Annotated in this window: 313 protein-coding genes, 5 tRNA genes and 6 pseudogenes; 161 read left to right on the top strand and 163 right to left on the bottom strand. The window is 33.5% G+C overall.

What is annotated here, in order from left to right:
- Nucleotides 1–219: transposase (locus AC8GF4_RS12480; RefSeq protein ID WP_506595061.1), on the top strand; the 219-nt coding region annotated here is incomplete at its 5' end.
- A gap of 34 nt (nucleotides 220–253) precedes the next feature.
- A pseudogene (locus AC8GF4_RS12475) lies at nucleotides 254–3172 on the top strand (helicase-like domain-containing protein); the annotation flags it as partial.
- A gap of 22 nt (nucleotides 3173–3194) precedes the next feature.
- On the opposite strand, the gene mobC reads toward AC8GF4_RS12475, so the two are convergent.
- The 3 genes from mobC to mobA are packed head-to-tail and all read right to left on the bottom strand — an operon-like array spanning nucleotide 3195 to nucleotide 6970.
- Nucleotides 3195–5222, bottom strand: a complete 2028-nt coding sequence (mobC, locus tag AC8GF4_RS12470) for a conjugal transfer protein MobC (RefSeq protein ID WP_506595060.1) — start codon at nucleotides 5220–5222, stop codon at nucleotides 3195–3197.
- A gap of 10 nt (nucleotides 5223–5232) precedes the next feature.
- Entirely contained in the window at nucleotides 5233–6531 is a 1299-nt protein-coding gene (gene mobB / locus AC8GF4_RS12465) for a conjugal transfer protein MobB (RefSeq protein ID WP_506595075.1), read from the bottom strand.
- Nucleotide 6532: 1 nt separating this feature from the next.
- Nucleotides 6533–6970 carry a conjugal transfer protein MobA gene (gene mobA / locus AC8GF4_RS12460; RefSeq protein WP_506595059.1) on the bottom strand — a complete coding sequence of 146 codons (438 nt, stop codon included), beginning with the start codon at nucleotides 6968–6970 and terminating at the stop codon, nucleotides 6533–6535.
- Between the two features lie 670 nt (nucleotides 6971–7640).
- On the opposite strand from mobA, the gene AC8GF4_RS12455 reads away from it, so the two are divergent.
- The 19 genes and pseudogenes from AC8GF4_RS12455 to AC8GF4_RS12365 all read left to right on the top strand — a co-directional run bounded on the left by AC8GF4_RS12455 (nucleotide 7641) and on the right by AC8GF4_RS12365 (nucleotide 24536).
- The gene (locus tag AC8GF4_RS12455) at nucleotides 7641–8408 is read left to right on the top strand and encodes a ParA family protein (protein ID WP_506595057.1); all 768 of its coding nucleotides are present in this window, start codon (nucleotides 7641–7643) and stop codon (nucleotides 8406–8408) included.
- 12 nt (nucleotides 8409–8420) lie between these two features.
- Nucleotides 8421–8825, top strand: a complete 405-nt coding sequence (locus AC8GF4_RS12450; RefSeq protein WP_506595055.1) for a DUF3408 domain-containing protein — start codon at nucleotides 8421–8423, stop codon at nucleotides 8823–8825.
- Between the two features lie 3 nt (nucleotides 8826–8828).
- Entirely contained in the window at nucleotides 8829–9464 is a 636-nt protein-coding gene (locus AC8GF4_RS12445) for a conjugal transfer protein TraD (protein ID WP_506595053.1), read from the top strand.
- 313 nt (nucleotides 9465–9777) lie between these two features.
- Nucleotides 9778–10002 (top strand): annotated as a pseudogene (locus tag AC8GF4_RS12440) (plasmid mobilization protein); the annotation flags it as partial.
- Between the two features lie 140 nt (nucleotides 10003–10142).
- Nucleotides 10143–10796 carry a hypothetical protein gene (locus AC8GF4_RS12435; RefSeq protein WP_506595051.1) on the top strand — a complete coding sequence of 218 codons (654 nt, stop codon included), beginning with the start codon at nucleotides 10143–10145 and terminating at the stop codon, nucleotides 10794–10796.
- On the top strand, nucleotides 10793–12907 hold the full coding sequence (locus AC8GF4_RS12430; protein WP_506595050.1) for a hypothetical protein: 2115 nt from the start codon (nucleotides 10793–10795) through the stop codon (nucleotides 12905–12907). The genes AC8GF4_RS12435 and AC8GF4_RS12430 overlap by 4 nt, the downstream gene beginning before the upstream one ends.
- A gap of 20 nt (nucleotides 12908–12927) precedes the next feature.
- The gene (locus tag AC8GF4_RS12425) at nucleotides 12928–14598 is read left to right on the top strand and encodes a hypothetical protein (protein WP_506595049.1); all 1671 of its coding nucleotides are present in this window, start codon (nucleotides 12928–12930) and stop codon (nucleotides 14596–14598) included.
- A 484-nt stretch (nucleotides 14599–15082) separates the two neighbouring features.
- The gene (locus AC8GF4_RS12420; RefSeq protein WP_506595048.1) at nucleotides 15083–15388 is read left to right on the top strand and encodes a DUF4134 domain-containing protein; all 306 of its coding nucleotides are present in this window, start codon (nucleotides 15083–15085) and stop codon (nucleotides 15386–15388) included.
- Between the two features lie 10 nt (nucleotides 15389–15398).
- Nucleotides 15399–15728, top strand: coding sequence for a DUF4133 domain-containing protein (locus AC8GF4_RS12415; protein ID WP_506595047.1), 330 nt, complete (start codon nucleotides 15399–15401; stop codon nucleotides 15726–15728).
- Complete coding sequence (locus AC8GF4_RS12410) at nucleotides 15725–18226, top strand: TraG family conjugative transposon ATPase (protein WP_506595046.1); 2502 nt, start codon at nucleotides 15725–15727, stop codon at nucleotides 18224–18226. The genes AC8GF4_RS12415 and AC8GF4_RS12410 overlap by 4 nt, the downstream gene beginning before the upstream one ends.
- A gap of 26 nt (nucleotides 18227–18252) precedes the next feature.
- Nucleotides 18253–18882, top strand: a complete 630-nt coding sequence (locus tag AC8GF4_RS12405; protein WP_506595045.1) for a DUF4141 domain-containing protein — start codon at nucleotides 18253–18255, stop codon at nucleotides 18880–18882.
- 11 nt (nucleotides 18883–18893) lie between these two features.
- Nucleotides 18894–19898, top strand: a complete 1005-nt coding sequence (gene traJ / locus AC8GF4_RS12400) for a conjugative transposon protein TraJ (protein WP_506595044.1) — start codon at nucleotides 18894–18896, stop codon at nucleotides 19896–19898.
- A gap of 21 nt (nucleotides 19899–19919) precedes the next feature.
- Nucleotides 19920–20543 carry a conjugative transposon protein TraK gene (traK, locus tag AC8GF4_RS12395; protein WP_506595043.1) on the top strand — a complete coding sequence of 208 codons (624 nt, stop codon included), beginning with the start codon at nucleotides 19920–19922 and terminating at the stop codon, nucleotides 20541–20543.
- Nucleotides 20544–20557: 14 nt separating this feature from the next.
- Complete coding sequence (locus AC8GF4_RS12390; protein WP_506595041.1) at nucleotides 20558–20824, top strand: hypothetical protein; 267 nt, start codon at nucleotides 20558–20560, stop codon at nucleotides 20822–20824.
- A gap of 37 nt (nucleotides 20825–20861) precedes the next feature.
- Complete coding sequence (gene traM, locus AC8GF4_RS12385; RefSeq protein ID WP_506595039.1) at nucleotides 20862–22163, top strand: conjugative transposon protein TraM; 1302 nt, start codon at nucleotides 20862–20864, stop codon at nucleotides 22161–22163.
- A 28-nt stretch (nucleotides 22164–22191) separates the two neighbouring features.
- Entirely contained in the window at nucleotides 22192–23085 is an 894-nt protein-coding gene (gene traN, locus AC8GF4_RS12380) for a conjugative transposon protein TraN (protein WP_506595037.1), read from the top strand.
- 44 nt (nucleotides 23086–23129) lie between these two features.
- The gene (locus AC8GF4_RS12375) at nucleotides 23130–23666 is read left to right on the top strand and encodes a conjugal transfer protein TraO (protein ID WP_506595036.1); all 537 of its coding nucleotides are present in this window, start codon (nucleotides 23130–23132) and stop codon (nucleotides 23664–23666) included.
- A gap of 10 nt (nucleotides 23667–23676) precedes the next feature.
- Nucleotides 23677–24135 (top strand): annotated as a pseudogene (locus AC8GF4_RS12370) (DUF3872 domain-containing protein).
- 131 nt (nucleotides 24136–24266) lie between these two features.
- Complete coding sequence (locus AC8GF4_RS12365) at nucleotides 24267–24536, top strand: molybdenum ABC transporter permease (RefSeq protein ID WP_506595034.1); 270 nt, start codon at nucleotides 24267–24269, stop codon at nucleotides 24534–24536.
- Nucleotides 24537–24863: 327 nt separating this feature from the next.
- Here AC8GF4_RS12365 and AC8GF4_RS12360 read toward each other — a convergent pair whose 3' ends face one another.
- The 11 genes from AC8GF4_RS12360 to AC8GF4_RS12310 form a co-directional block, all read right to left on the bottom strand.
- The gene (locus AC8GF4_RS12360) at nucleotides 24864–25670 is read right to left on the bottom strand and encodes a PRTRC system ThiF family protein (RefSeq protein ID WP_506595032.1); all 807 of its coding nucleotides are present in this window, start codon (nucleotides 25668–25670) and stop codon (nucleotides 24864–24866) included.
- The gene (locus tag AC8GF4_RS12355) at nucleotides 25670–26389 is read right to left on the bottom strand and encodes a PRTRC system protein B (protein ID WP_506595030.1); all 720 of its coding nucleotides are present in this window, start codon (nucleotides 26387–26389) and stop codon (nucleotides 25670–25672) included. Before AC8GF4_RS12355 ends, AC8GF4_RS12360 begins: the two co-directional genes overlap by 1 nt.
- Nucleotides 26386–27363 (bottom strand): hypothetical protein, encoded by a 978-nt coding sequence (locus tag AC8GF4_RS12350; protein WP_506595029.1) that lies wholly within the window; start codon nucleotides 27361–27363, stop codon nucleotides 26386–26388. The genes AC8GF4_RS12355 and AC8GF4_RS12350 overlap by 4 nt, the downstream gene beginning before the upstream one ends.
- Before the next feature lie 11 nt (nucleotides 27364–27374).
- A complete protein-coding gene (locus AC8GF4_RS12345) occupies nucleotides 27375–27551 on the bottom strand; it encodes a hypothetical protein (RefSeq protein WP_506595027.1) in 177 nt (58 codons plus the stop codon).
- A gap of 24 nt (nucleotides 27552–27575) precedes the next feature.
- Entirely contained in the window at nucleotides 27576–27794 is a 219-nt protein-coding gene (locus tag AC8GF4_RS12340; protein ID WP_506595025.1) for a PRTRC system protein C, read from the bottom strand.
- An 18-nt stretch (nucleotides 27795–27812) separates the two neighbouring features.
- The gene (locus AC8GF4_RS12335; protein ID WP_506595024.1) at nucleotides 27813–28352 is read right to left on the bottom strand and encodes a PRTRC system protein E; all 540 of its coding nucleotides are present in this window, start codon (nucleotides 28350–28352) and stop codon (nucleotides 27813–27815) included.
- Nucleotides 28353–28447: 95 nt separating this feature from the next.
- Nucleotides 28448–29521 carry a DUF932 domain-containing protein gene (locus AC8GF4_RS12330; RefSeq protein ID WP_506595023.1) on the bottom strand — a complete coding sequence of 358 codons (1074 nt, stop codon included), beginning with the start codon at nucleotides 29519–29521 and terminating at the stop codon, nucleotides 28448–28450.
- 45 nt (nucleotides 29522–29566) lie between these two features.
- Entirely contained in the window at nucleotides 29567–29944 is a 378-nt protein-coding gene (locus tag AC8GF4_RS12325; RefSeq protein ID WP_506595021.1) for a single-stranded DNA-binding protein, read from the bottom strand.
- 1021 nt (nucleotides 29945–30965) lie between these two features.
- Nucleotides 30966–31244, bottom strand: a complete 279-nt coding sequence (locus AC8GF4_RS12320; protein WP_506595019.1) for a helix-turn-helix domain-containing protein — start codon at nucleotides 31242–31244, stop codon at nucleotides 30966–30968.
- A gap of 261 nt (nucleotides 31245–31505) precedes the next feature.
- Nucleotides 31506–32741 carry a site-specific integrase gene (locus tag AC8GF4_RS12315; protein WP_506595017.1) on the bottom strand — a complete coding sequence of 412 codons (1236 nt, stop codon included), beginning with the start codon at nucleotides 32739–32741 and terminating at the stop codon, nucleotides 31506–31508.
- 300 nt (nucleotides 32742–33041) lie between these two features.
- A tRNA-Pro gene (locus tag AC8GF4_RS12310) sits at nucleotides 33042–33116 on the bottom strand.
- Between the two features lie 149 nt (nucleotides 33117–33265).
- Here AC8GF4_RS12310 and trxB point away from each other — a divergent pair.
- Complete coding sequence (gene trxB, locus AC8GF4_RS12305) at nucleotides 33266–34213, top strand: thioredoxin-disulfide reductase (RefSeq protein WP_506595016.1); 948 nt, start codon at nucleotides 33266–33268, stop codon at nucleotides 34211–34213.
- Between the two features lie 144 nt (nucleotides 34214–34357).
- Here trxB and AC8GF4_RS12300 read toward each other — a convergent pair whose 3' ends face one another.
- The 5 genes from AC8GF4_RS12300 to AC8GF4_RS12280 all read right to left on the bottom strand — a co-directional run bounded on the left by AC8GF4_RS12300 (nucleotide 34358) and on the right by AC8GF4_RS12280 (nucleotide 38773).
- Nucleotides 34358–35191 carry a GIN domain-containing protein gene (locus AC8GF4_RS12300; RefSeq protein ID WP_506595014.1) on the bottom strand — a complete coding sequence of 278 codons (834 nt, stop codon included), beginning with the start codon at nucleotides 35189–35191 and terminating at the stop codon, nucleotides 34358–34360.
- Between the two features lie 88 nt (nucleotides 35192–35279).
- A complete protein-coding gene (locus tag AC8GF4_RS12295; protein ID WP_506595013.1) occupies nucleotides 35280–36011 on the bottom strand; it encodes a head GIN domain-containing protein in 732 nt (243 codons plus the stop codon).
- 2 nt (nucleotides 36012–36013) lie between these two features.
- Entirely contained in the window at nucleotides 36014–37738 is a 1725-nt protein-coding gene (locus tag AC8GF4_RS12290) for a PspC domain-containing protein (protein ID WP_506595011.1), read from the bottom strand.
- A gap of 2 nt (nucleotides 37739–37740) precedes the next feature.
- A complete protein-coding gene (locus tag AC8GF4_RS12285) occupies nucleotides 37741–38073 on the bottom strand; it encodes a PadR family transcriptional regulator (RefSeq protein ID WP_269222076.1) in 333 nt (110 codons plus the stop codon).
- 244 nt (nucleotides 38074–38317) lie between these two features.
- Nucleotides 38318–38773: a DUF4870 domain-containing protein gene (locus AC8GF4_RS12280; protein WP_506595010.1), complete on the bottom strand. Its 456-nt coding sequence runs from the start codon at nucleotides 38771–38773 to the stop codon at nucleotides 38318–38320.
- A gap of 505 nt (nucleotides 38774–39278) precedes the next feature.
- Between AC8GF4_RS12280 and AC8GF4_RS12275 the strand changes: the two genes are divergently transcribed.
- The 10 genes from AC8GF4_RS12275 to AC8GF4_RS12230 all read left to right on the top strand — a co-directional run bounded on the left by AC8GF4_RS12275 (nucleotide 39279) and on the right by AC8GF4_RS12230 (nucleotide 48114).
- On the top strand, nucleotides 39279–39731 hold the full coding sequence (locus tag AC8GF4_RS12275; protein ID WP_506595009.1) for a DUF4442 domain-containing protein: 453 nt from the start codon (nucleotides 39279–39281) through the stop codon (nucleotides 39729–39731).
- A gap of 331 nt (nucleotides 39732–40062) precedes the next feature.
- Entirely contained in the window at nucleotides 40063–40638 is a 576-nt protein-coding gene (locus AC8GF4_RS12270) for a nucleotide exchange factor GrpE (protein WP_506595008.1), read from the top strand.
- 81 nt (nucleotides 40639–40719) lie between these two features.
- Nucleotides 40720–41835, top strand: coding sequence for a molecular chaperone DnaJ (gene dnaJ / locus AC8GF4_RS12265; protein ID WP_506595006.1), 1116 nt, complete (start codon nucleotides 40720–40722; stop codon nucleotides 41833–41835).
- A gap of 121 nt (nucleotides 41836–41956) precedes the next feature.
- Nucleotides 41957–42877: an ABC transporter ATP-binding protein gene (locus AC8GF4_RS12260; RefSeq protein WP_506595005.1), complete on the top strand. Its 921-nt coding sequence runs from the start codon at nucleotides 41957–41959 to the stop codon at nucleotides 42875–42877.
- A gap of 148 nt (nucleotides 42878–43025) precedes the next feature.
- Nucleotides 43026–44342 (top strand): ABC transporter permease, encoded by a 1317-nt coding sequence (locus AC8GF4_RS12255; RefSeq protein ID WP_506595004.1) that lies wholly within the window; start codon nucleotides 43026–43028, stop codon nucleotides 44340–44342.
- Between the two features lie 49 nt (nucleotides 44343–44391).
- On the top strand, nucleotides 44392–45555 hold the full coding sequence (locus tag AC8GF4_RS12250; protein WP_506595002.1) for a sigma-54-dependent transcriptional regulator: 1164 nt from the start codon (nucleotides 44392–44394) through the stop codon (nucleotides 45553–45555).
- A 114-nt stretch (nucleotides 45556–45669) separates the two neighbouring features.
- A complete protein-coding gene (locus tag AC8GF4_RS12245) occupies nucleotides 45670–46383 on the top strand; it encodes a DEAD/DEAH box helicase (protein WP_506595001.1) in 714 nt (237 codons plus the stop codon).
- A gap of 89 nt (nucleotides 46384–46472) precedes the next feature.
- Nucleotides 46473–46691 carry a putative signal transducing protein gene (locus tag AC8GF4_RS12240; protein WP_269222083.1) on the top strand — a complete coding sequence of 73 codons (219 nt, stop codon included), beginning with the start codon at nucleotides 46473–46475 and terminating at the stop codon, nucleotides 46689–46691.
- Between the two features lie 83 nt (nucleotides 46692–46774).
- Nucleotides 46775–47587, top strand: a complete 813-nt coding sequence (locus AC8GF4_RS12235) for a Cof-type HAD-IIB family hydrolase (protein WP_506595000.1) — start codon at nucleotides 46775–46777, stop codon at nucleotides 47585–47587.
- Nucleotides 47587–48114: a GNAT family N-acetyltransferase gene (locus AC8GF4_RS12230; RefSeq protein ID WP_506594998.1), complete on the top strand. Its 528-nt coding sequence runs from the start codon at nucleotides 47587–47589 to the stop codon at nucleotides 48112–48114. Before AC8GF4_RS12235 ends, AC8GF4_RS12230 begins: the two co-directional genes overlap by 1 nt.
- Before the next feature lie 124 nt (nucleotides 48115–48238).
- Here the strand turns inward: AC8GF4_RS12230 and AC8GF4_RS12225 are convergent, their stop codons facing one another.
- A complete protein-coding gene (locus AC8GF4_RS12225) occupies nucleotides 48239–48760 on the bottom strand; it encodes a hypothetical protein (RefSeq protein WP_506594997.1) in 522 nt (173 codons plus the stop codon).
- Nucleotides 48761–49379: 619 nt separating this feature from the next.
- Here AC8GF4_RS12225 and AC8GF4_RS12220 point away from each other — a divergent pair.
- Entirely contained in the window at nucleotides 49380–50582 is a 1203-nt protein-coding gene (locus tag AC8GF4_RS12220) for an ATP-binding protein (RefSeq protein ID WP_506594996.1), read from the top strand.
- Nucleotides 50583–50778: 196 nt separating this feature from the next.
- Complete coding sequence (mtaB, locus tag AC8GF4_RS12215) at nucleotides 50779–52107, top strand: tRNA (N(6)-L-threonylcarbamoyladenosine(37)-C(2))-methylthiotransferase MtaB (protein ID WP_506594995.1); 1329 nt, start codon at nucleotides 50779–50781, stop codon at nucleotides 52105–52107.
- Nucleotides 52108–52228: 121 nt separating this feature from the next.
- Here mtaB and AC8GF4_RS12210 read toward each other — a convergent pair whose 3' ends face one another.
- Nucleotides 52229–52768, bottom strand: a complete 540-nt coding sequence (locus tag AC8GF4_RS12210) for a hypothetical protein (protein ID WP_506594994.1) — start codon at nucleotides 52766–52768, stop codon at nucleotides 52229–52231.
- Nucleotides 52769–53312: 544 nt separating this feature from the next.
- On the bottom strand, nucleotides 53313–54143 hold the full coding sequence (locus AC8GF4_RS12205) for a DUF6929 family protein (RefSeq protein ID WP_506594993.1): 831 nt from the start codon (nucleotides 54141–54143) through the stop codon (nucleotides 53313–53315).
- A gap of 406 nt (nucleotides 54144–54549) precedes the next feature.
- Between AC8GF4_RS12205 and AC8GF4_RS12200 the strand changes: the two genes are divergently transcribed.
- Nucleotides 54550–56001 (top strand): PhoX family protein, encoded by a 1452-nt coding sequence (locus AC8GF4_RS12200; RefSeq protein WP_506594992.1) that lies wholly within the window; start codon nucleotides 54550–54552, stop codon nucleotides 55999–56001.
- Nucleotides 56002–56081: 80 nt separating this feature from the next.
- Nucleotides 56082–57845: a cytochrome-c peroxidase gene (locus AC8GF4_RS12195; RefSeq protein ID WP_506594991.1), complete on the top strand. Its 1764-nt coding sequence runs from the start codon at nucleotides 56082–56084 to the stop codon at nucleotides 57843–57845.
- Nucleotides 57846–57897: 52 nt separating this feature from the next.
- Here the strand turns inward: AC8GF4_RS12195 and AC8GF4_RS12190 are convergent, their stop codons facing one another.
- The gene (locus AC8GF4_RS12190) at nucleotides 57898–58407 is read right to left on the bottom strand and encodes a hypothetical protein (RefSeq protein WP_506594990.1); all 510 of its coding nucleotides are present in this window, start codon (nucleotides 58405–58407) and stop codon (nucleotides 57898–57900) included.
- A 229-nt stretch (nucleotides 58408–58636) separates the two neighbouring features.
- On the opposite strand from AC8GF4_RS12190, the gene AC8GF4_RS12185 reads away from it, so the two are divergent.
- The 4 genes from AC8GF4_RS12185 to AC8GF4_RS12170 all read left to right on the top strand — a co-directional run bounded on the left by AC8GF4_RS12185 (nucleotide 58637) and on the right by AC8GF4_RS12170 (nucleotide 61599).
- Nucleotides 58637–60019, top strand: coding sequence for an MATE family efflux transporter (locus AC8GF4_RS12185; protein WP_506594989.1), 1383 nt, complete (start codon nucleotides 58637–58639; stop codon nucleotides 60017–60019).
- Between the two features lie 70 nt (nucleotides 60020–60089).
- A complete protein-coding gene (locus tag AC8GF4_RS12180) occupies nucleotides 60090–60998 on the top strand; it encodes a prohibitin family protein (RefSeq protein ID WP_506594988.1) in 909 nt (302 codons plus the stop codon).
- 108 nt (nucleotides 60999–61106) lie between these two features.
- Nucleotides 61107–61337: a DUF8828 family protein gene (locus tag AC8GF4_RS12175; RefSeq protein WP_116795862.1), complete on the top strand. Its 231-nt coding sequence runs from the start codon at nucleotides 61107–61109 to the stop codon at nucleotides 61335–61337.
- Nucleotides 61338–61362: 25 nt separating this feature from the next.
- Nucleotides 61363–61599, top strand: a complete 237-nt coding sequence (locus tag AC8GF4_RS12170) for a hypothetical protein (protein ID WP_506594986.1) — start codon at nucleotides 61363–61365, stop codon at nucleotides 61597–61599.
- A 53-nt stretch (nucleotides 61600–61652) separates the two neighbouring features.
- On the opposite strand, the gene AC8GF4_RS12165 is transcribed toward AC8GF4_RS12170, so the two are convergent.
- The 3 genes from AC8GF4_RS12165 to AC8GF4_RS12155 are packed head-to-tail and all read right to left on the bottom strand — an operon-like array spanning nucleotide 61653 to nucleotide 64053.
- Nucleotides 61653–62234, bottom strand: coding sequence for a dual specificity protein phosphatase family protein (locus AC8GF4_RS12165; protein ID WP_506594985.1), 582 nt, complete (start codon nucleotides 62232–62234; stop codon nucleotides 61653–61655).
- A 21-nt stretch (nucleotides 62235–62255) separates the two neighbouring features.
- Nucleotides 62256–63110 carry a lysylphosphatidylglycerol synthase transmembrane domain-containing protein gene (locus tag AC8GF4_RS12160; protein WP_506594984.1) on the bottom strand — a complete coding sequence of 285 codons (855 nt, stop codon included), beginning with the start codon at nucleotides 63108–63110 and terminating at the stop codon, nucleotides 62256–62258.
- A 1-nt stretch (nucleotide 63111) separates the two neighbouring features.
- Nucleotides 63112–64053, bottom strand: a complete 942-nt coding sequence (locus AC8GF4_RS12155) for a glycosyltransferase family 2 protein (RefSeq protein WP_506594983.1) — start codon at nucleotides 64051–64053, stop codon at nucleotides 63112–63114.
- A 176-nt stretch (nucleotides 64054–64229) separates the two neighbouring features.
- Here AC8GF4_RS12155 and AC8GF4_RS12150 point away from each other — a divergent pair, with 176 nt between their 5' ends.
- The 4 genes from AC8GF4_RS12150 (at nucleotide 64230) to AC8GF4_RS12135 (ending at nucleotide 70155) form a co-directional block, all read left to right on the top strand.
- Nucleotides 64230–65909 carry an ArnT family glycosyltransferase gene (locus AC8GF4_RS12150; RefSeq protein WP_506594982.1) on the top strand — a complete coding sequence of 560 codons (1680 nt, stop codon included), beginning with the start codon at nucleotides 64230–64232 and terminating at the stop codon, nucleotides 65907–65909.
- 524 nt (nucleotides 65910–66433) lie between these two features.
- On the top strand, nucleotides 66434–67390 hold the full coding sequence (locus tag AC8GF4_RS12145) for an NAD-dependent epimerase/dehydratase family protein (protein WP_506594980.1): 957 nt from the start codon (nucleotides 66434–66436) through the stop codon (nucleotides 67388–67390).
- A gap of 825 nt (nucleotides 67391–68215) precedes the next feature.
- Nucleotides 68216–68956: a hypothetical protein gene (locus tag AC8GF4_RS12140; RefSeq protein ID WP_506594978.1), complete on the top strand. Its 741-nt coding sequence runs from the start codon at nucleotides 68216–68218 to the stop codon at nucleotides 68954–68956.
- Nucleotides 68926–70155 (top strand): LTA synthase family protein, encoded by a 1230-nt coding sequence (locus AC8GF4_RS12135; protein ID WP_506594976.1) that lies wholly within the window; start codon nucleotides 68926–68928, stop codon nucleotides 70153–70155. Before AC8GF4_RS12140 ends, AC8GF4_RS12135 begins: the two co-directional genes overlap by 31 nt.
- A gap of 50 nt (nucleotides 70156–70205) precedes the next feature.
- On the opposite strand, the gene meaB is transcribed toward AC8GF4_RS12135, so the two are convergent.
- The gene (gene meaB / locus AC8GF4_RS12130) at nucleotides 70206–71300 is read right to left on the bottom strand and encodes a methylmalonyl Co-A mutase-associated GTPase MeaB (protein WP_506594974.1); all 1095 of its coding nucleotides are present in this window, start codon (nucleotides 71298–71300) and stop codon (nucleotides 70206–70208) included.
- Between the two features lie 148 nt (nucleotides 71301–71448).
- Here meaB and AC8GF4_RS12125 point away from each other — a divergent pair, with 148 nt between their 5' ends.
- The gene (locus tag AC8GF4_RS12125; protein ID WP_506594972.1) at nucleotides 71449–71655 is read left to right on the top strand and encodes a hypothetical protein; all 207 of its coding nucleotides are present in this window, start codon (nucleotides 71449–71451) and stop codon (nucleotides 71653–71655) included.
- Between the two features lie 42 nt (nucleotides 71656–71697).
- On the top strand, nucleotides 71698–72609 hold the full coding sequence (locus tag AC8GF4_RS12120) for an AEC family transporter (RefSeq protein WP_506594971.1): 912 nt from the start codon (nucleotides 71698–71700) through the stop codon (nucleotides 72607–72609).
- A gap of 14 nt (nucleotides 72610–72623) precedes the next feature.
- Here AC8GF4_RS12120 and nudK read toward each other — a convergent pair whose 3' ends face one another.
- The 11 genes from nudK to AC8GF4_RS12065 form a co-directional block, all read right to left on the bottom strand.
- The gene (gene nudK, locus AC8GF4_RS12115) at nucleotides 72624–73205 is read right to left on the bottom strand and encodes a GDP-mannose pyrophosphatase NudK (RefSeq protein WP_506594969.1); all 582 of its coding nucleotides are present in this window, start codon (nucleotides 73203–73205) and stop codon (nucleotides 72624–72626) included.
- Between the two features lie 21 nt (nucleotides 73206–73226).
- Nucleotides 73227–74255 (bottom strand): cellulase family glycosylhydrolase, encoded by a 1029-nt coding sequence (locus tag AC8GF4_RS12110; protein ID WP_506594967.1) that lies wholly within the window; start codon nucleotides 74253–74255, stop codon nucleotides 73227–73229.
- A gap of 103 nt (nucleotides 74256–74358) precedes the next feature.
- On the bottom strand, nucleotides 74359–75630 hold the full coding sequence (locus tag AC8GF4_RS12105; RefSeq protein ID WP_506594966.1) for an adenylosuccinate synthase: 1272 nt from the start codon (nucleotides 75628–75630) through the stop codon (nucleotides 74359–74361).
- A gap of 18 nt (nucleotides 75631–75648) precedes the next feature.
- Nucleotides 75649–76128 carry a Fur family transcriptional regulator gene (locus AC8GF4_RS12100; RefSeq protein WP_506594964.1) on the bottom strand — a complete coding sequence of 160 codons (480 nt, stop codon included), beginning with the start codon at nucleotides 76126–76128 and terminating at the stop codon, nucleotides 75649–75651.
- Nucleotides 76129–76694: 566 nt separating this feature from the next.
- Nucleotides 76695–77714, bottom strand: coding sequence for a DUF2931 family protein (locus tag AC8GF4_RS12095; RefSeq protein WP_506594963.1), 1020 nt, complete (start codon nucleotides 77712–77714; stop codon nucleotides 76695–76697).
- A gap of 74 nt (nucleotides 77715–77788) precedes the next feature.
- Nucleotides 77789–79204, bottom strand: a complete 1416-nt coding sequence (locus AC8GF4_RS12090) for a T6SS phospholipase effector Tle1-like catalytic domain-containing protein (RefSeq protein ID WP_506594962.1) — start codon at nucleotides 79202–79204, stop codon at nucleotides 77789–77791.
- Nucleotides 79205–79208: 4 nt separating this feature from the next.
- A complete protein-coding gene (locus tag AC8GF4_RS12085) occupies nucleotides 79209–79379 on the bottom strand; it encodes a hypothetical protein (protein WP_506594961.1) in 171 nt (56 codons plus the stop codon).
- 20 nt (nucleotides 79380–79399) lie between these two features.
- Entirely contained in the window at nucleotides 79400–80377 is a 978-nt protein-coding gene (locus tag AC8GF4_RS12080) for a phage baseplate assembly protein V (protein ID WP_506594960.1), read from the bottom strand.
- Between the two features lie 13 nt (nucleotides 80378–80390).
- Nucleotides 80391–81206 (bottom strand): contractile injection system protein, VgrG/Pvc8 family, encoded by an 816-nt coding sequence (locus AC8GF4_RS12075; RefSeq protein ID WP_506594959.1) that lies wholly within the window; start codon nucleotides 81204–81206, stop codon nucleotides 80391–80393.
- A gap of 485 nt (nucleotides 81207–81691) precedes the next feature.
- Nucleotides 81692–83911: a RelA/SpoT family protein gene (locus AC8GF4_RS12070; RefSeq protein WP_506594958.1), complete on the bottom strand. Its 2220-nt coding sequence runs from the start codon at nucleotides 83909–83911 to the stop codon at nucleotides 81692–81694.
- A 148-nt stretch (nucleotides 83912–84059) separates the two neighbouring features.
- Nucleotides 84060–84803, bottom strand: coding sequence for an RDD family protein (locus tag AC8GF4_RS12065; RefSeq protein WP_506594957.1), 744 nt, complete (start codon nucleotides 84801–84803; stop codon nucleotides 84060–84062).
- A gap of 21 nt (nucleotides 84804–84824) precedes the next feature.
- Here AC8GF4_RS12065 and AC8GF4_RS12060 point away from each other — a divergent pair, with 21 nt between their 5' ends.
- The 15 genes from AC8GF4_RS12060 (at nucleotide 84825) to AC8GF4_RS11990 (ending at nucleotide 99975) form a co-directional block, all read left to right on the top strand.
- The gene (locus AC8GF4_RS12060) at nucleotides 84825–85796 is read left to right on the top strand and encodes a stage II sporulation protein M (RefSeq protein WP_506594955.1); all 972 of its coding nucleotides are present in this window, start codon (nucleotides 84825–84827) and stop codon (nucleotides 85794–85796) included.
- Nucleotides 85789–86745, top strand: coding sequence for a hypothetical protein (locus AC8GF4_RS12055; protein ID WP_506594953.1), 957 nt, complete (start codon nucleotides 85789–85791; stop codon nucleotides 86743–86745). Before AC8GF4_RS12060 ends, AC8GF4_RS12055 begins: the two co-directional genes overlap by 8 nt.
- A complete protein-coding gene (locus AC8GF4_RS12050; RefSeq protein WP_506594951.1) occupies nucleotides 86726–87499 on the top strand; it encodes a DUF4129 domain-containing protein in 774 nt (257 codons plus the stop codon). Before AC8GF4_RS12055 ends, AC8GF4_RS12050 begins: the two co-directional genes overlap by 20 nt.
- Nucleotides 87492–88691: a DUF4350 family protein gene (locus tag AC8GF4_RS12045; protein WP_506594949.1), complete on the top strand. Its 1200-nt coding sequence runs from the start codon at nucleotides 87492–87494 to the stop codon at nucleotides 88689–88691. The genes AC8GF4_RS12050 and AC8GF4_RS12045 overlap by 8 nt, the downstream gene beginning before the upstream one ends.
- 75 nt (nucleotides 88692–88766) lie before the next feature.
- Nucleotides 88767–89774 carry an AAA family ATPase gene (locus AC8GF4_RS12040; RefSeq protein ID WP_506594947.1) on the top strand — a complete coding sequence of 336 codons (1008 nt, stop codon included), beginning with the start codon at nucleotides 88767–88769 and terminating at the stop codon, nucleotides 89772–89774.
- 197 nt (nucleotides 89775–89971) lie between these two features.
- A complete protein-coding gene (locus tag AC8GF4_RS12035) occupies nucleotides 89972–90652 on the top strand; it encodes an Abi family protein (protein ID WP_506594945.1) in 681 nt (226 codons plus the stop codon).
- Nucleotides 90653–90696: 44 nt separating this feature from the next.
- Complete coding sequence (locus tag AC8GF4_RS12030; protein WP_506594943.1) at nucleotides 90697–92028, top strand: DUF58 domain-containing protein; 1332 nt, start codon at nucleotides 90697–90699, stop codon at nucleotides 92026–92028.
- 86 nt (nucleotides 92029–92114) lie between these two features.
- Entirely contained in the window at nucleotides 92115–92900 is a 786-nt protein-coding gene (locus AC8GF4_RS12025) for a TrmH family RNA methyltransferase (protein ID WP_506594941.1), read from the top strand.
- 83 nt (nucleotides 92901–92983) lie between these two features.
- The gene (locus AC8GF4_RS12020) at nucleotides 92984–94531 is read left to right on the top strand and encodes a serine hydrolase (protein ID WP_506594940.1); all 1548 of its coding nucleotides are present in this window, start codon (nucleotides 92984–92986) and stop codon (nucleotides 94529–94531) included.
- Nucleotides 94532–94591: 60 nt separating this feature from the next.
- Nucleotides 94592–95197 carry a trimeric intracellular cation channel family protein gene (locus AC8GF4_RS12015; protein WP_506594937.1) on the top strand — a complete coding sequence of 202 codons (606 nt, stop codon included), beginning with the start codon at nucleotides 94592–94594 and terminating at the stop codon, nucleotides 95195–95197.
- A 335-nt stretch (nucleotides 95198–95532) separates the two neighbouring features.
- Nucleotides 95533–95829 (top strand): DegT/DnrJ/EryC1/StrS family aminotransferase, encoded by a 297-nt coding sequence (locus AC8GF4_RS12010; protein ID WP_506594935.1) that lies wholly within the window; start codon nucleotides 95533–95535, stop codon nucleotides 95827–95829.
- 22 nt (nucleotides 95830–95851) lie between these two features.
- Nucleotides 95852–97105, top strand: coding sequence for an O-antigen translocase (locus tag AC8GF4_RS12005; protein ID WP_506594933.1), 1254 nt, complete (start codon nucleotides 95852–95854; stop codon nucleotides 97103–97105).
- 538 nt (nucleotides 97106–97643) lie between these two features.
- Nucleotides 97644–98738 carry a phosphoethanolamine transferase gene (locus tag AC8GF4_RS12000; RefSeq protein ID WP_506594931.1) on the top strand — a complete coding sequence of 365 codons (1095 nt, stop codon included), beginning with the start codon at nucleotides 97644–97646 and terminating at the stop codon, nucleotides 98736–98738.
- 81 nt (nucleotides 98739–98819) lie between these two features.
- On the top strand, nucleotides 98820–99578 hold the full coding sequence (locus tag AC8GF4_RS11995; RefSeq protein ID WP_506594929.1) for a glycosyltransferase family A protein: 759 nt from the start codon (nucleotides 98820–98822) through the stop codon (nucleotides 99576–99578).
- A gap of 280 nt (nucleotides 99579–99858) precedes the next feature.
- Nucleotides 99859–99975 carry a WxcM-like domain-containing protein gene (locus tag AC8GF4_RS11990; protein WP_506595074.1) on the top strand — a complete coding sequence of 39 codons (117 nt, stop codon included), beginning with the start codon at nucleotides 99859–99861 and terminating at the stop codon, nucleotides 99973–99975.
- Here AC8GF4_RS11990 and AC8GF4_RS11985 read toward each other — a convergent pair.
- The 4 genes from AC8GF4_RS11985 to AC8GF4_RS11970 all read right to left on the bottom strand — a co-directional run bounded on the left by AC8GF4_RS11985 (nucleotide 99952) and on the right by AC8GF4_RS11970 (nucleotide 103412).
- The gene (locus AC8GF4_RS11985; protein WP_506594927.1) at nucleotides 99952–100878 is read right to left on the bottom strand and encodes a glycosyltransferase family 2 protein; all 927 of its coding nucleotides are present in this window, start codon (nucleotides 100876–100878) and stop codon (nucleotides 99952–99954) included. The two genes, AC8GF4_RS11990 and AC8GF4_RS11985, sit on opposite strands and share 24 nt — an antisense overlap.
- A 5-nt stretch (nucleotides 100879–100883) precedes the next feature.
- Nucleotides 100884–101375: a class I SAM-dependent methyltransferase gene (locus tag AC8GF4_RS11980; RefSeq protein WP_506594925.1), complete on the bottom strand. Its 492-nt coding sequence runs from the start codon at nucleotides 101373–101375 to the stop codon at nucleotides 100884–100886.
- 466 nt (nucleotides 101376–101841) lie between these two features.
- Entirely contained in the window at nucleotides 101842–102729 is an 888-nt protein-coding gene (locus tag AC8GF4_RS11975; RefSeq protein ID WP_506594923.1) for a glycosyltransferase family 2 protein, read from the bottom strand.
- Nucleotides 102729–103412 (bottom strand): cell division ATP-binding protein FtsE, encoded by a 684-nt coding sequence (locus AC8GF4_RS11970; protein WP_506594921.1) that lies wholly within the window; start codon nucleotides 103410–103412, stop codon nucleotides 102729–102731. Before AC8GF4_RS11970 ends, AC8GF4_RS11975 begins: the two co-directional genes overlap by 1 nt.
- Before the next feature lie 271 nt (nucleotides 103413–103683).
- Here AC8GF4_RS11970 and AC8GF4_RS11965 point away from each other — a divergent pair, with 271 nt between their 5' ends.
- From AC8GF4_RS11965 to AC8GF4_RS11910, 12 genes are all read left to right on the top strand, one after another.
- Nucleotides 103684–106698 carry a tetratricopeptide repeat protein gene (locus AC8GF4_RS11965; protein ID WP_506594919.1) on the top strand — a complete coding sequence of 1005 codons (3015 nt, stop codon included), beginning with the start codon at nucleotides 103684–103686 and terminating at the stop codon, nucleotides 106696–106698.
- Nucleotides 106699–106707: 9 nt separating this feature from the next.
- The gene (locus AC8GF4_RS11960) at nucleotides 106708–107571 is read left to right on the top strand and encodes a PhzF family phenazine biosynthesis protein (RefSeq protein WP_506594917.1); all 864 of its coding nucleotides are present in this window, start codon (nucleotides 106708–106710) and stop codon (nucleotides 107569–107571) included.
- 53 nt (nucleotides 107572–107624) lie between these two features.
- Nucleotides 107625–109436, top strand: a complete 1812-nt coding sequence (locus tag AC8GF4_RS11955) for a TonB-dependent receptor (protein ID WP_506594916.1) — start codon at nucleotides 107625–107627, stop codon at nucleotides 109434–109436.
- 147 nt (nucleotides 109437–109583) lie between these two features.
- The gene (locus AC8GF4_RS11950) at nucleotides 109584–110033 is read left to right on the top strand and encodes a hypothetical protein (protein ID WP_506594914.1); all 450 of its coding nucleotides are present in this window, start codon (nucleotides 109584–109586) and stop codon (nucleotides 110031–110033) included.
- Between the two features lie 87 nt (nucleotides 110034–110120).
- Nucleotides 110121–111746, top strand: coding sequence for an amidohydrolase (locus AC8GF4_RS11945; RefSeq protein ID WP_506594912.1), 1626 nt, complete (start codon nucleotides 110121–110123; stop codon nucleotides 111744–111746).
- A 544-nt stretch (nucleotides 111747–112290) separates the two neighbouring features.
- Nucleotides 112291–112548, top strand: a complete 258-nt coding sequence (locus AC8GF4_RS11940) for an Asp-tRNA(Asn)/Glu-tRNA(Gln) amidotransferase subunit GatC (protein WP_506594910.1) — start codon at nucleotides 112291–112293, stop codon at nucleotides 112546–112548.
- A 3-nt stretch (nucleotides 112549–112551) separates the two neighbouring features.
- On the top strand, nucleotides 112552–113949 hold the full coding sequence (locus AC8GF4_RS11935) for an amidase (RefSeq protein ID WP_506594909.1): 1398 nt from the start codon (nucleotides 112552–112554) through the stop codon (nucleotides 113947–113949).
- Nucleotides 113949–117278: a bifunctional amidotransferase subunit GatB/aspartate--tRNA ligase AspS gene (gene gatB/aspS, locus AC8GF4_RS11930; protein WP_506594907.1), complete on the top strand. Its 3330-nt coding sequence runs from the start codon at nucleotides 113949–113951 to the stop codon at nucleotides 117276–117278. The genes AC8GF4_RS11935 and gatB/aspS overlap by 1 nt, the downstream gene beginning before the upstream one ends.
- Nucleotides 117279–118105: 827 nt before the next feature.
- The gene (gene gyrB / locus AC8GF4_RS11925) at nucleotides 118106–120049 is read left to right on the top strand and encodes a DNA topoisomerase (ATP-hydrolyzing) subunit B (RefSeq protein WP_506594906.1); all 1944 of its coding nucleotides are present in this window, start codon (nucleotides 118106–118108) and stop codon (nucleotides 120047–120049) included.
- Nucleotides 120050–120105: 56 nt separating this feature from the next.
- Nucleotides 120106–121041, top strand: coding sequence for a malate dehydrogenase (locus tag AC8GF4_RS11920; RefSeq protein ID WP_506594904.1), 936 nt, complete (start codon nucleotides 120106–120108; stop codon nucleotides 121039–121041).
- A 224-nt stretch (nucleotides 121042–121265) separates the two neighbouring features.
- A complete protein-coding gene (gene secDF / locus AC8GF4_RS11915; RefSeq protein ID WP_506594903.1) occupies nucleotides 121266–124235 on the top strand; it encodes a protein translocase subunit SecDF in 2970 nt (989 codons plus the stop codon).
- Nucleotides 124236–124636: 401 nt separating this feature from the next.
- Entirely contained in the window at nucleotides 124637–126229 is a 1593-nt protein-coding gene (locus AC8GF4_RS11910) for a T9SS type A sorting domain-containing protein (protein WP_506594902.1), read from the top strand.
- 304 nt (nucleotides 126230–126533) lie between these two features.
- Here AC8GF4_RS11910 and lgt read toward each other — a convergent pair whose 3' ends face one another.
- The 5 genes from lgt to AC8GF4_RS11885 form a co-directional block, all read right to left on the bottom strand.
- Nucleotides 126534–127463 carry a prolipoprotein diacylglyceryl transferase gene (lgt, locus tag AC8GF4_RS11905; RefSeq protein ID WP_506594901.1) on the bottom strand — a complete coding sequence of 310 codons (930 nt, stop codon included), beginning with the start codon at nucleotides 127461–127463 and terminating at the stop codon, nucleotides 126534–126536.
- Between the two features lie 78 nt (nucleotides 127464–127541).
- Nucleotides 127542–127829 (bottom strand): membrane protein insertion efficiency factor YidD, encoded by a 288-nt coding sequence (gene yidD, locus AC8GF4_RS11900; protein WP_506594899.1) that lies wholly within the window; start codon nucleotides 127827–127829, stop codon nucleotides 127542–127544.
- A 59-nt stretch (nucleotides 127830–127888) separates the two neighbouring features.
- Nucleotides 127889–129367: a cysteine--tRNA ligase gene (gene cysS / locus AC8GF4_RS11895; protein WP_506594898.1), complete on the bottom strand. Its 1479-nt coding sequence runs from the start codon at nucleotides 129365–129367 to the stop codon at nucleotides 127889–127891.
- A 135-nt stretch (nucleotides 129368–129502) separates the two neighbouring features.
- The gene (gene folE / locus AC8GF4_RS11890; protein WP_506594896.1) at nucleotides 129503–130174 is read right to left on the bottom strand and encodes a GTP cyclohydrolase I FolE; all 672 of its coding nucleotides are present in this window, start codon (nucleotides 130172–130174) and stop codon (nucleotides 129503–129505) included.
- Between the two features lie 189 nt (nucleotides 130175–130363).
- Nucleotides 130364–131560, bottom strand: coding sequence for a pyridoxal phosphate-dependent aminotransferase (locus AC8GF4_RS11885; protein WP_506594894.1), 1197 nt, complete (start codon nucleotides 131558–131560; stop codon nucleotides 130364–130366).
- 126 nt (nucleotides 131561–131686) lie between these two features.
- On the opposite strand from AC8GF4_RS11885, the gene AC8GF4_RS11880 reads away from it, so the two are divergent.
- The gene (locus AC8GF4_RS11880) at nucleotides 131687–133018 is read left to right on the top strand and encodes a PDZ domain-containing protein (RefSeq protein WP_506594892.1); all 1332 of its coding nucleotides are present in this window, start codon (nucleotides 131687–131689) and stop codon (nucleotides 133016–133018) included.
- 58 nt (nucleotides 133019–133076) lie between these two features.
- Here the strand turns inward: AC8GF4_RS11880 and AC8GF4_RS11875 are convergent, their stop codons facing one another.
- Nucleotides 133077–133466: a DUF1573 domain-containing protein gene (locus AC8GF4_RS11875; RefSeq protein WP_506594890.1), complete on the bottom strand. Its 390-nt coding sequence runs from the start codon at nucleotides 133464–133466 to the stop codon at nucleotides 133077–133079.
- 162 nt (nucleotides 133467–133628) lie between these two features.
- Between AC8GF4_RS11875 and AC8GF4_RS11870 the strand changes: the two genes are divergently transcribed.
- On the top strand, nucleotides 133629–136262 hold the full coding sequence (locus AC8GF4_RS11870) for a valine--tRNA ligase (RefSeq protein WP_506594888.1): 2634 nt from the start codon (nucleotides 133629–133631) through the stop codon (nucleotides 136260–136262).
- A gap of 241 nt (nucleotides 136263–136503) precedes the next feature.
- Here the strand turns inward: AC8GF4_RS11870 and AC8GF4_RS11865 are convergent, their stop codons facing one another.
- The 13 genes from AC8GF4_RS11865 to AC8GF4_RS11805 all read right to left on the bottom strand — a co-directional run bounded on the left by AC8GF4_RS11865 (nucleotide 136504) and on the right by AC8GF4_RS11805 (nucleotide 156648).
- Nucleotides 136504–137823 carry an APC family permease gene (locus tag AC8GF4_RS11865; protein ID WP_506594886.1) on the bottom strand — a complete coding sequence of 440 codons (1320 nt, stop codon included), beginning with the start codon at nucleotides 137821–137823 and terminating at the stop codon, nucleotides 136504–136506.
- A 178-nt stretch (nucleotides 137824–138001) separates the two neighbouring features.
- Nucleotides 138002–140281 (bottom strand): TonB-dependent siderophore receptor, encoded by a 2280-nt coding sequence (locus tag AC8GF4_RS11860; RefSeq protein ID WP_506594884.1) that lies wholly within the window; start codon nucleotides 140279–140281, stop codon nucleotides 138002–138004.
- A gap of 537 nt (nucleotides 140282–140818) precedes the next feature.
- Entirely contained in the window at nucleotides 140819–141814 is a 996-nt protein-coding gene (locus AC8GF4_RS11855; RefSeq protein ID WP_506594882.1) for an FAD:protein FMN transferase, read from the bottom strand.
- Between the two features lie 213 nt (nucleotides 141815–142027).
- Nucleotides 142028–144205, bottom strand: coding sequence for a PepSY domain-containing protein (locus AC8GF4_RS11850; protein ID WP_506594880.1), 2178 nt, complete (start codon nucleotides 144203–144205; stop codon nucleotides 142028–142030).
- A gap of 162 nt (nucleotides 144206–144367) precedes the next feature.
- Nucleotides 144368–144850 carry a DUF2271 domain-containing protein gene (locus tag AC8GF4_RS11845; RefSeq protein ID WP_506594879.1) on the bottom strand — a complete coding sequence of 161 codons (483 nt, stop codon included), beginning with the start codon at nucleotides 144848–144850 and terminating at the stop codon, nucleotides 144368–144370.
- A gap of 4 nt (nucleotides 144851–144854) precedes the next feature.
- On the bottom strand, nucleotides 144855–146369 hold the full coding sequence (locus tag AC8GF4_RS11840) for an ankyrin repeat domain-containing protein (RefSeq protein WP_506594877.1): 1515 nt from the start codon (nucleotides 146367–146369) through the stop codon (nucleotides 144855–144857).
- Between the two features lie 403 nt (nucleotides 146370–146772).
- Nucleotides 146773–147903, bottom strand: a complete 1131-nt coding sequence (locus AC8GF4_RS11835) for a PepSY-associated TM helix domain-containing protein (RefSeq protein WP_506594875.1) — start codon at nucleotides 147901–147903, stop codon at nucleotides 146773–146775.
- 61 nt (nucleotides 147904–147964) lie between these two features.
- Nucleotides 147965–150334, bottom strand: coding sequence for a TonB-dependent siderophore receptor (locus AC8GF4_RS11830; protein WP_506594873.1), 2370 nt, complete (start codon nucleotides 150332–150334; stop codon nucleotides 147965–147967).
- 214 nt (nucleotides 150335–150548) lie between these two features.
- Nucleotides 150549–151028: a DUF6265 family protein gene (locus tag AC8GF4_RS11825; RefSeq protein WP_506594871.1), complete on the bottom strand. Its 480-nt coding sequence runs from the start codon at nucleotides 151026–151028 to the stop codon at nucleotides 150549–150551.
- A 256-nt stretch (nucleotides 151029–151284) separates the two neighbouring features.
- The gene (locus tag AC8GF4_RS11820; protein ID WP_506594869.1) at nucleotides 151285–153576 is read right to left on the bottom strand and encodes a DNA topoisomerase 3; all 2292 of its coding nucleotides are present in this window, start codon (nucleotides 153574–153576) and stop codon (nucleotides 151285–151287) included.
- Nucleotides 153577–154001: 425 nt separating this feature from the next.
- On the bottom strand, nucleotides 154002–154559 hold the full coding sequence (locus AC8GF4_RS11815) for a YbhB/YbcL family Raf kinase inhibitor-like protein (RefSeq protein WP_506594867.1): 558 nt from the start codon (nucleotides 154557–154559) through the stop codon (nucleotides 154002–154004).
- Nucleotides 154560–154651: 92 nt separating this feature from the next.
- Nucleotides 154652–155491, bottom strand: a complete 840-nt coding sequence (locus AC8GF4_RS11810; RefSeq protein ID WP_506594865.1) for a helix-turn-helix domain-containing protein — start codon at nucleotides 155489–155491, stop codon at nucleotides 154652–154654.
- 359 nt (nucleotides 155492–155850) lie between these two features.
- A complete protein-coding gene (locus tag AC8GF4_RS11805; RefSeq protein WP_506594863.1) occupies nucleotides 155851–156648 on the bottom strand; it encodes a winged helix-turn-helix domain-containing protein in 798 nt (265 codons plus the stop codon).
- Nucleotides 156649–156855: 207 nt separating this feature from the next.
- Between AC8GF4_RS11805 and AC8GF4_RS11800 the strand changes: the two genes are divergently transcribed.
- From AC8GF4_RS11800 to AC8GF4_RS11775, 6 genes are all read left to right on the top strand, one after another.
- On the top strand, nucleotides 156856–157434 hold the full coding sequence (locus tag AC8GF4_RS11800) for a hypothetical protein (RefSeq protein WP_506594861.1): 579 nt from the start codon (nucleotides 156856–156858) through the stop codon (nucleotides 157432–157434).
- 339 nt (nucleotides 157435–157773) lie between these two features.
- Nucleotides 157774–158964 carry an ATP-binding protein gene (locus AC8GF4_RS11795; protein WP_506594860.1) on the top strand — a complete coding sequence of 397 codons (1191 nt, stop codon included), beginning with the start codon at nucleotides 157774–157776 and terminating at the stop codon, nucleotides 158962–158964.
- A gap of 516 nt (nucleotides 158965–159480) precedes the next feature.
- Entirely contained in the window at nucleotides 159481–160557 is a 1077-nt protein-coding gene (prfA, locus tag AC8GF4_RS11790; RefSeq protein WP_506594859.1) for a peptide chain release factor 1, read from the top strand.
- A gap of 121 nt (nucleotides 160558–160678) precedes the next feature.
- The gene (locus tag AC8GF4_RS11785) at nucleotides 160679–162880 is read left to right on the top strand and encodes a DUF5723 family protein (RefSeq protein WP_506594858.1); all 2202 of its coding nucleotides are present in this window, start codon (nucleotides 160679–160681) and stop codon (nucleotides 162878–162880) included.
- Nucleotides 162881–162994: 114 nt separating this feature from the next.
- Nucleotides 162995–163819: an orotidine-5'-phosphate decarboxylase gene (pyrF, locus tag AC8GF4_RS11780; protein ID WP_506594856.1), complete on the top strand. Its 825-nt coding sequence runs from the start codon at nucleotides 162995–162997 to the stop codon at nucleotides 163817–163819.
- An 86-nt stretch (nucleotides 163820–163905) separates the two neighbouring features.
- Entirely contained in the window at nucleotides 163906–164700 is a 795-nt protein-coding gene (locus AC8GF4_RS11775) for an ABC transporter substrate-binding protein (protein ID WP_506594854.1), read from the top strand.
- Nucleotides 164701–164990: 290 nt separating this feature from the next.
- Here AC8GF4_RS11775 and AC8GF4_RS11770 read toward each other — a convergent pair whose 3' ends face one another.
- The 4 genes from AC8GF4_RS11770 to AC8GF4_RS11755 form a co-directional block, all read right to left on the bottom strand.
- The gene (locus AC8GF4_RS11770; RefSeq protein WP_506594853.1) at nucleotides 164991–167468 is read right to left on the bottom strand and encodes a TonB-dependent receptor domain-containing protein; all 2478 of its coding nucleotides are present in this window, start codon (nucleotides 167466–167468) and stop codon (nucleotides 164991–164993) included.
- Nucleotides 167469–167575: 107 nt separating this feature from the next.
- Nucleotides 167576–168691, bottom strand: coding sequence for an imelysin family protein (locus AC8GF4_RS11765; RefSeq protein WP_506594851.1), 1116 nt, complete (start codon nucleotides 168689–168691; stop codon nucleotides 167576–167578).
- A 159-nt stretch (nucleotides 168692–168850) separates the two neighbouring features.
- Nucleotides 168851–170080, bottom strand: a complete 1230-nt coding sequence (locus AC8GF4_RS11760) for a DUF4856 domain-containing protein (protein WP_506594849.1) — start codon at nucleotides 170078–170080, stop codon at nucleotides 168851–168853.
- 158 nt (nucleotides 170081–170238) lie between these two features.
- Nucleotides 170239–171201, bottom strand: coding sequence for a sterol desaturase family protein (locus AC8GF4_RS11755; RefSeq protein WP_506594848.1), 963 nt, complete (start codon nucleotides 171199–171201; stop codon nucleotides 170239–170241).
- 355 nt (nucleotides 171202–171556) lie between these two features.
- Here AC8GF4_RS11755 and AC8GF4_RS11750 point away from each other — a divergent pair, with 355 nt between their 5' ends.
- From AC8GF4_RS11750 to AC8GF4_RS11740, 3 genes are all read left to right on the top strand, one after another.
- Nucleotides 171557–172741, top strand: coding sequence for an imelysin family protein (locus AC8GF4_RS11750; protein WP_506594847.1), 1185 nt, complete (start codon nucleotides 171557–171559; stop codon nucleotides 172739–172741).
- 228 nt (nucleotides 172742–172969) lie between these two features.
- Complete coding sequence (locus tag AC8GF4_RS11745; RefSeq protein WP_506594846.1) at nucleotides 172970–174373, top strand: di-heme oxidoreductase family protein; 1404 nt, start codon at nucleotides 172970–172972, stop codon at nucleotides 174371–174373.
- Nucleotides 174374–174423: 50 nt separating this feature from the next.
- Nucleotides 174424–175209, top strand: coding sequence for an alpha/beta fold hydrolase (locus AC8GF4_RS11740; RefSeq protein ID WP_506594845.1), 786 nt, complete (start codon nucleotides 174424–174426; stop codon nucleotides 175207–175209).
- A 256-nt stretch (nucleotides 175210–175465) separates the two neighbouring features.
- On the opposite strand, the gene AC8GF4_RS11735 is transcribed toward AC8GF4_RS11740, so the two are convergent.
- Both AC8GF4_RS11735 and purU read right to left on the bottom strand, forming a co-directional pair.
- Complete coding sequence (locus tag AC8GF4_RS11735) at nucleotides 175466–176194, bottom strand: DUF4197 domain-containing protein (protein ID WP_506594843.1); 729 nt, start codon at nucleotides 176192–176194, stop codon at nucleotides 175466–175468.
- A 315-nt stretch (nucleotides 176195–176509) separates the two neighbouring features.
- A complete protein-coding gene (gene purU, locus AC8GF4_RS11730; protein WP_506594842.1) occupies nucleotides 176510–177364 on the bottom strand; it encodes a formyltetrahydrofolate deformylase in 855 nt (284 codons plus the stop codon).
- 328 nt (nucleotides 177365–177692) lie between these two features.
- Here purU and AC8GF4_RS11725 point away from each other — a divergent pair, with 328 nt between their 5' ends.
- On the top strand, nucleotides 177693–181133 hold the full coding sequence (locus AC8GF4_RS11725; protein ID WP_506594841.1) for a methylmalonyl-CoA mutase family protein: 3441 nt from the start codon (nucleotides 177693–177695) through the stop codon (nucleotides 181131–181133).
- 422 nt (nucleotides 181134–181555) lie between these two features.
- Here the strand turns inward: AC8GF4_RS11725 and AC8GF4_RS11720 are convergent, their stop codons facing one another.
- Complete coding sequence (locus AC8GF4_RS11720) at nucleotides 181556–181957, bottom strand: T9SS type A sorting domain-containing protein (RefSeq protein WP_506594840.1); 402 nt, start codon at nucleotides 181955–181957, stop codon at nucleotides 181556–181558.
- 185 nt (nucleotides 181958–182142) lie between these two features.
- Between AC8GF4_RS11720 and AC8GF4_RS11715 the strand changes: the two genes are divergently transcribed.
- Nucleotides 182143–183015 carry an AraC family transcriptional regulator gene (locus tag AC8GF4_RS11715; RefSeq protein WP_506594839.1) on the top strand — a complete coding sequence of 291 codons (873 nt, stop codon included), beginning with the start codon at nucleotides 182143–182145 and terminating at the stop codon, nucleotides 183013–183015.
- 284 nt (nucleotides 183016–183299) lie between these two features.
- Nucleotides 183300–183812, top strand: coding sequence for a hypothetical protein (locus AC8GF4_RS11710; RefSeq protein WP_506594838.1), 513 nt, complete (start codon nucleotides 183300–183302; stop codon nucleotides 183810–183812).
- 72 nt (nucleotides 183813–183884) lie between these two features.
- On the opposite strand, the gene AC8GF4_RS11705 is transcribed toward AC8GF4_RS11710, so the two are convergent.
- The gene (locus AC8GF4_RS11705; RefSeq protein WP_506594836.1) at nucleotides 183885–184850 is read right to left on the bottom strand and encodes a TerC family protein; all 966 of its coding nucleotides are present in this window, start codon (nucleotides 184848–184850) and stop codon (nucleotides 183885–183887) included.
- 142 nt (nucleotides 184851–184992) lie between these two features.
- Nucleotides 184993–186006, bottom strand: a complete 1014-nt coding sequence (locus AC8GF4_RS11700; protein ID WP_506594835.1) for a glutamine synthetase beta-grasp domain-containing protein — start codon at nucleotides 186004–186006, stop codon at nucleotides 184993–184995.
- Nucleotides 186007–186392: 386 nt separating this feature from the next.
- On the opposite strand from AC8GF4_RS11700, the gene AC8GF4_RS11695 reads away from it, so the two are divergent.
- From AC8GF4_RS11695 to AC8GF4_RS11635, 13 genes are all read left to right on the top strand, one after another.
- Complete coding sequence (locus AC8GF4_RS11695; protein ID WP_506594834.1) at nucleotides 186393–188582, top strand: glutamine synthetase III family protein; 2190 nt, start codon at nucleotides 186393–186395, stop codon at nucleotides 188580–188582.
- 358 nt (nucleotides 188583–188940) lie between these two features.
- Nucleotides 188941–189627, top strand: coding sequence for a hypothetical protein (locus tag AC8GF4_RS11690; RefSeq protein WP_506594833.1), 687 nt, complete (start codon nucleotides 188941–188943; stop codon nucleotides 189625–189627).
- Between the two features lie 604 nt (nucleotides 189628–190231).
- Nucleotides 190232–190918 (top strand): hypothetical protein, encoded by a 687-nt coding sequence (locus tag AC8GF4_RS11685; RefSeq protein WP_506594831.1) that lies wholly within the window; start codon nucleotides 190232–190234, stop codon nucleotides 190916–190918.
- A gap of 809 nt (nucleotides 190919–191727) precedes the next feature.
- Nucleotides 191728–192546, top strand: coding sequence for a hypothetical protein (locus AC8GF4_RS11680; RefSeq protein ID WP_506594830.1), 819 nt, complete (start codon nucleotides 191728–191730; stop codon nucleotides 192544–192546).
- Nucleotides 192547–193023: 477 nt separating this feature from the next.
- Nucleotides 193024–193545, top strand: a complete 522-nt coding sequence (locus tag AC8GF4_RS11675; protein ID WP_506594828.1) for a hypothetical protein — start codon at nucleotides 193024–193026, stop codon at nucleotides 193543–193545.
- 3 nt (nucleotides 193546–193548) lie between these two features.
- Entirely contained in the window at nucleotides 193549–194283 is a 735-nt protein-coding gene (locus AC8GF4_RS11670; protein WP_506594826.1) for a CsgE family curli-type amyloid fiber assembly protein, read from the top strand.
- A 62-nt stretch (nucleotides 194284–194345) separates the two neighbouring features.
- Nucleotides 194346–194753 carry a curli assembly protein CsgF gene (locus AC8GF4_RS11665; RefSeq protein ID WP_506594825.1) on the top strand — a complete coding sequence of 136 codons (408 nt, stop codon included), beginning with the start codon at nucleotides 194346–194348 and terminating at the stop codon, nucleotides 194751–194753.
- 57 nt (nucleotides 194754–194810) lie between these two features.
- The gene (locus AC8GF4_RS11660) at nucleotides 194811–196187 is read left to right on the top strand and encodes a CsgG/HfaB family protein (RefSeq protein WP_506594824.1); all 1377 of its coding nucleotides are present in this window, start codon (nucleotides 194811–194813) and stop codon (nucleotides 196185–196187) included.
- A 75-nt stretch (nucleotides 196188–196262) separates the two neighbouring features.
- Nucleotides 196263–197753 carry a carboxypeptidase regulatory-like domain-containing protein gene (locus tag AC8GF4_RS11655; protein WP_506594822.1) on the top strand — a complete coding sequence of 497 codons (1491 nt, stop codon included), beginning with the start codon at nucleotides 196263–196265 and terminating at the stop codon, nucleotides 197751–197753.
- A 168-nt stretch (nucleotides 197754–197921) separates the two neighbouring features.
- A complete protein-coding gene (locus AC8GF4_RS11650) occupies nucleotides 197922–198803 on the top strand; it encodes an OmpA family protein (RefSeq protein ID WP_506594820.1) in 882 nt (293 codons plus the stop codon).
- Between the two features lie 217 nt (nucleotides 198804–199020).
- The gene (locus AC8GF4_RS11645) at nucleotides 199021–200199 is read left to right on the top strand and encodes an AIR synthase related protein (protein WP_506594819.1); all 1179 of its coding nucleotides are present in this window, start codon (nucleotides 199021–199023) and stop codon (nucleotides 200197–200199) included.
- Nucleotides 200200–200294: 95 nt separating this feature from the next.
- On the top strand, nucleotides 200295–200651 hold the full coding sequence (locus AC8GF4_RS11640) for a hypothetical protein (RefSeq protein ID WP_506594817.1): 357 nt from the start codon (nucleotides 200295–200297) through the stop codon (nucleotides 200649–200651).
- Between the two features lie 222 nt (nucleotides 200652–200873).
- A complete protein-coding gene (locus tag AC8GF4_RS11635; RefSeq protein ID WP_506594815.1) occupies nucleotides 200874–201473 on the top strand; it encodes a GNAT family N-acetyltransferase in 600 nt (199 codons plus the stop codon).
- 3 nt (nucleotides 201474–201476) lie between these two features.
- Here the strand turns inward: AC8GF4_RS11635 and AC8GF4_RS11630 are convergent, their stop codons facing one another.
- The 3 genes and pseudogenes from AC8GF4_RS11630 to AC8GF4_RS11620 form a co-directional block, all read right to left on the bottom strand.
- Nucleotides 201477–202793: a tetratricopeptide repeat-containing sensor histidine kinase gene (locus AC8GF4_RS11630; protein WP_506595073.1), complete on the bottom strand. Its 1317-nt coding sequence runs from the start codon at nucleotides 202791–202793 to the stop codon at nucleotides 201477–201479.
- Nucleotides 202794–203129: pseudogene (locus AC8GF4_RS11625) on the bottom strand (tetratricopeptide repeat protein); the annotation flags it as partial. It abuts the gene before it with no gap.
- A gap of 278 nt (nucleotides 203130–203407) precedes the next feature.
- Nucleotides 203408–206101, bottom strand: coding sequence for a tetratricopeptide repeat-containing sensor histidine kinase (locus AC8GF4_RS11620; protein ID WP_506594813.1), 2694 nt, complete (start codon nucleotides 206099–206101; stop codon nucleotides 203408–203410).
- Nucleotides 206102–206614: 513 nt separating this feature from the next.
- On the opposite strand from AC8GF4_RS11620, the gene AC8GF4_RS11615 reads away from it, so the two are divergent.
- Entirely contained in the window at nucleotides 206615–207052 is a 438-nt protein-coding gene (locus AC8GF4_RS11615) for a hypothetical protein (RefSeq protein WP_506594811.1), read from the top strand.
- A gap of 67 nt (nucleotides 207053–207119) precedes the next feature.
- Here the strand turns inward: AC8GF4_RS11615 and AC8GF4_RS11610 are convergent, their stop codons facing one another.
- The 8 genes and pseudogenes from AC8GF4_RS11610 to AC8GF4_RS11575 form a co-directional block, all read right to left on the bottom strand.
- Complete coding sequence (locus AC8GF4_RS11610) at nucleotides 207120–208316, bottom strand: peptidylprolyl isomerase (protein WP_506594810.1); 1197 nt, start codon at nucleotides 208314–208316, stop codon at nucleotides 207120–207122.
- Nucleotides 208317–208393: 77 nt separating this feature from the next.
- Nucleotides 208394–209506 (bottom strand): peptidylprolyl isomerase, encoded by a 1113-nt coding sequence (locus tag AC8GF4_RS11605; protein ID WP_506594808.1) that lies wholly within the window; start codon nucleotides 209504–209506, stop codon nucleotides 208394–208396.
- A 10-nt stretch (nucleotides 209507–209516) separates the two neighbouring features.
- Entirely contained in the window at nucleotides 209517–210155 is a 639-nt protein-coding gene (gene gldI, locus AC8GF4_RS11600; protein ID WP_506594806.1) for a gliding motility-associated peptidyl-prolyl isomerase GldI, read from the bottom strand.
- 5 nt (nucleotides 210156–210160) lie between these two features.
- Nucleotides 210161–211165, bottom strand: coding sequence for a DHH family phosphoesterase (locus tag AC8GF4_RS11595; RefSeq protein ID WP_506594805.1), 1005 nt, complete (start codon nucleotides 211163–211165; stop codon nucleotides 210161–210163).
- Between the two features lie 68 nt (nucleotides 211166–211233).
- Nucleotides 211234–212490 carry a voltage-gated chloride channel family protein gene (locus tag AC8GF4_RS11590; RefSeq protein WP_506594804.1) on the bottom strand — a complete coding sequence of 419 codons (1257 nt, stop codon included), beginning with the start codon at nucleotides 212488–212490 and terminating at the stop codon, nucleotides 211234–211236.
- 389 nt (nucleotides 212491–212879) lie between these two features.
- Nucleotides 212880–213342 (bottom strand): annotated as a pseudogene (gene tnpA / locus AC8GF4_RS11585) (IS200/IS605 family transposase).
- 81 nt (nucleotides 213343–213423) lie between these two features.
- Nucleotides 213424–213810 carry a RidA family protein gene (locus AC8GF4_RS11580; protein ID WP_506594802.1) on the bottom strand — a complete coding sequence of 129 codons (387 nt, stop codon included), beginning with the start codon at nucleotides 213808–213810 and terminating at the stop codon, nucleotides 213424–213426.
- 174 nt (nucleotides 213811–213984) lie between these two features.
- Entirely contained in the window at nucleotides 213985–214560 is a 576-nt protein-coding gene (locus AC8GF4_RS11575) for a hypothetical protein (RefSeq protein ID WP_506594801.1), read from the bottom strand.
- Nucleotides 214561–214863: 303 nt separating this feature from the next.
- Between AC8GF4_RS11575 and AC8GF4_RS11570 the strand changes: the two genes are divergently transcribed.
- On the top strand, nucleotides 214864–215496 hold the full coding sequence (locus AC8GF4_RS11570; protein WP_506594800.1) for a hypothetical protein: 633 nt from the start codon (nucleotides 214864–214866) through the stop codon (nucleotides 215494–215496).
- A 30-nt stretch (nucleotides 215497–215526) separates the two neighbouring features.
- Here AC8GF4_RS11570 and AC8GF4_RS11565 read toward each other — a convergent pair whose 3' ends face one another.
- The gene (locus AC8GF4_RS11565) at nucleotides 215527–216075 is read right to left on the bottom strand and encodes a hypothetical protein (protein WP_506594798.1); all 549 of its coding nucleotides are present in this window, start codon (nucleotides 216073–216075) and stop codon (nucleotides 215527–215529) included.
- A 494-nt stretch (nucleotides 216076–216569) separates the two neighbouring features.
- Between AC8GF4_RS11565 and guaA the strand changes: the two genes are divergently transcribed.
- The 7 genes from guaA (at nucleotide 216570) to yidC (ending at nucleotide 226893) form a co-directional block, all read left to right on the top strand.
- Nucleotides 216570–218099 carry a glutamine-hydrolyzing GMP synthase gene (gene guaA / locus AC8GF4_RS11560; RefSeq protein WP_506594796.1) on the top strand — a complete coding sequence of 510 codons (1530 nt, stop codon included), beginning with the start codon at nucleotides 216570–216572 and terminating at the stop codon, nucleotides 218097–218099.
- 63 nt (nucleotides 218100–218162) lie between these two features.
- On the top strand, nucleotides 218163–220058 hold the full coding sequence (locus tag AC8GF4_RS11555; protein WP_506594794.1) for a LysM peptidoglycan-binding domain-containing protein: 1896 nt from the start codon (nucleotides 218163–218165) through the stop codon (nucleotides 220056–220058).
- Nucleotides 220059–220122: 64 nt separating this feature from the next.
- The gene (locus AC8GF4_RS11550) at nucleotides 220123–222081 is read left to right on the top strand and encodes an amino acid ABC transporter substrate-binding protein (RefSeq protein WP_506594793.1); all 1959 of its coding nucleotides are present in this window, start codon (nucleotides 220123–220125) and stop codon (nucleotides 222079–222081) included.
- A gap of 98 nt (nucleotides 222082–222179) precedes the next feature.
- Nucleotides 222180–222581: an OsmC family protein gene (locus tag AC8GF4_RS11545; protein WP_506594791.1), complete on the top strand. Its 402-nt coding sequence runs from the start codon at nucleotides 222180–222182 to the stop codon at nucleotides 222579–222581.
- Nucleotides 222582–222693: 112 nt separating this feature from the next.
- Nucleotides 222694–222924 (top strand): DUF3820 family protein, encoded by a 231-nt coding sequence (locus AC8GF4_RS11540; protein ID WP_116795759.1) that lies wholly within the window; start codon nucleotides 222694–222696, stop codon nucleotides 222922–222924.
- Nucleotides 222925–223256: 332 nt separating this feature from the next.
- A complete protein-coding gene (gene pyrG / locus AC8GF4_RS11535) occupies nucleotides 223257–224870 on the top strand; it encodes a CTP synthase (RefSeq protein WP_506594789.1) in 1614 nt (537 codons plus the stop codon).
- Nucleotides 224871–224994: 124 nt separating this feature from the next.
- Nucleotides 224995–226893, top strand: a complete 1899-nt coding sequence (gene yidC / locus AC8GF4_RS11530) for a membrane protein insertase YidC (protein WP_506594788.1) — start codon at nucleotides 224995–224997, stop codon at nucleotides 226891–226893.
- 648 nt (nucleotides 226894–227541) lie between these two features.
- On the opposite strand, the gene AC8GF4_RS11525 is transcribed toward yidC, so the two are convergent.
- Both AC8GF4_RS11525 and AC8GF4_RS11520 read right to left on the bottom strand, forming a co-directional pair.
- The gene (locus tag AC8GF4_RS11525) at nucleotides 227542–228510 is read right to left on the bottom strand and encodes a fasciclin domain-containing protein (RefSeq protein ID WP_506594786.1); all 969 of its coding nucleotides are present in this window, start codon (nucleotides 228508–228510) and stop codon (nucleotides 227542–227544) included.
- A 355-nt stretch (nucleotides 228511–228865) separates the two neighbouring features.
- On the bottom strand, nucleotides 228866–229846 hold the full coding sequence (locus AC8GF4_RS11520) for a fasciclin domain-containing protein (RefSeq protein WP_506594785.1): 981 nt from the start codon (nucleotides 229844–229846) through the stop codon (nucleotides 228866–228868).
- Between the two features lie 415 nt (nucleotides 229847–230261).
- On the opposite strand from AC8GF4_RS11520, the gene AC8GF4_RS11515 reads away from it, so the two are divergent.
- The gene (locus AC8GF4_RS11515) at nucleotides 230262–230969 is read left to right on the top strand and encodes a toxin-antitoxin system YwqK family antitoxin (protein WP_506594784.1); all 708 of its coding nucleotides are present in this window, start codon (nucleotides 230262–230264) and stop codon (nucleotides 230967–230969) included.
- 10 nt (nucleotides 230970–230979) lie between these two features.
- Nucleotides 230980–231537: a DUF4956 domain-containing protein gene (locus tag AC8GF4_RS11510; RefSeq protein ID WP_506594783.1), complete on the top strand. Its 558-nt coding sequence runs from the start codon at nucleotides 230980–230982 to the stop codon at nucleotides 231535–231537.
- 1 nt (nucleotide 231538) lies between these two features.
- Here AC8GF4_RS11510 and AC8GF4_RS11505 read toward each other — a convergent pair whose 3' ends face one another.
- Entirely contained in the window at nucleotides 231539–233422 is a 1884-nt protein-coding gene (locus AC8GF4_RS11505; RefSeq protein WP_506594782.1) for a PEP/pyruvate-binding domain-containing protein, read from the bottom strand.
- 140 nt (nucleotides 233423–233562) lie between these two features.
- Between AC8GF4_RS11505 and mnmA the strand changes: the two genes are divergently transcribed.
- The 8 genes and pseudogenes from mnmA to AC8GF4_RS11465 all read left to right on the top strand — a co-directional run bounded on the left by mnmA (nucleotide 233563) and on the right by AC8GF4_RS11465 (nucleotide 240473).
- Nucleotides 233563–234750: a tRNA 2-thiouridine(34) synthase MnmA gene (mnmA, locus tag AC8GF4_RS11500; RefSeq protein WP_506594780.1), complete on the top strand. Its 1188-nt coding sequence runs from the start codon at nucleotides 233563–233565 to the stop codon at nucleotides 234748–234750.
- 169 nt (nucleotides 234751–234919) lie between these two features.
- Nucleotides 234920–236533, top strand: a complete 1614-nt coding sequence (locus tag AC8GF4_RS11495; RefSeq protein ID WP_506594779.1) for a S8 family serine peptidase — start codon at nucleotides 234920–234922, stop codon at nucleotides 236531–236533.
- Between the two features lie 15 nt (nucleotides 236534–236548).
- On the top strand, nucleotides 236549–237493 hold the full coding sequence (locus AC8GF4_RS11490; protein ID WP_506594777.1) for an NAD(P)H-dependent flavin oxidoreductase: 945 nt from the start codon (nucleotides 236549–236551) through the stop codon (nucleotides 237491–237493).
- A 33-nt stretch (nucleotides 237494–237526) separates the two neighbouring features.
- Complete coding sequence (locus tag AC8GF4_RS11485) at nucleotides 237527–237940, top strand: hypothetical protein (protein ID WP_506594775.1); 414 nt, start codon at nucleotides 237527–237529, stop codon at nucleotides 237938–237940.
- 178 nt (nucleotides 237941–238118) lie between these two features.
- Nucleotides 238119–238901, top strand: a complete 783-nt coding sequence (locus tag AC8GF4_RS11480) for a hypothetical protein (RefSeq protein ID WP_506594773.1) — start codon at nucleotides 238119–238121, stop codon at nucleotides 238899–238901.
- Nucleotides 238891–239370, top strand: a complete 480-nt coding sequence (locus AC8GF4_RS11475) for a hypothetical protein (RefSeq protein WP_506594771.1) — start codon at nucleotides 238891–238893, stop codon at nucleotides 239368–239370. The genes AC8GF4_RS11480 and AC8GF4_RS11475 overlap by 11 nt, the downstream gene beginning before the upstream one ends.
- A 204-nt stretch (nucleotides 239371–239574) precedes the next feature.
- A complete protein-coding gene (locus AC8GF4_RS11470) occupies nucleotides 239575–239739 on the top strand; it encodes a DUF1016 N-terminal domain-containing protein (protein ID WP_506594770.1) in 165 nt (54 codons plus the stop codon).
- A gap of 153 nt (nucleotides 239740–239892) precedes the next feature.
- Nucleotides 239893–240473 (top strand): annotated as a pseudogene (locus AC8GF4_RS11465) (PDDEXK nuclease domain-containing protein).
- Between the two features lie 8 nt (nucleotides 240474–240481).
- On the opposite strand, the gene AC8GF4_RS11460 reads toward AC8GF4_RS11465, so the two are convergent.
- On the bottom strand, nucleotides 240482–241258 hold the full coding sequence (locus tag AC8GF4_RS11460) for a methyltransferase domain-containing protein (protein WP_506594769.1): 777 nt from the start codon (nucleotides 241256–241258) through the stop codon (nucleotides 240482–240484).
- 423 nt (nucleotides 241259–241681) lie between these two features.
- Here AC8GF4_RS11460 and pafA point away from each other — a divergent pair, with 423 nt between their 5' ends.
- On the top strand, nucleotides 241682–243298 hold the full coding sequence (gene pafA, locus AC8GF4_RS11455; protein WP_506594767.1) for an alkaline phosphatase PafA: 1617 nt from the start codon (nucleotides 241682–241684) through the stop codon (nucleotides 243296–243298).
- Nucleotides 243299–243643: 345 nt separating this feature from the next.
- Here pafA and lysA read toward each other — a convergent pair whose 3' ends face one another.
- The 3 genes from lysA to gltB form a co-directional block, all read right to left on the bottom strand.
- Nucleotides 243644–244867: a diaminopimelate decarboxylase gene (lysA, locus tag AC8GF4_RS11450; protein ID WP_506594766.1), complete on the bottom strand. Its 1224-nt coding sequence runs from the start codon at nucleotides 244865–244867 to the stop codon at nucleotides 243644–243646.
- 318 nt (nucleotides 244868–245185) lie between these two features.
- Nucleotides 245186–246640 carry a glutamate synthase subunit beta gene (locus AC8GF4_RS11445; RefSeq protein ID WP_506594765.1) on the bottom strand — a complete coding sequence of 485 codons (1455 nt, stop codon included), beginning with the start codon at nucleotides 246638–246640 and terminating at the stop codon, nucleotides 245186–245188.
- Nucleotides 246641–246642: 2 nt separating this feature from the next.
- Nucleotides 246643–251160 (bottom strand): glutamate synthase large subunit, encoded by a 4518-nt coding sequence (gltB, locus tag AC8GF4_RS11440; RefSeq protein WP_506594764.1) that lies wholly within the window; start codon nucleotides 251158–251160, stop codon nucleotides 246643–246645.
- 405 nt (nucleotides 251161–251565) lie between these two features.
- Here gltB and sucC point away from each other — a divergent pair, with 405 nt between their 5' ends.
- Complete coding sequence (sucC, locus tag AC8GF4_RS11435; protein WP_506594763.1) at nucleotides 251566–252759, top strand: ADP-forming succinate--CoA ligase subunit beta; 1194 nt, start codon at nucleotides 251566–251568, stop codon at nucleotides 252757–252759.
- A gap of 177 nt (nucleotides 252760–252936) precedes the next feature.
- Nucleotides 252937–254502 carry a protein adenylyltransferase SelO gene (locus AC8GF4_RS11430; protein ID WP_506594762.1) on the top strand — a complete coding sequence of 522 codons (1566 nt, stop codon included), beginning with the start codon at nucleotides 252937–252939 and terminating at the stop codon, nucleotides 254500–254502.
- A gap of 58 nt (nucleotides 254503–254560) precedes the next feature.
- On the opposite strand, the gene AC8GF4_RS11425 is transcribed toward AC8GF4_RS11430, so the two are convergent.
- From AC8GF4_RS11425 to AC8GF4_RS11415, 3 genes are all read right to left on the bottom strand, one after another.
- Nucleotides 254561–255202 carry a COG3650 family protein gene (locus AC8GF4_RS11425; RefSeq protein WP_506594761.1) on the bottom strand — a complete coding sequence of 214 codons (642 nt, stop codon included), beginning with the start codon at nucleotides 255200–255202 and terminating at the stop codon, nucleotides 254561–254563.
- A 19-nt stretch (nucleotides 255203–255221) separates the two neighbouring features.
- The gene (locus tag AC8GF4_RS11420) at nucleotides 255222–255839 is read right to left on the bottom strand and encodes a PliI family lysozyme inhibitor of I-type lysozyme (RefSeq protein ID WP_506594760.1); all 618 of its coding nucleotides are present in this window, start codon (nucleotides 255837–255839) and stop codon (nucleotides 255222–255224) included.
- Nucleotides 255840–255913: 74 nt separating this feature from the next.
- On the bottom strand, nucleotides 255914–257836 hold the full coding sequence (locus AC8GF4_RS11415; protein ID WP_506594758.1) for a mechanosensitive ion channel family protein: 1923 nt from the start codon (nucleotides 257834–257836) through the stop codon (nucleotides 255914–255916).
- A gap of 180 nt (nucleotides 257837–258016) precedes the next feature.
- Between AC8GF4_RS11415 and AC8GF4_RS11410 the strand changes: the two genes are divergently transcribed.
- A complete protein-coding gene (locus AC8GF4_RS11410) occupies nucleotides 258017–259114 on the top strand; it encodes an IS4 family transposase (protein WP_506594757.1) in 1098 nt (365 codons plus the stop codon).
- Between the two features lie 497 nt (nucleotides 259115–259611).
- Here the strand turns inward: AC8GF4_RS11410 and AC8GF4_RS11405 are convergent, their stop codons facing one another.
- On the bottom strand, nucleotides 259612–259923 hold the full coding sequence (locus AC8GF4_RS11405) for a transcriptional regulator (protein ID WP_506594756.1): 312 nt from the start codon (nucleotides 259921–259923) through the stop codon (nucleotides 259612–259614).
- Nucleotides 259924–260513: 590 nt separating this feature from the next.
- Between AC8GF4_RS11405 and AC8GF4_RS11400 the strand changes: the two genes are divergently transcribed.
- Genes AC8GF4_RS11400 through AC8GF4_RS11390 form a run of 3 tightly spaced genes read left to right on the top strand, consistent with a single transcriptional unit; the run spans nucleotide 260514 to nucleotide 267690 of the window.
- Nucleotides 260514–263543, top strand: coding sequence for a SusC/RagA family TonB-linked outer membrane protein (locus tag AC8GF4_RS11400; RefSeq protein WP_506594754.1), 3030 nt, complete (start codon nucleotides 260514–260516; stop codon nucleotides 263541–263543).
- Nucleotides 263544–263563: 20 nt separating this feature from the next.
- Complete coding sequence (locus AC8GF4_RS11395; protein ID WP_506594752.1) at nucleotides 263564–265072, top strand: RagB/SusD family nutrient uptake outer membrane protein; 1509 nt, start codon at nucleotides 263564–263566, stop codon at nucleotides 265070–265072.
- The gene (locus AC8GF4_RS11390; RefSeq protein ID WP_506594751.1) at nucleotides 265072–267690 is read left to right on the top strand and encodes a S9 family peptidase; all 2619 of its coding nucleotides are present in this window, start codon (nucleotides 265072–265074) and stop codon (nucleotides 267688–267690) included. The genes AC8GF4_RS11395 and AC8GF4_RS11390 overlap by 1 nt, the downstream gene beginning before the upstream one ends.
- A gap of 78 nt (nucleotides 267691–267768) precedes the next feature.
- Here the strand turns inward: AC8GF4_RS11390 and AC8GF4_RS11385 are convergent, their stop codons facing one another.
- From AC8GF4_RS11385 to AC8GF4_RS11365, 5 genes are all read right to left on the bottom strand, one after another.
- Nucleotides 267769–268017 carry a hypothetical protein gene (locus tag AC8GF4_RS11385; RefSeq protein WP_506594750.1) on the bottom strand — a complete coding sequence of 83 codons (249 nt, stop codon included), beginning with the start codon at nucleotides 268015–268017 and terminating at the stop codon, nucleotides 267769–267771.
- 114 nt (nucleotides 268018–268131) lie between these two features.
- Entirely contained in the window at nucleotides 268132–269220 is a 1089-nt protein-coding gene (locus tag AC8GF4_RS11380; protein WP_506594749.1) for a hypothetical protein, read from the bottom strand.
- Complete coding sequence (locus tag AC8GF4_RS11375; protein ID WP_506594748.1) at nucleotides 269217–269672, bottom strand: MauE/DoxX family redox-associated membrane protein; 456 nt, start codon at nucleotides 269670–269672, stop codon at nucleotides 269217–269219. The genes AC8GF4_RS11380 and AC8GF4_RS11375 overlap by 4 nt, the downstream gene beginning before the upstream one ends.
- A gap of 112 nt (nucleotides 269673–269784) precedes the next feature.
- Nucleotides 269785–270705, bottom strand: a complete 921-nt coding sequence (locus AC8GF4_RS11370) for a helix-turn-helix transcriptional regulator (RefSeq protein ID WP_506594746.1) — start codon at nucleotides 270703–270705, stop codon at nucleotides 269785–269787.
- Nucleotides 270706–270744: 39 nt separating this feature from the next.
- Entirely contained in the window at nucleotides 270745–271128 is a 384-nt protein-coding gene (locus AC8GF4_RS11365) for a DUF7793 family protein (RefSeq protein WP_506594745.1), read from the bottom strand.
- 221 nt (nucleotides 271129–271349) lie between these two features.
- Between AC8GF4_RS11365 and AC8GF4_RS11360 the strand changes: the two genes are divergently transcribed.
- From AC8GF4_RS11360 to AC8GF4_RS11305, 12 genes are all read left to right on the top strand, one after another.
- A complete protein-coding gene (locus tag AC8GF4_RS11360; protein ID WP_506594744.1) occupies nucleotides 271350–273779 on the top strand; it encodes an aminotransferase class I/II-fold pyridoxal phosphate-dependent enzyme in 2430 nt (809 codons plus the stop codon).
- Nucleotides 273780–273856: 77 nt separating this feature from the next.
- Complete coding sequence (locus AC8GF4_RS11355) at nucleotides 273857–274702, top strand: RteC domain-containing protein (protein ID WP_506595071.1); 846 nt, start codon at nucleotides 273857–273859, stop codon at nucleotides 274700–274702.
- A 258-nt stretch (nucleotides 274703–274960) separates the two neighbouring features.
- Nucleotides 274961–275254: a helix-turn-helix domain-containing protein gene (locus AC8GF4_RS11350; RefSeq protein ID WP_506594742.1), complete on the top strand. Its 294-nt coding sequence runs from the start codon at nucleotides 274961–274963 to the stop codon at nucleotides 275252–275254.
- A 107-nt stretch (nucleotides 275255–275361) separates the two neighbouring features.
- Entirely contained in the window at nucleotides 275362–276807 is a 1446-nt protein-coding gene (locus tag AC8GF4_RS11345) for a DUF3945 domain-containing protein (protein WP_506594740.1), read from the top strand.
- 6 nt (nucleotides 276808–276813) lie between these two features.
- Nucleotides 276814–278913 carry a type IA DNA topoisomerase gene (locus AC8GF4_RS11340; protein ID WP_506594738.1) on the top strand — a complete coding sequence of 700 codons (2100 nt, stop codon included), beginning with the start codon at nucleotides 276814–276816 and terminating at the stop codon, nucleotides 278911–278913.
- The gene (locus AC8GF4_RS11335) at nucleotides 278909–279097 is read left to right on the top strand and encodes an ORF6N domain-containing protein (RefSeq protein ID WP_506595069.1); all 189 of its coding nucleotides are present in this window, start codon (nucleotides 278909–278911) and stop codon (nucleotides 279095–279097) included. The genes AC8GF4_RS11340 and AC8GF4_RS11335 overlap by 5 nt, the downstream gene beginning before the upstream one ends.
- Nucleotides 279098–279286: 189 nt before the next feature.
- Nucleotides 279287–280759, top strand: coding sequence for a Fic family protein (locus tag AC8GF4_RS11330; RefSeq protein WP_506594736.1), 1473 nt, complete (start codon nucleotides 279287–279289; stop codon nucleotides 280757–280759).
- A gap of 14 nt (nucleotides 280760–280773) precedes the next feature.
- The gene (locus AC8GF4_RS11325; RefSeq protein WP_506594734.1) at nucleotides 280774–281205 is read left to right on the top strand and encodes a hypothetical protein; all 432 of its coding nucleotides are present in this window, start codon (nucleotides 280774–280776) and stop codon (nucleotides 281203–281205) included.
- Between the two features lie 1368 nt (nucleotides 281206–282573).
- Nucleotides 282574–286869, top strand: a complete 4296-nt coding sequence (locus tag AC8GF4_RS11320) for a T9SS type B sorting domain-containing protein (protein ID WP_506594731.1) — start codon at nucleotides 282574–282576, stop codon at nucleotides 286867–286869.
- 690 nt (nucleotides 286870–287559) lie between these two features.
- Complete coding sequence (locus AC8GF4_RS11315; protein WP_506594729.1) at nucleotides 287560–299070, top strand: PKD-like domain-containing protein; 11511 nt, start codon at nucleotides 287560–287562, stop codon at nucleotides 299068–299070.
- Between the two features lie 58 nt (nucleotides 299071–299128).
- Entirely contained in the window at nucleotides 299129–300058 is a 930-nt protein-coding gene (locus tag AC8GF4_RS11310; RefSeq protein ID WP_506594727.1) for a PorP/SprF family type IX secretion system membrane protein, read from the top strand.
- Nucleotides 300059–300071: 13 nt separating this feature from the next.
- Nucleotides 300072–302009, top strand: coding sequence for an OmpA family protein (locus tag AC8GF4_RS11305; RefSeq protein WP_506595068.1), 1938 nt, complete (start codon nucleotides 300072–300074; stop codon nucleotides 302007–302009).
- Between the two features lie 1340 nt (nucleotides 302010–303349).
- Here the strand turns inward: AC8GF4_RS11305 and AC8GF4_RS11300 are convergent.
- From AC8GF4_RS11300 to AC8GF4_RS11220, 17 genes are all read right to left on the bottom strand, one after another.
- Entirely contained in the window at nucleotides 303350–304135 is a 786-nt protein-coding gene (locus AC8GF4_RS11300) for a class I SAM-dependent methyltransferase (protein ID WP_506594725.1), read from the bottom strand.
- 46 nt (nucleotides 304136–304181) lie between these two features.
- A complete protein-coding gene (locus AC8GF4_RS11295; RefSeq protein ID WP_506594723.1) occupies nucleotides 304182–305258 on the bottom strand; it encodes an MraY family glycosyltransferase in 1077 nt (358 codons plus the stop codon).
- A complete protein-coding gene (locus tag AC8GF4_RS11290) occupies nucleotides 305255–306472 on the bottom strand; it encodes a DUF1972 domain-containing protein (protein ID WP_506594721.1) in 1218 nt (405 codons plus the stop codon). The genes AC8GF4_RS11295 and AC8GF4_RS11290 overlap by 4 nt, the downstream gene beginning before the upstream one ends.
- A 206-nt stretch (nucleotides 306473–306678) precedes the next feature.
- Nucleotides 306679–307746: a glycosyltransferase family 4 protein gene (locus AC8GF4_RS11285; protein WP_506594720.1), complete on the bottom strand. Its 1068-nt coding sequence runs from the start codon at nucleotides 307744–307746 to the stop codon at nucleotides 306679–306681.
- A 1-nt stretch (nucleotide 307747) separates the two neighbouring features.
- On the bottom strand, nucleotides 307748–308971 hold the full coding sequence (locus AC8GF4_RS11280; RefSeq protein WP_506594719.1) for a glycosyltransferase family 4 protein: 1224 nt from the start codon (nucleotides 308969–308971) through the stop codon (nucleotides 307748–307750).
- Nucleotides 308964–309659, bottom strand: coding sequence for an acyltransferase (locus AC8GF4_RS11275; protein WP_506594718.1), 696 nt, complete (start codon nucleotides 309657–309659; stop codon nucleotides 308964–308966). The genes AC8GF4_RS11280 and AC8GF4_RS11275 overlap by 8 nt, the downstream gene beginning before the upstream one ends.
- A complete protein-coding gene (locus AC8GF4_RS11270; RefSeq protein ID WP_506594717.1) occupies nucleotides 309656–312034 on the bottom strand; it encodes a hypothetical protein in 2379 nt (792 codons plus the stop codon). Before AC8GF4_RS11270 ends, AC8GF4_RS11275 begins: the two co-directional genes overlap by 4 nt.
- A gap of 39 nt (nucleotides 312035–312073) precedes the next feature.
- Entirely contained in the window at nucleotides 312074–313237 is a 1164-nt protein-coding gene (locus tag AC8GF4_RS11265) for an IS4 family transposase (protein WP_506594716.1), read from the bottom strand.
- Between the two features lie 223 nt (nucleotides 313238–313460).
- A complete protein-coding gene (locus AC8GF4_RS11260) occupies nucleotides 313461–314660 on the bottom strand; it encodes an O-antigen ligase family protein (RefSeq protein ID WP_506594714.1) in 1200 nt (399 codons plus the stop codon).
- A 110-nt stretch (nucleotides 314661–314770) separates the two neighbouring features.
- On the bottom strand, nucleotides 314771–315889 hold the full coding sequence (locus tag AC8GF4_RS11255; RefSeq protein WP_506594713.1) for a glycosyltransferase: 1119 nt from the start codon (nucleotides 315887–315889) through the stop codon (nucleotides 314771–314773).
- Nucleotides 315880–317025 carry a lipopolysaccharide biosynthesis protein gene (locus AC8GF4_RS11250; protein ID WP_506594712.1) on the bottom strand — a complete coding sequence of 382 codons (1146 nt, stop codon included), beginning with the start codon at nucleotides 317023–317025 and terminating at the stop codon, nucleotides 315880–315882. Before AC8GF4_RS11250 ends, AC8GF4_RS11255 begins: the two co-directional genes overlap by 10 nt.
- 91 nt (nucleotides 317026–317116) lie before the next feature.
- Nucleotides 317117–319270: a GumC family protein gene (locus AC8GF4_RS11245; protein ID WP_506594711.1), complete on the bottom strand. Its 2154-nt coding sequence runs from the start codon at nucleotides 319268–319270 to the stop codon at nucleotides 317117–317119.
- 13 nt (nucleotides 319271–319283) lie between these two features.
- A complete protein-coding gene (locus AC8GF4_RS11240) occupies nucleotides 319284–320012 on the bottom strand; it encodes a polysaccharide biosynthesis/export family protein (protein WP_506594710.1) in 729 nt (242 codons plus the stop codon).
- Between the two features lie 19 nt (nucleotides 320013–320031).
- Nucleotides 320032–320466 (bottom strand): response regulator, encoded by a 435-nt coding sequence (locus AC8GF4_RS11235; protein ID WP_506594709.1) that lies wholly within the window; start codon nucleotides 320464–320466, stop codon nucleotides 320032–320034.
- A gap of 293 nt (nucleotides 320467–320759) precedes the next feature.
- Entirely contained in the window at nucleotides 320760–323735 is a 2976-nt protein-coding gene (locus AC8GF4_RS11230; protein ID WP_506594708.1) for a PAS domain S-box protein, read from the bottom strand.
- A gap of 244 nt (nucleotides 323736–323979) precedes the next feature.
- On the bottom strand, nucleotides 323980–325323 hold the full coding sequence (locus AC8GF4_RS11225) for a sigma-54-dependent transcriptional regulator (RefSeq protein WP_506594707.1): 1344 nt from the start codon (nucleotides 325321–325323) through the stop codon (nucleotides 323980–323982).
- Nucleotides 325324–325715: 392 nt separating this feature from the next.
- The gene (locus AC8GF4_RS11220) at nucleotides 325716–325916 is read right to left on the bottom strand and encodes a hypothetical protein (RefSeq protein ID WP_506594706.1); all 201 of its coding nucleotides are present in this window, start codon (nucleotides 325914–325916) and stop codon (nucleotides 325716–325718) included.
- Between the two features lie 1345 nt (nucleotides 325917–327261).
- On the opposite strand from AC8GF4_RS11220, the gene AC8GF4_RS11215 reads away from it, so the two are divergent.
- Nucleotides 327262–328260 (top strand): response regulator, encoded by a 999-nt coding sequence (locus AC8GF4_RS11215; protein ID WP_506594705.1) that lies wholly within the window; start codon nucleotides 327262–327264, stop codon nucleotides 328258–328260.
- Nucleotides 328261–328271: 11 nt separating this feature from the next.
- On the opposite strand, the gene AC8GF4_RS11210 is transcribed toward AC8GF4_RS11215, so the two are convergent.
- The gene (locus AC8GF4_RS11210; protein ID WP_506594703.1) at nucleotides 328272–334370 is read right to left on the bottom strand and encodes a PAS domain-containing sensor histidine kinase; all 6099 of its coding nucleotides are present in this window, start codon (nucleotides 334368–334370) and stop codon (nucleotides 328272–328274) included.
- Nucleotides 334371–334604: 234 nt separating this feature from the next.
- Nucleotides 334605–335018, bottom strand: coding sequence for a response regulator (locus tag AC8GF4_RS11205; protein ID WP_506594702.1), 414 nt, complete (start codon nucleotides 335016–335018; stop codon nucleotides 334605–334607).
- 584 nt (nucleotides 335019–335602) lie between these two features.
- Between AC8GF4_RS11205 and udk the strand changes: the two genes are divergently transcribed.
- The 7 genes from udk to AC8GF4_RS11170 all read left to right on the top strand — a co-directional run bounded on the left by udk (nucleotide 335603) and on the right by AC8GF4_RS11170 (nucleotide 341747).
- Nucleotides 335603–336211: a uridine kinase gene (gene udk / locus AC8GF4_RS11200; protein WP_506594701.1), complete on the top strand. Its 609-nt coding sequence runs from the start codon at nucleotides 335603–335605 to the stop codon at nucleotides 336209–336211.
- Between the two features lie 120 nt (nucleotides 336212–336331).
- The gene (locus tag AC8GF4_RS11195) at nucleotides 336332–336655 is read left to right on the top strand and encodes an FtsB family cell division protein (protein WP_506594700.1); all 324 of its coding nucleotides are present in this window, start codon (nucleotides 336332–336334) and stop codon (nucleotides 336653–336655) included.
- A 34-nt stretch (nucleotides 336656–336689) separates the two neighbouring features.
- Nucleotides 336690–338054: a methylmalonyl-CoA mutase subunit beta gene (locus AC8GF4_RS11190; protein ID WP_506594699.1), complete on the top strand. Its 1365-nt coding sequence runs from the start codon at nucleotides 336690–336692 to the stop codon at nucleotides 338052–338054.
- A gap of 66 nt (nucleotides 338055–338120) precedes the next feature.
- Nucleotides 338121–338360, top strand: a complete 240-nt coding sequence (locus AC8GF4_RS11185) for a hypothetical protein (RefSeq protein ID WP_506594697.1) — start codon at nucleotides 338121–338123, stop codon at nucleotides 338358–338360.
- Nucleotides 338350–338646, top strand: coding sequence for a type II toxin-antitoxin system RelE/ParE family toxin (locus AC8GF4_RS11180; RefSeq protein ID WP_506594696.1), 297 nt, complete (start codon nucleotides 338350–338352; stop codon nucleotides 338644–338646). Before AC8GF4_RS11185 ends, AC8GF4_RS11180 begins: the two co-directional genes overlap by 11 nt.
- A 31-nt stretch (nucleotides 338647–338677) precedes the next feature.
- Complete coding sequence (gene scpA / locus AC8GF4_RS11175; protein WP_506594694.1) at nucleotides 338678–340807, top strand: methylmalonyl-CoA mutase; 2130 nt, start codon at nucleotides 338678–338680, stop codon at nucleotides 340805–340807.
- A 244-nt stretch (nucleotides 340808–341051) separates the two neighbouring features.
- Nucleotides 341052–341747 carry a hypothetical protein gene (locus AC8GF4_RS11170; protein ID WP_506594692.1) on the top strand — a complete coding sequence of 232 codons (696 nt, stop codon included), beginning with the start codon at nucleotides 341052–341054 and terminating at the stop codon, nucleotides 341745–341747.
- A 77-nt stretch (nucleotides 341748–341824) separates the two neighbouring features.
- Here the strand turns inward: AC8GF4_RS11170 and AC8GF4_RS11165 are convergent, their stop codons facing one another.
- The 4 genes from AC8GF4_RS11165 to dapF form a co-directional block, all read right to left on the bottom strand.
- Nucleotides 341825–342460, bottom strand: coding sequence for a peptidoglycan-binding protein LysM (locus AC8GF4_RS11165; protein WP_506594691.1), 636 nt, complete (start codon nucleotides 342458–342460; stop codon nucleotides 341825–341827).
- A 752-nt stretch (nucleotides 342461–343212) separates the two neighbouring features.
- Complete coding sequence (mltG, locus tag AC8GF4_RS11160) at nucleotides 343213–344253, bottom strand: endolytic transglycosylase MltG (RefSeq protein ID WP_506594690.1); 1041 nt, start codon at nucleotides 344251–344253, stop codon at nucleotides 343213–343215.
- Nucleotides 344254–344309: 56 nt separating this feature from the next.
- Complete coding sequence (locus AC8GF4_RS11155) at nucleotides 344310–344837, bottom strand: GNAT family N-acetyltransferase (RefSeq protein WP_506594689.1); 528 nt, start codon at nucleotides 344835–344837, stop codon at nucleotides 344310–344312.
- 58 nt (nucleotides 344838–344895) lie between these two features.
- A complete protein-coding gene (dapF, locus tag AC8GF4_RS11150; protein ID WP_506595067.1) occupies nucleotides 344896–345678 on the bottom strand; it encodes a diaminopimelate epimerase in 783 nt (260 codons plus the stop codon).
- A 139-nt stretch (nucleotides 345679–345817) separates the two neighbouring features.
- On the opposite strand from dapF, the gene AC8GF4_RS11145 reads away from it, so the two are divergent.
- Nucleotides 345818–347218, top strand: a complete 1401-nt coding sequence (locus tag AC8GF4_RS11145) for a S1C family serine protease (RefSeq protein WP_506594687.1) — start codon at nucleotides 345818–345820, stop codon at nucleotides 347216–347218.
- Between the two features lie 165 nt (nucleotides 347219–347383).
- Complete coding sequence (locus AC8GF4_RS11140) at nucleotides 347384–348832, top strand: glyceraldehyde-3-phosphate dehydrogenase (RefSeq protein WP_506594686.1); 1449 nt, start codon at nucleotides 347384–347386, stop codon at nucleotides 348830–348832.
- Nucleotides 348833–349247: 415 nt separating this feature from the next.
- Here AC8GF4_RS11140 and AC8GF4_RS11135 read toward each other — a convergent pair whose 3' ends face one another.
- A complete protein-coding gene (locus tag AC8GF4_RS11135; protein ID WP_269222065.1) occupies nucleotides 349248–349706 on the bottom strand; it encodes an Lrp/AsnC family transcriptional regulator in 459 nt (152 codons plus the stop codon).
- A 202-nt stretch (nucleotides 349707–349908) separates the two neighbouring features.
- Between AC8GF4_RS11135 and ald the strand changes: the two genes are divergently transcribed.
- On the top strand, nucleotides 349909–351033 hold the full coding sequence (ald, locus tag AC8GF4_RS11130; RefSeq protein ID WP_506594685.1) for an alanine dehydrogenase: 1125 nt from the start codon (nucleotides 349909–349911) through the stop codon (nucleotides 351031–351033).
- A 161-nt stretch (nucleotides 351034–351194) separates the two neighbouring features.
- Here the strand turns inward: ald and AC8GF4_RS11125 are convergent, their stop codons facing one another.
- From AC8GF4_RS11125 to AC8GF4_RS11115, 3 genes are all read right to left on the bottom strand, one after another.
- On the bottom strand, nucleotides 351195–351797 hold the full coding sequence (locus AC8GF4_RS11125) for a Uma2 family endonuclease (RefSeq protein WP_506594684.1): 603 nt from the start codon (nucleotides 351795–351797) through the stop codon (nucleotides 351195–351197).
- A gap of 93 nt (nucleotides 351798–351890) precedes the next feature.
- A complete protein-coding gene (locus tag AC8GF4_RS11120; RefSeq protein WP_506594682.1) occupies nucleotides 351891–353402 on the bottom strand; it encodes an IS5 family transposase in 1512 nt (503 codons plus the stop codon).
- Between the two features lie 189 nt (nucleotides 353403–353591).
- On the bottom strand, nucleotides 353592–355004 hold the full coding sequence (locus tag AC8GF4_RS11115) for an APC family permease (protein WP_506594680.1): 1413 nt from the start codon (nucleotides 355002–355004) through the stop codon (nucleotides 353592–353594).
- Nucleotides 355005–355279: 275 nt separating this feature from the next.
- On the opposite strand from AC8GF4_RS11115, the gene AC8GF4_RS11110 reads away from it, so the two are divergent.
- Nucleotides 355280–356800 (top strand): carboxypeptidase-like regulatory domain-containing protein, encoded by a 1521-nt coding sequence (locus tag AC8GF4_RS11110; protein WP_506594678.1) that lies wholly within the window; start codon nucleotides 355280–355282, stop codon nucleotides 356798–356800.
- A 53-nt stretch (nucleotides 356801–356853) separates the two neighbouring features.
- On the opposite strand, the gene AC8GF4_RS11105 is transcribed toward AC8GF4_RS11110, so the two are convergent.
- The 6 genes from AC8GF4_RS11105 to AC8GF4_RS11080 form a co-directional block, all read right to left on the bottom strand.
- The gene (locus tag AC8GF4_RS11105) at nucleotides 356854–358248 is read right to left on the bottom strand and encodes a LysM peptidoglycan-binding domain-containing protein (protein ID WP_506594676.1); all 1395 of its coding nucleotides are present in this window, start codon (nucleotides 358246–358248) and stop codon (nucleotides 356854–356856) included.
- A 223-nt stretch (nucleotides 358249–358471) separates the two neighbouring features.
- Entirely contained in the window at nucleotides 358472–359104 is a 633-nt protein-coding gene (gene trhA / locus AC8GF4_RS11100; RefSeq protein WP_506594674.1) for a PAQR family membrane homeostasis protein TrhA, read from the bottom strand.
- A gap of 103 nt (nucleotides 359105–359207) precedes the next feature.
- Nucleotides 359208–360245 (bottom strand): alkane 1-monooxygenase, encoded by a 1038-nt coding sequence (locus AC8GF4_RS11095; protein WP_506594672.1) that lies wholly within the window; start codon nucleotides 360243–360245, stop codon nucleotides 359208–359210.
- Entirely contained in the window at nucleotides 360246–360683 is a 438-nt protein-coding gene (locus AC8GF4_RS11090) for a DoxX family protein (protein WP_506594670.1), read from the bottom strand. It lies immediately after the preceding gene.
- Nucleotides 360684–360755: 72 nt separating this feature from the next.
- Nucleotides 360756–361334: a Crp/Fnr family transcriptional regulator gene (locus tag AC8GF4_RS11085; RefSeq protein WP_506594668.1), complete on the bottom strand. Its 579-nt coding sequence runs from the start codon at nucleotides 361332–361334 to the stop codon at nucleotides 360756–360758.
- A 50-nt stretch (nucleotides 361335–361384) separates the two neighbouring features.
- On the bottom strand, nucleotides 361385–361615 hold the full coding sequence (locus AC8GF4_RS11080; protein ID WP_506594666.1) for a hypothetical protein: 231 nt from the start codon (nucleotides 361613–361615) through the stop codon (nucleotides 361385–361387).
- Nucleotides 361616–361882: 267 nt separating this feature from the next.
- Here AC8GF4_RS11080 and AC8GF4_RS11075 point away from each other — a divergent pair, with 267 nt between their 5' ends.
- The 4 genes from AC8GF4_RS11075 to AC8GF4_RS11060 all read left to right on the top strand — a co-directional run bounded on the left by AC8GF4_RS11075 (nucleotide 361883) and on the right by AC8GF4_RS11060 (nucleotide 370306).
- Complete coding sequence (locus tag AC8GF4_RS11075; RefSeq protein WP_506594665.1) at nucleotides 361883–366442, top strand: PAS domain-containing sensor histidine kinase; 4560 nt, start codon at nucleotides 361883–361885, stop codon at nucleotides 366440–366442.
- Nucleotides 366443–366455: 13 nt separating this feature from the next.
- Nucleotides 366456–366878: a response regulator gene (locus AC8GF4_RS11070; RefSeq protein WP_506594664.1), complete on the top strand. Its 423-nt coding sequence runs from the start codon at nucleotides 366456–366458 to the stop codon at nucleotides 366876–366878.
- Nucleotides 366879–366888: 10 nt separating this feature from the next.
- On the top strand, nucleotides 366889–367944 hold the full coding sequence (locus AC8GF4_RS11065; RefSeq protein ID WP_506594663.1) for a PAS domain-containing protein: 1056 nt from the start codon (nucleotides 366889–366891) through the stop codon (nucleotides 367942–367944).
- 1006 nt (nucleotides 367945–368950) lie between these two features.
- Nucleotides 368951–370306, top strand: a complete 1356-nt coding sequence (locus tag AC8GF4_RS11060; protein WP_506594662.1) for a hypothetical protein — start codon at nucleotides 368951–368953, stop codon at nucleotides 370304–370306.
- Between the two features lie 115 nt (nucleotides 370307–370421).
- Here the strand turns inward: AC8GF4_RS11060 and AC8GF4_RS11055 are convergent, their stop codons facing one another.
- The 4 genes from AC8GF4_RS11055 to AC8GF4_RS11040 all read right to left on the bottom strand — a co-directional run bounded on the left by AC8GF4_RS11055 (nucleotide 370422) and on the right by AC8GF4_RS11040 (nucleotide 378360).
- Nucleotides 370422–372689, bottom strand: a complete 2268-nt coding sequence (locus AC8GF4_RS11055; protein ID WP_506594661.1) for an aconitate hydratase — start codon at nucleotides 372687–372689, stop codon at nucleotides 370422–370424.
- Nucleotides 372690–372811: 122 nt separating this feature from the next.
- Nucleotides 372812–375583 carry a bifunctional aconitate hydratase 2/2-methylisocitrate dehydratase gene (locus AC8GF4_RS11050; RefSeq protein ID WP_506595066.1) on the bottom strand — a complete coding sequence of 924 codons (2772 nt, stop codon included), beginning with the start codon at nucleotides 375581–375583 and terminating at the stop codon, nucleotides 372812–372814.
- A gap of 334 nt (nucleotides 375584–375917) precedes the next feature.
- Complete coding sequence (locus AC8GF4_RS11045; protein ID WP_506594660.1) at nucleotides 375918–376871, bottom strand: AAA family ATPase; 954 nt, start codon at nucleotides 376869–376871, stop codon at nucleotides 375918–375920.
- A gap of 79 nt (nucleotides 376872–376950) precedes the next feature.
- The gene (locus AC8GF4_RS11040; protein ID WP_506594658.1) at nucleotides 376951–378360 is read right to left on the bottom strand and encodes a peptidylprolyl isomerase; all 1410 of its coding nucleotides are present in this window, start codon (nucleotides 378358–378360) and stop codon (nucleotides 376951–376953) included.
- 767 nt (nucleotides 378361–379127) lie between these two features.
- On the opposite strand from AC8GF4_RS11040, the gene AC8GF4_RS11035 reads away from it, so the two are divergent.
- Nucleotides 379128–380570 carry an alpha-amylase gene (locus AC8GF4_RS11035; RefSeq protein ID WP_506594656.1) on the top strand — a complete coding sequence of 481 codons (1443 nt, stop codon included), beginning with the start codon at nucleotides 379128–379130 and terminating at the stop codon, nucleotides 380568–380570.
- Between the two features lie 151 nt (nucleotides 380571–380721).
- Nucleotides 380722–382311 (top strand): peptide chain release factor 3, encoded by a 1590-nt coding sequence (locus AC8GF4_RS11030; RefSeq protein ID WP_506594654.1) that lies wholly within the window; start codon nucleotides 380722–380724, stop codon nucleotides 382309–382311.
- An 86-nt stretch (nucleotides 382312–382397) separates the two neighbouring features.
- Here the strand turns inward: AC8GF4_RS11030 and AC8GF4_RS11025 are convergent, their stop codons facing one another.
- The 20 genes from AC8GF4_RS11025 to AC8GF4_RS10930 form a co-directional block, all read right to left on the bottom strand.
- A complete protein-coding gene (locus tag AC8GF4_RS11025; protein ID WP_506594652.1) occupies nucleotides 382398–382766 on the bottom strand; it encodes a hypothetical protein in 369 nt (122 codons plus the stop codon).
- Nucleotides 382767–382962: 196 nt separating this feature from the next.
- Complete coding sequence (locus AC8GF4_RS11020) at nucleotides 382963–383274, bottom strand: DUF3467 domain-containing protein (protein WP_506594650.1); 312 nt, start codon at nucleotides 383272–383274, stop codon at nucleotides 382963–382965.
- Nucleotides 383275–383339: 65 nt separating this feature from the next.
- Nucleotides 383340–387653 carry a DNA-directed RNA polymerase subunit beta' gene (gene rpoC, locus AC8GF4_RS11015; protein WP_506594648.1) on the bottom strand — a complete coding sequence of 1438 codons (4314 nt, stop codon included), beginning with the start codon at nucleotides 387651–387653 and terminating at the stop codon, nucleotides 383340–383342.
- A 266-nt stretch (nucleotides 387654–387919) separates the two neighbouring features.
- Nucleotides 387920–391732: a DNA-directed RNA polymerase subunit beta gene (gene rpoB, locus AC8GF4_RS11010; RefSeq protein WP_506594646.1), complete on the bottom strand. Its 3813-nt coding sequence runs from the start codon at nucleotides 391730–391732 to the stop codon at nucleotides 387920–387922.
- 267 nt (nucleotides 391733–391999) lie between these two features.
- On the bottom strand, nucleotides 392000–392368 hold the full coding sequence (rplL, locus tag AC8GF4_RS11005; protein ID WP_086455315.1) for a 50S ribosomal protein L7/L12: 369 nt from the start codon (nucleotides 392366–392368) through the stop codon (nucleotides 392000–392002).
- Nucleotides 392369–392455: 87 nt separating this feature from the next.
- Entirely contained in the window at nucleotides 392456–392965 is a 510-nt protein-coding gene (gene rplJ / locus AC8GF4_RS11000) for a 50S ribosomal protein L10 (protein WP_506594644.1), read from the bottom strand.
- 22 nt (nucleotides 392966–392987) lie between these two features.
- The gene (rplA, locus tag AC8GF4_RS10995) at nucleotides 392988–393677 is read right to left on the bottom strand and encodes a 50S ribosomal protein L1 (RefSeq protein ID WP_073203489.1); all 690 of its coding nucleotides are present in this window, start codon (nucleotides 393675–393677) and stop codon (nucleotides 392988–392990) included.
- A gap of 13 nt (nucleotides 393678–393690) precedes the next feature.
- Nucleotides 393691–394128 carry a 50S ribosomal protein L11 gene (gene rplK / locus AC8GF4_RS10990; protein ID WP_035639405.1) on the bottom strand — a complete coding sequence of 146 codons (438 nt, stop codon included), beginning with the start codon at nucleotides 394126–394128 and terminating at the stop codon, nucleotides 393691–393693.
- A 67-nt stretch (nucleotides 394129–394195) separates the two neighbouring features.
- Complete coding sequence (nusG, locus tag AC8GF4_RS10985) at nucleotides 394196–394747, bottom strand: transcription termination/antitermination protein NusG (RefSeq protein WP_506594641.1); 552 nt, start codon at nucleotides 394745–394747, stop codon at nucleotides 394196–394198.
- Nucleotides 394748–394756: 9 nt separating this feature from the next.
- Nucleotides 394757–394954: a preprotein translocase subunit SecE gene (secE, locus tag AC8GF4_RS10980; protein WP_116763649.1), complete on the bottom strand. Its 198-nt coding sequence runs from the start codon at nucleotides 394952–394954 to the stop codon at nucleotides 394757–394759.
- A gap of 18 nt (nucleotides 394955–394972) precedes the next feature.
- Nucleotides 394973–395043 (bottom strand) — tRNA-Trp (locus tag AC8GF4_RS10975).
- A 54-nt stretch (nucleotides 395044–395097) separates the two neighbouring features.
- Nucleotides 395098–396285, bottom strand: a complete 1188-nt coding sequence (gene tuf / locus AC8GF4_RS10970) for an elongation factor Tu (RefSeq protein ID WP_506594638.1) — start codon at nucleotides 396283–396285, stop codon at nucleotides 395098–395100.
- A 54-nt stretch (nucleotides 396286–396339) separates the two neighbouring features.
- Nucleotides 396340–396411: transfer RNA gene (locus AC8GF4_RS10965), tRNA-Thr, on the bottom strand.
- An 85-nt stretch (nucleotides 396412–396496) separates the two neighbouring features.
- Nucleotides 396497–396577, bottom strand: a tRNA-Tyr gene (locus AC8GF4_RS10960).
- 57 nt (nucleotides 396578–396634) lie between these two features.
- A tRNA-Thr gene (locus AC8GF4_RS10955) sits at nucleotides 396635–396708 on the bottom strand.
- A 90-nt stretch (nucleotides 396709–396798) separates the two neighbouring features.
- Entirely contained in the window at nucleotides 396799–397101 is a 303-nt protein-coding gene (gene hpf / locus AC8GF4_RS10950) for a ribosome hibernation-promoting factor, HPF/YfiA family (RefSeq protein ID WP_264565263.1), read from the bottom strand.
- A 35-nt stretch (nucleotides 397102–397136) separates the two neighbouring features.
- On the bottom strand, nucleotides 397137–398033 hold the full coding sequence (locus AC8GF4_RS10945; protein WP_506594637.1) for a tyrosine-type recombinase/integrase: 897 nt from the start codon (nucleotides 398031–398033) through the stop codon (nucleotides 397137–397139).
- A gap of 70 nt (nucleotides 398034–398103) precedes the next feature.
- Nucleotides 398104–398301 carry a 30S ribosomal protein S21 gene (rpsU, locus tag AC8GF4_RS10940; RefSeq protein WP_024982054.1) on the bottom strand — a complete coding sequence of 66 codons (198 nt, stop codon included), beginning with the start codon at nucleotides 398299–398301 and terminating at the stop codon, nucleotides 398104–398106.
- Between the two features lie 260 nt (nucleotides 398302–398561).
- Nucleotides 398562–399701 (bottom strand): acyl-CoA dehydrogenase family protein, encoded by a 1140-nt coding sequence (locus AC8GF4_RS10935; protein WP_506595065.1) that lies wholly within the window; start codon nucleotides 399699–399701, stop codon nucleotides 398562–398564.
- A gap of 17 nt (nucleotides 399702–399718) precedes the next feature.
- Nucleotides 399719–400603 carry a ComEA family DNA-binding protein gene (locus AC8GF4_RS10930; protein WP_506594636.1) on the bottom strand — a complete coding sequence of 295 codons (885 nt, stop codon included), beginning with the start codon at nucleotides 400601–400603 and terminating at the stop codon, nucleotides 399719–399721.
- A 237-nt stretch (nucleotides 400604–400840) separates the two neighbouring features.
- On the opposite strand from AC8GF4_RS10930, the gene AC8GF4_RS10925 reads away from it, so the two are divergent.
- Nucleotides 400841–402319, top strand: coding sequence for an amino acid permease (locus AC8GF4_RS10925; RefSeq protein WP_506594635.1), 1479 nt, complete (start codon nucleotides 400841–400843; stop codon nucleotides 402317–402319).
- 302 nt (nucleotides 402320–402621) lie between these two features.
- On the opposite strand, the gene AC8GF4_RS10920 is transcribed toward AC8GF4_RS10925, so the two are convergent.
- The 5 genes from AC8GF4_RS10920 to AC8GF4_RS10900 form a co-directional block, all read right to left on the bottom strand.
- Nucleotides 402622–402849: a PspC domain-containing protein gene (locus AC8GF4_RS10920; RefSeq protein ID WP_506594633.1), complete on the bottom strand. Its 228-nt coding sequence runs from the start codon at nucleotides 402847–402849 to the stop codon at nucleotides 402622–402624.
- 148 nt (nucleotides 402850–402997) lie between these two features.
- A complete protein-coding gene (locus tag AC8GF4_RS10915) occupies nucleotides 402998–404269 on the bottom strand; it encodes a DUF2851 family protein (RefSeq protein ID WP_506594631.1) in 1272 nt (423 codons plus the stop codon).
- 128 nt (nucleotides 404270–404397) lie between these two features.
- Nucleotides 404398–404880, bottom strand: a complete 483-nt coding sequence (locus AC8GF4_RS10910) for a 3'-5' exonuclease (RefSeq protein ID WP_506594630.1) — start codon at nucleotides 404878–404880, stop codon at nucleotides 404398–404400.
- Nucleotides 404881–404957: 77 nt separating this feature from the next.
- Nucleotides 404958–406319: a pyridoxal-phosphate dependent enzyme gene (locus AC8GF4_RS10905; RefSeq protein WP_506594629.1), complete on the bottom strand. Its 1362-nt coding sequence runs from the start codon at nucleotides 406317–406319 to the stop codon at nucleotides 404958–404960.
- A gap of 122 nt (nucleotides 406320–406441) precedes the next feature.
- On the bottom strand, nucleotides 406442–408397 hold the full coding sequence (locus AC8GF4_RS10900) for a putative porin (RefSeq protein ID WP_506594627.1): 1956 nt from the start codon (nucleotides 408395–408397) through the stop codon (nucleotides 406442–406444).
- A 382-nt stretch (nucleotides 408398–408779) separates the two neighbouring features.
- Here AC8GF4_RS10900 and rnhB point away from each other — a divergent pair, with 382 nt between their 5' ends.
- Complete coding sequence (rnhB, locus tag AC8GF4_RS10895) at nucleotides 408780–409439, top strand: ribonuclease HII (protein WP_506594625.1); 660 nt, start codon at nucleotides 408780–408782, stop codon at nucleotides 409437–409439.
- Nucleotides 409440–409481: 42 nt separating this feature from the next.
- Here rnhB and lipB read toward each other — a convergent pair whose 3' ends face one another.
- A complete protein-coding gene (gene lipB, locus AC8GF4_RS10890) occupies nucleotides 409482–410183 on the bottom strand; it encodes a lipoyl(octanoyl) transferase LipB (protein WP_506594624.1) in 702 nt (233 codons plus the stop codon).
- 89 nt (nucleotides 410184–410272) lie between these two features.
- Nucleotides 410273–411013, bottom strand: coding sequence for a hypothetical protein (locus AC8GF4_RS10885; protein WP_506594621.1), 741 nt, complete (start codon nucleotides 411011–411013; stop codon nucleotides 410273–410275).
- A gap of 313 nt (nucleotides 411014–411326) precedes the next feature.
- On the opposite strand from AC8GF4_RS10885, the gene AC8GF4_RS10880 reads away from it, so the two are divergent.
- From AC8GF4_RS10880 to lysS, 3 genes are all read left to right on the top strand, one after another.
- Nucleotides 411327–412559, top strand: coding sequence for a hypothetical protein (locus tag AC8GF4_RS10880; protein ID WP_506594620.1), 1233 nt, complete (start codon nucleotides 411327–411329; stop codon nucleotides 412557–412559).
- A 14-nt stretch (nucleotides 412560–412573) separates the two neighbouring features.
- A complete protein-coding gene (locus AC8GF4_RS10875) occupies nucleotides 412574–413584 on the top strand; it encodes an NHL repeat-containing protein (protein WP_506594618.1) in 1011 nt (336 codons plus the stop codon).
- Between the two features lie 533 nt (nucleotides 413585–414117).
- A complete protein-coding gene (lysS, locus tag AC8GF4_RS10870; RefSeq protein WP_506594615.1) occupies nucleotides 414118–415827 on the top strand; it encodes a lysine--tRNA ligase in 1710 nt (569 codons plus the stop codon).
- Nucleotides 415828–415880: 53 nt separating this feature from the next.
- Here lysS and AC8GF4_RS10865 read toward each other — a convergent pair whose 3' ends face one another.
- A complete protein-coding gene (locus tag AC8GF4_RS10865) occupies nucleotides 415881–416330 on the bottom strand; it encodes a group II intron maturase-specific domain-containing protein (RefSeq protein WP_506595063.1) in 450 nt (149 codons plus the stop codon).
- Nucleotides 416331–416360: the final 30 nt, after the last annotated feature.

The raw sequence follows: 416360 nt of genomic DNA, 5'->3' as shown, positions 1-416360 counted from the left end.
ATAGAACGAGCTTTGTCATTGGAATTAAGACCAATCAATACTTTTATAAAGACGATTTATGCACATTACAATGGAATAATCAAATCAATCACAACAGGGATAACTAATGCCGTTTCAGAAGGACTAAACAGCGTGATGCAATTAGCCAGATCTAGGGCAAGAGGCTATCGAAATTCGGAAAACTTCATTGCTATGATATATTATCTTGGAAACGTATAAAAGATGTACCCACTAGTTTAGGCGAAGAGCCACGGAAAAGTATGCTGTAAAATCCCAAAGTCGCACCTTTGAAGGGATTACGCTGCTTAAACACGCACTGGTTAATACCACGCCTGACATTACCAAAAAAGTAATGTTAGGCGATCAGGAAGTGAAAGTTAGGGATATGGAAGCAATCCAAATGGCTAATACCAAGATTGATGAAATCCGCAAAGCATTTTCTGAATGGCTCTATGCCCAGAACGATGAATTTAAGAACCGCCTGACTGATAAATACAACGAGACCTTTAATTGTTTTGTCCGTCCACAATATAACGGTAGCCATCAAGGCTTTCCCGGACTAGACAGAAGAGCATTGGGAATAGAAGACCTGTATTCCAGCCAAAAGGATGCGGTATGGATGATCAAACTAAATAGGGGAGCCATTTGTGACCACGAGGTGGGTGCAGGAAAAACACTTATTATGTGTACGGCTGCTCAGGAAATGAAACGTTTGGGATTGGCACATAAACCGATGATTATAGGGCTAAAAGCCAATGTACATGAAATTGCAGAAACCTACCGTACAGCTTATCCCCATGCTAAAATATTGTATCCAGGTAAAGAAGATTTCACACCTCAAAAACGCCTGCGTATTTTCGGGGATATTAAAAACAATGATTGGGATTGTATTATCCTGACACACGACCAGTTCGGGATGATTCCGCAGTTACCCGAAATGCAAAAGGAGATTTTGCAAACAGAATTAAATAGTGTTAAAGAAAACCTCTCAGTGCTTGAATCCCAAGGAAAAGAAGTATCACGTGCTATGCTTAAAGGAGTTATTGTTCGAAAACAAAACTTAGAAGTCAAACTCAGAACACTTGAACATGACATTGAAAATCGTAAAGATGATGTTGTGGATTTCAAAATGATGGGCATCGACCATTTACTGGTAGATGAAAGCCACCGTTTTAAAAACCTCATGTTCAATACCCGCCATGACCGTGTCGCTGGTTTGGGCAATATGACGGGTAGCCAAAAGGCATTGAACCTGCTATTTGCCATTCGCACCATTCAGGAGCGAAGCGGAAAAGATTTAGGAGCTACTTTTCTTTCTGGAACTACTATTAGTAATTCGCTTACTGAATTGTATCTTTTGTTCAAATACCTGCGTCCACAAGCATTAGAGAAACAAGGCATCAATTGTTTCGATGCTTGGGCTGCTATCTATGCACGTAAGACTACCGATTATGAATTCTCGGTTGCTAACAATATTGTGCAAAAAGAACGCTTCCGATATTTTATAAAAGTACCGGAACTGGCTCAGTTTTACTCAGAGATTACGGATTACCGCACGGCAAAAGATATTGGTATTGATCGTCCGAAAAAGAATGAAATACTGCATAATATTCCACCAACCCCGCAGCAGGAAGTATTTATAAAAAATCTGATGGAGTTTGCCAAAACGGGGGATGCGACACTATTGGGAAGATCAAAATTGTCTGACTCCGAAGAAAAAGCAAAGATGCTAATTGCTACCGATTATGCCCGCAAGATGTCGTTAGACATGCGGATGATAAGTCAGAAATACGACGACCATCCGGATAGCAAGGCTTCTCATTGTGCGGCAAAGGTGGCGGAATATTACTATCGTTTTAATGCCCAAAAAGGAACCCAGTTTGTATTCTCCGACTTAGGCACCTACAAACCGGCTGAGTGGAATGTCTATTCGGAAATCAAGCGAAAGCTGGTTGAGGATCACGGACTTCCGGCACATGAAATACGTTTTATCCAAGAGGCAAAAACTGATAAGATGCGCAGGGAATTCATTAGCTCGATGAACGAAGGAAAAATCAGGATATTATTCGGATCAACCGATATGCTAGGAACAGGTGTCAATGCCCAGAAGCGTGCAGTTGCTGTACATCATTTGGATACGCCATGGCGACCGAGTGATTTAGCTCAAAGGGATGGTAGAGCCATTCGTAAAGGCAATGAGATTGCCAAATTTTTTGCAGAAAACAAAGTGGATGTGATTATCTATGCAGTTGAAAAATCTTTAGACAGCTACAAATTTAACCTGTTGCACAATAAACAATTATTTATTGATCAGCTCAAAAACAATAGTCTTGGTAAGCGTACCATTGACGAAGGAGGTATGGATGAAAAATCAGGAATGAATTTCTCAGAATATGTCGCCATTCTTTCAGGAAATACCGATTTGCTGGAAAAAGCCAAACTGGAAAAAAAGATTACTTCCTTGGAAAGTGAAAGGCAGGCTTTCAACCGTTCCAAGTCTATGTCAAGATATAAACTGGAAAATAGTACGGCAACCCTTGAATCTGCAAAATCCCTGATGGAAAGAATGTCTATCGATTGGCAGAATATTGAAAAACGCCTCCGGGAAAATAAGGATAGTATTGTATTGAATCCTGTCAAGCTCATTGGATTATCGGAGGATGCAGATATAAAACAGATTGGTCAAAAGCTCAACCTGCTTGCTGATAAAGCGCGTACAGAAGGTCAGTATAATGAAATAGGCACATTGTATGGATTTACACTTTTGGTAAAAACAGAGGTTTCGCAAAAAGAAGGGGTTAATATTAGAGATAACCGATTCTTTATACAAGGAAAAGGTAATATCAAATATACCTATAACAACGGGCAGATGGCGACTGATCCTAAACTGGCATCGATGAACTTTTTAAATGCATTGGAGAAACTACCGGGATTGATAGGACAGGAACAGAAGAAGATAAGTGAAATTGAAAAAGATGTTCCTGTCCTTGAAGAAATAGTAAACAGCGTATGGACTAAAGAGAATACTCTGGGGGAATTAAAAAACGAATTGGCAGCAATGGATCGAAAAATTCAATTATCAATTGCTTCTGAACAACAAGTCCAGAATCCCGAACAAAAGCAACAAGAGGATAAAGTGTCACAACCTCTTCAGAAAGTGAAAATCTCCTGATTGCAGCTCTGAAAAGTTGTGTTTATTTAGGAGTATTACTTTTTTTATCAACCGCCTTTGGTACCAAATGTTGCAAGTCTGGGTCGTTTTTAATTCGCTTAAGTTCATCCGACACTATTGCAATAATATCTAGTTTGATTTGTTTATAATTAGCTTCAATTTCAGCTTTCATCCTATCTTCTCCCTGCTCATTTATAAAAGAAAGTATCTCCGGGATTTTATGATACATTTTGGTTTCAGTATCTACTTTTTCATTATCTACGACAATCTCCGCATGAAAAATCTTTTGTTCGATACGCTCATTAAAGTTATCGGAAACAGCTCCTACAAACATTCCCTGAGTCAGGGTAGAGATTTTGGAAGCAGGTATAAGGCTTTCTAATTGCGTAGAAATGGAAGTTGATTTGTCGTTACGATTTATGGTCAAACTTTGACGTCGCTGCAATATTTTACCAAAGCGTTCCGAAAGACTTTTAGCAGTTTCACCTACAACCTGCCCGCTAAAAATATTTCCCACAGTATTTTGAATTACTTTACTCTCCTTATCTCCATAATCTCTTGTCAATTGCGAATAATCCTGAAATCCCAAACATACTGCTACCTTATTGCTTCTTGCAGTGGCAATCAGATTGTCCAGACCGCGAAAATATATGGTTGGTAGCTCATCTATGATTACCGAACTTTTGAGCTGTCCTTTTTTATTGATTAGTTTTACAATTCTGGAATTGTACAATCCCAAAGCAGCTGAATAAATATTTTGCCTATCAGGATTATTGCCCACACAGAGGATTTTAGGGGCTGCGGGATTATTAATATCCAGCGAAAAATCATCACCTGTCATCACCCAGTACAACTGTGGCGAAATCATCCTTGACAAAGGAATTTTAGCAGAAGCAATCTGACCCTGCAACTGATCCTGAGCGCCGCCCTGCCATGCATCCATAAATGGGGAAAGATAGTTTTCTAATTCGGAATAGGTAGTCAGGATGGTAAAGACGTCTGCGTATTTTTTGTTTAGCAGTTCAATCGCATGAGGAAAAGTACAATACTTTCCATTATCATAAATCTTCAAAAACCAAATGATGGCCGCCAAAAGGATAATTGGGCTTTCGACGAAAAAATCACCCTGCTTCTGTATCCAAGAGCGGTTCAGGTTCAGCATGATGGTATATGCTGATTCATAGGCATCGGAGATGTCGGTCATGAAATCGGGATTTATAGGATTGCATCGATGGCTTCTTCTGGGGTCATCAAAATTGATTACGTAAAACTTTGGTTTGACTTTGTATTTGTCGGCATGTTTCAATAGATGGTTGTAAGCAATGGTGGAAAGATCATCAAACTTGAAATCATAGATGTACATCGAAAAGCCTTTCTCGATTTGTTGTTTAATGTAATTGTTTACAATGGCATAGGATTTACCGGAGCCGGGTGTACCTAGTACAATAGTCGCGCGGAAAGGATTTACAATATTAATCCAGCCATTATGCTGTTTTTTTTGATACCAGAATTTGGTTGGCAGATTGACAGAATACTCGTTTTGCATCAATTGGGTTTCCTGCATGAAACTTTCATTCTCAGTGTTAAAGACGTCATCCATGAGGTTGTTTTTGAGTAACCTGCTCATCCATACACCAGCCATCAGCAGTGAAATATACCCAAAACTCAAGGTAAAAATATATAAGAACGTAGCCATTTCAGTAGGCAGACGAAGTAATGGCGTATTGAGAAAGAAAAGAAGGAAGCCTATCGTGAGCGCTATATAGATTTTGCTCCAGGTAATCTTTTCGTTTTTCACACCTTTACTGCCTAAACAACTTAATCCCAAAAGAACCAAAGTAAATAGTTTCGTATACATTGTATGGGAAAATAGACCAGCCGTTCGCTGGAAGTTATTCAATATTTTATCAATGATAGCTAATGTCCACTGTTCTTCTTTGAAGAACCCATAACAAAACCAATAGGAGTGCATCAATACTAATAAAATACTCACGGCACGCATAAACTCCATAATCTTGGCTAATCCTCTTAAGTCATCTTCTCCCTGCATAATTCTTGTTTTAAGTAGTATTTCTTCTCTTCTTATTTTTCTTCAAGCGGTCAGCAAATTCCTGTCCCTCATAATCTACTCCCTGAGCATCTGGTAATAACCCGCCGAAACATTCTATAATGCTATGTCCATCGTCAACTTGCACAGGACCTTGATTACTTAGGAAATCAAATAAATCGTGAGGTTTGTCAGCTGGTAAACTTTCGGATACTGTTTTTGTCAAAATTGTTTCTGTATCCTTTGTGTTTTTGACCTCCGGTTGAAGCCCGTTATTCCACCAATCATTGAATACATTGGCTGAGAGTCCTTTTCCCAGACGCGAACCATTCCATACTGTTTTGGAATTGTGGTCAATAAATGTAATTCCATAAATGCGTCCCGTATCATTTTTACGAATAATTACATTAATGCCTTTTTTAGTCAGTTGTTTTTTAAAGCCCTGTTCCTCAGTGGCCGATTTTAGGGTCATTTCAATTGTTTTTATAATTGAAAGTCTCGCATCACTTTCTTTAAGTGCGTCTTTTGACGCTGTAAAATGATTTTGGAGTGCTATGTATCCTGCACTTTTTCCAAAAAGAGATGCTTTAAACGGGTTACTTGATTTTTCTCCGTTTTCGTTCAGGGCTAAATAGACCAGACCTTGTTTGGGCTGCCCGTGCAGTTCTCCTTTTACCTCTTCTGCCGTAATATTAAAAAGAGACAGCAAAGCATTGTATTCGCCCAAAGTTTGAAACTGATAGTATTTGGGTAGATACCGAACGACCGAAGCGATCTGGCCTTTAATGTCATTGGTCATATAATTCACTGGGCGGAAAGCTTTCTCATTTTTTTTGTGCTTCTTCTTTGTTGCGCAGGCTAATCCGTATTTTCGCTCTAGTTCACGACATAAATTCATCGAACGTTTACGCTCATAACTATCCGAAATTTTTCTGCCTTGTTCGTCTATGCAAACCGAAACGATATGAATGTGGGTTCGCTCAATATCTGTATGCTTGAACACTACGAAAGGCTGTTCCCCGTATCCCATTTTTTGCATATACTCCTGTGCAATAGCATTAAATTTTTCATCACTGACATAGTCCTTTGGATCCGGGTTGAGGGAAATATGCAGTACCGTTTTCTCTGTTTTGCGATTTGCCAGCAAATAGGGCTCAAAAGAACGGAACATTTGAGCAACAGAAAAATGACCGTCAGCAGTTTCCAACATCTTATTTGTAAAGAGAATGGTTGCATTTTCTTTCTCTACTTTGAGTTGATTATAAGAAAGCGCACCAGTCAAATTTTGTCCTCTGCCAATTTTAGCCACCATATCAGTCGTTTTTTTTAAGATATTTTGTTTCAAATTCTCCTGTAAGCTTTATGATTTGCTGACATAATCCTGCCATTTCAGTCGTATGTTTTTCCAGTTTATAGAGATAAGCGGATGCTTTTTTCTGAGAAAAATTTCGATAAAGAAGCTTTACAATCTGGTTGTAATTCACTCCTATCGATCGGAACTGCCCATAAAAAGTGGTTAATCGCATATAGTAATCCATTGTAGCCTTGTCCACTTTGATAGTTTTAATGGTCTTCTGAAAGATACTGGCTGTGATAAAATGTGCTATTACATTCATTTCTGATTGCTCAAAAAGGGAAAGAAAGCGGGCGTTTTCTTCAGCGTTCAATGATATTGAATATCGAAATACGGCAGGATCCTTTTTAGGATTACGTCCAGATTTCTTTGATTGAATGTTATTATTTTCGTCCATAAAAATCCATTTATAATTTTATTAAACATCGACTTCGGAGGATGTTTTTCAGCTCTCAGCAGAGCAAGTTGTTTTGAGCAGCGGAATTCATTTCCAGCAGCTCAAAACACAACTTGCTCCTTTCTGGCGAAAGGAAAATCCGCCCTTCGGGACGGATTATAGTTAAGAGGGAAAAACGGCTTGAGGCCGTTCTAGTTGTCATCCACAAATTGATTTGATCTTTTCATCAATTCAACAGATTAAAGCCTTTACAAAGGAAAGTCCAGAATAAGTAACCATTGCAGTGTGTTGCACTGCCAAAGAGAGCCACTGAATGTCATTAGAGGCCACAGTTCAAGAAGCAAATTAATCAATGGCTTTATTTGCTGTACAGTTTTAGTGCAGGTAGTAAAAAATGGATTTTAACAGGGAAACAAAAGAGGTTTGCATACATAGAGTTTGGAGTAAAAGCATAAGGTTTTAAAAGTATAAAATTGCTAAAGCATTTTACTTTTTGCAAAACTTATCATTTGCTAAAGAATGTACCTGATAATGCTGAAAGGAACGCAAATAATTATACAGGTAAGTACCCAAATGGAAATGAAGAAATAACGGAATGAAGAAATATTGAGATACAGAATTATTCATTCTCGCAAAACAGAAAAAGAAAGCAACAATAAAATTTTGAATAATGGAAACAAGAAAGAAAACTTTAAAAATTAGCTTCTCTACTCAAAAAGGCGGAGTGGGAAAATCTACAATGACCACCTTGACGGCAAGTGTTCTTCACTACCGTTTAGGTTTTAATGTACTGGTAATGGATTGCGACTTTCCGCAGCACAGCCTAACCAATATGCGGGAACGTGATAAAAAGACTGTCATGCAGAGTGATTACCATAAAAAGGCTGCAATGAAGCAGTTTCAAACTATCAACAAAAAAGCATATCCTATTATCAAGTGCAAAGCTGAAAATGCTTTGGAAAGAGCATTGGAATATATGAGTCAATTGGCAGTTGAGCCAGATGTTATATTTTTTGACTTGCCGGGAACAGCTAATACAAAAGGGGTGTTGACCACATTGAGAGCAATGGATTTTATCTTTTCGCCAATCACTGCTGATCGTTTAGTGGTAGAAAGTACATTGAGCTTTACCAAAGCATTTCTCGGTCTTCCACAAACGGAAGAAGGCAACAAGGAACAAGCTATGTGGCTGTTTTGGAATCAAGTGGACGGCAGGGAAAAAACAGGTTTGTATGAAGCTTATCAGAGCGTCATCAAAGAACTCAATTTGCCCATAATGAAAACAAGGATAATGGATAGCAAGCGTTTCCGAAAGGAAACGGACGACACCAACAATTATGTATTTCGTTCAAGCCTAATGGCTGCCGAATTACAGCTAATGAAAGCGACCAAAATGGATCTGTTTATTGAGGAATTTTTAAAAATAATCCGTCTATAAAATCATAAAGCTATGAATACGGATACGACAAGAAAAGATTTTGAAAAGCCCAATGTTGACGAAGACTATCTTATGAATGTTATTGATGGTAATGAGTCAGGTATGCCACCAGAGAATAATCAGCAACAGGAAGTACCAAAGGAAACTAAGTCCAGAGAAAAAGTACGAAACAACACATCAAAGAAAGTGGACTATGAAGAAATATTTTTGGTCAATCGGTTTCCGTCAGGGCGTAACGGGAAAGTTGTCTATATACGTCCTGAATATCACGAAAGATTACTCCGCATTGTTCAATTAACAAGAGAAGAAAAGACAACCCTCTATTCCTACATTGACAATATTCTAGAACACCACTTTAGGGAATTTGGGGAGGATATTACCAATTATTTTAACGAACACTTTAAACCCATTTTATAAGCTATGGAAATGCTAATAGTGATTTGTCTGCTGATAATTATTGCTTTGTTGGTTCAGGATAAAATTGTTATCAAGAAAAGGACGGAGCAAAAACCAAGACATGAAAAACCTAACCCGAAACTGCCTGATATCATGGGGCAACCAAAACCCAGAAGAAGCCTTTTATTGCCAAACAGTGCCAACGAAAGCCAAAAGAAAAAACAGGAACAGGAATCGGATAATTTTGATATTGAAATCGACGGTGAAGAGGTCGATATACAAATTCCGCAGGAAGAACTAGATGAAGTTTTTGGAAATATGCCTGATTTTGAGGAAGAGGAAGAATGGAACAGGTACGGAATATCCAGTGGAGATGATAGTTTTGGTTTTGCTTCAGGGGTTACCTTTGAAGAACTAAGTACCGTGGGGATGTTGCTGCAAAAAGACATATTGGAGCCTTCTCAAAAGGAAACAGCGGTTGCGATTGTTCAGAAAATACAGGGAACCGAATTATTCAGCCTACTGGAAAATTCCATGGAAAGTGCTTCCCGTAAAATAGCCGAGCTATTGGACGGAAGCCTTTCTTCTGAAACTAATTCCGGTTCTTCCACTTTACGGAAAAATGATTGGGAGGATTTTGATATTGGGGAGTATTTGTGAATAAGTTGTAAATCAAATTAATTTGGTTCAATTTCTATCATGGTCACTTGATGGGACAAAGAATAAATATCCTTCTTCGTTCCATTTTTATTTGGGTTCGAACCTCATTTGTTGAATTGTGAAATTTTTGGCGAATATCGAACCAACCAAATCTCTAGATATCATCAAATCTTCCGTATCCCAGCATTTGTAAGGCTTTAGAAGGTTTTTAACTCCAACTTTAAATAAATCATTTAAATCTACCAGATTTTCATTTAAAGCAGATAATTTTAAATCCTGTCTATTTTTTTAATATCATAATAGTCTTTCATTTACACCCGAAGAATATGCAAAAATCAAAAGCAAATTAAGAGCTAGCACCTCCCGAAAATTAAGTGATCATATTCGAAAAAAAATATTCAATAAACCGATAGCAACCACTTATCGAAATCAATTTTTAAAAGATTTTATTACAGAAACAATTACGCTTACCAACGAGTTAAATTCTATTGGAAACAACATTATCCAAATTGCTAAAAAGATTAGTACACTAAAGTAAATTCTAGAATTTAGCGAACAGTTACTCCCTTTCAAATTTGAGAAGAGAATTGCTAACAAAATATTATTGATAACAATTTTTTAATAGATATACAAAAGGCAATTAAAATAGTAATTTAGTACATTATAAAAAGATCTTAAATGGATGAACAAAATAATGTAAGAATTTACAAAGACAGATTAAGAATATTTTTAATATTATACTTCTTTGCTGAAGATTATTCAGACTCTTCTCATCCAACTTATAAAAAACTTTTCAAAAGTGAAGTTAGAATTCAAAAAATAGATTTTTTATTAAGAAACCCAGATTATCTAGCATTTGAATTGCTAAACATTGCAAAAAAAGAAAGCGCAAAAAGTTTTGGAATAAAAAACATCGTAACAGATATTTTTAAGAGTAAGGAACCAACGATAAGACGGCTCGAAATGGAGAGATTCTTTTTTGGAGCTTATGAAGATATTGATGATGTTATTGGGTTTTTAAAAAGTATAGATTTTATAGACTTTTCCAGTAAAAAAAGTACAAATTTAAAAACAATTGAAAAGCATTATTTTATTACAAGTACAGCAATAAATAAGATGGATGATAATATTTCGGCACTTCCTTCTTTAAAATGGTATGTCGACAGATGCCTGTTAATAAAAGAATATTTTGGTGATTTAAGCGGCACTCAATTAAAAGTTGCTCAATATCAAGTTGAAGAATACAGAGATACGTCTTATAAAAATTATATTGGAAGTATTCAAGGTTTAGTAGTTGATGAATATAAAAAAATATACAACGAGCAATTATGAAATTTGATTTAAAAAAATTTACTCAAGAACTACAAACAGAATTTCAAGATTCATTATCTCCGAAGGAAGTAGAAGATCTTTTAGAAATTAATGAGCCCTATAATAAAGACAATCCTTTGTCCACTGGTAAAAGTCTTGAATTGAGCCATATTTCTTTCTTTGGTGAAAAATCAACAAGTGAAAATCAAGATTATTCAGGTAAAAGGATCGATTATCATCAAAACATCGAAACTGGTATTAATATTTGGATAGCAGATAACTTCAAGGGAAAATCAAGTGTTCTGAAAGTTATTAAATATGCACTTACAGGTAGAGATTCATTGAAGCCAAATATTAAAAAGTGGATTAAACATATTTTATTGAACTTCAGTATTAGCAATAAAGATTATACAATATATTTAAATATTGAAGGAAGATTAAAGGCACTTCTATTAAATGGAACAGTTAAAACATTAGCCGAATTAGAGGAATATAAAAATGAGCCTTTAATAAATACAAAAAGCGAATCTGAATATCAAATACAGATTCAAGATTTTTTCTTTAAACAGTTTTCTTATTATTCATTAAAATGGACACAAAAAAGCTCGGTAAAAGAAAGTAATGAATTATTGGAATCAAGTGCAAGTTGGAGTACGTATTTCAAATCCATTTTTCTTGAGTCAAAAGATTCAACCAGTTTTTTTGGTGGACAAGATAAAAAAGTATTTCAAATGTTGTTGGGTTTGGAGCTAACATATCCAATAAATCAATTAACAGTGAAAAAGGAAATGCTCAGCAATCATAAAGGCAAGCAACAACTATTTTCCGAAATGACTATTAAGAAACAATCAGGAAATAAAATTGAACTAGAAGATGAACTTGGCAAAATCAACAAATTAATAATTGAATTAAATCAAAAAAATTTAGAAAAAAGCAACATCAATGAACTTTATTCGCAGTACAATATAATACTACAAGAAATTGAAGCTGAAAATAGTAAATTATTAACAAATGAAAATGAAAATCAGTCTTTAAGAAAATCATTGTCTTCTTTTCAATCAAAACTTTCATATAATGAATCTGAGTTAAAAAGAATAAAAAATGAAATTGTCAAAAATGATAGAAAGACAACTGACTTAGAAGAATATTTAGACATTGGTATTTTCTTTTCTAATCTTGACATCAAACATTGTCCAAGTTGTAATCATACGGTTTCAGAAAATAAAAAAAAGATCAAATTAGAAGAACATAAATGTGCCTTGTGTAGTGAGGGAATTGAACATTCCGAAACTGATTTAGATAAAGAAATTTTTACTAATAAAATTGCAAACTTGAAAATCGCTGGTATTCAATTTGCCAAAGAAATAGAACTTTTAGATTCAGATAATGAAATTCAACAAAATATATATAATGAAATCCATTCTAAACTAAATAATCTCACAGAGCAGAAAGAAAGCTTTAAAAACACAACGTTACTTAACAAGCAATTAAAAGATATTGAAGGAATTATAAATATAGAAAAAGAAAAAATTAAACCTGATGATTCAGAGAAAGAAAAGTATATAGCCAATAAGGCAATTATAGAATATAAAATCTCTGAAATAGAAAATTTAGCAATTACTAATGATGTTATTAACTACGATAAACAAATTGAATTGCTAAGTAATGCAATAAGTAAACTAAATGTAATGCGATATGAATTAGGCAAAAATGTTCTAAAAAGATTAGAAGAATTGATGTTAAACGAAATTCATGAATTTGGCCTTAACTCTATCACTGAAATATATATTTCTGAGAAGTTTGATATTCAATATAAACAAGACGGAGATTTTATCTCATTTGATAATATTGCAGAAGGAGAACAATTAAGAACAAAGATCGCTTTCTATTTAAGCTTAATTCAATTAGATATTGAGTATAATTTTGGGCGACATACCAGATTTTTAATGATTGATAGTCCAAGTAAAGAAGAAGCAGATGCAAAATATTTAGATGGTTTATCAAATGTTCTTAAAAGCGTTCAAAATAGATTCGGAAATCAATTGCAAATATTGATTGGAACTGCCGAGAGAGGTTTTATTGATGTTATAGAGAATCAATATATTACACCACCAGAAACATATGTCTTTTAATGTGTAGCTCAATTAACTTATTGAATTTTAATTTTTTATCACTTTCAGAAAAATTTTATTTTTTTGATTGCGAAGTCAACGAGATAGTAGACTCATCTGAAAATATTGATTTTAATGTTCTTTTTAGCAAAATAATTCTAGATGATTCTGAAAACAGTAACATTAGAAAAAGGGCACTAGAAATATTTATAGAATGTGTTTTTTTAAAGAAAATAAAAACAAGGCAAGTATTAAATTTATTAGTAGATAACTGGAATAATAATTCTGATGTGTTCTTAAAATTACAACGCCTAAAGGATTTATTCTTTTTTTATGACCAAGAAAGTAGTGAAATAGAAACGATTTTTAAAGACCATTTAAAAGAAGAGGAAACAGAACTAATTTCAGAGGCATATTTTAATCTCGGCTTAATAAATATGCAAAAAGGTTTTTTATCTTTAACAAAAGATGAAACCTTAAGTTATCTAAAAGAAAGCGAGATTTTCTTTAGATTTTCAAATGAGTTTATTGAAAATAGAATTGATGCTCAATTTTATATAATTATAGTTTCATTATTGACCGATTCTATGAATAGTCTAAAAGGTAATTTTCAGCAAAGTTTAAAGATGGCTGCTAATATATTATTCAATAAAGAAGCTTTTTCAAATATTCACCCTAATAATCCATTTTATTTAGGATTTTATAGAGTGTTGAATTCGGTTTATTTAATAGAGCAAGAAAATCCCGAAAATTGGCTTGATTATAGAATTAGTTTGACTCAGCTCTACAACCAATATTCTGAAATTAATAACCAAACATTAAAAGAGAGATTAAATAGAAGTATTTTATCTTCAACTTTTACCTCGTTGGTTAGCAGCCAATTTATTGAACCATATTTTTCTTTAAATTTTAATTCTCAAATTTCTAAAATCGATACAAGACTTTTTGAATTAGATTCGAAAAGTGAGGAATTCATTTTTCTGAATTACCTCAAAGAGTCAGCAAGTAATCAAGATTCTAATAAGAAGGCTGCATCTGATTCAATAAGACAATCTCTTAAAAACTTATTTCCACAAAGAAGTTATACCAGCATAGATGAAACATTACTGAAAATAAAAAATGATAGAAGTACTTTGGATTTTTTAAATGTAATTGAAGAACTAAAAGCTCCTTCGATTAAAGAATTTACCGACAAACTAGTTAATGCATGTATAAAACTTCAAGGAAATAGAATATACCGAGGAAATTATTCAGAAGATGATAGAAATACTTTCATAGCTTCTATATTAGAAGCTAGCGATTACAACACAAAAGATCAAACGAGATGGAGTACATCAGCTGCTGGTAAATCGGCTGGAGAAATCGATATTTTTATATATGACAAGAAAGGTTCCCCATTTACAATTATTGAGGCTTTAAATTTAGATTCACTTAAAACTGATTACACAATACTTCATATAAATAAGATTTTTACATATGACACTTCTGGTCTTGAATGCAATTTTATTTTAGTCTATTCATCAGCTAAAAAATTTAGTGAATTTTGGACTAAATACACCAAGTTCATTTCCAAACATAAATATCCGTATCTATTTTTGTCATTTGAAGAGGTAAATGACTACCCATTTACTGATATCAGAATAGGAAAGGCTAAACATTTAAGAAATGGCAAGGAAGTATTATTATATCATATAGTAGTCGACCTTTTATAATTTATATTGTAAACCTAATTAGTTGTGTTGAATCATTTCCTTCTTCAATATATGCTTTGTGGAGAACCCCGAGCTATCAAGAATTCCAGTGCATTTTGCAACAGTTTCGATATCCCATTGATTATAATTCTGTCTATTATAATTAAGGATAGGATAAGATTTAGTTGAACCACCTGTATAACCTTCACCGACGCCAATAATAACCACATAAAGAAGTTAGATCGGATTAACTGATCGTCCAAAACTATTATATTTACTCCAATCATCTTTGTCTTTTGGCTAACCAGGAGATGAAACACGTTAACTACATAAATAACATAAATAATTAGGGACTAGGATATTAAAATGCTATTTGTAATCGCCACTCACTGCTAAGTAATTCCTCTCACTGCCACTTTGTTATAACATCCCTTTTTCCATTAGAAATTTGTCCCCGAAAGACCGTAAGGTGCGGGAAGACATAATAATTTAATGTATTTAAATCATGGAAAAACAAAGAAAAAAAGTCCTGTTGGTAACAGTGGTAATGTTTACAGGTTTCAGTGCGCTGGCACAAGGTAACGGTACGGCGGGTATCACCGAAGCTACTCAAATGGTTACGTCCTATTTCGATCCTGCTACCCAACTTATTTATGCTATTGGAGCTGTAGTTGGATTAATTGGAGGTGTTAAAGTGTATGGCAAATTCAGTTCAGGTGATCCTGATACAAGCAAGACGGCGGCAAGCTGGTTTGGTGCGTGTATCTTCTTGATTGTTGCAGCTACCATTCTTCGTTCCTTCTTCCTTTAAAATTGATTATATGAACAATTACAATATCAATAAAGGAATTGGAAGGACTGTCGAATTTAAAGGGCTCAAAGCGCAATACTTATTCATTTTTGCAGGCGGTCTGCTAGGTATTCTTGTCCTTGTAATGATTCTGTATATCATTGATATCAGCTCTTACATCTGTTTGGGACTGGGTACAGCTGGGGCATCATTTATTATCTGGCAGACCTTTTCTCTAAATAATAAGTATGGAGAACACGGACTCATGAAAGTGGGTGCACGAAAAAGACACCCCCGCTATATTCTATGCCGTAAGCAGATCAACCGTTATGTTTCATCAGTAAAAAACAAGCAGTTATGAGAAACACCTCCAAAGGCACCACATTGGAAAGTAAATTTCCTTTACTGGCAGTAGAAAATCATTGTATTCTTTCTAAAGATGCAGATATTACGGCTTGTTTTCAGGTACATCTGCCAGAGCTTTTTACAATAGCATCAGCGGAATATGAAGCAATACATTCAGCTTGGCACAAAGCAATCAAAACACTTCCGGATTTTACAGTGGTACATAAACAGGATTGGTTTATCAAAGAGGATTATGCTCCAAAAATGGATCAGGACGGACTGAGTTTTTTAGGAAAATCGTATCAGCAGCATTTCAACGAACGTCCTTTCCTAAATCATTACTGCTATCTTTTTTTAACCAAGACCACCAAGGAGCGAATGCGCACGCAAAGTAATTTCTCTTCATTGTGTAAAGGATCGTTAATACCCAAAGAAATTCGGGATAAAGAAACTATTCATCGTTTTATGGAGGCTGTGTCACAATTTGAAAGAATCCTGAACGATTCAGGATTTGTAAAATTGAATCGTCTAAGTGAAGAGGAAATCGTAGGGACAGATGAAAAACAGGGATTACTGGAGCAATACTTTACACTGTCAAAAGAGGCCGAAACCCCTATGCAGGACATCGCAATAGGAGCTGAAGAAGTACGTATTGGAAACAAAAGGTTGTGTTTGCACACCTTGTCCGATACAGATGATCTGCCGGGAACTGTGTCGGCTGACACTCGTTATGAAAAGCTGTCAACCGACCGAAGCGACTGCCGCTTGTCATTTGCTGCTCCAGTAGGATTGTTATTGAATTGCAACCACATTTACAACCAATACCTGTTTTTAGATAACAGTGATGAGAACCTAAGAAAGTTTGAAAAGTCTGCAAGGAATATGCATTCTCTGGCTCGCTATAGCCGTAGCAATCAGATAAATAAAGAGTGGATTGAGCGTTACCTGAACGAGGCGCATTCCTTCGGACTTTCTTCAATACGGGCTCATTTCAATGTAATGGCATGGTCTGATGACCCCAGTGAATTAAAACAACTCAAGAATGATACTGGTAGCGCATTGGCTTTAATGGAATGCAAACCAAGACATAACACTACAGATGTAGCGACCTTGTACTGGGCAGGTATTCCGGGAAATGCAGCAGATTTTCCGAGTGAAGAAAGTTTCTACACTTTTATTGAGCCTGCACTTTGCTTTTTTGCAGAAGAAACCAATTACCAGAATTCGCTATCTCCCTTTGGGATAAAAATGTCAGACCGCCTGACTGGAAATCCGATTCACTTGGATATTTCCGACCTGCCAATGAAAAAAGGAATTATTACCAATCGTAACAAATTCATATTAGGGCCATCAGGTTCAGGAAAATCATTCTTTACCAACCACATGGTACGGCAGTACTACGAACAAGGAGCTCATGTACTTTTGGTAGATACAGGTAATAGCTATCAGGGATTGTGCGAACTAATCAAAGGTAAAACCAAAGGCGAAGACGGCGTATATTTTACCTATACAGAGGATAATCCCATTGCCTTCAATCCTTTTTATACGGATGATGGTGTATTTGATATTGAAAAAAGGGAAAGTGTCAAAACACTGATTTTGACACTCTGGAAACGGGATGATGAACCGCCAACACGTTCGGAAGAAGTGGCATTGTCCAATGCTGTAAGCGGTTATATCGAAAGGATCAAACTGGAAAATGTCCAACCCTCATTCAATGGTTTCTATGATTATGTGCGTACCGATTACCGCAAGGTATTGGAAGAAAAGCAGGTCAGGGAAAAAGATTTTGACATTGCCAATTTTCTGAACGTCTTAGAACCTTACTACAAAGGTGGTGAGTACGATTACCTGCTCAACTCCGAAAAACAGCTTGACTTATTGTCCAAACGCTTTATTGTGTTTGAGATTGATGCTATTAAGGATCACAAAATCCTTTTCCCGATAGTAACCATCATCATTATGGAGGTATTCATCAACAAGATGCGAAGACTCAAAGGAATTCGAAAATTGATATTAATTGAAGAAGCATGGAAGGCGATTGCAAAAGAAGGAATGGCAGAATACATTAAATACCTTTTTAAAACTGTTCGTAAATTTTTTGGTGAAGCAATAGTGGTTACTCAGGAAGTGGATGATATCATTCAGTCACCGATTGTCAAAGAGAGTATCATCAATAATTCCGATTGTAAGATACTGCTGGATCAGCGTAAGTATATGAACAAGTTTGACGATATACAGGCAATGCTCGGTCTAACTGAAAAGGAAAAAGCACAGGTATTATCCATCAATATGAATAATGACCCTTCACGATTGTACAAAGAAGTCTGGATTGGACTCGGTGGAACTCATTCTGCTGTGTATGCAACTGAGGTAAGTCTTGAAGAGTATCTCGCTTATACTACCGAGGAAACTGAAAAGCTGGAAGTAATGCAACTCGCCCAAGAGTTAGATGGTAATGTAGAACAGGCCATTAAACGTATTGCAACCGAAAGAAGAGAAAAAGAAAAATAATTAGTAATTCTTAAATTTTTAAAACAATGAAAAAATTAATGCAATTGGTGTGTGTGGCTATGGTATTGGCCGTTGCACCGGCAAAAGCCCAATTTGTGGTTACAGATCCTGTTAATCTGGCACAAAGTATTCTTAATACAGCGCAGGAAATAGTACAGACCTCCTCCACAGTGTCTAATGTAATCAAAAACTTCAAGGAAGTAGAGAAAGTCTATAATCAAGGAAAAGAGTACTACGACAAATTAAAGGCGGTAAACAATCTGGTCAAAGATGCCCGTAAAGTTCAGCAGACGGTGTTATTGGTTGGCGATATTTCTGAAATGTATGTTTCCAATTTTAACAAGATGATAAACGATCCCAATTTCTCACCACAGGAACTAAATTCCATTGCCTTTGGCTATTCCAAACTGCTCAATGAAAGTTCGGAACTACTGAAAGAACTAAAACAGATTATAAACGCTTCGACTCTTTCACTCAATGATAAGGAACGTATGGAAATCATAGACAGGGTTTACAAAGAGGTAAAAGACTATCATAATCTGGTACGCTACTACACCAACAAAAATATCTCAGTGAGTTTTCTTAGAGCAAAAAAAAAAAATGATACCCAACGTGTATTACAACTCTACGGAACTGCTAATCAAAAATACTGGTAAACTGAACGCTTATGTTATTAGTTGAATTTAATAATCTTCATGAGGTATTACGATCCTTGTATGATGAAATGATACCTCTATCTGCTGATATGGCTGGTGTAGCTAAAGGTGTTGCCGGACTGGGTGCTCTTTTTTATGTGGCTGTAAAAGTTTGGCAAGCCCTTAGTCGTGCAGAACCGATTGATATGTATCCGCTATTGCGTCCATTTGCCGTTGGGCTCTGCATCATGTTCTTCCCCACGATTGTACTGGGAACCATCAATGGGGTTTTAAGTCCTATTGTAACTGGTACACACGGTATATTGGAAGGGCAGGTAATGGATCTGAATGTGCTGCAACAACAAAAGGATCTCTTGGAGCGCGAAGCCATGCTTCGAAACCCCGAAACAGCTTATCTGGCAACAAACGAGGCCTTTGATGAGAAATTGGAAGAACTAGGCTGGTCGCCTGAAGACCTGGCAACGATGTCAGGTATGTACATCGAACGGGGAATGTACCAATTGGAAAAGAGTATGAAAGATTCCTTTAGGGAATTATTGGAAATCTTGTTTCAGGCAGCAGCGCTAGTGGTTGATACTATTAGAACTTTTTTTCTTATTGTTCTTTCCATATTGGGACCTATTGCTTTTGCCATTTCAGTCTGGGATGGTTTTCAATCCACATTGACACAGTGGCTCACGCGTTATGTAAGTGTGTATCTGTGGCTGCCCGTTGCCGATCTGTTCAGTTCGATGCTGGCTAAAATACAATCACTCATTCTGGAAAAGGATATTGAAAGTCTTTCAGACCCAAACTTCATTCCCGACAGTTCCAATACGGTGTATATCATTTTTATGATTATAGGAATCATTGGCTATTTCACCATTCCAACAGTAACAGGATGGATAATCCAGGCAGGTGGTATTGGTAATTTTAACCGTAATGTAAATCAGACGGCTCAAAAAGCAGGAAATATTGCGGGTGCAGGTGCAGGTTCCGCAGTGGGAAATATTGGCGGACAGCTCCTAAAGAAATAATTAACCTTAAAAATCAAAACAATGGAATTTAAGACCCTTCGAAATATAGAAAATAGTTTTAAGCAAATCAGGCTCTTTACTTTAGTATTTATCCTATTGTGCGCTGGAATCACTGGATATTCTCTTTGGAAATCCTACTCCTTCGCTGAAAAGCAAAGAGAGAAAGTATATGTGCTGGATAATGGCAAGTCTTTAATGCTCGCCCTTTCACAGGATGCTTCTATAAACAGACCTGTAGAAGCCCGTGAACATGTACGTCGTTTTCACGAACTCTTTTTTACACTGGCACCAGATAAGAATGCTATCGATAGTAATATGAAAAGGGCATTTAATCTGGCTGATAAAAGTGCTTTTGATTACTACAAAGACCTTTCAGAAAAAGGATATTATAACCGTATCATTTCAGGTAATGTACAGCAGCGTATTGAAGTGGATAGCGTGCAATGCAGCTTTGATCATTATCCGTATGTAGTAAAAACCTATGCTAAACAGTTTATCATACGTTCGAGTAATGTAACTCAAAGAAGCTTGATAACATCCTGTTTTCTGCTTAATTCGGTCCGTTCGGACAACAATCCCCAAGGGTTTAATATCGAAAAATTCAGTGTGCTTGAAAACAAGGACATAGAGATTATCGAACGCTAAATAATGTTGTAGAAATGAAAAATATAAGAACATCTATAAGCAATTGGGAGGAGCGATTAGAAGATCGCTGGGTTGCAACCTCACGAAAAAGTCAAAGGAAAATTATCCTGCATTGCTTTATTGTATATATCCTGATCAATTCAGTTGCAATTGTTCAGGTATGGTATGAAGTACATAAATCGAAGAAGGATATTCAAATGGAACATATAAGTCCGCTTCCAAAAAACAAAGTGCCTGTTGTAGTTCCGTTCAATAAAATAATTAACAATTTTAAAACCTAAGGTTATGAAAGAAAATGAAAAAAAGAAGCCTGATGTATTGATTACAGAAAGTAATCATCAATCAAACCCCAAGGTGATAAATGACAATTCCAGTACCAGAATGGAGCGTTTTAAAAAACCGCTTATCTTCTCACTACTGGGGATCGTTTTTTTAGGATGTATGTACTTGATTTTTGCTCCATCTTCCTCCGATAAGGTTAAAAAAGAAGATTTTGGGCTTAATGAAAATGTTCCACAGGCTAGTGATAAAGGCATGCAATCCGACAAGCAAAAAGCCTATGAGGAGGAAATTTTAAAACAAAAAGAGCAGGAAAAACAAACGGCACTTACATCACTTTCTGATTATTGGAATGCTGATGGTCATGCTTCAAAAACTTCTGATACTTTGAAAGGTGGAGAAGAAATGATAAACAATTCCGGTCATCCTACACAAACAAAAACAAACCCAGCACTAACGAGTTACCGTAATGTCCAAAGTACAATAGATGGATTTTATCAGGATAACAACAGTGAAAACAGTAGTCTTCGTAAAGAGTTGGAAGACTTAAAAAAACAATTGGCAGTTAAAGAATCTGCCCCTGCAAATCCAGTGGAAACACAATTAGCTTTAATGGAGAAATCCTATCAAATGGCATCGCGATATTTTCCAAAACCATCTCAGGACGATGCAGTCCAAAAGGAATCAACACTAAAAAGTGCGACCGCAAGCCCAAAGAAGCAATCTTTTGTTGCTTTTCTTCCTTTAAAAAAGGATGTAGTATCGGAATTGTACAGAGAACCAACTGATACCGAATTTTTAAAGAATTGGAAGGAAGAGAGAAACAGGAGATTCATTGATTCCGACACGATAAGTGAAGTCATTCAACCCAAAAACAGTATCCGCGCCTGCATACACGAAACACAGACAGTTACTTTGGAAAGCAACGTCCGTTTACGAATATTGGAAGATGCAACGACAAATGATAGAACAATTCCAAAAGGAACGCTATTAACAGCAATGGTTAAATTTAAAGAAGGACGCTTACACCTTCAGGTAATTTCTATGGAATTGGAAGGTAACATTATTCCAGTAGATATTAGTGTGTATGACCTAGACGGGCAACAGGGTCTATATGTGCCTTACTCTCCAGAGATGAGTGCATTAACAGAAATGGCTGCCAACATGGGTACTACTGCAGGAACGAATCTGATGCTCTCTTCTTCTGCTGGTCAGCAAATAGCGGCAGATATGAGTAAAGGGGTAATTCAAGGAATTTCAAGCTATTTTTCTAAGAAAGTTAAAACTCCCAAAATTGCACTAAAAGCAGATCATCAGTTATTTCTAGTGTCCAAAAAATAAATCAATAATCTCAAAAAATCAATACAACATGAAACAGTTTTTAAAATCAATCTTGGCTTTAACCTCACTTACAGGTTTTACCATTACCTCTTATGCTCAAGACAATAATAGTATTCCACTCGCATTAGGAAAAATAAATCCTTACCAAATGGAAGTTACTTATAACAAAACCTCCCATCTAATTTTCCCTTCTGCTATCCGCTATGTGGATTTGGGAAGTAACTATCTGATCGCTGGTAAAGCGGAAGATGCTGGAAATGTATTGCGTATAAAAGCAGCCGTCCGCGATTTTGAGGCTGAAACAAATTTTTCGGTGATTACTGATGATGGTCGTTTCTACAACTTCAACGTCTTATATGATTCTTGTCCTAGTACCTTGAATTATGACTTGTTAAAAATGCAGAAATCTACAGAAGAGGAAAACGCAAACGATGTCCTCTTTGAAGAACTGGGTAGCAGTTCGCCAACCCTAACTGGATTGCTTCTTGAAACAATTTATAAAAAAGATAAAAGGATTGTTAAGCATATTGGCTCAAAGAGTTTTGGCATTGAATTTTTATTGAAAGGGATTTATATCCATAATGGCAAATACTATTTCCATACACAGCTACGCAATGACAGTAACGTTCCATTTCAGATTGATTTTGTGAATTTCAAGGTAGTGGATAAAAAAGTAGCCAAACGTACAGTTTCGCAGGAAAGAGTATTGAAACCTCTAAGAATATACAAGCCGTTGGATACTATCATTGAAAATGGAACGGAGCAGAATGTCTTTCTGTTAGATCAGTTTACCATAGGGGATGACAAAATACTTCGGATCGAAATTTTCGAAAAAAACGGTGGCAGGCATCAGGTATTACAGGTAGAAAATAGTGATTTGATAAATGCAAAGCTTGTCAATAATATGCTTTTAAAAATATAGCAATTCAAATAAAACAGTCAATGAAAAAATATCTATTTGCAGTGATGTTTGTATTAACAAGCATCACTATTGTACAGGGACAGCGAATGCTACCCAAACAAAAAGGGTTGGAAATAAATACAGGAACCTTATCCGCTGATAGCTCCGCTCAGAATCATTACCTCAACATAGGTTTGATTATAAATGGCAGAAACGGCAATTACAGATTATGGTCACTGGAATATACAAAACAATATTCAGAATATAAAGAACTGAGAATACCGCAGGAAACCTATAGTATTGAAATGGGTTACAGTTTCTGTCTGTTGGGCGATAGAAATAAAACTATTTCCTTGAATACAGCTATCACCGGGGGTATCGGTTATGAAACGATTAATCGTGGAAATAATTTACTATATGATGGAGCAAAGATTCTAAATGAAGAAAACTTTATCTATGGCGCGGGAGGAAGATTATCCCTAGAAACCTATTTATCCGATCATTTTGTATTACTGGTTCAAGCAAGAGCAAAAGTATTTTGGAGATCATCGCTGGAACAGCTTCGACCGTCTGCAGGTGTGGGTTTACGATATAACTTTTAAAACAGAAATTATGAAGCCATTAATCAATTATAACAGTATCCTTTTTAGAGTACATTTTAAATGTAAATGGGCGTTCCTTTTTGCAATAGTGAGTGGATGCCTGTTTTCTTCGTGTGATAAAGATAATTTGGAAATCAAAAAAGATTTTCCATTTGAAGTTAGTGTAATGCCGATTCCTAAGGAAATTGCCAACGGTAATACCATTGAAATAAGGCTTGCGATTCAAAGAACTGATAAATATAGCGGCACTCAGTATTTTATCCGCTATTTCCAGTATGATGGTCTGGGTCTGCTGAGATAATACCACCAGCACGCTTATCTTCCCAATTATTTATATCCATTAACAGCTGAGCAATTCCGATTGTATTATACATCACAATCCACTGTGACACAATCTTTCACTATTTGGATTTCTGATAACTTTGGTAATGAGAAGCAATTGAGTTTTGAGTTAAACAGTAGTAATTAATAATATCCATGATTCTATTAACCTGCTGTATGCCAGCAGGTTTTTTTTGTATGTCATTTGTTCTACATATTTTTGTTAATTTAACTCTTTTTTATTTTACTATTAAATTGTAACTCTTAAACATATAAAACATGGATTATACATTGCTTATTATGGGAGTTCTGGCATTGTCAGTAGGACTTTTTTTACGGTATTGGATCAATAAACGGCAGTTCAATAGGCGTAACTTTGCAGGTGTTGAAGGCTTTACAAGCTATGAAAAATCAGTACTGATTCGTTTTTTGGAACGAATCGGTCGTTGGCTTGCTTTTATATTCATTATTGCTGGACTGGTATTCTTGTGGGGTTTTTCTAAAGGAAAAAAGAAAATGGAAGAGGTTGCAATCCAAGACCTGAATTAAGAAAATGGATAGTATATTATAAGGTTTCTTTGTTACTTTCTTTTTCGATGTACTCACGAAAGAAAGTAATAAAATAGACAAGTCCAAAGCGAGCTTCTTTTGCTTCTTATCTTTGGCCGCCATATAGAAGAAAGAAAAGAAGTCTGCAGAATTTATCAATTGGGGATGTGTATCCCTAACGCAAACTACACAACCTCTTTGGAAAAATATAAGAGAGGAGTTTACGGATTGGCCTATATTTTACCAATGTGGTTGTACCGTTTTTATGCAAAAAGACAGTCCCGACCAATAGGAAGGGTCTGTTTTTTTGCCGCCCGATATTGGTTTTCAGGTTATTTTTATGGGTTGTGAACGGAAATCCCTTAGATTGAGAAAAAAACCTCTATTCTCTGTCATACCACAACGAAATAAACTCCATAAAAGAGAGCATCCCATTTGAGCCAATGTAGAATTGATAAACAAATCCTGTTTCTCCAACGCTTCAGCCAAAGAACAACTTGGTGTGTCGTCTATAGCTTCGGACTCTTGGAGCAGTTCACCAAATTCTTCGGTAACAAATGGCAGGCTTGCCACCGTTTCGTACTTCTCGGACTTGGGTTGTTTTATGGCTCCGATAGTGGATAAGAGAACCTGTCCAGTATGCTGGCTGTTTCCAAAATCCAGCCAATATTTTGGTTCATCTCTGTGGTGTCTGCGGTCGTTTTGTAGGTTCAAAATATCCGCAATTTCAAAACGAGCCTGTACACTATCCACACAGGAAACATAAATAGTTGCTTCTGAGTTACTGGGCAATCTTCCCAAACTGTCTTTTTCAAATTTCACGGTTTCCGCTTTCCAATTCGTTCCCATAAAACGGTTTGCACGGTTTACAAGGGCAACGGATTTGTACAATCCTGTTTCACATTCTGCAAACCGCTGTCTGCCCAAATTGGCACTCGTTACAATATCATCATCCCAAAGACTAACAGATAATCCTGCATGTCCCAATTCAATTAGGCTGTGGTCGATTTCCATTAAGGCGGTTAATACTTTTGAGCCTGTACCACCCGCACCGATTAGGTTTACGGTAATGGGGTTTGTCGGACTTATTAGGTAATTGTCTGTAAAATGTATTTTTGTTTTCTCGTTATTCATCACAGTAGATTTTTAAGTGTTTTGTTATTCTTTTTCAATACTTCTTTAGGAAAGGGTTTTCTTGTTTGGATAAGGTCTTTCCAAAGATTTACGCAATTGCCTTTTATCGGACTGCGGTTACCCAATAAGTGGCTGAAATAGCTGTTGAAAAAGTAGTTTTCCCAAGCGGTAGTAAATTCTTCTATTGAAGCGGAATTTTTGATGTCTATGTTTACCGTTCCCATGCAAACTTTTCCGTCTTCGTAGATGTTGAAAAAAGGGGAGAAGTACAAGAGCGTTTTCTCTGTTGGTCTTCTGTCGCTTGTCAATGCAAATACCGAAAGACTGTTTTTATTGGCATACCAAATCATTGGTGGTACAAACGCCATACCGCTCGGAATGACCAAACCGCTTACAAAATACAGTTGACGCCTTTGTGATTTTGTGTACCACAATACTGCACCTTTATCGGTATTGATATGCAAAATGTTGGTCGGCAAAATCCCATTGGATTTTAAAAAGCCTTTGTCCTTGTCCTTTTCAATCTGCAATGCCTTTGCCAGTGCCTTTGCTTCCCGCTCGGTCAATGGATGAGCATTAATAGGATAGCCGTTTTTGTCCATATCAAAATGCTCCACATATACATCGTTATCAGCTGTTTTGGCTTCATAGAAAACCAAAGCGGATTTTGGGTGGTATAATGTTCCAAAACTCGTGGTTATATCTTTTGTGTTTTTCATTTTCTTGTCGTTTCATAATTATACAATAGACTGCACATATCGTCCAATAGGGCAAATAATCTGTTCTCAAAATCAAGACTCGTATTCATTATGTCTTTGCCGTTAAAGTATTTACAAATCGTTGGTTCTTCCATTCCTCCATACTCGTTAAATTCGCTGTTGATGCTGTCGATAATGCTCTCGTACAGCCATCCTTTAGTTTGGGATATAAAGGAAATATACTTTTTCATACCAATGGTTTCGTTTTCATCCGCTTCGTTTTCAGGGTCATCCTTTATTGGTGCGTTTCGGAAAATGCTTTCCTGTGGGTATTGGGTGTATAAAGCAAAGGCTTTGCAAGCCACCTGCCGACAATCGTGGTCGAAGGTATCACGGCTCGTAAAAGAATTTAATCGTTGTTCAAATACCTGAAGATTGATACGGTTAAAAATCTTTTGTTCTATACAATCCCCAATCAATTCCGCTTTGCTAAATTCCTGTTTGTACGTTTCTGCTTGGTCTGTTTCATCGTCCTGCTCTAACCAATCTTTTTGCATTTCGTACATCCAGTACAGATAGCTTTCTTCCTGTCTGAAATAGGGAATGTCTGCAATATGGTACAGGTAAGAGCAAACGGAAATAAGCAGTTGGGCATTCCTTTTGCGCTTGGGGTCGTGTAACATTTGATACAACGGTTCAATCGGGATATAATACAGGGTTGTGCCTGTGCTGTATTTTTCCTCGCTGATAAAGTAGGTTTGCTTACTGTCCTGTACCAGACGTATTTCCTTCCAATTTAAAACACGCTGTTTTAGCTTTTCCTCCATGTCCCATATAGCCAATACCATATTGTAGGGATAGTCAAATTGGCTGGTCTGCATCGGCTTTATCTTGTAATGCTCTGCAAGTTGGAAAAGGGATTTATAAAAATCCTTTTCCGTTTTTGCTATTTTCTTACAAGCCTGTACCATTTTAGTTTCTTTGAGTTTAGGCAAGAAAGAAGTTTTTAGAAAACCATTGGCAACATTTGCGTTGGTACTGATTTGCGTTTGTCTTTCTGAATCTCGTTTGCATCTTTTGGTTTTTGCATCCAATGTGCAAACTCGCTGAGTTGTTGGTACAACTGCCTTTGTCTTTTTTGTTCGGGTGGGCTGATTGTTCCCGATATAATGTGTTTGTGCATAATTCATCGCTTTTAAATTTAGGTTTAACCTTTAGTACCCATTACACTTTCAAATCGATATTCGATTGCATCGTCCCTGATGGCGGGTGCAGATATTTTGGCAGTAGTCAAAATGGGGTAAGTATTGGCATAAAAATTCAATACCGCTTCCACGCTCCAACGTGGTTCAGGGTCGGTCAGTCTGATGTCCTGTCCCTTATCTTTGAGTACAAACACTCGTTCCAATTGTGTTGCTAATAACATGATTTCTGAATTTAGTGGTTATACATTCTGTTGCTGTTCCGTTCCAAAAAGACTTGGGGCGGAAAACTTGTCGGACAGTTCCGTTTTGCGTCTGCGTATCTCGTCAGCCTTTTCGGGGAACTCCGTTATTTCGGGTACTTTCATCCACGCATCACGGAATTTACCTGCTGCCTCCAATTCTTCCGCCTTTGTCATGCCGTCTTTAAACTTCTTGTCTTTGGTTTCCTGTTCTTTCTTCTGCCTGTCGACTTTTTCTTTCTCCATTGCAGACTGCTTTTTGGCTTCTTCCAATTGCTTCATAAATCCTTCCATATCGACCATTAAGCCCGATGCGGTCTGTATAGGCGTGGTTATCTTCTCAAAAAAACCGTTGTCAAGTTCTTCTGCTGTTCCCCGAAGATTAAGGGGCGGTATGATATTCTTTGCGTTATCTCCGCATTGTTCGTTTTGGAGCATAACCGATACAATAAGGTTGTTTTCTGCTCCCTTTGCTATGGTCAGGTGTAAATCTCCTTGCATGTCCATCTTTGCTATCTGATTGAAAAAATTTGTGTTCATCGTGCTAAAAATTTAATTGTCCATTTTATTTAATGGTTTAACCTCATAAAGTTTTTAAAGGCTACCACCATTTAAGGCAGTAGCCCTATGGTTATCTAATTAAGGTTTAAGATTTCTGCTCCCTCTGTTGCAAAAGAGGTACAGAGTTCAAAAGCCTTTTGGGACTTTAGCTGTGCCGTACCGCCCATTACAATACTCTGTAGTTTGGCTTCATTATCTTTGTAACTGCGCACATTCTGATAGTAGCCCGTCACGGCATTATACGCCCCAAACAATGTGCCTTTAGTGGTGTTCATTTGCTGTGTATCGCTTACCATTGCATAGGCAAAAGCATCTTCTACGGTATTTTTGCACAAAGTAGAAACTTCATCTTCAGCACCTTTTCTGAGTAAATCGAAAGTCTCTTTATTCGGGCAAAGTGCCAATTGGATTAGCTTTCTCACTTCTTGGTCTGTAACCTTAACTTTTGCCCATTGGTTGAATATGCCTTCTAACTGAGTACTTAGCTTATTTGCCAATCCCATAACCTTGTGAGCATCATCCAAACGTTGTTTTGCTCCCGAAGTATGTTTGATGCGCACCACGTTACTCATATTACGGAGCGAAGCGTTAAGGGTGTTTTGGCATACGATGCGGATAGGGGTAAAAGCGGCTGTGATACTACCGCTACCATCATGTGAAGTGGTTAAGAAAATGTACTTTTCCATTACATCGTCGCCATTGCCTACTCGGATATAGTCGGGCAGTTTTGCTGTGATAAATATGCGTTCGCCGTTGCCCAAAGCTCCTGCAGTTTCATACAAAATTCCCTCTTCACCGCCTACAATTTCATCAAAGAAGTTGAATGCTTCACGGTTTTGTACAATGTGATAGTCTTTGCCCACAACACCTAATACTGCATTGTTATCAGTACGGATGTTGGCAAAATAATTGGGTACTTCCAATTCGCTGTTGCCTATCTCAATACCGTTTGTGGTTTCGATAATGCTCGAACCTTTGGTATATAAAGGTGTTTTGATGACTTCGTAGTCTAATCCTGCGTGTTTGATAGCTTCTTCGCTTGTTGGATATTGCTCCACGATTTGTCCTAAGCTGTGCCATGCTTTTTCTTTTACGCTAAAGAATGAATAACGTCCTGTGTTGCTGTTGAAATTGATATTATGTGCCATGATAAAATGATTTAAAAAGTTGAAAAATTGTTTAATTACACGGTACTAAAATGGGAGATCGTCCTCTTTCTTGCTATTGTTGGTTTCTGTAGTAGCTTGTGCCGTTTCTGATTTTTTGACACCTAAGTGTAGTTTGATTTGTGAGGTATTGAAATTCAGCCCTGCATGTGTTTCTCCGTCATTGCCTGTCCATGCTCTTGCACTTATCCTGCCTGTTAGTTCCACAAGAGAACCTTTAGTGAGTATATTCGCAACCTTTGAGCTAATCCAGTAAGCACAATCAAAGTAAGTTGTCTGCTCTATACGTTCGCCCACTTTATTTCGGTAGCTGTCGTTGGTTGCTACTGAAAAGTTTACTACCTGTTTGCTGTTTGATAATGTGCGTACCTCTGCATCTTTTGTTACTCTTCCGATGATGTTCATAATTTCTACTTTTTTTAATTAATTAATTTTTTTGAAATTTTATTTATTCGGCAATGAGAGGTGGTGCTGTTTTGTTTCATCATTACCATTTCTACTATTTTATTTCTCATTGTTGACATTTTTTTTATTCGTTTAAAGAGCCGGAGTATGCTATGTTTTGTTTCATGAGCAAAAAAAGGTTAGTGTTTAGCCATAGCAGGGCTTTGACAAAAAATACAACCCGTATGGGTGGAGATTTTTTATCAAATCCGAAGGACCAGGCCTTGCTATTGCGTTAAGAACACGTAGTACCTTTGCTCCTGAAATAAGACAGAAGCATATTGGTTTTTGAATAAAAAAAATGAAGGGGAAGCAATGGTGATTGTATTATACAAGTGCAAATAAGATTAAAATAATGCATCTGCTTTAACGGGAAAGGGAGTTAAATTTAATAGAAGCAAACCAGCTTTTTGTTTTTTTTGAAGAATACTAAGTATAGGATAATAATTAAAAATAAATAGATTGCTAAGAGCATTCTGTAAGATAATGTAGTTTTAATTGGTGGTACTAACCAACTAACATAATGATAAAAACAGGAAGAAATGATCAATGTACGCTTGTATCCGCGCTGATCGGTCAGTAAATAAGAGACACTACAAAAGTTAAGATACAGAATCCGGGTTTTGTCATCCACCAGAATATCAAGGGTCAGATTACCTATTGGAGTGGTTGCCGAAATGATTGCGTACACAGTGAGAACAACTCGATAGAGGAATCCCATGTGGAATCGTTCTGGAGTTTCTTAGAAAGCAACCTATGGAAGATTACCGTTAAAGATGATAGAGCTACGCTGGTAAATAGGTTTTACAGGCATTATACTTTTTGGTATACATCTACAAATACTGATGTTTTGCCGTTAATAAGAGAGATTAAACATGCTATTGAAAAAATGGCGATGCTCGATTTCTTGGGTGCTATATTTATAGGTGCAACAAATTTTTAAATTATTAACTATAGGTCTGAGCAACGAATCATATAAAACTCACTTAACATTGCTCACTCCATCCAACAGTTTTTGGATATCGTCATAGCGGTAGTACATTAAACCACCTATCTTATTGTAAGGAAGTGTGCCATTGATTCTTAGATTCTGTAGGGTACCTGCCGAGATGCCTAACAATTTACGTACCTCAAAGCTTTTTAGCCATACTCGCATTTCCTGAGTTGGTTTGCGCGGATACAATTGGCATCTGCGAATTTCCTCTAAAAGCTCTTTTTTGAATCTCTCAAGGTCATCTTTTGTAATCAGATCTACATTCATCTTTCCCATTTTTAAATTAAATACCCTCTAGCTAGTTTTACTTTTGGCTGTTTTCCATTTGTCAGTAACAAAGTAAGGGCACTATATTATTATAAAATTAAATTGTGTAGCTTTGTCTGACTTTGGCTTCTTTTTTCATGTTAAATACAAGTAATATGAAGTAAAAAAACGATAATGATTCGGTTCATTTCAAAGTTCTCTCGAAAAAGGCGGTTGTTATCTACCGCCTTTAAATATTAAATTTATCTTTTTTTTTTGCCTTTATACTTTAGCTGATATTCGCTGTTTAAGATTTCGCATATCCTCACTGAGTTTTTGCTCCACAACCTTTGCGTAGATCTGTGTTGTCCGAATACTGGTATGGCCCAGCATCTTTGATACGCTTTCTATAGGTACACCATTACTAAGGGTAACAGTAGTTGCAAAGGTATGACGGGCGATATGAAAGGTCAGCAACTTGGTTATTCCGCATAGGTCAGCAATCTCCTTCAGGTAACCGTTCGTCCTTTGGTTGGAAATTACGGGGAAGACTGTACCCATATTTAATGCTCTTGGATCATCACGATATTTTTCTATTAGCTCAGTTGCTTGAGGTAATAACGGTATACGTACACCTGTATCTGTCTTTGCTCTGCTCGTGAATATCCAAAGTCCTCCATCTATACCTGTAGTAATATTGTTCGGTCTTAGTTCAGCGAGATCAATATAAGAAAGCCCTGTATAGCAGCTGAACAGGAACATATCACGAACATGCCTCAGTCGTTCTATAGTAAAATGTTTGTTCGCCAATGCTGTAAGCTCTTTACTGTTCAATGATTCTCGTTCTACTTTGTCAAAATGCTTCTTAAAACTAGCGAAGGGATCTTTAGTCAGCCAATCTAACTTAACAGACATATTTATCATTTTGCGTAGCCTTTCAATATGCTTCATGATGCCGTTATTGTTAAGTGGCTTTTGGTGGTCTTTGGGAACATAATTAAAAAGGTAACGTTCAAAGTCCAAAATAAATTTATAAGTAAGTTGTGAAAGGACTATATCATTCCTATAGTATTTTTCTCTGAGGAATTTTATGAGATACCGCTGCGTTGTATAGTAGTTCTTCATAGTTCCTGCAGCCAATTTAATTTTCTGCTGCTCATTATGATATTCTATCAGCGATACTAATGTTGGAGCCAAGTGGTCCGTGCCCAATACTTTATCACGGATTGCAGGGCCGTCTATCACAGCATCACTAAGTATCATCTGCTGATACGTATTTATGATCTTGGCCTTGAACTGGTTTAGGAACATGTTGAGTTCGATAGTTTCCTTACGGTTTCCCTTCGCCATACCTTTTCTTTCATCCCATTCATTTGCGTTCACCGATCGCTTTATAGAAATCTCGGTTCGCTTTCCGTTTACAGTAACTCTGGCGCAGATTGGCGCCTTGCCTTGCATGGAGGTTTTTTGTGTCTTTAGGTAAAATAGTACCCCAAATGTTGTAGTAGCTGCTTTCATATCTCAAAAAATTTAATGTTTCAGATCATTTGCACATTAAATGGGTCCCAATAGTGCTGGTTTTTAAGATGAAAACGCGCACTTTTCAGGAACCATCAAATGTTAAAATTTGATAGCAATTGACTGATAATTAAATAATTAAATTAATTTCTGGGACCTAAAGGTAAAAAAAGAAAAGGGGTAGCCGAATAGGTCCCATTTTCTTTGATATAACTTGAACATTTTGTAGTTGAATAAATAGAAAAACCCCTTAAATCATACGATTTAAGGGGTTTTGACTGCCTTTAAGAGGCGTTATTGTCGGGGTGGCAGGATTCGAACCTGCGGCCTCCTGCTCCCAAAGCAGGCGCGATAACCGAGCTACGCTACACCCCGTAATTCGAGTGCAAATATAAGTTTTTATTCTGCTTTTCAAAGCCATTTTTAAAAATAAATAAAATTTATTTCTGCATTGTTTTTTAGGATTTATTTGGTTGTGAATTTTTTATAATAAAGAGTACATTTGTATTTCAAAAAACAAAAAGATGTCAAATACAATAGAAAAAATCAAATGCCTTATTATAGGTTCTGGTCCAGCGGGTTATACTGCGGCCATATATGCTGCAAGAGCCAACATGAATCCAATTTTGTATCAAGGAATGCAACCTGGTGGTCAATTGACTACAACTAATGAAGTAGAAAATTGGCCAGGGAATCCAGAAGGAATCACAGGTCCCGAAATGATGGTGCAGTTACAAGAGCAATCAAAACGATTTGGAACTGATGTTCGAGATGGTTGGGCTACCAAAGTAGATTTCTCAGGCGATATTCACAAAGTTTGGATCAACGATAGTATCGAATTGCATTGCGAAACAGTAATTATTTCTACTGGAGCTTCGGCAAAATATTTAAATATTCCATCGGAACAACATTATTTAAAAATGGGTGGAGGGGTTTCTGCATGTGCAGTATGTGACGGATTCTTTTATAGAAATCAAGAAGTGGTAATCGTTGGAGCAGGTGACTCAGCTTGTGAAGAGGCACATTATTTATCTAAATTATGTTCTAAAGTAACCATGCTTGTTCGAAGTGAAAAATTTAGAGCTTCCAAGATTATGGAGGAACGCGTTCGTAAAACCGAAAATATTACCATTTTGATGAATCACGATACTGTTGATGTATTGGGTGACGAGCAAGTGGTAACCGGGGTAAAAGCTAAAAATAAAACAACTGGTGATGTGTTTGATATTCCAGCAACAGGATTCTTTGTTGCGATCGGACACCAACCCAATACAGAAATTTTCAAAGATTTCTTGACACTAGACGAAACGGGGTATATTATTAATACACCAGGGACTTCAAAAACAAATGTAAGTGGTGTCTTTGTAGCGGGTGACGCTGCTGATCATGTATACCGTCAGGCAATTACAGCTGCAGGAACTGGCTGTATGGCTGCTCTTGATGCCGAAAGATATTTGGCTTCTAAAGAGTAATTTTTCTACTTTTATAAAAATGAAAAAGTCCCAATTTTTTTAAGTTGGGACTTTTTTTATGAAATAATGAAACTAAGCGTTTTGTATTTTTGGTGTATTCTTATAATAGGTTAATCCTCATTATATTTTAGACTAAAAACTGTTTTACTTTACTTTTTTAATTAATTGTGCTTCAACCAGAAATTTACGGACTTCAATTTTTGGTGTTCCAAGCAAGTTAATTTTTGAACTGTCTGTAGCATCAATTATTAATGTAGTATCGGCCATAATATTGCAAACTGAATTGCTTTCTGTGGTTACATCTGCATTTTTTATGGTGAAATTAAATCCATTGAAAACCGAGTTGTTGTCTTGTCGGATAATTGAATTGATTGCATCTCCTTCTATTGTTGCAATAGTTTTTTGGTACATATCAAACGCCAAATCTTTTGTAGAAATAAGTGCTTTAAGTTGCGCATTTTTACTCAGTTGAATTTTGGATTTTTCCGATTTTAAATTCAGTTCAATTTTAGTTTTATCATCTGCTATTAAACCAAAGTTTTTCGAATTGACATTCAGATATAGTTTGGCAAAATCCAAAGAACTAAAAGTAATATCATCAAGCTGTACAGCTTCTAAGGCATTTATAATAGAAGCATTTTTGGCTACAACCGATTTTAAATCATTGGTGTATTTTATGTGTAAAATCATTTTTTTAAATACACTAGCTTCTTTAGAAGTGTATATTCTAAGTGTTTTTTCTTTTAGATCAAAAGAAATATTTTCATGCAAATTATCGTCTGCTTCTATTTTTATTTCGTTTTTTGAGCCTTTTTCCAAGAAAACTGTCAGGTTGTCTTCAATTTCTAATGCTGTAAATTCACCAATTTCTTTCGGTTTCTCAACAACTATTTTGGAGCCTTTTATGCGTTCTTTATTCTGACCTATTGTAAATGTTGTTGCTAATAGGAAAAATACAAGTAAGTGTTGATATTTCATTTTATAATTTAAATTTGGGTTGGTGCAAATATAAAAAAATCACCCACTTTTGATGGATGATTTTTGAAATATTTAATATCTAAATTGCTTAATCCTGATGAATGCTCCCGCCAGAATGTTCTTCTTTTTGAATTGTTTTTGGGGTACTGTCAAAATTAATGTTTCCACCACTAGATGCCTCTGCTTTTAAACTGATTATTGGGTGCGTTTGAACTGACCCGCCACTCGATACGTCAGCTACCACTTCATTTGCTAGTAGTTTACTAGCGTCTGTTACGCCTCCACTTGATGCATTAGTTTCTAAACGGATAGCTTTTCCATTGATAGTTTGTGAACTTCCGCTACTTGCTTCACTTTGAATAGATTCAAATTCTGCTGCTACATTTATGGATGCAGCACTCGAAGAGGATATGCTGAGGTTGTCTCCTTTTAGAGTGTTATTGCTATTTATAGTTGATGCAGACGAAGCTTCTAGTCCTTCAATAATTGGCATTTTTACTATTACCTTTTTAGACTCTACATTAATAAAATTGCTGTATTTACAAGAGATAATTAATACCCCATTTTCTACTTTTGTTGTAATTTCTTTTTGTAAATTATCATCAGCTTCTACTATAATCTCTGTTTTGTCCGATTGTTGAATAACCAAATCAATAGCATTGTTTACCTGAACGCTTTTAAATTCGCCAACAACAGTTCTTTTTTCTTTAGTTACTTTTCCACTTCCTGTAATAGAATTCAAATTAGTACAGGATCCAAAAAGTAAAGCTACAATTGTAACAATTATAAACTGGGTGATTAATGTGATGATTTTTATCATGACTATTCGGTTTTAATAATTATACCATCTTTGTTAATTTTCAATTCTTTGAATTTTTTATTAGTTTTTACAGTCGAATCAGTTTCAACCGTAACTCCATCTTCATTAATAGTGACATTTGTTTCGTTGTCATTATTGTCAACATCATTGTATTCATTTTCATCGGCCGGACAATTCATACATTTTGCTTTCGTGGCTTCAACTTTATAAACATAATCATCTGAGCTATAGTGTAAGTTAAAAAACTCATCATCAGATCTGTCGTAATTTTCAACGCTTGAATCGGTTTTGAAAACTACTCCTTCAGGTAAGTAAAGAGTGATTTCAACTTCTTGATCTCTGAATTTGTTTTTCAAATCAGTAATCAAATAATTGTCTAGAATCAATTGATTGCCCACAATTTTATATCCATATTTTATGGCGTTAGCTCTGTTTTTAGCTTCAGACAATGATTTTCCTTTTGCTTCTTTCTCAATTTTTAGATAAGCATATTTTTCATCCGACTTTTCGATTTTAAAGCTTACTTCATTCGAATAAATAATGTCATTTTTTAAAGAATCTTGAGTAATTATAAACTCATCTCTGTCATCTACATCTTTTGCAAAATAATCATTGTGTTTGAATTTAATCATAAGCGTGTCAGTTGGTTTCAAATTGATGGTTTCTTTTTGAACCGATCTTCCATTTACTGCAAATGCTGTGGCTTGTTTAACTCCAATAGATATTGCCAATGAAACTGCAATTAACCAAAGTGCCAACAAGGTATATTTTACTATATTCCCAATGGATTGCATATTTGGAGCCAACAATTTGAAACCTAATAGCGTCATGAAAAAGAACGGAATCCCAACGGCAAAGAACATTATAAGTCCAAAAACCCAAACAGGATAATCAGTAAAGTTCCCCGCCTCAACAAAACTTTGCCATGGAAAATCCATAGAAACACTAGTTCCCAATGTAAAAACTCCTACTAGCAACATAACAAGAACGGCTAATCCTGACATAATTAATACCACTCCCAAGAATTTTGCAAAAATTTTAAAAACGGTCATGATAAAATCGCTAAAGCTATTTCCCAATTTCTCGGCGCCTGTTTTTACTTGATTTCCAAATTTGTCGTAATCTGCATTTTTTATTTTTTCAGAAACGTTTTCAAATTCTTCACGTACTTTTTTTTCGATATTCGAAATGGTAACAGGTTCACCAGTCATTTCCAATTTTTCAGACGTTGTAAGGGCTTCTGGCATCACAATCCAAAGTATGATATAAGCCAAAACTCCAGTTCCCCATGCAAAAATTAGTATTAAAAGAAAAATGCGTAACCATACTTTATCAATTCCAAAATAGTGTCCTAATCCGGCCAATACACCTCCAACCATTCCGTTTTCTTTGTCACGATATAATTTTTTGGTACCGCTTGGAGTAGCATAATTGTTAAAACTTGAATTTGTTCCAGCTTCTTCTTCTATGATGTAATCTTCAGGTTGACCCATTACAGTGATCACTTCGTCAACTTCTCTAAGAGTAACTACATGTTTTTCTGTTTTTTGTTTATCAGTCAATAATTCAGAAACTCTCATTTCTATATCCTTGATAATCTCTTCTTGTCCAGATGATTTCGACAGCGAACGTTTTATAGCATCAAAATATCGAGTTAATTTTTGGTATGCATCTTCGTCAATATGGAAGAACATTCCACCTAGATTTATATTTACAGTTTTGTTCATGACTATAGTTTTTGGTTGGTTATTAAGTTTACGGCATCCGACAATTCTGTCCAAGTACCATCTAGTTCTTTTAAAAATGTTTGTCCTATTTCGGTGAGCCCGTAGTATTTTCTAGGGGGTCCCGATGTGGATTCTTCCCAACGATAGTTGAGTAATCCGTCGTTTTTTAATCTAGTCAATAGCGGGTAAATGGTTCCCTCTACGACTAATAATTTAGCGTTTTTCAAAGTGTCTAATATTTCTGAGGTATATGCATCTTTTTCTTTTAATACAGATAAGATGCAAAACTCGAGAACACCTTTACGCATCTGGGCTTTTGTGTTTTCAATGTTCATAATTCTTTGATTTAATTGGAGTTGATTTGTTGATTAAACTATTCATTTTTTGATTGATTAATATAATGATGATTTGGGCGTGACCCCGTCGAGAAAAGGGGCTTACGTATTGCGCCGCTCATTCAGCCCCTTATCTCGACAGGGTCGGGCTATCCATGCTACTTCGGTAGCTTATTTCTATCCCTCACGCGATTCACGTAAATCGAGGTATTTAGAATGTATAAGAACTTTTATTAATTACAAATTACTTTATGAAAGAGATGGTCAAAGGATAGTTGTATTCCTCACCGTTAGAGGCTTTCACAGCAGCATAAATTACCAAAAAGAATTCGGCTATTTTTATGCAGGCAAATCCAAAAAGAGCCAAAGCTCCCACCGTCAAAATTCCGATGCTGTTGCCATAATCAAAATTTTCAAAAACAATGTCATTATTGTTAATCAAATCATTGAAAGAGACATTTTTCAAAACCGTATACAAAAATACCGGAATAGCGATCATTGCCAAGACTAAGGAATAAATTAAAATACTCAATTGAAAATTCAAAGCTTGTTTACCATTATGATCCACAAATTTTGATTGGTCTTTCTTTGAAGTCCAAATGATTATTGGAAAAATATAATTCCCAAACGGAATAAAATATTGACTAAAGGTGCTCAAGTGTGTAAGAGCGGCTGTGTTTCTTTCGGTTGATGTTTCCATGTTTTGATTTTTTTTGATTGATGATTGAAATGACGCTAAATGATTTACCTAGTAATTTCTTATGCAAATATATGTCTAAAGGAGAGTATCTTGTATCGCATAGTAGTGTATATTAACATTTAATTAACAAAAAAACACTAATTTGAAAGAAATTATCCTTTAATTATGTATGTATGCTTTGATTGTTGATTAGTGTTTCTTTGCTTTTGAAAATGGATATCTTAATTAGTCTATAAATAGATTTCTATTATTTGGATAATTCTAGACTGTTTTTGATTGTAGTTTGAGTGTATGAAATCGCCATGACAAATTTTGTCGCAATTGAAAATCATCGAATTCCAAAATAAAATAGTAACGAATGAGATAAACACCAATGAAGATCTGGCAATACGATATTCCAACAAAAACAATAGTATCTGAATATGAAATACAAGTATTAGCGTTAATTTTCATTTTTTTATATGTACGCATAGTATTTTTTGTATTTTAGCAAAAAAATCCAAAAATGAAATTAACGGTATCAAAACTAAATCGATTTATATTTTTTAAATTACCATCGGCATTTATATGTGGAATTCGTGTAAAACACATTGATAGTGATAAATGTATTGTTGCGGTAAAGCACAGATGGATCAATCAAAATCCGTTTAATTCTATGTATTTTGCTGTTCAAGCAATGGCTGCAGAGATGACTACAGGAGCAATGGTAATCGATAAAATTCAAAATAGCGGAAAAAAAATATCGATGTTAGTGGCCAATAATAAATCCAATTTTTCTAAAAAAGCAACTGGACGTATCACTTTTGTTTGTCAAGATGGACATTTAATCGAAGAAGCAATTCAAAAAACGATTGCCAATGGTGAAGGTCAGACATTCTGGATGAAATCTATTGGTACCAATGAACAAGGTATTCAAGTATCAGAAATGGATTTTGAATGGAGTGTTCGTTTAAAATAGATTCTTTGATTTTGAAAATAAAAAAAAGCTTCGTTTTGAAAACGAAGCTTTTTTTAATATAAGGCAATGATGAATTAATAATTATATAGAAAACAACCTTAAATTTCTTTTTACGAGTTGTATTCTTAGGGGGTGAATAAAAATCATTTACAAATATATACAATACTACAACGTAATAGTCTTAAATTTTTATTAAAATTTTTAAAATTTTTAGGGCTCTATGTTAGTGTTAATTGTTTGAAATAGAAAATAGAGGAAAAAAAATGTGACAATTTGGCAATTTTTAAGTTTTGGCAGTACTTTTGCAATCCATAGTAAAGAATGAAAAAAGATGTTTAAGAATTTTTTTAAAAATAAAAGTAATATGACAACAGAAAATACAGAATTCGATCAAGAAATAGATGATGTGACATTAGAAAATAATGCAAATGGAGAACAACTAATTGTTGAAGAATTAAGTGTTGAAGAACAATTAACTCATGACTTAGCGAAAGAAAAAGATAAGTTCTTAAGGTTGTTTGCTGAATTTGAAAATTACAAAAGACGTACTACAAAAGAAAGAATCGAGCTTTTTAAAACAGCAAACCAAGAGGTATTATTAGCTATGCTTCCTGTTCTTGATGATTTTGATAGAGCAATAGTTGAAATCAATAAGTCAGATGATGAGTTGTTGACAAAAGGAGTAGAGTTAATTCACGAAAAATTAAAAAGCACATTAGTTTCTAAAGGTTTAGAGCAAGTTGATGTAAAAGCTGGAGATGCATTTGATGCCGATTTTGCTGAAGCTATTACTCAAATCCCAGCTGCATCTGATGCTATGAAAGGAAAAATTGTTGACATTCTTGAAAAAGGATACAAATTGGGTGATAGAATTATTCGTTTTCCAAAAGTGGTAATAGGGAATTAAAATTAATAAAATTATAAATTCAAAACTCCTATTCGTTTTAATTGGAATTTGGAATTTAAAAATTTGGAATTTACTTTATTTATGAAAAAAGATTTTTACGAAATATTAGGCATTTCAAAAAATGCAGATGCTGCCGAAATTAAAAAAGCATATAGAAAAAGTGCTTTGCAACACCACCCTGACAAGAATCCTGGCGACAAATCGGCAGAAGAAAAGTTTAAATTGGCTGCAGAAGCGTATGAAGTGTTAAGTGATCCTGCCAAAAGAGCAAAATACGATCAATACGGTCATCAAGCATTTGATGGTTCTGGTGGATTTGGCGGAGGCGGTCACGGCGGTATGAATATGGATGATATCTTTAGTCAATTTGGAGATATTTTCGGAAGTGGTTTTGGAGGTTTTGGCGGTGGCGGTGGCGGAGGCCCTCGTCGTGTTAAGGGAAGTAATTTGCGTATAAAAGTAAAATTGACTCTTGAAGAAATTGCCAACGGCGTTGAGAAAAAAGTAAAAGTTAAACGTAAAATACAAGCTCAAGGCGTATCATACAAAACTTGCTCTACCTGTAACGGACAAGGGCAAGTAATGAGAGTTACCAATACAATTCTGGGTAGAATGCAATCTGCATCAACTTGTCCTACTTGTGGAGGTTCTGGTCAGATTTTGGACAAAAAACCAAATAATGCCGATTCTCAAGGAATGGTAGTAGAAGACGAAACGGTTTCTATAAAAATTCCTGCAGGTGTTGTTGATGGTATGCAACTTAAAGTTTCTAGTAAAGGAAATGATGCGCCAGGAAACAGTGTTCCAGGAGATTTAATAGTTGTTATTGAAGAAATTGAACACGAATTCTTGAAACGTGAAGGCGAAAACCTGCATTACGATTTATACATCAGTTTTGCCGAAGCTGTTCTGGGTATCTCAAAAGATATCGACGCTGTAAATGGTAAAGTGCGTATAAAACTAGAAGAAGGAATTCAATCTGGAAAAATCCTAAGACTTAAAGGAAAAGGAATTCCTGGTATCAATGGTTATGGCAGCGGAGATTTATTAGTGCATGTAAATGTTTGGACTCCTAAGACATTAAACAAAGAACAAAAACAGTTTTTTGAAAATGCTTTAACAGACGATAATTTTATTCCAAACCCTGAAAAATCAGATAAATCATTTTTTGAGAAAGTAAAAGATATGTTTTCTTAAATTTTGAAATAAAATAAATTCTAAAACCCATCCTTAATCTTATTTAGGATGGGTTTTTTGTAGCATTATTATTTATTACAACCACTAATTTATTTACTTTTACACCAATTAAAAAAACAGCATGAGTAACATACTTGAAGTGAACAAAGTCGTAAAGCGATATGGTGATTATGTAGCGTTAAACGAAGTTTCTTTAACCGTTCCCAAAGGAAGTATTTACGGACTTCTGGGTCCAAATGGAGCCGGTAAGACTTCACTAATCCGAATCATCAACCAGATTACTATGCCGGATAGTGGCGATGTTATACTAGATGGTGAAAAATTACAACCCAAACACATTCAATACATAGGGTATCTTCCAGAAGAAAGAGGATTGTATAGTTCTATGAAAGTAGGGGAACAATGTTTGTATTTGGCGCAAATGAAAGGGTTGTCCAAAGCCGAAGCCAAAAAACAACTGGAATATTGGTTTGATCGTTTGGGAATTCAAGGTTGGTGGAACAAGAAAGTACAAGAATTATCAAAAGGGATGGCGCAAAAGATACAGTTTGTAGTTTGCGTATTGCACAAACCCAAATTATTAATTTTTGACGAACCTTTTTCCGGATTCGATCCTGTAAATGCCAACATAATTAAGGATGAGATTCTTGCTTTGAGAGAAGATGGTGCCACAATTATTTTCTCAACCCACAGAATGGAGAGTGTAGAGGAATTATGCGATCATATAGCATTAATTCACAAGTCAAATAAATTGATCGAAGGAAAATTGCTTGATGTCAAAAGACAATTCAAGACCAATAGTTTCGAAGTCGGAATTCTATCGGATAATGTCGAAGGTTTAATGTTTGATATTACCCAAAAATTCAAAATGGGGCAAGCAAATTTCAAATCCATTAATGACGAAATAAAATTAGAAATTCAACTCGGAAATTCAACCCCAAATGAATTATTGCATGTCCTTACACAACGCGGTCAAGTAACTCATTTTGTTGAAAAAATACCAAGTGTTAACGATATTTTTATTCAAACAGTAACAGAATAGACTACTTAGACTTTTAGATTTTTAGACTTCTTAGATTATATTAGTCTAGAAATCTAAAAGTCTAACGAAATCCTAATAATCTAATTAAGTCTAAGTAGTCTAATTAAGTCTATTAATCTAAAAAGTCTAATAATCTAGTAATCTATATATGAGTATAATTTCATTAATCATAAAAAGAGAATTTATTGCCAAAGTTCGCAATAAGTCTTTTATTGTAATGACTTTTTTAAGTCCCTTGTTGTTTGTTGGAATAGCAGGTTTTGTAGGGTATTTAAGTGCTATGAAAGCCGACACAAAACGTATTGCAATTCACGATGAATCGGGGTTATTTGTCAATGAGTTTGTAGCTCAGAATTCCAAAAAATCAGAGTTTAAATACTTGGATTTGTCCACTATTGATCTGCAGTTTTTAAAAGATAGTATCTCCAACGAAAGTTTTGAAGGATTGCTTTATATCCCAAAAACGAAAACAAATAAAGATTTAGAAAATAAAATTCAATTCATATCCAATAGTAGCCCTAGTATTGTTTTTATAGAAAAAACACAAAATTTAATTGCTGATAAATTAACAAAAGAGAATCTAGAAAAAGCACATCTGGACACTTTGGCTATAAAAAAAGCTGAATCGGAGGTTAATATCAGTTTGTCAAAAGCGTCTGGAGAACAAAGTATCAAAGGATTAAACGAAATTAAGATAGCAATTGGTGGTGCTTTTGGATATTTAATCATGATGTTTATCATTATATATGGAAATATGGTAATGCGCTCTGTGATTGAAGAAAAAACCAATCGCATTGTGGAGATTATTATTTCTTCGGTAAAACCTTATCAGTTGATGATGGGGAAAATAATTGGTACTTCGTTGGCTGGATTATTACAGTTTATCATTTGGGCCATTATAGGTTTGTCTTTAATGTTTGCGGCTTCGGCGTTTTTCGGTGTCAATGTTGGTCCTACTGCTCGAGTATCTCCAGAATTAATAGATGCTGGCCAACAGGAATTTTCGGGAACGGCTCAATTGTACATCAAGGAGATTTGGAATTTGCCTATAGCGAGTATATTGATTAGTTTTATAGTATATTTTATAGGAGGGTATTTTTTATACAGTTCGTTTTATGCTGCCATTGGTGCGGCTGTTGACAACCAAACAGATTCGCAACAATTTCTTTTGCCTATTATTATGCCATTAATGTTGAGTGTCTACATTGGATTCTTTACTGTAATCAATGATCCTCATGGAACCATTGCAGTTGTTTTTTCGATGATACCATTGACTTCTCCAATTGTAATGTTGATGCGTATTCCTTTTGGCGTGCCATGGTGGCAAATTTTAATTTCAGTATCTTTGTTGTTTGCTACATTTTTTGGTGTAGTTTGGTTTGCTGCCAAGATTTACCGAGTAGGTATTTTGATGTATGGAAAAAAACCAACTTGGAAAGAATTGTATAAATGGTTAAAATATTAGAGGATTGTTCTGAAAATTAAATTAAAAAGCCAAAATTAAACTGCTATTTATGTCAAAAATTTTAATCATTGAAGACGAAGAACCAATCAGGAGAGTACTTGCACGTATTCTAACTGAAGAAAATGAGTCTTATCAAGTTGAAGTTGCCGAAGACGGAGTAATCGGACTTGATAAGATAAAAAGTAATGAATATGATTTGATTTTATGTGATATAAAAATGCCAAGAATGGATGGCGTAGAACTTTTGGAAGCAGTCAAAAAAATAGATTCTGAAATTCCGATTGTGATGATTTCTGGGCATGGAGATATGGAAACAGCAATTAATACCATGCGATTAGGCGCTTTTGATTACATTTCGAAACCACCCGATTTAAACCGATTGTTGAACACGGTTCGAAATGCTCTAGACAAAAAAAAACTTGTTGTTGAGAATAAAATACTGAAGAAAAGAGTCAGTAAAAAATACGATATTATAGGAGATAGTGAACCTATTAATCATGTAAAAATCATGATAGAAAAAGTAGCTAGAACAGATGCTAGAGTTTTGATTACAGGACCAAATGGCACAGGTAAGGAGTTAGTAGCGCATCAGTTACACGAAAAAAGTGATCGGGCAAATGCACCGATGATAGAAGTCAATTGTGCAGCAATCCCAGCAGAATTAATAGAAAGTGAATTGTTTGGACATGTAAAAGGAGCATTTACATCTGCTGTAAAAGATCGTTCTGGAAAATTTGACGCAGCAAACAAAGGAACCATTTTTTTGGATGAAATTGGCGACATGAGTTTGTCTGCGCAAGCCAAAGTATTGCGCGCTTTACAAGAAAATGTTATTTCACGTGTAGGAGCTGACACTGATATTAAAATAGATGTCCGGGTTATTGCCGCAACAAACAAAAATTTAAAAACAGAAATTGCCGAAGGTCGTTTCCGTGAAGATTTGTATCATAGATTGGCTGTCATTTTGATAAATGTTCCTTCTTTGAATGAAAGAAGAAATGATATTCCTGCATTGATTGAATATTTTACAAATAAAATTGCTGATGAGCAAGGAAATACGGTGAAGCATTTTTCCAAAGAAGCAGTAGGCTTATTACAAGAATACGATTGGACTGGGAATATAAGAGAATTAAGAAATGTAGTGGAACGTTTGATAATCCTGGGAGGAAACGAGATTTCTGAAAGTGATGTCAAGATTTTTGCGAGTAAATAAAAACAACGAAAGTATCTAAATAATATAGAAATCTAAAAAATAAAATAAGTGAAGCCTTTTAAAGTGAATTTTTTTGCTTTTTTCAATTTTTTGCTTTTTTAAATTAATAAATAAATGAAACTAAAAAAAATAAACGAGGCCCTGCAATTGGCATTAATTGAGAACGGATTAGTTGAAGCAAATGCAATGCAACAAGAAACTTTTTCTACTTTAAAAAGTGGTGCGGATGCTATCATTATAGGAGAAAAAGGAAGTGGAAAATCGGTTACCATTGTCTTAAATGTAATTCATCAATTGAAATGTGAATGGGAAGAATCTCCCCGTGCCTTAATTATTGTAGAAGACAAAGCGAAAGTACTTGCAATGGAAGAACTTTTCGAAAAATATGGCAAATACACTAATTTAAGAGTCTTTGGTGTACATGATAAAGGAGATATGGAATATGACAAGAATTATGTTTCGACCGGAATTGATGTGCTTATTGGAACTCCGAATAAACTGAGTGATATGTTTACAACGGCAGGATACAATATTAATAAACTTAAAATGTTTATATTGGATGATGCTGATCCTATTTTGAAACTCCGTCATGAAACAAAAATTATGCGTATTTCTAATAGTATTGCCAAAACACAGCGAATTATTTTCACTGAAAAGCTTACCGAGCGAATTGAAATTTTGGCTGAGAAAATGTTGTTGGAACCTTTTGTTTTTGATTTTGATGAAGAATATGATGAAGATGACGAAGATCTAGAAGATGTAATTGAAAACGATGATATTGATGATTTTGAAGAAGAAGAGGGTGAAATTGACGATGAGGAAGAGTAGTTATTACGCAAGTATAAGTGGAAATTGATGATTGGGTTAATTAAACTTTTTTTAAAAGAAATTATTAATAATTTAAAAATAAAAGAATCATGGGATTAATGAAAGTGTTTTCGGGAAGTGAAATTTTAGCTTTGGCTTTACAAGAAAAAATAGAAGCGGCAGGAGTTGAAACTGAAATTAAAAATAATATTCAATCAGCTAGAATGTCAGGTTTTCCTAACTTAGACTCAGCTGTTGAAGTGTTTATTCAGGAAACTGATTTTGCAAAAGCAAACCCGGTTATCGAGGAATTCAGGTTGAGTATCTAGTTAAAGTAAATTGATATTAATTTTTTGAAAAACCTTGGTACTTATTGAAGTGTCAAGGTTTTTTTATACTATACTATTTTATAATGAAACAAATAAAATACAAAATGATTGTTTTGGATATGGATGACACGTTGTTAACAGACGATCATACGATATCTGATGAAAATGCAGCAATGATTTTTAAAGCTCAGGAAATGGGAGTTTATGTGGTTTTGGCTTCCGGAAGACCAACATCGGCAATGACGGCTTATGCCAAAGATTTGAAAATGGATCATTATAATTCATTTATGCTTTCCTATAATGGCGCCGTAATTACCGATTTAAAAGAAGATAAAATTCTTTTTGAACAAACCTTGACCAAAGAGCAAATACACGAATTATATGATTACAGCTTAAAAAGCAAAACACATATTATTACCTATATAAACAACGAAATTGTAAGCGAAACCGATTCGGAATACATTGATGTCGAAAAACACATTACGGGTTTGGCGCATAATAAAGTAGCGAGTTTTAAAGACGCGGTAAAAACCAATGCTGTAAAATGTATTTTACTAGAAGAACCCTCTTATCTTAAAACGGTCGAAGACGACTTGAAATTGGCTATGCCGCATTTGAGCGTGTCAATGTCAAAACCCTTTTTTCTGGAAGTTGCCCAACACGGTATTGACAAAGCCTTTAGCTTAAAAAAATTAGCGCAACAATTGAATATTGATCAAAATGAAATCATTGCTGTTGGAAATGCGGGGAATGATTTGACTATGATTGAATACGCGGGTTTAGGTGTTTGGGTAGACAATGTAACTCCTGAATTAAGAGATAAAGCAGATGTTATTGTAGCATCAAACAATAATCACGGCGTTGCAGAAGTGATTAAGCGTTATATTTTAAATTAATGAAACCCTTTTTAGAAACCGAAAGATTGATTTTAAGAGAAATAATTTCTTCGGATGTTGAAGGTATGTTTGAATTGGATTCGAATCCGGAAGTGCACCTTTTTTTGGGGAACAAGCCTGTAAAACATATTGATGAAAGTCATGCTTACATTGACAATGTTAGGCAACAATATACAGATAATGGTATAGGGCGTTGGGCCGTAATCCTGAAAGAAACTGATGAATTTATCGGTTGGTCTGGAATAAAATTAATTAAAGAAGAGATAAACAATCATCAGAATTTTTATGAAATTGGATATCGCTTTATTCAAGAACATTGGGGGAAGGGTTATGCTTCCGAAGCGGGATTGGCTTTTGTAGATTATGCATTCAATGAAATGAAAGTAGAAAAGTTGTATGCTTACGCAGATGCAGGAAATGTAAATTCTAGACATATTCTTGAAAAACTAGGAATGCATTATGTGAATTCTTTTGAACACGATGGAGAAGAAGAGGTTTGGTACGAAATGAATAATCCTAATATGTGATACTACCTCTGTGATTATATCAAATAAAAAAATCCGTAACGTTTAGAACGAGACGGATTTTTTTATAATTTTTTGTTTTAAAGGCTCACTAAAGTTCGTTTGTGTATTACGACACGATACGCTATTATTTTTTTGCAACCGAAATAAAATAGTTGTTTCCATCACCCATTGTCAACTTTACTCTTTCATCACAAACATCGATTACGAATTTTCCATTGTCATAACAGGTGCAAGTTGTTTTTTTGTCTTTTGACATTTCGTTGTCACATTTTCCTGTTTTGTAACCAGCCAATTGTGGTGTGTAATAAGAAACCAAGTCGGTTGAAGCTGTTACCAATGAGATAATACTTGCCGAATTGTCATTTGCAATTCGATATACAATTCTATCTGTGTAGTTGATATTGTCTATCGAAACTTTTCTTATGTATGTATAAGAAGTGGAGGCAGTCTCTACAGATTTTTCTTCAAATTTAAAACCTAAAATTCTGACATCTAGATTGAACCTTTCTTGTGAGTTATGACTAGCCCAATTGGTCAAAGTACTAATCGTCGGAAACGGATTTTTAGGGACAATAGTTGTTGCAGTTTGAGCTTGTGTGTAAAGGGTAATAAATAATAGTGTAATTGTAAAGTAGAATGATTTCATTTTAGTCATTTTGTTTGTTGTTTGCCTACTCTTTATGGTTTTCGGCGTTCCCATTTTTTTGTTACTATTATAGTTTTAATTCAAAAGTGTGATTTTAAAGCTGATGAGGTTCATTATTTGAAAAATGTGATGTTTTATACTGAAACTTATATTACAACTGATAAAGCCTTATAATATTACTTTTCTTCTGAATTATTTTTTAAATTAATAGTTTTTTTTGAATAAAGGCAAGTTCAAATTTATTTGGTATGAGATATAGTTACTCCTGTTAATTCGGTTTAGGAGATGTGAAATTAATATTTATATGAAATCGCCATGACAAAATTTGTCGCAAACACCAATGAAGATCAGGCGATACTATATTCCAACAAAAACAATATTATCTACATATGAATAATAACAAAATTGAGTATGATAAAAAAAAAGCTGTTTTAATGCAGTTTTGAATGTTTTTTTTACAATTTTTTGTTCTGTTTGTAAGTACTTAAAAGATATTATTAATAATGCTATATGTAAATTATCCGATATTTTTATTTATGTACAATATAAATTATCTGATATTTTTAAAATAAATAATGAAATTATCGGATAATTTGTGTTATGTTTCTATATTTGTAATATGGTAAGAAGAAAAAAACATACTATTATTTTGAATCATATTTCTAAAAAGGAATTCACGATTCTTATTGGTGCAAGACAAATAGGGAAGTCAACCTTGTTAAAGCAGTTGCATGCCGATTTAAAACAGCAAGGAGAAGTGGTTTATTTTTTGAATTTGGACAGGAAAGATATCTTAGATGAATTGAATCAAAACCCAGAAAACCTATTTGCTATTTGTCCGTTGCAAGAAGATGGGAAAGTTATTGTTTTTATAGATGAAATTCAATATTTAAATGATGCTACGTCTTTCTTAAAATTGCTTTTTGATGAATATTCGGATCGATTGAAAATTGTTGCTACAGGAAGTTCTGCTTTTTATATCGACAAGCAATTCAATGATTCGCTTGTAGGCAGAAAGAAAATATTTCAGATGGGAACCTTGGATTTTGAAGAGTTTTTGATGTTTAAGGGGAGGGAAGATTTGGTTTTGGAACTTCAACAATTGCAAAATAAGAAAAAGACGAAATCCATTCAAGAAAATTTGTTTTGGACGTATATGGATGAATTTATGAATTATGGCGGATATCCTGCTGTGGTTTTAGAAAATAGTATTGAAGATAAAATAGAATTGCTCAAAGAAATTCGGGATTCATACATCAAACGGGACGTTTTGGAATCCGGTGTTTCAGATCAGGGCAAATTTTACAGAATGTTATTGCTTTTGGCGAGTCAATCTGGAAATTTATTGAATGTCAATGAGATTTCGAATACCTTGCAAATAACCAATGCCACGGTGGAGAACTATTTGTATATTTTGCAAAAGTGTTTTCATATTACCTTGGTTCGTCCTTTTTATAACAATATTCGAAAAGAATTGACCAAAATGCCAAAAATTTATATTAACGATTTGGGCTTGCGCAATGTGTTGATTAATTACTTTTCTCCATTAGAACAAAGAGCCGATAAAGGAGCGGTTTTAGAGAATTTAGCTTTTAGGGTGTTGTCTGAAAGATATGATCAAGACCAAATAAAATATTGGCGCACAGCTGATGGAAATGAAGTCGATTTTGTTGTGGAAACCTCCTATTTGAAAGGCTTTGCTGTTGAGGTGAAATTTAACGAACAAGATGCCAAACCAAGTAAGTACAATAAATTTACCCAAAATTATCCTGATTTTTCTTTGGATTTTTGGTGGTGGAAAAAAATGGATTTGATGGTTTAGTTTCGGTTTCTATTAAATGCTATAAACGATTGGTTGATATATGCGATGAAGAAACAATGGAGCAAATGTTTACCATTAGAAACTGATACGTTTGTCTTGTTTAATTCCATGATTACATTCTGTTTTATAAATTTTTGTTCGTAAATTTGCACACTTAAATTTTTTGACAACGATTTCATTAGTTTAAGATTAAAATATGGAAAATAGAAAAAGAGTAGCTTTTTACACTTTAGGTTGCAAACTGAATTTTTCAGAAACATCGACCATTGCTCGTAATTTGCAAGATGAAGGGTTTGACCGAGTAGATTTTGAAGAAGTAGCCGATATGTATGTAATCAATACGTGTTCGGTTACAGAGAATGCTGATAAGCAGTTCAAACAAGTGGTACGAAAAGCGATGAAGCTAAATGATAAAGCTTTTGTGGCTGCAGTGGGATGTTATGCTCAACTAAAACCAGAGGAATTAGCCAATGTAGATGGTGTAGATTTGGTTCTTGGTGCTACTGAAAAATTCAAACTGGCAGATTATATCAATGATTTATCGAAGAATGATTTTGGAGAAGTGCATTCTTGCGAGATAGCAGAAGCCGATTTTTATGTAGGTAGTTATTCCATTGGAGATAGAACACGTGCTTTTTTGAAAGTGCAAGATGGTTGCGATTATAAATGTACCTATTGTACAATACCCTTGGCTAGAGGGATTTCTCGAAGTGATGAATTAGAAAATGTTTTGAAAAACGCGTCAGAAATCTCAAAACAAAACATTAAAGAAATTGTACTTACTGGAGTAAATATTGGGGATTACGGAAAAGGTGAATTTGGGAATAAAAAACACGAACATACGTTTCTAGAATTGGTTCTTGCATTGGATCAAGTGGAGGGAATCGAAAGATTACGAATTTCGTCGATTGAGCCTAATTTATTGAAGAACGAAACGATTGATTTTGTGTCGAAAAGCAGAACTTTTGTGCCACATTTTCATATTCCGTTGCAATCTGGGAGCAACGAAATTTTGAAATTGATGAAACGCCGTTATTTGCGTGAAGTTTATACTGAGAGAGTGAACAAAATTCGGGAAGTGATGCCACACGCTTGTATTGGTGTGGATGTGATTGTGGGATTTCCTGGAGAAACAGATGAACATTTCTTGGAAACCTATCATTTTCTAAATGAAATGGATATTTCTTATTTACATGTTTTTACGTATTCAGAGCGAGATAATACTGAAGCTGCCGTGATGGAAGGTGTTGTACCAGCCAATGTACGTGCGAAAAGAAGTAAAATGCTTCGTGGTTTATCGGTTAAAAAACGTCGCGCGTTTTATGAAAGTCAGTTGGGAACCAATAGAACGGTACTTTTTGAAAGTGAGAATAAAGAAGGGTACATTCACGGGTTTACGGAGAATTACGTAAAAGTAAAAACACATTGGAATCCCGAATTGGTCAATACTTTACACGATATTAATTTAACCAAAATTGATGAAGATGGAAGCGTTCGAATGGAATTTAGGAATGTTGAGGTTTAAAATATAAGGTAAAATTCATTTTAAAAACATAAAAAAAGCATCATTATACTTTTATAATGGTGCTTTTTTAGTTGGTAAACATTATACCTCTCCCAATTGGCTACTTATTATTGCGCAGTGATTAATTCATTCCAAGAAAAGTATTCGTATTTAAAGTGCTTTGTAATAATACGTTTTTATTAATTTCTTTAATGTTTAAAGGGCTAACTTCATTAGAAACGGTACTTTCAATGATCAATTCAAGTTGTGCTATTTCAGTTTCAATACTAGTTTGAAAAGAAAGTGGATATGTTTCATTCGAAATTGTATTTTCAATGATTAAGTCAGATTGGGCTATGATGTCTCTCATAGAATCTTCGTAAACCATAAACTCGAGTTCCTCTGATGTTGTATTCTCTGTTATTTTATCGTTTTCAGTAATGATTTCTTTTGTTGTTTTACCAACGAATTCAAGTACAGTTTCTGGATTAAAAGTTTCTGAGTCAGTAACTGTTTCTGGTTTTGCTATTGTTGTTTTTTCATTTGATGGTTCGATTTCATTATCGCTCAATAAAGCAATTTCTTGAAATGTTACTTTTTGAAAGTTTAGCACATTCGAAGCATTAGATACATTTGTTAACGATACTAAAGCGATTCCTAAGATTAAAATTGAATTTTTCATGATACTTGATTTTTGATTGATTTTTTTTTGATAGATGTTTTTTGTTCAGAGATTAAAATCATATAATAATATCCTATGCAAATATATATCTTAAAAAAGGTATTGTGTATCACATAGTACTTAAAATTAACATTGTTTTAACGAAAAAGGTCTTTTTATTGACTTAGCATAGTTTTGTAAAAGGCGCAATCTGGGTTTAATCAATCTGATAATACTTCCTTACATTATGTAAAACGCTATGTATAATTGGTTTTTATATAAAAAAGCCTCCAAAAAGTGTGTGACTATTTGGAGGCATGTTTATAATGAAGTAATTTTTTCTATTATACGCTTGTAAAAACGAGCGCATTTTTAAATTAGAATTGTTTTTCTATTTTTTGGTTCTACACCCAAATGAGTGGGTTTTAAAAATCATTATTTTTTTTTTGCAACATTAAGAGATTAAGGTTCATTAAGTACTAGAAAACTTAATTTTTCTTAATCTCTTAATGGTGAAAATTTTCTTTATTTTTTTCTTAGACACATACACAATTCATGGTAGAACCTATTTTTTTAATGTCAATTTATAAATATTCGCTTCCAAAACTTCCGTGTCGTTATCCTCGCAAAGTAAAAATTCAATTGTATCAGAAGTATTTTGATAAACGGTTAATCCTTCAAATTTATGGGTGTCACTAATTTTTTTAGTAAAATCAATTTTCATGGTTTTGGTATCGATGCACCCAATGAAGCTTCCCAGAATTTCTCCGTCATTGTAAGTAGAATCGGTGTCTTCGGCAGTGGATAAAAAATATATTTTATCATCGACTGCAACGGCATCGGTGAAACTGCTTCGAACTCCTTTTATTTTGGGCAATTTGTAATTGTTGGACAACATATTGAATTCGTTGACCAAGTTTTTGCCTTGAATAGTAAAGAGTACGTTTTTGGCTGATTTTCCGTTGCCTCGATTCAATAAATACCATTCTTCTCCAGTATAAATGGCGCCTTCAATATTGAAATCTTCGGGTTTTATTTCGCCAAAACTTTGCATCACGCCATACAAATCGGTTAAATCATTTGTGGTAATTTCTTTTATCAGCGTATTGATTTGAACCATTTTGTTTCTTTTTTCGGTAGATCCGGAACCAAAAACATAGAGATTGTCTCCAAAATGGGTGATGGCTTCAAAATCGGGTTTTTCGCTTTTTGCAATATTTTCGGTGGCGTTTTCCAGAATTTGATGTTTTTCTAAGTTTTTGGTTTCGATATTATATTCATACAAATAGCCACTATTGTCTCCAATAATAAATAAAGAATTGTCTTTGTAGATGAGTCCGGAAGCAGAACCGATTCCGATGATGTGAAATAGGATTTCGAGTGTAAATTTTTCCATTAAAAGTTGTTTTGAAAATGATAGCCCTAGCCCAGATGGTAGTGGAAATCCTTTTGAAAAGAACAGCTATTTTTTCTTGTTCTAGTAGAGCGACCAGAGGAAGCTACATCTAGGACTTAGAAAAAAGCAGTTCTTGAAAAAGGTTGAAACGAACAGCTGGATTAAGCTCCTTCAAAAGTAATCTATTTTGTTGGTAGCGGAAAATTGGAATTTGCTTTTGATGGAATTAAGTGTTAAATAGAAGTATCTTAAAAGTTGTATTTTCGCTACTAATTTTATATTTATGTGATATTATGTTTAAATTTTTATTCTTTAGTAAGTATTTATTTAAGTTTTATTAATGTTAAATTGATTTTTAGTTTAAAATATGGAAGTTCCTTTGTTTTGAATTATAACAAACAAACAAATGAAAAAAATTATTCTATCAATGCTAGCTGTTGCATTACTAGTGTCATGTAACGATGATAAAAAAGAAGAAAATCCAATTAATGCAACTGTTTTGACTACAAATCAATCCAAAACACCTGTTTTATTAACTAAGAAAGCGGGATTTGAAAAACTTGAATTATTTTCTATCATTACTTCTGACGATGTTTTGGCTGGAAGTCCAAGTTTTGTGTTTGGAGGTTCTGCAGACGGAACAGGATTGTTGAAAAATGAAGATGGGACGTTTACATTTTTAGTGAATCATGAAGATAACTTTTCGGTATCTAGAGTAACATTAGACAAAACTTTTAAACCTGTGAAAGGAGAATATTTATTGAATTCAAAAGGAGGAACTTGGAGATTATGTGGTGCTACCATGGCAACACCTGCAGAACATGGTTTTGGACCAACTTTTTTGACTTCAGGAGAATCTGGTGAGGAGTCACGTACGCACGCTTTAAATCCGTATGGAGACGTTGGAACTGCGAGTGTTTCTAAAGAGTTAGCCAGTTTTGGGCGTTTAAGTGCTGAAAATGCTTTGCCTTTAAGAAAATCTGCATTCGCTGGTAAAACCGTTGTAGTTATTGGAGATGATGACTCTGGAACTAATGGAGGTCAAGTATTTATGTATGTTTCTAATACTGTAGGGGATCTTGCAAACGGTTCTTTGTATATGATGAAAAGAACTGATGGCAATCAAAGAGAGAAAGATATGGCGACTGGAAAGGATTACCCTGTTTCTTTTGTAAAAATTGAAAATCATACTACTTTGACAGGAGCTCAAATTAATGCTTCGGTAAATACTTTGTCGGCTATTAAATTTGGTAGAGTTGAAGACCTTGATTATAGAAAAGGTGGAGCAGGAGCAGACAGAGAAATCTATTTTAATGTTACAGGTCAAGATTTGGTTAAAACAAATGCTGATGCTTCTAGAACAAAATACGGTAGAGTTTATAAATTAAATTTAGATGCAACAAATCCATTAGCAGGTACTTTACAGGTTTTACTTGATGGAGACGATCGTACAGGAATTGCAGGAAAATTTCAAAATCCTGATAATATTTGTGTAACTAAAAACTATGTGTATGTTCAAGAAGACGCCAATGGGTATGGTGACGAAACACACGATGCTTATATTTATCAGTACAATATTGACACAAAACAATTGAAAGTAGTAGTTGAATTGGACCACCGTCGTACCGCAACTGATGCTGCAAAATATAATGTAGGAGGTACGTCTAAATTTGGAGATTGGGAATATGGTGCAATGATTGATGTTTCTGAGCAATTGGGAATTGATGATACTTTCCTGTTAAGCGTTCAACCGCATACTTGGAGAGGGGATCGTTTTAAAGGAGTCGACAATGGTGGTGGTCGTCCTGATGAAAACCAAGCCAGTCAAATTGTTTTAATCAAAGGATTAGCCAGATAAATTATTTTTTTTTTTTCAGAAGTCCACGATATCATTTTTTTGAAATCGTGGCTTCTGTTTTTTTTATTTAAATCAAATTCATGAAAAATATTGTTTTCTTTTTTATCTCTTTTTTACTGTTTTCCTGTTCTGATTCTAAATCCAAAGCAGAACAAATTAATGTTTTGTATAAGTCTGATTTGGTTATTTTGCAAAGCGAGGTTATTCAATTGCAACATTTAGTACAAATTGATGCAACGCAAAAACAACTGCAAATCCAATTCTTGAAAGCACATCAAAGTTATAAAAGAGTGGAGTCCATTTGTGAGTATTATTTTCCAACAGTTTCCAAAGCAATAAATGGCCCTGCACTGGATGAGTATGAAGAAAACGATGGAATTACAGTTCCTCCCGCAGGTCTTCAGGTTATTGAGGAATATCTTTTTCCAGTGTTTCAAAAGAACACTAAAAAAGATTTATTAAAAGAAATTGGGATTCTCAATGCTAATTTGTACCGTTTGGAAATGATTTCAAAAACCAATGAGTTGACGGACTCTTCTGTTTTTGATGCTATGCGTTTGGAAGTTTTTAGAATAATTACTTTGGGAATTACAGGCTTTGATTCTCCTATAGCGCAAAATTCTTTGCCTGAAGCAATAACTTCAATGGAAACTATCGAAAAACAGCTCATCATTTATGAGGAAAATCAAGTAAATTCTTCGGCTCTTAAAATACTAAAAGAAGGAAAGGCATATTTGTATAAAAATTCAAACTTCAATAAATTTGACAGAGCTTATTTTATCAAAAAGTATTTGAATCCTTTGAATAAAGCAATTTATAATACGCAGTTGGCTTTGAAAATTCCTTTTTTTAAAGAAAGCCGAGGATTAAAAGTGACTGCTCAAACTTTATTTGACAAAAATGCTTTTGATGTCGAAGCCTTTTCGGGATTTCCGGATTATAAAACGACAAAGGAGAAAATTGAATTGGGTAAATTATTATTTAATGATCCCGTTTTATCGGGTGATAATTCCCGTTCGTGTGCTTCTTGTCATCATGCTGATAAAGGGTTTACGGATGGTTTGGAGAAAGCAATTTCATTGGATGGAAAACAAATGGTAAAAAGGAATACACCAACACTTTCTAATATTGCTTTTCAGCGTAGTTTTTTTTACGATTCTAGAGTTAATTATTTAGAAGATCAGGCGGTTGCTGTAATTACAAATGAGAATGAAATGCACGGTTCGTTGGAGAAATCAGTTTTGGATTTAAAAAAGAGTGCAAAATATACCGCCAATTTTGAGAAAGCGTTTCCAAACAAAGAAATCACTGCTTTTGCTATCAAGAATGTGTTGGCCTCTTACATTCGGTCTTTGAGTAATTATGATGCCAGATTTGATGGTTTTATGAGAGGAGAAGAAAAACTGAATCTCGATGAAATTGTAGGTTTCAATCTTTTTGCAGGCAAAGCCAAATGCGCCACTTGCCATTTTATTCCGCTAACAAACGGAACGGTACCACCTAATTTTGACAGATCAGAAAGTGAAGTACTAGGGGTTCCCGGAAAAAACAAAAAGATAGATGTTGATTTGGGTAAATTTGATTTAACAAAAGCTGAGGTGAATCGCTATTCTTTCAAAACACCAACAATTCGGAATATTGCATTGACAGCGCCTTACATGCACAATGGAGTTTTTAAAACCTTGGAAGAAGTTGTGGATTTCTATGACTTAGGCGGAGGAAGTGGTTTAGGTTTTAATTTACCGAATCAAACTTTGCCAACTGATAAATTGAATTTGACCCCGTTGGAAAAGAAACAGTTAATTGCTTTTATGAAGACCTTGACGGATAAAAAGCAGTACTAAACAACAAAAAAATGCTCTGAATTCAGAGCATTTTTTTTTGGAAATTATTTTATTACAAATCAAATCCATACGCGATACGTAATGCAATTTGATCCGTATCATAGTCGGTATAGGCTTCGTAACGCAAACTAATGTCAATATCTTTGGTAGCATATCCAATTCCTGGAGACCAGATATAAGTGTTTTGATCATAACCATTTGTTACTGCAAAACCACCACCTACTTCTCCTAAAACATAAAATTGGTCTTCCCACACAAAGGCTTTGAAACCAATTTTTGCAGGAATAAAACCTAAATCTTTTACATTTTGATCGATAAATAGATTGGTGAAACCAGTAGTCAATGTTATTGATGCTTTTTGGGTCAAATCATATTGAAGACGCACATCACCACCTAAAGACCAATTGTAAGTATCGTTATCAGTTGGAATACCTCCGTTAAGTCCAATTCCTAATCGAAAACCTGGATCGAAAGTTTTTGTTTCTTGAGCTTGTGAATTGTTTGCAAATAATAGTGTAATTGCGAATACGAATAACACTTTAATTTTTTCTGTAATTTTCATAATTTTATTTTGGGTTGATAAATTAGATCGTTTTTTTTGTTTTTGTTTGTTTCAAAACGACATTGCAAATGTAATGTTGAGGTTTGCTTGTGATGTTATAGAATTATGATGGACTATTACAGAATTACTTCATTTACGTAAAAATTAGCGAATAAATGGCTGTTATATTTTCAATAGTATTGATGCAATTAAAAGCTTCTAATTATCTTTGCAGACTTAATAAATTAAAATGAACATTTCTCAATACACCAAAGAATTCTCGTATAATATCAAATTGGCTTATCCCGTAATTTTAGGAATGCTTGGGCATACTTTAATAGGAATTGTAGATAATTATATGGTTGGAAATCTGGGTTCAACAGAGTTAGCTGCCGTCTCTTTGGGGAATAGTTTTATCTTTTTGGCTATGTCAATCGGAATCGGTTTTTCTACTGCGATAACGCCGCTTACTGCAGAAGCCGATGCTGAAAAGAGCGATAAAAAAATAAGAACTACATTTCATCACGGTTTGTTGTTGTGTACAATCCTAGGAGTTTCATTGTTTATGTTGACGGTTTTGTCCAAGCACTTGATGTATTTTATGAATCAGCCTCCTGCAGTAGTGGCATTGGCTGCGCCTTATATTGATTGGGTTGCTTTTTCTTTAATTCCCGTGGTAATGTATCAAGGATATAAACAATTTGCTGATGGTTTGTCTTTGACCAAGTATTCTATGTATTCGATTGTTTTGGCCAATGTGGTACATGTTTTTTTTAATTATGTATTGATTTATGGTTTTTGGATTTTTCCAAAACTGGGAATTATCGGAGCTGCTTTAGGAACCGTAATTTCTAGAATTATGATGGTTGTTTTTATGCATTATTTGATGAAACACAATGCCGTTATGAAAAAGTATTTTAAAAATTTCACTTTTAAAGAGATAAAAAAATCAATCGTAAAAAAAATTATAGCGCTTGGTTTTCCTTCAGCTATGCAAATGTTGTTTGAAGTAACACTGTTTACAGCTGCGATTTGGCTTTCGGGGACTTTGGGGAAAAATAGTCAAGCAGCCAATCAAATAGCGCTTATCTTGGCTTCGTCTACATTTATGGTTGCTATGGGTTTGAATGTTACCGCTATGATACGTGTGAGCCATTCTAAAGGCTTGGGTGATTTTAAAAACTTAATCATTGTGGCAAGATCAATTTTTTTATTGGCCATTATACTGGAAACTTTTTTTGCTCTTATTTTTGTTGTTTTTCATAAATTCTTACCGCATTTGTTTTTGAATATGAGTGATCCGGCTCAAGTAGTTGACAATGCTGCAATAATTTTAATTACTTCAAAATTATTGTTGATTGCTGCTATTTTTCAAATATCAGATGGAATTCAAGTGGTAGTTTTAGGCGCATTAAGAGGGTTGCAAGATGTAAAAGTTCCAATGTACATCACTTTTGTAGCCTACTGGATAGTTGGGTTTCCTGTTTCTTTTTACTTAGGGAAATATACAGATTTAAAAGCAGTTGGAATTTGGATTGGACTTTTGGCTGGACTGTCGACGGCAGCTGTATTTTTGTACATTCGATTTGCGCGATTGACTAAAAAGTTAGTGCTTGAAAATAGTGATAAATAAAGTATATGTAAGAATGTAACTTATAATTGGAATTAACGTATAATCACTGTACCAACTAAAAAACTATAAAATGATACTATTTATTATTCTTGGAATAATTTTACTGATTCTTGGATTTGCATTGAGTAATAATGTCAATCCGTTTTCAAAATTTGCTGGTTTAATGAAAATAATTGGATTTATTCTAATTGTTTTAGGATTATTCTCTTCAATGTTTAAACAAATCGATGCTGGAAAAGTAGGGGTGAAGTCTCTTTATGGAAGTGTTGAGCCTGGAATTCTAGAAAGTGGTTTGCATCTTATCAATCCGCTTCTGGATGTAACAGAGTTTGATGTGCAAACTCAAAATTATACCATGTCTGCCGTTCATAATGAAGGAGCTCAAGAGGGCGATGATGCCATTCGGGTTTTGTCCAATGACGGACTAGAAGTGGTTATTGATTTGACTGTTTTGTATCGTGTTGTTCCTACTGAGGCTCCAATCATTTTCAAAAAAATCGGTGTGGATTATACGGACAAAATTGTGCGTCCTGTAACACGTACCCGTATTCGTGACAACGCTGTTTATTATGATGCTGTGGCATTATATTCTACCAAACGAAATGAATTTCAACAACGAATTTTTAAAAGTATCGAAGCCGATTTTAAATCAAGAGGTTTGGTTCTGGAACAATTATTAATTCGTAATATCAATCTTCCAACATCAGTAAAAGCATCGATTGAAAGTAAAATCAATGCCGAACAAGATGCTCAAAAAATGACATTCGTACTTCAAAAAGAAAAACATGAAGCCGAACGTAAACGTGTGGAAGCACAAGGTATTGCCGATTATCAAAGAATTATTTCTTTGGGATTGACAGACAAACAATTGCAATACGAACAAATAAAAGCCCAAAAAGAGTTGGCTGCGTCTCCAAATTCTAAAATCATTTTTATGAATGGAAAAGGAAATGCACCGGTTATTTTGTCGGATAAATAAATTAAAAAGACTTTTAGAGAATAGAATATAGAGAATAGACTTTTAAAAAAGTTCTGTGTATTTATCTTTATTCTATTTTCTGTATTCTAATATCTAAAATTTTTAAACATGGAATTACCAAAATTTTTACTGGGAGACAATACCGATTTTCCAGATGACATCTTCATCATTCACTTGGATTACCCAAGATTTATCATCAATTTAAAAGACGATGAAGTAGAATTTATGGAAGAAGCCGAAGACCTAGATGAAGCTGAATTGAACGCCGAAATGGAAGGACTGATTGTTCTGGCCAATGAATTCTATGATCGTGAAATGGAGCGCTACGAGAAGGAATAAATATTTAATATTAATCATATAATTTATGAAAAAAGTTTTTGTTGTTTTTTTAGCTTTATGTGGAATTGGAATGGTGATTAAAGGTTTTTATGCTTTTTTTCCTTTGAATTTTTATTCTATTTTAGATAATAATATTGCCTACAGTATTGGCCATAATGTCGGAGTTGTATTCAGGAAAATTGCTAAAATAATCATAGGAGTTTTTTTGATTAAATATTGTTATGATTGGTTTTGTGATGAAAATAAAACTCAAAACATTTAAAAATTATTTTCTTGTAAGAGTATAATAAGAGCTATCAAATAAAAAAAAGAGATCTAAGATCTCTTTTTTTTATTTGATTTTTTATAGTTAAACAAATAATCTCCTTTTGGAGTTCCTAAATCAAAAGAGCTCCATTTAGTTATAAGATGAGTGCTTTTTCTCGCTTGATCTGGATCCATATTTTCATATTCAATTCTGTAAAGAGCTGAAAACAATTCTGCCCGACCAACTCCATGATGACAATGAATTAATACGGGATAGTTTTCTTTGTTATCCATTATAGAGAAAAATAGATCCAAATTTTTCTTGTTGGGGATCTGATCAGAACCATCATTGTAATAATTGACTCCTTTTATTTTGGCAATTGCCTTTTTTTCTTCTATTAATTCTGATGGTAGTTCAGGATTATTTACATCATCTCCCGTTCCTGGAAAACGTAAATCAACAATTGATTTTATCTTATACTTTTTTACGTAATATGAGATTTCATTTGGTGGAATTTGACCGGATTTATATACCTTATCTTGTGTGATAACCTCAAAATTGTGATTGATATTCATGTCATATACATATTTCCCTATCCCAAATAATACAATAAGTATGACTGCAATAATTAGTTTTGTTTTCGATTTCATTTTTATAGTATTTTAATAGTTCTATATTTTATTTGATTTTTTAAAATGAAAATAAATTCCAAAAAAAGAAACAAAAGCGGTTAGTGTCGAAAATAAAAGACCAATTGTTACTGCTTTCATTGAATTAAATGCAAATAATGTAGATGCTTGATATAGTATCATTTCTCTTACTCCTATTCCAGAAAAAGAAAAAATTGAAAGGACAGATGATATTAAAAAAGCAATAACATAAGTGATGTAATTGTCTGTTTCGGATAAACTCGATAGTAATAAGACAATACAAATGCATTGTAAAAGTTGTATTAAAATAGATTTTAGTATAGATTTTATTGAAACTCTTAAAAATGAAGGAAACAACCATTTTATCAAGAAATAGGAAGATGCAAGCCCAACTAAAAGTGCAATAATAAGTAACCAAATCAAATTTTTGTTTGTAAAAAAAGGAATGAAAAAACAAAAAAGGATAATTAAAATTCCAATAGCAATTAATCCCATTAGTCTATCAAAAAAAACAATAGTTGTAATTTTTTTTATAGGCCATCTGTAATCCTTGTTCAATTGGTATATTTTGTAGGCATCTCCTCCAATGCCTCCTGGAATAAAAAAATTGTAAAACATTCCAATTAGATAAAGAATGTAATTTTTTTTTGAGTCTAACATGAAGCCAGACCATTCAAATAACTGTAATAATCGGTTGGCAGATACTATTTGTGATAGGATAAAGCTAATTAAAGCTAAGAATAGTAAAAATGTATTGGATTGTTTTAAAATTCTCCATACTTCATTTAATGGAATATTAGAAAACACTACATAAAGTAAAATGAAGGTTAAGGCTATTTTAAGAAAAGTGAAAATAAAGTTTCTATTTTTCTTCATTTTAAAAAGTTCTAATGTTTTTTACTTTATAAGGTGTTTTGTTTTGAGATTCATAATAAGTCCTCATTAACAAATCGGTAACAATTCCTATTGTAAAAAACTGGATTCCTACTAGAATTAACAAGATTCCTAAAAACAATAATGGTCTGGTACCAATGTCATTTCCCATTAGTTTAACTACTAACAAATACAAATTGATAGTTACCCCTATGCCAAAAAAGAACATACCTAGATTGCCAAATAGATATAGTGGATTTTGCAAGTATTTGCGTTGAAAAAGAATAAGTAATAGGTCATTGATAACTTTAAAAGTTCTGCCTAATCCATATTTTGATACTCCAAAGCGTCTAGCATAATGATTTACTGGAACCTCCGTAATTCGAGCACCGTCCATGTGTGCATTTAATGCAATAAAGCGATGTAACTCCCCATAAAGAGGCAGGCCTTTTGCGGTTTCAGCAGTCATCACTTTCAGCGCACAACCTGCATCCGTAATATGAAGTTTAGTAGATTTTCTAATGATATAATTTGCGATTTTGGAAGGTAAAGTTTTAACAAAATTGTCTTTCCTTTTTTGACGAACCCCAGTAACCAAATCCCAATCTTCTTTGATTGCTAGTTCTAACATTTTTGGAATATCAGCAGGGTCATTTTGCATATCGCCATCCATGGTAATGATGTAATCTCCTTTGGCATAATCAATTCCTGCTGCTAGAGCTGAACTTTGACCATAGTTTCGTTTTAATTCAATAAGAACAACATTAGGATTGTTTAATTCCTTAATTTCTTTCTTAGTATTATCGGTAGAATAATCATCGATATAAATAATTTCATATTTATAATCTTTTAGACCATTTTCAATAGAATCGGTTAATAAACCAACATTTCCTTCTTCATTATATACAGGAATTACAATCGACAACAATGTAGTTAAACTACTCATAAGGCAAAATATTTTGGAGCAAATATATAGTACTGCTTACGGCTGTGTGTTTTGTTCTTGTTAAGAAATCTTATCTTTTTCGAGCTTATTAATTAATATTGGATTACTGTTTTGGTGGGTTTTTTATCTTAATTTCGCAAGTTTTTAGGATTACAAATTAACCAATGAACTTAAAAATGAACTCATTCCTTTCAAAAAGTGATTATATACCATTATACATACTACTAACTGTAGTTTATCTTTTAGGATGTTGGATTCCACTTATGGAGAATGACTCTGCGCAACATGCAACAATGGCAATGCGTATGTATCTTGAGAATGATTTTTTAAATATTTATAAAGGAGGGCAAGATTATCTAGACAAACCACACATGCATTTTTGGTTAGCTGCTTTGTCTTTTAAACTTTTTGGAGTATCACAATGGTCTTATAGAATTCCCGCTCTTTTGTTCACTTTAATAGGTGCTTATTCTACCAACCGTTTAGCAAAAGAATTGTATGGGCTTAAAGCTAGTCATATAGCTTCACTAGTTTTTTTGTCTGCACAAGCCATTATTCTATCCAATCATGATGTTAGAACAGATGCGGTTTTAACAGGGGCAACTGTTTTTGGAATTTGGCAGTTAGTGTTATTTATAAATCATGAAAAACTTATCAACGCAATTCTTGGTGCAATTGGAGTGGCGTTAGCCTTTTCTTCCAAAGGGCAATTAGGTGTTTTTGTACCAGTTGTTTGTATTCTAAGCTATTTGGCCTATAATAAACGATGGAAAGCGATTTGGTCTTGGAAAACTATTATTGCTATTATTACTTTTGTATTGGCTATTGCTCCTGTACTATACGCTTATTATATTCAATTTGATCTGCATCCTGAAAAAATTATACAAGGTCATTCTAATATTTCTGGAGTCCGATTTATTCTTTGGGATCAAAGTTTAAATAGATTAACTGCTTCGGGATTTAGTGAAACTAATTCTGATTATTCTTTCTTCTTTCATACACTTTTATGGGCTTTTTTGCCTTGGTCTTTTATTGTGTATTTAGCTTTGTTTTCCAGAATTAAGCTGTTTGTAATTTCAAAATTTAAATTTCAATCTGGAGTTGAAGCCTTAACGTCTATTGGGGTTTTGGTTATAATGATTGTCATAAGTTTTTCTAAATTCAAATTGCCACATTATTTAAATAGTTTATTACCCATTTTGTCAGTGCTAGTTGCAAGCTATTGTGTCAATTTATATGAAAGTAATAAACTTAAAACTATAAAAACACTATTGTATATTCAATATATTGTATTGTCTTTAGGAAGTGTTTTTGTTCTTTTTATTATTTTCTGGTCATTTCCATTACCGCATTTTGCTTTCCTTTTATGCGATTTAGTTCTAATAGTTTGTTTGGGATATATTGTTTTTTCTAAAATAAATGGCACCAAAAAATTAATATTGATTTCTGTTTACTTTATGATTCTAATAAACTTTTGCTTAAATACACAATTTTATCCAAAGCTTTTGCAATATCAAGCGGGAAACAATGTTGCATTGCTTATGGAGAAAGAACATATAGATTCTAAAGATGTTTTTATGTTGGCAGAAGACAACAGTAGTTGGTCGTTAGATTTTTATACAGAAAGAATAACTCCTAGAATTAACATTAATAAAATTTCTAAGCGTATAAAAGAAAAACAATGGTTGTTTGTTTATGAAGATCAGATAAAAAGTTTGAAAGAAAATAATATACAATGGTCTAAAATATATGAAATTGACCATTATAGAATTACCCGATTAAAGCTTAAATTTTTAAATCCAAACACCCGTAATTCTATTTTAGAGAAAGCCTATCTATTACAAATTAAAAAATAAGAGGTTAAAATTGTTTAAACCTAGATTTTGAATTAGAAAGAAACACTATTCTAAAAAGGCTTTTCATGAAATTGAAAAGCCTTTTTTAATTTTGTAGGACTATCCGTAACTTATACCAATAATATTTTACACAAATTAGTATGTCAATGTAAAAACTTAAATGTGTTTATTTGACACAGATTTTACAAATTTCCACAGATTAATTCGTGAAATCTCTGTCAAGAAAATCAATCATGGTCTCCTTAACGGATTGTCATTTAAATCTAAGAGCTTATCTCTATTAAATTGTGAAATCTACTCACTCGAGAACATTAATTGTTAATGAATTATACTATTAGGTTGCTTGAAGCTAGAAGTGTAAATTCTTTTAATATTATGATTAGTTATAATGATTGTTAACTCATTATTACTATTTTACATCATTTAAATATTTATAGGTTAATTGTATTAAGCTTCTATTAAGTTTGAAATCAGCATATAAAGTTTGCAGCGTTTAGTATTATTTTTATTCATAAATTTTGAATATGAAAATATTAGTTACTGGTGCTGCAGGATTTATTGGTTCGCATGCTGCAGAAAGTTTGCATTCATTGGGATATAATGTTGTAGGACTTGATAATTTTTCGGATTATTATGATGTTTCTTTAAAGGAAGTAAATGCAAACGCTTTGAGTTCAAAAGGCATCAAAATTAAAAAAATTGATTTAAGGAACGCTTTGCAATTGCAAGAATTACCAACCGATTTTAATTATATTTTTCATTTTGCTGCCCAACCGGGTATTTCCTCGACTTCCAGTTTTGAGGATTATTTGTCTAATAATGTAATTGGTACAAAAAACCTCCTTGATTTTGCTTTAAAAAACCAAAATTTAAACCTTTTTGTAAATATTGCTACTTCCTCAATATATGGTATTCAGGCTACTTTTGATGAAACAGTTGTTCCGTCTCCTGCGTCATTTTATGGAGTGACAAAATTAGCAGCCGAACAATTGGTTTTGGCAAGCAGTAGACTTGGACAATTAAAAGCCTGTTCATTGCGATTGTATTCTGTTTATGGACCGCGTGAAAGACCAGAAAAACTGTATACTAAATTAATTGCAAATGCTTCAAATGATATTTCTTTTCCATTGTATAAAGGGAGTGAAAAACATTTGAGAAGTTTTACCTATGTTCAAGATATTGTAGATGGTGTGGTTAGCGTAATTGGAAAAGAAGATTTGGTCAATAACGAGATTATCAATTTGGGAACCGAAGAAGAGAATTCAACTCAAAGGGGAATTGAAATTGTTGAGCAAATTTTAAATAAAAAAATTGAACTTCAAGTCGTTGAGGCTAGATCTGGTGACCAATTGAGAACCCAAGCGGTAATTGATAAGGCCAGAAGATTATTAGGATACAATCCAAAAACTACTTTGTTTGATGGTTTAAAAGCACAAGTAGAATGGTTTAAAGATAATTTTTGTATTACTATAAATAATTAGAAATGATCTTTTTTTACTAGAAATTCTATTTTTTAAAGTTATAAAACAAGCTACATAATACTAGAGTAATTTGTTCAGAAAACTAGGGATTATCTTTTCAATCCATTTTTTTAATCTGACAACTTTTTGTTTTGTATTAAAGTTTTAAAAAAACTGTAAAAGTCACAAAAAATGGCTTTTACAGTTTTTTTTGTTTACAATACACCTCCTTATAATTTGAAAAATTGAATTGATATGTTCTTTAAATTGTTCTTTTGAACGTTTTTTTTGTCAAGATAATTAATTAAATATTTTAAGATATTTTTGATGTAATCAAGTTGTTTGTTTTGTGTGTCATCCTTAAAAGTTAATTGTTAGGATTGTTGTAAGTACTTTACAATTAAACAAATAATTTCAAATGAATTGTTCGGATAGCCCGTTTTTAATCTCCTAACAGTTTTTTTGTTTAACCCAAATTCCGCATTAGACTTCGTTACGAAGCTGAATTATTCAATAAAAACAAGAGCTCACGGACTATTTTTGAAGATGTAATACTTTTGTATTTTGAATTTGAAAATAGGAGTACGTTCTTGGTTTTGAAGAAGAATTCAGGTGTAGTAGATTTCTAATGCGGAATTTGGGTATAATTCTTCTTTATTATTTTAATGAATTTAGAATACTAAAATTTTAGAATTATTTAATAAACAAAGCTATATTTGTTCGAAAGATTAAGGGTTTTAGATGTGTAACTTCATGCAATTTATAATTCAATATTCAAATCTGTTTTTTTATAATTTTATTAATCGTTTAAGACGCATTTGGTCTTAAATTTTAAATTTTTTGTTAATGAGAAAATTCAATTTTCTAAAACCTGTTTTCAATTTCATTTTAATTGGATTATTAATTACAACATTTAGTCGTTTGTTTTTGTTCTTCCTATTTAAAGATAGAGTTGTCGAAACTCAGGATTTTTGGTATATTTTCCCCATTGGTTTGCGAATGGATTTGATATTGCTGTGTTATATGTCATTCCTGCCCGCACTTTTGATTACCTTCATGCCAAATAAATGGATAAAATTCACCAATACATTTTTGGTTTTTTATAGTTTTTCATTCCTTTTTCTAATTCTTTTTGTAGAATTAGCGACTCCAGATTTTGTTAAACAATATGATACACGTCCCAATAAAATATTTTTGGATTACCTGATTTATCCTCGTGAAGTAGTTGGAATGCTTTTAAAAAGTTATTTGGTTTCCATAATTGTAACTTTTTTGATTTTGGGAACTACTTTGTATTTTGCTATAAAGAAAGGGAAAAAGTATTTCTGTACTCAAGAATCTAAATATAAAATCAAATTAATGGTGTTTCCATTGGTTGCTTTTTTGCTATTTTTTGGTGCTCGTTCCAGTCTTATTTCTAAGCGACCTATTAATGCCAGTAATGCTGTTTTTTCGACAGATCAGCTGACTAATTCGTTAGGTGTGAATTCATTTTATACAGTTGCATTTCTGCTTATTCGCTTAAAAATGAGGCGAACACAGAAATGTATGGTAAAATGGACAGAAATGAAGCGATTGCTCGTGTAAAAAAATACATGACAGTAGAAGAGAATGAATTTAGCACTCCCGAAATTCCTTTTTTACATGTTCAAAATCCTGAAGTGCTTTTAAAAAGACCTTATAATTTAGTGGTTTTTTTGCAAGAAAGCCTTGGTGCCGAATACGTAGGGATTTTAGGAGGTAAACCTTTAACACCGGAATTTGACCGCCTTTCAAAAGAAGGACTGCTTTTTACCAATTTATACTGTACCGGAACCCGTAGTGTTCGTGGAATTGAAGCAGTAGTTACCGGATTTCTACCTTCACCATCGGAGAGTGTTGTAAAATTAGGTGGTTCACAACAAGGTTTTTTTACTTTGGCTGATGCTTTTAAAAGAAAAGGGTACGAGACCAGTTTTATTTATGGTGGAATGTCAAATTTTGACAATATGGCTTCCTTTTTTAATGGAAATGGTTTTGAAGATATTGTAGATCAGGAAGATTTTGATGCTGATGGAAATAAATATGCAATGAAAGGAACATGGGGTTACTCGGATGAAGATTTGGCTGTAAAAGCTAATAACTATTTTAAAAGTAAAGGAGATAAACCTTTTTTTTCATTGATGTTTTCTACTTCAAACCATGAGCCGTTTGAGTATCCAGCAGGTAGAATTAAGCCTTTTGATAAGAAAGCAGCAACGGTTAACAATGCTATGAAGTATGCCGATTTCTCCATTGGAAAATTCTTTGAAATGGCCAAAAAAGAAGCCTACTTCAAGAATACTATTTTTATTGTAATTGCGGATCACAATACAAGAACTTATGGAAAAAATTTAGTTCCAATTAATAAATTTCATATTCCAGCATTAATAGTAGGACCTGGAGTGCCAAAAGGGAAAGTGTACAGTCAATTGACAAGTCAGATTGATATTGCGCCTACTTTATTAAGTTATGTTGGCGGTCAGTTTGAAACACCAATGGTAGGTAGAAATCTGAACAGTAATAAACCTCAGCCAAAAGGAAGAACGTTAATGCAGTTCAATGATATCAACGCTTTTAGAGTAGAAAACAAAGTGGTAATTATGCAACCCAATTTGAAACCATTACAGTTTGATATTAAAAATGATACTACATTGGTTCCAGTTAAATTGGATGAAGAATTTGCAAAAGATGCTTTAGCTCATGTCATAACAGCGGGGAATTTATACAGAGGGAAAGAATATAAGTTAAGGGATGTGAAAAAATAATTTTCAAACCTATGAAAACAGATAAAGCTGCTAAAGATGAAATTTCATTTTTAGTGGCTTTTTTTAAAATAACTGTCGAGTAAAATTTGAGCTGCTGCAAAAGGTGATATTTCATCTTTTTGTACAGCTCTTTTATTTTTCTCTAATAGTTTAATGATATCTGGATGATTGTAAAAATGATTTTTTAATTGTTCATTGATGGTTTCCATCATCCAATATTGGTTTTGTTCTTTTCGTTTTTCTAAGAAATACTCATTTGATTTTACCAATTGGATGTATTCTGAAATGGTTTGCCATACTTCAGGAATTCCATCTTGTGTTATGGCGCTGCAAGTAGAAGTTGTAGGTGTCCACCCAGATTTTTTTGCTGGAAATAAATGCAATGCCCTGTTGAATTCAACTTTTGCTAACTGTGCTTTTTTAATGTTGTCACCATCGGCTTTGTTGATTACTATGGCATCTGCCATTTCCATAATGCCTCGTTTGATACCTTGGAGTTCATCGCCAGCACCCGATATTTTTAAAAGCAAAAAGAAATCGACCATACTGTGAACCGCAGTTTCACTTTGTCCAACGCCCACTGTTTCGATTAGAATAACATCAAAACCAGAGGCTTCGCAAAGTGTTATGGTTTCGCGAGTTTTTCGAGCCACACCACCCAAAGTTTCTCCAGAAGCCGAGGGTCTTATGAATGCATTTTTGTCTTTCACCAATTCTTCCATTCTGGTTTTGTCGCCAAGGATGCTCCCGTGTGAGATGGTACTGCTTGGATCTACAGCAAGTACGGCTACTTTTTTGCCTAAACTGGTTAAGTGTTTTCCAAAAGCTTCTATAAAAGTACTTTTCCCAACACCTGGGACACCTGTAATTCCTATTCGGATTGATTGATTGGCATGAGGTAAACAAGTATTGATGACTTCATTTGCTTTGGCTAAATGATTGCTATTGGTGCTTTCGATTAACGTAATAGCACGGCTCAATGCAGTAATGTTTCCAGATAAAATTCCAGTAACCAATTCAGAAGCTGAAGGTTGTTTTTTTCTGGATTGTATAATGTGTTGCATGCCACTTGTACTGATCATCTCGGGTTGCGAAATTCCAGGTTTTTCGTTTAATGCGCTTGGATTTGGTTTTTGTATAGACAACTTTTGTTTTGTTTATTCGATAAGTAAAAATACTAAAAATTGGTTGTTTTTTTGTTCGAAAATGATTTTAGAATGATTTATTAATTGTAAGATTATACCATTTTTTTTTGTATATATTTGTTTAAAGGAATAAAACATTTTAATTATTATGAGTAAGAAATCATATTTTTCGGTTTTAATATTTGTTGGAATTTTATTGACATTAACAGGAGTTAAAAAAATAATTAATTTGGAAACTATTCCTGATGAGTCACTTTGCTATAATGTGGGTCATTATTGTGGGATTTATGCAAGAGCATTTGTTGGATTTGCTCTAATATATATAGGAGTTCTGAATTTAAAATATGGAACTTAATTTTTTTAAGTACGTATTTTAAAAAAGTATCTTTGCAACACTATGAACAACTTTATACTCATTTTTGTTTGCTTATTTATTGGGATTATTTTTCAAAATATAAAGCAAGTTCCTAAAAATACTCACAAGTTTTTAAATTGGGTTGTTATCTATATTTGTCTTCCCGCTTTGTCATTATATTATATTCCAAAGATTAAGTGGGATAATCAATTGTTGTATCCTATTGCTGTGGCTTGGATTGGGTTTGTAGTTTCTTATTTTTTCTTTAGCTTTTTAGGAAACAGATTGGGTTGGTCCAGAAAATTGACCGGTTGTTTGATTATTTGTGCTGGACTTAGTAATACTTCCTTTCTAGGTTTTCCTATAATTGAAGCTTTGTATGGCGAAGAAGGTTTGAAAACGGCCATTATTGTTGACCAACCGGGGTCTTTTGTAGTACTGTCTACACTCGGAATTTTGGTAGCTACGGTTTATTCCAAAGGAAATTTAAGTGGTTTTCAAATTGCCAAAAAGATTGCTTTTTTTCCTCCATTTATAACTTTTTGTATCGCTTGTTTGATGAATGTTTTTCAGTTCGATTTTAGTGATTGGGTGCAACTATTTTTTAAAACCATTGGGAGTGGTGTGACACCTTTGGCCTTACTTTCGGTGGGATTGCAATTAAAATTCGAAAAGCGAAGTATGCATTGGGGATTTCTCGGCTTGGGATTACTTTATAAATTGATACTTACGCCAGCAATTATTTATATTTTATATGTTCTTGTTTTGCATCAGCATTCTAAGGAAATTGAAGTAGCAATATTAGAATCGGCCATGGCTCCAATGATTACGGGATGTATCTTAGCGTCTACTAATGGGTTGAAACCAAGACTGAGTAGTATGATGATTGGTTTTGGAATTCCTATTTCGTTTATTACTTTGCTATTCTGGTATTTTGTACTACAATACGTTTGATTCTTGTTTTGCAATTACACCAAATTATGGATTTTAGCATACTGCAATAACATAATAGTTTTGGCATCTTTTATTTCGCCAGATTCTATCATAACATACGCTTGGACAAAAGGGATTTCGATTACCTCGATTTCTTCATGTTCTTGCTCTAAACCGCCACCTGAGCTAACTCTCATACTGGAATCATATTCTCCAATAAAGTAATGTAAAATCTCGGTTACTGCCCCAGGTGACATATAAGCTTCAAAGATTTTTTTAACAGAACGCAAGCGGTATCCTGTTTCTTCCTCGGTCTCACGGATGATGCAAGCTTCAGGGTTGTCTTCGTCTAGTAATCCTGCACAAACTTCGATTAATAAACCGCTTTTGTTACCATTTAAATAAGTGGGTAATCGAAATTGTCGCGTTAAAATAACAGTTCCTTTGGGTTGGTTGTACAATAAAATAGCGGCCCCATTACCTCTATCATAAACTTCCCGTTCTTGTGTATCCCATGAATTGTCTTTTTTCTGATAGTCTAAGATGATTTTATTTAGAGTATACCAGTTATCGGAGAGCAATTCTGTTTTCTGAATTTTGAATTTTGGATTGTTCATTTTGGTGAATTTATAATTTTGTTATGGATTGCGTTTCTTACTGCTAATGGTTTTGTATATATCTCCCCAATTGTTATTATTGTTGTTATTTGGCAGACCTTCATTATTCAATAAGGCATCTTGATCATTTGTGTCTTTTTTCCAAGTCCAAGCACAAACCGAAAGTCCTCTATTGTATATAAGATCTAAAAATGATTTCGGATTCATTAAAACACCCGCATTAATGGGTGCTGTTTCTCCAAAAATAATTGGAAGCTTTTTTTGTATTAATTGGTCTAATCTATTATTTAGGGAAGGATTTTCATCCAAAAGCCATTTTTCATAAGCATGTATATCAAACAGGATATTTGATTTGTTTTTTAAAAACTCGGTTCCTTTATTTAGAAGCACACTTTCATCTTGTCCCTGTTCTGCACAAGGAACTAAAATCATATTTGTGTTTCCAGTATTTCGGATTAAAGTCACTATTTCGTTCATAGTGTTGAACCAAATTGCATCTGTATAGCCGTCAGTTCTGTCATATCGGAAAGGTTCGTTCCAGACTTCTATCCAAACATCGGGCTGATTTTTGAAATAAGTTGCCCATTGTTGCATGATTTCTTTATAGTCATTCCACCAAATGGTCTGTGTTGGAAATTTACCAGTAAACATATTTGATTCTTTTCCATCCCATCCAAAAGGGCAAATTATGGTTATTCTATTATTAGCTCTATTACTGTCTACTATACTTTGAATTGAATGTAAATAAGAGGAGTTTGAGTCTTGAATAGCATTGCCAGTTATTGGAGTTTCCTTTATGTTTCCTATAAATTCTCTTGATAGGTCTATGTTCCAAGAATTCATGTCGGCACTCTCTGGACTGAAAACATGAAAAGAATTTGTTCCAATCAATTGAATTGGTTTGTTGTCTAGAAGTATTTTAGTTTCTAAAGTACTGTATTTATTTGATGTTGAATTTGCAGCAATGCTATCCTCATTTTTGCAGGAGAGCAATAGATTTAAACTAAGTATAAGTAATACGGCAATTAGTTTGAAAGTATACTTTGTCATTTTGGCTTTTTAATAGATAAATCTTTAATGCATTTAAAATAAAGTTAAATGTACAAATGTTTTTGTAAAAAAAAACGTCCCGAATTATCAGGACGTTAATTTATTATTTAAGAATTGTTTGCTTTCTGTCTGGTCCAACAGAAACAATTTTTATTGGAACTTCAACTTCTTTTTCGATGAACTCGATATATTCTTTTAATTCAATTGGTAACTGATCGTAAGTGGTCATTCCAGTTAAATCTTGGTGCCATCCTTTGAATTCTTTGAAAACTGGAGTTACATTCTCTGGTTCGATGTTGTATGGAAAATGCGAAATAGTTTCTCCTTTATAATTGTAATCAGTACAAACTTTCAAAGTTTCAAAACCAGAAAGAACATCTCCTTTCATCATCATTAATTGTGTTACCCCGTTGATTTGAACAGCATACTTCAAGGCTACCAAATCCAACCAACCACAACGTCTTTGTCTTCCGGTAACTGAACCAAATTCGTTACCAACTTTGGCCATAGTCGCGCCATCTTCGTCAAAAAGTTCAGTAGGGAAAGGTCCGCTACCTACACGAGTTACGTATGCTTTGAAAATTCCGTACACTTCTTTGATTTTGTTTGGAGCAATTCCTAAACCGGTACAAGCACCTGCAGCAGTAGTATTTGATGAAGTTACGAATGGATATGTTCCAAAGTCAACATCTAATAAAGATCCTTGAGCTCCTTCGCAAAGAATTGATTTTCCAGCTCTTTGTGCTTGGTTTAAGTATTCTTCACTATCAATAAAGTCTAATGTTTTTAACACTTCGATAGATTCGAAAAATTCTTTTTCCATTTCTTCTAAGTTGTACTGAATGTTAACATCGTAGAACTTAATCATTTCTTCGTGCTTGTCAGCCAATGCTCTATAACGCTCTTTGAAATCTTCTAATTCGATATCACCAACACGCAATCCATTTCTTCCGGTTTTGTCCATGTATGTTGGTCCAATACCTTTAAGAGTAGAACCAATTTTGGCTTTTCCTTTTGATGCTTCAGAAGCGGCATCCAGTAAACGGTGCGTTGGTAAAATTAAATGTGCTTTTCTAGAGATAATTAATTTGCTTTTGATGTCTAAATTAAATTTCTCTAAACCTTCTAATTCTTTTTGAAAAACAACTGGGTCAATTACCACTCCGTTTCCAATGATGTTTATGGCTGTTTTATGAAAAATTCCAGAAGGAATAGTTCTAAGAACGTGTTTTATTCCGTCAAATTCTAAAGTGTGTCCTGCATTTGGACCTCCTTGAAAACGAGCAATGATGTCGTAATTTGAAGTAAGAACGTCAACAATTTTTCCTTTTCCTTCATCTCCCCATTGTAATCCTAATAATAAATCTACAGTCATTCTATGTTTTATTTGTAGTTAGTTTTCTATTGTATTCTCTGTGTTTGTTTTTTTCTTGTTTCCGTATAAGTATAAGGAGTGATTGGTAATTTCGATATCAAAAATTTCTTCGATTGTTTTTTTAATCGTTTGAATTCTTGGGTCGCAAAACTCAATGACTTCACCAGTATCGGTCATAATGATATGGTCGTGTTGTTTGTCGAAATACGATTTTTCGTAATGGGCTTGATTTTGTCCAAATTGGTGTTTGCGTACCAAGGCACAGTCCAAAAGTAATTCGATGGTGTTGTAAAGTGTAGCTCTACTGACACGGTAGTTTTTGTTTTTCATTTTGAGGTATAGGTTTTCTATATCAAAATGTTCTTCACTTTCGTAAATTTCTTGAAGGATTGCATACCGTTCTGGAGTTTTGCGATGTCCTTTGTTTTCAAGATACATTGTAAAAACATTTTTTACAATCTCCTGATTTTTGTTGTTATCGGTGGAAATGAGTGTCATATCTTGCAAAGATAAATTTTTATTTTTAAAGTGTAAAAAATTAGAGTTTTAAATTCTAACTTCTATGGTTTATTTTTTGATATAAAATAGCTTAGAATTAGAATATTTTTTGAAATAAGATTTCGAGGTTTACTGAATAAGTGATAGACGCTAGTATTAGGCTACACTTTTTCATGACATTCCATCTTGGTTTTTAAAAATAAATGTATTTAACGGGATCTACTTTTCATTCTCCTAATTTGTAATAATATAAAAAAGGTTACATTTTTTTAAATTGTTTTGTTATTACTCGATTTTAAGAATTATTTAGAATTTTGGATAGAAACGCTTGTTAATTGTAAATTTTCAGATTGTTATTTATTGAAAATTGAAGAGTTTTTTTTGTCATGTGCAATCACAAAAAAAAATCATTGGAATCTGTTTTAGGTATTTAATTCAAATAAAGAAGCTTCACTACAAAAGTAATGAGGCTTCATTGTATTTCTGCTTTAAAAAAAATCCGATATCGGATTTGCTATCCTTGCCCCGCATAGTCAGAGACATTTGAGCAGCGGGGGTATTTAGCACTAATACGGCACTGATTTTGTATATGTTTCTTGGGAAATTATTGCTTCTTGTAGATCTATTTCTTTATCGGCAGTTTTTAGTTTTATAGAAATGCCTTTGGTTTCTCTTGGTTTGGTATTTCGATCTATAGTAACTAAAAATTGAATAGGTTCGTTTGGTTTGGTTTGCTCAAACAAGGCTTTTACTTTTCTCTCATCAAAAAAAACATCGCTTTCCATACGCCTGTCGTTGATGTCGTGCCAAACTATATTCATTTTTCTTGGTGCGGCTCTTTTTTTTATAGCTATTTTATTGTCATTGAGACTCAAAAAGATGGATTCGAATTCACCATTTATATAATTAAGTTTAATTGTTTCTACCTTGTCTTCTTGTTTTAGCACAGGAGTAAAAGCGTACTCTCTAAATAAAGTATCCCAATAGCCAAATGGTAGCTTGCCTTGCGCTATTTGGTCTTTTATTTCTTGGGGTAAATCTTTGGTCATAATATGAACTACTTCATCCATGCCTTTTTTATCCTTCATTATCTCATGAGCTACTCCCCAATCCACATTTTTATCTTCATGGGCTTGGTAGTGCCCTACGATGGTCATGTTAGAGGGACTAAATACATACAGTACTACCATACCTCCTGGGAAAAGCCCCGCATTAACAGTAAAATCGTAATCTTTTACAATGCCTACTTTTTTGGTTGCTACATCCCAATATGGTCTTTCGCTTCCATTAATCATCAATCCCTCTATTTTCTCGGAATCTAGTTTAAAAATGCCTGAATAACTCTTATTTTCTGTATAGGATATCCATGTAATATCCAATATTTTAGGAGATATTCCTGTAGCTCCATCTGTAGTAGAATTTGTATTATCTCCAAGATTATCACTGTTTATAACTTCATCAAATGGCATATATGCATACCCGCTCTTTGGGTTGTCTCCTACTAGTAAATGTCCCGAAAATATTTCGGCGGGGTAATTTTTGGGTGAGCAAACGGCAGTTTCCCATCTATATTCTTTTTGTTCCATTTTGTTTTGGCATGAGGTAAGCGTTATGTTTGATAACGCTGTTAGAATTAGTAATTTAAAGACTCTGTTCATAGTTATCCAGGTATTATTTTTCTGTTCCAATCAATAGCGATTAATTCCTTTTTTTTATTGGGCTCCATACCAACACCATCCATACTGGCAGAACAATGCAAGTATTGACCGCGTAGCATCAATAGCATATTATGGTCTTTTACCTTTTGATTAAAATCATCTCGCTCTTTTTCACTATCCCAATTTTTCTTTCTTTTGGCTTCTATTTCTTTTGCTGTATAGAACTTTAGACGGGATTCATCTTCAAAAGCATATTTGTCTATGCGCTCTTTGACTTCGTTTAGCGCAGATGGAATTTTATAGTATAAATCTAATGTATTTTGGTAATCCCACGCAATTTTATATTTACGTTTACCAAATTCCGCCATCAAGTGCAGGATTACAAGGCTGTATTCATTACTTAAATTTTTGCGTGTTCCTTTTAGATAGCTTGGTTGTTCGTTAAGCTGGTAATCTTTGTACCAACCATGTTCTATTGCTCTTTGTTTTTCAATTTTTATGTTTGAGGAACTCTCCGTTAAAATTACAATTTCGCCTTTATCGGCCTTGTCGTTTGTCAGGTTTTTGTATCCTTCTCCAATATCCGAGTGTACTCCTGGTAAGGTTAGTTCTTTGCTCTCGCCGCCAGCACTTGCAATATTGGTAAGCGGAAACATTTTTCGATGTTCATCTTCGGCGGTAAGATGCACTGTAAAGCCAACTGTAGGGATGTGTAATGGGACTTTATCAACCGTTATGTCATCAAAAACATCTCCATCATAAGAGGAAACCGTGTCGTACAATCCTAAAAAGCGAATTTTTATGCGAATGGGTTTTATTTTGTAATCCAACTCCTTGAAGGCCTTACCCAAATATCCCATATTATAGCTATCATTGTCTTTGGGATTTCTAATCTTATACAATTCATTTGCAAAGATACGCGCCGCAGCTGCACCACGGCTAAAACCAAAAACATCAATATATAAAGTGCTTATGCTAAATTCTGCTTCTTTGTTTAATTTTCTTACAATATCAAAACAGCCTTTTTCTACTTTTTCAAACAGTCCTGTCTCTCCTGTACCATATCCTTGCCCGTAAGTAAAGTCTCCATAATAACTCAACGAACCATCCTTTTTCTTTTCGGGGTTTTTGGTACCAATACCCTCTACATAAATTGAATAGTAGTGTTTCTCTTTGTTTTTAGAATATGCTTTTTCTAGCTTATCTACATTGCTATTGTCATTTCCAAAACTCGTGTTTGAGCCATCATTATTAGATGCCCAACTTTTTTTAAGTGTTGGATCTTTTCTTCGTCCTTCTATGTTTTTTCTATTGTTTGAGGTTCCATCAAAGAAGACGCCAATGGTAACATCGTTTCTTTCTTTACCATCTTCTTTTGGCACTACAAATCGTGGTTCACCAAATACTACATTTGCCATATTGTTATGATTTATTGCCTTTTAGTTGTACTTTTTTATTAGAATTTAAGGTTAAGTTTTCTTTTGTAGCTATTATTTCAACTTTTTCGGCAGTTTCATGAATGGTCTGAGCCATACAGAAATAGTTGTTTTTTATTTTCACAGTCAAATTTTTTGCACTTTTATTAATTGCCATATATTGTTATTGTTTACGGATTAAAACATACTCGACTTCTCTGCGCTATTGACTTCTACCGTTTTTTTACTGCTTTCCAAAAGCATATTTTCTTTGGTACTAAAAATGGTTACTTTTTCAGCATGTTGTGTAGATTCTAGTGAGCTACGGGTCAGCTTTTTTTCTGTAATTTCAGTTTTATTATTGGCACTTTCGTTAAAATCACCAGCTGCACTCTGGTTAATATCATGACCCGCAGTTTGGGTTATGTCCTTGTTAGCAGAATTCTCCATATTCTCCCCCGCACTTACCGTTACATTTTTTCCAGCAGTTATACTTACATTGTCGCCAGCATTCAATGTAAAATTCTTCGGTGCATTGACACTAATATTTCCTTGACCATCCATTTTCCAAGTATTGCCAGACGGATCTTCGATGAAAACACTTCCTTCGGCATCGTTAAAAATCATTTTGGTGCCGGAGCGGGTGTGAATTACCTTTTGGTCATTGCCACTGGTGTTGTATCCTGAACTTTCGCTACCGTTGTAGTTTGTACCCATTATGTATGGTCTTTCGGCACTTCCTCCTTCAAAACCTACTAGTACTTCCTCGTCGATTTCTGGGATGAAATAAAATCCTTTTCCTGCTCCTGCGTGCGGTTGTATAAGACGCATCCAGTCGCTCTTCATATTTCCTCCAGCCCAGTAAAATGCTACTTTTACACGTCCTAAACCGTCGGGGTCGTTGTTGTCGATTACTTTGGCGGGTTGACTTTCGGCTTTGGCGTAAGCGTGCACATTGGTGTAATGTGGCGCACCAACATCGGAGGGAATGGCTTTGAAAGCACAAGTGTAGTTCCCGTGTACTTCTGAGTGATGCGTGGCTTCTATGACCACTAAATTGTGTTCTACTGTATTGTTTACAATCGTAAATTTTTGACCTATTCCAAGCGGTAAATAAGATATTCCGCTGTAAAAAATACTGTTGGCATCTTTACCATTGGTTTGTAGCTTTACCATTTCTTCAATCGTGTTAGAATCGGGTGCTTGTGGTATAGGCGCCTACTTCCAAGTCAGGTTGTCTTACCGCACCTTGTCTGTATCCAACTGCGGTTGCAAATCCATTGCCACTACCTGTAGTAGTTTTTCCCAATGAATTTTTAATATTGGAAGCACTATTGTAATCATAACCGCCTAGCGATTCTTTGTGAGAATGCAAAAGGGTTTGTATCTTGAAATGATGCAATGACCCTCCATTGGTTAGTTTTATTTTGCTCGGTTTTAGCTGTCCAAACTGCATGCGCATTCCATCATGATAAAACCATTGTCCGTAACGCTGGGCAAGCCTTTTTAAGAAATCGAAGTTGGTTTCGTTGTATTGCGGCATATAGGCCAGATTCGGGTCGTAAGTTGGGATGATTGCTTCACGATTGTAAAAATCACCTGGACCTTCGGACAGAATTGTTTTTGCAATGGTTTCTAAATCTTGTTCCATAAAGGTTCTTGACCTTTTCATATCGTCAAGAAAAATAGAATGACTTATTCCTGTCACGTGCAATCCCGCGGGACTGCCGTGCAAATCAATAGATTCGAGTGAATTAATGACTCCTTTGGCCATCAATTGTACTCCAGTAAGGCTCTTGAAAGTAAAGATGACATCGCGTCCCAAGTAATCTCGTATGGCTTTGGCTTGTGCGCTGGGTTCTATAATGGCGGTATTGGTGTATTGCCACACAAACGAAAAATGGTGGTGGTCTTCCATTTTTTGATCCAACTTCAAATCATAATAAATGACATTTGGCGCAAAACCGCTAATATCTAAATGTACTTGTTCTGCGAATGTAATCATATCTTTGTAGGTTAAGGATTATTTAAAATAAAAGTTATAGTTTTTTATTTACAAACTTGAACTATTTATTTGAAAGAAACAATACCCACTTTTAGTGATATTTGAGCTTTTTTGAGGGAGGCTTTTTTATTAGATCCAACTACCAAATCAAACTAGTAATGGGTACTGGATACGATTTTTTTCAAGGCGAGACATTAATTAATTCGGTATGCTAAAACATCTTTTTTTATAGGAATCGGTTTTTCTTTTTATTGAATTTTATTCGGAAAAATAAACGTTTTGGTGTAAAATAAAAGTATTTGCGAGCTACGTGAGGGATAGACGCTAGCTACCGAAGTAGCGCAGATAGCCCGACCGCATTGAGTAAAGGGGCTTTGTAATCGGTGCTATAAGTAAGCCCCTTTGCTCAATGGGGTCACGCCCAAATGATCTTGGAACTATTTGATTTTAACAATATTGTGGTGTAAAGTTTTATTTGTTTTTGGCTAGTTTTTGTAAACACGTGTTACTTTGTCTATTCCGTCTATTTTTTTGATGTTGTCCATTAATTTCTTCAAAATGGTAATGTTTGGAACAATTACAGATACTTGTCCTTTGAAAATTCCGGCTTCACCACTCAGTGAAATGCTTTGTATGTTGACATTCATATTGTTAGAGATCACTTTTGTCAACTCGTTTGTTAATCCCAAAGTGTCCATTCCCATAATGTTGATGATGGCTTTGAAGTCTTGTTGTGTGGAGTCAATCCATTTGGCTTGCATGATGCGATAGGCATAATTGGATTGCAAAGCGATGGCATTTGGACAATCTTTTTTGTGAATTTTTATACCATCATTTATGGTTACAAATCCAAAAACTTCGTCTCCTGGAATTGGGTTGCAACAACTGGACAATTTGTAATCGAGTTTGTCTTGTGTTTTTCCAAAAACAAGCATGTCATAGTTACTGCTGATGACTTGTTTGTGAATGTCCTCGTCTGCAGTACTATTGGAGCGTTTGATTTTGTTCTTGAAAAAGTTGATTAAAGTGTTGCTTTTTTGAGCAGCATAATCTTTTAATTGTTGGTTGTCGATAGAACCGACACCTACTCTATAAAATAAATCTAAACTTGTTTTTAGTTTAAAAAAGTTGACCAATTCATTGATAGATTGCTCGTTTAAGGTAACTTTTAGGTGTTTTAGTTTACGGGTAAGGAGTTCTTTTCCGTCTTCGGCTATTTTCTTAGTGTTCTCGTTAAGAACGCTTCTAATTTTGTTTTTGGCTCTCGAAGTGGTTACATAATCCAACCAGTTAATGGTCGGTTTTTGATTGGCAGAGGTGATGATTTCTACTTGGTCTCCACTTTTTAATTCATAATTTAAGGGGACTAGTTTACCGTTGACTCTGGTTCCTCTTGTTTTTATTCCGATTTCGGAGTGAATGCTAAAAGCAAAATCCAATGATGTGGCACCTTTTGGAAGGGATTTGATTTCTCCTTTTGGGGTGAAAATGTAAATCTCTTTGGAATACAAGTTCATTTTGAAATCCTCGACAAAATCTACGGCACTAGTTTCGGAGTTTTCAAGGGCTTCTTTCAAAAGATTCAGCCAAACATCGAGACCGTTTTCTTCGGTGGCTCCGTTTTTGTATTTGTAATGTGCTGCATATCCTTTTTCGGCAATTTCATCCATACGCTCGCTACGGACTTGTACTTCTACCCAACGCCCTTTTGGCCCCATTACGGTGATGTGCAAGGCCTCATAACCAGTTGACTTTGGTGATGAAATCCAGTCACGTAATCGGCTTGGGCTGGGTCTGTAATGGTCGGTTACTATGGAGTAAATTTTCCATGCCAGAAATTTTTCGTCGTGTGGATTTGATTTATATACAATACGTAGGGCAAATTTGTCATAGACTTCGTCAAAAGTGACGTTTTGTGCCAACATTTTTCTGTTGATGGAATAAATGGATTTTGGTCGGCCTTTGATGATGTAATCTACATTTTCTGCGTCTAGTGCATTTTTGAGAACTTCTGAAATGTCTTTGATATAAAGATCCTGTTCTTCCTTGGTCTCTCTAATTTTGCTTACAATGGAATTGTATTTTTCAGGTTCAGTATATTTTAAACCTAAATCTTCTAGCTTATTTTTTATTTTATAAAGGCCTAATCGATGGGCTAATGGAGCGTAAATGTATAAGGTTTCAGATGCTAGCTTGACTTGTTTGTGGTCTTCCATTGAGTCCATAGTCATCATATTGTGCAATCTGTCTGCAATTTTTATGAGGATTACCCGAACATCGTCATTTAGAGTCAAAAGCATTCTGCGGAAATTCTCTGCTTGCATGGATACATTTAAATCTTTTTGCACCAATGATATTTTGGTTAATCCTTCGACCAATTGAGCGATTTTGGGACCAAACATTTTTTCGATGTCTTTGACGGTGATTGGAGTATCTTCGACAACATCGTGCATTAAGGCTGCAGCTATAGAAGTAGCTCCCAAACCAATATCGGAAGCCACAATTTTGGCCACCGCAATAGGGTGGAAGATATAGGCTTCACCAGACTTGCGACGTTGTTCTTTATGGGCATCAACAGCCACATCAAATGCCTTGCGTATCAGTTTTTTATCCTCTGTAGTTAAAGTTTGATAACTAATGCGCAGTAACTCTTTGTATTCTTGAGCAATTGCTTTGTTTTCTTTTTCTATATCGATTTCTATCATAACGGCATGGTTCAATTCTTAAAAATACAAAATTATTGCAATATAGGCAAGAAGAGAAGGGGGATTTTAAATTGAATATTTAAGTAGTCTGAATTTAGACTCTTAGTTTTTTAGGGAATTTTGACTTTTACAATTTTTACAAACTTGACTACATTTTTTGTGTATAAAAATTATAATCTTTTAAAATAGTTTTAATAAAAGCAGCTTGATTAAGTGTTTGCATTTTAATTCCTGTAACAGTTTGAATTTTGGCAGCTAATTTTTGAATCGTTTCTATATCACTGTTTTTTTCGGCGATAAGAAAAGTTTCTTTAATTATTCGCATATCATTATCGGAAAGTTTAATAACCAAGGGGTAAATTGGTTGGTAAGTATCTCCAATTTCTTCTAAAATTGTATTATTGATGCTAATATTGTTTTTGAGGGTTATCACTGCGGTTCCTGCTGCCAAATCTCCCATTCGGCGTGTTTTATTGTTGACTACCATAGCTACCAATCCTATTAAGCCTCCAAGCATATTGTTTTCTATGATTCTAAAAAGCCAACGAATAAGATAATCTCCAAAACTGGCTTGGTAGCCTTCTATTTTTACAACTTTTATTTTTAATAATTTTTTACCGATTGTTTGTCCTTCAAAAATGCTTTCGAGTGTTACAGAATAAATCATTACTGGAAAGAAAAAAATAATAATCACAGCCATTCTGGACCATGTATCAACTGTATCTAATAATTTGGAAAAGCCCAATAAATTAAAAAACAAGTAAATAACAACGATACAATAAGCCACCTTTATGAGAAAATCCAACAGACTAGCCGACATTCTTTCGCCAACAGAAGCGGCTCTGAAATTTATAGTAACATTTTGTGTTGTACTTATGGTTAATTCTGACATATTTCCTATTTTAGCATTTCTATGAGAGAAATTGCATTCATTAAATCTAATAAAAACAAATGGCTTGAATTTGAACAAGCTATTTTTGGTAAAGCTAAAAAAAATCCAGATGAAATGGCAAATTTATACATTCAATTAATGAATGATTTGTCTTATGCTCAAACGTACTACTCCAAAAGCAAAACGGTTGTTTATCTAAATTACTTAGCATCTAGTATTTACCAAAAAATATACAAAACCAAACGAACAGAAAGTAACCGATTACTTTTTTTCTTCAAAACCGAAGTGCCACTTATTGTTCATGAATATCGTAGATATATAGTTTATGCTTTTGCATTGTTTTTTGCAACGGTATGCATTGGAGCTATTTCGGCTCGATACGACGAAAACTTTGTACGATTGATTTTAGGAGACGGTTATGTAAACGAAACTTTAGAAAATATAAAAGGAGGAAATCCAGTAGCCATTTACAAATCGGGAAGCAACTGGGGCAGTTTTATTGGAATAACCCTCAATAATCTTTATGTAGGCATGTGTTGTTATATTTTTGGTGTTTTTGGAGGGATTGGTACTTTCTATTATTCGTTGCAAAATGCTATTATGCTGGGTTCTTTTCAATATTTTTTCTATCAGCAAGGTGTTTTTTGGAAAAGTGTAAGAGGTATTTGGATTCACGGTTCGATGGAAATTTTTGGAATTGTGATAGAAACTGCAGCTGGTTATATATTGGGAGCTTCTATTCTTTTTCCGAAAACTTATTCAAGAATGAATTCATTTAAAATTGGTTTCAAAAATAGTTTTAAAATATTTTTGAGCACTGTCCCTTTTACTGTTGCTGCCGGTTTTCTGGAAGGATTCATCACCCGATATTCTATAGATATGCCGAATTGGCTGAGTAGTTTTATTATAGTATTTACTTTGGCAATCATCTCTTTTTATTACTTAATCTATCCATTTATCGTTTACAAAAAAACCAACCTACCAAATGTTTGAACTTTACAAAGAGCGTGATTTAAGCGCTAATTTCTCTGATACTATTGCTTTTTTTAAATCCTTTGGAAAACACTTTTTCAAAAACTTTTTTATAATCAACGGAATCTTCTTGATGATATTAGTGGTTTTGATCTATTTTATTTCAAAAATTTATATGGAAGTTCTTTTTTCCAGCGCCAATAACCTAACTAATAATCCGGATTATTTATTTAATTATTTAAGCAACAATATTATCCTTGTAATGGGCGGTTTTATTCTAACTTTTGTTCTAATAGTTATTTTATCTATGCTCAACATTACTTTTCCGGTAATCTATTTAAAATTATTTGAAGAAACCAAAAGCGATAGTTTTACTACCCAACAAATTATTAACGAGCTAAAGAAAAACGTTGGAAAAATGTTGCTTTTTTTATTGGGAATTGCATTCATCATTATGCCTTTGGCCTTTGTTACTTTCGGATTACTCGTTTTACTTTGTTTTGTACTCATCGGGTTTCCATTATTAATTATTGTTGGATGCGCTTTTTTTTCCTGGATAATGCTTTCTTATCATGAATACATCTTGAATAATGTTGGTTTTTTTAAAGCATTATCGAATGGATATTACTTATTAAAACTAAAATTCTGGAGCATCGTTGGAACTACTTTTTTAATGATAATGTTGGTTCAAACTATTCAAGGGATTATTACAATAATTCCCTATTTAATAACAGTTGGATCTTTATTAGTTTCTACACAAAATTTACAAGACTCCAATTTACAATCAGACAGTTATTCTACAATTGGAATTATTATTGCTGTAATAATGGTGTTTTCTGTGTTGTTAAGTTATGTATTTAATAATTTCATAGTCATCAATCAGGGACTTATATATTACAGTATGCATGAAGAAACTGAAAATCACACTACAAAAAATCAAATCGATTTAATTGGCACCGACCTTGAATAAAACCATTATCCTTATACTTTTTTTCTTTTGTTCCAATGTTGGAGCCCAAGATTCATTGGCTGTAGCCAAAAAAGAAAAAATCGAATATTCTCAAAAAGATATTATAGTTGATAGTTCTGTAGTTGAACTTAAGCCTTTTGCTAAAAACTTTAAAAAAAAGTATTCAAGCGCTCCATTTATATATGAATTCAAAACACCCGAGAAAAATGCATGGGATCGTTTCAAGGAATGGCTAGCCAATTTTTTTAAAAATATATTTAGTTTCAGCGATACTAAAACTTCTATGCATTTTGTAGAAATAGTTTTAAAATCGCTTGCCATTCTTATTGTTATTGGAGTAATTTATATGATTGTCAAAGCCATTATGAACAAAGAAGGTCAATGGATATTTGGTAAAAACTCAGACAAAAAAATCATTAATTATGATGAAATCGAAAAAAACCTGCATTTGGTTGATTTTGAAAAACTGATTCAAAAAAGCTTAGAATTAGACGAAAAAAGGCTCTCTGTGAGGTACTATTATCTTTGGTTGCTTAAAAAAATGTCTGAAAAACATATTATTGACTGGGATCTCGAAAAAACAAACACCGATTACCTTTATGAAATAAAAAATCAAGCACAAAAAGAAGAGTTTGCTTATTTGTCTTATTTATACAACAACATTTGGTATGGCGAATTTGAACTGGACGATGCTACTTTTGTGAAAACAAAAAATGCTTTCGAGAAATCAATAAAAAAAATAAACAATGCATAGAACACTAAAATTATACATCGCACTTTTGGTGGTTCTATTAGTGACTATTGTTGTAATTGACAGCAATCGTCCCAAGCCCATTGATTGGACGCCAACTTATTCCTTAAAAGATAAAATCCCTTATGGATTGTATGTTTTGGACAATGAAATTGGTACGCTTTTGAAGAACCAAAAAATAGAAAAATTCAAAACTACCCCTTACGAATTTTTTCAAGGAAACTATGATTATGATCCGAAAGCTCATGAGAATCAAGAACAAGGAATTTTCTTAAGTATTTCGAAAAATTCAAACTTAGACGGCCAATCCATTACAGAAATATGTTCGTATGTAGGCAAAGGAAATAATGCTTTTATGAGTTCTGAAACCATCCCGAACGAATTATTAGATAGTTTAAAACTAAAAATGGATAGTGAGTACAAGTATTCGGACAGTATTTACAATTGGGTCGCCAACAAAAAACTAGGGAACCAGAAATATAAGATAATAGAAGGTGTAAACAATAATTATTTCTCCAAAATTGATACTTTAAATACTACTGTCTTAGGCTATCAAAATGGTGACAGCACCAGAGTTAATTTTGTAAAAGTAAATTACAAATCGGGTTTCTTTTATTTGCACACTCAGCCTGTCGCTTTTACTAATTTTCATTTATTAAAAGGAAATCATCGCGAATATGCCGAAAAAGTACTGTCTTACATACCACAAGGAAAAGTGTTTTGGTGTACAAACGATCAAAATGGAGAGGTGATTTCAGAATCTCCAATGCGGTATATTCTAAGCCAACCCTCACTGAAATGGGCTTGGTATCTGTTCTTGATCGGAATGATTGTTTTTATACTATTCAATACCAAACGAAAACAACGAATAGTACCTATAATAGTACCTCTGGCAAATACAACTGTAGATTTTACCAAAACAATTGGAAACTTGTACTATCAAGAAGGCGATCATAATAATATAATTGACAAAAAAATTATTTATTTTCTTGAAAAAATTAGAAACGAATATTTAATGGATACGAACAAATTGGATGACGATTTTGCTAAAAAGCTCCAACATAAATCTGGAAAGAAATTGGAGGATATTAAACAGGCAGTGGATTTGATAAATGCCTATCGAAAAAGCAGTTTTCTAAGTATTGAAGAAGATCTAATTCAAATAAACAAGGCAATTGAGAAGGTAGTAAATTGAAATGCTTTAAAAAATTAAAATATAAAACCCAAATACAATCAGTGTAATCTGAGATAAAAAATATAAAAGAATACTATGGAAGAGACAAATACCATCGAAAACACAAACGAAAATGTAAATTTTCAATCTCGAATTAATCTGCAGCCGCTTTTAGAAAGCATAAATGCCATAAAACAAGAATTAGGAACTGTCATAGTAGGACAAAGCAAAATGATTGATCAATTGCTAGTAGCAATATTATCAAACGGTCACGTATTACTTGAAGGTGTTCCTGGAGTTGCCAAAACGATCACCGCAAAACTTTTGTCAAAGACTTTGAATATTGGTTTCAGCCGAATTCAATTCACTCCCGATTTAATGCCGTCTGACATTTTGGGAACATCTGTTTTTGATTTAAAAAAATCAGAATTTGAATTCAAAAAAGGACCGATTTTTTCCAACTTAATTTTGATAGATGAAATTAATCGTGCACCTGCAAAAACTCAGGCTGCCCTTTTTGAAGTTATGGAAGAACGTCAAATTACAATTGATGGATCTACTTATATTTTAGACACTCCTTTTTTAGTAATTGCTACTCAAAATCCAATTGAACAAGAAGGTACCTATCGATTACCTGAAGCACAATTAGACCGTTTTTTATTCAAAATAGCTATTGATTACCCAAAAATCGACGAAGAAATCATGATTATACAAAGAGAACATTCTTTGCAAAATCACGGAAAACTTGACAATATCAAAACCTTACTTTCGTCTGAGCAAATCAAACACTTTCAAACTTTAGTAAAACAGATTATAGTAGAACAAAATTTATTGGAATATATAGCAAAAATTGTCATAAACACACGTGAGAATGCCTTTTTATATTTAGGCGCTTCCCCACGAGCCTCAATTGCCATATTGAACGCGGCCAAAGGTTTCGCAGCTATTCGAGGACGTGATTTTGTTACTCCAGAAGACATTAAAGAAGCAGCAATTCCAGTTTTGCAACATCGAATAATAGTTACTCCAGAACGCGAAATGGAAGGTATAAGCAGTATAGAAATTATTAAACAAATATTAGAGAGTGTGGAGATTCCGAGATAGTTTTTATTTTTCTAGAACTTTGACAAATTTCAAAAAAAAACCTATGCTCAGGCGGGAATAAATTTTTACTAAATATAAAAAAGTAAAATGGTGATTTTATAAAAAAACGAAACCCGATGGTTTGAATTTCTTCAGGGACAAACATCGGGAATAAGATTCAGCAAAGATATGCAAATAAATTTATAAAAGCGAAATTAATGAGATATTCTGAATTTGAAGAAATAATATCTGTTGCGAGAATGAGTCGCTACACTACAGCAACTAATTCAACAAAAAAAGCAATGACTTTATATCGGTTGAATTTAAGATTATCACAAGAACTTTTCACTGTAATTTGCTGTTTCGAAATTTGTTTACGAAATGCAATAAACAAACACAACATCACAATTTTGGGCAATGATTGGCTTCAAAATGGAGCTGCTCATGATGGTTGTTTTGACAATATCAATTGCAGATTTACTCGCACAAATATAAATGATGCTGTCTACAAATTAAATTACACATACACTCATAGTAAGTTAGTTGCTGAACTTGGCTTTGGGTTTTGGAGATTTATGTTTGCACAAAATCAATATACTGCCACTGGAAGAACTTTATTACGAATATTTCCTTTAAAACCGACTAGTACACCAGTAATACAATACAACAATATCTTTATATTTAATCAATTGGCCAAAATTAATGATATAAGAAATCGCATTGCACATCATGAACCTATCTGTTTTACAACTGGTCAACCAGTAAAAAATACAATTTATGCAAGACAGCATTATGCTATAATTAAGCAATTATTTCAATGGATGGGCATTAATGAACCAGCTTTGTTATATGGTCTTGATCATGTCGAAGTAATCTGTAATCAAATTGATGCATTGTAATCATTTTTCAATAATAGTTATTATATAAATCCCTTTTAGAATTTATGAAACTACTCAAAAGTCTATACATCAACAATTTCTTTTTCTATGCACTATTAAGTGTTGTAGGATTGTTTGTTTTTGCTTTTATATTTCCTGCTTTGTACAATGCTACATGGTATATTTTACTGATACTATTGACTTTTTTACTTTTGGATATTTTGATTCTATTTTTTACCAAAAGTGGAATTGAAGGCACTAGAACCCTCTCTGAAAAATTATCAAACGGTGATGACAATGAAATAAAAGTTGGAATCAAAAACTATTATACTTTTCCGATTTTGGTAAAAATAATTGATGAAATTCCATTTCAATTTCAAATTCGGAATTTTGAAATCAAACAAAAAATTAAAGCCTCTTCTGAAAACGAAATCCATTACTTTTTGCGTCCAACAGAACGTGGTGAATACTATTTTGGGAATTTAAATGTGTATGTTTCTTCTCCGTTGCAATTAGTTTCAAGAAGATTCAAATTCGACTCCAATAGAATGGTTCCTACTTATCCATCTTATATTCAGTTAAGAAAATACAGCTTAATGGCTTTTTCTAACAATTTGTTTCAATATGGAATCAAGAAAATTAGAAAAATTGGCCACACCATGGAATTTGAACAGATTAAAGAATATTCTCAAGGTGACGACATTCGAACTTTAAACTGGAAAGCCACTGCGAAGAAAAATGCTTTGATGGTGAATCAGTTTCAAGACGAAAAATCACAATCGGTTTATATGATAATCGACAAAGGCCGAGTAATGAAAATGCCTTTTAACGGGCTTAGTTTACTGGATTATGCCATTAATGCAACCCTTGTTTTATCAAATGTTATCTTAAAAAAACAAGATAAAGCAGGAATGTTTGCCTTTTCAAAAAAAGTAGAAAATCGTGTTTTTGCAGAGCGACGTTCTTCGCAAATGCAAAAAATGTTGGAAACTTTATACAATATCAAAACCGATTTTTTTGAAAGTGATTTCAGCCGCTTGTATACTGACATCAAGAAAAATATCAATCAAAGAAGTTTGATAATCTTGTACACCAATTTTGAGACTATGGATGCCTTGCACCGACAATTGCCTTATTTAAAAGGTATTGCCAAAAATCATTTATTAGTAGTTATCTTTTTTAACAATACCGAACTCAATGAAATCATTAACAACAATGCTGAAAACATTCAAGAAGTGTATGACAAGGTAATTGCCGAAAAATTTGCCTTCGAAAAAAGATTAATTGTCAATGAGCTTAAAAAATATGGCATTTATTCAGTACTTACTCAACCTGAAAATTTGACTTTGGACACGATAAACAAATATTTAGAAATCAAAGCCAGGGGCATTCTTTAATTTAAGATTTTGAAGTTTGAGATTTAAAAATTAGGATTTAAAAAAAGGTAGTAACTTTGCTTACTTCTAACTTTTCTGTTTATAAAATGAAACAAATTACTTCAGTTCAAAATCCATTTATAAAATCTTTGGTGCAATTGCAAGAAAAAGCAAAAGCGCGAAAACAATCAGGTACTTTTTTGATAGAGGGAAAAAGAGAAATCGAAATTGCCATGAAGGGCGGATACGAAATGGAAACCCTTTTATTTCTTCCTGAACTTATATCCGAAACTGAAACCAGAAAACTATCGAATAACGCTGAACTGATAGAAATCAACAAGGACGTTTATCAAAAGTTGGCTTACAGAGACACTACAGAGGGTGTTTTGGCTGTTGCCAAAGCCAAATCAATGCAGCTGGCTGATTTGAAATTGTCTAAAAATCCATTGATTCTTATTGCCGAAGCGCCCGAAAAACCTGGGAATATTGGCGCTTTATTTCGTACAGCAGATGCAGCAAATCTGGATGCCGTAATTATTGCCAATCCAAAAAGTGATTTGTACAATCCAAATGTGGTGCGTTCCAGCGTTGGCTGTTTATTTACCAATCAAATTGCAACGGGTACAACTACCGAAATTATTGCTTTTTTGAAAGAACGAAATATTGATTTTTATTGTGCTACGCTTCAAAACTCGACTTCCTATCACACGCAAGATTACACGACCCCAACTGCTTTGGTTGTAGGTACAGAAGCTACAGGTCTTACTCAAGAATGGCGTGATGCCGCTACTCAAAATATTATAATCCCGATGCAAGGCGAAATAGACAGTATGAATGTTTCGGTAGCTGCAGCGATTTTGATATTTGAAGCCAAAAGGCAGAGAGGTTTCTAGATGTCAGATTTTAGAATTCAAATTTTAGAATAAAGAACATAGAGAATAGAATATAGATTTTGAAACAATAAACATAAAAAAATATGAAGAAATTTAATGTTTCCCTTTTACTGCTTCTTGCATTTAGTATCCCTTCTTTTGCCCAAATTTCTGATCAAGAAGTAGACAATGTTGTCAACAAAGCTTTGACAGCCTTTAATGTTCCTGGAATTGCAGTTGCCATTGTCAAAGATGGTAAAGTAATTCTTTCCAAAGGATATGGTATAAAATCCATCCAAACTAACGAAAAAGTGGATGCCAATACACTATTTGGAATCGCTTCCAATAGTAAAGCATTTACAACTGCGGCTTTGGCAATGTTAGTTGACGAAGGCAAACTAAAATGGGATGATAAAGTCATTTCCTACCTACCGAATTTCAAAATGTATAATGATTATGTAACCAATGAATTTACCATTCGGGATTTGTTGACACACAGAAGCGGTTTAGGTCTTGGAGCTGGAGATTTGATGATTTGGCCAGGCAAAAGCGATTTTACTCCTCAAGATATCGTTCAAAATTTGCAATATTTAAAACCAGTTTCAGCATTTAGAACCCAATTTGATTACGACAATTTATTATACATCGTCGCAGGTGAAGTAATTAATAAAGTAAGTGGTATGACTTGGTGTGAGTTCATTGAAACACAAATTATGAAACCATTGGATATGAAAAACAGTGCGGCTTCATTTATTAGATTAAAAGACACTAGCAATGTTATCGCTCCTCATGTACCAATGGACGGAAAACTAAAAGTAATTAAGCGATACCAAGATCAAATTCTAGATCCAGCTGGCGGAATTTACTCAAGTGTAAACGATATGAGCAAATGGATGATTATGCAATTGAATAATGGAAAATACGGTACCGAAAACAAACAATTATTCTCCGTAAAAGAACATACAGAGATGTGGACGCCTCAAACCATAATTCCTGCAACCACAAAGCCACCTTACAACACTCATTTTAGTTCTTATGGATTGGGCTGGTTTTTGAGTGATGTAAAAGGGTATAAACAAGTTACACACACTGGAGGTCTTGAAGGAATTGTCACTCAGGTTACTTTATTTCCTGAGTTAAATTTAGGAATTGTAGTATTGACCAACCAACAATCGGGTGCCGCTTTTACTGCTATTACCAATACCATAAAAGATAGTTATCTGGGTATAAAATCAGATGATTATGTTACTATTTACAGCAATCGTGTAAAAGCCAACGAGGAAACGGCAGATAAAGTAACAGAAGAAGTTTGGGCAACTGTAGCCAAAAACAAAAAAGACAATGTCAAAATTGACTTCAATACCTACATTGGTAGCTACAAAGACAATTGGTTGGGCGAAATTGTAATAAACGAAAAGAAAGGAAATTTGTATTTTGCATCCAAACGTTCTCCGCAACTTTCGGGAGAATTATTCCTATACAAAGACAAAAATTTAGTGGTAAAATGGAACAATCCCTATTTTCAAGCTGATGCTCATTTGTTTTTTGAATTAGATGCAAACGGAAAAGCAATAGGAATTAAAATGAAACCAATCTCTGAACTCACTGACTTTAGTTACGATTTTCAGGATTTGGATTTTAAGAGAATTTAAAAGTTAAAATTAAATTTCCTAATTCATCCTTCTCAATAAATATAAAAATCAAAAACAACAATGTTTCACCTACTCGACATCATCGGAACTATGGCTTTTGCAATGTCAGGCGCATTAACAGCTATGAACAAAAAATTAGACCCATTTGGCGTTTATATTATTGCCTTTGTAACTGCAGTAGGCGGAGGAACCTTGCGCGATGTCATGATAGGGCGTATGCCAGTAGGGTGGATGCAAGACTTAACCTATGTTTATGTAATTACAGTTGGCTTTCTTTTGACTATACTATTCCGAAAACGATTGGACAAATTGCGTAAATCACTAGCACTCTTCGACACTATTGGTTTGGGTGTTTTTACACTTATCGGAATCCAAAAAGGAATAGAGTACCAACTTCATCCCATAATTTGTGTGGCTTTGGGAACTTTAACTGCCTGTTTTGGAGGCGTAATTCGTGATATTTTATGTACCGAAATCCCTGTAATTTTCCGCAAAGAAATCTATGCAACCATCTGTATTTTGGGCGGAATTGTGTTTTTTACCCTCTTAAAATTGAATGTAGAGAAAGATGTTATTTATCTCATTACCTCTTTGGTAATTATTATAGTACGTTTATTGGCCAAAAAATACAAATGGCAACTATCACCCATCAATCATAAACGATAAACAGCTTTTAGATTAAGAATTTTTTGGGCGAGACCCCATTAAGGCAAGTGGCCCAATATTCATACCGCTTATTCGGCCACTTCCCTTAATACGGTCGGGCTCTTGCCATTACTTCGGTAATTTGGCCGATCCCTCTCGCGGGAAAACGGGAGATAAAGTCCTGAAAGGGAGGTGAGGTCTTTACCCAAAAAAAGTTAAACACAGATTAGCGCAAATAAATCTGTGAAATCTGTGTCAAATTTTCTTCAATTTAGATCTGTGTTTGGATTTTTTTTACAGTTTGTAATTAGAGTATTCCTCTAATTGCGTACTTTTCCAGTCTTTAATCCTCAAATGTGAAAAATTACACAATAAAACGATATCAAGAAAATGATTATGCCAATTGGAATGCTTTTATAAGCCAAGCCAAAAACGCTACATTCCTTTTTCATCGTGATTTTATGGATAACGGAATTCAAACGATGATTCATTATCCAATTCCGCCACATAAACAAAAGGCTTTTTCGAACTGGAATATGTTCACTTTTCCAATTACTGAGAAGATTCATAATGAAGTTTTGAGTTTGCCAATCAGTCCTGTAATGACTTATGATGCGGTAGATTGTATTGTTGAGATTTTAAATACATATTAAATTGATTTTTATAAAAAAAATAATGCAAGCGCAACTATTCAAAATCTTTTCTTTGAATAGTGTTGGTGTATTCATAAAAATTGGATTTGGACTAATTATTTCAAAAGTTTTAGCAGTTTTTGTCGGTCCAGCAGGATTGGCACTTGTTGGCAATTTTAAAAACTTTTTTTCAGGTATAGAAACAGTCTCTACACTTGGGTTTCAGGTAGGAGTAACAAAGTATGTTGTAGAAGCAAAAAATGACAATATTAAACTCCAAAAGCTTATTTCTACCCTACTAATAAGTATTTTATTTGTTGTTTTACTATTGAGTTTGTTTATGTTTTTTGGAGCATCGTATCTTAATGATGCTGTTTTTGGGAGCAATTTTAACTATGCTATTTTGTTCCAAATTTTTGCATTTACCTTACCATGGTTTGCTTTTTCTGTAATTTTTACAGCAATAATTACGGGTTTAAATAAACCTAAAAAAAGCATTTATCTCAACATTATAAGTTCTTGCATTGGTTTTGTAGTTAGTTTGATACTTGTTACACAATTTAAAACCTTTGGTTCATTATTGGCAATACTCGTCACAAGTGCTTTGTTGTTTTTTGCCTCTTTATATTTTTTAAACCAAGAAATTCATCTTTTTTCAAAAATAAAATTCATCTTTTTTGATTTTTTGATTTTAAAAAAACTGTTTTCTTTTTCAATCATGGCATTGGTGTCTTCCATTATTACTCCAATTGTGCTTTTGATTATTCGAAAAAACTGTATTGAATTAGTTGGTTTACGACAAGCAGGTTATTGGGTTACCATAGATTTGATTTCTAATTATTATATGTTGTTTGTAACCTCATTTTTTTTGATATACCATTTACCGAAATTAGCTGACTGTGATACTGACGTGGCTTTAAAAAAAATATTTAATGAATTTTACAAAACAGTTCTTCCAGGATTTATGGCAATGGTTTTGATAATTTATTTTGCAAGACACCAAATTATATCCTTGTTGTTTACAAAATCTTTTGAGCCAGTTGAAACATTATTTTTTTATCAAATGGTAGGTGATGTTTTAAAAATAGCTTCTTTAATTTTGAGTTATACTTTGTGGTTAAAAAAGCGGTTAGTTTCGTTTGTTTTATTCGAATTAATATATTTACTTCTTTTTTATTTATTGAGTCAATATTTTATCAATGATTTTGGAGTTGAAGGAATTTTAATTGGGTATTGCTATTCTACTGGTTTGTATTTGTTGGGGTTAATGATTTTTTTTAAGAAAATTCTATTTTAATATTATGGTGAAAAACTTTATTGAGCTTAAAAAAATCACGCCAAATTATCTCATTCTTCTCATTTGCTTTTCACAATTTGTACTGTTTTGTTGCAACAGTGCTACTTTTAATATCAGAGAATTGGTTACGGCTTTAAGCTGGCTTCCTTTGCTGATGTCTGTGTTTTATATTTTAAAAAAAAACAGTTTCTACTATTTTATTTTAATACTATATACATTTGAAACTTTTTGTAATGTTGTCCATTCGATTTTTCTTGATGATCAGATAACCGCATCAAGTATTTTTACTTTGCTAAACTCGAATGCAAGTGAAGTTTTTGAATTTATAGAATCAAAATTTAATTATCAATTTTTGTTTTTGATTCCTTATTTTCTTCTTGTTTTTTTAGCCTTTAAAATAAAACCAAGTTATTATTTAAACTCCAAATTTTTGTTTTTTTCAGTTTTTTTGAGTTTGTTAGTATCATTTTCTTTTCACTATAGAAACTATTGTAATAATTGGCTTTTACCAAAAAGTATCCCTTCAACCTATAGGGCTATGGTATATTTTAATCGTGAAATAAAAGATTTTAATGAATTCAAAAAGCGTAAAGTTATAAAAGTCAATTGCAAAATTATTCCCCAAAATTCGCCCAACAATGTTTCTGTTTTGGTTATTGGAGAATCAGCGAGTCGCAATCATATGTCTTTGTATGGGTACTCGAAAATTACAAATCCTTTATTACAAATTCGTGATGATATCATTGTTTATAAAAATGTGGTCAGTCCATATTCGTCAACCATACCTTCTGTATTAAGCATGCTTACAGAATCTAATCTTGAGAATAAGAAACCGATTGATAAGAGTTGTAGTGTTTTTGATGTTTTTTTATCCGCTAATTACAAAACATTTTGGCTCTCTAATCAATCTCCAATTGGTTTATATGAAAATGCTATTTACAATTTGGCACAAAGCTCAGATTACAAACTATTTGTGAATCAATCTAGTAATAACTCCATAGAAGCTTTTTATACAGTATCTTATGACGACAAAATATTGAAACCATTTAAAGCTGCGCTTAATGATGCTTCAAAAAATAAGTTTATCATTGTTCATTTAATGGGTTCTCACGCTACATATTCTAAAAGATATCCGAAGCAGTTTTCAAAATTTTATAAAGCTAAGAACAATAAGGAACAAGTTGTAAACGAGTATGATAATTCAATTCTTTATAACGATTATATATTAAATTCCATATTTGATATTTTAAAGACCAACGCGGCTAAGAATTTGCAAACTACTTATTCTTGCATTTATTTATCGGACCATGCTGAAAATGTTTATGATCAAAACAATACCTTCGGACATTTTCTCAAAGTAAATTTGCCAAAGTCGGTAGAAATCCCTTTTATTGTCTGGCTATCAAATTCATACAAGTCTTTTTATAAAGAAAAATCCGTTTTAATTCAAAAAAATAGTATTTTGCCTTATGTAAGTGATGATATATTTCATACCCTTTTAGATCTAAATTTTATAACATGTCCCCAATATCAGGGCAGTAGAAGTATTTTTAATGAAAGTTTTAACAGCCATCGTAAACGAATCTTAGAGAACAATTATGATTATGATTCAAACAAACAATTGCCTCATTAACTTTGAACACAACCCAAAATGACGAGTTTATTAAAAAGAGAAGATTTTGAAATTTTGGTTGCAACCAAAAACAAATCTTCGTTGGCTTTTTTAGAGGCGATGTTTCCTTTTGAACATTTTTCTAACTTCAATATTTTGATAATCAATCAATCAGATGACAAAGTTTTGACATCTAATTTTGATACAATTAGAGTGATAAACACCAATGAAAAAGGATTGTCTAAAAGCAGAAATTTAGCAATTAATAATGCTACTAAAAAGATTTGTTTGATTACTGATGACGATGTTGTTTATTCTCCAAACTTTGATAAAGAAATTATTACGGCCTTTAATCAAAAAACAAATGCCTCAATAATTACATTCAATCACCAACGGGAAGGATTAAATAAACCTCAAAATAATTCTCTAACGGAGTATAATCATTCCATGAAAAGTATCTGGAACGTATGTTCAATTGAGATATCTTTTCGATTAAAGGATATTAAAGATAACAATATTTGTTTTGATGAAAATTTTGGTTTGGGTTCTTATTTTGAAACCGCAGAAGAATATCTGTTTTTACGAGATGCAATTAAGTTAAGGCTAAAAGTACTATTTTATCCATTTATTATTGTTACTCATCCATTGTTATGTTCGGGTCAATATCAAGGAGATGATAAAATTTTATTTGCACGAGCAGCTTTATTTTATAAAATAAAAGCTAATTTAGTATATGTTTGGTTGCTTAAATATGTGTTTTTTCTTGTCAGAGAAAATTACATTGATTGGAATGTAGTTGTTGAAAAATATAAAGTGGGTTTGTCAGGAATTCAAAAATATAAAGAATTAGAAAAATTATAACTAATGACAATATTCAATTGATTGAAGTTTCAAAAACATCTGAAGTTAGAGGAAAACTTTCGGTGATAGGGAATACAAAATTCAATTCAAAATAAAGAGTCTATTTTTTATTACATTGCCCAAGGCAAATACTCGTGATGAACAAGCTCATGAAAACTAGCACTAATTGTTAGTCGCTTTAACTGATGTTTTGAAGTGATATTAAAGATTGGATTTCTAAAAAATAATCGCCTCAATAAACCCAATTTTTGTCTGTTAATTCAACTAACATTTCGAGAGAATTGAAAATTTTCCCTCAGGTTCTGTTTGTTTGGTTCTAGATTCCGTTAAGTTTGATGGAAAAGATTATGTTAGAGATTTTTGCAAATTGGAACTATTTAAAAACAGAATTTCCTAATCCTAAATTAGTACTGAAGCTTTTTAATTTTATTAATTTAAATAAAATGAAAGAAGGAAGATTTAGCAATATAATTTTTTTTAGCCCAACATTTTTATAATGAATTTCTGCATAATAATTTTTAAATCGATTGTGATCACCTATCAGTTTGCATTTTATAGCCATTGAAAATCTGTTGAGATCTAAAAATTTCTTTAATGGTTTATTCTTTTTTTCTTCAATGCTATATTTCAGGAACGTGCTTTCTTCCATAATATATTTCAAATTTCTTGAAACACTATTGCTATCGTAACAATAACGAGCTAGGATTTTCCAAGAAAATAAAATTTTGTAATTAAGCCCAACTCGAATCCACAAATCGGTATCTTCAGAAATTTTAATTTTAATGTCAAAATTGCCAACTTCTTCAAAAACACTTTTGTAAAAAACAGCACAAGAAGTCCAAATAACCGATTCTTTGCTACTAGCTTCAAAGTAATTAACAATCTCACAATCGCCAGTTTTTAATATCGAATAGTTAGATGGAATCACTTTTTTTGAAGTTTCAACTTCGATTGCTGCCGAAAAAACCTTAAATTCAGGATGCTTATTAATGTTTTTGTGCATTTCTTTTAAAAAATTAGGGTACCAAAAATCATCTGCATCTATAAAAGTGATATAGTTGGATTTCGCTTTTTCTATACCATAATTTCTTGCCGAGGAAACTCCGCCGTTTTCCTTGCTATAATAATGAATTCTAGAATCATTAAATCCAAATATTTTTTCTTCGCTTTTATCTGTAGAGCCATCATTTACTATAATCAATTCGAAGTCAGCAAAGTTTTGATTGAGAATACTTTTTAACGTATTTTCAATGAAATTTTCTTTGTTATAGAGTGGGATTATTACTGAGAAAAATGCCATTTCTATCAATTTAAGGGTTTGGTAATTAAAATAATTATTTCTTTTTTATCAAAATCATATTTATTTTCCGTAGAAGAATCCTCTATTATTTTAACCAAAAAACCACAGTTTCCCAGTCTTTTTCCTAATCCAGAAACCGAATAAATTCGAACATGGTCTTCCTGTCCAAAATGTTTTAATCGTTCTTCATCGGATACAATGGAGTAATCTTCGTAAATGTTGCCATCCTTAAACGGTGTTTGAATCAATGCTTTACCTCCAGGTTTCATAACCCTGAACAATTCTTTTATCGCTTGAACGTCGTCATTAACATGTTCCAAAATATGATAGCAAATAACCAAGTCTAAACTATTATCTGTGATTTCTAAATTGGTAATGTCAAAATGATGGTCAGCTATAAAATCCCCAGACAAGTCAGTGCTTTTATAGTTGATGGTTTTCATCTTTTTCAATTTTCTATATAAGCATCTTGAAGGGGAAAAATCTAAAATACTCATATTAGGAACTAACAATTCGGTTTCTAAAAGTGACCATAATCTCCGATTTCTTTTTAGGCTTCCACAATTGGGACACAGAGAATCTTCATTTGATAACGTAATAAATTTTCTTAATTTTTTTAGACAAATATTACATTCGTATTTATTTCCTGCATAAAAAATAGAGTACCAACTTCGTAAAGTTTCCTCTTGTTCAAAAATAAATTTTCTTGAGACAACTTTGGTTATAATTTTTTTGAAAGTTTGATACATAGTAACTATTCAGCTTGAAGGAAATTAGTATAGGATTTTAAATAAAAGTAGACACAAATTGCACAAATTTACACGAAAAAAAATCTGTTTTAATTTCACAAATTAGTGATGTTGATAAAATTAGTGAAATATTATTTTCTAATTGAATCCAATTTGTGCTAATTCGTGAAATTTGTGTCAAGATTTTGTTAGGCTGAATAGTTACGATACATATTTAATTTGAGTTTAATTTACACAAATAGCTCAAACGATATAAATCAAAAATAAATAAGGAAGGATTTTTGCTTGATAGATTTTTAAGAAAAATGAATCGTGATATATTATAAAAAAAGGCAAAAGAAAAGTTGAGTTTCAATTTATCAATTCTGGTTGCAATTTTGGAAATTCGAACATAATCTGTGGGCAATAATTTATGGTCAATAAGGTATTTTAAACCCAAAATCGATTCGTTTTCTTTTTTTATAGCAATTTCAAAATCATCTAATCCTAAATGAAAAACCGGGTTTGCAATATGTATAATTTTAATTTTTTGCTGCATTAAATTATACGAAAACAGGGTGTCTTCATGTCTTAAATTGGGAATGGTTTCATTGAAAGAAACTTTATCAAAAATGTTTTTATGAATTAAAAAATTTAATGTCAAGAAAGATAAATAGGGGTTTTTCTTGCGTTTTTCAACTGTAAGCGCTTCTCTTGAATGACCATATTTCCAACGCAAAATTTGACTTTTTACAGGTTTTTCTTTTTGGTATTCTATTCCGCCATAAACGATTTTTTCTTCCTCGTTAATTTGTTCAATGTAGTTTTTGATTAAATGATTTTTTATTGGAATTGTATCGGCATCAAAAAAAAGTAAACTGTTGAATTTGGCTTTTTTTGCTAATAAATTTCTAATAGCACTTCTGCCAGTATTTTTTTCTAATACTTCGAAACGGCAGTTTTTTAAACTATTTATCTCCTGATTTTCATCAAGAAACAGTTTCGAACCATCATCTTGCACTAAAATTTCAAACACAATTTTACATTCCAAACATTGTTTTTGTAATTCTAAAACAAGTGGATATACATTGTAATTGTAAGTAGGAATGAGAATGGACAGCATTACACCGTTCTCTGAACCACCTCAAAAATGGTTGCGTCCTCACATTTTAATGTTTTGTATGGGTATTTCATCAACAGGGCATAATCATGAGTAGCCATAATAACGGTTTTACCATTAGCATTGATTTTTCTTAAAACTTCAAGAACTTCAATACTGGTTTGTGGGTCAAGATTTCCTGTTGGTTCGTCGGCAAGAATAAATTCTGGATCATTCAACAACGCTCTAGCTATAGCGATTCGTTGTTGTTCTCCTCCAGAAAGTTGGTGAGGCATTTTGGTTGCAAAGTCTTTCATGTTTACTTTAGAAAGGACTTCTTCAATTTTGGAGTCCATCTCTTCTTTATCTGTCCAGCCGGTTGCTTTTAGAACAAAAAGCATGTTGTCTTGTACAGAACGATCTGGGAGTAATTTAAAATCTTGAAAAACAATTCCAATCTTTCTTCTCAAAAACGGAATGTCATCTTCTTCTAAAGTTGCCAAATCAAATTCGACAATTTTACCTTCTCCTTCTGTTAATGGCAAATCGGCATATAATGTTTTTAATAAACTACTTTTTCCAGAACCCGTTTTTCCAATGATGTATATAAATTCGCCATGATTGACTTCTAAATTAACATCGGATAAAATGATTTTTCCTTCTTGGTAGATGTTTACGTTTTTTAAAGACAGTACTGATTGTGACATGATAGAAATTGTTTATTGGGTAAAAGTAAAAAGATAAAATCCAAATACAAAAGTAAAAGGGAAAAAATAAAAGGGGAAAATCAAATTCCAAAAGGCAAAAGGCAAAATTTCAAAAAAAAGGCAAATTCTATTTCTTGCTCCCCTCTCCCGATTCCTAACGGGATTGGACAGGGACTAGAGGTGAGGGTTAAAAAGTAATTCATAATAAAACCCAAGAGCCTTTCGTTATAGAAACAGATTAAATATATTTGAACATTAAATAAAAATAACAATGCGTAAACTTCCTGGACTTTTTTTATTCCTTTTTACTGTTCAAATAACGTCCCTTTATTCTCAACAATCTGCAATTAATACGTATTCATTAAAAGATTTCGATAAAGCACTTTCTTTATACGAAGACAAGCAATATGCATCGGCACAAATTATTTTTAAGCAGGTTCAGAATGCTGCAACAACCGAAGGTTTACAATCGGATTGTGCCTATTACATTGCCAATTGCGCGATTCGAACCGATCAGGATAATGCAGAGGAATTGATCAATCGTTTTGTGGAAGAACATCCGGCAAGTCGCAAGCAAAATCAGGCTTTTATGGATGTTGCTTATTATTATTTTGACCACAGAGATTACAAAGAGAGCTTGAAATGGTTTGAAAAAGTGGACGAAAGTGTTTTGAAAGAAGGAGAAAGTAACAAGTTTATTTTTCAAAAAGGATATGCTTATTTTGATTCCAAAAAACTGAAAGAAGCAAAAAAATATTTTAGTCGAGTTGTCAATTCCGATGAATATGCTACGCAAAGCAAGTACTATATGGGTTTTATGGCTTATGAATCGGATGATTATGCAGAAGCCAATAAGCAATTTGACCAGGTTTCCGGCAATGAAAAATATGCCGAAAAATTATCCTATTACAAATCGGATATGAGTTTTAAATCAGGCGATTTTCAAAAAGCCATTGATTTAGGAATTAAAGCAATGCCGAATTCTACTTCAGCCGAAAAATCTGAATTAGATAAAATCATTGGCGAAAGTTACTTTAATTTGAAGCAATATGACAAAGCAATTCCTTATTTAGTAGGTTATAAAGGGAAAAAAGGGAAATGGAGTAACCACGATTTCTATCAATTGGGTTATGCCAATTATGTGCAAAAGGATTATGAAAACGCCATTTCTCAATTCAATAAAATTATTGGCGGGAACGATTTTATAGCCCAGAATGCCTATTATCATTTGGGTGAAAGTTATTTGGAATTGGGAAAAAAGCAACAAGCTTTGAATGCTTTCAAGAATGCTTCTGAAATGAATTTTAACTTAAAACTGCAAGAAGATGCTAGTTTTAATTACGCCAAATTGAGTTATGAAATTGGGAATTCGTACCAAAGTGTTCCTGAAGTTTTAGTTGGTTTTATGACTAAATACCCAACGAATGCTAACCATCCTGAAATCGAAAAATTACTAATAGATTCTTATATTTCATCCAAAAACTACAAAGAAGCATTGGTTTTGTTGGAGAAAAACAAAACTCCAGAAAACCGAATAGCGTATCAAAAAGTAGTTTTTTACAGAGGTTTGGAATTATATACTGAAGGAAATTATTTTGAGTCTGTTACAATGTTTGAAAAAGCAGTAAAAGAACAGAAAGACGCCACTATTACTGCGCGTGCCACCTTTTGGAAAGCAGAATCAGACTTTAATTTAGAAAATTACAAAGACGCTTTAATGAGTTATCAGCTGTTTTTGAATTCGGAAAAAGCCAAAGAAACTACCGAATTTAAAAACATCAATTACAATATTGCTTACGCTAATTTTAAATTAAAGGAATACGATGCGGCCGGGAATTCTTTCCAAAGTCAGGTAGACAATAATAAAGTCGATAAATTTCGTTTGAATGATTCGTATTTGCGTTTGGCAGATTGCCGATTTGTGACAACTAAATACCAATCAGCTTTAGATGCATATAATAAGGTAATAGAATTGAAAAGTGTAGATGGCGATTATGCTTATTTCCAAAAAGCGCTTTGTTATGGATTTCTTTCCAAAAACAGTAAAAAGATAGAAGAACTGAATGCGTTTTTGACATTGTATCCAAAATCAGATTATCAAGACGATGTTTTGTTTGAATTGGGGAACACCTATGTTGCCGAAAACAAACATGATTTGGCTATAAAAGCCTATGATAAATTAGTAAATAGTTCTAAAAACAGTTCGTATACTTCAAGAGCAATTTTACGTCAAGGATTGATTTATTATAATTCAGATCGTGATGATTTGGCTATAACAAAGTTTAAAAAAGTAGCTTCCGAATATCCTAAAACTCCCGAAGGGTATGAAGCGGTTGCTACTGCCAGACTAATTTATGTGGATAACGGAAAAGTAGATGAATATGCAACTTGGGTGCGCACATTGGATTTTGTGGCAGTAACCGATTTGGATTTGGATAATGACACTTTTGAAGCAGCCGAAAAACAATTTGAACAAAATAATACCAAGCAAGCAATTTCGGGATACAGCAGTTATGTTGCTAAGTTTTCAAATGGAGTTCACATTCTGAAAGCCAATTTCCAATTAGCACAATTGTATTACGCAGAAGGTTCAGAAAGCAAATCGGTTCCTAATTATGAGTATGTGATTGCTCAACCTCGTTGCGAATACACGGAGCGGTCTTTGGTTCGATTGGCACAAATATTTTTGAAAGATAAAAACTGTGACAAAGGAATTCCGGTTTTGGTTCGTTTGGAAAATGAAGCTGATTTTGCTCAAAATAAAACATTTGCTCAAGCCAATTTGATGAAATGTTATTATGAAACAAAAGAGTATCCAAATTCGGTAGTGTATGCAGATAAGGTTTTGTCCAACCCAAAAGCGGAGGAAAATGTAAAAAGTGATGCTCAAATTATAGTTGCCCGTTCTGCTATGAAATCGGGTGATGAAGCCAAAGCTAAAGGTGCTTACGCAAAATTACTAACGGTAAGCAAAGGAGAATTGGCGGCAGAAGCGTTGTATTATGACGCTTATTTTAAAAACAAAGACGGAAAATTTGAACTTTCGAATACAGCTATTCAAAAATTAGCCAAAAATTATTCGAGTTACCGTTATTTTGGAGCCAAAGGTTTGGTTCTAATGGCCAAGAACTATTACGGTTTGAAAGACAGTTATCAAGCGACTTATGTTCTAGAAAATGTAATCGAAAATTTCACGGATTATTCGGATGTGGTGGAAGAAGCCAAAACCGAATTGAATAGCATAAAAACAGAAGAAGCCAAAACCAATTCATCAATAACGAAATAAAAAAACAGAATGGCATTACCTTTTTATATAGTAGATGTTTTTGCAGAAAAAAAATATGCAGGCAATCAGTTGGCAGTTTTTACGGATGCTGGTGATTTAAGTACAGAAGAGATGCAGAACATTGCGCGCGAAATTAACTTCGCAGAAAGTACTTTTATTATTCAGATTCAACCAGAAAAGAATGTAGCAACAATTCGAATATTTACGCCAGTTAGTGAGATGCAATTTGCAGGTCATCCCATAATTGGGACTTCGTGGGTTTTGATGAATAAAATAGTGGAGACGAATCCTCGGAATTTTAAATTATCGGTACCCATTGGTGAAATTCCAATTCAACAATCGGGAGATTTGGTTTGGTTGCAGGCGGCACAACCTCGTTTTTTAGATATTTTCTCAAAATCAGATATTTTGTCTTTTAGTAATTTAACTAGTGCCGATTTTGAGGATAAATTACCCATTCAGGAAGTGACTACAGGAAGTGCTTTTGTGATTATTCCTTTGAGTAGCATAAAGGCTTTAGAGTGTGTACGTTTTGATTTGTCTGAAATGAATGAGTGGTTGCAATGGCATTGTAAAACAAATCATAGAGCGCTGTATTTGTATTGTTTTGATCAAGGAGAATTGTACAGCAGAATGTTTTGTATAGAAAATAATCAATTGATTGAAGATGCGGCGACAGGAAGTGCGAGTACTTGTCTGCAGGCTTTTCTTTTGAAATACCATTCGTCAGAAATTAAAATGGTTAATCATCAAGGCGATTTCATCAATAGACCTTCGAGAATCTATTTTGACGGGGAATTGTCTGGTGATAATTTTGATATAAAAATTGGTGGCAAAACGCAATTTATTGCAAAAGGAGAATGGGAAGTGTAAAGTAGAGGGCAGAGAATAGAGGTAAGAAATTAGAAAATAGAGAAAAAACAAAGATGATAATCAAAAACATAAAAGCATTCGTAAATAAGCAATTTTCGACTTCGGCTCCCTCCCCTTCGGGGAAGGTTGGGGTGGGGATTTTTCTTTTGCTATTTTCACAATTTTCTTTTGCCCAAGACAAAAAAGATAATATTGGAACCGAGGTGGTAAATGTGGTGAAGCCTTATACTCCAACAATATCTGATGCTTTCAAAGTAAAAGAAGTTCCCGTAATTACGTCGGATGAGAATTCCAAAAAGGAGATTGTCAAATATTCTATTTTGCCTTTCCCCGTAGCTTCTACTTTTTCTCCATCCAAAGGAAATGCGCAAGGCGTTGAAAGAGCAAAACAAGAGCGTTTGTTTAAAAATTATGCAACCCTTGGTATTGGAAATTATGGCGCTTTGAACGCCGAATTGTACTTGAATGAAGATCTGAATAATAATGAATACATAGGAGGAATGTTTCGTCACAATTCGTCTCAAGGAGGAATAAAAGGCATTACACTTGCCGATTCATTTTATGATACCAATGTAAACTTGATTTATGGATCAAATGAACAGGAAATGGCTTGGAATGTAAAACTGGGTTATCAAAACCAAATTTATAATTGGTACGGATTACCTGCCAATTTTGGAAATTCATTAACGCTTCCAGAGAGTATGGCGTTAGTCAATGGCATTAATCCACAACAATCGTACAATACGATTACAGCTGGAGGAAATATTGCTTTTGAAGAAGGGATTGTAAAAGATGTGAATCTTGAGCTTTCCCATTTTTCAGATGCATTTAGTTCGGCAGAGAATCGTTTTTTATTAGCGCCAACTTTTAAATTTGATGTTATGGACGAAGCCATAAAAACGAAAGTGTTTGTGGATTATCTGGACGGCAGTTTCAAGAAAAATTATTTAGAAACCAATACTGCAGACATTAAGTATGGATTTACAAACTTGGGAATAGTGCCCAGTTTTGTAATGAAAAGAGATGATTGGACCATTGATGTTGGAGCAGGCTTGATGTATAGTATGGGGAAAGAAAATAATACCAACAAATTCTATGTCTATCCATCGGTGACTGCTTCCTATAAAGTAGTGGGTGATTTGATGATATTTTATGCGAGTGCAATTGGGAATTTACATCAAAATACTTATAATAGTTTTGTGGATGGAAATCCATTCGTGTCGCCTACATTATATATTAAACCAACAAATGAATTGTATGATGTTCACGCAGGATTAAAAGGAAAGTTGGCCAGCACTGTGAGTTATGATATAAAAGCATCCTATATATATGACGAAAATAAAGCATTGTTCAAGAGTAATGACTACAATGAAAATGATACGAATGCCAATTATGCTTTCGGAAATTCATTTCAAGTGATTTACGATGATGTGAAAATCATGCGTTTTTATGGAGAAATAAAAGCGGATTTAATGAAAGGAGTATCCGTCGAAGCCGATGCAACGATTAGTAGTTATACCAATAAAACACAATCAGAAGCTTGGAATTTACCGATGCTTCAATTGAATTCTAAATTTGATTTTGCTGTTACTGACAAATGGTTTGCTGGGATCAATTTGTTTTACGTGGGGGAACGAAAAGATCAACAGTTGAACACCGATATCGTTTATATTACTGCTCCAGGACCAATCACATTGGACGGTTACTTTGATTTGAATACCAATGTTCGATTCAAATACAGCGAACGATTTACCACTTTTTTAAAAGCCAATAACATTATGAATAATAGCTATCAAAAATGGTTGAATTATCCTGTTCAAGGTTTTCAAATAATGTTAGGAGGAAATTATAAATTTGATTTCTAGACATTCTTAGATTTTTAGACTAATTTAGACTTCTTAGAAATTATAAAATCTAAGAAGTCTTTTTAGCGTAAATTCTAAAACTCAAAGAAAACAATCTAAGTATTTAATAGTCTAAGTCAGTCTAAAAATCTAAGCAGTCTAAAAAAAATGACTTTCAAACAAAAAATATACCAGCAATACCATCAATTAGTTCAAGACAGAATCGACGTTTTCAAAGACATGATTGTGGCTCTGACCGAAGATTCAAAGAACGATGCCAAAGGTTCGGCAGGGGATAAGCACGAGACCGCTTTGTCGATGATGCATATTGAACAAGAAAAACTCAATACAAAACTCAAAGAAGTATTGACCCAAAAAGCAGTCTTGGATAAAATAGACGCTTCTATAGTCGCTGAAACTATTGTTTTGGGAAGTTTAGTAAAAGCCAATGGAATCTATTTGTATCTCAGTCTTGCGCTTCCAAAAATCAATATCGAAGGAATCAATGTTATTGCTTTGTCTCCTCAATCTCCTTTGGGAAATAAATTGATGGGAAACCAAGTTGGGTTTACTTTTGAAATCAATACGACTACATATTTAATAGAAGAAATATTATAATTTATTCCTTAAAACAATTCATTCTATAATTTACCGTTTGTTGAAGCTCTTTTCTTTATATTAGCTACAATAATTAAACTGTTTATTATGAAGAATATTTTTTTTCTGTTTTTTTTTATTTTTTTAGTTTCCTGTAATAAAAAAGATAAAGTTACCGTAGATACTATTATTACAAATGCTTCCATTTATACCGTAAACAAAGATTTTGATAAAGCCTCGTCTATTGCTATTCAATCGGGCAAAATTGTCGCTGTTGGTTCTAATGATGAAATAACAAAAGCCTATGATTCTGAAAATACCATTGATGCAAAAGGAAAATTTATGTATCCTGGTTTGTATGATGCGCATTGTCATTTTTATAGTTATGGATTAAGTTTGCAAGAGGTTGATTTGAGAGGAACTAAAAGTATGACAGAAGTTATCGATCGAATAAAGAAATTTCAGAAAGAAAAAAATCCTGATTTTATTGTTGGTAACGGATGGGATCAAAATGATTGGCAAGTATCTAAATTTCCAACCAAAGAAGATTTGGATGGGGCTTTTCCAAATATTCCTGTGGTTTTAAATCGTATAGACGGTCATGCCATTGTAGTAAATAGTGTGGCTTTGAAATTGGCAGGAATTACAAAAACAACAAAAGCTGTTGGTGGTGAAATTGTTATGGAAAACGGCGAACCTACGGGTGTTTTAATTGATAATCCGATGGAGTTGGTTTTCAAAATAATACCCAAGCCCAATCGTAAAAAACAGATTGCTGCATTATTAGATGCTGAAAAAGTGATGTTTCAATTTGGCTTGACAACAGTGAATGATGCAGGTTTGGATCCAGACATTATTAATTTGATGGATAGTCTGCAAAAAGCAAAAGCGCTAAAAATTAATATTTATGCCATGATTACGGCTAATCAGAAGAATATTGATTGGTATCTAAAAAAAGGAATTTACAAAACAGATAATTTAAATGTGGGTTCTTTTAAAATGTATGGAGATGGTGCATTGGGTTCTCGCGGTGCTTGTTTGCACAAACCGTATTCGGATAGTCCAATGAAATATGGAGCAATGCTTTTTTCTGTGGAAGAATTAAAAAAGACTGCCAAGCAAATTGCCAATTCTCCTTTTCAATTGAACTCGCATGCTATTGGAGATTCTGCTAATACTGTTTTATTGAAAATATATAAAGAAGTGTTGACCGGTAAAAAAGACAGAAGATGGAAAATTGAGCACGCCCAAGTTATACAGGAAGCCGATTTTGACTATTTTAAAACTGGAATTATTCCTTCGGTACAACCAACACATGCTACGTCTGATATGTATTGGGCGGGTGAGCGTTTAGGAAAAGATCGGTTGAAGAATGCGTATGCTTATAAAAAATTACTTCAAAAGGCGGGTATTGTTGCTTTGGGAACCGATTTTCCAATTGAAGAAGTAAATCCAATGCTCACTTTTCATGCCGCTGTGGCGAGAAAGGACAGTAAAAATTATCCAAAGGCTGGATTTCAGATAGAAAATGCTTTGACTAGAGAAGAAACAATTAGAGGAATGACCATTTGGGCAGCTTTTTCCAATTTTGAAGAAAAAGAAAAAGGAAGTCTTGAAGTGGGTAAATGGGCAGATTTTGTAATTTTTGATCAGGATTTGATGAAAGTTGATGAAAAGCAAATGGTAAAATTAAAACCGAGTCTGGTGTTTTTGAAAGGAGTAAAAGTAAAATAAGTTATAAAGGTTCAAAATTGATAAATGTCGCTTCATTCTATAAAATAACAAGATTTTGTCAAATCTATTTTCAAACCATATAAGTCATATAAGTTTTTAATTTGTTGGATAAAACTAAGTAAAACCAATAGTTCATTTAAGTAAAGACATAAAGTTTTATAATGAGCTCTTTTTCACTTATATCCACTTTTAATCGTTAGTTTGACTTCCAAGTCTTTGAAACTAACTTTCTTTAACTTATATGACTTATATGACTTATATGTTTAAAATTAATTGCTGATTATTTTTGAATCTATCCAAAAGCGTAAGCTCAAAAATAATTACACTCAATGGCTTATTTGTTATATTTTTTTGTCATTCCATCGGTTCATTTCACAATAGTACTACAAAATACATTTAATTCTAACATAATGTTAAATAGTAAGGTTCTTTAACTGAAAACTATCGAAATCATTGAAAAAAATGGGATTCCCAAATAAAACTTTTGTAAATTCGCCACCTTAAAAGTTTGATTTTAAAACGAAATAAAATTATGAGCAAAACGATGACAGTCGACATATTGTCGAGTATTAAAGGAGCACAGCCTTCCGAGAGCGTGAACAAATTATTTGATGTAATTAAAAATGCACTTCCTTCAAATAACAATACTGCAAATAATGTCAATCGTAATTGTGTGTCTGTAAATAATTTAAGAGAAGATGTTGTGATAGAGAGTTCGGCTATTGAGAAACAAATAATTTTGGAAAACTTCCCGAACAAGAAAAATGGTTTTTTAGTAGTTGCTAAAGTTATAGAAGGATAAAAAATGGATTCTCAGATAAAAAAAATACACCAACAATTGGTGTCAAAACAAATAACTTGTGTCGCTTTGGTACAAGAAAAATTAGATCAACTTAAGCAAAATACTTACAACTCTGTAAATTCTTTGTTAGATACTTTGGCTTTAGAATTAGCCAGTAAAGTGGATGCTAAAATTGCAAACGGTGAAACAATAGGTTTGTTGGAAGGAATTCCTTTTGGTATTAAAGACGTGTATATGTTGCAAGGAACTTACGCTACTGCAAGTTCTGATTTGTTGAAAAATTATAAATCGCCTTACACGGCTACTGCTATTCAAAAATTATTGGATGCAGGTGCTATTCCATTAGTAAAAGAAAACTGTGATAGTTTTGGTCACGGATCTTCTAGCGAAAACACGATTTTTGGTGCTGTAAAAAACGCAATTGATCCAACATTGGTTGCTGGAGGTTCAAGCGGAGGATCTGCTGTAAACGTAGCAAAAAAATATACTGCATTTTCAATTGGTGGAGATACTGGAGGTTCGATTCGTCAGCCTGCGGGATACAATCATATTTACGGTTTCAAACCCACTTATGGAAGAATTTCCAGATTTGGTCTTATGGCTTATGCATCTTCTACGGATTGTGTTGGTCCATTGGCAAAATCAATTGAAGATATCCGAATTGTGTTGAATATAATGAGCGGAAAAGACCTAAAAGATCAAACTTCAATTGATTCAACAGAAATTAGTGAAGAGGCGATTGTAGCTTCAACTGTGAAAACAATTGGGTATTTCAAAAACTTTATTGAAAGTGATGCTATTGATAGTCAAATAAAAACCGATTTCTTAGCCACTATCGAAAAACTGAAAGCCAAAGGAATTGAAGTAAAAGAATTGGATTTTTTCAAATCGGATATTTTAGTTTCAACGTATTATACGTTAGCAATGGCGGAAACAGCTTCTAATTTATCTCGTCTTGACGGAACAAATTACGGAAACCGTATCGAAGCGGAGAATTTAATAGAAACCTATGCTGTTACTCGTTCTGAAAATTTTTCGGAAGAAACAAAACGCAGAATTGTAGGAGGGAACCAAGTATTGTCACAAGGTTTTTCGGATGAAATTTATTTAAAAGGATTGGCTTTAAGAGATCAGATTTCGGAGAACTTCAGTAAAGATTTTCAAGAGGTTGATATTATTTTATCGCCAGTTACACCAAGTACTCCTCCAAAAATTGGAGACAGTTTAAAAGATCCTTTGGCAATGTATTTGTCTGATGCCTATACGGTTGGTTTTAGTTTAGGGCAATTGCCAACTTTGACGGTACCACAAGGAACAAGCACCGGATTGCAGATTACTGCAGCAAAAAATAATGATGAATTAGTGTTGAAGTTTGCTAACTTCTTAAAAGATACGATATAATGGAATTGGAGCAATTAACTGCGGCTATAAAAGCCCACGATTTAGAATTGGTAATAGGACTTGAGACACACGTTCGATTGAATACCAAAACCAAGTTGTTTTGTTCTTGTCCAAATCAAGAAATAGAAACACCTAACGAAAATATATGTTCTGTTTGTACGGGGCAAATGGGCGTTTTACCTGCCTTAAATAAAGAAGCAATTACAAAGGCGATTTATTTTGGAAAAGCGGTGGGTTCGTCATTTAGTAATGAAGTGATATCTTGGGATAGAAAGCATTACGAATATCCAGATAATCCAAAGAATATTCAAATAACTCAATTTCATAATCCGATAATTCCTGATGGACACGTATCTTGTTACCGAAATGATGGTACTCAGTTTACAGTGAATTTAACTCAGGTTCATATTGAAGAAGATGCTGCAAAATTGATGCACGAAAAGAAAATTTCGTTAGTTGATTTTAACAAAGCGGGAGTTCCATTGATTGAAATTGTAACTGAGCCTTGTCTTAGAAATATTGAAGACGCTTCAATTTATGCGCAATACATTCAGCGTATTGTTCAAAACTTAGGGATTTCTGAAGCAAATTTAGAAAAAGGAGAATTCAAATCGGATGTTTCGGTGTCTTTACGCAAAAAACATAGTTACGAATTAAATCCAAGAACGGAAATCAAAAACTTGAACTCGTTTAAGTTTATGGTGGAAGCTTTGAAAGAGGAAGTGGAGAAACAATTCAATTATTTTATTGAGCACAAAGAATTTCGACCAGACCAAACTACGGTGTTGTGGGATGCTGATTTAAAGCAAACCAAAGTAATGCGTAAAAAAGAATTTGAAGCCGATTACCGTTTTATTTCGGAACCAGATTTGCCTTTTGTAAATATAAAAAATGAAATTGAAGCGATTAAAGTCGATACTAGCGCTTTGCCTTACGCTGTTGAATCTATTTTAATTAACGGTGGAGTTTTACCTCAAGACGCTAAGTTTTTTACGGCAGATAAGTTGCGTTCAGAAACATTTGTAGAAATAAATAATGAAATTAAAGACCCTTCGTTTGTTGCTAAAACTTTGGCAAACAATATAAAAGCCGAAGAGTATGCTGAAATCCATAGTATTGCCCATTTAACGGATATTTTTAAGTTATTTAAAGCCGAAAAAATCACTGCGGTTTTGGTTCAAAATGCGATTACAGGTTATTTAAAAGATCGCACTTTTGACTACAACAAGTACTTTGAAGAGAATACCATTTCAGAAGAGAAAGTACAAGAAGTTATTGCTAAAGTGATTTTGGAAAATGAGGCTGTTGCCAATGATATTAAAGCTGGAGACCAAGGAAAAGCAGGTATTTTGGTTGGTAAGGTTTTAGGTATTATTGGAAAAGGAGCGAATGGAAAAGTAATTCGTCAGATTATTTTAGATAAACTTGGAGCTGCCGCTGTATTAGAAAAAGAGCAAGCTTCTGAAAAAGTTTCGAAAGAAATTATTGCAGAAAATAAAGAAAGTCAAGAAGAATCGCTTCCTGAAATTCCTATTATTATAAAAGACATTTATAGAACGCATAAAATTTCACAATTATCCGAAGAAAACATCCAGCAAGAAGTGATTTTGTCTGGTTGGGTTGCAAGTGTTCGTGACCACGGTGAATTGATGTTTATTGATTTACGTGATTCTAGTTTTGAGATTTTTCAAGTGCGAATCAGCAGAGAATCATTTCCTAATATCGATGAGTTAGTGAAATTAAAACCCGAATCAGTAATTTCAGTAACAGGTAAAGTTGTTGGTCGTAATGAAGATGACTATAATTCAGGTTTACGTACAGGAAAAATTGAATTGGAAACTTCAGTATTAGAAATTTTAAACTTATCCAAAACCTTGCCTTTTGAAATCAAAAGAGCAGCAAAAACAAACGAAGCAATTCGTTTTCAATATAAGTTCTTAGATCACAGAAATGAAGAAGTGCGACGAGCAATCGTAAACCGTCATAAAGTGATTAAATTATTACGTGACATTTTAGACGAAGAAGAATTTTTAGAAATTGAAACGCCAATTTTAAGTGCCGGAACCGATGAAGGTGCACGTGAATTTATTGTTCCTACACGTAAACAAGCAGGTTTCTTTTATACGCTACCACAAGCACCGCAACAGTTCAAACAAATGTTGATGGTGAGTGGGTATGAAAAGTATTTCCAAATAGCGCGTTGTTTTAGAGATGAAGATTCTCGTGGAGATCGTCAGCCCGAATTTACGCAATTGGATATGGAAATGGCCTATGCGAGTATGCAACAGATTATAGATTTAAACACAAAAATGTTTAATGAAGTAGTGAAGAAAATATATGGCAACAAGTGGATTTTGCGTCCTTTTGAAGTGATTACATACAAAGACGCGATGGATTTTTATGGTTGCGACAGACCTGATTTGCGTTACGGATTGAAAATGCAGGATATCACCGATATTGTAAAAGATACGACTTTCCAAGTATTCAGTAAACCTATTGAAGACGGCGGAATTGTAAAATGTATCAAGGTTTCGGCCAAGGAGCAAGGTAACAAACGTATGTCTAAAGGGCAGATCGAAAACCTTACGGCTATTGCGCAACAGCACGGTCTAGGTGGGTTGGCTTATGTTATTGTGAATGAGGATGAATTGCAGTCGCCAATTATTAAGTTTTTAGGTGAAGATATTGCGGCAGGAATTATAAAAGCCACTGACGCACAAGTTGGGGATATTGTTTTCTTTTCAGCTGCAGATTACGCCACAGCCAACAAAGCTTTGGATGCTGTGCGTCAAGAAATGGGTAAAATATTACACTTAATTAATCCAAAAGAATTATGCCCGGCTTGGGTAGTTGATTTTCCAATGTTTGAAAGAACAGATGAGGGTAGATGGACATTTACACACAATCCGTTCTCGATGCCTGCGATTTATGATTTGCAAAAGCATATGACTGGTAATGATGAAGAAATTGGTACTATTATCGCACAACAGTACGATATAATCTTAAACGGTTACGAAATAGGTGGAGGATCAGTTCGTGCGCATAAATCAGAAATTCTCGAAGCGACTTATAGAAATATGGGTTACAACAAAGAAGAAATGATGAAAAGTGTGGGAACGATGTATAAGGCGTTTCAATACGGCGCACCGCCACACGGAGGAATTGCTTGGGGAATTGATCGTTTAATGATGATTTTAGAGAAAAAAGCATCCATTAGAGAAGTTATGGCTTTCCCTAAAACAGGAACTAGTGAAGATTTATTATTTGGCGCTCCATCTCTTTTATCGGATAAAAAGGTAGAAGAAATGAATGTTCGAATTATGAGATAGAATATCAATATCAATATCAATATTAATGATGAATTGAAAAAACGAAATTGTAGTACTTATCAAGTTTCCAAAATGGCATTTTAAATGTTGTTTTGGAAATTTGTGTTTTATAATGTTAGATTACACGATGGCTAACGGATAACACTGATTACTATACTATTTACCTGAGTTCGATTTATACAGTACAAATCTTATTTGCAAATAAATCATGTCTGTTAATGGTCCTGCAAGGTTTTTTTCAGAACCTTGTAGGTGTCTTTTTGTTTGTATTTATACCTACAAGGTTCTGAAAAAAACCTTGCAGGATATCCAATGAAAACCAAATTATTGAATAATCGAACTCAGGTTATTTGTGAAAAAAATTAAGTTTTGTGACAATCAGTCTAATCTGCGGCATCCGTGGCTAATTTTTCATTTAGAATTAAATTATGTGTTAGTTAAGCTGCGGATTCAATATTAATTCTAATTTTCTTTGTTTTATTCAAATTACTATTGCTATCGAAATTGTAATTGGCATTTCTTTTTTTATTTTGTTGTAATTGATTTTTTGCGATTGCCATTGAAATTGCCTAATCTTTCGCACCATATTTTTTGAATATAATTTGCTACTTGCATCTATGTAGCAAGCTTTCTTTTGTTTGTTATTGAAATTCCATTGTTATTGAAATTAAATATCGATTTTGTTGCAAAAACTGATTTTTATCATCAAAATTCACATCTTTTGTTAATAACTTAGCCTTTTATAAATGGAATAAAACACTTATGTAGGTTACATTTTTATATATTTGCGTGTTAGACGAAAAACACATTTTTTTAGATTAAATTATATGAGCGAAGAAATCAAGAAGGACAATTATTCAGCAGACAGTATCCAAGCTTTAGAAGGAATGGAACACGTGAGAATGCGTCCATCGATGTACATTGGAGATGTAGGTGTAAGAGGGTTACATCATTTAGTTTATGAAGTAGTAGATAACTCAATCGATGAGGCAATGGGAGGTCATTGTGATACGATTCGAGTTGATATCAATGAAGATGGATCTATTTCTGTTGAAGACAACGGACGTGGTATTCCTGTTGGAATTCATAAAAAAGAAGGCGTTTCTGCATTAGAAGTTGTAATGACTAAAATTGGTGCAGGAGGTAAATTTGATAAAGATTCGTATAAAGTTTCTGGAGGTCTACACGGTGTAGGGGTTTCGGTAGTAAATGCATTGTCAAACCATTTAAGAGCAACTGTTCACAGTAGCGATGGAAAAGTATACGAACAAGAATACGAAAAAGGAAAAGCTTTATATCCGGTTAAACAAATTGGAGAAACTACTAAAAGAGGTACAATTGTAACTTTTTACCCAGATCCTTCTATTTTCACTCAAACTATAGAGTATTCGTATGATACTTTGTCGGCTCGTATGCGTGAGTTGTCTTTTTTGAACAAAGGAATCACTATTACTTTTACAGATAAAAGAGAAAAAGATAAAGACGGGAATTTTGTTTCAGAGGTTTTTCATTCTACAGAAGGCCTTAAAGAGTATATTCGTTATCTTGATGGAAATAGAGAGCCTATTATTGCTCATGTTATCTCTATGGATCACGAAAAAGGAGAGATTCCAGTTGAGGTAGCTTTGATTTATAATACAAGTTATACCGAGAATATTTTCTCATATGTAAATAATATTAACACGCACGAAGGTGGAACGCACTTGCAAGGTTTTAGAACTGGTCTTACTAGATCGTTGAAGAAATATGCAGACGCTTCTGGAATGCTAGATAAATTAAAGTTTGATATCTCAGGAGACGATTTTCGTGAGGGTCTTACTGCAATTATTTCTGTAAAAGTAGCTGAGCCTCAATTCGAAGGTCAAACCAAAACAAAACTTGGAAACAGAGAAGTTGTTTCTCCGGTAAGTCAAGCTGTTGGTGAAATGATTGAAGCTTATTTGGAAGAAAATCCAAATGATGCTAGAATTATAGTTCAAAAAGTAATTCTTGCAGCTCAAGCGCGTCATGCGGCTAAGAAAGCAAGAGAAATGGTGCAGCGTAAAACCGTTATGGGTGGCGGTGGATTGCCAGGGAAATTGTCAGATTGTTCAGAACAAGATCCTGCAAAATGCGAAGTATATCTTGTCGAGGGAGATTCGGCAGGTGGAACGGCAAAACAAGGTCGTGACCGTGCTTTTCAAGCAATTTTGCCTTTGAGAGGTAAGATTTTGAATGTAGAAAAAGCAATGCATCATAAAGTTTTTGAAAACGAAGAGATTCGAAATATATTTACAGCACTTGGAGTTACAATCGGAACTGAAGAGGATAGTAAAGCATTGAATATTTCAAAATTACGTTACCATAAAGTAATTATTATGTGTGATGCCGATGTCGATGGTAGCCACATTTCTACTTTAATTTTGACGTTCTTTTTCCGATTTATGAAAGAATTAATTGAAGAAGGGCATGTTTATATTGCAGCTCCTCCTTTATATTTAGTCAAGAAAGGAAATAAAAAAGAATATGCTTGGAATGACGTTCAACGTGATCAAGCCAATGAAAGAATGGGTGGAAGCGCAGGAATTCAACGTTACAAAGGTCTTGGAGAGATGAATGCTGAGCAATTGTGGGAAACTACAATGGATCCAAGTTTTAGAACTTTACGTCAAGTAAATATTGATAGTTTGGCAGAGGCAGATAGAGTTTTCTCTATGTTAATGGGTGATGAGGTGCCGCCAAGAAGAGAGTTTATCGAGAAAAATGCAGTTTACGCAAATATCGATGCGTAATTTTTAGAGTAACTGTGTTATCTTTTTTGGTTTGAAATTAATAAAAACAAATAAAAATGAAAGTTACCATTGTAGGAGCAGGGAATGTGGGAGCATCCTGTGCAGATTCAATTTCTTATAGAGGAATTGCAAGTGAAGTAGTTTTATTGGATATCAGAGAAGGTTTTGCCGAAGGGAAAGCTATGGATATTATGCAATGTGCTACAAATACTGGTTTTAATACAAATGTTTCAGGAATTACCAATGATTATTCAAAAACTGCAAACAGTGATGTAGTTGTGATTACTTCTGGAATTCCAAGAAAACCAGGGATGACAAGAGAGGAATTAATCGGAATCAATGCAGGTATTGTAAAAACAGTATCAGAAAATGTTTTGGCACATTCCCCAAATTGTATTGTAGTAGTAGTTTCAAATCCTATGGATACAATGACGTATTTGGCGTTAAAATCAACTGGTTTGCCAAAAAACAGAATTATCGGAATGGGCGGGGCTTTGGATAGCTCTCGTTTTAGATATTACTTGTCAAAAGCATTAGATAAGCCTTCAAATGACATCTCTGCTATGGTTATCGGAGGACATGGAGATACAACTATGATTCCTTTAACAAGATTGGCTTCTTATAATGGTATTCCTGTTTCAGAATTTCTTTCTCAAGAAGAATTGGACAAAGTAGCTGCAGCAACTATGGTTGGTGGTGCAACTCTTACAGGACTTTTGGGAACTTCAGCTTGGTATGCTCCTGGAGCTTCTGTTGCTTATTTGGTTGATAGTATTTTAAATGATCAAAAGAAAATGATTGCCTGTTCTGTAATGCTAGATGGTGAATACGGACAAAGTGATATTTGTATTGGTGTACCTTGTATTATAGGTAAAAACGGTATTGAGCAAATTGTTGATATTAAATTAAATGATGCTGAAAAAGCTACTTTTGCAAAAAGTGCAGAGGCTGTAAGAAGCATGAATGGTGATTTGAAAGCAGTTTTGGCATAATAAATTACGAGTAAAAAAAGAAGACTGCATTTTTGCGGTCTTTTTTTTGATATTAATCAATAAATAAATTGGTTAATCTTTCCGTTAATTATATATTTGCTCGGTTTAAAAAAAATGATGTAAATCGTGCAGTTCTTTTTTGTTTTCAAAAAGTGATGTAATGGCTTATTTTATAGGGTTTAAAACAAAAATAAATAAATAAAAATAATTAATTTTTAGTAATAATGCAGAATAAAGGACTTATTAAATTTTTCGCAATTCTATTTGCATTGGTAAGTATTTACCAACTTTCTTTCACTTTTGTTTCAAGTAAGATAAAAAGTGACGCAAAAACGTTTGCTGGTGGAAACCCAGAAAAAGAATTAAAATATTTGGATTCTATTGGTAAAGAAAAAGTGTTTAGCTTAGGTTTTACAGATTTTACTTTCAATGAAGCAAAAGACAAACAAATTAACAAAGGACTAGACTTAGAAGGAGGAATCAACGTGATTCTTCAAATCTCTGTTAAAGATATTTTGAAAGGATTATCTAATAATTCAAAAAACCCTGTTTTTAATAAGTCTTTAGCAGATGCAACTGCTAATATGGAAGGGAATAAACCATATCTAGATAAATTTTTTGATGCATTTGAAGCCAATTCAAATGGAACTGTAAAATTAGCATCTCCTGATATTTTCGCAAATAGAAGTTTGCAAGGTGATGGTGGAGTTACTTTTCAAATGACAGATGCTCAAGTTCAAAAAGTAATTAAAAGAAAAGTTGATGAGTCTGTTGAAAGTGCTTTTGGAGTACTTAGAAAACGTATCGATAAATTTGGTGTAACTCAACCTAATATTCAAAAAATAGGAGAGACTGGAAGAATTCTTGTTGAATTGCCAGGAGCTAAAGATGTGGATAGAATTAAGAAATTGTTACAAAGTACTGCTCAATTAGAATTTTGGGAAACATACAAAGTAGAAGAAATTGGTAATTTTATGATGGCTGCTAATGAGTCATTGAAAAAAACTGAAATTGCTAAAACAGAAACTAAAACTGTTGCAAAAGATTCATTAAGTGCTTTGTTGACGGATACTAAAGATTCGGCTTCTACTAAAAAAGGAAATAATCCTTTGTTTGATAAAATTGTTTCTCAAGGTGGTGGACCAGTTTTAGGTCTTTTCTCTCCAAAAGATACTGCTGTTGTTAACTCTTATTTTAAAAGAGCAGATATCAGAGTTTTATTGACAGGTGAACAACGTTATGCAAAATTTTGTTGGGGAATACCAACTACTATTAAAGATGCAAAACAAAAAGATGTAGAAGTTGTTGAATTGTATGCTTTAAAAGGAAATAGAGATAATATTGCTTCAATGGGTGGTGGTGTTGTAACAGATGCTAGCGATACTTTTGATCAATTAGGGAAGCCAGCGGTTTCTATGCAAATGAATAATCTTGGTGCTAAAGAATGGGAAGAATTAACTGGGAGAGCTTATACTCAAAAAAGTAATATCGCTATTGTTCTTGATGATATCGTTTATTCTGCTCCAGGTGTTTCAAGTGGACCAATTTCTGGTGGTAGATCTGAGATTTCAGGATCTTTTGATGTTACACAAACCAAAGATTTAGCAAACGTTTTAAGAGCAGGTAAATTACCAGCTGCTGCCGAAATAATTCAATCAGATGTTGTTGGTCCATCTTTAGGACAAGAAGCTATTGAGAATGGTACTTATTCAGCTATAATTGGATTGCTTTTAGTGTCACTATGGATGTTGGTTTACTACGGTAAAGCAGGTTGGTATGCAAATATTGCTTTGGGTGTCAACTTATTGTTTATGTTTGGAATTTTGGCAAGTTTAGGTGCTGTACTTACATTGCCAGGTATTGCTGGTATTGTTTTGACTATGGGTACTGCAGTAGATGCGAATATCATTATATACGAAAGAGCAAAAGAAGAATTAAGAGCAGGATTGTCTCTTAATGAAGCGGTAGAAGTTTCGTATAGCTGGAAAGGGGCAATGCGTTCTATTGTTGATGCAAACGTTACCCACATCTTGATTGGTGCTGTATTGTTTATCTTTGGTTCAGGGCCAATTAAAGGGTTTGCAACCACATTATTAATTGGTATTATAACTTCATTGTTTACTTCTATCTTTATAGCTAGAATTTTTATAGACAAAAATATTGCAGGTAAAAACGACTTGAGTTTTGTAACTAATTTTTCTAAAAATTTCTTTACAAACTTCCATTTTGATTTCTTAGGGATTAAAAAATGGACTTATGTTTTTTCTGCAGTAGTAACTGTAGTAAGTTTGGTTTCAATCTTTACAAATGGATTTGACCAAGGAGTAGATTTTGTAGGGGGAAGAACTTTTCAAGTTCGTTTTGAAAAACCAATGCAAGCTGAAGTTGTTAAAGAAGAATTGACAAAATTATTTGGAAGTGCCGAAGTGAAAACTTTAGGTAATGACAATCAATTGAAAATTACAACTAAATACAAGATTGAAGAATCTGGAAGTGCTGTTGATGAAGAAGTGAATAAAATGTTATTCGAAAGCTTAAAGCAAAATTATTCTGCAGAATTAACATATGAAAAATTTATTAATGCTTATGATGGTAAAGTATTAGGAGTTGTTCAAGCTTCTAAAGTAGGACCAACTGTTGCAGAAGATATTAAAGCAAATGCTTATTGGGCAGTTTTGGGTGCTATGCTAATTGTATTTTTGTATTTACTTATTAGTTTTAGAAAATGGCAATATGGATTAGGAGCGATAGCTGCTGTTGCACATGATGTTATTTTTGTTTTAGGAATTTATTCATTGTGTTGGAAATTTATGCCTTTCGGTATGGAAATCGATCAACACTTTATTGCTGCAATTCTTACTGTTATCGGATACTCAATGAATGATACTGTAATTGTATTTGATAGAGTTCGTGAATTCTTAGACGGTAAAGTAAAAGGTAATTTTGGAGAAATTGTTAACAAATCCATTAACTCTACAATGTCTAGAACAATCAATACCTCTTTGACTATGATTGGAGTATTGTTAATCATGTTCATCTTTGGTGGAGAATCTATCAGAGGTTTCATCTTTGCAATGCTTGTAGGTATTGTAGTAGGAACTTATTCTTCATTGTTTATAGCAACTCCAGTATTGGTGGATACTATCTCAATGGATGATAAGAAACAAGTAGAAGCACATCATCAAGAAGCATAATTCTTGTTGTTTTATATAAATAAAAAGATTCAGCGATAGTTGGATCTTTTTTTTTTTTTTTGAGCCAGTCTTTAGTTCTGATAAACCGATGTAGAAAACACATCGTTATGGAAAGGAATACATATTATTTGGAAAGAAGTATTGGAAAACCTTGCAGTTGTAACGGCTGAAGTATTTGAGCTGTATTGTATTTCTTGTTTGATTAGTTCGTTGATTTCTTTAAATTTAGTTTTGTCATCAAATTCATATTTTATTCGTTTTTTAATTATTGCATTTATATATTATATGTTAATTAGAAAAATTCCTTTTTTATTAGGTTAAAAGTGTTTTATTTTGCGTTTAAAATAAATTAAAAGATTTTCCCCAAAATTCTTTTAATTGTTAAACCTCTAAAAATTAAAATGAGAAAATCCTACTTATTCCTTATGGTGCTGTTTTTTTTGAGCACAACAAATTCATTTTACGCCCAAACTTTTACAGATCCAATTGTTATGGCCTATTTTCCTTCTTGGTCTGAGTCTTATGCGGGTTCAGGACAAAGTTCTAAATTGAGAGAAATTCCTTCTTATGTGAATATGATTATTTTGTCTTTTGGTAAACCCGATCTTCAATATGTTAAGGGGTCGATGGATATTTCAAAAACAGGGATTGAAGTGCCTTATGATGGTTGTACGCTTAAAGAAAGTATTACCGCCTTAAAAGCGAAAGGAATCAAAGTGATCCTTTCTATTGGTGGAGAAACTTTTTGGACAGATCCCACAGTTTACAGCCGTATTAATTACGTTCAAATTAAAGATTTAGTGGATGATCTTGGTTTGGCGGGTATCGATTGGGATTTTGAGCCAAATGGTTCCTTTAGTGAAATTGGTAACACTGCAAACATTCAACATTTTATTGACTTTTTTACCAATTCCAGAGCATTAATGCCAAAAAGTGCAGGATACATTCTTGCCTGTGCTCCTTCAGGAGCCGGTGCTTTAGGTGGTTCTCTAAATAACGATATCGCTTCACCTTATGCGTATGGTAACCGAAATACACTTACGGGAGAGACGGACACAAATATGAATAATTATTCTTTTCCATCAAACGGAATAAATCTTTTTGGATTTTCTTCAACAGGACATATGATTCCTGTTATCAAAAGCGTTGGAGACAAAATTGATATCGTCGCTTTCCAGGGCTATAATACTGGAGCGAGTCTCAATAGAAAAATTATGTACGATTCATATGCTTATTATGCCGAAAAGTATGGATTTAAAGTTGTAGCGGGTATTCATTACCCGAAAGAACCGTGGGGGCCTTATTATGAATATAACCACCAAAATATTGCCGATTTATCCAATCACATCAAAAATTATCCTAGTAGGGTTGGGGATAAAGATGGTATCATGATTTGGCAATTGTTATTAACAGGTAGTGGAAGTTCTAGTTATTCGTATTTAAATGTAGCTTCTAAAGTGTTAAACGGTACTGCTGTGGCTACTGCAATAGCTGATGCTAATAAATATGCTATGGCTCCTTATAGTGGGACAACCTTTACTTGCTCGAGTACTGGTGGTCCTGTTAAATATTGTGGCATAAATGAATATGATTCTTCAAAATCATATCCGAATGCCAATACTCAAGTTTATTATAATCTTAAAATTTGGAAAAGTAATTACTTTGTTAATCCTAATGAAACCCCGGGTAAAACTACGGGACAGTGGACAGTTGTTAGCGATTGTACAACGGGACCAGATGTGGTTTTAGGAATTAAGGAAATTGAATCTTTAGAAAAGTCATATTTATATGTAGATAAAGATGTTTTGTATTATAATGCTACTGACCTTGACATTGATTCTATTGTTATTTTTGATGCAAATGGAAGAAAAGTGTATCAAAAAGTGGGTGCAACTAGAAATGGATCTATTTCAATTGATAACTATGCCAAGGGATTGTATTTTGTGCGTTTACAGACGGGTATAGAGACTATTGTTAAAAAAGTTTTATTTTAATAATATTTTTAAAATGGATACTGTCACTTTTTGCTAATATTTAGATTAATAGTAATTCACTATATGTCGAGAAGTAATTAAGCAGAATTTGAATTATACTTTTCTAGATTGCATGAAATAGATAGTCAAGAAAACCACTTATTACAAGTGGTTTTCTTGTTTTTATCTTAGTTGTAAAATACTCTTAGTTGTAGATGTGGATTACAAATCCACTTTTATTGAGTTGATATATCTTCTCAATCTTTTAAAAAAAAATAGCCACTGATAATTTTCAGTGGCTGTTTTTTTAAAAGGTGGATTCAATTTATACTTCACTCTTTTTCTTGGCAGTAATAGCAAAATACAATCCAACGATTATAAAAGGAATACTCAACCATTGTCCTGTTGATAATAGGTTTCCTAAGTCGCTTTCAAATCCACCTTGACTTTCTTTTACTGATTCGACTACTATACGTACCGAAAATAATAAAACTAAGAATAAACCAAATAAGTAGCCTGATTTTTTACGAGCATCCGTTTTCCAATACAAGAAGAATAATACGGCAAAAACAAAGATATAGCAAATAGCTTCATATAATTGTGCTGGATGTTTGGCGGGAACCTGTTCCAATAAATTGGCAAATTGTGGATTGGTCGCTATAGCATTGTATGCTTCTGTTGGTGTTGCAAGTTGCGTAGCATTGACTGCCTCTCTAGGTGAGAAATGATCTCTTACAAAACGAATTCCAAAAGAAGAAGTAGTTTCTTTACCCACAATTTCTGAATTGAAAAAATTACCCAAACGTACAAAAATAGCACCACTCGCTACTGGTATTACTACTCTGTCAAGGATCCAAAGCAACGGTTTATGAAGTATGTTTTTTGCAAAAAAGTACATTGCTATTATTATTGAAATAGCCGCTCCATGGCTCGCAAGTCCTTGGTATCCTGTAAATTTAAAGCTTGGACTTAAGCGGAACGGCAAAATGATTTCGGCTAAATTGTTGCGGTAATATTCCCAATCGTAAAAGAAAACATGTCCCAAACGAGCTCCAATTAAAGTGGCTAGGACTGTCCAAACAAACAAAGAGTCTAATTTGTCTATTGCAACATTTTCTCTTTCAAAAATATGTTTCATAATATACCAACCCAATCCAAAAGCAATTACAAACATTAGACTGTAATAACGAACTACAAAAAAACCTAAATCAATTCCTTCAGAGGGATTCCAAACAATGTTTAAAGCGTGTGTCATTTATATTTATATTTTTTGTGAAAATACTATTTTGATTTGAGTAATTGTGTTAAGCAAAAGGTAAGAAAATTTCTTTTTTTAGTGATTGTGATTGCACTTCTTATTTTTTTTCTCCCTCTCTGGAGGAGAGGGCCGGGGTGAGGTTGGAACAGGGTCATAGCCTTTCCTTCCCCAAGGATGACAACTCAAAATCCTTTTTATTCCTAAATATCCTCCATAAAACAATCCATGAATTTGCAATGCTTGAATCATATAGCTCGAACATGTAGGTTCGAATCGGCAGGCTGCGGGAGTATAAGGGGATATAGCTCCCTGATAAAACCGAACAAGTAATACAAATGGATAGATGAGGATTTTATTTAACATATTTTATATAATGATCAGTGTTCAGTTTTTAGTGATCAGTCTGAATACTAAAAAGCTGACTACTGAACACTAAACGTTGTTCCCTCTTTTCCGTCTTTCAATTGAATACCCAAAGCTATTAATTGATCCCGAATTTGATCGGACATAGCAAAGTCTTTATTGTCTCTGGCTTGTTTTCGCATACCGATAAGCATATTTACTACGCCTTCTAATTTGTCTGTATTGCCGTTGGTTTTTTCTTCTTCCAATCCCAAAACATCAAACACGAAAGCCTGCATAGTTGCTGTAAACAATTTTAAATCGGTTGCATTTAAAGTCTCTTTTTCGTCTTTTAATAAATTTACAAATCGAACGCCTTCAAATAATTGCGCAATAAGTATTGGTGTGTTGAAATCGTCATTCATGGCGTCATAAGACAATTGTTTCCAACTGGCTATATCAATAGAACTTGTTGCGCTTATCGATATTCCTTTTAAAGAATCTATTGCTTCCATTAACCTTTTGTATCCTTTTTCAGCAGCTACAATCGCTTCGTCAGAGAAATCAAGAACGCTTCTGTAATGTGCTTGTAGCATAAAAAAGCGTGCTACTGAAGCAGAAAAAGCCTTACTTAAAAAAGAATTTTCTCCAGTCAAGATTTCTCCGGGTAAAATATTATTCCCAGTAGATTTTGCCATTTTTTTGCCATTTAATGTAAGCATATTGGCATGCATCCAGTAATTTACGGGAGTATGTCCAGTACAAGCTTCATTTTGTGCAATTTCACATTCGTGATGCGGGAATTTTAAATCCATTCCACCGCCGTGTATGTCAAAATGATTACCCAAATATTTAGTACTCATCGCAGTACATTCCAGGTGCCATCCCGGAAAACCGTCGCTCCAAGGCGAAGGCCAACGCATAATATGCTGTGGTTCTGCTTTTTTCCAAAGAGCAAAATCCTGCGGGTTTCTTTTGTCGGATTGTCCGTCAAGATCACGCGTATTGGCCAGCATATCTTCAATATTGCGACCGCTTAATATCCCATAATGATTGGTTTCGTTAAATTTAACAACGTCAAAATAAACAGAACCATTGGCTTCATATCCAATTCCTTTGTCAATTATGGTTTTTATGATTTCGATTTGCTCAATAATATGTCCCGTTGCGGTGGGTTCAATGCTCGGTGGCAAAAAATTAAAAGCATTCAAAATATCATGGAAATCTACAGTGTAACGTTGCACTACTTCCATAGGTTCCAGTTGTTCCAAACGCGCTTTTTTGGCAATTTTGTCTTCCCCTTCATCCACATCGTCCACAATATGTCCAACATCCGTAATGTTTCGAACGTAGCGCACTTTATAATCCAAATGCAATAAATACCTAAAGATTACGTCAAACGACATAAAAGTTCTTACGTTCCCAAGATGGACATTGCTGTAAACGGTCGGTCCACAAACATACATCCCCACATTTCCTTCATTAATTGGCGTAAATGTTTCTTTTTCCCCCGAAAGAGAATTGTATATTTTTAAGGTCTGACTTTTATATAAAGACATAAAATTTATTTTTTTGGAGCTTTATCCTGCTTTCCGTTTCAATCTTTTTTATCGTTCGAAAAAAAACGATAAAAAAGGATTTTCACTTCAATCAGGGCTAGGGCTTTAGGGTAAGGATGAGATTTTTTCTGAATATTAAAATTTAGTTTCCAATTTGATATAATCCAAAAATTCTCTTTTGGTTTGAGGATCTTTGAATTTTCCACCAAATTCAGAGGTAACCGTACTGCTTTCGATATCTTTGATACCTCTAGAATTTACGCATAGGTGTTTGGCGTCAATTACACAAGCTACGTCTTCTGTTCCTAATGCTAATTGTAATTCTTGAACAATTTGCATTGTTAAACGCTCTTGTACTTGAGGTCTTTTGGCATAATGTTCTACAATGCGGTTCATTTTTGAAAGTCCAATTACTCTTCCGCTCGAAATATAAGCAACATGTGCTCTTCCGATTATAGGCAATAAATGGTGTTCGCAGGTAGAGTAGAGTGTAATGTTTTTTTCGACCAACATTTCTCCGTATTTGTAATTATTCTCAAAAGTGGAAGCTTTTGGTTTTTTGTCAGGATTCAATCCCCCAAAAATTTCTTTTACAAACATTTTGGCTACACGATTAGGTGTTCCTTTCATGCTATCGTCTGTCAAATCCATTCCCAAAGTTTGCAGGATGCTTTCGACGTCTTTTTTTATTTTTTCAATCTTTTCTTCATCGGTAATGTCAAAAGCATCCTTTCTTACTGGATTTTGAGCATTTGTACTAATATGATTGTTTCCTATTTCGTCTTGAAATTCTTCGTTGTTTATCATTAAAAGATACTATTATTAAGAGTGTGTTTTTTTAAGGGGTAAAGATAATTAATAAAAAGGAAACATTTTCTATCGTTTCAGCTTTTAATTATTGCAAAAATTGATGAAAAGATTGATTAATTCAATATCAAAACAAAAAAGGCAATACCATAAATGCTATTGCCTTTTAAAAATTATGTGATTTATTCTCTATTTTGAATTGTAAACAGTCAATGCTTCTTTTAAAATTTGAACGGCACTAATTAGATCTTCTTTTTTTAAGACATAAGCAATACGTACTTGGTTCAAACCAACTCCTGGGGTCGAATAGAATCCCGCAGCTGGCGCTATCATAACTGTTTCGCCGTTCAAGTCATATTTTTCCAAAAGCCATTGTGCAAAATCATCTGCGTTTACAATAGGGAGCTCTACTATACAGTAAAAAGCCGCTTTTGGTGTAGTAACTTTAACTCCATTAATTTTGTTCAATTCACTAATTAAAATATCTCTACGTTCTTTGTATTCCACTATAACTTCGTCAAAATAACTTTGAGGGGTGTCAATTGCTGCTTCACAGGCAATTTGTTCAATTGTTGGTGGGCATAAACGAGCTTGTGCAAATTTCATTGCAGCAGCAATTACGGCTCTGTTTTTTGTTACCATGCAGCCAATACGTGCGCCACACATACTATATCTTTTGGAAACCGAATCAATCATGATTACATTTTGTTCGATTCCTTGTAGGTTCATCACAGAAAAGTGAAGATCTCTTTCGTCATAGATGAATTCACGATACACTTCGTCTGCAATCAAAAAAAGATCATGTTTTTTAACCAATTCTCCTAATTGTTTAATTTCAGATTCTGAATATAAATATCCTGTGGGATTATTGGGATTACAAATTAAAATCGCTTTTGTTTTTGGTGTAATTGCTTTTTCAAATTCTTCAATTGTTGGCAATGTAAACCCACTATCAATAGTAGAAATTACAGGTACAACTTTGGCACTTGATTCTTCAGAAAAAGCACTATAATTAGCGTAAAAGGGTTCAGGAATTATGACTTCATCACCCGGATCCATGATGCTACCTAGGGCAAACAAAAGTGCTTCAGATCCACCTGTAGTTATCATTATATCTTCATAACTTACTTTTACGTCTTGTTTGGTGTAAAATTGGGCTAGTTTTTTTCGATAGCTTTCATATCCCTCGGAAGGACCATATTCAATTATCGTTAAATCAATATTTTTTATCGCTTTGATGGCAATTTCAGGGCTTTTTATATCGGGTTGTCCAATGTTTAAATGATAGACTTTATGACCCTTTTTTTTAGCTATGTCTGCATAAGGAGCCAATTTTCGGATTGGCGATTCCGGCATTCTTCGACCTCTGATTGAAATTTCGGGCATGATTGTAAAATTTGAGGTGCAAATTTGCAATTTATTTTCCAAAAAAGATGTAAACAATGCGTCTATTTTGTTGTTTTTTGATGATTATTATCGTATAATTGGGTAATAATATAGAAATGTAACTAAATGAAAATAAAATGTGCGTTTTTCTTTTTATTTGTAGCAGTAATGCCAGTTTATGGGCAGGATGGTTTTGTTTTTGACAAAGGAGTTGAGAAGGTTACAGTGCCAATTACAATGATTAATAATTTAGTTTTCATTCCTATAAAAATAAACGGTGTAGAGTTGAATTTTCTTTTGGATACAGGTGTTGAAGAAACAATTCTCTTTAGTCTAGAAGACAATCCAAATGTTAATTTTTATAATTCCGAAAAAATAAATCTGAAAGGTTTGGGCAGTGAAGAGGCTATAGAAGGCTTAAAAACTACAAACAATATTTTGGAATTGCATGGAGTAAAATCCACTCACCAACTTGTATATGTTATTCTAGACCAAAGTTTTAATTTGTCTTCTCAAATTGGAATTCCAGTAAATGGTATCATAGGTTATCAATTCTTTAAAGATAATTTGGTGCGCATTGATTATGCAAGTAAAAAAGCAACAATCTATAAAAATAATGAATCTTCAATAAAAAAAATTGAAAAAAAATTTTTTAAAATCCCAATCAGTATTGAAAAATCCAAACCCTATTTGAATGGTATTGTTTCATTAATGGAAGCTGATGTCCCGGTAAAATTATTGATTGATATTGGTAATAGTGATTCTGTCTGGCTTTTTCAAAATTTATCAGATAATATTAAAGTTCCAACTAAGAATTTTGATGATTTTCTAGGAAAGGGGTTTAGTGGAGATGTTGAAGGAAAAAGAGCTAGAATTAAAAAATTTTCATTTGACAAATATGATTTTAAAAGCCCTATTGTAGCTTTCCCAGATTCGAGTTCCATAAAAAATGTTCGGATGGTACAAAACCGTGTTGGATCTGTTGGGGGTGAAATTTTAAGACGCTTTTCTGTCGTTTTTGATTATAAAAATGGGCTGCTTTATTTAAAGAAAAACAGTTATTTTAGTTCGCCTTTTACTTATAATGAAAGTGGTGTAGAAGTACAGCAAAATGGTTTGCAATGGGTACAAGAAACTGTAAAGTTGGAGACAGTTCCTATCGAAGGAGGCATTACATTTGATAGTAGTGGTAAAAATATAACTAATAATTTTAAATATAAATTTCAGCTAAAACCTATTTATGAGATTTCAAATGTTCGAAAAAATTCTCCCGCAGCAATTAGTGGATTACAAGTTGGTGACTTAATTGTTTCAATAAATAAAAAGCCAGCTTATTTGTATACCATGCAAAAAATAAATGAGATGTTTAAATCGGTAGATGAGGCTTGGATTTATTTAGAAGTAGAAAGAAATAATCAATTATACAAAGTGTCTTTTCAGTTGAAAGATGTTTTATAAAAAAAAAGACGTTTTTTGAATTTATCAAAAAACGTCTTTAACTAAAGTAGGTTTATATTTAATTAGTAAGTACTTCTCCTTTTATTTTTAATGGAACTCTTCCTCCTTCATAGTTTACAGCATTTGTTTCGACTGTAATAGTTTTACGAATTGGCCCCGGAGTCATATTGTATTTTATTTCAATTCGATCTGATTTTCCAGGTGAAATAGGTTGGCTAGGTTTGTATAATACGGTACAACTTGCTGTTGATTGAATCTCTAATACCGTTAAAGGAGCGTCTCCAGTGTTGGTAAATGTGAAGTTTCTGATTCCATTGTCGCTTACTTTGTAGACTTTGCCGTAATCAATAGTGTTGTCTGTTTGTTGAATGTCAATTTTTGGTCCACTTTGAGCATAGCCTATACCACTTAAAAATAATAATACAATAAAAGTTACATTCGTTTTCATTTTCTTGTTTTTTAGTAGGCAAAGTAAATATAGTATCTTTTAATTAATGCACAATTTTTTATTTCGCTTTTTATACTGTCCTTTATTATTTACTTTTGTCCTTATATTTGAATATCAAAAATCAAACCAAAGTCTAATTTTGGTTTTAAAAGTTGCTTTTTTATGACAATTCCTGCACAATTTGACGCTAAAACTATCGAGAATAAATGGTATGACTATTGGATGAAAAATAATTATTTTCATTCGGAGCCAGACCATAGAACGCCGTATTCTATTGTAATTCCTCCTCCCAATGTTACAGGAGTTTTGCACATGGGACACATGCTTAACAACACGATTCAGGATGTCTTGATTCGTAGAGCACGTTTGAAAGGATTAAATGCTTGCTGGGTTCCTGGTACGGATCACGCTTCGATAGCTACAGAAGCAAAAGTCGTTGCCAAATTGAAAGCGGAAGGAATCAATAAAAATGACTTATCACGCGAAGAGTTTTTGAAACACGCTTGGGAATGGACGGATAAATATGGTGGAGTTATTCTTGATCAGCTGAAACAGTTGGGTTGTTCTTGTGATTGGGAACGCACTAAATTTACTATGGATCCGGATATGTCTGCGTCTGTAATTCGATCTTTTGTAGATTTATATAACAAAGGATTGATTTATCGCGGGTATAGAATGGTAAACTGGGATCCCGAAGCCAAAACGACTTTGTCTGACGAGGAAGTAATTTATGAAGAACAACAAGGGAAATTGTATTTTCTTAAATATAAAATTGAAGGAAGCGAAGATTTCTTAACAATTGCAACGACTCGTCCTGAAACTATTTTTGGGGATACTGCTATTTGTATCAATCCCAATGATGAACGTTTTGTTCATTTGAAAGGGAAGAAAGCGATTGTCCCAATTTGTGGAAGGGTGATTCCTATTATAGAAGATGAATATGTTGATGTTGAATTTGGAACGGGTTGTTTAAAAGTGACTCCTGCTCACGATATGAATGATAAAACATTAGGAGAAAAGCACAACCTTGAAATTATTGATATTTTCAATGATGATGCTACGCTAAATAGTTTTGGATTGCATTACCAAGGTAAAGACCGTTTTGTGGTTCGTGCCGAAATTGTAAAAGAATTAGAATCGAATGGTGCTTTGGCAAAAACCGAAACGCACCTGAATAAAGTAGGAACTTCTGAGAGAACTAAGGCTGTAATCGAACCTCGTTTGTCGGACCAATGGTTCTTGAAAATGGAAGATTTGGTAAAACCAGCCATTCAATCGGTTTTGGTAGATGGAGATGTTAAATTGCACCCAGCTCGTTTTAATAACACGTATGCGCATTGGTTGAATAATATTCGCGATTGGAATATTTCGCGTCAATTGTGGTGGGGACAACAGATTCCAGCCTATTTTTATGGAGATGGAAAAGAAGATTTTGTAGTTGCCGAAACTATTGATGAAGCTTTGAAATTAGCACAAACGAAAACTTCTAACATCTCACTTCAAACCTCTGACTTACGTCAAGATGTAGATGCCTTAGATACTTGGTTTTCATCATGGTTGTGGCCAATGTCTGTTTTTGGCGGAATTATGGATCCAGAAAGTGAAGATTTTAAATACTATTATCCAACGAATGATTTAGTAACCGGTCCAGATATTTTGTTTTTCTGGGTGGCGAGAATGATTATAGCTGGTTATGAATATACAGGAAAGAAACCTTTTACAAATGTGTATTTGACGGGATTGGTTCGAGATAAACAACGTCGTAAAATGTCTAAATCGCTAGGGAATTCACCTGAACCATTAGAACTGATTGAAAAATTTGGTGCAGATGGTGTTCGTGTAGGTTTGCTTTTGAGCGCTTCTGCCGGAAATGATATCATGTTCGACGAAGAATTGTGTAATCAAGGAAAAGCATTTTCTAACAAAATATGGAATGCCTTCAAATTGATTAAAGGATGGGAAGTATCGGATTCAATTCCACAACCAGAATCTTCCAAAGTAGCGATTGAATGGTATGAAGCCAAACTGCAACAAACGCTTTTGGAAATCGAAGACAATTTTGAAAAATACAGAATCTCCGATGCTTTAATGGCAATCTACAAATTGGTTTGGGACGATTTCTGTTCTTGGTTCCTAGAAATGATAAAACCAGCTTACCAACAACCGATTGACAGCGTTACTTTTGCGAAAGCAATAGAAATGTTAGAAAACAATATGAAATTATTGCATCCATTTATGCCGTTCTTGACAGAGGAAATTTGGCAAATAGTAGCAGAAAGAACGACCGAAGAAGCTTTAATTGTTTCGACTTGGCCAGAAATTAAACCGTTTAATGCGCAATTAATTACTGATTTTGAAAACACAATTGAGGTAATTTCTGGAGTTAGAACCATTCGTAAAGACAAAAATATTCCGTTTAAAGATACTATTGAATTAAAAGTGGTAAACAATGACAAAGTGTCTACTTATTTTGATTCGGTTGTAACCAAATTAGGGAACATCACATCATTAGAATACGTTTCAGATAAAGTGGATGGGGCGTTGTCCTTTAGAGTAAAATCGAATGAATATTTTATTCCAATAACCGGAAATATTGATTTAGAAGCTGAAATTGCAAAACTTACGGCTGAGTTAGTTTATACACAAGGGTTCTTAAAATCGGTTCAAAACAAACTTTCAAACGAGAAATTTGTGGCTGGTGCGCCAGAAAAAGTTTTGGCAAACGAAAGACAAAAAGAAGCAGATTCGCTTTCTAAAATTGCAACGATTGAGCAGAGTTTGGCGAGTTTAAAATAGGTTTTTTCTACTATGAGTTGTTTGGTTTAGAAACAAAATAAGAAAAATTTTTACCATTAAGAGATTAAGAAAAATTAAGTTTTATAGGACTTAATGAATCTTAATAACTTAATGGTTCAAATAAAATTTAAACATTTAATTTTTAAAAACCATACGATTGAGTATAGATTTTTTATAAAGTTTTAAAATTAAGATCCCAATGCTGAAATTTTCAGGATTGGGATTTTTAGTTGTATTGGATTTACTCTTTTCTATTTCGATTTATAAATAAAAATACAGGATATGAAATTATAGCGATCACTAAAATGATTAGAAAGTTTTCCTTGTCACTGTAAGCAAAACCAATTAACAGTGCTAGCGTAGCCAATATCATAAAGAGTGTTGACCAAGGATAAAGCCAAGAACGATAGGGTCTTGGTAAATTGGGTTCTTTTTTTCTTAATTTGATAAGAGCGCAATATGCCAATCCCCAAACAATGACTGTCATGAAGGTGCCAAAGGCGAATAATATTTCAAAAGAACCGATACAAATCAATAGTAAAGCGAATAAGGAGGAAATTATAAGTGTAACTACTGGAGTGCCTCCTTTGTTTATAAGAGTTGCTTTTTTTGTAAAAAAACCATCGCGACTCAAACCAAATAATATTCGGGCCGGAATCATCATATAGGCATTGAGAATGCTAATCAAAGAAAATATAGCGATAATAGTCACTATAATCGAACCATTGTTTCCAAAGACTACTTTTGCTACATCCGAAGCAACCAATGGTGAATTGGCCATTGAAGCAACCGGCAAAACTTGGAAAAATGCGATATTTATTAAAACATAAAGTAAAATAACGATTATTGCTCCGGTATATAATGATTTAGGAACGTTTTTACTGGGATTTTCATCTTCTTCAGAAAAAAAGCAAACACAGTTCCAACCATCGTACGTTCCGATTACCAATTGTAATGATTTGAAAAAACCAAATACAAGTCCCATTTCAAAGAATGGAGTGTCTTTTTCGATCGGGTTGAATTTTAGTCCAGAATACATAAAACAGGCCACAATCAATGTCACAAAACAAATGACTTTAATTACACTAGTTAGTTGCTGTAAGTAACTCCCGTTTTTTACACCACTGACATGTAATAAAGTAAATCCAACTAAAAAGGCAATGGCAATGGCTGTAGTAAGATTTGTTAAACTTGGAAATAGCGTAACAATATATTCGCTGATAACAATACAATAAAAAGCAGGTGGGGTTGCATTTGCAATATAATCAAACCAACCTGATAAAAAACCAGCGTATGCTCCAAAAGCTCTTTTGATATAATTGTAGGATCCTCCAGCTTTGGGTAGCATTGTAGCTAGTTCGGCATACGAATTGGCGCCTATTAAAATGTAAAATCCTCCAAAAAGCCAGCACAGAATAATTAAACAATAATTGTCCAACATTCCTGCTATAGAACCTGGTGCCCGTAGGATGCCAACTCCAATTGTACCTCCAATCAAAACGGCAATATTAAAAGATAACCCTAAACTTTTCTTTAATTGATTCTTTTTGGTGTCTGTCATATTGATTAGTTTAACTATAGATAATTGGAGTAAAAGTTTTGTAACTCTTTCAAATATAACAAAAAATCTCTTTTTATATAAAGTAAAAAACCTCGTCTATTGCTAAACGAGGTTTGTAATTGTATTTCAAATGAAATGCAGAAATATCTTAGGATGAAATTAATCCCAAATAAAAGTCTTAGAATTGATATTTTAAACTTGTCATTACTTGACGCGGAGCAATTGGATTTACACTGTAATTTTCATGTACGGTATAATTCAACTCATTTGTAATGTTAGATAATCTGCATAGTATAGAAATTTTTCTCCAGGAATAACCTACCGATGCATCAATTGTGGTATATCCTTCTAAAGGGATTTCTCTATGGTAGATTCCATCGGGGTATTTAGTTAAATCATTATTGTTTTGGTCATTCCAACCTCCAAGACGATTTCCTATATAGTTCCCTATAGCTCCAAAAGATACTCCTTTTAGCATTCCTGTTTGCAATGTGTAGAAAAAGCTTAAATTGGCAGTATTTGCTGGAGTTCTTACCAAACGATCCCCTTCGATAAAACTACCGTTTAAACCCGATGTTTTAGAATAACGCATATCATTATAACTGTAACCTGCAATTATATTCAGTCCCTCAATAGGTCTTGCGGTAATGTCTACTTCAATACCTTTACTTTTTGTTTCACCGCTTAGGGTTTTGATACTAGTATCTGTATTGAGTGATCCATCTGCTTTGAATTCTGCAGTTTGTGCCAGATTACTGTTGGTAATTTGATACACTGTAACGTTAGTACTTAGAACTCCTCTCCAGAAATCTTTTTTGATACCTGCTTCATATTGATCAATAATAGAAGGTTTTATTGGTTGAAGGTCAGCTGTTGTACCTGTATTTGGTGTAAACGAGTTAGAGTAACTTGCAAACAAAGACATGTCTTTTGTAGGCTGATATACTAATCCGATTTTTGGTGAAAAAGCATTGTCTAAACGCTTTGGTGCTACAGTTGGCGTTGTATTTTCGGGCGATGTTGTTTGGACTTTAGTAGTGTTGTTGTATATTTCTTTATAGGTAGTAACCTCTGCTTCCTGCCATGACCAACGAATACCCGCCAATACTTTAATTTGATCCGTAAACGATATTAAATCTTGAGCATAGATTCCGAAACGATTGGTATCTGTTTTTACGATTTGAGTATTTCTTGAGTTTGGAATATCGTTTCTTTGAGTTGAAGGGTCAAAAGTATAAAGATTGATAGTGTCATAACTGGTTGGAGTAAAGGCAAAAGTATAGGCTGTTGCAAATGAATTTTCCCAATCTACTCCAGTAAATAGTTGGTGCTTTATTGATCCCGTATTAAAATTACCCTGAAGGCTTAATTGATCTCCAACTATTTGTTCTAAATTTTTATTCTCAACTAATGGTCTTGTCCAATTACCAGTTGCAGTAACAGTTGATAATTGAGCAGTCGATTTTGATTGTCTATCATACGTTTGAAAAGAACTATTAAAATTAAGTTTCCAGTTTTTGTTGATATCGTGGTTAACTAAGGCCGAAGCACTAGCAGATTTAGTTTTTCCATTTGACCAAAGTGCTCCGTAAAAGTTGCTACGGGGTACATCTACAATTTCTGTTCCGATGATTCCGGTTCCAAAATCAGGAGTCCAATCATCGCTTAAAAAATCTCCCTGTACTGTAATTTGAGTTTTATCGGATACTTGAAAAAGTAAGGATGGATTCACATAAATACGCTCTCTTTTTACGACATCTCTAAAACTTTCTGAGTTTTCATAAGAACCCGTAAATCTATAGGCGATGTGTTTGTTTAAAGGGCCATAGATATCTATGGAGGGTTTGTAGAAAGAGTAACTTCCCATTTGCATGGATATTTCTCCACCTTTTTTGAAAGAAGGCGTCTTGGTAACCAAATTTAAGATTCCTCCAGGAGCCACATTTCCATATAATAAAGCAGAACTACCTTTTAGGAATTCTACTTTGTCCAATGAAGAAACTTCGGGTATAGAACCTGCGTTATAACGAAAACCATTTTTAAGCATATTATTGGCCGACATGTCATATCCTCTTGAAAAAAAAGATTCCTGTGCTCCACCTCGGGCAGATCCTACATATACACCATTAGCGTTTTTTAAGACTTCGCTCAAACGAATGGCTTGTTGTTGAGTGATAACTTCATTCCCAATCACCTGTACACTTTGTGGTGTGTCCATTGGTTTTAATCCAGAACGTAAGGCGGAAATGGGTTTTGGCTGTTTGTTTGCAGTTATAATAACTTCTTTCAAGAGCTGTCCTTTTTTGTTTTTGACAGTGTCATTAATTGATTTTATACTATCGTTTGAGAAATAGTAAAGATCATTATCAGTAGATTTTGAAGTGTTAATTGCTATATCCTGTGCTTGTATAGTGAAACTTAATAGCAAGAAAATGGAGGGTAGTAAAATATATTTCATTTCGTTTATTTGGAATAATTAAAAATAACAGTGCAAATATAAAACCTCAATTTCGATTCCGCAAGCTTATTTAGACCAAATAAAAATAAAATTTCACATTTATTTTAACAGTGTTTATTTACAGTGGTTTATAAATAAATATTGAAAGAGAATGGTACAATTTGAGAGGAATGATGAAAGTAATCATGACTTTATTCTATGATAAACAGCATAAATTTTAACCATATAAGCCATATAAGTTATTCTCTTACTATGCCTTAAGCTAGCACGCTAAAGAGAATATAAGTTAAAACCCTTGAATCGACTTCGAGCTTTGACTTAAATGAACTTAATTTTATGCACTTTCTTAAAAAAGAAAACTTATATGACTTATATGGTAGAAAAATAGCAAACAACTGCTGTTGTTTGTAGAATTAAGCGGTAATTATAAAAAGTTTGAATAATAAATAACGTTATTCATTTCGAATGAATCAAAATGGGACGGGATAGATTCCTTCGGAATGACAAGTAAGCAGATCATTTATTCTACCCTGCCATTCAGCTCTTTTTTGTTTTGAATTTAAAGTTTTTTGACTTTATTATCTTACCAGAATCAGTAATCATTAGACAACTATAATCAGGGTATTTGCAGAGCAAATCTAATCCAGCTGTTTTTCCTAATACCATTAATGAAGTGCTCAACCCATTTGCAGTTTCTGCATTAGGACCAAAAACTGTCACACTGCATAGTTCTGTTGCAGGATAACCTGTTGCAGGATTGATGATGTGCGAATAGCGTTTGCCGTTTAAAACTACAAATTTTTCATAGCTCCCAGAAGTCGTGACAGCTCCATTGCTTATTGGGACAACAGCAATCAGTTTATCAGTTTCAAAGGGATTTGTAATGCCAATATTCCATTCTTTTCCGTTAGGTTGTTTTCCCCAAGTACTCATATCTCCTGAGCCGTTTATTATTCCGGCTTCAATGCCTTTGGCTTTCATCATTGCACGGCAGTTATCTGTAGCATAACCTTCGCCTAAAGCGCCAAAACCAATTTTCATACCTTTGATTTTAAGAAAAATGGTCGATTGAACACTGTCCAGAATAATGTTTTTATACCCCACTTTTTCTACTGATTTTTTTATGGCTTCCGCCGATGGCATTTCGGTCATCGAGCCATCAAATTTCCAGATTCTGTCCATTGACGCAAAACTGATGTCGAAGCCTCCATTTGTTACTTCTGAAAATTGAATGGCTCTTTGTGTTAACTCAAAAACTTCTCGATCTACTTTTACAGGACGAATTCCCGCATTTTGATTTACTTCAGATATTTGAGTCGTAGGTTTCCAATCGGATATTAAATATTCAATTCGGGTAATTTCGGCAATAACTTCGTCTATATATTGTTCTGCCGAAAGCGAATCTTTGGCCACAATGCTAATGTCAAAACGGCCACCCATAAGCATTGTGGTTCTTTTGCGTAATACTTGGCTGTTGCTTGAGAAGCTAAGAAGCGTTAAAAAAAGAAATAGAAATTGGTATTTAGCCGACATAAAGTTTGTTTTAAATCTGTGACAATATTTTTGGGTTTTGGACTCAATCGTGTGGGTTTTTAAAATTAAAAATTTAATTTTTATTAACACCATTAAGTTATTAAGGTCCATTAAGTCCTAGAAAACTTAATTTTTCTCAATCTCTTAATGGTGAAAATTTCTCTTTATTTTTTCATTAGCCAAACAATTAATGGTAGAACCTATTTTTTAAAACTAATAACAATCTGACAGCACTTGTCCTTTGATTTTATAATCGGAAATTCCTGTAGTTGATTTGGCTAAACAAAGTTCATCAAGAACAGATTCCACATCCTTTTGCATAGCAAGCGAACCGCAAATCATTATAATACCACCTCGCATCAGCATATTGTTAAAAAAGTCCGCATCTCTTCTGATTAAATCCATTACATGATAATGCTCCTCTTCACGTGATAAAGCCAAATTAAAACTTTTGAGATGCTGTTTTTCAATCATTTCATCAGCAAATTTTTTATAACCTAAAACAGTCTCTGTCGCTCTTCGAAAGCCAGAATACAAATGAATTTCTGTTTTTTTCTTGTTTTGTTCTATCATTCCAAGAAAAGGAGCGATACCGGTTCCATTTGAAATCAAGGCTACTTTGAATGCCTTTTTAGGGAAATGGAAAGTGGGGTTTTTGATGATTCGTGCTTTTATGACTTCACCTGGTTCGAGATTATATAAATAGCCAGAACCTAAACCAGAAGGATGCAGTTTGACGGCCAATTGTATATTTCCATTGCTATTTCCGATGGAGTACAAGCGTTCACGTGAGTCGTTTGCTGGATAAATGGCCAGCAGATCTCCTGAATCAAATTTGCTGAATCTATTTGTTCTAAGCGTTACTAAAAATGTAAATCCGTTAGCCGAAATGGCAGTTTTGTCCAATACCAACATTTTTTCCAAATCTTTTGGTATGTCATTGTATACCGATGAGACAGCAGAAAGAAAAATTCCTGTTTTGTCACTCCATAATTTTACCCAATCTACAAATTCTACTGCTGATTTGTCGTTTATTGTTTGCAGTTCTAAAATACGTTCTGCCCAATTTTGATTAGCCAATAATTCGTCCATTTTATATGCAAAACCACAAAAATCAGGATAGGATTTCGAACCGAAACCAACCACCGAAACATTGATTTTTTGCTGTTGTTCGGTTTTGTTGATAAGAGAAATGAATTTGTTTGCATTAGATGGCGGATCACCCAATCCGTGAGTTGAGGTAAAAATGATAAGGTGTTCCGCTTTTGCGAAAGCGGTATAATTATTCAATTCTGCAATAAATACTTTTTCTCCCTGAGCCAGCAGTTGTTTGTGAATGGCATTAGCAAATCGTAGCGTACTTCCATTCTCAGATCCTACTAGTAAGATGAATTTACTTTCATTGGCTTTGAATTTATTTTTAATACGACTTGATCTTCGTTTTAAGGTCATGGCAAAACCGGAGTAAATAAAAAACAGAATATTCAAACTCGCTATTCCTAAAATTATAGCCCACAAAATACTTGCTCGTCCGGTGTGCAAATCAAGACTCAAGTCCGATAATTGTGTCGTAATTGGTGATTGTAATTCGCTAATTACAGCACCCGTAATTTGATTGACTTCGATTTCTCGGTCTTTTAATTTGATGATATAATATTCTTCGGGATCGTCTGAAAAAGGAAATTCTATTTTTTGTATATCAGCCAGAAGAATGCTTTTGAATATGGGATAATTTTTCAAAATCTCTGTTTTTACCTCTGAAATTGTTTCTTTTTTTTCGATAAAAAAATTAAACTTTTCCAAGGTTAAATATGTTCCGGAAAGTGCAATTATCAGAATTGGAATAAGCGATAGTCTGCCTAAAAAAATATGATAATATTGAGCAAAGTTTTCTTTTATGATTTTAGAAAATAGACTTCGAAAACTTCTTTGTCTATTCAGAATAAGAGCAAAACCCGAAATAGATATAAGGGCAAGCAAAAAAGAAATGAAACCAACAAAAAATCGCCCAGTTTCCTTGAGAAATAAAGAGCGATGTAGCGCCGTAACCCATTGGATAAATTCACTTTTTTTTAAGGGTGTTCCCAATATTTTAGCTGTTCTGGGGTCGATATAGGCATTTACATCATTGTCTTCTTTATCGATACCTTGTAGCGTTACAAATTGATTGTGGTCTATACTTAATTCCGTTATTTCAGGATAGGCTTTGCGTAATATAGGTAAGGTTTCTCCCAGTGTTATTGTGTCAAAATTTTCGACTTTGTAAGGAGGGTTTTTTTCCTGAATTGCATCGACAGCAAGTATGGTACCCGTTATGGATGCCAATACTAAAAAAGTTGCAGAAAATACAGCCAAAGCCAAATGTGTGTAACGCCAAAAAGAAAGAGTCATTGATGAAATTTATTATGGGAATTATGGTTTTACTTAAAAATGTAAACACAGATTACACAAATTCACACAGATTACAATACAAGCTTATTAGGTTTAAAAGCCTAAAAATACAAGCTGTAAAATCTGTGAATATTTGTGGAATCTGTGTCCCATTTCTTGCTATTAGATTTTATTCAATCTCACGTATCTGATGTAACCTTTGCCTTCTGTCTTTGCCGCAATTCCTTCAGTAGTCAGGGGTATTTCTAAATCAGCGGTGTAATATTTATTGTCTTCTACTGCCGATTCGAATCTTAATTTATATCCTTTGTTAATTTTGTTGTCTTCAATTTCCAGTGTAGTAGTGCTACGGTCACCACCAGTAACCGAAGCGCCTGTTTTGGCACTAATATCGGTAGGTTTTTTCGAATAAAATTTATGCCATTCTTTGACTGTTTTGTACCATTTTTTGTCGTCTCCCATCACGTAAAGTGTTTTTTCATATTCACCTTTAGCATTGATTAATGACACTACGATATAAGCACCTTCACCTACGTAGTTAGACATTTGGAGCATGCATTTGTATTTGCTAGTTTGGGCTATTGCTTGAAAAGATAAAAGGCAAATGAATGCGCTTGTAAGGGCTATTTTTAGTATTGACTTCATATTATTATTTTAAAAATTCTAAATCTGTTTTGTTATTTATAAATGACTCATTTTCTTTTGCCAGCACATAAGTGCTTTCATTAAACTCGGTAGTGATTTCTTTTTTGGCACCAATAGATAACAGATATTTTAAAATGCTATCGTCTTTAGAAATCATTGCCGCTTTGTGCAAAGCAGTCAACCCATCCTTATTTTTTGTATTTACATCTATGTTTAAATCAGCGATTTTTTTCAGTAAAGTTAAATCGTTTTTGGTTACAGCGATATGGTATACTGTATTCCCGTCTTTTTGAGGGCTGGCTAAGTTTAATCCTTTATCCTGAAGCAATTTTGTTTTGGTAGCAAAAGGATCTTTTGGAGCATTTGCATTCTCAGGACCGCGGCCTATTCCTATTTGTGGTCGGTAGGAATCAATTAGATAAAAACCTAAATTGTTCCCGTCTTTATCCAGCACTTTTACATCAGCTCCTTTTTCTAAAAGAAGCGATGCAGTTTCAGGAGTTCCAGATTGAATGGCTTTTGTTAGCGCCGATTCTCCTTTTTTGTTTTGTGCATTTATATTTTTTATAAGTGGGCGTAATAGTTCTAAAGTTCCATTATTTTCTTTACCCGAAGCAGCAATCATTAATGGAGTGTTGCCATCGTTGTCTGCTTTGTTTACGTCAACTCCTTTTGACAGGAAGTAGTTGATGATTTCGGTTTGTTTCGCTTTTGTTACTAGAAAATGCAGTACATTTTGTCCGTCAATGTTGGTAGCTGTCGGTTTAAGTTTTAAATCTTCAACCAAGTATTTGTAGGTTTCTAATGTGGTTGCATCCCTGCGTGAACCTTGAGCAGCTATGAGTAAAGCGTTGTCGGTTGGTTTTACCCCTTTTTCTAAAATGGATTTCAATAAAGTTAAGTTTCCGGTTCTTGCTGCATAATCAAATGCTGTGCTTCCATCTTTATCCACATCTTTAAGAGACATTCCTTTAGTAATGAAATAGTCAGTAAGTGTCCCGTTTTTGTCGAAAGGTATAGCCATTAGCAGGAGATTGGCACCATTGGCGTATTTTTTCTTCGGATCTGTACCCGCTTTAAAAAAAGCTTCATAAACCGCCGTATTACTAACACCGCTATTTGCAGCAGCCGTAATTGGAAATGCGCCGTGACTGTCTTCTAAATTAGTATCTGAACCTTTGCTTATAAGGTATTCTATGATTTCTAGATTTCCTTTTCCAGCTGCCCAATGCAAATAAATACGATTGTCGTGTGTCGATTTATTAACGCCGTTACCGGGTTGTTCCAATAAGAATTTTATTGTGGCGCTTAGTGCATCGTTATTAATGGCTATGACAACAGGGTCAAATGATCGGTCATTATAGGCAGTTGGGTTATTGCCTTTTGCTATTTCAGCTTGGACGGCAGTTACATCTGGATTTGTTTTCCAAAAGGACTGCTCCAGAAGTGTATTTTTTTGTTGCGCACTAACCAAAAGAGTTGTGGCTAGGGCAAAAGCAATGAAAATATTTTTTTTCATAATGGTTTTATTAATTGGATATTTTTTAGGATTGTTTTGCTTTAAATAATAAACATTATTTAGAATAAATAAAAATAGTGCAAATGTAAAAATAAATAGTATAAAAGCAACCATTATTTATACTTAAAACAGCAATCTTTATTGTGTGTTTTTTCTAGTTTTCTTGATATTTTTATGTTTTTATTTTAGATTATAAAAACACAAAAAGGTTTAAAGCAGGTCAAACGGATTAAGAAAAAATGACACGAATTGCACGAATTTTTACTAAATTTTTATGCCTTTGGCAGATTTGTTAAATAATATGATGTCCAAATTCGAGCTAATTCTTGTAAAAATCTTAAAATATTTTTAATACGTTTGCCCTGAGGTTTAAAGCATATCACTTTTAACCTTTTAATTATTTTTAAGCTGATACAGTTTTCTTTTTCTTATTTCGCCCCCACCAAATATAAAACCCAGAGATAGGAAGGCTTGCAATAAGTAAGCTGATTAAAAAAGCAAATATCTTTCCGGCTAAGCCAAATACTGCTCCAGTGTGAATATCATAATTCATTCGCATTAATTTATCCGAAACAGCAGCATCTTTATATTTACCGTAAATATGTTTTACTTCTTTTTCTTCTAAGGTATATTGGTCGAAATAACGGTAATCTGTTTTCCAAAACGTTCCCGCTTCGGGATTGGCATTGGCCGCAATAGCGGTGCTGTCATTTTCAGGAGGATGAACTTCAATTGATTCGGCTGTTGGGTATTCTTTTTGCATTATAATCCAAATTTTATCTAAAGGTTTACTTGGAAGGATTGCTTTTTTTTTCGAAATAGGATCTTCGTAAATCAACGATTTTTCGCCACCAAGTACAGTGTAGTAGGAGTAAGCAAACCACTGAAACCCCCAAACCAAACCTGTAATTGCAAAAATAAGTGCAATTAGCAGAATATAAAATCCCGTGATATTATGCAAATCGTAGTTTTTGCGTTTCCACTTTGTCCCTTTTTTCCATTTGAACGAAAAGCGTTGTTTGACCGCATTTTTATTTCTGGGATACCAAAGATACAATCCTGAAAGGATGAGTATGAGGAATACTAATGTGGACGAGGCAACAACTGTTTGGCCAATTTGATCAGGCAACCAAAGATAAAAATGTCCATCCAAGATGAATCTGAAAAAACCTTCATCCATATTGGCCTTCTCCAGTACTTTGCCCGAATAGGGATTTAAATAAACGATATAATAATAGGTAGGTTGATAATGGAAGAATATAGCTTCGGCCGATTTTTCTTGGCCATTGTATTTGATAGCATGAAGCGCTTTGCCCGGAAGTTCTTTTCGAGCAATTTGTTCCAATTGGGATGGTAAAAGAAACGGTTTGTTTTGTTTTTCGACAAAACGGTATTCTTCAGTGTAATTTTGTATTTCTTCCTGGAAAGCATACAAACAGCCTGTTAAGGCAATGATAAATACAACGATTCCTGAAGACAATCCGAGCCATAAATGTAGTTGCCCAATCGCTTTTTTTAAATTATTATTTTTCATTAAAAATGGATAAAACCCCTCACCGAAATGAGGAGTTTAGTTAAACATAACAAAAACAATCTTAGAATTTATAACTTACTGTTACTCTTGCATTAGTACCAGCTTCGGCTTGCCAGTAAAACATATCGGTATAATTGTAATAACCTCCTGAATACAAATATTTATCTAGTATATTATTGACAATAAGGTTTATATGTACTTTTTTTATTTGATACGATACGCCACCATCCAAACGGAAATAATCGGGTAGCGCAGTAGTATTGTCAGGTGAAATATACCAAGGCGCTCTTTTTACTTGATATTGGTATCCTAAGGAAAGACCTAATCCGTTTAGTGATCCGTTGTCTATTTTATAATTTATCCAAGTGTTTTGAATGTGTTTTGTACTTCCTGGAATTTGATTTCCTACCCTATTTTGGTCGGTATCTTTGGTGGTTTTTCCTTCTGTAAAAGCATAGTTTACAATAACATCTAGGTTTTTGAAGATTTCTCCTCTAATGTCAGCTTCAAAACCTTTTACCTTTTGCTGACCATCTTCTTTACTAAATTGTTTAGCTGCTGTAGAGTGTTCGGCATCCAATGTAAGGACATTGTTTGTTGTAATTTGATAGGCAGCAAACGTTGAATTCCATTTTCCGTTTAACCAGTCTTTTTTAAAACCTAATTCCAGATTTGTTCCAGTTTGAGGGTTAAAACTTTTACCCTGCCAATCACTTCCATAATTTTCGGTGAATGATTCATCTCTTACAAAATAAGCAGAAGTATTTTTGTCAATAGAATAACTCAATCCAATACGAGGTGTGAATTTTTCGTTTTTTGAACTACCAGAATATACGTCACCCGCTTTTAGAATAGTATATCTTCCTGCCAATGTTAAACGAAGTGCATTGTCTAAGAAGCCTAATTCGTCCTGAGCATAAAACCCTTTATAATTATTGTAATATTTTACACCTCTGTATTCAATGTTTTTGCTTCTGTCAAATTTAGGTGATGACGGTATGCCATGAACTGGATTATAAATGTCTAAATCTGGCAAAGTGAATGATTGTGACCAGTCATGATAGTAGGTTTTGTCACTCATGTCAAATCCACTTAATATTTTGTGTGAAACAGATCCGGTTTGTGCCTGCCCATTAACAAAAGCTTGTCCTGTATAAATTTTTCCTAAAATGTCCCAGTTGTTACCAGCTCTTTTAAGGATAGCATCATTTGCAGGATCAAATCCGCCAGGCCATAATGACATTCCTTCTTGTTCGTAATTTAAGTAAGAACCTTGAGCAGTAATTTTCCATTTGTCATTTAGGCTGTGTTCAAAAATACCCAAAAGACTTCTTTCCAACATTTGAGTAGGATCTAATTCTTTCTCTGATGTGGTAAAACTTCTTGGCAATTCTTCGTAACCATTTTTGGCATAAACATAGTTGCTTCCAATAGCGTTTACTTTAGAAAATTGCTGAGTATATTCAAGTGTTACAGCAGTTTTTTCGGTAAATAAATATTTTAATACAGGTGCAAAAGTATAACGATCATTAAAATCAAAATCACGGTAATTGTCTCTCTTTTCTCCCATGGCATTGAAACGGTACAAAAGTTTTCCGTTTTTTGTTAATTTACCATCTAAATCCACAGTACCTCTGTACATACCAAAACTGCCCAAAGACAAACTTGCCTCACCCTTGTTTCTTCCACTTGGTTTTTTGGTCACCACATTATAAAAACCGCTTGGATTTCCGTTTGATAGCATAAATCCGGCAGGGCCTTTTACAAATTCAATACGTTCTACCATACTCATATCTTCGGTCAGTGGACCCCAAGTAGTACTCACGTTCATACCATTTCGAAAGGCTGCAACTTGACTGCCTCTCATCGTAATGTTGGCATAATTATCCCAATGCTCTACTCTTGTAGCTCCACTTACGTTGCGGGTCACGCCTTCAAGCATATTGTTGATTTGTTGATCTTGAATTAGTTTGCCGGTTACGACTTGTATGTTTTGTGGAATTTCTATAATTGGAGAATGCAAACGAAGCGAGGAAGAAATGCGATTGGTTTTAAAAGCGCTTTTATTACTTAAAACTACCACTTGATTCAATTCGTTGTTGGATAAAGAGAGGACGATGTTTACAGTTGCGGTTTCGCCAGAGGCAATTGTTACGTTTTGTTCAACATCATTGTTTCCTACTAAAGTTACAATTAAAGTAATGTTGCCTTCGGGTACATTTTTGTATGTAAAAACTCCGTTGTTATCGGCAATAGTAGTTCTGTTTAATCCTTTTAAGGTAATTGAAACTCCTTCGGCTGGTTTGTTGTCACTGGTTTGAACGGTTCCTTTGATGCTACCTGTGTTTTGAGCAAAAGCGGTAGCAGTAAAAAGAACAAATAGACATAAGAGCAATTTAAAAGAGGGTAATTGTTGATTCAAATATTTCATGGGTTAAAGTATAAAGTTTTTTGCATTTATTATTTCTATTTAGATTAAATAAGAATAATGCAAAAATAGAAATTAAACTTTATTTAACAATATTTATTTAGACTAATTATAAATAAATATTTTAACACTATGATCTAAAGTGTTTTATACACAAAAAAAACCTTGCAGTAGAAGAACTAACAAGGTTTTATTTGATATTTATAACTAGAGAATTCTATTCGGTCTTTTTCATTCCGAACTTTTCTGAGCTTGGTTTACCGAGTTGAACGCCAGAAATAGAAGCTATTAAACTGTCTTTGTTAATTAGTGAATAAGTGATTTTTTTAGGATAATCGTGTTTTGGATTTTCAAAGGCAAGTTGTTTTTCTGTTCCTGAGGTCATTTTAAACGCAACGGCCTTGTCTTCATTTTGCCCTTTGATTGTGGCACTATAAATTAAATCCTCACCAATTTGTTGCAATAAAATTGACTCATTATGCAAAGTATCTTTGTTTTTAATAAAAAAAGATTCCCCTTGAAAAGTACTGTCGTTAAGTTGTTTCCAACTTTCAGAAAGATTTCCGTCTGCGGTTTTGGTTTCCCATTTTCCCAGCAACCAGTTGGCTGATTTTATTTTATCTTTCTCATTGTCTGCTGCGTTTTTACAGGAAACAATGGCTAGCAAAAGTAGTATAAGAGTTGTTTTTTGAAGCATCGGTATAAATTTTGGTGTTATTTTGAATAAGCTAATTTATGAAAAAATAGAATAATGTCGCTTTTTTAATTTGGAATCAAAGGTTTACCATATAAGAGTCATATAAGTTTTTAATTTGAACAGAATAAAGGAAACAAATAGTTTATTTAAGTAAAGTCACATGTCTCACAAAGAATGTTTTAACTTATATTCTCTTTTAGCTAATGTGACAAACTAACTGTCTTAACTTGTATGACTTATATGGTTAAAACAAAATTTAAACACTTTTATTCAAAATAGAATAAACCAGTTCTTTGGTCGCTTTTTGATCTTTTAGTTTTTCTCTAACCACATCGAAAGTGACTTTAAAATCACAACCCAATTTGTAATCGCCGCAACCATAAGCGGTTTTTCCTTTGAGCACTGTTCCTTTTTTGCATTTTGGACAGGTTAATTCATCGGGAATTGTTTTTACTTCGGTTTTCTTGGGTTCTAATTTGAGTTTGAAATTTTCTTCAAAACGGATTAATCCTTCAACTGTTCCGGATTCGGTTTTAAAGTCTTTCAAATTTACCGTCGAGCCTTTCTGAACCAACCGCAGGTATTGACTTTCAGAAATCTTTTTACCTTCAAAAACAAATGGCAGTACAAAATCACAACCCGATTTGTATTCACTACAACCAAAAGCTGATTTTCCTTTTATGAAATTTCCTTTTTTACATTTCGGGCAGACCTCAGCTAAAATACCAGCAGCTTTCTTTTTCTCAACTTTAACAGCTTCTTTTTGAATACTTCCCGCATGCGAAATATTGGCACGTCTGGTCTCGCTTCGTACTTCATATACCAAAGCTTCAACCATTTGTTTCATGTTTTTGATAAATGCTCCAGCGGTAAATGTTCCTTTTTCAATGTCTTTTAATTGTTTTTCCCAGGACCCTGTCAATTCTGCCGATTTCACCAGTTCATTTTGAATCGTGTCAATCAGTTGAATCCCAGTTGGTGTTGGTAATACCTGTTTTTTGTTTCGAACAATGTATTGACGTTTGAAAAGCGTTTCAATAATATTCGCCCGTGTTGACGGACGGCCAATACCATTTTCTTTCATCAATTCCCGTAAATCTTCGTCGTCTATTTGTTTACCTGCCGTTTCCATAGCGCGCAATAAAGTTGCTTCTGTAAACTGATTGGGCGGTTTGGTTTCTTTTTCTAAAAACGAAGGTTCGTGTGGTCCATTTTCACCAACAACAAAACTCGGCAGTATATCGGCCTCTTTTTCTTTGGCGTTAGGATCTTCGAAGACCACTCGAAATCCCTTTTTCAAGATCTCTTTTCCAGTGGTTTTGAATAGTACATCGGCTGCTTTTCCAATTACGGTGGTATTGGCTACCAAACAGTCATCATAAAAAACGGCTATAAATCGTTTGGTTATAATGTCATATACTTGCTGCTGATTGTATTGCAAATTACTTTGTACCCCTGTTGGAATAATTGCGTGGTGATCGGTTACTTTTTTGTCATTAAAAACCTTAGGTGATTTTTTAATCTTTTTTTCTAAAAGTGGCTGTGTTAATGCGGCATAATTGGTTAGATTTTGCAGAATACCAGGTACTTTCGGATAGATGTCGTTGGGTAAAAATGTGGTGTCGACTCTGGGATAGGTAACTACTTTTTGTTCGTACAAAGTCTGTACAATTTTAAGGGTTTCATCTGCCGAAAATCCAAATTTTTGATTGCAATATACTTGTAATCCAGTTAAATCAAAAAGTTTGGGTGCAAACTCATTGCCATTCTTTTTTTCGACCGAAACAATTTCGAATTCACTTTCTTTGACTTTGTTGGCCAATAGCTCACCATCATCTTTATTTAAAAAGCGACCTTCCTCATAGCTGAAAAGTGTTTCTCTGTACAAAGTTTGTAACTCCCAATAGGGTTGAGGTTTGAAATTCTCAATTTCTTTGAATCGGTCAACGACCATTGCCAAGGTTGGAGTTTGTACTCTTCCAATCGATAGCACTTGTTTGTATCCACCATGTTTTACGGTGTACAAACGGGTAGCATTCATACCGAGTAACCAGTCGCCAATGGCTCTGGAAAAACCTGCGTAGAATAAATTATCGTAGTTTGCAGATGGTTTTAAGTTATCAAAACCCTCCTTGATGGCTTCGGTAGTTAAGGACGAAATCCATAAGCGCTGTACCTCACCTTTGTATTGGGCTTCATTCATGACCCAGCGCTGAATGAGTTCTCCTTCTTGTCCAGCATCCCCGCAGTTGATGACCAACTCGGCTTTGTCAAATAGACTTTTTACAATTCTGAATTGCTTTTGAATCCCTGAATTTTCGACTACTTTGGTTTCAAATTTATCGGGAAGCATGGGCAGATTGTTCAAGTCCCAGCTTTTCCAATGCGGTTTGTAATCGTTCGGTTCTTTTAAAGTGCAAAGATGTCCAAAAGTATAGGTGACCTGATAACCATTGCCTTCGTAATATCCATCGTGTTTGGTATTGGCGCCCAAAACGGATGCGATTTCGCGTGCTACACTTGGTTTTTCGGCAATACAGACCTTCATTTTCTCTTCTTGATTTGAAGGCGCAAATTAGGAATTTAGAAATTGGTATTGAAATGAAATTTGATGGAGTTATGAACGGCTTTAAGTAAAGGAGGTCGATAGTTTTAAAAGGTATGTTTTACAACAATTCAATTTATTTGATTTGATATAAAGTTTATAGAGATTCCAATATTATATAATGAAAAAGCCCAGAAGTCTTTCAACAAATGGGCTTTTGGTATTAGAAATTAAGCTTTGAATCAATTTATTGGTCTCAGATATAGTTTAAAACTATGTACTTTAGTGCATTTTGCTTTAGCTTCTAAAAATATTGTTACCACAAATTTCACAAATTAATTAGTGCTAATTTGTGGTAAATAAGTGCTACAACCGTGCAGACTTTCAGTCTGCTAAAACAAAACTATGGACTTTCAGTCCATAGTGGTTTATCTTTTCTCTCTTTGATAATAGGTTACAATACTTGCTTTAGCAATAGTATTCATCCATAAGTAGTACCCAACAGTTGCAGGATTTGTATTCGAGTCCAAACCTAATTTTTCTGTTTTTAAAGCGTACACCGTTATTATATATTGATGTAAGCCATGATTTTCAGGAGGACATGGTCCGCCATAACCTGCAACACCATAGTTGGTAACACTTTGAATAGCTCCTTTTGGCGTAAGATTCAATATTACATTCCCAGAGTTTGTAACTAGTTCATTCGTATTGCTTGGAATGTCAAATACCACCCAGTGCCACCATCCACTACCAGTTGGTGCATCTGGATCATACATCGTAATGGCAAAACTTTTAGTGCCTTCTGGTGCATTTGCCCATGACAATTGAGGTGATTGGTTTTTACCTGAGCAACCAAATCCTCCAAATTCTTCTGTTTTTGTGGCTTGTCCGCCCAAATCTTTACTGTATAATGTAAAGGTCTTTTGGGCAAAAAGAATGTTTGTTGTAAAGAGTAAACAAAGTAATACTACATTGATCTTTTTCATTTTTAGACTATTTTTAAAGTTTAGAATACAAAGATAAGGTACTACAAAGCCTGCGGGCTACTCTAAAAAGTTCTAAAAGTGTTTCCAGAAGTTCATTTTTCCAGTTGAAATTGCTTTGGTGTTGTATTGTATTTTACTTTAAATGCTTGTGTGAAACTCGATAAACTTTCAAACCCAATTTCGGAATAAATATCAATGGGGCGCTTTTTTTTAATATTCAATAAGTATGCGGAATATTCCAATCTTCTTTCTTGAAACCATTTTATGGGGCTGGTCTGGTAGTGTTGTTCAAAGTTTCTCTTGAATGTAGAAATGCTCATATTACATAAAAAAGAAAGTTCTTGAATAGTCAAATGGTTGAGCTTATTACTTTCAATTACAGTTGTAAAATGGCTGTTGGGACTGTCTTGATAGGGAAGGATATTGTTTAAAAATTCAGGACCATTTCTGTGTAATAAATAGGTCAAAATTTCTTCAAATTTGGTTTGTAATAAGCTATTTTTAAGTGAATTGTCGTATTCTTTTATTTGTATTAAACTCTCAACAAAATGATGAATGTAGTCATCATATTGAAATACCTCATAGGGTTTAGCATTGGAATGAACTGTTTTTAGCAACTTGTTTTTTTGTACCAATTGGAGTAAAATGGCATCATTAAAAAAGAATAAAACACTTCGATATGCATTGGTTTTCGAGAGGTTTTCAGTCATCAAACAATTGCCTGATTTTAGTAACAAAAACGAATCATTCGTAATTGTTGATGCTGTGTCTTGTGTAATTAGCTCTTTTGTTCCTTCAAGCAAAAAGCTAAAAACATGAGTATGCAACATAACCTTATTTTTGATGGAAGAACTTGCTACTTGGTAGTCAAAAATTTGCACATCACTTTGGGTGTCAATATTTAAATCAGTAGGAAGATGTTGAATGTTCATGGTGTGTCGTTAAATGGTGCTTAAAAGTTCCCTTGCCACAGTTGGAACTTTACGAAGCTTCTTTTTGCCCGCTGTGCGTAGTATCTCGACTTCGGAATTTTAAATTTTGTTGTAAAATGTAAATTTACTAAAAGTCTCCTGACTTTTTTAGTGAATGTCTTTTTTATTAAAAACACTACAGGGCTTGTGTTTTGAAATTAAGATATTACAACAAAAGAATGGTTTTGTTGTATTTATGGTGATTTAAAAAAAAATGTTATGCTGAACTTTGTATTAAAAGTCGGGAGACTTTTGACATGTTTAAGGATTTCAGGAACTTTTAAAAAAAGTGCGAAGTCGGGAGACTTCGCAGAGCCGGCTTAAGTGCTAACTTCAAGCTTATATCCTTTGCCGCGTATAACAACAATGTTACTATTTGGATCAAGCTCTAGTTTTCTTCTAAGTTTTGATATGAACATATCCAGACTACGCCCGACAATAACACCGTCATCTTCCCATATCTCTTTTTGCAGTCGACTTCGTTCTATAGTCTCGTTAGGAGATAATGCAAAAATGAGCAACACTCGCGTTTCAGTTCCGGTCAGATCTAAGGTTGTTTTATTTATTAGCAGTTGGCGTTGCTGCGCATCAAATACGACCGAACCAAAAGTAAAAAGCTTGTTTTCCTGCGCTTTAGGTAAGTCATTCCGCGGCTTAACCGATCTCATAAAAACAAAGCCAACCAAAGCTAAAATTGAAAGGCCACCCAAAAAATATTTAGTACTTGCTGTAGTTATGCCATTTGGTTTAAATTTAATGTTAATCACGTAACAGGCTGTGGGTTGCCTTCTTCCTAAACAGGATACAATATCATCTTTTTTGTTTTTGGATATTGCGTATCCATAGACTACACTGGAGTTGCCACACTTAAGTACGTTAACAACATAATCACTTACAAACGGGTCTTTGGCTAACAAACGTTGTGTAATATTCACTAGGGAGTCAGTTTGAAAAGTAAGTTCGTGCTCAAAACTGATTTGATATTCGTTTTCTGCTATCTTTTGTATGGGAAGAACTCTTGATGTACTGACGCCAGACTGCAAGAGTATTTCATGTCCGATCCTACGGAGTAAAACCTCTCTTCTGGAAATGTCAAAATCGTCACTATCAGTAGTCATACTGAAAGCTGCGCAGATTACAGCGATAAACAAGAGTAGTATCACTGCGGACAGGTATTTGCTTTTTCCGGAGAGGAGATTTCGACTAAGAGGCATAGTGTCAAGTTTGTATTTACAAAGTTTACATTTTTATTTACAATCCCAATCGTTCCAACCGAAAAATATCAATGTAAATTCGCTTAATCAATTTGAAAAGATATGAAACATATGAAAAAAAACATCTATTTGCTGATCTTACCCTTATCCGTACTGAGCGGACTAGTATTTAGCTTCGTTCTGTTCGCCAACGGCTCGGGTGCTAATTGTGAAATAAAAAATGAAACTAAGCCATCCTCAAAGCCGTTGTCCGTTGCTGAGAGGAAAATCAATCTGGATGCTAGGAAAAAATGGGAGGCTTCTCCTGACGGTATAAAGTACAAAGAATGGGAGGTTTCTGCTGAAGGTAAAAAAGTGCATGCCAGTTATGATAAAATAAAGAAGTCCATAGAAACTTTTTCAAATATGGAGGCCGTGGTAACCTCTCTTACTTTTCAGCGGAAAAATGCGAAATCATCAGGACTGAAATGGATTATAGTCAAGAGTAATGGCGAAGAATACATGATGCAATTTATTCCTAAAGATTTTAAGAAGTTAAAGAGCCTGAAAGTTAACGACAAAATAATGATAAGAAGCCGCAGCGCAGGGTATTCTCATAATCATCCCTATTTGATTCTATCAGGTGACTATATTGCCCGAAATAATAAGATCCTTTTTAAACGTGACTTTAGCAAAAATAACGGTTGCTGAGGATTAGAGGCCTCACGATTAGCGACACCGGAGGCTGCAAGCCGAAAGGAGCGGTTCTAAAAACATTCACGTGAAAAGTCGGGAGACTTTTGACATGTCTAAGGATTTTAGGAACTTTTAAAAAAAAAGTGCAAAGTCGGGAGACTTCGCAGAGCAAGGGCAAGGTTCTCAGTTGTAGTGACAGAACGAAATTCCGCGCTGTCGATTTTGAAGATCAGTGTGATCGGGTAATTTTTTTGTTAATATCTTATATGTGTTGTTTAAGTACAACAAAAAATTACAAAAACGTTGTGTATAATTAACAATTATACACTATTTTTGCTGTTTAAAAACAACAGTATGGAGGATCTTATTGTAGAATTTCAAGAAAGAATCACATTGGTATCCTTGAGTTTTCAACGCTATTTGATTGACAAAATGGATTTGAATAACCGATTAATTGCCGTAAAAGGCGCTAGGGGTTCAGGAAAAACGACTTTGTTGTTGCAAATTGCAAAAAGAAAATTACCAATAAAGAGTACGCTCTATGTAAGTTTGGATCATATTTATTTTTTTGAAAATAAATTATATGATTTGGCAAAGTTGTTTGTCAAATTTGGCGGCACTCATTTATTATTAGACGAAGTTCATAAATACCCCAATTGGTCTAGAGAGATAAAATTAATTTATGATAATTTCCCTGCTTTAAGTGTTGTTTTTACTTCTTCTTCGATGCTTGAAATTTACAAAGCCGAATCGGATTTGAGCAGAAGAGCGGTTTCTTACACCTTAAAAGAGTTGTCTTTTAGGGAGTTTATCGAGTTGGAGACTAATAAACAATTTCCTGTTTTTTCTTTAGAAGAAATTTTGAGTAACCATAACGAAATAGCTTCAAAAATTCTGGAAGGGATAAAGCCCTTGCCACTTTTTGCAAAATATTTGCAAATGGGGGTGTACCCGTACTTTAAAGAAAGTGAGAATGATTATCCTCAAAAACTACGCAACACTATAAACTTAATCATTGAAATAGATATAAATGCAGTTGAAGATTTGAATTATGAAACCTTGGTAAAATTAAAAAAAATATTGATATCTATTGCTACAAGTGCGCCATTTACTCCAAATGTTACCAAGTTAAGTGAAAAAGTAGGCGTTTCTAGAAATACCTTGATCCAGTCGATAAAGATTCTAGACCGTGCAGGATTGGTAAACGAATTATACAAAGACACATCAGGTATTGGAGTTTTGACAAAACCTGAAAAATTGTTTTTGAATAATACCAATTTGATGTATGTTTTGGCCAAAGAGAATATCAATATTGGTAATGTTAGAGAAACGTTTTTCTTAAATCAATTTAAAGATTTGCATGAAATTAATTTGTCTGCTCAATCCGATTTTCTGGTAAATAAAAAGTACACCTTTGAAATAGGAGGCAAAAGCAAAACTAGAAAACAAATCGTAGATATTCCCGATTCTTATATTGCCAAAGATACTATAGAAATAGGGTATGGAACTATCATCCCAGTTTGGCTGTTTGGGTTTATGTATTAGTTTTGAATGTTTGTGATCAAAAGCTGGGATTTTTGGCTAAGCAATAATTAGGATGCTTTATGGTGTATAAACACATAAATATTTAAATTGCTGTACAGTATTTTTTTTAGAATTCATTTAAAATCAAGTTATTGCACTCAATACGAATCCAATTTCGCTTGTTACTCTTGGTTTTTGTCAATGCTGACTTTATTTTTTATTATTTGATTTGAAGTAACAAATTAGGAATTTAGTAATTGGTATTGAAAAGAAATTTTGGGGAGTTATGAGTTGGTATGAAAGAGTTAATTGGAATTTTTTAATTACTGTTTTTAGCACAAAAGCCCTAGCCCTGATAGAAGCGACATCTCCCGATTTAGAAAAACAAGGCTTTTTGGCCGTAGTTTTTTTTAATCGGGAATATAGCGGATAGCAGGAAATAGCTCCAAAATTATCATAATCGAATTCTCTGGTTACGGTAAATTGTAAACTGAATAGTTTTTTTGTACTTTTGCACTCCAATTAAAGGAAAAGAAAATGTTAGATAGACTTCAAATAGTAAAACAACGTTTCGATGAGATTTCGGATTTGATCATTCAGCCGGATGTAATCTCAGATCAGAAGCGTTATGTGCAATTGAATCAAGAGTATAAAAACTTAAAAGCTTTGGCAGAAAAGCGTGATGAATACGTGCTTTTGATGGCAAATATCGAGGAAGCAAACGAAATTATTTCTGACGGTAGTGATGCCGATATGACAGAGATGGCCAAAATGCAGTTGGACGAAGCCAAAGAAAGATTGCCAGAATTGGAAGATGAAATCAAATTCATGCTGATCCCGAAAGATCCAGAAGATGCCAAGAATGTGATGGTGGAGATTCGCGCCGGTACGGGTGGGGACGAAGCCAGTATTTTTGCAGGAGATTTGTTTAGAATGTACACGAAATATTGTGAAGGTCAAGGCTGGAGAACTTCGGTTGTGGATATGAACGAAGGAACTTCGGGTGGTTTCAAAGAGGTGATTTTTGAAGTGACAGGAGAAGATGTTTACGGAACGTTGAAGTTTGAAGCAGGTGTACACCGTGTGCAGCGTGTACCTCAAACGGAAACGCAAGGGCGTGTGCATACTTCGGCAGCAACGGTTATGGTACTTCCGGAAGCAGAGGAGTTTGATGTGCAAATTGATATGAATGATGTTCGTGTGGATTTCTTTTGTTCGTCTGGACCTGGTGGACAATCGGTAAATACTACGAAATCGGCGGTACGTTTGACACACATTCCGACAGGATTGGTGGCGCAATGTCAAGATCAAAAATCGCAACATAAGAATAAAGACAAAGCTTTGGGCGTTTTGCGTTCTCGTTTATACGAACAGGAATTGGCCAAAAAACAGGCTGAAGATGCAACCAAACGTACTTCTCAAGTAAGCTCGGGTGACCGTTCGGCTAAGATTCGTACGTACAATTATGCGCAAGGGCGTGTGACGGATCACCGTGTAGGTTTGACATTATATGATTTGGGAAATATCATGAATGGTGATATTCAGAAAATTGTTGATGAGCTTGCATTAGTAAACAACATGGAAAAATTGAAAGAAGCGAGTGAGGTTTTCTAAAACCAACTGAACTAAAAACAAAGCACTTAATTGAATAAAGAATCGATTAAGTGTTTTTTTTGTGCTTTTGTCATATAAAATAAATACAATACCTAATCAATATTAATCTAAAATCAATTTAATGAAAAAATCATTACTTTTTTTAAGTGTTCTGTTTTCAGTGGTACAGGCAAATGCTCAATCCTATATGGGGTATTTTCCGGATAATTATGCAGGAGTACAAGGGGTTCTTTTTAATCCAGCGTCTATTGTTGATTCTCGATTCAAAACCGATATCAATTTGTTTTCTACGAGTAGTTCATTAAACAATGATTTTTATGGTGTGAGTTTATTTGATTTATCTAAAAGTTCCTACGATGCTGAAAAGGACGGAGTAAGAACACCTTCAAAAAACAATGGTGGTATTGCATATTCGGATGTGATGGGGCCATCGTTCATGATTAATATTGCTCCAAAACATGCTATTGCTATTTTTACCCGTGCTCGAGCTGTTGTAAATACGAATGATTTAAATGGTGATTTATACGATATATTTAAAGATGGTTTGGATAATACAAACAGCTTTTTGAATCTTAAAGTTGGTAGTCCGAATATGGTTGGTCATACTTGGGGCGAAGTTGGAGCGTCTTATGCTACAGTCTTATGGCAAAGCAAACAACATTTTCTTAAAGGAGGTATAACTGCAAAATATCTTATTGGTGGAGTAAATACGTATGCAAAAGGTAGTAATGTGGAGTCTTCATTTCTTCAAACAAATAATCCAGCAACGACTTTGTTACAAACAAAAGGAAATCTTGTAGTAGGAAGTAGTGTAGATTTTGTTACAGGTGATGAGGATTATGTTTTTAATACAAATTCTACTGGTTTTGGGGCTGACTTAGGTTTTGTTTACGAATGGAGGCCTGATTATGTCACTTACGATTTGAGTAAAGCTAAAGTAACCGATAATAATTTTAAAGATTTGAACAAATACAAATTGCGTTTTGGTTTGTCTATTTCGGATATTGGTTCTGTTACATACAAAAACTCAAAAGAGGAAATGTATGATTTGAATAAAATAGTTTCACAAGCACAAATAGATGCGACAGATGGTATTGATGAAATATTAGCTCTTTATGATGTTACTTCTACAACTTTTAAAAATAACAATGTTAGTTTGCCAACCGTATTACACCTGGATGCAGATTGGAATATGTACAACAAATTCTATTTGAATTTAAATGGAAATATTGGATTAACAGATAAATCAGGTCTAAATAAAAGCAGCACTGCTAATACATTCCTACTAACACCAAGATATGAAACCAAATGGTTTACGTTCTCTCTTCCAGTAAATTACATGGAATATAGTGGAATGCAGGTCGGGACAGGATTGCGTTTTGGACCTTTGTTTGTGGGTTCAAGTTCTGTAATTACGAACTGGCTTTCAAAAAAATCAAAAGGGGCAGATGTGTATTTTGGGTTTAAAATTCCAGTATATCAGCATAAATTTAAAGATACAGATGAGGATGGTATTTTGGATAGTGATGATGATTGTCCAAAGGTAGCCGGTCCTATAGAAAATAAAGGTTGTCCTTGGCCAGATACAGATGCAGACACGGTTGTTGACAAAGACGATACGTGTCCAACAGTTGCTGGTCCAGTTGAAAATAAAGGTTGTCCATGGGGTGATGCAGATAAAGACACCGTAATGGATAATATTGATGCTTGTCCAACTGTTGCTGGACCTGTTGAAAACAAAGGTTGTCCTTGGCCAGATACAGATGGAGATTCGGTTTTGGACAAAGACGATAAATGTCCTAACGAAAAAGGATTAGTAGCCAATTTTGGTTGTCCAGAAAATGATGCTGACAAAGATGGTGTAGTGGACAAAGAGGATGAATGTCCTACTGTTCCTGGTCCAGCAAGTAACAAAGGCTGTCCGGAAGTTACTCAAGAAGTTTTGAAAGAACTTAAAGTTCAGGCAAGAGCCGTATTCTTTGTAACCGGAAAAGCAATTTTGAAAACGGCAGATAAAGGGGAAACAGATGGAAGACTGGATGCTATAAAAGATATTATCAAAAACTATCCAAATGCGAAATTCTCTATTGAAGGTCATACGGATAGTGTAGGAAATGATAAAGCCAACCAAAAACTTTCTGAGGCAAGAGCCAAAGTGGTAATGGATGCTTTAGTAGCAAAAGGTGTTAACCCAGATAACTTGACTTATAAAGGATTTGGAGAAACTAAGCCAGTTGCGGATAATAAAACTCCAAAAGGAAGAGCCGAGAATAGAAGAACCGAAGTAATTCATGTAGGTACTATATATGAAGGAAAATTATAAATTTGTTTTAATTCTAGAAAAAGCCATTCATTATTGAATGGCTTTTTTTATTTTTGCATGCATTCCAAAAGAGAACCAATTCTCGTAAAACTATAGCGTTTAACTTAGATAGAAATGACTACACAACAATTAATAGATCAAATTAAAATAAAGAAATCATTTCTATGCGTAGGTTTAGATGTAGATTTAAATAAAATTCCCAAGCACTTACTGGAATTAGAAGACCCGATTTTTGAATTTAATAAAGCCATTATTGACGCCACACATGATTTGGCGATAGCTTATAAACCCAATATTGCTTTCTTTGAAGCTTATGGTATAAAAGGTTGGATGTCATTGCAAAAAACCATCAATTATATCAATGAGAAGCATCCTGAAATTTTTACGATTGCTGATGCCAAACGTGGCGATATTGGAAATACTTCGTCAATGTATGCCAAAGCGTTCTTTGAAGATTTAAACTTTGATAGTGTAACGGTTGCTCCTTATATGGGAAAGGATTCCATTGAGCCTTTTCTTGCTTTCGAAGACAAACATACCATTATGTTGGCTTTGACTTCGAATGAAGGTGCTTTTGATTTTCAAACATTAGAAGTGAATGGTAAAGAATTGTACAAACAAGTATTGGAAACATCCAAAACTTGGAAAAACTCGGAGAATCTAATGTATGTGGTGGGCGCTACCAAAGCCGAGTATTTTACAGAAATACGTAAAATTGTTCCGAATAGTTTCTTGCTTGTTCCTGGCGTAGGTGCACAAGGAGGCAGCCTTTCTGAAGTTTGTAAATACGGAATGAACGACAATATTGGATTGCTAATCAACTCGTCTCGTGCTATTATTTATGCTTCCAGCGGAACCGATTTTGCCGATTTTGCAAGAGCCGAAGCCTTAAAGATGCAACAGGAGATGGAGGAGATTTTGAAGGGTTTAAAAGTTTAAGAGTTTAAGAGTTTAAAAGTTTAATGTGTGGCGCTCTGGTTTTCAACAACTTTAAACTTTTAAACAAAAATTAAACAATTCCTAAAATGAAACAATTCACAGACCAACTCGGAATTACCCATGCTTTTGAATCTTCGCCTAAGCGAATTATTTCTCTTGTGCCATCCCAAACGGAATTGCTTTATGATTTGGGTTTGGAAGACCGTATAGTTGGAATTACTAAATTTTGTGTGCATCCCTACCATCTCAAATCAACTAAGAAAATCGTAGGTGGTACCAAGAAAGTGAATCATGATAAAATCCGTTTGCTAGAACCCGATATTATTATTTGTAATAAAGAGGAAAATACTAAGGAAATAGTAGAAGAGTTGCGTAAAATTTGTCCAGTTTGGGTAACCGATATTTTTACTCTCGAAGATAATTTTCAGATGATTACCGATTTTGGGCAAATTTTCGATAAGAGAACCGAAGCCCGAAAATGGAACGACAAGTTGAACTTTGCATTGAGCGATTTTAAGAATTTCATAAAGGATATTCCAGTTCAAAAAGTAGGGTATTTTATTTGGAAAAACCCCTATATGGTGGCTGGTTCAGGTACTTTTATAAATGAATTATTAAAACTGAACCATTTTCAGAACCACTTTGCTTCACACGAAAGATATCCAGAGATTGACCTTGAAAAAATGGAAGAGGATGGTGATTTGGATTTGATTTTGCTTTCCTCAGAACCCTATCCATTCAAAGCTGAAGACGGCTTTGAAATTTCAAGATGTACCAATAATGCCAAAGCTATTTTGGTAGACGGAGAAATGTTTTCTTGGTATGGAAGCAGGTTACTTAAAGCATTTGAGTACTTTAAATATTTGCATAGTAGTATTTGATAAAGAGAAAATTATATTGCTTACTATCGAAAAAGTCTAAAAAAAAGTTATATTCTAAAACAAACAGGATTTAGTTTTAAACATATAAGTCATATAAGTTTTTTTAAAAGTTTGATAGATTAATAAGTAAAAGTGAATATAAGTTTTAGAAAAAAAAATCTTGAAAGGGAAGGCGAATTTTCTTAAATGGACTATTGAATTTTACTCGATTTTATTCAATTTATATACTTATCTGACTTAAATGTTTAACAATATATTTGATTAAATACTGTTTTTTTCAGCATTAAGTCCTAAAAAACAAACTCCAATGTTGTATAAAAAGTTCTTTGGTCAGACGGAATAATTCCAGGTCCTGGATAACCAGTCGCTCTTCTAGTAAAATAGCTGTTGTTTGTAAAGTTGGTAATTCCAGCTTCTATTTTGAATTTTTTCCATTTGTAAGAAGTTGAAATATCGGCTACATAATAGGACGGAATTTGACCAAAAATACCATAAGTGTTATCATTTACATCGGTTTCACTGTTGTTGGCTTCTGTAAATTGGGATGATACATAAGTAAATTGCAAACTTGTTATGAAGTTTTTGTATCCAATAGCTGTCCCTGTTTTGATATTGTAAAGGGGTACAAATTCAACTTTATTTCCTTCTATATTTGGAGCATCCGATTTTAGGTATTCAGAATCTGTAAGAGCAATGTTTGAGAAGATATTCCATACAAAAGCTTCTTTCTCTTCAAAAAATGTTTTGTTCACACTCCAATCAAACATGGTTTCAAAACCATAGGTTATCGCTGTTCCTATGTTGGAACGATAGCGTACAATAGCTGCGGAACCATTAGGGTTTTTCGTCTCGAATTCGCCTATTTTGTCATTATAGTATAAAGCGTAAACACTAGCGTCAAAAGTTATTTTTTGATTTATTTGACCACGAATCCCAATGTCTGACGTAAAACCTTTTTCGTCAGTAATATTAGGATCAATCACTTGACTTGGTGAAACGGTTCGGATATCATTGAAGGTAACCGAACGGTAATTTTGTGATAGGTTGCCGTAAAACTCGATTCGGTTTTGTGGTTTGTAACTCAATCCAATTCCAAGTAACATTACGTTTCGGTCTTTGATAACATCTTCGTATATCGTTTGGTCTAGAATTACATTTCCTGCTAAGTCTAAATTTATTTTACGGTATGAACCGATTGCTTGTGTTTTTATTTTTTCGAATCGAAATCCCGGTGTTACCGAAAAACGAGGGGTTAATTTGAAAATATTTTCTCCAAAAACTGCATAATTCAAATTTGGAAAAGTATAATCGGATTGGTTGGAATAAAAAGGAAATTCAGCATTGGCAAGATTAAAATTAGCATCACTTCCAGAACTTCCAGGACCTTGGACTCCTGTGTTTCTGGATTGGTAATATTTGGCTCCAATCAAGAAAGCACTGGTGTTGTCGTTGATTTTGTATTGTTTTAAATACCGAGCTTCGGCACCCCAATTGACAAAATCACCTACAATTAAATCGCGTACTGTACCTTCAATGTCTGGATTTGAAACTCTATTCGAGCGGTATCCTACTGCCTTACGACTCGCATCTAAGCCAAATAATTGCAAGGAAAAATCTGCATTATTATCAAATTTATGTTTGAAGCGTAATGCAAATAAATTCCAGTTAACTGCAAACCAATTTCGAGCTCTGTTGCTTTGAGTTGGATCTTCAACAAACATTTTGTCTGTTAACCCTCCAGCTTGTTGCGCTAAATAATCGAAATAAGTGTAATCAAAATGCAAAGACGTTTTGGGGGTGAATTGGTAGTTTAAATTGGCAAAGTAATTGTTGCTTTTAAACTCAGAATTGGGTCTGAAACCATCTCCTTTCTTAAAATTATAAAAAGTATAATAACTAAATTTACCTTTTGTGCCGCTCAAGTAACTGAAATTGGTATATAAATTATAAGAGCCAAGTGTGTTTCTAGTAGTGAATTCTATTGGTTTTGTACTTGGAGTTTTGGTTTTAAAATTAACCAATCCACCAAATTGTGTTCCGTATTGCAAGGAGGCCGCTCCACGTACCACTTGAATTTCTTCTAATGCTTCGGTTGGAGTAGCATAATAACTTTCAGGATATCCCAAAACATCTGCGCTGATGTCGTATCCGTTTTGGCGGGTGTTGAAATTGGATGTTCTGTTTGGGTCTAATCCACGTCCACCGATGCTCAATTGTAATCCACCATCGGAGCTTTCGTTGATAGTAAGTCCTACAACTTGTGCAAATATTTGGCGGGCATTATTTGTTGCTTTATTGGCCGTTATTTTGCTTATCGATATAACTTCAGTTTTTTTACCAGCGTAAATTGCCGTTTCATCTATGTCTTTTAATTTATTGAGGGCGAATATTTTATCTTTTTGTTTACGGATTACTACTTCTGAAAGGTTGTTAACTTCGTCTAAAGTAATACTGATGTTCTCATCTTTAGTAGCAATTGTTTTTTCTATGATAGAAAAACCCTCTTTGTAAAAAACAAGATCATAGTTTCCTGATTTTTCAACTTCTAGAGAAAATTCTCCTTTCGAATTTGATAATGATTTTGAACCAGTTGTTTTATTGTAGATTTCAACTGCGGGTACTATTTTTCCATAATTGGAAGTAATTGTTCCTGTTATTTTTGTTTGGGCAATGCTGTTAAAAGATATAAACAGTAAGATCAAATAGATTATTTTTTTATATGATAAAATCATCAATGTTTTTTTTTGAATGCTTTTTTTGATATTCATTTTGGTTGCTCTATTTGATATTTGTGTTTTTCGAATACCAAAATATCCCAACTTTGAATCAGTTGTCAAAAGTTGGGATATCTTGTATTCTAAATTTATATTTTTCATTAATCGCCATCGCCATCTACATAATCAATTGTGATTTTTAATGCTTGCATCATATCCAATTTTATATAGATCACATTTTGTTGAATCGCATCGTAAGCCGAAATCATTTTTGAATTGTCGGTGTTTATTTGTTGCGAAAAACTGTTGTTAAGCGTATTGTTTACAGTATTGATAGTTGTGTATTGATTGTTGATTAGATCGCTTAGCTTTTGATTGTTCTTGGTTGCATTCAAAAAGTCTAAGTAGGATTTTAGACCAGCACCTGTGGTTGTGCTGTTAAAATGTTTTCCATTAAAAAAATCTTGGTTTGCTTTTACAGCAGCATTCAATAGTTCTTTTGATATGGTATTACTGTAATACCCTTCTACTTTTTCCGGGAATTTTACTCCATTTGAAAAGACCCCTGCAGGAATTCCTATTTTACCAGAACGGATATCTTTTTCAAGATTTTTCACAAAAAGATTCGTTGTTTTATTTACAGAGCTGCTTACTGAAGTGCCGTTGTTTGCAATGTAGCTATTTCTATATCCAGAAATCCAATCTGAAACTACTGCTTCAGTGTTAGTACTCAGTCTGTTTACAACATCAGTTAAATATTGTTTGTAATTGTTTGCTTTTGCATTGGAAGTATAGAAAGTTATAATTGCAGCATCATTTGCACCCAATCCATTTATTAAATAATCTAATGCAGGGAAACCTTGTTTGTCAAATTGTGAAAGCAACGTTAGATTGTATCCACCATTTGTTATATTTAACTCAATTCCAGCAGCACTTGTCGGATACGTATTTGAGGTTGCATTTAGATTAATTTCTTCTGCTTTCGCAAAATTATACATTGCAACATATTGGTAGGCTTTGTATGCTTCAAGCCATGAAGCTCTTAAAGTTTGAAGATTAGCTTCTGTTGGGGTAGTTGTAAATGTATTGTTATTTGTTACTACTATTTGAAGTTTTGTTTTAAAGTTTTGATAACTTGGAATAATGATGTTGTCAGCCCAATTAGTTAACATTGCAGTTGTGTCAAAATTATTGTCAGTGGAGTTGTTATTGTCACTATTTGAAGAACAAGCAACTATAATGGCTACAAAACTTATAAATAATAGTATTTTTTTCATGATATATTTTGATTATGTTTTTTTCAATTTTACAGTTGCTTACCTTTTTTTGATACAAGAAGTAGTTGTCATTAAGGGGATTGTCTGTTTTTAAAAAATTTGTGCAAAAATACAAAAAAGCAAGAGAAAGAAACTTCTCTTGCTTTGATTTTTATAGAATTAATTTACTGTTGCTGCTTGTGCTACAGTGAAACCAAATTTTGTTGCAATTTGTGTAGATAAAGCATCAAGTTTTGGCCCAAGTGTGTCAATTGCCCATAATCCATTTGTTCCGCTTGTAAGTGAAGCTAGCATGGTATCAACTTCTGTTTTAGAGAAATAAGGATTGTTCGTCCCTGGTTTATTAGTGTATCGCAAGCACATAATAAAACCGTATGCTTCGGATAAAGCGTGAAAAGCTTTTGCGCCATTATCTCCTTGTGCCATTTTTACTTTTCCTTCTTGTAGATAGAAAACGGCTCTTACTGCAGGTACCAATGCTATTTTTGTTTTGATAATATCAATTTGGGCATCTCTTGTTGCATAATCATTGGCAACAATGGCTGCTCTACCTTTACGGAAAGCCAAATCTATAGCTGTTTTGGTAGTATTAAAATCAACATCGGCATTCACTTGGTTGATATAGCTACTCCAGAACTTAACTACATTTGGTGTAACAGTTAGATTATCAGCGCCATAAATATATCCGTATGCTTCGTCCCAGTTGTGTTCTATAGTTGTGTAGGTTTTACCAGCCTCCAAAACTTTGTTGGTATTATTGGTCTTGTTTGTTCCTTCGTCTAATTTATTTATACTTAAATAATTATTAACTACTTGGTCCAAAAGGCAAGCTCCCATCATTCCTTTTAATAACACTTGTTGTGGTTCCAATCCATTTGCTGTAAATAAGCGTTTGCTAGTTCCATCTAGATAAACTCCAGCAATTCCAGCTGCTGCATTTGTTCCTTGACTTGCGGTCTCGGCATTGTCAAATTGAGTTTCAAATAAATCGCGAACACTTACTTGTTCTGTAATTGAACCTCCACCCAAATACAAAGTAAAGTAATCTTTGGAAGCAGCAGTTTTGTCTTTCAATTGTTTTCCTGAAGTGTTTAAGCCAGTTCCAACAAAACGATTGTTGGTGTTAGCATACATTTCAGACAAAACAGCATCATCTGCTACTGTACCGTTTGTTGCTGCTGTTTTAAAATAGTTCCCCATCTCGTCTAGCATTAATAAGCGACTTGTTTGTCCGGAATAATCTACGGTAGTTGCTGCATTTCTTTCGAACGTGTAAGTTGTAGGGACAGTATAATTAAATGTTTCTTCTTTATCATCGTCATTTGAACAGGAAGTTATTGACACAAATGAAAAGGATAAGGCAAGTAAAAGTAAATTTTTGATTTTCATTTTTTATTTAGATTGAATTAAAATAGTTTTTTGCAAATATAAGAACCAATTTTGAATTGTCAAATGTTATTTAGAATAAATAAATATAATTTTTTAACAAAATAATATTCAGTGGTTTAAACGTATACTATTTTAGAATAAGAAATAAAAACGATAATTTACCGTAAAATTTTACTCGTAATTGTTTTATATATACTTACAAAAGGGAGAAATAGGTTATTAGAAAACGACTCGTACTTTTTTTGTTGGTCTTCCACTTCGCTAATGCCAAAATTCACTTTGTTAACTTGTTTGGACAATAGCAATGTTCCAAACATCCAGTCCCAAAGCGCTAATTTTGAGCCCATGTTGTGGTCATAATGCTCCGGATGGTTGCTGTGGTGTATTTGATGTTGGTACGGACTCATGAAAATATATTCAATCCAATTGAAATATTTGAGTTTAACACTCGAATGACGTAAGTTGGCTCCCAAAAATAGAAATAAAAAGGATAAAACGTTTATTCCTAAATACGTTATTGCTGTAACTTGATGACCAGATAGATAATCAAACAATCCCATGACCAGTCCAAATACTAAGGTCTCTTTGATATTGACCAAAATAAGTTCTACGGGGTGAATTCTATATTGAGTTACCGGATTTAGTGATGTTGCAGCATGATGAATTTTATGGAATTCCCACAAAAACTCAAATCGATGCATTAAATAATGGATTATATAAGTGGTTAAATCACCCAACAGCGTTATCGTAAAGGTATAATAAACTAAGGTTTCTGTTTTGCTTAACGTAAAAGTTTCGTATCCAAAAGTTCGTGCTAAATAATCGTCGGTATAAAAGGCCAAATAAAAACCAAAAGTAAGGTAGGGTCCAATGAGTAAGACTTTTATAAAACTATTAAAAAACAACATTAAATAATCAATTTTTGCCGATTTACTTAACCACGTTTTTTTATTGAACAAATAGTTCAAAAAAGAGCCTTTTTGTTTGGTTTTATAATAGACATAATAGGCAATTGCCGCAGATGAAATGAAGTATACGTAATGCAAACGGTTATCTGCATCTGTAAGGTTACTTAGCACGACTAGAATTACTTCTTTTAAGGTTTGAAAAACTTCGTTCATTATTGCTTATTATACAATTATTGTAAATACTTAAGAAATAGTAATGTTTTTAAATTTCATTTTTTGAATATAAATAATAGTCCTTTCTGACGAAACTAGGTAAGAACCATTTTTAATGTCGGTTATCTTTAACTAAAATAAATGATGCAATAGGCTGATTATAAGAAACTATTTGCGATAATTTATTTTTTGATTTTACGTATTTTGAACTTTATACTTACTTGAATAATGTTTTGCAAAGATATAAATCAGTATGATATGCCGAAAGGTTATTTAAAATAATTCTAAATAAATTTTTATTTTTAACATTTTATTTTACTTTTGCTAAAGTTTAATGATTCTAAATAAAAATAAAATGAAAAGAATGTTTTTAAAATTTTGTCTATTTATAGCGGTTGCTTTTTTCATCACTTCTTGTGCCAATGATGAGGATAAGAATTCAAATGTAACCAAAAAACAAGTGATAGAAAATTATGCTAATATCGCTTACGCCAATTATCAAAAGGCTTATGATGATGCTGCAGTTTTAGAAACTGCCATTAATACTTTTATAGCTACTCCAACTGATGCTAATTTTATGGCAGCAAAAACAGCGTGGAAAACTTCCAGAGAAAGCTACGGAACAACTGAAGGTTTCCGTTTTGCTAATGGCCCAATTGATAATGAAGATCCAAAATATGTAGAAGGACCAGAAGGATATATCAATTCTTGGCCTTTAGACGAAAATTATATTGATTATGTAGATGGCGCTTCAACTTCTGGAATAATAAATGATCCAACTACATTCCCAACTATTACAAAAGAGGTTTTGGTTGGTGAAAATGGAAAAAATAAAAATGAAAAGTATGTAACTGTAGGCTATCATGCCATAGAGTTTTTGCTTTGGGGTCAAGATTTAACTGCTCCATCAGCAAAATTGTCTGGGCAAAGACCTTTTACGGATTATGTAACGGTTGGAGGGACAGCAAAAAATCAGGCCCGAAGAGCAACATACTTGAAAGTTTGTGCTGATTTGTTAACGGATCATTTATTGCAAGTAGTAAACGAATGGAAGGTTGGAGGAACCTACAGAAATGCATTCTTGGCTCTAAATGAAGATGTGGCTATTAAGAATATATATTTAGGAATTACAACATTGGTTGCTGCAGAATTGCCAGTAGAACGTATGGAAGTTGCTGTAGGGAATGCAGATCAGGAAGATGAACACTCTTGTTTTAGTGATAATACCCACAGAGATATTGCTTTGAATTTGCAAAGTGTAATCAATATTTACAAAGGAAATTATGGGGCTGTTGACGGTGCATCATTAGAAGATTTGGTAAAACAGGCCAATGCAGAAATCTATAGCGCTACCGATGTTTCTATAAATAATTCTTTGACAAAAGTTGCAGCAATTTTGAATCCCTTTGATTTAGCAGTAGCCGGAGGTTCAGCTTCTACTGAAGGTAAAAAAGTACTGGCTGCAGCAACAGAATTCAAGCTTTTTGGAGCTAATTTGTTAGCAGGAGCAACCAAGATTGGAATCATTGTAAATAGTTAGAGTTCAAAAAAATAAAGTTTAATTATTACCATTTAAGTTTAGAATTTACTGTAAAATAAAACAGAGTTTTTTTTCTTTATTAGAAAAAGAAAAATCAAGCATAGCTGGGCTACGGTTTCTTTTTATTTTGAATAAGAAAGGAAAAAAGAATGTTTTATTACGGTAAATTCTATGCTTGGATGGTATAAAGTGTCCTTTTTAATAAGGACACTTTTTTCAGGTTATAAAATGAAAAATTATACAAAAGTAGTTCTAGTTTTGATTAGTATCCTATCTTTTAGCTGTAGCAAAGGGGATGAGGAGCAATATATTCCATTAACTGCCGAAGAAGGAGAACAATATTCGGGTGGAGAAACCACAGTTTTCAATCAGTCGGAAGAAGCTTTTGGTTTTTTTGCACCCAATCTCACTTTCGATCAGCAATCCGATTTTGGTATTGGGAATTCTTTTTTCAGGCAAAATTGGGTAGCCGCACCTTCATCAACAACCGCTCGTGATGGAGTAGGTCCTTTTTTTAATGCGATTTCGTGTTCGAGTTGCCATTTTAAAGACGGTCGAGGAAGAGCACCTTTAATGGATGGAGAAACAGGACACGGTTTGTTACTCCGATTAAGTATCCCAGGAGTTGATGGCAATGGAGGCAATCTTCCAGATCCTGTATACGGCGGACAATTACAAGACGGTGCTATTCTTGGGCAAACCTTGGAAGGGAATTTCTCTATTGTTTATCAATCCTTAACGGAAACTTTTGCAGATGGAACTACTGTCGTCTTAAAAAAACCATCCTATCAAATTAATAATTTAGGTTTTGGAGCATTGGCAACTAATCTTCAAATTTCACCAAGAGTTGCTAATCAGATAGTAGGTATGGGATTACTAGAAGCGATTCCAGAAAGTACGTTACTTGGTTTTGCCGATGAAAACGATACTAATAAAGATGGTATTTCTGGAAAGTTGAATTATGTTCACGATGTTGCATCCAATTCTAAAAAAGTAGGCCGTTTTGGTTGGAAAGCCAATCAGCCTAGTGTTCGTCAGCAAGTTGCGGCTGCTTTTCTAGGAGACATGGGTATTACTACGAGTTTGTTTCCAAATGAGAATGGGCCTTTTGGTGTTGATCTTTCCGCTATTGCAAATGGAGGAGCTCCAGAAATAACGGATTTGAATTTTGAGCGAGTAGTATTGTATTCTAGTACGCTAGCCGTTCCTGCAAGGAGAAATTATGCAGAGCAAAATGTATTAAAAGGCAAGAAAACATTTGAAACAATTGGTTGTGCGAGTTGTCATATACCAAAAATACAAACAGGAAATAGTCATGCTATTACTGCTTTGAGAAACCAAACGATTCGTCCATATACCGATTTGTTGTTGCATGACATGGGCGCAGATTTAGCGGATAATACCCCAGATTTTAAAGCTACAGGTTCAGAATGGAGAACGCAGCCTTTATGGGGAATTGGACTGATTGAAACGGTAAATAATCATACCAATTTAATGCACGACGGTAGAGCCAAAAATGTTACCGAAGCAATTTTATGTCATGGAGGAGAAGGCAAATCATCTAAGGATAAATTCAAGAAATTAAATGCAACAGAACGAGGCGAGCTTTTAGATTTTATTAATTCACTTTAATAGTAGTTGGTATTAAAGATAAATTTATATTTTTACCAAAAATATACTAAGTGATTAATTATTCAATATATAAGAACGATAACAGCGATCAATGGGTCACATTTGTGCATGGCGCTGGAGGAAGTTCGTCTATTTGGTTCAAACAAATTAGAGACTTTAAAAAGAACTACAATGTATTGTTGTTGGATTTAAGGGGTCATGGTGAATCAAAACCAACACTTAAAACTGCTTTCAAGCAAAAATATACTTTTTCGGCTTTGGCCAATGATATACTGGAGGTTTTGGATCATCTTAAAATTCAGAAGTCTCATTTTGTTGGAATTTCATTAGGAACAATTCTTATTCGACAATTGGCCGAAATGTATCCTGATCGAGTTCAAACTATGATTTTGGGAGGCGCTATTTTAAAAATGAATTTCCGTTCCCAGATATTAATGCGATTGGGGAATACCTTTAAATATGTTTTGCCTTATTTGGTTTTATACAAATTTTTTGCTTTTGTGATTATGCCCAAAAAGAGTCATAAGCAATCCCGTTCCCTTTTTATAAACGAAGCTAAGAAATTATACCAAAAAGAATTTATCAAATGGTTTAAACTAACTGCCGAGATAAATCCGGTTCTAAAATGGTTTCGCCAAGTTGAGTTAAACATTCCAACACTTTATGTAATGGGTGAAGAAGATTATATGTTTTTGCCTTCGGTTCGTAAAGTGGTGGAGAATCATTATAGATCGTCACAATTATTCGTTATCCAAAATTGTGGACATGTTGTAAATGTTGAACAACCCAATGCTTTTAATACTGCTGTATTGTCTTTCATAAAAGCAACAAAATAAAAAATGCCTGTATCGTGAGATGCAGGCATTTTTATAACTAACCAAAACCAAAATAATAAATAACCAGTTTATTACTCTGCAAAGATCAGTATAATGTTGATGTTTTGCTGTTAAGGAATTGTTATTACTTAATTGTAAAAAGTTAAGTTTTACAATTGAATTTTAACATATTGCTTATTTTGTCTTTAACTTATTGATTATTAAGTAAAAAATAAAGTTAACTGTTTTTTTTATACCATTGAATTTCTAATTGTCTTTACTTTTTATCTTGTAATGCAAATACTTTTTTCAAAACATCTGAAGTTCTTGAATTCAGGTTGGTTCGAATGTTTTTTTCTTCAATAGTAATCATTTTAAAAACACCGTCCAAAGCTTTGTTGGTTACATAGTCTGTAATGTCTGGATTTACTTTGGATACAAAAGGAATAGTATTGTATTGTTTGATAATAGTGGACCAAACAACATCGGCACCCACTTTTCCTATTGATTGTTGAACAACCGGGCTAAATTTAATATACAATGGTGCAGTTGTAGAAGTTTGTAAATATACTGTTGCTGCATTTTCTTTTCCAAGCAAGATACTTTTGGCATCCGTAATGGTAATGTTTTTTATTGCCGAAACAAATATAGGTGTTGCTTCTTTTACGGCATCTTCTGCGGCACGGTTTAAAGCTAGAATTCCTTCGTCAGCCAATTTTGACATGCCTAATTTTCTTAGCGTTTTGTCTACTTTGGCCAATTCTTCGGGCATTAAGATTTTTACAGCTTCATTTTTGTAAAATCCATCTGTTGCGGTAAGTTTCGAAACTTGTTCGGTAACACCTTTGTTAAGAGCTTCTTTTAATCCAGCTGCAATGTCTAATGTGCTATTTGATTTTGTGACCGCATTGACTTTGTCCGTTGCTTTTTTCAGGATGTCTTTGAATTGGGCATTGCTTATTGCAGGAAGAACAAGAATAAGGAGTAGGACAAGGGCTTTCTTCATTTTGGGTTTTATTTTTTTCAAAAGTAGGGAAATGATAGGTTTTGTCAATTTAATATTTTCCCAAAAAAATGCAAAATTATGTCTTTGTTGAGCGAGTATAGTTGAATGCGATACTTCCAAAAATTTAAATTATTGGCTATTTAGCCCCGACAGAAGGGAAAATCCTTTTGTCTCGTCTCGTCCCTAAAGACGAGACGAGACAAAAGATTGGAATGATGGCGGGAAACATATTTGCTGAAAATGCCAGATATTTCGCTCCATAATTTATCTATAATTCAATTTATGGTTTTTCAAACAAAAAAACGGTTGTATTTCCTAAGAGAACACAACCGTTTTATTATTATACACCATCGTTTTTCGCTCGGCGTGTAATTTAACGGCTCTAGCAAGCACCATGCGTTCCAAATCTCGCCCTTTTATAATAAAATCTTCTATCGAATGGCTGTGTGAAACTCTCGTAATATCTTGCTCAATAATTGGACCTTCATCCAACTCCTCGGTAACATAATGACTGGTGGCACCAATGATTTTAACCCCACGTTTGAAAGCCGAATGATAGGGTTTTGCCCCAGGAAAAGCAGGTAAAAAAGAATGGTGAATGTTGATGATTCTATTTTTGTAAAGCGAAATCAGATTTGGAGTGATAATTTGCATATAACGCGCCAAAACAATAAAATCAATATCGAATTTTTTTAATAAATCTATTTGCGCTTTTTCGCCTTCTTCCTTATTGTCACGGGTGAACGGAATGTGAAAAAACGGAATATTAAAACGTTCAGCAACAGGTTTTAAATCTTCGTGATTGCTTATGATTAAAGGGATTTCAAGAGGCAATTCGCCTGCACAATAACGCCCCAATATATCATACAAACAATGGTCGTATTTGGAAACAAACAACGCCATTTTTGGTTTTTGCTCTTGTGTGTACATGGCCCAAGTCATGTTGAAAGGTGTAGCAAGATTGGTTTGGAAATGATCTTTTATGGTTTCAAGATTCCAATTGGTTTTACTGAATTCGCATTCCAATCGCATAAAAAACACATTTTCATCGGCATCAACATGCTGGTCAAGGTAAATAATATTTCCGTCAATTGAAGATATGTAATTGGTAACAGAAGCGATAATTGCTTTCTTATCTTCACAATGTATAAGTATGGTAATCTTTTGCATTTGATTAAAATTTTCTAAATATAATTAGGAGCGTCCCTGTAGATTTTTGAATGATGATTAACGATTTCCGATATTAGATTTTGTGATGAAAAATCTAAAGATTGTTGATTTTACGAGATATAAAACTTCATAAATCAAAGATCTTTAATCAAAAATCAAAAATCATTTCCATCGGGGCTAGACCTCGAAAATACCAATTTTTTTCGAAAACTAAGCTTGTTTTCTTAATAAAAAACATTGTTATCATATTTTGTGCTTTATGTTGTATTTAATGATTTTTATTTTAAAATTTATGTAAATTGCACCCTTAAATTATCATATTCACAAAATGGAATTAGTTAAACCGTACATACCCGTAAATAAAGTCCGAATAGTAACTGCCGCATCACTTTTTGATGGTCATGATGCAGCGATTAACATAATGAGAAGGATTATTCAGTCCACAGGAGTTGAGGTAATTCACTTAGGACATGATAGAAGTGTAGAAGAAGTGGTCAATACCGCGATTCAAGAAGATGCTAACGCAATTGCTATGACTTCTTACCAAGGCGGACACAACGAATATTTTAAATATATGTATGATTTACTTCAAGAAAAAGGAGCGGGTCATATCAAGATTTTCGGTGGAGGTGGTGGAGTAATCCTACCATCTGAAATAGCCGAATTGCAAGACTACGGAATAACCAGGATTTATGCGCCAGATGATGGACGTGCCATGGGTTTACAAGGAATGATTAATGATTTGGTGCAACGTTCTGATTATCCTATCGGAGATAAATTAACCAATGAACTTGATTTAATAGAAGATAAAACCCCAACGGCTATTGCTCGTTTAATATCGGCTGCCGAGAATTTTCCGGAAATTGCAAAACCTTTTTTTGATAAAATACATACAAAGAATGAAACCTCAAAAATTCCGGTTCTTGGAATAACAGGAACGGGTGGCGCAGGAAAATCATCATTGGTAGACGAATTGGTACGAAGGTTTTTAATCGATTTTCCTGAAAAAACTATCGGATTAATTTCTGTCGATCCTTCGAAAAGAAAAACAGGTGGAGCATTACTTGGAGATAGAATTCGTATGAATGCTATTAATAATCCTAGAGTGTATATGCGTTCATTGGCAACTCGCCAATCCAATTTAGCACTTTCAAAATACGTAGCCGAAGCCATTCAGGTTTTAAAAGCCGCAAAATACGATATCATCATCCTTGAAACGTCAGGAATAGGTCAATCCGATACCGAGATTATGGATCACTCCGATGTTTCATTGTATGTAATGACTCCGGAATTTGGTGCCGCAACCCAATTGGAAAAAATTGACATGCTTGATTTTGCCGATTTGGTAGCCTTAAACAAATTTGACAAACGAGGTGCTTTGGATGCTATTCGTGATGTAAAAAAACAATACCAGCGCAATCACAATCTGTGGGATGTCAATCCGGATGAAATGCCGGTTTTTGGAACTATTGCCTCTCAATTCAATGATCCCGGGATGAATACGTTGTACAAATCCATCATGGACAAAATTGTGGAGAAAACGGATTCGGACTTAGTATCTACTTTCCGGATCACTCGTGAAATGAGCGAGAAGATTTTTGTTATCCCACCACATAGAACCCGTTATTTATCGGAGATTGCCGAAAATAACAGAAAATATGATGTTACGGCAATTAACCAAGAACAAGTTGCTCAAAAATTATATGGAATTTTCAAAACGGTAGAAAGTGTTTCTGGAAAAGTTCCAGTGATTACAAAAGCTGGAATTGATGAAGATTCTGTGTTTTCTAGTGCATTGGTAGAACACAATGACAATAGGATTTTTATCAATTTGCTTTTAAATCAATTTGATAAGGTAAAAATGGATTTGGATTCCTACAATTGGGAAATGATTTTGAATTGGAACGAAAAAGTCAATACATACAAAAATCCAGTGTATACGTTTAAAGTTCGTGATCGAGAAATTAAGATGGCAACGCATACCGAGTCGCTTTCACATTCTCAAATTCCGAAAATAGCATTACCAAAGTATCAAGCTTGGGGTGATATTTTGCGTTGGTGTTTGCAGGAGAATGTTCCTGGAGAGTTTCCATTTGCCGCAGGATTGTATCCATTTAAAAGAGAAGGAGAAGATCCATCACGTATGTTTGCAGGAGAAGGTGGGCCAGAAAGAACCAACAAACGTTTCCATTATGTGAGCGCAGGTTTACCAGCCAAAAGATTGTCGACTGCTTTTGATAGTGTGACTTTATACGGAAATGATCCGCACATTCGTCCAGATATTTATGGTAAAATTGGAAATGCAGGGGTTTCTATCTGCTGTCTAGATGATGCCAAAAAACTGTACTCTGGTTTCGATTTGGTACATGCAATGACTTCGGTAAGTATGACCATCAATGGGCCAGCGCCAATGTTGCTGGGATTCTTTATGAATGCGGCTATCGATCAACAATGTGAATATTATATAAAAGAAAACAATCTTGAAGATGAAGTTGCTGAAAAAATCAACAAAATCTATACCCAAAAAAGAGTAGAACGCCCACATTACCAAGGTGATTTACCCGAAGGGAATAATGGTTTGGGATTAATGCTTTTGGGAGTAACGGGTGATCAAGTTTTATCTATAGAAGTTTATAATGATATCAAGGCTAGAACACTTTCTCAAGTTCGAGGAACGGTTCAAGCGGATATTTTAAAAGAAGATCAAGCTCAAAACACCTGCATTTTCTCTACCGAATTTGCTTTGCGATTGATGGGTGACGTTCAGGAATATTTTATAACCAAAAATGTTAGAAATTTTTATTCGGTTTCTATTTCGGGGTATCATATTGCTGAAGCTGGCGCCAACCCGATCACTCAATTGGCTTTTACACTTTCAAACGGTTTTACGTATGTAGAATATTATTTGAGCCGTGGAATGGATATCAACGATTTTGGACCAAATTTATCATTCTTTTTCTCGAATGGTGTCGATCCGGAATATGCAGTTATTGGTCGTGTCGCTAGAAAAATTTGGGCGAAAGCAATGAAAAACAAATACGGAGCCAATGAAAGAGCCCAAATGTTGAAATACCATATTCAAACTTCGGGACGTTCGTTGCACGCGCAAGAAATTGATTTCAATGATATTCGTACAACCTTGCAAGCCTTGTATGCTATTTATGACAACTGTAATTCGTTGCATACCAATGCGTATGATGAGGCCATTACAACTCCGACGGAAGAATCGGTTCGTAGAGCTATGGCGATTCAGTTGATAATCAATAAAGAATTGGGTCTGGCCAAAAACGAGAATCCTATTCAAGGGGCTTTCATTATCGAAGAATTAACTGATCTTGTTGAAGCAGCAGTTTTATTGGAATTCGACAGAATTACAGAAAGAGGTGGAGTTCTTGGTGCCATGGAAACGATGTATCAACGCTCTAAAATTCAAGAAGAAAGTTTGTATTATGAAACCTTAAAACACACAGGAGAATTTCCAATTGTGGGGGTAAATACGTTCTTGAGTTCCAAAGGTTCTCCAACAGTAATCCCAGCCGAAGTAATCCGTGCCACCGAAGAAGAAAAACAATATCAAATTGTGATGTTAGAGCATTTGCACCAAGCGAATCAGGATTTGGTAAATACACATTTGAACACGCTACAAGATGCTGCAATTAAGAGCGAAAACTTATTCGAACATTTGATGGAGGCGACTAAAGTTTGCTCTTTGGGACAAATCACCGAAGCTTTGTTTGAAGTGGGTGGGCAGTACAGAAGGAATATGTAAAATCTTAATGTGACATTTGGTTTTTTTAAATATAAAAAACACATTTGGTTGACTAATCGTTTACTGGATGTGTTTTTTTGTTTTTTGGTAAAATATTTGATTGATTCTTTTGTTTGAAAGAATCATATTTTTAGTAATTTCTGATTTAGACTATTTCGATAACTTAGCTAAATGTTATATCACAAGTTTTGCGAAAATGAATGAAATAGAAATGTATAAAGCGTCAGATGACAGTACAGAAATTCGAGTTCAGTTTGAAAATGAATCTGTTTGGCTTACTCAAAAACAAATGCCCCCTTTGTTTGGAAAGTAATGTTAAAGTCACTATTCTGCGTTTTATTTTGTTAAACAAAAAAAACAGCCCCTATTTGGAGCTGTTTAAATAATAACTTTCTTGAATTAGTAAGTTTGAAAATGCTCAATTAGTTAGTAACAACATTTTGATCTTTCATTTTCAGATCTGATTTTAAAACTTCTGCAATAGACTTTCTAGAAAGTGAAGAAACTTCGTTATGAATAACAATTTCATGTATTACTTTTTTAGAGTTTGTTTCTACTTCCAAAAAGTAAATTCCATCAGGAAATTCTTCAAGACTAAATGTTTTTTGAATACCGCCTTTTCCAGTTGCAATTTCAGAATAAATCACATTGTGGAATTTATCAGTGATAGTAACATTAGCTTTTTGGATCTCATTCACAGAAAAACTAATTTGTTTACCATTACCTTTTGATACATTTAATAAAAAATCGCCATTGATTGCGTAAGTGTTCATTGCAGTCATTGCTACCAATACTACTAAACTAAGTTTTAAGATCGTTTTCATATGTTTTGTTTTTAAATTTAGTTATTAAAATTTCTGTTGCTAAAGTATAGCAATACTACATAACTGAACGCAACTGCATTTGCCAATATGTATTCTATATTAACTTTAAGAAAACGTTATATGTTAAAATTGGACAATATAGGATCTATTTGTGTTAAATTTGAATAGTTTCAAAAAATAATCTAATGAAAAAAATGAATCCAACACTCGAAATTATAACTCCAACTTTTGGTAGTTCATTCTCTTTTTCTAGTTATGTTGAGAATGCCAATTGTAAATCGGATTTATGGCATTATCATCCAGAAATTGAATTGGTTTTTGTAAACGGAGGTTCAGGAAAGCGTCAGATTGGGAGCCATATATCTTATTATTCAGATGGAGATTTGGTGCTAATAGGTAGTAATTTGCCTCATTGCGGATTTACAAACGAGCAAACAGGTAATAAAAACGAAACGGTAATTCAAATGCGACCTGATTTTTTGGGAAATGATTTTTTGGATATTCCCGAGACAAAGAATATTCAATACCTATTAAGTAAAGCAAAAGGAGGAATTGCTTTTGGCGCTAATACTAAAAAAATGATTGCTGAAAAAATTGAGGAAATGGGTAATCAATCCAATTTTGATCGATTACTAAGTATGATCAGTATTTTAAATACTCTAGAAACCAATAATGAATACACAATTCTAAATGCTGATGGTTTTTCATTAGAATTGCAGGTCCAAGACAATGATCGAATTAATGTAGTTTTTAATTATGTAAAGGATCATTTTCAAGAACCCATTCTGCTTGAAGACGTATCAAGTTTGGTAAGTATGACAACACCTTCTTTTTGCAGGTATTTCAAAAAAATAACAAACAAAACATTTACTGCTTTTGTAAATGATTATCGATTGGTACACGCATCAAAACTCTTGGCTGAGAATAACATGAGCATTACGGAAATATGTTTTGAAAGCGGTTTTAATAATTTTAGTCATTTTAATAAATCGTTTAAGGCTTTTTCTGGAAAAAGCGCTTCTCATTACAGAAATGAATTAAAATCTTTTATGGAGTAATTTTAAAGCTAATTATTTTATTAATTTGAAGAATGTCAATAATGAAATTAGAATTTAATTCTGAGAACTTTTATATAATTGTTTTTAATTAGCTGTTTTTAAATCAGATACAAACAAACGGAGAGGTTGGTTAAAAATCATTTTTCATAATAAATTCTTGATTTAGACTTATTATTATTTTTATAAATAAAAAAGTATTGAATTATTTTTAATGAAAACCTATAAAATAATTTTTTTGGCTCGATTTTTGAAATACCTTTATAGAACTTTAAAATATAAATAAGATGAAAAAAATAATTACACTTTTGGCGGTTATAGGGATGTTTGGTTTTCAAGGCTGTGAGGGGCCAGAAGGTCCTCCAGGATTTCCAGGTGAAGATGGGTTATTAGCGGAGGTTTTTGAACTTAAAAATGTTAGTTTTGCTTATAATGCCACTGATGGGTATACTATTTATCAGAAATTAACACCTAATATTTTGGCTTCTGATCAAATTTTAATTTATAGATTGGCGGGAACAATTGATTCTAGTACTCCGGTTTGGCAGCTTATACCAAGAACTTTGTTTGTGTCTCAAGGTGAATTGGATTATGATTTTGATTTTAGTAAAGAGGATTTTACAATTTATGCGGGCGGTACATATAATTTGTCATTAACACCGCAATTTATAAATAATCAAACTTTTAGAATTGTGATTCTTCCAGGTTATTTTTCTACATTGATTGATAAAAATAATTATAATGCTGTAGTAAAAACTTTGAAAATTGATGAAAACCAAATTCAAAAAATTGATTTTTAAAAATAATTTATAAGAATAAAAAAAGGAAATCGAGAGATTTCCTTTTTTTATGAACTAAATACACTAAAATAATTATGCTTTTTTATTCTCTGAAATAGATTCTTTTTTACTTATTTGAATAGAAACGATCACTCCGATAATAAGCGTCAGAGCTATAAAACTCAAAGAGGCCCATTCTGGAACTTCTATAAAATCATGGAGTACCATTTTTAGTCCAACAAAACTCAAAATGGCTATCAAACTATATTCCAAATGGCTGAATTTCTCCAGCATATTGGCCAAGAAGAAATAAAGGGAACGCAAGCCAAGTATGGCAAAAATATTGGAGCTGAACACTAAAAAGGGATCAGAGGTGATGGCTAAAATAGCGGGAACACTATCTACTGCAAAAACAACATCCATAACCTCAATGACTATTAATGCTACAAAAAGCGGTGTTGCTGCATTTCCTTTTTCGGTTTTTATGAAAAAATGATCTTTTTCAGTATGCGTGGAAATCGGAATTATTTTACCTAAAATTTTGTAAACAAATGATTTCTTAGGGTCAAATTCCTCTTCGTCTTTGGTAAAAAGCATTTTTAGGGCTGTAAATAGTAAGAATCCACCAAAGAAATAAGAAGTCCATGTAAATTTATTGATCAACAATACTCCAAAATAGATCATTAAACCTCTAAAAACTATCGCACCAAGGATTCCCCAAAACAAAACGCGATGCTGGTATTTTTTTGATATTTTGAACGAAGCAAATATTAAAGCAATTACAAAAATGTTGTCAATACTTAATGATAATTCGATCAAATAACCCGTTACAAACTTCATTGCAGCTACTGATGGCTTTAATTGAGTCGGATTTAATACATAGTCCGTTGAGTACAGCCAATAAACGACTCCCGAGAAAAGCATAGATAAAGTAAACCAAATTGCTGTCCATTTGCTGGCTTCTTTGGTGCTTATTATATGTGGTGTTTTGTTGAATACTCCCAAATCAAGAGCCAGAAAAATTAAAATCAATACTATAAATAATATCCAAACAGTCATATAATTTGTTTTTTAAGAAATACAAATGTAGTATTTGCTTTTTTAATTTGTAATTAGAAATCGCTAAAGTTAACAAGGTGTTTAAATAAAAAAAAAGTGCCTTTGTTTAGAAAGGCACTTTTAGGTATGATTTGAGTTAGATTTACAAAGCTGATTTTACAGTTTTGATAATTCTTGCTGCAATTTTGTATGGATCACCATTTGAAGCTGGTCTTCTATCTTCAAGATACCCTTTCCAACCATGTTGTACAGTGTATAATGGAATTCTAATTGAAGCTCCTCTATCAGATACTCCGTAAGAGAAATCGTGAATAGATGCAGTTTCGTGTTTACCTGTTAAACGTTGATCATTGAAAGCTCCATAAACAGCAATGTGTTCTTCAACTACTGGACGGAAAGCTTCGCATATTTTGTCATAAGTTGCTTTGTCACCACAAGTTCTTAAAACTTCGTTAGAGAAGTTAGCATGCATTCCAGAACCATTCCAGTCTGTATCTCCAAGCGGTTTTGGGTGGTATTCAATATAGTAACCGTATTTTTCAGTCAAACGATCCAATAAGTATCTAGCAACCCAGATTTCATCACCTGCTTTTTTAGCCCCTTTAGCAAATAATTGAAATTCCCATTGACCGCAAGCAACTTCTTGGTTAATTCCTTCAAAGTTAAGTCCAGCAGCAATACATAAGTCTGCATGCTCTTCAACTAATTTTCTTCCGTGTGTGTTTTTTCCACCTACAGAACAGTAGTACATTCCTTGTGGAGCAGGGTAACCACCGATAGGGAATCCTAATGGCAATAAAGTTTTAGTATCCATAATGAAATATTCTTGTTCGAAACCAAACCAGAAATCACCATCATCATCAATAGTAGATCTTCCATTAGATGGATGTGGAGCTCCATCAGCAAACATAACTTCAGTCATTACTAAATATCCATTAATACGTGTTGGATCTGGATAGATAGCAACAGGCACAAGCAAACAGTCAGATGAACCACCTTCGGCTTGTTTGGTTGATGATCCGTCAAAAGACCAGTTTCCAATTTCTGCCAATGTTCCTTGGAAGTTTTCGTGCTCTTCAACTTTAGTTTTACTTCTTAAATTTTGTGTAGGTTCGTATCCGTCTAACCAGATATACTCTAATTTAATTTTAGCCATAATAATATAAAATTTGTTTCTTGTTTTTTTTCTTTTGCAAATATAAAATATTTTGTTCATGTCAAGAAATTAGGGGGTCTTTTTTGTATAAGTATGTATAATTTTTAACATTACTTCATTTTTATAGGGGTATATTTGTCAAAATGCAATTTTAATAGGGCTATAAAAATAAATTCATAATCAGTATTTTTAATATATAAATAAATAGTTAAGGTTTTTAGTGCTAAATATTTTGGAATAAACGTTTTAAAAGTGGTTTTTGAAAGTACTTCTACATAGATAATAAGGAATTTAGATATATGATTTCTTTAATTATATCTTAACAAGAATGAATTATATTTGTATGTGTTTAGAAAAATTAAATTAATTACTAAAAATTTATAGTTATGTCATCAATTCGTTTTCAAGCTTTAAGAGAAGCTTCCAATAGAAAATTAGTCGATTTTCAAGAAAGTGGTAGAAAATCAATACTTTTTGGATCAAATGTTTTCAATGATAAAGCAATGAAGCACTATTTGACATCGGATGCTTTTAAAGGAGTCCAAGGTGCGGTTCAACACGGAACCAAAATAGATAGAAAATTAGCCGATTACATTGCTATGGGAATGAAAGAGTGGGCTTTGTCCAAAGGGGTAACTCATTATACACACTGGTTTCAGCCTCTAACAGGAACTACCGCAGAGAAACATGATGCTTTTTTTGAAACATCGCATGATGGAAATGATCCTGTAGAAAAATTTGGAGGAGCACAATTAGTACAACAAGAACCTGATGCTTCTAGTTTTCCAAATGGAGGAATTAGAAATACGTTTGAAGCTAGAGGATATACTGCTTGGGATCCTACATCTCCCGCCTTTATATTTGGAACAACATTGTGTATTCCAACTATTTTTATTTCTTATACTGGAGAAGCATTAGATAATAAAATACCGCTTTTAAGAGCATTGTCTGCCATGGATGATGCCGCAACAGAGGTTTGTAAATATTTTGATAAGAATGTAAAGAAAGTTACTGCTACTTTGGGTTGGGAACAAGAATATTTCTTAATTGATAAATCTTTAGCAAACTCGCGTCCCGATATTGTCATGACCGGCAGAACGTTACTTGGACACACCTCTGCAAAAGGACAACAGTTGGATGATCATTATTTTGGTTCAATTCCAACTCGGGCTTTGACCTATATGCGTGATTTGGAACAAGAATGCATGTTGTTAGGTATACCAGTAAAAACACGTCATAACGAAGTGGCTCCCAATCAATTTGAATTTGCTCCAATCTTTGAAGAAACCAATTTGGCAGTAGATCATAATTGTTTGTTGATGGATATAATGCAAAAAGTAGCAGAGCGTCATGATTTGAAAGTATTGCTTCATGAAAAACCTTTTAAAGGTGTAAACGGATCTGGAAAACACAACAACTGGTCTTTGGCGACAGATACGGGCGTAAATTTGTTGAGTCCGAGTAAAACCCCGATGACGAATTTACAGTTTTTAACCTTCTTTATCAATACTATAAAAGCGGTTAATGATTATGAAGCTTTATTAAGAGGTTCTATTGCAACAGCAAGTAATGATCATAGGTTAGGAGCCAATGAAGCGCCACCAGCTATTATTTCTGTTTTTATAGGGGAACAATTAACCAAAGTATTGGCAGAACTGGAAGGCGTTTCTACAGGAAAATTATCTCCTGAAGAAAAAACAGATTTAAAATTAAATGTTGTGGGTAAAATTCCAGATGTTCTTTTGGATAATACTGATAGAAACAGAACTTCACCATTCGCATTTACTGGAAATAAATTTGAGTTTAGAGCCGTTGGTTCCTCTGCAAACTGTTCCAATGCTATGACAACCTTGAATACCATTGTAGCAAAACAGCTTAAAGATTTTAAAATTGCTGTTGATGAATTAATTGAGAGTAAAGACATGAAAAAGGATGACGCCATCTTCAACGTTTTGAGGGAATATATAAAGGTTTCCAAAAAAATTCTTTTTGAAGGAGATGGGTATAGTGAAGCATGGCAATTGGAAGCTGCCAAAAGAGGTTTGAGTAATTTTAAAACTACTCCTGAAGCATTAAAAGCTAGAGCTTCGAAACAAGCTTTGGACTTATTTTCAGAAATGGGAATTATGAATCACATTGAGGTAGAAGCCCGTTACGAAATCGAATTGGAAGAATATACTAAGAAGATTCAAATAGAAGGTAGAGTATTGGGAGATATTTCAAAAAACCATGTGATTCCTACTGCTATTAAATATCAAAATACATTGATCGAGAATGTAAAAGGGTTGAAAGATATTTTTGGAACAGAATTTGAAGCCATTGCCAAAGAACAAATTGTATTAATAAAAGAAATTTCTGGACATATTGAAGGCATCAACACCAAAGTGGAAGAAATGACCGAAGAAAGAAAGAAAGCAAATAATCTGACAGAAGCTCAAGCCATGGCCGAAGCTTATTGTAATCATGTTAAACCGTATTTTGAAATTATTAGAAACCATTGTGATAAGCTTGAGTTGCTCGTTGATAATGAGTTGTGGACTTTGACAAAATACAGAGAACTACTTTTAACTAAGTAGTTTATCTGAAGTTGTTTAGACGAGGCTTTTTTTTAAGCCTCGTTTTTTTTGCTTTTTTTGTAAGATTAAATCTGTTTTAATTTTTGTAATTTTTGTTCTTCATCGGTTTAGTCTTGCTCTTTATCGAAAAGATAATGTTGATCTTGTAATTACCGTAATGTCTTTTTTGTTTATTCAAATCATTTTATAAATTTGTCGTGTAATAATTCAATTAAAAAAAGAATTATCATTGAAAAATCAAAAATGAATTTCCCAATTTCATTATTTCAACCTACACTTATATAATTGGAATACCCAATTCTTTTTATACAAAACCTACATAATAATTTGTATTAACAACCAATTAAATATATTTATTATGAAAAAAGTAATTTTGAGCATCTCAGCGATGCTAGTAGCAGTAGTAGGTTTTGCACAGGCAAACGTAAGTAATGTTGATCAAACTGGATGGTTTAATGGGGCCCTAGTGAGCCAAGTTGGAACAATGAATAATTCAGATGTATATCAATGGGGTATTGCTAATTTGGCAGTCGTGGATCAAATTGGAGATTCTAATGGATCTAGTACAGAACAATACGGTTTTTTTAATGCCGCTTTAGTTTCCCAAGATGGAATTGAAAACTCAGCTTACACAGGACAATTGGGTTTTTTTAACTTAGCAATGACTGATCAAACTGGAGAAAGTAATGAAGCAGCCACTATACAAATAGGGGATTTTAATTACGCTTCTACTACTCAGGCAGGTGTGGACAATAGTTCAATTACTTGGCAATTAGGAGAAGGTAATGCTTCTGGAGTAATGCAAAATGGTGATAATAATGCAGCAGAAACTGTTCAGGTAGGATTTTATAATAGCTCTTCAATAGATCAAACAGGTACTTATAATTATGCAGGTACTGGTCAATGGGGAAGTGATAATATGTCTACTGTAATGCAAAACGGTGATGGTAACTATGCATTAACATTACAATATGGCGAGGCACATGTAAGTACTATATCTCAAACTGGAATAGGAAACGGAGCTATGGTTTATCAATCAAACTAGATTGGTTTGTTTTTTTATTAGGCAGAATTGATTAATTATCAATTCTGCCTTTTTTTATACTTGTATTTTAATTATGTTTTTGATTTGATCTAGAATTTGTATTGGATTTCGTAGCAAAGCAGAATTACACAATAAAAGAAATTCAACACGGACTATTTATTAAGAAGGAAACGAAGTTCATTGAATGCTAAATTAAAAAATGAATAATGAGTTAATACTGTTGTATATTAATTTGAAATTGGTAACGCCAAGTAAATTGTATCTTAAACTTCAACATGTTTTTTTTTTTTTTACTGATTATAAGTAAGTTATAACTATCGTTTAACTTGTTTTTGAAATAAAACAGGAATTTACATCAAAAAAATATTTCACTTTTAGTTGTTTATCGATTTAGTATTGCCTTTTGTCGAAAAAAAACGTAACTGACTTAAAAATAATAAGTTATATTTTTTAGTTTATTGATAAATAATTATTTTTGAGTATAATTTTATAAGTACAAGCTAATAACTACTTTTATTTAAAATTAGAATTAGAAAATCCCCCATCTCTAATTTGTTTTACCTACATAATAATTTGTATTAACAACCAATTAAATATATTTATTATGAAAAAAATGATTTTTAGCATCTCAGCGATGCTGTTGTCGGTCTTAAGTTTTGCTCAAGCAAACATAAGTAATGTAGACCAAACCGGATGGTTTAATGGAGCATCGGTTACCCAAGTTGGTACTATGAATGATTCTGATGTTTGGCAATGGGGATTAGCGAATTTGTCTGTAGTAGATCAAACAGGAGATTCTAATGAAACAGATACCAATCAAGGGGGGCTTTTTAACTGGTCTTATGTTGCTCAAAACGGTACAGGGAATGATGCTTATGTTGGTCAATTGGGTGGTTTGAACTTAGCAGTTACAAATCAAGAAGGAGACAATAATAGTGCTATAACCGGGCAATTAGGAGCATATAATTATGCATCTACAAATCAGGTAGGTAATGATAACAGTGCTGTTACTTTACAGTTTTGGGTAGGTAATTCTTCTGTAATTGATCAAATAGGTGATGGAAATGATGCTTTTGTTGTTCAAGGAACTTGGTTTAATACGTCTACTATTTCTCAAACAGGAAGCTTTAATTCTGTATTCACTGGACAATTTGGTTTCAATACTACAGCAACAACTATTCAAGATGGGATGTACAATTATGCAGAAACTTGGCAAATGGGAGAAGATCACGTAAGTACGATATCTCAAGTTGGATTTGGTAATGTTGCTTTAGTTTATCAATCAAACTAGGTTTAAAAAATAAGATTAAGTTTTTTTTAAAGGCGAAAATAGACATCAGTTTATTTTCGCCTTTCTTTTTTTAAATAAATTGTTTTCTACAATTATCGGTTTTCAAAATGGGTTTTTAAACAAATAATTGTTTTAGGACTTTCTATATATTCCAAATAACTGCGCTGATATTTTACAATTAAACCCAGAATCCGCATTAGACTTCGTAGCGAAACTGAATTATTCAATTAAAGCTCGAGCTCACGGACTATTTTTGAAGATGTAATACTTTTGTATTTTGAATTTAAAAATGGGAGAATCAAGCGAAGTGTATCTTGAACTCCAATGTAAAATATAAAAGCGTGAAAAAAGTTCGTGGTTTTGAAGAAAAATTTAGTTGTAGTAGATTTCTAATGTGGAATCTGGGCTAAAAAGGCATGCCAGATTTAGGTTAGCTGTAAATTATCGAATTGTTACTAATAGAAGTAGTTTTTTTAACACTATTTGTTCTTTATCGGTTACTTCTGCACTTCATCGAAAAAACAGGAAAAACCACTAAATTAGACTGTTATAAATTTTTTTTATAAATATAAAGCTCTACTTTTGAAAAGTAATATTAAAAAAGAGACTTTTTTGAAAGCTTTTAAAACAATATTATTTAACAGTGAAATTCCCAAATTTCAATTTTTACACAACCTACATTAGAATATAAAACAGCCCCGTTTTTATATTTTTAAAAAACCTACAAAATAGAATAATATAGTTCCCCTATTGTATTATTTAAAACCTACATAATAAATTGTAATAACAACCAATTAAATATAATTATTATGAAAAAAGTTTTTTTAAGTATCTCAGCGATGTTAGTTTCAGTAGTAGGATTTGCTCAAGCAAACGTAAGTAATGTTGAACAACTAGGTGATTTCAATGGAGCAATGGTTTCTCAAGTGGGAACTATGAACAATTCTGATGTATATCAAGAAGGTTTTGCCAATTTTTCAGTAGTAGATCAATTAGGCGATTCAAATGGAAGTGCTATTGAACAATATGGAGATTTTAATGGGTCTTATGTTGCTCAAGAAGGAACTGCAAACACAGCATACTCATTGCAATCAGGATTTGCAAATTTATCAGTTGTAACTCAATCAGGAGAAGCAAACAATAGTTTTACTGAACAATACGGTGACGAAAACTGGTCATTTGTTGATCAAATGGGAGTTGCAAATGATTCTTATGTTGGACAAGGAGGTTACTACAATACAGCTGTAACTTCTCAAAATGGAATGAATAATTTTGCAGGAACTTTGCAAATTGGAGATTTTAACTGGGCTACAACTTCTCAAGTTGGAAATGATAATTATGCAGGAACAATTCAGGAATTAGAAGGAAATGTTGCTGAAACGAATCAAGAAGGAGATGCTAATTATGCTTGGACTTATCAACTTGGTTACGGAAACGCTGCTTCAACAAATCAATTAGGAACATATAATTATTCTGAAACATGGCAAATAGGTACTGCTAATGCAGCTACTACTATGCAAGAAGGCGATGGTAACTATGCTCAAACTATTCAACTTGGAGATGCTCACATGAGTACAATCTCGCAAATGGGAGTTGGAAATGGAGCTATGGTTTACCAATCGAACTAGGTTTCTATAAAATAACATATAAAGGAGAGTTGATGAAAATTAACTCTCCTTTTTTTTTGGACTATATTCTGTACTATTTAAAACGATAAAATTTTATTTATGGTTTTAAATTTTTGTATTAAATGGAATTGAACCATTTAAATTAATTAAGGATAGTTGAAGTGTTTTTTATAATAAAGAAAGAATTTTTTTACAATGCAATTTACTTTGTTTTACTTTTCAACGACTTAGTATTGCTGTTTATCGAATAAGTAACAATAAGAGTAAAAATAGGCAATTGTAGTTCTTAATTTTTTGAAATCATTTTATAAATTTGAGATTGAAATTCAGCATATTGAGTTAAAATCCTAATGGTTTATTGTGTTTCTATAGATATAATAAAAAGGTATGAATCAACAAACAGAAATTGTTCGGTATTTATTAAAAGTGCTTGTTCACTTCAATAAATTGAAAAAATAAATTTAGATTTTTATAGTCATGAAAATTATATTTAAAATTTTTTTTTACGCTTTATTTATCATGAATTCTTTTGCTGTATTGGCACAAGATGAGTTGCTAATTAAAGATTTTGATGCAAATTCTTTAATAGCAAAAGAGCTTTTGTTAAGAAATAATAAAATAAATATTGAAAACACACAAAATACCAATCAATTTCTATTAAATAATAATTTAATTAATGTGCAACAAGTTGGAAACTTTAATTATTCAAGTATTTATGTGCAAAGTAGAGAAGCAAATTTGCAAGTGAATCAATATGGAGACAACAATTATGCCGATGTATATAGAAATGCTTATGAACTAAATGAAACTATTAATCAAAATGGAAATAATAATTTCATCAGTGATTATTCGGTCTATTCAGATGAAGCAGTAAATACGACTTTCAATCAAAATGGAGATAATTTAACCATTATAAGTAATGGCTCTAATTCTATTTCAAAAAACTTGCAAATCAATCAAACTGGGAATTCTGGAACAATTTACATTTATAATAAATAGAAGATGAAATCTTTTGTAATAAAATATGTTTTATTATTTCTATTGTTTTTAACTCAAAGCAATTATTCTCAAGTTGTCTACAAAGAAGTTAAGGCAAAAATTGAAGTTGAAAAAGTTGAAAATATTTTATTTATAAAAGGAACTGCTGAGAATTTGAAATCGGTTTACAAAAGTATTGCTTTTAAATTAACAGTTTTTAAAAAAAATAAATTGAATTCCAATAATTCTAAAAATTCTCAAGACGGAAGAATTATATTAGATCCTCAACAAAAAGTAATACTTTCTAAAACACAAATAAATGAAAGTAAGGATGATCAGATTATTTTGTTATTGATTATTTATGATGAAAATAATGTAATTATTGGGAAAGATAGAATTGAAATGGGTATTGATGATGAATCCAAATTAGGACAGACACAGCCCAATGATGGTCTCGAAATGATGGGAATAGTTTCTAATGATACCAAAACTAAATTAGGTAATGATTTCTATGAATTGTTTTATAAAGAATATACTAAGTTAAAAATCAAATCAACCAAAATAGTAACCGTTCAAGAGGAGCTAACATTTGGTAGAACAACAAAAATAATGGTTTCAGTTGATGGAGAAGTAGTCAATGAATTTGTTTCAAGACCTGATGAAGACTATATGAAATATATGGCAGAATACGTTTCTAACGAAGTTTTTAAGTATTTTAAAAATCTCGAAAAACAAAATAAATCAATAATGAGGTTTTAAGAATCTACTTTTTGTTTCGTATAAGTGAGAGCTTTTTTTAAATTATTTAATCCTATTATAAGATGAGAATACTTTTTATTTTGTTTTGCCTAATTGGTTTTTGTTTTAATACAAATGGGCAAGCTTTGGTATACAAACCAATGAATCCAAATTTTGGTGGTGATACTTTTGGATATCAACAATTACTTAGCTCTGCAGATGCTCAAAATGATTTTAAGGAAGATACTAAATCAGGAATGCAGCAGAAATCTCAACTAGAACGCTTCAAAGAAAACTTAAACAATCAATTGTTAAACAAAATTTCAAATTCATTGTTTTCAGATCAATTTGGTAGTAACGGAATTTCAACAGGGACTTATAATTTTGGTACACTTTCGGTTGATATATATCCTTCTAATCTGGGATTAATTGTTGATATTTTGGATGTAGATACAGGTGAACAAACACAAGTAATTGTCCCAGGAAGTTAGTTTTTATAGATTATATATTATTTTTTTTCGCCTCATCTTTGTTAAATAACCTTATACATGAATCATAAAATAATTATATCTCTTTTACTTGTTCTACTTTTGTCAAGTTGCGGAGCATACTTTAATCAACCAGTTGGAGTCGAAAAAGCTATTTTTGGTGAGAACACGCCTGCTACAATTACTTTAAAAAGCTTACCTCTACCAAAAGAGCAAGTTGTGGTTGGGGTTTACAAATTCAAAGATCAAACTGGACAATATAAGCCAACAGAGATTGGAAGTACTTTTAGTACAGCGGTTACTCAAGGAGCAACTTCTATATTGATAAAAGCACTTCAAGATTCCAAATGGTTTGTTCCGATTGAAAGGGAAAATTTAAGTAATCTTTTGAACGAGAGAAACATTATTAGGTCTACGCGTCAAGAGTATGCTACAGATTCCAACGTAAAAGAAGCTCCTCTTACACCACTTTTATTTGCTGGTGTACTTCTTGAAGGTGGAATTATATCATATGATTCAAATATCATTACTGGAGGTTATGGTGCTAGGTATTTTGGAGCTGGAGCATCTACTCAATATAGGCAAGATCGAGTTTCAATATACCTGCGATTAGTTTCAACCTCAAATGGAAAAATTTTAAATACTGTTTATGTTTCAAAGACCATTCTTTCTCAAAGTGTTGATGCGAGTTTGTTTCGATATGTAAATTTAAATAGACTTTTAGAAGTAGAAACTGGATTTACAAGAAATGAACCAGTTCAGCTAGCCGTTACCGAAGCCATTGAAAAGGCAGTTGAAGGATTGGTTGTTGATGGAATTAAGGATAAAATCTGGGAGGTGAAAGCTACAAATGCTGAAGTTATTGCCTTTTTGGCTTCATATGATAAAGAAAAACAAGAAGCTGATTTGGCGTTACTTTATGGAAGAGATAAAAATGAAAAAAGAGGTAAAATCGGATTTGAAATAGATGGAGGCGCAACTTATATTGATGGCGATTACGCAAATCCAACTCCAAAACCTTTTGTAAAAGCTGGGGTAAAATATTTTTTCACACCTTTTTTTGATATTAGTGGTACCGCTAGTGTTTTTCGAATAGGAAATAAAGATAGATTGGATGTAGGCTATGGCTCATTAGATATTAATCTGGATTTTTTAATACTACCTTATGATAATTTTAGCCCATTTGTTTACGTTGGAGCAGGAACTTTTTTTAATAGGGCGTACGAAAATATTCAAACCAAAATTCAAGGAGGTTTAGGCTTGGAGTATTTAATCACCAATAATTTAGGTATTAAACTGTATAGCGAGTTTAATATGTCTTTCTCTGACAATGTAGATTATATTAAAGCAGGAGTAAGAGATGATTATTTTTATTGTTTTGGAATGGGTATGAGCTATTATCTACCCCAGCGTTTCAGTAAAAAGGTAGTTAAATAATAGACTAATAATCAATCAATTTTTTAGATTTTAAACTAAAATCTATTTTATATTTTTTAAAACAAAAACCTACAAATGGAAAAGATAAGAATCGGAATAATAATGTTTTTAGTTATCTTAGTTTCATGCTCTGAAGAAAAAATAACAGATGGAGGAACGGGTACCGTGAAAGGTAGAGTTGTTGATGCCGTTACTTTTGCGCCTATTGAAAATGCTAGAATATCATCTAATCCTTCAACTAGTACCTATTTTACAGACAAAGATGGGTATTTTACTTTTGATAAAATTGCAACAGGAAAATATACTTTTGAAGCACGAAAAGATAAATATATTGCTAAGTTTGAAGCTGCTACTGTAGAATTGAATAAAACAAATCAAATTATTTTTGAATTAAAAGTGTCTACCGCAGATAATAGACCTCCAGATGTACCCGTTTTAACTACCCCAGTTGATTTGGCTAAAAACCAAGCTATTAATTTAAAACTAAAATGGACAGCAACAGATATAGACAAAGATTCATTGACTTATGTTGTAACTGTAAAAAATGGTACCACAGACGAAATCACAACTTACAAAGATTTAAAAACAAGAAGTTTAGATTTAAAAGATTTAAAATACAGCACTAAGTATTATTGGCAAGTAGCTGCTTCTGATGGTATTAATAGCTCAATATATAGTCTTACGAGTTCATTTACGACTTTGCCTTTTCCAAATCCAAGATTTTTGTACATTAAAAAAGTAAATACTAATAATGTGATTTTTACCGCAGATGATGCAGGTAATGAACTACAGCTGACATCTTCGTCTGTAAATAGCTATAGACCAAGGAAAAATTTACAAACTAACAAAATAGCTTATATAAGCTCTGATGGTTCTCAAAATCAAATTTACACGATGGAATTGGATGGTTCGAATGTGAAGAAAATTACAAACACAGTCCCTGTAGCTGGATTTAATATGGAAAACATTAATTTTTGTTGGAGTACAAATGGAAGCCAAATAATTTATCCCAATTTTGATAAATTATACCGTATTAATATTGATGGAGGTGGTTTGATAGAAATGTTTAAAACACCAAATGGGAAGTTTATTTCAGAATGTGATTGGAGTCAAGATGGAAAAGAAATTGTACTTAAAGTAAATGATATTTCCGGATATAATGTTGAAATTTATGTAATTAAATGGAATGGGCAAGTTTTATACAGCGTTTTGTCTGGACAAACAGGTGCAGTAAGTGGGTTGAACATGTCATTTGATATGAAAAAAATTGTTTTCACCAGAGATGTTTCAGGTAATGAAAATTCAACTTACAGAAGATTTGATTCCAGAATTTTCATTTATGATAAAGTAGCCAATACCATTACGCAACTGAATACTAGTAAAGATAATGGATTTAATGATTTGGATGTAAAATTTTCTCCAAATGAAGCTGAAGTCATTTTTACAAACACTTCAAATGATGGTATTTCAATTAAAAATGTTTTTAAAACAGCTGTTTCAACAGGTACAGGTACAAGTAGTAGAACAAAATTATTTACTGGAGGTTCGATGCCAGAGTGGAAATAGTCCTAGTTATCAAATCTTAAAATATAAAGGTTGGAATGCGCTTAAGATTTTTCTTATATTGTTAAGAAAGGTTTAGGCGTAATTCTTTTTTAAGGGAATTTGAACTTTTTTTACCATTTATATTTAGTTTAAATTTTATTGTAAATTTGATAATTAAATCCCCAAATTATGAAGTTCTATTTTACCCTACTATTTAGTTTTGTAGTTTCTTGTGTTTTTGCTCAAGAACAAGTTTCGTTCTTTTTTGAAAGTAATAAATTTGTTTTGCAAAAAAACGAATTGTCAAAATTAAATCAATGGTTAATTGCAAATAAGGAAGTCAAAGTAATCGGGGTTTATGGCTATTGTGATGAAGAAGGATCGGTTGGATATAATGATACTTTGGCTAAAAATCGAATTGATTATGTCTTTAATATAATAAAAAACAAAGTAAAAATAAGAGAAGATTTCAAAACTAGAAATTTTGGCAAACTGCATACTTCTTCAACTTTAAAATCAGAAAACAGAAAAGTTATTTTGTATTATATTTTGCCAAAAGATTTTCCAAACGAAGAAAAAATTATTGCCGAAAAGAATGTTGTTGTAGAAAAGATTAAGCCAAAAATTAAATTCTCGGATGTCTATGTTTACGAAAATCCAGATGGCTCTTCAGTAAATATAAAAATTGATACCGTTTTTATGAAAAAAGTAAGCGTAGCCAACGTAGGGGAGAAGCTTAAACTGGAAAGCATGAATTTTTTTGTGGATACTTTTGCTATTATGCCACAATCCAGATCTGTAATGTTTGAATTACTGACAGTTATGAAAAGTTGTCCCGATTTAAAAATACAAATTCAGGGACATATTTGTTGTGTAAAGAATGATGTTCGGGATTTAAGTACCCAAAGAGCAAAAGCGATTTATAAGTTTCTTGAATATAATGGAATTGAAAAAAGCAAAATGTCATTTGTGGGTTATGCTAGTACAAAACCATTATATCCTTTGCCCGAAAAAACAGAAGAAGAACGCGAAGCAAATAGAAGAGTTGAAATTGAAATCTTAGCCAATTAAGTGTGATATTGATTTTAGATTTTAGATTTTTTGAATTTGAAAATTTTTGATTGAAATTGGAATTGCCATTGAGACTGCTTTTGAAATTGCCATTGATATTGGCATTGCTTTTGCCATTGAAATTGCCATTGCTTTTGCCATTGATATTGGCATTGAAATTTAATTGTTTAATTGTCACATTAAAATTATCTTTGCCCAACAACTACACAACATAAAAATGAGTTCAGATACTTCAAAAAGATATGCACAACGCGGTGTTTCGGCATCCAAAGAAGATGTTCACAATGCTATAAAGAATATAGACAAAGGTTTGTTTCCTCAGGCATTTTGCAAAATAGTGCCAGACTATTTAACTCAAGATGAGGATTATTGCCTTATTATGCATGCAGATGGTGCAGGAACAAAATCGTCTTTGGCCTATATGTATTGGAAAGAAACTGGAGATATTTCGGTTTGGAAAGGTATTGCTCAAGATGCTTTAATCATGAATATCGATGACTTATTGTGTGTAGGAGCCACAGACAATATTTTATTATCATCTACTATTGGTAGAAATAAAAACCTTATTCCTGGCGAAGTTTTATCTGCCATTATAAACGGTACAGAAGAGATAATCAAAGAATTGGATTCCTTCGGTGTTACTATACACTCGACAGGTGGAGAAACTGCCGATGTTGGAGATGTAGTAAGAACCATAATTGTAGATTCTACCGTAACTGCTAGAATGAAACGTTCCAAAGTAATTGACAATGCCAATATAAAGGCAGGGGATGTCATTGTTGGAATGGCTTCTTTTGGACAAGCAACTTATGAGAAAGGTTATAACGGCGGAATGGGAAGTAATGGTTTAACCTCTGCACGTCACGATGTTTTTGAGAAATATTTAGCAACTAAATATCCAGAGAGTTTCGACGCTGCTGTTCCTAATGAGTTGATTTATTCTGGTCAAGTAAAATTGACAGACCCAGTCGAGAATTCTCCGATAAATGCTGGGCAATTAGTGCTTTCGCCAACTAGAACTTATGCGCCAATAATCAAGAAAATTTTAGACAAATATACTTCACAAGATATCCACGGAATGGTGCATTGCAGTGGAGGAGCGCAGACCAAAATTTTGCATTTTGTTCAAAACCTACATATTATAAAAGACAATTTATTTCCAGTACCTCCATTGTTTCAATTGATACAAGAACAATCCAAAACCGAATGGAAAGAAATGTATCAAGTATTCAATTGCGGACATCGTATGGAAATTTATGTTCCCGAAACCGTTGCTCAAGATATAATTGAAATTTCAAAATCATTCAATGTTGATGCTCAAATTGTAGGTAGAGTAGAAGCCTCTGATTCAAAGAAATTAACAATTACAAGCGAATACGGTACTTTCGAGTATTAAAGGTTGTTTAATCGTTTTTGGTTTAATCGTTTAAAGGTTTAACCATGTTATAGATTAAACTAATTAAACTTTTAAAACAATTAAACTTTTTTAAAATGTACGAACTACTTTTTTGGAAATACTTGGATGAAGTTTATTTAAATCATCACGAAGTATACGAAGCCATAGACGAACAACAAGAAGTTGAAGGTCTTGAGGAACTACCTGTTGCTGTGATTTTAAATAGAATTAATTCTGTATTCTCAAATTGGGAAAAAGTAGATGATAATAGTTGGAAGAATGCCAACGGAAAAGGCGCTTTTCATATCAAAACTACTTCACAAAGCATCAAAATAGATTGTTACGGCACCGAAGGAAAAACCATGAATTTACTTGTAGATACTATGGCCGAATTCAAATGTCCGCTATATGACCCTCAAGTTCCAGAGCGTTATGATGAAATGAGTGAATAATAGTTGAAGGAGCTTCATCCAGCTATCCGTTGCAAGTACGCGCATAAAACACTATTTTTCTAAGTCATAAAAGGAGCTTCCTTTGGTCGCTCTTTTACAACAAGAAAAATTAGTGTTTTATACTGTGGGCTTTTCACTTTTATCTGGGCTAAGACATCAGTGAATATTGGTAAAAAGGCTGTAATTTGTCTTTTTTTTATACATTAACTCAAAAATAAAAAGATGCTTACTTCTCAATTCCCTCAAGATGTTATACTCGAAGACGAAATGGTTTTGCTTCGTCCTCTTCAAGTCACCGATGTCGAAAATCTATTGGATATTTCTATAAATGAACCCGAAACTTGGGAGTATGCATTGGTTCGTGCCAACGGCAAAGAAAACCTAGAAAATTATATCCAAATTGCTTTGAAAGCTAAAGAAAACAAAACAGAATTTCCTTTTATAGTTTTCGACAAAAAATCGGGTAAATATGCTGGAAGCACGCGATTTTATGATGTTAATTTAGCGTTCAAAACCCTTCAATTAGGATATACTTGGTACGGAAAAGATTTTCGAGGTACAGGCCTGAATAAACATTGCAAATATTTGTTATTGCAATTTGCTTTTGAAACCCTAGGAATGGAGCGTGTCGAATTTCGAGCCGATAACAATAATCAACGCAGTATTGCTGCTATGAAAAGTATTGGTTGCAAAGTCGAAGGTGTTTTACGCAGTCACATGCCAACATTAGGAAGCGATGTAAGACGAGACAGTATTGTATTGAGTATTCTTAAAAATGAATGGTTTAATACCGTTAAAGAAAATTTAAAAGAAAAGCTTTAATAGTTATTTTAACCTGTTTTTGGGAAAACTGATATGGAAAGTACTCCCTATGCCTTCATTACTTTCAACCCAAATTTTTCCATTGTGTTTTTCAATGTATTCTTTACATAAAATTAATCCTAAGCCAGTACTTGGTTCTGCTTCTGTACCAATTCTATTGTTTTTAATATCCAATTTGAATAAGTTCTCTATAATTTTTGGACTCATCCCTATTCCATTGTCTGTTACTGTAATTGTAGTATTTGTAATATCTTCTTTGGTTTGAATTATTATAGTTCCCTTTTTAGGAGTAAATTTTATAGCATTAAAAACAATATTTCGAATTATGGCTTGGAACATATTTTTGTCTGCAAAAACGATTTTTGCATTTTCAATATCAGTATTTATAATTATCTCTTTTTTATGGGCAATATCATGCAAAGTTAGGACACTATCTGATAATATTGATTGTAATGCTAATTCTTGCGGATCAAAAGGGATTAAGTTTTGCTCCATACGGGACCATTCTAATAAATTTTCCAAAAGGTTAAAAAGATTTTTAGCAGAGCTTTTCATGTTGAAAGCTGCAAACTTTATTTCTTCTGAAGATAAGGTGTCAATGTCTTCCGCCATGAGTTCTGTCAATCCTAGAAATCCAACAAAAGGGCCTTTTAAATCATGGGCAATAATAGAGAAGAATTTATCCTTTTGTGTATTTATATCAGAAATTATTTTATTTGTTTTTCGTTTAGATAGGTATAACCATAAAAATAATCCAAAAAGTAAAACAACTGAAATTGTTACAATAATTAAAAAATACACTTTTCGAGAATCTCTATTTATTTTTAATTTTTGAATTTCTATTTGTTTATTCTTTAAATCGAGTTCTCTTTGAAATGCAAGATTTGCTAATTTTTTCTGACTATCTCTTGAAAATAATGAATCTTTAATAGTTGAATATTTTTCAAAATAGTCTAATGCTAGATCTTTATTACCTTTAAATTTATTTGCTTTAGATAAATAGAAATAAGTTTCTTGAATGTCTTTTAAAGACTTGTATTTCTTAAAGATAACTAATGATTGGTTAAAATAAGCAATTGATTTTTCAACGTTTTTTTCGCTATTGTCTTTATCATTTACTTCTAAAGATTTAAAATAGTAAATTCTACCTAGCTCAAAGATGTTGTATGTATTGTAAAGACTGGAATAATCATCATAAGTCAAAATGGATTGGTTTATCATTTCCAGTCCTTTTTTATAATTTTTCAAGTTTACATAGCAAATACCAATATTGCTAAGATTTAAACCGACACCTTCAATGTCATTTAAATTTTTATTCATAATTAGCGCTTTGTAGAAAAAGTTTAGCGCTTTATTGTATTTTTTTTGTTGTAAATAAACATCACCTATGTTGTTGTTTAATAAAGAAATGGATCTTTTCTCATTAGTTTTGTAACTTAACTTTAAAGCTTTATTATAGAAAATTAATCCTTGATTGAAGTTTTCAAGGTCGATATAAATTAATCCGATGTTGTTGTAAACTCGAATTATTTTTTTTCGATCATTTGAAGGTTCATATATGGAGAGTGCTTTGTAAAGATTATTCAATGCATTAACAAAATCAGATTTTACTTCGTAAGCAATGCCAAGGCTTGAATAAGCATCAGCAATCACCATAGGGTTGTTGTCTTTTTGTGAATATAAAATTGCTTTGTTAGCATAGCCTATAGCCTCATCTGAATCAATGTAACCAGAATAAGTAGATAGTTTTATTAACAAAACTGCTTTTTCTGAATTGTTATTTGTATTTTTTATGGCAAGCTTTAAAGAGTCAATAGTCTTATATATAGTGCTTTGACTTTTAACAGGAATGGAGTAAAATAGTAAAAAAAAATATAATATAAAAGTAATTACTCGAATCATTAATGAATTTTTCTCAAAAGTACACTAATTTATTAAATTGCTTGTGGAAAATTAAAATAAAATGTAGAGCCTAAATTTTCTTTGCTTTCTACCCATATTTGACCACCGTGTTTCACTATAAATTCTTTACACAGTATTAATCCTAAGCCACTACTTGGTTCGTCATCAGTTCCCATTCTGTTGGTTTTTACATCCAATTGGAAAAGGTTTTCTAATATTTGAGCGTTCATTCCTATACCAGAATCTTCTATTGATATGACAGTACCTTTTTCATTTTCTTTACTCTCGACCACAATTTTCCCGCCTTTTGGTGTAAACTTAACCGCATTTGACAAAATATTACGAATCACTGCATGTAGTATATTATTGTCAGCATAAATGTTTGTTTTCTCGGGTATATTGTTTTGTATTTTAATTTCTTTTTTTTGGGCTGCAATTTCAAGAGTTGCTATACATTCTTTTACAACAGGAAATAAAATGTTTTCTTGTGGATTAAAAGGTATTAATCCTTGTTCCATTCTTGACCATTCCAATAAATTTTCAAGTAATCTGTTTAAGTTATTAGCAGAACTTCTCATGTTTACAGCGGCAAACTGAATATCTTCTTTATCCATATCATTAATGTCTTCGGCCAATAGTTCTGTCAATCCTAAAAAACCAGTAAAGGGACCTCTTAAATCGTGTGCTATAATGGAAAAAAATTTGTCCTTTTGTTTGTTTATGTTCAATATCACTTTGTTCTTGTCTAATAATAATTGGTTGGTACTTCTTTTATTAATATACAACCAAAAAAACAGGATAAGTAATAATGCTATGGTAGCAGTAATAATGACTAATAAATATACTTTTTTTGAATTACTATTTATTTTAAGATTTTGAATTTCAATTTGCTTGTCTCTTAATTCTATTTCTCGTTTGGATTGTAGATTGGTTAATTTGTTTTTGTTTTTACTGGAAGATAATGAATCTTTTAGGGTGTTGTGTTTTTCAAAATAGTTTAATGACTTAGCAAAATTACCTTGCTCTTTGGATGTCTTGTATAGTTCTAAATAACAAATGCTAAGTCTGTCTAATATACCTGTTTCTGTAAATAAATTGACTGCATTGATCAGGTATAGTTCCGATTTTGCCAATAAAACTTTTTTGTTATTTGGACTTTCAATGGCCATTTTATAATAAGAAATTCCCATTTCTATATAGGTATTTCCAATATTGTAGGTTTGACCTTTATCATAACTTTTTAATGCTTCTTTAAAATAGTAGAGGCTTTTTGTGTATTTTTTTTGATCAGTATATAGTTGTCCGATTTTGGAATAACAATAACCAAGCCCATTTAAATCATTCATTGAAAGATTAATTTCTTTTGATTTGTTATAATAATCTAGGGCTTTGGTGTAATTTTTCTGTTCATAATACGCATTTGCTATATTATTTCTATTATATACCATTTCTATTTTGTTGTCCGTTTTTTTATTGATTTCATATGCTTTGTCTAAATATTTAAAAGCTTTTTTGTAGTTTTTTATTTCAATATTAACCAATCCTAAATTATTTAAGGTACCCGAAATTCCATTTTGATCTTTTAATTCTTCATATACAGTCAAAGATTGATAAAAATAATGAAGCGCTTTGGTGTAGTCCGTTAATACCCAATGACAAACACCAAGATTGTCATTTGCTAATGCTATTCCATTTTTCCAATTGGTTTTTGTGGCCAGATTAAGAGCTTTTTCTCCGTATGCAATACCTTCTTTAGGATTGGTGTAAAAATAACTACTTGCAATTCTGTTTAAAATATTTATTCTTACAGTATCTATCGTAGTTATTTTAAGATCTGCTTTTAATGACGCTACAGATTGAGAATATTGTTGTTGTTTTGAAGATACCTGTTTCAGTGTGTTTTTTGAAAGTTCAACGTATTTGGTTTTGTTTTTTGTATCGGATTTAGATAACAAAAGATACGCATTGCTTAATTGTTTTAGAGTATAATCAATATTTCCCAATTGATTTTTATCGTATTTATCTATGGCTTTTCTAAAATAACTTATGGCTTTAGTATAATTTTTTTCTTTTATATGTATTTCACCAATACGGCTTAGGGAATAGGCATAGCCGTTGGGATCTTTGATGTCCTGATTTATTACAATTGATTTATTGTAATATTCAAGCGCTTTTTGATTGTTGTTTTGAATAAAATAAAGATTGGCCATATCATTTAAAGAGTAAACAACTTCTGGTTGATCTCCAATGAATTGGTGTGTTTCTAATGATTTTTCAAAATAATAAAGTGCTTCTGTGTATTTTTTTTGAGAAGAATAAGAGAGTGCAATGTCTTTGTAAGTTGAAGCAATACCCTGTTGATATGATTTTTTTTGGTTAATCAGTAACGCTTTTTGAAAGTGAATATTTGCTTTATCATAATTGAAAAGCGAGGCATAACAAGTTCCAATATTACTATGGATGATTGCTGTTTCTTTATCCCAAAGTTTTTTTTCGGCCAAAGCCAAAGCTTTATTTCCATATTTTAAACCTTCTTGAGCATTGGTATATTTACAAACAGTTATTATTTCATTCAGTATTCTTATTTTGGATGAGTCTGTTGTAGTGCTTTGTAGTTTGTTTTTTAAAGTAGTTAGGTCACTTGCATTTTGGTTTTGTCCATTAACTAGATTTCCTAGTATTAGCATAAAGACTAACCATCTGTTTATTTTTAGAAATGAATTCATTTTTTAATATTTCAAAATTTAATTAAAGTTAAAATAGTATTATTTTTATAAATACTTATTCTTCTTTATTCATTATTCCAAAGATCAATAACCATACCATAAACAGCCTTGATGTCGTTATGTTGTTTTTTTTTCATGTTAAATGTCGTTTTTTATGTATAATTGTAAGTATTGTTTTAAGTTAAATCTATGTAGTTTTATTATCTTCAGATTGTAGATTTTTAAAAAATATGCTGTAAATCCTAATTAAAAAGCGTTGAATATTTTATTAAAAAAGAATGTGATTTTAGTTTGAAAGCAAAAATAGTTTCCAGTTTTGTGAAATTTAAATCTTCATTTTGTTTGGGATTAAAGATGTTTTTTTTGCCATAATTGTGATTAAAAATTTTATTTAAAAATAGAGGCTACTAATTGATTTTATAAAAAACAATTGAAAATGCTTTACTAATAAGAATAACAACCTTACTTAAAAAAAGATACCTTTGTTCAAGTGATTAAATAAATTGAAAAGAAATGAAAATAAACCTTAAAATCGGAATTGATAAACTCATTTTCGGTATGAAGCAAAATGACGTTATAGCGTTATATGGTAAACCAGACAGGAACTACAAAGACGAAGATGACAATGTGATTTTGGCATATAACACGCTCAAAATTAGATTGACTTTTTATGCAGAAGAAGAATTGAAATTGGGTTATTTAGTAGCTTCTAGCCCAAATTTGGAATTGTTTGGGAATAAAATTATCAACAGAAAAATTACTGATGTAAAAAAAGATTTGGCACAAAAAGGAATAACTAAATTTACTCAAGAAGAGTTTGATACTTACGAAAATTGCTTTAATGAAGAGAATTGGATTATTCTACAAACAGAATTTGAAGAGGTAGTTAAATTCGAAATTGGCGCAATCATAAATGCCAAAGACGAATTTGATTGGAAGTTTAAAAAGTAGTAATCAGTTTCCAGTCTCGGTTTTTATTTTAAACACCAAGACTGGAGCTGAAAACCTAATTCTTATATTATTGTTGTTTTTCAAACATTTCCAATTCGAAAATTAAATTTGTATTTGGTGGAATAACTCCTCCAGCACCTCTTTCTCCGTAGGCCAAATTTGAGGGAATAAACAGCAGTATTTTTTCTCCGTATGTCATATTGCTAAGACCTTCGATGAAACCGGGTATCATGCCATCTTTTTTTCCTGCTTCAAAAGGAAAAGGTTTGTATCCATTTTGAGCAGCTCTATTGGCATCAAATTTCCCATAAGTTTTGCATACACCTTCATAACTGCTGTCAAATAAAGTGCCATCTTCAAAATAGCCAGCATAATGAAAATAGAATGTAGATCCATTAACAGGTTTTATACCTGTTCCTTTTGTTAATACGCTATAAGCTAATCCTGATGGAGTTACGGTTGCTTTTGCTTTTTCGGAGGCTATGTTGGCAGTTTTTGCGGCAATAACAGAACCGTAAGTTGCTAGGTATGCTTTTTTTGCTTCAGCTTCAATAGCGACTTGCTTTTTTTTGTTTACTTCATCAATTGCTGCTTGCTTTTTTTGATCTTCTGCCTTGTTGTTAAAATAGTCGGAGAATATTTTTACTGCATCAAATTTCTTTGCTGCTTCCCCTTTTCGAACAATAGTAATTTTAGTAATCACATCTTCTTGAGCAATAGCATTTACTACTTCCATTCCTTGGGTTACTTTACCATAAATAGTGTGTTTCCCATTCAACCAAGGAGTGTCTTTATGAGTGATAAAAAATTGACTTCCATTTGTGGCAGGTCCAGAATTTGCCATGGCAAGAATTCCTGCTTTGTCAAATTTTGAATCTGTAAATTCATCTTTGAAAGCATAGCCAGGTCCGCCTGATCCATTTCCGTCAGGATCACCACCTTGAATCATAAAATCTTTTATAACTCTATGGAATTTTAAACCATCAAAAAATGGTTTTCCTTTTAGTTTTTCAACGGTCACAAATGGATTTTTTCCTTCTGCCAAACTTATGAAATTGGCAACGGTTACAGGGGTTTTTAAATAAAACAGTTGAATTGTGATATTCCCTTTGTTAGTGGCAATAGTTGCAAATATTCCTTCGGCAGCAACTGGAGCTTTTACGGTTGTTGCAGTCGTCTTCTTGGTAGTTACTGGCTTTTTTATATTTTGTGCGTGTAAATTAAATAACCCTAAAAAGAGTAGTAATGCAATTTTGGATTTCATTTTTTTTTAAATTTTATAGGTTTGTATTTTTTTGCGGAAGTTATTAAGAATCTAAGTTTCTTAGTTGCTTAATGACTTTACTTCATTAACTCAATTTCAAAAATAATGTTTGTATTTGGTGGAATAACATCACCTGCTCCAGCTTCACCATATCCAAGGTGAGATGGAATAAAAACCACTGCTTTGTCACCAATAGCCATTTTTTCAATTCCTTCAATGAACCCAGGAATCAGGCCGTCTTTTTTTCCTGCTTGAAAAGGAATAGGAATATATTGATTTGCTGCAGCTCGTGCAGGGTCAAACTTTCCAAAAGTTTTGGATACATCTTCAAGACTAGAATCAAACAAAGTACCGTTTTCTAGAAAACCAGCGTAATGAATGTAGATGGTAGAACCTATGGCAGGTTTTTTACCATTTCCCTTTTTAGTAATTACATATTGAAGTCCTGTAGCAGTTTTGGTTGCTTTACTTTTCAATGTTTCAAAAGAGGCTACCTTTTGTTCACAAACTTCTTTGTATTTGGTTTCGTATATTATTTTAGCCTCCAATTCAGCTGCTACTTTTTGTTTTTGACTTTCGGATTCTATTTTAAAATAATCTGAAAAGGTTTTTTTAGCATCAAACTTCTTAGCTACTTCTCCATTTCTAATGATAATGATACTTTTTATAAAATCATCTTGTTCAATTTGATTAACCACTTCGAGATTGTAGTCTACTACATGACCAAAAATAGTATGTTTACCATCTAGCCATGGTGTTTCCAAATGTGTGATAAAAAATTGACTGCTATTTGTTCCAGGACCATTGTTGGCCATTGCCAAAACCCCACCTTTGTCAAATCTTAAATAGGTAATCTCGTCTTTGAATTTGTAACCCGTGTCTCCTGATCCAGTTCCTAATGGGTCTCCTCCTTGAATCATAAAATCTTTGATCACTCTGTGGAATTTTAATCCATTATAAAATGGTTTTCCCTTTAAAGTGTCATTTACAATAAAGTTGTTTTCTCCTTCTGCCAATGTAATAAAGTTTGCTACGGTTACAGGGGCTTTTTTAAAATCCAATTCCAATAGAATACTTCCTTTGTTGGTTTCTATTTCTGCATAAAGACCGTCAGGTAAATTATTATGTTCTTTGTTACAAGAAATTAAAGTAGTAAGTAATAATAATACAAATAAAATATTTTTTTTCATGCTGCTTTTATTAATTAGTTATAGTGTCTTTTGGGGATTTGGCTTGTAATACTGTATTGGAATTCACAACTGAGTTGGCTTGTAGTTGGGTATTATATTTTGATTCAGGCATGAAATCACGTAGCGTTACGGTACAAAATAAAGGTTGGTTGGTGCCTATTTTGTTATTATCACCATGATAACCATATCCCATGTGGGAAGTAAATAGAAAATGTACTTTCTCAGTTTTTCGCATAAGTTTAATTCCATCTCTTAATCCCATCATAATTTCTTGTTTGTCTACTTTGTAAATTTGAGGGGCTAACTCTTCTTGAGAATAAATAATGTTGCCTTTCAAATCTTTAACTTCGTAATCAAAAAATGCAATATCTCCTTTTTTTGGTGTGAGACTATCTAGTAGATTTCTAGTTTCATAATAATACCAATAGCCTTTTTTTGAAGCGATGTACGTTTTGCCAGAGTTGCTTTTTATAATAGAATCAATTTGAACTTCTTCGCTAGCAATCATTTTTTTGTTTCTAGCAATGGATTCCTTCATAAAGCTTCCCGAAGACTGAGAAACGGGTCTTCTTGCTTCTTGGTGTTGTTTGCAACTTGAACTCAATACTGTTGCAAAAATTGCAATTAGTAATACTTTTAAATACTTCATGGGTTTTATATTTTTAAATTTCGCACCAAACCTTCAAACTTATGTAGTGTTTCTTCCATAGAAACTTCCGATTTTCCTCCAGCAGCATTACTATGACCTCCTCCTTGAAAATGATCTCTCGCAAACTGATTCACATCAAAAGAACCCTGTGAACGAAATGATATTTTGATGATTCCTTCTTCTTTGTTTTCGATAAAAATGGCTGCAAAAACAATTCCTTTTATACTTAAACCATAGTTTACAATACCTTCTGTATCCCCTTTTATATAATCAAAAGAATTTAGTTCGTCTTGCGTCAAAGAAGTGTAAGATGTTTTGTGATCCATCATTACTTTCATGTTTTGTAAGGCACGTCCAAGTAATTGCAATCGGCTATATGAACTATTGTCAAAAAGTAAAGTTGGGATTACCGTATTTTCTACTCCAAGATCTATTAATTCTGCAATGATTCTATGGGTGGTTCCGGTAGTTTTTGGAAATCGAAAAGAACCCGAATCGGTTAGAATTCCGGTATAAATGCAAGTGGCAATAGTTTTGTCTAAATCTTGTTTTTTGTCTAAAAAAGATATAAAATTATAAATCATTTCACAAGTAGAACCAAAAGCCACATCCGAATAGGTGTAAGTAGCATAATCATCTGGTTTTTGATGATGATCTATCATTATAAATGGTGCGGTCAATTTTTCTAGAACAGTCTCCATTTCACCAACTCTGTGCAGTGCATTGAAATCTAAAGTAAAAATCAACTCCGCTTCCTGAAGAGTTTTTGTGCAATTTTCTTTGTCTTTTTCGTAAATTTTTACCGTTTCAGAGCCTGGCATCCAAGCAAGAAAATCAGGAAAATCATTTGGAGAAATCACAGTTGGAAAGTGATTGTTTTTTAGCAAAAAATGATATAATGCTAATGTAGAACCCATGGCGTCTCCGTCTGGACCTCGATGTGGAATTATGGCAATTTTTTTTGGAGTTGATAATAACAACTGTATCGCTTGTATGTCTAGTGTATTCATAGTTTGCGAAATTACTGTTTTTTAACTAAAAGTTGAAATCATTTAAGAAATTAACAAATTTTATAGTTTTAGAAATATTTCAATCCTTTTTTTCGAATACTTTGGTACAAAATCGATTTTGGTCCTTTGACTATTTGTGATTTGTAAATGCCAATTGAGCCAGACGAAAAGTAAGCAATTAAACATGCAAGACCAATATATATGCCACTTTCAATACCAAAAAGTTCCATTCCCATTACCGTGCAAGCAATAGGAGTGTGGGTCGCTCCAGAAAAAACAGCCACAAATCCCATGCCCGCCAATAAGGCAATTGGCAGTGGGACTAAAACGGATAAAGCACTTCCAAGTGTTGCTCCCACGAAGAATAAAGGAGTTACTTCGCCACCTTTAAATCCTGCACCAAGTGTAAAACCAGTAAATACTATTTTTAAAAGAAAATCATAAGGAGTGTTTGCAGTAGAAAAAGCACTTACAATCTCAGGAACGCCTAGTCCAATGTATTTTGTAGTGCCAATAAAGTATAAGGTTATTGACAAAATAAGTCCTCCAATGAAAGGACGAAGTGGTGGGTAATTTATGTTTTTTGAGAATAACTTTCCCCAAAAATGGGTACTCCTAGAAAACAGTAGAGAAGCAAGACCAAACAATATACTCACGAGTATAATCCAAAAAAGAGTAGTAAAACTGAATTCTGGGATAAGCGGAATGCTGTAATGGGTGTGTTTTACATGCCAAAATTCTACCGTAAAATAAGCAATGTAAGCAACAAAAAAAGAAAGTAAACTACTTTTTAAGTTAATGCGACTAAAAAAAACTACTTCTAATGCAAAAAGAGCTCCTGCTAGCGGAGTCCCAAAAACCGATGCAAAACCAGCACTGATTCCCAAAATAATCAAAGTTTTTCTTTCGGATTGGGGTAATTTAAAAATTGTAGAAAAACTATCTGCAATAGCGCCTCCCATTTGCACTGCAGTTCCTTCTCTTCCTGCAGAACCGCCAAAAAGGTGAGTGATTAAGGTTCCAATTAAAACCAATGGAGCCATTAAAAAAGGAATCTTTTTTTGTGGATTGTTGTATTCTTCTAGAAGTAGATTATTACCTTTTACTACATTAGATCCATAAAAATAATAAAGATAACCGATTGCTAACCCTCCAACGGGTAAGAACCAAATAATCCAATTGTTTTGATTTCGGAATTGAGTTACATATTCTAATGAAACCAAGAAAAAAGCGGAGGCAGTACCAGAAATAATGCCTATCAAACTACAAATGATGAACCATTTGAGTGTGATAAGCATTATTTGTTTTATTTTTTGAAAATCCATCAATTGCAATACTTTTTTGAGAACCAAACTTTATGCTAAAGTATTACAAACTTTTTTGTTAATTCTTTTTTTTAGCGACTACTGTTGTTCCGTTGGGAACTTATTATTCGTAAAAAATAAGTTTATCCGTTTCTTTGTTCTGTTTAGGAACTAAACAAACAATCCCTTTTGATATCTTATTTATGTAACAATATATAGTCCCTACGGGACATTGATCTTATTATAAATTTAATTTGCTACCGATATTTAGTACCTAACGGTACACAATAAAAAGATTTTTAACCCTTGATTCACATTAATTTTTTAGGGATAAGTGTTGTTCCGTTAGGAACTTAATAATGGTAGAAAAATAATTTCACCCGCTTTTTTGTCCCGTAGGGACTATACTGTCATATTAATTCTTTGAAAATATATTTTTCGTCATAAACTATTTCAAATTTTTCAAGAAAATCAATATATTCTTCTTTGAATGTTCTCTTTTTATGATGTGTTTCTTGATTTTGAATATAATTGATAACATTTGGAACTTGAGATTTACTATATGAAAATACACCAAATCCTTCTTGCCATTCAAAATGACATGCTGATAACTTATTTTCATTAATCCATAATGATGAGCCTTATTTTACATCTTTCATTAAATCAGAAATGGATTGAGAAGGTCTTAAGCCAATCAAGATATGAACATGATCAGGCATCCCATTTATACTTAAAAGTTTATGCTTGTTATTTTGAACAATTCCTGTTATGTACTTGTATAATGATTCTTTCCATTCGGCTTTAATTATACCATTTCTATATTTAACTGCAAAAAACAAAATGGATATGGATTTGTGTGTAAGTATTTGGCATAATAGTTTAGTCCCTACGGGACAAAATGGTTTGGTTCATATTTCTCTACCAATGTTTAATTCCTAACGGAATATTCTAGAATTATTCTGAAGCAATAGCTGTAAATTCAATTTCAACTAGATATTCCGGAGCTACCAATTGATTAATTCCGTAAAAACCAGTGGTGGGTTTAATGTCTTTAAAAAAAGTGGCATGTGCTTTTGCAACATTTTCAAAAGTAGCAACATCGGTAGTGAAAATTCGAGTGCGAATCACATCTTTCATTCCAACATTTAGTTCTTCAAGAACTTTTTCTACTCTTTCAAGAATGTTCAATGTTTGAGCATATGCATCGTCGGCTTTTACTTTGTCACCATCAATTATAGCGACTGTTCCAGATACTTCAATTATGTTTCCTATGCGAACCGCACGACAATATCCCATTTTGTCTTCCCAAGGAGAGCCTGTTAAAATGTTTTTTCTTTCCATTATTTAGTTATTTTAATTCGTATTTAGTTTTGACAATAAACTCTTTTGCAAGAGTCGAATTTTAAAGTCCGCAATTTATGAAAAATGAAATAAAAAAAAGGCTTCTTTTTTAGGAGAAGCCTTTATAATTGTTGGTTTTTTCTTTTTATAACAAAATGATTTAATTTTTTTAATTTAATTCATTTCTCTTAGTTCGCCATAATATTTTTTTAATTCATCAGAATGTAATTTGTATGAATTGAGTTCTACAGCGACAAAGTTTTTGTCAAAAGTTGGATTTGATTTTAATCGTTTAATGGACTCATTTTCTTTTTCATTTATGAGTTTAATTAGTTGCTTGCTTTTCTTTGTATTCGAAAGTTTTCCATAATCATAAGCTACTTCATTGTTTAGTTCAGAAACTAAAAAGTTATTTACATCTGCTCCAATTCCTGAGTATTTTATGGATTCTCGATAGTTATTCGTATCCATAGAAAGTTGTAAATTATATCCGTCTTTTAAATAAATTTTAAAATATTCTGTTCCATCAAAAAGATAGTATAGTCCGTCTTGTATCGTTAACTTACTTTTAAAAAATCCTTCTTCATTTATATCGATAATTTGAACGGTATTGTAATCTTGGTCTTTTATATAGACATGATCCCAATTTTTGTTTTCTATTTTTACTTGCAAAACCACTTCGTTCGTGGTTTGACTATTTGCACTACTGAATAATAGTAATGCGTAAATACTAATTAAAAAAGTCTTCATCTTTACTGTTTTTATTGATTTTCAAAACTAATTTTTAATTTATTTAAACAGCTAAAAGGAGTGTGAATTAAACGGTATTAAATTGTAAAGAATATGTTTACAGAGTCGATGTAGGTAAAAAAGGTTTAATGTTTGTCGATTTTATTATTTTGAATAAATTAACAAGTGGACAAAAATAAATTATGTTAGTTTTGTGAATATATAAGGTGTCTTTTTTTATTTTTGAAAATATTTTAAATTTCGAAAAACTATTTTTTGAATACTATGAAACAAATTTATTTTATTTTTTTTCTATTAAATATAATGGCAAATTGTTATTCTCAAACTGAACTTAATACAAAGTTTAAAGCCATTCCGCCCTCCAATTCTAATCCTAAGCCAGAAAAAAAGAAATTACCTCCACCTGCTACAGATTTCCCTGTCATCATCCCGCCAAACGTTTATAAAAATCCTAATCCGACTAATCCAATTACGGATTATAAACTAGAGGTGAAAAGTGAAATGTCTATGATTCCCAAAAACAACGGATTTATCAATCCAGGGGATGAAGTGAAAGACAGATTGAATCAAAAAACGGATAGACAAGAAGGGAAAGCCTATCGTCGTAATCAGAGTTTAGGAACCTATAGTACAAAATCAGTATCTGCAAAAGTGTTGTATCGAGATGCTCAGTTTGTAGATGGTGATTTAATTCGAGTTTATTTAAATGGAAGAGTTATTGAAAGTCAAGTTTATTTGGAAAGTAGTTTTAAAGGATTTGAAATTGTATTGGAAAAAGGATTCAATAAGATTGATTTTGAGGCATTGAATCAAGGCGACTCTGGTCCAAACACAGCAGAGTTTAAAGTGTATGATGATCAAGAAAAATTGGTTTCGGCAAGTGAGTGGAACCTCGGTACGGGTTTTAAAGCTACTATAATAATTGTAAAAGAGTAGTTAAAAAACTACTCTTTTACAATGAAAGTTTTAGAAAGGGTCTGCAGTAACTTTAAATTTCATGTCCGCTTTTACAGTGATATCCTGGGTAAGCGTTTCTTTTATTGTTACTTTTGTTCGTATTTTGTATGATGGTGATTTTACATATTTGTCCAATTTTTGGGAACTACAGGTCAAGTTGATTGTATTTGAATTTGCAGTAATATTGTCCAAAAAAGCCAACTCTATTTCATCATCCGTATTAGTTGAAATATACAGATGAACAGTTTTTAAAAAACTAAATGTTTTGTCAACAGGGTTTGCTATGGTTAGTTTTAATTCTTGTAATTTCACATCCTTGACCAAATCTGCATTAGTATTATTGTTTTTGAATTCGGAAGTTGAATTTGTTGTAACATCCGGAGTTGCTATTTCGAAAGGAGTGTTAAAAGGCAAGCCACTTTCTATTTTAAATGTAGTTTGATTGGAAATGTTGAATGTAAGTAATTTGTCTATTTCACTGCATGAAACAGTGAATAAGGCTAAAACAGCTATAATTGTAAATTTTTTTGTTTTTATTTTTAAGTTTAAATTTTTCATTTGGAGTTTTGGGTAAATGTAGCATAATATATATGTCTTGCCTCATTTTAACGGATTTGTTGTTAGTATATTATATATAACCAGTGGGGTGTAATTATTTTTCACCACATAAAAATAGAGTTTATAGTTTTTAAAAGTAAGAAATAGACGTATTACTATTCATATAGAAATTCTATGTGTGAAATAGTGCTTTTCCTAATTTATACTTTGTCTATTTAGCATTAATCTTTGATTCTATGGGGTTAAATTTTTATTTAATTTGAATTTCACCCAACCGGTTATATTTAATTCAAATTGTTATTTAATAGAGCTTGATTTTAAAATTATTTTTTTGTGACAGGTAGAACTTGAAATAAGCAAAACCAAACTATTCAGTGTTTCTGATAGGCTTTTTTTTTATTAAGTAATTTGAGGTGCTTTATTTTAAATTAATAAAAAATAAAAATTTTCAAAAATCAATTTTTCATTTACGAATATAAAAAGTATTTTTGCACATGCAACACAACGTACTTATTTTAGATTTCGGATCGCAATATACACAGCTTATTGCGCGTAGAGTTCGCGAATTAAATATATTCTGCGAAATTTTTCCTTACAATCATTTTCCGAGTGATTTATCCAGTTATAAAGCTGTAATTCTTGGAGGTAGCCCTTTTTCTGTTAGAGGAGAAGACGCACCACATCCAGATTTATCCCAAATTCGAGGAAAGCTGCCTATGCTGGCAGTTTGCTACGGAGCCCAATATTTAGCCCATTTTAGTGGTGGTGAAGTAGCAGCTTCAAATACAAGAGAATATGGAAGAGCCAATTTGACTTATATAAAGGAAGAAGAAGTTTTTTTCGAGGGTGTTTCTGAAAACAGTCAAGTTTGGATGAGCCACAGTGATAGTGTCAAAGCATTACCAACAAATGGAGTTAAACTTGCTAGTACCCACGATGTGGAATTTGCAGCTTACAAAATTGAAGGGGAAACTACTTATGCAATTCAATACCATCCTGAAGTTTTTCATTCAACAGACGGTAAACAAATGCTAGAAAACTTCTTGGTAAAAATAGCTGATGTTCCTCAGAATTTTACACCAAATGCTTTTGTTGAAGAAATGGTGGCTGAATTGAAAGAAAAAGTTGGAAACGACAAAGTAGTTTTGGGCCTTTCTGGAGGTGTAGATTCAACTGTAGCTGCTGTTTTATTGCATCAAGCAATCGGTAAAAACCTGTATTGTATTTTTGTAAATAATGGTTTGCTTCGAAAAAATGAATTCCAAAGCGTATTAGATCAATACGAAGGAATGGGTTTAAATGTAAAAGGAGTAGATGCTTCTCAACGTTTTTATGATGCCTTAGCTGGAGTAACTGATCCAGAGTTAAAAAGAAAAGCAATTGGTAATGCCTTTATCGAAGTTTTTGATGCAGAATCACATCTTATTGAAGATGTTACTTGGCTAGCACAAGGGACAATATATCCTGATGTTATCGAATCTGTTTCGGTAAAAGGACCATCTGCAACTATCAAATCGCATCATAATGTTGGTGGTTTGCCAGATTATATGAAACTTAAAATTGTGGAACCTTTGCGTATGCTTTTCAAAGATGAAGTGCGTAGAGTAGGAGCAACATTAGGAATAGATCCGGAATTATTAGGACGACACCCTTTTCCTGGACCTGGATTGTCTATTCGTATTTTGGGTGATATAACTTTAGAGAAAGTTCAAATTTTGCAAGATGTTGACAAAGTCTTTATTGATGGATTGAAATCTTGGGGATTATACGATAAAGTTTGGCAAGCTGGAGCAATTTTATTACCAGTAAACAGTGTTGGTGTTATGGGCGATGAACGTACCTATGAAAAAGTTGTTGCATTGAGAGCTGTAGAATCTACAGACGGAATGACAGCAGACTGGGTACATCTACCTTATGATTTCTTGATGAAAGTGTCTAATGATATTATCAACAAAGTAAAAGGGGTAAATAGAGTTGTTTACGACATTAGCTCAAAACCACCAGCAACAATTGAGTGGGAATAATAGTATTGAATTTAAAATTAAGTCGTTACATTTGTGACGACTTAATTTTTTAAAATAATATTTATGAAAGAATTTTTTAGAGTTTTATTTTTTATTGTTATTGTTTCTAATGTCACTTTTGGGCAGGAATCTACAACAAAACATACGGTGTTAAAAAGTGAGACGATTTCCCAAATCGCACAAAATTACAAAACTACACCTGCAGAAATATACCGTTTAAATCCTGAAGCAACAAACGGAATTTCAGAAAATCAAATCCTTTTTATTGCCGAAGGAACTTTGCAATCAAAAAACACAATTGTGCATGTTGTTGCCCCAAAAGAAACCCTTTTCGGTTTGGCTACAAAATACAATGTAAAAGTTGAAGACATTCAAAATGCAAATACTGTCGCATTGGTGAATGGATTAAAAGTTGGACAAGAATTAGTAATTCCCCAAAGTCAAGTTCAACAAACTGCTTCAAAAACAACACATATTGTAAAATCCAAAGAATCATTGTTCAGTATCGCTAGACAATATAATGTTTCTGTTGAGGATTTAGATAAAGCAAATTTTGAACTTATGAAAGTAGGTTTACAAGAAGGTCAAGAAATAAACATTCCAAATAAAAAGAAAACATTAGACGGACGAGTTAGAGTAATAAACGCAGAAACGGTCTTTTATGTTGTAAAGCCAAAAGAAACTAAATATTCTATTGCTAAACAGTTTGGTATAACTATTGAACAATTAGAATCTCAAAATCCAGAAATTGTAAATGGATTGGTTGAAGGAAATAAATTAGCAATAAATGTTAGAGAAGTTAAGCCAACAAACGAAAATGAAGAGTTGATGCTAGCTTTGGCAGAAAAACAAGTTGTAGTTGAGAAATCAAAAGCCAATACGGAAGAGATTAAAGGGCTAAAAGAAAAATTAGCACTTCAAGAAGAAATTAATAAAAATGTAACAAATGTAAATGGTTTATTGGCTGATCTAAAAGAAATCGATAACACCAAAGAAGGTTCTGCTGAAAAACTTAAATTAGTATTAGAGACCAATAAAAAAATACAAGAAGTATTGTTGGTAAAACTAGATTCATTGGTAAATACAATGAATAAAGACTTGATTCAATTAAAAAAGACAGAGTTAGTAGATCTTGATGAATCCATACGTTTACAGAAAATTTCTAGTGAAAACATTAGTAAAACCAATGAACTTTCTCATCAACTTAAAAAACAATTAGCTGATAATAGAAAAGTCTACACTGGTTTGATGGATAAAGCTGAGCGTATTGTTGTTGAAGAAAATCAAGAATATAAGAAAAGTATAAGAGAAAATGGTAAATCCAAACCTGCAGAGAGTAAAGCGGTTGTATTAACTCCTGGGGATTTGAAGAATATGGAAATGGAACAACGTATTCGTGATTTAAATAACATTAAATTGATCAGTAGACTTGATTCATTAAATAGCGAAAGCAAATCTGAATTGAGTCTTCATATTAGTAGGGCTTCATTTTATAGTAAAGAAGCAAGAAGCTTGGATGATAGATTGGCTAAGGTTAAAAATCAAAGTTATCAAAATCAGGCTTTTGATGCTCAAGCAAAATCAAAAACAGGAGTTGCTGCAAATGCTCTTACTTTAGATCAAATTAAAAAAGAATTGGCAAAGCAACCTACAAAAGTAAATGCAATTAAAATTCAAAATTTAACCGATTTGAAGGATATAAATGCAGGTTATTATGTTGTTGTCGGACTGTTTCAACAAGCAAGTGAAAGGGATGAAAAGATTAGGAAACTAACCGATTCAGGTTCATTGGATGCAAATTTCTTTTACAACGCAAACACGCAAACATATACAGTATATTCCAAAATGTCTGAAACCAAAGAAGAAGCGAAATATGAATATATTAAAAAACAAGGGAAGCCACTTTTTGAAAATATATATGTTCTAAAGGTGACTCCTGAAAGTACAGTAAAGGAATAAATTAACAAGCTTAAAAAAATAGTAACTAAAAACACAGTATTTTTACTGAACTTTAAAAACATAAATGAATCACTCGAATATGAATTATTTTTCAGTAGTATATTGTACTATTTTGTTTTCTGTAACTTCAATTTTTGCGCAAGAAAAGATAGATAAATATGTTGTAGTCAAAGGAGAAACTATTAATCAAATTGCCCAAAAGTTTAAAATAACTCCTTATGATATTTACAAACTCAATCCAGATGCTCAAAATGGATTAAAGCCCAATAGCATATTGCTTATTCCTAGAAAAACAGGAAAAAGTGATTTTGTGTCAGTCAAAACCAATAAAAATCAGGCTAAAACTCATGAAGTACTTGCCAAAGAAACTTTATTTGGAATTGAAAAAAAATACGATGTAACAGATGAAGCCTTAAAAAATGCAAACCCTTTTCTTGAAAAAGAGGGTTTGCAGATAGGTCAAATTTTAAATATTCCTTCTAAAGGAACTTCAGGAACTAAAGTAGTTGCCAAGAATGCCACTGTTTATCATACAGTATTGGCAAAAGAAACAAAGTATTCGATAGCCAAACAATACAATATGTCTGTTGAGGAATTGGAGAAAAAAAATCCAGAAATTTTAGAAAGTTTGTCAGTTGGTTTTCAGTTATTAATTAAAGGTAATAGGGTAAAACCAGTTGCCAAAGTTAGTCGCACAGAAACAAAAACTGATGTTAAAAAAACAATTGAGACAATTGCTCCCAAAGAAATAAGTTATGTTGAATATACTGTAAAGGCTAAAGAAACTTTTTATAGTTTATCAAAAAGATATGGATTAACTCAGCAACAATTAATAGAACTCAATCCTGTTTTGTCCAGCGGTGTTCAAGAGGGTATGGTTTTAAAAGTGCCGTCAAAATCAAATCAAATTGCTTTAAATTCGACGAAAGAAAAAGTAGTTTTGATTAAAAAAGGCAGTGAAGAAAGAAAAACTATGGTGTTGTTATTGCCTTTTAATATTGGAAAGAGTAGTAATGATTCAATAAGTTCAATGACCAACAAATTGAACAATGATAAGTTTCTAAATATGACATTGGATTTTTATTCAGGTGCTTTGATGGCAATTGATTCTGCCAAAGTGTTGGGAATAAATATGGATGTTAAAATTTTTGATTCCAATGAAACAAAAACAACTTCAAATGTAAATTCTATTTTTAAAGACAATAATCTTGCAGACGCAGACGCTGTGGTGGGGCCTTTCTATCAAAGTAATGTTGAAAAAACAGCGAGTTTGTTTGCTCAAAACAATGTACCTGTAATTTCTCCATTATCTAAAGATACAGGTAATCCAATTCCAAACTTGTATCAATCCATTGTGCCAATTTCTGTTTTAAAGACTGCAATGTTTGACTTTATGAATTCAAAACAAGGAAATATAATTGCTGTAATTGATAAGAAAAAAGAAACCATTAGAAAGTATATTTTAGAAAACCAAAAAGAAGTTAAAATTGCTCCATTGACCGCTACAGGAGGTTTGGATGTAGAAGGTTTTAAAAGACTAATGGTCAAAGACAAAATGAATTATGTTGTTTTGGAAACAGGAAATACTGGAATGATAAAATACACAATGAATGCAATGTTAAGTGCAATGAACTCCTATCAAGTGCAATTGGTTATTCTGGAGCCAAATGAAACGTTGGATACAGATGAAATAAGTTTTTTGAATTTAACCAAATTGCATTTAATGTACGCTTCAGCAACAAGAGAAAATAACGCGCCAGAGGCACAGATTTTTATGCAGAATTATAGAAAAAAAAATAAAGTCAATCCAAGCACATTTGCTATTCGTGGTTTTGATATTACTTTTGATACTATGATGCGTTTGTCACAGGATAAAACCTATCAGGAAACGGCCGAAACATTAATTACTGAGCAAATAGAAAACAAGTTCGAATATTATAAAAAAGACGAAGGAGGATATGCCAATAAAGGAGCCTATATTCTTTATTATGACTCTGATTTGACAATAAAAGAAGCGAAGTAAAAAAAGGTATTCAGTTTTCAGTTTTTAGTCTTCAGTTAGCAAATTATTGAGATAAAAAAAAGTCATAATTCACAATTCATAACTCACAATTCAATAGAATGACTTCAAAAGTAACTTATTTAGGCGATTTAAGAACATCTTCCATTCATAGACAATCGGGTAGCGAAATCATTTCGGATGCACCACTTGATAATAACGGAAAAGGAGAAGCTTTTTCTCCAACGGATACTGTTGCCAATGCTTTGGCTACTTGCATGATGACCATTATGGGTATAAAAGCAAGAGACATGAATCTTGATTTTAAAGGATCAACAGCTTCGGTTACCAAAATCATGAATGCGGAACCAAGGAGAATTGGAGCAATCGAAATTGTTTTTGAAATGATTGGCGTTTCAGAACAAAAAGACAAAACGATTCTAGAAAGAGCTGCAATGACTTGCCCAGTTTTCTTGAGCTTGAATGCAGATATTGAGAAGAGAATTACTTTTAATTGGAAATAGAAAAAAGAATAGAGAGTAAAGAATAGAGAAAAATGAAAAAAAGTAAAGAAGAAAAAAGTTTATGATTAAGTCTTTACTCTTGGTTCTTTATTTTTTTTTCTAATTTTAAAAAATGGATCAAAACCAAAAACAGCTCATAAAACTAGCCCACACCAAAATGCCCTTTGGTAAATACGAAGGCTGGTTTCTTATCGATATTCCCGAATATTATATTGTTTGGTACAGTAACAAAGGTTTTCCAAAAGGAGAACTGGGAGACCAACTGAAATTAATTTATGAACTAAAACTCAACGGACTCGAAGAATTAATTCGAAATATTAAAAAGAAATATCCAAAACCGTAGTTTGGACAACTTAGAGTTTTAGATTTTTAGATTTCTTAGATTTTTTTTTCTAAAGGTTTAAAAATAGTTTAGCATGTTTATGATGTTTTAAATCTTTTTTTTTAAAGTGTATATAAATGAAATTTGAAATTCTATAAAGCCAAGATTGTGTATAGTCTAATATTCTAAATAGTCCAAAAATATAAGAAATCTAAATATTCTAAGAGGTCTATCATTCTAAGAAGTCCGATAATCTAATTAGTCTAAAATTCTAATAATCGAACGGTCTAGTATTCCAATTTAATTTGTACTTTTGCCACGTTTTTTATACAACTACAACAAACAACAACAGAATGAATCAAACGAAATATATTTTTGTTACAGGCGGTGTGACTTCTTCTCTAGGAAAAGGAATTATAGCGGCATCTTTGGCAAAATTGTTACAAGCGAGAGGGTACAGAACGACAATACAAAAATTTGATCCTTATCTAAATGTAGATCCAGGAACTCTGAATCCTTATGAACACGGGGAATGTTATGTAACTGATGATGGAGCAGAAACAGATTTGGATTTAGGACACTACGAACGTTTTTTGAATGTTCCAACTTCTCAGGCGAACAATGTAACTACAGGTAGAATTTATCTTTCGGTTATTGAAAAAGAACGTAGAGGAGAATTTCTAGGAAAAACGGTTCAAGTTGTTCCTCATATCACCAACGAGATTAAAGAAAGAATGCAATTGCTTGGTAATTCAGGTGATTATGATATAGTTATTACAGAAATTGGCGGTACAGTAGGAGATATAGAATCTTTACCTTATATAGAATCAGTTCGTCAATTGGTTTGGGATCTAGGGGAGCATAATGCAATTGTTATTCATTTAACATTGGTTCCTTATTTGGCAGCTGCTGGTGAATTAAAAACAAAACCAACACAACACTCTGTAAAAACTTTGATGGAAAGCGGAATCAAAGCTGATATTTTGGTTTGTAGAACAGAACATGAGATTTCTGATGAAATTCGTAATAAATTAGCCTTGTTTTGTAACGTAAAAAGAGAAGCGGTTATTCAATCTATAGATGCTTCAACAATCTACGAAGTTCCTAATTTAATGTTGGAAGAAGGATTGGATGTTGTGGCTTTGAAAAAACTAGATTTGCCTAAAAAAGCGGCTCCAGATTTAAAAAACTGGAACACTTTTTTACGTAGATTGAAATTTCCAAAACATACCGTTAATATTGGTTTGATTGGAAAATATGTTGAAATGCAAGATTGTTACAAATCAATTTTGGAAGCTTTCATTCATGCAGGTGCTGCGAATGAAACCAAAGTAAATGTGATTTCGATACATTCAGAATTTATAGATGCAGAGAATATAAAAGAGAAATTATCAGGTTTGGATGCAATTCTTGTGGCTCCAGGTTTTGGAGAAAGAGGAATTGAAGGTAAAATCGAAGCAATTCGTTATGCCCGTGAAAATAAAGTTCCGTTTTTCGGAATTTGTTTAGGGATGCAAATGGCAATTATCGAATATTCTAGAAATATTTTAGGTTTGGCTGATGCAAATTCTACCGAAATGAATGATAAAACTTCAAATCCAGTTGTTAATTTGATGGAAGATCAAAAAAATGTAACTGATAAAGGAGGTACAATGCGTCTTGGAGCTTGGAAATGTGATATCACACCAGGTTCATTAGCTTTTAAAATTTATGGTGAAACACAAATTTCGGAACGTCACCGTCATCGTTATGAATACAACAGTGAGTATGTGAGTCAATTACAAAAAGCAGGATTGATTTCGTCTGGAGTTAATCCAGATACAGGTCTTGTAGAAATTGTAGAATTGGCAGATCATCCTTTCTTTATTGGAGTACAATACCATCCGGAATACAAAAGTACAGTAGCTAATCCACATCCAATTTTTGTGAGTTTTGTTGCAGCAGCAGTAAAAGGGAAAAAGAAATAAAAGTAAAATAGATTTTCAAAACTTTGATAATGTTATAAAATGTAACATTAAAGTTGTTTTGAAGACTAACGGATTCAGTTTCTAATTTATTTAAATTAGGAAGACGAAAAACAACAAAAATAAAATGGAAGAAAAAAAATTAGACCTTAACTCGGTTATAGGTATTGTATTGATAATTGGTATTTTTATTTGGATGATGTACCAAAACAAACCTTCGGAGGCAACTCTTGCTGCAGAAAAGGCTAAAAAAGAATTGGTTGCCAAAGAAGCACAAGCGAAAGCAGCTGCTGTAAAAACTATTGCAACTCCTGTGGCTGTTGTGTCTGGTGACTCTACTAAGTTGGCACAATTGCAAAAATCTTTGGGTGGTTTTGCGTATTCTGCAACTTTGCCTTCAGCAAAAAATGATATTACAACTATCGAAAACGAATATGTAGTTTTAAAAATAGCTAACAAGGGAGGCTTTATTGTTGAAGCTACTTTGAAAAATTTTGAAAAATTTAAGAAAAATTCAGGTCAATTGGTTTCTTTGATTAAAGATAACAATGCCGATTTGAATATTCAATTGCAAACAAGCGACAATAGAGTCTTGAATACAAAAGACTTGTATTTTGAACCTACATTGACTAAAGTTGGTGCTGATCAAGTGCTGTCTATGAAATTGAAATCGGGAGCCAATGAGTTTTTAGAATACAAATACAGTTTAAAACCAAACGATTATATGGTTGGTTTTGATGTACGTTCCCAAGGATTGAACAAAGTTTTGAATACAGCAAAGCCGTTGGATTTGGTTTGGGATATGAAAACATATAGAAACGAGAAAAGTATATCGTATGAAAACAGATATGCCGAATTGCGTTTTGATTATGAAGAAGGAAAACATGATTATGTAAATGGTGGTACAGAAAAAGAAGAGACTCCTATAAAAATAGATTATATTGCATTCAAACAACATTTTTTCACTTCTATTTTATTAACAGATAAAACATTTGAAAAAGCAAGTTTGAAATCAAATAACTTGGTTCTGGATGAAGAAAAAGACACTGTTTTTACTAAACATTTTAATGCTACAGTTCCGTTGGCTTTTTCAAATGGGGAATTAGATTATAAAATGAATTGGTATTTTGGACCAACTGACTATGCAACCTTGAAAGCATACGATAAGGACATGGAAAAAATTGTTCCATTGGGTTGGGGTATTTTCGGATGGATTAATAAATTTGTTTTTATTCCTTTATTTGGTTTTCTAAGTGGATATATTTCTTATGGTATTGCAATCATTATATTTACAATAATCATTAAGATCGCAATGTCTCCTATTACTTACAAATCATTTTTGTCTCAGGCAAAAATGAAAGTGTTGCGACCAGAGATTACTGAGTTGGGAGAGAAGTTCAAAAAAGACCCAATGAAAAAGCAACAAGAAACGATGAAGTTGTACAATAAAGCAGGAGTGAATCCAATGGCGGGTTGTATTCCAGCTTTGATTCAGATTCCATTTATGTATGCTTCGTTTCAGTTTTTTCCATCGGCTTTTGAGTTGAGACAAAAAGGGTTCTTATGGGCAGATGATTTGTCTTCATTTGACTCTATTTATCAATTACCGTTTACCATTCCTTTGTACGGTGATCATATTAGTTTGTTTCCAATATTGGCAGCTATTGCAATTTTCTTTTATATGAAAATGACTTCTGGTGACCAACAAATGGCAGCTCCGCAACAAGATGGGATGCCAGATATGGCTAAGATGATGAAAATGATGATTTACATCTCGCCAATTATGATGTTGATTTTCTTCAACACGTATGGTGCTGGATTGAGTTTGTATAACTTTATATCCAACTTAATTACTATTGGAATTATGTTTGTGATTAAAAATCATATTGTAGATCCGGAAAAGATACATGCTCAAATTCAAGAGAACAAGCTGAAAGAGCCAAAAAAACAAGGTAAGTTTCAACAAAAATTACAAGAAGTAATGGAACAAGCCGAAGCTCAAAAAGCAAAGGATAAAAAGAAATAAAAAGTAGTATATTTTATAAAAGCTCCCAATAATGGGAGCTTTTATGTTTTTTATGCTTTAGTCATTTATATTCAGCATGTGATGAATCAAAGTTTTGAAGGTCTTGTTGCGGTGCAAACGCTTTTTACAATTAATTGCTTTTTGGCTAACAGGTTATTTAGCCACTGATAACAAGGATTTAACAGATTAGAACAGATTTTTATTTATGGCGTTAAAAATTGAATTGAAGATGAAATTCGTTTTATCGTTCAAATCATTGGTTGTTTTTTTAATCCAGAATCCACATATGACTTCGTGACGAAACTAAATTATTCAAAAAAGGCAAGAGCTCACTTCCCGAAATCTTTCGGGATATTTTTCAAGATATAATACTTTTGTATTTTGAATTTAAAAATAGGAGTAAGTTCTTGGTTTTGAAGAAGAATTTAGTGACAATGTTTCTAATGCAGAATTTGGGTTTAAAGTGTTTGTCAAAGTCTAATTGTCATTACGATGGAATCTCATAAGTCGCCCCATGTGATTCTTACTTTAAGTTCTGAAGACAAGTAAAAAGGATGTAAAAAAGTATGTTATATTGAAAAAGCTCCCAATATCGGAAGCTTTTTCGTTTTAAACAAGTTTATATGTAACCAAAAAAATATATACATTTTAGAATGTAGGCAACAAAACTTTATCCAATACGTGTATTATTCCATTAGAACATTGTACATCAACAGCAATTATATTACAATTTCGTGCACTTACATCCAATAGTCGTGTTGGAGTGAATTTTACAGTAACGTTTTGTCCAGAGAAAGTTCCTACTACTTGGTTGTCTGTTAATTGAGTAGATTGAACGTTTGCTCCTGTAACTACATGATATTTTAAAGTTTTCTCAAGAACATTTGCCGGTATTGCAGCAAGTCCAGAAAACTTAGTTTCAGTCAAGAATGCTCCAAAAGCATCGTTCGTTGGTGCGAAAACTGTAAAAGGAGAGCTAGTTGTTCCAGATAATACACCTGCGAATCCTGATGCTGGGTTGTATGTTAATGCTGCTACCAAAGTGCTGAAACTTGCGTTTGCTTTTGCATGGTCTACTATTGTTGGTAGCCCGATTACGGCATCAACAATATGTATCACTCCATTTGAAGCCTTAACGTCTGCAGTAACAACTTTGGATACTCCATTTAATTGTACTCCTGAAGTTGTGTTTACATACATACTTAAGGTGTTGGTAGTAGAAGCACTTCCTTTTGCTAGAGTTTTGATGTATCCACTTTTTAAATCAGTAGATTTTACATTGCCACTCACCACATGATTCAGCAATATTTGAGTCAAAGCTGCAGTAGGTACATCTTTGATTGAAGTATAAGGAGTTGTTTTTAGAAATGCTGTAAAAGCGGCATTTGTTGGTGCAAAAACGGTAAATGGACCTGCACCTTGTAATGTTTTAGCTAAATCTGCTTTTGTTAATGCTTCTACTAATATTGAGAAATCTTTATTTCCAACTGCAATTCCTGTTATGGTTGTATCAGCAACTGGAGTTGTAGTGGTATCGTCGTCATTGTCGCAGGATATTCCTAGCGTTACTAATAGTGCAATAAATGCTAACTTCTTGAATTTTAATAGATTTTTCATTTTCTTGTTTTTTGTTTGTTTGATAATTAACTTATAATCTTAAACAAAACTATTAATTTATTTTATAAGTTGTTTATTAAAATTTAAAAAATAGTAAACAAAAAGACAAAATTTATGATTTTATTTGAATTTGTTTAATTTTATAAAGTGTTGAAAAACAGACTTTATATTGTTTTATTTGGTTTATAGTTCTTTTTTTGAAAGTAATAGTGTTAAACATTTTTTAATATTTGCTTACCAATTTGTTTGAGGATTGTTTTACAGCTGTTTGCTGCGAAAAAAAAACGGAAAACTTATTTTTAGATAAGTTTTCCGTTTACAATAAATTAAGATTATAGAAATTAATGCAATTCTTTTAGAATGTCGGCAATAATACTTTATCTAAAACATGTATTACTCCGTTAGAACATTGTACATCAACAGCTACAATATTGCAATTTCTATTATTTACATCAACTAATCGTGTTGGCGAGAATTTTACAGTAACGTTTTGACCCGAAAACATTCCGACTACTTGATTGTCACTTAAGCTTGTTGACAACACGTTGGCTCCTGCTAATACATGGTATTTTAATGTTTTTTCTAGTACATTTGCAGGAATTGCTGACAGTCCAGAAAAACCAGTTTCCCCTAAGAAGGATACAAATGCATCATTTGTTGGTGCAAAAACTGTAAATGGAGAACTAGCTGTTCCCGACAATATTCCTGCAAAACCAGATGAAGGATTATAAGTTAAAGCAGCTACTAATATTGAAAAATTTGGATTTGCAAGTGCATGATCTACAATTGTTGGTAATGGAATTACTGCGTCAACTATGTGCATTACTCCATTTACTGCCATTATATCAGCTTTTATTACTTTTGAAACTCCATTCAATTTCACTCCATTTGAAGTGTCTACAAACATACTCAAAGTGTTACTTGATGATGCTCCACCTTTTGCTAATGTTTTGATATAACCTGTTGTTAAATCGGTTGATTTAAGCTTGCCTTTTACAATATGATTGGATAAGATCTGAATCAATACTTCTCTTGGTACTTCAAAAATGGATTTGTAAGGCGTGGTTTTTAAAAACGATGTAAAAGCTGCATTTGTTGGAGCAAATACTGTGTAAGAAGTACCTTTTCCTGTCAGGGTTCCTGTTAAATCAGCTTTTGATAATGCTTCTGAAAAGATTGAAAAGTCAGGATTGCTTACTGCAATTTCAGATATGGAATTATTTACCTGAGCAGTTGGTGTCATTTCGGTTTCATTGTCATCTTTCGTACAAGAAAACACAGTTACTAATAAAAGTATTAGTACTCCTAATGGTCTGAATTTTAATAAATTTTTCATAATAGTTGTTTTTAAATGTTTGGTCAAATGTAATTTAATTTTCAATTATTATGTTTCTCATAAGTCTTAAAAAAACAAACCAAAAGTAAATATTATGATTTTTTTTTATTTTGTCTAATACTGAAAATCAGATAGTTGTGAATTTTGTATTGCAATATTTCTTGTTGTTTTCACTTGTAGCCTTTTGATTTTGAATGCATATTTTTTACTTTTATGAGTTGTTTTTGTTAAACAAAAAATCAATTTTTTAACCAATTTTTTCATTGTTTTTTTTATTTAGTAATTCATAGTTTATGTTTTTTAGTTAAATTTTGAATAGAATTATTTATGTACTTTTATAACCTAATAAAACGTTGCGATTTTATTGTTTTATTTTATATACTAATGTTTTTATTTTCAATAAATATCTAATATTATGTTTTCGATTTTAAGATTATTTCTTGCTTTTTTTTGCTTTCAAAGTATTTTTTCTCAAACTATTTCCAATCCAGTAGACGATAAAGGAAGAAAAGATGGTATTTGGAAAGGGTTTTATGAAGAGTCAGGGAGACAACGATATGAAGGAACTTTTGAACGCGGTAAAGAAATTGGAGTTTTTAATTTTTATGATGATACAAAGGCTAAAACCGTAATAGCAACCCGAACCTTTAGTTCAAAAGACAACACTTGCTACACAATATTTTATGACCAGAATAAAAATATAGTTAGCGAAGGAAAAGAAATCAATAAGTTGCATGAAGGATTATGGAAATATTATCACAAATCTTCAAAAACTATTATGACTTTGGAGAATTATAAAAATGGAAAACTTGAAGGAATTCGTACTGTATACTATCCTAGTGGTAAAATTGTTGATGAGACCATTTATAAAAATGGATTAAAAGAAGGGGTTTATAAAAAATATTCTGATACAGGAATTGTTTTAGAAAAAAGCTTTTTCAAAAATAATGAATACGAGGGGGAGGCAGTTTATAAAGATCCAAATGATCTTGTGATTGCAAAAGGGGTGTTTAAGGACGGTAAAAAAGTTGGTATGTGGCAGTTTTTTGTAGATGGAAAATTGACTAAAGAAGAAAATATGGATAAGCCAAAAAAACCACAATTCAAAAAAGATAAATTATAAATAGATTGATATGAATCTACTCGAATTGCTTTCCCGTTTTCTTTTGCTCACTTTTTCTGTTCTTTTTTTGTATTTTTTTTCGAATAGAAAGAACAAAGAAACGATCAATCCTTTGATTATAGTTGTTGGGTTTTGTACTTTTTCTTTGTGTTATTTGTTTACCAAAGTACAAATCGGAATCGGAATCGGTTTTGGACTTTTTGCGATTTTCTCCATATTGCGATTTAGAGCTCAAACTTTTTCACTCAATGCCATTATTTTTCTTTTTGCAACTATAACACTTTCTATTTTAGATATCTTGTATCCTCTCGAAAAATACGAAGTGTTGCTGTTTTTTCAATTTAGTATAGTCTCGTTTTATGTAATGGGATCTTTGATGTTTGTTAATGGAGCTTCTATTTATAAAAAAACCTGTAAACTGATTTTAAAACACGACGAATTTAATGCTCTTGATGAAAGCAACAGGAAAAACAAAATTGCCGAAAATGTTCCTTTTGCTGCTTTCGATTTTGAAATTGTTACTGTTAATACGACTTCCAATGAGGTCGAAATCTTGATTCTCTATTAGATTAATCATTAAAAACCCGAACTTGTTTGATGTAAAGTTCTCTTTTTTCTCCCACTATTTTGAATTCAATGTCTACTGGTTTTCGGTTGAATTTGTTCCAATAGTGATTCATTTTGGTTTCTATGTTCATACAGACTTTGAATAAACTGTTGATTTCAGCAATAGTTAACAAAGGCTTATTTTCATTTAATGTCGAATTGGAAACATAATCGACATCGAGATTACTGTTTTTGCTTCCAAATAAATTCAGGTCATAAGCCGTAAATTGCTCGCAGACTTCCCCTTTGTTGGGTTTTACAACCGAGTTTTCCCCTTTTTGAATATTGACCGTTATACCGCTGAAATCTTTTCGGAACAGATTTTTAGTAATGACAACACCATTTGCCAATTCATCCGGAAAGGCTCTGTGCACCAGTATTCCCATGGCAATTGTGCTTTGGTCAAGCCCAAATATTTCTCTTTCCCAATACGAACTTTCGTCCCAAACACTTGCCCAAACTTGCTTGATGGCTTTTTCGAATGATTTTATGGAATCACCCACAATTCCAGTTTTGGAATCGTATAATCCCGCTCCATTAAATCCATCAATATCTTCGGCATTGGTTGAAGACCGAAATCTGAAAATTTTAAATTTTTTTTGAGCTCCCAATTTTTGATTCAGCTCTAATATTAAACTTGGATCAACAGCTTTTTTCTTAATCGCTTTCCTGATTTTTTCCAATTGAACGTTAATCCATTGTATAGAATCTTTATTTGGATTTTTTAAAAGAGCTGTAATTAAGGGGAAAATAATTTTGTTATGAATGTGTTTGTTGTAATAATAAAACGGAATGGCATAAGCGTTTTCTGGAACTTTGAAAGTGGAATCTTTTGCGATAGCAATTAAACAAGATAAATTTTGAGCTTTAGAACCAATGTATTCGACTCCTTTTTTGTTTATTTTGGATAAATCAACGAGTCCGGTTATGGTAGTATCGGCAATAAGAGTTCGTTTTTTTTGGGAACGACTTGATTTTATTTTTTTGTTGGTTTCTTCAATATAAAAGGTGTCAACTGCAATTTGTAATTCCACTTTTTTATTCAAAAGGGATTTTAATTTTATGTCCGTTAGTGCCAAAGTATAGGCTATTGTTGGAATTTTTCTGTTTTTGCCCAAAATGACCAAATGACTCAAAGGCGTTTGTAATTCATTGACAATAATCCCTTTTACATTGGGCAACGTTTCTGGTGTTCCGTCCAAAATGATTATTTCGTCTTCTTTGGGTTTGATGGTATTTAAATCTTTGATTTTGTATTCTTTCAATATCCCAATGCAACTGCCTGAAACCACTTCTTGGTATTTTAATTGGTTGAAAATAAATTCGGAGGAGACACAGGGAAATTTAAATTGTCCATGGTTGAAAAGTTCAATCTTTTCTCGATCATTCAAATAAAAATTCAAGGATTTTCCAATAAAAGTAGTTTGCTGCACTATTTTGAAAAATTTTTCTATTAGTGTACCTGGCATTCGATCGGAAACGGCCAATTCAAAAATCCATTTGTCGGTTCCTTTTATATGGTTAAGATTTCCCAATAAATAATCCCGACCGGTTTCTTTATTACTGTAATTATTGGCATTGAAAACGTTCAAATCTTTATCGTAACCCAAATATTCGTTTGCAAATTGATAATGAAGCGGTATTAAAGTGCTGTTAAAATAGTATAGTTTTTGCGATCTCAAATCGTAAACTATTTTTACCGATTCAATATTGGAGAATTTATCCGACAATGGTTTTCCTTTTAATGATTTATAGACTTCATAATTAGGTATGGTTGCTACATAATTTTGCGCTTTGACTACGAGAGTGATTAAGAATAAGCATAAAATAGTAATTCGGCTTTTCATTTTTATCTTTTATTGAGTATTAAAGATAGATAAAAAAACATTAGTCCGGGTTATAACAGTATTGTTTTCATCAATCTCAATTAGTCTTAACTAGCTATATTATTTGTACTTTTGCAAAAGATTAAATTAAATTTTTTAAGATGAAACGTGTAGTTGTAGGTCTTTCAGGTGGAGTAGATTCAAGTGTTGCAGCTTATTTGTTGCAGCAACAGGGATATGAAGTAATAGGTCTTTTTATGAAGAATTGGCACGATGATTCGGTGACAATTTCCAATGAATGCCCTTGGCTGGAAGACAGTAATGATGCTTTATTGGTAGCCGAAAAATTAGGGATTCCTTTTCAAACGGTAGATTTAAGCGAACAATATCAGGAAAAAATTGTCGATTATATGTTTAGCGAGTACGAGAAAGGGAGAACTCCAAATCCTGATGTACTTTGTAATCGCGAGATAAAGTTTGATGTTTTTATGAAAATTGCATTAAGTCTTGGCGCCGACTATGTGGCTACAGGCCATTATTGCCGTAAAGGCGAAATTGAGGTCAATGGAGAAAAAGTATATCAACTCCTTTCGGGTGTTGATAGCAACAAAGATCAATCGTATTTTTTGTGTCAATTGTCACAAGAACAGTTGTCAAAATCTTTGTTCCCAATTGGAGAGTTAACAAAACCTGAAGTACGCGAAATTGCTGCTGAAATGGAATTGGTTACTGCCGAAAAAAAGGACTCGCAAGGACTTTGTTTTATTGGAAAAGTTCGTTTGCCAGAGTTTTTGCAACAAAAATTGCAACCCAAAGAAGGTTTGATTATTCAAATTGATAAAAACGACCCTATTTACTCTTTTGAAATACAAAACGAATTAACGGTCGAAGAACAATTGCTTTTTGCATCCAGAAGATTGCCTTATACTCCAAAGATGGGGAAAATAATGGCAAAACACCAAGGAGCGCATTATTTTACCGTAGGTCAGAGAAAAGGTTTGAATGTTGGTGGAACAACAGATCCATTGTTCGTTATTGCAACCGATGTGGAAACCAATACGATTTATACCGGTTTGTCTAGTACACATCCCGGATTGTTCAAAAAAGCTTTATTCATAGAAAAATCCGAAGTGCATTGGATTCGTGAGGATTTGGCTTTGGCCAATGGAGAAACGATGGAAGTTATGGCGCGTATAAGATACAGACAGCCTTTGCAAAAAGCGACCTTACATCAATTTGAAAACGGTATGTATATTTCGTTTGAAGAACCGCAATCAGCAATTACCGAAGGGCAGTTTGCCGCTTGGTATTTGAATGATGAGTTGATTGGTTCTGGGGTGATTTCTTAAACAGTTTAAGCTGGTATTTGAACCGTATAAGAAATGTAAGTTCATTTAAGTTTTACTTCCGATTATTGTTTATTTAAAAAGATTGAATTATAGTTTCGTTCGTATGTTTAAGCATAGTTTTATGAACTTATATTACAGGTATGGTTAACTCTTTTTTTCAGGATCGAATATGAAAAATAAATTGTTTTTAATATTGCTATTTTCCTTTTTTTTAGGGCATTCTCAAGAAGATGCTTGGGTGTATTTTATTGTCAAAAATAATTCTCAAACTTATTTTGACAGTCCTTTGAGTATGCTTTCACAAAGAGCTTTAGATCGAAGAGCGAAACAAAACATAACTTTGGATTTAAAGGATGTTCCTATTGATCCTTTTTTTATAAGTCAAATAAAATCAATTTCAAGAATTACTGTTATGGCCAAATCAAAATGGCTCAATGCACTTCATATTCGAGGAAATGTTTCGGATATTAATTCTTTAAAATCGTTTTTTTTTGTAAGTAAAATTGATTTTGCCAATAAGTCACTTAATTCAACTGGAAAAAAAGCTGAGACTTCCAAAATAAAAAGTATAAATAAAGTATTGGAAACGAAAGTTGATTTTGCGTATGGAAATGCAGCAAACCAAATCCAAATGCTAAATGGGCAAATATTACACCAGCAAAATTATACTGGCTCAGGAAAGATTATTGCCGTTTTAGATGCTGGTTTTCCTGGAGTAAATACAGCTCAACCTTTTCAACGACTTAGAGATAACAACCAAATTTTAGGAGGATATGATTTTGTGAATAGAAGTGCCAACTTTTACTCGGGGGACTCACACGGCACACTTGTTTTGTCTTCAATGGGTGGCTATAAAGTAAATGCACTTGTCGGAACTGCACCAGATGCCTCTTATTATTTATTTCGAACAGAAGATGCAGCAACAGAAAATCCTGTGGAAGAATCGTTTTGGGTTGAAGCTGCCGAAAAAGCAGATAGTTTGGGTGTAGATGTAATCAATACGTCATTGGGTTATTTTGATTATGACAATGCATCCTATAGTCATACTTATAATGAGATGGATGGAAAAACAGCATTTATAACAAGGGGAGCAGAAATTGCTTTTAGCCGCGGAATGATTGTGGTTGCTTCTGCAGGAAATTCTGGAACAACTGCAAATCCTCATATTGCGGCTCCAGCTGATGGAATTTCGGTACTTACCGTTGGAGCAGTGAATGCTTCAGAAACGGTTACTGGTTTTAGTTCCATTGGGCCTTCATTTGATGGGCGAGTAAAACCCGATGTTATGGCTCAAGGCCAATTGGCGGTTTTGTCTGATCCTTCTGGTAATATTGTTTCGGCTAACGGGACTTCTTTTTCGAGTCCGATTATGGCTGGTGTGGTGGTTTGTTTGTGGCAAGCTTTTCCAAATAAAACCAATTCAGAAATTAAAGATTTAATCACGAAATCAGCAGATCGATATTTAAACCCAAATGATCAATACGGTTATGGGATTACTGATTTTAGTCTGGCTTTGTCTAATGGTTTAGGAATTCGAGATTTTTCAAAAAAGAACATTTTTGTGTATCCTAATCCAACAAGTGATCTAAGTACCGTTTTTTTTTCAGCAGATTTTGATTCGGGAGTATTTCAAGTTTATTCTATTCTTGGGCAGAAAATACTGGAACAGATAATCACCAAAACTTCACCAATTATTTCATTGAAAGCACTGCAGTCAGGATTATATATCTACAAATTGGATTGCAATGGAAGTGTAACCACAGGAAAATTAATCAAACAATAAACCAGATTTTTTTATATGAACAAAATTACAAGCCTTTTCAATATTAAATACCCAATTATCCAAGGCGGGATGATTTGGAATAGTGGTTATAAACTGGCTAGTGCCGTAAGTAATGCTGGAGGATTGGGCTTGATAGGAGCAGGGTCTATGTACCCGGAAGTATTGAGGGAACATATTCAGAAATGTCAAAAAGCAACAGATAAACCCTTTGGAGTAAACGTTCCGATGTTGTACCCCAATATCGAAGAAATCATGAAAATTATCGTTGATGAAGGGGTGAAAATCGTTTTTACATCGGCTGGCAATCCTAAAACTTGGACTTCTTATTTGAAAGATAATGGAATAACTGTGGTGCATGTTGTGAGCAGTTCTGTTTTTGCATTAAAAGCCCAAGATGCAGGAGTGGATGCTGTTGTTGCCGAAGGTTTTGAAGCTGGCGGTCACAATGGTAGAGAGGAAACTACCACACTTACTTTGATTCCAATGGTGAAAGATAAAATTTCGATTCCGCTTATAGCGGCTGGAGGAATCGCATCGGGGCGTGGAATGCTTGCAGCTATGGTTCTTGGAGCCGATGGCGTGCAAGTGGGAAGCCGATTTGCTGCTTCTGTTGAGTCTTCGTCTCACGAAAATTTTAAGCAAACTATTATAAATGTACAAGAAGGCGGAACCCAATTGACGTTAAAAGAATTGGCACCTGTTCGGTTGATTAAAAATAAATTTTTTCAAGACATTCAAGACTTATATGCAAATTGTCCAACCAAAGAAGAATTGGTTGCATTATTAGGCAGGGCTAGAGCCAAGAAAGGTATGTTTGAAGGGGATTTGGAAGAAGGAGAATTGGAAATTGGTCAAATAGCAGGACTTATTAAAGAAGTTTTACCTGCAAAAGTGATTGTCGATACTATGATAGTCGAATTCGAAAAAGCAAAAAGCGAAGTTGTTTCATTTGACTTTTAAAATTGGTATATTTGTTTTACAAATTTTTTGATAATGAATAAATTAAAAATAGGTTTTATATTAATGTTTCTTTTTTTTGGTTTGAATCAAGGTTTTAGCCAATCCTATAAATTCAAAACTACAGGTTTAAGTATTTCTGTGAAAGGCGACAAAGGTAAGTTTGGCGATTGGAGCGAATTAAAAAAGGTTGACATATTGGTTAATTTGGATACCAAGAAAAATCGAGTGGTTATTTATTCGGAAGTGATTCAACTTTTTGAGATTGTAGAATTCTTGCCGGAAGAAGATACAAACACGGATGTTATTTATTCATTTGTTTGTAAAGACAATGGAGGTGAAGACTGTACTATTTCTTTTATTACAAGAAAAAATCAAGACAATAGAAAACAACTTTATGTCAAATATGAAGATAGAGTGCTGGTTTATAATATTGTTAATTTTGAGTAAAAAGCTAAGTTTTTTTTTTTTTTTGAATTTGGTTTAGTCGAATAAAATTAAAAATGAGCATAGAAAAACAATCCTATATAGAGCAGATAGTTGGGCAAAATTCTACCCAAAAATAGCCGAAAATGAACTTTTAACACAAGATACACTTATTTAAAAAAATAATTTGTTAATTTGCTTTGTGGAAAAAATAGGACATATAGAAATAAGAATAACAGGTTCAAAAGGTAATATTGAACTATCTCCCGATAATTATGACATTAGGGAGATAATTACTATTCTTGAAAATGCCGAAAATTTACTTTATCCTGGCGACAAAAAGGAAAGACCAATTATAAGCTACAATATTGAACAAGGTTCCGTAAAACATATACTTAAAACTTCAATCCAATTTATAATCGGTTTTAATGCTATAATTGGACAAGTTAGTAATATTCAAGAAATTGATTTTCTTGATTTACAGACAGCAAAAGCATTTGAAAATTTACAAAATATTGCGATAAAAAAGGATTATATTTTTAGTATAAAAACTTCATTAGAAAATAGTAATGAGGTGAAAGTTGACAGAACAACTCGATATATTAGAACTGAAGCAATTTGGGCTGATGCGGAATTCTATTTCTATGGTAAAATAACAAATGCAGGAGGGAAAGATAAAGCAAACATCCATATTCTTACAGCAGACTTTGGTACTATTCGAATTCAAACTCCAATTAGTTTTTTAGAAGATTACGAGGAAAATTTACTTTATAAATCTCTTGGAATTAGAGCATTAGGAAAACAACATTCCTCAACAGGAGAGATAGATACTACAACATTAAAATTCTTAGAGTTAGTTGATTATCAACCAAAGTATGACGATTTATATCTTAAAGGACTTCGTGAAAAAGCTAAAAAATCTTGGCTTGACGGCATTGATCCTGATAGTTGGTTAAAAGAAGTTAGAGGAGGTTATGATGCATAAATCAGTTTTGTTAGACACAAGTTTCTTTATAAGGTTTTTAAATGACAACGATCCTTTATTTAAAAATGCAGATGGTTATTTCCGATATTTTATAAAAGAAGAAATAACAATGATTATTTCGACTATTTCAATTGCTGAATATTGTGTTGGAGGAGATATTTATGAATTACCATTGAAAAATTTACAAATTGTTCCTTTTAATTTAGACCACTCAAAGAAAACAGGAGAATTTGCAAAAATAATTTTCAAAAACAAAGGCAAATTAAAATTAAACGAACGCAACATAATACCAAACGATACTAAATTATTTTCTCAAGCTCATTGTGAAAAAACTGTGGAATACTATCTTTCGTCTGATAGCGAAAGTTTGAAAATATACAATCTTCTCAAAGAAGAAACAAATCCGAAATTTATTTTTATCGATTTAAAAGTCCCGCATTATGAGACTTTTGGAATTTTAGACCTCTAAAAAAAGAACGATTGCCCAACACACGCTACAAGCAAGCTGGGCATTTGGCTTTCTGAATGATAGTTTTGTATCAGCCGAAATTTAGTTAAACCGAAAGATTACGCATTTTTAATCCCAGCCTGCGTGTAGCGCGGGAACGATAAAATTGGAGGTTTGTTGCAACAATGACGGCAACAGGCAGTCCAGTCTGTTAATACTATTTTAGTGCAAACCTATTGGCATATTGGACAACATATTGTTGAGTTTGAGCAAAAAGGTAATGAACGAGCCGAATATGGCAGTCAGTTGTTTGAGCGACTTTCAAAAGATTTAACGCAATCTTACGGTAAAGGATTTAGCAGGTCTAATTTGTTTTATATGCGTAAATAATATTTGTTTTTCACAATAAGTGGGACAGTGTCCCACTTATTGACGTGGAGTCATTATTATGAAATTTTGAAAGCCGATTCAGAGTTAGAAATTGGTTTTTATAGTAAATAAAGTGAAAAAGAACGTTGGAGCGTAAGAGAACTCAAATGTCAAATGAAGAGTTCTTTGTTTGAGCGTATTGCTTTAAGTAAAGACAAAGAAGGTGTTTTGAAATTGGCTAAAGAAGGTCACTGCATCGAAAAGCCTGAAGATCTTATAAAAGATCCTTTTGTTTTAGATTTTCTTAATATTCCACAGCAATATCAGTATTTAGAAAGTGAATTGGAAGAAAAAATAATTTCCAATTTGCAACAGTTCATTATGGAAATGGGTAAAGGTTTTGCTTTTAATGGAAGACAATACAGAATGAGTATTGGAGGTAAACATTTTTATTTGGATTTACTTTTTTATCATCGAATCCTAAAGTGTTTCGTGTTGGTCGATTTAAAACGAGGTGAAATTGATCATCAAGATATTGGACAGATGAATTTGTATCTCAATTATTTCAAAAAGAAGAAGCCACCGAAGGAGATAATGAACCGATAGGAATTGTTTTGGGCGCACATAAAAATCATATTTTGGTAGAATATGCTACTGATAGTATTACAAATAAAGTACTCTTGAGTAAGTATCAACTGTATTTACCTGATAAAAAAATGCTTCAAAATCAGTTGGACAAACTTTTGGAGGAATAATACTTTTTCTATTTCTTGATTCTGATTTGCATGGCATAATCATAAGGATCCAGAGGTGTAAATACTATATTTTCGGATGTTACGAAAGTTAAATAAGCTCTGATTTTTTCTTGGGTAAATCTTTGAGACCAAAATTTTTCTTTGGTTGCTGTAAAGCTATCCTTTGCATTTGTAATTACTTCCATTCCCATTTTTTGATAAGACTGTTCTTGTTTTTTGCGAGTCATGTCATTATCTATATAACAGGCACCTAGAATTATTTCTCCATCAGAATTAAGCAAAGAATAGGCTTTTGAAAAAATAGCGGTAAATTTTTCATTCATTGATAAATCCAATCTTGTGCAGGAGTCTTTATAGGTGTCAAATGGAAAATTCTCTGGATAGAAATTCCCTGGAGTAAACCAAGTGCAAATAATCAAATCGTATTTTTTATTTAATTGATCTAATTGGATGGCGTCAAGCAAATGTACTTTTAGCTTGTCTTCGATATGTAATTCTTTGGCTGTTGCTTGAGACAGTTTTATGCAGGCTTTGGCGTTATCAGTGCCTTCGTAGGATTCAATCATTTGCCACATTTCTGGGATGGCGCTCAGGTGACGGGCTATTCTGGCACTTCCTATTCCGATGTCTAATAATGTTAAAGGGCTTCCTTTTTTTAGATATGCCTCGGCGATGACTTTTTTGAGTTCGGTAAATTCGGCCCATTGAGCCTGTAATAAATCTTCGGACAAGTAGTTGTCGTCAAAAGATTTTTGGACCGTGTTTTCATTGTCATACATGTTCATAATCAGTAGTTTGATTTTCAAATTTAAGCTTTAGTTTTATAATTTTTAGCATAAGTAGAATTATTTTTTTGCCACTAAGTCACTAAGAAAAGTGTGAATCAAATTGATGTAATTTCTTTTTGCTTTTTTTGAGAATTATGAAAATGAAAGTTCTAGTTAAGTAAAAAAAGTTCTTGATTGCAGTGAGCGTGAGGGATAGAAATAAGCTACCTAAGTAGCATGGATAGCCCGACCGCATCCCGATAAGAGGGCGAATACGCGCAAAGTATGTTTGACCTCTTTTCGGGATGGGGTCACGCCCTAATTATTTTGATGATTTGCTGATTTTTGATTAAGAATTGATTAAATAATTGCATTGCTTGTTTTGTTTTTTGTTTTTTTTAAAGGATAATGTGTATTTTTGTGTGTAATTTAAAATGTATTATGAAAAAAATTATCTTGTTTTTAGTATGTGTTTTTTCTATCCACAGTCAGGCACAACAACGCCCTAAATTGGTTGTTGGTATTGTTGTAGATCAAATGAAAATGGAGTATTTGTATCGATTCTCTGATGATTTTTCAGACAAAGGTTTTAAAAGACTGATGAATGACGGTTTTACTTTTTACAACATGAATTATAATTATGTGCCTACATTTACTGCTCCAGGGCATGCGTCTATTTATACAGGGGCAACTCCGTCAACTCACGGAATTATTGGGAATGATTGGTATTTGCGTTCTTTAGGAAAAACTACCTATTGTACAGACGATGCCAGTGTAAAGACACTTGTACAAGGTACAGAAAAAGAGGGTGCTATGTCTCCAAAAAATCTTTTGAGTACTACAATTACCGATGAATTAAAAATGGCAACAAACTTCAACGGAAAAGTAATTGGTTTGAGTATTAAGGATCGTGGTGCAATTTTGCCGGCGGGTCATTTTGCGAATTGGGCATTTTGGTATACTAAAACAGGTTCATTTATATCAAGCAGTTTTTATGGTGATAAATTGCCAGAATGGGTAGCTGATTATAATAAAGAAAAGACATATATGAAATATGTTGAAAAAGGATGGAATTTGTTGCGTCCGCTAGATACATACAATGAAAGTCTTCCTGATGACAATCCGTATGAAGGGAAATTGGATAAAATAGCAAATCCTGTTTTTCCATATGATTTGAATAAAATTTATAAACAAAATGGGTTGGAAGTAATAAAAACGACTCCTTTTGGGAATGATATATTGGCTGATTTTGCTATGAGAGCTATCGATAAAGAAGCATTAGGGAAAGATAATATTACAGATTTTCTAGCGGTAAGTTTTTCTTCAACCGATTATGTTGGACATACTTTTGGTCCAAGATCAATGGAGATTCAAGATACGTATTTGCGTTTGGACCTTACTATTGCTGCCTTTTTGGATTATTTGGATAAGAATGTAGGTAAGGATAATTATGTGCTTTTCTTGACTGCAGATCATGCTGTTGCCGAAAACCCAATTTATTTGAAAGATCATAAATACAATGTAACCAACATTCCTTCCAAGGAAACTTTTAATGCATTGAATAAATTTTCAATGGATACATTTGGAGTTAATTTAATATTGAATTATTCCAATTTCAATGTTTTCTTGAACCGAGAGCTTATTAAAGAAAAAGGTCTTGAACTTTCTAAGGTGAAACAAAACTTTAAAGACTTCATGATGACTCTTGAGTATGTTAGAAGAGTGTATACCCAAGAAGAAATTTTGAGTGCTACCGGTCAAGATTATTATTTGAATTTTATATTTAAAGGATATGACCCTAAACAAAGTGGTGATCTTGTTATTCTTCAAGGTGCTGGTTATCTGGAAAGTATTGAAACGGGAACTACTCACGGAACTCCAAATAGTTATGATACCAATGTGCCATTGCTTTTTTACGGCTGGCATGTTCCAAAAGGAGAATCTAACAAGAAAGAATACATTACTGAAATTGCTCCTACGCTTTCTAAAATGTTAAAGATTGCTACTCCAAACGGTACAGAGGCAGAAGTTTTGGAAGAGTTGTTTGAGAAAAAATAACTTGTTTTTAAAGAAATGAAAATCCCATTCGCTTCAACGAATGGGATTTTTTTTTGTTACTTTTATGCTTTTCGGTATTGATACCTAATAGTTTTTTTTGATACAGATTTTCAAATTTTCACAAATGATGTGTCTAGTTATACCATACATATATTTATTAAATAGTCTTAGGGCAAGTGTTCTAATACCGATATAGTATGAAAACAAATCGTTTTTTTAGACAATATTGGATACATAATCGGCATTATTTGTATTCAGAGGTTTTATTTATGTCTAATGGATTGAGTTGATTTTTGATAAAAAAAATCCCGAAACTTTAATTGTTACGGGATTAGTGTTTATTTTTTAAACTGTTGCTGCTGATTCAACAGGCAATGGAATCTGATTTTTAAGTAAATCTTCAAACGTTTCATGAGCTCTTATCAGATGGCCTTTACCGTTCATCCATAAAACCTCTGCAGGTTTGTAGCGTGAGTTGTAATTGGATGCCATTGAAAAGCAATAGGCTCCAGCGTTGCGGAAAGATAAAATATCTCCTTCTTTTATTTCTGAAATTCTTCTGTTGGTAGCAAAAGTATCAGTCTCACAAATGTACCCTACTACCGAATAAAAACGCTCTTTGCCTTTTGGATTCGAAATGTTTTCTATAGTATGTTGTGATCCGTACAACATAGGGCGAATCAAGTGATTGAAACCACTATCAACACCAGCAAAAACTGTTGAAGTTGTTTGTTTTACCACATTTACTTTGGCCAAAAAGAAACCTGCCTCACTTACCAAGAATTTTCCTGGTTCAAAAATCAAAGTTAAATCTTTACCATATTCTACACAAAAGGCATTGAATCTTTTGGATAATTTTTTACCTAATTCATCAATATCGGTAGCGATATCATCTTTTTTGTAAGGAACTTTAAATCCGCTTCCGAAATCTAAAAATTCTAAATTTTTGAAGTTTTTGGCAGCGTCAAATAAAATTTCGGCTGCATATAAAAACACTTCAATATCCAAAATATCTGATCCAGTATGCATGTGAATACCAACGATATTCATATTTGTATTTTCTACAATACGTACCAAATGGGGTAGTTGATGGACTGAAATTCCAAATTTACTATCAATATGTCCAACCGAAATATTGGCGTTTCCGCCCGCCATTACGTGTGGGTTGATACGAATACAAACAGGAACATGAGGATGTTTTGCTCCAAATTGCTCCAGAATTGACAAGTTATCTATATTTATTTGAACCCCCAAAGTGTGTACTTCCTCAATTTCTTCTAGAGAAACACCATTTGGAGTATAAAATATTTTTTCGGGTGCATAACCAGCGTGTAACCCTAGTTGAACTTCTTGAATAGAAACGGTGTCCAATCCAGAACCCATATCTCTCAATAATTGAAGAATAGCAACATTGGATAATGCTTTCATTGCATAATTGATGCGTAAATTAGACACTTTAGAAAATGCTTTCGTTAATCTATTATATTGAGATTGTATTTTTTCGGCATCATAGACATAAAGTGGACTTCCAAATTGTTCTGCTAAGTGTAGTAAATCGTTTGCTTGCATCGTTATTATTATTTTTTACAAATTTATTATTCTTTCAGTATACGACCAAACAATTTACTGTTATTTAACAAAATATAACAAATTGTTTAAATCGTAACAAGTAGTTCTCGTTATTGATTTTTTTTAACTTTACATAAAATTTAATTTCTATGTTATAAATTTAGTATGCATGCCTATAATTGATGTAAGTGCTAATTAATTAACGTTTTATTTATTGAATAACTAAAATTTTAACTGAGTTTAAATTCTGTTTTGTTTTAAAAAACAAATCCCTTGATATAAATGATATCAAGGGATTTAAAATTTTTATTTCAAATATTATAAAGCGGGTAAATCACCTTTTCCTTTTGTTGGTAAATTAGTATATCCCATCAAGTATAAATCAACTTCTCTAGCAGCTTCACGTCCTTCAGAGATGGCCCATACGATTAAAGATTGTCCTCTTCTCATATCCCCAGCAGTGAAAATATGCGGTACATTGGTTTTATAATTAGTCGCTTTGTAATTGCTTCTAAAATCAATTTCTAATCCCAATTGATCACTAAGTGTTTTTTCTGGACCAGTAAAGCCAAGCGCTAACAAGGCCAAATCACAAGGCCAAATTTTCTCTGAACCTTCTTTTTCGATTAATTCAGGTCTTTGTCCAGGAACCATTTTCCAAGCTACTTCAACGGTTTTTAATCCAACAAGCTCACCTTTTTCATTAGCAAGGAATTCTTTTGTATTAATTAACCAGTTTCTGTTGCAACCTTCTTCATGAGATGAAGATGTTTTTAATTGCAACGGCCAAAAAGGCCATGGCGTAGTTTCGCTTCTTCCGACCGGAGGTTTTGGCATAATTTCAAAATTAGTCACTGATTTTGCTCCGTGTCTGTTTGAAGTTCCCACACAATCCGATCCTGTATCTCCACCACCAATAACAATTACATCTTTTCCTGTAGCCATTACTTGGTCTTCGATTTTTTCTCCGTACAATACTTTGGTTTGCTGTGTTAAGAAATCCATTGCTTGAACAACACCTTTGCTATCGGCTCCTTTTGTAGGCAAACCTCTTCTTTCGGTTGCTCCACCGCATAAAACGATAGAATCAAAAGCTTTCAATTCTTCTACACTAAAATTAACCCCTACGTTTACATTGGTTTTAAAAACAACACCTTCAGCTTCTAATACTTTAACGCGTCTGTCAATTATTCCTTTTTCTAATTTAAAATTTGGAATCCCATAACGCAATAAACCACCTATTGCATTGTCTCTTTCAAAAACGGTAACGGTATGGCCTGCACGATTTAATTGTTGTGCTGCCGCCAATCCTGCAGGACCAGATCCTACAACTGCAACCGTTTTTCCTGTTCTTACTTCTGGAATTTGGGGTTTAATCCAGCCTTCTGCAAAACCTCTTTCAATGATGTTTTTTTCAATATTTTCAATAGCAACCGGCTCGCTAATGATTCCTAGAACACATGATTTCTCACATGGAGCAGGACATAAGCGACCTGTGAATTCAGGGAAGTTGTTTGTTGATTGTAAAATCTTCAAGGCGCTTTCCCATTCTTCCTGATGCACCATGTCATTAAAATCAGGAATTAAATTTCCCAATGGACAGGAGCTATGACAAAAAGGAATGCCGCAATCCATACATCTGGAACCTTGTTCTTTGATTTTATCTTTTGCTAACGGAACTGTAAACTCATTATAGTTTGAAACTCTTTCTAGAACAGCAACATTACTTTCGTCGGCTCTATTATATTCTTTAAATCCACCTATTTTACCCATGACTATTGTGCTATTAGTTCTTCAATTTGCTTTTCTTCTGACAATCTTTGTAATGCTTTCTTGTAATCTGTCGGCATCACTTTAATGAAATGTTTACTTTCGTTTTCCCAATCTCCTAAAAGGCGTTTTGCTAAAGGGCTATTGGTGTACATTGAATGATTTCGGATTAAGCGTCTTAATTTTTCTAAATCTTCTTCTTCCAACGTTTCTAAGGCAACCATTTCCATATTGCACAATCCATTTTCAAATTTCTTTTTGGCATCATAAACATAAGCCACACCGCCACTCATACCAGCAGCAAAGTTTCTACCTGTTTTTCCAAGAACAACTACAGTTCCTCCAGTCATGTATTCACAACCATGGTCTCCAATTCCTTCGACAACTGCTGTTGCTCCAGAATTTCTAACAGCAAATCGTTCTCCAGCCATTCCGTTAATGTATGCTTCTCCTGTTATAGCGCCATAAAGGGCTACGTTTCCAATTATAATATTGTCTTCTGGACTAAAAGTGGCAGTAGGAGGGACTTTAATAATTAATTTTCCTCCAGAAAGGCCTTTTCCTAGGTAGTCATTACAGTTTCCGTGTATTTTAAATGACAAACCATTAGTGGCAAATGCTCCAAAACTTTGTCCGGCAGATCCTGTAAAGTCAACAAGAATAGTGTCTTCTGGCAATCCTTGAGATCCGTAAATTTTTGAAATCTCATTACTTAAGATGGCTCCAACAGAACGGTCTGTATTTTTGATATCAAATGTAACTCTGGTTCTTTCTTTTCTATAGATAGAAGGAATTGCAGCTTTTATTATATCAAAATCCAATACATTTTCTAATGCGTGATCTTGGGTAGTTGTATTGTGATTTGGAACTGTTTTCGCTTTTTCTGGTTTGTATAGAATAGAAGACAAATCCAATCCACTCGCTTTGTAATGTTTAATTGCTTTGTTAACATTCAGTTTTTGCGATTGTCCAACCATTTCTTTCAATGTTCTAAAACCAAGTTGAGCCATAATTTCTCTTAACTCTTCGGCAATAAAATACATAAAGTTGATAATGTGCTCTGGAGTTCCTTTGAAATTTTTTCTCAATTCTGGATCTTGTGTTGCAATACCTACTGGGCAAGTATTTAAGTGACAAGCTCTCATCATGATACAACCAGATGCTACAAGTGGTGCAGTTGCAAAACCAAATTCCTCTGCTCCTAATAATGCTGCAATAGCAACGTCACGACCAGTTTTTAATTGACCATCACATTCTAAAACTACACGACTTCTCAAATCATTTAATATCAAAGTTTGTTGTGCTTCGGCAAGACCCAATTCCCATGGAATACCTGTGTGTTGTAAGGATGTCAATGGTGCAGCACCAGTTCCTCCGTCATATCCTGAAATCAAGATAACATCCGCTTTTGCTTTGGCAACACCGGCAGCAATAGTTCCAACACCTACTTCAGCAACCAACTTCACGTTGATTCTTGCTTCACGATTGGCATTTTTTAAGTCAAATATCAATTGAGATAAATCTTCAATAGAATAAATATCGTGGTGTGGAGGAGGAGAAATAAGACCCACATAAGGAGTAGAATTTCTTGTCTCTGCAATCCAAGGTACCACTTTTTCACCTGGTAATTGTCCACCTTCTCCAGGTTTTGCACCTTGAGCCATTTTTATCTGAATCTCTTTGGCATTTGTCAAATAGTTGATCGATACCCCAAATCTTCCAGAAGCAACTTGTTTGATGGCACTATTTCTAGAATCCCCATTCAAGTCTTTTTGAAAACGTTTTGGGTTTTCTCCACCTTCTCCAGAATTACTTTTTCCACCAATCCTGTTCATGGCTATCGCTAGATTCTCATGTGCTTCTTGGCTAATAGAACCGTAAGACATTGCTCCGGTTTTGAATTTTTTTACAATTTCGGTCCAAGGCTCTACTTCGTCAATAGAAATTGGATCCAAATTATTAAATTCGAATAAACCTCTTATGGTCATCAAGTTTTCACTTTGATCATTCACCATAGTAGAGTATTCTTTATAACTTTCTGGGCTATTCAAACGAACAGCTTGTTGTAATTTTGAAATAGTTGTTGGATTGAACATGTGTTTTTCACCGTTTCTTCTCCATCTGTAAATTCCACCAATTTCTAAAGGTAATAAATTTGCAATTTCCGATTTTGGGAATGCATTTTGGTATCTTTTCTTAACTTCTCTTTCAATTTCCATTAGACCAATTCCTTCGATTCTTGAAGGTGTATAAGGGAAGTATTTTGAAGTAAATGTTTTGTTTAATCCTAAAATTTCAAAAATTTGTGCCGCTCTATACGAATGTAAAGTAGAGATACCAATTTTGTTCATGATTTTTAGAATCCCTTTTGCAATCGCTTTATTATAATTGGCAATTGCATAATCAGCTTTTACTCCAGTAATAAAACCTTCATTCACTTGGTTGTGAATGATTTCGTTTACCATATAAGGATTGATAGCACTTGCTCCATATCCAAATAATAAAGCAAAATGATGCGGTTCACGAGGTTCAGCAGATTCAATTATAATTCCAAACTTAGAACGAACTTTTAGAATGTTCAAAGAATGGTGAATATAAGAAGTGGCTAATAACATTGGTATTGGTGCGAATGTAGCGCTTACACCTCTATCGGATAAAATTACAATGTTGCATCCTTCAGAAACTGCTTTGAAAGTAGCTTGAACGCATTTTTCTAAAGCACGCTCTAAACCATTTACCCCTTTTTCTATTTTGTATAAAGTAGAAATAGTTACCGATTTAAAATCAGCATGATCTATGTTTCTGATTTTATCTAAATCCTCATTGGAGATAACGGGATTTTGAATTTTGATTTTTTTACAATGTATATCGGTTATGTCAAAGATGTTATAATCTCCTCCAATTGCTAAGCTTGTATCTGTAATTATTTCTTCACGGATTCCATCCAAAGGAGGGTTGGTAACTTGTGCAAATAATTGTTTAAAATAGTTATACAGTAATTGTGGTTGGTCTGATAATACTGCAAGAGGAGTGTCATTACCCATAGAACTCAATGCTTCATTGCCTTGAGCCCCCATTGGATTAATGATCGTTTTTAAATCCTCAATAGTGTAGCCAAATAAACGTTGTCTGGTTTCAAAATCAATTTTCTCCGTTGGAATTGGATTATTTGTATAAGGAATACTTGCCAAATGCAACAAGTTTTTGTCCAACCATTCTCGATAAGGACGTTTAGATACAACAGAATGTTTGATTTCTTCGTCTTCAATAATACGACCTTCGTTCATGTCTACAAGGAACATTTTTCCTGGTTCTAATCTTCCGTGTTGTACTACATCTTCTGGTTTTATATCCAAAACACCAATTTCTGATGACATGATAACAAATCCGCTTTTGGTCAAGGTGTAACGAGAAGGACGCAATCCATTTCTATCCAATAATGCTCCAATTACGTTTCCATCAGTAAACGGAATAGAAGCTGGACCATCCCAAGGCTCCATAATACAAGCATTATACTCATAGAAAGCTTTCTTTTCATCCGACATGGTTTGGTGTTTTTCCCAAGCTTCAGGAACAACCATCATCATAACTTCTGGAAGTGAGCGACCAGTCATTAATAATAACTCAACAACCATATCCATAGAAGCTGAATCTGATTTTCCTTCTAAAATGATTGGGAATAATTTTTTTAGATCTTCTCCAAAAACATCACTTTTCATCAATTCTTCACGAGCACGCATTCTGCTTACGTTTCCTCTTAAAGTATTGATTTCACCATTGTGACACATGTATCTAAAGGGTTGTGCCAAATCCCAGGAAGGGAATGTGTTTGTAGAAAAACGTTGGTGAACCAAAGCCAATCGGGTCACTAAATCGTCATCCAATAAATCTGTATAGTATCTGCTGATGTCTTCTGGCATCAATAGACCTTTATATATTATAGTAGTTGTAGAACAACTTGAAAAGTAGAACATATGACTTTCCGAAGTTCTTGAACTACGAATCGTATGTTCTGCAATTTTTCTAGCCAAGAATAATTTGGCATTGAATTGTTGTTCTGTAATATCTAATCCGTTTTTGCCAACAAATACTTGTTTAACGGTTGGTTCTTTTTCGGCGGCAATTTGTCCTAAATTGGAAACATCAACTGGAACATCTCTCCATCCCAAAACAGCTAAGTTTTGATCTTTTATGGCAGTTTCAAAAGAAGTTTTACAAAAAGCAACTTGGTTTTGGCTTTTAGGCATAAAAACCATACCAACAGCATATTCTCTTACTTCTGGAATTTCAAAATCACATACTTTCTTAAAAAAGGTATGAGGAATATCAAAAAGGATTCCAGCACCATCTCCAGTTCTTCCATCCGAGCTTACTGCTCCACGATGTTCCAACTTTATAAGGATGTCTAGAGCCTTATGAATAATGTCATTAGACTTAATTCCGTTCAAATTACATATAAATCCTGCGCCACAATTGTCGTGTTCAAATTCGGGTAAATATAGGCCTTGTTCTTTAACTCTCATGCTTGATATTTTTTTTACAAAATTAAAGATTTCGTAACATATATTGAGTGAATCCATCATTTAGGTTCTATTTTTGTTATAAAAGTAAAAAAGGTATGAATATTTGATAATAATGCTAGATTTGCCTTTATGAATTGACATTTCTTCAATGAATATTTTTTAAAAATCAAAAAACCTTTAATATTTGTAATAAATATAGGATTATACTTTTTGCAGACGATTATTTTAACAAAAACACTAAGAATTTTTAAATTTATTTTACTATATCGATTGAGATAAAAGAATCACTAATTTTTAATTTTATGTGTTATTATAATTAAAAATAATTTCAGTTAAATTAAATTTTGCTATTTTTGTGCCACTTTTATTCTGAAATAGATTCAGAATCCAGACAAATTCTATATTATGAACATACACGAATATCAAGGAAAAGAGATTTTAGCTAGTTACGGAGTTCGCATACAACGCGGAATTGTAGCGAATAGTCCTGTAGAAGCTGTAGCTGCTGCAAAACAATTAACTGCCGAAACTGGTACAAGTTGGTATGTTGTAAAAGCCCAAGTTCACGCAGGTGGTCGTGGTAAAGGTGGTGGAGTAAAGCTTGCCAAAGGAATTGACAAAGTAGAACAAATTGCAAGTGAAATCATTGGAATGCAATTGATTACTCCTCAAACTTCTGCAGAAGGGAAAAAAGTTCACAAAGTATTAATTGCTGAGGATGTATATTATCCAGGCGAAAGTGAAACTTCTGAGTTTTACGTTTCCGTTCTTTTGAATAGATCAACTGGACGTAATATGATTATGTATTCTACTGAAGGTGGAATGGATATTGAAGAAGTGGCAGAACACACTCCACACTTAATTTTCACTGAAGAAATTGATCCAGCTGTTGGATTACAAGGTTTTCAAGCAAGAAGAATTGCTTTTAACTTAGGTCTTTCTGGAAATGCTTTCAAAGAAATGGTGAAATTCATCGATTCATTATACAATGCTTACATTGGTTCTGATGCTTCTATGTTTGAAATCAACCCAGTTTTGAAAACTTCGGATGATAAAATTATGGCTGTAGATGCTAAAGTAAATATCGATGATAATGCTTTGTACAGACAAAAGAAATATGCTGATATGCGTGACGTTCGTGAGGAAAATCCAATCGAAGTTGAAGCAAAAGAAGTAGGATTGAACTATGTAGATCTTGACGGTACAGTTGGATGTATGGTTAACGGTGCAGGTCTTGCAATGGCAACTATGGATTTAATTAAGTATGCTGGTTTTGAACCTGCAAACTTCCTTGACGTAGGTGGAACTGCAGATGCAAAACGTGTTGAAACTGCTTTCCGTATCATCTTGAAAGATCCAAACGTAAAAGCAATTTTAATTAATATTTTTGGTGGAATTGTTCGTTGTGACCGTGTGGCACAAGGAGTTGTTGATGCTTACAAAAATATGGGTGATGCAATAAATGTTCCAATCATTGTTCGTTTACAAGGTACAAATGCTGCAATTGCAAAAGAATTAATTGACAATTCAGGAATGCCGATTTTATCTGCTGTTGAATTTCAAGAAGCTGCAGATCAAGTTACAGCGGCACTTTCTTAATTATAAAAAAGTTTATATATTCAAAATCCTGAGTGAAAGCTCAGGATTTTTTGTTTTATATTTTTATAAATAAAATGATTTAGGTTATAAATTAAAATTATCATAAGAACCCTTTTATTTCTAGTGTATCGAATATCTTTACGAATACTATTCTAGTTTATATAAAAGCGTTTTCAAATGAAACTCCACATACAAAATAATTTTACTTCCGAATTACCTGCTGATCCTATTCAAAACAATATGCCGAGACAGGTTGAGCAAGCTTGTTTTTCATACGTCGAGCCCAAAAAGCCTTCGAATCCTTCTTTGATTCATGCTTCGGTTGAGGTGGCTAATTTTTTGGGATTATCTCAGGCAGATATTCATTCAGTTGATTTTTTGAATACTTTTTCTGGGAATACGGTTTATCCAAATACCAAACCGTATGCTATGCCTTATGCAGGGCATCAATTTGGGAATTGGGCGGGTCAATTAGGAGACGGTCGCGCCATTAATCTAACGGGAGTTAATCATAATAAGCAGTCATATATTTTACAATTAAAAGGGGCAGGGCCTACACCATATTCCCGTACAGCTGATGGTTTTGCCGTATTGCGTTCCTCCATACGCGAGCACTTGTGCGCAGAAGCCATGCATTATTTGGGAGTTCCCACAACCCGTTCGCTTTCGTTAATGCTTTCTGGAGATCAAGTATTAAGAGATGTAATGTATAATGGAAATCCTGCTTACGAAAAAGGAGCAATTGTATGTAGAGTAGCGCCTTCGTTTATCCGTTTTGGAAATTTTGAATTGTTTGCTTTCAGGAAAGAGCTTGATACACTGCAATTAGTAACGGATTATACCATCAAACATCATTTTCCTGATATTAAAAGTGAAGGTTTAGAAAAGTATCTAGCCTTTTTTCAAGCAGTGACGAAAACGACACTCAATATGATTATTCACTGGCAACGCGTGGGTTTTGTGCATGGGGTTATGAATACCGATAATATGTCGATTCATGGTATCACAATAGATTATGGCCCTTATGGATGGTTGGAAGATTACAACCCCGATTGGACGCCAAACACAACCGATATACAACATAAAAGATATCGATTTGGAAATCAACCCGATATTGCCTTGTGGAATTTGTATCAATTAGCCAATGCTTTGTATCCATTGATCAATGATGCTAAACCTCTTGAAACTATTTTGAATGCATTTAGCAATGATTATCAAAAGGAATATTTGAATATGATGCGTAATAAACTCGGATTAAAAATGGCAAAAGAGGATGATGCTATTTTAATCGAAAGTCTGACAGAGTTGCTTTCATTAATAGAAACCGATATGACTATTTTCTTTAGAAATCTGGGCAATGTTCAAAAAGACGATAACGCAGAAGTTGCTTTGGATAGCATTAAATATGCTTTTTATAATGAAAAAGAGGGTAACGAATTTGTTTTGGACAAATGGTATACTTGGTTGAATCATTATACTAATCGAATTAAACAGGAACAGCTTTCAGATATAGAAAGGAAAGAGCAAATGAATTTGGTAAATCCCAAATATGTATTGCGAAATTATATGGCACAATTGAGTATTGATGCTGCAGATAAAGGTGATTATTCTTTGGTAAATGAACTTTTCGAATTGCTTAAAAAACCGTATGATGAACAACCTGAAAACCAAAAATGGTTTGCCAAAAGACCCGATTGGGCTAGAGATAAAGTAGGCTGTTCTATGTTGAGTTGTAGCTCTTAATTTTCTAAATATATAAAAACAAAACAAAGCCTGAACGTGTATTCAGGCTTTGCATAAATTAAAACTTAAACCAAGCATAAGGCTCGTTAGTAAAATCAAGTGCTCTTGGCAATCCATCACCAGGAGTCAGCTTCAATGCTGGTTGAACTGATGGATTTGATGGGTATTTTTTTCCGTCAAATTTTACAATTCTATTTTTTCCTCCACCATAAATAAATAAATCTTTCCATCCATTGGTTTTGTGTGTGTCAATGATAACGGGATATTCGGAAACTGAAAAAGTGGTGATTACATTTCCTTGATTGTCTAATAAAAGTTGGGTGCATCCTCCAGACCCGCAAAAATAGGGCCCTGTAAACCCAACAAGAATTTCTTTGTTGCCGTCCTCGTTCAAATCGTATTCAAAGAAAATAAACTTCTTGCTGTAATCGTCTATAATATTCTTTGCTAAATCATCTTTGAATAAATCGGTAATTGTTAGTCGCACTAAATCGGCTGTTTTAGGATTAGATGAATTGATTCCATAGCGTTCGGCAGGAATTGTGTCTGTTGGGTCAGGATCGACCATTTTATTCGCTTTTGAAGTGTCGACAACTACCGTTGTAGTATCTGTGGTCGATTCACTAGTTTTTATCTCTTTTTTGCAAGATGTCATTCCCATAAATGCTAGTGAGATAATGGATAAAACAATTTTTTTCATACGGTATATAATTTTAAAATTAAAATTCTATGGTTTGATCTACTACTAATTTTCTTGATGCTTCACCTTCGCGAAGCTTGTATTGGATTTGTCTGGTTTTACCTGTTGGCTTACTATTAGTATCACCCTCATTATAGATAGGAAAACGTTGGGCGAGAATGCCATCAACTATGGCAAATTCATCGTGTCCCATGTATCCTTTGCTTAATTTTGGATCGTCAGCTAAAGCAGGAATGCTGATGCCGCTTACCGATTTTCCGTTATTAACTGAAAAACCGTATGCTTTTCCATAACTCCCACTTCCTTCTGAGACGGTGTATACGAATAACTCTGGGAATGTGTCACTATTCAAATCTCCAATTTCTGCATTTGTAACTGTTCCTTCAATTTCTGTAATAATTGGATTGTTATCTATTTTTAGGTCTTTAGGTATAATAGTCATTTGATTTCCAGTAACCGAAATTTTAAAAGATGTATTATATAAGCTTAATTCCTTTGTGAAAGCAGGTACAGTATCAGGTTTTTTATCTTCTGAAACAATTGTATCAGAACTTGCCGTGTTTTCTTTTAGTTCGGTTTGCTTTCCACAAGAAAGCAAAGCACAAACTATTGCTAGTGAAATAAGTAGTTTTTTCATGATTGTTTAAACTTATTTTCTTGAAAATTCTTTTTCTTTCCGAAAATCTATTGTACTTACTTTGTCAGGTATTTTTATATTTCCTTTTTATCGTTGTTATCAACTGAATCAGAAACCACAGATTGAATGTTTACATCTTGTTGCGGGAATGGGATTTCTATTCCATTAGCTTTAAACGCAACATCAATTGCAATAATGATATCATTTCGAACATCATTACCTAAATTAAAGTGAGGTACCCAATATTTAATCGCAAAATCAATAGAACTTTCACCAAATTTAGTCACCCAAACCATAGGTTCCGGATTTTTTAAAATTAACTCGTGTTCCATTAATACGTTTAATAAAATCGTTTTAACTTGTTTTAAATCCGAGCCGTAAGCAACTCCCAAATCAATTTCGTAGCGACGTCTATTACTACCCATTGTCCAATTTACCAAATGCTGACTTAGCAAATCACCATTAGGTATAATCACATCAGTACCATCCCAAGTTGTAATGACACTACTTCGAATACCAATAGATTTCATTTTTCCCATATTGCCCCCAACTTCAACAATATCATCGAGATTTATTGGTTTTTCAAAGGCAATAATTAATCCACTAACTAAGTTGTTGATTACATTTTGCAAACCAAAACCAATACCAACACTTAATGCACTAATCATTAAAGCAATTTTATCCATTGGAATTCCTATGGAGATAAAAGCAAGTAAAACACCTAAAGTGATAATAGCAATACGAATTAATAACAACCAACTTCCTACGCCTGATTTTTTCACACTACTACCTTTAGAATTATTTTCAGTTGTTAAAAACGAGACAATTCGAGTACTAAGTCCTGACATAAAAAGGATAAAAAAGAATAAAAACAGATTGTCAAAAGAAAATACAAATTCTCCTAACTGTCTTTTTTGATAAACACTCTCAATTATAGGTTCGGTGAAATTTTGGAAAGCATATGAATTCCTGCTAATTAACACGTACCAGCCTATTGCAAACATTACATATATAAAACTGGACACTTTGTAAGGACTCTCAGTTATTAAATCGTTTTCAGCCTCTTTTTCTAATTCCTCATCACTTTTTGAAAAGTATATAGACAAATTAAAAACATCAATGCTAAGTCGGAATGTCCATATTAATTGATGTGCAATTAAGATTGTGAAATAGCCATTTGTCATCAACATTTTGGCCAAATTATAATGGTTAAATGAAATGAGAAGTAACGCTAAAAACTCAAAAACTATAAAAACTATGATACTTACACGAAAACTTTTCTCAAAAATTTCTCTTCCTGTTTTTTTTCTGTTTAAAAAAACATACAATCCAAGCAATAAACCTATTGCGCTTAAAAAAGCAACAAATCGAGCTTCGTTTTGCGAATAAAGTAGTAAAAGGTTGTCTTGATATGCAATGTTGTTTAAAATAAAAAATGCTACCCATACTAAAAACCAATATTTTGTTGTCGATTTTCTTAGAATAATTGTCAATGCAATTCCACTAATTAACCATAAGAATGCCATAAAAACAAAGGGAGGTGAAGGTAGAAAGAATTGAAATATGGAACCCATTATCAAGATTGCAGTTGACAAAGGATAATTCAAAGCATAACTCGGATATTTTAAATTTTCAAAGAGATTGGCATGTTTGTATTTTGAACGGATTACTCTTAGATATAAAGTTAAAGCGATGATAAAAAATAGTAAAAGCCCTAGAATACTGGTTTGATTGGCTATATAAAACATAAAAAGTAGATATCCCTTTGTAAATGAATGTATGAAATTCTCACTAAAAGTTAAATCGGCATCTTTAGACTCAATTATATCCGAAATACCACTTTTCATTTTATTATTCAAATCCTTTCGAGCAAAATTGACTAATGCAATATCAGACTCTAAATCAAATCTAAATTTGTTTCCTTTCATTTCTAACTTTTGTATGCTGTCAATGGCATTTTTTAAGTTTTGATTAGCATAGCTTAAATCTTTAGTCATTAATGCCATTCGTTGGTAATAGTTCTTTTTGGGAACATCTTGAACTGGAATTTTATAAAATATTTTTTAGTACATGACAAAAATATATTTCACTGAAATTAAGCAAAATAAACAATAATTAATTTGTAAAAAAGACCGATATTTCGTACATTATAGAATTATTACCACATAATTTTTATAATGAAAAATACCAGTCTTGAGGGCAAAGATACAGAGCTTATTTCGGTTTTACAAGGTCATTTCAAGGGAGAATTCAATTTAGCAAGGGTCAAGCTCATATGTTTATTTATAACAGCTTTATGCAAAATAAAGACAATCAATTATGATAGATTAGCATCTGGATTTGACACAAAAGCAAGTAAAAATAGTTCTTATAGAAGAATTCAAAGATTCATGAAAGAATTTGATTTTCCTATGAAAATAGTTTCTTCTTTGATATTCAATTTATTACCATCAAAAACCGATTTAGTATTGGTCTTAGATAGAACTAATTGGAAATTTGGGGATAATAATATTAACATTCTGATGTTAGGAGTCAGTTATAAAAATGTTGCGTTCCCATTGATGTTCAAAATGTTGGACAAACGAGGGAATTCCGACATGGAAGAGCGGATTGATTTGATCAAGAGCTACATAGAATGGTTTGGAAAGGAAAGTATAGATTGTCTCTTGGCAGACAGAGAGTTTGTCGGAGATAAATGGTTGGAGTTTTTGAACCAAAACAGCATTAGGTATTACATCAGAATTAGGAATAATTTCAAAATTTATTCTTATCAAAAAAATGAAAAAATTAAGGTTTTTTGGCTGTTCAACAATTTGAAAATAGGCGAGTTTTACCATTATCCGAAAATCGTGGAATTACATGGGCAAAGGTGTTATCTTTCAGGAAGCAAAACCATTGACAGAAACGGGAAAATGGAGTTTTTAATCATTGTTTCATTCAATAAGCCAGAACAAGCAATGACTTATTACAAACAAAGATGGCAGATTGAAACTCTTTTTAGAGGATTAAAAAGCAGTGGTTTTAATATCGAAGATACACATGTTACTGACTTAGAAAGACTGGAAAAACTATTTTCTCTAACAATGATTGCTTTTGTATGGTGTTATAAAATTGGTGACTATTTGGATGAAAACATCAAAAAAATAAAAATAAAAAAACATGGCAGAAGAGCTGTAAGCGTGTTCAAATATGGATTAGATTACTTGTCGAAATTTCTTTTTACAGGATTTAACTCTTTAGATAACAGTCTTTTTTGCTTTTTGTCATGTACTTAACATATTTTATTTAATTATAAGTTAATAGTTATTTGTGTAACTATGATATTTAACTTGCATATATACTCAACTCAGGCACAGTTTAATTTCCCAAACTTACAAAACCTTCTCTACTATTCTTTACGGATTTCCATATTGTCAGAAAAATAATAAAATTAAAACAAAAAAAAGAACCTCATATGCATCTTTCATTATTTCTTTCGTCTAGTTCTCCAACTATCATTATACCCAGAAAAATTGTCCCTCCTAAACTCATATATTTTCCCCCTTATATAAACTCCCCCCGGGATAATCACAATAACTATTATTATTTCATACCATTCCATACCTCAAATATAGAACGAACTGAAAGTTACTTTTTTATCACAAAGTCAGTTACTCCCGAATAAACAACTTTTACTGCCGATTTGACAACTATTTGTTATAAAACAAAAAAAAGATGCTATAAAGCATCTTTTGGGTGGTATTGATTAAGGTCAAATCTTATTTTTGGTTATTTATTTAATTTCAAAATTATCATTTAACTGCCCATATTTTTCCTCTATTAATTTAAAAAACTCTGACATTCTTATTCCTTTATAAGAACATATCGTGGTAAGTGTGGATACAGGAATTTTATATCCGTCTACTTCTTTTATTTTTCTAACAATACCTTCATGTATTCCATGAGATTTTCCAAAGGATCTATTAGATACATCATCACTCATCCACTCTTCACTTATATAATTACAAACATATCTATCTATAAGAAAAACCTTTATAGGATTCTTATCTTTAGATGTATTGCTTTGTAATTTATCATTCGCCATTAGAACAAAAGAATATAATATTTACGATTATTCTGCACACGATGATGCGCAATCGGAAAATTTGTTTTATATTTGTTTTTGAATTTATATATTTGCGTTTCTTCATAAAATATTTGAAGCATTCGCTTAGAATCTCGGATCAAAAAACTGGCGTTTTAAAAACCACGAGATAATAAGTTAAGATGCTCACACTTAATGGTGTGGGCTCACTTATTGTGGTTGGGTGCCGCCAGTACCTTTGATGCAATAAGCTGGGTTCATGCCATTTTTTTTAAAAACTTTGGTCACATTCTCCTCTTACATTCTTAGCACCGCTTCCTTTTTTAAGTTTCGCATTACCATTAATTAAATGAATTAGTTGGGAAAGGCACTGCCACCGTCTGGCTGCAACAGGCAACGGCAGTTGGCTTTCCTTAAAAAAAACCTTTAAATCAAATGCCTATGCAATAAAAAAATCTTATTCACTCTTTCAGTCATTCATCAAACTTTTGACTTGATGATTAATAAAAAAGGTCCCCTAACACGCCGGCAAGCAATACTAGAGGACCAAAGCCAATAAAACTATTGTTTCATTTAACTAATCCAATATTATGAAAAATTTTTCATTCTACAAGGGCTGGCCTGTACTTTGGTATCTATTTATTTTCGGTATCTACCAATACAGTCCGACCACACAAGCACGAAATCCAATCCTGATTTTTCAAGCTAACCAAAACCACTTCAAACAAATAAAAGTAAGTGGCACCGTTTCAGATGGAAAGGCCCCATTACCAGGAGTCACAATTACCATAAAAGGAACAACTACTAGAACAAATACTGATTTTGACGGCAAATACTCTTTGTTGGCTGACCCGCAAGATATACTGGTGTATTCCTTTTTGGGTTACAAAACCAGAAGTATCCCCGTCGATGGTCGCTCCGTGATAAACATACAATTACAAGAAGATGCAACCTCCCTGCAAGAAGTCAAAATCAATGCGGGCTATTATTCTGTAAAGAATAGCTTAAACTCTGGAAGTATAGCCAAAATCACTTCAAAAGACATTGAGAAACAACCCGTCTCCAATGTACTGGCCACGATGCAGGGTCGCATGGCGGGTGTCAATATCACACAAACAACAGGAACCCCAGGCGGTGGATTTGATGTCCAGATACGTGGGCAAAACAGTTTACGGGTAAATGGAAATAATCCGCTGTATATTATTGACGGCGTTCCCTATTCCTCGGATCCTATTGGTACGGGAATCAATTCGGCGGTGTTGCCAACACAACCCAGTCCGCTCAACAGCATCAATCCCGACCAGCTTGAAAGCATTGAAGTATTAAAAGATGCCGATGCCACATCAATTTATGGCTCCCGTGGTGCCAACGGTGTAGTATTGATTACCACCAAAAAAGGAAAAGCGGGAAAAACAAAGTTTACGGCAAAACTTTTAACAGGTACTGGAACGGTAACCCGATTCATGGACTTGATGAACACCGAACAATACATTGGGATGCGAAATGAAGCTTTTTCAAATGATGGCATCAATCCCATACCCGATTATGCGTATGACGTCAATGGAACTTGGGATCAAACTCGATACACCGATTGGCAGAAAGAATTGATGGGTGGTACATCCCTAATCACTGACATCCAAACGTCCCTTTCGGGCGGTTCTGAGCAAACTCAATTTCTGTTAAGTGCTAATTTCAATAAGCAAACCTCTGTTTTGCCCAGTGATTTTATCTATAAAAAAGGAAATGTACGTCTGAACGTCAACCATGAATCAGACAATAAAAAATTCAAGATCACTACATCGATTGGCTATACGGTTCAGGACAACAACCAAGCCCGTGGAGACTTGATGCGAGAAGCAGTAACCATAGCACCGAATGCACCAGCACTCCATAACCCTGACGGTTCACTGAATTGGGAAAACAATACCTTCAACAATCCTTTGGCAAATCTCGAAGGAGAATATACCGCCAACACCAATGACCTCATCGCCAATGCCATGATGACGTATCAGTTGAGCGATGCCTTCCAACTGAAAGCCAATTTGGGATATACCGCCCTTACCAATTCCGAAATTACGGCAAACCCTTCAACACGGTACAATCCCGCTTACGGTTTAGGCCCTGAACTATCCACATTAATAGTAAGCAATGCCGACCGAAAATCGTGGATTGTCGAGCCACAATTAAATTGGAATAAAACCATCGGTCAAGGAAAACTGGATGCGCTGGTGGGCAGCACTTTCCAAACGCAAAACAGCAGCCAACTGGCACAATATGCCTTTGGTTTTTCGAGCAACAGCCTTATTTATAATCTGGCCTCAGCTTCCAATATCTTTACGTTGGTAAGTGACGAATCAGAGTACAAGTACCAAGCCTTTTTTGGGCGTGTTAATTTTAATTGGAACGACAAATACATTGTGAACGCAACAGCTCGCCGTGACGGATCCAGTCGTTTTGGCCCAGGAAAGCAATTTTCGACTTTTGGAGCCGTTGGCCTTGCATGGTTATTTTCCAAAGAAGGAATTTTCAAAGACAATACCGTTTTAAGTTTTGGCAAACTCAGAACCAGTTATGGTCTTACGGGTAACGACCAAATTGGCGATTACCAATACCTCGATACCTACAGTTCTTCGGGTGTGAATTACGGGGGCATCGTGGGACTGCAACCCTCTCGTTTGTTCAACCCCGAATTTGGATGGGAAACCAATAAAAAGTTTGAAGTGGCATTGGAAACAGGTTTTCTCGAAGACCGTATCTTTTTTACCGCAGCTTGGTACGACAATCGATCTTCCAATCAATTGACAGGAATACCGTTACCAGGAACTACAGGATTTACTTCTTTGCAAGCCAACCTAGAGGCAACAGTACAAAACCGTGGTGTAGAACTGACCTTACGCACTGTAAACATTCAGTCCAAAGATTTTTCTTGGACAACCAATATCAACCTGACTTTGGCCAAGACTAAGCTTTTGGAATTCCCCAATTTGGAAAGTTCAAGTTACGCCAATCAATTTGTAATCGGTCAACCGCTCAACATCCAAAAAGTATATCATTTTACGGGTGTTGACCCGCAAACAGGATTATACACTTTTGAAGATGTCAACGGCGATGGAATCTTGACAAGCAAGGAGGACAAAACCACAATCAAAGATTTTAATCCTAAATATTATGGTGGTTTCCAAAACACCTTGAAATACAAACACTGGCAACTGGATTTTCTTTTTCAGTTCCTCAAGCAAATCAATTATAACGCATCAACGTACTTTAGTTATCCGGGTTCATCAAGCAATCAGCCCACCACAGTGCTGAACCATTGGCAACAGTCGGGTGATAGTGCATCTTATCAAATCTATACAACTGGCGCCAACAGCGCTGCCGTGGAAGCATCTTATAAATATTATGAAAGTGATGGTACCATCAGTGATGCCTCGTATCTGCGATTAAAAAACATTTCACTCTACTACGATCTCCCACTGAAAGACCTGCAATGCAAACTGTTCTTTGAAGGACAAAATGTAATAACCTTCACCCATTACAATGGTGCTGACCCCGAGTTTAAATCGGCTGGATATTTGCCGCCTTTGCGAATTCTTTCCGCTGGAGTGCAGTTTAGTTTTTAATTTAAAAATACAATGATGAAATGAGCATGACCGTAAATTGGTCACAAACACCAATGAAGAGATGCGAATTACATATTCCTTTAAAAAACAAATATCATCTAATTATGGAAAATTTCAATTCAAATTTATACTTCTGGAATGCCAAAAATTCGCTGTGGGGAATGGCATTCGACGCTTTGTGGATATTGGCACTTGCAACAGTTATGAGTGCCTGTGATAATTTTGTGGATGTGGATCTGCCAGACTCTCAATTGACTGCGAATACCGTTTTTGAAGAAAAGGCAACAGCAAACGCAGCGATGACAGACATTTATTCAAAAATTCGAGATACTGGATTGCTGACTGGTTCGCCAAGTGGACTCTCACATCTACTGGGAATTTATGTTGATGAAATGGATTTTTATGGTGCGCTGCCAAGTGGTCCTGCATTTTACAACAATTCATTAATTGCTTCCAATCCAGATGTGAAAGAATTGTGGAACAACACGTACAATCAAATTTATTCGGCCAATGCCGTAATTGAAGGCGTAGCTTATTCATCCAAACTTTCCGCTGCAGACTGCAATCAACTCACTGGCGAAGCATTATTTGTTCGTGCACTGCTTCATTTTTATCTGGCTAATATATACGGTGATGTACCCTATATCACTACGACAGATTATGCTGTAAATCGTGTAGCAATTAGGATTCCTGTGGCGGAGGTTTACGACAATGCGAGGGCTGATTTAGAACAGGCAATAGTATTTTTACCAGAAGCGTATCTTACCTCTGATCGGGTACGTCCAAACAAGTATGCAGCTCATGCACTACTGGCACGGGTAAATTTGTATGTCGGTTCTTGGAATGAAGCTTCAAATGAAGTTTCGGCGGTTTTAAACACTACGGGGGTATATGAGAATGAGCAAGATCTTGATAAAATTTTTCTAAAAGAATCTACTTCGACAATCTGGCAACTCGCTCCCGGATTTTCAAACGGCAATGCGCTAGAAGCGCAAACCTTTAATTTTAATGAAGGCCCTCCACCGATATCAGCCTTAACAAATGATTTTATGTCCGCTTTTACGACCGATGACCAGCGCAAAGTCCACTGGACACAAGCCATTACCGATGGGATTTCGACTTGGTACCATCCTTTCAAATACAAATATGGTGATAATGCAACTTCCTTGGAATATTCTATCATACTACGCCTTGGCGAAATGTACCTGATTCGCGCCGAAGCAAGGGCGCATTCGGGTGATTTAATTGGTGCAAAAGAAGATTTGAATACCATTCGGCATACCGCTGGACTCATGAATACTTCAGCTGTTACGCAGGATGAAATCCTTGATGCGATACTACAGGAACGTCGACTGGAATTATTCACCGAATTTGGTCATCGCTTTTTTGACTTGAAACGGTTCAACAAAATACAATCGGTTCTGTCAGCCATAAAACCGGGATGGAATATACATGACGATTTGTTTCCGATTCCGGAAGCAGAATTGAACCTCAACCCAAATTTAAAACCTCAAAATCCAGGATACTAATGGATACTAAAGTATACAACTGCAAAATAATTTGGATTAGTTTTATTTTGTTTTTGATGACCTGTCTGGTAAACGGACAGGTCAAAAAAATACGCCCTCTTACTCAAAAGGACTATCATTTATGGAGTACACTTACCCCCGACAACATTTCGGATCATGGCAAATGGGTGAGTTATACCGTATCGTATGAGTCGGGTCTTGATACTTTATTTGTCAAAAATACCACCACTGCCAAAACGATTGCCTTTGCCAAAGGTCATAGCGGCAAATTTGTTGGTGATTCCTGGTTTGGATGTTTGCTACCGGAGAATAAATTCCAATTATTGAATCTGGTCAACGGCAAAGTAAAGTATATTGAAAATGTGCAAGACTTTGCATTTGTAGGCGATAGCGATTACCTGATTCTCTACTGTAACGGGATAGACGGAAAAACCAACATTATTATCCAAAATTTAATAGGGGACACAATTAAAAAAGTTGATAATGTGACTTCGTTTAGCTTGAGTCCTAAAGGTGATGCGCTTGGGTATTGCACAGCTGCGCAGACGCAGAATACCGTTGGATTGCTCCACTTTGGCAAAAAAAGGATCAACACTATAGTTACCCAGAGTACGGTAAAACAGTTTGAAAATATAGTCTGGAAAAGAGGCGGTCAATCCATTGCTTTTGTTGGACGTCCAAATTCCGCTAAACCCTTTTCCGCCGATGCCGTTTTGTACTATGAAATTGACGACTGTAAACTATTTCAATATGATACGACAACAGCTGCCGATTGGCCAAAGGATATGGTTTTGAATGCTAGTTTTATTTCGACCCTAGGAATTTCGTGTGATGGGGAGCGGGCGTTTTTTATGATGAAGAAAAACGATGACACTTTAGTACAAAATCATTCAGGTATTCAGGTATGGAATGCAGCCGATAAAGATTTGTTTCCTTTACGCAATATAGTAAACAAAAAAAGTCTGCCTCGCCTCGCCTCATGGTCTCCCAAAAACGGTCAGTTTAGGGCTGTTGGAGACAGCGTATACTCAACTGCAATGCTCAATGGCAATCAACGCTATGCAATAGTTTATGATTCGAACGATAATAAACCATCATGGAAACAAGACGCTGATCGGGATTATTTTCTGGTAGATTTAAATACGGGTAGCAAAACAGTATTTCTAAAACAGCAATCGGGTAGCTTTGTCGATATAAGCCTGTCTCCAGATGGAAAATATATTGCTTATTTTAGAGATCGTGACTGGTGGGTTTATTCTATTGCGAAGCAGACGCATACAAACATTACCAAAAAAACGGGAATTGCATTTTATGACGATTCCGTGGACATGGCCGAAATACAGTCGTATGGTGTAGCAGGTTGGTCAGCCAAGGATGGAACGTTACTGCTCTATGACCATTTTGATCTGTGGCAAATAAACCCCGAGAACGGCAATGGATCCCGATGTACCAAAGGTCGCGAACAAAATCAAATGTTCCGCATTATTGAAAATACAAATGGATTCGCTGATGGGATTGTGACTAAAGCAAATGAAATTGATGATTCACTATTAATACTCAGATCGAATGCCCTTGACCATAGTTTTTCGGGATATTTTAAATTGGAGAATAGACAAAAAGTACAATCCATTGTCTATACCGAGAAGTACATAAGTGCCATTCATAAATCTAAAGAAAATGATTGCTATATGTATTTGAGCGAAGATTTTAACGCTCCTCCTTCATTAAATATAAAGCGCAAGAACATTCCGCAAAAGACTATTTTTCAAAGCAATCCGCAATACGACCAGTACGGTTGGGGCACTTCAAAATATGTCGATTATAAAAACGCGAAAGGAGTTGCTTTGAAAGGAGTTTTAGTCTATCCGTTTGATTACAATCCAGCAAAACAATACCCAATGATCGTTTACATTTATGAAAAACAAACGGCAATACGGCATCGTTTTAGCAACCCTACTTTATTGAACGAATCAGTACCGAATGCTAGTCTTTTCGGAAGTCAAGGCTATTTTGTGTTGTATCCCGATATTGTCTATACGGTAGGAAGTCCTGGTTTTTCAGCCACTGATTGTGTAATGGCGGCAACTACAGCGGCAATGGCAATGGCACCAATAGATAAAAGTAAAATTGGATTGACTGGACATTCATTTGGAGGTTACGAAACTAATTTTATCATTACTCAAACGGGTTTGTTTGCGGCTGCGATTGCCGGTTCTGGTTTGTCGGATTTTACCAGTGGCTATTTGTCAGTGAATTGGGGCGCCAAAAACACTAACGGTTGGCGTTATGAATTTCAGCAAATGCGTATGGGTAAAACACTTTTTGAAGATTATGAAGGCTATCAAAGAAATTCGCCTGTCAATTTTGTATCTAATGTTATTACCCCATTATTAACCTATACAGGAACAGAAGATACAAATGTCAATCCATATCAAACCATGGAGTTTTATCTGGCACTTAGAAGGCTCAAAAAAGAACATGTTATGGTACTGTATCCCAAAGAAAATCACACAATACTGAAACGAGAAAATCAAATGGATTTAACAAATAAAATTTCAGAGTGGTTTGGATATTATTTGAAAGGGGAAAAGAAACCCGAGTGGCTTGAACCGCAATAAAGTATTGCGTATAAAACAAAAAACAATGCAGTTCTAGCTTTCGCCGAACTGCATTGCCTTTTAAAATACGTCCACTATTTAGTTTTGTATTTTATACAAAGTGACATCACATGGTGCATTTTGCGACACTTTACCCTTTAGCGGTGTGCCGCTAGAGGTACAAATATTCGCATTAAATACATTGCTACACATAGCATCAGCGTGACACGGATCGGCTTGTGACACAAATTTGTATCCTTGCACATTGGCAAGTGTTTTGGCACTACTCATGGCAGTAGTGACAAAAGCACAGGCCACACCCAAGACTATGACAGCGAACGGCATCATTAGTCTTCTGAAAAAATTTGTTTTCATAATATCAAAATTTAATGTTTATGATCTACTCTGTTACAGGTTTTCGATCGTATCCCTGACATCGGCCGATATACTTTAAATACTATTTTATTTTGTGCTTACACGAGCTGGATGACTTTGCGTGATATATTCCCTTAACTTATAGCAAACTATTTTCTGGTCAATCAACGCATACATTTTATTTTCATACACTAACATCGCTTTCATCTTCTTACCTGCAATTTTATAGACTGAAAAACTGGAACGGTAGGTTTGGTCCGTCAAATCATATACATCTATTATACTGGCTCTTTTCCAAACATCCTCAGATTCATACATACCTGGTAATTCTGAGTTGACAAACAATAACTTTCCTGCAACTGCACTCAATTTATTGACAACCAGCGGCGGAACGGCAAACGTTTTTTGATTACTATTCTTAAGTCGAATTAACTGTATGTCAGCGTGACTGACCGTATCAATTGTTTTACCCCGATAGTCTAATTTCAAATTTGGCTGCGCAACGATATATTGGTTTCGATACAGATAAACATAAACAATTCGGTTGAGACTACTATTATATAAGAGATTACCATCGGTATCGAACTTCCCGTCAAATTGTCTTTGCAATAAGGATTTGCTGTATTTTGCTTTTGTGGTATCAATAAGATTTAAGATACCTATGATATTTTCACCGTTTTTGGGTGACAAATAACGAACTGACATATTCACAGAATCAATTGGCGTAAGCTGCGAAAAATGATTACCGCTGTTTATCCGTAAAGAAGCGCTCCAATCGGATATAGCACCTTTGAATACATAAGGAACCATTCCCTCAAATACATAAAAGTCTTTCCCATTCACTCTGATTTGAGGTCCACGGAATGGTAGATTTCTTTGCTTCAATTTAATATGACAAACAGTTTTGCTTTGCAATGCGGTATCCAAAACCATTACCTGTAGAGGTGCTGTGTAATTGCCTAAATAAATTTTCCCATTTCCACTTCCCGCAAAATAATAGGAATTATAAGTTAAATCCGTTTGGTGTACTTCCTCGGCAACATGCTGTGGAAAACGACGAATAAAACGATTTTGGTAATGGGTGATATTTTCAGAAATAACAAAAAGCAAAGCCATTGTACCGACACCGAAGATTCCACAGATTATGAGGACTAATATTTTTACTTTTAATTTCATAACTTTCCGATTTGATGATTATCTAAAGTGTTGTTATCTGGTAAAAACAGTACCCCAATTGCAGCTAATACTATAAAAAAAATATTGAAGATGATATGCTGACTCCAAGACAATTTTTGGATTATTCCACCACAAGAACAAGGGATAAAAGTACTGTAGTTTAATAATATGTAGATATAAGCAGTAAACAATACCATAAGTGTATAGGCAGAAAAAAGACCTATCAACCTAAATTTTTGAACCAGTAATAATATAGCAATGATTATTTCTACAGTGGGAACCGCAAATAATATTAAACCGGAAAAAGAGCTCAATAATGGAGATTGACCCAATTGAATTCGAAAGTTTTCAAAATCTAGTACTTTACTTGTGGCTGCATAAACAAAAAGTAGTGTATAGAGTAAGCAAATAAACTCTAAAGACAGATTCTGTATTTTGGTATTCAATCTCATAGCTTCATAGATTTAAGTTCTACAAAGCAAAATTCTGAATTTCAAAACCAAAACACTTGTCTTATTGGGAGCAAAACTTGACCAAAACGGACAAAGTTTGAAAAACTAAAATTTAACCTTCTGGTAGAGAAGCAAAACCGGTTTCATTTCGCTTCATTTCGTATGGCGAAAATCCAAATCGTTTTTTAAAAGATTTTGAAAAATTGGGATAATTGTTAAAACCATTCATCACCGATATATTTTTCAAAGGTATAGTAGTGTGTTCAATCATAAAATAAGCTCTTTTCAAACGTTCTTCATTATAAAACTGGTAAACACTGGTCTTAAAAAAATGGCGAAAACCATCTTTTAATTTATGTTCGTTTGTACCTAATTCAGACGAAAGAACTTTTAGTGACGGAAGTGGTTCTTCAAGATGTGCTAATATATAGTCATAAAGTTTCTGAATCAAAAGTACATCAGCTTTTCGGGTTTTAGTATGTTTCTCGTTTTCATTTTTGTAAGCCAATGGATTATAGGTGTCTTGACTAACAGGAGTAACAAGATTTAATATAATTTCCGAACGATTAATTAGCTTTCCAACACTACAAGCAACAGAAATAGGCAAATGCTCTTTAGGTGTGAAATCTAACACAATAGTTGCAGGCAATGAAACAGTTGAATCGATTACTTCACGAAGTTGTTCCAAAGAAGCTTTAGTAATAATACCTCCCAAAGGTAGGTCCATCAACTCAGATTCCGAATACCCTAAAAAGGCGGTAACTTCAGGAGTAAAACTTTTGATTAAAAAAGAGCCCTCTAAAACAAATGTGCTTTGGGCTATAAATTGATGTGTCCTATGAGTATTAATGTAGCCGACATGAAAAATTGACTCTTTCATTTCTTCGGCAACCATATTAATTAAAACAACTAGCGTTTCCAATTGGTCATCATTGGAACTTAAGGGAATGCGACTGTTAAAATTGCCACGTGCCATCTCAAATAACATTTGATGCATTGTAACAATACGCTCTTCGTTGTATGCTTTTTTCATAAAATTCAACTCTTAATGCTACTTTCTATAAACTAAATTCTAAACAAAGCCCTTCAGATAAACCAAAGCATCGTCTTCCTTAGTAAAAATTTGAGTAGGTACAGAAGGTTTACTAATCTCTACATAAAAAGTACTAATAATTAAGGAAACTTTTTCATGTACAATAAGCGCTACTGCCTTTGTCAATATGGAGCCCGATTGTGCCAAATGATCTCTTCCAGCTTTCTCAGTACTAATTATACCTCGAATATCGCACAAAATAGGATAAGCTCTTTCATTTTGAAAATGAATTCTATCGGTTACAACACACTGGGCTACCTTCAGATCAATAGTAGTGTTGGGTTTATATTCAAAAAAGAGAATACCATCCGCAATCCAAAATCGGGCATAGCTATTCTCATAAAGATCATGTGCTGCAATCATGTTTTATGAATTTAAGTGTTATGATTTAACAAAAATATAAACATTTGGCAATAAGACAGTTGCCAATTTGGGATTATTTATTGCAATTTGGCGCTTTAGTTGTCAATTCGGTACTTTAATTTGTCATATTGGGAGTATTTAAAGAATAACATAAAATACTTTCATTTTTTATAATGACTTTTATAAATCTATTTTTTATAACCTTTAAAGAGAACTAACCAATGGCAAAAATCAAACACAACAACTTCATTGATACAGTAGATGAAGTTTTATCAGGAGCTAAAAAAGAAGGGGTGCTGCACTTATATGCAGAAGACAAGATTTTAACTGGTAGGACAATCCAAATCAAGGGAAAGGGAATGTTTCATTTCGGTACAACTGGCTATTTGGGACTCGAACAAGATATCCGATTGAAAGAGGCCGCAATAGCTGCAATACAAAATTATGGTACGCAATTCCCACTTTCAAAATCATATATTTCGCATCCGCTTTACAATGAACTAGAACAAAAAATAGAATTAATGTATGGGATACCTCCAATTATAACAAAGAACAGTACATTGGGGCATTTAGCCGTTATCCCCACACTCATTAGGGATGAAGATGCCGTAATAATGGATCATCAGGTACATTGGAGTGTGCAGAATGCTTGTCAGCTTTTAAAGCTACGAGGAATTCCAGTAGAAATGATTAGGCATAGCAATTTGAATATGCTAGAAGATAAAATCAAACAGATAACCTCCAAATGCAACAAAATTTGGTATATGGCAGACGGAGTATATTCTATGTTTGGTGATTATGCACCAATTCCGGAATTATTGACTTTAACTCAAAAATATCCTCAGCTTAATCTTTATTTTGACGATGTTCACGGCATGAGTTGGAGAGGCAAGAATGGAACCGGTTTTATTTTCGACTCAATTAAAGAACTACCCGAAAATTGCATTGTAGTAAGCACTCTTAGCAAAACATTTGGAGCCAGTGGTGCAACGGTATTTTGCAGGAATCAAAAACTCAGGGACAAAATTAAAAACTTTGGAGGACCACTAACTTTTTCTGCTCAATTAGAACCTGCATCTGTGGCGGCAGCAATTGCCTCGGCAGACATCCATTTATCTCCTGAGATAATAATAAAACAAATGGATTTGGCTGATAAGATCGGTTATTTTAATCAATTACTGTCAAACGGAATCCTTCCCATAATTTCAAAAAATGATTCGCCAGTTTTCTTTTTAGGAATGGGTACGCCCGTAACGGCTTATAACTTTGTCCACCGATTATTCAAGGAAGGCTTTTTTCTAAATTTGGGTATTTATCCAGCAGTTCCAATAAAGAACACAGGAATAAGAATTACATTATCCAGCCACAACCAAATGAAAGATATTAAAGCTTTAGCCGAAGCAATGGAATTTCATTTTCCAAAAGCTTTGGAAGAAACCAATAACAGCGAAAACAAAATAAGGCAGGCTTTCCGAATTGACTTTAGAAAAGCAGAAAAGATTTCTGAATCAAAAGAGAAGGAACTCATTATCGAAGAAAAAAATACCATTCAGAATATCGAAAAATCAGAATGGGATCTATACATGGGGAAGCAAAATATTTTTGATTGGGATGGAATGGTTTACTTAGAAAAAACATTCAGCCAGCATCCAGACCCAACCAACCAATGGGATTTTTATTATTACACCATTAAGGACAAAAAAGGAAACATAATACTAATGACCTTTTTTACTTATGGTCTTTGGAAAGACGACATGCTGGCAACTGAATCGGTCTCCATGCATTTGGAAGAAATCAGAAAAACCAATCCTTTATACCTTACCTCAAAAGTATTGAGTATGGGATCTTTATTTACAGAAGGAAACCACTATTTTATCAATCAAGAACATCCTTTAGCTGAAAAAGCATTGAAAATTCTATTGGATAAATTAGAAGAAAAATATAATGTACTAAATGCTGATATGTTAGTTTTAAGGGATTTTGAAGAAGGAAACAAATACAATAAATTAATACAGGATCAAGGGTATTTCAAAATTGACATGCCAGAATCCTGTGTGGCTTACAATCAAAAATGGAATACTAATGAAGAATTTACCAATGGATTATCGCCCAGATCACGGAAACATTTCAATAAAGAGATAGAACCTTATGAGAAGTTTTATGATGTTGCAATAAAAGATAAATTAAGCAAACCAGAAATAGAAAGAGCATATCAACTCTACAACAATGTAAAAGATAATAATTACGCTATCAATACATTTCGATATTCCCAAGAAATTTTCGAAAACATGAATGAAGGTTCCAATTGGGAGTTCATAATTTTATCACTAAAAGCGGATACCGAAAATCAATTCGTAGGAATTATGTTTTGCTACAAAAACAACAACCACACCTACGTCCCTGAATTAGTAGGTATGGATTACAAGTGGGTAAAAGAGTACCAACTCTACAGACAATTATTGTTTCAAACTATAAAAAGAGCTAATGAGCTACAGTTTTCAAAAATAGACTTTGGAGTTTCAGCCTCTTTTGAAAAAAAGAAATTAGGAGCCCAAATAATTCCAAAAGTAGCATACATTCAGACAAGAGACAATTACGCAATGGAACTGATGAATACTTTGCAAAACGATTACAAATCAATTAAAAAATAACGAAAGCATATTGACAATTAATATTTAAAAGATGGCATATAAATCGATTACTTATTCACTTTAATATAGCCAATATGATGCAGTCCACTTACAAAGATGCCCTCTATAGTATCCTGAAAAAAGAACAAGAAATCAGTTTGGAATCAGTGCATGTAATAGATGAATCCTATCGTATGACTAAATTCCTTCAAGATTTATTATCTGGTATGAAAAACTATGTTTTGGAGCATCATTTTACAGATGAAAATGAAGAAATTGAATTCTTCAGAATCATAAAACCGCAAATACTTGGAAAATTAATCTATTACAACAAGGTATATAGGATTGAAACTTCTTGTCCGGTGAATAGTGGAAAAATGTACTACAAATATTTTTCCAGTGAATTGCAACAGCTAAAGCAGGAATATAAGGAACATATTTGCAATTCTGATTTTTACCGGTATTATCGTTCAGGACGAACCGACAGGGATCATGATTTTTTTAAATTAGGGAAGATAAATCTTAATACAGGTCTTAACAGTTTTATCTTTGAAGTTGATATCCAATTCTCTACTTATTATGACTACAAAGTATCGCGCATTATAGCCAATGAACTGCTATATAATTATTTGATTATAAAAATCAATCCTGTTGACAAGCCAGGGATGGTTTTGCAGAATGCCGAGTCCACAAAAGATATTTTCTGGACAGAATCCAAAAATGCACTTATAGAATTGATTTATGCCCTTTACGTATCGGGTGCAATTTCTAATGGTAAGACTGGAATCCGTAAAATCAGTTCCGTTTTCCAAATAGTATTCCGTACACAGTTAGGAGATATTCATCATGCTTTTCACCGCATGAAAGACAGAGCTAACAATCGAACCTTGTTTTTGGATCAACTCAGATCTTCATTGGAGCAGTATATGGATAAAGATCTATAATAAGTGACAAGATTTGCCTCAGTTAAAAGCAGTGTTTTTAAAACACTGCTTTTTTTATTATAGCTACCCATATCTACCCATTGGCAAAACTACCCATTACTAAATATTTTTTTGTCACTAAAAACGTAATATATTGTATAACAACCAATTATGTACTTTTTAAAAAGTTATAAAAAACATCTTTTTCAATTGGTTAAGCTTGGCAGAAGATAGTATAAATACTTTCCAACTTTGCATAAATAATTAAAAAACATCTATATGAATATCGATAGAATGGAATTTATAGCATGGATGGAACGCATAATGGATCGCTTCGATATACTTGGAGAATGTCTGGAGAATGTTCAAAAACAGAAGAACGCTATTGACGGGGAAGAATTATTAGACAATCAGGACCTTTTTATGATGCTAAAAGTAAGCGCCCGCTCTTTACAGCGTTATCGATCTTCTGGCAAGCTCCCATATTATACGATCAGTGGCAAGCTGTATTACAAGCTATCGGATGTACACCAGTTTATAAGAGAAAGTTTTTCGGCTCCTGTTAGAAAATAGATTGTGACAATCTCCGCCAAAGTAAGCCTTATAGGGACATAAAGAGTATATAAGTTTGCCCTTGAATTACTTTCGAGCCTACTTTAACAAAACTGAAAAGGAAGATCATGAATGAACAGGATAAAATCAAAAAGCCCATCGAGGAACAACTAACAGATATTTTGTTAGTATTGGACAAGGAAAAAATGAAAATCGAAGCTGTAAAAGGAATTGATAAAGATGGAAAGTTAAAAACGGTTTCTGCTGAATTGAAAAATCAAAATCAATTTATGCGTGTGGACAAGCATGGAGATATTTTTTCAAACTTCTTTACAAACTTTTTCAGCCAGCTTAAAGATCCAACTCGCTTCTCATTCTTTAACGTCCCTGCTTCCGAAGCAATTGATATGGCTAAGGAAATACAGAAGAATGTAGATACACCAAAGAAAGAATACGAAGCATTCTTAGCAAAACTTGAAGTTAAAGAACCAGTAACACATAAACAAGAAAATCATAAAAACATGGAAACAACACATACAACATCGGAAGCAAACGAATATCGTTTTAAACCAGAACAGATTGATTGGGGAACAATGAATAGTCTTGGACTGAGTAAAGAGAAACTCGAAAAGATGAATCTGCTTGACCCTTTACTCAAAGGCTATAAAACCAAAGAGCTAGTGCCTATTAGCCTTAATTTAGGGACAGCCATTACCCGAATGGATGCCCGTTTATCACTTCAATCCTCTGAAGATGGAAAAGTGGTTATGGCAATTCATGGCATTCGAAAAGAGCCACAATTGCATTTTCCTTTTTTTGGACACGAATTCAGCAAGGAAGACAAAGATAACCTTCTTAAGACGGGCAATATGGGACGTGTTGTGGATCTTGCCAATCTAAAAACTGGCGAAAAGATTCCTTCAATCATCAGTGTGGATAGGTTGACCAATGAATTGGTAGCCCTTCGTACCGATAAAATAAACATACCGGGTGAAATAAAAGGGGTAAAACTGAACGAAGAACAGAAACAGACCTTAATGGAAGGCAAACCACTTTATATTGAAGGAATGATTTCCAAGAAAGGAACTGCGTTTGATGCCACCGTACAATTCAATGCCGAAAAACGGTTTGTAGAATTCTTGTTTGACAGGACTGGGGCTAACAAGCAAACACAACACGATCCTCAATCCCAATCGCAGGAAGCTCCGAAAACCTTTAGAGATAAAGAGTTGGATAATGAGCAATATCAAAAGTTCAAAGACGGTCAGACTATTTATGTTAGTGGATTGGTGGATAAGAAAGGTAAGGAATATAATGGTTACATCACTTTCAACAAGGAAACCAATAAAACAGACTTCGCTTTCCAAAATCCAAATAAAATCAAAGAACAAGCAAAACCTACTGAAGCCCATAAAATACAAACTGCGGTCAATTCGGAAGGCAAAACCAATGAAGCGACTAAAAACATCAAAGAGCCTTTACAATCAGGGCAAACAAATCCCGATAACAAAAAACAGCAGGAAGTGCAGGAAGCACCCGAAGCAACTACCAAATCCAAAGGACGAAAAATGTAATGTGTTATGAAAGTAGTTATTGCAGAAAAACCGAGTGTAGCTCGAGAAATAGCCATTCTCTTAGGAGCCATTGAAAAAAAAGAGGGCCATCTAACTGGGAATGGCTATTGTGTTACGTGGGCTTTAGGACATTTGGTCGGTTTAGGTATGCCCGAAAATTATGGAATTTCTGGATTTCATAAAGCCTCCCTGCCTATATTGCCTAATCCATTTTTATTGACAGTTCGGAAAATCAAGAAGGACAAGGTCTATTCGGCAGACATAGGGGCTTTAAAGCAACTAAAAATAATTCAACAGCTCACAAACCGTTGTGATAGTATTATTGTGGCAACGGATGCAGGGCGTGAAGGGGAATTAATCTTCCGCTACATTTATGAATTCTTGAACTGCCAAAAGCCATTTCAACGGTTATGGATTAGTTCATTAACAGAAAAAGCAATCCGGGAAGGATTTGATAATCTTAAGTCAGGAGTCGAATTTGACGGATTATATAATGCAGCACTAGGTAGAAGCAGGGCAGATTGGTTAATAGGCATTAATGCATCACAGGCTTTGAGCATTGCCGCAGGAAGTGGAGTATATTCTTTGGGGAGAGTACAGACACCCACACTAGCATTGATATGCAAGAGATATAAGGAAAACGAAAACTTTTCTATTCAGACCTATTGGCAAGTGCAATTAGATCACCAAAAAGGATATAGCAATTTTAAAAGTCTTTCCAAAAACAAATGGAACGATAAAAAACTAGCGGAAGTTACTTTAAAATCCATCCAACGTTGCGGAATAGCCATCGTTACTTCCATAGAAAACAAAACAGTTACAGAACATCCTCCCCTCCTATTTGATCTGACTGGCTTACAAAAGGAGGCCAACATAAAATTTAATTTTTCCGCAGAGGAAACCCTTTCCATTGCCCAAAACCTTTATGAGAAAAAATTTATAACCTATCCCAGGACAGGCAGCAAATATATTCCTGAAGACCTCTGGCAGGAAATTCCCAATCTGTTAAAAGCATTGGAACATCATAGTTCTTTCAAAGATGTCGTTTCCAAGGTGAAATGGAGAAGATTAAATAATCGTATAGTCAATGATCTTAAAGTAACCGACCATCATGGATTGTTAATCACCGATAAAATCCCCTCTGCATTATCCGCTAAAGAAAATGCTATTTACGAAATAATTGCTTTCCGTTTATTGGAAGCCGTTTCGCAAGCCTGCTCAAAGGAAATAACTAATGTTATTTTACAAGTTTTACATCATGATTTTATAATGAAAGGCTGTAACGTAATTGAGCCAGGATGGAGAGCTATTAGAGGAAATTTTTCTGAGGATAATGAGAATACGGTACAGGATTTACCAGAGCTTCAAAATAATGATGAATTGAAAATCAAAAATGTCGCCATACTGGAAAAGAAAACCAAAGCTCCCGTTTTATATACCGAAGCCGGATTATTGTCTGCTATGGAAAATGTTGGAAAAGAAATTGAAAACGAAGAAAAGCGAAAAGCGTTGCAGAACATAGGAATCGGGACACCAGCAACACGGGCAGCAATTATTGAAACTCTTTTTAAAAGAGATTATATTAGAAGAGATAAAAAATCCCTTATTCCTACGGAAAAAGGTAAGCAGGTATATGAACTGGTCAAAGACAAGAAAATTGCTGATGCAGCTATGACCGCAGAATGGGAACTGGCTTTACATAAAATTGAGAATAACGAAGCAGATATGATGACATTTCAAAAAGAAATTGAAGACTACGCAACTTCAATTACACAGGAATTATTAGCACTGTCACTCATATCCGAAAAAATCCCTGACCTTTCTTGTCCGAAATGTAAAAAGCAACATCTCTTAATCAGAGATAACATTGTCAAGTGTCCTGATGCCCTTTGCAATTGGGTACAGTTCAGAAATATATGCAATGTGCAATTGAATGTGTTGGATTTAGAACATCTAATCAGAAACGGTAAAACCTCCCTTATTAAAGGAATGAAAAGCAAATCGGGGAAAAATTTTGATGCCTATATCGTTATGAATGAAAGAGCGGAGACTTCCTTTGAATTTGAAAAAACAAAAAAAGAAATAATTAACTCAACAAAAAATTGAATCTCTTATTTATGCAATCCAGAACAAGCAGGTCATACTGGATAATGATCTTGCTAAAATCTATAAGGTAGAAACGAAGGTGTTCAACCAGAAAATAAAAAAAGAAACACTGATCGTTTTCCTAAAAAACTTCTGTTTTCAGCTTACACAAGAAAGATTTGACCCGACCTATATACTAATCTGACATAGATATATCACCTAATGGAAAATATTTTATACATTATTATTTATAATAGAAAATATTTTATAAAGCATTTATATTTTGAATTTATAATAGAAAATATTTTATTAAAATATCATAATAGAAAATATTTTATTAAAATTAATTTATAATGGAAAATATTTTATAGTTTTACCTTTTAATGATTTTATAATGGAAAATATTTTACAAAACCGTTTGCCAGAACTGCTATATTCATCAAGTGACTCCGCTACCAGCCAGAAAATTTCCAAATTGGAAAAATCCGGAAAAATCCGGAAAATAGCACCTCGAATCTATACCTCGAATCTGGAAGAACCATCCGAAGCCATCATTAGACGAAATATTTTCAAGATACTAGGCAACCAATATCCCAACGCTGTTTTAAGCCACCGTTCAGCACTAGAATTTAAGCCCACTTCAGCGGATCACTTATTCGTAACTTATAAATATACACGAAAAATAGAATTGCCAGGAGTTACCCTTAGATTTTTGGAAGGTCATGGCCCGATTGGTAACGACAACAAGTTTAGCGGGGAATTGTATGTTTCCCAAAAAGAACGTGCTTTCCTAGAAAATCTACAGGTTTCCCGACAGCCTGGTCCAAAATCAAAAACTCTTACACTGCCTGAAATTGAGGAAAAGTTAGAAAGTATAGTCAGAATCAATGGAGAAGAAGGACTAAATGAAATACGTGATCGCGCCAAAGCTATTTCGGAAGAATTAGAAATGCAGGCAGAATTTGAAAAACTAAACAAAATGATTGGTGCGTTATTGACTACCAAGCCATCCAAAATATTAAGTTCTCCGGTTGCCATTGCCAGAGCATATGGTAATCCGTTTGACAAATACCGCATCCAGTTATTTGAAACATTGTTTGTAGCGCTCAAGCAAAAGGAGTTTCCAAACCGACCTGACCAAAACACAGCTACTGCCTCTTTTCGGAATTTTGCATTCTTCGAGGCCTATTTTTCCAATTATATTGAAGGAACAAAATTTGAACTGGACGAAGCGAAACAAATCATCAAATCGCAAACTCCTATGCCAGATCGCGATGAAGATTCCCATGATATCCTAGGTACTTATAATATTGTGAGAGATAAAAAGGAAATGGGTATTATTCCCACAGCACCTGACGATTTACTAAAAATCATCCAATACCGGCATGAAGTACTGCTTTCGGCAAGAACATCTAAAAAGCCCGGTCAATTCAAAGATATAAATAACCGTGCCGGTGAAACCCTTTTTGTCGATTTTAATCTGGTTCGTGGCACCTTGACAGAGGCGTTCAATTTTTACCAAGCTCTGGACAATCCATTTTCTAGGGCAGCCTATATTATGTTTATCATCAGCGAGATTCACCCGTTCTTGGATGGGAACGGCAGGATTGCACGGGTCATGATGAATGCAGAACTTGTTGCAACGGGACAAACCCGTATCATTATCCCAACGGTCTACCGAGACGATTACTTAGGTGCCCTTAGAAGATTGACCCGCAACAACGATCCCGAAGTGTATATAAGAATGCTGCAACGGGCACAAGAATTTTGTGCAACATTAGATGCTGCAGATATGGATAAACTGGAAGGTCAGATTGAAGCAAGCAATGCTTTTAAAGAACATGACGAATCCCGATTAAAATTCTAGCTATGCGAGGAAAAATGAACCGGTTTCGGGACAATATCTTTGCAGTAGAAGTTCCGGAATGGAGCACTCAACATGAAATATATAATATCTCGGATTATACAATGATCAAATTTCCGGCCCCTTGGGGTTGGAGCAAACTCAGCATATTAAAAGTGGAATATAAAATTATTGGAACCGTTACGGCTGACAAGATGGACTTTGATCCCAGACCTTATCTGACTTCACTTAGCGTTGAACACTCACCATCTTACGAAGTATATAAGCTTTTTGGAAGAGGTAGTAACATCTGGTCTTATACAGAAGATGCGGAAGAAGCTTTCCGATCAATATTCTATTATTATTACATGCCCAATGATTTATCCATATTTAGTGACCCGCCTGAATTTGACTGGAATGTACTAGGTAAATTACTTCTTTTAGAGATGGTCAATTACCAAGCGAAATAGAAATTGCACTATGTCAAATGAAATAATATTTACTCCACAAGAAAAGTACCACTTCAAATCACGACCTACTAGTATAAGTGGAACAAATTCTCCATCAGAAGACTCTTAAAAACATGTATTATTAATTGCTTTTAAAACTGCTAACACTAGTCTTATTGAAAATTAAAGACGGCTTGGTAAATAATATGTATCACAATTACTAACGATAATTAACATTAGATATTTCTAGGAATATTCAATAAACGTTCCAAATCTTCTACAAAAAAGTTCGACATTTGTTCGGGTAAGGCTAGTTTACAGGAAAATTCAATAATGAAAAATCAATATAAAGATTGCTGAAAGTAGCATCACAATAACAAATTTCATACATTTACATTAATAAAAGTACATTGACTGACTGACATTAAATTGATCAAGGCTACAAAGGGCTACAAGGTAAGTTATTATATATGAGACCTATTCGGCTACCCTTTTTGGGAGAGTGCTTGAAAACACCAATAAAATCAACGAATTAAGGAATAGGCGGTTCATCCTGCCACCCCGACAATAACGCCTCTTAAAGGCAGTCAAAACCCCTTAAATCCTATGATTTAAGGGGTTTTTCTTTTTATTCAACTCCAAAATATTCAAGTTATAGCAAAGAAAATGGGACCTATTCGGCTACCCCTTTTCTTTTTTTACCTTTAAAACCAGATTCCGCATTAGAAATCTACTGCAACTGAATTCTTCTTCAAAACCAAGAACTTTTTTCACGCTTTTATATTTTACATTGGAGTTCAAGATACACTTCGCTTGATTCTCCTATTTTTAAATTCAAAATACAAAAGTATTGCATCTTCAAAAATAGTCCGTGAGCTCCTTCTTTTATTGAATAATTCAGTTTCGTGACGAAGTCTAATGCGGATTCTGGGTTAAGTTTTAGAAAGTCACTACTTTGACTAAAAAAACATATACTGCTGAAAATTAATAAAACAACATCTTAAAATCAGACTAGATCTGATAATTATTCAAACCCAGATTCATATTACAGAATCTGAGTTTAATATTTTTAAGTAAGTAACTGCTATTATTTTTTTGTAAATCATTTAATATTTTTTGAGTGACTAAATTTAAGAATTAGCAAACCATACAATTTTAGAGCTTATTTTTCTCCATAAAATATTTCGCATTTCCAAAAAATGGAAATAATAAATATTTTTATTTTTTTTAAACACTTGATTTTTAGATGTTTAATAAAAAGGTGTGTACTTTGATATCTAAGTACGGATAAGATTAAAAATAATAAAATTGCCTAATCCATAAATAGATTTGCATTATCAATTGCCTGCAGTTAATAATTGCTCTCTTCAAAAAGTAAAAATAGTATTTATGAAAAAATTTACAATTATAGTAGTTGTCTTATTTAGCATACAATGTTTTTCACAATCGATTACTGTAAATAGTACTATTTACACGGCAGACCAATTGGTGAATTCTGTTTTAATCAATTCTCCTTGTGTTTCAGGTACAAATGTCACTTCAAAAACAGGAACGACTTATGGCTCTACGAATGGAATTGGTTATTTCGAGAACACCAATCCTAATTTCCCTTTTGAAAAAGGGGTCGTATTAACAACGGGCGATGTAACCAAAGTACCAAGTCCCAACACAACAATCTTGAGTGATGGAAATGCTTCTTGGACAGGTGATGCTGATTTGGAAGCAAATTTGCTTTCGCAATCCGGGATTACTATTAACTCTATTAATGCAAGTTATATTGAGTTTGATTTTAAACCTAAAACATCCAATTTTGATTTCGAATTTATTTTTGCTTCAGAGGAATACGGGACTTCACAATGTAATTTTTCTGACGCTTTTGCTTTTCTTCTCAAAGATCTTTCTATTGGTGGTGTAAATAAAAATCTAGCAGTAGTTCCTGCTCCAGCATTGCCAAATACTCCCATATCTGTAGAAACAATTAGGGATAATTTATACAATACAAATTGTCCTTCGGCTAATGCTAGTTTTTTTGGCAAATTTAATGGTGTAGGATTTGGACCTGCCATAAATTTTAACGGACAAACTGTAAAAATGATTGCGTCTGCAACTGGTTTGGATATTACGCATACCTATCATATTAAATTAGTTATTGCTGATGGAGGCAATAATATAGGATATGATTCGGCTATTTTTTTTAATGCCAACAGTTTTAATATTGGACAAAATGTATTAGGCATAGATTATAGCTCAGCTAACAATAATGGTATTTGTGCAGGAAGTTCATTGCCTGTTTTATCTGCTGTAGGTTTAAGTCCTGGGACTACTTTTGTTTGGAAAAAAGCGGGAGTTGCTTTTTCTCCTGCACAAACGGGTGTAACTTTAGATTTGAATACTATTTCGCCTTTACTTACAACTGGAAGTCAAACCTATAGTGTAACTTATACAGAACCAGGCTGCGTGGCTATTACAGATGATATTTTAGTAGAAATTTATCCAAAAATAAGTTTTAAAGCAACTCTGCCTAATATTTACACCTGTGATATTGGTGATCCAACTTACAATTTTGATTTAACAAAAAACACCCCTATTATCATGGCGGGAATCAATCCAGCTACAACTCCTGTGGGACTTCTGGATGATTTGCCAGCTAGCACAATAGTTACGTATCATTTGACCAATAGTGCTGCTGTTGCCAACACGGGTGCGTTGTCAAGTCCATATACGATTTTGAATTCAGAAAACGGAAAAACAATCTATGTAAGAGTCAGCAGCGCTAGTTCTCCCTGTTTTGAAATACGCTCTTTCCAATTACAAATAGTTCCAAATCCTTATATTGCAGCAGTTCCAGCTACTACAACTCTTTGTGCCAGAACATTTACCGATTTAAGAGCAGATTTTAATTTAACTGCTCAAATTGCTTTAATTTTTGGAACACAATCATCAGCTTACAACATCATTTCTTTTCATACTACATTGCCATCTGCTAATAGTAATATTAATATTTTGGCAACATCTCCAACGGGAATAATTAGGACAGCATCACGAACAGTTTGGGTTCGATTACAAAATATATCCAATACGGGTTGTTTTGTTACGACTAGTTTTCAACTTATAGTAACACCACTTCCAAAAGTAGATATTTTGCCCGATGTAGTAGTTTGTACGTCTTATACATTACCTGCTTTAACCAATGCTGGAACTCAATATTGGAGTGGATCAAATGGAACTGGAACACAATTTTTTGCTGGAGATGTGGTAAATACAACAAAGAGTTTGTATACTTGTAATAAATCGGGTTCTTGTATTAATCAAAATCTTTTTAAAATAACAATTGCCAATTTGCCTTTGGTAACACCACCTACAGCCACTTATTGTACCCAATACAAACTTCCCACTTTAGCATATGGAAATTATTATACCCAAAGTGGAGGAACAACAACGAGTAGTAATATAAAACTTGCTTCAGGTACTATTATCAATACCGTTGGCCCTAATCAAGTATATGTTTGGTTTGAAGACACATCGGTTACCCCTTCGTGTACCAGAGAAACTTCTTTTATTGTTACAATACTTCCTTTTACTCCTTTACCTGTTTATCCCAATGTTTTCAATTGCAATCCTTATACTTTACCAATTGACCCAAACGGAGGGATTTATTATACAGGTACAAATAAAGGACTCCCAATACTGCTCCCAGGTACTGTAATCAATAGTACAAAACCAATTTATGTATACAAAGAAAGTGGTTCGTCACCTCTTAATTGTACATCAGAACAATTATTTACGGTTTATGTTGGTATTTCAAGTATTATTATCCCTACTGATGTAAATTCTTGTTCTACATATGTATTACCTCCTTTGGTAGTTGGAGAATATAGAACAGCGGCGGCCGGTGGAGGTTCGGTTGTAACTTCCGGAACACCTATAAATAGTACCACAACACTCTGGTTTTACGTTACTGGGCAAAGTTGTACAGACAATTTACCTTTTACCATTACAATAAATATTTCTCCACTACCTGTTATGTCAGATACACCTCCCCAATGTGATGTTTATTATTTACCCGCCGTAGCACATTCTGGAAAATATTATACAAAGCCTTTAGGAACCGGATTGGTAAGACCAGTTGGTTATCCAATAACAAGTACTCAAACTATTTATTTTTATGACAAAGCACCTGTAGGAACTTGTTATGTGGAGACAAGTTTTTTGATTACTGTAAATCCTTCTCCATTAGTTGATGCAAGACCAATACAAGTTTTAAAATGCAATGAAAGCTATTTTCTGGATGATTTAAAAGATGGAGAATATTATCAATTTGCAGGAGGACCATCAGCTACAAATCCAGTTTTACCGCCCGGTTATGAAATAAAAACATCAACAACTATTTATGTTTATGCAGCAGCTCCATCACCCAATACTTGTATTTCTGAATATAGTATAGAAGTAACTATTGTGAATACAAAAGTTAATCCTATTGCGGATACTTTTGCATGTGATACTTATACTTTACCAGCAATCGTAGGTCAAGGCGATTATTACACAGCTACTGGAGGGTCTAATGGTACAGGTATAAAATTAGTACCCCCTTATGCACCAATAACTGCAACAACTACTTTGTATGTTTATGCAGAAGACAACAATAGAATTGCTTGTTCTAACGAAGATGTTTTTACTGTAACCATTTATAATACTCCAAAGGTTGCCCCTATTGCTCCAGTGGTTACTTGCGGATCCTATGCTTTGCCAGCATTGATTCTACCTGCTACCAAATATTTTGCGTCGGCTGGTGGGTCATCAGTAACAAATGTCGAAAAATTTGTAGGGGATTTGATTACTTCCTCAACAACTGTTTATGCCTATGCAGATACTGGTACTTCAACAACAAAATTATGTTATAATGAAGATTCATTGGTAGTTACTATAAAAATGAAGCCAGAACCGGTAATTTCACTTCTCCCGATATGCGTTGATGTAGACACTGGAGTTATTAACGATTCCTATGTAAGCAGTAATTATAGTGGTTCGTTATATTCCTTTGATTGGAAAAGTGAAGATGGAACTACAGTTAGTACTACTTTTGACTTTTCGACAAAAATACCTGGAAAGTACAGTTTGATAGTTAATGACTTATCAGGAGTAGGATGCTCGTCTGGTGCTGTACCTTTTACAGTATTAATCTCTTCAAAACCAGCAAAAATATCTTTTGAAACAAGCGGATGGTTTTCTGACAATCAAACCATTACGGTCAAAGCTATTCCATACCAAGGATATGAAAGTAATTTTTTATATGCTATAGACAATGATACACCGCAAACGAGTAACATTTTTACAAATGTGAGTTCAGGGACTCATCAAGTTACCGTTAGTGATGCCAATGGTTGTGGATCTTCACCAATACCTATACCCATTAAATTAATCAGTAGTCCCAAATCATTTTCGCCAAATGGAGATGGATATAGTGATGTATGGAATATAGCTGGATTACAAAATCAAGATGACCCTAGAATATATATTTTAGATCGATATGGAAAAATAATTAAACAACTTACCATTAACGAAGATAGTTGGGATGGCAGCTTTCATGGGCAACCATTACCAGCGGATGATTATTGGTTTATGATTTCATATTTAGAAAATGGAGTAGCCAAAGAATACCGCTCTCATTTTTCATTGATAAGATAATTATGCTTATTCTATCAATAGAACCATACTGCTCAATATTATAAATAACAGCATTTTCCAATCTATTTTTAACCATATAAGTCATATAAGTTTTTAATTTGATTAAAATCAAGTAAAACCAAAAGTTCATTTAAGCAAAGATATAAAGTTTTACAACTAACAGTTTTAAACTTTTATTCACTTTAATCTATTGACTTTTGTTCTCGCTCCAAAACATGGTGAACGGGACTAGCTTTAACTTAACGCGTTTTGGGTAAAATTATTTTCACCACATAGAAATAAAGAATTAATAGTTTTAAAAGAAAGAATTAAACGTTTTACTATTCACATGGTTATTCTATGTATAAAACAATGCTATTTCTATTTATTCTTTGCCTTTTAGTATTAATCTTAGATTCTAAGTGGTTAAATTTTTATTTTATTTGAATTTCATATAACAGGTTAATTATTAATAAAATTTTACCGCGTATTTTATTCCATAAAGCAATATTCATTCCATATTTTGGAATAAAACTAAACAAAACAAAACTTAACTTGTTGATTTTCAGTATATTAAAAAAAGGCATGCAAATTGATTTTTGTTTTTATATAAAATGAATAACTGCTTAAAACTTGAAATTTAAGACTCTAAATATTCATTTTTTATTTTAAGAAAGAAAAGCGAAAAATTAATTTTCACACCAGTTTAAAATGAAAAAATACACTTCTTCCAAAATTTTACTTCTTATTTGTTTTTTCTTAGTTAAGAGCTATACGAGTAATGCACAGTTTTTTACAAAACATTATATAGCCCCTTCTTCATGGCAATATTTTAGTAATGCAAATGAAATTGTAATCGCCACAAACTCAATTACTACTGTAAATATAGCTTTGAATAAAAGTGATGGGACATTGGTAACAAATTTAACTGCAATTAAGGGATCTCCAGCTGTATATAGATTTGCTGGTTCACCAACTGCTTTGCCAGTTCATGCGTTTAATACCGTTTTAAATGCTGCAGGATTGATAGTCACAAGTGATGGACCAACTTCAATAAATTTACGAAATGTTGCTTCTGATCAGATTGCTGGAGGAGATCCTTATATTAAAGGAAATGCTTCTTTAACCAGTTTTGGAGATGCAGGATTGGGTGTGAATTTTAGAGTAGGATACTATAGAAACGGAACAATTAGCGGATCTGAAACGCCTACATATAGTATTATGGCAGTTAACAATAGTACAACAATAAAACTCAGTGGGGTCGCGATAACTACACTAAATGCAGGTCAAAGTTATTTATTCAAAGCTGCAATAGGATCATTAGTCGAAACATCTTCGCCTGTAGTAATGAATACCTGTGGTAGAGTTGATTCTCCAAGTGGATGTGGTGACGGAACATTTGATCAGATTCCTCCAGTATCTGTATTGGGATCAGAATATTATATTGTAAGAGGGCAGGGTAATAATACTGCTGAACAAACAACAGTTGTCGCTACTCAAGCTAATACTGTAGTAACAATTGATAAATATTCGAATACGGGAACTTTTTTATCCACATCTAATGTTACACTTACAAATGCTGGTGATTTTACTACTTTCATTAATGGTGATAGTTCTAATGCTTTCTCCGCAACACGAATTGTTACTACTCGCAATGTTGCAGTTTATTCTGGAACGGCAATAAGTTGTGAAGTTGATATTTCATCGATTGCTCCAGTATCTTCTTGTTCCGGTTCCGTTTTTGTTGAAACATCTCAATTTAAGGCCTATAATAATTCTATATTACCCTATTTTGGTTATGTACTTTTAAAAGACGCTACAGCTATAGTAGATATTAATGGAATTAATATTGAGTCTATTGCCGGAGTACGTCGTCAATTGGGATCTACTGGTTGGTATTTAATTGATTTTACAAATACTCAAATAAGCAGCCCTGCAGTTATTTCAATTTCAAGTACAGTAAAACTTACTATATCAATGGTACAACAAGGGGGTGGATTTTCTATGGCTGGTTTTTTCTCTAACTTTATAGAACAACCAACAGATCCAGTATTAACGTACGCGTCAGGATTGCAATGCAGTAATGAAAGTGCACTCTTGGTAGCAACTCCAGGATTTTCTCCTTATCAATGGTATCTAAACGGGGTAGTTCTTGCAGGGCAAACATCAAATACTATTACAGTAACAAAAACAGGATCATATACGGTTTCATCAACCCTTTCTTGTGGTGATAGTGTACAATCAAAACCGATTCCCGTAACTATTTGTAGTGATGTTTCGGTTACCAATACAGTAAACAATCCAACTCCTTGCATTGGTTCTAATGTAGTATTTACAATTACAGCTGCAAATGCTGGGCCTTCGAATGCAGATGGTGTATCTGTGACAGATATTCTTCCTACAGGTTATACATATGTCTCGTCTGTTGTACCAGCAGGAACATCTTATAATAATACAAATGGAATATGGGCAGTATCTAATCTTGATAATGCAACCAATGCAATCTTAACAATAACAGCAACAGTAAAAGCAACGGGATCTTATTCTAATACTGCTACTATTAATTCTTCTTCCCAACCCGATGCCAATACAAGTAATAATACTGCTGTAATTTCGACTACACCAAATCCATTACCTGTAGGGGTTGTAGTAACAACTTCTATTTGTTCAGGAGCGTCCAATACTATACCTTTAACCAGTTCCATTGTAGGTACAACGTTTACATATGCTACACCTATAGTAACTGGAGGTGTTACTGGAGGCAATGCCCGTAGTACAGGAAGTACAGCCGATATTACCGATGTTTTGGTAAATCCTACAGGAACAGCACAAACTGCAACTTATACCGTTACTCCAACAGCTCCATCAGGTTGTGTGGGCTCCCCTTTTACGGTAACTATTACCGTTAATCCAACACCAATTGGAGTAGCTGCACTAAAAACCATTTGTAGCGAACAGACAGTAAATCAAGCATTGACAACCAGTCCAGTTGTTGCAGGTACAACGTTTACGTATCCAACACCTATTGTGACTGGGGGAATTACGGGAGGTAACGCTCGTAATACAGGAAGTACAGCCGATATTACAGATGTTTTAGTCAACCCCACAGGAACAGCACAAACTGCAACTTATACAATTACTCCAACAGCTCCAACAGGCTGTGTGGGTTCAACTTTTACGGTAACAATCACCGTTAATCCAACACCAATTGGAGTGTCTGTAACTAAAACATTTTGTAGTGGACAGACAGTAGATCAAGCATTGACAACCAGTCCAGTTTTTGCGGGTACAACCTTTACGTATCCAATACCAATTGTAACTGGTGGAATAACTGGAGGTAATGCTCGTAGTACAGGAAGTACAGCCGATATTACCGATGTTTTGGTAAATCCTACGGGAACAGCACAAACTGCAATCTATACCGTTACTCCAACAGCTCCATCAGGTTGTGCGGGCTCCCCTTTTACGGTAACTATTACCGTTAATCCAACACCAATTGGAGTAGCTGCACTAAAAACCATTTGTAGCGGACAGACAGTAAATCAAGCATTGACAACCAGTCCAGTTGTTGCAGGTACAACGTTTACGTATCCAACACCTATTGTGACTGGGGGAATTACGGGAGGTAACGCGCGTAGTACAGGAAGTACAGCCGATATTACAGATGTTTTAGTCAACCCCACAGGAACAGCACAAACTGCAACCTATACCGTTACTCCAACAGCTCCATCAGGATGTATAGGTTCTGCTTTTACAATAACAATCACCGTTAATCCAACACCAATTGGAGTGTCTGTAACTAAAACTGTTTGTAGTGGTCGACAAACAGTGAATCAAACACTTACTACAAACCCATTTGTAACTGGAACTACATTTACTTATCCTACACCTGTAGTAACTGGAGGTATAACAGGAGGCAACACTCGTACTACAGGGAGTACAGCAGATATTAAAGACATACTTATAAATCCTACATCTTCAATTCAAACTGCTACATACACTATAACACCTACATCTCCAACAGGTTGTGTGGGTTCTACTTTTACTGTGGTTGTTACCGTAAGTCCTGTTCCTGTTTTGACAGCCAGTCAGGTTCAAAATATATGTGCCAATATTAGTGGTAATGCAACAGCAAATTTATCATTGACAACAAATCCTTCTTCAAGTGGTGCAAGTTTTACTTGGACTCCTCCTGTTTTGTCGGGAGGGATGACCTATACCGATCATGGATTTGCCACAGGTACAATAATAGATGACTATAATAACCCAACAACACAACCGCAAACCGCAACATATTCAGTAACGCCAATTACATCAGGTTCGTTAGGTGGTTGTATAGGTGATGTAGCTACGGTGGTAATCACTGTGAATCCGAATCCTATTGTAACTTCAGGTTTGGTACAAACTATTTGTAGTGGACAAATCACTAACAGAAGTTTGTCATCCACAACTACTGGTGTTGTTTATAGTTATTCAGCACCAACTATATCAGGAGCTCCTGGAAATATTACAGGAGGTACTTCTAGGTTAGTTCCAAGTAACTTAGCAATAACGGATCTTTTAATTAATACTACTGGAATTGTTCAAACTGCTACTTATATGGTAACTGCTTTGATTAATGGTTGTCCTGGGAATCCGGTTGCAGTAGTAATTACGGTAAATCCTACTCCATCTGGAGTAGCAGCAATAAAATCAATTTGCAATAGCCAATATGTAAATCAAGGATTGACTACAAATCCATTAGTTTCTGGTACTACTTTTACCTATGCTTCACCAGTAGTAACAGGCGGAATAACAGGCGGAACAGCACGTAACACAGGAAGCAGCGCTGATATTACCGATGTTTTGATTAATTCTACAGGAACAGCTCAAACCGCAACCTATACAATTACTCCAACAGCTCCATCTGGATGTGTAGGTTCTACTTTTACCGTAACTATCACCGTAAATCCGACACCAATTGGCGTAGCTGTATTAAAAACAATTTGTAGCGAACAGTCAGTTAATCAAGCATTGACTACAAATCCATTAGTTTCAGGTACTACTTTTACCTATGCTTCACCAGTAGTCACAGGTGGGATAACAGGTGGAACAGCACGTAACACAGGAAGCAGCGCTGATATTACCGATATTTTGATCAACCCAACGGGAATATCTCAAACTGCAACTTATACCATAACTCCAACCGGACCAACTGGTTGTTTGGGAACTACTTTCACAGTAATAATTACTTTAAATCCAACACCATCTGGAGTAGATGCTTTGAAAACAATTTGTAGTGGCCAGACAGTAAACCAAACTTTAACCACAAGTCCAGTAGTTTCAGGGACTACATTTACATACTCCACACCAGTAGTTACTGGTGGAATAACAGGTGGTACCGCACGTAACACCGGAAACACTGCCGATATTACCGATGTTTTGGTTAACCCAACAGGAGTATTACAAACCGCGATTTATACTGTTACTCCAACTGCCTCAACAGGTTGCGTGGGGGGTACTTTTACAGTAACGATTACAGTAAGTCCAACTCCAGCAACTCCTACTGCAACAACAACAGTACAACCAACTTGTACAGTATCAACAGGAACTATAACTATCACAGCTCCTGTAAGTGCAGGAATGACTTATAGTATAGATGGGTCAACCTATGCTAATACAACAGGTATTTTTAATTTAGTTACAATAGGTACTTACACAGTAACTGCTAAGAGTATAGATGGCTGTATTTCTTCAGGCACTAGTGTAATAGTTGACCCTCAGCCAGCTACTCCATCTATTCCTTCACTTGGTGTACCTACTCAAGGAACTTGTATGTACACTCTTGGAAGTGTCGTTTTAAGCGGATTGCCATCTGGAAACTGGACTATAAACCAAAACGGAACTTATACAGCAAATTATAGCAGTTCAGGAAGTTCTTATTTGATAACGGCATTAGCACCCGGTAGTTATAATTTTACTGTAACCAATTCAGTTGGTTGTACTTCAGGAGCAACAGTTAATACAAGCCTAAATAATATTATATGTGCCGTAGCCGATACCAACGCCACAGCCGTAAACGGTTACACTGGCGGTACGGCTATAGCCAATGTACTTACCAATGACAAACTTAATGGTGTAGCGGTAATTCCAAGCGAAGTAACCTTGACCCTAGCCACAGCTCTACCTACAGGAATAACCTTCAACACCAGCACGGGAGAAGTAGCCGTAAATGCAGGAACTCCAGCAGGAACTTATACTTTTGATTACATCGTTTGCGAAGTATTAAACCCAGCCAATTGCAGTTCCACTACAGTAACAGTAAATGTTGCCCAAGCTCCAATATTAGCCGTAGCCGATACCAACGCCACAGCCGTAAACGGTTACACAGGCGGAACAGCAATAGCCAATGTTTTATCGAATGACAAACTAAATGGCGTAGCGGTAATCCCAAGTGAAGTAGCCTTGACCCTAGCCTCAGCTTTACCTACAGAAATAACCTTCAACACCAGCACGGGAGAAGTAGCAGTAAATGCAGGAACTCCAGCGGGAACTTATACTTTTGATTACAGCATTTGCGAAGTATTAAACCCAGCCAATTGCAGTTCCACTACAGTAACAGTAAATGTTGCCCAAGCTCCAATATTAGCCGTAGCCGATACTAATGCCACAGCCGTAAACGGTTACACAGGCGGAACAGCAATAGCCAATGTTTTATCGAATGACAAACTAAATGGCGTAGCGGTAATCCCAAGTGAAGTAGCCTTGACCCTAGCCTCAGCTTTACCTACAGGAATAACCTTCAATACCAGCACGGGAGAAGTAGCCGTAAATGCAGGAACTCCAGCAGGAACTTATACTTTTGATTACAGCATTTGCGAAGTGTTAAACCCAGCAAACTGCAGTACCACAACAGTAACAGTAAATGTTGCCCAAGCTCCAATATTAGCCGTAGCAGATACCAACGCCACAGCCGTAAACGGTTACACAGGCGGTACGGCTATAGCCAATGTACTTACCAATGACAAACTAAATGGTGTAGCGGTAATCCCAAGTGAAGTAGCCTTGACCCTAGCCACAGCTTTACCTACAGGAATAACCTTCAATACCAGCACGGGCGAAGTAGCCGTAAATGCAGGAACTCCAGCAGGAACTTATACTTTTGATTACAGCATTTGCGAAGTATTAAACCCAGCCAATTGCAGTTCCACTACAGTAACAGTAAATGTTGCCCAAGCTCCAATATTAGCCGTAGCCGATACCAACGCCACAGCCGTAAACGGTTACACAGGCGGTACGGCTATAGCCAATGTACTTACCAATGACAAACTAAATGGTGTAGCGGTAATTCCAAGTGAAGTAGCCTTGACCCTAGCCACAGCATTGCCTACAGGGGTAACGTTCAACACCAGCACGGGAGAAGTAGCCGTAAATGCAGGAACTCCAGCAGGAACTTATACTTTTGATTACAGCATTTGCGAAGTATTAAACCCAGCCAATTGCAGTACCACTACAGTAACAGTAAATGTAGGTCAAGCTCCAATATTAGCCGTAACCGATACCAACACCACAGCCGTAAATGGTTACACAGGCGGTACGGCTATAGCCAATGTACTTACCAATGACAAACTAAATGGCGTAGCGGTAATCCCAAGTGAAGTAGCCTTGACCCTAGCCACAGCTTTACCTACAGGAATAACCTTCAATACCAGCACGGGAGAAGTAGCCGTAAATGCAGGAACCCCTGCAGGAACTTATACTTTTGATTACAGCATTTGCGAAGTGTTAAACCCAGCCAATTGCAGTACCACAACGGTAACTATAAATGTTGTCCAAGCTCCAATATTAGCCGTAGCCGATACCAACGCCACAGCCGTAAACGGTTACACAGGCGGTACGGCTATAGCCAATGTACTTACCAATGACAAACTTAATGGTGTAGCGATAATTCCAGCCGAAGTAGCCTTGACCCTAGCCACAGCTTTACCTACAGGAATAACCTTCAATACCAGCACGGGAGAAGTAGCCGTAAATGCAGGAACTCCTGCAGGAACTTTTACTTTTGATTACAGCATTTGCGAAGTGTTAAATCCAGCAAACTGCAGTACCACAACAATAACAGTAAATGTAGGTCAAGCTCCAATATTAGCCGTAGCCGATACCAACGCCACAGCCGTAAACGGTTACACAGGCGGTACGGCTATAGCCAATGTACTTACCAATGACAAACTAAATGGTGTAGCGGTAATACCAAGTGAAGTAGCCTTGACCCTAGCCTCAGCTTTACCTACAGGAATAACCTTCAACACCAGCACGGGAGAAGTAGCCGTAAATGCAGGAACTCCTGCAGGAACTTATACTTTTGATTACAGCATTTGCGAAGTATTAAACCCAGCCAATTGCAGTTCCACTACAGTAACAGTAAATGTAGGTCAAGCTCCAATATTAGCCGTAACCGATACCAACACCACAGCCGTAAACGGTTACACAGGCGGTACGGCTATAGCCAATGTACTTACCAATGACAAACTAAATGGCGTAGCGGTAATCCCAAGTGAAGTAGCCTTGACCCTAGCCACAGCTTTACCTACAGGAATAACCTTCAATACCAGCACGGGAGAAGTAGCCGTAAATGCAGGAACCCCTGCAGGAACTTATACTTTTGATTACAGCATTTGCGAAGTGTTAAACCCAGCCAATTGCAGTACCACAACGGTAACTATAAATGTTGCCCAAGCTCCAATATTAGCCGTAGCCGATACCAACGCCACAGCCGTAAACGGTTACACAGGCGGTACGGCTATAGCCAATGTACTTACCAATGACAAACTAAATGGTGTAGCGGTAATTCCAGCCGAAGTAGCCTTGACCCTAGCCTCAGCTTTACCTACAGGAATAACCTTCAATACCAGCACGGGAGAAGTAGCCGTAAATGCAGGAACTCCAGCAGGAACTTATACTTTTGATTACAGCATTTGCGAAGTGTTAAACCCAGCAAACTGCAGTACCACAACAGTAACAGTAAATGTTGCCCAAGCTCCAATATTAGCCGTAGCCGATACTAATGCCACAGCCGTAAACGGTTACACAGGCGGAACAGCAATAGCCAATGTTTTATCGAATGACAAACTAAATGGCGTAGCGGTAATCCCAAGTGAAGTAGCCTTGACCCTAGCCACAGCTTTACCTACAGGAATAACCTTCAATACCAGCACGGGAGAAGTAGCCGTAAATGCAGGAACTCCAGCAGGAACTTATACTTTTGATTACAGCGTTTGCGAAGTATTAAACCCAGCCAATTGCAGTACCACAACGGTAACTATAAATGTTGCCCAAGCTCCAATATTAGCCGTAGCCGATACCAACGCCACAGCCGTAAACGGTTACACAGGCGGTACGGCTATAGCCAATGTACTTACCAATGACAAACTAAATGGTGTAGCGGTAATTCCAGCCGAAGTAGCCTTGACCCTAGCCACAGCTCTACCTACAGGCATAACGTTCAACACCAGCACGGGAGAAGTAGCCGTAAATGCAGGAACCCCTGCAGGAACTTATACTTTTGATTACAGCATTTGCGAAGTGTTAAACCCAGCCAATTGCAGTTCCACTACAGTAACAGTAAATGTTGCCCAAGCTCCAATATTAGCCATAGCCGATACTAATGCCACAGCCGTAAACGGTTACACAGGCGGAACAGCAATAGCCAATGTTTTATCGAATGACAAACTAAATGGCGTAGCGGTAATCCCAAGTGAAGTAGCCTTGACCCTAGCCACAGCATTGCCTACAGGAATAACCTTCAATACCAGCACGGGAGAAGTAGCCGTAAATGCAGGAACCCCTGCAGGAACTTATACTTTTGATTACAGCATTTGCGAAGTGTTAAATCCAGCAAACTGCAGTACCATAACAATAACAGTAAATGTAGGTCAAGCTCCAATATTAGCCGTAGCCGATACCAACGCCACAGCCGTAAACGGTTACACAGGCGGTACGGCTATAGCCAATGTACTTACCAATGACAAACTAAATGGTGTAGCGGTAATACCAAGTGAAGTAGCCTTGACCCTAGCCTCAGCTTTACCTACAGGAATAACCTTCAACACCAGCACAGGCGAAGTAGCAGTAAATGCAGGAACTCCAGCAGGAACTTATACTTTTGATTACAGCATTTGCGAAGTATTAAACCCAGCCAATTGCAGTTCCACTACAGTAACTATAAATGTTGCCCAAGCAGCAATTGATGCAGTTGATGATTCCGTGGCATCAATAGTAGGAATTAATCAAATGGTTACGGTTTTAAATGTATTAGCTAATGATCAACTGAATGGTGCTTCAATAAATTCAACTCAAGTAATGTTGTCACAAACAGTAGCTGACTCTTCTGGATTTATGACATTAAATAGTGATGGAACTATAGTTTTAGCTCCAAACACTCCAGCAGGAACTTATACATTAACATATCAAATATGTGAAATATTAAATCCGTCAAATTGTAATACAGCTATAGTTACAGTATCTGTGGTTGCTCCAACAATGACAATTACAACTAGTAACCTTTGTTTGAATGACACACCTTATGTGTCTTATACTGTTACTCCTGATAATTTTACCGCGACTAATTTACTTACTGTGAAGTGGATAGATAGTGCCAATACCGTAGTAGCAACACAAACTAATTTGCCATTGACAGGTCAATTGTTGTGGCCAGGAACAGTATTAGATGGTAGCGGAAAAACTATTGATTGGCCAGGATGGTTATTGGTAAATGGCAAATGGATACAAGGCAGTGATGGATTTGAATTAACAAGACCAACTGTAACAATGGAGTTTTCATTGAACCCAACTCTAAGTGTAATAGTCAATTATCCACCTGCAACAGCCCTTTGTAATTCAGCTCCAACTTTTGTTATTGATGCTGTAAATGACTCTGCTTCTACGCCGGTTAATAGTCAGGGAGCAGCTTTGGGAGTAATCAATGTTTTTGGAAACGATACTTTAAACACGTTAGGTATTAAAGCATCGGATGTTATTGTAACGGTACTTATATCCAACCCAAATTTAGCACTAAATCCAGACGGAACAATAGATGTTTTACCCAATACTCCTGCAGGAACATATACTTTAACCTATCAAATATGTGAAAAAGGAAATAGTTCGAATTGTGATACGGCTACTGTAACTGTTTTAGTTCAAATACCAGCAATGACATTAATTAAAACGGCCACATTGGCTGGGTCAGTATTAGCTGGAGAAACAATTACTTATACATTTACAATCACTAACACAGGAAATATTGCTATAAATAACATTGTTATTAATGACGCATTGCTATCTGCTACACCAATTGCAGTTACAAATTCATTAGCAATTGGAAGTGTTACTAATATCAAAGTAAATTATATAATTACACAAGCAGATATAGATTTAGGTAAAGTAGTAAATTCTGCTATTGCTTCTGGAGTTGATACAAATGGCACTGCTTTGTCAGTTGTTTCAGATAATGGTAATCCGATAAAAGGAGGTGATCGAACTACCGTCTTGCAATTGATTCAAAAACCTAGCATTGCATTAATAAAAACAGTTGTTTTTGAAGATGACAATAATGATGGTTTTGCCCAAGTAGGAGAAACAGTAACCTATCATTTTGTTATAACAAATACAGGAAACATACCTTTAAACGATGTCAAAATAGAAGATCTCTTACCCGGAATTACTATTATAGGTGCGCCAATAACTTTGAGTGTTGGACAAGTTGATGATACCACTTTTACTGCTACCTATAAACTTAAACAATCTGACATTAACTTAGGAAGCATTACAAATCAAGCTTCTGTTGAAGGAAAAAGTCTAAATGGAACTATAGTGAAAGACATGTCTGATGATCTTAATAATGCAAGTGACAATCCTACCGTATTGGGTCTTTCAGGTTGCATTATAGAAATATTTAATGCCGTATCGCCAAATGGAGATGGGAATAATGATCTCTTTTATATTCGAGGATTAGAATGTTACCCGGATAATACAGTAGCGATTTTTAACCGTTGGGGCGTGTTGGTATTCGAACGTAATGGATACAATAATACTGATCGCGCATTTAAAGGGATTTCCGAAGGTCGTGTAACCATAACACAAGCAGAAGAGCTACCTGTAGGAACATATTATTATGTTTTAAAATACAAAACAGGAATTAATAATAGTGTTAAAAAATCAGGTTACTTGTATATAAATAGAAAATAGTTTTATTAACTCAAATTCATAAAACACCAAAGTTTTAGGGATTATTAAAAATAAAAAGATGAAAAATAAATTAATCGGGTTAGTACTTTTACTTTTTTCAGGAGTAATATATAGTCAACAAGACGCACAGTTCACCCAATACATGTACAATACAATCAATATTAATCCAGGGTATGCTGGGTCTAGAAATGTTATGAGTATTTTTGTATTACACCGAACACAGTGGGTAGGACTTGATGGAGCACCTACAACTAATACAGCTTCAATTAATACTCCTATTAACAACAGTAACATCGGACTTGGAGTATCAGTGGTGAATGACAAAATTGGACCTTCCAGCGAAAACAACATTGCGGTAGATTTCTCTTACAGTATAAGAGCATCTGAACAATATGAATTATCTTTTGGACTCAAAGGAACAGCAAATTTACTCAATGTAGATTTTACCAAGCTCAATCAATACGATGCAGGCGATCCTATATTTGAGGAAAATATAGATAATAAATTTTCCCCAAATATAGGACTTGGTCTCTATCTTCATTCAGATGCAACTTATTTAGGGATCTCAGCTCCACATTTATTAGAAACAAAACACTTTGATGGTTATGCCACTGCAGGTGCCACGAGCCATGTTGCTAAAGAAAATATAAATCTTTATTTAATTGCAGGTCATGTTTTTGATCTAAGTTACAACTTTAAACTAAAACCTTCATTATTAGTAAAATACGTAGAAGGAGCTCCTTTACAAATCGATTTATCTGCCAATATGATGTACAATGAAAAGTTTGTACTAGGACTTGCTTACAGATGGAGTGCTGCTGTTAGTGCAATGGCTGGATTTCAAGTTAGTGATTCCTGGTTTATTGGCTATGGTTATGACTTAGAAACTACGCAGTTGGCCAATTATAATTCAGGCTCTCATGAGATTTTTTTACGCTTTGAATTGTTTAATAAATATGACAAAATTATATCACCAAGATTCTTTTAAATTCTTTATCATGATAAAAATAAAAACTTCAATCTACAGCATAATAATGTTTACGGTAGCAGTATCTGGATATGGGCAAAAATCTAGAATTGAGGATGCCGACAAAAAATACAACAATTATTCTTATATAGATGCAATATCTACCTATGAGAGTGTTGCACTTAAAGGATATAAAAACGAAAAAATGTTTCAAAAGCTTGGAAATGCCTATTATTTTAATGCAAATTTAAGTAAAGCAGAAAAATGGTATACGGAACTATTTAACCTAAATAACGAACAAGAACCAGAATATTATTACCGCTATTCTCAAACCTTAAAATCTGTTGGCAATTATGACAAAGCCAATAAAATACTTGATAATTTCAACAAAAAGGCAGCAAATGATTTGAGGGCTAAATTGTATGAAAACCAAAAAAATTATCTACAAGAAATCAAAGCCAATTCGGGACGTTATACAATAGTTAACGAAAGTATTAACTCCGAATATTCAGATTACGGCAGTTCTTTCTTTAACAATAATTTGGTCTTTGCTTCGGCTAGAGATACTGGACGAACAGCACAAAAAATATTTAAATGGACGAATCAATCTTTTACAAATCTGTATAGTTCCGAGATAAATGGCGATGGAAATTTAAGTAATCCAAAACGATTTAGTAAAATTATCAATTCAAGATTTCATGAATCAACTCCAGTTTTTACAAAGGATGGTCAAACAATGTATTTTACAAGAAATAATTATTTAGATGGGAAAAAAGGAAAAGATGCCAAAAAAGTAACACTTTTAAAGTTATACAAAGCAACTTTAATTAATAGCAATTGGACAAACATAGTTGAATTGCCGTTTAATAATAATGAATACAGTGTGGCACATCCCGCTTTGAGTGAAGATGAAAATACACTTTACTTTGTATCGGATATGCCAGGTACATTTGGCCAATCTGATTTGTTTAAAGTAGCAATAAAAAAGGATGGAACATTTGGAGAACCAGAGAATCTAGGAACAGAAATAAATACTGAAGGCAGAGAAACATTTCCATTTGTATCTGAAAATAATGAATTGTATTTTGCAAGTGACGGCCATCCTGGATTAGGAGGTTTAGATATTTTTGTTACTAAAATTGACAATAACACTTATTCAGCTACCCAAAACGTTGGAGAACCCATCAACGGACCACAAGATGATTTTGCATTTTTGATAAATACTAAAGAAAGTAAAGGTTTTTTTACTTCTAATAGACCTGGAGGTTTAGGATATGATGATATTTATGGTTTTACAGAAATACGTAAACTGGTTTGCGAACAATTATTGTCTGGAATTCTTATCAATCAAGAAACAGGAGAGTTATTAATCGATGCAAAAATAAGTGTGTTTGACGATCATTTTAAACTCGTGAAAGAAATTAAGACTGATAACAAAGGCAATTACAGTATTGAGGTGGTTTGTGGCAAAACGTACTACATCAGAGCCGCTAAAGAGGATTATGAGACCAAAGAAGAAAAAATTACAATTAAAAATACTACTGGTAAAACTGATTTACCCCTTCAATTAAGTAAACGTATCAAAAAAATTGGAATAGGAACTGATTTAGCTAAAACATTGGATATTCCTATTATTTATTTTGATTTGGACAAATCAAATATTAGAAAAGACGCCACTTTTGAGTTGGCCAAAATAGTAGTTGTCATGCAACAATTTCCTAAAATGAAAATTGATGTTCGATCTCATACGGATAGCAGACAAACAGAACAATACAATATAAGACTCTCTGATAAACGTGCAAAATCTACTATAGACTGGTTGATAAAAAATGGTATCGAAGAAAATAGATTATCTGGCAAAGGGTATGGGGAAGCTCAATTGGTAAACAATTGTTCAGATGGTGTAAAATGTACAGAAATCGAACATCAAGCAAATAGACGTAGTGAGTTTATTATTATTTCAATAGAATAAAAAGCATACATAGTAGATAAAAAAGGGTTTGCATTTTAATTAAAGTAAGCCTTTTTTATTTTATGACTATCCGTGACTAATACCAAACCAATAAAATTAGCCACTCCCATAGCTATCGGGCAATGTCATTAAGTTAAGCTTTGTTTTTTCTCGCCAAGACGCAAAGGCGCAAAGTTTAGAGCCGATTCCTTTGCGCCTTCGCGTCTTTGCGAGAGTCATATTTTGAAAAAGGATGGTGAGAGATCCTTAAATTAATGACATTGGGTTATTTATAAAAAAAGATTTACACAGATTTCTTTAATAATTGTGTTTAAAATCTGTGTAATCTGTAGCAAAAAAATGACTTGGTACATTTTGCGAACAGTCATATTTTATTTATAATCCAGTGCTTTTATTAATAAGGCTCGAAAGAATATAAAACCGATTGCAATTGCAATATAGTCCAATCCTATTTTTGTCAAATCGAGCGTAATGTCATAAAATTAAGAAAAATAAAAAAGCAAGCAGATTAAGCTGATTTTAGCAGAGAAAAGGGAATAAAATCAGCCGAATCTGCGAAATCTGCATGAAAATAAATAAAGACAAATTCCTTAACCTTTATGACATTGTATTCGAGTGCAGTCGAGATTCAATAATAGTTCTCGAATACGCTAACTGACAAATCGGACTGTTATATAGAATTATTGATATAAGTAGTTAAATATCAAAGATAAATGTTGTGTTTTTAATTTCCTTCAGTTAAAGTTCACTGTTTTGCTTAAATTTTATTGGTCTAAAATATAGTTTAAAACCGCTTAATTATATAAGGTACATCATTTTTGAATCGTTTTTTTTACCAAAAAAACTACTGACTCCCGAAGCTTTTAGTTTGGGATGAAAAAGTTACCCATATAAGAAATATAGTTCTACCATGAATTGTGTGGGTAAGAAAAAATAAAGAAAAATTTTTACCATTAAGAGATTAAGAAAAATAAAGTTTTCTAGGACTTAATAAACCTTAATGACTTAATGGTGCAAAGAAAAATTAAATTTTTAATTTTTAAAACCCACACGATTGAGAGTAGAACCAGAAATATAAGGACATATAAGTTATTCATTTTGTATCTTCTTAAATGATCTTATACTTCTTATATGGTTAAAATTCAATGCTGAGTATTATAGAATATAGCCTTTAAAACTATGTTTATATCTGAAATAATCTCATAAAACTCAATGTCTAAAATTTCAAACAAGCTCATGATTTATAAAATAAAATGCCGTTAATTATTTACTTCAATAAATAATTAACGGCATCCTTAAACAGGATTAGCATTTATAATTGGGAATTTTGTGGTAACTTTTTATTCTGTTTTTTGCCAAAAGCTAGTTTGGGAAATGTACAACCCCATAGGAGTAAAACCTGTAAAGCGTACTCTTTTATACAAAGAATCCATATACAAACCTCCCGGCCAATTATTAGGATGATCTGAATTATCTAAGACCATCCAGCCCCCTTTTTTAAGTTTTGAGATGGATTTTTCTATGCATTCATTACGATTATTAAAATCATTTGATCCATCTACAAGAATTAAATCAAAACTTTCATTTTCGGTCTCATCAAGGAATTGCCAAGTAGTTTCTTTTTGTTTATTCAAAAAACTAAATTGACTCATTACATCTTTGTCAAATGATGCAGATTGTGCATAATCATTAACCGTATTGTACCATAGTTTGTTGTGCTCTATACTAGTGATATCACATTTTTTTTCTAGAAACCAGAGTGTTGAGTTACCAGAACCAAACTCAAGTACCTTTTTTCCGGGTTTTAAAATACTATTCATAAAATTAATAGCTTCATATACAATAAAAGGAAGCGGCTTTTTTATTATATAATTCTTTTTGGCTTGTATATAAGTGTTTATAGCGGGTACTAAATATTTAAAAGAGGATGGACTGACTCTATATCCTTCAAAATCAGTAATGCGTAATGAGGCTTTGTGGGAGTGTTTTTTATGTTCGTCACTCCAAGCTACAGTGTAGGCACCAGTCAATTTATTTAGTTTACTTTCGTAAAAGGTTTGTGCAGGTACATTGAACAATCCATTGGCTAATGCCATTTTTTTCTGTAGTAAATTTGAATATTCCATAAGTTTATTTTTTATTGTTAGTATTAAAATATTACATATATTAATGTTAGTCTTTTTCTGTTTTTTTTATTTTATGAATCCATTTTTGCAAATTATTTATAACTAGTAATAGCCTAATTAGAAACCAAAAGACAATTATAATAGAAAAAATAATTAATGTTGTAGAATAGGAGGAGATTAATCCAAAACCTAAGGAAAAGAAAATTAAACATAGGATAACTACAGCTAATGCAATTCTTTTATGTGTCAATCCTGCTCCTAGCAGTAAATGATGCAAATGTGATTTATCTGGCATAAAAGGAGATTTTCCTCGCTTTATTCGCCCCATATAAACCCGTAAAGAATCTAAAACAGGAATAGAAAAAAAAGCTACTAAAATCAAGAAAACATATCCATAATTGTTTTCTTGATGAATTTCCTGTTTTCCTAAAAGGTGTATTCCCAATGTTACTAAAATAAAACCTAGAAATAGAGAGCCAGAATCACCCATGAAAATTTTCTCTTTTGACAAATTAAATTTCAAAAACCCAACAATTGCCCCAATAAAAATGACACTAAGTAACCCCAAATAATAATCTTTGTAATATATTGACGCTATTAAAAACATAGTAAATCCTAATAGTGAGAAACTACCCAGTAAACCATCAACTCCATCTATTAGATTAAAAGCATTTACTACTCCAGTTATAATCAAAATAGTGATCAGATACTGCAACCAAACTGCAATTTCGTAGACACCAAATAGACCATAAAAAGAAAAAATTCGTACTCCTGACATAGCAATTATGAAAGATAAAATTAATTGAATAGCCAATTTATATTTAGCTTTAATATCATTTTTGTCATCAATAACACCAATGATTAGTATTGTAAATGAAGCACTAAAAATGGATAAATATTCTTTGCAAAGCGTAATGCTTCCGGAAATTAAAATAACGGTAAGTACAGAAAAAGCAATTGAAATTCCGCCTATAAGGGGTATACTGGTAATATGTATTTTCCTAAAATTAGGCTTATCAACTAAATTGATTTTAATGGCTATTTTTTTTAATACAGGAGTGTATAACAAACTCAGTAACAATGACAAAAACCCTAGTGATAGATATTCTAAAATTATTTTCATAGCTGTTTATTTTCGTAAAATAAGATACTATTTTGAAGATGTGACAATTGATATTCTTGCAATATAGTTGGATTTAATTTTTGTATTTCACCCAAAACACTGTTTTTAAACTTAATAGAAAGCGCTTCTTTTATTAATAAATCATATTGGTTTGAAATAACATTCCAAGTATATCTTCTCGATGCTATTTCTTTCATCTTAATTCGTTGTTCTAGTAATACAGATTCCGTAATAGTATTCAAATGGTCCATTAAATCCTCGGATGAGTTAAAATACAAAGCATTATTTTCGGTTGTAGTTTTATTGTACGAAACATTAAAGGCTATTACTGGAAGCTTTAAATACATTGCTTCCACAAGGGATGGGTTTGTTCCACCAGCAGAATGTCCATGAATGTACAAAGTGGCATTACTTCGTATTAAATCAATTTCTCTTTGATTGTATATGGGATCTAAAAGCAAAATATTTTGGATATCCTTGTAACTTTCCTTTAAATCAATACCATATTTGCTATTATTCCAATTGCCTACAATTACCAAATTCATTTTTGCATACTTTTTAAAGGCCTCCAGAACTGAATGTACATTGTTTTCGGGTTCTATTCGGCACACTTTTACAGCATACTTTCTTTTAAGAAATCGATATTTTCTTATGTCTTTTCGACAGGGCTTTACTTGCAAAGTGTGATCAGCACCATACTCAATTACCCTACTTAAGGTTTTGTAACGTAGTGCTGTGTAATCCTGAATCGATTCATTATCAGAAATGTCAATATGAGAAAACTTAATAGCAATTTTTTCTGACCACCATAAATATAATTTTGCCAATAAAGGCCATTTGTCTCTTTTCCATTCCATTCCGTCTATAGAAATTATGATTTTTTTGTTGGTGAAAAGTCGAACAAATGGTAATATCCAAGCACCAGCTACGCCAAGTATTAATAAGACATCACTGTTTTTTAATGCTAGTAAAATAGAAATAGTATCATAAGGAATACTTTGAATTCCATTGGCATTGAGCGGTATATACTTTAGAACTGCCCCTTTATAAGTTGAAGTACGTTCCTTTTTGGTGTATTTGTTTCCGGAACAAAACACTGTAAAATCATATTTTGGAGACAAATGCTCTACTAAATGTTCTGCAAGGGTTTCAAACCCACCGTATTTGGCGGGTAAACCTACTGTACCTATAATGGCGACTCTATCTTTGTTCATATGTTGATATTTGTTTTTTTATCGGTCATATGTAATTTGCATATCATCATTGGTCTTTGTTGCCAATTTTCGTTTATGCTCATTTCATTATTTATATACTTTACTAATCTTATGCCAAAAACCATACTAACAATGTAAGTCGTTGATTATTAATGCTTTTTTATTTTTTAAAATTCTTTTTTTTCCATAAGTTGGAAAAAAAAATATTAATTGGAAATAATTTTTATAGATTCTTTTTCAAAATAATCCTCACTGAAAAATGTACTTTTTACAACGGCACTCTGGCTCATCTCTTGGTATAAAAGCGGATTTTGGAATAACTGATTTATTTTTTGAGAAATAAGAATCAATTCTTGACTGTCAATTAAATATCCATTTTTGTTGTTCTCTACAAGCTCAGTCATACCACCAATAGGAGGAACAATCGTAGGAATACCATAAGTCATTGCTTCTAATATAGTTAGTCCAAAGGTTTCTTTGCAGAGTTTGGTAACGGTAAGATTGACTACAATACTGGCTTCTTCATAAAAAGGATGTACTTCTTTTTGGCTAGTAATCAAAATGAGGTTAGAGGGTAAAATTTTATTTTTAAAATAATGATCTATTTCTTTTAGATTGGCGTTTACAACCAATTTAAAAATGTAGTGGGGACATAATTCGGCCAATTTTACAAATTCATTTATACCTTTATACCTTTTTAAAGAGCTAATCATCAATACAATTTTTGATTCTTTATTTTTTTCTAAATGAAATCGAGCTTCTTTTCTAAAACTGTTTTCTATTACATTATACAAGACATTATTTTTAACTTTCATAGGTTGCTGTTCGGCCAAAAAATTTGAAACATAAACAACATTTGTTGCGCAAAATTTTACTATTCCGAAAAGAAATTGATTCAAAATCTTTGGTTTTACTCCAGTTTCATGAATGTGATAAATAACTTTGCAACCAATAATTTTACCAATAAATGCCGCTCCAAAAGGGAATACGGTATTGATGTACAGTATGTCTTTTTTCTTTAATACAAAAAGCAATTGAGTGGCTAACAAAAATTGACTAGTTAGCAAGAAAAGCAACCGTATTATTGGATTTTTCGCAAAACGATACCAATAAAAATGATTGTTTACATTGGGAATATTTGTCAAAAACCCCTCTCCTCCACAAGTATAAAGATGAGTTTCTATATTGTTTTTTGTCCAGCATTTAAGCAATTGCATCAATACTTTTGGGCTTCCGCTATAATTATTTAGCAGGTGAATGGCTATAATTCTCATTTTATAATGTTTTGTATATTGTTTCCAAATAATCTCCTCTGCTATTCCAAGTAAATTTTTCCAAGTAGTGTTTTCGTGCATCAAGACTCATTTGATGCAATAGATTTTTATCAAAATAAAGTTTTGACAGTGATTCTTTTAATTCTAAAATGGTTTTATCATAATCTAATTGTGAAACTGCAAAACCACATTTTGAATTGACAAATTCACCAGGGCCTTCATTATCCAAACAAATTACGGGTAGCCCAAACGATAATGCCTCTGCCACTACCATACCCGCTCCTTCATGTGAAGGAAATAAAAAAACAGCTGATTTTTCATAAAGCTTCATCAACTCACTTCGGTCTATCCATTCTATAATTTCTACATAAGGCTCAATGTGATTTTGAGTAATAATGGTTTTGTAAAAATCCTTTTCTGGACCTGTCCCAATTAGTGTTAGTTTGCAATTTTTGCGATCTTTTGGTTCTAATGAGTTGATGAAACTAGTAAATGAAAGAAGTGTCAAGTCAAATCCTTTCAAGGGAACAAAACGACCAACGCTTATGATCTCAAAGCCTTTTTTTGGTATACTATTTCCCAAAAAATTATCTTCGGTGGCAACAGATGGGAGTATCGAAAAATTTTCTGTACTAATCTTTAATGCTGTTGCGACTCCAGAGTTCATCCCCAATATATGATTGGCTTTCTTTTTGGTATTTTGTAAAGAAAATGAAAGCGTCCAAAAACAATTTTTTACAAACCAAGTCATTCGATCTTGCAAAAAATATTTAACAGCATAAGGATTTAAAAAATGTTTGGGTATTTCGGGATGATGCCCTATCGGTCCCCAAACCATTGGTTTTTTCAGCTTCCATAAAGAGCTAGGTGTCCAATCATTATGGAAATTAACATTATGAGCAATATCAAACTCTAAATTCTGTTTTTTTATGAAAGTAACAATTCCTTTTTGCCATAAGTAATAGTAGAGCATGGCTCCACGACCTCCTTTTTTCCAGAAACGCATCCAATACGGTAGATCAAAATACAAGAAAGTAATATTTGCAAAAACCACGTCTTGATTTTGAGTCATATATTGCTCAATCATTTCTTTATTATTTTCACGCGTAATGGCAATTACTCTATTATATCTCGCAATTTGATACACAAAGTTCCACCCCATTCCATTCTCGGAACCTTTATACGGATTTACGGCATAACAACTAGCCAAAATAGTTTTAGTCATTGCTTCTGGTTTTTAAAAGTTTTGCGGGAACACCGCCTATTATACTATTATCTGGAAAAGATTTTGTTACAACCGCACCTGCTGCTATAATACAGCCATTGCCTATTTCTACTCCGTCTAGAATGCTTACTTTACTGCCAATCCAGCAGTTTTTGCCAATTTTTATGCCTTTTCTATTCACACCTTGAAATCGAATGGAGGAATTCAAATCTTCATAATTATGATTTTCAGGATGACAACTTAAATAAGGACCTACAATACATTCATCTCCAATTTCTAGACCGCCTGCTCCGCCTAATGAGGCATATTCGCCAATGCCAACCGAGTTTCCAATGACTATTTTGTCGCCCAAATCGTTTAATGTGGTCGAAACAATAATGCGGCTAAAAGCACCGATGCTTACATTATTACCAAATTGGATTCCGTTTTTACCCAAAGCCGATACAAATACAAAATCACCAAGTCGAAGAAATTTGCCCCATTTAATTTTAGAGATATAAAAAAAAGAAACACCTCTACCTAGCATCATAGCTTTTGGTTTTCTAAAAAAAAATAGAACTTTAAAACCTCTCAGCAGACATAAACTTTGCATCCATACAAATTCCAGAATTGTTGCCAAGGGTAATGTTGGATCAAATTTGAAATTTGGATTGCGCATTTGGATTATTTTTTCTAAAAATCGTTTCATTTTTTGGTCTGTATTATAGTGGTAACAATTTGATTTAAAGTAACTTCCAAATCTTCATTTTGGATGCTTTCATAAATAGCAATATTACTTTTTGATTTTAATTTCAGAAATAGATTTTTATAATCATCTGTCAAGAGTTCGATAGTAGTTTTACTCAATTCTTTTTTTCGATTAAGAATGGTATTGGCATCCGCAAAAAGGAAAAAATTAAACTTGGGTTTTAACAAAAATTGGTACCCAAAAGAGGATATTTTTTTTGACAAAACAATGTTACTGCGTTTGCTGTCATTTATAAAATCAAAATAATAACGATCATAAACAACCACATAACCTCTTAAAATGTATTTGAAATAGACAACAAATTGTCCAATCAAAAAATCCAAATAATAATAAGAAAAACGAGCAAAAGAGGAAAAAGCATTATTATTTTTTCCTTGTCTGGGCAAGTTGTTTGTAGCATCCTGGTGGGCTTTTTGTTTTCCTTTTGTCCAAACACTCAATATAGGTAATAGTGAGGGTCTGTGGCGTAAAACTACTACTGGTTTACGGAGTTGCTTTTCAATTCTATACGCAAGCATGTCAATCACTGTAGATTTTCCTGCGCCATCGACACCACTAAAAGTAACTGTAAATCCTTGATTATTAAAGGTGTTTTTTAAGGTGTCCATGCAATAATTCAACGTGTTTTTTAGATAGTAAAAATTACTGTTTCCTTTTTTTTGTTGAATAAAATATTGAATTTGTGAAATATTATTTTTAGTATCATCAAAATAATTTTGCAAAACTAAATCCAATGGTTCTTTTGAGGTTTCTATCTCTTTTTTGTAATCTAAATATTTTTCGGGAATTAAGGCTCCATTAAGAGTGTAAAATAGGATTATAAACCTTGCTGTGTCAATTTTAGAGGCGTTTTTTGCACCATAATTATTTTTATAATTATTTGCAATTATTTCTTTTGTACTTAATATTTCATAATTTTTTATTTTCAATTGCCATATTAAATCTATAGATAAAATACTTCCTTCACCTGTAAAAACTTGAATAGTATTCATAAATGATTTTTGATTGCTATTAATTTTGGAAACCAAAGAATGATTTTTGAGGTATTTCATAACTATTGAATTCGTTTTTTTTGTAATAACTAAATCAATATCTGAGTTTATACTTAAATCTTCGGGATATTCTTTTGGATATTTTAGTGCGGCATACTCTTGATTTTGTAATAAATCAAACAAATCCATAATAATCATTTGCCTTTGGGTGTATTCGTCTTTTATAAAATGATTCAAAGCCTCGTTCCAAACAGCCAACATCCAATGAATTTGGGGGTACCATACATCGGTTTTGGCATAAATATTCATGTTGTACATGCAATTAATTAACAAGTACCATTTGAGGCACTCGTTTAAATCTTTGTTAAAAAGTTGGTCTCCAAACTCATTTGCACTGTATTGAAGAATATCTTGATAAATCAATTTCCAACTTTTTCGATCTACAAGTATTCCTTGCTGCATCATATAATGAAAATAGTCATATCCTTTTGGTTTTTCAAAACTGGCCAATTCCCAGTCATATATTGCTATTTTATCATCGGTTTGGTACATGTTCCATTGAGTGAAATCTCCTTGGGACAGATTAATTTTAACCTCTTGATTAGGAAGGCAGTTTTGAATTAAGGTGTTCAATTTTCGAGTAATATTTCTAGGGATTTTTTCGCTGCTACAATGCTCAAAACTTTCTTTCAAAGTTTGGAACAACTGCCATTGGCTTACTTGAATGGTTATTTCATGAATATGACTCATTTCAGTTAAAGCAGTAAGATGAGCCGTTGTGAATTTTTTGGCCCTCTTTCCTTTATTTGAGATATCGGTTAGTTGAATAATGTCTTTGGAAATGATTGTCACTTTTGGAGTAATGAACTCTGTATTTTTTAAATTGATTTGGCTCAAAATAGTATGTTCATTCTGAATCATTGTTTTGGCACTTTCGGTTGTAGCAATTTTATAAAAAAAGGAATCAGCATATAGTATAGCTTTACTATTTAGTCCAATAGTACCCATAAAAAGGCTCCAATCTTTGGTGCAATCAAAAACAGTTCTTGCTGTTAATGCATTAAAATAAAATATTCTTTTTTTAAAGACCATTTTTTGTAATCTTAAAAAAAATAGTATTCGGATTGCTGTTGCAAATGCAAAGGCTCTGAAGCTACCGATATTATAAAATTTTAAAAAAATAGCCTTTTTACAAGAAGCATTCCAAATCCATCTTATAGAATTGTCTGGATTGTTTATAAATAAAAGTTCAACTTGTATGGCCCCTATATTTTCTTCGGCAGTTGCAATTGAATATCCAAGTTTTTGTAATATTGATTTCATACTTAATATTTTTTTATATTTTAAGTCACTAGTGTCCACTTAAAATAAGTTAAAAACCAGCTGGTTAGTATTATGTTCATTGACATTATTGCAATCTGATTTCATAAGTAGTTCATTTATAGATGTTTTATCGAGTAATGATGCGGATAAAATTTGTAGAATTTCGTAAGTTGAGCGATTGATTTTTAAATCTTTTGCTATTATAGAAACCAAACAGTAAGTTACAATTGCTACATTAATTTGAATACGAACAGCATTTTCTGTTGTTCCCCAAAAGGTCTTAACTTTTAGGTGCTGTTTTATCCATTTAAAGAACAATTCTACTTGCCATCGTTGTTTGTAAAGTAGTGCAATATCTTGAGCTGATAATTCAAAATTATTGGTCAAAAAGACTAACATTTTTTTATTTTCAGTATCGAAAAATTTTACTTTTCGTATCTTTTCTGGATAATCTTTTGAGGTATAAAAACCTTCTATTTTACCAATTTGGTCATATTTAATTCCAGTGGTTTTGTCAATTTTTAGAGAATACATTCTTTTAAATTTCACATTAGATTTTGCTCTAACAACAAAATAAGCATTAGCTTTTGTAATTCGAAAAAGTCGATCATAATCAACATAAGCACGGTCAAAAATATAATAAGCAAACGGCTCATAATCTATGACATCCATTGCATTAACATCGTGCACATTTGCTTCTGTAATATGAATAAATACAGGGATTTGTGTGTTAATATCAAATAGAGTGTGCAATTTTATTCCTGCTTTAGTTTTTCGAAAATGAGCCCAACAAAATACACTCAAACATAGATCAATTGTTGAAGAATCAAAAGCATAAATATTGCCTTTTATTTCAAAGGTATCATTGCTTTTTTTATCTTGGGCAATCAATATTAAATGATTGGCAAACTCTTCAAATATTTTATAATTACGATTTTCATTGGCTTTGGATAAATTACTACGAGTTACATTTTTGCCAAATCCTAAATGATATGATTTTGATTGATGTGCTTCTATGACAATTATCAAATCTCTTAAACTTTCTCTTGCTGAAAGTTGACCAAAAATCATACATAATAATTGATTCCAACAAGTAAAATGTTTGACCGATTTATTGCCAGAATATTTACTAGTTAACCTGTCAAAAACACGTTGAGGAAGAAATTCAATAAGTTGAGAAAAGACATATTTACCGTGATTCATATTCGTAATATTGATTTACGAACATAATAATCATTTCAAATCGTCACGCTCAAAAATGACTCTTAAAATACAGATTTACAATAATTTCAAAGAACTTGTTTTATTTTTTAGTGGACACTAGTGATTTTAAGTATTAGAAAAAGCATGCCAAAAAAAATAATGCCGATTTTATTGGGTTATATAGATAACAAAAAAAGTGCATCTTCCATATTTTGGAAATAACCTATTTTTTGGAAATCAAATTAAAATCAAGATCAGGTCTTTTTTTCTTCAATTGCAGTTTTTGAATTTTGGAAAGATTCGGATTGGTCGTAAAAGCAATCGAAAAAATAATCATTTGATAAAATAAAATACCATAATTACTATCGCCAAAAATGCCAAATTCTGTAAAAGAATTAATCAAAACAGGAATCATAATGCCAATAAGCATCAGTCGGGTTTCTTTGTTTTCGTATAGAAAAGCTTTTAAGGTAAAAGTTAATTGAAATAATGCAATGGTCAATCCAATAAATCCTAGATTCATTAAGACTTGAATAAAAGTATTGTGCGTCATATTACCAGGATAGGTATTCGTACCCTGAAAATAATCTTTGTAGTCAATTCGCATAAAACCAAAACCAAGGAGCGGTTCTCTGGGTAAGCCTTCTGTAATGAGGGCTTTCCAAAAAGGCAATCGGCCTGTTAAACTCATTACTTCTTCCAGTCGAGAACTATCTCCTCCTTTTAGAATCATTTTGTTTATGGCAACAGGTGCTACTAATAATACCATGGAGATAAAAACTACTTTTAGCATTTTTCCTTTGGTTTGCTTGATGTGAAAAAATATAATTAGTAGCGCTCCAATCAAAGATGATCGAGATCCAGTCATATACAATGCCAAAAAAATAAGAAGTATTTTTAAAATTGTACCGGTTTTGTTTTCCTTTCGATATAAATCAAAAATCAAGCAGGATATACCAACTCCTGCAAGCATTCCTAATTCATTGGGATTCATAATAATTCCGCCTAAACGGGCTTCTTCGCCACCATTTGTTAATCTAAAAAAGGTGGTAGGATCGACAATCATTCCTATAATAAAAACCATTTGAATCACAAATACAGAATTTCCAAGTAAATGATACAAGCGTATCGAATGTCCTTCAAAAAAATAGTCTAATACTTTGATACTTTTAATGAAAAAATAAGCAAAAACAAAACTCTGAAAAGTCATAAGCCATTGCAAAGCGCTATAACCCGGATTGGTACTCCATAAGAAAGAAATAAATCCCAGCCCGAGATAAAACAAATAAAACAATGGCGAATAAATGTTCTTATAACCCATTGCATTGTTAATTGCGCCATATCGAATAATATTATGGTAAAGTACAATGGAGGATATCATAAGCCCCATTCGTCCTATTACTTTGATACTTCTAGTTATCATAACATTCTCACTCCACGTAAAAAAGCAGGCTATCATTAATACTAGAATAATAAACAAATAGTTATTTGTTCTCTTTAGAAAAAGGTCGTGTTTATGGGTCAAAGTGGTTGTCATTGCGTACTGTATAATTCTTGATTAAACTGTTGAATGATTCTTTTCCAGTTATAGTTTTCTTTAATCATTTTGATTGCGTTTTGTTGCAGTTTTGAAAAAGCTACAGGATTATTCCAAATAGAATTTAACCCAGACAAGGCTTCTTCTAATTCGGTTCCTTTTTGAGTATAAATCGTTATTCCAGCCTCATATTGTGTAATCAAATCTCCAATATTGGTTGTATCAGTTACTATACAAGGTTTTCCAAAACTAGCGGCCTCAATTACAGACAAAGGCAATCCCTCGTTGCGAGATGGGTGCACAAAAACATCAATTTTAGCCAAAAGATCGTCTTTTTCAATGCCAAATTTACTCCCCAAAAGAAACACATTTTGATCCAGTTTTTTGGATATAATTTGTTGTCTAAAAAAATCTTTTTCTTTGCTGTCGCCAATAATCCAAAGTTGTGCATTTGGTGTTTTCTGAATCAAAATTTCAAATGCTTCAAGTAGCGTATCTAGTCCTTTGGTGTAAATATCCAATCGCCCAATGAAGCCAAAGACAATGTTTTCATTCAACGATTTTGTGATTGGCATCGCATTGTGATTCTCATAACCATAAGGCAATAAAACAGATTTTGGTGCCGATAATAGGCGGGATAATCCAATCGTTTCGCTTTTTCCGATGCAATGAATTTTTTGTGTTTGCAGCAATATTTTTTTTTCGAATAAATGAAAATAGATTTTTTTTACCCAAAAACTTCTTTCCATTGCAACACTATTATAAGCGCCGTGTGGGGTAAAAACAAACAGAATTTTATGACTAAACAGAATTTTTGACACAGTCGAAAAAACCGGAATCCAGCCTCCATGAAGATGAAATACAACAGGCATCTTTAGATGTATTATTGCCTGTTTTAATTCTTTAGAAACACTAAATGGATTGCGTTGTTGCAAGAATAATTGGGTTTCGAAATTGCGGTTTCCATAATTTTTTTCTTGATCTTTTGCAATTCCCCATACAGACACATTTAGTCCGGATTCGACTTGTTTTGTAGCCAATTGATACACTACTTTATTAACACCATTCATCCTTTCGGGATTGGCTTTTCCTAAAACAAGGTGTATTATATCCATAATTGAAATTGATTTTTTTTGAGTTGTTTTTGCCAATATAAAGTCATCACAAATTGATTTATTGCAAGTCCTGCAACCGCTCCGTACAACCCAAAATAATTAAGAAAAAAATGAAAAGTGACCACTGATAATACAAAAGAAATTACATATCCATGAAAAAATATTTTATTTAGAACAAGTGTTTTTATGGCAATTCGAATGGGATAATTAAGAAAAATAAATAGGTATAGTATGGTCATGATTTTTACCACATAGCTATATTTTTGGTACTTTAAACCTCCGGCAAGTATAATAATCTCGTCCGAAAAAACAAAAATAAAGATCAAAATAGCACCAAAAATGGCAAGTCCTATTAGGGATATATCAATTAAATATTTTTTGGCTTTGGTTACAGATTCATGATGAAAATAAATCACTTTGGGCAATACATAATTTTCTATAGATATTAAAGCAACTCCCAAAACACCAAAAACTGACTGAACCAATCGCAAAGCACCGAGCGCTTCAATACCCAGATAAATTCCAGATACCAACACAAAGAAATTGCTAGAACCCCATTGCAAGAAAGCAATATAAACAAGCCATTTCCCTTGTTCAATATGATTATTCAGGAAAAGTTTCCACGATGTTGGGGTTTCATAATTTTTGACAAAGAAAATAATACCAGGCAAAGAGGAAACAATATTAGAAATGCTGATGATCCATAGCGTGTTCGACAATTGGATCCCGTCTTTATTAAAATAAAATAGGATAAGAATTAAAATCAGGAAGGCACTATCGATTAATAACGCATTTTTGATTTGACTAAGTCCCAAAAATATTTTTCTAAAAAAATCCTGTATCAATAATCCAAATGTGAAAAAAGCAATGTCATTCCCTAACGAGTTGTAATCTGAAAACAAAGGAACTACTGCCAACAATAGTTTGATAAGTATTATAAATAAAAATATCAAAAGAACTATTCCAAAACTAGCAAATACAAAGTATTGTTTTTTTTGTTTTATTTTAAGATATGATACTTGAAAAGGTTGTATAACTATTGCTGTGGTAATACTCATTGCCAAATAAACAAACAACATCAATGTAGAAAACAAACCAAAACTTCTTAAGTCCAGTTTTTGTGCTAAAAACAGCATTAGCAAAAAGTTAGTTCCACTATAAATTACTTGGTCCACTAGGACTAAGAAAGGTGATGAGAATATTATTTTTTTTAAGAATTTCAAAGTGCTAAGAGTGGTTTTTGTATTTAGTCCAACGTTTTTTTAACTCTACCATAATACTTGGATGGTAATTTGCTTTATTAAGAACGAACCATAAGGAGTGCATTAAATATTCCTCTTTTAGCAATTCTATTCTAACAATTATTTTTTTTGATGTTTTTTTACTATCTAATACAAATAAGTTTTCTGTGGCAATATGCATAAATAGTAAGGCTAATCGATCTTCTTTTATGGATTGATTGTTGATAATACATAAATCATAATTTTTAGCTTTCTCTTTGATTTCATTTTCAAAAGCTATTTTAGTATAACTCAAATACTTCAAATCTGAATAATCCAGATAATCAATATTCTCGACTGAGTTTTTTAATTGTCCAGTTGCATCTATAATCAAAATATTTCGTCCTTGTTCACGAAGGGCATGTGCAAAATAGTGCACGTGAAACAAATGATCTTTGGCATCATCATACGAACTAATTGTTATAATGCTTTTGTTTTGTATGATTCCTTTCAATTCCATTTGTACCACATCTTTTAAGAAATTGATTTTAATTTCTTCTTTAGATTGCAAATAAGGAGTTGTAATAGCAATAGGAATGGAACTGTTTTTTTCAATAGTATAAACATCATTTACCTTTGCCTGCGTGAAATAGATGAGATAAATTACAAATATTGAACCAAACATACCCAGTAATATAGAAACAATAATAATAACGGAACGAATAGGAAAAAAAGGCTTTTTAGGCACTTCACCCGGAGTAATTATTTTATGAAAAATGATCTTGGCCGATTTTGCAATTTCGGCTTCAATACGTTTTTGATTCAAAATATTATAGGCATTTTCATAAAGATTAAATTCTCTATTCAAAATTTCTAGATTTTTTTCTTTCTCAGGAAAACCTACAAAAACAGATTCTAGCTGGCTTATATCTCTAGAAAGAGCATCATATTTTATTTGTAAATCTCTCTCACTATTCTTGATACTTTCGATTTGATAATCAATAATGTCTTTGAGTTTTTCGTCAATTACTTTTACTTTTTCATGCTCGGGAGTATAAACCAGTAGTAAATCTTTTTTATCTGACTGCAATGCTTTCATTTTTTTTACCAATTCAGTGGATAATAAATCAGTAAATGCTTCAAAGTTTGGGGCGAGGTCAAAGTAGTTTTTTTTGCCAGAGGCGACGTATTTATTTAAGTTTTTTATAGCGTCCAGACTCATTCGAACATTTGTTTGTTGAATTTTTAACTGAGCAATTCTTCTCAAATCGGTTTCGGATTCTTGCCTAACATTGATAATATTTTTGCTATCTCTAAAGTTTTGGAGATTGTTTTCGGAGGCTTTTAGTTTATAACGGGATTTATTAATTTCTTGTTTGATAAAATCAACCGTAACATTTGCAACTCTATAACGCGTTTCTATATAATCTTTGATATAAGTTTCGGCTAGTTTATTAACAAAAAGGGCTGTTTTTTCGGGAACATTACTTTTAAAATTAATACGCACTACGGGAACATCTTTATCAACAGATGTAACATCGAGATTTTGATTTATTTTATCCATCAATTTTTGATCGCTTAAAAATTCAAATTCATAAGAATCAATAATTTTTATTTCTTTTTTAGATTTTATAAACGCAGTATTGAGGCTAATCAAAAATGAAGCCTCATTAATAGTAATAGGTTTTCCAAAAACTCCCTCAATATCTTGATTGTTAATTGGGTTATGAAAAATAAATTTTGATTCTGAAAGAACATTTAAAGAAAAACGTCTATCATATATTTTATCAGATTTAGATAGCGCTTTTACAATTATCGGAGAGTTGTAAAACAATTCTACAGATTTGAATTTACCTTTACGATAGATTTCAATATTAAAAGGCAATTCTTTAAGTGCTTTCTCTAATAAATTGGATGATTTTAAGACTTCAATTTCGGTAGCAATTTTATTTGTTGAAGTAAAAGCATCCAGATTTTTGACTGTATTGGCACTAGGAACACCCTCTTGATTATCAGCTAATTTTAGTTTGGCAGTACTTTGATACATTGGAGTTACATACTCCAAATATTTTTCGGCTGATAATAACGCTAAAAACATTACCAAAAGAATAATCGGCAGTCCTCTGAATAATGGTCTGAATAATCTAATATTTTCGTTCATTTTAAATTTTTTATTAAAACAATCCTACAAGAATTGCTGCTGCCGTGACAGTTGAAGTAAAAGGAATAATGACAGAAATTCTTTTATCAAACTCTTTGTTCTTTTTTGAAGGAACAATTACAATATCGCCAGGATGAAGCTGAATATTCCGATTCAGAATGTCATTTGGATTTGTCAAATCAATATTAGTCACTCTTACATTTTCTCCTTCTTGACGTAATATTTTTATGGATCTCAAATTGGCATAAAACTCTAATCCTCCAGATTTACTTATCATTTCTAAAAGTGAATTTTGATCTTTTTCGACAGTAATAACATTTGGGTTTCTTACTTCGCCTAGAATTGTAATTTCTTTGTTTAATACTTTTACATCAACTATTGGATTTATAATCCATTTTTGGAGTCCTATTTTAATTGTTTCTTTTAACTCTGGAATGGTTTTGTCAAGTACGTTTGTAGTTCCTATTTTTGGAATTTCAATATTTCCATTTGCATCTACAAGAAGCCACTTTCCATAGACTTCATTTGAGTTATAGATTCCATATACAGAACCAACACTTAAATTTTCTTCTCCCCAAACCGACAATGATATTTTATCATCTTTTCTTATTTTGTATTGATAATTTTTCTCGTAAGAGAAACCAACAGTATCCATTGCAGATTCTTTTGTTTCAAATAAATTGTACGTTTTACAAGAAGTAAAAAGTAATGAGGCTAGGAAAATTTTAATTATTATTTTCATAAAACTATTGAGTTTAAAACTAGAAGAAAGAAAGGATTCTTTGTAGAATAGAAGGATTTGATTCTCTCATAACTGCTTTGATAGCAATTATTCTTTCAATAATATCATTAATTTTTGTACTCACTGAACTGTCTTTTGTCAAGTAGTCAAAGACACCGTACTTTAGAGCATCAACTGCCGTTTCAATATTTTCCTGTCCAGAAATCATAACAACGTAAATATTGGGATTGTATCGTTTTATTTTTTTTAAAACTTCAAATCCTTTCATACCGTCCATATTATGGTCCAAAAATATAATATCTGGCTTTTTGTCAAGATTATCAATACAATCTTTTCCGTTACTGTAATAAGTAATGTCATAATAGCCTATGTTTTTTAGAAATTGCTCATAAACATTAGCACAAAACGCATCATCGTCAACAATAAAAAATTTGAATTGGTGTTCTGTTTTCATAGTAAATAAAATTATTTAATATTTACTACACCAAAACCGAACCAATTTTGTTTTTCACTGATTTACAAGGTGTTATTGATTTATATTTTGATTTAAATTCCATTTTTTGGAAAAAAATCCTGAAATAGATTACTTTTTTTGATTTTTTTAATCCTTAATTCCATTTATAAAAATCTTTTTTTAGAGAATAATGGTTCAAAAAAAATACCAATTATCTCTTCTAATTTTTAAATAAATGAAAAAAAAATAATTTTCAAAAATGACTGCTTAAAAAAATTTTAAGAGAATAAAAATTATTTGTTTAGTTCATTTTCTTGTAGGTTGAGTACTACTTTTTGCAAAATTTCCTTTACTTTATCGTATATGATTATAATTGGTTTTTTGTCTTTACCGTTAAATTTATCCGCTTTTTCAAGATATTTAATGTCATTTATGATAGATTCAATTGCTAAGTTTTCGATACTTGGCTTTATTTTGTGAATCAATCTAGCTACTTCATTGAAATTATTTTCCAGAATTGCATTGTCTATATTTGCTATAGTATCTATTATTTGATTTACAAAGATGGTAATCATTTTTGTAACAAAATCTTTATTTCCTTTACTCAAATCCTGGAGTGACTTTAAATTGTAAAGTAGTTCAGTAGATGAATTTTCATGATTTGTGATTTCGGTATTTGTATCAAAAGTATGCTTAGCGATTGTTTCAATTAAAATTGATTCTTCAAAAGGCTTGGTAATGTAATCATTCATCCCTACTCTTTTGCATTTGTATATAACACTTTTAAATGCATTTGCAGTTAATGCAATGATAGGTACAGTCAGTTTTAATTCTTTTCTTATAATTTTTGTGGTTTCAATTCCATCCAATTCAGGCATTTGAATATCCATCAGAATAATATCGAATTTTTCTTTCTTTAATAGTTCCAATGCTTGTAATCCATTTTCTGCTTCGGTAACCTTACATTTAAAATAGGATAATGAATTCTGTGCAACCATTCTATTCATTTCATTATCTTCGACTAATAAAATGGATATATTGTCTATTTTTATTGGTTTTTTATCGGTTTCTAGACTTTGTAAATTTTGTTTATTTCCTTTTTTAAACCTAAAATTAATCTGTATTGTTGTGCCTTTGTTCTTTTTACTTTCTACTTTTATTTCACCTTTCATAAGTAAAACTAATTCTTTGGTAATCGCCATTCCTAAACCAGTGCCTCCAAACTTTCTGGTTATACCTTTGTCTTCCTGGGAAAATTTCCTAAATATAGAGTCAATAAAAAAATCATCCATACCAATCCCTGTGTCCGAAACAGAAATACTTAATTCTTGTGACGTAGTAGTTTCAGAAATTAGTTCACAATGAATAGCAATTTGTCCTTTATGAGTAAACTTTAATGAGTTTCCCACCAGATTAAACAATATTTGTTCCAACCGCAAGCTATCACCTATTAATACTTTATAGATATCACTAGAAATAGAAGTTGTCAGGTTTATTCCTTTCTGCTTTGCTTTTGGTCCTAATACGGTTATGATTTTTTTTATCGAGTTTTCAATAGAAAAATCATTGTCTTCAAGATGCATTTCTCCAGCTTCAATTTTAGAAATATCTAAAATATTATTAATGATAGCCGACAAATGTTTGGATGCAATAGTACTATTTTTAATGTGTTTTTTTTGTAGATCTGTTAAGTCTTGTTTTTCTAATTCCCTCAAAAAACCTACAATTGCATTAAGAGGTGTCCGTATTTCATGACTCATGTTGGCCAAGAAAGCCTCTTTGGCCTTAGAAGCATTCTCGGCTTTTGTTTTCTCTCTTTCTAGGTCAATCTCAAGTTGTTTTTGTTTGGTTATGTCTAAATGAGTTTCAATTGAACCAACTAATTTTCCGTTGTCATCATAATTTAACGCACGACTTATTGCCCACCACCTTAAATCGCCTCTTTTGTTAATTATTGGATATTGAAATAGTTCTGAAGCAGATGGAACCTTTTTATTAACATTCGTTTTTATAACATCTAAACTGTTGCTGTAATCAAAAAAATCTGAAGTCTTTTTTCCTAATAATTCCTTAGTTTCATAACCAGACATTAATACAAATGTTTGGTTTACATATTGAATAATGTCGTTATTGTCAATTTCGAGTAATCCCAAATTTACATTTGCTATAATGTTTCGGTATTTTTCTTCTTGATGTTTTAGACTTAATTCAGATTGTTTTCTTTCGGAAATATCTTGAATAAAAAAACAATAAAAGACTTCATCACCTTGTTTTATGGGAGTTATAGTAATTTCTATCGGAAATTCATCTCCTATTTTATTAAAGACAGATAGTTCAATCTGTTTGTTTAATCCGGAAACGTCTCCTGTCCTTAAATAATTATCTATCGCAGGTGATTGTAAGTCAATATGAATTTGATCCGAAAAAATATTCTCGGATAAATGTTTACCCAGAACCTCCTCTTTTTGCCAGCCAAAAATATTTTCGGCTTGATTATTCCAAAAAATAATTTTCCCAAAGCTATTTACATTAATGATACCGTTTACAGAGGAGTTCATCATTAGATTACTCCTAATTTCACTCTGTTCCAAAAGGGATTGTGTTTGTATCCTTTGCGTAACATCATTATACTTCCAAAGATGCCCTTTGTGTATTGAATTAATAAAAATAGGGATATAATCTCTTTCTAAAAATCGATTATCAACGGTTTCCAGAAGTTCATTGGTAACCATAACTCGATTTTTTATTATTTCCCTTGTTCTACTTTTAAATAATTCAGGGTTTTTGAAGAATTCTCCCGAAATTTCGGATAAATTTGACAAACCACTACTGGCAATATTTTCGGGTTGACAAAAAAGCAAAAAGGTATCGCAATACAACTGGTTAGTAAAGATGGGTCTCTCATTTTCGTTTTCTACCAAAATTGCAGATTGCAAGTTGGTCAATAACGTTTTTAATAATTCAATATTTCGAGAGTAATTTTTTTTTATTTTTTTTTCTTTTGATATTTTATCTTTTATATAATTAGAAATTAAATGAATACCATCATATTCTCCATTGTTCTTTACTTCCTCATAACTCGGGTCTAATTCTAAGAGAGTTGCATCTAGATTTTTTATAGATTCTTTATTTTCATGAAGTTCTTTAATTATTTTTTGATTCACTAATCCATACTCACTTTTTGTTTCATCAAGGGAATCCTGAATTATTTTGATATCATTTTCAAAATTAATATAGCTTTCATTAATAGCATTAAAAAAAGCTGTCATGAAATCATTTTTTAAACAATCTTTTGTTAAATGCGTATCTATTTGTTTTTGTAAAAACTCATGAAAGTTATTCATTCATCGTATTTATTAAAAAATTTTATTTGCAATTAATGTTTTTTTGGTAAAATAAATTTTCAAAATGGTTTCATTTATGTATTCATTCTTATCGTTTTCATAATGGTTTTACTTATTCGAAATAAAAAATAAGAAACATTTTTTTTGTTGTATTGTGTTTAAATAAGTTCTAATCCGTTTTAGATTGTATTAGATTATAAATAGTTGATTTTCCTATATCCAATTTTTTTGCAGTTTGAATAACATCATTATTATTCTTTTTGAGGTAATGAAAAATAATTTCGGATGTATACTCCTTTAATGTTTTTTCTTCTGAAAGAAATATATCATTATTATTTATACTAATAAATGTAAGATCATCGATCAAAATTTCGTTTTCTTCGCACATTACACAGGCTAAATCGATTACAGATTTTAATTCTCTAATGTTTCCATAAAAGGGATATTTTATTAGTTTTTGTTTTGCTTCTTTAGATAATGAAATGGGTTTGATTTTGTTTTCTTTGGTAAATAAATCAATAAAAAATTTAGCAAGTAATAAGATATCATTTCCTCTTTCTCGCAACGGAGGCAATTCAATAGGCAAGCCAATTATTCTGTAAAACAAATCTTCTCTAAAATTTCCTTTTTTTACTTCTTGCGACAAATCTTTATGTGTAGCAATTATTAATCGAGCATTGAATTTTATTCTAGTTGTACCTCCTAAACGAACGACTTCTCTTTCTTGTAAAACACGCAATAATTTACTTTGAAGATTAAAATCTAATTCGGCAATTTCATCCAAAAAAATGGTTCCTCCATCCGCTTGTTCAAATTTTCCAATACTTCGCTCAGAGGCTCCGGTAAAAGCGCCTTTTTCATGACCAAAAAAAACACTCTCAATTAATTCTTTGGGAATAGCAGCCATGTTCACAGCTATAAAAGGTTTGTTTTTTCTATCCGAGTTGTAATGAATTGCTTTTGCTACTACTTCTTTTCCAGTTCCAGTTTCTCCAGTTATTGAAACATTTATATTGGTATTGATAGCTTTATTTATTTTATTAAAAACAGATTTGATACCATCACTTTGGCCTATAATTGTTTTTTCAAAACTAAATTTTTGTTCCAGTTTTTCTTTTAATTCCTCAACTTCTTGAACCAACTTTAAATTCTCTTTAATTTTTATAATAGAATTCCAAAGTAAATCTTTTGTGTGATTATTCTTGACTATATAGTCTTTTGCACCTGCTTTCAAGAAATCTACGGCCACTTCAATATCTTCCTGACCACTAATGATAATTATTGGAATTTTATCATTGGTTTCTTGTATTTTCTTCAGTAATTTATCTCCCGTTATATCTGGAAGTCCAAAGTCTAAGCAAATTATATTGGGTTTTTTATACAAATTACTAATACAATCTTTTCCTGTTTGAAAAAGCTGAACCTCAAAATCTGGATTTAATTGTAAATGATATTTTAGCGTTTCTCCAAAAAAAAGATCGTCTTCAACGAGAAAAATTTTTAGTATACACATTCTTTTTCTATTTATTTGGAAACATTATACATTAAATTACAAAAGTAATGGGGACATTTCTTAACAAATGTTTCACGCTAAATTACAAAATAAAATACAATTTTTAATACAATATGTAATACAATAAAAAATAGATTTAATAAAATTTACAGTTATTAGACAAAATGTATTAAACTTTAGATTGTATTTCAAAATTAAACCTTGTTTTATTACTTCTTTTACAAAGCAATTATTATCCGTAACATTAAATGTTTTTTTCATTCGAATGATACGCTTTTAAAAAGCTCTTGTAGTGAGATGAATGATTGTATTTAACTCTTTTATTCTAAATGCTTTAGATACATATAAAAGTATTTGCCAATTGTAGTACTCTATCATTAACTCCCTTTTCCTTATTTCATTAATGCATTTTTTACTGTTGGACTCTGGTCGTGATTTCCTTTCATAAGCTCCATTATCATATGTTGTAGCTTCTCGGGGGTAATGTCGTTTTTTATGATTAATGCATCTGGTCGCACTTTTTTGGCAATGTCATAAACAATAAATACCTCGTTAAGGGCTGTGATGGTTATAATTTTGCAATTCGGCATCATTTCTAATATTAAAATGGCTAAATCACTTCAAAAAAATAGATTTTTCTTCATAACTGATTAATATTTATCAATTATGACAATATAGTATGGAAGTTTTATTGAATCACTTTGAGTTAAGATAAAGTATAAATCTACACAATTATGCGCTTTTGTAAAAACGGGCTCATAATATCCAAATGGACTTGTCTATAGGGAATAAATGTATCCTTTTATTGTCATTGGATGGTCATCTATTTATTAATACATTCACTGGTGGATTGTTTAGTTTTTACAGAAAAGAAGTTTTCGAAAATAAAATGATTTAATACCTGTAGAAATTGAATTTCCTTATTTTTAATACTGCCTTTTATGTTTTACATTTCTTGTAATTTACAATAATCCGATACAACAAAGTCTTCTTTAGACTATCTTGAAGATTTTACAAAATAATAGTGTTTATTATAATCAAAGTTAATATAAATGGTCTGGTATGCAATTGTATAATTAAAACACACTTGCATTTTAGTGAATTCCATTTTAAAAAAAGACTATGTTCAAAAAAACAAATTGATTTTTTAACTATTTTGATGCAGATTAAAAGGACTAAAAAGATTTTTTCTTTGATTTGCAAAAAATTCTGTGCAATCTGTGCTAATCAGTGTCTAAAAAAAACATTCATTTATTAGGATAAAGCCAATTAAAATTGAAATTTATTTTAGAATTAATTTAAACTATTTTAATATCGAGATTACAATTCTATTATATTTTAATGAACAACGCGAATCAAGAGTTAAAAATATATTTTTTATACCGTTAGGCACTAAATATTGGTAGTTAATTAAATTTGTAATGCTCTCTATGTCCCCTAGGGACTATACATTTTTACATAATTAGATATAAATAGAGATTGTTTAGTCCCTACGGGACAAAAAAGCAGATGAAATTATTTTTCTACCAATATTTAGTGCCTAACGGCACATTTGAAACCTTGATTAACATGAACACTTAACAACTTTGCAACTAAAAGTAAATAAATTTCTAGAGTTCCAGTTAGTAAAAACAAAATAAATCCTCAAATAAAATTAAATTTTGCAGTTGCACTTATAGCTAGAAACACATATTTAGACAATTTATGAAAAAGGAAATGTTTAAGACCCAATGAATTTATGAAACTGTTAAAACTAGCGAATGCATTTATAACTTTTTAACCCAATCATACAAACGAGGTATAATGAAAGGAAATGCTTTACTAATTTGAGAAACTTAGTGAAGCACACTTTTCATTTTTTTTTAAACATTTACAAAATTTAAGTAATAATAATTGTATTTTTAGAAATAATTTTTTTTAATTCTATTCAATATAAAAATGATGAAAGACGTTAACTTATACACAATTTTGATTGTAGAAGATAATTTAGGTGATTTTTTATTGGCAAAATACTACTTAGAAGAAATGTTTCTAAACCTTGAAATTTATCGTTGCGATAGTTTTAAACAAGTAGAAGAATTTAAAAAAAGTAATAACATCAATCTTGACATCATAATTCTGGACCTGAGTTTACCAGACATGAGCAAAGAATCCTTAATGAAGGAAATATTGTTACTTTATAGCACAACTCCTTTAATTGTTCTTACTGGTAATTCTGACTCCTCATTTGCTGTAAAGTCGATCTCTTTTGGAGCATCCGATTATTTAATAAAAGACGGTTTAAATGGAATGATTTTGCACAAGTGCATTATTTACAGCATCGAAAGAAATAAGCACATTTTAAAAAACGTTGAAGCAGAAAGAGAATACGCAGATTTGTTTCATTTAAGTCCTCAACCTATGTGGGTTTATGATAAAGAAAATGATCATTTTGCAGCAATAAATAATGCAGCTGTCAAACACTACGGATATACGTTAGAGGAATTTCAAAAAATGAATTATAATGATATTTTAGTAAGCGATTCTAATAATGAAAATCTGAAATCTGAATCAATAAATACTGTATATCTCAATAAAATAGTGCAACACAAAAAGAAAGATGAAAAAATTTTACAGGTAGAAATTATAAGCAATACAATTATTTACAAAGGAAAAAATTCGGAATTGGTACTGATTAATGATATTACTGAAAACCTCAAACATTTGGAAGCCATAAGCATAAGAAACAAAGAGCTAACCGAAATTCAATGGATACAGTCACATATTGTGAGAGCACCAGTTTCAAGGATTATGGGATTAGTAAACTTAATTACGGATAACATTGAAACAAATCCAGATGAAATAAAACAAATTCTCAAATATATAAATAACTCTGCCTACGAATTAGATGAGATAATTGAAGAAATATCAGCTAAAACAGATAAATTCAAAAAATAATAGTATCAAAATTAAATACTCTTTTTGGGAATAGTAAAAAAGAATTCACTTCCAATATTTACATTTGAACTTAACCAAATTTTACCCCCCAATGATTCAACTATTTTTTTTGTTATAGCCAGTCCCATACCAGTACCACTGTAGTCATCTTTATTATGTAATCGTTGAAAAATAACAAATATTTTTTCAAAATAATTTTCATTAATTCCGATACCATTATCTGCTACTTTAAACTCCCAATAATCATCATACGTTTCAAACGATATTTTTACGGTAGGAGTGGCATCTTTTCGACTGTATTTTAAAGCATTGCTAATCAAGTTTTGAAACAATTGAAACAAAGGTGATTTAGGAGATTTTATAAGCGGGAGTTGCTCCATTACAATTATTTCAGCATTAATTTCTTCAATTTGTTTTCGAAAAAGTATTTTTATTTCTGTTATCAAAACATTAAGATCAATAAATTCTTCAATTTCAGAAGACTTTCCAACTCTTGAATATTCTAAAAGATCTAAAATAAGCTCCTTCATTCTTTTAGCACCATCCACTGCAAAGTCAATGTAAACAGTAGCTGTTTCATCAAAATTGGCTCCATATTTTTTGTTTAATAACGTAAGAAAACTAGTAACCATCCTTAATGGTTCCTGCAAATCGTGAGAAGCAATATAAGCAAACTGTTCTAACTCATAATTAGAAACAACAAGTTCTGCTTTTTGCTTTTTTAAATCTTCATTTAACGCAATTAATTTGGTTTCATAACTTTTTCGCTCAGATATATCTCTCATAAAAGCACAAAAGAATTCTTCACCATCTTGTTTTATTGGCAAAACTGTTAATTCAATTGGAAACTCTTCACCACTTCTTCGGATTGCTGATAATTGCAGTAGCACATTCAATGCCGATCCATTACCCGTATTTAAATAATTATCCATACCGCTATCATGCATATCCCGATAGTATTCCGGAATAATCAGTTTGGAAAGTATTTCACCTATTACTTCGCTTGCCATCCAGCCAAATATCCGTTCTGCTTGAGGATTCCAAAAAGTAATTCTTCCCTCTTTATCAATACAAATGATAGCGTCCAATGCTGCATTCATTATTAATTTACGTCTTTCTTCGCTACTTTTAATTTTCTCCTCAGCTTTTTTTCTTTCATCTATATCCTGAAAACTACCATAAATTCTATTGTTATTTCCATTTTCTACTTCACCAATCATTCGTATCCAGCGTTCATTGCCTTTGCCGGTTATAATTTGGAATTCATCATCCCATGCTTTTCCAGTTTTATATGCACTCTTAAAATAGCTACCAATGCTTCTTTTGCTTTTTCCTTTTTTATAGAAACTGAGCGCAGTTTGCATATCAGGAACAAATTCAGTCTCAACTTCATGTATTTCTTTAGTAATATCAGACCAAAAAACAGTATTTTTTTCAAAGTCAACTTCCCAGCCGCCAATTCTTGCTAGTTCGTTGGCTTTTTGTAATAAATCTTCTAATTCTTTTTTTTCTGTAACATCTTTAGCAACTGCATAAATATTATTTTCTTCTAACGCATAAACAGCATTCCATGCCAGCCATTTTATACTACCTGATTTTGTAATATACCTATTTTCAAAGTAAAAGGTTTGTTTAATCTCCGGCAATTTTGCTAATTCCTCAGACGATTTATTCCTGTCATCAGGGTGAATAAAGTTTATAAATGGTTCTGCATATAACTCCTCTTCGGTATAACCTAAAAGTTCGCTTGCTATAGGATTAATTTTTTTGAAATAACCATCTAGGCCTGCTATTGCTATTATATCTGGTGCAAAATTGAACAATTGATTTAATTCTTGTTCCAATTGTTTTCGTTTTATTTCTGGTGCCAAATAATTGGCAAGAGAATTTAACAACGATCTATATTTACCAGTATCCAAAATAGCATAATCAAGACCAAAAGTAAGAACTCCAATAATAGCATCATTATAAAGTAGCGGCAAAGCCATTATTGTTTTTAAACCAATTTTTTCTGCAGCTTTTCCTAGTTTAAAATCTTTTTCACTAGAGAGATCCTCCCATATAAGTAATTCTTTGGTTTTTGCGGCTATCTTTACAATTCCATTTTCATCAATAAAAGCATCTACAGTACCTGTTTTGGATAGAAACGACTTTATGTTTTCGTTTTCAGAACTGCTACTAACTCTATTAATAATATTTTTGTCTGTTGTAGTCAACCAAACCTCTGCAAAACAGAAACCTCCAAAATCAATAACATAATTTAAAGTTCTATCTAATGTTTCATGCAGTTGAATTGATTCTTGGAATACCTTGCTAATATTGTTAATAAGTTCAATTTGCAGTTCTTCATTTTTACGTATTGTTATGTCTCTTTCAATAGAGATCCAATGAGTATACCAACCTGTGGCATCTGCAACTGGACTAATTGTAAAATTAATCCAGAATTCTTCACCGTTCTTTTTGTAATTAATAGTTGTTACTTCGCATGGCTCCCAATTTTCAAGTGCTTTTCGCAAACGTGCTAATTCATTTTTGTCCGATTTTGGACCTTGTAGAATTCGTGGCGTTTTACCTATTACCTCATCTGAAGAATAACCTGTCATTTTGGTAAAAGCTTCGTTTACATATATAATCTTCGGTCCAGGTTCATCAAAGGGCTCTGCTTCCGTAATTAAAACCGCGTCGTTTGTATTGGTTATGACAGAACTCATTAACTTTAATAGCTGTTCCTCTTGTTTCCGTTTTGTGATGTCGGACATGCTACCAATCTTCCTTTTCATTTTGCCAAATGCATCATATTCAATATAAGTCCGGTCGGAAATGCTTATCCAGCCTTTATTTTCTGTCCTTAATTGATATTCGCTGTAAAAAATTTCGCTTTTAGCATTGATAGTATCCTGAAAACTTTGCAAGACGTTTTCTCTTTCACTTTCGTGCAAGCGACTTACCCATTCCTCTCTTTCTGGTATTGAATCTTCCAATGTTAAACCAAACATTTGTTGATGAGTAAGATTACTCCAACCTATATTGGTTGCAAAATCCCATTCCCAAATGGCATCATTTGCAGCCTTTCCTATCAATTCAAAACGCTCGTTTGATTTTCGTGTAATTTCTTCTGATTTTTTTCGATCACTTATATCCTGCATTGCGCCAATTACACGAATTGCTCTTTCACTAGAATCTCTTATAATCAACACCTTATTCAAAACATGGGCATAACTTCCATCGGCTTTAAGAAACCTATGTTCGTATGACCAGTTCAAATCATGACTTTTTATAGCTAATTTTGCACTCTGAATAATTAATTCTACTTCATCGGGATGCAAACGTTTTTTAATTTTTTGTACCTCCGATAGTGTTTCATCATTCATCTTCCCAAATAAATGATTAAATGTTTCACCCCATAACACTTTATTAGTGAATACATCCCAATCCCAAATTGCATCAGAGGTTGCTTTGGTGACATTTTCGTAACGCTGAATACTTTCTTTTAATTTTTCTTCTGTTTTTTTTCGTTCTGTTATATCTTGAATCGTTCCGTCTAACAAAATGTTTTTTCTTTCAGCCCCTTTTTGTAGTTTCCCCTTTTGGTGAACCCATTTTATGGAGCCATCATTGAGAATAATTCGGTGCTCGATATCCATATTTTTTTTATCAAAAAGCAAATCGTTTTGTTCCTTCATAAAAGAATCAACATCTTCAGGATGAATGGCTGAAATAAGCAGTTCAAAACTTGGTTTTAAGGTTTTATTTACCCCTAAAATTTCATACACTTCTGATGACCAAAACAGAGTTTTATCATCAATATTTCTTTGCCAATATCCTAGTTTGGCTATTTGTTGTGCATTTATCAATTTTACTTCTCTGTCCTTTAATGCGTATAATGCATTTTCACGTTTTGTTACATCATTGCAAACTACAATTCTACTTTTTTTTCCATTATTGAATATACTGTGTCCTGAAACTTCTACTTGAATTAATTCTCCATTTTTTTTTTGGTGTGTAAACAGGCTTGGGATTGAATCTCCTGGACTTTTCATTTTCTCATTAATTGATTCTTGTCGTTTAAAAAAGTCATCTTCTGTTCTCAGATCTTTATGATTCATCGATAAAAATTCCTCCTTACTATAACCATAATGAGTAATAGCAGCTTCGTTAACATCAACTATGTTTAAAGTTTCTGTATCATAGATCCAATTTGGCAATGGACTGCTATAAAATAGTAAACGATATTTCTCTTCTGAATTGATTAGCTCTTGTTTAATCTTTTTATTTTCGGTTATATTTCGGGCGTAGCATGCAATACCAACTATTTCTACTTCTTTATAAATTGGATTAAAAGTAATATCATACCAAACTTCTGTCTGTTCTGTATCCGAAGGACTTTTTACTTCTTCAATAAATGATTCTCCATTCAAAGCTCTTGTGTAGTTACTTTTCCAAAAATCAAGATAAGCCTTGGGATAGACATTTTCGATTAATAGATCATCGCCTACTTTGATTGCGACACCTATATTTTGCTCCAAGTTTTTTACAAATGCTTGATTGGCAGCCAACAATTTAAAATTTTTATTTACACTCCATATTAAATCATTGGTACTGTTGATTAAAGCTTCTTTATCCCTTTTTTCAAATTCTCTTTGTTCCTCGATTTTTAACTTTTCTGTAATGTCAATTAGTATAACCAAAGACATTTTCCTATCATTGTAAGTAATAAAATGACCATTAATTTCCATAAACATGATATCACCATTCTTTTTTTGGTGACGCCAAACATGTTGATGATTTTGACCATCAGTAGCTTCATCGAATACTAATTTCTCAATTTCTGTTCTATCTTCTGGTAGAATTATATCTTTTAAAGTTAAGTCCAAAAACTCTTCCTTGGTATAACCATATTTTAGAAGGGTTTCTTTATTGCAATCAATAATTTGTAAGGTTTCAAAATCAAAAACAAACATAGGAGCAGGGCTGCTTTCGAAAAGATTTTTATAGAGTTTTCTGGATTCAATTATTGTGGTTTCTTGTTTTTCTTTCTCGGTGCCGTCTTTAGCAATACAATACATTATTTTTTCAGTATCATCCCATTTGGCGGACCAGATTATAGGAACTATTGTTCTGTCTTTTTTAATATATCTATTCTGAAAATTGGTTTGTTCAAAACCGGCAATTACTTCAAGGAAGACATTTTTTGACTCATCAACATCTTCAGGATGAACATATTCAATAAATTTTTTCCCAACTAGTTCATCAGGCATAAAACCCCAAACTTTTTCGGAAGCATTACTTATTTTAACAAAATTACCCTCAATATCAATTGTACAGATCACGTCTAAAGAAGAGTTCATAATTTTTTCCAACTCAGATTCGGTTTCTTTGATTGCGAGTTGGCTCAAGGTTTCTTCTGTTATATCTCGAGAACTTATAAAAATGCCTGTAACCTTGGAATCTTCATCTATTGTTGGCGTGTAAGTAAGGCTAAAGTATTTTACATTTCCTTCATCATCAATGATTTCTAATCCTTTTTTACGTTTTGTACCTTTTAGAACTACAGCGTAAAACTCTTGGAGTGCTTGCAATTGAGTTTTCTGGGCATAATCTAATAAATAATCGCCATTTTTTATATCAAAACCAAAATATCGTTTCCCTACATTTTGAAATTGTGTGTTAAATGAAATGACGCACAAATTGACATCTAATAAAACAAAAGCTTCCTCCGTATTGTTAATCATCAGTGCCATTTCTTGCTCTGATTTTTTTCGATCTGAAATATCTAGTATTGAATTATAACAATATTCCATTCCATCATCATCTTCAAATATCGTAGATGAAAAACGTAAAGGGAATTTTTCGCCATTTTTTCTGATGCCTTTCAATTCTCCTTTTACGGTACCTTTTAGAGTACGTTCGACAAGGAGTTTTGGTAAAATTTCATCTGTTTGGTCAATGATATCCTTTCTGGATAATTTAACAAATTCTTCCTGATTGTAACCAAACATGGATACGGCGGCTTGATTAACTTCGAGAATTTCTCCATCGAGAGTAGTGAACAACACAGCTGATACTGAATTGCTTAAAACAACTTTGTATTTTTGTTGATTATTTTCCATTATTTAAAAATATCAAGTTTTAAATGGGTCTAGTCTAATAAATGTATGTAAATTTTTAGCCACAGATTAGCACAGATTAGCACAGATTTTTTACAATTCACAGATAAAATCTTTTCAATCCAATAAATCTGTGGTAAAAAAATTTGAAAAATCAATATTTTTTTAGACCATAGCCTTTTTAGTTAAAGATAATATCATTTTAATCAAAAATTATAAATTTATTTATTAACTAATTTAAACTTGCGATATGAAAAACCAATAATTTAAAACATGTGCAATTAATGCCTGATACTCCTCAGTGTCTGATGGTTTAGTAATATATGAATTTACATTATTATCATACGCTTGTTTAATATCGTTTTTCAATGAAGAAGTTGTTAGCATTACCACAGGAATATGTTTTAAGCAACAAGAGTTTTTTATAAAGTAAAGTACTTCATGACCATTTTTTTTTGGCAGATTTATATCCAGTAAAATTAAGTCAACTGAAAGTGATTTTAGACAAGCATCTTCTTTAATAAAGTAATCAATGGCAGCTTCTCCATCTTTAATTTCAATTATTTCTCCTTGAAATTTAGATTCACGCAAAGCTTCTTTTATTAAAAAAATATCACCCTCATTATCTTCTATTAGTAATATTTTACGCATGATAATTATTTTTTTAAATTACGTGAAAACTCAACAATTAATTTAAGAACAAATTTAATCCTTTGTGAATGTAGTAATTTTAGAACTAACTTCCTATAAATAAGCAATAAATAAACTTTTATACATTTAATAAATTAATAAAATTTACCTGAAACTTTATACAAAAACTATCTCGAGAATAGTATTGTTAAAATCTAACCATGTTCCATATTATTTTAAAAAAAACGACAAAATCATAGCAATACAATAAAATGATGCTTAACTATAATCTTTTTATAAATGGTTTAAATGACAAATCATTATCTTAATAAAATAGGCAATTCAATCTAAAACAGCCTTTTTTGCACATGAAAGTATCTGAAAATTTTTAACACGAAAAGTAAAGTATAAAAAAATAACTCAACTATAATTACCGAATATAATTTAAAATAGAGCAAATATCAACAACTTTAAATAAGCAAAAAGTAATTAACACCTATACATAAAAACTGATAATTGTATACATTCTAATTTTATATCTAAAAAAGAAAAATCAATATCCTTAAATACCTATTTTTGCACCTTAAACACATCAAATACATTATATGCTTATCATTGGAATTGCAGGGGGAACAGGTTGCGGAAAAACAACCGTGGTACATCAGATTATGAATGAATTACCAGAGGCCGAAGTGGGGATAATTGCTCAAGACTCTTATTACAAACAAACACACGACCTTAGTTACGAAGATCGTTCCAATATTAATTTTGACCATCCTAGAGCAATTGATTTTGAATTGTTGGTTGCACATCTCAAAGAATTGAAGGCTGGAAATATTATCAATCAACCTGTATATTCTTTTGTACAACACAATAGAACAGATGATACCATTGTTACCCATCCAAGAAAAGTAATGATTGTAGAAGGGATTCTTATTTTAACAAATCCCGAATTAAGAGAACTTTTTGACATCAAGATCTTTGTGCATGCTGATTCAGACGAACGATTAATACGACGAATGAAAAGAGATATTGCAGAACGCGGCAGGGACATGAATGAAGTTTTAAATCGCTATCAAACTACATTAAAACCAATGCATCAGCAATTTATAGAGCCAACAAAAGCGTATGCAGATATTATAATACCAAATGACAAATTCAATACAGTGGCTATAGATGTCGTTCGTGCTGTAATTAATCAACGTATATCATAATTTTTTGTAATTTTATCTGCGTTTAAATAAGTAAATCTTCTTATTTTAATCCAACAGAATACAAATCTAGAAGTTGTAACAAACACAATTTTAAGCAAATACGAATAAAGAAATTTCCTGATGAAAAACCCATTCAAAGACAAATATTGGTTCAAATTTTTAAGTAACAAATACGTTTGGGTGTCTTTGTCCTTTTTGACTTGGATGGTTTTTTTAGACAACTACTCCTATTTTGAACATCGTTTTTTAAACAAACAAATAAACGAATTAGAAGATAATGCTACCTATTATAAAGGAGAAATAAAAAAAGACGATGAAAACATCAAACAATTAAAAAATCCTTTGCAAGTAGAAAAATATGCTCGGGAGAAATACTATATGAAAAAAGATAGTGAAGACATTTATATCATCGAATTTGAAGGCGATACTGTTAAAAAAAAATAATCTTACCACATTCCAATACTAATTACAATTAAAAATGGCCAAAAATTTATTTGACGATTTCAGCCCAGTATCTGCAAAACTTTGGAAACAAAAAATCCAGTTTGAACTCAAAGGAGCCGATTATAATGAAACATTAATCTGGAATTCTCCAGAAGATATAAAAGTAAAACCATTTTACGACAAAGAAGATTTTACAAAAAAAAGTTCCGTTTCAACAAAAGCATCACAATTCAAAATTTGCCAAAACATCTTTGTTTTTGATATCAATAAATCAATCGAAAAAGGGTTGGACTCTATTAATCGTGGTGCAGAAAGCCTTCGTTTTACTATTCCTGACGCAACAATAAACATTAAAAATTTATTAGAGAAACTTCCTTTAGAAAAAATTACCATTTACTTTTATTTTCAATTCATTTCAATCGATTTCGTAAAAAAAATTAATGCAATTGCAATAGAAAAAAAAGCAACTATATTTTGCCTTTTCGATCCAATCGGACAATTGTCCAAAGATGGAAATTGGTTTCAGACACCAGAAAAAAATAATTTTGAAACCTTAAATATTTTAACAAAAGAAGCTTCATCTCTTTCACTCATTAGCATAAATAGTGGCTTGTATCAAAATGCGGGTGCCAATATGGTACAGCAAATTGCTTACAGTCTTGCACATGTCAATGAATATTTCAACCGAATTACTGCAATAAACCAACCCATTGTTTTTCAAATTTCAGTTGGATCCAATTATTTTTTCGAAATAGCAAAACTACGTGCTGTTCGAATACTTTTTAATAAAATAGCCAAAGAATACGGTCACAACTTAGAGTGTCATTTATTGGTGACACCCACAAAACGAAACAAAACCATTTACGATTATAATGTAAATATGCTTCGAACTACAACAGAATGCATGAGTGCAATTCTCGGTGGTGCAGATGCCATTGCCAATTTACCCTATGATGCGTTGTACCATAAAGACAATGAATTTGGCGACAGAATATCCCGAAATCAATTGCTGATTCTAAAGGAGGAAAGCTATTTTGACAAAGTCGATAATCCTTCGGATGGAAGTTATTATATCGAAAGCTTAACCAATCAATTGGCCGAAAAAGCTTTAGTATTATTCAAAGATATTGAAGCCAAGGGCGGTTTTCTAAAACAACTGAACGAAGGTGTAATTAAAAGAAAAATCCAGGAAAGCGCTGATGCCGAACAAGCATTATTTGATTCTGGAAAAGAAACACTATTGGGAACAAACAAATACCCGAACAAGAATGACAAAATGAAGGATGACTTAGAATTATTCCCTTTTGTAAAAATAAAACCCAGAAAAACATTGATTACTCCAATAATCGAGAAGCGTTTGGCAGAAAAAATGGAACAAGAACGACTTTCGGAAGAGTAATATGTGATTAATTTTTAGCAATCACTACAAACGTATAAAAAACTATCTTTACAGTATAAAAAATATATGATGGAAGCAATAAGACAAATAGTTACCGTAAAAAACCACCAAATTAATATTACTTTACCTCTTGATTTTATTGCCGATGAAGTAGAAATCATAATTTTACCAGCTGAGAAAAAGGGGATTACTATTCCTGACTGGCAAATAAATGAAGTTAGAGAAAGAACAAGCGAATATTTAAAAGACCCGTCTGTCGCCCAAGACTTTTTTGAAGCTATGAAAGAAATTGAAGATGAATTATAGCTTAAAAATTCTTGAAGTCTCAAAACAAGATATTAAAGAAATTGCACTTTGGTATGGAGGTAAACAAAGCGAATTAGCAAAAAATTTCACTAATGCTATAAAAAAAGAGGTAACTATTATCCATAAAAACCCATTTTTATATCAAATTCGATATGATGATGTTAGAATTGCATTTACAGAAACATTTCCGTATTCAATTCACTTTACAGTTTATCAAACTACAATTGTTATAAAGGCTGTTTATCACACTTCAAGAAATTCTAAAATCTGGGTTAATCGAGATTAATTATTACACTACAATTCCATTGCTCAAAAAAATGAAAAGAAAAGATTTACAACATATAACACTTAAAGAAGATTTTCAGACTGCAGACAGCAAACCGCAGACTGAGAACTTCCTAACTGCTGAAGGAATTGAACTCCACAAAACCTACACCGAAAAAGACATCGAATCCATCGAGCATCTTGATTTTGGGGCTGGTTTTGCACCCAATTTACGCGGTCCTTATGCCACAATGTACGTTCGCAGACCTTGGACAATACGCCAATATGCAGGATTTTCTACTGCCGAGGAAAGTAATGCATTTTACAGACGAAATCTTGCTGCAGGCCAAAAAGGACTATCCATTGCTTTTGATTTACCCACACACAGAGGCTACGATTCGGATCACGAACGCGTAGTGGGCGATGTTGGTAAAGCGGGAGTTGCTATTGACTCCGTCGAGGATATGAAAGTCTTATTCGACCAAATTCCACTGGAAGAAATGTCCGTTTCAATGACTATGAACGGTGCTGTATTACCCATTATGGCTTTTTATATCGTTGCTGCCGAAGAACAAGGTGTAAAACCAGAACAACTTTCGGGAACCATACAAAATGATATTTTGAAAGAGTTTATGGTACGAAATACTTATATCTACCCTCCTACTCCGTCAATGAAAATCATCGCCGATATATTTGAATTCACCAGCAATAAAATGCCGAAATTCAACTCTATTTCTATCTCAGGGTATCACATGCAAGAAGCAGGTGCAACTGCCGATATTGAATTGGCTTACACACTGGCTGATGGATTAGAATATATCCGAACTGGGCTGGCAACCGGAATGAAAATAGATGAATTTGCTCCTCGGCTTTCTTTTTTCTGGGCTATAGGGATGAACCATTTTATGGAAATAGCCAAAATGAGAGCTGGAAGAATGATTTGGGCAAAACTGGTAAAACAATTCAATCCAAAAGATGATAAATCATTGGCGCTGAGAACTCATTGCCAAACTTCGGGTTGGAGTTTAACAGAACAAGATCCTTTCAACAATGTAGCACGCACCTGTATCGAAGCAACTGCTGCTGCCTTTGGAGGAACACAATCCTTGCATACTAACGCACTGGATGAAGCAATTGCATTACCTACCGATTTTTCGGCTCGAATTGCCAGAAATACTCAAATCTACTTACAGGAAGAAACCAAAATCACCAAAACAGTAGATCCTTGGGCTGGTAGCTATTATGTAGAAAGTCTTACTAATGAAATTGCCGAAAAAGCGTGGAAACTCATTGAAGAGGTGGAAGAATTAGGTGGAATGACAAAAGCCATTGAAACTGGAATTCCAAAAATACGTATTGAGGAAGCAGCAGCACGTAAACAAGCACGAATTGACAGCAATCAAGATGTAATTGTTGGAGTTAACAAATACCGTTTGGAAAAAGAAGATCCATTACAAATTTTGGATGTTGATAATCAAATGGTTCGCCAACAACAGCTTGAACAATTAGAACGGATTAAAGCAACTAGAATCGATGAAAAAGTAAAAGAATCACTCCAAAAATTAACGATTTGCGCACAAACAGGTAAAGGAAATTTATTGGAAATTGCCGTTGAAGCAGCAAGAAATCGTTGTACATTGGGTGAAATTAGTGATGCTTTGGAAACCGTTTTTGGCAGGTATAAAGCACAAATTAAATCCTTTAGCGGTGTGTATAGTAAAGAAATAAAAGACGACAAGAGTTTTGAAAAAGCAAAACAACTGGCTGACACCTTTGCCAAACAAGAAGGTCGTCGTCCAAGAATAATGATTGCCAAGATGGGACAAGATGGTCACGATCGAGGTGCCAAAGTGGTAGCAACCGGATATGCAGATGTAGGTTTTGACGTGGATATTGGCCCCCTTTTTCAGACTCCAGCCGAAGCAGCCAAACAGGCAGTAGAAAATGATGTACATATTCTAGGAGTTTCATCACTTGCAGCAGGACACAAAACATTAGTACCACAAGTAATTGAAGAACTTAAAAAATACGGAAGAGAAGACATCATGGTCATTGTTGGAGGTGTTATCCCCACGCAAGATTACCAGTTTTTGTTTGATGCTGGAGCAGTAGCCGTTTTTGGACCAGGAACCAAAATAAGCGAAGCTGCTATTAAGATATTAGAAATTTTAATAGAGGATTAATTTATAAAACACCAATTTGATTGGTGTTTTATTTTAAATCATCGAATAAAAGACTGACAATACCAATCAAAGAAAAGCAACTTTAATAATTATAATTAATCAACAATGATACGCTATAATTAGTATAAATTTTTATCTTTGAAAACGTCTAAAAGCAATAAAACAGTCACCTAACAAAAGGTCTAAATAGTAAGTATTGCTTTTTAATTTGATAAGAAATATTCATTAAAATTAATTTAAAACAATGAAAAACACACTTCAATTAGCAATTGCTTTTGTACTCCTGAGCTCATCTGCTATTTATGGCCAACAATTTGCATCGAAAAGCTATGACACCAATTTAAGATTAAATCTGTATAGCTCTTACGTTTTTCAAGACAGTTTTGATTCCTATTATTCAGGAGGAAATTATGCTGGACAATTGCAAGATGGATTGCAATATGGAGGTGGAATCGAATATATCGTAGGCCGAAACCAAGGAATTGAATTATCCTATATTGGTCAAACTACAACAGCACCAACAACATTCTATTATGCAAATCCTATTAACAACAAAACCATTAACTATGATGTACAAATGAATTACATAATGTTTGGTGGTAACAAATATTTTAGACCAACAGGATCCAAAGTAGAAGGATTTGGTGGACTTATGATTGGTATGAATGTTGTAAATATTAGTAATTCTAATGCATTAACCAATAAACAATATCCTTCACAAAATCTAACCAAATTTGCTTGGGGATTAAAAGGAGGGGCTATTGTATGGATGACTGATAAAGTTGGTCTAAAACTACAAGCACAATTATTATCAACTTCTCAATCTTTTGGAGGCGGATTTTATTTAGGAACTGGTGGATCAGGTGCTGCAGTTAGTAGTTACTCCTCTGTTTACCAATTCTCTTTAGGAGGTGGATTGGTTTTTGATTTTGATAAGTAATCTCTTTTTTTATATAAAAAAAACGTCCATTTGAAATCATTTCAAATGGACGTTTTTATGATTAGAACATACAATAATTATAACACACTTGCAGCACTATTGGCAACAATAAAAGAGGTATCATAACCTCCAAATCGCACCAAATAACTTCTTAACGAAGTACCATAAGCGTCTCTAAAAAAACGCTTCCCTTTGTATCTGAAATATTTTTTAACAGAACCGACACCGGCAAGGTGAGCAGCAGCCAAAATTCCAGATTCAGTAATGCGGGTTCCATTCAAAACGGTTCCTTCATACCTTTCGATAATTGCTCTCAACTCCCATTTGTTTTTGGATAGAAGAGCAATAAAAGCTTTTTCTTGCATTTTGGGGCTGTTTAGAAAATCAGTACTATTGTGAATTCCAATAGATTTTAAAGTTTCTATACCAAATTGGTATTTTCCTAAATAGCCGAGAGAATTAATTTTTCTGTATTTTCCTTGTGACTCTTTGAAGCCGATTGCTTCTTTATAACCAATAAAAAAGGTTCCAGTATAGGGAATCTCAGAATTGGTATAATCGCTCACATTTAATGATGGTAGTAAGTAGGATGTATCATCTGTTTCATTAATTAGAAACCAAGGGGTAGATTCTAATTTGGAGGGTTTAAAACCGTAGCTTAAAAAAGCAACTACAACGATCAAACTTGCGTAAAAATACCATTTTTTTATCATATTTTAGTTTTCTTCAAAACGCTGTCCCGTTAAGAAATTTCTATGCGCAAAGATACGACTTAAAAAATAAAGCTGAAAATCAAGGCTTTAAACTTATAAACTTTTTAAATTTATGGTTCATAAGTCACTAGCTGTGCGAGCGTTCGAGCAAAATAAATAAAAATTTAAAATTGGAAAAAAGCAATAAAACCCATATATATTAATAATCTTATTCGTATTTAAAAAAAGTAAAAACGTCTTGAAAAAGCAATTTTTCGTTCAAATGATTACAAAATCATCATTTTACGATAACGTTTGAAATAAAAACATAAGAATTATCAAGTAACACATCTCTTTTTTGAGAGCTCCAATAGTAATAAAAAGCAGTAGGGCGAGACCCCATTATCCAAAAGCGGGCTACTTTACATCCTGCCTATTTTCCTACTTTTGATAATGCGGTCGGGCTATTTACACTATTACGGTAACCAGCGTCTATCCCAATGTCATTAAGGTTAAGGGTTTCTCACTACGCTTTTTCAAAATATAACTCTCACAAAGACGCGAAGAAATCGACTCTTAACTTTGCGTCTTGGCGAGAAAAAACAAAGCTTAACTTAATGACATTGACGTCTATCTCTCTCGCAATTTTGTTTTCATAACATCAATGTTGGATAAATCAAATTTGACAAAAAAAAGAGAACAAAAAAACTTCAAAACTGTTATTAAACAATTTTGAAGTTTTTTTTAAAATATCGATTAAACGAAAAATAGTATTAACGCTGAACCCCTTGACCATTAATCCAATCCGAATATTTTTTGGCATTTAAATTATGCTCTGGCAAAGTAGCAGCAAATTCGTGGTACCCAAATCGATCTACACTGGCACAAAAATATATATAGTTGTGCTTTTCTGGATTTAAAACCGCTTCAAGAGCTGTGATATCGGGCATAGCAATTGGCCCAGGAGGAAGTCCAATATTCATATAAGTATTATAAGGATGTCTCATAATTAAATCATTGTAAAAAACTCTTTTAATGACTTGATTAAAATCATTCGTTTTCTTTTTCATCGCAAATATTACAGTTGGATCGGCTTGTAATGGCATTTCCAATTTTAATCTATTCAAGTAAACTCCTGCAATTCTTGGTCTTTCGTCTTTTTTAACGGATTCTTTATGTACTATCGAAGCTAAAATCGTTGCTTGAATAGGTGTCAATCCTTGGGTGGCTGCTTTGGCCGTTCTTTCTTTATTCCAAAAATTTCGGTATTCCTTAATCATTTTATCACGGAATTTCTCAGCAGAAGTATTCCAATAAATATCATAAGTATTCGGTATAAACATTACTAAAACATTTTCTTCGTTAAATCCATTTTCTTTCAAAAATGTAGAATCTTTAAACGTATTCAGTAATTCCAAACTATCTGGCTCTATTTGCGAACCTACTCTACCAGCAAAATTTTCTAATCGCTCTTGATTATTAAACGCCAAACTTACAGCATCATTGACACGCATCGTTTTTACCAAGTCATAACTGTTCATTCCTTTTTTAAGTAAAAAACGACCTGATTTAACGTTTTCTGGATAACTGGTTTTCCCGGCTACCATCTCAAAACGGTCCATATTTTCGACATAAGGAGCAATTATAGTCTTTACAACTTCGAAATTGGAACCCGTAGGAACAAAAACATAAAGCTCTTTCTCAGTAAATTTGGTATTACTGCTAAAAATTTGAGTCATTAAAACAAAACCGTAAACGATTAAGACGGATACAATTACCACAGATCCTATGGATGCTATTTTCTTTATATTCAAAATATTAAAGTTTTAAATTATTATTTTTATTTCATCCAGACAATTTCTGAAATCATTTAGTCGTTGATTAATTGATAAATTGCTTCGTCTTTATAAACACCATTAACAAAAGTCCAATCTTTTTTCACGCCTATCAACTGGAAACCAAATTTAGTAAAAAGAGCAATACTAGCAGTATTTTCGGTTCCAATATTTGCATATAATTGATGTAAATTAAGATTGTAAAAAGCATATTGAATAAGTAGATCCAATGCTTCTGATCCAATATTCTGATTTCTATTCTCAATACCTTGAATTACAATCCCTACGCCTGCTCTATTGTTCTTAGGATCAAAATCAAACAAGTCAATAAGCCCTATAGCCGGAAAATCTTCGTCTTGACAAATAGCCAGTCGCAATTGCTTGGCTTCATAAATGTCCTGATGCGCATTTTCCAAATACTGTTTTACCAAAAACCGACTGTATGGTGTATGCGTGTTACTCACTTCCCAGATGCTTTGGTCATTTTCTATAGCATAAACAAACTCCAAATCATTGGGCTCAAGAGCACGGATGTATATGTCATCGCCTTTTAGTGTTTTCATTCAAGAAGTTATGGGTTATGGGTTATCAGTTATGAATTTGTACTATTAGTGATTTATCTTAAATCTCAATCGTTCCTTTAAACACAAATTCAGCAGGTCCTTTCAAGAAAACATTCTTAAAACCACTTGGTGTTTTATCAAAAGAAACAACTAGTTTCCCTCCTTCAACATCAATATTTATGGATGATGCATCTGTTTGTCCAGTGGCATTCATGGCTATTGCAACAGCTGTGGCTCCCGTTCCGCAAGCCAAAGTTTCGTCTTCTACTCCCCTTTCATAGGTGCGAAGTCTAAAAGTGTTATCGTCTATTTTTTTTACAAAATTAACGTTACTTCCGGCTGCGCCATACAATTCACCATAACGGATAGCAGCGCCATTTTCTTTTACATTATAATGCTCTATATCTTCTACCATTTGCACATGATGTGGAGAACCTGTGTTCAAGAATGAATACTCTTTTTTAATATCAATTGTAGGAACATCTATCATTTGCAAAGAAACCAATCCGCTATCTTCGAATGAAGCGTGATGCAAACCGTCTGTTGCAATGAAAGTAGTTTCATTTTCAATCACTTTCAAATCTTTAGCGAAAGCGACCAAACATCGACCACCATTTCCGCACATCGAACTTTGATTTCCGTCGGAGTTGTAATATACCATTTTGAAATCAGTATTTGTATCATTTTCTAGCAAAATAAGACCGTCTCCACCAATGCCAAAACGTCTATCGCAAAGATGTTCAATCAATTGTGTATTCTCTTTAGGAAAAAACCCAGAACGATTGTCAACCATAACAAAATCATTTCCAGCTCCTTGGTATTTATAAAATTCTAATTGCATTTTTATTTTCATTTTTGTCAAACAAAAGTACAAACTATTAATGAATTGTTAATCATTGTTAAAGAGCGTTAAACCATATTGTTCGAAAAAAAAATTCCGCTAAATTCGTAATCAAATAACTAATAAAAACTTTATTGCTATGAAACAAATTTCAAAATTATTCTTGGTTTCCTTGTTGAGTGGCGCAACTACACTTGGTGCCTACAAATTATTATTTGACAACAATGGCTATTTTTCGTCCAACAAAAACGGAATTACGACACTTGCACCTGAATCCTATGCAAGACAAACTAGTTTGGGTGCAGAAAATATCGATTTTACAGTAGCAGCAGATAAAACAATTCACACTGTGGTACACGTAAAAAACGTATCGGTACGAACCATTTCCAATCCTATAATGGAATATTTTTACGGATATGGCGGACAGCAACAACAAGAACAAGTAGGAACCGGATCTGGTGTTATAATATCTGAGGATGGCTATATTGTTACCAATAATCATGTCGTAAAAGAGGCGAAGGATATTGAAATTACGTTGAACAACAAAAAAACGTACAAAGCAAAACTCATTGGAACCGATTCAAAAATGGACATTGCGCTACTAAAAATCGATGCCGACGAAAAATTACCATATTCCACTTTTGCCAATTCCGATTCGGTTAAAGTAGGTGAATGGGTACTGGCAGTTGGAAATCCGTATAACTTGACATCAACTGTAACAGCTGGAATTGTTTCTGCCAAAGCCAGAAATCTAGATACTCGAGGAATTCAGTCTTTCCTTCAAACGGATGCTGCTGTAAACCCAGGAAACAGTGGAGGTGCATTGGTAAACACCCGTGGCGAATTGATTGGAATCAATACTATGATTTCGTCAATGACTGGTTCCTATGTAGGTTATTCGTTTGCGATTCCATCCAATAATGCTAGAAAAATAATCGAGGATATCATGGAATTTGGAAATGTACAAAGAGGAATTCTAGGAGTTGAAGGTGGTGAACTAAACGGAACTGCTTCTAAAGAACTAGGCATTTCACAAACACAAGGTTTCTACATTAACAAAGTAACCAAAAACTCAGGTGCTGAAAAAGCCCATTTACAAAAAGGCGACATCATCATCAAGTTAGACAATCAGAATGTTGCCACTTTTGCCGATCTTTCGGGTTATGTAAACACCAAAAGACCGAATGACAAAATAGAAGTTACTTATTTACGTGATGGAAAAACCTTGATAACTCCAGTAGTATTGAGTAAAAACGAAAACTTTAATAGTGAATTCAAAGGAATCGAAGTAGAAGACATTGATGCCAATGACAAAAAGAAATTCAGATTGAATTATGGTGTAAAAATCAAATCCATCAACAATGAAAATTTAGCACAATACAACGATGAATTAACTGGAAATATCATTTTGAGCATTGATAATGTCAAAGCAACCGATGTAGAAACGGTTTCGAAACTTTTGAATAATAAAGATGAAAAACAAAGTACTCGTATCGAAATGATAAACAAAAACGGAGAAGTCATTCGAATCATTATCTAAAATGTTAAATCAATAAATACAAAGCCGACTTACAAAATGTAAGCCGGCTTTTTTTATTGAAAAAAAATAAAAAATTTTACGAAATCGTTTTCGTAACTGTTATAAAAGATATACTTTTGCACCAAATTTTAAAAAAGGCATTAATTTACATTTCAAATTTTCAAGATGACTAAAATGGATTTATACGAAAAAGAGGTTTCGTTTCAAGCCGACAGAAGACGTTCAGGAGTAGAATTAATCAAAACTATTAGTGATTTATGGTACGACAAATCAATCGAATTGGTTTTGTTTCGCAACCAATTAATTGATAGAAACGTAAGCGAAATAATCAACTTACACGAATATGCTGGTAAATTTGTAGGCAAACCCATTTCGGTTTCAGACTCAGTAGAAATAGCCAATGTTATCCTTTCATTAGACTTACCACCATCAAAATTAGATATTGGTAAACTAACTTTTGAATATAGTTTAGAAGAAGAAAAATATCCAGATGCTAGACATTTTGTTTTAGACAAATTAAAAGAAGCCAAGTTTACCGAAGACATCCAACCCAAAGATGTAGTCCTTTATGGATTTGGTCGTATTGGTCGTTTATTGGCAAGAGAGTTGATGTCTAAAACCGGAAAAGGAGAGCAAATGCGTTTGAGAGCTATCGTAACTAGAGACAAAAATGATGCTTCAAGTCTAGAAAAAAGAGCTTCTTTGCTACGTTACGATTCCATTCACGGAGATTTCCAAGGTTCTGTTATTGCCGACACAGAGAACAATGCATTAATCATCAACGGCACAACCGTTCATGTCATCACAGCAAACACAACCGAAGAAATTGACTATACCAAATACGGAATTGACCATGCATTAGTAATTGACAACACAGGTGCTTTTACGACAAAAGAGGCTTTGAGTCGCCATTTAACTTCAAAAGGAGCCGACAAAGTTTTACTGACTGCACCTGGAAAAGGAGTTCCAAATATTGTTCATGGTGTCAATCAAAATGAATACAACCCAGATGAAATTGACATTTTCTCCGCCGCCTCTTGCACGACCAATGCAATTACTCCTATTCTAAAAGCAATTGAAGATACATTGGGAGTTGTAAAAGGTCACTTAGAAACGATTCATGCCTACACCAACGATCAAAATTTGGTCGACAATATGCATAATAAATACCGCCGCGGTAGAGCGGCAGCTCTCAATATGGTCATCACCGAAACTGGAGCTGGCACCGCCGTTGCCAAAGCATTACCATCCTTGGAAGGTAAATTAACTTCAAACGCCATTCGTGTTCCAGTTCCAAATGGTTCATTGGTGGTATTAAATCTTGAAGTAAATACAGCAACATCTGTAGAAGCCATCAATAGCATTATGAAAAAATATGCACTTGAAGGCGAACTGGTAGAACAAATTAAATATTCTTTGAATAACGAATTGGTTTCCTCCGATATTGTAGGAACTTCGGCTCCATCGATTTACGACAGCAATGCTACAATCGTTTCCAAAGACGGAAAAAATATAGTGCTTTACATTTGGTACGACAACGAATACGGCTACAGTCACCAAGTAATACGCCTAGCCAAATACATTGCCAAAGTTAGACGTTTTACGTACTACTAGCATTTCAATTACAGGTTGGAAATTGCTCTTTTAGTTTTAATTTTAGTTTTTTAGATAATAAAATCGCCCCAACCTGAATTCAACAGAAATCCGCCAAGTTTTTGAACGAGGCGGATTTTTTATTTAAAATCTGAACACGATTGTTATTTTTTGGAGCAGACACATTAGACATTTTAGGCAATATCGTCCCGCTATCCGTTACAATCTTTGTGAGCTGAACCCCAGCCCACAAAGGATTTTCACTTCTTTCGGGGCTAAAAGAAAACATTTTATCTTTTAGCTATCATTCAGAAAAAAAAATAATCTAAGGTTTAACTATAGCCAACGGTTTCAACCGTTGGAAATCATATTAATCGAGTTCCCGTTTTTGATTCCACAAAAATCTAAAATCTTAATTCTAAAATCAAAAATGATTTTAAATCGGCAAAACCGTTGTACTCTTTACTTCCGAGATAATAAAGAAGCTATTAATCAATGAAACTTCGGGTAAAATTGACAATTTCATTTGATGAAAATGATGGTAACTTTCCATGTCAGGAAGCACAATTTTGAGCATATAATCAAAACTTCCCGAGACAAAATTACATTCCACCACTTCGGGTAAATTCAATATTGCCTGATTGAAACTATCCGAAATATCAAAAGTTTGCTTCACTAAGGTCACCTGACAGTAGACCGTGAGGTTTTTACCTAGTTTTTTCTTGTTCAAAATAGATACATATCGCTCTATAATACCCTCTTTTTCAAGACGTTTCACCCGATCATGAACAGGTGTCAGCGAAAGATTTATTCGATTCGAAATGTCTTTTAAAGTCAAGTGCGCATCTTCCTGCAAAAGACGCAATATTTTTCTGTCGGTTTCGTCTAAAATCATGATATAAAGGGATTCATTAAACTTAAAATAATCAGTTAATTTTTCTTTTTTGAAAGTAAAAAAGCAATAAATAAAGAATTATTTTATGCTAAATTAGCAAATAAAAATTATATTTTCTTATTTTAAATCAAAATGCATAAAATTTTTCTTTATCTACTAAATTTGTACTTCAATTTTGAATCAACCCATAAATACAACTGTTATGATAATCGGTGTACCAAAAGAAATCAAGAATAACGAAAATCGTGTTGCTCTAACTCCAGCAGGTGTTGCAGAGATGAAAAATAACGGTCATAGTGTTTACGTTCAAGCAACTGCAGGTGAAGGAAGCGGTTTTGCTGATGAAGAATATACTGAAGCTGGAGCTGTAATCTTACCTACTATCGAAGAGGTATACAGTATTGCCGAAATGATCATCAAAGTAAAAGAGCCAATTGCTTCAGAATATCCTCTTATCAAAAAAAATCAATTACTTTTCACATACTTCCACTTTGCATCATCAGAGCCATTAACTCATGCTATGATTGAGCGTCAAGCTATCTGTTTGGCATACGAAACTGTTGAAAAAACAGATCGTAGCTTGCCATTATTAGTGCCAATGTCTGAAGTAGCAGGTCGTATGTCTATTCAAGAAGGTGCAAAATACTTAGAAAAACCATTAAAAGGAAGAGGAATTCTTCTTGGTGGTGTTCCCGGCGTTCCTCCAGCAAAAGTACTAGTACTTGGTGGTGGAATCGTAGGAACTCAAGCTGCAAAAATGGCTGCAGGTTTAGGAGCTCAAGTTACCATTATGGATGTGAGTTTACCACGTTTACGTCAATTAGATGATATTATGCCTGCCAACGTTATGACTCAAATGTCAAACAACTATAACATCCGAAAAGCAATTTTAGATACTGATTTAATTATCGGGGCTGTATTAATTCCAGGAGCAAAAGCGCCTCACTTGATTACTCGTGATATGCTAAAATTAATGCGTCCAGGAACGGTTCTTGTTGACGTTGCGGTTGACCAAGGAGGTTGTATCGAGACTTGTACTCCTACAACTCACGAAGACCCAACTTTCATCATTGACGATATTGTACATTACTGTGTGGCTAATATGCCAGGTGCAGTTCCTTATACATCAACATTGGCACTTACTAATGCTACTTTACCTTACGCTGTACAATTGGCAAACAAAGGATGGCAAAAAGCGTGTGCAGAAAACGAAGAATTAAAAAAAGGATTAAATATAGCCAGCGGAAAAATCCTTTACAAAGGAGTAGCCGATGCTTGGAACCTTCCTTTTAATGAAGAGTTAGTATTAGAAAACACTGTTTCCTAATATTAAATAAGTGCTTACTACACTAGAAAAACCCGACTCGTTTCTACTTGTCGGGTTTTCTGTTTTTATAAAAAAAAGAAAACCGTCTTGATTCACGAGACGGTCTTCTTTGTTAGACCTAAAAAAAACTAAAACTAGTTATTCATAAAAAAACTTTTTTTTTATAAAACTTCAAACACTTTTTTCACTGGAAATTTCAAATTAGGAAAAGTAGGGCTTTCTAATTTACTTCCTTCAATAAGTGGTTTTAATCCGATGTATTTTTCACCTTGCAAGACATAAATAGCTACGCTTTTAGAAACTGGATTTACAATCCAATATTCCTTAACTCCATTTTCTTCATATAAGTCAAATTTTATATCTATTTCCTTTTTAGAATTCCCAGGAGACAAAACCTCAATCATTAAATCCGGAGAACCTAAACATCCCTTTTCATCCACTTTTGATTTGTCGCAAATAACACATAAATCTGGTTGAACTACAGTAATCACTTGATTATCGTCAGAACTCTTTTTAAAATCCACAAGACGAACATCAAAAGGTGCAAAAAACATTTTACAATCAGTTTTGTAGAAAACTTTATCCAACGCTCTAGTCAAATTCATCAAAATATTTTGATGCGAAGTACTTAGAGCTGGGCTCATTTTGAAAACTTTTCCTTTTATAAGCTCAACTCTTTCTTTAAATTCCCAAAGTAAATAATCGGCATAAGTGTACCTTCTTTTTAAATCAAGACTTCCGATATTCGTTATAACAGTTCCCATTGGTATTGTTTTGTAAGCTTTTACAAATTTACATTTATTTCTCAAATAATTAGGGTCTGCTGAAAAACTCAGAGACACGTTTATTTTCCATTTTCATAAAAGACATAGTTCATAGGTGTGATTTTCGTTTAAATCACACCTATTTTCGTTTTGTCCAATTTCTTGCATTAAACATTTTGAGAAACTCACCAATATCAGAGCTATCAGACAATGGAGTGCCACCCCAGCCAATTTGACTAGGTTGAGCACTAAAAAGATGCTGGCTATCCAAGATTCACTCGTGTCTTGCAACCTCGCCTTGATACGATCTAAACCATATCCAGTCTTTGCTTGACCAAATTTACCTTCTATAGGATTTCTTTCACCTGGACTTAAGTCGATTTTCACTGCCAGAGAAGGTCGCCCCAACGGCTTTCCAACCAGCTCGATTCCCTTTTCCTTTAACTTTGCCCTATTATCTCTTGTGCTATATATTTTATCTACCAAAAGCCTTTTGGGATAACAACCAAACCTGTTTTTGTACTGCTCCACATAGTTCATCAAATGACTTCCTTCGTTAAAAGCATCCCAACTAAGTTGGTCTAAAAAAGTGATACCATTAATCATTGTACAATGTATCTTCGCTCCAAATTCGACTTTAGCTTGACTTTTTCCTCTTACTATAGGTCTTACATGAGGCTGATGAATACTGGTTATTCTGTTGTCTGTCTTCTTGGTTTTTGCATCAAACATTTCCTGCTGCTGGAGATAAAGCGTCTGGATTACATAAAGATATTTCAAGTCCTTTCCCTTGAGAGGAACCACATTGCATTTGTCTAACAAGTCATTGATATGGCCAATGTTTCGCTTCAAATATCTGAGTTGATGTCCCACACCTTTACGAATAATTTTAATCGTTTTACATTTTTTTTGAGCAGTCTCAAAATACGCTGTCCTTGCTTTTTCTCTATAAGTCCTAGGTTTCTTCCCATGAAGTTCCTTTATGTACAAGATATCAATAAGCATCTCTGATTTTTCTCTGGCATCATTGAGCAAATTCAAATCAGTAGGAAAAGCAATGTCTTGAGGACATGCTGTAGCGTCCATTATTACCGTTCCTTTATTGGCTCCCCCATTGTCATTAAACGAATCAGAATCTTCTTTGGGAGGACTCTTATCCTCTTCCAGTTTAGTTTTTATGGCAATGATTTTCTCCGTTATTTTGTTCACAACTTCCATACTCAAATGTTTACGAAACCTCACAAAAAGAGAGGGGTCGAATGGAGGTTCGTCTGAAAAACTAGAATAACCTAAAAAGTGTTGCATGTAGATATTCTCCGAAATCTGATCCACAGTTTCACGGTCATCAATATCACATAAATGCTTGATTATAGTAGCTCCCAAGACCACCCTTGGACTTAACCCAGGTCGTCCAGTTACCTGATTTGGGACAGCTTTGAGATAAATATTGCAAATCTCATCCCAAGGAATTAGCTTTGCTAAAACTACCCATCGGTTTTCAGGATTCAATTTCTTTTCAAAAGGAGACTCAAAACCTTCGAAAACCAATTGATTTTGACTAACAAAATCAGGTGTTGGTGCACACTTTTTTGGACTTTTTCGCATAATACCTTGCACTTAGTGTCTCAAATATAAATATATCTGTTTGAACTGCAATTTTATAAGTGTTTTTCAGCAGACCCTAATTAATAATCCAAAACTTCGTTGCATCCTCAAGAAAACGTGTGTTATTTATAAAAACAACACTATTTTATTCAGAAATCTAAACAAAATCAGACAAGCAATAACCGACAATTACTCTTCCCTAGGTTTTGATAGATAATAAACAGGAATCCCAGTTAGCATTATCAACACTCCCCAACCGCAGGTAGAGAACTTAGTAAGCAATAATCCAACACAAATGGTAATTGCCACAATAATATAAACAAGAGGTAAAAAAGGGTAACCAAAAGCTTTATAAGGTCTTTCTACATTTGGCATTTTCTTTCTAAGTATAAAAATTCCATAAATGGTAAGTATATAAAAAATCAACACGATGATAATCACAAAATCCAATAAATCACCATACTTTCCCGTCAAACACAAAGCCGAAGCCCAAACACATTGAACCCACAAAGCCCATGCTGGCACACCTGCTTTGTTAATCTCTCCCGCTTTCTTCAAAAACAATCCATCTTTTGCCATGGTATAATACACTCTGGCCCCAGCCATAATCAAACCATTGTTACAGGCAAAAGTCGATATCATTATCATCAATGCAATAATAATCGTTCCCATATCACCAAAAGTATATTGTGAAGCAACCACCGCAACTCGATCTGACTTTGCTGTTGCAATTTCTTGAAAAGGAATAACAGCCAAATACATCAAGTTTGTTAAGATATAAATTATGGTCACAATTAATGTTCCTAGAAAAAGACTCAACCCAACATTGCGTTTTGGATTTTTAATTTCTCCCGCTATAAAAGTAACTCCAACCCAAGCATCACTAGAAAACAAAGAACCCACCATAGCAGCAGAAATCCCTGTTAACAAAGCGGTGCCACCAATAGGCATCCAAGAACCACTTTCAGTATCAAAAGCTCTTGAACTCCATGCATTAGACCAGTTAGCGTTCCAAATATCAGCTTTAGCTGCTAATATAAATCCGAAAACAATCAAACCAAAAAGCGACAGTATTTTAATTATAGTCAAAACCGTTTGCATAATTTTACTATTCTTCACGCCACGACTATTGATATAAGTCAACAATACTATAGTTAATATCGAAACAATTTGGGCAGCATTCAATTTAAACGAACCCAATTCATACAAAATATTTTCATCACTCAAAGGCGGATACAAATAGGCCGCAAACTTAGAAAACCCAACACCAACAGCAGCAATAGTACCTGTTTGAATCACCGCAAAGAAACTCCAACCGTACAAAAAAGCAATTAGTTTATTATAGGCTTCTTTTAGATAAACATATTGCCCACCAGCATTTGGAAACATAGCACTCAATTCACCATAACTCACAGCGGCAATCATTGTAATTAAACCAGAAATTAACCATATTAAAATAAGCCAGCCTGCAGAACCAACTTGTCTTGCAATGTCAGCACTTACAATAAAAATCCCTGAGCCTATCATAGAGCCTACCACAAGCATTGTTCCGTCTAATAATCCTAACTCTCTTTTAAATTCGCCTTGTTTGTTATCTTCCATTATAATTGGTTTAAATTTTGGTTGGCTAAAGATATACTTTTTTTTGAAAATTAAAAATAATTGAAAAATCACAAAAAGAAACTCTACATTTAGAAATTTATACACCATTTATTTTATGTCTAAAAAAACCTGTTTTTGCCAAGAAAAATAAGTTGATGCTGATACAAAGAATTCTAACTTAAATTTTGTTTTTTTTAAAGAATTATGATAGTCTAATAAAGTTTACCTTCTCATTTTTAGAAAATATCCTCCAAATTATAAAATACGATACCATTATGAAACGAACTCTTATTTATTTTTTCTTCATTCTGTTTGCCCATCAATTCGTTTTCGCACAAGAGGTTACCGGAAAAATTATTGATAGTAAAACGGGTGAAACTATACCATACGCCAACATACTATTTAATGGATCAAAGAGTTTAATCTCGAATGCTGAAGGCAACTTCTCCCTAACCGAAAACAATAACGAAGACGATTCGATTCTTGAAATTTCCTATCTCGGATATGTTAAACAGACAGTAACATTGGAACAATTAAAAAACCAACAAAACATTATCAAAATGCAAGCTGGCGTTTTTGAACTAGCTGATGTAAATGTCTCCAACATTAAACCAAACCCTTATAATATAATGGCAACGGTAAAGGAAAACTTGGAACGTAATTACAAAAGAGACGATAATTCCTCAAAAGAAGTTTTGTTTTATCGAGAAGAAAACTCTTTTACTCCAATAATAATGGATTTGAAAATTACTGAATCAACTGGTTTTACGAAGGAGAATCTAAAAATAACTAACGCTGAAATATCTTCTTTTAATGCTAAAATGCTATCGCATCCTCCAAAGGAATATAAAGATATTTTTTGCAATTATTACAGTAAAATAAAAACAGAGAAGGATAAACGAGTATTCACTTCTAAACTTGATGTGGTCAAAGCAATACAATTAAAAGACGAAAATCGATCAGCGGATGTTGATAATTTACAAGAAACAGCGACAAAATTAGTACTAAAACACCTAGATACTACAAGATATTACAGAATTAAAAGCGGGCTATTAGGCTCACGAGATTCAATTTCATTACGAAAAGATTTTTATAAGAGAAAATTAAACAAAGAGAATAAAAATCAAGCTTCCTTATCCAAACGAAGTTTAGAGAACTTTATGTCAAAGAATAACTTTTTACAAAACAGCAAATTAGATTTTGTAAACCAGTATGAGCTTTATCATTTTGAATATGAAGGCGCAATTTATTCAAATGAAAATGAATTTGTTTATGTGCTAAATTTTAGGCCCAAGAAAAGCAAAGCAAAATACACTGGAAAATTATACATTTCTGAGAACGATTATGGAGTTGTTAAAGCAGAATACGCATTGGCCGAAAACAAGAATGTAAAAGGATTTAACATGAAATTCCTATTAGGCATAAAATCATCTGAAAATATTAGTAAAGGGACGATCATCTTTAATCGCAATACAAACGGAGTAGGCTATCATTTACGTTATGCGTCAAAACAAAGAGGTGTTTATTTCTATTTAAATAGACCTTTAAAATTTATTGAATTGACAAGAGAAAAAAAAGACGTATTGGCACTTGATATTAAAATAGAAGGAAATACGTTTAATAAAAAAGAAATAATGAGTATTTCGAATATAGAAATTACAAATAACGCATTTGTAGCTAGTGATGAGAAAAATTTTAAATTCATACCTATAAAAAAGTATGACCCTAAACTATGGAAAGGCATCAGCACGATTGAACCTTTAGAAGAAATGAAACAATTTAAAACTGAAAATTAATTAGTGATTTAATACATAATTCACTTTTTGAGCTTTATTATAAAAAACACAAACTAGTGTATTACTCGATTTACTTGAGCAAAATTTCGATTATAATACGGCTCTTTTGTTGATGATATAATTACCCCACCGTGCGTAGAAGAATGAATAAATTTTATTTCACCATCAACAACATCAACAACCATTCCCACGTGATTAATATGTCTTCTACCATTGGTTTTAAAGAAAATTAAATCTCCTTTTTGTATATTCTCAGCATTTACCTTTTCACCAAATTGAGCTTGTTCAATAGAAGATCTCGGCAACTTTATATCAAAACCGCCAAAAGTAGAACACATAAACCCTGAACAATCAAAACCAGCCGCTGTTGTTCCACCACTTCTGTATCTTGTTCCAATATGCCCTGATGCCGATTCGATTAATTGATTGACCAAATCTTCATTGGCTATATTAATTGCTGAAGAAACAGTAGAGGATATAGAATCTTTTGCCAATACTACCTCATTCTTAGCTGGAGTAACAATTGTGTCATTAGGAACTTGAATACTCAATTTTGATCCTACCAACAATTTTTGTTGAATTGCAGGATTTTGCTTTTCTAAAACTGAAACAGTAATTCCATATTTTTTGGCAATTCCGTATTTCGTTTCTTTCGGTAAAACTTCATGAATAATTTCAGAAGTCTGAATTTGAGTTTTAGTTATTATTTCTGTCCTTTTAGTTGCTATTTCGGCAACAACAGGAACAGTTACTTTATTCTCTACTAGAATTGCATTTGGTTCAGATCTATTTTCCTCTGAAACAACTTCATTCGCTACAACTTTTCCATTACTAGGAATAGTAATTTCTTGCCCGATGCTCAAACCTTTCTTCCCTATTTTTGGGTTGGCTTTTTGCAGTTCTTTTAATGTCACACCATACTCTTTTGCAATGGCATACAAAGATTCATTAGGTTTTACTTTATGTTGTAAAGGCTCATCTGAATCAGGAGTTTCTGTTTTTTTTGCAATTGATAAACTGGCCACTTCTTTTTTGGATAAAGTAGTAGGGATAATTATGGACTGACCAATTTTCAACCCTTCTGATTCTAATTGAGGATTGGCTTTGTAAAGCAACTCTGCAGTAGTTTTGAACTGTTTTGTAATTCCGTATAGTGTTTCTTTGGGTAATACTTCGTGATTGAGCTCTGTTGTTTTACTAACGACTTCTACATTATCTTTAGTTTTATTCGATTCGGAAAATGGGATTGACAAAACCTGATTGAGTTGTAAGGTCTTTTTTGCTTTAGGATTTAATTTGTAAATAGCTCCTACAGAAACATTGTATTTTTCTGCTATACTAGAAATTGTTTCTCCTTTTACTATTGTATGCTTTATGTTTTTTTCTTGAGAAAAAACACTAACACTACAAAAAATAAACACTAAAACAAATCCTTTTAAAAACTTCATACTTACATTTTTTTACCTCATTCACTTCAATACGTACGATTTCGAGGTAATTTATTAATTTTTATCGTATTTCATCCCACAAAAAGGTGTTTTTGTCGAGATTTACAAATATAAGTTAATTGTTAGATTAGAAAGTTAAAGGAGTATTAAATTTTAGAAAAATGTTATAAAAAAATCATTTTCAAGTACTACAGTTAAATTTTACAATTAACACAAAAACAAATTACAAACTTATAAATATAGAAATATAATGAAATACAGTACCCAAAAGCACAAAAAAATGCCAAATAGTGTGATAGTATTGTTTGTGACCTTTAACATAAAAATAAACCCCAAAAGTATAACAAATACCACCGGCGAGAATCCATAAAAACACAGACAACGGAATGACACCCCACAATGGTTTAATTACAAATACAATCATCCAACCCATGATTAAATAAAGTACTACTGATACAAATTCAAACCTTTTGGTGTAAAACACCTTAAAAATAGTACCTAATAAAACTACAGACCACATAATGCCAAGAAACAAAAATGCAGTATCTCTTTTTAAATACAACATCATAAGGGGAGTGTAAGTCCCTGCAATGAGATAATAAATACTGATATGATCGGCAATATTAAGTATGCGCTTTCTTTTTTCATTTCGAACTAAATGATACAAAGATGAAAATGTGTAAACCAATAACATACCAATTCCGAATGTAAAAACCGAAAATAAAGTTATTAAATCATGTTTTTGAAAAGCGATTGCAATCACAAAAGGCATACCCACTAAACAAAAAAGCACACCCATAATATGCGAAATACCATTTGCCAATTCTTCTTTTCTAGTTTGAATTCTTTTGTCCATAAAGGGGTAAATTTATTATACCAATTTTAAAAAAAACATTACTCTCTAGAGATTAATATTACAAAAATTTCACTCCTTAAAGATACTACTTCAAAACCGAATTTTACGCATCAACTTCTACAATTTTTTTATTAATAATTGCAAACCAAAGTGGCGGCAGCAAAGCCAAAAGCATACTGCCGGGATAACCCAACGGCAATTGCAAACTATCGTCCATATGACGTAAAATTTGATATTTACGAGTTGATTTATAATGATGATCACTGTGCCGAGTAAGTTCAAACAACAAAATTCTTCCCATTTCATGATCACTGTTCCAGGAATGTTTAGGCAAAACACGTTCTGGACGACCTGAAGGCAATAATGTTCTTTGCAATCCGTAATGTTCTATATAATTGATAATTTCCAAAAGCAAAACTCCAACAAAAGCAATGGCTACTGCAAATGGAACTAATGAGAATCCAAAAAGCAATCCTACAGCCAAAAGATAAATCATTTCATAAATTGAGAACCGAATCATTTCATTGCCCCAACTCCAAATTGTTTTGTTTTCCCGTTTCAACCTGTCGTTTTCCAATTTCCAAGCGCCTAAATATTGTCCTATAATGGAACGAAAGAAGAAAGCGTAAACCATTTCATTTTTTCTAGCTGTTGCAGGATCGGCTATAGTCGAAACATTTTTATGATGTCCGCGATTGTGTTCTATAAAAAAGTGTTGGTACAATACAAAAAGTAAACCCGCTTTGGCAAAAAACTGAGCAACTTGATTTGTTCGATGTCCCAATTCATGCGCTACATTAATTCCGGTAGCCCCCAAAACAATCCCGATACTCAAAGTCAGACCAACCAATTCTGAAGTTGTTAAAATTTTAGTCTGAACTGTATCTAAATAGTAATAAGTCAAAAACAAACAAATAGGAGCGCAAATAAATAAAAGCAAATCAAAAAATAGTTTTTTGGAACGACTCTCCTCTTCTTCAAGTGGAACATTTTTTTCAGAAGCAGGTATAATGGCGTCCAAAATTGGAATAATTCCAAAAGCCAGAATAACGGTTGCCCAAGACCAAATCCCTCTGTTTTCTAGTGCCAACCAACCAGAAAGAGGAATGATATAAGCTAGTATGTATTTTAAATCTTTCATCTAATTCTTTTTAGAATTCCGCCAAGACTGCCAAGCACCAGTTGACCACAAAGCTACTGTTATAAGTACGGGTTGAAATGGAAGTCTAGCCCAACGAGCAGCATCGGTATCTAAACCAAAAGCATTTCTATGTTCCACCAACTGAGCAATATTTCCTGGAAAAACCAACACAAAAAATAAAGCTACTATCCAACCCACTTTCACTCTTTGCTTCAAAACAAATAGCAAAGACAATCCCAAAACAATCTCGACAAAGCCAGAAAGTAAAACCACCCAATCAGGATCTGAGGGTAACCAAGGTGGTACTTGAGCCAGGAATTCTATACGACTCCATGTAAGATGGCCAATTCCTGCTAGAAGTAGAAAACATCCTAAAGTGATTCTACAAATATTTTGAAGATTAGAAGTTTTATGATTCTGAATTATAGTCGTTTTCATTTTTTTATATAAAGATAAAAACAAAGTAAAACGAAAAAAAACCGTTAAGCAATAACAAATGTTATCAAAATGTCAGGCATTTTTCAATCTGCTCAAGTGAACCGACGACACATTAAGATACGATGCAATATAATGCTGAGAAACCCTATTGATAATGCACGGAAAAATAACATTCATTTTATTATATCGCTCTAATGGACTTTCGGTATAAAGCGACTGAATCTTATTACTGAAAATAAAAAAATAATCCTCAGCTAATCTTCGCCCTAACTTTTCCCCCTGTTCCAGAATTGAATAACCTTCATGAAGTGTTGCAAAAGTCATTACAACCACTTCTGTTGCTTCCAAAGCTTGAATTGAATAATTGGAAGGTTGTTTTTTGAGGAAACTTTCATAATCGGCAGAAAAAGTATTTTCTAAAGAAAAATGAAAGGTATGTTCTTCTTCTTTTTGATCTACAAAAAACACTCTCAACAGTCCACTATTAACAAAATAAATTTCCTTACAAACACTACCAGGAGAAAGAACCATTTGATTTTTGGCGAATTGTTTAACCGTAAATTTTGGAGCATACAAATTCCATTCGGCTTCTGTAATTGTAATATAAGAAGACAAAACTTGATGTATTTGTTGGAGTTGGTTTTCTAGCATAAAATAGCAATTCTAATAAATAATCATGAACAAATTTTGAGTTACAATTTCTATAACATTTCCAAATTTACACTTTTATTGACGATTCCTGCTTTTTTGAATTTGACCCAATATTTCTTTTTCTCAACCAAAGTTAATTGTAAAAACAAAAGCCCTAGCCCTGATGGAAGCGGTATCCTTTTGGCGTCTCTTTTTTTAGAGACACCAAAAGATACAAGTGGACAGCAGGAACTAGCTCCTAAAAAAGTGTCCCCTGAATCAATTCCTGTTGCGATTGTCACTTTTTGTATATTAAGAATTAACTATAATTTCTTTTTCATCATTGCAATATTTGATAAAAATACCCCTATAATAAGATGGTTTCCAAAAAGCAACTATCAAGTAAGGGTGCCAAAACAGTTATTTTGACTCATCCAAACTCTATTTTAAAAGTTTTACTATTCAGAATTAAAAAAAATAATTACCTTTAATATTAAATACTACAAAATATTATATAATAATTAACATTTTCTTTAATAAAAAGAGAATAGACTGTAATATCTAATAATATGATTGGTAAAAAAACTTTACTTAAGTTCTTCAAAATTTCGCCCACTCCAAGTTTGATGTTGCTTCCTGATGCGCCAAAATTTACTATTGTCAATATCAATGATGCCTATCTGGATGCTACGTATTCAGAATATGATGATATAGTCGGCAAAGGTTTTTTTGAAGCTTTTCCGATTAATACTTCAGATTCAACGGTCGATGTGGTTAAAAATTTATCCCAATCATTACAAACTGTTGTAACGACCCTGAAAAAACACAAAATGGATATTCAAAAATATGATATTCCTATTCGAGGAACATCAAAATTTGAATTGAAATATTGGGAGTCTGAGAATATCCCTTTGCTTAATAATAATGGAAAAATAAAATTCATAATTCATTCTTTTAGAGATCTTACCGAAAAAACAAAAGTAAAAAATACACTAAAAGAGTTTGAGTATTTCTTTAACAATAGCAATGACTTTTCCTGCATTGCCAACGCCGAAGGGTATTTTGAAATTGCTAATCCCAGTTTTAAAAAAGTATTGGGATATTCACAAAATGAGCTAGAAATAAAACCGTTTATTGATTTTGTGCATCCTGACGACATAGCCGCTACCTTAAAAGTATACGACCAGTTGAAATCGGGTGCTACTTTAATTCATTTCATCAATCGCTATCGCAAAAAAGATGGCGCCTACCTTTGGCTTGACTGGAATGCCACTCCAAATCCTGTTACTGGAAAACTCTATTGCATTGCGCGAGATTTTACCGAGAGTAAAAAGGCAGAAATGGATCTGAATAATTTAAACCAAGAACTGGAACAAAGAGTTAAGGAACGAACTGAAGAAGTCGAAAAAGTCCTTGAAGAAAACTCTATTATTCTTGAGAGTATTGGGGATGCTTTTATTGCTGTGGATAAGTTATGGTCTGTCACTTACTGGAATCACATTGCTGAGAGCGATTTTAATGTTTTAAAACAGGATATTGTCGGTAAAAGTCTATGGGATGTGTTTTCGGATATTGATTCAGAATCCTACAAAAAATATCATAAGGCAGTTGCTATGAATCAAGTCGTGCATTTTGAATATTGTTATATGGCTTTAAACAAGTGGTATGAAATAAGTACCTATCCATCAGAAAATGGCTTATCTATTTTCTTTAGGGAAATAACAGAACGGAAAATATCAGAAAAAAAAATAAAGGACAGTGATGAGCGTTTCAAGGCCTTAATGGAAAATAATTTTGATATAATTTCACTCAGCGATGATAATTTGAACCTAATTTACCAAAGCCCTTCAGCGACCCGCATTACTGGCTGGACAGATGCCGAGATGAAAAACGAGAACACCACTTCTAAAATACATTTCGAAGACAGGGAAAAGGCAAAAAACACCATCAGGGAAGCCATTAAAAATCCAGGGGAGTCTATTCCCAGTTTATTCCGTTACCTGCATAAAGGCGGGCACTATATTTGGCTGGAAGGAAAGGTTACCAAATTAGCTGATGGCAATGTTCTAAAAGGCATCATATACAACTGGCGTGATGTCACGGAAAGGATTGAATTAGAGTATTTGTTAGTAAAAGCAAACAGCCTAGCAAGACTTGGCAGTTGGGACGTTGATTTATTAAAAGGAACCGTTTACTGGGACGATATTACCAGAGAAATTCACGAAGCCGAAAACAATTTTGTTCCTGACCTAGATACCGGTATTAATTTTTATAAAGAAGGACCGGGAAGGGATTTAATTACAGAAAAAGTAAAAGAAGCCATTGAGTTGGGTACCCCCTGGGATGAAGAGCTAGAAATCATTACGGCAAAAAATAATGTATGTTGGATTCGCACCATTGGTGAAACAGAATTTGCAGATGGAAAATGCATTAGAATCTATGGTAGTTTTCAAGATATTACCGAACGTAAAAAAGCGGAAATAGATACAGAAAGACTTAATGAGCGGTTGCAACTTGCAACAGAGAGCGCACAACTGGGACTATGGGATTGGGATGTAAAAAATAACAGCCTGATATGGGACAAAGCAATGTACAACCTTTATAACCTTACCGAAAATGAATTCACCACCGTTTATGATGGTTGGGCTTCCAGGGTGCATAAAGAAGACAGGCAACGAGTAGATAATGAGATACAATTAGCCCTTGAAAATAAAAAAGATTATAACCCTGAATTCAGAATTCTATGGCCTGATTTATCTGTTCATTATATAAACGCCTCAGGAATTATTGAAAGAGACAATGATGGAAATGCAGTGCGCATGACTGGCTTTAACTGGGATGTAACCGAACGCAAACAAGCCGAAAAAAAATTGATTGAAAGTGAAAAACTTTTTCGGGACCTTTTCCAGAATATGCAACAGGGCTTTGCTTATTGCAAAGGGATTATTGAGAATGAAAAGGTGGTTGATTACTTCTATATAGCGGTTAATAGCGAATACGAAAAAATGTTTAAGGTAGAAAATATCAAAGGAAAAAAATCATCTGATGTATTTCCGGAAGCGATAACATCTGATGCTTCCTATTCCCAGGTATTACAGGAAGTGGTTTTGGAGCGAAAAAGCCTGATGTTTGACATCTATTATGCCCCTTCCGAAAAATGGCTTTCGGTAACAGGTTATAATTCAGAAAATGAAAATTTTGTTTTACTGATTGAAGACATTACTGAACGCAAGAAATCCGAAGAATTAATCAAAAAAAGTAACGAACGTTTTGAATATGTATCCAAAGCTACTTTTGATGCTATTTGGGATTGGAATATCAAAGAAGATAAAATTTATTGGGGCGATGGTTTTGAAAAAATATTCGGTTATAAGCCGTCCATGCTTAAAAACGACAGTACAGCCTGGTTACAAAACATACATCCTAAGGATATCAAAAAATTAACCGAAAGCTATTATACTATTGTTAAAAATAAACAGATCAACTGGATTGAAGAATACAGGTACAAAAAAAGTAATGGTCAGTATGCCCATGTCATAAATAAAGGAATAGTAATTCGGGATACTTCTGGCAGAGCTACAAGAATTATCGGAGCCATGCAGGACATTACCAAAAGAAAACAAGAGGAGCTGCAATTAAAACTCTTAGAATCTGTTGTTACCAATACCGGTGATTCTATTTTAATTACTGAAGCCGAACCCTTTCATGAACCAGGGCCACGAATAATTTATGTCAACGATGCTTTTACCAAAATGACCGGATATAAGGCGGATGAAGTTGTAGGTAAAACACCCCGAATATTACAAGGTCCAAAAACCGACAGAGAAGAGCTAAACAAATTAAGAGCAGAAATACGAAAATGGCAACCTTCTGAAGTGACATTATTGAATTATAAAAAAAATGGAGAAGAATTTTGGAATCATATTTCTATAAATCCGGTTGCTGATGCCAAAGGCTGGTATACGCATTGGATCGCTATTCAACGGGATATAACGCAACAAAAAAGAGAAGAAGAACGATTGAAATTATTAGAAACGGTAATTACCAATACCAATGATGCCGTTTTAATAAAAGAAGCAAAACCTTCATGCGAATTAGGAAGAAAAATTGTTTATGCAAATGAATCCTTTACTCGTATTAGCGGTTATACTTCGGATGAAATTATTGGTAGAACGCACAAGTTATTGCAAGGTCCTAAAACCAATAAAGAAGAATTAGTTCGTTATTATAAAGCCCTTGATGAATGGCAACCCTATGAAATTGAAATGATCAATTATAATAAAAACGGCAAAGAATATTGGGTGAATTTGTCATTAAATCCAGTGACAAACTCTAAAGGAGAATATACGCATTGGATTTCTATAGAACGGGATGTAACCGAAAGAAAACACAATGAGTCCAAACTCAAAAAACTAAACCGCTCATTGGAAAATCATATAAGAGAATTGGCTATCTCTAATCAAGAACTTGAGCAATTTGCGTATGTAGCTTCTCATGATTTACAAGAACCTTTGAGAATGATTACGAGTTTTCTAGCACAAATCGAAAAAAAATATGAAGATGTACTAGATGAAAAAGGCAAAAAATACATCTTCTTTGCCGTTGACGGTGCCAAACGAATGCGACAAATTATACTGGATTTATTAGAATTTTCACGGGTAGGGAAAAATGAAAAGAGACACGAAAAGGCTGATTTGAATATTATAATCGAAGAAATCTTTTTATTATACAGAAAACAAATAGAAGAAAAAAAAGCCGTAATAAATTATGAACCACTTCCAACATTACAAAGTTCTGTTACCACATTGAGACAGGTTTTTCAAAACTTAATAAGCAATAGTTTAAAATATTCAAGTCCAGACATTGCGCCTGTTATAGATATTTCCTGCAGTGAAAGCAATAGTTCTTGGAAATTTGAAATAAAGGATAATGGTATTGGTATTAATCCAGAATATTACGACAAAATATTTGTCATTTTTCAACGCTTGCATACCAAAGAGGAATATTCAGGAACTGGAATGGGGTTAGCCATTACCAAAAAAAGTATAGAGAATTTAAAAGGGAAAATTTGGGTAACATCTGAAGAAGGTAAAGGCAGCTGTTTTTATTTTACCATTCCAAAAAAATAAACAACAGAAAAACATGAAAAGAATTCACATTTTACTAGTCGAAGATAACGAAGGAGATATTCTTTTAACTACAGAGGCATTAGAAGAGGGGAAAATAATCAATAAAGTGAGTGTCGTTAAAGATGGTAAACTAGCTATTGATTTTTTAAATAATAAAGAACCTTATGCTGATGCAGAAATACCCAATCTGATTTTACTGGATATTAACTTACCCAAAAAAAATGGTCACGAAGTATTGAAGTACATAAAAGGAAGTGAAAAATTTAGGCACATTCCTATAATTATGCTTACCACTTCCTCTTCCGAAAAAGACATTCATGAAGCTTACAATCATTATGCTAATTGTTTTATTACCAAACCCGTAGATGTAGATGATTTTATGGATGCTGTGACACAAATTGAAAGTTTCTGGATTAGTATAGTACAACTTCCTTAAAAGAATTAAAATGAAAGCAATTAATGATAATAAGCATTATGAGATAGTCGTCGTCGAAGATAATTTAGGCGATTATACCCTAATTGAAGATTATTTAGAAGAACAATTTTTATCTTATAAAATTTCTTGGGCAAAAAATTTTATTGAGGCCAAAGAAATAGTAACTAATGCAAAAATTAAATATGATTTAGTACTCTTAGACCTTTCGCTACCTGATAAAAGCGGAGAAGAACTTATAAATGAAATAGTACCGCTTTGCCATGGGATACCAATAATTGTTTTAACTGGATATTCCGATACTAATTTTGGTATAAAATCATTGTCGCTGGGGGTCTCTGATTATTTGATAAAAGATGAATTAGATACCATTATATTATATAAAAGTATTATTTATAATATAGAAAGAAGAAAAGTAGTACTACAATTAGAAACTTCTGAAAAGCGGTACAGTGATTTATTTCATTTAAGTCCGCAACCTATGTGGGTTTATGATATGGAGACTTTGCGCTTTTTAGACGTGAATCTAGCAGCAGAAAAGCACTATGGTTATTCTTTGCAGGAATTTTTGGGAATGACAATTAAAGACATCAGACCAACTGAAGATATCCCTCTATTAATTAGAGATCTTGAAAGAGTAAATAAAAAAGTAGGGGTTTCATCATTAGGAACCTTTAGACATTTAAAGAAAAATGGAGAAATAATATACGTTGAAAAGCAAAGCAATACCCTACCTTTTCAGAACACAATCGGCAGAATTATTTTGGCCAACGATGTCACAGAGCGTAATGCTTATGTCGAAGCCATCGAAAAACAAAATGAAAAATTAAAAGAAATTGCATGGATACAATCGCATGTGGTAAGAGCTCCTTTGTCACGAATGATGGGTCTTATTGATATTATTAAAAACTACGAAATTGATGATATAGAAAATAAAAAATTATTGAATTATTTGTTAGCCTCAGCCGAAGAACTTGATATTATTATAAAAGATATTTCAAAAAAAGCGGAAACTATTAATCTTGAAATAAAACACCATTCCTCTAAATCATTGATAAAGAATAAATAATAAATGTAATGCTGAAAACACTAAAAAACTTTTCATTGAATACGTTACTATTGAAGTTGTGAAATTCAATAGTATCGCAAAAGAATTAGAATATTGCAAAGACAAAGTCTCCCGAATTTTCCTTAAATCTCTTTAGAAGTTTATGTAATTTTCCAAAATTATAAAAAAAGAAAAATATTCATGCTTTGTGAATTTGTATCGTGTATCCATCTTGTGTGACAAAGTCGGGTGCATTTTAAACCCAGAATCCGCATTAGACTTTGTCACGAAACTGAATTATTCAATAAAAGCAAGAGCTCACGGACTATTTTTGAAGATGTAATACTTTTGTATTTTGAATTTAAAAATAGGAGAATCAAGCAAAGCGTATCTTGAACTCCAATGTAAAATATAAAAGCGTGAAAAAAGTTCTTGGTTTTGAAGAAGAATTCAGATGCAGTAGATTTCTAATGCGGAATCTGGGTTAAAATACAAACCAAACAGAGTCATAACTTTATAAATCAATCCTTATAAAAAAAACTCCCAAGTTGCCTTGAGAGTTTTTGATATAAAGAAATTGATTACTTATGAATTACTAGCAGCCGCAATTAAATTTAATGCTGAACCGGCTTTGTACCAGCCAATTTGTCCTTCGTTTTAGGTATATGATTAGCCAAGATAACATCTTTACTTCCATCAGCATGAACGAATTTTAAAGTTAGTAGTTTTCCCGGAGCAAAATCTACCAAATCTGTTAAGTAAATAATGATGAATATTATCGACTATTAACTACTAGCAAAAGTAATATTCAATTACTTGGATTTATACTTTTTAGCTTTATTTATAATTATAAAAACCTTGCTTGCAACTATGTGCTATAATCCTCGCAAACAACATAAAAGTAATAAAATAGAAATCTATAAACAAAGAGACAATATTACAAATCGTTTAAGCAAACAATTATCATAAATTTTTTACAAATCAAAACTATTTTATTATATTTGATTATATAATTTAAATCTCAGTTATGAAAAGACTTTACACAAAATTATTTTTTATAATATTTCCTTTATTAATTATCATAAGCTGTCAAAAGGATGATCTATCAGAACCGAAAACAAATATTCTATTTTCTGTAGATTTACAGAAACAATCGAATGAAAGAAAAACTGAAATATATGTGGCTGCCTATACTCCTGAAGGCGAATTATTAAATTATGGTAGCATAATCGACTCTACCAAATGGGATCTAAAGGCAAAATATGATGGTAAAAAAATTGACATTGTATACTTTGAAATGGTAGATGTGTATGGAGATAGTTATGTAAATGTTTATCATATAAAAAATATCAGTGTTGGACAATCATTTACGCAAACAAAGAAAGCTTATTATCCAACAGTAGGTGATAAAGCATTTGAACTAAAAATTGAGGATTTTGGAAATAGATCCGGAAATAATACCGCAAAATTTGCATATATGAGTCATGCATATAAACATAATACTGGAAATGCCTATTGGGGAGATTTTGATTGGGCAAAAATTGAAGATGGTTATACTTATACAACTGCGTATTCATATTTAGACAATGATCCCATTAAAATAGAGAAGGGTTTTGAACTTGTTCTTTTTGAAAGAGGCACAAACACACCCTATACAACCTATATCGATTTAACAAACAGAAGCAATGATGATATTATTACATTAAATAAGAGTGATTTTACTGCTGCTGAAACAAAAATAGTCCAGGTAAATGCCATAAGTGATGATTATCGAAATATGTTTTTGTATACTTATAATTCTAAAACCACTAGACAAGATATAATGACATCTTTTGATCATCATTCGACTGGTAATGAAATTTTTTACATCAATAATGCAAATTTACTGCCCATAAGCCATTGGAAATTTATTTATGATTCAGGAGGAAAAAACACTTCATATAATATTTTTAGTAATAAAGAAATTCCTTCCACTTTTGAAATCAAAGAATTAACAGGACAAGTGTTAACAAAAAATAGAAATGAATATAACCTAACTCACGCTACTATTTTTCCTAACAAAAAGTTAGCAAGAAGTAAAGTTGGTTTTTACAAAAAAACTAACATGGCTAATTTTTCTTATGAAATTATTTTTGATAGCAGTGAAAGTATAGGGACTACTAAAGTAACACCGCTTAAAATCCCAACTAAAATATTAAATTATAATAGTGTTCTTACAGAACTAAACAACACAGATTGGTCAACTTTTGCATACACTCAAACCTATACCGATATCCCTAATAATTCATCTTTAGATTATTTAAAAAAGAGAGTATTTCAAGGGGATGAAAATAACAAATCAAATGATGAATATATATTTGAAAACTTTTATATTGGACTTTAACTGATGCGATTGCCCATCTGAGTACTTTCTAAAATAATAGAAATAAATAGTTCCCAATACAAAAAAAACTCCCAAGTAATTTGAGAGTTTTTTTATATATAAATATTTAAAATACTTAGGCGTTACTAGCTGCTGCAATTAAATTTAAAGCTGAACCGGCTTTGTACCAACCAATTTGTCCTTCGTTGTAGGTGTGGTTTGCCAAGATACTATCTTTGGTCCCATCAGCATGAACGAATTCTATCGTTAATGGCTTACCTGGCGCAAAATCAACTAAATCAGTGAAGTTGATGGTGTCATCTTCTTGGATTTTGTCGTAATCAGCTTCAGTAGCAAATGTCAATCCCAACAATCCCTGTTTTTTAAGATTCGTTTCGTGGATACGGGCAAATGATTTTACCAATACCGCTTTTACGCCCAGGAAACGAGGTTCCATAGCAGCATGCTCCCGAGAAGAACCTTCCCCGTAATTGTGATCCCCAACAACAACAGAAGGAATTCCAGCTGCTTTGTAGGCTCGTGCTACTGCAGGAACGGCATCGTATGCACTTGTCAATTGATTTTTAACCGAATTTGCTTTTTGATTGTATGCATTCACGGCCCCAATCAGCATATTGTTTGAGATATTATCTAAATGTCCGCGGAAACGCAACCATGGTCCGGCCATAGAAATGTGGTCCGTAGTACATTTCCCGAAAGCTTTAATTAACAATTTAGCCCCCGAAATATTTTTACCATCCCAAGGCTCAAATGGAGCCAATAACTGCAAACGATCCGAAGTTTCGCTTACTTCAATTTTTACACTTGAACCATCTTCGGCTGGCACTTGAAATCCACTATCTTCGACTGCAAAACCTCTTTTTGGCAATTCGTCTCCAAATGGAGCAGTTAATTTCACTTCCTCTCCATTGTCATTCAACAAAGTATCTGTTAGTGGATTAAAATCCAATCTTCCTGAAATAGCCAAGGCAGCCACCATTTCTGGGGATGTTACAAAAGCATGGGTGTTTGGGTTACCATCAGCACGTTTAGAAAAGTTACGATTAAAAGAATGCACTATAGTGTTTTTTTCTTGCTTATCAGCTCCTGCTCTATCCCATTGTCCGATACACGGTCCGCAAGCATTGGTAAATACTTTGGTTCCCATTTTTTCGAAAGTGGCAATCATCCCGTCTCTTTCTATAGTATATCGAATTTGCTCTGAACCTGGATTGATTCCGAACTCCGCTTTTGGAGTGATTCCGTGTTCTACTGCTTGATTTACGATTGAAGCCGCACGAGCCATATCCTCGTACGAAGAGTTGGTACAAGAACCAATTAATCCCCATTCTATTTTTAATGGCCATCCGTTTGCAGCAGCTTCTGCTTTCATTTTAGAAACTGGAGTTCCACGGTCTGGAGTAAAAGGTCCATTAATGTGCGGTTCTAATTCTGACAAATTGATTTCGATAACTTGGTCAAAATACTGTTCTGGATTTGCATATACTTCTGGATCTCCAGTCAAGTAGGAAGCCACTTTATCGGCAGCATCCACAATATCCTGACGATCTGTAGCAGCTAAATACCTACGCATGGAATCATCATAACCAAAAGTAGAGGTTGTGGCACCAATCTCGGCACCCATATTACAAATAGTTCCTTTTCCCGTACATGACATTGAAGTAGCTCCTTCTCCAAAATATTCAACAACAGCTCCAGTCCCACCCTTTACAGTAAGAATATCGGCTACTTTAAGGATTACATCTTTTGGAGCGGTCCAACCCGATAATTTTCCAGTCAATTTGACTCCAATTAATTTAGGAAATTTCAATTCCCAAGACATTCCAGACATTACATCTACAGCATCAGCACCACCAACGCCAATGGCAAGCATTCCTAAACCACCTGCATTTACAGTATGGGAATCGGTACCAATCATCATTCCCCCGGGGAAAGCGTAGTTTTCTAAAACGATTTGGTGAATAATACCTGAACCTGGTTTCCAGAATCCAATACCATATTTATTTGAAACAGAAGATAAAAAATCAAACACTTCTTTGGATTGTGTATTTGCAACTTCCAAATCAGCTTTAGCTCCGTTTTTGGCTAAAATCAAGTGATCACAGTGAACTGTAGTTGGTACTGCAACAGTTTTCTTTCCAGCATGCATGAATTGCAATAGAGCCATTTGAGCTGTTGCATCTTGACAGGCTACTCTATCCGGAGCAAAATCAACATAATCCACTCCTCTTCCATAAGTTTGAGTAGCAGTTCCATCCCAAAGGTGACTGTACAAAATCTTTTCGGTTAAAGTAAGTGGACGACCAACTATTTCACGTGCTGTATCAACACGACTTACCATGTTGCCATACACTTTTCTAATCATTTCAATATCAAAAGCCATAAGATTTGTATATAATTGTTACTATTCAATTTTAAACAAACAAGATACAAAAAAATAGGGCACAAAAAAAGCCTGAATCCAGAGAATCAGGCTTTTATATTATAATTAACTAATTAAGTGAATTATTTAACTAATAACTTATGAGAAGGAGCAAACTTAGTTAGGTTGATGCCTTCTACTGCAGTTTTATATTCTTCTATAGTTGGAGTTCTACCAAGGATTGTAGACAAAACCACAACTGGTGTAGATGAAAGCAATGACTCTCCTTTTTTACCTTCTGTATCTTCAACAACTCTTCCTTGGAAAAGTCGAGTAGAAGTTGCCATAACCGTATCTCCTTTAGCAGCTTTTTCTTGGTTACCCATACAAAGGTTACAACCTGGACGCTCTAGATATAACATATTTTCGTATGCTGTACGTGCTACACCTTTAGGAATAGTATCGTCGAACTCGAAACCAGAATATTTTTGCAAAATTTCCCAATCTCCTTCTGCTTTTAATTCATCCACAATATTATAAGTAGGTGGAGCTACAACTAGTGGCGCTTTGAACTCTACTTTACCTTCTTGCTCATCAATGTTCTTAAGCATTTGAGCAAGGATTTTCATATCTCCTTTGTGAACCATACAAGATCCGATAAATCCAAGATCTACTTTTTTAACTCCACCATAGAAAGACAAAGGTCTAATGGTATCGTGAGTATATCTTTTAGAAACATCTGCATTATTCACATCTGGGTCAGCAATCATTGGTTCAGCAATCTGATCAAGATCTACAACAACTTCAGCGTAATACTTAGCATTTGCATCCGGTCTTAACGCCGGTTTCTCACCAGATTTAATTTCAGATATTCTATTATCAGCTATAGCAATCAATCCTTTAAGAACTTCATTTTTGTTATCCATTCCTTTGTCAATCATGATCTGAATTCTACCTTTCGCCATCTCTAGCGATTCAATCAAGGTATCATCCTCAGAAATACAGATAGAAGCTTTTGCCTTCATTTCTGCAGTCCAGTCTGTAAAAGTAAAGGCTTGATCCGCATTAAGAGTTCCAAGATGAACCTCAATAATTCTTCCTTGGAAAACATTCTCTCCACCAAACGTTTTAAGCATTTGAGATTGTGTAGCATGAACCACATCACGGAAATCCATATAACTTTTCATACCTCCTTTGAAGGTTACCTTTACCGATTCAGGAATTGGCATTGAAGCTTCACCAGTAGCCAATGCAAGAGCAACAGTTCCAGAGTCAGCACCAAAAGCAACACCTTTGGACATTCTTGTATGAGAGTCACCACCAATGATGATAGCCCATTCATTTACCGTAATATCGTTAAGTACTTTATGAATTACATCAGTCATAGCATGATAAACTCCTTTCGGGTCACGAGCTGTAATCAATCCGAAATCGTTCATGAACTTCATTAATCTCGGAATATTTGCCTTAGATTTATTATCCCAAACTGAAGCAGTATGACAACCTGATTGGTAAGCACCATCAACGATTGGTGAAATCACAGTAGCGGCCATAGACTCCAATTCCTGAGAAGTCATAAGACCTGTTGTATCTTGTGAACCAACAATATTTACAGTAACACGAACATCCGAACCAGCGTGTAAAACTTTGCCTGGGGTGGAACCAACTGCATTTTTATTAAATATTTTTTCTACAGCTGTAAGCCCTTGTCCTTCAACGGAAACCTCTTTTGACGGAGCATATACCGGTACAATATCAATACCTAGAGTCTTTGATGCAAAAGTTTGCAATTTTTTTCCAAATACAATAGCGTAAGATCCACCAGCTTTTATAAATTCAATTTTCTGAGGCGTGAAAGCTTTGGAAATATCAATTAATTCTTTATCTCCGTTATAAAGTTTCTTAGTTTTCGTGTTGATTGTTAGAACAGTACCAGTAGCTACAGAATAAACCTCCTCTAAAATAGGATCACCACTTTCATTACGAAGAACGTTACCATTTTCATCTAATTTTTTCACCCAGTTTTTAAGGTCAAGACCAATACCACCAGTAACATCTACAGTTGTTAGGAAAATCGGAGAAATACCGTTTGTTCCTGCAACGATTGGTGCAATATTAATAAAAGGAACATACGGACTTGCTTGTTTACCACTCCAAAGTGCCACGTTGTTTACACCTGACATTCTTGAAGAACCAACACCCATCGTACCTTTTTCAGCAATTAACATCACGCTCTTATCAGGATTCGCTGTTGCTAATGCTTTGATTTCAGCTTGTGCTTCAGGAGAAATTAAACATTTACCATGAAGTTCACGATCTGATCGGGAATGCGCTTGATTTCCTGGAGAAAGTAAATCTGTTGATATATCTCCTTCACCAGCAATAAAAGTAATTACCTTAATTTCTTCTGCTATTTCAGGTAATTTAGTAAAGAACTCAGCCTTAGCGTAGCTTTCAAGAATTTCTTTTGCTATTCCGTTACCGCTTTTGAAAGCAGCATCTAAACGATCTGTATCTGCTTCATAAAGAAATACTTGTGTCTTTAAAACAATCGCAGCATCTTTTGCAATAGTAGCATCATTACCTAAAGCTAAATCAAGCAATACCTTTATAGAAGTTCCACCTTTCATGTGTGACAATAACTCTAAAGCAAAAGCAGGTGTAATTTCTTCAACTGCTGATTGACCTAAAACGATTTCTTTTAAAAAATTAGCTTTTAAATTAGCCGCAGGAGTAGTTCCAGGAACAACATTATAAATAAAGAAATTAAGAGATTCTGCTCTGTATTCGTTATTCAAATCTTTAATTTGTTCAATGATTTCGCTTAGCAATTCGGCACCATCAATTGGTTTCGGATTAAGCCCCTGCCCTTTACGTTCTTCAATTTCTTTAATGTAATCGCTGTAAGTCATAATGCTATCTTTTCAATGTTATAGGGCTAATTTCTTTATTATTTCAAAATAAAAAAGCCATAATAATAAGTGAGTTATTTTTTTGTGTTGCAAATCTAATAATTAAAGATGAGAATTAAAAAAAATTTAATAGAAGTCGCCTTTTCGATAATTATTATTGTAAAATCAAAGATTTCAATGCGATAAAATAAGAAAACTACATGTTTTTGCCTTTTATATTAACTATTTCGTAATTAATATTTTGTATTTTAACAAATAGAAAAGCTATTGTTAAAACAAAAAGTGCTACATTCTTATAAGAACATAGCACTTTTCAGTAATTTATTATTTTTTTCTTTTAAATTAGCTTTTCAATTATCAATTCCTCAGTGATTCCTTCTGCATCAGCTTTGTAGTTCTTAATGATTCGGTGTCTCAAAATACCAACCGCAACTGCCTTCACATCTTCAATATCTGGTGAAAACTTTCCTTGAAAAGCAGCATTTGCTTTGGCTGCCAAAATTAAATTCTGAGAAGCTCTAGGGCCTGCACCCCAATCTAGATAATTTTTAACAAATTCATTCGACAGCACATTATCGGGACGGGTTTTACTAACCAATGTTACAGCGTATTCTACCACATTATCCGCAACAGGAATACGACGAATTAAATGTTGAAAATCGATAATTTCTTGAGCGGTAAATAATGCATTCACAGCAATATTAGTATCTGCAGTTGTACGCTTTACCACTTGAACTTCTTCTTCAAAAGAAGGATATTCTAGTTTTACAGCAAACATAAAACGGTCCAATTGCGCTTCAGGTAAAGGATAAGTTCCCTCTTGCTCAATAGGGTTTTGAGTAGCCAGTACAAAATAGGGCAAACTCAATTTATGATTTTCTCCTGCAATAGTTACCGATCTTTCCTGCATCGCTTCCAATAAAGCGGCTTGCGTTTTAGGAGGTGTTCTATTGATTTCATCTGCCAGAATTATATTCGAAAATATAGGTCCTTTTAGAAATTTAAACTGCCTGTTTTCATCTAATATTTCACTCCCTAAAATATCCGAAGGCATTAAATCAGGAGTAAACTGAATTCTTTTAAAATCCAACCCTAATGCTTGTGCCAGTGTATTAACCAATAGTGTTTTTGCCAAACCTGGAACTCCCACCAACAAAGCATGACCTCCAGAAAAAATACAAAGCAAAATCTGATCCACTACAGCATCTTGTCCTACGATTATTTTTGCAATTTCTTTTTTTAATTCATTACGTTTTTGAACTAAACGCTGTATCGCTGCTACATCTGACATTATATATTATTTTTGAAATTAAAAAAGAGTTAGAATTATGAAAACATAAAACTAACTCTTTTTATTTATTTAATGAAAATTATTTTTTTAGCCAATTATTTGCAAAAGGACAGTCTTTATATTCTTCTATAATTTTTATATAAGTATCTTTAATTTTAGTATCAAACCATTTTCCTATTGCTTTTATTTGCTTTTCTTTCAAAGCTAAATCTTTAATTTTAATATAATCCTTAGCATAATCAGCAGAGTGCTCATCTATTCTATTGGTTACAATCATAATTTTATAATCTTTTTTTCCTTGCACATCTTCTAAAAATGGCATAGTAATTTCATTGTCTTTCAAATTTGAAACTTGACCATAAAGCGAAGGATCCATTTTAGTCATTTCAAAACGAGTATCTTGTGTTTTCGGATTTACCAATGCACCACCGTTTGCTCTAGTTTCTTTTTCCTCAGACATTGTTCTTGCTGCTTCCGCAAAAGTAATTTCTTTATCCTGAATTTTTTTTCTGATTAAGGTGATTTTTTCTTTAGCCTCTTTCAAAGATTCAGTTGAAACTACCGGAGAGATTAATATGTGTCTTAATTCAATCTCTTGACCTTTTATTTTTTCTACATAAATAATATGATACCCATAAACTGTTTCAAAAGGCTCAGAAATTTCCCCTTCAGCAAGACTAAAAGCTACATCTTTAAATTCTTTTACAAAAGGAGTTTTACGGGTCATTTTATAATAACCACCATTTTTACTTGATCCAGGATCTTCGGAGTACAACACTGCTTTGGTTGCAAAACTCGAACCTTGTAAACATTCTTTTTTAAAACCGTTAAGCTTATCAATTACTTTTTGCTTGTCTGCATCTGTAACTTTAGGTTTTACTACTATTTGAGCAACTTCTAATTCTGCACCAAAAACAGGCAAATCAGCATTAGGTATTTTTTTAAAAAATTCGCGAACTTCTTCAGGAGTAATTTCGACTTTATCTACAATTTTCTTTTGCATTTCACCTGTAAGCTTTTGCTCTTTTAAAACATCAAAGAAGTAGGTTCTAAATTCTTCTTCAGAATCTTTTTGATAATATTTTACCAATTTATCCATTGAACCTATTTGCTCTAGCATATAGCCCAATCTTTCGTCCATCATACTTTTTACTTCGGCGTCACTTACAATTACACTATCCTGTACGGCTTGATGTGCATACAATTTGTCTTCAAGTAATTTTCCTAAAATTTGACATCTAGAAACATCTTTGGCGGAACCTCCTTGAGCTGTAATTTCCAAAAAACCTTTATCTATATCTGAGTCTAAAATAATATAATCCCCAACAGTTGCCACTACTCCGTCAATTTTAAGTTTTTTTCCAGAAGGAGCAGTTTCTTTTACAACAACCACAACACTATCTTTAATAATTTCTTGTGCATTTACAAAAGTTAAAGTAAAGAATAAAAGAAAAAAAGTCAACCCAAGTTTATTATTTATGGATTTCATTAGTACATTTTTTAAAGGCATTTTTTATAATTTATATTATTATTATTTTAATCAGAACCATCCAGACCGTATCGATCTTATAAACAGCGCTTTACGGCTAATCGGAATATTTATTTTAATTTATAAAACAACAAAACACTTTGATTTAACAAAATACTTACAGTTTACAATACTAAAAACGAACAAAAATAACAATTCGGATGCATTATACAAGTTTCCATAGTAGTATTAACAAAATATTATTAAGCTAAATAATTACTTCAAATTATCCATTTTATGTTAGAAAATTCAAATCAAATTATTAAAAAGTATTGATTCAAATTCAATTAAAATAAAGAGTTTTAAATCTAATAGCAATTTTAAAATAAAAGCCAATTTTTGCTTTATAATCAAATTACAATGAGAATAATAAAGAAAAAACTATTTAAAAAAAACTAAAATGATAATTTGGTTTTTATTTAATTCCTAAAATAAGAACTTTAAAATAATAATTTAATAACCGCAAAATTCCAACAACCTTATTTCTAGTTAATTAAAAAAAGTTACAAACACTACATCGTTGTAGCTTGATGAATCCATAAAAAAATTACAAACATGTGCCATATTTAAATACATTCGCTACAATTAACATGCAATTTATTAATAATTAGCTTTTTAAAGCAATGATATTCGAGCAAAAAGGAGCTTAAATCAAAAAATAAATTATGAATTGGACACTAAACAAACCCAATATTAAAATTTTATTATTAACCTCAAATAACCAAACAATGAAAAAACCAAAAATGAAATTGTATTTCATGACCGCTTTACTAATTGGACTTTACTCCTGTAATTCTTCTGATGAAGTTGTAGACAAAAGCCCGAATACAGCAGCAACTTTTAAAATTATAAATGTTACAACACACGATGGACAACCCTTTAGCACAGGAAATTCTAATTCTTCTGTTACTGGAAAATATGTTGCCAATCCAGGAGGAGGTGTTATGATGCAAGCTTTCTACTGGGATGTACCCTCTGGAGGTAATTGGTGGAATACAATTGGTACAAAAGTAACCGCTTGGGGAAATGCAGGAATAGGTTCAATTTGGTTACCACCTGCATCAAAAGCTCAAAACGGAGCGTTCTCTATGGGATATGACCCAACCGATTATTTCGATTTTGGCGATTTCAACCAAAATGGCTCAGTAGAAACTCGATTTGGATCAAAAACAGAATTAGTTAACTTGATCACCAAAGCACATGCCGAAAACATTAAAGTATATGCAGATATCGTAATCAATCACAACAGCGGAGGAGCTTCTGAAAGCAATCCGTTTACAGGAACGAACACTTGGACAAATTTCACTGGGGTAGCTTCAGGAAAGTTCAAAAGAACCTATGCTGATTTCTACAAAAATTCGTTCGGAAATAATGATGAAGGAGCTTTTGGAGGATTCCCAGATTTATGTCATGCAGCACCAAATGTACAAGATTGGCTTTGGAAAAGAACTGATGGTGTAGGTAAATATTATAAAAATACCATGAAATTTGACGGCTGGAGATTTGATTATGTAAAAGGTTTTGGTACATGGGTCATAAAAGACTGGAATACAAATGTTGGAGGATTTTCAGTAGGTGAATTATGGGATTCAAATGTGAATGTTTTAAACGATTGGGCAAATAACGCTAACAGCTCCGTTTTTGATTTTGCTTGTTATTACAAAATGAACGACGCATTTGATGGAAATAATTTAAATGTATTGAATGATGATATGATGTGGAAAAGAAATCCATACAAGGCCGTTACTTTTGTGACCAACCATGACACGGACGAAATCTGGAAAAAAGAACTTGCTTACGCTTACATCCTTACACATGAAGGATATCCAACCATATTTTATAGAGACTATGAAGAGTGGTTGAACAAAACAAAATTGAATAATCTAATTTGGATACACAACAACAAAGCAACAGGAAACACCTCTATTTTATATGCTGATAATGATGAATATATTGCAAGAAGAAATGGCTACAATGGAAACCCTGGTTTAGTCGTTTACATAAACAACTCATCAGTAACATTAGAAAGATGGATCCAAACCAATTGGGCGTCCAAACAAATTAAAGATTTCACAGGGAATTCAACATGGATCCCTACAACACAAGGAGATCAATGGGTAAAAATACAATGCCCTCCAAATAGTTATACCATTTGGTCTTTAAATATCTAATTTCAAAATTGAAAAATCTAAGCTATCCATTAAGGGTAGCTTTTTTTATACTTTTATATCAGATTGAACCATTTAAGATACCTTTTATTAGAAGTATATTTTTCAATTAGCATTTATAAATAGTACTTTTGCAAACTATTGATATAAAAATATGAGTTTTTTAAAAGAAATACAACGAAGACGTACTTTTGGGATCATTTCGCATCCCGATGCAGGTAAAACAACACTAACTGAAAAATTGTTGCTTTTTGGAGGAGCTATACAGGAAGCGGGTGCTGTAAAAAATAATAAAATTAAAAAAGGTGCAACGAGTGATTTCATGGAAATTGAGCGTCAGAGAGGAATCTCTGTTTCTACTTCTGTCTTAGCCTTTAATTATAAAGAGAAAAAAATAAACATTCTTGATACTCCAGGTCACAAAGATTTTGCTGAAGATACTTTTAGAACCTTAACCGCAGTAGACAGTGTAATTGTTGTTATTGACGTTGCCAAAGGTGTTGAGGAACAAACAGAAAAATTGGTTGCTGTATGTAGAATGCGTAAGATACCCATAATTGTATTTATCAACAAATTAGACCGAGAAGGTAAAGATGCTTTTGATCTAATGGATGAAGTAGAGCAAAAATTGGGATTAACAGTAACTCCGCTCAGCTTCCCTATCGGAATGGGGTATGACTTTCAAGGAATTTACAATCTTTGGGAACAAAATATAAACCTTTTCAGCGGAGACAGTCGTAAAAATATCGAAGAGACTATCGCATTTTCGGATGTTCAAAATCCTGAGTTAGAAAAAATAATTGGACAAAAACCAGCTGACCGATTAAGAGAAGAATTAGAATTAATCGATGAAGTGTATCCAAAATTTGATCGTCAAGATTATTTAGACGGTAAATTACAGCCTGTCTTTTTTGGTTCAGCTTTAAACAATTTTGGAGTTAGAGAATTATTGGATTGTTTTGTTGCAATTGCGCCTTCACCAAGACCTAAAGATTCTGAAACCAGATTGGTAGATCCCAAAGAAGAAAAAATGTCTGGTTTTGTTTTTAAAATCCATGCCAATATGGATCCAAAACACAGAGACCGATTGGCTTTTATAAAAATTGTTTCTGGAACTTTTGAAAGAAACAAACCGTACTACCATGTTCGTCAAAAAAAGAATTTAAAATTTTCTAGTCCAAATGCCTTTTTTGCCGAGAAGAAAGAAATTGTCGATATTTCTTATCCTGGTGATATTGTAGGTTTGCATGATACAGGTAATTTCAAAATCGGAGATACTTTAACAGAAGGCGAAATCATGAGTTTTAAAGGAATCCCTAGTTTTTCTCCAGAACACTTTAGATACATCAACAATGCAGATCCAATGAAAGCCAAACAGCTTGACAAAGGAGTAGATCAATTGATGGACGAGGGTGTTGCACAATTATTTACCTTAGAGATGAATAATCGAAAAATAATTGGTACGGTTGGAGCTTTACAATATGAAGTTATTCAATACAGACTGGAACATGAATATGGTGCTAAATGTACGTATGAAAATTTTCCTGTACATAAAGCGTGTTGGGTTAAACCAAATGACCTAAAAAGTGATGAATTCAAAGAATTTAGACGTATCAAACAAAAATTTCTAGCCCATGATAAATATGGACAATTGGTATTTCTTGCTGATTCTGATTTCACCATCCAGATGACACAAAATAAATACCCAAATGTAAAAATATTTTTCACTTCTGAATTTGAATAGTATAAAATGCACTATAAACAAAAAAAACGCCAACTAATAAAAGTCGGCGTTTTTTTATATATACAAATTAAATTCAACCTTATAAACTAACAGGATTTAATGTTAATTGCTTTTTTAAGAAGCGTTTTTAACAATAAGCGATTTGGTTCTCTACCAGAAGTTAAAATACTTTTTTTGGAAAAAGAATCATTTGATTTATTTCTACTCAAATCCTCTTTTGTACCCATAAACCATAAAATAAAATTTACATTTGAACTAGAAACAGTAGTTGAAACTCTTACTGGTGTTGCATCTGCAGGATTTTCGTTTAAATTTACTACTATTTCCACTGAAGTATTTAACAAATTAACCTCTTGAGCAAATACTGCAGTATTTGAAAGTACAGCAACCAAAAACACAATAAAAAACAAAAGTTTTCTATTATTCATTTTTACTAAAATACTTACTGTTTTCATTTTGATAGATTTCTGATGATTTGGAGCACATCAATAATGGACAAAGCTATAGCAATAGGTATGTTAGAAAAAAAATAGTCGTTGAATAACTAGAATAGTCGTTTAAGTGTGTTTTTCGTTAATAAATAAATACCAAAGAGTTAATTAAAAAAACATCGACAAAAAAAAACCTCTCGAAATCGAGAGGTTTTCAAAATTATGCTTGACCTGTTGTTGGCCCAAAATTCAAGGGAATTGATGGTTGATCACTATCTTTAATTTCGCCATGGGCGTTTTCAAAACGGTGTATATTTTCTCCAATAGCTTTCAACAATCTTTTGGCATGTTGAGGAGTTAATACAATCCTAGATTTAACCTTAGCTTTTGGCACACCAGGCATAATACATACAAAATCTAAAACAAATTCTGATGAAGAATGATTTATTATAGCTAAGTTGGAATAAATTCCTTCTGCCACTTTTTCATCTAATTCAATATTAATCTGTTCTTGTTGATTAGAATTACTCATAAAATAATTATATTTTTCTATATTCTCTCCCTACACAAGCAGAGAGAGAAATAGTATAGAAAGAATTAATAAATATATTCTTCTTTATTAGCCATCATATCATTGTAATCTTCTCGAGAACCTACAATTGCATTATCATATTCTCTCATACCAGTTCCAGCAGGGATTCTATGACCAACAATAACATTCTCTTTCAATCCTTCTAAGTAATCAATTTTACCTGCAACAGCAGCTTCGTTTAATACTTTAGTAGTTTCTTGGAAAGAAGCAGCAGAAATAAATGATTTAGTTTGAAGAGAAGCTCTAGTTATACCTTGTAAAACTGGAGTAGCAGTGGCCGTGATTACATCACGTGCTACAACTAGGTTCTTATCTGTACGTTTTAACAATGAATTTTCATCACGTAATTGACGAGGTGTAATAATTTGCCCTGCTTTTAAAGCGCTAGAATCACCAGCATCTTCAACAACTTTCATACCGTAAAGATTATCGTTTTGAACAATAAAGTCTTTAGTATGAATCAATTGATCTTCTAAGAACAATGTATCCCCAGGATCTTGAACTCTAACTTTACGCATCATTTGACGTATTACTACTTCAAAGTGTTTGTCGTTGATTTTTACCCCTTGTAAACGGTATACTTCTTGAATTTCATTTACTAGATACTGTTGAACAGCAGCTGGACCTTGAATTCTTAAAATATCGTCTGGAGTAATAGCACCATCAGACAAAGGCACACCTGCACGTACGAAGTCATTTTCTTGAACTAGAATTTGACTTGATAACTTAACCAAGTATTTTCTAATATCACCAAATTTAGATTCAATAACGATTTCACGGTTACCTCTTTTAATTTTACCAAAAGAAACAACACCATCGATCTCTGAAACTACTGCTGGATTAGAAGGATTACGAGCTTCTAACAACTCTGTAATTCTTGGTAGACCTCCTGTAATATCTCCTGATTTTGAAGAACGACGAGGGATTTTAACCAATACTTTACCGGCTTTAATTTTCTCACCGTTTTCTACCATTAAGTGGGCTCCAACAGGTAAGTTATAAGAACGAATCAATTCACCTTCTTTACCGTAAACCAATAAAGTTGGGATTAATTTTTTGGCTCTAGATTCAGAAATTACTTTTTCTTGGAAACCAGTTTGCTCATCAATTTCAACCATAAACGATTGTCCTTGCTCTAAATCTTCATAAGCAATTTTACCAGTAAACTCAGAAACGATAACTCCATTATAAGGATCCCATTTACAGATAACAGTACCTTTTGTAACAGATTGTCCATCTGCAACAAAAATACTAGATCCATAAGGAATATTATTTGTACTTAATAAAATACCAGTTTTTTCGTCAATTAATTTTAACTCAGTTGAACGAGAAACAACAATATCCACAGAATTACCTTCACTATCTTCACCTTTAACAGTTTTTAAATCTTCAATTTCAAGTTTACCACCAAAACGAGTAATAATACTAGACTCTTCAGAAATACCACCCGCAACCCCTCCAACGTGGAAAGTACGTAATGTTAACTGTGTACCTGGTTCTCCAATAGATTGAGCTGCAATTACACCAACTGCTTCTCCTCTTTGTGTCATTTTTCCAGTAGCTAAGTTTCTACCGTAACATTTTGCACAAATACCTTTTGTAGCTTCACAAACAAGAGGTGAACGTACTTCAACTTTCTCCACTGGAGAAGCTTCAATAGCTTTCATCAATACCTCTGTAATTTGTTCACCAGATTTTACTAAAACCTCATTAGTCAAAGGATTTACAACGTCTTGTAGAGCAACACGTCCTAAAATTCTTTCTCCTAATGATTCAACAATTTCTTCATTTTTCTTCAACGCAGAAACTTCGACACCTCTTAATGTTCCACAGTCTTCAATATTAACAATAACATCTTGAGAAACGTCATGTAATCTTCTAGTCAAATAACCAGCATCAGCCGTTTTCAAAGCCGTATCCGCAAGACCTTTACGAGCACCGTGAGTAGAAATGAAATACTCAAGGATAGAAAGTCCTTCCTTAAAGTTAGAAAGAATCGGGTTTTCAATAATCTCACCACCACCAGCAGTTGATTTTTTTGGCTTAGCCATCAAACCACGCATACCGGTCAACTGACGAATTTGTTCTTTGGAACCCCTTGCTCCAGAATCAAGCATCATATACACAGAGTTGAAACCTTGCTGGTCTTCTCTAATGTTTTTCATTGCTGTTTCTGTAAGCTGTGCATTTGTTGAAGTCCATACGTCAATAACTTGGTTGTAACGTTCGTTATTAGTAATAAGACCCATATTATAATTCGCAGAAATAGCTTCAACTTGCTCTCTAGCATCTGCAATTAATTTTGGTTTTTCATCTGGAATTCTAATATCCCCAAGAGAGAATGATAATCCACCTTTGAAGGCAAATTTATAACCCATATCTTTCATATTGTCCAAGAAAGCTGCCGTTGTAGGAACATCAGTAGCATTCAAAACGTGTCCGATAATATCTCTTAAGTTTTTCTTAGTCAATACATCATTGATATATCCAGCTGCTTCTGGTACTACTTCATTAAATAATACACGACCAGCAGTGGTTTGAACAATTTGATAAACTAATTCTCCAGCTTCATTAAAATCTTTTGCTCTAATTTTCACTCTTGCATTCAATTCTAATCTTCCTTCATTCAAAGCAATATTTACTTCTTCCGCAGAATAGAAAGTAATTCCTTCACCTAAAATAGTTTTTTCAGGTGTAGACAAACGTTCCTTGGTCATATAGTATAGACCAAGTACCATGTCTTGAGAAGGTACCGTAATTGGCGCACCGTTTGCGGGATTCAATATATTGTGAGAAGCCAACATCAATAATTGTGCTTCCAAAATAGCTTCTGGTCCTAAAGGCAAGTGAACTGCCATTTGATCCCCATCAAAATCCGCATTAAATGCCGTACAAACTAAAGGGTGCAATTGAATCGCTTTACCTTCAATTAATTTTGGTTGGAATGCTTGTATACCTAATCTGTGCAAGGTTGGAGCACGATTCAGTAATATTGGGTGACCTTTAATAACATTTTCAAGGATATCCCAAACTACTGGCTCTTTTTTGTCTATTATTTTCTTAGCTGATTTTACAGTTTTTACAATTCCTCTTTCTATCAATTTACGAATAACGAAAGGTTTGTATAATTCGGCTGCCATATCTTTAGGAATACCACATTCGAACAATTTCAATTCAGGTCCAACAACAATTACCGAACGAGCAGAATAATCCACACGTTTTCCAAGTAAGTTTTGACGGAAACGTCCTTGCTTACCTTTAAGGGAATCAGATAATGATTTTAATGGTCTGTTTGATTCTGTTTTTACTGCAGACGCTTTACGAGTATTATCGAAAAGTGAATCCACAGATTCTTGTAACATACGTTTTTCGTTACGAAGGATTACTTCAGGAGCTTTAATCTCGATTAATCGTTTCAAACGATTGTTACGGATGATTACACGACGGTATAAATCATTCAAATCCGAAGTTGCAAAACGACCACCATCAAGAGGCACAAGAGGACGTAATTCTGGTGGAATAACCGGAACCACTTTCATAATCATCCATTCCGGACGATTTTCTCTGTTTAAGTTAGACTCACGGAAAGACTCAACAACTTGCAATCTTTTTAAAGCTTCAGTTTTACGTTGTTTTGATGTTTCATTATTTGCTTTATGTCTCAAATCGTATGACAATTCGTCAAGATTGATACGAGCCAATAAATCCATAATACACTCTGCTCCCATTTTGGCAACAAATTTATTTGGATCAAAATCATCAAGATATTGGTTGTCTGCAGGAAGAGTATCCAATATATTCAAATATTCTTCTTCAGTTAAGAAATCTAATCTTTGAACTGATTCACCTTCAGCATTCTTAGCAATACCCGCTTGGATTACTACGTATCTTTCGTAGTAGATAATCATATCTAATTTCTTAGATGGAAGACCAAGTATATAACCAATTTTGTTAGGAAGAGAACGGAAATACCAGATATGAGCAATTGGCACAACTAGATTGATGTGACCTACTCTGTCTCTACGTACTTTTTTCTCGGTAACTTCTACACCACAACGATCACATATGATTCCTTTGTAACGTATTCTTTTATATTTACCACAAGCACATTCAAAATCTTTAACTGGTCCGAAAATACGTTCGCAGAAAAGTCCATCACGTTCTGGTTTGTGAGTTCTGTAATTGATGGTTTCAGGCTTTAATACTTCACCTCTTGACTCTTTCAAGATCGATTCAGGAGAAGCAAGTCCTATTGAAATTTTGTTGAATCTCTTAACAGGATTCTTATCTTTATTGTTATTATTTCTATTATTCATCATAGTCTTTACTATTGATTTATTTGCAATTAAAAAATTGATATTTGTAGAAATGTAGCAGAAATGCGTTTCTATCTCCTCGGTTTACTTCTCTAAACTTCAAAAAAATTGAAGTGCTAATTACAAAAACAGATTAAGTTTCTATAAAAAATCGGAACGGGTTACGGGTATAAATCCTTAAAACTAATTTTAAAAAAGTGTTCAGTATTCAGAAATTAGTATTCAGTTTATCACTGATTACTAAAAACTGAATACTGAATACTATTATATTATTCTTCTAAACGAATGTCAAGTCCAAGACCTTTCAACTCATGCATTAATACATTGAATGATTCAGGTAATCCTGGTTCTGGCATAGATTCACCCTTAACGATTGCTTCGTAAGTTTTTGCTCTACCAATAACATCATCAGACTTCACAGTCAAGATTTCTCTAAGTGTACTTGATGCTCCATAAGCTTCAAGTGCCCAAACCTCCATCTCTCCAAAACGTTGTCCTCCAAATTGCGCTTTACCTCCTAAAGGTTGTTGCGTAATCAATGAGTATGGTCCGATAGAACGTGCATGCATCTTATCATCAACCATGTGTCCTAATTTTAACATATAGATCACACCTACGGTTGCTGCTTGATGGAAACGCTCTCCAGTACCACCATCATAAAGATGAGTATGTCCAAAACGTGGTACTCCAGCTTCGTCAGTCAATTCATTGATTTGATCAAGAGAAGCTCCGTCAAAAATTGGAGTAGCAAATTTTCTACCCAAATTCATACCAGCCCAACCAAGAACAGTTTCATAAATCTGACCAATGTTCATACGTGAAGGTACCCCAAGTGGATTCAACACAATATCAACTGGCGTTCCGTCTTCAAGGAAAGGCATATCTTCATGACGAACAATACGCGCAACAATACCTTTGTTACCGTGACGTCCAGCCATTTTATCCCCAACTTTCAGTTTACGTTTTTTAGCGATATACACTTTAGCCAATTTCAAGATTCCTGCTGGCAATTCATCTCCAACAGTAATAGTGAATTTCTCTCTACGTAATGCACCTTGTAAATCGTTCAATTTAATTTTATAGTTATGAATTAAATCATTAACCATTTTATTTGTCACATCATCTGCAACCCATTGACCTTTACTTAAGTGAGCAAAATCTTCAACTGCATAAAGCATTTTTTGAGTATATTTTTTACCTTTTGGTAAAACTTCTTCACCCAAATCATTCATTACACCTTGAGAAGTTTTTCCGTTTACAATAGTAAAAAGTTTCTCAATCAATTTATCTTTAAGCTCAACAAACTTAACTTCAAACTCCATTTCAAGCGCTCCTAAAGCATCTTTATCTTGAGTACGTTTACGTTTGTCTTTTACTGCTCTTGCAAATAATTTTTTATCCAAAACTACACCATGTAATGAAGGAGATGCTTTCAATGAAGCATCTTTAACATCACCCGCTTTGTCCCCGAAGATTGCACGAAGCAATTTCTCTTCTGGAGTAGGATCTGATTCTCCTTTTGGAGTAATTTTACCGATAAGAATGTCACCAGGTTTAACCTCGGCTCCAATTCTAATCATACCATTTTCATCTAAATCTTTAGTAGCTTCTTCAGAAACGTTTGGTATATCATTCGTTAATTCCTCGTTACCTAATTTAGTATCTCTAACTTCTAATGAATAATCATCAACGTGAATAGAGGTAAAAATATCATCACGAACCACTTTCTCAGAAATAACAATCGCATCCTCAAAGTTGTACCCTTTCCATGGCATAAACGCCACTTTTAAGTTACGACCTAATGCTAACTCCCCATTTTGAGTAGCATAACCTTCAGATAAAACTTGTCCAAGAACAACTCTATCCCCTTTTCTTACGATAGGTTTAAGGTTAATACTTGTACCTTGATTGGTTTTTCTAAATTTAATTAGATTGTATGTTTTCTCATCAGGTTCAAAACTCACCATTCTTTCTTCTTCAGAACGATCGTATTTGATTGTGATGATATTAGCATCTACATACTCTATAACTCCATCTCCTTCAGCGTTAATTAAAACTCTAGAATCAGAAGCTACTTGACGCTCTAAACCAGTTCCAACGATTGGTGCTTCAGGACGAATTAATGGTACGGCCTGACGCATCATGTTGGATCCCATCAATGCTCTATTCGCATCATCATGTTCCAAGAAAGGAATCAAAGATGCTGAAATCGATGCAATTTGATTTGGAGCAACATCTGTATAATGTACTTGAGAAGGGTCAATTACAGGGAAATCACCTTCTTGACGTGCAATTACGTTTTCGGCAGTAATTTTACCTGTAGCATCCATTTTAATGTTTGCTTGGGCAATTAACATTCCTTCTTCTTCTTCAGCACTTAAGTAAACTGGAGTAGCATCTAAATCAACAACTCCATTAGTAACTTTACGGTAAGGAGTTTCAATGAAACCCATTCCGTTTACTTTAGCATAAACACCAAGAGATGAAATCAAACCAATGTTTGGTCCCTCTGGAGTTTCAATTGGACATAAACGCCCGTAGTGCGTATAGTGAACGTCACGAACCTCAAATCCAGCTCTTTCTCTCGAAAGTCCACCTGGTCCAAGTGCAGATAATCTTCTCTTGTGTGTAATCTCAGCCAATGGATTCGTTTGATCCATAAATTGAGACAATTGGTTAGTACCAAAGAAAGAGTTGATTACAGATGATAATGTTTTGGCATTAATCAAATCGATTGGTGTAAACACCTCGTTATCTCTAACGTTCATTCTCTCACGAATAGTTCTAGCCATACGAGCTAAACCAACACCGAATTGTTGAGACAATTGTTCACCAACTGTTCGTACACGACGGTTTGATAAGTGGTCAATATCATCAATATCTGCTTTCGCGTTAATCAATTCAATTAAATACTTAACGATAGTAATGATATCTTCTTTGGTAAGCACTTGCTTTTCCATTGGAGTATCAAGACCCAGTTTTTTGTTTATTCTGTAACGACCTACTTCACCTAAGTTGTAACGTTGGTCAGAAAAGAATAATTTATCTATAATACCACGAGCAGTTTCTTCATCAGGCGGTTCTGCGTTACGCAATTGTCTGTAGATATGCTCAACAGCTTCTTTTTCAGAGTTTGTTGGATCTTTTTGTAATGTATTGTGAATGATAGAATAATCAACAAGATTATTATCTTCTTTATGTAATAAAATAGATTTAACGTTAGAATCGATGATTTCTTCCACATTATCTTTGTCGATAATAGTATCTCTATCAAGGATTATTTCGTTACGTTCGATAGAAACTACTTCGCCAGTATCTTCATCTACGAAATCTTCATGCCAAGTGTTCAGAACACGAGCGGCTAATTTTCTTCCAATATATTTTTTAAGTCCAGTTTTAGAAACTTTAATTTCTTCAGCTAGGTCAAAAATCTCAAGGATGTCCTTGTCTCTTTCGAACCCAATTGCACGAAATAAAGTTGTAACAGGTAATTTTTTCTTTCTATCGATATAAGCGTACATTACACTATTAATATCTGTAGAAAATTCTATCCAAGAACCTTTAAAAGGAATTACTCTTGCAGAATATAATTTTGTTCCATTTGCGTGGAATGATTGACCAAAGAAAACACCTGGAGAACGGTGAAGTTGAGAAACAACAACACGTTCAGCACCGTTGATAACAAAAGTACCACTAGGAGTCATATAAGGAATTGTACCAAGATAAACATCTTGAACAATTGTTTCAAAATCTTCATGTTCAGGGTCTGTACAATATAGTTTTAACCTTGCTTTTAAAGGAACACTATAAGTTAGACCTCTTTCAATACATTCTTGAATTGTGTAACGTGGTGGATCTACAAAGTAATCAAGGAATTCCAATACAAAATTATTTCTTGTATCTGTTATTGGAAAGTTTTCCATGAAGGTGTTATATAATCCTTCGTCGCCTCTTTCGTCAGATTTGGTTTCCAATTGGAAGAAATCTTTAAACGATTTTACCTGAACATCTAGAAAATCTGGATAGTCAGGAATGTTTTTTGTAGAGGCAAAATTCAATCTTTCAGTCTGATTTGTTATCATCTATGGACAAAATTTTGATTAAAAAAAAGTAATTTTTTGTGTAAAACACAGTTTAACCAATACTTTCTTTTTTTAACCAATACCTCTTTAAAAATAATACTAGAGCAAGCTCATTTGCTTTATTTTCTTTCATCGTATTGATTTAAAAACACTTTTGTATTTTAAACTATTTTATAATAAAACGCTATAATTTTATTATACGAAAAAGGGTTTAGGTCTTTGGAAATATTTCCAAGACCTAAACCAAATTCTTAAAACTGGGGTGAACTATTTAAGTTCAACTACTGCTCCAGCTTCTTCTAAAGATTTTTTAAGCCCTTCAGCCTCTTCTTTAGTTACACCTTCTTTAACGTTGCTAGGAGCACTATCAACTACATCTTTAGCTTCTTTCAAACCTAAACCTGTAAGTTCTTTAACTAATTTTACAACTGCTAATTTAGAAGCACCAGCTTCTTTTAATACAACTGTAAATTCTGTTTGAACATCTTCAGCAGCAGCTTCTCCACCACCTGAAACTACTACAGCTGCAGCAGCTGGTTCGATTCCATATTCATCTTTTAATATTGTTGCTAATTCGTTAACTTCTTTAACTGTAAGGTTAACCAATTGTTCTGCGAATTGTTTCAAATCTGCCATTTTTTCTATCGTTTTAAAATGATTTGTAAAATATAATTTATTTATTGTGCGCTTTTTTAAATAAAAAAGAGATAAACTCGTTTTTAATTATGCTTCTGTTTCTGCAGCCGCTTCGCTATTTGCGAATTGGTTTTGCAAAGCAGAAATAACTCTTTGTGCTGGTGATTGCAATAATCCAATGATTTCGCCAATAAGCTCTTCTTTAGATTTAATAGTTGCTAACGCATCTAATTGATCATCTCCAATGTAAATTTCAGAATTAATATAAGCCCCTTTCAATACAGGTTTTGCTGATTTTTTTCTAAAATCTTTAATTATTTTTCCAGGTGCATTTGCGACATCTGAAATGAATATAGCACTGTTACCTGTCAAAACTGAAGGTAGATCTCCATAATCATTAGCAGAAGCTTCCATTGCTTTTGCAAGCAAAGTGTTTTTAACAACCTCTAATTTTATACCTGCTTTATAACAAGCTCTTCTCAAGTTTGAAGTTGTTTCTGCATTTAATCCAGAAATATCAGATACATAAACAATGTTTGTACCAGCTAACTGTGCAGTTAAAACTTCAATCGCGATTGATTTTTCTTCTCTAGTCATACTAAAAATTTTTAACTACCAATTATACTGCTTTAGGGTCCAAAGCAATTGCTGGACTCATTGTGCTAGTAAGGTAAATACTTTTGATGTAAGTTCCTTTAGCCGCAGTTGGTTTAAGTTTGATTAATGTTTGAATAATTTCGTGAGCATTGTCAACAATTTGTTCAGCTCCAAAAGAAACTTTACCAATTCCTGCATGCACTATACCAGTCTTGTCAACTTTAAAGTCGATTTTACCAGCTTTTACCTCTTGAACAGCTTTTGCAACATCCATAGTTACAGTACCTGTTTTAGGGTTAGGCATTAAACCTCTAGGCCCTAATATACGACCTAATGGACCTAATTTACCCATTACAGAAGGCATAGTAATGATTACATCAACATCTGTCCATCCGTCTTTTATTTTTTGTAAATAATCGTCAAGACCTACAAAGTCAGCACCAGCAGCCAAAGCTTCCGCTTCTTTATCTGGAGTAACCAATGCTAATACTTTAACGTCTTTACCAGTACCATGAGGAAGTGTTACAACACCTCTCACCATTTGATTCGCTTTTCTTGGATCTACACCCAAACGAACTGCGATATCAACAGACTCATCAAATTTTGCAGAAGAAACTACTTTTATTAATGCCGCAGCATCTTTTAAAGAGTATAGTTTGTTCTTTTCAATTTTTGAAGCAGCCTCTTTTTGCTTTTTTGTCAATTTTGCCATGTCTTTCTCTTAATTAAAAAGGAGAATCTCCTGATACAGTTATACCCATAGATCTAGCTGTTCCTGCGATCATGCTCATAGCAGATTCGATAGTGAATGCATTTAAATCTACCATTTTATCTTCAGCAATTGCTTTGATAACATCCCAAGTAACGCTTGCTACTTTTTTACGATTTGGTTCACCAGATCCTGACTTTAGCTTTGCAGCTTCCAATAATTGGACTGCCGCTGGAGGAGTTTTTACAACAAAATCAAATGATTTGTCTTTATACACAGTAATTTGTACTGGGCATATTTTGCCGGGTTTATCTTGAGTTCTAGCATTAAATTGCTTACAAAACTCCATGATGTTTACCCCAGCAGCTCCTAAAGCAGGTCCAACCGGTGGCGACGGATTCGCAGCACCTCCCTTAACTTGTAGTTTAACTACCTTACTAATTTCTTTAGCCATTTTTTAAAAAATTTAACACAACAATCATTGGAAGCGATTGTGGTGGATATTATAGATGTAACAAAAATTATACTTTTTCAACTTGCATAAAACTTAATTCTAACGGTGTTTTTCTTCCGAAAATTTTAACCATTACTTCTAGTTTACGCTTTTCTTCATTTATTTTTTCAACCGTACCGTTAAAACCATTAAAAGGTCCATCAACAACCTTAATAGTTTCACCTAAATTGAAAGGAATAGAACGAGTGTCTGTATTAACAGCCAATTCATCAACCTTACCTAGCATTCTATTTACTTCAGATATTCTAAGCGGAACAGGCTCACCACCTTTAGTTTCGCCTAAAAAACCGATAACACTTGTTATGGATTTAATAATATGTGGAATTTCACCAATAAGATTAGCTTCAATCATAACATAACCAGGAAAGTAAACTTTATCCTTAGAAAGTTTTTTACCGTCTTTTACAGTAACTACTTTTTCAGTAGGCACAAGAACTTGCGAAACATAATCCTCCATCCCAAGACGGGTAATTTCTGTTTCAATATAAGCTTTCACTTTATTTTCTTGTCCGCTTACTGCACGAACTACATACCACTTTTTTATATTATTATCTGCCATTACAAAAAATTATGCTTTTATCCAGTTAAAAAACACAGCTAATGTTTTTGCAAAAACTTCATCCACACCCCATGTTGCTAAAGCGAATACCACTGAAAAAACAGCTACAACAATCGTAAGACGTTGTACTTCAGCCCAAGCTGGCCAAGTTACATTTGATTTTAATTCTTCAAATGATTCTGATATGTAATTAACAACTTTTGTCATCGTGATTAGTTTATTTTGCACGGGCGGAGGGATTCGAACCCCCATCAACGGTTTTGGAGACCGCTATTCTACCCTTGAACTACGCCCGTAGTTAATAAAAACCAGTGCCGTCTAAAACGACACTGGCTTATAATTTATTTTAATTAAGCTACAATTTCAGTTACCTGACCTGCACCTACAGTTCTACCACCCTCACGGATTGCAAAACGCAAACCAATACTCATTGCAATTGGGCTTAACAAAGTAACATTTATTGTTAAGTTGTCTCCTGGCATTACCATCTCTACACCTTCTGGTAAAGTAATAACTCCTGTCACGTCAGTTGTACGTACGTAGAACTGTGGGCGGTAGTTATTATGGAATGGTGTATGACGACCACCTTCTTCTTTTTTCAAGATATAAACTTCAGCTTTGAAAGTAGCGTGTGGCTTAACAGATCCTGGCTTGATAATAACCATACCTCTTTTGATATCCGCTTTATCAATACCTCTCAACAACAAACCTACGTTATCTCCAGCTTCTCCTCTATCAAGGATTTTACGGAACATTTCAACTCCTGTAATAGTAGAAGTCAATTTTTCAGCTCCCATACCGATGATTTCAACTGGATCTCCAGTATTTGCAATACCTGTTTCGATACGACCTGTAGCAACAGTTCCACGACCAGTAATTGTAAATGAATCTTCAACAGGCATTAAGAATGGTTTTGCAATATCACGCACTGGCTCTTCGATCCAAGCATCAACAGCTTCCATTAATTCAATAATTTTTGGTACCCAAGCTGGATCATTATTCAATCCTCCAAGAGCAGACCCTTGAATAACTGGACAATTATCACCATCATATTCATAGAAAGACAATAAGTCTCTAATTTCCATTTCAACAAGTTCCAATAATTCCTCATCATCAACCATATCCACTTTGTTCATGAATACAACCATTCTAGGAATACCAACTTGACGTCCTAAAAGGATATGCTCACGAGTTTGTGGCATTGGTCCGTCAGTTGCAGCTACAACAAGGATAGCACCGTCCATTTGAGCAGCACCAGTAACCATGTTTTTTACGTAATCCGCGTGACCTGGACAGTCAACGTGTGCGTAGTGACGGTTTGCAGTTTCATACTCAACGTGTGATGTATTAATTGTAATACCTCTTTCTTTTTCTTCAGGAGCATTATCAATTTGATCAAATGATTTTGCTTGACAGTAACCAGCATCAGATAACACTTTTGTGATTGCTGCTGTTAAAGTAGTTTTACCGTGATCTACGTGTCCGATCGTACCAATATTTAAGTGTGGTTTCGAACGGTTAAAGGTTTCTTTTGCCATTTTACTTAATTTTTAATCTAGTTTATATATTTATTTCAATTTCCTACTTACTTGAGCCAACTACGGGAATTGAACCCGTGACCTCTTCCTTACCAAGGAAGCACTCTACCTCTGAGCTAAGTCGGCAGAGAGTTCTGATTTTAGATTTTCGACTATAGATTTTAGATTTAAAATCTGAAATCTACATTCTGAAATCTCAACTTCTTACTTGTGGGGAGAGCAGGATTCGAACCTGCGAAGTTTACACAGCAGATTTACAGTCTGCCCTCGTTGGCCGCTTGAGTATCTCCCCTTTTTTTTTCCAATATTGCAAATAACAAATTCCAAACGCTTTGGAAGCCTTATTTAGAGCCGGCGGAGGGACTCGAACCCACGACCTGCTGATTACAAATCAGCTGCTCTAGCCAACTGAGCTACGCTGGCAATTTCAAAAAAAAAGTCCGCTATTTCTAACGGACTGCAAATGTAGAGATTTTATCTTTTAATCAAAACATTTTTTTGAAAAATTTTTAATTAAATATGTGTTCTTAACTTTTCTTTACGTTTTACTAGCAACCTTTCTATTGATTCTGCAGCTTGTTCTGTTGCTTCTTCAAACGTTTTGCATTGTTTTTTGACCAAAAAATCATCTCCAGGAACATTAATCTTCATCTCAACAATTTTATTTTCCTTATCACTTGTCTTTTCTACTTTCAAAAAAACATCAGACGAAACTACTTTGTCATAATATTTTTCCAACTTATCCATTCTATCCTGAACAAAATCTACTAGCTTTTTGTCAACAGTAAAGTTAACGGCATGAACATTTACCTTCATAATCAATCTTTTTTAATGGTTAAACATTTTTCGAATCATTTTTTATTCCTAGGATGCGATTCTTGATATACTTTTTTGAGCTCTGATAAGCTACTATGTGTATAAATTTGAGTAGAAGCAAGACTAGAATGCCCTAATAATTCTTTAACAGAATTTAAGTCGGCTCCGTTATTTAAGAGATGGGTCGCAAATGTATGTCTTAATATATGAGGACTTTTTTTTACTTTCTCGGAGACAGTACTAAAGTATGAATTAATTAATCGATACACAAAAGAATCATTTAATTTTAACCCTTTTTTTGTAATAAACAAATATTCATAATCAATAATCTTTTCCAATCCTTTCCTCTCTTTACTATACAACTCCAATTGTTCTTTTATAATGGGCAATATAGGAAGTATACGTTCCTTATTTCTTTTACCTAAAACTTTTACCGTTTGATTAGAAAAATCAACATTAATTAATTTAAGATGAATCAACTCTGTACGCCGCATTCCTGTTGTATAAAACAAATCAATAATTAATTTATTTCTTACTTCATCAAACCCCATTGGCTCCTGAACTGTTTCTAATACCGCATTTAACTCTTTTTCAGAAAAAGGTATCTGTAGCAATTTTGGCGTTTTCAAAGCTTTATGCTTTAACAAAGGATTTACGGATATTTGTTTTGTTTTTAATAGAAACTTGTAATACGCCTTTAAGGAAGCAATTTTTCTATTAATTGTAGTATTTGAAATATTATCGTCTACAAGAGAAACTATCCAGTTTCTTACTTGATTATAATTTACCAGATCAATAGTTTCCTGCTCGAAGTTTTGTTTATTAAATGACTCGAAGTAAGTAATATCATTTAAATAAGCATTTATCGTATGCGGAGAATATTTTTTTTCGAATTGCAGATAATCTCTAAATGCACTTTTATTTGTAGTCATAAAAAAACCGTTAGCATCAAAGTTAAGAAACTTTAATTACTAACGGTAAATTTATTTTAATAGAATACGACTAGATATTTTCTAAACCATCTTTCATGTTTTGAATATAAGCAGCTTTTTGAAATTTCATTCTATTGATAACTGATGGTTTTATAAAAGCAGTACGTGCTCTTAGTTGTCTTACAGTTCCAGTTTTATCAAACTTTCTTTTATAGCGCTTAAGTGCTCTATCGATATTTTCTCCGTCTTTAATTGGTATAATTAACATAATTTTATCACCCCCTTTCGTTAAGTGTGCAAAAGTAAACATTATTTTGTATTCTGAGCATTATATTTCAACTATTTTTTTTGAATTTATTTCAACTGAAAACAAAAATAGAATTTTACACCAAAAATTGTCTTGGTCGCGCGTGAAGGATAGCAGCTAGCTACCGAAGTAGCGCGGATAGCCTGACAGCATACAGGTAAAGGGGCGTATATGCGCAAACCACATCTGCCCCCTTACCTGTATGGTGGCACGCCCAAATCTTACTTCAATAAATTTCTAGAGATTACCACTTTTTGAATCTCGGTGGTCCCCTCGCCTATTGTACATAATTTTGAATCTCTATAAAATTTTTCTACGGGATAATCTTTTGTATAGCCATAACCACCATGTATCTGGACTGCATCATTGGCTACTTTGACGCAAACTTCTGAAGAATACATTTTTGCCATAGCACCCAAAACGGTCACAGGGCGGTGTTGTTGCTTTAAGAAAGCCGCTTTGTGCAATAGCAATTCGGATGCTTCAATCTCTGTAGCCATATCTGCTAATTTGAAAGAGACTCCTTGAAATTCGGAAATTGGCTGGCCAAACTGATGTCTTTCTTTGGAATATTTTAAGGCGGCTTCATAGGCTCCTTTTGCAATTCCTAAAGATAATGCTCCAATAGAAATACGTCCACCATCTAGAATTTTCATAGCTTGAATAAAACCTTGACCCACTTCGCCTAATCTATTCGCATCTGGAATGCGACAATTATCAAAAATCAATTCGGCGGTTTCACTGGCACGCATTCCTAATTTATTTTCTTTTTTGCCCGATGTAAATCCAGGCATTCCTTTTTCGAAAACAAAAGCGGTCATTCCTTTGGAATCTCCTTTTTCTCCTGTGCGAACAATTACTACAGCAATATCTCCTGAAATGGCATGTGTAATAAAGTTTTTAGCACCATTCACCACCCAAAAATCACCGTCACGAACAGCTGTTGTATTCATACCACCAGCATCGGATCCCGTGTTATGCTCAGTTAATCCCCAAGCTCCGATATGTTCAGCAGTCGCTAATTTTGGAATCCACTTTTTCTTTTGCCCTTCATTACCAAAAGTAAGAATATGGTTTGTACACAATGAATTGTGAGCTGCAACAGACAACCCTATTGAAGGATCTACTTTTGATATTTCTTCTACTATCGTAATGTATTCATGGTATCCTAGTCCTGAACCGCCAAGTTCTTCGGGAACCAAAATACCCATAAAACCCATTTCGCCTAATTTTTTGAATAATGAGACAGGGAATATCTGTGCTTCATCCCATTCCATTATAAAAGGTCTTATATTTTTTTCTGCAAAATCTCTAATGGATTGCGCAATCAAAGCCTGCGTTTCGTTGTAATCAAAATTCATCATAAATGTCTTTTATATTAAAAGTCCAAATATAAGGCAATAAAATTTGCTTTTTCAACAGGAAAGCCGTTAATTTTTATCAAATCCTCAATATTTTTAAAATCGCCATTCATACTTCTATATTTTACTATTTGTCTTGCTATGTCGTATTTAAAATAAAAAAAATGAGAAAGCTCTTTTAAAGAGGCATTATTAACGTCAATTTTATTTAAATCCGGAAGTTTAGAAATCACAAAGTGAGCATTTAAATTCAGGATTACTTCTGGTGACAATCCCCAAACCTCTTTGAGTTGTTCCATAGCTACAAACCCGCCTAGTTTTTCTTTTTGTGTTAGAATACGAACAGAAAGTACTTCTCCTATTCCATTTATTTTTACAAAATCCTCTTTTGTCGCTTGATTAATATCGATAAGAACTATTTTTTCTTTTTTGATGAAAGCCGAATTCTGAGCAAATTTATATTCCTTATATTCTTTATTATTATTCACCCAATTAGGAAATTTAAAAAAAGGAGCGATTGCATTCAATAATGAATCTGAAACTTTAGTCACGTTTTGAAATTCCTTGGCCGAATTAACAAACTTATTCTCTTTTCGAAAAGCGAGAAGTCGGTCTATTTCCTGAACTGACATTCCAAGTTTGTATCCTTTGTAATCTGAAATAAAATTGGGGTTGAAAAGATACGTTTTGTATTGTTTTTTGTTTCCGTTTAATTTTGCAGCATCAATTTCCGTTTGCAATGAAAACCATTTTTGTTTTTCTGGATTTTCTTTTAGAACAGAATTGAAATCAGCAAAAAAATAAGCGAATTGCAAAATAATTATAATTGCAAAAAGAATAACAATTCCAGTTTGCTGTTCTTTAGAAAACTTGAACAACTGCCTTATTGAATTAAAAGCCATACATCATAATCTTATAAATTTTGAAATATAAAAATATAAAAAAATACAATACAATTCTTTTATAAGAAAAATATTAATGAATCGAAGAGTAATAAATTAAAATGCAAATGATACCAATTTTTGCTTAAACAAAAAATCGATAGTTATAGAAATTTGTTAGTTAAATGAAATTATAATTTTTATTTTTTATAAAAAACAATACATTTGGCACTTAATAACATTTAAACCATAAAAACCATGTCTATTTGGAAAAGAAAACCATTAGCTCAACTATTAGCAGAAGCTGCTGATTCTGAAAAAGGATTAAAAAGAACATTAACTGCTTGGTCATTAGTTGCTCTAGGAATCGGAGCTATTATAGGAGCTGGATTGTTTGTAAGAACAGCTACGGCTGCAGCTCAAAGTGCTGGGCCATCTGTAACAATTGCCTTTGTGGTTGCGGCTATAGGTTGCGCATTAGCAGGATTGTGTTATGCAGAACTTTCGTCTTCTATTCCAATTTCGGGTAGTGCTTATACTTATACATATGCAACAATGGGTGAATTTCTTGCATGGATTATTGGATGGGATTTAATACTTGAATACGCTGTAGGTGCTGCAACTGTTGGTATTGCTTGGAGTGAATACCTGAATAATTTACTGACAAATGTGTTACACACAGACCCCATACCTTTTGCATTATGCCATTCACCATTCCAAACATCAGCAACTGGTGAACATGGAATGATCAATTTACCTGCACTATTTATTGTAGCTGTTATCAGTTTATTATTAATAAAAGGAATACATGAATCAGCAGTAGTAAACTCTATCATTGTTGTTGTCAAAGTTCTAATTGTAATACTAATTATTGTATTGGGATGGAATTTTATCAATCCAGTAAATCATACACCTTACATTCCACCTACAGATATTTTCGTTGATGAACACGGAGTAGGACATGCCTATGGAGGAATAATGGGAATATTAGGAGCCGCTGGTACCGTTTTCTTTGCATTCATCGGATTTGATGCTGTGAGTACTGCTGCGCAAGAAACTATTAATCCTAAAAAGAATATGCCAATTGGTATTTTAGGATCTTTGGCCGTTTGTACTGTTTTATATATTCTTTTTGGACATGTATTAACAGGTCTTGAGCCAGTAGAATTTTTTAGAACAGATGGTAAAGAGGCTTCTGTTGCCAATGCAATTATAGACGCTATGGGCGCAAGCTACAATTGGCTCGCACAGTTTGTTACTGTAGCTATTTTAGCTGGTTTCTCCTCTGTTATTTTAGTGATGTTATTAGGTCAGTCAAGAGTTTTTTATTCTATGGGTAAAGACGGTTTGTTACCAAAAGCGTTTAGTGATCTACATCCAAAATACAAAACTCCTTACAAAGCAAATCTTGCTATTTTAGTTATCGTTGGGGCATTTGCCGCTTTTGTACCTGGAGATATTGTAGGAGACATGACTAGTATTGGTACTCTGTTCGCTTTTGTTCTTGTGTGTATTTCCGTAATCATTTTACGTAAAAAAGAACCAAATATGGTTAGAGAATTCAAAACACCTCTTGTTCCTTTTGTTCCATTATTAGGAGTTGCAGTTTGTTGCGCTATGATGTATGGTTTAGGTTGGACTAACTGGTTGAGACTTTTTGCTTGGATGGCTTTGGGAGTTATTTTCTATTTCGCTTATGGAAAGAAAAATAGCGTACTGAACAATCCAAAAGAGTAAGTTCAATTAACATAAAAAAAAGGGATTTTAAAGCTTAAAAACTTTAAAATCCCTTTTTTTATGTTTAAACCCAGATTCCGCATTAGAAATCTACTGTATCTGAATTCTTCTTCAAAACCAAGAACTTTTTTTACGCTTTTATATTTTACATTGGAGTTCAAGATACGCTTTGCTTGATTCTCCTATTTTTAAATTCAAAACACAAAAGTATTCCATCTTCAAAAATAGTCCGTGAGCTCCTATTTTTATTGAATAATTCAGTTTCGTGACGAAGTCTAATGCGGATTCTGGGTTGAAAATAACTACAAATCAAATACAGAAGTTCGTTTAGCTCGAATTAAATCTTTGAGACGAATCCAGAATGCTAATGTAAGATAAACTCCAAAACCCAATCCTGCAGTTACAAAAGAGATGTAAATAAAAAAAAGTCTGACGCTTGTTACCCGCATTCCTAATTTGTCTGCCAATCGAGAAGACACATGGAAACCATATTTTTCTAGAAAGAATTTTAATTTAATCACAGCTTTCATTTTTTGGGTTTTGGGTTATGGGTTATGGGTTATGGGTTATGGGCAAAAATACAAAATTTATGGATATGCAAACCTCTTAAAAAAACCTCACCCCACCCCTCTCCAAGGGATAGGGAGCTAGAAATGCAACATAATCTACTGTTGTTTTCTAATTACTTTTCAACAACTCCATTCCGATGGCGCAACCAAGGCATTTATTCTTATTGCAATATTCATTTTTTAGTTGCAGTAGTGCTTGCGTTTCAAAAGCGTTTTTTGATTTTATACCAAAAGAACTAAACTTTTCGATAATAGAATTCATTTCAGGGTCGATATCGGTTAAAACATTTATTAAATCTTCTGACACTTCTTTTCCTTGACTTTTGGCATAAGCAAATTGAAGAGGAATAATAGTATTCAAAATAATTAAATCCACAAAAGACTTAGACAAAGCCTTCTTTTTCTTAGGACTTACTTTGTCAAATTGATAATGAGTCTGCCAATAAGTTGAAACCGAAACTTGAAACAAACTGTATATTGCACCAACTGAAGTCAAAGTAGTCACTTTTGAAAATAAATTTTGATGTTCATGATACAAATTGGCTAATTGTGAAAGGCGAATCGTAGGGAAATTATCAGGTCGATGTTTAAAAAACTGAACGGGTTCGCCGCAATTTTTCTCTATCTGATATTTATGAAGCAAATAAAAATACCTGAATTTTAAATCTTTGAAATAGGCATCTTCTTTCTCTGCATCCAATAATCCTGCAGCCCCAAACAACAAAGCTTCGAGATTCTCTACTTCAAAACATTCTTTACGAATTATAGAAAACAGAATAGATTGGGCAATCTTGAGAAAAATTTCTCCATTGGTATTCAATCCAAAATTCTTCGCTAAAAGGCAAAACAAAACCGCTTCCCAATCACTATTGGTTTCTTCTAACAATTCCAAAATAGGATTTGACTTTCTTTCCAAACGTTCAAAAAATAAACGTTCTTGCCAATTGATTAAAGTAAACTGGGGGATTTCTTTTAGTTGTCTTTCGCAGAAAATCCACGATTTTGGAGATACTAACTTTTGATAATTGGCAATAGTAATTCCATCAACATAATTTTTAAGTTCTAGAACAGGAATTTCGGTATTGTTACTTCTATAAATCTCAGAATCATGTTCCCAAACCACATGAAGAATCACGTTTTCATAGCCCGTATCTTTCTCATGATGATGTACATACCAATCCGAAGATTTGAGGTGAATTTCTACATTTCCAGCCCATTTTTGGTTGCCTATCGTAATTTGGGCGTTAAAAAAATCTGGGCCTGCCTGTTCTAAGTACTGACCGACATTACTGATTGTGATTTCCTCATTATTGGCTGTTTTTAGATTCAAAGTATCAAATTTCTTGAACTTCCAGAGGTAATGTAGAAAATCTTCTTTCATTTTTCAGATTTGTTAGACTTTTAGATTTGTTAGATTTTTAAACTAAAGTAGTAAATAAATCAACAATTTGTCCTACAAAGTAAAAAAACCTCACCCCCCGCCCTCTCAAAAGAAGAGGGAGCCAAAAACTATCGCAATAAATACAATTTGGCACAAGCTCTTGCATCCGATAAAGCTTCGTGATGATTGAGTTTTATATTCATTTCGCGGCAACAATCGCTAAGTTTTGTTGGTTTCAAACCTTTGGCTTTATAAATTTTTACGGTACATTCCCAACGAGAGCCGATATTCAAATCCTCATAATTCAATCCGTAAAGTGCCATTGATTTAGCCAAAACATTACGGTCAAAACTTTCATTATGCGCAACAACTATTCTGTTTTGAAGTCTTTTTTGTATTTCAGGAAATACTTGCGCGAATGTTTTTGCATTTATCGTGTCTCTCGGGTAAATTCCATGCACTTGTATTGTAAAGGGATTGTATTCGTTATTGGGTGGTTTGATTAAGGTTACAAACTCATCTACAATAACACCATTTTCAACGGTAACAATACCCACTGAACACGGATGGAAACTAGTTGCAGTTTCGAAATCTATTGCGGTAAAAGTCATAGGAATTTTAGAATTAAGATTGCAGATTTTAGATTGCAGATTCTATATAAATCATAAAATCTGCAATCAAAATAACATTACTTCATCGATCTAATAATATCAGACTTTGTAATAATTTGATGATTTCCATTTAAAAGTTCTACCAATACAGCATCATTTTCTTTATTAAATAATTTGGAGACCTCTTCGATTGAAGCGTCTAATTTCACTATAGGAAAAGGTTTTCCCATTACTTCCTTGATGGGCTTATCGGCTACATTTTTGTCGGCTACGTAGCTTCTGAATAAATCGGTTTCGTCAACAGAACCAACAAATCCAGTAATGTCAACCACAGGAATCTGCGAAATATTATACTTGCGCATACGATCAATGGCATGCGAAACCAATTCCTCGGTACGAACTACAATCAATGGTTTGTCAATATGGTCTTTGATAACATCTTCGGCTTTGGTTACAACATCTTCCAAAAATCCTCTTTCTCTCATCCAGTCATCGTTGAACATTTTACCAACGTAGCGACTTCCCGAATCATGAAACAGAACAACAACCACATCTTCTGGTTTGAAGTGTTCTTTGAGCTGTAACAAACCTTTTATAGCAGCACCTGCTGAATTACCAACAAATATTCCTTCTTCAAGGGCAATTTTTCGAGTATAAACCGCAGCGTCTTTATCGGTTACTTTAGTAAAACCATCAATTAGAGAGAAGTCAACATTCTTTGGCAAAATGTCTTCTCCAATTCCTTCAGTGATATAAGAATAAATTTCATTTTCGTCAAAAATACCCGTTTCATGGTATTTTTTAAACACAGAACCATAGGTGTCAATTCCCCAAATTTTGATGTTAGGATTTTTCTCTTTCAAGTATTTTCCAACTCCTGAAATTGTTCCCCCTGTACCTACTCCAACTACAAAATGAGTAATCTTTCCTTCGGTTTGTCTCCAAATTTCGGGTCCTGTTTGTTCATAATGTGCAATCGAATTTGATGGATTATCATACTGATTAACATACCAAGAATTTGGTGTTTCTTCGGCCAATCTTTTGGAAACCGAATAATAGGAACGTGGATCTGTTGGCTCCACATCGGTTGGACAAACAACCACTTTAGCTCCAACCGCACGAAGAATATCCATTTTTTCTTTAGACTGCTTATCAGATATTACACAAATCAATTTGTATCCTTTGATGATTGCTACCAGTGCCAATCCCATTCCTGTATTTCCTGAAGTACCTTCAATAATAGTCCCACCTGGTTGCAAACGACCATCTGCCTCTGCATCTTCAATCATTTTTACCGCCATACGGTCTTTTACTGAATTCCCAGGATTGAAAGTCTCTACTTTTGCCAAAACCAAAGCATCGACTTCAGCAGTTATTTTATTGAGTTTTACTAATGGAGTATTCCCAATTGTTCCTAATATATTTTCTGAGTATTGCATTTTGTCTTTTATTTTGGTAGTTGTTTTTTAAACTACATTATAACCTTGTAGCTTGATTACAATAGTAAAAATAGTCAATTTTTAAATTTTAAACTTAAATATTAAACGACTAAGTTTTTAAATTAATTAAAGAAATTCCAAACTAATCCAAAGCGGATTAAGAAATCACGATACGGGTAATCTGGAGCAGAAAAATAATTGTTTTTTGAAAACAACGAATTAAAATGTTCTGCTTTCAAATAAATTCGAGTGCGTTGAATTCTAGCGTTTACAAAAAAATCAAGAAGCGGAAAATTACCAATCGAAGTCTGATTCTGAGTGAAAAATTCTCCAATCAAAGGGTTGTATCCATTGCTGTTGTAACTAGTAAAATAATTTAATTCTACCCCAATTTGGTAAAATAATTTTTTAGTAAACATTTCATCTGTAAAGTAAAATGTATTTCTAGTCACAAACTCTGGCACATTCAATATAGCATCCGATTGATCTACTTTTTGAAATAATAAAGTATTATCTAATGCCCATTTACCAATAACAAACTCTTTAGCCACTTTAATAGACCCATAATTTATTACTTTCCCGTATTGCTCTGGAGCAACTATTTGCTGCCCTAAAATTCTTTCTGCATCAGTTGTCACATCAGCAAAATACAAATGATCGTTTATAGAATTTAATTGCAAAGACAATTTACCCCATTTTGTATCTGCATTTACACTTATTGCATTTATTTTTTCATTTACAAAGTCATTTGACCAATTGTATTTCTTATAACTACTTTGGTACAAATTAAAATTATTATTTGGCAATTTATTCATGCTCTGATAGTGGAAAGAAACTTGGTTTTCCTCATTAACATCATACACCGCCGATGCATCCAAGTTGAATAAATTTTGACTGGTAATAGATTTAGAATACAAAAATTTTCCATTCCATTTGTCTTTTCTGTAATTGTATTGTCCTCCAACCATATTTATCTTCTGACTCAACAAATTAGGAACAGTTTCGGTATCCAAATACAAAATATTATTATAAAAATAGTTGGATCTCAAGTCATCAGCAAAAAAAGTAAAAGTTCCTAAAGTTGTGTTTTCATAGACCAACCCAAGCTTATTATACATTTTGTTATAAGTTGTCTTATCATTTAAGCCACTTGCTACAAATGATGTCCCAAAACGATTTACTTGTTTACCCTCTACATAAGAGGGTATAGTTTGTTGGGTATAGTCAAAATAAATATCTTCATAATTAAATTGTTCCGTTACATACAGATTATTTCCTCCTTTTTTGGGATTTACCCTAAATGTTTGATCAACAAAAAAACGTTTCCCTTTTAACAACGACATTGCATCTTCAAAATAAACACCTAATCTGGCTCTATTGTCAAATGCAGGATCTCCATTTTCAAAATCGCTTGCATTACTTATTCCACCATTTTCTTCGTTCTGAATCTTCTGCGCAACATAATGTGCATTGGCAACATAGCGTCCGTCTTTGGAATTGTAACTCGTTGTAAATCTAAAATTACCCGTTCTAGCTTCCTGATTGATGTATCGCCCTTCAGAACGCAACGCTCTATATGCAATAGAAAAATTCAATCTTGGAGACGGATTGATGGCAAAATAAGCGTCTGTAGACTGCCCTCTTAGAATTGTTGTTTTAAAATACAACTCGGTTACAGGAGTCGCCACATTGGCATACCTAATGTCTTCACCCTTACTGAAATTAAAATATTTTGCTGTAAAACCAAACTCAGGATAAGGCGAAAACCCATTCAATCCATACTGGAGTGTATTGTAGGTTTGCCCCTCATTGGTAAAACTCAAAAGACCAAAATTATCTTTTCGCAAGTAATTAAAAGAATGTTCTTTACGAATAGACTGTGAGGTATCAATATATGTAGTGTCTTTATCCAAAGAAATAATCTGATACATATCATAAGTAGCCTCAGGCGCTTTCTTCTTCTTTATGGAGTCCGAAGAATTGTATTTGCTATTATAATCAATTTCTTTAGCACTATTAACTTGAGAAAACAGGAGAATTGGGAAAGCTAAAAAAAATAAAGAAAAGTAAATTCTCATTTGAAAAGGGTATAATTAGGCACTAATTTCATTGATATACCGAGCAAAGGTAAAGGATAAAAACGTATAAATAAAAAAACACCTCAATTTATAGAACAAACAGCAAAACATAATATTTTTAAAACGACAACTCTTCATTTCCAAATAATTTGGGCGAGACCCCATTATTGCAAGTGGGCCTCTTCAGATACTGCATATTCGCCCCCTTACAATAACGCGGTCGGGCTATCCGCGCTACTTCGGTAGCTAGCTTTTATCCCTCTCGCATTCGCATGATGTGAAGTTTAATCCCAATATCTTTATTTTTTCCGAAACCAATTTGGTCTTAAAAAAAGAAAATCAAGAAAAAATCACAATATTTGCCGCACCAAAAGATTTCAACATGCTTCTAAATAATTTTTCTACATTTCTGCTTGAAACCGGTACCGACGAAGCAGGCCGTGGCTGTCTTGCCGGCCCAGTCACTGCCTCAGCCGTTATTCTACCAATAGATTTTGGAAATACAATCTTAAACGACAGCAAACAGCTATCCGAAAAAATCAGGGAAAAACTCAGACCTATTATTGAAGAACACGCTATTACATTTGCCGTTACCCATTTGCATCCCAAAGAAATTGATGAAATAAACATACTAAATGCTTCGATGAAAGCAATGCAAGAATGCATCTTGAAATTAACACAAACTCCCGAATTTATTATTGTTGACGGCAATCGAGCATTAAACGCCAAATTGGGTTTGAAGAACACTTTTGGAAAAAAATTCTCCAAAACTGAAATCGAATTATTAAAATCAATTCCAAATCAAAGTATCATAAAAGGCGATTCGAAATACCTAAGTATCGCTGCCGCTTCCGTCCTGGCAAAAACCTATCGCGATGAATATATGGACAAAATCCATGAAGAATTCCCCATGTACAATTGGAAAAAAAACAAAGGTTATCCCACCAAAGAACACCGCGAAGCCATACGCAAATACGGCACGACAAAATACCACCGAATGAGTTTTAGGTTGTTGCCAGAGCAGTTGAAATTGGACATTTAGATTGTTGGATTATTAGATTTTTAGAATTATCTAATAATCCAACTATCGAACAATCGAACATTCAAACAATTCAGCAAAATGTTTTAAGATTTTATCTTTGACTTCTTGTTCATCCACTTTTTCTACACCAAGTTCAACATTCAAAGAAGTTACCGCTTTACCTCGAATTCCACACGGAATAATATTGTCAAAATACCCCAAGTCGGCATTGACGTTTAAGGCAAAACCGTGCATCGTAACCCAGCGGGATGCGCGAACTCCTAAAGCACATATTTTACGCGCGAATGGCGTTCCTGCTCCTAGCCAAACTCCAGTTTCTCCATCGCTTCGGCCACATTCTAGTCCGTATTCTTGTAAAGTTAAAATGATAGCTTCCTCCAAGAAACGCAAGTATTTATGAATATCCGAAAAGAAATTCTCCAAATCAATAATAGGATAACCCACAATTTGACCAGGGCCGTGATAGGTAATGTCACCGCCTCTATTAATTTTGTAGAAAGTGGCTCCCTTGGATTCCAATTGTTTTTCGGATAAAAGTAAATTACTCAAATCACCGCTTTTCCCTAAAGTATATACATGAGGATGCTCTACGAACAAGAAATAATTAGGGGTTGGAATCTGAGTTTCCTCTCTCCTATTCTTAATCTTCAAATCTACAATACCTTTGAACAATTCTTCTTGGTATTCCCAAGTTGCTTTGTAATCTTTATTACCTAAATCTTGAAGTTGGATAGTTTTGTTCATTACTTTTATGAGATGCTAAGACACTTATACGCTATGAATCTTAGATTTATTTTGCAAAGGTACAAATGTTTATTTCATCTTAACAGGTTTTAATCAACTGCTTCTGGTTCCAAAACCAATTCAAGATTCGTGATTTCAGGATTTTGTTTACAGTCGGTTATTAAGAATTGCACTGATAGCGATTTACGATCATCGCTAATTTTGGCAAGCGGATTGGAAACCGATTGAATTTTTAAAGGAAAATGATAGTCTAAAACATAGCTCTGAACAAGTTTATAACCTTTGTAATGGGTTTTAATTTTTTCAATTTGGTCAAACTCTTTTTTTAATTGTACTGAATCGGTGATTTTTACGGTTCTGTTGAAACGATTACCTGTATAATCATAACTCACTTTATAATAATGTTCTTCTGCTGACAAAGCGTAGTTATTTTTAATATTATCCGCATAATTTTCAGCTTTATACAGATCAACAATATCGGTCGCTTTTTTGAAATTTTGAGACATTGTTCTTCGGAATTCTTTTTCGTAAGAACTTTTCTTAATGTGAACTTTTACATCAGCGTATCTCAAATAAACCTTTTTGTCTTCATTTGAATTTCTATCAAATGTTTCACCATATTTTTTAAAATAATCATTGAATACATAAGTAGTGTCTTTGAAAACATCTTCTTTTGAATATTCCTCTTTTGAAAGTTGCATATAGCTATTTTCGTCTCTTAATTCGGTTACTTCAATACTTCCGCTTCCGTCTGGATTGAGATAAAGGGTTTCCGTAACTTGACAACTTATTGTTAGAAAAATTAAACTCAGGAAGGAAATGATTTTCATACTTAATTATACTTTTAAATTTTAAAGATAAAGGTACATTGTTTTAAATTGACATCACAAAGTTTTAAAAGTTTTTAAAACCCTTATTCTTACTTTTATTTTTCTCTTTTTTTTCACTTTAATAAAAAATCTAACAATAATCAACTTTTTTTAATTCAATAAAAACACAACTTGATATTGACTAAATTCTTTTAGTAGAAAAAAATGTAAAATAAAAAAAAACGTTTAAAAAATAAAATCTGACATTTGCACTTTAAAATGTTAAAAAATACAATACCCCCAAAGTCTAAACAAACAATTTAATCTAACCTAAATGATCCCAAACATTAAAAACTGGCTAGTTCTCAACCTGCTACTTATTGGTTTTCTATTTCTAACAAGCTGTGAAAACGAAACTCAATACTCCAATTATTCGCCCAATTATTTAGCAAGCATTGATGCAACAATTTTACCAACAGGAAATCGACCGATGACTATGTTTGAAGATGCCGAAAGTTCATCAAAGATGTATGACAAAAAAGATCGTTGGTTTCGTGTAAACCAGCCGTTGCAAATAATTCAAAAAGGAAAAGATTCCATACAACTTTCCCTTTACTCTCCTGTTGGGCTGACTGATGTGAAAATCTATGCCAAACTTCCCAACTATGATAAGCGATTTGTAATTTATCAATTTACAAAAATACCAGCATTTCATCGTTCATTTCACCAAATTCCTTTAGTAACAGGAAAAAATGATTATCTATCAGAAACAGGCAATACCGTTACAATTGATAAAATTGAGGGTTTTTCGTCAGGTTCCATTCAGTTTTCAGTTGAATCAAGTGATCCTTTGTTCGCAAAATTCAAAAAAATAAAATCTTCACAATTGGTTCAATTTCATGATGGGTATCATTTAAATGAATTTGGTAAATTTTTACCAATGAACCCTGTATTAGCTAAAGAAGCAATAACTATGATTCTAAATTATTCTTATGCATTGAGTCATCCTATGTATTATGATACTTTCGTTAATTTTGACAAATACAAACAAGAACAAGCTGCTCTAACAGCAACAGCAGTAAATGGAGCATTAAATTGGCATGGAAATGCTGATGATGTTAATGGAGTTTACGATTATTTTACTAAAGCTGAAATTGAGCAACATTATAAGAACTATATTGACAACAGAACACTATACATGGCAATGGTAGGTGGGGATTCAGCATGGGGAGGCGGGGCATTAGCCTCTCAGTGGGAATCCGATTACATAACAGGACATTGGATTGGCGAAATGTCGGTTTGGTCACACGAGTATTCACATCACACAGGTTACAATCACAGTAGCAATTTAGCAAATAGTGGACAAGGTGGTGGACAACAAGAAATGTTAACTCAATTTTATAAATACTTAATATATTTAAATGACCTCCCATTTACAGATCCTGAAGTATTAAAGGGATGGAGCAAAACAAATTATTTGAGTAAAGTTTACAAAAAACCAGTATTTACAATTAATCCAAAAAATCCTTTCTTGCTAAAATATAAAGGCGCTGGAAAATGGAATTAACAAAATATACCAATATGAACAAAATAACTTTTTTTATAGTATTGCTTTGCACTTTTACAAATTGTAGCAAGGATTCTGACCAGATTGCCGATCCAACAAATTACACCTATTATTACCCAACAGATGAGGCAACAATTACTGCAAAACAAATTGGTGGTGGAACAGGAACATTAGATCCCAAAGGGATAGCAGTTGCAAACGATAAGTTGTACATCTGCAATGGTGATGTTCTCGAAGTTTTTGATGCTAAAACATTGGCGTATATCAAAACAATTACAAATTACTCCAAAGGAACTACCACAATATCGCTAACCAAACTTTCCTCCGTATGCGTTGATAATGGTCGCATTTATATTGGGAGTATTGATTCAAGACTTTTTGTAATTGATGAAATCACAAACCTTGGAATAAATACTGTTGGAAATGGTCAATGGTGGCAAACTTTTGTTCACGTTTTTGGTATTACAGTAAAAGATGGACTACTATTTATAAAAGAAAAAGAAAAATCCATTAAAGTATTTGAGACATCAAAAATCACTGATACTAGTTATTGGAATTTGAATCCCATTGCCAAACTAAGCACCTTAGAAGGATTTGACGAAATTTACTCCATGGAAATAGCATCTGGAAATTTAGTTGTTGCCGGAAGAAATGCAAAAGACTATCTATTTTACAACATTGAAGATATAAGAAAGAATGCTAAAAACTCTCTTACAACTCCAATAATACCAACAACAAAACCATTTAACGATGCAAAACCTACTGCTATATCTTTTAGTTCAGATTGGGCAGTAACATCAGAAAACGTTGGGAATTTAAATTACCTGCGTATTTATCCTAAAGAAGAGTTTTTGAATAGAAACTACAATCCAAGAATAAATGCATTTGATATTATGGGAGTAAATCCATTTGAAAATATTGTTAGTATCGCACAAGTTCAAGACCGTCTTTTTTTAGCTGATAATAAAGCTCAAAAAATAAGAATTATTAAACTCAATAAGTCAACAATAGCTGAGCAAAAATAAACCATACAAGGTTTTATTTTTACAAAAAAACAGCTGGGCGTAATTCATTTAAAACAGAGAAAAATAAAATTATTATAAAATAAAAAATGCATTTTTTGAAACAAATGCAAATACTATATTATAGAACACAATAACTTTGATTCAGTATGAATGCCGTTTTCTTAAAAACTCTTAGACCAAACTCGATTAGTTTGTCATTTCGACCTGCAGCGAAAATCACATTTGATGAACATATAATGTGATTCCAACTTAGTAGATATGACAAAACCTACTAATATTAGGTAACGAGATTGGTTTCTAAGCATTAAATATTTGAACACAATAAGTAAAAAATCAATATTAAACACCTTCAAACTTAACTGGTAATCACAATTCACAAAAGAAATCCTAAATTATTTGAGTATAAAAAATATAAAGAGTGAAAAAATTAGTTCTCGCCTTGATCAAAAGTGAGAGCACTAAAAAATTCATTTTTATGACTTTGTAATTTCAAGACATAAAGACTATCTTTGCACTCTTAAAAACAGCATAAAATGGCCTTATCAGAACAAGAAATCTTACGTAGAGAAGCACTTACAGAATTACGCAATTTGGGCATTGAGCCTTATCCTGCAGCCGAATTTATTACTACTGCCTATACCAGCGAAATCCTAGCCGATTTTGAAAAGTACGAAGGTAAGGAAGTGATCCTAGCCGGTAGATTGATGGGTAAGCGTATCATGGGAAAAGCTTCGTTTGCGGAATTGAAAGATGCTGAAGGACGTATCCAAGTGTATGTTTCGAGAGATGATATTTCGACTGATGAGGAAAAAACGATGTACAATGTGGTTTTCAAAAAACTATTGGACATTGGTGATTTTATTGGGGTTCGCGGTACGGTTTTTAAAACACAAGTAGGAGAAATCTCGGTTCATATTTATGGCTTGACGGTTTTGGCAAAAGCCTTGAAACCGCTTCCGGTGGTAAAAATTGATGCCGACGGAAAAACGCACGATGCCTTTGCAGATCCAGAGCAAAGATACCGTCGTCGTTACGTAGATTTGACGGTCAATGACCACGTTAAAGAGACTTTCATAAAAAGAACTAAATTGTTCAACTCGATGCGTTCGTTCTTTAATGACAAAGGATACCTAGAAGTTGAAACTCCTGTTTTGCAACCAATTCCTGGTGGTGCTGCGGCGAGACCTTTTATCACGCACCACAACTCGCTTGACATTCCGCTATACATGCGAATTGCCAATGAATTGTATTTAAAAAGATTGATTGTTGGTGGTTTTGACGGGGTATATGAGTTTTCTAAGAACTTCCGTAATGAAGGAATGGACAGAACACACAACCCAGAATTTACCGCAATGGAAATATATGTAGCCTACAAAGACTACAATTGGATGATGAATTTTACCGAAAACTTACTGGAACATTGCGCTATTGGTGTAAATGGAACGAGTGAGGCGACTTTTGGTGAACATAAAATCAATTTCAAAGCGCCTTATGCACGCGTTACCATGACAGATTCTATCAAACATTTTACTGGTTTTGATATTTCTGGAAAAAACGAGGCTGAGCTTTTTGAAGCAGCAAAAGGCATGGGAATTGATGTGGATGCTACAATGGGTAAAGGAAAATTGATTGATGAAATTTTTGGAGCGAAATGCGAAGGAAATTACATTCAGCCAACTTTCATTACTGATTATCCAAAGGAAATGTCTCCGCTTTGTAAACAACACCGTGACAATCCAGAGTTGACGGAACGTTTTGAATTAATGGTTTGCGGTAAAGAAGTAGCAAATGCGTATTCTGAATTGAATGATCCGATTGACCAAAGAGAACGTTTTGAAGACCAAATGCGTTTGGCTGAAAAAGGAGATGATGAAGCTACAGGAACAATTGATGAGGATTTCTTGAGAGCTTTGGAATATGGTATGCCACCAACTTCTGGTTTAGGAATTGGAATGGACCGTTTGATGATGTTTTTGACCAACAATTCATCCATTCAAGAAGTGTTGTTTTTCCCTCAAATGCGTCCAGAGAAGAAACAAGTTCAAATTGAATTGGAAGACGAAGAGAAAGTTATCGTAGCAATTTTAAAAGCAAATAACAATCAAATGGAATTTGGTTTCTTAAAAATAAATTCGGGATTGAGTGGTAAAAAATGGGACAAAGCCATGAAGAATCTTTCTTCTCTAGGGATGACTGAAGTGGTTGTTGATGGGGATGTGAAGAGTTGTCGATTGAAGGAGTAATTCTTAAAACATATTTACAATCGAGTAGGTAGGGGGATTACTCCCCCGCCCTCTCACACCACCGTGCATGCTCTCGCACACGGCGGTTTCTTTAGACTTTTAAACCTCTCGTAATGCCATGCAAGGTTGTACAAACCTTGTTCTTCAAACCAATCATTGCTCATTGCATGTTGTACTTGTGGACTTCTCGACTTTCGCCAGTGTCCTTTTCCAGACAGAGCTAACATCCAACTACTCCAATTCTTTACACCTAACTTTTTTAAGAATTGTTGTAAAGTAGAGACTCTTTTACATTGTTTTATGCGATAACATCTAAGTTTTCTTCTAATCCAACTGTCTAAGTCTCGCATTAGTTTCAAACTCTTTGAGTATTGAAAATACTGCAACCAACCTCTTAGCACTGGGTTTAGTTCCGAGATAAGGCTCTCAAAACTTCTTCCTCGATTGCGTTTAGTGATTAGCCTGATTTTGTCTTTGAAGCGTTTTTGATTTCGCTTTGAGATACTTAACCAACCTACTTTTTGGATTGTATA

Origin of the sequence: Flavobacterium rarum (SeqCode), assembly GCF_965234445.1 — a bacterium.
Lineage (GTDB): Bacteria > Bacteroidota > Bacteroidia > Flavobacteriales > Flavobacteriaceae > Flavobacterium > Flavobacterium rarum.
The sequence above is the reverse complement of the archived record's forward strand: the minus strand, read 5'-3'. Positions and strand labels throughout refer to the sequence as shown.

What these genes read in the sequence shown, in the direction of transcription:
- AC8GF4_RS11210 (WP_506594703.1), bottom strand. Translation starts at nt 334,370, where the DNA reads ATGGAAAATAATCAACAAAAATACAAAGTTGTTTTAAGCAATTCAGTA.
- scpA (WP_506594694.1), top strand. Translation starts at nt 338,678, where the DNA reads ATGAAAAGAAAAGATTTACAACATATAACACTTAAAGAAGATTTTCAG.
- AC8GF4_RS11765 (WP_506594851.1), bottom strand. Translation starts at nt 168,691, where the DNA reads ATGAAAAAAATACTATTATTTATAAGTTTTGTAGCCATTATAGTTGCT.
- AC8GF4_RS12250 (WP_506595002.1), top strand. Translation starts at nt 44,392, where the DNA reads ATGTCAAAAATTTTAATCATTGAAGACGAAGAACCAATCAGGAGAGTA.
- rplA (WP_073203489.1), bottom strand. Translation starts at nt 393,677, where the DNA reads ATGGCAAAATTGACAAAAAAGCAAAAAGAGGCTGCTTCAAAAATTGAA.
- AC8GF4_RS11195 (WP_506594700.1), top strand. Translation starts at nt 336,332, where the DNA reads ATGAAAAACCCATTCAAAGACAAATATTGGTTCAAATTTTTAAGTAAC.
- AC8GF4_RS11840 (WP_506594877.1), bottom strand. Translation starts at nt 146,369, where the DNA reads ATGAAAAAAAATATTTTCATTGCTTTTGCCCTAGCCACAACTCTTTTG.
- mobB (WP_506595075.1), bottom strand. Translation starts at nt 6,531, where the DNA reads ATGGTGGCTAAAATTGGCAGAGGACAAAATTTGACTGGTGCGCTTTCT.
- AC8GF4_RS11445 (WP_506594765.1), bottom strand. Translation starts at nt 246,640, where the DNA reads ATGGGTAAAATAGGTGGATTTAAAGAATATAATAGAGCCGACGAAAGT.
- AC8GF4_RS11490 (WP_506594777.1), top strand. Translation starts at nt 236,549, where the DNA reads ATGAACAAAATTACAAGCCTTTTCAATATTAAATACCCAATTATCCAA.
- AC8GF4_RS11685 (WP_506594831.1), top strand. Translation starts at nt 190,232, where the DNA reads ATGAAAAAAATGATTTTTAGCATCTCAGCGATGCTGTTGTCGGTCTTA.
- AC8GF4_RS10880 (WP_506594620.1), top strand. Translation starts at nt 411,327, where the DNA reads ATGATCCCAAACATTAAAAACTGGCTAGTTCTCAACCTGCTACTTATT.
- AC8GF4_RS11230 (WP_506594708.1), bottom strand. Translation starts at nt 323,735, where the DNA reads ATGACAGCTTTTTTTAATGCTATTAATGAAAGCTATATTAATTTTGAA.
- rpsU (WP_024982054.1), bottom strand. Translation starts at nt 398,301, where the DNA reads ATGTTAATTATACCAATTAAAGACGGAGAAAATATCGATAGAGCACTT.
- AC8GF4_RS10900 (WP_506594627.1), bottom strand. Translation starts at nt 408,397, where the DNA reads ATGAGAATTTACTTTTCTTTATTTTTTTTAGCTTTCCCAATTCTCCTG.
- rpoC (WP_506594648.1), bottom strand. Translation starts at nt 387,653, where the DNA reads ATGATGAATAATAGAAATAATAACAATAAAGATAAGAATCCTGTTAAG.
- AC8GF4_RS11285 (WP_506594720.1), bottom strand. Translation starts at nt 307,746, where the DNA reads ATGAGAATTATAGCCATTCACCTGCTAAATAATTATAGCGGAAGCCCA.
- AC8GF4_RS11720 (WP_506594840.1), bottom strand. Translation starts at nt 181,957, where the DNA reads ATGAAAACGATCTTAAAACTTAGTTTAGTAGTATTGGTAGCAATGACT.
- AC8GF4_RS11165 (WP_506594691.1), bottom strand. Translation starts at nt 342,460, where the DNA reads ATGATAAAAAAATGGTATTTTTACGCAAGTTTGATCGTTGTAGTTGCT.
- AC8GF4_RS12355 (WP_506595030.1), bottom strand. Translation starts at nt 26,389, where the DNA reads ATGAAAAACACAAAAGATATAACCACGAGTTTTGGAACATTATACCAC.
- rplK (WP_035639405.1), bottom strand. Translation starts at nt 394,128, where the DNA reads ATGGCTAAAGAAATTAGTAAGGTAGTTAAACTACAAGTTAAGGGAGGT.
- nudK (WP_506594969.1), bottom strand. Translation starts at nt 73,205, where the DNA reads ATGAACAATCCAAAATTCAAAATTCAGAAAACAGAATTGCTCTCCGAT.
- AC8GF4_RS12240 (WP_269222083.1), top strand. Translation starts at nt 46,473, where the DNA reads ATGGGATTAATGAAAGTGTTTTCGGGAAGTGAAATTTTAGCTTTGGCT.
- AC8GF4_RS11430 (WP_506594762.1), top strand. Translation starts at nt 252,937, where the DNA reads ATGAAACTCCACATACAAAATAATTTTACTTCCGAATTACCTGCTGAT.
- AC8GF4_RS11380 (WP_506594749.1), bottom strand. Translation starts at nt 269,220, where the DNA reads ATGAAATTAAAAGTAAAAATATTAGTCCTCATAATCTGTGGAATCTTC.
- AC8GF4_RS11615 (WP_506594811.1), top strand. Translation starts at nt 206,615, where the DNA reads ATGAAAATAAACCTTAAAATCGGAATTGATAAACTCATTTTCGGTATG.
- hpf (WP_264565263.1), bottom strand. Translation starts at nt 397,101, where the DNA reads ATGAAGGTAAATGTTCATGCCGTTAACTTTACTGTTGACAAAAAGCTA.
- AC8GF4_RS12315 (WP_506595017.1), bottom strand. Translation starts at nt 32,741, where the DNA reads ATGAAAGCAGCTACTACAACATTTGGGGTACTATTTTACCTAAAGACA.
- AC8GF4_RS12020 (WP_506594940.1), top strand. Translation starts at nt 92,984, where the DNA reads ATGAAGAAATTTAATGTTTCCCTTTTACTGCTTCTTGCATTTAGTATC.
- AC8GF4_RS10945 (WP_506594637.1), bottom strand. Translation starts at nt 398,033, where the DNA reads ATGACTACAAATAAAAGTGCATTTAGAGATTATCTGCAATTCGAAAAA.
- AC8GF4_RS11315 (WP_506594729.1), top strand. Translation starts at nt 287,560, where the DNA reads ATGAAAAAATACACTTCTTCCAAAATTTTACTTCTTATTTGTTTTTTC.
- AC8GF4_RS11855 (WP_506594882.1), bottom strand. Translation starts at nt 141,814, where the DNA reads ATGTCGGCTAAATACCAATTTCTATTTCTTTTTTTAACGCTTCTTAGC.
- AC8GF4_RS11750 (WP_506594847.1), top strand. Translation starts at nt 171,557, where the DNA reads ATGAAAAGAATGTTTTTAAAATTTTGTCTATTTATAGCGGTTGCTTTT.
- AC8GF4_RS11035 (WP_506594656.1), top strand. Translation starts at nt 379,128, where the DNA reads ATGAAAAAACCAAAAATGAAATTGTATTTCATGACCGCTTTACTAATT.
- AC8GF4_RS10930 (WP_506594636.1), bottom strand. Translation starts at nt 400,603, where the DNA reads ATGGCTTTTAATTCAATAAGGCAGTTGTTCAAGTTTTCTAAAGAACAG.
- yidD (WP_506594899.1), bottom strand. Translation starts at nt 127,829, where the DNA reads ATGTTAAATAAAATCCTCATCTATCCATTTGTATTACTTGTTCGGTTT.
- AC8GF4_RS11595 (WP_506594805.1), bottom strand. Translation starts at nt 211,165, where the DNA reads ATGAATACACTAGACATACAAGCGATACAGTTGTTATTATCAACTCCA.
- AC8GF4_RS11355 (WP_506595071.1), top strand. Translation starts at nt 273,857, where the DNA reads ATGCAGTCCACTTACAAAGATGCCCTCTATAGTATCCTGAAAAAAGAA.
- AC8GF4_RS11060 (WP_506594662.1), top strand. Translation starts at nt 368,951, where the DNA reads ATGAAAAGACTTTACACAAAATTATTTTTTATAATATTTCCTTTATTA.
- AC8GF4_RS12075 (WP_506594959.1), bottom strand. Translation starts at nt 81,206, where the DNA reads ATGATTACATTCGCAGAACAAGTACATTTAGATATTAGCGGTTTTGCG.
- AC8GF4_RS12335 (WP_506595024.1), bottom strand. Translation starts at nt 28,352, where the DNA reads ATGAACACAAATTTTTTCAATCAGATAGCAAAGATGGACATGCAAGGA.
- gatB/aspS (WP_506594907.1), top strand. Translation starts at nt 113,949, where the DNA reads ATGGAATTGGAGCAATTAACTGCGGCTATAAAAGCCCACGATTTAGAA.
- AC8GF4_RS12025 (WP_506594941.1), top strand. Translation starts at nt 92,115, where the DNA reads ATGAAACAAATTACTTCAGTTCAAAATCCATTTATAAAATCTTTGGTG.
- AC8GF4_RS11655 (WP_506594822.1), top strand. Translation starts at nt 196,263, where the DNA reads ATGGAAAAGATAAGAATCGGAATAATAATGTTTTTAGTTATCTTAGTT.
- AC8GF4_RS12330 (WP_506595023.1), bottom strand. Translation starts at nt 29,521, where the DNA reads ATGGCACATAATATCAATTTCAACAGCAACACAGGACGTTATTCATTC.
- AC8GF4_RS12365 (WP_506595034.1), top strand. Translation starts at nt 24,267, where the DNA reads ATGGATTATACATTGCTTATTATGGGAGTTCTGGCATTGTCAGTAGGA.
- AC8GF4_RS12320 (WP_506595019.1), bottom strand. Translation starts at nt 31,244, where the DNA reads ATGAATGTAGATCTGATTACAAAAGATGACCTTGAGAGATTCAAAAAA.
- AC8GF4_RS11815 (WP_506594867.1), bottom strand. Translation starts at nt 154,559, where the DNA reads ATGAAAAAGATCAATGTAGTATTACTTTGTTTACTCTTTACAACAAAC.
- gldI (WP_506594806.1), bottom strand. Translation starts at nt 210,155, where the DNA reads ATGAAGTATTTAAAAGTATTACTAATTGCAATTTTTGCAACAGTATTG.
- AC8GF4_RS11860 (WP_506594884.1), bottom strand. Translation starts at nt 140,281, where the DNA reads ATGAAATATATTTTACTACCCTCCATTTTCTTGCTATTAAGTTTCACT.
- AC8GF4_RS11125 (WP_506594684.1), bottom strand. Translation starts at nt 351,797, where the DNA reads ATGGGAACTGTTATAACGAATATCGGAAGTCTTGATTTAAAAAGAAGG.
- AC8GF4_RS12045 (WP_506594949.1), top strand. Translation starts at nt 87,492, where the DNA reads ATGCATAGAACACTAAAATTATACATCGCACTTTTGGTGGTTCTATTA.
- AC8GF4_RS12345 (WP_506595027.1), bottom strand. Translation starts at nt 27,551, where the DNA reads ATGCACAAACACATTATATCGGGAACAATCAGCCCACCCGAACAAAAA.
- AC8GF4_RS11940 (WP_506594910.1), top strand. Translation starts at nt 112,291, where the DNA reads ATGACAGTCGACATATTGTCGAGTATTAAAGGAGCACAGCCTTCCGAG.
- AC8GF4_RS12435 (WP_506595051.1), top strand. Translation starts at nt 10,143, where the DNA reads ATGGATGAACAAAATAATGTAAGAATTTACAAAGACAGATTAAGAATA.
- AC8GF4_RS12095 (WP_506594963.1), bottom strand. Translation starts at nt 77,714, where the DNA reads ATGGAACAAAAAGAATATAGATGGGAAACTGCCGTTTGCTCACCCAAA.
- AC8GF4_RS11645 (WP_506594819.1), top strand. Translation starts at nt 199,021, where the DNA reads ATGAGTTCAGATACTTCAAAAAGATATGCACAACGCGGTGTTTCGGCA.
- AC8GF4_RS11690 (WP_506594833.1), top strand. Translation starts at nt 188,941, where the DNA reads ATGAAAAAAGTAATTTTGAGCATCTCAGCGATGCTAGTAGCAGTAGTA.
- AC8GF4_RS11620 (WP_506594813.1), bottom strand. Translation starts at nt 206,101, where the DNA reads ATGAATTCATTTCTAAAAATAAACAGATGGTTAGTCTTTATGCTAATA.
- mnmA (WP_506594780.1), top strand. Translation starts at nt 233,563, where the DNA reads ATGAAACGTGTAGTTGTAGGTCTTTCAGGTGGAGTAGATTCAAGTGTT.
- pyrG (WP_506594789.1), top strand. Translation starts at nt 223,257, where the DNA reads ATGAATCAAACGAAATATATTTTTGTTACAGGCGGTGTGACTTCTTCT.
- traN (WP_506595037.1), top strand. Translation starts at nt 22,192, where the DNA reads ATGAAACAGTTTTTAAAATCAATCTTGGCTTTAACCTCACTTACAGGT.
- AC8GF4_RS12245 (WP_506595001.1), top strand. Translation starts at nt 45,670, where the DNA reads ATGAAACTAAAAAAAATAAACGAGGCCCTGCAATTGGCATTAATTGAG.
- AC8GF4_RS11875 (WP_506594890.1), bottom strand. Translation starts at nt 133,466, where the DNA reads ATGAAAACGAATGTAACTTTTATTGTATTATTATTTTTAAGTGGTATA.
- AC8GF4_RS11270 (WP_506594717.1), bottom strand. Translation starts at nt 312,034, where the DNA reads ATGAAATCAATATTACAAAAACTTGGATATTCAATTGCAACTGCCGAA.
- AC8GF4_RS11910 (WP_506594902.1), top strand. Translation starts at nt 124,637, where the DNA reads ATGAGAAAATCCTACTTATTCCTTATGGTGCTGTTTTTTTTGAGCACA.
- gltB (WP_506594764.1), bottom strand. Translation starts at nt 251,160, where the DNA reads ATGAGAGTTAAAGAACAAGGCCTATATTTACCCGAATTTGAACACGAC.
- AC8GF4_RS12290 (WP_506595011.1), bottom strand. Translation starts at nt 37,738, where the DNA reads ATGAACAAAACTGTAAATATAAATCTAGGTGGAATGTTCTTCCATATT.
- AC8GF4_RS11265 (WP_506594716.1), bottom strand. Translation starts at nt 313,237, where the DNA reads ATGAATCACGGTAAATATGTCTTTTCTCAACTTATTGAATTTCTTCCT.
- AC8GF4_RS12300 (WP_506595014.1), bottom strand. Translation starts at nt 35,191, where the DNA reads ATGAAATATCAACACTTACTTGTATTTTTCCTATTAGCAACAACATTT.
- AC8GF4_RS11340 (WP_506594738.1), top strand. Translation starts at nt 276,814, where the DNA reads ATGAAAGTAGTTATTGCAGAAAAACCGAGTGTAGCTCGAGAAATAGCC.
- AC8GF4_RS11325 (WP_506594734.1), top strand. Translation starts at nt 280,774, where the DNA reads ATGAACCGGTTTCGGGACAATATCTTTGCAGTAGAAGTTCCGGAATGG.
- AC8GF4_RS11475 (WP_506594771.1), top strand. Translation starts at nt 238,891, where the DNA reads ATGATGCATAAATCAGTTTTGTTAGACACAAGTTTCTTTATAAGGTTT.
- AC8GF4_RS11410 (WP_506594757.1), top strand. Translation starts at nt 258,017, where the DNA reads ATGAAAAATACCAGTCTTGAGGGCAAAGATACAGAGCTTATTTCGGTT.
- AC8GF4_RS12105 (WP_506594966.1), bottom strand. Translation starts at nt 75,630, where the DNA reads ATGACTGTAGATTTATTATTAGGATTACAATGGGGAGATGAAGGAAAA.
- AC8GF4_RS12120 (WP_506594971.1), top strand. Translation starts at nt 71,698, where the DNA reads ATGAACAACTTTATACTCATTTTTGTTTGCTTATTTATTGGGATTATT.
- AC8GF4_RS11760 (WP_506594849.1), bottom strand. Translation starts at nt 170,080, where the DNA reads ATGAAAATCAAAAATTTACTTTTACTTGCCTTATCCTTTTCATTTGTG.
- AC8GF4_RS12150 (WP_506594982.1), top strand. Translation starts at nt 64,230, where the DNA reads ATGAACTCATTCCTTTCAAAAAGTGATTATATACCATTATACATACTA.
- AC8GF4_RS12170 (WP_506594986.1), top strand. Translation starts at nt 61,363, where the DNA reads ATGAAAAAAGTTTTTGTTGTTTTTTTAGCTTTATGTGGAATTGGAATG.
- udk (WP_506594701.1), top strand. Translation starts at nt 335,603, where the DNA reads ATGCTTATCATTGGAATTGCAGGGGGAACAGGTTGCGGAAAAACAACC.
- AC8GF4_RS12420 (WP_506595048.1), top strand. Translation starts at nt 15,083, where the DNA reads ATGGAAAAACAAAGAAAAAAAGTCCTGTTGGTAACAGTGGTAATGTTT.
- AC8GF4_RS11215 (WP_506594705.1), top strand. Translation starts at nt 327,262, where the DNA reads ATGATGAAAGACGTTAACTTATACACAATTTTGATTGTAGAAGATAAT.
- AC8GF4_RS12340 (WP_506595025.1), bottom strand. Translation starts at nt 27,794, where the DNA reads ATGTTATTAGCAACACAATTGGAACGAGTGTTTGTACTCAAAGATAAG.
- AC8GF4_RS11415 (WP_506594758.1), bottom strand. Translation starts at nt 257,836, where the DNA reads ATGACTAAAGATTTAAGCTATGCTAATCAAAACTTAAAAAATGCCATT.
- AC8GF4_RS12295 (WP_506595013.1), bottom strand. Translation starts at nt 36,011, where the DNA reads ATGATAAAAATCATCACATTAATCACCCAGTTTATAATTGTTACAATT.
- AC8GF4_RS11085 (WP_506594668.1), bottom strand. Translation starts at nt 361,334, where the DNA reads ATGCTAGAAAACCAACTCCAACAAATACATCAAGTTTTGTCTTCTTAT.
- AC8GF4_RS11920 (WP_506594904.1), top strand. Translation starts at nt 120,106, where the DNA reads ATGAAAGTTACCATTGTAGGAGCAGGGAATGTGGGAGCATCCTGTGCA.
- AC8GF4_RS12080 (WP_506594960.1), bottom strand. Translation starts at nt 80,377, where the DNA reads ATGGTAAAGCTACAAACCAATGGTAAAGATGCCAACAGTATTTTTTAC.
- AC8GF4_RS12205 (WP_506594993.1), bottom strand. Translation starts at nt 54,143, where the DNA reads ATGGAAAAATTTACACTCGAAATCCTATTTCACATCATCGGAATCGGT.
- AC8GF4_RS10905 (WP_506594629.1), bottom strand. Translation starts at nt 406,319, where the DNA reads ATGCAATACTCAGAAAATATATTAGGAACAATTGGGAATACTCCATTA.
- AC8GF4_RS11810 (WP_506594865.1), bottom strand. Translation starts at nt 155,491, where the DNA reads ATGAACATTCAACATCTTCCTACTGATTTAAATATTGACACCCAAAGT.
- AC8GF4_RS11565 (WP_506594798.1), bottom strand. Translation starts at nt 216,075, where the DNA reads ATGAAAAATTTAAACTTAAAAATAAAAACAAAAAAATTTACAATTATA.
- AC8GF4_RS11880 (WP_506594892.1), top strand. Translation starts at nt 131,687, where the DNA reads ATGAAAATAAAATGTGCGTTTTTCTTTTTATTTGTAGCAGTAATGCCA.
- AC8GF4_RS11520 (WP_506594785.1), bottom strand. Translation starts at nt 229,846, where the DNA reads ATGAAAAATTTATTAAAATTCAGACCATTAGGAGTACTAATACTTTTA.
- AC8GF4_RS10935 (WP_506595065.1), bottom strand. Translation starts at nt 399,701, where the DNA reads ATGAATTTTGATTACAACGAAACGCAGGCTTTGATTGCGCAATCCATT.
- AC8GF4_RS10915 (WP_506594631.1), bottom strand. Translation starts at nt 404,269, where the DNA reads ATGAAAGAAGATTTTCTACATTACCTCTGGAAGTTCAAGAAATTTGAT.
- nusG (WP_506594641.1), bottom strand. Translation starts at nt 394,747, where the DNA reads ATGGCAGATAATAATATAAAAAAGTGGTATGTAGTTCGTGCAGTAAGC.
- prfA (WP_506594859.1), top strand. Translation starts at nt 159,481, where the DNA reads ATGTTAGATAGACTTCAAATAGTAAAACAACGTTTCGATGAGATTTCG.
- AC8GF4_RS11275 (WP_506594718.1), bottom strand. Translation starts at nt 309,659, where the DNA reads ATGAAACGATTTTTAGAAAAAATAATCCAAATGCGCAATCCAAATTTC.
- AC8GF4_RS11120 (WP_506594682.1), bottom strand. Translation starts at nt 353,402, where the DNA reads ATGCGAAAAAGTCCAAAAAAGTGTGCACCAACACCTGATTTTGTTAGT.
- AC8GF4_RS11570 (WP_506594800.1), top strand. Translation starts at nt 214,864, where the DNA reads ATGGCAAATTGTTATTCTCAAACTGAACTTAATACAAAGTTTAAAGCC.
- AC8GF4_RS11320 (WP_506594731.1), top strand. Translation starts at nt 282,574, where the DNA reads ATGAAAAAATTTACAATTATAGTAGTTGTCTTATTTAGCATACAATGT.
- AC8GF4_RS12085 (WP_506594961.1), bottom strand. Translation starts at nt 79,379, where the DNA reads ATGGCAATTAATAAAAGTGCAAAAAATTTGACTGTGAAAATAAAAAAC.
- AC8GF4_RS12060 (WP_506594955.1), top strand. Translation starts at nt 84,825, where the DNA reads ATGAGAGAAATTGCATTCATTAAATCTAATAAAAACAAATGGCTTGAA.
- tuf (WP_506594638.1), bottom strand. Translation starts at nt 396,285, where the DNA reads ATGGCAAAAGAAACCTTTAACCGTTCGAAACCACACTTAAATATTGGT.
- AC8GF4_RS11555 (WP_506594794.1), top strand. Translation starts at nt 218,163, where the DNA reads ATGAAAGAATTTTTTAGAGTTTTATTTTTTATTGTTATTGTTTCTAAT.
- rpoB (WP_506594646.1), bottom strand. Translation starts at nt 391,732, where the DNA reads ATGATAACAAATCAGACTGAAAGATTGAATTTTGCCTCTACAAAAAAC.
- AC8GF4_RS12375 (WP_506595036.1), top strand. Translation starts at nt 23,130, where the DNA reads ATGTTTGTATTAACAAGCATCACTATTGTACAGGGACAGCGAATGCTA.
- AC8GF4_RS12455 (WP_506595057.1), top strand. Translation starts at nt 7,641, where the DNA reads ATGGAAACAAGAAAGAAAACTTTAAAAATTAGCTTCTCTACTCAAAAA.
- AC8GF4_RS11280 (WP_506594719.1), bottom strand. Translation starts at nt 308,971, where the DNA reads ATGACTAAAACTATTTTGGCTAGTTGTTATGCCGTAAATCCGTATAAA.
- AC8GF4_RS10875 (WP_506594618.1), top strand. Translation starts at nt 412,574, where the DNA reads ATGAACAAAATAACTTTTTTTATAGTATTGCTTTGCACTTTTACAAAT.
- AC8GF4_RS11115 (WP_506594680.1), bottom strand. Translation starts at nt 355,004, where the DNA reads ATGGAAGATAACAAACAAGGCGAATTTAAAAGAGAGTTAGGATTATTA.
- AC8GF4_RS11660 (WP_506594824.1), top strand. Translation starts at nt 194,811, where the DNA reads ATGAATCATAAAATAATTATATCTCTTTTACTTGTTCTACTTTTGTCA.
- yidC (WP_506594788.1), top strand. Translation starts at nt 224,995, where the DNA reads ATGGAAGAAAAAAAATTAGACCTTAACTCGGTTATAGGTATTGTATTG.
- AC8GF4_RS12325 (WP_506595021.1), bottom strand. Translation starts at nt 29,944, where the DNA reads ATGAACATCATCGGAAGAGTAACAAAAGATGCAGAGGTACGCACATTA.
- AC8GF4_RS12055 (WP_506594953.1), top strand. Translation starts at nt 85,789, where the DNA reads ATGTTTGAACTTTACAAAGAGCGTGATTTAAGCGCTAATTTCTCTGAT.
- AC8GF4_RS11105 (WP_506594676.1), bottom strand. Translation starts at nt 358,248, where the DNA reads ATGAAGTTTTTAAAAGGATTTGTTTTAGTGTTTATTTTTTGTAGTGTT.
- AC8GF4_RS12135 (WP_506594976.1), top strand. Translation starts at nt 68,926, where the DNA reads ATGGACAGAAATGAAGCGATTGCTCGTGTAAAAAAATACATGACAGTA.
- AC8GF4_RS11170 (WP_506594692.1), top strand. Translation starts at nt 341,052, where the DNA reads ATGAAAAACACACTTCAATTAGCAATTGCTTTTGTACTCCTGAGCTCA.
- AC8GF4_RS11970 (WP_506594921.1), bottom strand. Translation starts at nt 103,412, where the DNA reads ATGTCACAATCAGTACTGTCTTTAAAAAACGTAAACATCTACCAAGAA.
- purU (WP_506594842.1), bottom strand. Translation starts at nt 177,364, where the DNA reads ATGCAAAAGATTACCATACTTATACATTGTGAAGATAAGAAAGCAATT.
- AC8GF4_RS11075 (WP_506594665.1), top strand. Translation starts at nt 361,883, where the DNA reads ATGATTGGTAAAAAAACTTTACTTAAGTTCTTCAAAATTTCGCCCACT.
- AC8GF4_RS11825 (WP_506594871.1), bottom strand. Translation starts at nt 151,028, where the DNA reads ATGCTTCAAAAAACAACTCTTATACTACTTTTGCTAGCCATTGTTTCC.
- AC8GF4_RS11510 (WP_506594783.1), top strand. Translation starts at nt 230,980, where the DNA reads ATGAATCTACTCGAATTGCTTTCCCGTTTTCTTTTGCTCACTTTTTCT.
- pafA (WP_506594767.1), top strand. Translation starts at nt 241,682, where the DNA reads ATGAAAAAAATTATCTTGTTTTTAGTATGTGTTTTTTCTATCCACAGT.
- AC8GF4_RS10910 (WP_506594630.1), bottom strand. Translation starts at nt 404,880, where the DNA reads ATGACTTTTACCGCAATAGATTTCGAAACTGCAACTAGTTTCCATCCG.
- AC8GF4_RS11695 (WP_506594834.1), top strand. Translation starts at nt 186,393, where the DNA reads ATGTCATCAATTCGTTTTCAAGCTTTAAGAGAAGCTTCCAATAGAAAA.
- AC8GF4_RS12015 (WP_506594937.1), top strand. Translation starts at nt 94,592, where the DNA reads ATGTTTCACCTACTCGACATCATCGGAACTATGGCTTTTGCAATGTCA.
- AC8GF4_RS11700 (WP_506594835.1), bottom strand. Translation starts at nt 186,006, where the DNA reads ATGGCTAAAATTAAATTAGAGTATATCTGGTTAGACGGATACGAACCT.
- AC8GF4_RS12280 (WP_506595010.1), bottom strand. Translation starts at nt 38,773, where the DNA reads ATGGAAACATCAACCGAAAGAAACACAGCCGCTCTTACACACTTGAGC.
- AC8GF4_RS11045 (WP_506594660.1), bottom strand. Translation starts at nt 376,871, where the DNA reads ATGTCAGATGTAGCAGCGATACAGCGTTTAGTTCAAAAACGTAATGAA.
- mtaB (WP_506594995.1), top strand. Translation starts at nt 50,779, where the DNA reads ATGGAAAATAGAAAAAGAGTAGCTTTTTACACTTTAGGTTGCAAACTG.
- AC8GF4_RS11350 (WP_506594742.1), top strand. Translation starts at nt 274,961, where the DNA reads ATGAATATCGATAGAATGGAATTTATAGCATGGATGGAACGCATAATG.
- AC8GF4_RS10925 (WP_506594635.1), top strand. Translation starts at nt 400,841, where the DNA reads ATGTCTATTTGGAAAAGAAAACCATTAGCTCAACTATTAGCAGAAGCT.
- AC8GF4_RS12125 (WP_506594972.1), top strand. Translation starts at nt 71,449, where the DNA reads ATGAGTAAGAAATCATATTTTTCGGTTTTAATATTTGTTGGAATTTTA.
- AC8GF4_RS10920 (WP_506594633.1), bottom strand. Translation starts at nt 402,849, where the DNA reads ATGAAAGCTGTGATTAAATTAAAATTCTTTCTAGAAAAATATGGTTTC.
- AC8GF4_RS12255 (WP_506595004.1), top strand. Translation starts at nt 43,026, where the DNA reads ATGAGTATAATTTCATTAATCATAAAAAGAGAATTTATTGCCAAAGTT.
- AC8GF4_RS11495 (WP_506594779.1), top strand. Translation starts at nt 234,920, where the DNA reads ATGAAAAATAAATTGTTTTTAATATTGCTATTTTCCTTTTTTTTAGGG.
- AC8GF4_RS11675 (WP_506594828.1), top strand. Translation starts at nt 193,024, where the DNA reads ATGAAAATTATATTTAAAATTTTTTTTTACGCTTTATTTATCATGAAT.
- pyrF (WP_506594856.1), top strand. Translation starts at nt 162,995, where the DNA reads ATGACTACACAACAATTAATAGATCAAATTAAAATAAAGAAATCATTT.
- folE (WP_506594896.1), bottom strand. Translation starts at nt 130,174, where the DNA reads ATGATAAACAACGAAGAATTTCAAGACGAAATAGGAAACAATCATATT.
- AC8GF4_RS11755 (WP_506594848.1), bottom strand. Translation starts at nt 171,201, where the DNA reads ATGAACGAAGTTTTTCAAACCTTAAAAGAAGTAATTCTAGTCGTGCTA.
- AC8GF4_RS12235 (WP_506595000.1), top strand. Translation starts at nt 46,775, where the DNA reads ATGAAACAAATAAAATACAAAATGATTGTTTTGGATATGGATGACACG.
- AC8GF4_RS11330 (WP_506594736.1), top strand. Translation starts at nt 279,287, where the DNA reads ATGGAAAATATTTTACAAAACCGTTTGCCAGAACTGCTATATTCATCA.
- ald (WP_506594685.1), top strand. Translation starts at nt 349,909, where the DNA reads ATGATAATCGGTGTACCAAAAGAAATCAAGAATAACGAAAATCGTGTT.
- AC8GF4_RS11250 (WP_506594712.1), bottom strand. Translation starts at nt 317,025, where the DNA reads ATGCTGTTTTTAGCACAAAAACTGGACTTAAGAAGTTTTGGTTTGTTT.
- AC8GF4_RS11850 (WP_506594880.1), bottom strand. Translation starts at nt 144,205, where the DNA reads ATGACTCTTTCTTTTTGGCGTTACACACATTTGGCTTTGGCTGTATTT.
- AC8GF4_RS12275 (WP_506595009.1), top strand. Translation starts at nt 39,279, where the DNA reads ATGAAATTAACGGTATCAAAACTAAATCGATTTATATTTTTTAAATTA.
- AC8GF4_RS12110 (WP_506594967.1), bottom strand. Translation starts at nt 74,255, where the DNA reads ATGACAAAGTATACTTTCAAACTAATTGCCGTATTACTTATACTTAGT.
- AC8GF4_RS11360 (WP_506594744.1), top strand. Translation starts at nt 271,350, where the DNA reads ATGGCAAAAATCAAACACAACAACTTCATTGATACAGTAGATGAAGTT.
- cysS (WP_506594898.1), bottom strand. Translation starts at nt 129,367, where the DNA reads ATGTCTTTATATAAAAGTCAGACCTTAAAAATATACAATTCTCTTTCG.
- rplJ (WP_506594644.1), bottom strand. Translation starts at nt 392,965, where the DNA reads ATGACTAGAGAAGAAAAATCAATCGCGATTGAAGTTTTAACTGCACAG.
- AC8GF4_RS11630 (WP_506595073.1), bottom strand. Translation starts at nt 202,793, where the DNA reads ATGAATAAAAATTTAAATGACATTGAAGGTGTCGGTTTAAATCTTAGC.
- AC8GF4_RS11395 (WP_506594752.1), top strand. Translation starts at nt 263,564, where the DNA reads ATGAGCATGACCGTAAATTGGTCACAAACACCAATGAAGAGATGCGAA.
- AC8GF4_RS11370 (WP_506594746.1), bottom strand. Translation starts at nt 270,705, where the DNA reads ATGAAAAAAGCATACAACGAAGAGCGTATTGTTACAATGCATCAAATG.
- AC8GF4_RS11865 (WP_506594886.1), bottom strand. Translation starts at nt 137,823, where the DNA reads ATGACAGACACCAAAAAGAATCAATTAAAGAAAAGTTTAGGGTTATCT.
- AC8GF4_RS11680 (WP_506594830.1), top strand. Translation starts at nt 191,728, where the DNA reads ATGAAAAAAGTTTTTTTAAGTATCTCAGCGATGTTAGTTTCAGTAGTA.
- AC8GF4_RS11400 (WP_506594754.1), top strand. Translation starts at nt 260,514, where the DNA reads ATGAAAAATTTTTCATTCTACAAGGGCTGGCCTGTACTTTGGTATCTA.
- lgt (WP_506594901.1), bottom strand. Translation starts at nt 127,463, where the DNA reads ATGACACACGCTTTAAACATTGTTTGGAATCCCTCTGAAGGAATTGAT.
- AC8GF4_RS12405 (WP_506595045.1), top strand. Translation starts at nt 18,253, where the DNA reads ATGAAAAAATTAATGCAATTGGTGTGTGTGGCTATGGTATTGGCCGTT.
- AC8GF4_RS12175 (WP_116795862.1), top strand. Translation starts at nt 61,107, where the DNA reads ATGGAATTACCAAAATTTTTACTGGGAGACAATACCGATTTTCCAGAT.
- AC8GF4_RS12390 (WP_506595041.1), top strand. Translation starts at nt 20,558, where the DNA reads ATGAAAAATATAAGAACATCTATAAGCAATTGGGAGGAGCGATTAGAA.
- AC8GF4_RS11225 (WP_506594707.1), bottom strand. Translation starts at nt 325,323, where the DNA reads ATGTGTATACTAAAAATTTTTCTCGTTGAAGACGATCTTTTTTTTGGA.
- AC8GF4_RS11310 (WP_506594727.1), top strand. Translation starts at nt 299,129, where the DNA reads ATGAAAAATAAATTAATCGGGTTAGTACTTTTACTTTTTTCAGGAGTA.
- AC8GF4_RS12070 (WP_506594958.1), bottom strand. Translation starts at nt 83,911, where the DNA reads ATGATAGAAATCGATATAGAAAAAGAAAACAAAGCAATTGCTCAAGAA.
- AC8GF4_RS11805 (WP_506594863.1), bottom strand. Translation starts at nt 156,648, where the DNA reads ATGACTACTGATAGTGACGATTTTGACATTTCCAGAAGAGAGGTTTTA.
- AC8GF4_RS11235 (WP_506594709.1), bottom strand. Translation starts at nt 320,466, where the DNA reads ATGAAAACAGAACACCAATTCAAATTTTTTATTGTTGACGATGATGCG.
- AC8GF4_RS11070 (WP_506594664.1), top strand. Translation starts at nt 366,456, where the DNA reads ATGAAAAGAATTCACATTTTACTAGTCGAAGATAACGAAGGAGATATT.
- AC8GF4_RS11820 (WP_506594869.1), bottom strand. Translation starts at nt 153,576, where the DNA reads ATGAAGGTCTGTATTGCCGAAAAACCAAGTGTAGCACGCGAAATCGCA.
- rnhB (WP_506594625.1), top strand. Translation starts at nt 408,780, where the DNA reads ATGCTTCTAAATAATTTTTCTACATTTCTGCTTGAAACCGGTACCGAC.
- AC8GF4_RS11550 (WP_506594793.1), top strand. Translation starts at nt 220,123, where the DNA reads ATGAATCACTCGAATATGAATTATTTTTCAGTAGTATATTGTACTATT.
- mobA (WP_506595059.1), bottom strand. Translation starts at nt 6,970, where the DNA reads ATGGACGAAAATAATAACATTCAATCAAAGAAATCTGGACGTAATCCT.
- AC8GF4_RS12230 (WP_506594998.1), top strand. Translation starts at nt 47,587, where the DNA reads ATGAAACCCTTTTTAGAAACCGAAAGATTGATTTTAAGAGAAATAATT.
- AC8GF4_RS12200 (WP_506594992.1), top strand. Translation starts at nt 54,550, where the DNA reads ATGAAAAAAATTATTCTATCAATGCTAGCTGTTGCATTACTAGTGTCA.
- AC8GF4_RS11255 (WP_506594713.1), bottom strand. Translation starts at nt 315,889, where the DNA reads ATGGATATAATACACCTTGTTTTAGGAAAAGCCAATCCCGAAAGGATG.
- AC8GF4_RS12260 (WP_506595005.1), top strand. Translation starts at nt 41,957, where the DNA reads ATGAGTAACATACTTGAAGTGAACAAAGTCGTAAAGCGATATGGTGAT.
- AC8GF4_RS11505 (WP_506594782.1), bottom strand. Translation starts at nt 233,422, where the DNA reads ATGAAAAGCCGAATTACTATTTTATGCTTATTCTTAATCACTCTCGTA.
- AC8GF4_RS11405 (WP_506594756.1), bottom strand. Translation starts at nt 259,923, where the DNA reads ATGGCGAATGATAAATTACAAAGCAATACATCTAAAGATAAGAATCCT.
- AC8GF4_RS12410 (WP_506595046.1), top strand. Translation starts at nt 15,725, where the DNA reads ATGAGAAACACCTCCAAAGGCACCACATTGGAAAGTAAATTTCCTTTA.
- AC8GF4_RS11745 (WP_506594846.1), top strand. Translation starts at nt 172,970, where the DNA reads ATGAAAAATTATACAAAAGTAGTTCTAGTTTTGATTAGTATCCTATCT.
- lipB (WP_506594624.1), bottom strand. Translation starts at nt 410,183, where the DNA reads ATGAACAAAACTATCCAACTTCAAGATTTAGGTAATAAAGATTACAAA.
- AC8GF4_RS11180 (WP_506594696.1), top strand. Translation starts at nt 338,350, where the DNA reads ATGAATTATAGCTTAAAAATTCTTGAAGTCTCAAAACAAGATATTAAA.
- AC8GF4_RS12030 (WP_506594943.1), top strand. Translation starts at nt 90,697, where the DNA reads ATGAAACTACTCAAAAGTCTATACATCAACAATTTCTTTTTCTATGCA.
- AC8GF4_RS12415 (WP_506595047.1), top strand. Translation starts at nt 15,399, where the DNA reads ATGAACAATTACAATATCAATAAAGGAATTGGAAGGACTGTCGAATTT.
- AC8GF4_RS11935 (WP_506594909.1), top strand. Translation starts at nt 112,552, where the DNA reads ATGGATTCTCAGATAAAAAAAATACACCAACAATTGGTGTCAAAACAA.
- AC8GF4_RS11605 (WP_506594808.1), bottom strand. Translation starts at nt 209,506, where the DNA reads ATGAAAAAAAATATTTTATTTGTATTATTATTACTTACTACTTTAATT.
- AC8GF4_RS11385 (WP_506594750.1), bottom strand. Translation starts at nt 268,017, where the DNA reads ATGATGCCGTTCGCTGTCATAGTCTTGGGTGTGGCCTGTGCTTTTGTC.
- AC8GF4_RS12145 (WP_506594980.1), top strand. Translation starts at nt 66,434, where the DNA reads ATGAAAATATTAGTTACTGGTGCTGCAGGATTTATTGGTTCGCATGCT.
- AC8GF4_RS11375 (WP_506594748.1), bottom strand. Translation starts at nt 269,672, where the DNA reads ATGAGATTGAATACCAAAATACAGAATCTGTCTTTAGAGTTTATTTGC.
- AC8GF4_RS12270 (WP_506595008.1), top strand. Translation starts at nt 40,063, where the DNA reads ATGTTTAAGAATTTTTTTAAAAATAAAAGTAATATGACAACAGAAAAT.
- AC8GF4_RS11800 (WP_506594861.1), top strand. Translation starts at nt 156,856, where the DNA reads ATGAAAAAAAACATCTATTTGCTGATCTTACCCTTATCCGTACTGAGC.
- lysA (WP_506594766.1), bottom strand. Translation starts at nt 244,867, where the DNA reads ATGCAAGCAAACGATTTACTACACTTAGCAGAACAATTTGGAAGTCCA.
- AC8GF4_RS11290 (WP_506594721.1), bottom strand. Translation starts at nt 306,472, where the DNA reads ATGAACAAAGATAGAGTCGCCATTATAGGTACAGTAGGTTTACCCGCC.
- secDF (WP_506594903.1), top strand. Translation starts at nt 121,266, where the DNA reads ATGCAGAATAAAGGACTTATTAAATTTTTCGCAATTCTATTTGCATTG.
- AC8GF4_RS11345 (WP_506594740.1), top strand. Translation starts at nt 275,362, where the DNA reads ATGAATGAACAGGATAAAATCAAAAAGCCCATCGAGGAACAACTAACA.
- AC8GF4_RS11030 (WP_506594654.1), top strand. Translation starts at nt 380,722, where the DNA reads ATGAGTTTTTTAAAAGAAATACAACGAAGACGTACTTTTGGGATCATT.
- AC8GF4_RS12445 (WP_506595053.1), top strand. Translation starts at nt 8,829, where the DNA reads ATGGAAATGCTAATAGTGATTTGTCTGCTGATAATTATTGCTTTGTTG.
- AC8GF4_RS11390 (WP_506594751.1), top strand. Translation starts at nt 265,072, where the DNA reads ATGGATACTAAAGTATACAACTGCAAAATAATTTGGATTAGTTTTATT.
- trhA (WP_506594674.1), bottom strand. Translation starts at nt 359,104, where the DNA reads ATGGACAAAAGAATTCAAACTAGAAAAGAAGAATTGGCAAATGGTATT.
- AC8GF4_RS11775 (WP_506594854.1), top strand. Translation starts at nt 163,906, where the DNA reads ATGAAACAATTCACAGACCAACTCGGAATTACCCATGCTTTTGAATCT.
- AC8GF4_RS11795 (WP_506594860.1), top strand. Translation starts at nt 157,774, where the DNA reads ATGGAGGATCTTATTGTAGAATTTCAAGAAAGAATCACATTGGTATCC.
- AC8GF4_RS11635 (WP_506594815.1), top strand. Translation starts at nt 200,874, where the DNA reads ATGCTTACTTCTCAATTCCCTCAAGATGTTATACTCGAAGACGAAATG.
- AC8GF4_RS11785 (WP_506594858.1), top strand. Translation starts at nt 160,679, where the DNA reads ATGAAAAAATCATTACTTTTTTTAAGTGTTCTGTTTTCAGTGGTACAG.
- AC8GF4_RS12185 (WP_506594989.1), top strand. Translation starts at nt 58,637, where the DNA reads ATGAACATTTCTCAATACACCAAAGAATTCTCGTATAATATCAAATTG.
- AC8GF4_RS12430 (WP_506595050.1), top strand. Translation starts at nt 10,793, where the DNA reads ATGAAATTTGATTTAAAAAAATTTACTCAAGAACTACAAACAGAATTT.
- AC8GF4_RS11590 (WP_506594804.1), bottom strand. Translation starts at nt 212,490, where the DNA reads ATGGATTTTCAAAAAATAAAACAAATAATGCTTATCACACTCAAATGG.
- traJ (WP_506595044.1), top strand. Translation starts at nt 18,894, where the DNA reads ATGTTATTAGTTGAATTTAATAATCTTCATGAGGTATTACGATCCTTG.
- AC8GF4_RS11260 (WP_506594714.1), bottom strand. Translation starts at nt 314,660, where the DNA reads ATGATAACTAGAAGTATCAAAGTAATAGGACGAATGGGGCTTATGATA.
- AC8GF4_RS11545 (WP_506594791.1), top strand. Translation starts at nt 222,180, where the DNA reads ATGACTTCAAAAGTAACTTATTTAGGCGATTTAAGAACATCTTCCATT.
- AC8GF4_RS11735 (WP_506594843.1), bottom strand. Translation starts at nt 176,194, where the DNA reads ATGAAGAAAGCCCTTGTCCTACTCCTTATTCTTGTTCTTCCTGCAATA.
- AC8GF4_RS11665 (WP_506594825.1), top strand. Translation starts at nt 194,346, where the DNA reads ATGAGAATACTTTTTATTTTGTTTTGCCTAATTGGTTTTTGTTTTAAT.
- AC8GF4_RS12160 (WP_506594984.1), bottom strand. Translation starts at nt 63,110, where the DNA reads ATGAAGAAAAATAGAAACTTTATTTTCACTTTTCTTAAAATAGCCTTA.
- AC8GF4_RS12450 (WP_506595055.1), top strand. Translation starts at nt 8,421, where the DNA reads ATGAATACGGATACGACAAGAAAAGATTTTGAAAAGCCCAATGTTGAC.
- AC8GF4_RS11715 (WP_506594839.1), top strand. Translation starts at nt 182,143, where the DNA reads ATGAAAAAAATGAATCCAACACTCGAAATTATAACTCCAACTTTTGGT.
- AC8GF4_RS12210 (WP_506594994.1), bottom strand. Translation starts at nt 52,768, where the DNA reads ATGAAAAATTCAATTTTAATCTTAGGAATCGCTTTAGTATCGTTAACA.
- AC8GF4_RS11725 (WP_506594841.1), top strand. Translation starts at nt 177,693, where the DNA reads ATGGAATTAGTTAAACCGTACATACCCGTAAATAAAGTCCGAATAGTA.
- AC8GF4_RS11095 (WP_506594672.1), bottom strand. Translation starts at nt 360,245, where the DNA reads ATGAAAGATTTAAAATACATACTAGCTTATATCATTCCTCTTTCTGGT.
- AC8GF4_RS11240 (WP_506594710.1), bottom strand. Translation starts at nt 320,012, where the DNA reads ATGAAAATAATAATTAAAATTTTCCTAGCCTCATTACTTTTTACTTCT.
- AC8GF4_RS11985 (WP_506594927.1), bottom strand. Translation starts at nt 100,878, where the DNA reads ATGGCATTTTTCTCAGTAATAATCCCACTCTATAACAAAGAAAATTTC.
- AC8GF4_RS11705 (WP_506594836.1), bottom strand. Translation starts at nt 184,850, where the DNA reads ATGACTGTTTGGATATTATTTATAGTATTGATTTTAATTTTTCTGGCT.
- AC8GF4_RS11485 (WP_506594775.1), top strand. Translation starts at nt 237,527, where the DNA reads ATGAATAAATTAAAAATAGGTTTTATATTAATGTTTCTTTTTTTTGGT.
- AC8GF4_RS11835 (WP_506594875.1), bottom strand. Translation starts at nt 147,903, where the DNA reads ATGAAAAATAATAATTTAAAAAAAGCGATTGGGCAACTACATTTATGG.
- AC8GF4_RS11575 (WP_506594801.1), bottom strand. Translation starts at nt 214,560, where the DNA reads ATGAAGACTTTTTTAATTAGTATTTACGCATTACTATTATTCAGTAGT.
- AC8GF4_RS11965 (WP_506594919.1), top strand. Translation starts at nt 103,684, where the DNA reads ATGCGTAAACTTCCTGGACTTTTTTTATTCCTTTTTACTGTTCAAATA.
- lysS (WP_506594615.1), top strand. Translation starts at nt 414,118, where the DNA reads ATGGCCTTATCAGAACAAGAAATCTTACGTAGAGAAGCACTTACAGAA.
- AC8GF4_RS11830 (WP_506594873.1), bottom strand. Translation starts at nt 150,334, where the DNA reads ATGAAATATTTGAATCAACAATTACCCTCTTTTAAATTGCTCTTATGT.
- AC8GF4_RS11295 (WP_506594723.1), bottom strand. Translation starts at nt 305,258, where the DNA reads ATGAAAATAATTTTAGAATATCTATCACTAGGGTTTTTGTCATTGTTA.
- AC8GF4_RS11145 (WP_506594687.1), top strand. Translation starts at nt 345,818, where the DNA reads ATGAAACAAATTTCAAAATTATTCTTGGTTTCCTTGTTGAGTGGCGCA.
- gyrB (WP_506594906.1), top strand. Translation starts at nt 118,106, where the DNA reads ATGAGCGAAGAAATCAAGAAGGACAATTATTCAGCAGACAGTATCCAA.
- AC8GF4_RS11055 (WP_506594661.1), bottom strand. Translation starts at nt 372,689, where the DNA reads ATGGCTTTTGATATTGAAATGATTAGAAAAGTGTATGGCAACATGGTA.
- AC8GF4_RS11065 (WP_506594663.1), top strand. Translation starts at nt 366,889, where the DNA reads ATGAAAGCAATTAATGATAATAAGCATTATGAGATAGTCGTCGTCGAA.
- AC8GF4_RS11955 (WP_506594916.1), top strand. Translation starts at nt 107,625, where the DNA reads ATGATAATCAAAAACATAAAAGCATTCGTAAATAAGCAATTTTCGACT.
- AC8GF4_RS11515 (WP_506594784.1), top strand. Translation starts at nt 230,262, where the DNA reads ATGTTTTCGATTTTAAGATTATTTCTTGCTTTTTTTTGCTTTCAAAGT.
- AC8GF4_RS12190 (WP_506594990.1), bottom strand. Translation starts at nt 58,407, where the DNA reads ATGAAAATTACAGAAAAAATTAAAGTGTTATTCGTATTCGCAATTACA.
- AC8GF4_RS11580 (WP_506594802.1), bottom strand. Translation starts at nt 213,810, where the DNA reads ATGGAAAGAAAAAACATTTTAACAGGCTCTCCTTGGGAAGACAAAATG.
- AC8GF4_RS11710 (WP_506594838.1), top strand. Translation starts at nt 183,300, where the DNA reads ATGAAAAAAATAATTACACTTTTGGCGGTTATAGGGATGTTTGGTTTT.
- AC8GF4_RS11945 (WP_506594912.1), top strand. Translation starts at nt 110,121, where the DNA reads ATGAAGAATATTTTTTTTCTGTTTTTTTTTATTTTTTTAGTTTCCTGT.
- AC8GF4_RS12090 (WP_506594962.1), bottom strand. Translation starts at nt 79,204, where the DNA reads ATGGCAAATGTAGTATTTGGTGAACCACGATTTGTAGTGCCAAAAGAA.
- AC8GF4_RS12040 (WP_506594947.1), top strand. Translation starts at nt 88,767, where the DNA reads ATGGAAGAGACAAATACCATCGAAAACACAAACGAAAATGTAAATTTT.
- AC8GF4_RS11420 (WP_506594760.1), bottom strand. Translation starts at nt 255,839, where the DNA reads ATGAAAAAACTACTTATTTCACTAGCAATAGTTTGTGCTTTGCTTTCT.
- AC8GF4_RS12195 (WP_506594991.1), top strand. Translation starts at nt 56,082, where the DNA reads ATGAAAAATATTGTTTTCTTTTTTATCTCTTTTTTACTGTTTTCCTGT.
- AC8GF4_RS12100 (WP_506594964.1), bottom strand. Translation starts at nt 76,128, where the DNA reads ATGACACTCATTTCCACCGATAACAACAAAAATCAGGAGATTGTAAAA.
- guaA (WP_506594796.1), top strand. Translation starts at nt 216,570, where the DNA reads ATGCAACACAACGTACTTATTTTAGATTTCGGATCGCAATATACACAG.
- AC8GF4_RS11300 (WP_506594725.1), bottom strand. Translation starts at nt 304,135, where the DNA reads ATGGAATATTCAAATTTACTACAGAAAAAAATGGCATTAGCCAATGGA.
- AC8GF4_RS11670 (WP_506594826.1), top strand. Translation starts at nt 193,549, where the DNA reads ATGAAATCTTTTGTAATAAAATATGTTTTATTATTTCTATTGTTTTTA.
- AC8GF4_RS11950 (WP_506594914.1), top strand. Translation starts at nt 109,584, where the DNA reads ATGACTTTCAAACAAAAAATATACCAGCAATACCATCAATTAGTTCAA.
- trxB (WP_506595016.1), top strand. Translation starts at nt 33,266, where the DNA reads ATGTCAAATACAATAGAAAAAATCAAATGCCTTATTATAGGTTCTGGT.
- AC8GF4_RS11040 (WP_506594658.1), bottom strand. Translation starts at nt 378,360, where the DNA reads ATGAAATCCATAAATAATAAACTTGGGTTGACTTTTTTTCTTTTATTC.
- AC8GF4_RS11020 (WP_506594650.1), bottom strand. Translation starts at nt 383,274, where the DNA reads ATGAGTAATTCTAATCAACAAGAACAGATTAATATTGAATTAGATGAA.
- AC8GF4_RS12005 (WP_506594933.1), top strand. Translation starts at nt 95,852, where the DNA reads ATGCAAGCGCAACTATTCAAAATCTTTTCTTTGAATAGTGTTGGTGTA.
- AC8GF4_RS11220 (WP_506594706.1), bottom strand. Translation starts at nt 325,916, where the DNA reads ATGATGCCGAATTGCAAAATTATAACCATCACAGCCCTTAACGAGGTA.
- AC8GF4_RS12360 (WP_506595032.1), bottom strand. Translation starts at nt 25,670, where the DNA reads ATGAATAACGAGAAAACAAAAATACATTTTACAGACAATTACCTAATA.
- AC8GF4_RS12285 (WP_269222076.1), bottom strand. Translation starts at nt 38,073, where the DNA reads ATGAACATTGAAAACACAAAAGCCCAGATGCGTAAAGGTGTTCTCGAG.
- mobC (WP_506595060.1), bottom strand. Translation starts at nt 5,222, where the DNA reads ATGCAGGGAGAAGATGACTTAAGAGGATTAGCCAAGATTATGGAGTTT.
- AC8GF4_RS11110 (WP_506594678.1), top strand. Translation starts at nt 355,280, where the DNA reads ATGAAACGAACTCTTATTTATTTTTTCTTCATTCTGTTTGCCCATCAA.
- traK (WP_506595043.1), top strand. Translation starts at nt 19,920, where the DNA reads ATGGAATTTAAGACCCTTCGAAATATAGAAAATAGTTTTAAGCAAATC.
- AC8GF4_RS11155 (WP_506594689.1), bottom strand. Translation starts at nt 344,837, where the DNA reads ATGAAAACACTAAAAGGCGATGACATATACATCCGTGCTCTTGAGCCC.
- rplL (WP_086455315.1), bottom strand. Translation starts at nt 392,368, where the DNA reads ATGGCAGATTTGAAACAATTCGCAGAACAATTGGTTAACCTTACAGTT.
- AC8GF4_RS11245 (WP_506594711.1), bottom strand. Translation starts at nt 319,270, where the DNA reads ATGAACGAAAATATTAGATTATTCAGACCATTATTCAGAGGACTGCCG.
- AC8GF4_RS11460 (WP_506594769.1), bottom strand. Translation starts at nt 241,258, where the DNA reads ATGAACATGTATGACAATGAAAACACGGTCCAAAAATCTTTTGACGAC.
- AC8GF4_RS12165 (WP_506594985.1), bottom strand. Translation starts at nt 62,234, where the DNA reads ATGAAATCGAAAACAAAACTAATTATTGCAGTCATACTTATTGTATTA.
- AC8GF4_RS12000 (WP_506594931.1), top strand. Translation starts at nt 97,644, where the DNA reads ATGGTATATTTTAATCGTGAAATAAAAGATTTTAATGAATTCAAAAAG.
- AC8GF4_RS11090 (WP_506594670.1), bottom strand. Translation starts at nt 360,683, where the DNA reads ATGAAAACGACTATAATTCAGAATCATAAAACTTCTAATCTTCAAAAT.
- AC8GF4_RS11140 (WP_506594686.1), top strand. Translation starts at nt 347,384, where the DNA reads ATGACTAAAATGGATTTATACGAAAAAGAGGTTTCGTTTCAAGCCGAC.
- AC8GF4_RS11650 (WP_506594820.1), top strand. Translation starts at nt 197,922, where the DNA reads ATGAAGTTCTATTTTACCCTACTATTTAGTTTTGTAGTTTCTTGTGTT.
- AC8GF4_RS11975 (WP_506594923.1), bottom strand. Translation starts at nt 102,729, where the DNA reads ATGCTGTCCATTCTCATTCCTACTTACAATTACAATGTATATCCACTT.
- AC8GF4_RS12220 (WP_506594996.1), top strand. Translation starts at nt 49,380, where the DNA reads ATGGTAAGAAGAAAAAAACATACTATTATTTTGAATCATATTTCTAAA.
- AC8GF4_RS11525 (WP_506594786.1), bottom strand. Translation starts at nt 228,510, where the DNA reads ATGAAAAATCTATTAAAATTCAAGAAGTTAGCATTTATTGCACTATTA.
- AC8GF4_RS11770 (WP_506594853.1), bottom strand. Translation starts at nt 167,468, where the DNA reads ATGAATATCAAAAAAAGCATTCAAAAAAAAACATTGATGATTTTATCA.
- AC8GF4_RS11980 (WP_506594925.1), bottom strand. Translation starts at nt 101,375, where the DNA reads ATGAGTATTTTAGATTTTTCCCCTTCAAGATGCTTATATAGAAAATTG.
- AC8GF4_RS11190 (WP_506594699.1), top strand. Translation starts at nt 336,690, where the DNA reads ATGGCCAAAAATTTATTTGACGATTTCAGCCCAGTATCTGCAAAACTT.
- AC8GF4_RS11640 (WP_506594817.1), top strand. Translation starts at nt 200,295, where the DNA reads ATGTACGAACTACTTTTTTGGAAATACTTGGATGAAGTTTATTTAAAT.
- AC8GF4_RS11610 (WP_506594810.1), bottom strand. Translation starts at nt 208,316, where the DNA reads ATGAAATCCAAAATTGCATTACTACTCTTTTTAGGGTTATTTAATTTA.
- AC8GF4_RS12180 (WP_506594988.1), top strand. Translation starts at nt 60,090, where the DNA reads ATGATACTATTTATTATTCTTGGAATAATTTTACTGATTCTTGGATTT.
- AC8GF4_RS11205 (WP_506594702.1), bottom strand. Translation starts at nt 335,018, where the DNA reads ATGCGTAAAATATTACTAATAGAAGATAATGAGGGTGATATTTTTTTA.
- AC8GF4_RS11135 (WP_269222065.1), bottom strand. Translation starts at nt 349,706, where the DNA reads ATGATTTTAGACGAAACCGACAGAAAAATATTGCGTCTTTTGCAGGAA.
- AC8GF4_RS11540 (WP_116795759.1), top strand. Translation starts at nt 222,694, where the DNA reads ATGGATCAAAACCAAAAACAGCTCATAAAACTAGCCCACACCAAAATG.
- AC8GF4_RS11185 (WP_506594697.1), top strand. Translation starts at nt 338,121, where the DNA reads ATGATGGAAGCAATAAGACAAATAGTTACCGTAAAAAACCACCAAATT.
- secE (WP_116763649.1), bottom strand. Translation starts at nt 394,954, where the DNA reads ATGACAAAAGTTGTTAATTACATATCAGAATCATTTGAAGAATTAAAA.
- AC8GF4_RS12035 (WP_506594945.1), top strand. Translation starts at nt 89,972, where the DNA reads ATGAGATATTCTGAATTTGAAGAAATAATATCTGTTGCGAGAATGAGT.
- AC8GF4_RS11025 (WP_506594652.1), bottom strand. Translation starts at nt 382,766, where the DNA reads ATGAAAACAGTAAGTATTTTAGTAAAAATGAATAATAGAAAACTTTTG.
- AC8GF4_RS11845 (WP_506594879.1), bottom strand. Translation starts at nt 144,850, where the DNA reads ATGAAGTCAATACTAAAAATAGCCCTTACAAGCGCATTCATTTGCCTT.
- AC8GF4_RS11365 (WP_506594745.1), bottom strand. Translation starts at nt 271,128, where the DNA reads ATGATTGCAGCACATGATCTTTATGAGAATAGCTATGCCCGATTTTGG.
- AC8GF4_RS11960 (WP_506594917.1), top strand. Translation starts at nt 106,708, where the DNA reads ATGGCATTACCTTTTTATATAGTAGATGTTTTTGCAGAAAAAAAATAT.
- AC8GF4_RS12065 (WP_506594957.1), bottom strand. Translation starts at nt 84,803, where the DNA reads ATGTCAGAATTAACCATAAGTACAACACAAAATGTTACTATAAATTTC.
- AC8GF4_RS12140 (WP_506594978.1), top strand. Translation starts at nt 68,216, where the DNA reads ATGAGAAAATTCAATTTTCTAAAACCTGTTTTCAATTTCATTTTAATT.
- AC8GF4_RS12225 (WP_506594997.1), bottom strand. Translation starts at nt 48,760, where the DNA reads ATGAAATCATTCTACTTTACAATTACACTATTATTTATTACCCTTTAC.
- AC8GF4_RS12155 (WP_506594983.1), bottom strand. Translation starts at nt 64,053, where the DNA reads ATGAGTAGTTTAACTACATTGTTGTCGATTGTAATTCCTGTATATAAT.
- AC8GF4_RS11870 (WP_506594888.1), top strand. Translation starts at nt 133,629, where the DNA reads ATGACAATTCCTGCACAATTTGACGCTAAAACTATCGAGAATAAATGG.
- sucC (WP_506594763.1), top strand. Translation starts at nt 251,566, where the DNA reads ATGAACATACACGAATATCAAGGAAAAGAGATTTTAGCTAGTTACGGA.
- dapF (WP_506595067.1), bottom strand. Translation starts at nt 345,678, where the DNA reads ATGCAATTAGAATTTTATAAATACCAAGGAGCTGGAAATGATTTTGTT.
- AC8GF4_RS10885 (WP_506594621.1), bottom strand. Translation starts at nt 411,013, where the DNA reads ATGAAAATCATTTCCTTCCTGAGTTTAATTTTTCTAACAATAAGTTGT.
- AC8GF4_RS11885 (WP_506594894.1), bottom strand. Translation starts at nt 131,560, where the DNA reads ATGCCCGAAATTTCAATCAGAGGTCGAAGAATGCCGGAATCGCCAATC.
- AC8GF4_RS11425 (WP_506594761.1), bottom strand. Translation starts at nt 255,202, where the DNA reads ATGAAAAAAATTGTTTTATCCATTATCTCACTAGCATTTATGGGAATG.
- dnaJ (WP_506595006.1), top strand. Translation starts at nt 40,720, where the DNA reads ATGAAAAAAGATTTTTACGAAATATTAGGCATTTCAAAAAATGCAGAT.